The organism is Fusobacterium ulcerans (assembly GCF_003019675.1).
GTDB lineage: Bacteria > Fusobacteriota > Fusobacteriia > Fusobacteriales > Fusobacteriaceae > Fusobacterium_A > Fusobacterium_A ulcerans.
Map to the genome: position 1 here is coordinate 2,191,518 of NZ_CP028105.1, position 461,373 is coordinate 2,652,890.

At 30.0% G+C, this 461,373-nt stretch carries 415 protein-coding genes, 14 tRNA genes, 3 rRNA genes, 3 pseudogenes and 1 riboswitch (2 of these 436 running past the window's edge); of the genes and pseudogenes, 285 read left to right on the plus strand and 150 right to left on the minus strand.

Features of this window, described 5'->3' with window-relative positions:
* Together dnaB and C4N20_RS10170 are read left to right on the plus strand one after the other, a co-directional pair.
* Positions 1 to 240, plus strand: partial view of a replicative DNA helicase gene (dnaB, locus tag C4N20_RS10165; protein WP_005978138.1) — the end only. 1,101 nt of this gene lie to the left of the window's left edge; the window shows 240 of its 1,341 coding nt (coding positions 1,102–1,341); the start codon falls outside the window, past its left edge; the stop codon is at positions 238 to 240.
* 19 nt (positions 241 to 259) lie between these two features.
* On the plus strand, positions 260 to 1,480 hold the full coding sequence (locus tag C4N20_RS10170; protein WP_005978135.1) for a peptidase U32 family protein: 1,221 nt from the start codon (positions 260 to 262) through the stop codon (positions 1,478 to 1,480).
* A 99-nt stretch (positions 1,481 to 1,579) separates the two neighbouring features.
* Here the strand turns inward: C4N20_RS10170 and C4N20_RS10175 are convergent, their stop codons facing one another.
* The 5 genes from C4N20_RS10175 to C4N20_RS10195 form a co-directional block, all read right to left on the minus strand.
* Complete coding sequence (locus C4N20_RS10175) at positions 1,580 to 3,271, minus strand: solute:sodium symporter family transporter (RefSeq protein ID WP_005978133.1); 1,692 nt, start codon at positions 3,269 to 3,271, stop codon at positions 1,580 to 1,582.
* Positions 3,272 to 3,299: 28 nt separating this feature from the next.
* On the minus strand, positions 3,300 to 4,718 hold the full coding sequence (locus C4N20_RS10180) for a sulfatase family protein (protein ID WP_005978130.1): 1,419 nt from the start codon (positions 4,716 to 4,718) through the stop codon (positions 3,300 to 3,302).
* A complete protein-coding gene (locus C4N20_RS10185) occupies positions 4,711 to 5,859 on the minus strand; it encodes an ROK family protein (protein ID WP_005978126.1) in 1,149 nt (382 codons plus the stop codon). Before C4N20_RS10185 ends, C4N20_RS10180 begins: the two co-directional genes overlap by 8 nt.
* Before the next feature lie 313 nt (positions 5,860 to 6,172).
* Positions 6,173 to 6,769, minus strand: coding sequence for a CHAP domain-containing protein (locus C4N20_RS10190; protein ID WP_005978123.1), 597 nt, complete (start codon positions 6,767 to 6,769; stop codon positions 6,173 to 6,175).
* A 25-nt stretch (positions 6,770 to 6,794) separates the two neighbouring features.
* Positions 6,795 to 8,138, minus strand: a complete 1,344-nt coding sequence (locus C4N20_RS10195; protein ID WP_005978120.1) for an ATP-dependent nuclease — start codon at positions 8,136 to 8,138, stop codon at positions 6,795 to 6,797.
* Between the two features lie 113 nt (positions 8,139 to 8,251).
* Between C4N20_RS10195 and C4N20_RS10200 the strand changes: the two genes are divergently transcribed.
* From C4N20_RS10200 to C4N20_RS10215, 4 genes are all read left to right on the plus strand, one after another.
* Positions 8,252 to 8,908 carry a murein L,D-transpeptidase catalytic domain family protein gene (locus C4N20_RS10200; RefSeq protein WP_005978118.1) on the plus strand — a complete coding sequence of 219 codons (657 nt, stop codon included), beginning with the start codon at positions 8,252 to 8,254 and terminating at the stop codon, positions 8,906 to 8,908.
* Between the two features lie 308 nt (positions 8,909 to 9,216).
* Positions 9,217 to 10,323, plus strand: a complete 1,107-nt coding sequence (gene fomA, locus C4N20_RS10205; RefSeq protein WP_005978115.1) for a major outer membrane protein FomA — start codon at positions 9,217 to 9,219, stop codon at positions 10,321 to 10,323.
* A gap of 180 nt (positions 10,324 to 10,503) precedes the next feature.
* Positions 10,504 to 11,166: a response regulator transcription factor gene (locus C4N20_RS10210; protein WP_005978111.1), complete on the plus strand. Its 663-nt coding sequence runs from the start codon at positions 10,504 to 10,506 to the stop codon at positions 11,164 to 11,166.
* A 21-nt stretch (positions 11,167 to 11,187) separates the two neighbouring features.
* On the plus strand, positions 11,188 to 12,558 hold the full coding sequence (locus tag C4N20_RS10215; protein WP_005978109.1) for a HAMP domain-containing sensor histidine kinase: 1,371 nt from the start codon (positions 11,188 to 11,190) through the stop codon (positions 12,556 to 12,558).
* A 57-nt stretch (positions 12,559 to 12,615) separates the two neighbouring features.
* Here C4N20_RS10215 and C4N20_RS10220 read toward each other — a convergent pair whose 3' ends face one another.
* The 5 genes from C4N20_RS10220 to C4N20_RS10240 form a co-directional block, all read right to left on the minus strand.
* Positions 12,616 to 13,110, minus strand: coding sequence for a threonine/serine exporter family protein (locus C4N20_RS10220; protein WP_005978106.1), 495 nt, complete (start codon positions 13,108 to 13,110; stop codon positions 12,616 to 12,618).
* A 1-nt stretch (position 13,111) separates the two neighbouring features.
* On the minus strand, positions 13,112 to 13,867 hold the full coding sequence (locus C4N20_RS10225; protein WP_005978103.1) for a threonine/serine exporter family protein: 756 nt from the start codon (positions 13,865 to 13,867) through the stop codon (positions 13,112 to 13,114).
* 32 nt (positions 13,868 to 13,899) lie between these two features.
* Entirely contained in the window at positions 13,900 to 14,634 is a 735-nt protein-coding gene (locus tag C4N20_RS10230; RefSeq protein ID WP_005978101.1) for a tRNA1(Val) (adenine(37)-N6)-methyltransferase, read from the minus strand.
* Between the two features lie 149 nt (positions 14,635 to 14,783).
* Positions 14,784 to 16,100: a GntP family permease gene (locus C4N20_RS10235; RefSeq protein WP_005978097.1), complete on the minus strand. Its 1,317-nt coding sequence runs from the start codon at positions 16,098 to 16,100 to the stop codon at positions 14,784 to 14,786.
* 216 nt (positions 16,101 to 16,316) lie between these two features.
* The gene (locus C4N20_RS10240; RefSeq protein ID WP_005978095.1) at positions 16,317 to 17,183 is read right to left on the minus strand and encodes a LysR family transcriptional regulator; all 867 of its coding nucleotides are present in this window, start codon (positions 17,181 to 17,183) and stop codon (positions 16,317 to 16,319) included.
* Positions 17,184 to 17,605: 422 nt separating this feature from the next.
* On the opposite strand from C4N20_RS10240, the gene C4N20_RS10245 reads away from it, so the two are divergent.
* From C4N20_RS10245 to C4N20_RS10305, 13 genes are all read left to right on the plus strand, one after another.
* The gene (locus C4N20_RS10245; RefSeq protein WP_005978093.1) at positions 17,606 to 19,162 is read left to right on the plus strand and encodes an acyl CoA:acetate/3-ketoacid CoA transferase; all 1,557 of its coding nucleotides are present in this window, start codon (positions 17,606 to 17,608) and stop codon (positions 19,160 to 19,162) included.
* 449 nt (positions 19,163 to 19,611) lie between these two features.
* Positions 19,612 to 20,016, plus strand: a complete 405-nt coding sequence (locus C4N20_RS10250) for a MaoC family dehydratase (protein ID WP_005946704.1) — start codon at positions 19,612 to 19,614, stop codon at positions 20,014 to 20,016.
* A gap of 34 nt (positions 20,017 to 20,050) precedes the next feature.
* The gene (locus C4N20_RS10255) at positions 20,051 to 21,196 is read left to right on the plus strand and encodes an acyl-CoA dehydrogenase (RefSeq protein WP_005978090.1); all 1,146 of its coding nucleotides are present in this window, start codon (positions 20,051 to 20,053) and stop codon (positions 21,194 to 21,196) included.
* Between the two features lie 50 nt (positions 21,197 to 21,246).
* Entirely contained in the window at positions 21,247 to 22,032 is a 786-nt protein-coding gene (locus C4N20_RS10260) for an electron transfer flavoprotein subunit beta/FixA family protein (RefSeq protein ID WP_005978087.1), read from the plus strand.
* Between the two features lie 31 nt (positions 22,033 to 22,063).
* Positions 22,064 to 23,074, plus strand: coding sequence for an electron transfer flavoprotein subunit alpha/FixB family protein (locus tag C4N20_RS10265; protein WP_005978084.1), 1,011 nt, complete (start codon positions 22,064 to 22,066; stop codon positions 23,072 to 23,074).
* A gap of 286 nt (positions 23,075 to 23,360) precedes the next feature.
* Positions 23,361 to 25,187, plus strand: coding sequence for a glutamine--fructose-6-phosphate transaminase (isomerizing) (gene glmS / locus C4N20_RS10270; RefSeq protein ID WP_005978081.1), 1,827 nt, complete (start codon positions 23,361 to 23,363; stop codon positions 25,185 to 25,187).
* Positions 25,188 to 25,255: 68 nt separating this feature from the next.
* Entirely contained in the window at positions 25,256 to 26,995 is a 1,740-nt protein-coding gene (locus C4N20_RS10275; RefSeq protein ID WP_231940510.1) for an aminopeptidase P family protein, read from the plus strand.
* A gap of 670 nt (positions 26,996 to 27,665) precedes the next feature.
* Positions 27,666 to 29,173, plus strand: a 16S ribosomal RNA gene (locus C4N20_RS10280).
* Positions 29,174 to 29,346: 173 nt separating this feature from the next.
* Positions 29,347 to 32,257: ribosomal RNA gene (locus C4N20_RS10285) — 23S ribosomal RNA — on the plus strand.
* Positions 32,258 to 32,327: 70 nt separating this feature from the next.
* Positions 32,328 to 32,444: ribosomal RNA gene (gene rrf, locus C4N20_RS10290) — 5S ribosomal RNA — on the plus strand.
* The 16S, 23S and 5S rRNA genes sit together here, the layout of an rRNA operon.
* A gap of 186 nt (positions 32,445 to 32,630) precedes the next feature.
* The gene (locus C4N20_RS10295; protein WP_005976053.1) at positions 32,631 to 33,368 is read left to right on the plus strand and encodes a phosphatase; all 738 of its coding nucleotides are present in this window, start codon (positions 32,631 to 32,633) and stop codon (positions 33,366 to 33,368) included.
* Positions 33,369 to 33,455: 87 nt separating this feature from the next.
* The gene (locus tag C4N20_RS10300; protein ID WP_005976054.1) at positions 33,456 to 34,394 is read left to right on the plus strand and encodes an NAD(P)H-dependent flavin oxidoreductase; all 939 of its coding nucleotides are present in this window, start codon (positions 33,456 to 33,458) and stop codon (positions 34,392 to 34,394) included.
* A 20-nt stretch (positions 34,395 to 34,414) separates the two neighbouring features.
* Positions 34,415 to 35,368: a DUF561 domain-containing protein gene (locus C4N20_RS10305; protein ID WP_005976055.1), complete on the plus strand. Its 954-nt coding sequence runs from the start codon at positions 34,415 to 34,417 to the stop codon at positions 35,366 to 35,368.
* A 158-nt stretch (positions 35,369 to 35,526) separates the two neighbouring features.
* Here C4N20_RS10305 and C4N20_RS10310 read toward each other — a convergent pair whose 3' ends face one another.
* The gene (locus C4N20_RS10310; RefSeq protein ID WP_005976056.1) at positions 35,527 to 36,408 is read right to left on the minus strand and encodes a LysR family transcriptional regulator; all 882 of its coding nucleotides are present in this window, start codon (positions 36,406 to 36,408) and stop codon (positions 35,527 to 35,529) included.
* Between the two features lie 119 nt (positions 36,409 to 36,527).
* Between C4N20_RS10310 and C4N20_RS10315 the strand changes: the two genes are divergently transcribed.
* Both C4N20_RS10315 and C4N20_RS10320 read left to right on the plus strand, forming a co-directional pair.
* Positions 36,528 to 37,109, plus strand: a complete 582-nt coding sequence (locus tag C4N20_RS10315; protein ID WP_005976057.1) for a chromate transporter — start codon at positions 36,528 to 36,530, stop codon at positions 37,107 to 37,109.
* Positions 37,097 to 37,660, plus strand: a complete 564-nt coding sequence (locus C4N20_RS10320) for a chromate transporter (RefSeq protein ID WP_005976058.1) — start codon at positions 37,097 to 37,099, stop codon at positions 37,658 to 37,660. The genes C4N20_RS10315 and C4N20_RS10320 overlap by 13 nt, the downstream gene beginning before the upstream one ends.
* Before the next feature lie 208 nt (positions 37,661 to 37,868).
* Here the strand turns inward: C4N20_RS10320 and lgt are convergent, their stop codons facing one another.
* A complete protein-coding gene (gene lgt, locus C4N20_RS10325) occupies positions 37,869 to 38,738 on the minus strand; it encodes a prolipoprotein diacylglyceryl transferase (RefSeq protein WP_005976059.1) in 870 nt (289 codons plus the stop codon).
* A gap of 205 nt (positions 38,739 to 38,943) precedes the next feature.
* On the opposite strand from lgt, the gene C4N20_RS10330 reads away from it, so the two are divergent.
* From C4N20_RS10330 to C4N20_RS10340, 3 genes are all read left to right on the plus strand, one after another.
* Positions 38,944 to 39,912 carry a D-2-hydroxyacid dehydrogenase gene (locus tag C4N20_RS10330; RefSeq protein ID WP_106878574.1) on the plus strand — a complete coding sequence of 323 codons (969 nt, stop codon included), beginning with the start codon at positions 38,944 to 38,946 and terminating at the stop codon, positions 39,910 to 39,912.
* Positions 39,913 to 39,975: 63 nt separating this feature from the next.
* Positions 39,976 to 41,187, plus strand: coding sequence for an FprA family A-type flavoprotein (locus C4N20_RS10335; RefSeq protein ID WP_005976060.1), 1,212 nt, complete (start codon positions 39,976 to 39,978; stop codon positions 41,185 to 41,187).
* 16 nt (positions 41,188 to 41,203) lie between these two features.
* Positions 41,204 to 41,280 (plus strand) — tRNA-Arg (locus C4N20_RS10340).
* Positions 41,281 to 41,486: 206 nt separating this feature from the next.
* On the opposite strand, the gene C4N20_RS10345 is transcribed toward C4N20_RS10340, so the two are convergent.
* From C4N20_RS10345 to C4N20_RS10360, 4 genes are all read right to left on the minus strand, one after another.
* Positions 41,487 to 41,669, minus strand: a complete 183-nt coding sequence (locus C4N20_RS10345) for a YegP family protein (protein WP_005976061.1) — start codon at positions 41,667 to 41,669, stop codon at positions 41,487 to 41,489.
* A gap of 166 nt (positions 41,670 to 41,835) precedes the next feature.
* A complete protein-coding gene (locus C4N20_RS10350) occupies positions 41,836 to 42,039 on the minus strand; it encodes a hypothetical protein (protein WP_005976062.1) in 204 nt (67 codons plus the stop codon).
* A 456-nt stretch (positions 42,040 to 42,495) separates the two neighbouring features.
* Positions 42,496 to 42,945 (minus strand): hypothetical protein, encoded by a 450-nt coding sequence (locus tag C4N20_RS10355; RefSeq protein ID WP_005976063.1) that lies wholly within the window; start codon positions 42,943 to 42,945, stop codon positions 42,496 to 42,498.
* Between the two features lie 157 nt (positions 42,946 to 43,102).
* On the minus strand, positions 43,103 to 43,453 hold the full coding sequence (locus tag C4N20_RS10360) for a winged helix-turn-helix transcriptional regulator (protein WP_005976064.1): 351 nt from the start codon (positions 43,451 to 43,453) through the stop codon (positions 43,103 to 43,105).
* Positions 43,454 to 43,584: 131 nt separating this feature from the next.
* Between C4N20_RS10360 and C4N20_RS10365 the strand changes: the two genes are divergently transcribed.
* Together C4N20_RS10365 and C4N20_RS10370 are read left to right on the plus strand one after the other, a co-directional pair.
* A complete protein-coding gene (locus tag C4N20_RS10365) occupies positions 43,585 to 44,124 on the plus strand; it encodes a GNAT family N-acetyltransferase (protein WP_005976065.1) in 540 nt (179 codons plus the stop codon).
* Positions 44,121 to 44,543, plus strand: coding sequence for a DUF488 domain-containing protein (locus C4N20_RS10370; protein WP_005976066.1), 423 nt, complete (start codon positions 44,121 to 44,123; stop codon positions 44,541 to 44,543). Before C4N20_RS10365 ends, C4N20_RS10370 begins: the two co-directional genes overlap by 4 nt.
* A gap of 254 nt (positions 44,544 to 44,797) precedes the next feature.
* On the opposite strand, the gene C4N20_RS10375 is transcribed toward C4N20_RS10370, so the two are convergent.
* Entirely contained in the window at positions 44,798 to 45,202 is a 405-nt protein-coding gene (locus C4N20_RS10375) for a hypothetical protein (RefSeq protein WP_005976067.1), read from the minus strand.
* Positions 45,203 to 45,671: 469 nt separating this feature from the next.
* On the opposite strand from C4N20_RS10375, the gene C4N20_RS10380 reads away from it, so the two are divergent.
* The 3 genes and pseudogenes from C4N20_RS10380 to C4N20_RS16850 form a co-directional block, all read left to right on the plus strand.
* Positions 45,672 to 45,941: a hypothetical protein gene (locus C4N20_RS10380; RefSeq protein WP_005976069.1), complete on the plus strand. Its 270-nt coding sequence runs from the start codon at positions 45,672 to 45,674 to the stop codon at positions 45,939 to 45,941.
* Positions 45,942 to 46,412: 471 nt separating this feature from the next.
* Positions 46,413 to 46,592 (plus strand): winged helix-turn-helix transcriptional regulator, encoded by a 180-nt coding sequence (locus tag C4N20_RS16795; protein WP_005976070.1) that lies wholly within the window; start codon positions 46,413 to 46,415, stop codon positions 46,590 to 46,592.
* A 71-nt stretch (positions 46,593 to 46,663) separates the two neighbouring features.
* Positions 46,664 to 46,759: pseudogene (locus C4N20_RS16850) on the plus strand (hypothetical protein); the annotation flags it as partial.
* A 21-nt stretch (positions 46,760 to 46,780) separates the two neighbouring features.
* Here the strand turns inward: C4N20_RS16850 and C4N20_RS10390 are convergent.
* The 4 genes from C4N20_RS10390 to C4N20_RS16855 form a co-directional block, all read right to left on the minus strand.
* On the minus strand, positions 46,781 to 48,118 hold the full coding sequence (locus tag C4N20_RS10390) for a sensor domain-containing diguanylate cyclase (protein WP_005976071.1): 1,338 nt from the start codon (positions 48,116 to 48,118) through the stop codon (positions 46,781 to 46,783).
* 455 nt (positions 48,119 to 48,573) lie between these two features.
* Positions 48,574 to 48,966 (minus strand): IS200/IS605 family transposase, encoded by a 393-nt coding sequence (gene tnpA / locus C4N20_RS10395; protein WP_005976072.1) that lies wholly within the window; start codon positions 48,964 to 48,966, stop codon positions 48,574 to 48,576.
* Positions 48,967 to 49,649: 683 nt separating this feature from the next.
* Entirely contained in the window at positions 49,650 to 49,958 is a 309-nt protein-coding gene (locus C4N20_RS10400) for a hypothetical protein (RefSeq protein WP_040490590.1), read from the minus strand.
* 144 nt (positions 49,959 to 50,102) lie between these two features.
* The gene (locus C4N20_RS16855) at positions 50,103 to 50,243 is read right to left on the minus strand and encodes an IS1/IS1595 family N-terminal zinc-binding domain-containing protein (RefSeq protein WP_106878575.1); all 141 of its coding nucleotides are present in this window, start codon (positions 50,241 to 50,243) and stop codon (positions 50,103 to 50,105) included.
* Positions 50,244 to 50,496: 253 nt separating this feature from the next.
* On the opposite strand from C4N20_RS16855, the gene C4N20_RS10410 reads away from it, so the two are divergent.
* From C4N20_RS10410 to C4N20_RS10460, 11 genes are all read left to right on the plus strand, one after another.
* Positions 50,497 to 52,731, plus strand: coding sequence for a bifunctional diguanylate cyclase/phosphodiesterase (locus C4N20_RS10410; protein WP_005976073.1), 2,235 nt, complete (start codon positions 50,497 to 50,499; stop codon positions 52,729 to 52,731).
* Positions 52,725 to 53,735 carry a sugar ABC transporter substrate-binding protein gene (locus C4N20_RS10415; RefSeq protein ID WP_005976074.1) on the plus strand — a complete coding sequence of 337 codons (1,011 nt, stop codon included), beginning with the start codon at positions 52,725 to 52,727 and terminating at the stop codon, positions 53,733 to 53,735. The genes C4N20_RS10410 and C4N20_RS10415 overlap by 7 nt, the downstream gene beginning before the upstream one ends.
* A 395-nt stretch (positions 53,736 to 54,130) precedes the next feature.
* A complete protein-coding gene (locus C4N20_RS10420) occupies positions 54,131 to 54,643 on the plus strand; it encodes a hypothetical protein (RefSeq protein WP_005976075.1) in 513 nt (170 codons plus the stop codon).
* A 182-nt stretch (positions 54,644 to 54,825) separates the two neighbouring features.
* Positions 54,826 to 55,302 (plus strand): YehS family protein, encoded by a 477-nt coding sequence (locus tag C4N20_RS10425; RefSeq protein WP_005976076.1) that lies wholly within the window; start codon positions 54,826 to 54,828, stop codon positions 55,300 to 55,302.
* A 48-nt stretch (positions 55,303 to 55,350) separates the two neighbouring features.
* Entirely contained in the window at positions 55,351 to 55,548 is a 198-nt protein-coding gene (locus C4N20_RS10430) for a hypothetical protein (protein WP_005976077.1), read from the plus strand.
* Positions 55,549 to 55,838: 290 nt separating this feature from the next.
* On the plus strand, positions 55,839 to 57,773 hold the full coding sequence (locus C4N20_RS10435; protein WP_005976079.1) for a [FeFe] hydrogenase, group A: 1,935 nt from the start codon (positions 55,839 to 55,841) through the stop codon (positions 57,771 to 57,773).
* A 170-nt stretch (positions 57,774 to 57,943) separates the two neighbouring features.
* Positions 57,944 to 58,807 (plus strand): DMT family transporter, encoded by an 864-nt coding sequence (locus C4N20_RS10440; protein WP_005976082.1) that lies wholly within the window; start codon positions 57,944 to 57,946, stop codon positions 58,805 to 58,807.
* Positions 58,808 to 59,002: 195 nt separating this feature from the next.
* The gene (locus C4N20_RS10445; RefSeq protein WP_005976084.1) at positions 59,003 to 60,250 is read left to right on the plus strand and encodes a TolC family protein; all 1,248 of its coding nucleotides are present in this window, start codon (positions 59,003 to 59,005) and stop codon (positions 60,248 to 60,250) included.
* Positions 60,250 to 61,359 (plus strand): efflux RND transporter periplasmic adaptor subunit, encoded by a 1,110-nt coding sequence (locus C4N20_RS10450; protein ID WP_005976086.1) that lies wholly within the window; start codon positions 60,250 to 60,252, stop codon positions 61,357 to 61,359. The genes C4N20_RS10445 and C4N20_RS10450 overlap by 1 nt, the downstream gene beginning before the upstream one ends.
* 41 nt (positions 61,360 to 61,400) lie before the next feature.
* On the plus strand, positions 61,401 to 62,033 hold the full coding sequence (locus C4N20_RS10455; protein ID WP_172453947.1) for an ABC transporter ATP-binding protein: 633 nt from the start codon (positions 61,401 to 61,403) through the stop codon (positions 62,031 to 62,033).
* Positions 62,030 to 63,253 (plus strand): ABC transporter permease, encoded by a 1,224-nt coding sequence (locus C4N20_RS10460; protein ID WP_005976090.1) that lies wholly within the window; start codon positions 62,030 to 62,032, stop codon positions 63,251 to 63,253. Before C4N20_RS10455 ends, C4N20_RS10460 begins: the two co-directional genes overlap by 4 nt.
* Positions 63,254 to 63,316: 63 nt before the next feature.
* On the opposite strand, the gene C4N20_RS10465 is transcribed toward C4N20_RS10460, so the two are convergent.
* Positions 63,317 to 63,862, minus strand: coding sequence for a hypothetical protein (locus tag C4N20_RS10465; protein ID WP_005976092.1), 546 nt, complete (start codon positions 63,860 to 63,862; stop codon positions 63,317 to 63,319).
* A gap of 384 nt (positions 63,863 to 64,246) precedes the next feature.
* Here C4N20_RS10465 and C4N20_RS10470 point away from each other — a divergent pair, with 384 nt between their 5' ends.
* Both C4N20_RS10470 and C4N20_RS10475 read left to right on the plus strand, forming a co-directional pair.
* The gene (locus C4N20_RS10470) at positions 64,247 to 65,188 is read left to right on the plus strand and encodes a YheT family hydrolase (protein ID WP_005976094.1); all 942 of its coding nucleotides are present in this window, start codon (positions 64,247 to 64,249) and stop codon (positions 65,186 to 65,188) included.
* A gap of 118 nt (positions 65,189 to 65,306) precedes the next feature.
* Positions 65,307 to 65,842: pseudogene (locus C4N20_RS10475) on the plus strand (LysE family translocator).
* A gap of 39 nt (positions 65,843 to 65,881) precedes the next feature.
* Here the strand turns inward: C4N20_RS10475 and glyA are convergent.
* Complete coding sequence (glyA, locus tag C4N20_RS10480) at positions 65,882 to 67,132, minus strand: serine hydroxymethyltransferase (RefSeq protein ID WP_005976096.1); 1,251 nt, start codon at positions 67,130 to 67,132, stop codon at positions 65,882 to 65,884.
* Positions 67,133 to 67,307: 175 nt separating this feature from the next.
* On the opposite strand from glyA, the gene C4N20_RS10485 reads away from it, so the two are divergent.
* The gene (locus tag C4N20_RS10485; protein WP_005976098.1) at positions 67,308 to 68,168 is read left to right on the plus strand and encodes a GNAT family N-acetyltransferase; all 861 of its coding nucleotides are present in this window, start codon (positions 67,308 to 67,310) and stop codon (positions 68,166 to 68,168) included.
* Positions 68,169 to 68,212: 44 nt separating this feature from the next.
* On the opposite strand, the gene C4N20_RS10490 is transcribed toward C4N20_RS10485, so the two are convergent.
* Complete coding sequence (locus C4N20_RS10490; protein WP_005976099.1) at positions 68,213 to 68,845, minus strand: hypothetical protein; 633 nt, start codon at positions 68,843 to 68,845, stop codon at positions 68,213 to 68,215.
* 190 nt (positions 68,846 to 69,035) lie between these two features.
* Positions 69,036 to 69,494: a D-aminoacyl-tRNA deacylase gene (gene dtd, locus C4N20_RS10495; RefSeq protein ID WP_005976101.1), complete on the minus strand. Its 459-nt coding sequence runs from the start codon at positions 69,492 to 69,494 to the stop codon at positions 69,036 to 69,038.
* 194 nt (positions 69,495 to 69,688) lie between these two features.
* On the opposite strand from dtd, the gene C4N20_RS10500 reads away from it, so the two are divergent.
* Entirely contained in the window at positions 69,689 to 71,221 is a 1,533-nt protein-coding gene (locus tag C4N20_RS10500; RefSeq protein ID WP_005976103.1) for a nicotinate phosphoribosyltransferase, read from the plus strand.
* Positions 71,222 to 71,239: 18 nt separating this feature from the next.
* Here the strand turns inward: C4N20_RS10500 and mgsA are convergent, their stop codons facing one another.
* Positions 71,240 to 71,608: a methylglyoxal synthase gene (mgsA, locus tag C4N20_RS10505; protein ID WP_005976105.1), complete on the minus strand. Its 369-nt coding sequence runs from the start codon at positions 71,606 to 71,608 to the stop codon at positions 71,240 to 71,242.
* 98 nt (positions 71,609 to 71,706) lie between these two features.
* On the opposite strand from mgsA, the gene C4N20_RS10510 reads away from it, so the two are divergent.
* The 6 genes from C4N20_RS10510 to C4N20_RS10535 are packed head-to-tail and all read left to right on the plus strand — an operon-like array spanning position 71,707 to position 76,631.
* Positions 71,707 to 72,612: a phosphatidylserine decarboxylase gene (locus tag C4N20_RS10510; protein ID WP_005976107.1), complete on the plus strand. Its 906-nt coding sequence runs from the start codon at positions 71,707 to 71,709 to the stop codon at positions 72,610 to 72,612.
* Positions 72,613 to 72,620: 8 nt separating this feature from the next.
* Positions 72,621 to 73,025 carry a NusG domain II-containing protein gene (locus C4N20_RS10515; protein WP_005976109.1) on the plus strand — a complete coding sequence of 135 codons (405 nt, stop codon included), beginning with the start codon at positions 72,621 to 72,623 and terminating at the stop codon, positions 73,023 to 73,025.
* 9 nt (positions 73,026 to 73,034) lie between these two features.
* Positions 73,035 to 74,165 (plus strand): AI-2E family transporter, encoded by a 1,131-nt coding sequence (locus C4N20_RS10520; RefSeq protein ID WP_005976111.1) that lies wholly within the window; start codon positions 73,035 to 73,037, stop codon positions 74,163 to 74,165.
* The gene (locus C4N20_RS10525; protein WP_005976113.1) at positions 74,153 to 75,307 is read left to right on the plus strand and encodes a THUMP domain-containing class I SAM-dependent RNA methyltransferase; all 1,155 of its coding nucleotides are present in this window, start codon (positions 74,153 to 74,155) and stop codon (positions 75,305 to 75,307) included. The genes C4N20_RS10520 and C4N20_RS10525 overlap by 13 nt, the downstream gene beginning before the upstream one ends.
* Positions 75,285 to 75,944: a hypothetical protein gene (locus C4N20_RS10530; protein ID WP_005976115.1), complete on the plus strand. Its 660-nt coding sequence runs from the start codon at positions 75,285 to 75,287 to the stop codon at positions 75,942 to 75,944. Before C4N20_RS10525 ends, C4N20_RS10530 begins: the two co-directional genes overlap by 23 nt.
* 42 nt (positions 75,945 to 75,986) lie before the next feature.
* Positions 75,987 to 76,631, plus strand: a complete 645-nt coding sequence (locus C4N20_RS10535; RefSeq protein WP_005976117.1) for a peptidylprolyl isomerase — start codon at positions 75,987 to 75,989, stop codon at positions 76,629 to 76,631.
* A 73-nt stretch (positions 76,632 to 76,704) separates the two neighbouring features.
* On the opposite strand, the gene C4N20_RS10540 is transcribed toward C4N20_RS10535, so the two are convergent.
* From C4N20_RS10540 to pdxS, 5 genes are all read right to left on the minus strand, one after another.
* Entirely contained in the window at positions 76,705 to 77,292 is a 588-nt protein-coding gene (locus C4N20_RS10540) for a TMEM175 family protein (RefSeq protein WP_005976119.1), read from the minus strand.
* Positions 77,293 to 77,378: 86 nt separating this feature from the next.
* Complete coding sequence (locus C4N20_RS10545; RefSeq protein ID WP_005976121.1) at positions 77,379 to 78,080, minus strand: 5'-methylthioadenosine/adenosylhomocysteine nucleosidase; 702 nt, start codon at positions 78,078 to 78,080, stop codon at positions 77,379 to 77,381.
* 71 nt (positions 78,081 to 78,151) lie between these two features.
* A complete protein-coding gene (locus C4N20_RS10550; RefSeq protein ID WP_005976123.1) occupies positions 78,152 to 79,690 on the minus strand; it encodes an ABC transporter substrate-binding protein in 1,539 nt (512 codons plus the stop codon).
* Positions 79,691 to 80,061: 371 nt separating this feature from the next.
* Positions 80,062 to 80,631, minus strand: coding sequence for a pyridoxal 5'-phosphate synthase glutaminase subunit PdxT (gene pdxT / locus C4N20_RS10555; RefSeq protein ID WP_005976125.1), 570 nt, complete (start codon positions 80,629 to 80,631; stop codon positions 80,062 to 80,064).
* 2 nt (positions 80,632 to 80,633) lie between these two features.
* Positions 80,634 to 81,509, minus strand: coding sequence for a pyridoxal 5'-phosphate synthase lyase subunit PdxS (gene pdxS, locus C4N20_RS10560; protein ID WP_005976127.1), 876 nt, complete (start codon positions 81,507 to 81,509; stop codon positions 80,634 to 80,636).
* A gap of 171 nt (positions 81,510 to 81,680) precedes the next feature.
* On the opposite strand from pdxS, the gene pdxR reads away from it, so the two are divergent.
* The gene (gene pdxR, locus C4N20_RS10565) at positions 81,681 to 83,069 is read left to right on the plus strand and encodes a MocR-like pyridoxine biosynthesis transcription factor PdxR (RefSeq protein WP_005976129.1); all 1,389 of its coding nucleotides are present in this window, start codon (positions 81,681 to 81,683) and stop codon (positions 83,067 to 83,069) included.
* A gap of 388 nt (positions 83,070 to 83,457) precedes the next feature.
* On the opposite strand, the gene C4N20_RS10570 is transcribed toward pdxR, so the two are convergent.
* Genes C4N20_RS10570 through C4N20_RS10580 form a run of 3 tightly spaced genes read right to left on the minus strand, consistent with a single transcriptional unit; the run spans position 83,458 to position 85,653 of the window.
* On the minus strand, positions 83,458 to 84,213 hold the full coding sequence (locus C4N20_RS10570; RefSeq protein WP_005976133.1) for an EI24 domain-containing protein: 756 nt from the start codon (positions 84,211 to 84,213) through the stop codon (positions 83,458 to 83,460).
* Positions 84,214 to 84,229: 16 nt separating this feature from the next.
* Complete coding sequence (locus C4N20_RS10575) at positions 84,230 to 84,844, minus strand: histidine phosphatase family protein (protein WP_005976135.1); 615 nt, start codon at positions 84,842 to 84,844, stop codon at positions 84,230 to 84,232.
* Positions 84,845 to 84,876: 32 nt separating this feature from the next.
* Complete coding sequence (locus tag C4N20_RS10580; RefSeq protein ID WP_005976137.1) at positions 84,877 to 85,653, minus strand: M48 family metallopeptidase; 777 nt, start codon at positions 85,651 to 85,653, stop codon at positions 84,877 to 84,879.
* A gap of 110 nt (positions 85,654 to 85,763) precedes the next feature.
* Here C4N20_RS10580 and kdsB point away from each other — a divergent pair, with 110 nt between their 5' ends.
* The 5 genes from kdsB to C4N20_RS10605 all read left to right on the plus strand — a co-directional run bounded on the left by kdsB (position 85,764) and on the right by C4N20_RS10605 (position 93,344).
* Positions 85,764 to 86,504 (plus strand): 3-deoxy-manno-octulosonate cytidylyltransferase, encoded by a 741-nt coding sequence (gene kdsB / locus C4N20_RS10585; protein ID WP_005976139.1) that lies wholly within the window; start codon positions 85,764 to 85,766, stop codon positions 86,502 to 86,504.
* A gap of 24 nt (positions 86,505 to 86,528) precedes the next feature.
* A complete protein-coding gene (locus C4N20_RS10590) occupies positions 86,529 to 88,136 on the plus strand; it encodes a SpoIID/LytB domain-containing protein (RefSeq protein WP_005976141.1) in 1,608 nt (535 codons plus the stop codon).
* Between the two features lie 501 nt (positions 88,137 to 88,637).
* Positions 88,638 to 88,958 (plus strand): HU family DNA-binding protein, encoded by a 321-nt coding sequence (locus C4N20_RS10595; protein WP_005976143.1) that lies wholly within the window; start codon positions 88,638 to 88,640, stop codon positions 88,956 to 88,958.
* A 51-nt stretch (positions 88,959 to 89,009) separates the two neighbouring features.
* Positions 89,010 to 92,888 (plus strand): autotransporter outer membrane beta-barrel domain-containing protein, encoded by a 3,879-nt coding sequence (locus C4N20_RS10600; protein ID WP_005976145.1) that lies wholly within the window; start codon positions 89,010 to 89,012, stop codon positions 92,886 to 92,888.
* 96 nt (positions 92,889 to 92,984) lie between these two features.
* Positions 92,985 to 93,344, plus strand: coding sequence for a toxin-antitoxin system YwqK family antitoxin (locus C4N20_RS10605; RefSeq protein WP_005976147.1), 360 nt, complete (start codon positions 92,985 to 92,987; stop codon positions 93,342 to 93,344).
* 195 nt (positions 93,345 to 93,539) lie between these two features.
* On the opposite strand, the gene pepD is transcribed toward C4N20_RS10605, so the two are convergent.
* A complete protein-coding gene (pepD, locus tag C4N20_RS10610; protein WP_005976149.1) occupies positions 93,540 to 94,973 on the minus strand; it encodes a beta-Ala-His dipeptidase in 1,434 nt (477 codons plus the stop codon).
* Positions 94,974 to 95,113: 140 nt separating this feature from the next.
* On the opposite strand from pepD, the gene C4N20_RS10615 reads away from it, so the two are divergent.
* Together C4N20_RS10615 and C4N20_RS10620 are read left to right on the plus strand one after the other, a co-directional pair.
* Complete coding sequence (locus C4N20_RS10615) at positions 95,114 to 95,827, plus strand: DNA alkylation repair protein (RefSeq protein ID WP_005976151.1); 714 nt, start codon at positions 95,114 to 95,116, stop codon at positions 95,825 to 95,827.
* An 18-nt stretch (positions 95,828 to 95,845) separates the two neighbouring features.
* The gene (locus tag C4N20_RS10620; protein ID WP_005976153.1) at positions 95,846 to 96,499 is read left to right on the plus strand and encodes a chloramphenicol acetyltransferase; all 654 of its coding nucleotides are present in this window, start codon (positions 95,846 to 95,848) and stop codon (positions 96,497 to 96,499) included.
* A gap of 232 nt (positions 96,500 to 96,731) precedes the next feature.
* On the opposite strand, the gene adiA is transcribed toward C4N20_RS10620, so the two are convergent.
* On the minus strand, positions 96,732 to 98,990 hold the full coding sequence (gene adiA, locus C4N20_RS10625; RefSeq protein WP_005976155.1) for an arginine decarboxylase: 2,259 nt from the start codon (positions 98,988 to 98,990) through the stop codon (positions 96,732 to 96,734).
* Between the two features lie 220 nt (positions 98,991 to 99,210).
* Between adiA and C4N20_RS10630 the strand changes: the two genes are divergently transcribed.
* The 19 genes from C4N20_RS10630 to C4N20_RS10720 all read left to right on the plus strand — a co-directional run bounded on the left by C4N20_RS10630 (position 99,211) and on the right by C4N20_RS10720 (position 124,742).
* On the plus strand, positions 99,211 to 100,695 hold the full coding sequence (locus C4N20_RS10630) for an amino acid permease (protein WP_005976157.1): 1,485 nt from the start codon (positions 99,211 to 99,213) through the stop codon (positions 100,693 to 100,695).
* 44 nt (positions 100,696 to 100,739) lie between these two features.
* The gene (hdcA, locus tag C4N20_RS10635; protein ID WP_005976159.1) at positions 100,740 to 101,669 is read left to right on the plus strand and encodes a histidine decarboxylase, pyruvoyl type; all 930 of its coding nucleotides are present in this window, start codon (positions 100,740 to 100,742) and stop codon (positions 101,667 to 101,669) included.
* A 122-nt stretch (positions 101,670 to 101,791) separates the two neighbouring features.
* Positions 101,792 to 102,313 (plus strand): GNAT family N-acetyltransferase, encoded by a 522-nt coding sequence (locus C4N20_RS10640; protein WP_005976160.1) that lies wholly within the window; start codon positions 101,792 to 101,794, stop codon positions 102,311 to 102,313.
* Positions 102,314 to 102,391: 78 nt separating this feature from the next.
* Positions 102,392 to 103,567, plus strand: coding sequence for a M20/M25/M40 family metallo-hydrolase (locus C4N20_RS10645; RefSeq protein ID WP_005976162.1), 1,176 nt, complete (start codon positions 102,392 to 102,394; stop codon positions 103,565 to 103,567).
* A gap of 794 nt (positions 103,568 to 104,361) precedes the next feature.
* Complete coding sequence (gene fomA, locus C4N20_RS10650; protein ID WP_005976163.1) at positions 104,362 to 105,468, plus strand: major outer membrane protein FomA; 1,107 nt, start codon at positions 104,362 to 104,364, stop codon at positions 105,466 to 105,468.
* Positions 105,469 to 105,756: 288 nt separating this feature from the next.
* Entirely contained in the window at positions 105,757 to 106,860 is a 1,104-nt protein-coding gene (fomA, locus tag C4N20_RS10655) for a major outer membrane protein FomA (RefSeq protein ID WP_005976165.1), read from the plus strand.
* A gap of 175 nt (positions 106,861 to 107,035) precedes the next feature.
* A complete protein-coding gene (locus tag C4N20_RS10660) occupies positions 107,036 to 107,698 on the plus strand; it encodes a response regulator transcription factor (protein ID WP_005976167.1) in 663 nt (220 codons plus the stop codon).
* Positions 107,699 to 107,714: 16 nt separating this feature from the next.
* Positions 107,715 to 109,103, plus strand: a complete 1,389-nt coding sequence (locus tag C4N20_RS10665) for a sensor histidine kinase (RefSeq protein ID WP_005976169.1) — start codon at positions 107,715 to 107,717, stop codon at positions 109,101 to 109,103.
* Positions 109,104 to 109,318: 215 nt separating this feature from the next.
* Positions 109,319 to 109,957, plus strand: coding sequence for a TetR/AcrR family transcriptional regulator (locus tag C4N20_RS10670; RefSeq protein WP_005976171.1), 639 nt, complete (start codon positions 109,319 to 109,321; stop codon positions 109,955 to 109,957).
* Between the two features lie 36 nt (positions 109,958 to 109,993).
* The gene (locus tag C4N20_RS10675; protein ID WP_106878576.1) at positions 109,994 to 111,265 is read left to right on the plus strand and encodes a TolC family protein; all 1,272 of its coding nucleotides are present in this window, start codon (positions 109,994 to 109,996) and stop codon (positions 111,263 to 111,265) included.
* A gap of 167 nt (positions 111,266 to 111,432) precedes the next feature.
* Positions 111,433 to 112,503: an efflux RND transporter periplasmic adaptor subunit gene (locus tag C4N20_RS10680; RefSeq protein WP_005976181.1), complete on the plus strand. Its 1,071-nt coding sequence runs from the start codon at positions 111,433 to 111,435 to the stop codon at positions 112,501 to 112,503.
* Between the two features lie 34 nt (positions 112,504 to 112,537).
* The gene (locus C4N20_RS10685) at positions 112,538 to 115,618 is read left to right on the plus strand and encodes an efflux RND transporter permease subunit (RefSeq protein WP_005976183.1); all 3,081 of its coding nucleotides are present in this window, start codon (positions 112,538 to 112,540) and stop codon (positions 115,616 to 115,618) included.
* A gap of 18 nt (positions 115,619 to 115,636) precedes the next feature.
* Positions 115,637 to 116,026 (plus strand): PG0541 family transporter-associated protein, encoded by a 390-nt coding sequence (locus C4N20_RS10690; protein ID WP_005976185.1) that lies wholly within the window; start codon positions 115,637 to 115,639, stop codon positions 116,024 to 116,026.
* Positions 116,027 to 116,229: 203 nt separating this feature from the next.
* A complete protein-coding gene (locus C4N20_RS10695; RefSeq protein WP_005976187.1) occupies positions 116,230 to 117,288 on the plus strand; it encodes an efflux RND transporter periplasmic adaptor subunit in 1,059 nt (352 codons plus the stop codon).
* 3 nt (positions 117,289 to 117,291) lie between these two features.
* Positions 117,292 to 120,333: an efflux RND transporter permease subunit gene (locus C4N20_RS10700; RefSeq protein ID WP_005976188.1), complete on the plus strand. Its 3,042-nt coding sequence runs from the start codon at positions 117,292 to 117,294 to the stop codon at positions 120,331 to 120,333.
* Positions 120,334 to 120,346: 13 nt separating this feature from the next.
* Entirely contained in the window at positions 120,347 to 121,207 is an 861-nt protein-coding gene (locus C4N20_RS10705; RefSeq protein ID WP_005976190.1) for a MerR family transcriptional regulator, read from the plus strand.
* 96 nt (positions 121,208 to 121,303) lie between these two features.
* Positions 121,304 to 122,542: a WYL domain-containing protein gene (locus C4N20_RS10710; RefSeq protein ID WP_005976192.1), complete on the plus strand. Its 1,239-nt coding sequence runs from the start codon at positions 121,304 to 121,306 to the stop codon at positions 122,540 to 122,542.
* The gene (locus tag C4N20_RS10715) at positions 122,532 to 123,443 is read left to right on the plus strand and encodes a WYL domain-containing protein (protein ID WP_005976193.1); all 912 of its coding nucleotides are present in this window, start codon (positions 122,532 to 122,534) and stop codon (positions 123,441 to 123,443) included. The genes C4N20_RS10710 and C4N20_RS10715 overlap by 11 nt, the downstream gene beginning before the upstream one ends.
* An 84-nt stretch (positions 123,444 to 123,527) precedes the next feature.
* The gene (locus tag C4N20_RS10720; RefSeq protein ID WP_005976195.1) at positions 123,528 to 124,742 is read left to right on the plus strand and encodes an RtcB family protein; all 1,215 of its coding nucleotides are present in this window, start codon (positions 123,528 to 123,530) and stop codon (positions 124,740 to 124,742) included.
* A 58-nt stretch (positions 124,743 to 124,800) separates the two neighbouring features.
* On the opposite strand, the gene C4N20_RS10725 is transcribed toward C4N20_RS10720, so the two are convergent.
* From C4N20_RS10725 to C4N20_RS10740, 4 genes are all read right to left on the minus strand, one after another.
* Complete coding sequence (locus C4N20_RS10725; RefSeq protein ID WP_231940498.1) at positions 124,801 to 125,685, minus strand: DUF2262 domain-containing protein; 885 nt, start codon at positions 125,683 to 125,685, stop codon at positions 124,801 to 124,803.
* Complete coding sequence (locus C4N20_RS10730; protein ID WP_005976199.1) at positions 125,666 to 126,457, minus strand: DUF5713 family protein; 792 nt, start codon at positions 126,455 to 126,457, stop codon at positions 125,666 to 125,668. The genes C4N20_RS10725 and C4N20_RS10730 overlap by 20 nt, the downstream gene beginning before the upstream one ends.
* A 103-nt stretch (positions 126,458 to 126,560) precedes the next feature.
* Complete coding sequence (locus C4N20_RS10735) at positions 126,561 to 127,643, minus strand: ankyrin repeat domain-containing protein (RefSeq protein ID WP_005976201.1); 1,083 nt, start codon at positions 127,641 to 127,643, stop codon at positions 126,561 to 126,563.
* Positions 127,644 to 127,658: 15 nt separating this feature from the next.
* Positions 127,659 to 128,168, minus strand: coding sequence for a YfbM family protein (locus tag C4N20_RS10740; RefSeq protein WP_005976203.1), 510 nt, complete (start codon positions 128,166 to 128,168; stop codon positions 127,659 to 127,661).
* 276 nt (positions 128,169 to 128,444) lie between these two features.
* On the opposite strand from C4N20_RS10740, the gene C4N20_RS10745 reads away from it, so the two are divergent.
* On the plus strand, positions 128,445 to 129,590 hold the full coding sequence (locus C4N20_RS10745) for a M20 metallopeptidase family protein (RefSeq protein ID WP_005976205.1): 1,146 nt from the start codon (positions 128,445 to 128,447) through the stop codon (positions 129,588 to 129,590).
* Between the two features lie 257 nt (positions 129,591 to 129,847).
* Here the strand turns inward: C4N20_RS10745 and C4N20_RS10750 are convergent, their stop codons facing one another.
* The 5 genes from C4N20_RS10750 to C4N20_RS10770 all read right to left on the minus strand — a co-directional run bounded on the left by C4N20_RS10750 (position 129,848) and on the right by C4N20_RS10770 (position 135,013).
* Positions 129,848 to 131,122, minus strand: a complete 1,275-nt coding sequence (locus C4N20_RS10750; protein WP_005976207.1) for an alkyl/aryl-sulfatase — start codon at positions 131,120 to 131,122, stop codon at positions 129,848 to 129,850.
* Between the two features lie 324 nt (positions 131,123 to 131,446).
* Positions 131,447 to 132,382 (minus strand): flavodoxin family protein, encoded by a 936-nt coding sequence (locus C4N20_RS10755; RefSeq protein WP_005976209.1) that lies wholly within the window; start codon positions 132,380 to 132,382, stop codon positions 131,447 to 131,449.
* A gap of 123 nt (positions 132,383 to 132,505) precedes the next feature.
* Complete coding sequence (locus tag C4N20_RS10760; protein WP_005976211.1) at positions 132,506 to 133,408, minus strand: hypothetical protein; 903 nt, start codon at positions 133,406 to 133,408, stop codon at positions 132,506 to 132,508.
* Between the two features lie 64 nt (positions 133,409 to 133,472).
* Positions 133,473 to 133,907, minus strand: a complete 435-nt coding sequence (locus tag C4N20_RS10765; protein WP_005976213.1) for a MarR family winged helix-turn-helix transcriptional regulator — start codon at positions 133,905 to 133,907, stop codon at positions 133,473 to 133,475.
* A 239-nt stretch (positions 133,908 to 134,146) separates the two neighbouring features.
* Entirely contained in the window at positions 134,147 to 135,013 is an 867-nt protein-coding gene (locus C4N20_RS10770) for a DUF4438 domain-containing protein (RefSeq protein WP_005976216.1), read from the minus strand.
* 274 nt (positions 135,014 to 135,287) lie between these two features.
* On the opposite strand from C4N20_RS10770, the gene C4N20_RS10775 reads away from it, so the two are divergent.
* The 4 genes from C4N20_RS10775 to C4N20_RS10790 all read left to right on the plus strand — a co-directional run bounded on the left by C4N20_RS10775 (position 135,288) and on the right by C4N20_RS10790 (position 139,029).
* Positions 135,288 to 135,707: a CGGC domain-containing protein gene (locus tag C4N20_RS10775; protein WP_005976218.1), complete on the plus strand. Its 420-nt coding sequence runs from the start codon at positions 135,288 to 135,290 to the stop codon at positions 135,705 to 135,707.
* Positions 135,708 to 135,871: 164 nt separating this feature from the next.
* On the plus strand, positions 135,872 to 136,141 hold the full coding sequence (locus C4N20_RS10780) for an ACT domain-containing protein (RefSeq protein ID WP_005976220.1): 270 nt from the start codon (positions 135,872 to 135,874) through the stop codon (positions 136,139 to 136,141).
* A gap of 31 nt (positions 136,142 to 136,172) precedes the next feature.
* Positions 136,173 to 137,531: a PFL family protein gene (locus tag C4N20_RS10785; protein WP_005976222.1), complete on the plus strand. Its 1,359-nt coding sequence runs from the start codon at positions 136,173 to 136,175 to the stop codon at positions 137,529 to 137,531.
* A gap of 145 nt (positions 137,532 to 137,676) precedes the next feature.
* Entirely contained in the window at positions 137,677 to 139,029 is a 1,353-nt protein-coding gene (locus C4N20_RS10790; protein WP_005976224.1) for an MATE family efflux transporter, read from the plus strand.
* Positions 139,030 to 139,068: 39 nt separating this feature from the next.
* Here C4N20_RS10790 and rbr read toward each other — a convergent pair whose 3' ends face one another.
* The 10 genes from rbr to C4N20_RS10840 all read right to left on the minus strand — a co-directional run bounded on the left by rbr (position 139,069) and on the right by C4N20_RS10840 (position 148,610).
* Positions 139,069 to 139,644 carry a rubrerythrin gene (gene rbr, locus C4N20_RS10795; protein WP_005976226.1) on the minus strand — a complete coding sequence of 192 codons (576 nt, stop codon included), beginning with the start codon at positions 139,642 to 139,644 and terminating at the stop codon, positions 139,069 to 139,071.
* 270 nt (positions 139,645 to 139,914) lie between these two features.
* Positions 139,915 to 141,360, minus strand: coding sequence for an Asp-tRNA(Asn)/Glu-tRNA(Gln) amidotransferase subunit GatB (gatB, locus tag C4N20_RS10800; RefSeq protein ID WP_005976228.1), 1,446 nt, complete (start codon positions 141,358 to 141,360; stop codon positions 139,915 to 139,917).
* 29 nt (positions 141,361 to 141,389) lie between these two features.
* The gene (gene gatA, locus C4N20_RS10805) at positions 141,390 to 142,847 is read right to left on the minus strand and encodes an Asp-tRNA(Asn)/Glu-tRNA(Gln) amidotransferase subunit GatA (protein WP_005976230.1); all 1,458 of its coding nucleotides are present in this window, start codon (positions 142,845 to 142,847) and stop codon (positions 141,390 to 141,392) included.
* 24 nt (positions 142,848 to 142,871) lie between these two features.
* Positions 142,872 to 143,162, minus strand: a complete 291-nt coding sequence (gene gatC, locus C4N20_RS10810; RefSeq protein ID WP_005976232.1) for an Asp-tRNA(Asn)/Glu-tRNA(Gln) amidotransferase subunit GatC — start codon at positions 143,160 to 143,162, stop codon at positions 142,872 to 142,874.
* A gap of 24 nt (positions 143,163 to 143,186) precedes the next feature.
* Positions 143,187 to 143,888 carry a pseudouridine synthase gene (locus C4N20_RS10815; protein ID WP_172453949.1) on the minus strand — a complete coding sequence of 234 codons (702 nt, stop codon included), beginning with the start codon at positions 143,886 to 143,888 and terminating at the stop codon, positions 143,187 to 143,189.
* On the minus strand, positions 143,875 to 144,411 hold the full coding sequence (scpB, locus tag C4N20_RS10820) for an SMC-Scp complex subunit ScpB (protein ID WP_005976236.1): 537 nt from the start codon (positions 144,409 to 144,411) through the stop codon (positions 143,875 to 143,877). The genes C4N20_RS10815 and scpB overlap by 14 nt, the downstream gene beginning before the upstream one ends.
* On the minus strand, positions 144,395 to 146,017 hold the full coding sequence (locus C4N20_RS10825) for a hypothetical protein (RefSeq protein WP_231940499.1): 1,623 nt from the start codon (positions 146,015 to 146,017) through the stop codon (positions 144,395 to 144,397). The genes scpB and C4N20_RS10825 overlap by 17 nt, the downstream gene beginning before the upstream one ends.
* A gap of 23 nt (positions 146,018 to 146,040) precedes the next feature.
* The gene (gene mreB, locus C4N20_RS10830; RefSeq protein ID WP_005976240.1) at positions 146,041 to 147,087 is read right to left on the minus strand and encodes a rod shape-determining protein; all 1,047 of its coding nucleotides are present in this window, start codon (positions 147,085 to 147,087) and stop codon (positions 146,041 to 146,043) included.
* A gap of 31 nt (positions 147,088 to 147,118) precedes the next feature.
* Positions 147,119 to 147,697, minus strand: coding sequence for a Maf family protein (locus C4N20_RS10835; RefSeq protein WP_005976243.1), 579 nt, complete (start codon positions 147,695 to 147,697; stop codon positions 147,119 to 147,121).
* The gene (locus C4N20_RS10840) at positions 147,681 to 148,610 is read right to left on the minus strand and encodes an ABC transporter permease (protein ID WP_231940500.1); all 930 of its coding nucleotides are present in this window, start codon (positions 148,608 to 148,610) and stop codon (positions 147,681 to 147,683) included. The genes C4N20_RS10835 and C4N20_RS10840 overlap by 17 nt, the downstream gene beginning before the upstream one ends.
* 361 nt (positions 148,611 to 148,971) lie before the next feature.
* Between C4N20_RS10840 and C4N20_RS10845 the strand changes: the two genes are divergently transcribed.
* Positions 148,972 to 149,424, plus strand: a complete 453-nt coding sequence (locus tag C4N20_RS10845) for a SoxR reducing system RseC family protein (RefSeq protein WP_005976247.1) — start codon at positions 148,972 to 148,974, stop codon at positions 149,422 to 149,424.
* A gap of 148 nt (positions 149,425 to 149,572) precedes the next feature.
* Here the strand turns inward: C4N20_RS10845 and C4N20_RS10850 are convergent, their stop codons facing one another.
* From C4N20_RS10850 to htpX, 3 genes are read right to left on the minus strand one after another with little or no spacing between them, the layout of a single operon-like run.
* Positions 149,573 to 150,832 carry a YihY/virulence factor BrkB family protein gene (locus C4N20_RS10850; protein ID WP_005976249.1) on the minus strand — a complete coding sequence of 420 codons (1,260 nt, stop codon included), beginning with the start codon at positions 150,830 to 150,832 and terminating at the stop codon, positions 149,573 to 149,575.
* A gap of 39 nt (positions 150,833 to 150,871) precedes the next feature.
* Positions 150,872 to 151,339, minus strand: a complete 468-nt coding sequence (locus tag C4N20_RS10855) for a hypothetical protein (protein WP_005976251.1) — start codon at positions 151,337 to 151,339, stop codon at positions 150,872 to 150,874.
* Positions 151,340 to 151,381: 42 nt separating this feature from the next.
* Positions 151,382 to 152,227: a zinc metalloprotease HtpX gene (gene htpX / locus C4N20_RS10860; RefSeq protein WP_005976253.1), complete on the minus strand. Its 846-nt coding sequence runs from the start codon at positions 152,225 to 152,227 to the stop codon at positions 151,382 to 151,384.
* Between the two features lie 200 nt (positions 152,228 to 152,427).
* On the opposite strand from htpX, the gene C4N20_RS10865 reads away from it, so the two are divergent.
* The 35 genes from C4N20_RS10865 (at position 152,428) to C4N20_RS11035 (ending at position 189,179) form a co-directional block, all read left to right on the plus strand.
* Entirely contained in the window at positions 152,428 to 153,618 is a 1,191-nt protein-coding gene (locus tag C4N20_RS10865) for a Ppx/GppA phosphatase family protein (RefSeq protein ID WP_005976255.1), read from the plus strand.
* 195 nt (positions 153,619 to 153,813) lie between these two features.
* A complete protein-coding gene (selD, locus tag C4N20_RS10870) occupies positions 153,814 to 154,791 on the plus strand; it encodes a selenide, water dikinase SelD (RefSeq protein ID WP_390621144.1) in 978 nt (325 codons plus the stop codon).
* 5 nt (positions 154,792 to 154,796) lie between these two features.
* Complete coding sequence (gene selA / locus C4N20_RS10875; RefSeq protein WP_005976259.1) at positions 154,797 to 156,167, plus strand: L-seryl-tRNA(Sec) selenium transferase; 1,371 nt, start codon at positions 154,797 to 154,799, stop codon at positions 156,165 to 156,167.
* Entirely contained in the window at positions 156,164 to 158,041 is a 1,878-nt protein-coding gene (gene selB, locus C4N20_RS10880) for a selenocysteine-specific translation elongation factor (protein WP_005976261.1), read from the plus strand. Before selA ends, selB begins: the two co-directional genes overlap by 4 nt.
* Positions 158,042 to 158,061: 20 nt before the next feature.
* Entirely contained in the window at positions 158,062 to 158,637 is a 576-nt protein-coding gene (yedF, locus tag C4N20_RS10885; RefSeq protein WP_005976263.1) for a sulfurtransferase-like selenium metabolism protein YedF, read from the plus strand.
* Positions 158,634 to 158,900 (plus strand): putative Se/S carrier protein, encoded by a 267-nt coding sequence (locus C4N20_RS10890; RefSeq protein WP_005976265.1) that lies wholly within the window; start codon positions 158,634 to 158,636, stop codon positions 158,898 to 158,900. The genes yedF and C4N20_RS10890 overlap by 4 nt, the downstream gene beginning before the upstream one ends.
* Before the next feature lie 72 nt (positions 158,901 to 158,972).
* Positions 158,973 to 159,067: transfer RNA gene (locus C4N20_RS10895), tRNA-Sec, on the plus strand.
* 227 nt (positions 159,068 to 159,294) lie between these two features.
* Positions 159,295 to 162,363 carry an excinuclease ABC subunit UvrA gene (gene uvrA, locus C4N20_RS10900; protein WP_005976267.1) on the plus strand — a complete coding sequence of 1,023 codons (3,069 nt, stop codon included), beginning with the start codon at positions 159,295 to 159,297 and terminating at the stop codon, positions 162,361 to 162,363.
* Complete coding sequence (gene ruvA, locus C4N20_RS10905; RefSeq protein ID WP_005976269.1) at positions 162,364 to 162,960, plus strand: Holliday junction branch migration protein RuvA; 597 nt, start codon at positions 162,364 to 162,366, stop codon at positions 162,958 to 162,960.
* A gap of 18 nt (positions 162,961 to 162,978) precedes the next feature.
* Positions 162,979 to 163,470, plus strand: a complete 492-nt coding sequence (locus C4N20_RS10910) for a thioredoxin family protein (protein WP_005976271.1) — start codon at positions 162,979 to 162,981, stop codon at positions 163,468 to 163,470.
* A gap of 1,049 nt (positions 163,471 to 164,519) precedes the next feature.
* The gene (locus tag C4N20_RS10915) at positions 164,520 to 165,773 is read left to right on the plus strand and encodes an exopolysaccharide biosynthesis polyprenyl glycosylphosphotransferase (RefSeq protein WP_231940511.1); all 1,254 of its coding nucleotides are present in this window, start codon (positions 164,520 to 164,522) and stop codon (positions 165,771 to 165,773) included.
* Position 165,774: 1 nt separating this feature from the next.
* Positions 165,775 to 166,971, plus strand: a complete 1,197-nt coding sequence (locus tag C4N20_RS10920) for a glycosyltransferase family 4 protein (protein ID WP_005976276.1) — start codon at positions 165,775 to 165,777, stop codon at positions 166,969 to 166,971.
* A 24-nt stretch (positions 166,972 to 166,995) separates the two neighbouring features.
* Positions 166,996 to 167,793, plus strand: coding sequence for a glycosyltransferase family 2 protein (locus C4N20_RS10925; protein ID WP_005976278.1), 798 nt, complete (start codon positions 166,996 to 166,998; stop codon positions 167,791 to 167,793).
* Positions 167,794 to 167,897: 104 nt separating this feature from the next.
* Positions 167,898 to 168,860, plus strand: a complete 963-nt coding sequence (locus C4N20_RS16860) for an EpsG family protein (protein ID WP_415050672.1) — start codon at positions 167,898 to 167,900, stop codon at positions 168,858 to 168,860.
* A 20-nt stretch (positions 168,861 to 168,880) separates the two neighbouring features.
* The gene (locus tag C4N20_RS10935) at positions 168,881 to 170,077 is read left to right on the plus strand and encodes a glycosyltransferase family protein (RefSeq protein WP_005976284.1); all 1,197 of its coding nucleotides are present in this window, start codon (positions 168,881 to 168,883) and stop codon (positions 170,075 to 170,077) included.
* Positions 170,074 to 171,168, plus strand: a complete 1,095-nt coding sequence (wecB, locus tag C4N20_RS10940; protein WP_005976286.1) for a non-hydrolyzing UDP-N-acetylglucosamine 2-epimerase — start codon at positions 170,074 to 170,076, stop codon at positions 171,166 to 171,168. Before C4N20_RS10935 ends, wecB begins: the two co-directional genes overlap by 4 nt.
* 20 nt (positions 171,169 to 171,188) lie before the next feature.
* On the plus strand, positions 171,189 to 172,433 hold the full coding sequence (locus tag C4N20_RS10945; RefSeq protein ID WP_005976288.1) for a nucleotide sugar dehydrogenase: 1,245 nt from the start codon (positions 171,189 to 171,191) through the stop codon (positions 172,431 to 172,433).
* Between the two features lie 243 nt (positions 172,434 to 172,676).
* Entirely contained in the window at positions 172,677 to 173,711 is a 1,035-nt protein-coding gene (locus C4N20_RS10950) for a glycosyltransferase family 4 protein (protein ID WP_005976290.1), read from the plus strand.
* Between the two features lie 43 nt (positions 173,712 to 173,754).
* Positions 173,755 to 174,834 carry a GDP-mannose 4,6-dehydratase gene (gene gmd, locus C4N20_RS10955; RefSeq protein ID WP_005976292.1) on the plus strand — a complete coding sequence of 360 codons (1,080 nt, stop codon included), beginning with the start codon at positions 173,755 to 173,757 and terminating at the stop codon, positions 174,832 to 174,834.
* 3 nt (positions 174,835 to 174,837) lie between these two features.
* On the plus strand, positions 174,838 to 175,776 hold the full coding sequence (locus C4N20_RS10960; RefSeq protein WP_005976294.1) for a GDP-L-fucose synthase family protein: 939 nt from the start codon (positions 174,838 to 174,840) through the stop codon (positions 175,774 to 175,776).
* Positions 175,776 to 177,074, plus strand: coding sequence for a lipopolysaccharide biosynthesis protein (locus C4N20_RS10965; protein ID WP_106878579.1), 1,299 nt, complete (start codon positions 175,776 to 175,778; stop codon positions 177,072 to 177,074). The genes C4N20_RS10960 and C4N20_RS10965 overlap by 1 nt, the downstream gene beginning before the upstream one ends.
* A gap of 16 nt (positions 177,075 to 177,090) precedes the next feature.
* Positions 177,091 to 178,818 (plus strand): phospho-sugar mutase, encoded by a 1,728-nt coding sequence (locus C4N20_RS10970; RefSeq protein WP_005976296.1) that lies wholly within the window; start codon positions 177,091 to 177,093, stop codon positions 178,816 to 178,818.
* Between the two features lie 13 nt (positions 178,819 to 178,831).
* Positions 178,832 to 179,905: a mannose-1-phosphate guanylyltransferase gene (locus C4N20_RS10975; protein WP_106878580.1), complete on the plus strand. Its 1,074-nt coding sequence runs from the start codon at positions 178,832 to 178,834 to the stop codon at positions 179,903 to 179,905.
* 18 nt (positions 179,906 to 179,923) lie between these two features.
* On the plus strand, positions 179,924 to 180,235 hold the full coding sequence (locus C4N20_RS10980) for an HU family DNA-binding protein (RefSeq protein ID WP_005976300.1): 312 nt from the start codon (positions 179,924 to 179,926) through the stop codon (positions 180,233 to 180,235).
* Positions 180,225 to 180,506 carry an HU family DNA-binding protein gene (locus C4N20_RS10985; RefSeq protein WP_005976303.1) on the plus strand — a complete coding sequence of 94 codons (282 nt, stop codon included), beginning with the start codon at positions 180,225 to 180,227 and terminating at the stop codon, positions 180,504 to 180,506. Before C4N20_RS10980 ends, C4N20_RS10985 begins: the two co-directional genes overlap by 11 nt.
* Before the next feature lie 196 nt (positions 180,507 to 180,702).
* Positions 180,703 to 182,121: an MBOAT family O-acyltransferase gene (locus C4N20_RS10990; protein ID WP_005976309.1), complete on the plus strand. Its 1,419-nt coding sequence runs from the start codon at positions 180,703 to 180,705 to the stop codon at positions 182,119 to 182,121.
* Between the two features lie 8 nt (positions 182,122 to 182,129).
* Complete coding sequence (locus C4N20_RS10995) at positions 182,130 to 183,182, plus strand: hypothetical protein (protein ID WP_005976311.1); 1,053 nt, start codon at positions 182,130 to 182,132, stop codon at positions 183,180 to 183,182.
* Between the two features lie 151 nt (positions 183,183 to 183,333).
* Entirely contained in the window at positions 183,334 to 183,897 is a 564-nt protein-coding gene (cobU, locus tag C4N20_RS11000; RefSeq protein WP_005976313.1) for a bifunctional adenosylcobinamide kinase/adenosylcobinamide-phosphate guanylyltransferase, read from the plus strand.
* A 17-nt stretch (positions 183,898 to 183,914) separates the two neighbouring features.
* Positions 183,915 to 184,682: an adenosylcobinamide-GDP ribazoletransferase gene (gene cobS, locus C4N20_RS11005; RefSeq protein WP_005976315.1), complete on the plus strand. Its 768-nt coding sequence runs from the start codon at positions 183,915 to 183,917 to the stop codon at positions 184,680 to 184,682.
* 9 nt (positions 184,683 to 184,691) lie between these two features.
* Positions 184,692 to 185,273, plus strand: a complete 582-nt coding sequence (locus tag C4N20_RS11010) for a histidine phosphatase family protein (RefSeq protein ID WP_005976317.1) — start codon at positions 184,692 to 184,694, stop codon at positions 185,271 to 185,273.
* 4 nt (positions 185,274 to 185,277) lie between these two features.
* Positions 185,278 to 186,333 (plus strand): nicotinate-nucleotide--dimethylbenzimidazole phosphoribosyltransferase, encoded by a 1,056-nt coding sequence (cobT, locus tag C4N20_RS11015; protein WP_005976319.1) that lies wholly within the window; start codon positions 185,278 to 185,280, stop codon positions 186,331 to 186,333.
* A gap of 8 nt (positions 186,334 to 186,341) precedes the next feature.
* Entirely contained in the window at positions 186,342 to 187,031 is a 690-nt protein-coding gene (radC, locus tag C4N20_RS11020; protein ID WP_005976321.1) for a RadC family protein, read from the plus strand.
* Between the two features lie 9 nt (positions 187,032 to 187,040).
* On the plus strand, positions 187,041 to 187,982 hold the full coding sequence (locus C4N20_RS11025) for a PSP1 domain-containing protein (protein WP_005976323.1): 942 nt from the start codon (positions 187,041 to 187,043) through the stop codon (positions 187,980 to 187,982).
* Positions 187,983 to 187,984: 2 nt separating this feature from the next.
* Entirely contained in the window at positions 187,985 to 188,662 is a 678-nt protein-coding gene (locus C4N20_RS11030; protein ID WP_005976325.1) for a tRNA1(Val) (adenine(37)-N6)-methyltransferase, read from the plus strand.
* 88 nt (positions 188,663 to 188,750) lie between these two features.
* Complete coding sequence (locus tag C4N20_RS11035; protein WP_005976327.1) at positions 188,751 to 189,179, plus strand: ankyrin repeat domain-containing protein; 429 nt, start codon at positions 188,751 to 188,753, stop codon at positions 189,177 to 189,179.
* A gap of 467 nt (positions 189,180 to 189,646) precedes the next feature.
* Here C4N20_RS11035 and C4N20_RS11040 read toward each other — a convergent pair whose 3' ends face one another.
* Complete coding sequence (locus tag C4N20_RS11040) at positions 189,647 to 190,954, minus strand: NCS2 family permease (protein WP_005976328.1); 1,308 nt, start codon at positions 190,952 to 190,954, stop codon at positions 189,647 to 189,649.
* A 34-nt stretch (positions 190,955 to 190,988) separates the two neighbouring features.
* Positions 190,989 to 192,743: an adenine deaminase gene (gene ade / locus C4N20_RS11045; protein ID WP_005976329.1), complete on the minus strand. Its 1,755-nt coding sequence runs from the start codon at positions 192,741 to 192,743 to the stop codon at positions 190,989 to 190,991.
* Positions 192,744 to 193,050: 307 nt separating this feature from the next.
* On the opposite strand from ade, the gene C4N20_RS11050 reads away from it, so the two are divergent.
* The 6 genes from C4N20_RS11050 to C4N20_RS11075 all read left to right on the plus strand — a co-directional run bounded on the left by C4N20_RS11050 (position 193,051) and on the right by C4N20_RS11075 (position 201,589).
* Positions 193,051 to 194,445 carry a sigma-54 interaction domain-containing protein gene (locus C4N20_RS11050; RefSeq protein ID WP_005976330.1) on the plus strand — a complete coding sequence of 465 codons (1,395 nt, stop codon included), beginning with the start codon at positions 193,051 to 193,053 and terminating at the stop codon, positions 194,443 to 194,445.
* Positions 194,446 to 194,448: 3 nt separating this feature from the next.
* Positions 194,449 to 194,757 (plus strand): DUF6506 family protein, encoded by a 309-nt coding sequence (locus tag C4N20_RS11055; protein ID WP_231940501.1) that lies wholly within the window; start codon positions 194,449 to 194,451, stop codon positions 194,755 to 194,757.
* Between the two features lie 321 nt (positions 194,758 to 195,078).
* Positions 195,079 to 196,245 carry an alanine dehydrogenase gene (locus C4N20_RS11060; protein WP_005976332.1) on the plus strand — a complete coding sequence of 389 codons (1,167 nt, stop codon included), beginning with the start codon at positions 195,079 to 195,081 and terminating at the stop codon, positions 196,243 to 196,245.
* Positions 196,246 to 196,381: 136 nt separating this feature from the next.
* On the plus strand, positions 196,382 to 197,779 hold the full coding sequence (locus C4N20_RS11065) for a sodium/glutamate symporter (RefSeq protein ID WP_005976333.1): 1,398 nt from the start codon (positions 196,382 to 196,384) through the stop codon (positions 197,777 to 197,779).
* A 111-nt stretch (positions 197,780 to 197,890) separates the two neighbouring features.
* Complete coding sequence (gene gdhA / locus C4N20_RS11070) at positions 197,891 to 199,240, plus strand: NADP-specific glutamate dehydrogenase (protein ID WP_005976334.1); 1,350 nt, start codon at positions 197,891 to 197,893, stop codon at positions 199,238 to 199,240.
* An 81-nt stretch (positions 199,241 to 199,321) separates the two neighbouring features.
* Positions 199,322 to 201,589 (plus strand): bifunctional dihydroorotate dehydrogenase B NAD binding subunit/NADPH-dependent glutamate synthase, encoded by a 2,268-nt coding sequence (locus tag C4N20_RS11075; RefSeq protein WP_106878581.1) that lies wholly within the window; start codon positions 199,322 to 199,324, stop codon positions 201,587 to 201,589.
* 32 nt (positions 201,590 to 201,621) lie between these two features.
* On the opposite strand, the gene zupT (C4N20_RS11080) is transcribed toward C4N20_RS11075, so the two are convergent.
* From zupT (C4N20_RS11080) to uvrB, 18 genes are all read right to left on the minus strand, one after another.
* On the minus strand, positions 201,622 to 202,398 hold the full coding sequence (gene zupT / locus C4N20_RS11080) for a zinc transporter ZupT (RefSeq protein ID WP_005976339.1): 777 nt from the start codon (positions 202,396 to 202,398) through the stop codon (positions 201,622 to 201,624).
* Between the two features lie 77 nt (positions 202,399 to 202,475).
* Positions 202,476 to 203,366: a pyridoxamine kinase gene (locus tag C4N20_RS11085; RefSeq protein WP_005976341.1), complete on the minus strand. Its 891-nt coding sequence runs from the start codon at positions 203,364 to 203,366 to the stop codon at positions 202,476 to 202,478.
* Between the two features lie 148 nt (positions 203,367 to 203,514).
* Positions 203,515 to 204,114, minus strand: a complete 600-nt coding sequence (locus tag C4N20_RS11090) for a pentapeptide repeat-containing protein (RefSeq protein ID WP_005976343.1) — start codon at positions 204,112 to 204,114, stop codon at positions 203,515 to 203,517.
* Between the two features lie 102 nt (positions 204,115 to 204,216).
* Positions 204,217 to 207,801, minus strand: a complete 3,585-nt coding sequence (gene nifJ / locus C4N20_RS11095; protein ID WP_005976345.1) for a pyruvate:ferredoxin (flavodoxin) oxidoreductase — start codon at positions 207,799 to 207,801, stop codon at positions 204,217 to 204,219.
* A 117-nt stretch (positions 207,802 to 207,918) separates the two neighbouring features.
* Positions 207,919 to 209,121, minus strand: a complete 1,203-nt coding sequence (locus C4N20_RS11100) for an acetate/propionate family kinase (RefSeq protein ID WP_005976346.1) — start codon at positions 209,119 to 209,121, stop codon at positions 207,919 to 207,921.
* Between the two features lie 33 nt (positions 209,122 to 209,154).
* The gene (pta, locus tag C4N20_RS11105; protein ID WP_005976347.1) at positions 209,155 to 210,153 is read right to left on the minus strand and encodes a phosphate acetyltransferase; all 999 of its coding nucleotides are present in this window, start codon (positions 210,151 to 210,153) and stop codon (positions 209,155 to 209,157) included.
* Between the two features lie 154 nt (positions 210,154 to 210,307).
* On the minus strand, positions 210,308 to 211,468 hold the full coding sequence (gene ftsY, locus C4N20_RS11110) for a signal recognition particle-docking protein FtsY (RefSeq protein ID WP_005976348.1): 1,161 nt from the start codon (positions 211,466 to 211,468) through the stop codon (positions 210,308 to 210,310).
* A gap of 182 nt (positions 211,469 to 211,650) precedes the next feature.
* The gene (locus C4N20_RS11115) at positions 211,651 to 213,045 is read right to left on the minus strand and encodes an NAD(P)/FAD-dependent oxidoreductase (protein ID WP_005976349.1); all 1,395 of its coding nucleotides are present in this window, start codon (positions 213,043 to 213,045) and stop codon (positions 211,651 to 211,653) included.
* A gap of 27 nt (positions 213,046 to 213,072) precedes the next feature.
* Positions 213,073 to 213,552 (minus strand): hypothetical protein, encoded by a 480-nt coding sequence (locus C4N20_RS11120; protein ID WP_005976350.1) that lies wholly within the window; start codon positions 213,550 to 213,552, stop codon positions 213,073 to 213,075.
* 9 nt (positions 213,553 to 213,561) lie between these two features.
* Entirely contained in the window at positions 213,562 to 214,674 is a 1,113-nt protein-coding gene (yqeH, locus tag C4N20_RS11125) for a ribosome biogenesis GTPase YqeH (protein ID WP_005976351.1), read from the minus strand.
* A gap of 12 nt (positions 214,675 to 214,686) precedes the next feature.
* Positions 214,687 to 215,220, minus strand: a complete 534-nt coding sequence (gene hslV / locus C4N20_RS11130) for an ATP-dependent protease subunit HslV (protein WP_005976353.1) — start codon at positions 215,218 to 215,220, stop codon at positions 214,687 to 214,689.
* A gap of 14 nt (positions 215,221 to 215,234) precedes the next feature.
* Positions 215,235 to 216,119, minus strand: a complete 885-nt coding sequence (locus tag C4N20_RS11135) for a tyrosine-type recombinase/integrase (RefSeq protein WP_005976356.1) — start codon at positions 216,117 to 216,119, stop codon at positions 215,235 to 215,237.
* Positions 216,120 to 216,177: 58 nt separating this feature from the next.
* Positions 216,178 to 217,491 (minus strand): methylenetetrahydrofolate--tRNA-(uracil(54)-C(5))-methyltransferase (FADH(2)-oxidizing) TrmFO, encoded by a 1,314-nt coding sequence (gene trmFO, locus C4N20_RS11140; protein ID WP_005976358.1) that lies wholly within the window; start codon positions 217,489 to 217,491, stop codon positions 216,178 to 216,180.
* 60 nt (positions 217,492 to 217,551) lie between these two features.
* Positions 217,552 to 219,807, minus strand: a complete 2,256-nt coding sequence (gene topA, locus C4N20_RS11145) for a type I DNA topoisomerase (protein WP_005976360.1) — start codon at positions 219,805 to 219,807, stop codon at positions 217,552 to 217,554.
* 94 nt (positions 219,808 to 219,901) lie between these two features.
* A complete protein-coding gene (gene dprA / locus C4N20_RS11150; RefSeq protein WP_005976363.1) occupies positions 219,902 to 220,960 on the minus strand; it encodes a DNA-processing protein DprA in 1,059 nt (352 codons plus the stop codon).
* An 11-nt stretch (positions 220,961 to 220,971) separates the two neighbouring features.
* Positions 220,972 to 221,622: a tetratricopeptide repeat protein gene (locus tag C4N20_RS11155; protein ID WP_005976365.1), complete on the minus strand. Its 651-nt coding sequence runs from the start codon at positions 221,620 to 221,622 to the stop codon at positions 220,972 to 220,974.
* Entirely contained in the window at positions 221,603 to 222,823 is a 1,221-nt protein-coding gene (xseA, locus tag C4N20_RS11160) for an exodeoxyribonuclease VII large subunit (RefSeq protein ID WP_005976366.1), read from the minus strand. Before xseA ends, C4N20_RS11155 begins: the two co-directional genes overlap by 20 nt.
* A gap of 14 nt (positions 222,824 to 222,837) precedes the next feature.
* On the minus strand, positions 222,838 to 224,820 hold the full coding sequence (gene uvrB / locus C4N20_RS11165) for an excinuclease ABC subunit UvrB (RefSeq protein ID WP_005976368.1): 1,983 nt from the start codon (positions 224,818 to 224,820) through the stop codon (positions 222,838 to 222,840).
* A gap of 184 nt (positions 224,821 to 225,004) precedes the next feature.
* Between uvrB and C4N20_RS11170 the strand changes: the two genes are divergently transcribed.
* A complete protein-coding gene (locus C4N20_RS11170; RefSeq protein ID WP_005976370.1) occupies positions 225,005 to 225,334 on the plus strand; it encodes a DUF2023 family protein in 330 nt (109 codons plus the stop codon).
* 205 nt (positions 225,335 to 225,539) lie between these two features.
* Here the strand turns inward: C4N20_RS11170 and kduD are convergent, their stop codons facing one another.
* The 4 genes from kduD to C4N20_RS11190 all read right to left on the minus strand — a co-directional run bounded on the left by kduD (position 225,540) and on the right by C4N20_RS11190 (position 229,284).
* Positions 225,540 to 226,310, minus strand: a complete 771-nt coding sequence (gene kduD / locus C4N20_RS11175) for a 2-dehydro-3-deoxy-D-gluconate 5-dehydrogenase KduD (RefSeq protein ID WP_005976372.1) — start codon at positions 226,308 to 226,310, stop codon at positions 225,540 to 225,542.
* A 15-nt stretch (positions 226,311 to 226,325) separates the two neighbouring features.
* The gene (locus C4N20_RS11180) at positions 226,326 to 227,792 is read right to left on the minus strand and encodes a tripartite tricarboxylate transporter permease (RefSeq protein WP_005976373.1); all 1,467 of its coding nucleotides are present in this window, start codon (positions 227,790 to 227,792) and stop codon (positions 226,326 to 226,328) included.
* Between the two features lie 23 nt (positions 227,793 to 227,815).
* The gene (locus C4N20_RS11185; protein WP_005976375.1) at positions 227,816 to 228,256 is read right to left on the minus strand and encodes a tripartite tricarboxylate transporter TctB family protein; all 441 of its coding nucleotides are present in this window, start codon (positions 228,254 to 228,256) and stop codon (positions 227,816 to 227,818) included.
* A gap of 101 nt (positions 228,257 to 228,357) precedes the next feature.
* Complete coding sequence (locus tag C4N20_RS11190) at positions 228,358 to 229,284, minus strand: tripartite tricarboxylate transporter substrate binding protein (RefSeq protein WP_005976377.1); 927 nt, start codon at positions 229,282 to 229,284, stop codon at positions 228,358 to 228,360.
* A 387-nt stretch (positions 229,285 to 229,671) separates the two neighbouring features.
* On the opposite strand from C4N20_RS11190, the gene C4N20_RS11195 reads away from it, so the two are divergent.
* From C4N20_RS11195 to C4N20_RS11350, 32 genes are all read left to right on the plus strand, one after another.
* On the plus strand, positions 229,672 to 230,430 hold the full coding sequence (locus C4N20_RS11195) for an IclR family transcriptional regulator (RefSeq protein ID WP_005976379.1): 759 nt from the start codon (positions 229,672 to 229,674) through the stop codon (positions 230,428 to 230,430).
* A gap of 344 nt (positions 230,431 to 230,774) precedes the next feature.
* Positions 230,775 to 231,410: a bifunctional 2-keto-4-hydroxyglutarate aldolase/2-keto-3-deoxy-6-phosphogluconate aldolase gene (locus C4N20_RS11200; protein ID WP_005976381.1), complete on the plus strand. Its 636-nt coding sequence runs from the start codon at positions 230,775 to 230,777 to the stop codon at positions 231,408 to 231,410.
* 26 nt (positions 231,411 to 231,436) lie between these two features.
* Positions 231,437 to 232,474, plus strand: coding sequence for a sugar kinase (locus C4N20_RS11205; RefSeq protein ID WP_005976384.1), 1,038 nt, complete (start codon positions 231,437 to 231,439; stop codon positions 232,472 to 232,474).
* A gap of 438 nt (positions 232,475 to 232,912) precedes the next feature.
* Positions 232,913 to 234,274: a sugar transferase gene (locus C4N20_RS11210; RefSeq protein WP_005976386.1), complete on the plus strand. Its 1,362-nt coding sequence runs from the start codon at positions 232,913 to 232,915 to the stop codon at positions 234,272 to 234,274.
* 3 nt (positions 234,275 to 234,277) lie between these two features.
* Positions 234,278 to 235,387, plus strand: a complete 1,110-nt coding sequence (locus C4N20_RS16735) for a glycosyltransferase (protein WP_005976388.1) — start codon at positions 234,278 to 234,280, stop codon at positions 235,385 to 235,387.
* The gene (gmd, locus tag C4N20_RS11220; RefSeq protein ID WP_005976390.1) at positions 235,387 to 236,421 is read left to right on the plus strand and encodes a GDP-mannose 4,6-dehydratase; all 1,035 of its coding nucleotides are present in this window, start codon (positions 235,387 to 235,389) and stop codon (positions 236,419 to 236,421) included. Before C4N20_RS16735 ends, gmd (C4N20_RS11220) begins: the two co-directional genes overlap by 1 nt.
* A complete protein-coding gene (locus C4N20_RS11225; RefSeq protein ID WP_005976393.1) occupies positions 236,418 to 237,371 on the plus strand; it encodes a GDP-mannose 4,6-dehydratase in 954 nt (317 codons plus the stop codon). Before gmd (C4N20_RS11220) ends, C4N20_RS11225 begins: the two co-directional genes overlap by 4 nt.
* The gene (locus C4N20_RS11230; RefSeq protein ID WP_005976396.1) at positions 237,355 to 238,389 is read left to right on the plus strand and encodes a glycosyltransferase family 4 protein; all 1,035 of its coding nucleotides are present in this window, start codon (positions 237,355 to 237,357) and stop codon (positions 238,387 to 238,389) included. Before C4N20_RS11225 ends, C4N20_RS11230 begins: the two co-directional genes overlap by 17 nt.
* Positions 238,390 to 239,048: 659 nt before the next feature.
* Complete coding sequence (locus C4N20_RS16390) at positions 239,049 to 239,516, plus strand: hypothetical protein (protein WP_147385036.1); 468 nt, start codon at positions 239,049 to 239,051, stop codon at positions 239,514 to 239,516.
* Positions 239,517 to 239,523: 7 nt separating this feature from the next.
* Positions 239,524 to 241,239 carry a phospho-sugar mutase gene (locus C4N20_RS11240; protein WP_005976400.1) on the plus strand — a complete coding sequence of 572 codons (1,716 nt, stop codon included), beginning with the start codon at positions 239,524 to 239,526 and terminating at the stop codon, positions 241,237 to 241,239.
* 13 nt (positions 241,240 to 241,252) lie between these two features.
* Positions 241,253 to 242,326: a mannose-1-phosphate guanylyltransferase gene (locus C4N20_RS11245; protein ID WP_005976402.1), complete on the plus strand. Its 1,074-nt coding sequence runs from the start codon at positions 241,253 to 241,255 to the stop codon at positions 242,324 to 242,326.
* Between the two features lie 120 nt (positions 242,327 to 242,446).
* Positions 242,447 to 243,541: a glycosyltransferase family 4 protein gene (locus C4N20_RS11250; protein ID WP_106878583.1), complete on the plus strand. Its 1,095-nt coding sequence runs from the start codon at positions 242,447 to 242,449 to the stop codon at positions 243,539 to 243,541.
* Between the two features lie 197 nt (positions 243,542 to 243,738).
* Positions 243,739 to 244,647, plus strand: coding sequence for a glycosyltransferase family 2 protein (locus tag C4N20_RS11255; RefSeq protein ID WP_005976403.1), 909 nt, complete (start codon positions 243,739 to 243,741; stop codon positions 244,645 to 244,647).
* Positions 244,647 to 245,723 (plus strand): hypothetical protein, encoded by a 1,077-nt coding sequence (locus tag C4N20_RS11260; protein ID WP_005976405.1) that lies wholly within the window; start codon positions 244,647 to 244,649, stop codon positions 245,721 to 245,723. Before C4N20_RS11255 ends, C4N20_RS11260 begins: the two co-directional genes overlap by 1 nt.
* Positions 245,724 to 245,742: 19 nt before the next feature.
* Entirely contained in the window at positions 245,743 to 247,086 is a 1,344-nt protein-coding gene (gene rfbH, locus C4N20_RS11265; RefSeq protein WP_005976407.1) for a lipopolysaccharide biosynthesis protein RfbH, read from the plus strand.
* 12 nt (positions 247,087 to 247,098) lie between these two features.
* On the plus strand, positions 247,099 to 247,872 hold the full coding sequence (gene rfbF, locus C4N20_RS11270; protein ID WP_005976409.1) for a glucose-1-phosphate cytidylyltransferase: 774 nt from the start codon (positions 247,099 to 247,101) through the stop codon (positions 247,870 to 247,872).
* An 11-nt stretch (positions 247,873 to 247,883) separates the two neighbouring features.
* Positions 247,884 to 248,960 carry a CDP-glucose 4,6-dehydratase gene (gene rfbG, locus C4N20_RS11275; protein WP_040490654.1) on the plus strand — a complete coding sequence of 359 codons (1,077 nt, stop codon included), beginning with the start codon at positions 247,884 to 247,886 and terminating at the stop codon, positions 248,958 to 248,960.
* A gap of 1 nt (position 248,961) precedes the next feature.
* Positions 248,962 to 249,504, plus strand: coding sequence for a dTDP-4-dehydrorhamnose 3,5-epimerase (gene rfbC / locus C4N20_RS11280; protein WP_005976413.1), 543 nt, complete (start codon positions 248,962 to 248,964; stop codon positions 249,502 to 249,504).
* Between the two features lie 2 nt (positions 249,505 to 249,506).
* Positions 249,507 to 250,343 (plus strand): NAD-dependent epimerase/dehydratase family protein, encoded by an 837-nt coding sequence (locus C4N20_RS11285; protein WP_005976415.1) that lies wholly within the window; start codon positions 249,507 to 249,509, stop codon positions 250,341 to 250,343.
* A gap of 23 nt (positions 250,344 to 250,366) precedes the next feature.
* Positions 250,367 to 251,770, plus strand: coding sequence for an O-unit flippase-like protein (gene wzx, locus C4N20_RS11290; protein ID WP_005976417.1), 1,404 nt, complete (start codon positions 250,367 to 250,369; stop codon positions 251,768 to 251,770).
* Positions 251,771 to 252,775: a glycosyltransferase family 2 protein gene (locus tag C4N20_RS11295; RefSeq protein ID WP_106878584.1), complete on the plus strand. Its 1,005-nt coding sequence runs from the start codon at positions 251,771 to 251,773 to the stop codon at positions 252,773 to 252,775. It abuts the gene before it with no gap.
* A 71-nt stretch (positions 252,776 to 252,846) separates the two neighbouring features.
* Entirely contained in the window at positions 252,847 to 253,845 is a 999-nt protein-coding gene (locus tag C4N20_RS11300; RefSeq protein ID WP_231940512.1) for an acyltransferase, read from the plus strand.
* A gap of 213 nt (positions 253,846 to 254,058) precedes the next feature.
* Positions 254,059 to 254,565 carry a helix-turn-helix domain-containing protein gene (locus C4N20_RS11305; protein WP_005976418.1) on the plus strand — a complete coding sequence of 169 codons (507 nt, stop codon included), beginning with the start codon at positions 254,059 to 254,061 and terminating at the stop codon, positions 254,563 to 254,565.
* An 8-nt stretch (positions 254,566 to 254,573) separates the two neighbouring features.
* The gene (locus tag C4N20_RS11310; RefSeq protein ID WP_005976420.1) at positions 254,574 to 255,281 is read left to right on the plus strand and encodes a DUF4241 domain-containing protein; all 708 of its coding nucleotides are present in this window, start codon (positions 254,574 to 254,576) and stop codon (positions 255,279 to 255,281) included.
* A gap of 97 nt (positions 255,282 to 255,378) precedes the next feature.
* Positions 255,379 to 256,629 carry a DUF4026 domain-containing protein gene (locus C4N20_RS11315; RefSeq protein ID WP_005976422.1) on the plus strand — a complete coding sequence of 417 codons (1,251 nt, stop codon included), beginning with the start codon at positions 255,379 to 255,381 and terminating at the stop codon, positions 256,627 to 256,629.
* A 193-nt stretch (positions 256,630 to 256,822) separates the two neighbouring features.
* On the plus strand, positions 256,823 to 258,934 hold the full coding sequence (locus C4N20_RS11320) for a penicillin-binding protein (protein ID WP_005976423.1): 2,112 nt from the start codon (positions 256,823 to 256,825) through the stop codon (positions 258,932 to 258,934).
* Between the two features lie 9 nt (positions 258,935 to 258,943).
* Positions 258,944 to 261,265 carry a replication restart helicase PriA gene (priA, locus tag C4N20_RS11325; protein WP_106878586.1) on the plus strand — a complete coding sequence of 774 codons (2,322 nt, stop codon included), beginning with the start codon at positions 258,944 to 258,946 and terminating at the stop codon, positions 261,263 to 261,265.
* A 21-nt stretch (positions 261,266 to 261,286) separates the two neighbouring features.
* Positions 261,287 to 261,808: a peptide deformylase gene (def, locus tag C4N20_RS11330; RefSeq protein ID WP_005976425.1), complete on the plus strand. Its 522-nt coding sequence runs from the start codon at positions 261,287 to 261,289 to the stop codon at positions 261,806 to 261,808.
* Positions 261,809 to 261,819: 11 nt separating this feature from the next.
* Positions 261,820 to 262,101 carry an FtsB family cell division protein gene (locus C4N20_RS11335; RefSeq protein ID WP_005976427.1) on the plus strand — a complete coding sequence of 94 codons (282 nt, stop codon included), beginning with the start codon at positions 261,820 to 261,822 and terminating at the stop codon, positions 262,099 to 262,101.
* Between the two features lie 8 nt (positions 262,102 to 262,109).
* A complete protein-coding gene (gene glpX / locus C4N20_RS11340) occupies positions 262,110 to 263,159 on the plus strand; it encodes a class II fructose-bisphosphatase (RefSeq protein ID WP_005976429.1) in 1,050 nt (349 codons plus the stop codon).
* Between the two features lie 453 nt (positions 263,160 to 263,612).
* The gene (locus tag C4N20_RS11345) at positions 263,613 to 265,160 is read left to right on the plus strand and encodes an alanine/glycine:cation symporter family protein (protein WP_106878587.1); all 1,548 of its coding nucleotides are present in this window, start codon (positions 263,613 to 263,615) and stop codon (positions 265,158 to 265,160) included.
* Between the two features lie 67 nt (positions 265,161 to 265,227).
* Positions 265,228 to 266,631 carry a tyrosine phenol-lyase gene (locus tag C4N20_RS11350; protein ID WP_005976437.1) on the plus strand — a complete coding sequence of 468 codons (1,404 nt, stop codon included), beginning with the start codon at positions 265,228 to 265,230 and terminating at the stop codon, positions 266,629 to 266,631.
* A 56-nt stretch (positions 266,632 to 266,687) separates the two neighbouring features.
* On the opposite strand, the gene C4N20_RS11355 is transcribed toward C4N20_RS11350, so the two are convergent.
* Complete coding sequence (locus C4N20_RS11355) at positions 266,688 to 268,085, minus strand: aminotransferase-like domain-containing protein (RefSeq protein ID WP_005976439.1); 1,398 nt, start codon at positions 268,083 to 268,085, stop codon at positions 266,688 to 266,690.
* Between the two features lie 232 nt (positions 268,086 to 268,317).
* Between C4N20_RS11355 and C4N20_RS11360 the strand changes: the two genes are divergently transcribed.
* The 9 genes from C4N20_RS11360 to C4N20_RS11400 all read left to right on the plus strand — a co-directional run bounded on the left by C4N20_RS11360 (position 268,318) and on the right by C4N20_RS11400 (position 270,541).
* Positions 268,318 to 268,806, plus strand: coding sequence for a hypothetical protein (locus C4N20_RS11360; protein WP_005976441.1), 489 nt, complete (start codon positions 268,318 to 268,320; stop codon positions 268,804 to 268,806).
* A 49-nt stretch (positions 268,807 to 268,855) separates the two neighbouring features.
* Positions 268,856 to 268,931 (plus strand) — tRNA-Gly (locus C4N20_RS11365).
* A gap of 3 nt (positions 268,932 to 268,934) precedes the next feature.
* A tRNA-Lys gene (locus tag C4N20_RS11370) sits at positions 268,935 to 269,010 on the plus strand.
* 8 nt (positions 269,011 to 269,018) lie between these two features.
* Positions 269,019 to 269,093, plus strand: a tRNA-Glu gene (locus tag C4N20_RS11375).
* A 5-nt stretch (positions 269,094 to 269,098) separates the two neighbouring features.
* Positions 269,099 to 269,174, plus strand: a tRNA-Val gene (locus C4N20_RS11380).
* Between the two features lie 16 nt (positions 269,175 to 269,190).
* Positions 269,191 to 269,267, plus strand: a tRNA-Asp gene (locus tag C4N20_RS11385).
* Positions 269,268 to 269,278: 11 nt separating this feature from the next.
* A tRNA-Thr gene (locus C4N20_RS11390) sits at positions 269,279 to 269,354 on the plus strand.
* Positions 269,355 to 269,372: 18 nt separating this feature from the next.
* Positions 269,373 to 269,456 (plus strand) — tRNA-Leu (locus C4N20_RS11395).
* Between the two features lie 722 nt (positions 269,457 to 270,178).
* Positions 270,179 to 270,541: a hypothetical protein gene (locus C4N20_RS11400; RefSeq protein WP_005976443.1), complete on the plus strand. Its 363-nt coding sequence runs from the start codon at positions 270,179 to 270,181 to the stop codon at positions 270,539 to 270,541.
* A 61-nt stretch (positions 270,542 to 270,602) separates the two neighbouring features.
* On the opposite strand, the gene C4N20_RS11405 is transcribed toward C4N20_RS11400, so the two are convergent.
* Together C4N20_RS11405 and C4N20_RS16740 are read right to left on the minus strand one after the other, a co-directional pair.
* Positions 270,603 to 271,196 (minus strand): sigma-70 family RNA polymerase sigma factor, encoded by a 594-nt coding sequence (locus C4N20_RS11405; RefSeq protein ID WP_005976445.1) that lies wholly within the window; start codon positions 271,194 to 271,196, stop codon positions 270,603 to 270,605.
* Between the two features lie 438 nt (positions 271,197 to 271,634).
* Complete coding sequence (locus C4N20_RS16740; RefSeq protein ID WP_315968827.1) at positions 271,635 to 272,318, minus strand: metallophosphoesterase; 684 nt, start codon at positions 272,316 to 272,318, stop codon at positions 271,635 to 271,637.
* A 617-nt stretch (positions 272,319 to 272,935) separates the two neighbouring features.
* On the opposite strand from C4N20_RS16740, the gene C4N20_RS11415 reads away from it, so the two are divergent.
* Genes C4N20_RS11415 through C4N20_RS11455 form a run of 9 tightly spaced genes read left to right on the plus strand, consistent with a single transcriptional unit; the run spans position 272,936 to position 283,231 of the window.
* Positions 272,936 to 274,618, plus strand: a complete 1,683-nt coding sequence (locus C4N20_RS11415; RefSeq protein ID WP_005976451.1) for an aryl-sulfate sulfotransferase — start codon at positions 272,936 to 272,938, stop codon at positions 274,616 to 274,618.
* Positions 274,619 to 274,631: 13 nt separating this feature from the next.
* Entirely contained in the window at positions 274,632 to 275,888 is a 1,257-nt protein-coding gene (locus C4N20_RS11420; protein WP_005976453.1) for an exopolysaccharide biosynthesis polyprenyl glycosylphosphotransferase, read from the plus strand.
* A gap of 1 nt (position 275,889) precedes the next feature.
* Positions 275,890 to 276,675, plus strand: coding sequence for a glycosyltransferase family A protein (locus C4N20_RS11425; protein WP_005976455.1), 786 nt, complete (start codon positions 275,890 to 275,892; stop codon positions 276,673 to 276,675).
* Complete coding sequence (locus C4N20_RS11430; protein WP_005976457.1) at positions 276,672 to 277,760, plus strand: glycosyltransferase; 1,089 nt, start codon at positions 276,672 to 276,674, stop codon at positions 277,758 to 277,760. Before C4N20_RS11425 ends, C4N20_RS11430 begins: the two co-directional genes overlap by 4 nt.
* A 1-nt stretch (position 277,761) precedes the next feature.
* Positions 277,762 to 278,961: an EpsG family protein gene (locus tag C4N20_RS11435; protein ID WP_005976459.1), complete on the plus strand. Its 1,200-nt coding sequence runs from the start codon at positions 277,762 to 277,764 to the stop codon at positions 278,959 to 278,961.
* A 20-nt stretch (positions 278,962 to 278,981) separates the two neighbouring features.
* A complete protein-coding gene (locus C4N20_RS11440) occupies positions 278,982 to 280,091 on the plus strand; it encodes a glycosyltransferase family 4 protein (protein WP_005976462.1) in 1,110 nt (369 codons plus the stop codon).
* Positions 280,092 to 280,103: 12 nt separating this feature from the next.
* On the plus strand, positions 280,104 to 281,093 hold the full coding sequence (locus tag C4N20_RS11445) for a glycosyltransferase (RefSeq protein WP_005976464.1): 990 nt from the start codon (positions 280,104 to 280,106) through the stop codon (positions 281,091 to 281,093).
* 15 nt (positions 281,094 to 281,108) lie between these two features.
* Positions 281,109 to 281,897, plus strand: a complete 789-nt coding sequence (locus tag C4N20_RS11450) for a glycosyltransferase (RefSeq protein ID WP_005976466.1) — start codon at positions 281,109 to 281,111, stop codon at positions 281,895 to 281,897.
* An 11-nt stretch (positions 281,898 to 281,908) separates the two neighbouring features.
* Positions 281,909 to 283,231 (plus strand): lipopolysaccharide biosynthesis protein, encoded by a 1,323-nt coding sequence (locus C4N20_RS11455; protein WP_005976468.1) that lies wholly within the window; start codon positions 281,909 to 281,911, stop codon positions 283,229 to 283,231.
* 381 nt (positions 283,232 to 283,612) lie between these two features.
* Here C4N20_RS11455 and C4N20_RS11460 read toward each other — a convergent pair whose 3' ends face one another.
* Together C4N20_RS11460 and C4N20_RS11465 are read right to left on the minus strand one after the other, a co-directional pair.
* The gene (locus C4N20_RS11460; RefSeq protein ID WP_005976470.1) at positions 283,613 to 284,962 is read right to left on the minus strand and encodes a sensor histidine kinase; all 1,350 of its coding nucleotides are present in this window, start codon (positions 284,960 to 284,962) and stop codon (positions 283,613 to 283,615) included.
* A gap of 2 nt (positions 284,963 to 284,964) precedes the next feature.
* On the minus strand, positions 284,965 to 285,651 hold the full coding sequence (locus C4N20_RS11465) for a response regulator transcription factor (RefSeq protein WP_005976472.1): 687 nt from the start codon (positions 285,649 to 285,651) through the stop codon (positions 284,965 to 284,967).
* Between the two features lie 156 nt (positions 285,652 to 285,807).
* Here C4N20_RS11465 and C4N20_RS11470 point away from each other — a divergent pair, with 156 nt between their 5' ends.
* The 5 genes from C4N20_RS11470 to C4N20_RS11490 are packed head-to-tail and all read left to right on the plus strand — an operon-like array spanning position 285,808 to position 290,760.
* Complete coding sequence (locus C4N20_RS11470; protein ID WP_005976474.1) at positions 285,808 to 286,518, plus strand: glycosyltransferase family 2 protein; 711 nt, start codon at positions 285,808 to 285,810, stop codon at positions 286,516 to 286,518.
* Position 286,519: 1 nt separating this feature from the next.
* Entirely contained in the window at positions 286,520 to 286,792 is a 273-nt protein-coding gene (locus tag C4N20_RS11475) for a lipid-A-disaccharide synthase N-terminal domain-containing protein (protein ID WP_005976476.1), read from the plus strand.
* A 1-nt stretch (position 286,793) separates the two neighbouring features.
* Positions 286,794 to 288,476: an ArnT family glycosyltransferase gene (locus C4N20_RS11480; RefSeq protein WP_005976478.1), complete on the plus strand. Its 1,683-nt coding sequence runs from the start codon at positions 286,794 to 286,796 to the stop codon at positions 288,474 to 288,476.
* Positions 288,382 to 289,419: a GDP-mannose 4,6-dehydratase gene (locus tag C4N20_RS11485; RefSeq protein WP_040490615.1), complete on the plus strand. Its 1,038-nt coding sequence runs from the start codon at positions 288,382 to 288,384 to the stop codon at positions 289,417 to 289,419. Before C4N20_RS11480 ends, C4N20_RS11485 begins: the two co-directional genes overlap by 95 nt.
* 18 nt (positions 289,420 to 289,437) lie before the next feature.
* Positions 289,438 to 290,760 carry a UDP-glucose dehydrogenase family protein gene (locus tag C4N20_RS11490; protein WP_005976482.1) on the plus strand — a complete coding sequence of 441 codons (1,323 nt, stop codon included), beginning with the start codon at positions 289,438 to 289,440 and terminating at the stop codon, positions 290,758 to 290,760.
* 56 nt (positions 290,761 to 290,816) lie between these two features.
* Here C4N20_RS11490 and C4N20_RS11495 read toward each other — a convergent pair whose 3' ends face one another.
* Both C4N20_RS11495 and C4N20_RS11500 read right to left on the minus strand, forming a co-directional pair.
* Positions 290,817 to 291,272: a GNAT family N-acetyltransferase gene (locus C4N20_RS11495; RefSeq protein WP_005976483.1), complete on the minus strand. Its 456-nt coding sequence runs from the start codon at positions 291,270 to 291,272 to the stop codon at positions 290,817 to 290,819.
* A gap of 23 nt (positions 291,273 to 291,295) precedes the next feature.
* Positions 291,296 to 292,312 (minus strand): alpha-hydroxy-acid oxidizing protein, encoded by a 1,017-nt coding sequence (locus C4N20_RS11500; RefSeq protein WP_005976485.1) that lies wholly within the window; start codon positions 292,310 to 292,312, stop codon positions 291,296 to 291,298.
* 209 nt (positions 292,313 to 292,521) lie between these two features.
* On the opposite strand from C4N20_RS11500, the gene C4N20_RS11505 reads away from it, so the two are divergent.
* Positions 292,522 to 292,785 carry an HPr family phosphocarrier protein gene (locus C4N20_RS11505; protein ID WP_005947934.1) on the plus strand — a complete coding sequence of 88 codons (264 nt, stop codon included), beginning with the start codon at positions 292,522 to 292,524 and terminating at the stop codon, positions 292,783 to 292,785.
* Between the two features lie 87 nt (positions 292,786 to 292,872).
* A complete protein-coding gene (gene ptsP, locus C4N20_RS11510) occupies positions 292,873 to 294,600 on the plus strand; it encodes a phosphoenolpyruvate--protein phosphotransferase (RefSeq protein WP_005976487.1) in 1,728 nt (575 codons plus the stop codon).
* Between the two features lie 238 nt (positions 294,601 to 294,838).
* Here ptsP and C4N20_RS11515 read toward each other — a convergent pair whose 3' ends face one another.
* The 15 genes from C4N20_RS11515 to C4N20_RS11580 all read right to left on the minus strand — a co-directional run bounded on the left by C4N20_RS11515 (position 294,839) and on the right by C4N20_RS11580 (position 306,165).
* A complete protein-coding gene (locus C4N20_RS11515; protein WP_005976489.1) occupies positions 294,839 to 295,387 on the minus strand; it encodes a hypothetical protein in 549 nt (182 codons plus the stop codon).
* 54 nt (positions 295,388 to 295,441) lie between these two features.
* Positions 295,442 to 296,743, minus strand: coding sequence for a hypothetical protein (locus tag C4N20_RS11520; protein ID WP_005976492.1), 1,302 nt, complete (start codon positions 296,741 to 296,743; stop codon positions 295,442 to 295,444).
* Complete coding sequence (locus C4N20_RS16800; protein ID WP_005976494.1) at positions 296,740 to 296,871, minus strand: hypothetical protein; 132 nt, start codon at positions 296,869 to 296,871, stop codon at positions 296,740 to 296,742. Before C4N20_RS16800 ends, C4N20_RS11520 begins: the two co-directional genes overlap by 4 nt.
* 253 nt (positions 296,872 to 297,124) lie before the next feature.
* Positions 297,125 to 297,201 (minus strand) — tRNA-Met (locus C4N20_RS11525).
* 1 nt (position 297,202) lies between these two features.
* Positions 297,203 to 297,278 (minus strand) — tRNA-Ala (locus C4N20_RS11530).
* A 7-nt stretch (positions 297,279 to 297,285) separates the two neighbouring features.
* Positions 297,286 to 297,361: transfer RNA gene (locus C4N20_RS11535), tRNA-Gly, on the minus strand.
* A gap of 124 nt (positions 297,362 to 297,485) precedes the next feature.
* A complete protein-coding gene (locus C4N20_RS11540; RefSeq protein WP_005976495.1) occupies positions 297,486 to 297,755 on the minus strand; it encodes an HU family DNA-binding protein in 270 nt (89 codons plus the stop codon).
* Entirely contained in the window at positions 297,748 to 298,038 is a 291-nt protein-coding gene (locus tag C4N20_RS11545; protein ID WP_005976496.1) for an HU family DNA-binding protein, read from the minus strand. Before C4N20_RS11545 ends, C4N20_RS11540 begins: the two co-directional genes overlap by 8 nt.
* A 75-nt stretch (positions 298,039 to 298,113) precedes the next feature.
* Positions 298,114 to 301,881, minus strand: a complete 3,768-nt coding sequence (locus tag C4N20_RS11550) for an autotransporter outer membrane beta-barrel domain-containing protein (RefSeq protein ID WP_005976497.1) — start codon at positions 301,879 to 301,881, stop codon at positions 298,114 to 298,116.
* Between the two features lie 394 nt (positions 301,882 to 302,275).
* Positions 302,276 to 302,515, minus strand: coding sequence for a helix-turn-helix domain-containing protein (locus tag C4N20_RS11555; protein WP_106878542.1), 240 nt, complete (start codon positions 302,513 to 302,515; stop codon positions 302,276 to 302,278).
* A gap of 22 nt (positions 302,516 to 302,537) precedes the next feature.
* Positions 302,538 to 303,344 carry an ATP-binding protein gene (locus C4N20_RS11560; RefSeq protein WP_106878538.1) on the minus strand — a complete coding sequence of 269 codons (807 nt, stop codon included), beginning with the start codon at positions 303,342 to 303,344 and terminating at the stop codon, positions 302,538 to 302,540.
* Positions 303,331 to 304,161 carry a hypothetical protein gene (locus C4N20_RS11565; protein WP_005976500.1) on the minus strand — a complete coding sequence of 277 codons (831 nt, stop codon included), beginning with the start codon at positions 304,159 to 304,161 and terminating at the stop codon, positions 303,331 to 303,333. The genes C4N20_RS11560 and C4N20_RS11565 overlap by 14 nt, the downstream gene beginning before the upstream one ends.
* 534 nt (positions 304,162 to 304,695) lie before the next feature.
* A tRNA-Met gene (locus C4N20_RS11570) sits at positions 304,696 to 304,772 on the minus strand.
* Positions 304,773 to 304,774: 2 nt separating this feature from the next.
* A tRNA-Ala gene (locus C4N20_RS11575) sits at positions 304,775 to 304,850 on the minus strand.
* A 142-nt stretch (positions 304,851 to 304,992) separates the two neighbouring features.
* Positions 304,993 to 306,165, minus strand: coding sequence for an aminotransferase class V-fold PLP-dependent enzyme (locus tag C4N20_RS11580; RefSeq protein WP_315968826.1), 1,173 nt, complete (start codon positions 306,163 to 306,165; stop codon positions 304,993 to 304,995).
* Positions 306,166 to 306,297: 132 nt separating this feature from the next.
* Between C4N20_RS11580 and C4N20_RS11585 the strand changes: the two genes are divergently transcribed.
* On the plus strand, positions 306,298 to 307,641 hold the full coding sequence (locus tag C4N20_RS11585; RefSeq protein ID WP_005976502.1) for a CoA-disulfide reductase: 1,344 nt from the start codon (positions 306,298 to 306,300) through the stop codon (positions 307,639 to 307,641).
* Positions 307,642 to 307,767: 126 nt separating this feature from the next.
* On the opposite strand, the gene C4N20_RS11590 is transcribed toward C4N20_RS11585, so the two are convergent.
* Positions 307,768 to 309,399, minus strand: a complete 1,632-nt coding sequence (locus tag C4N20_RS11590) for a Na/Pi cotransporter family protein (RefSeq protein ID WP_005976503.1) — start codon at positions 309,397 to 309,399, stop codon at positions 307,768 to 307,770.
* A 324-nt stretch (positions 309,400 to 309,723) separates the two neighbouring features.
* Between C4N20_RS11590 and C4N20_RS11595 the strand changes: the two genes are divergently transcribed.
* The 8 genes from C4N20_RS11595 to msrAB all read left to right on the plus strand — a co-directional run bounded on the left by C4N20_RS11595 (position 309,724) and on the right by msrAB (position 318,292).
* Positions 309,724 to 310,857, plus strand: coding sequence for an ABC transporter ATP-binding protein (locus tag C4N20_RS11595; RefSeq protein WP_005976505.1), 1,134 nt, complete (start codon positions 309,724 to 309,726; stop codon positions 310,855 to 310,857).
* Positions 310,841 to 311,704: an ABC transporter permease gene (locus C4N20_RS11600; RefSeq protein WP_172453950.1), complete on the plus strand. Its 864-nt coding sequence runs from the start codon at positions 310,841 to 310,843 to the stop codon at positions 311,702 to 311,704. The genes C4N20_RS11595 and C4N20_RS11600 overlap by 17 nt, the downstream gene beginning before the upstream one ends.
* On the plus strand, positions 311,697 to 312,470 hold the full coding sequence (locus tag C4N20_RS11605; protein ID WP_005976510.1) for an ABC transporter permease: 774 nt from the start codon (positions 311,697 to 311,699) through the stop codon (positions 312,468 to 312,470). Before C4N20_RS11600 ends, C4N20_RS11605 begins: the two co-directional genes overlap by 8 nt.
* Positions 312,471 to 312,558: 88 nt before the next feature.
* Positions 312,559 to 313,377, plus strand: a complete 819-nt coding sequence (locus C4N20_RS11610; protein WP_005976512.1) for a peptidylprolyl isomerase — start codon at positions 312,559 to 312,561, stop codon at positions 313,375 to 313,377.
* A gap of 285 nt (positions 313,378 to 313,662) precedes the next feature.
* Positions 313,663 to 314,700 (plus strand): anaerobic sulfite reductase subunit AsrA, encoded by a 1,038-nt coding sequence (gene asrA, locus C4N20_RS11615; protein ID WP_005976514.1) that lies wholly within the window; start codon positions 313,663 to 313,665, stop codon positions 314,698 to 314,700.
* Between the two features lies 1 nt (position 314,701).
* Positions 314,702 to 315,511, plus strand: a complete 810-nt coding sequence (gene asrB / locus C4N20_RS11620) for an anaerobic sulfite reductase subunit AsrB (RefSeq protein ID WP_005976517.1) — start codon at positions 314,702 to 314,704, stop codon at positions 315,509 to 315,511.
* 18 nt (positions 315,512 to 315,529) lie between these two features.
* Positions 315,530 to 316,570 carry a sulfite reductase subunit C gene (asrC, locus tag C4N20_RS11625; protein WP_005976519.1) on the plus strand — a complete coding sequence of 347 codons (1,041 nt, stop codon included), beginning with the start codon at positions 315,530 to 315,532 and terminating at the stop codon, positions 316,568 to 316,570.
* Positions 316,571 to 316,882: 312 nt separating this feature from the next.
* The gene (gene msrAB / locus C4N20_RS11630; protein ID WP_005976521.1) at positions 316,883 to 318,292 is read left to right on the plus strand and encodes a bifunctional peptide-methionine (S)-S-oxide reductase MsrA/peptide-methionine (R)-S-oxide reductase MsrB; all 1,410 of its coding nucleotides are present in this window, start codon (positions 316,883 to 316,885) and stop codon (positions 318,290 to 318,292) included.
* Between the two features lie 124 nt (positions 318,293 to 318,416).
* On the opposite strand, the gene C4N20_RS11635 is transcribed toward msrAB, so the two are convergent.
* The 10 genes from C4N20_RS11635 to C4N20_RS11680 form a co-directional block, all read right to left on the minus strand.
* Positions 318,417 to 319,610 (minus strand): pyridoxal phosphate-dependent aminotransferase, encoded by a 1,194-nt coding sequence (locus C4N20_RS11635; RefSeq protein WP_005976523.1) that lies wholly within the window; start codon positions 319,608 to 319,610, stop codon positions 318,417 to 318,419.
* A 189-nt stretch (positions 319,611 to 319,799) separates the two neighbouring features.
* Positions 319,800 to 320,969: a dicarboxylate/amino acid:cation symporter gene (locus tag C4N20_RS11640; RefSeq protein ID WP_005976525.1), complete on the minus strand. Its 1,170-nt coding sequence runs from the start codon at positions 320,967 to 320,969 to the stop codon at positions 319,800 to 319,802.
* A 305-nt stretch (positions 320,970 to 321,274) separates the two neighbouring features.
* On the minus strand, positions 321,275 to 323,869 hold the full coding sequence (locus C4N20_RS11645; protein WP_005976527.1) for a cation-translocating P-type ATPase: 2,595 nt from the start codon (positions 323,867 to 323,869) through the stop codon (positions 321,275 to 321,277).
* Between the two features lie 259 nt (positions 323,870 to 324,128).
* A complete protein-coding gene (gene pyrE, locus C4N20_RS11650) occupies positions 324,129 to 324,752 on the minus strand; it encodes an orotate phosphoribosyltransferase (RefSeq protein WP_005976529.1) in 624 nt (207 codons plus the stop codon).
* The gene (locus tag C4N20_RS11655) at positions 324,745 to 325,962 is read right to left on the minus strand and encodes a dihydroorotase (RefSeq protein WP_005976530.1); all 1,218 of its coding nucleotides are present in this window, start codon (positions 325,960 to 325,962) and stop codon (positions 324,745 to 324,747) included. Before C4N20_RS11655 ends, pyrE begins: the two co-directional genes overlap by 8 nt.
* Entirely contained in the window at positions 325,956 to 326,681 is a 726-nt protein-coding gene (pyrF, locus tag C4N20_RS11660; protein WP_005976532.1) for an orotidine-5'-phosphate decarboxylase, read from the minus strand. The genes C4N20_RS11655 and pyrF overlap by 7 nt, the downstream gene beginning before the upstream one ends.
* Before the next feature lie 24 nt (positions 326,682 to 326,705).
* Positions 326,706 to 327,623, minus strand: a complete 918-nt coding sequence (locus C4N20_RS11665) for a dihydroorotate dehydrogenase (RefSeq protein ID WP_005976534.1) — start codon at positions 327,621 to 327,623, stop codon at positions 326,706 to 326,708.
* A gap of 21 nt (positions 327,624 to 327,644) precedes the next feature.
* Complete coding sequence (locus tag C4N20_RS11670; RefSeq protein WP_005976536.1) at positions 327,645 to 328,448, minus strand: dihydroorotate dehydrogenase electron transfer subunit; 804 nt, start codon at positions 328,446 to 328,448, stop codon at positions 327,645 to 327,647.
* A gap of 29 nt (positions 328,449 to 328,477) precedes the next feature.
* Positions 328,478 to 329,542 (minus strand): aspartate carbamoyltransferase, encoded by a 1,065-nt coding sequence (gene pyrB, locus C4N20_RS11675; protein WP_005976538.1) that lies wholly within the window; start codon positions 329,540 to 329,542, stop codon positions 328,478 to 328,480.
* A 253-nt stretch (positions 329,543 to 329,795) separates the two neighbouring features.
* Positions 329,796 to 330,770, minus strand: coding sequence for a thiamine ABC transporter substrate-binding protein (locus C4N20_RS11680; protein WP_005976542.1), 975 nt, complete (start codon positions 330,768 to 330,770; stop codon positions 329,796 to 329,798).
* Positions 330,771 to 330,826: 56 nt separating this feature from the next.
* Positions 330,827 to 330,926, minus strand: a riboswitch (TPP riboswitch).
* A 132-nt stretch (positions 330,927 to 331,058) separates the two neighbouring features.
* Between C4N20_RS11680 and C4N20_RS11685 the strand changes: the two genes are divergently transcribed.
* The 5 genes from C4N20_RS11685 (at position 331,059) to nhaC (ending at position 337,465) form a co-directional block, all read left to right on the plus strand.
* On the plus strand, positions 331,059 to 331,562 hold the full coding sequence (locus C4N20_RS11685) for a hypothetical protein (protein ID WP_005976543.1): 504 nt from the start codon (positions 331,059 to 331,061) through the stop codon (positions 331,560 to 331,562).
* Between the two features lie 13 nt (positions 331,563 to 331,575).
* A complete protein-coding gene (locus tag C4N20_RS11690) occupies positions 331,576 to 332,169 on the plus strand; it encodes a DUF2284 domain-containing protein (protein WP_005976544.1) in 594 nt (197 codons plus the stop codon).
* Between the two features lie 169 nt (positions 332,170 to 332,338).
* The gene (locus C4N20_RS11695) at positions 332,339 to 334,342 is read left to right on the plus strand and encodes an ATP-binding protein (protein WP_005976546.1); all 2,004 of its coding nucleotides are present in this window, start codon (positions 332,339 to 332,341) and stop codon (positions 334,340 to 334,342) included.
* A 13-nt stretch (positions 334,343 to 334,355) separates the two neighbouring features.
* Positions 334,356 to 335,729, plus strand: coding sequence for a sigma-54-dependent transcriptional regulator (locus C4N20_RS11700; protein ID WP_005976549.1), 1,374 nt, complete (start codon positions 334,356 to 334,358; stop codon positions 335,727 to 335,729).
* Between the two features lie 284 nt (positions 335,730 to 336,013).
* Positions 336,014 to 337,465: a Na+/H+ antiporter NhaC gene (nhaC, locus tag C4N20_RS11705; protein ID WP_005976550.1), complete on the plus strand. Its 1,452-nt coding sequence runs from the start codon at positions 336,014 to 336,016 to the stop codon at positions 337,463 to 337,465.
* A 74-nt stretch (positions 337,466 to 337,539) separates the two neighbouring features.
* Here nhaC and C4N20_RS11710 read toward each other — a convergent pair whose 3' ends face one another.
* A complete protein-coding gene (locus C4N20_RS11710; protein ID WP_005976552.1) occupies positions 337,540 to 338,058 on the minus strand; it encodes a cob(I)yrinic acid a,c-diamide adenosyltransferase in 519 nt (172 codons plus the stop codon).
* A gap of 154 nt (positions 338,059 to 338,212) precedes the next feature.
* Here C4N20_RS11710 and C4N20_RS11715 point away from each other — a divergent pair, with 154 nt between their 5' ends.
* The 7 genes and pseudogenes from C4N20_RS11715 (at position 338,213) to C4N20_RS11745 (ending at position 343,525) form a co-directional block, all read left to right on the plus strand.
* The gene (locus tag C4N20_RS11715) at positions 338,213 to 338,413 is read left to right on the plus strand and encodes a hypothetical protein (protein ID WP_005976553.1); all 201 of its coding nucleotides are present in this window, start codon (positions 338,213 to 338,215) and stop codon (positions 338,411 to 338,413) included.
* A gap of 189 nt (positions 338,414 to 338,602) precedes the next feature.
* The gene (locus C4N20_RS11720; RefSeq protein ID WP_005976555.1) at positions 338,603 to 338,890 is read left to right on the plus strand and encodes a hypothetical protein; all 288 of its coding nucleotides are present in this window, start codon (positions 338,603 to 338,605) and stop codon (positions 338,888 to 338,890) included.
* Positions 338,886 to 339,020, plus strand: a pseudogene (locus C4N20_RS16810) (DNA-binding protein); the annotation flags it as partial. The gene C4N20_RS11720 and the pseudogene C4N20_RS16810, both read left to right, overlap by 5 nt.
* A gap of 110 nt (positions 339,021 to 339,130) precedes the next feature.
* Positions 339,131 to 339,448 (plus strand): hypothetical protein, encoded by a 318-nt coding sequence (locus C4N20_RS11730; protein WP_005976557.1) that lies wholly within the window; start codon positions 339,131 to 339,133, stop codon positions 339,446 to 339,448.
* A 517-nt stretch (positions 339,449 to 339,965) separates the two neighbouring features.
* The gene (locus tag C4N20_RS11735; RefSeq protein WP_005976559.1) at positions 339,966 to 342,893 is read left to right on the plus strand and encodes an autotransporter outer membrane beta-barrel domain-containing protein; all 2,928 of its coding nucleotides are present in this window, start codon (positions 339,966 to 339,968) and stop codon (positions 342,891 to 342,893) included.
* 82 nt (positions 342,894 to 342,975) lie between these two features.
* Positions 342,976 to 343,266, plus strand: a complete 291-nt coding sequence (locus C4N20_RS11740; protein WP_005976561.1) for an HU family DNA-binding protein — start codon at positions 342,976 to 342,978, stop codon at positions 343,264 to 343,266.
* Positions 343,259 to 343,525: an HU family DNA-binding protein gene (locus C4N20_RS11745; protein ID WP_005976563.1), complete on the plus strand. Its 267-nt coding sequence runs from the start codon at positions 343,259 to 343,261 to the stop codon at positions 343,523 to 343,525. The genes C4N20_RS11740 and C4N20_RS11745 overlap by 8 nt, the downstream gene beginning before the upstream one ends.
* A gap of 65 nt (positions 343,526 to 343,590) precedes the next feature.
* On the opposite strand, the gene corA is transcribed toward C4N20_RS11745, so the two are convergent.
* Together corA and C4N20_RS11755 are read right to left on the minus strand one after the other, a co-directional pair.
* A complete protein-coding gene (gene corA / locus C4N20_RS11750) occupies positions 343,591 to 344,631 on the minus strand; it encodes a magnesium/cobalt transporter CorA (RefSeq protein WP_005976565.1) in 1,041 nt (346 codons plus the stop codon).
* A 262-nt stretch (positions 344,632 to 344,893) separates the two neighbouring features.
* Positions 344,894 to 345,274 (minus strand): hypothetical protein, encoded by a 381-nt coding sequence (locus C4N20_RS11755; protein WP_005976568.1) that lies wholly within the window; start codon positions 345,272 to 345,274, stop codon positions 344,894 to 344,896.
* 280 nt (positions 345,275 to 345,554) lie between these two features.
* Between C4N20_RS11755 and C4N20_RS11760 the strand changes: the two genes are divergently transcribed.
* The 13 genes from C4N20_RS11760 (at position 345,555) to C4N20_RS11820 (ending at position 361,991) form a co-directional block, all read left to right on the plus strand.
* Complete coding sequence (locus C4N20_RS11760) at positions 345,555 to 348,074, plus strand: helicase C-terminal domain-containing protein (RefSeq protein ID WP_231940502.1); 2,520 nt, start codon at positions 345,555 to 345,557, stop codon at positions 348,072 to 348,074.
* Positions 348,061 to 350,133, plus strand: coding sequence for an HD family phosphohydrolase (locus C4N20_RS11765; RefSeq protein ID WP_005976572.1), 2,073 nt, complete (start codon positions 348,061 to 348,063; stop codon positions 350,131 to 350,133). The genes C4N20_RS11760 and C4N20_RS11765 overlap by 14 nt, the downstream gene beginning before the upstream one ends.
* Positions 350,134 to 350,159: 26 nt before the next feature.
* Positions 350,160 to 350,627 (plus strand): rRNA maturation RNase YbeY, encoded by a 468-nt coding sequence (gene ybeY / locus C4N20_RS11770; RefSeq protein WP_005976574.1) that lies wholly within the window; start codon positions 350,160 to 350,162, stop codon positions 350,625 to 350,627.
* Positions 350,628 to 350,631: 4 nt separating this feature from the next.
* Positions 350,632 to 351,345, plus strand: coding sequence for a diacylglycerol kinase (locus C4N20_RS11775; protein WP_005976576.1), 714 nt, complete (start codon positions 350,632 to 350,634; stop codon positions 351,343 to 351,345).
* Entirely contained in the window at positions 351,303 to 352,883 is a 1,581-nt protein-coding gene (locus C4N20_RS11780) for a Tle-like phospholipase domain-containing protein (RefSeq protein ID WP_005976578.1), read from the plus strand. Before C4N20_RS11775 ends, C4N20_RS11780 begins: the two co-directional genes overlap by 43 nt.
* Before the next feature lie 36 nt (positions 352,884 to 352,919).
* On the plus strand, positions 352,920 to 354,440 hold the full coding sequence (locus tag C4N20_RS11785) for an ABC transporter substrate-binding protein (protein WP_005976580.1): 1,521 nt from the start codon (positions 352,920 to 352,922) through the stop codon (positions 354,438 to 354,440).
* A 368-nt stretch (positions 354,441 to 354,808) separates the two neighbouring features.
* The gene (locus C4N20_RS11790) at positions 354,809 to 355,990 is read left to right on the plus strand and encodes an acetyl-CoA C-acetyltransferase (RefSeq protein WP_005976582.1); all 1,182 of its coding nucleotides are present in this window, start codon (positions 354,809 to 354,811) and stop codon (positions 355,988 to 355,990) included.
* Positions 355,991 to 356,089: 99 nt separating this feature from the next.
* Positions 356,090 to 356,866, plus strand: a complete 777-nt coding sequence (locus tag C4N20_RS11795) for an enoyl-CoA hydratase-related protein (RefSeq protein ID WP_005976584.1) — start codon at positions 356,090 to 356,092, stop codon at positions 356,864 to 356,866.
* A gap of 90 nt (positions 356,867 to 356,956) precedes the next feature.
* Entirely contained in the window at positions 356,957 to 357,796 is an 840-nt protein-coding gene (locus tag C4N20_RS11800; RefSeq protein ID WP_005976586.1) for a 3-hydroxyacyl-CoA dehydrogenase NAD-binding domain-containing protein, read from the plus strand.
* 407 nt (positions 357,797 to 358,203) lie between these two features.
* The gene (locus tag C4N20_RS11805) at positions 358,204 to 359,970 is read left to right on the plus strand and encodes a flavocytochrome c (protein WP_005976588.1); all 1,767 of its coding nucleotides are present in this window, start codon (positions 358,204 to 358,206) and stop codon (positions 359,968 to 359,970) included.
* Positions 359,971 to 360,262: 292 nt separating this feature from the next.
* Complete coding sequence (locus C4N20_RS11810; protein WP_005976590.1) at positions 360,263 to 360,943, plus strand: phosphoribosylaminoimidazolesuccinocarboxamide synthase; 681 nt, start codon at positions 360,263 to 360,265, stop codon at positions 360,941 to 360,943.
* A 204-nt stretch (positions 360,944 to 361,147) separates the two neighbouring features.
* Positions 361,148 to 361,408, plus strand: coding sequence for a 30S ribosomal protein S20 (gene rpsT, locus C4N20_RS11815; protein WP_005976592.1), 261 nt, complete (start codon positions 361,148 to 361,150; stop codon positions 361,406 to 361,408).
* A gap of 76 nt (positions 361,409 to 361,484) precedes the next feature.
* Complete coding sequence (locus C4N20_RS11820) at positions 361,485 to 361,991, plus strand: KdsC family phosphatase (RefSeq protein WP_005976594.1); 507 nt, start codon at positions 361,485 to 361,487, stop codon at positions 361,989 to 361,991.
* Between the two features lie 69 nt (positions 361,992 to 362,060).
* On the opposite strand, the gene C4N20_RS11825 is transcribed toward C4N20_RS11820, so the two are convergent.
* Together C4N20_RS11825 and C4N20_RS11830 are read right to left on the minus strand one after the other, a co-directional pair.
* Positions 362,061 to 362,381: an STAS-like domain-containing protein gene (locus tag C4N20_RS11825; RefSeq protein ID WP_005976596.1), complete on the minus strand. Its 321-nt coding sequence runs from the start codon at positions 362,379 to 362,381 to the stop codon at positions 362,061 to 362,063.
* A 119-nt stretch (positions 362,382 to 362,500) separates the two neighbouring features.
* A complete protein-coding gene (locus C4N20_RS11830) occupies positions 362,501 to 362,971 on the minus strand; it encodes a toxin-antitoxin system YwqK family antitoxin (protein ID WP_005976598.1) in 471 nt (156 codons plus the stop codon).
* Between the two features lie 129 nt (positions 362,972 to 363,100).
* Between C4N20_RS11830 and C4N20_RS11835 the strand changes: the two genes are divergently transcribed.
* Positions 363,101 to 364,525 (plus strand): leucyl aminopeptidase, encoded by a 1,425-nt coding sequence (locus tag C4N20_RS11835; RefSeq protein ID WP_005976600.1) that lies wholly within the window; start codon positions 363,101 to 363,103, stop codon positions 364,523 to 364,525.
* Between the two features lie 303 nt (positions 364,526 to 364,828).
* Here the strand turns inward: C4N20_RS11835 and C4N20_RS11840 are convergent, their stop codons facing one another.
* Positions 364,829 to 365,512, minus strand: a complete 684-nt coding sequence (locus C4N20_RS11840) for a TetR/AcrR family transcriptional regulator (protein WP_005976602.1) — start codon at positions 365,510 to 365,512, stop codon at positions 364,829 to 364,831.
* A gap of 218 nt (positions 365,513 to 365,730) precedes the next feature.
* Between C4N20_RS11840 and hutG the strand changes: the two genes are divergently transcribed.
* Together hutG and gltS are read left to right on the plus strand one after the other, a co-directional pair.
* The gene (gene hutG / locus C4N20_RS11845; protein WP_005976604.1) at positions 365,731 to 366,627 is read left to right on the plus strand and encodes a formimidoylglutamase; all 897 of its coding nucleotides are present in this window, start codon (positions 365,731 to 365,733) and stop codon (positions 366,625 to 366,627) included.
* Between the two features lie 27 nt (positions 366,628 to 366,654).
* A complete protein-coding gene (gene gltS, locus C4N20_RS11850) occupies positions 366,655 to 367,878 on the plus strand; it encodes a sodium/glutamate symporter (RefSeq protein ID WP_005976606.1) in 1,224 nt (407 codons plus the stop codon).
* Between the two features lie 61 nt (positions 367,879 to 367,939).
* On the opposite strand, the gene C4N20_RS11855 is transcribed toward gltS, so the two are convergent.
* The 4 genes from C4N20_RS11855 to C4N20_RS11870 form a co-directional block, all read right to left on the minus strand.
* Positions 367,940 to 368,371 (minus strand): PaaI family thioesterase, encoded by a 432-nt coding sequence (locus C4N20_RS11855; protein WP_005976608.1) that lies wholly within the window; start codon positions 368,369 to 368,371, stop codon positions 367,940 to 367,942.
* A gap of 19 nt (positions 368,372 to 368,390) precedes the next feature.
* Positions 368,391 to 369,074: a hypothetical protein gene (locus C4N20_RS11860; protein ID WP_005976610.1), complete on the minus strand. Its 684-nt coding sequence runs from the start codon at positions 369,072 to 369,074 to the stop codon at positions 368,391 to 368,393.
* 347 nt (positions 369,075 to 369,421) lie between these two features.
* Entirely contained in the window at positions 369,422 to 370,402 is a 981-nt protein-coding gene (locus tag C4N20_RS11865; protein WP_005976612.1) for an aldo/keto reductase, read from the minus strand.
* A 16-nt stretch (positions 370,403 to 370,418) separates the two neighbouring features.
* On the minus strand, positions 370,419 to 370,805 hold the full coding sequence (locus C4N20_RS11870; protein ID WP_005976614.1) for a MerR family transcriptional regulator: 387 nt from the start codon (positions 370,803 to 370,805) through the stop codon (positions 370,419 to 370,421).
* Between the two features lie 276 nt (positions 370,806 to 371,081).
* On the opposite strand from C4N20_RS11870, the gene C4N20_RS11875 reads away from it, so the two are divergent.
* Positions 371,082 to 372,251 (plus strand): IS110 family RNA-guided transposase, encoded by a 1,170-nt coding sequence (locus C4N20_RS11875; RefSeq protein WP_005976615.1) that lies wholly within the window; start codon positions 371,082 to 371,084, stop codon positions 372,249 to 372,251.
* 319 nt (positions 372,252 to 372,570) lie between these two features.
* On the opposite strand, the gene C4N20_RS11880 is transcribed toward C4N20_RS11875, so the two are convergent.
* The 3 genes from C4N20_RS11880 to C4N20_RS11890 are packed head-to-tail and all read right to left on the minus strand — an operon-like array spanning position 372,571 to position 373,965.
* A complete protein-coding gene (locus C4N20_RS11880; RefSeq protein WP_005976617.1) occupies positions 372,571 to 373,050 on the minus strand; it encodes a YbaK/EbsC family protein in 480 nt (159 codons plus the stop codon).
* Between the two features lie 57 nt (positions 373,051 to 373,107).
* Positions 373,108 to 373,494, minus strand: a complete 387-nt coding sequence (gene gloA2 / locus C4N20_RS11885; protein WP_005976619.1) for an SMU1112c/YaeR family gloxylase I-like metalloprotein — start codon at positions 373,492 to 373,494, stop codon at positions 373,108 to 373,110.
* 12 nt (positions 373,495 to 373,506) lie between these two features.
* A complete protein-coding gene (locus C4N20_RS11890; protein WP_005976621.1) occupies positions 373,507 to 373,965 on the minus strand; it encodes a tRNA (cytidine(34)-2'-O)-methyltransferase in 459 nt (152 codons plus the stop codon).
* A 233-nt stretch (positions 373,966 to 374,198) separates the two neighbouring features.
* Between C4N20_RS11890 and C4N20_RS11895 the strand changes: the two genes are divergently transcribed.
* From C4N20_RS11895 to C4N20_RS11985, 19 genes are all read left to right on the plus strand, one after another.
* Positions 374,199 to 374,822, plus strand: coding sequence for an MBL fold metallo-hydrolase (locus C4N20_RS11895; RefSeq protein WP_172453951.1), 624 nt, complete (start codon positions 374,199 to 374,201; stop codon positions 374,820 to 374,822).
* Positions 374,823 to 374,842: 20 nt separating this feature from the next.
* Positions 374,843 to 375,769 (plus strand): NAD(P)/FAD-dependent oxidoreductase, encoded by a 927-nt coding sequence (locus C4N20_RS11900; RefSeq protein ID WP_005976625.1) that lies wholly within the window; start codon positions 374,843 to 374,845, stop codon positions 375,767 to 375,769.
* Positions 375,770 to 375,858: 89 nt separating this feature from the next.
* Positions 375,859 to 377,166, plus strand: a complete 1,308-nt coding sequence (locus tag C4N20_RS11905; protein ID WP_005976627.1) for a PhoH family protein — start codon at positions 375,859 to 375,861, stop codon at positions 377,164 to 377,166.
* Positions 377,167 to 377,322: 156 nt separating this feature from the next.
* Entirely contained in the window at positions 377,323 to 378,063 is a 741-nt protein-coding gene (locus C4N20_RS11910; protein WP_005976629.1) for a DUF4253 domain-containing protein, read from the plus strand.
* An 86-nt stretch (positions 378,064 to 378,149) separates the two neighbouring features.
* Positions 378,150 to 378,374 carry a preprotein translocase subunit SecG gene (secG, locus tag C4N20_RS11915; RefSeq protein ID WP_005976631.1) on the plus strand — a complete coding sequence of 75 codons (225 nt, stop codon included), beginning with the start codon at positions 378,150 to 378,152 and terminating at the stop codon, positions 378,372 to 378,374.
* 65 nt (positions 378,375 to 378,439) lie between these two features.
* Positions 378,440 to 379,669, plus strand: a complete 1,230-nt coding sequence (locus C4N20_RS11920) for a replication-associated recombination protein A (protein ID WP_005976633.1) — start codon at positions 378,440 to 378,442, stop codon at positions 379,667 to 379,669.
* A 17-nt stretch (positions 379,670 to 379,686) separates the two neighbouring features.
* Positions 379,687 to 380,934: a histidine--tRNA ligase gene (hisS, locus tag C4N20_RS11925; protein WP_005976635.1), complete on the plus strand. Its 1,248-nt coding sequence runs from the start codon at positions 379,687 to 379,689 to the stop codon at positions 380,932 to 380,934.
* A gap of 27 nt (positions 380,935 to 380,961) precedes the next feature.
* Positions 380,962 to 382,749 carry an aspartate--tRNA ligase gene (gene aspS / locus C4N20_RS11930; protein WP_005976637.1) on the plus strand — a complete coding sequence of 596 codons (1,788 nt, stop codon included), beginning with the start codon at positions 380,962 to 380,964 and terminating at the stop codon, positions 382,747 to 382,749.
* A 365-nt stretch (positions 382,750 to 383,114) separates the two neighbouring features.
* Positions 383,115 to 384,827 carry an arginine--tRNA ligase gene (argS, locus tag C4N20_RS11935; protein ID WP_005976639.1) on the plus strand — a complete coding sequence of 571 codons (1,713 nt, stop codon included), beginning with the start codon at positions 383,115 to 383,117 and terminating at the stop codon, positions 384,825 to 384,827.
* A gap of 232 nt (positions 384,828 to 385,059) precedes the next feature.
* Positions 385,060 to 385,914 carry an RNase adapter RapZ gene (gene rapZ, locus C4N20_RS11940; protein ID WP_005976640.1) on the plus strand — a complete coding sequence of 285 codons (855 nt, stop codon included), beginning with the start codon at positions 385,060 to 385,062 and terminating at the stop codon, positions 385,912 to 385,914.
* Positions 385,915 to 385,922: 8 nt separating this feature from the next.
* On the plus strand, positions 385,923 to 387,698 hold the full coding sequence (gene uvrC, locus C4N20_RS11945; protein ID WP_040490658.1) for an excinuclease ABC subunit UvrC: 1,776 nt from the start codon (positions 385,923 to 385,925) through the stop codon (positions 387,696 to 387,698).
* A 13-nt stretch (positions 387,699 to 387,711) separates the two neighbouring features.
* Positions 387,712 to 388,704, plus strand: coding sequence for a hypothetical protein (locus C4N20_RS11950; protein ID WP_005976645.1), 993 nt, complete (start codon positions 387,712 to 387,714; stop codon positions 388,702 to 388,704).
* Positions 388,704 to 390,218, plus strand: a complete 1,515-nt coding sequence (locus C4N20_RS11955) for a PP2C family protein-serine/threonine phosphatase (RefSeq protein ID WP_005976647.1) — start codon at positions 388,704 to 388,706, stop codon at positions 390,216 to 390,218. Before C4N20_RS11950 ends, C4N20_RS11955 begins: the two co-directional genes overlap by 1 nt.
* 62 nt (positions 390,219 to 390,280) lie before the next feature.
* Positions 390,281 to 391,141 (plus strand): DUF1385 domain-containing protein, encoded by an 861-nt coding sequence (locus C4N20_RS11960; protein WP_172453952.1) that lies wholly within the window; start codon positions 390,281 to 390,283, stop codon positions 391,139 to 391,141.
* A 106-nt stretch (positions 391,142 to 391,247) separates the two neighbouring features.
* Positions 391,248 to 391,658: an RrF2 family transcriptional regulator gene (locus tag C4N20_RS11965; RefSeq protein ID WP_005976651.1), complete on the plus strand. Its 411-nt coding sequence runs from the start codon at positions 391,248 to 391,250 to the stop codon at positions 391,656 to 391,658.
* 65 nt (positions 391,659 to 391,723) lie between these two features.
* Positions 391,724 to 392,452: a DNA/RNA nuclease SfsA gene (gene sfsA / locus C4N20_RS11970; protein ID WP_005976653.1), complete on the plus strand. Its 729-nt coding sequence runs from the start codon at positions 391,724 to 391,726 to the stop codon at positions 392,450 to 392,452.
* Positions 392,453 to 392,622: 170 nt separating this feature from the next.
* Positions 392,623 to 392,919, plus strand: a complete 297-nt coding sequence (locus C4N20_RS11975) for a cysteine-rich small domain-containing protein (protein WP_005976655.1) — start codon at positions 392,623 to 392,625, stop codon at positions 392,917 to 392,919.
* A gap of 123 nt (positions 392,920 to 393,042) precedes the next feature.
* Positions 393,043 to 396,120, plus strand: a complete 3,078-nt coding sequence (locus tag C4N20_RS11980; protein WP_005976658.1) for a bifunctional diguanylate cyclase/phosphodiesterase — start codon at positions 393,043 to 393,045, stop codon at positions 396,118 to 396,120.
* 70 nt (positions 396,121 to 396,190) lie between these two features.
* Positions 396,191 to 398,047 (plus strand): sensor domain-containing diguanylate cyclase, encoded by a 1,857-nt coding sequence (locus C4N20_RS11985; RefSeq protein WP_005976659.1) that lies wholly within the window; start codon positions 396,191 to 396,193, stop codon positions 398,045 to 398,047.
* A 71-nt stretch (positions 398,048 to 398,118) separates the two neighbouring features.
* On the opposite strand, the gene C4N20_RS11990 is transcribed toward C4N20_RS11985, so the two are convergent.
* Positions 398,119 to 398,319 (minus strand): hypothetical protein, encoded by a 201-nt coding sequence (locus C4N20_RS11990; protein ID WP_005976661.1) that lies wholly within the window; start codon positions 398,317 to 398,319, stop codon positions 398,119 to 398,121.
* Between the two features lie 73 nt (positions 398,320 to 398,392).
* Positions 398,393 to 399,247, minus strand: coding sequence for a WYL domain-containing protein (locus tag C4N20_RS11995; RefSeq protein WP_005976663.1), 855 nt, complete (start codon positions 399,245 to 399,247; stop codon positions 398,393 to 398,395).
* A 152-nt stretch (positions 399,248 to 399,399) separates the two neighbouring features.
* Here C4N20_RS11995 and bioB point away from each other — a divergent pair, with 152 nt between their 5' ends.
* From bioB to C4N20_RS12015, 4 genes are all read left to right on the plus strand, one after another.
* On the plus strand, positions 399,400 to 400,386 hold the full coding sequence (gene bioB, locus C4N20_RS12000) for a biotin synthase BioB (RefSeq protein WP_005976665.1): 987 nt from the start codon (positions 399,400 to 399,402) through the stop codon (positions 400,384 to 400,386).
* Complete coding sequence (gene bioD, locus C4N20_RS12005; protein WP_005976667.1) at positions 400,373 to 401,059, plus strand: dethiobiotin synthase; 687 nt, start codon at positions 400,373 to 400,375, stop codon at positions 401,057 to 401,059. The genes bioB and bioD overlap by 14 nt, the downstream gene beginning before the upstream one ends.
* A gap of 1 nt (position 401,060) precedes the next feature.
* Complete coding sequence (bioA, locus tag C4N20_RS12010) at positions 401,061 to 402,428, plus strand: adenosylmethionine--8-amino-7-oxononanoate transaminase (RefSeq protein WP_005976669.1); 1,368 nt, start codon at positions 401,061 to 401,063, stop codon at positions 402,426 to 402,428.
* A 141-nt stretch (positions 402,429 to 402,569) separates the two neighbouring features.
* Complete coding sequence (locus C4N20_RS12015) at positions 402,570 to 403,262, plus strand: L-2-amino-thiazoline-4-carboxylic acid hydrolase (protein WP_005976671.1); 693 nt, start codon at positions 402,570 to 402,572, stop codon at positions 403,260 to 403,262.
* Between the two features lie 71 nt (positions 403,263 to 403,333).
* On the opposite strand, the gene C4N20_RS12020 is transcribed toward C4N20_RS12015, so the two are convergent.
* Entirely contained in the window at positions 403,334 to 404,689 is a 1,356-nt protein-coding gene (locus tag C4N20_RS12020; RefSeq protein ID WP_005976673.1) for an MATE family efflux transporter, read from the minus strand.
* Entirely contained in the window at positions 404,683 to 406,482 is a 1,800-nt protein-coding gene (hflX, locus tag C4N20_RS12025) for a GTPase HflX (protein ID WP_005976675.1), read from the minus strand. Before hflX ends, C4N20_RS12020 begins: the two co-directional genes overlap by 7 nt.
* Positions 406,483 to 406,767: 285 nt before the next feature.
* Here hflX and C4N20_RS12030 point away from each other — a divergent pair, with 285 nt between their 5' ends.
* The 7 genes from C4N20_RS12030 to C4N20_RS12060 all read left to right on the plus strand — a co-directional run bounded on the left by C4N20_RS12030 (position 406,768) and on the right by C4N20_RS12060 (position 413,001).
* Positions 406,768 to 407,955 (plus strand): dicarboxylate/amino acid:cation symporter, encoded by a 1,188-nt coding sequence (locus tag C4N20_RS12030; protein ID WP_005976677.1) that lies wholly within the window; start codon positions 406,768 to 406,770, stop codon positions 407,953 to 407,955.
* A 237-nt stretch (positions 407,956 to 408,192) separates the two neighbouring features.
* Positions 408,193 to 408,882, plus strand: a complete 690-nt coding sequence (locus C4N20_RS12035; protein WP_005976679.1) for an ATP-binding cassette domain-containing protein — start codon at positions 408,193 to 408,195, stop codon at positions 408,880 to 408,882.
* Between the two features lie 13 nt (positions 408,883 to 408,895).
* Positions 408,896 to 409,843: an ABC transporter substrate-binding protein gene (locus C4N20_RS12040; protein ID WP_005976681.1), complete on the plus strand. Its 948-nt coding sequence runs from the start codon at positions 408,896 to 408,898 to the stop codon at positions 409,841 to 409,843.
* Positions 409,818 to 410,573, plus strand: a complete 756-nt coding sequence (locus C4N20_RS12045; RefSeq protein WP_005976683.1) for an ABC transporter permease — start codon at positions 409,818 to 409,820, stop codon at positions 410,571 to 410,573. The genes C4N20_RS12040 and C4N20_RS12045 overlap by 26 nt, the downstream gene beginning before the upstream one ends.
* Positions 410,573 to 411,271 (plus strand): ABC transporter ATP-binding protein, encoded by a 699-nt coding sequence (locus tag C4N20_RS12050; RefSeq protein WP_005976685.1) that lies wholly within the window; start codon positions 410,573 to 410,575, stop codon positions 411,269 to 411,271. The genes C4N20_RS12045 and C4N20_RS12050 overlap by 1 nt, the downstream gene beginning before the upstream one ends.
* Positions 411,272 to 411,328: 57 nt before the next feature.
* Positions 411,329 to 412,198: a CvfB family protein gene (locus C4N20_RS12055; protein WP_106878588.1), complete on the plus strand. Its 870-nt coding sequence runs from the start codon at positions 411,329 to 411,331 to the stop codon at positions 412,196 to 412,198.
* A 422-nt stretch (positions 412,199 to 412,620) separates the two neighbouring features.
* Entirely contained in the window at positions 412,621 to 413,001 is a 381-nt protein-coding gene (locus C4N20_RS12060) for a DUF5684 domain-containing protein (protein ID WP_005976689.1), read from the plus strand.
* A gap of 136 nt (positions 413,002 to 413,137) precedes the next feature.
* Here the strand turns inward: C4N20_RS12060 and C4N20_RS12065 are convergent, their stop codons facing one another.
* Genes C4N20_RS12065 through C4N20_RS12085 form a run of 5 tightly spaced genes read right to left on the minus strand, consistent with a single transcriptional unit; the run spans position 413,138 to position 417,719 of the window.
* Complete coding sequence (locus tag C4N20_RS12065) at positions 413,138 to 414,763, minus strand: Rqc2 family fibronectin-binding protein (RefSeq protein WP_005976691.1); 1,626 nt, start codon at positions 414,761 to 414,763, stop codon at positions 413,138 to 413,140.
* A gap of 20 nt (positions 414,764 to 414,783) precedes the next feature.
* Positions 414,784 to 415,458, minus strand: coding sequence for a MarR family winged helix-turn-helix transcriptional regulator (locus tag C4N20_RS12070; RefSeq protein ID WP_005976693.1), 675 nt, complete (start codon positions 415,456 to 415,458; stop codon positions 414,784 to 414,786).
* A 3-nt stretch (positions 415,459 to 415,461) separates the two neighbouring features.
* On the minus strand, positions 415,462 to 416,103 hold the full coding sequence (gene rpe, locus C4N20_RS12075) for a ribulose-phosphate 3-epimerase (protein ID WP_005976695.1): 642 nt from the start codon (positions 416,101 to 416,103) through the stop codon (positions 415,462 to 415,464).
* Entirely contained in the window at positions 416,096 to 416,962 is an 867-nt protein-coding gene (gene rsgA / locus C4N20_RS12080; protein WP_081583125.1) for a ribosome small subunit-dependent GTPase A, read from the minus strand. The genes rpe and rsgA overlap by 8 nt, the downstream gene beginning before the upstream one ends.
* A gap of 40 nt (positions 416,963 to 417,002) precedes the next feature.
* Complete coding sequence (locus C4N20_RS12085) at positions 417,003 to 417,719, minus strand: PASTA domain-containing protein (protein ID WP_005976699.1); 717 nt, start codon at positions 417,717 to 417,719, stop codon at positions 417,003 to 417,005.
* A 178-nt stretch (positions 417,720 to 417,897) separates the two neighbouring features.
* Between C4N20_RS12085 and hpt the strand changes: the two genes are divergently transcribed.
* The 17 genes from hpt to hydG all read left to right on the plus strand — a co-directional run bounded on the left by hpt (position 417,898) and on the right by hydG (position 435,388).
* Positions 417,898 to 418,422 (plus strand): hypoxanthine phosphoribosyltransferase, encoded by a 525-nt coding sequence (gene hpt / locus C4N20_RS12090; RefSeq protein WP_005976702.1) that lies wholly within the window; start codon positions 417,898 to 417,900, stop codon positions 418,420 to 418,422.
* A gap of 12 nt (positions 418,423 to 418,434) precedes the next feature.
* Positions 418,435 to 419,229 (plus strand): 16S rRNA (adenine(1518)-N(6)/adenine(1519)-N(6))-dimethyltransferase RsmA, encoded by a 795-nt coding sequence (gene rsmA / locus C4N20_RS12095; RefSeq protein WP_005976704.1) that lies wholly within the window; start codon positions 418,435 to 418,437, stop codon positions 419,227 to 419,229.
* Positions 419,230 to 419,313: 84 nt separating this feature from the next.
* Positions 419,314 to 419,568 (plus strand): DUF4911 domain-containing protein, encoded by a 255-nt coding sequence (locus C4N20_RS12100; protein ID WP_005976706.1) that lies wholly within the window; start codon positions 419,314 to 419,316, stop codon positions 419,566 to 419,568.
* 20 nt (positions 419,569 to 419,588) lie between these two features.
* Positions 419,589 to 419,828, plus strand: coding sequence for a KH domain-containing protein (locus C4N20_RS12105; protein ID WP_005951557.1), 240 nt, complete (start codon positions 419,589 to 419,591; stop codon positions 419,826 to 419,828).
* Between the two features lie 8 nt (positions 419,829 to 419,836).
* Positions 419,837 to 420,409, plus strand: coding sequence for a ribosome maturation factor RimM (rimM, locus tag C4N20_RS12110; protein ID WP_005976708.1), 573 nt, complete (start codon positions 419,837 to 419,839; stop codon positions 420,407 to 420,409).
* Positions 420,410 to 421,138: a tRNA (guanosine(37)-N1)-methyltransferase TrmD gene (gene trmD / locus C4N20_RS12115; protein ID WP_005976710.1), complete on the plus strand. Its 729-nt coding sequence runs from the start codon at positions 420,410 to 420,412 to the stop codon at positions 421,136 to 421,138.
* Positions 421,135 to 421,671 carry a gamma carbonic anhydrase family protein gene (locus C4N20_RS12120; protein WP_005976712.1) on the plus strand — a complete coding sequence of 179 codons (537 nt, stop codon included), beginning with the start codon at positions 421,135 to 421,137 and terminating at the stop codon, positions 421,669 to 421,671. The genes trmD and C4N20_RS12120 overlap by 4 nt, the downstream gene beginning before the upstream one ends.
* A 40-nt stretch (positions 421,672 to 421,711) precedes the next feature.
* Positions 421,712 to 422,275, plus strand: a complete 564-nt coding sequence (locus tag C4N20_RS12125; RefSeq protein ID WP_005976714.1) for an RNA methyltransferase — start codon at positions 421,712 to 421,714, stop codon at positions 422,273 to 422,275.
* A gap of 21 nt (positions 422,276 to 422,296) precedes the next feature.
* On the plus strand, positions 422,297 to 426,637 hold the full coding sequence (locus C4N20_RS12130; protein WP_005976716.1) for a PolC-type DNA polymerase III: 4,341 nt from the start codon (positions 422,297 to 422,299) through the stop codon (positions 426,635 to 426,637).
* A gap of 8 nt (positions 426,638 to 426,645) precedes the next feature.
* Positions 426,646 to 427,563 carry a DMT family transporter gene (locus C4N20_RS12135; protein ID WP_005976718.1) on the plus strand — a complete coding sequence of 306 codons (918 nt, stop codon included), beginning with the start codon at positions 426,646 to 426,648 and terminating at the stop codon, positions 427,561 to 427,563.
* 77 nt (positions 427,564 to 427,640) lie between these two features.
* On the plus strand, positions 427,641 to 427,919 hold the full coding sequence (locus C4N20_RS12140) for an HU family DNA-binding protein (RefSeq protein WP_005976720.1): 279 nt from the start codon (positions 427,641 to 427,643) through the stop codon (positions 427,917 to 427,919).
* 252 nt (positions 427,920 to 428,171) lie between these two features.
* On the plus strand, positions 428,172 to 429,374 hold the full coding sequence (ilvA, locus tag C4N20_RS12145) for a threonine ammonia-lyase (RefSeq protein WP_106878589.1): 1,203 nt from the start codon (positions 428,172 to 428,174) through the stop codon (positions 429,372 to 429,374).
* A gap of 78 nt (positions 429,375 to 429,452) precedes the next feature.
* Positions 429,453 to 430,727 (plus strand): hypothetical protein, encoded by a 1,275-nt coding sequence (locus C4N20_RS12150; protein ID WP_005976724.1) that lies wholly within the window; start codon positions 429,453 to 429,455, stop codon positions 430,725 to 430,727.
* Entirely contained in the window at positions 430,717 to 431,463 is a 747-nt protein-coding gene (locus C4N20_RS12155; protein WP_005976726.1) for an MlaA family lipoprotein, read from the plus strand. The genes C4N20_RS12150 and C4N20_RS12155 overlap by 11 nt, the downstream gene beginning before the upstream one ends.
* A 23-nt stretch (positions 431,464 to 431,486) precedes the next feature.
* Positions 431,487 to 432,869 (plus strand): dipeptidase PepV, encoded by a 1,383-nt coding sequence (gene pepV, locus C4N20_RS12160; protein WP_005976728.1) that lies wholly within the window; start codon positions 431,487 to 431,489, stop codon positions 432,867 to 432,869.
* Positions 432,870 to 432,959: 90 nt separating this feature from the next.
* Positions 432,960 to 433,829, plus strand: coding sequence for a DUF2156 domain-containing protein (locus tag C4N20_RS12165; RefSeq protein WP_005976730.1), 870 nt, complete (start codon positions 432,960 to 432,962; stop codon positions 433,827 to 433,829).
* A gap of 149 nt (positions 433,830 to 433,978) precedes the next feature.
* Positions 433,979 to 435,388, plus strand: coding sequence for a [FeFe] hydrogenase H-cluster radical SAM maturase HydG (gene hydG / locus C4N20_RS12170; protein ID WP_005976732.1), 1,410 nt, complete (start codon positions 433,979 to 433,981; stop codon positions 435,386 to 435,388).
* A gap of 71 nt (positions 435,389 to 435,459) precedes the next feature.
* Here hydG and C4N20_RS12175 read toward each other — a convergent pair whose 3' ends face one another.
* Both C4N20_RS12175 and C4N20_RS12180 read right to left on the minus strand, forming a co-directional pair.
* Complete coding sequence (locus C4N20_RS12175; protein WP_005976734.1) at positions 435,460 to 435,699, minus strand: hypothetical protein; 240 nt, start codon at positions 435,697 to 435,699, stop codon at positions 435,460 to 435,462.
* Between the two features lie 165 nt (positions 435,700 to 435,864).
* Positions 435,865 to 436,464, minus strand: a complete 600-nt coding sequence (locus tag C4N20_RS12180) for a toxin-antitoxin system YwqK family antitoxin (protein ID WP_005976736.1) — start codon at positions 436,462 to 436,464, stop codon at positions 435,865 to 435,867.
* Between the two features lie 257 nt (positions 436,465 to 436,721).
* On the opposite strand from C4N20_RS12180, the gene C4N20_RS12185 reads away from it, so the two are divergent.
* The 4 genes from C4N20_RS12185 (at position 436,722) to C4N20_RS12200 (ending at position 439,566) form a co-directional block, all read left to right on the plus strand.
* A complete protein-coding gene (locus C4N20_RS12185) occupies positions 436,722 to 437,105 on the plus strand; it encodes a hypothetical protein (RefSeq protein ID WP_005976738.1) in 384 nt (127 codons plus the stop codon).
* A gap of 163 nt (positions 437,106 to 437,268) precedes the next feature.
* Positions 437,269 to 437,514, plus strand: coding sequence for a hypothetical protein (locus C4N20_RS12190; RefSeq protein ID WP_005976740.1), 246 nt, complete (start codon positions 437,269 to 437,271; stop codon positions 437,512 to 437,514).
* 128 nt (positions 437,515 to 437,642) lie between these two features.
* A complete protein-coding gene (zupT, locus tag C4N20_RS12195) occupies positions 437,643 to 438,419 on the plus strand; it encodes a zinc transporter ZupT (RefSeq protein ID WP_005976742.1) in 777 nt (258 codons plus the stop codon).
* A 274-nt stretch (positions 438,420 to 438,693) separates the two neighbouring features.
* Positions 438,694 to 439,566 (plus strand): ParA family protein, encoded by an 873-nt coding sequence (locus C4N20_RS12200; protein ID WP_005976746.1) that lies wholly within the window; start codon positions 438,694 to 438,696, stop codon positions 439,564 to 439,566.
* A gap of 66 nt (positions 439,567 to 439,632) precedes the next feature.
* On the opposite strand, the gene C4N20_RS12205 is transcribed toward C4N20_RS12200, so the two are convergent.
* The 8 genes from C4N20_RS12205 to C4N20_RS12240 form a co-directional block, all read right to left on the minus strand.
* On the minus strand, positions 439,633 to 440,415 hold the full coding sequence (locus C4N20_RS12205; RefSeq protein ID WP_005976749.1) for a sugar phosphate isomerase/epimerase family protein: 783 nt from the start codon (positions 440,413 to 440,415) through the stop codon (positions 439,633 to 439,635).
* Positions 440,416 to 440,440: 25 nt separating this feature from the next.
* Positions 440,441 to 441,727, minus strand: coding sequence for a TRAP transporter large permease (locus C4N20_RS12210; RefSeq protein WP_005976751.1), 1,287 nt, complete (start codon positions 441,725 to 441,727; stop codon positions 440,441 to 440,443).
* On the minus strand, positions 441,720 to 442,196 hold the full coding sequence (locus C4N20_RS12215) for a TRAP transporter small permease (protein ID WP_005976753.1): 477 nt from the start codon (positions 442,194 to 442,196) through the stop codon (positions 441,720 to 441,722). The genes C4N20_RS12210 and C4N20_RS12215 overlap by 8 nt, the downstream gene beginning before the upstream one ends.
* A 14-nt stretch (positions 442,197 to 442,210) precedes the next feature.
* Entirely contained in the window at positions 442,211 to 443,212 is a 1,002-nt protein-coding gene (locus C4N20_RS12220; protein ID WP_005976755.1) for a C4-dicarboxylate TRAP transporter substrate-binding protein, read from the minus strand.
* 72 nt (positions 443,213 to 443,284) lie between these two features.
* A complete protein-coding gene (locus C4N20_RS12225; protein WP_005976757.1) occupies positions 443,285 to 444,328 on the minus strand; it encodes a LacI family DNA-binding transcriptional regulator in 1,044 nt (347 codons plus the stop codon).
* A gap of 265 nt (positions 444,329 to 444,593) precedes the next feature.
* Complete coding sequence (locus tag C4N20_RS12230) at positions 444,594 to 445,703, minus strand: alanine racemase (protein ID WP_005976759.1); 1,110 nt, start codon at positions 445,701 to 445,703, stop codon at positions 444,594 to 444,596.
* A 15-nt stretch (positions 445,704 to 445,718) separates the two neighbouring features.
* Complete coding sequence (gene dsdA / locus C4N20_RS12235) at positions 445,719 to 447,044, minus strand: D-serine ammonia-lyase (RefSeq protein ID WP_005976761.1); 1,326 nt, start codon at positions 447,042 to 447,044, stop codon at positions 445,719 to 445,721.
* A 47-nt stretch (positions 447,045 to 447,091) separates the two neighbouring features.
* Positions 447,092 to 448,450: a GntP family permease gene (locus tag C4N20_RS12240; protein ID WP_005976763.1), complete on the minus strand. Its 1,359-nt coding sequence runs from the start codon at positions 448,448 to 448,450 to the stop codon at positions 447,092 to 447,094.
* Between the two features lie 418 nt (positions 448,451 to 448,868).
* On the opposite strand from C4N20_RS12240, the gene C4N20_RS12245 reads away from it, so the two are divergent.
* Positions 448,869 to 449,426, plus strand: a complete 558-nt coding sequence (locus C4N20_RS12245) for a cupin domain-containing protein (RefSeq protein WP_005976765.1) — start codon at positions 448,869 to 448,871, stop codon at positions 449,424 to 449,426.
* Between the two features lie 127 nt (positions 449,427 to 449,553).
* A complete protein-coding gene (locus C4N20_RS12250; protein WP_005976767.1) occupies positions 449,554 to 450,402 on the plus strand; it encodes a GIY-YIG nuclease family protein in 849 nt (282 codons plus the stop codon).
* A gap of 208 nt (positions 450,403 to 450,610) precedes the next feature.
* On the opposite strand, the gene C4N20_RS12255 is transcribed toward C4N20_RS12250, so the two are convergent.
* The 3 genes from C4N20_RS12255 to C4N20_RS12265 all read right to left on the minus strand — a co-directional run bounded on the left by C4N20_RS12255 (position 450,611) and on the right by C4N20_RS12265 (position 454,750).
* The gene (locus C4N20_RS12255) at positions 450,611 to 452,572 is read right to left on the minus strand and encodes a DUF2075 domain-containing protein (RefSeq protein ID WP_005976769.1); all 1,962 of its coding nucleotides are present in this window, start codon (positions 452,570 to 452,572) and stop codon (positions 450,611 to 450,613) included.
* Positions 452,573 to 453,207: 635 nt separating this feature from the next.
* Positions 453,208 to 454,326, minus strand: a complete 1,119-nt coding sequence (locus C4N20_RS12260; protein WP_170067064.1) for a toll/interleukin-1 receptor domain-containing protein — start codon at positions 454,324 to 454,326, stop codon at positions 453,208 to 453,210.
* A 34-nt stretch (positions 454,327 to 454,360) separates the two neighbouring features.
* On the minus strand, positions 454,361 to 454,750 hold the full coding sequence (locus C4N20_RS12265) for a helix-turn-helix domain-containing protein (RefSeq protein WP_005976771.1): 390 nt from the start codon (positions 454,748 to 454,750) through the stop codon (positions 454,361 to 454,363).
* A gap of 159 nt (positions 454,751 to 454,909) precedes the next feature.
* Here C4N20_RS12265 and C4N20_RS12270 point away from each other — a divergent pair, with 159 nt between their 5' ends.
* The 12 genes from C4N20_RS12270 to C4N20_RS16520 all read left to right on the plus strand — a co-directional run.
* Positions 454,910 to 455,122 carry a hypothetical protein gene (locus C4N20_RS12270; RefSeq protein ID WP_005976773.1) on the plus strand — a complete coding sequence of 71 codons (213 nt, stop codon included), beginning with the start codon at positions 454,910 to 454,912 and terminating at the stop codon, positions 455,120 to 455,122.
* Positions 455,123 to 455,152: 30 nt separating this feature from the next.
* On the plus strand, positions 455,153 to 455,317 hold the full coding sequence (locus C4N20_RS16510; protein WP_005976775.1) for a hypothetical protein: 165 nt from the start codon (positions 455,153 to 455,155) through the stop codon (positions 455,315 to 455,317).
* Positions 455,318 to 455,429: 112 nt separating this feature from the next.
* On the plus strand, positions 455,430 to 455,843 hold the full coding sequence (locus C4N20_RS12275; RefSeq protein WP_005976777.1) for a hypothetical protein: 414 nt from the start codon (positions 455,430 to 455,432) through the stop codon (positions 455,841 to 455,843).
* Positions 455,844 to 456,077: 234 nt separating this feature from the next.
* Positions 456,078 to 456,545 (plus strand): hypothetical protein, encoded by a 468-nt coding sequence (locus tag C4N20_RS12280; protein ID WP_005976781.1) that lies wholly within the window; start codon positions 456,078 to 456,080, stop codon positions 456,543 to 456,545.
* Positions 456,538 to 456,705 (plus strand): hypothetical protein, encoded by a 168-nt coding sequence (locus tag C4N20_RS16515; RefSeq protein ID WP_167537209.1) that lies wholly within the window; start codon positions 456,538 to 456,540, stop codon positions 456,703 to 456,705. Before C4N20_RS12280 ends, C4N20_RS16515 begins: the two co-directional genes overlap by 8 nt.
* A gap of 207 nt (positions 456,706 to 456,912) precedes the next feature.
* Complete coding sequence (locus C4N20_RS12285; RefSeq protein WP_005976785.1) at positions 456,913 to 457,845, plus strand: phage replisome organizer N-terminal domain-containing protein; 933 nt, start codon at positions 456,913 to 456,915, stop codon at positions 457,843 to 457,845.
* Between the two features lie 13 nt (positions 457,846 to 457,858).
* Complete coding sequence (locus tag C4N20_RS12290) at positions 457,859 to 458,668, plus strand: ATP-binding protein (protein WP_005976787.1); 810 nt, start codon at positions 457,859 to 457,861, stop codon at positions 458,666 to 458,668.
* Positions 458,669 to 458,681: 13 nt separating this feature from the next.
* A complete protein-coding gene (locus tag C4N20_RS12295) occupies positions 458,682 to 459,197 on the plus strand; it encodes a hypothetical protein (RefSeq protein WP_005976789.1) in 516 nt (171 codons plus the stop codon).
* Between the two features lie 15 nt (positions 459,198 to 459,212).
* Positions 459,213 to 459,956 carry a ParA family protein gene (locus tag C4N20_RS12300; protein ID WP_005976791.1) on the plus strand — a complete coding sequence of 248 codons (744 nt, stop codon included), beginning with the start codon at positions 459,213 to 459,215 and terminating at the stop codon, positions 459,954 to 459,956.
* On the plus strand, positions 459,953 to 460,963 hold the full coding sequence (locus C4N20_RS12305) for a hypothetical protein (RefSeq protein WP_005976793.1): 1,011 nt from the start codon (positions 459,953 to 459,955) through the stop codon (positions 460,961 to 460,963). Before C4N20_RS12300 ends, C4N20_RS12305 begins: the two co-directional genes overlap by 4 nt.
* Positions 460,964 to 461,224, plus strand: a complete 261-nt coding sequence (locus C4N20_RS12310) for a hypothetical protein (RefSeq protein WP_005976795.1) — start codon at positions 460,964 to 460,966, stop codon at positions 461,222 to 461,224.
* A gap of 91 nt (positions 461,225 to 461,315) precedes the next feature.
* A protein-coding gene (locus C4N20_RS16520) for a hypothetical protein (protein WP_005976798.1) crosses the window boundary here: on the plus strand, positions 461,316 to 461,373 show its 5' portion. 119 nt of this gene lie beyond the right edge of the window; only the first 58 of its 177 coding nucleotides appear in the window; its start codon is at positions 461,316 to 461,318; its stop codon lies off the right edge, out of view.

A 461,373-nucleotide genomic window follows, 5' to 3' on the forward strand; every position in this document is an offset into this window, starting at 1 on the left:
GAGCAGAGAGCTGACAGGAGACCTATGCTTTCAGACCTGAGAGAGTCTGGAGCCATAGAACAGGATGCTGACATGGTAATGTTTTTGTATAGAGATGATTATTACAATGAAGAAACAGATGATAAGGGAATAACTGAGGTAATCATAGGTAAACACAGAAATGGTCCAACAGGAACAGTTAAATTGAGATTTTTCCATGAACTTACAAAGTTTGCGGATTATACTGATAAAGTAGAATAATTGAGAGAGGAATGATAAAGTGAAAAAAGTAGAATTACTAGCTCCAGTAGGAAATATGGAGAAGTTTAAAATGGCTATCCATTATGGAGCTGACGCAGTGTTCTTAGGAGGAAAAATGTTCAACCTAAGAGCTGGAAGCAGCAATTTTTCTGATGAAGAATTAGAAGAGGCTGTAACTTATGCACATGATTTAGGAAAAAAAGTATATGTTACTTTAAATATAATACCACATAATGATGAGCTGGATCTTTTGCCTGACTATGTAAAATTTTTGGAAAAAATTGGGATAGATGGAGTAATAGTTGCTGATTTAGGAGTATTCCAGATAGTAAAAGAAAATACAAACCTTCGTATCAGTGTAAGTACTCAGGCAAGTAATACAAACTGGCGTTCTGTACAAATGTGGAGAGATCTTGGAGCAAAAAGGGTAGTATTGGCAAGAGAAATATCTTTAGACAACATAGCAGAAATAAGAGCTAAGGTACCAGATATAGAACTTGAAGTATTTATCCATGGAGCTATGTGTATGTCAATCTCTGGAAGATGTCTGCTGAGCAATTATATGACAGGAAGAGATGCAAACAGAGGAGATTGTGCTCAATCTTGCAGATGGAAATATTCTCTTGTTGAAGAGACAAGACCTGGAGAATACATGCCTGTATTTGAAGATGATCATGGAACATATATATTTAACTCAAAAGATTTATGCACAATAGAATTTATAGATAAGATTCTTGATATAGGAGTGGACTCACTTAAAATAGAAGGAAGAATGAAAGGGATATATTATGTAGCTAACTGTGTAAAAGTATACAGAGACGCTATAGACAGTTATTATTCTGGAAACTATAAATTTAATCCTAAATGGTTGGAAGAGTTAGAATCTGTTTCTCACAGATCGTATACAGATGGATTCTATATGGGAAGACCAGGTGTAGATGGACAAAATTATAATGACAGAAACTCATACAGCCAGTCTCATCAATTGGTAGCTAAAGTAGAGAAAAAACTTTCTGAAAATGAATATATTCTTGCTATAAGAAATAGATTAGAAGTTGGAGAAAAACTGGAAGTTGTAAGTCCAGGGATAAATGTAAGAGAGATAACTCTTCCTAAAATGACTCTTATCACAAGAGGAAAAGAGGGAGAAGAGGTAGAGGCAGCAAATCCTAACTCATTTGTTAAAATAACTATAGACACTGAGCTAAATGAACTGGATATGCTTAGAAAAAGAATTTAATTAACTATGTAAAAAAGAAGCTGATTAAGAGGAAAAAAGTAAATTTTAAAATTTTACTTTAACTTCCAGGTCAGCTTCTTTTTATTAATTGAAAGTTTATTAATTTTTCTTTTCTATTTTTCTAGTGAATATACAGCAGAAATAAGTTAAGACAATAAATATAATTGTTATTATTCCTATTCGCCCCTTTAGATTTTCACTTTGAGAAAGCAAACCTATTTTTGAAAATACAACATATATCCATACAAGAAGAGACATAAGCATTACAGATACTGTATATCTGTATTCCCAAGGTTCAACAGATACCTCGTATCTAATAGGAAGAGAATATTCCTTTTTAGGAGGAATAATTTTATCAACAATATACATTAAGAAAAGACAAATAACAAATAAGATTGCTATTACATATAGGAAATGTATTTTTACGGGGCTGATAAATTGTGTGTATCCATAAACAATAACAAAGAAGCCCATAGAAACTTTTGCAGCAAGAGCACTAGTTTTTTTAGAAAATATACCAACTAATACAATTATTGCAATAGGGACACTGAAAAGTCCAGCAACTTTTTGAATAAATTCAAACAGTCCTCCTGATGATTTTGAGATAAATGGAGCTACAATCATTGAAAAGACAGCTAAAACAGTACCAAAATATTTACTTACTTTTATAAGATTTTTTTCTGAAATATTTGGACTGAATAATGGTTTATAAATATTTAAACTGAATATAGTTGAAGCTGAATTTAGGGCAGAGTTAAAAGAACTTAAAACTGCTCCAAATAAGACTGCTCCAAAGAAACCTGATAATTTACTAGGGAGAAGTTTATTAACTAATACAGGATATACAATATCTCCACTAATTTGATTCCCATAAATATTGTAGGCAATGATTCCTGGAACAACGAGTATAAGAGGAGCTACTATTATTTTTAGAAAAGCTGTTAAAAGAACTCCTTTTTGTCCCTCTTTTAAAGATTTTGCTCCTAAAGCTCTTTGAATTATGGCTTGGTTTGTACACCAATAATAAACAGCCATGATTCTCATTCCTGTAATAGCAGCACCAAATGGAGCTTGAGAGTCTTTTGATCCAATAGCATTAAGCTTTTCTGGGTTATGCTGGAATAGATACTCAATACCTTTCATCATGCTTCCTTCACCTAGATATATAAATCCAAGAACAGGGATAGCTAAACCTCCTATTATTAATCCTATACCATTGACAGTATCTGAAACTGCTACAGCTTTTAATCCACCAAATATAGCATAGATACTTCCAACAATTCCTATCATCCATACCGAAAGAATAATAGCACTTTCAGGAGAAATATTAAGCAGTTCAGGGATATTAAATAACCTCATCATTGCAATAGAACCAGAATAAAGTACAGTAGGAAGAAATGCTACTCCTAATGTAAGCAGAAAAAATACACTGACAATATTTCTTACTGTTTTATCGTATCTTTCTTCTAAAAATTCAGGAACAGTAGTAATTGATCCCTGAAGATATTTTGGAAGAAAATAAAGGGCAAGAATAACAATACCTATTGATGCACCAGATTCCCATGCAATAACAGAAAGCCCACTTTTAAATCCCTGAGCATTTAATCCAACCATCTGTTCTGTAGAAAGATTTGTCAGCATCATAGAACCAGCAATAACTGTTGCACTTAAACTTCTTCCTCCAAGAAAATATCCACTTTCAGTATTAAGATTATCATTTTTTGTTAAATACCATGAAATTATAGCTACAAGAGCAGTGAATAATATGAATGTTACTATTGTAAAAACCATATTCCCTCCTTAAATAATATGTTGAGAATTACCAGTTAGCAGTTCTCTCAGATAAAGGATCACTACATTCCATCATTCTATAACAGAATTTTAATAGAAGATCACTTTTTAATTCTTTAAAATTTTCATTAAAAAATAAATTTTCTTTCTCTAAAGGATCATTCTTTAAGTCATAAAGTTCCCCATAATTTTCGTTGAGAAATAAATTTAATTTATATCGTTTATCTCTATATGTTTTTATCATAATCCCTCTATCTCTAGCATCATATGTGACAACTGCTGAAGATTTTTTTCTAACTGAAGAAATGTTTTTAATTAGAGTATTGAGACTCTCTCCTTGAATTCCATAAGGAATATTACTTCCTATTAATTCAAGGATAGTAGGAACAATATCAATATTTTCAACAACAGTGTCTGAGACTCCTTTTGAAACTCCTTTTCCCCAGATTAATAACGGAACTTTAATTAGATCATCATACATAAATGGCCCTTTTTGTAAAAGTCCATAATCCCCCATGTATTCTCCATGATCGCTTGTAAAAATTATTATTGTATTGTCTAACTGCTTTTTTTCTTCTAAGGACTTTAGAATTTTTCCTATTTCTTGGTCGATAAAAGAAATCATAGCATAATAATATTTTGTAAATTCTTCTATTTTTTCATCAGAGAAATTATGCTGCTCTCCACCCCCAGGCCAATATCCATTTTTTCCTTGTTTTTGCAGATGTTCAGGTCTTCCATTACATAGGAAATTTTTTGAAATAGGTTTATCTATAATTGTATTTTCATATAATGAAGCAAATTTTTCTATGGGATCAAAGGGATGATGAGGATCAACAAAGCTTGTCCACATAAAAAGAGGAGAATTGAAATCATGATTTATTATTTCCTCACAGCTTTTCATACCTATCCAATAAGTTTGATTCATTTCTTCTGGAAGGGGATTTATGCCATCTTCGCCTTTACCAACAGCAAGATCATAACCATTTGCTTTTATGTAATCTAGATATTTTCCCTGCTTATCATCTTCTGTTATAAAAGTTTTATCAAAACCATAATAAGTATTATCTTTTGTTCTATTTCTATCTCTGAAATCTACATCTTCAAAATTGTTATTAAAGTCTTTAAGCTGTGGTCTTAGATGCATTTTACCAACAGCTATATTATAGTAATTATAGATTTTTAAAATATCTGCTAAAGTAGTTTCATTCTCATTAAGACATGTCCCAATATTCCATGCTCCTGTATTCATCGGATATCTTCCTGTAAATATGGCAGCTCTCGATGGAGTACATACTGGACTTGTACAAAATGAATTTGTGAAAATATATCCTTCATCAGCTAAAGAATCTAATACAGGTGTTTTTATTTTTTTGTTGATATATCCAACAGTATCAGCTCTAAGCTGGTCAGCAGTTATCAAAATAATATTAGGCTTGTTATTCATTGCTTTCTCCTTTAAACATACTTTCAAAGAATTGTGAATTTGTTATATTTTCAATTCCATATTGGATAGCTCCTTTTATTATCAAGTTATCATTATAATCAGATCTTTCTATAAGTATTTCTTTTGTTTTGTCTAAAGAGTTGTTTTTTAATATTCTTTTTAGCTCTTTCCAAAAGAAATCATCAATAAATGTAATTTTACCTGTGATAATAATTTTTTCAGGAGTTATAAGGTTGTTTACCCATAAAATTATGTAAGAAAGAGGTCTTAATAAAGTTAAAATCTCATCTCTAAAAAAAGACTTATTTTTATTAGCTTCTTCAACTATTTTGTCATAAGAAAAATGTTCTCCAGTTTTATTGTATACTTTCTCCTCTATTCTCCAGTTAGCCATGACAGTTTCAAGGCATCCTTTATTTCCACAGACGCATAGAAGAGAAGATTCAGAATAATCAAAAGGAATATGACCTATTTCTTTAAGCTCAAAGCTTCTTTCATTAGAAACTAGATCATACTTTGATATAGTAGAGCCAACGCCATTTTCAATATTAAGTATTACAAAATCTTTTTGACTTTCATAAATTTTAGATTGAGATAAAGCAATGAGATTTACTCCATTTTCGATTATAGTTGTTATACTGAAATTATTTTCGAAGATCTCTTTTAAATTCAAATTTTTCCAATGATAATATGTAGAAATCTCAGCTATTCCTTTAAAAGAATCAACTATTCCATTCATTCCTATACTTATGAGCATAATTTTATAGTTCTTTAATATTTCATTTACTTTTTTTAGTGTAGAATTTAATATATCTGTTTTAGAGTCAATAGAAATCGATTCTGTTGTTAAAATTTTTCCATAAATATCAGCAATAGATATAGTTACACTGCTTAATCCAAAATAAATGGCCATAATATTTTGGAATTTACTTAAATTTATGTAAAGATATTTTGGCTTTTTGCCAGTTTTAGAAGTATCTACAGTATCAGTTTCAATAATATAGTTTTTTTCTATGAGAGATTTTACAAGCTTACTCACAGCCATTCTAGATATTCCTAAGATTTCAGCTAATTCATTTCTTGTTATTTTTTTCTTAGTAATTAAAAGATTTAAAATTGCAATTTTATTATTTCTTTTCAATTTTTACCTCCTAAAGCTTTATAAGAGTTTGATACTTGAATTATATAAGATTTATTTTTTTATTTATAGATATAAAAGCATCAATTTTTAAACTCTTTGTATATTTTAATAAACTTAAAAGTAAACTATTTTACAATTAGTGATAAATAGGCATATTTGTTAGTAAACTATTTTTTGAATTTTGAGTAAAAAAATAAAATTTTGAACTATTTGCTTATTAAAAGTTAAAAAACAAAATAAATAAAACTAAAATAAAACGTTTTTTTTAATAAAAAGAGCCTGACTTAATTATTTTGTCAGGCTCAATCTTAATTTATTCAGAAAGTGATAATCTTCCAATAACTCTTTTAGAGTTTATAGACCATTTATTATTTTCATAAGTAAGTTTAAATTTTTCTCTAGTTTTTTTCCAAACATTTTGCTGAACAATTTCAATATTGTCATCTTCAACATTAGATATTATAGCAACATGACCATAAGGATTTAAAATATATGGTTTGAATATTATTATATCCCCAACAGAAGGTTTTTTAAAACTAGGATTAGAAAATTGCAGTAATCCTCTTTTAATATTTATTTCCCCATCTTTTAGCTCTTTATTATAGAAATCTTTAGCATTTCCATAAGTAGCAGGCATTTTATGGTTGTAGTATTCAAAATAATATCTCTTTATAAATTCAACACATTGATACTTCATTCCAATATTGTATCCATCTTCAGAAAGGTTTCTTCCAAAAGACTTTGTTGGAAATCCATTAAAATATACTTTTACATTATTGAAGCTGTCTAATTCTTTTCCAACCTCTTTATCTATTTTCATTTTAAAAAATACAATTCCTATTATTATAATTAAAATAATTTTAGGCAAGGTACTTCTCTTTTTCTTTTTACGAAAAATTGAACTAGCCATATAATTCCCCCCCAAGATATTTTATTTAGCTGAATATTTTTCTTATTTTCTTTTCTAGTTGAGCTGGAACTGTATAATTTTCTTCTGAAACTGTTTTAAGAGCATTAAAAGGTTTATTTTTATAATTTTTTCTTTCTCTCTTTTCATTATAAAGTTCCTCTTCTATATCGTTATCAAATTCTATGAAATCACCAAAATCATAATTAATAGTCTTTTGAATAGAATGATTTTTTATATTTGAATTTTCTATTTCAGATTCAGTTCTCCAGAAATGATTATCCTTATCATAAATGGCAACATAAGGCAATTTAAAAGCATTTAAAAGTTTTATGAACTGTGGAATAATGCTTTTGCTACCACATTCAAGAATAGAGTAGTCATACTTATAAATTCCTAGTTTTTTAGAAAGATACCCAAGAACTATTTTATCTGTTTGCCCTTCTACCAGAATAACTTTCTTAGCAAAGAAAAGTTCACTTCGATCAGGATTTATCCAATAGTTCATATTAAAGTATTTTACCTCATCTCCAGAAAAAAGTCTTCCTTTAAATTGAAAAGCCCTGCTTCCATTATCAGCATTTCTGATAATACATATGGATTTATAGTGCTTTAAACTTATAAAGTTGCTTGAATGAGTAGAAATGTATAATTGCAGTCCCAATTTGCTGAGGGCAATAAAACAATCATACAATTCTTTTTCAGCCTGAGGGTGAAGATATAGTTCAGGTTCTTCAAAGAATATCATAGTATTTCCTATTATGCTTGTTTCCACTTTTTTAGATTCAGCAGCTAATGCTCTGAATAACTCAAATAATAGTGCTCTATACAATCCTTTGCTTACATATTCTGCTGTGAGAGTATCTGATAAATTTTTCATTTCTTTTAATACAAATTTTTCATCTATATCTCTTTTTTTCAAAATATTTAAAAAAGAATTAATAAAATGTTCTGCTTGTTCATGTTCTGTAAAAGCTGGAATAAAAAGAATAGGAATATTAGAAACAATATTTATATATGTATCATAATTTATTTCAGTCCATTCTCTATTTTTTCCTATTTTGTATTGTATTTCATGGTTAGGATATTTGACAATTCTAATTTTTAATTCTTTGTTGTATATATAATTTTCTAATTCTTTAAAAGTTTTTCTGGAAAAGTTAGAAAAACTTCCTTCTAATTCCAAAGGAATATTTTGATTTCGGATATCCTTTGTTCTTAAATTACGAAAACCTAAAAAAAACATTATAGAAGACATAATACTGGATTTTCCATTATTAGCCGGTCCTATAAAAAGCATAAGATTCTCAAAATCAACTTTTGTATATTCTATACATTGCCAATTAACAATTTTTAATTTTTTCAAATACATAAAAAACTCCTTTCTATATATTTATTTCTATTGACATTTTAACGGAAAAAAAATATAATTTCAATGTAAACTTTCTATATATAAAAAATTTTCTAGGAGGACAGTGTATAGTTATGATAAAAAAAGTTTTGTTAGCGTTAACTTTGTTTAGCACTTTGTCTTTTGGAGCAGAAAGAAACCTTGAGGAAGGGTATATAAAAAAAATGTATAGTGATTTAAATTTGAATCAAAAAGTTGAGTACACAATTTTCAGAAAAGCATATAAAGGTTATATGCAGATACCAGATAAAAGAGAAGGGCTTCTTACAATAGTGGATTATACAAAGCCATCAAATGTTGAAAGATTTTTTGTATTGGATCTTAATAAAAGAAAAGTTGCCTACAGCACATATGTAACACATGGAAAAAATTCTGGATTAACTTCAGCTCTTAATTTTTCAAATAATAAAAATTCATATATGAGTTCATTAGGATTTTATATGACTAATGATTCATATGTTGGAAGTAATGGATATTCATTGAGACTAAAAGGATTAGAAGCTGGAATAAACTCAAATGCTCTCAGCAGAAATATAGTTGTACATGGAGCAGATTATGCTGAACCTGATTTTATAGAGAGGTATGGATTCCTTGGAAGAAGTGAAGGGTGTCCAGCTATACCGACTACAATTTCCAGAGATGTTATTGACTCTATAAAAGATAGAACAGTTTTATTTATTATAGGTAATGACAGGCATTATTATGAAAAAAGCAGTTATGCATCATTATAAAAAATAATAATAGAAAATATAAGAATAAGTGACCAAAGGTTTTAATTAACTTTTGGTCATTTTTTATTTGTGTTTTTAAAATGTTGTTTGTGTGAAAAATATGTATAAAAAAATATATTTTATTCACAATTTATTCATAATTACATATTATAGTATCAATATGAAAGAAAAGATTTAAGTGCTAATTTTTCTTGATTTAAAGATAAGGCAGCGAAGATTTCCCAGATTAAAACTGCCTTGCAGGTAAATTATTATGATGCTCATAAAGCATGTATAATTTAATATAAAAAAGTACAGGGGGTATTTTTATGAAAAAATCTTTATTATTAGTTAGTGCATTTTTAGCAGTAGCAGCAATGGCTCAAGCTAAAGAAATTGTACCTGCTCCAGTTGTAACAGAGGAAGCACCAGTACAAGTTGTAGAAAAAGAAGTTATTGTCTACAGAGATAAACCTGAAGTATTCAGACCAAATGGTTATGTAAATTTACATTATAAATATTATGGAGATGCTGAAGAGCTAAACTATAAAAATGATGGAAAAAGTAATAACTATGGAAGAGTTGAATTAAAAGGTAAAATCAACATGACTGAAAACCAAGCTTTGGAATACAGAATAAGAGATTACAATAGCTGGAACTCAACAGGAAATACTGAAGATAAAGGAATGGATGGAACAGAAGCAAGATTCAGATATTTCTATAATCATGGAAATTTAGGAGATTCTAAAGTAAACCTAACTTCAAGAATTCACTACCAAGATAATGGACATGATGATGATACTCAAGAATTAGAATATCAAGCAAGATTTAACTTTGCTGACTATATGTTCAACAATGATTTTGTAAAAACTACAGACTTTGTAGTAGCTCCAAAATATAAATATGCATGGTTAAATAGCGATGATTATGATAACCAAATAGGTGTAGACTTATATACAATGCATGAATTCCCATTAGGATTCTCATTTGAATTTAATGTATATGCAACTCAACATTTCTATGGAAAAGATCAAGCGACTGGAGCAAACAGCACAGTAGATGACAACTTTGGAGTAGATGTAGAGGCATACTTATACAATACTACTAACCTATATTCAAATGGAAAACTTAATATAGATTTCTATTTTGAAGGTGGATTTGATCCATATTCTTGGAACTCAGAAAATGTTCTAAAAAGAGAGTATAGAACTAATAACTTTGATAAAGAATCTGATCCTGTAAAAGTATCATATGAAGATTCTAAATATAGATTGTATGCTTGGCCTCAAATCATCACTTCATACAATGTAACTGATTCATTTAAAACTTATGTATCTTTAGGTGCTGAGTATACAAATGGATATAAATATGAAAGCGATGCACAAGATTGGAGATGGCAGCCAGTTGCTGTAGTAGGATTCAAAACTACATTCTAATAAAATAAAAAAGTTAAGTTTATTATAAATACTTAAGTAAACTGCTATGAAAAAGCCGATTTCTGCTAAAATTCAGAAATCGGCTTTTCTTTTGTTTAAAAATAAAAAGTATTATCTTTTTTATATTTTTTTTATATGATATAATTTGGAAATAAGAGCTTTTTAGTTGGTGGAGGTATTGTGAAAAAGATTCTGATAGTAGAGGATGAAAAGGAAATAAGAAATATTTTAAAGGTATATTTGCTAACAGCAGGATATGAAGTAACAGAATCAGCAGATGGAGAAGAGGCAATGAAAATTTTTTATGAAAAGCCTTTTGATCTGGTAATATTGGATATAATGCTTCCTAAAAAGGATGGTTGGAGTATATGCCGTGAAATAAAAGAGTATAGCTCTGTCCCTGTAATAATTATAACAGCAAGAGATAATGAAAATGATGAAGTGTTTGGTTTTGAAATAGGAGCAGATGACTATATAACAAAACCTTTCAGTAATAAAGTATTTTTAGCAAGAGTGAAGACAGTTTTAAAAAATAAAACTATTGTTAATAACAGTAATGAGATAGAAGTAGGAAAGCTTAAAATAAATGATGTTTCTCACAGTGTGTCTAAAGAAGGAAAAAATTTAGATCTTGCTCCTAAAGAATATGAAATACTGATGTACTTTATCAAAAATAAAAATATAGCTTTAAGCAGGGAAAAGATGCTTACAGAGATATGGGGATATGGTTTTGTTGGAAACGACAGAACAATAGATGTTCATATAAAAAACCTCAGAAAAAAAATTGGGGGAGAATATATTAAAACTATAAGAAGTGTTGGTTATAAGTTTGAAATAAAATAAAGAAAAGGAATATGATTATTTATGAAGAAGATTTTCTATAAAATATTTTTAATACTTGTTATAGTCACATATATGCCTCTTTTTATAATATATGGATTTCATACTCTGTATGTTAATGATTATATCAAAAATGAAAAAGCTAAGGAACTGAAAGAAATAACTGAATTTGTAAATGTAAATTCTTTTTCAAATGAATATAAGAAAAAAATAGAAGAAACAGAAAATATTCAAGTTGATATTGTAGATTTATCAATTGATAGACCAGAAACTTATGTTTTTGAATATCTCAATAACAGAGATCTTAAAATTGATTTAGAAAGTATGCGTATTAATCAAATTGCTGTGAGGTATGTAAAAAAAACACATCTTTTGAATAATATATATATTATTAAGAAAGTAGATAAAGAAAAATATATTTTGATCTCATCATTAATGGTAATACCTGAAGTAATAAACCGTATAATTTTATCTGCATATTTTTATGTGACAGTTCTTATTATTCCAGTTGTACTCATGCTGGCATATTTTATTTCTAAAAAAATGTCAGGTCCTATAGTACTTTTAGAAGAAGTATCAAAAAAAATGTCAAATCTTGATTTTTCAAAAACAATTGAATTTAAAAGCAATGATGAACTTACAATGCTTGGAAAGAATATAAATATCATGGCACAGGCATTAAAAAATAATATAGATGAACTTAATCTAGTAAATAAACAATTAAAAAAAGAACTTGAGACCAATGAAAATCTTATGAATTCAATAAGTCACGAACTTAAGACTCCTATTGCTATTATAAACGGATATATTGAAATGCTTCAGGATAAAATGATTAAAGATCCTAAAGAAATAGAAAAAATATATTCAGTTATGTTTGATGAAGGGATTCATCTTAATAAGATGATTAAAGATTTAAATTCTTATCGTAGATATGAAGCTAATTTCTTTGAAGTAGAAAAAAAAGAGATAAAAATAAAAGAGTTTATAGAGGGACTTTTAAATAAGTATAGACTTGATATAGAAGAAAGAAAAATAAATCTTACTATAAATATGGAAGATGAAATAATTATAGAAGATTTAGGAAAACTATCAATTATACTGAATAATCTTTTAACTAATGCAATTACATATACAGACAGCAGAGGGATAATCGAAATAAGCTATAAAAATAAAAATTTAAAGATATCAAATAGTGCAGAAGATATTTCAGAAGAAAAATTTGAGAAAATTTTTCAGCCTTTTTATAAATTAGATTCTTCGAGAAATAGGAAATATGGTGGAACAGGATTAGGACTCTCTATTGTAAAAAATATTTTAGAACTTCTTCAGCTTAAATATAGTATGAAATTTGACAAGGAGAGAGGTTTTGTTATATTCAATATAGAATTCAGTTAAAATATAAAAAAGAAGCTTGCTTGATAAAGAAAAATTTTGGCAGAGCTTCTTTTTTTATTAGAACTTATTTATTTGTTTTTTTAATTTTACAGAATTTCTCAGATTTATTTTTTTCTTTATTTTATTGTATCTTCTTATTTTATAATATATTTGAGAAAAAGTAGAAACCAATACGATTCCAACTGTAATAGCAACTGTTATAAGAATGGTTTCAGTTCCCTTTGCTACAGCGTCTTCTATTTTATTTTCAACCAGATAGGACATTGTAAAATATACTCCACTTCCAGGTACCAAAGGAATAAGACTGGCTATCAAAGTAGAGGTAACAGGAGTCTTTAAAAATCTGGCAATTATTTCAGAATATACAGTAATTGCAATTGATGAATATAAAAATGATGATGGTATAGAGCTTCCATTATATTTAAAGAAAATATACACAGCCCACCCTAAAGCTCCACCTGCACTTGCACAAAATAATTTTTTTCCTTTAAGATTGAATATAATACCAAAAGCAAAAGTACTTGTGGCAGCCCATAAAATTTCTAACAGCATTTTATATACCTCCAAATCTTACAAGGATAAATAGTGCAAATCCAGTACCTATAGCTAAAGCAGCTCCTACCAGAAAGGCTTCTACAGCACGAGATATTCCTGAAAGAAGATCTCCAGCCACAAGGTCTCTTATAGCATTTGTAAGGGCTATTCCGGGAACAAGGAGCATGATAGCTCCAATGATTGAATAGGAAACTGTATCTGTGAATCCAATTTTATATGAAAGATAAGAGCAGATTGTACAAATAAATCCTCCCAAAGTATTTATGAAGAAACTATTTGACTGAAGCCTTGCAGCAAAATCTGATATTACAAATATAAGTCCTCCACTTATAAAGGCACAGCATGCATCATTTAATTTACCTTTAAAAAGAAGTGAAAAAGAAAAAGCTCCAAAACAGTAAGCTAAAAAATACATATATTTTTTATAAGGAACTTCTTTATCTATTATACTTATTTTTTTAGCAAAATCTTCAAAAGAATATTTTTTTATATCTCTTACTAATTGATTTATACTATGGACTTTATTTAAATTTGTAGTTCTGTTAGGAACTCTTTCAACAGAACAGAAAAGTTCTCCCTTGTAGTTTCTTACAGAGGTAATTATACAGGTTATTGAAACAAAACATTGAGCATTCAGTCCATAATGCCGGCATATTCTATTTATTATATCTTCCACTCTATAAGTCTCAGCACCACTTTGCAATGCTATTTTCCCTACTAAGTTAGCTAGTACGAGAACCTTGTTTTCATTCATAAAATCTTCCTCCCCAAGAATGAAAATATAGATTATTTGAACATTTCTAAAACCTCAGGAGAATATTGTCCATTACTATCATGAGTAAATAATGGAGGCAGTATTCTAAGTCCAGGTTTACCATATTTAATCCCCTCTACCAATAATATTTTTCCCTCTTTATCAGTTTTAGAATGGCAGAACTGAATTCTTTTGGGTTCAATAAGATGTTTTTTCATAAGTTCAATTATTTCAATGAGTCTGTCTACTCTATGAACAAGAACGAAATATCCCTTATCTTTTAATAAACCAGCAGCAGTTTCTATAAGAGTATCGAGTGTAATAGATATTTCATGCCTTGCCAAAGTTAATTGTGTAAGATCATTTAAAAGTTCCTCATTGCCATTAAATTTAAAAAATGGAGGATTTGAAACTACCATATCTAAAGTATGAGTAGTAAAATATTTTCTCCAATTTTTCATGTCATCATTAATAATAGTAATTTGATCTTCAAGATTATTAAGCTTTATATTTCTTCTAGCAAGGTCACTTGATATTTCCTGTATTTCAATTCCTGTTATTTTTGCTTTTGTTTTTTTAGAAAGAAAAAGGGGGATAGCTCCATTCCCAGTTCCTAAATCTACAATATTGTTAATATTTTTAGTAATAGACGCAAATTCTGAGATAAGAAGTGAATCTAAAGAAAAAGCGAAATGGTCAGTTCTTTGTATTATCTTCATATCTTTTTTTAAAAGGTCTATAATAGTTTCAAATTCGTTAGTGATCATAATATGTTTTTTCCCTCCCATTGCATTATATCAAATTTAATTATAAATTAAAATTAGAATTTTAAGAAGAGAAAAAAAGAGCAGCTGGAATTAAATCTAAAGACGATTTACAGCTGCTTCTTATCAAAAAAATTGTATTCAATTTTAAATTATACTATTCCCATCATTCCTAAAACTATGGCAGCAGCCAATGCGATCAGAGGAATAACACAAGTAACCATTCCAATATCGTTGTATGAATCTTTATGAGTCATACCAGTAACTGCAAGAAGAGTTATAACAGCACCGCAATGTGGAAGAGAATCCAATCCACCAGAAGCAATTGTAGCTATTCTGTGGAAAGCTTCAACACTTATTCCCTGAGAAGCAGCTATTGCCATATATTGAGGTCCAAGAGCTTCCAAAGCTATTCCCATACCTCCAGAAGATGAACCTGTAGCTCCTGCAAGAAGAGTTATAGCTAATGCTTCTGAAATTAAAGGACTTGCATCAATTCCTAAAAGCTTATCAGTAAGTACCTGGAATCCTGGAACAGCTCTAACTACTCCACCAAATCCTACAGCAGCAGCAGTATTAAGAATTGCTATTACTGAACCATTTGCACCTTCATTTAAAGCTTTAATAAAGAATTTAGATCTCTTTAAATTTAATAGAGCAACAACAATATTTCCACATAAAAGTGATAATATACTTGCTGGTGTTATAGCCATGCCAGCTTTTTTACTTAATATATAAAGTACAAGAACAACTGTAACAAGAGGAACTAAAGAAAGATATTCATTAGGAAGATCTCCTTCTTCTTCTTTTACATTATTTGATGGTTCTACAAAACGCTCTCCAGCTTTTACTAATTTTTCCTGCTTCCAATATAGATATAGATATCCACATCCAAGCATTATTAAACCTGCAACTATACCCATAATAGGAGCTGCATAAGGTGTAGTGTTGAAATATCTTCCAGCAATTATATTATTTAACTGAGGACTTCCAGGAAAAGCTGTCATAGTGAAAGTGAATGCACCAAGTGCAATAGCACCAGGAATAAGCTTTCTTGGTAAATCAGCTTCTCTGAAAAGAGATATAGCAAGTGGGTATATAGCAAATACTACAACGAAAAGGCTTACTCCTCCATAAGTAAGAACAGCACAACTTACAACAACTCCAAGAAGAGCTCTTTTAGCTCCAACAAATTTTACAAGGAGATGTGCAACTGCACGAGCTGCTCCTGTAACATCCATCATTTTTCCAAAAACTGCTCCTAGAAAGAACAGAGGGAACCATGATTTAGTAAATCCAGCCAGAGAACCCATATAATTTTCAGTATATGACTCCAGTAAAACCTGTCCATTGAATCCAAATCCATATAAAGCAACAACGATAGCTGAAAGTGGAGCTACCCAGATGATAGAATATCCCTTATATGAAAGAAAAACTAATAATAATAAACCTAAAAGTATACCCAGCATATATTTTTCCTCCCTAAATTTATTTTTTACTCTTCAATAATTTTTAAAAGCAACAAATTAGAACAAAACTTATAATTAATATACAAAATGGTCTGATAGTTTTATGCTAAAATCATACTCCAATAAATTAACAAAGTAAAATACTAGAATTTCATTTGCTGTATGAAAAAAAATCATACAAAGTCATAAAAAATGAAATTAAGGGATTAAATGAAATTATAAATCTATATTTTTTACAAATTCAATAAAAAGTTTTATAGCTTTGGATACATATTTATCTTTTCTTACAATAAGTGCTATGTTCCATGGAAATTCAGGATCTTTGATAGTTAAAAGTCTAATGTTTTTAGAATAGAATTTACTGAGTATAGGTCGAGGAAGTATACTTATTCCTTGATTAAGAGCTACCATTTCAGCAATAAAATCCCATTGTGAACTAGTACAAATTATGTTTGGTTCAAACCCAGCCTTAGCACACAAAGCTTTTATTCTGTCATGGAGCATGTATGTTTCATTTAAAATAATAAGAGGCTCATTTTTTATTTCAGCCATAGAAACTTCTTTTTTAGAAGCTAAAGGATGGTTTTTATGAACAACAACAACATTGTCTGACATAAATACAGGAGTTATGTTAAAGTCTTGAGAGGAGAAAGGAAGAATAACAACACCAATATCTATTTCTCCTTTTTCAACTTTATCTTTAACTGTATTAGCTCCAGCTTCAATAACACTTAAATTAATGTTTTTATACATATTTCTAAATTCTTGAATAGTTGAAGTAAAGTATATAGTACTTATTACTGGAGGAACCCCTACTTTGATATTTCCTTTTTCTAAACTTATACTATCTTGTAATTTAGTAAGCTGTTCATTAATAACTTTTAGAGCGATGGTACCGTTTTCATAGAGAAGCTGTCCCTCTGGAGTTAATTTAAAAGTTTTGGATGTTCTGTCTATTAAGATAATATCTAATTCGCTTTCAAAAGTTTTTATAGCCTTACTTAAAGCAGATTGACATATATAGAGCTTTTTAGAAGCATTTGTAAAACTTTCCTGTCTAGCTATTTCTACAAAGTAATTCAAAAGTTTTATATTAATAAGAATCCCCCTCCTTTTTCAAATAATTAAAATTTGGATTTTTATAGTTTTATTTATACTTAGAGTATACCTCTCTAAGGACAGAAAATTAAATACTTTTTTATCATATGCTGTATGAATTAAATTCATAAAAGAAAAAATGAATAATATATAAAACTTATCCACAGCTCAAGTATTATAACATATTTTTATAAAATAGAAAATTCTCTCCAGCTGAGAAAAAAATATTTAATAAAAAGATAGTAATTTATTTTTGGATACATCTATTGACTTTTTCGATAAGTGTGTACTATAATCCTACTAACAAATTAGAATCATATTTGATGTATGAAATGGCATGACTTAGTTCTAAAAAAGAATACAAAAATATTCTGATAGGTATTTTTGTAAAAAAGGAGTGAGTTCACATGGCTGAGTTTATTAAAGCGTCTCAAGCTGCCAGATTAATAAAAGATGATTCGTTATTACTGGTATGTGGTTTTGTAGGGATAGGAAGTCCAGAAGAGATATTCATAGAGATGGAAAAATCTTTTTTGGAAGAAGGAACACCAAAAAATTTAGATCTTATGTTTGCTGCTGGATTTGGTGATGGAAAAACAAAAGGGCTGAATCATTTTGCTCATAGAGGAATGATAAAAAAAGCTATAGGGGGACACTGGGGGTTAGCTCCAGGCCTGGCACAACTGGTAAATAATAATGACATGCAGGGATATAATCTGCCACAGGGAGTAATTGCTCAAATGTTTAGAGATATGGCAGCAGGAAAACCTGGAACTATTTCTCATGTTGGATTAGGGACATTTGTGGACCCAGAAATCCAAGGAGGAAAACTTAACAGCATTACAACAAAGGATATTGTTGAAAAATTAACATTGAATGGGAGAGAAGTGTTATTTTTTCATGGACAAAAGCCAAATTTTGGTATTTTAAAAGGAACTTCATCAGATGAAGATGGAAATATTTCTTTTGAGGAAGAACCGTTGACATTGGAAACATTGTCAATAGCAATGGCTGTAAAAAATGCTGGTGGAAAAATAATTGTTCAAGTAAAGAAAAAAGTAGAAAACGGAGTAATTCAACCTAAAAATGTAAAAATACCAGGAATATTGGTAGATTACGTAGTAGTTGCAGAAAATCCAGAAAATCATAAGCAAACATTAGCTGAGGATTTTAATCTTGGATATGTGACTAGAGTTATATCTGATAAACCACAAAAAGTGGAGCCAGTACCATTAGATGAAAGAAAAGTTGTATCAAGAAGATGTGCAATGCTTCTTTCAAGAGAAAAGAAAATAATAAACTATGGAATAGGAATGCCAGAAGTAATAGCTGCTGTACTGAATGAAGAGGGACAGGAAGAGTATTTTACTCCAACAGTAGAACCGGGAGCTATCGGTGGAACTCCAGCAGGAGGGCTTAATTTTGGGGCTTCTTTAAATCCTATATGTATAGTAGATCAACCTTACCAGTTTGATTTTTATGATGGTGGAGGACTTGACATGGCATTTTTAGGTCTTGCTCAATGTGATGGAGATGGAAATATAAATGTATCTAAGTTTGGACCTAAAATAGCTGGATGTGGAGGATTTATAAATATAACACAAAATGCAAAAGAGGTAGTATTCTGCGGAACGTTTACAGCAGGAGGATTAAAACTTGAAATAGCTGATGGAAGTTTAAAAATTCTTCAAGAAGGAAAAATTAAAAAATTTGTTAAAGATGTTGAACAAATTACATTCAGTGGAAAACTGGCAAAAGAAAATAAAAAGAAAGTAAAGTATGTAACAGAAAGAGCAGTTTTTGAACTAAAACCTGAAGGATTAACATTAGTAGAAATAGCACCTGGAATAGATATAGAAAAAGATATATTAGGACAGATGGAATTTAAACCATTGATTTCAGATGAGTTGAAAACTATGGATGCAAAAATATTCAGAGCGGAAAAAATGGGACTAGTATTATAATTTTAAATACTATTTTATCTTATAATTTTGATAAGTGAGAGACCATTGTTCATAAAAATTTCTAACTGATAATTATATTCTTTAAATATATTTTTTCTAAGGTTAAGAATGAGAAAGGGAGTTTTTTATAATTTGATTATTTTTTAATAATTATAACGCAAAAAATGAACAAAAAAACATAAAGTGCTCCCTAGCTCTTGACTTTGAGCTAAAATATTGGTATAACATATAATAGAGTACAATTGACAGGTTGTGTGTATGTAAAAAAAGCATTAGATACATATAAAACAAAATAGTACAATTTTCGAACGGAAGTGAACTGAAAATATTTGGTTAATTTTTTTTTGAAAAAGTGCTATAATAAAATATATTTATATCTATATAATATATTTATATCTACTGTTTTTTTATTAATCAAAGAAATTTATGAATGATGGATTGGAGGGGATATGAATTTCGGAGATTTGAAAATAGGTATGAAGGCTCAAGTTACAAAAACAATTACAGAGGCTGATGTTATTCTTTATGCAGGTATCACGTTGGATATAAATCCAGCTCATCTAAATGAAGAACATGCAAAAAAAACTATTTTCAAACACAGGATAGCACATGGAATGCTAACTGCAGGTCTAGTATCTGCCGTATTAGGAACAAAACTCCCAGGTGAGGGGAGCATCTACATGGGGCAGGAACTAATGTTCACAGCACCAGTTTATTTTGGAGATACTATCACAGCAACTGCTGAGATAATAGAGTTGATTCCAGAAAAAAACAGAGTAATATTATCAACAATATGTACAAATCAAGATGGTAAAGAAGTATTAAAAGGTCAAGCAAAAATAATGAAAAAATAGTTAGATAACAAAGACTAGTAGGAGGATTAAGATAATGGAATTTAATATACCTAAGACACATGAACTTTTCAGACAAATGATAAGAGAATTTGCTGAAAAAGAGGTAAAACCTTTAGCTGCTGAAGTAGATGAAGAAGAAAGATTCCCAGTTGAAACAGTTAAAAAAATGGCTGAAATCGGGTTAATGGGAATCCCTATTCCAAAACAATATGGTGGAGCAGGTGGAGACAATATAATGTATGCAATGGCAGTAGAAGAACTTTCAAGAGTTTGTGGAACTACTGGAGTTATTGTATCTGCACATACTTCACTAGGAACTTGGCCAATATTACACTTTGGTACTGAAGAGCAAAAACAAAAATATATTCCAAAACTAGCAAGCGGAGAATGGTTAGGGGCTTTTGGATTAACTGAGCCAAATGCTGGAACAGATGCTGCTGGACAACAAACTACTGCAGTTTTAGATGAAACTACAAACGAATGGATCATCAATGGTTCTAAAATATTTATAACAAATGCAGGATATGCTGATGTTTATGTTATATTTGGAATGACTGACAGATCAAAAGGATTAAAAGGAATTTCAGCTTTCATATTAGAAACAGGAACTCCAGGATTCTCTATAGGTAAAAAAGAAAAGAAACTTGGAATCAAAGGATCATCAACTTGTGAATTGATATTTGAAAATGTAAGAATCCCTAAATCAAACCTACTAGGAGAAGTTGGAAAAGGATTCAAAATTGCTATGATGACTCTTGATGGAGGAAGAATAGGAATTGCTTCTCAAGCATTAGGAATTGCTCAAGGTGCTTTAGATGAAACTGTTGGATATGTAAAAGAGAGAAAACAATTTGGAAGAGCTATTGCTAAATTCCAAAATACTCAATTCCAATTAGCTGATTTAGAAGTTAAAATAGAAGCTTCAAGACTTCTAGTTTACAAAGCAGCATGGAAAGAAAGCAACAACCTACCATACACAGTAGATGCAGCAAGAGCTAAACTATTTGCAGCTGAAACTGCTATGGAAGTTACTACTAAAGCAGTTCAACTACATGGAGGATATGGATACACTAGAGAATATCCAGTAGAAAGAATGATGAGAGATGCTAAAATCACTGAAATTTATGAAGGAACTTCAGAAGTTCAAAGAATGGTAATAGCAGGAAATCTTTTAAAATAATTAACCAATAGAGAAAAAAAGTATATGAATTAATATATGGAGGATGGAAGATGAAAATAGTAGTTTGTATAAAACAAGTTCCAGACACAACTGAGATCAAATTGGATCCAGTAAAAGGGACACTAATCAGAGATGGAGTTCCTAGTATCATGAACCCAGATGATAAAGGTGGATTGGAAGAAGCTTTAAAACTTAAAGATAAATATGGAGCTCATGTAACAGTTATCACAATGGGACCTCCTCAAGCAGAAGCTATCCTAAGAGAAGCATATGCAATGGGTGTAGATAGAGCTATCCTTTTAACAGATAGAAAATTTGGAGGAGCAGATACTCTAGCTACTTCTAATACTATTGCAGCTGCTTTAAGAAATATAGAAGCTGACCTAATAATCGCAGGAAGACAAGCTATTGATGGAGATACTGCACAAGTAGGACCACAAATAGCTGAGCACCTAGGATTACCTCAAGTATCTTATGTAAAAGATATGCAATATAATACAGAAGACAATTCATTAACAATTAAAAGAGTTGTGGAAGATGGATATTACTTAGTAAATGTTCAATTACCTGCTCTAGTTACTGTATTATCAGAAGCTAACCAACCTAGATATATGAGAGTTGGAGGAATTGTTGAAGCTTTTGATAAACCAGTTGAAACTTGGACTTTTGATAACATAACAATAGATCCAGCAATCATTGGATTAAATGGATCACCTACTAAAGTTAAAAAATCATTTACTAAAGGAGCTAAACAAGCTGGTAAAGTATTTGAATTAGAAGCAAAAGAAGCAGTAAACTTAATTGTTGAAAAATTAAAAGAAAAATTTGTTATTTAACAAATGAACCTTAGGAAAAGGAGATAGGATAATGAATTTAAGTGATTATAAAGGAATATTAGTATTTGCAGAGCAAAGAGATGGGGTAATTCAAACTGTTGGTTTAGAATTAATTGGAAAAGCTAAAGAATTAGCTGGAGTATTAAATGTACCAGTAACAGCTGCTTTAATAGGGCATAATGTTGCAGGATTAGCAAAAACTCTAGTTGAATACGGAGCTGACAAAGTTGTTGTAGTTGATCAAGCTAGATTAGAAGTTTATGATACTGAGGCTTACACTCAAGTATTTAAAGCTATAATTGATGCTAAAAAACCTGAAATCGTTCTATTTGGAGCTACTACTTTAGGAAGAGATTTAGCACCTAGAGTATCTTCAAGAATGGCTACAGGACTTACAGCTGACTGTACAAAACTTGAAATTTCTGAAGAAACTAAAGGATTAGAAATGACAAGACCTGCATTTGGAGGAAACTTGATGGCAACTATCGTTTGTCCTGATCATAGACCTCAAATGTCTACAGTTAGACCAGGAGTAATGCAAAAAGCTCCAAGAGTAGAAGGAAGAGAAGGAGAAATAGAAAACTTCTCTGTATCTTTAGATACTTCTAAAATGAAAGTTAAAGTTGTTCAAATAGTTAAAGAAACTGCTAATAAAGTAGATATTTCTGAAGCTAAAATACTTGTATCTGGAGGAAGAGGAATCGGTTCAGCTGAGAACTTTGCTGCATTAGAATCTGTAGCTAAAGAAATCGGTGCAACTGTATCTGCTTCAAGAGCAGCTGTTGATGCTGGATATATCGAGCATGATAGACAAGTTGGACAAACTGGTAAAACAGTTAGACCTGACATTTACTTCGCATGTGGAATTTCTGGAGCAATCCAACACGTTGCAGGTATGGAAGAGTCTGAATATATCGTAGCTATTAACAAAGACAAAGATGCAGCTATATTCAATGTTGCAGATCTAGGAATTGTTGGAGATGCTAACAAAATAGCTCCATTACTAGCTGAAGAGTTGAAAAAAGCTAAAGACGCTAAGTAATAACAGATAAAAAAATAAAATCTGAGAGTATTTATAGGGGACTGGTCAATAAAAGAGTTGACCAGCCCCTTTATTTATAATATAATAATCTGACAAGGAGACTAATGTAAGACAAGCGCCAGAACTTTTTATAAAAGTTGACGAGGACTGAGATAATCGAAATTTCGGCGGGTTTCTCAGAGGTGGTTACAACCGTTACTAACAAAGCTATAGGGCAACCTATGGAACAAAGAGGTAACTGTAACAAGTCTCCTATGGACATTTTAAATTAAATAGGAGGTTGCATATGTGTGGAATTATCGGATATGTAGGAAATGATGAAAAGGCAGTAGAAGTAATACTTGATGGGTTGAGCAAACTTGAATACAGAGGGTATGACTCTGCTGGGCTTGCAATCATTGAAAAAGGACATCTTTTTGTGGAGAAAAAAAGCGGGAAGCTGGATAATCTTAAAGAATCACTTAAAGATGCAGGGCATTATTCAAATGTGGGAATAGGACATACTAGATGGGCTACTCATGGGGTACCAACAGATGTCAATTCACATCCTCACTGTAGTTGTGATAAAAAAGTAGCAGTAGTTCATAATGGGATAATAGAAAATTATGCTGTATTGAAAGATGAACTTATAGAGAAAGGGTATATTTTTTCTTCTGATACTGACAGTGAAGTAGCAGCACAACTTTTTTCTTATCTTTATACAGGAGATTTACTTGAAACAATAATGAAAGTAAGAGATAGAATAAGAGGAAGTTATGCCTTAGGTATAATTCATGAAGAGCAGCCTGATAAGATCATCTGTACTAGAAAAGAGAGTCCTTTAATTATAGGATTAGGAAAGGACAAAAATTTTATTGCATCAGATGTTCCAGCTATTCTAAAATACACAAGAGATGTTATTTTCTTGGAAAATGATGAAATAGCTGTTATCGAAGAAGGGAAAGTAACAGTTTTTGATAAAGAGGGAAAACCTATAGAAAAAGAAGTTACTAAGATAGAGTGGGATATGGAACAAGCTAGTAAAAATGGATATCCTCATTTTATGCTGAAAGAAATAGAGGAGCAGCCTGCTGTTGTAGAAAGAACTCTGGAAGTTTATATAAAACCAGATGGAAAAGTAGATTTTGGAAAAGCATTTGAAAAAATTGATTTTGAAAAAATTAAGGAAATAGATATAATTGCATGCGGAACAGCTTATCATGCTGGATTACAGGCAGCGTATTTCTTTAAGAAAATGGCAAAAATAAAAACAAATGTGGACATTGCATCTGAATTCAGATATAGTGATCCTTTCTTAAGTGAAGATAATCTTGTTATATTTATAAGTCAGTCTGGAGAAACTCTGGATACTCTTATGGCATTGAAATTAGCAAGAAGCAAAGGAGCAAAAACTCTTGCAATAACAAATGTGGTTGGATCAACTATATCAAGGGAAGCAGATGTAGTATTATATACAGTTGCTGGACCAGAAATATCAGTAGCTTCAACAAAAGCATACACAACACAAGTAGTTACTTTCTATTTGCTTGCTCTTTATGTAGCTTTCAAATGCAACAGAGTAACTTTAGAAGAATATGAAAGTTATTTAGATAAAATTTATAGTTTAAGTGAAAAAATAGGAAAAATGTTTTTCAATAAAGAAAAGATAGAGAAAATAGCTCAAGAGGTAAAAGATAGAAAGAATGGTTTTTATATTGGAAGAGGAATAGATGAAAAAATAACAAGAGAGGGATCTCTGAAAATGAAAGAGATAACTTATATTCATACTGAAGCTTTTCCTGCTGGAGAATTAAAACATGGACCAATAGCCCTTATTGAAGAAGGAACTATGATAGTAGTAGTTTCAACTCAAAGAGACATGGTAGAAAAAGTAGCTTCTAATATAAAAGAACTAAAGGCAAGAGGTGCTTTTGTTATTTCGGTTACAAAAGCGGATTATAAAGAAATACTAGATGTATCTGACAGAGTGATACTTATAGATGACATAGATGATATGGTGGCACCACTATTATCTATGATCCCATTACAGCTGTTGTCATATTACACAGCAGTAGCAAAAGGTCTGGATGTTGATAAACCAAGAAACCTTGCAAAATCTGTTACTGTTGAATAAAAATATATTAAACAGGGGTGAATTTTTTGAGTAACATAAGAGAAAGAGTCATTAAACTGAGAGAATTAATGAAGAGAAAAGGAATAGATGTATATGTTATTCCTTCTTCAGATTACCATCAAAGCGAATATGTAGGAGAACATTTTAAGTCAAGAGAATTTATATCAGGATTTACAGGTTCAGCTGGAACAGTAGTAGTGACAGAAAATGAAGCTGGTCTTTGGACTGATGGAAGATATTTCATTCAGGCTGAAAAACAACTTGAAGAAAGTACAATTACTCTTTTTAAAATGGGAGAAGAGAATGTCCCAACATACATTGAATATATAGGGAAGAATCTTAAAAATGGTCAATGTTTAGGATTTGATGGGAAAGTTTTATCAGGAAAAAATGTCTTTGATATAAAAGCTGGATTTGGAAAAAAAGAGATAAAAATAGAAGATAGATATGATTTGATAGGAGAGATGTGGAATGACAGACCAGCTCTTCCTAAATCAGATGTGTTTATATTAGATGAAAAATATTGTGGTGAAAGTTTTGAAAGCAAGCTTGAAAGAGTAAGAAAAAAAATGTCAAACTTAAATGCCAACAATCATATATTAACTTCTCTTGATGATATAGCATGGCTTTTCAATATGAGAGGAAGAGATATAAAAAATAATCCAGTATCTCTTTCATATGCTATGATTTCTAATGAAGAAATTGTATTGTATATAGATAAAAATAAAATAAATGAAGATGTTGAGTTGTATTTTATTGATAAAAATATTAAACTAAAAGATTATTTTGCTATATATGATGATGTAAAAAATATATCAAAAGAGGATACAGTTCTTTTAGATACAAATAAGGTAAATTATCTTATATACAACAGTATTCCAACAGAAACTGAAATAATAGACAAAGCAAATCCGAGCACTCTTATGAAAGCTTGTAAAAATGATATAGAATTAGAAAATCTTAAAAACGCTCATATAAAAGACGGAGTTGCAGTTACAAAATTTATGTATTGGCTTAAAAAGAATATTGGAAGTCAAGAAATCACTGAAATGAGTGCAGCTGAAAAATTAGAGTCTTTTAGAAAAGAGTGGGCTGATTATATAGAACCAAGTTTTAATACTATTTCAGCATATGAAGCAAATGCTGCTATGATGCATTATAGTGCCAATAAAGATTCTAACAGTCAACTTGCACCAAGAAATCTTCTTTTGGTAGATTCAGGGGGGCAATACATAGATGGAACTACTGATATAACTAGAACTTTTGTACTGGGAGAATGCAGTGGAGAAATAAGAGAACATTTTACTTTAGTATTAAAAGGGATGCTGTCGCTCTCAATGATTAAATTTATGCATGGAATTACAGGAACAAATTTAGATATATTAGCCAGAAAGCCAGTATGGTCAAGAGGAATAGATTATAAATGTGGAACAGGTCATGGGGTAGGATTCCTTCTGAATGTACATGAAGGGCCTCATAGTATAAGATGGCAGTATAATCCTCAGGTATTAGAAGCAGGAATGACTGTAACAAATGAGCCTGGAGTATATATTCAAGGATCTCATGGTATCAGACTTGAAAATGAACTGATAGTGAGAAATGCTGAAAAAACAGACTTTGGACAATTTATGACTTTTGAAACTATGACTTATGCTCCTTTAGATTTAGATGGAGTAGTTACTGAGCTTTTAAATGAAGAGGAAAAAGAATTTTTGAATAATTATCATCAAATGGTATTTGAAAAGATTTCTCCATTTTTGAGTGAAGAAGAGAAAAAATGGCTGAAGGAATATACTAGAAAAATTTAAAAAATTATTAGGGCTGTTAAAAATTAATGATTTATCAACTGATTTTTGCAGCCTTTTATTTTGCTCTAGTTTTATTAAAAAAATTATAAAAAATTTTTGGAGAAAAAATAAAAATTATCAATTTGAAGTGCTCATACAAAAAAGGAAAAGTTCGAGTCTATTAATACTAATTAATTAATAAAAACTACTACTAGTAAAATTATTATAAATTTAAAAAAATAGTAGTAGATATTTTAGTTAAACTAATCTTATATTTCTAAAAAAATTTTTTGCAATATATATAAAATTTTGCACACATTTCTACAACAGAAAATTTTAGAGAGCAAATATTTTTTTGAAATTTTATAAAGTTTTTTGAAATATTTTTTGAAAATTCTTACTGGTGAATAAAAAAATAATTGCATGACCTAAAAAAAATATTGCTGAAACTCGTTAATATTTAAAGGTTTCAAACATGCAGGAAAAATATTTGAAAATAATTGAAAAAAAGTTGTTGACGGGAATTAGTATTTGTGATATTATAATCAATGTGCCGCAGGAAAGTGGAACGAAACACAAAACAAATTAAATAAAGAAAATAAGGACATTAACAACAGAATAGAGAGAGATGAAAAAATCAACAAACAATAAATAGGTGTAAACAATCAGTTATATAACTGAGTAAATAGATTGAACGAAGAGTTTGATCCTGGCTCAGGATGAACGCTGACAGAATGCTTAACACATGCAAGTCTACTTGATCCTTCGGGTGAAGGTGGCGGACGGGTGAGTAACGCGTAAAGAACTTGCCTTACAGACTGGGACAACATTTGGAAACGAATGCTAATACCGGATATTATGATTGGGTCGCATGATCTGGTTATGAAAGCTATATGCGCTGTGAGAGAGCTTTGCGTCCCATTAGTTAGTTGGTGAGGTAACGGCTCACCAAGACGATGATGGGTAGCCGGCCTGAGAGGGTGAACGGCCACAAGGGGACTGAGACACGGCCCTTACTCCTACGGGAGGCAGCAGTGGGGAATATTGGACAATGGACCAAAAGTCTGATCCAGCAATTCTGTGTGCACGATGAAGTTTTTCGGAATGTAAAGTGCTTTCAGTTGGGAAGAAGTCAGTGACGGTACCAACAGAAGAAGCGACGGCTAAATACGTGCCAGCAGCCGCGGTAATACGTATGTCGCAAGCGTTATCCGGATTTATTGGGCGTAAAGCGCGTCTAGGCGGCTTAGTAAGTCTGATGTGAAAATGCGGGGCTCAACCCCGTATTGCGTTGGAAACTGCTAAACTAGAGTACTGGAGAGGTAGGCGGAACTACAAGTGTAGAGGTGAAATTCGTAGATATTTGTAGGAATGCCGATGGGGAAGCCAGCCTACTGGACAGATACTGACGCTAAAGCGCGAAAGCGTGGGTAGCAAACAGGATTAGATACCCTGGTAGTCCACGCCGTAAACGATGATTACTAGGTGTTGGGGGTCGAACCTCAGCGCCCAAGCTAACGCGATAAGTAATCCGCCTGGGGAGTACGTACGCAAGTATGAAACTCAAAGGAATTGACGGGGACCCGCACAAGCGGTGGAGCATGTGGTTTAATTCGACGCAACGCGAGGAACCTTACCAGCGTTTGACATCCCAAGAAGTTAACAGAGATGTTTTCGTGCCTCTTCGGAGGAACTTGGTGACAGGTGGTGCATGGCTGTCGTCAGCTCGTGTCGTGAGATGTTGGGTTAAGTCCCGCAACGAGCGCAACCCCTTTCGTATGTTACCATCATTAAGTTGGGGACTCATGCGAGACTGCCTGCGATGAGCAGGAGGAAGGTGGGGATGACGTCAAGTCATCATGCCCCTTATACGCTGGGCTACACACGTGCTACAATGGGTAGTACAGAGAGCTGCAAACCTGCGAGGGTAAGCTAATCTCATAAAACTATTCTTAGTTCGGATTGTACTCTGCAACTCGAGTACATGAAGTTGGAATCGCTAGTAATCGCAAATCAGCTATGTTGCGGTGAATACGTTCTCGGGTCTTGTACACACCGCCCGTCACACCACGAGAGTTGGTTGCACCTGAAGTAACAGGCCTAACCGTAAGGAGGGATGTTCCGAGGGTGTGATTAGCGATTGGGGTGAAGTCGTAACAAGGTATCCGTACGGGAACGTGCGGATGGATCACCTCCTTTCTAAGGAGATCATTTCTCTTTCTCTATTCTATTGATAATGTTCTTACAGCGTATTAAGCGCTGGATAACTTATCAAATGGACATTGGAAACTATATAGTAGATTAAATACAATTTTAACTCTTGTTTATATAAACAGAGTTAGCTGTCAATCAAATTAAACAAAAACAAAATAGGTTAAAATAATTAAGGGCACACAGGGAATGCCTAGGTAGTAAGAGCCGATGAAGGACGTGGTAAGCTGCGATAAGCTTGGGTTAGCTGCAAACGAGCGCCAACCCCAAGATTTCCGAATGGAGCAATCTGCTAAGATGGAGTCTTAGCACGAAAGAGGGTACCGAGTGAACTGAAACATCTAAGTAACTCGAGGAAAAGAAAGTAAAAACGATTCCCCAAGTAGCGGCGAGCGAACGGGGATGAGCCTAAACCATATAAGTGTCAAGGATACAGCCGTTGCTTATATGGGGTTGTGGGAAGAACGTTTGAAGAACTGTAAGATATTCAACATATCTAATGACCGAACTGGAACTAGTTGGAAAGCTAGATCGTAGAAGGTGATAATCCTGTACAGGTAAACTCATTAGAATGTATGTTCTCTCCCAAGTAACATGGAACACGAGGAATTCTGTGTGAATCTGCGAGGACCATATCTCGTAAGGCTAAATACTCTTACTAACCGATAGCGTATAGTACCGTGAGGGAAAGGTGAAAAGAACCCCGGGAGGGGAGTGAAATAGAACCTGAAACTGTGTGCTTACAAGCGGTCAGAGCTCTTCGGAGTGATGGCGTGCCTTTTGGAGAATGATCCTGCGAGTTACGTTCAGTGGCGAGGTTAAGTATAACGGAGCCGAAGGGAAACCGAGTCTGAACAGGGCGACATAGTCGCTGGGCGTAGACGCGAAACCTGGTGATCTAAGCCTGTCCAGGGTGAAGCTGTGGTAAGACACAGTGGAGGCCCGAACTCACCGCCGTTGAAAAGTTGGGAGATGAGGTAGGTTTAGGGGTGAAAAGCCAATCGAACTAGGAGATAGCTCGTTCTCTCCGAAATGCATTTAGGTGCAGCCTTGAGTGTTTAATTATGGGGGTAGAGCACTGAATGAACTAGGGGGCATATTGCTTACTGAATTCAATCAAACTCCGAATACCATAATTCAAAGCTCAGGAGTGAGACTATGGGAATTAACTTCCATTGTCAAAAGGGAAACAACCCAGACCACCAGCTAAGGTCCCTAATTATAACTAAGTGGGAAAGGAGGTGGAGATTCACAAACAACCAGGAGGTTGGCTTAGAAGCAGCCATACCTTTAAAGAGTGCGTAATAGCTCACTGGTCGAGAGTCTCTGCGCCGACAATGTAACGGGGCTAAGTTATAAACCGAAGCTGTGGAATTGCGTAAGCAATTGGTAGGAGAGCGTTCTGTAGGCCGTTGAAGGAGAAGCGTAAGCAACTCTGGAGGTATCAGAAGTGAGAATGCAGGAATAAGTAGCGAGAAAGGGGGCGAGAATCCCCCTCGCCGGAAGACCAAGGTTTTCAGGGTAAAGCTTGTCTTCCCTGAGTAAGCCGGGACCTAAGCCGAGGCTAAAATGCGTAGGCGAATGGAAAACAGATTAATATTTCTGTGCCAGTTATATTTTGTGATGGAGGGACGCAGAAGGGTATGTGCGCGGGAGAACGGAAGTTCCCGTAAAAGCATGTAGAGTGGTCTAGTAGGAAAATCCGCTAGATTAGACTTGAGGTGTGATATATAGTCGTAAGATGAATGCACAAATCCCACGCTGCCGAGAAAAGCTTCTAACGTTAAGGTATAACTGCCCGTACCCGAAACCGACACAGGTGGTCAGGATGAGAAATCTAAGGCGGACAGGCTAACTCTCGTTAAGGAACTCTGCAAAATTGCCCCGTAACTTTGGGAGAAGGGGTGCCCCTGGATGTTAACAGCTACGCGCTGTAAAGCATTTGGGGGTCGCAGTGAAGAGGCTCAAGCAACTGTTTAACAAAAACACAGGTCTATGCTAAGCTGTAAGGCGATGTATATGGGCTGACACCTGCCCAGTGCCGGAAGGTTAAGAGGAGGAGTGAGAGCTCCGAATTGAAGCCCCGGTGAACGGCGGCCGTAACTATAACGGTCCTAAGGTAGCGAAATTCCTTGTCGGGTAAGTTCCGACCTGCACGAATGGTGTAATGATTTGAGCGCTGTCTTGACGGGAGGCCTGGTGAAATTGTACTACCGGTGAAGATACCGGTTACCTACAGTAGGACGGAAAGACCCCATGGAGCTTTACTGTAGCTTGGTATTGGGTTTTGGCATTGCATGTATAGGATAGTTGGGAAACTATGAAGATATGGCGCTAGCTGTATTGGAGTTGTCGGTGGAATACCAACCATTCAATGTCGAAATTCTAATCTGTGGTTTGTAGCCACGGAAACAGTGCTAGGTGGGCAGTTTGACTGGGGCGGTCGCCTCCGAAAGAGTAACGGAGGCGTTCAAAGGTTCTCTCAGGTTGGATGGAAATCAACCGCAGAGTGCAATGGCATAAGAGAGCTTAACTGCGAGACTGACGGGTCGAGCAGGTGCGAAAGCAGGACATAGTGATCCGGCGATTCCGAATGGAAGGGTCGTCGCTCAACGGATAAAAGCTACCCTGGGGATAACAGGCTGATTTTGCCCGAGAGTCCATATCGACGGCAAAGTTTGGCACCTCGATGTCGGCTCATCGCATCCTGGGGCTGGAGAAGGTCCCAAGGGTTGGGCTGTTCGCCCATTAAAGCGGTACGTGAGCTGGGTTCAGAACGTCGTGAGACAGTTCGGTCCCTATCCACTGTAGGCGTTAGAATATTGAGAAGATCTGTCCTTAGTACGAGAGGACCGGGATGGACAAACCTCTGATGTACCAGTTGTCACGCCAGTGGCACAGCTGGGTAGTCACGTTTGGAACGGATAACCGCTGAAAGCATCTAAGCGGGAAACCAGCTTCAAGATAAGTATTCTTTAAGACTCCTTCGAGACTAGAAGGTTGATAGGTTGGGGGTGTAAGAGCTGCGAGGCTTTTAGCTGACCAATACTAATAAGTCAAAGTTTTAACCTAAAGATTGAAAGCGCGAAAGCGTATGCTACTATATAGTTTCAAGTGTCTATTAGAAATAATACACACACAGCTTGGTAAGAATAGCTGCGGGGGTACACCTGGTCCCATTCCGAACCCAGAAGTTAAGCCCGTAAACGCTGAAAGTACTTGGAGGGAAGCCTCCCGGGAGGATAGGAACTTGCCAAGCTTTTTTTATTTTTTGAAGATTAATTTTTAAAAAATATTTTTCGATTATTGTTATCTTGAATTCAAACTTTTACAAGTTGAATAAAAAAAAAGAGACTTTTTATTTAAAATTTATAAATATAACTACTGTAATTATTTTGAACTCCAGTGAAGTTATGATATAATATAGCGAAAGGAAGTGAGAGTAATGTCGTATCTTATAGATTTGCATATACATACTAATGTGAATCCACATGCTTATAGTACATTAGAAGAAGATATAAATTCTGCTTTAAAAAAAGGAATGAAAGTTATAGCAATAACTAATCACGGACCAGCATTACAAGATTCGCCTCATTGGTGGAGTTTGGTAAATATGAAGGTTATTCCTAGAGAGGTAGAAGGTATGAGAATACTAAGAGGAGTGGAAACTAATCTAATAGATGATCGTGGAAATTTTGATATAAATCAAAGAGTGTATGATGTAATGGACATAATTCTTTGTGGACTTCATCCAGTAGAAGCTTATGGAGAAGTAGGAAACAAAGAAAAAAATACTAGAGCAGTACTTAATATCATGAGAAAACAGAAAATAGATATTATGGTTCATTTAGGTAATCCACAATTTCCTATTGATTATGAAGCAGTTGTTAAAGAAGCTAAAGAGCAAAATGTAGCTATAGAACTCAACAACTCATCTTTAGTATCTTCAAGATTAGGTTCTGAACCTAACTGTCAAAAAATACTAGAATTATGCAAACAACATGAATGTATGATTTCTTTAGGAACAGACTCACATATCTCTTATGATATAGGAAATTTTGAGCAGGCAAAAAGGCTATTAAATAACACTGACTTTCCAGAAAAGTATATAATAAACTCATCAATTGAAAGCCTTGAGAACTTCCTTAGATTAAGGAAAAACCTAAGGGCAAAAGAAATTTAAAAAAACACCTGTTATATAATACTTTACTAATAATATTACATATGTTATAATTGAAAATAATTATTTATATATTAGGAGGTAAAGTTAATGTTAGCAATAGGTGATTTAAAAATAGACATCCCAATTATACAAGGTGGAATGGCAATCAGAGCATCAATGGCAAAGCTGGCTGCTGCGGTTGCAAATGAAGGTGGAATAGGAGTAATAGCTGGAACAGCATTATCAATAGATGAACTAAAAAAAGAAATTAAAAGAGCAAAAGATATGATCGTAAATAAAGGTGGAGCATTAGGTGTAAATATCATGTATGCTACTACTGATTTTATGGATCTTGTACATGCATCTATTGAGGCAGGAATTGATGTTATCATATTTGGTGCTGGATTCTCAAGAGATATATTTGAAGTAGCTAAAGGAACTGGAGTTAAAATAATACCAGTAGTATCGTCTCTTAAATTAGCTAAAATTTCTCAAAAATTAGGAGCAGATGCTATTGTTGTTGAAGGTGGAAATGCAGGTGGACACTTAGGGACAGAAAAAGATTCATGGGATATCGTTGGAGAAATTGCTGAAAACATATCTATCCCTGTTTTTGGTGCGGGAGGAGTAATAACTCCTGAAGATGCAGAAAGAATGCTTGCATTAGGTGCTGATGGCGTTCAAATGGGAAGCAGATTTATAGCTGCTGAAGAATGTGAAGTAGATGATTTCTTTAAACAAATGTATATAAATTGTAAAGAGGGAGATGTAGTTGAAATGATGAGTTCTGCTGGTCTGCCAGCTAATGCTATTGTTTCTCCTTATGTAAAAAAAGTTTTGAATGAAACTACAGAACCGCCAAAGCAATGCAACAGATGTTTGAAAAAATGTACATATAAATTTTGTGTAAATGAAAGACTAGTAAAAGCACATGATGGTAATTACGAGGAAGGAATATTTTTTGCTGGAAGAGATGCGTGGAAAATAAATGAAATTCTTTCAGTTAAAGAAATTTTTGATAGATTTAAAAAAGTATTCAAGGAATAATTTATATTTTAGGAGGATTTATGAGTAATAACAAGATCTGTAAACTACTTGGAATCAAATATCCAATCATACAAGGAGCAATGGCATGGATCGCTAATGGAAATCTTGCTGGGCACGTTTCTAAAGAGGGAGGTCTGGGAATCATTGCTGGGGGTGGAATGCCTTGTGATATTTTGAGACAGGAAATCAGAAAAGCTAAAGATATAACTTCTAATCCATTTGGAGTAAACTTAATGCTTATGATGGCAGATGTAGAGGAACAAATCAACATTTGTATAGAAGAAAAAGTCCAAGTAGTGACAACAGGAGCAGGAAATCCAGGGCCTTATATGGAAAAATTGAAGGCAGCAGGAATAAAAGTTTTACCAGTAGTAGCTTCAGTAGCATTGGCTAAAAGAATGGAAAGAATCGGAGCAGATGCAGTAATAGCTGAAGGTATGGAAGGTGGAGGACACATAGGAAGTATAACAACTATGGCTCTAGTACCTCAAGTGGTAGAAAAAGTTGATATACCTGTAATTGCAGCAGGTGGAATAGCAGGTGGAAAGCAATTTTTAGCAGCTCTTTCATTAGGAGCTTGTGGTATACAAGTAGGAACTAAATTCTTAGTAGCTGAAGAGTGTACAATACATGAAAATTATAAGCAAGCTATAATAAAAGCTAAAGATAGATCAACTGTATCAACTGGGAACTATACTGGGCACCCTGTAAGAGTTATTGAAAATAAATTTGCTAAATTAATATTAGAAAAAGAAAAAGAAGGAGTTCCTAAGGAAGAGATTGAGCAAATGGGAACAGGTAGATTAAGACTTGCTGTTGTTGATGGAGATATTGACAATGGAAGTGTAATGGCAGGACAAGTTGCTGCTATGGTAAATGAAAAAACTACTGTAAAAGAAATTCTTGAAAGTATGATGAAAGGTTTAGATGAAGCAAAAGAAGATCTAGATAAAAGAATGTCAAGCTGGAAATAATTAATTTAAATAAAAATAGAATTAGAAATTTGTACTGCACTCAGAATCTTAGATAACTAGGATAGAGAGTGCAGTTTTTTTATAAGCTAATTTTTAGTGATTCATGAAGAGTAGATATAATATTGAGAATAAACTGCTCTTTGTAGAAAGGCACATAATTATTTTAAATTGATTTTTTTTACTGAATCAATAAAGACAGACATAGTATTGGAGATAAATTTATCCTTGTGATAAACGATGTAATTATTGTTTTTTAAATTTATATCTTTAATAAAAAGCTTTTTTAATTCTTTTCTTTCAAGCTCATTTGCAACTAAGATATCTGGGAGAACAGTTATTCCAAGATTGTTTTTTACTCCCTGTATTAATGCCTGTGAGTTAGTACTTGTCCATGAAGGAGCAGGAAAGACATCTTTTCCAGCTAGAGCATTATCAAGACAATCTCTTATGGCACTTCCCTTTTCTCTTAATAAAAGGTCTTCTTTTATAAATTCCTCTATAGATATACATTTCTTTTTAGAAAAAGGGTGGTTACTGGAACAGATAACACTTAATTCATATGAAGAGAAAACAGTTTTAATGAGATAATCGTTATGTATTCCTCCTTCGATTAAGGCTACATCTATGTCATTATTTAAAAGCTTTTTTTCTATTGCAGCAGCACTGTCAATTTCTATTTTTAGTGGTGTTTCAGGATAATTTTTTTTAAATTCTTTTATGATAGATGGAAGCCAGAAATTACCTATTGTGATACAAGAACCAATATATATAGGAACATCTTTTTCAGAACTGTAAAAATTATTTTCTAAATCATCATATAATTCGAGAATTCTTAAAGTTTTATTTAAAAATATCTTTCCCATCTCAGTTAAATATATTTTTTTTGATATACGGTCAAAAAGGATGTGTCCTGTTTCCTCTTCTAAATCATTTATTACATGGGATACAGCAGGTTGTGTCATATATAGTTTTTCTGCTGCTCTAGTAAAATTCATCTCTTCACAAACAGCTTTAAAAATATATAGATGTTTTATATTCAAAATTTTCCTCCTTTTTAATCATTACTAAAAAATCATGATATTTATAAAATAATAACATTTTATTTATTATAAATCAATTGATATAATAGGTGGAGCATAAAAATAAAAGGAGCTGAAATATGAAAAATAATAAAGTAAAGGTATGTATATGGCTTTTTGGAATAAATTTTTTTATAAGTGCATTCACTTTTGGTGGTGGGTATGTAGTGATTCCAATGATAAAAAAATACTTTGTAGATAAGAAAAAATTTTTTGATAATGAACAACTGATGGATATGGCTGCAATAGCCCAATCTTCTCCAGGAGCAATAGCTGTAAATCTATCAGTATTATCAGGCTACAAAACAGCAGGTATGATTGGAGCAGTGATAAGCTGTATTGCAGCAGTATTTCCTCCCCTTATTATATTGGGAGTAATTTCAATATACTATACGATGTTTAGAGATAATCAAGTGATTTCTTCAATACTAAAGGGAATGGAAGCAGGTGTTGGAGCATTGATAGTAGATATTGTTTTAGATATGAGCAGGGCTATTTTTAAAGAAAGGCAAAAATTCATGACATTTATTATACCTTTAACATTTATAGCTAGCTTTATATTCCATATCAATGTTATTTTTATAATTTTGACATGTTCAGCAGCTTGTTTCATTGATGGGTGGATAAAAAAGAAAAAAGGAGAAAAGATATGTGGGGTTTAATTTTAGTTTTATTAATAAGCTTTCTGCAAATAGGGCTGTTCAGTATAGGGGGAGGGTATGCTACAATTCCCTTGATACAGGAGCAGGTTGTAAATATTCATAAGTGGCTGACTTTTCAGGAATTTACAGATATAATAACTATTTCTCAAATGACCCCAGGTCCTCTGGCAGTAAATACTTCTACATTTGTAGGAATAAGAATAGCAGGAATACCAGGAGCAATTACAGCAACTTTTGGGTGTGTTATATCTGGTTTTATAATATCTATATTGCTGTATAATTTTTTTAATAAATATAGAAAAGCTGATAGCATCTTAAATGTTCTCAAGGGATTGAGGGCAGTATCTGTAGGACTGATAGCTTCATCTGCTAGTACAATATTATTGATAGCTTTTGGTGGAATATCAAAAATAGAAGAGGCTGGAAAAGCTAATGTGAATATGTTGGCAGTAATAATATTTTTTGTTTCTATATTTTTGTTGAGAAAGTTTAAAATCAATCCAATGTTAATGATGATATTGAGCGGAACGGCTGGGTTCTTTTTATATTGAGTGTAAGAAATGATTAGCTTATATGAAAATAATTCTCATTAAAAAAAGTGGATAACTCATAAGTAAAAATATAATCCCTATAATTATAATAGTTAAAATTACTAACTATTTAATTGAGAGAAATTTACTCTAACTTTTGATTATCCACTTTTAATTTAATTTTTATTTTTATATTTTTTGAATTTTATTTCTATGTATCTCGAAGAATTTATTTTTTTACTTTATTTTCTCCAATCTTTATCATAATTACTGAGAAGATGATAAGGATAAGACTTACAAGATGAGGTGCTCTTATATTTGCAATCATAAGATCTTCAGCTCTGAAGAAGCTGACAAAGATTCTGATTATGCTGTATATTATAATATAATACCACCACATATATCCAGGAGCTTTATTTTCTCTTTTTCTAAGAACAAACCAAATAAAAAGAAATCCAATAAAATTAAGTATAAGCTCATATAACATAGCTGGGTGAAGCGCCATGTTAGGAAATTCACTCCCTGCTGGTGATGAAGTAGGGAATACTATTCCCCAAGGAACAAGTGTCTTAAAATCCATCTTGTCAGTTGCTGGAAGAGAAGTATAATAAGAATACCATTCATAAAATTTTGGTTTTATACTGAAAATAATATTCCAAGGGGTAAAAGTAGGAACCCCATGTATTTCTCCATTCATGAAATTACCAAAACGACCAAGAGCCTGTCCTAATAAAAGAGGAGCAGCTGCATAATCTCCCAAAGTTAAAGGATTCAATTTTTTAATTTTAGCATAGATGAAAGTACCAATAATTCCACCAATAATTCCACCATGTATAGCCATTCCACCATGCCATGTTGCAAGAATTTCAGATGGATGATAAAGGTAATAATCTAGATTGAACATAACATAATACAGCCTTCCACCTAGTAAACCTGACACCATAGCTGCAAATGCATAATTTTCGATTACATTTGTTTTGAAATTTCTTTCTTTTGCCATATATTTTGCAATTTCTATTCCTAGAAAAAAAGATAGTGCGTACATTAAACCATAGAAACGGATTTCGAATCCACCTATAGTAAATAAAACTGGATGCATATAAGTACCTCCTAAATATGAACTTTCTACAAGGAATTATATCATAAATTTTCCGTTTTTGGAAAAATATATATCTTTTTTATAAAAATTTAATAAAAAAGTTGAAATATTTTGATAAGTCGAATATTATATATATAGGGTTATTTTTTTAGGTTTATGGAAAGTTATAAGTAAAAGGTACATAGAAGAGCTTTCAGGAGGAAAAATGAAAAGAAAAATATTGGTTACTATTCCATTAGAAGAGGAACATAAGAGAAAAATAGAGAATATTGCTTCAGATGCTGAGGTTATATACATAACACCTGATAAAGCAGAAAGATCTATAGTACAAGAGGCAGAAATAATTTTAGGTAATGTACCTGTTGACGCTGTAAGAGGAAGTAAAAATCTTAAATGGATGCAGCTAAACAGTGCAGGAGCTAATCAATATACTGAAGAGGGAGTCCTTTTAGAAGGAACTATATTAACCAACGCTACAGGAGCATATGGACTTGCTATAGCAGAACATATGCTGGGGATGGTATTGAATTTACAGAAAAAACTGCATCTTTATGCTGAAAACCAAAAAAATCATATGTGGAAGGATGAAGGTCCTGTAACTTCTATATATGGATCAAAAACATTGGTAGTAGGTTTGGGGGATATAGGAGGAGAGTTTGCAATGAGAATGCATGCTCTTGGAAGTAAGGTATATGGAGTAAGAAGAAATAAAAGCGAGATACCTGATTATCTTCAAAATATATATCAACTTGACATGCTTGATGATATACTTCATGAGTTTGATATTGTAGCCTTATCTTTACCAGAAACTAAAGAAACAAAAAACTTGTTTGATGGACAGAAATTTGGTAAGATGAAAAAGGGAGCTATACTTTTAAATGTAGGAAGAGGAAGTACTGTTCATACTGCTGATTTGTGTGATGCACTAAACAGTGGTATATTGGGAGGAGCAGGACTGGATGTAGTAGATACAGAACCGCTTCCAGCAGAAAGTCCATTATGGGACGCAAAAAATCTGGTACTTACACCACATGTATCAGGAGGTTATCATTTAAAGGAAACACTAGAGAGAATAAGAAAGATATCTATAGAGAATCTTGAATCTTACTATAATAAAGCCCCTATGAAGAACTTGGTAGATTTTAAAACAGGATATAGAAAATTTGTAAAATAGGAATGTCTTCATAATTAATTATCAATTATTGATTAAATAAATTTATTAGGAGGAAAAGAAAAAATGTATTGTTGTACTAAAGTTACAGATGATGTGTCATGGATAGGTGTTAATGACAGAAAAACTGAAAGATTTGAAAACTATATGCCACTGCCATATGGAGTAGCCTATAATTCTTACCTTATCAGTGATGAAAAAACTTGCGTTATAGATGCTGTAGAATTTGGAAGCTCTGCTCTTTATATTGAAAAAGTAATATTAGGGCTGGATGGAAAAAACCTTGATTATATAGTTATCAATCATGTAGAACCAGATCATTCAAGTGGATTAAAAGATATTTTAAGGGTTTTCCCAAATGTAAAAGTTGTAGGAAATGCTAAAACTTTAGGAATGCTTAGAGCATTTAATATTGAATTCCCAGATGAAAACTTTGTTACTGTAAAAGAAGGGGATATTTTAGATTTAGGTAAACATAAACTTACTTTTGCTATGATACCAATGGTACACTGGCCAGAGTCAATGGTTACTTATGATACTACTGAAAAAATACTTTTCTCTAATGATGCTTTTGGAGGATTTGGAGCATTAGATGGTGGAATATTTGATGATGAAGTAAACTTTGATTTCTATATTGATGAAATGAGAAGATATTATGCAAATATCGTTGGAAAATATGGGGCTCAAGTAACTAGTGCAATTAAAAAACTTAGTGGACTTGAAATAAAACTTATATGTCCTTCTCATGGATTAATCTGGAGAAAAGATATAGCTAAAGTAGTATCTTTATACAGTACATGGGCTCAACTGCTTCCAGAAGAAGAGGGAGTAGTAATAGTTTATGGAAGTATGTATGGAAATACAGCTAAAATGGCTGAAATTATAGGAAGAGAGCTAAATGCTCAAGGAATAAAAGAAGTAAAAATATATGACGCTTCTAAAACAGATCACTCTTTCATAGTAGCTGAAATCTGGAAGTATAAAGGATTAGTAATTGGGTCTTGTGCACATAACAACTCTGTTTATCCAAAAGTACAGCCGTTACTTCACAAATTAGAGAACTATGGATTGAAAAATAGATATCTTGGAATATTTGGAACTATGATGTGGAGTGGTGGAGGAGTAAGAGGAATAGAAGCTTTTGCTAACGGATTAAAAGGTATAGAAGTGATAGCAGAGCCTGTTGAAGTAAAAGGAACTCCAAAAGTTGAAGATGTAGCAAGATTAGAAAATATAGCAAGAGAACTGGCAGCTAAACTTATAGCTGAAAGAAATTAATAGATAGTGACAAAAAGCTTCCATAGCTCAATCGGATAGAGCATCTGACTTCGGATCAGAGGGTTAGGGGTTCGATTCCTCTTGGGAGCGCCATAAAAATTGTTTAAGGTATAATCTTAACAATTACGAAGAAAAGAAAACTTAGATAAAATTTTAATAATTTAAGTAAATATTTTAAGAAATATAAAAAATGTTATTAAATTATATATATAAATTTTAGACCTCAGATATTTAATTGTCTGAGGTTTTTCTTATAAAAAAATCCTCCTCTGTCTAAAGAGGAGGAAGTAGAATAAAATTTATTTGTTATCAGTTTCATCTTTGATTTCAGCTTTACCAGCTTGCTCTTTAATAACTTCAATAGTGTGGAGTGCTGCTTGCTTAGATTTATACATTTCACTTGAAAGAATAATTTCATGATTGTTTCCATAACCATTAAAATAAAATTGTTCATTTTTAGCTTTTAAAACTTTAAAATACATAAAAATACCTCCTAAGTTATTTTATTTGCAAGAATTAAAAATCAGAAACTTTTAAGTTCTTTGTTATATATAATATACAATCTAAGTAAAGCTTTTCTTTTATAAAAAAATTAATTGGAGAATAAATAAAAAATAAGGAGATTTATTCTCCTTATTATAGTAAAATTTAAATGTCATTTTTTCGATGACAACACTCGCAGCCAACAGCATTATAGCCTTGATTTTTAGCAAAATTTATTGCTGAAGTTCCATCAGGGAACCAATCTAAAGATTTAGTTTGAGTCGCTTTAATTCTAGAATTACACTTTGTAGAATGTACCACATTATAACCATCATTATTTTTTTCTAAATCAATTACATAATAAGGCATAAAATCCCCTCCAGTTAATTATAAATTAAGTATTACTCTATACAAAGTATAGCATGTTTTTAATAGGAATTAAAAAATAGTTGTGGTTACTTTTTGTTCTTTATTTGATTTTAAATAACTTAAAATAAACATATTTTTTTAAAAATACAACTGAATACAGTTAAACTTAAATTTGAATACTTTTTTTAATAAAAATTATAAAGGTTTTGCTTCATATTTATACAATTAAAAAAATAAGTTTGTTAAAAATAACATAAAACTTAATTTATTATATAATGAATTTTGATAACGGATTAAAATAGGAGAAAGGGGATTAATTATAGAAAATAAAGTTAGATTATAATTTTTACAATCAGAGATTTAAAAATAAAAAAATAGGGAGAGCATTCTTCCCTAAATATTTAAGTATTATTTTTAAAAGGATAATTTATCAAGAAATATGATAATAAAATAAAATTATAAATTTAAAGGTATATTTGAAGATTTAAATCTAAGATTAACAATTAAATTTTGATTTTTTGTTACAAAAAATTCAAAATCATCAGAAGTTATATTCTGTAGGAATTCCAACTTTGTAAAAGTATATGAAGGTTTTATAAAATCAACACTGAGACTAACTTCTTCTTTTTTTATAAAATAAGCTACCTGTAAATCTTTTAATTTATTACTATTTAAATCATTTAATTGACAGCAAATAGAAAGCAGTGAAAATTCTTTGTTAATAAAAAATTGTAATAATATACTTTCACTTACATCAAAGAGTAGATTATAAGATCCATTAGGAAAAGAAAAAGACATACTAACTGAATCAGTTTTCTTAAAAATATTAAGTTTTTCTGAAGCTAAACAAAAATTTAATTCGTTATCTAAAAACTTAGAACGGTATTCAAAAACTCTATTTTTCAAAATGATCATCTCCTGTAAAATATATTTTAATTAGTATTATTATATCTTATAAGGAATGAATAAATCAATATATAGTTTTGAAAACTAGAAATAAATAATTATGATAAAACTTTAAGATTACTTCATAATTATTAAAAAAATAAAAATTCAAATAAAATTATAATAGTATTTGACACTTTTTACAAAAATTACATTCTACTAATTCTTCATTATCTTCTGTTAATCCCCATTTTCTTAATTCAAGAAAAATATTATATAAACTTCTCCCTTTATCACTAAGAGAATATTCTACTCTAGGAGGTATTTCTGGGAAGATTTCTCTTTTAATTAGTTTGTCTTTTTCCAACTCTCTTAAATGCTGTACAAGAACTTTAGGGCTTATTATTGGAATTTCTTTTAATAATTCTCCATAACGCATGGGCTCTTTAGAAAGTTCTTTTATCAGCATTATTTTCCATTTGCCACTTATTAAAGAAATAGTATATTCTATGGGACATTTTTTACTCATCATAACCTCCTTTATTTTAAATTCTTTCTTTTTGGTAAGCTTAATTACAAAATAGTGCCTACTTGTTTTTTTTATATTATATAATAAAATATCATTAAAAGGTATCTAAAAATAATAAAGGAGCAGATAGCATGAATATCAAAATAGAAGTACTAGAAGAAAAGAATTTTATTCAATGCAGGGAACTTTGTAATGATCTAATGAAGTTTCAAAAGTCAAAGGCTTATATGGGAAAGGAAAAATTTGATTCTATGAATTTTGAAACAAGGATGGAACCAAGTTATAAGAATTCCCTAGCTAATTATATTCTTTTAATTAAAGATGAAGATACTCCTGTTGGATATCTTTTTTGTACAGTTAATTTAAGTGAAAATCTTAAAAAATCACCTTTTCAATTAGTTCCAGAATGGAAGGATATACCTGAAAAAATAGGGCATATAAATAATTTGTACTTTGAAGAGAAATATCGTGGAACAGGTTTAGGTAAGAAAACGATTGATTTATCAATGGAATGGTTCAGAAATTTTTCAGATGTTAATTTAATTTTGGTTCATGTTTCAAACGGAAATGATGAGGCCTATAATTTTTATATAAAAAAAGGGTTTAAATTTAGCCATGATATTTTAGATGGTTTTATAAAATGTCTTTATAAATATAAGGAGGAAAAATGAAAGTTTTTACAATAGGTGTGAATAATAAAAGTGCAGAGCAATTCTTTACATTATTAAGTGATAATAAAATTCTTAAAATAATTGATATTAGATTAAATAATACTACACAATTATGTGGTTTCTCAAAAATGAATGATTTGAAATTTTTTTTGAAAAGAATATTAAATATAGAATATGAATATATTTCAGATTTTGCTCCTACAAAAGATATAATGGTGAACTACAGAACGAATAAGGAATGGGATAAATTCAAAATAGATTACTTAGAATTATTAGAAAATCGTAAAATAAAAGAAAAATATCGAAATTATGATTTTAAAAATACCTGTTTTTTATGCAGTGAAGATGAAGCAGATGGCTGTCATAGAAAAATACTTTCTGAATATTTAGATAATTCAGTAGAGATAGTACATCTCTGAAATAAAAAAATGAGTGACCAAAATGAGATTATTCTTGTATAAAGGTCACTCTTCTTTATATTTTATTACTTAAAATATTACTATTGTGGTCTAAATGTTACTACCAATGATTTGCCAGAAACACTAAGACTTACTGTGAAATTATCAATATTTTTTCTGGCAGGAGCAATTTTCTTTCCAGTCTGTTTAGTTAGAAATTCAAGAACTTCTTTTTGGTTTTTATCTGAATTTAAAACATTATTTAAAAGTGTAGCCTACCTTCTAAAATTTTTTATTAGGCTTTCATTAAATTCTATTCTAGTTGTACTTTTAAATTTTCCTAGAGGTGAATATATTTTTACCATAACCAGTTTTCCGTCTTTTTCTTCTGAGAATCCTTCAATTAAATATGTTTTAAGATAAAGAGTACTCTTAAAATATTTTTTCTTATTTAAAGTAACAGTTCGATTAGAAGTTTTAACTTCAATTTTTTCTTTTTTAGCAGTTTCCTCAAGTAAAGATACAAGTTCATTAAAAGTGATACTATAATTATCTGAACTTTCTACTCTTGAAATATTATCTTTAGTTTTTGCTATACTATTAGGTAAAAAAAATAATTTACCTGCAAAAATTATAATTGCTATAACAAGAATTCCTAATATTTTAGTAATTTGTTTCATAATTTTCCCCCCTTAAATGTAATATAAAAGCTATAAAAGTATATCATGTCTCTTTTTCTATATCAATAGCTATTGTTTTAAATTATATTTATTGATTTTGGGGAAATGTTTTTATTTACAAGTTTAAGGATAGAATGATAATGAATCTTTTTTAGGATATAAAAATATAATCTTCTGAAATTATTCTATGGAAATATATTTGTAAAATTTAAAATAATGGACTTTTGAAAAAAATATTTTTATTCTATATTATGGTGAGCCTTAACAAGAATTCAATAACAAAAATGTGGAAAATAAAAAAATATCAAAAAAATATATATAATAAAAAAAATAGAATTATAGAATAAAAATTCAAATTATATCTATTTAAATTGTCAAACATTAACTTGTAATGTTTGATTTTTTCTGATAAATATTGTATCATATATATGGGGAAATTCCTTAAAAGATATTGTAAGGGAGTGATTTTGTGAAAAAGATAATAGGGATATTCTTTTTATTGATGGTCATGAGTGCCTGTGGAGCTAAAACTGATGAAAGAGGATTTTACATTGAAGGAAAAAATATAGGGAAACATAAAGAAACTAATACTTTATATGATTCTGAAGGATATGATAAAGATGGATTTAATCTTGAGGGATATGATTTTAATGGCTATACCAGAGAGGACTATGAAAAAGAAGGTCTGGATAATGAGAATTATGATGGAGAAGAGGAAGTAGAAGAAGAAAAAAAATAGCAGTATACTTAAAGCTCAAGCTTATTATAGTTTGAGTTTTTTTATTTCTTAGGAAATTATAATTTGATAAATTTACTGAAAAAATAAAAAATATTAATTATTTTGCATTTATATTAGATATATTAATCAAATAAGGTTAAAATTGATAGCACAAAAAAGCTGATCATAGTCAGCTTTTTAGTCATATTCTTTCCAGCAAATGGAGTCTGCATGTATATTAAAATATGATATTTTTTTAACTTTCATTCTGGTATTACATTTAAAACAATAAAAAGGATTTACTCCAAAAGCTTTCTATTTTTTATCAGCATAGTCACAACATGCAAATCTCTCTTTAGCAAGTTCTAAAAATCCCATTTTATTTCTCCTTAAATTTTCAATAAATTTATGCACAAAAATTTAGAATATAGTAATTACTCTTTTGTATTACAGTATCTAAAAAGATACTGTAAATTTTTAAGGAGGATTATAATGAAAAATGAAATATACAATTGTCCTATTGAAGCAACTTTAGAACTTATAGGTAATAAATATAAATCTCTTATACGTTGGCATATGATAGATAAAGTATTGAGATATAGTGAACTTCAAAAACTTATTCCACAGGCTACTCCTAAAATGCTGACTGAGCAACTTAGAAAGCTTGAATAACATGATTTGATTATCAAACTGTTTATCCTGTAGTTCCTTCTAAAGAAAAATACTCTCTTTCTGATTCTAGAAAAACTATAATTTCCATACTTGATACGATGTGTGATTGGAAAGAAAAATTTTTAGAAAGAAACCAGATTCCTTCATGCAGCAATAAAAAAGATTAATTTTTATTATCATCTATATGATTATTTCATTTCTCCACTCTTTTTGTAATAATTTTTCTTTTCAGCATACATAAGCTTGTCTGCTCTAGCTATCTGTTTATCTACCATTATTTTTCCTGTATTCCAGTCAGTTCCAATAGATACACTTAAATCTTTATCTAAGTCTATAATTTTCCTTAAATATTTTATATCTTCTTTAAATTTTTCTTCTGATGTATTATTACAAACTACTACAAATTCATCTCCGCCTATACGAAAAACATCTTCCTTAAATGTATTTATCAATATTTCTGCAATACGTTTCAACATCTCATCTCCATAGGTATGTCCATATGTATCATTTATTATTTTAAGTCCATTTAAATCCATATATATTATTCCTAAAGTTTCTGGAAGATTTTTTTCTATTTCTTCAAGAGTACTTATATATTTATTTCTATTCCCTAAGCCTGTAAGCATATCTGTAAAGCTCATCTCTTCCAATCTAGCCAAAAGTTTACGTTTACGTATATCATCCATAACAAAAAAAGTTACTGATTTTAAAAAAGTTAAATCATTTGTATTAAATGATGGATTATCAATACCTAAGAACCCAATTATTTTATCATTCTCTATCAAGGGAGCAGCTACTAGACTTTCTATTCCTTGAGCTGTAAGTATTTCATATTCAACACTTTTTTTAGTTACAGTTTTTCCAACAGATGTGATATAAAATTCTCCCTTAGTTTCAAATTCTTCAAACCAACGTTCTATTGAACATAATGGTACATTTTGAAGATTATCTATCTCTGCACTTACACAATCCATACACCATTCATAAGTATTAGAAGTTGTCTGTTTTATATAATCTATTTCAAATATATAGGCACGTTCTCCTTGATAAAAATCCCCTATTATCTTTAATAATTTATTTATAGCTATCTTTGTATCATTATACTCAGCTAATGTTTGAATACATTTTACTAAAGTCTGTTCATTTGACAATTTAAATTTAAGTCGTTGCTTTTCTAACTCATTTTTTGTAATATTAGTTGCTATTTCTAGGCGTAAATCTCTCCCATTCACTTCTATCAGCTTATCTTTTATAATAAAATACTCAGCAATCTTATCATTGTAATGTATCCAACTGTAAAAATTATCTTTTTTAAGTAAGCTATTTGTACAAAATTCACAAGGAGTATTCCTTGATTGAAGAAATTTATAGCATTTTTTTCCTACTACCTCTGTCAAATTATTAATTCCTAATGTATTCAATCCATACCTGTTCATATAAACAAGGTCATAAGTTATTGGATCAGAAATATAAATAACATTTTCACTTTCATTTAAAATAATAGTACTTAACTCATCATATTTCATAATAAATCACATATGATCACCTGATTTGATCATCCTACTCCTTTTTTTGACATTAGGTTATAACAAAATATTTATGCATATTATATCATTTTTTAGAAAAAATAAATAGAATTATTTTTCCATTCATTACCTTTAAATCGTTTTTTAATTAAGAATTATCTATATTTTATATTTTTTTGAATATGTTACATATTTCTCATAGTTTTTATAATTATTGTAATCCTTTTCATGTTTTCAATTATCCTTTCTCTATTATTTATATATTTTAATAATACTTTTAATTTTATAAATTTTTATTTTATGTAATAATCACAAACCATCACTTTAAGTGATGGTTTGCTCCACTCTATAAGTGTATAGGTTAAGCCTTACTAAATGGGTTCCCGACCATGTAATTCTTTATTCTGTTACTTAAGTAGGTGGTGTGCTTTAGTTTATTTTTTCTCCAAAAGGATCTATATACTTTCTCTTATATATTTTGCGATCCTTTCTTTATTTCTTCCTACTGTATCAACATAATATCCTCTACACCAAAAATGTCTGTTCCCATATTTATATTTTAAATTTGCATGTTTATCAAATATCATCAATGAACTTTTCCCTTTCAAATATCCCATAAAACTTGATATGCTTATTTTCGGAGGTATACTTACCAACATATGTATATGGTCTTTACAGGCATTAGTCTCTATTATTTCTATTCCTTTAAATTCGCAGAGTTTTCTTAATATCTGCCCTATATCTCCTTTGATTTTTCCATACATTACCTGCCTTCTATATTTTGGTGTGAATATGATATGATATTTACAATTCCATGTTGTATGTGATAGACTATTATTGTCATACATCTTATGACCTCCTTTGATTAGTTAATTGGCCAGCAAACCTAATTAATTATATCAAAGGAGCTTTTATTTTCTAAGCATAGCCTTCCAGCTTTTTTGTACCACTTGCTAAGCGAGTGGTTTTTTTATATAATAATAATTTTTTATTCTATTTTGTAAATAAAAAAAATAAAGTATAAAATAAGAAAATTAAAATTTGGATCTGTTAATTTAAAATGAAAACTAGTCCTAGAAAAGAGAGGAAGGTATAAATTATTCTAAAAAAAGAGTATCACAAAAAGACACAGCTGTCTATGCTTTAAAAAATGTTATTTTTAATTTACATTAAAAATAAATTAACTCTTTGTAATTCTGAATATTTTACTCTTACCACTACTTTTACTGGAGTTTCATTATTTAAACCTGAGTGTGGTCTGATGTAGTTGTAAAAAAGAAGAAACCTTCTAAAAGCGCTAAAAAAACTTTCTATGAGATTGTTGGTTGTTTCATCAAACCACGATTGAACTTTAATATGTTTTGAAGAATCAAAACTACTTTGGCAGGTATTGAATAACTAGGAAGCTTATCAGAGACAATCGTAGCAAGAGTTCCATGATTTAGAAAACAGGTGGAAAGTTGATGCAGCTTCTCTAGAAGTTGTAAGGATACCAATCAAGGACATATCTAGTTTCAGAATCTATAAGAGTTTAGGTATAATATCTTTTACCAGCAATTTTAATAACAGTTTTATCAACATGCCATTTATCAGAAGAGCTAAGTTTTTTTGGTATATATTTACTGACAATTTTCTTAAAAATGGAACTAAAACCTTTAGCCCGTTTGAAAATAGCCACATGAGATATCTTAACACCTTTTCTATCCCAGAAGTACTTAGCAATGGATCTAGTAGAAGAAGAGGCTTCAAAGTATAAATAAAGAGCATCAATGACAAGATTAATATCAGTTCTCAATCTTATAAGATTAATAGCTTTAGTAGATTTAAGTTCATCAGCCATTTCATTAACAAAAGTAGAATTTTTTAATCTGACATGAATATGATTACACTTTTTAGAATTGCATTTAAACTTGGAATAATGTTGATAATCATGATGAAGATAAGTTCCAGCACCACAAACAGGACATTTAGGATAACCTAGTTGTTATCTAGAGTTAGACTTTGAAGTAAATTGTTTAGTACAAGGCTTGCAAAGAAACTTTTGGTTTCTAGCTTTATCTTTTCCATAACGGTAAAAAGTTTTGGGAAAACAATTAGGACAAATAACGAAATTTTTTTTATACATAGTTAGTAACTGCTTCTTTCCTTTAGGGAGATATGATAAGTATTGGTAAACTATTATACCTTAAAGCTTAGGAGTAGTTCATATAAATTTTAAGTTAACAGAAACTAAAAATTATCAAGGAGGATTTTATAAAAAAAATTAAAAATAATATTAACTTTATTAGAAAAAATAATTAGTTAAAAATCAATTTAAATATTGTTTTTTAAGAGTGTTTATGATAATATGAAGATATAAAATTAAACTAGGGGAAATTATGAAAAAACTTAAATTGAAAAAGAAAAAAATTATTGCCTCAGTAATATTTTTTAATATTATCATTGGAATTTTTGTAATAGTTTTAATGAGATATGTCCAAAATTTACTTTACTTGGATGTTAACATACATTTATCAGAAGTCCTTAATCAAAATAAGGAAGTAATTACAAATAAACTAAAATTAGAAATAAATAATTTAAATTTTATTTCTTATTTAATTAATGAAGAAATAATAAAAGAAGAAACAAAAAATAATGAAGAAATAAATGATGACACTATAAAAAATATATTTTTAAAATATTATAAAAGTAAAAATAATAAAGATGTATACTTTGCTAATAAAAAGGGAGAGGCCATTTTTATTAATAAGGTTATTGATATTACTGGAAGAAATTATTTCAAACTATCAATTCAAGGAATAAATAATATTTCTGAAAGAATTATTTCTAGAGACAATGGTGAAGATATGTTTGTAATAAGTGTACCTATAAAATACAAAAGAAAGATTATAGGGACTGTACAAAAAAAATTTACTCCAGAAGAAATGTATAATATATGTTCTGTTCCTTTATTTTCTTCAAAAGGAAATACATATATAATTAATAGCCAAGGGTATATACTAGTAACTTCAAATTATGAAAAATATAACAGAGAAACTGATAATTATTTTAGAATGCTTTACTCAGAAGGAAATAAAGAAAAATCAGAACAATTGAAAAGAAGTATAAAAGAAAATAAAAGCGGATTTATTGAAATAGAAGGAAGTAAAGAAGATTTTTATTTAACATATACTCCTATAAAAGAAGTTTATGGCTGGTATCTTATTTCTACTATTTCTACTGAAATAATATCAAGAAATGGAAATACAGTAGTTAAAATATTTTATTTCATACTTTTTATCATAATTTTTGTTTTTTTATTCAGTGGTTTATATTTTTTAGATTATAAAAATAAGCAACAAATTCAATTAGAGAATATTGCATTTATTGATAATGTTACAAAAGGGGATAGTTATAATAAATTTATTGTGGATTTGTCACAAATACTATTAAATAATCCAGAAAAAAAATATCATATATTAAAATTTGATATAAAGAAATTTAAATATATAAATAGTTTTTATGGTTTTGAATTTGGAAATAAAGTTTTAACTGATATTTATAAAAACAATAAAGAAAAATTAACAACAAATGAAAGAATTGCCAGAATATCAGCTGATAATTTTGTTATCTTGCTTGAAGAGCTTTCTATAGAACGCTTGAATGATATTTTAGAGCCATTGAATTATGATGAGGGGGCAACTATTTATTTTTCTGGCGGTTTATATTCAATAAATGATATTTTTGAAAATGTAAATTTAATGGTAGATAAAGCTAATATAGCGGCTAACTCTGTAAAAGAAATAATGAATAAAACTCTTGGATTTTATTCAGAAGAATTTAATACTCAAATTTTAAAAAATGAAAAGTTAAAAAAACTGATAAGAGAAGCAATTGATAAAAAAGAATTAATGCCATATTATCAACCTAAAGTCAATATACATACAAATGAATTAGTTGGTGCTGAAGCATTGGCCAGATGGAAAACTAAGGAAGGTAAACTTATTTCTCCCTTTGAATTTATTCCAATTTGTGAGAAAACAGGAATGATTGTAGAATTAGACATGATAATTTTTGAAAAAGTTTTGAAGTTTTTAAAAAGCAATTTAGATAAAAGAATAGAATGTACACCAATATCTGTTAATTTTTCAAAATTACATATTAATGATAAAAACTTTTTTAAAAATATAATGGATAAACTTGATAAATATAATATTCCAACTTCATTAATTGAAATTGAAATGACAGAAACTGTTATTTTTGATAATTATAAATTGATAAAAAACTTTATTAGAGAACTTCATAAGGTAAGGCTTATGATTTCTATGGATGATTTTGGTACTGGATATTCTTCTTTAAATATGCTGAAAGATATTCCAATTGATATTTTAAAAATTGATAAAGGATTTTTAGATAAGGGTTCTAATCTTCAAAGAAGAAATATAATTTTTTCAGCAATAGTAGATCTTGCTCAAAAATTAGGGATAAAAGTAGTAGTAGAAGGAGTTGAAACAATTGAAAATATAGAATTAATGAAAAATTCTGGTTGTTATATAGCACAAGGATATTATTATGCTAAACCTATGGATGAAGAAGAGTTTCAAAAAATATATGAAGAGGGTGTTGTATGTTAAAAAAAATTTTATTGTATTTGGGAGTAATGATTTTTTTTATAAGTATGATTGGCTGTAAACAGGCTAATAAAAACAAAGGGAAAATAGGGGTGTCATTTGGAGTAGGTGAAGCTATAAGATGGAAGCAAGAAAAAGAATACATGCAAAATAGGGCAGATGAACTAGGGATTAAAATTGAAATAAAATTAAATACAAAAGATAAGCCCAAAACACAGGAAGAAGACTGCTTTGAATTAATAGACAGCGAAATTGATGTATTAATTATTACTCCACGTAATGTGAATGATATGAGTAAAATTATAAAGTATGCTGAAAAAAAGAAAGTAAAAGTAATAAGTTATGCACGGATTATTTTAAAAGAAAAAGTTGATTTATATGTAGGCTATGACAGTAAAAGAATGGGACAGATGTTAGGACAATATTTAGCTGAAAAAGTTTATAAAGGGAATTACATTCTTTTAAAAGGGGATGAAAATGATGAAAATGCTAATTTGCTATATGAAGGAGCTTTGAGATATATAGAGCCAATAAAGAATGATATTAATGTAATTTTGGATACTTCAATTTCTAATTGGTCTCCTAAAGTAGCTAAAGAATTAGTTACATCAGCAATAAAAGCAAATAATAATAAAATAGATGCAATATTAGCTCCTAATGATAAAATAGCTGAAGGATGTGTAGAAGCTATAGAAGAATTAAATATAAATAGAAATATAACTATAACAGGAATGGATGCAGAATTAAGTGCAGTTAAAAGAATTTTAAATGAAAAACAAGATGTAACAATTTACATGGACTTAAAAGAACTGGCATATACAGCTATAGATGAAGCATTTAGTATGATACATAATAAACCTATTAGTACAAATGCAGAATATGATAATCAAAGTGGAAAAAAAATACCATCACATCTTATCACAGGAAGATTGGTAACAAAACAAAATATAGATAGAATATTAATAGAAAGTAAAGTTTTTACAAGAGAAGAAATATATAATGAATAAATTTGAGACTGTAAAATATTTTGTGTAAATAAAGAATTAAAAACTTTCTAGATTAATGATAAAATATCATCAAGTAACTAGGAGGTTTTTTATAACACGATTATATCTTTAAACTTTGAAAATCAAGAATATTTTTCAAAAAAATAAATCTCTAAAAATGAAAATGCTTAAAAATAGCCTAAATGGCAGAATAAAAGTCCACTTTTATACACAAAAGAGAACTTTATATTCTATAGAATATAAAGCTACTACAAAGAACTTTTCAAAATATTTATAAAAATTTAAAAATAAGAAGAATATCTTATTTTAAACTTGGAGGAAATAGTATGAAAAGAAGCAATATTGAATCATCATTGAAAAGATTTTTGAAAAGAAAAGTAACAATAACATTGTGAATGGTAGTATCATTTTTAATTACAGGAGCTATAGGATATGGGGCATATGATATAGTAGCACAAGGAGAAATAAAATTTTATATAACACTTAAAGTTGGCAGTGGAAATCCTAAAATTATATGTGGTTGGAATTATATAACAGATCTAACTAAAAATGAAGATCATTCAACTGATGAAACAAGTATTACTTTAAAAAGTGGAACAATAGATGAACTTATAGGTGAAAACCATCTAAAGAAAGTTGATTATAAAGGAGAAGTATATTTATATAGTATAGGAAATACAAGTGTAACTATGAATGATGAGACAGTTCAATATTTAATAGGTGGAAGTAAATCTAATGGAACTAAAGCTAACATAAAAAATGGAGAAATCAAAATATCAGCATTCTCTGGAAGTTTAGGAGTAGAGTTTAAAAAAGATAACAAAACTTTCGAAGTAGGATACAGTCTTTATTCATCAAAACATGAAACAGAAAACAGAGGAACTATGTCATTTAAATATAATTTTTAGAATGAATTTATAAAAAAATATTTATTTTTTCTAGGCTGTAGATAATAGAATTATTTACAGCCTTTTTATATCAAAAACATCATTCTAAATTGACAAATATAAGTAAATAGAGTACAATTATTAGGAATAAATAAATTTGTATAAATATGATTTATAGAATAAAAGAAATATTTGGAGGAAAAATGGTAAATAACGATATATTGAGAAGGGTAAGATATGCATTGAATTTAAAAGATTCTGTAATGTTGGAAATTTTCAAATCAGCAGATTGTATAATTACTCATGAAGAATTATTGAATCTATTAAAAAAAGAAGATGAAGAAGGATTTGAAAAGTGTAATAATAAAGTTCTTGAAGCATTCTTAGATGGACTTATTATTTTAAAAAGAGGTAAACAGGAACCAAAACCTGGAGAGGAAGTTCAAGCTGTTAAAATAAACAGAAATAATATAAACAACATCATCCTTAAAAAATTAAAAATAGCTCTTTCATTTAGAAGTGATGATATGTTAAAAATCTTTAAACTAGCAGGATTAGAATTGTCATCATCTGAGTTAAGTGCTCTTTTTAGAAAAGAAGATCACAAGAATTACAGAGAGTGTGGAGATAAATATATCAGAAACTTTTTAAAAGGACTGACTATTTATTATAGAGGTTAATTATAAGGCTGACGGGATAAGTCAGCCTTTTTTCAAAGGGAGGATTTTATGAATACAGTCTATGTAATTTTACTTGTAATAACTTTTGATGCTTTCTTATTTTTAAACAATCAAAAGAAATTTAAAGGGTATGTCACTTTAAAACATTATGCAGAAACATTAAAAATGCCTATATATCAAAAACTATTAATGGTAAAAATAATGATAGTAGTTTTTTTGACAACTCTTTTGAATTTTGTTTTATAAAGTGAAATTAATAAAAATTAATAGATTTTATTCATAAAATAAATTCTTTATGTTTTGGATAAAAAATAAACAAATTTTTGCTTTTTATTTAATCAATGATATTGTATTATCTTTTTAAAATGAAGAATTTTTGTAAAATTAAAAAATAACTTGAAATTTATATTTTTTTTGATAGAATATTAATGAGCATAAAAAAGTTAAGCTGTATTTTACAAAATAAAGTTCTATTTAATAGAACAATAAGATAAATTTTTAAAACTAATTAAATTTTAAATATATCAGGAGGTCAAATGACAAGCAAAAGTATTATTCTCCAAAGTTCATTTGGATCAGTATTTTCAACAGTTGAAGATATTGAGGAGAGAGAAGGTATTGAGAGCGGAAGCAGGATGGTAGTAGTTGCTGGAAGGGTAAATAATCCAGGAGTTATAGCAATACCAGAAAATGCAACTTTAAATGATGTGATTGGGTTGGCAGGTGGAATTAAAAATAAGAAAAGCTTCAAAGCTGCTCAATTTGGACTGCCATTTGGAGGATTTCTTACTAAAAAAAGTTTGGATAAAGTTATTGATTTTTCTCTGTTCCCAGAAGGAATAGACAGAAATATCATTATTTTATCAGAAGAAGATTGTATTGTTTCTTTTGCTAAGTTCTATGTAGAATTTTTGATGAGTAAAATAGAACGTAGCGAATACATCCAATATACATCAGTGCAAAATGAAATAGAAAGAATATGGAGAATATTAGACAGAATCTCTAAAGGAAAAGCAAATATGAGAGATATCTATCTTCTTAGATGTCTGTCTGAAACTATTAAATCAGAATTAAATCAAAGACATAATCTTGTATTGGAAAGTATAGAAGAATTTTATGAAGAGATAGAAGAGCATATAGAAGAGCATAAATGTGCTGCGGGACAATGTATTCATCTTTTAAAATTCAGAATAACTGAAAAATGTATAGGATGTACAGCTTGTGCCAGAGTATGTCCTGTAAAATGTATCAGTGGAAAAATCAAAGAAAGACACATTTTAGATACAAGCAGATGTACTCACTGTGGTCAATGTGTTGCTGCCTGTCCAGTAGGAGCAATATTTGAAGGAGATCACACAATGAAACTGTTAAAAGATTTGGCAACACCAAACAGAATCGTTGTAGTACAAGTAGCTCCAGCAGTAAGAGTAGCTATTGGAGAAGCATTTGGATTTGAAGCTGGAACAAATGTTGAAAAGAAATTAGTAGGAGCACTGAAAAAACTAGGTGTAAACTATGTATTTGATACAACTTGGGCTGCTGATATTACTGTAATGGAAGAAGCAAGTGAATTTCAAGAGAGACTTGAAAGATTCTATAAGGGTGATGATACAGTAAGACTTCCAATACTGACTTCTTGCTGTCCAGCATGGGTTAAATTCATTGAACAAAATTACCCTGATATGCTTGATGTACCATCTTCTGTAAAATCTCCTATGCAGATATTCTCTACAATAGCTAAAGATATCTGGGCTAAAGAAAAAGGATATGTAAGAGAGAGAGTATCAGTAGTAGGAATAATGCCATGTCTTGCTAAAAAATATGAAGCATCAAGACCAGAATTCTCAAGAGGAGATAACTATGATACAGATTATGTTATTTCTACAAGAGAGCTTATCAAAATATTTAAAGAATCTGGAATTAATCTTAAAGATATAGAAGAAAAAGAATTTGATAATCCATTAGGAGAATATTCTGGAGCAGGTATCATCTTTGGAAGAACTGGAGGAGTTATCGAGGCAGCAACAAGAAGTACTATTGAAATGATAACTGGAACTCATCTTGATGAGATAGAATTTAAAGAATTAAGAGGATGGGAAGGGTTCAGAACAGCTGAACTTACTATTGGACATATAGAACTTAGAATAGGTATCGCTCATGGACTGGAAGAAGCTGCAAAAATGCTTGATAAAATAAGAGCAGGAGAAGAATTTTTCCATGCTATTGAAATCATGGCATGTAAAGGTGGATGTATTGGTGGTGGAGGACAGCCAAAAGCTGTTAAGAAACAAGAAACACTTGAGAAAAGAGCAGAGGGACTTAACGCTATTGACAGAGGAATGAAGATCAGAAGATCTCATGAAAATCCATATGTTAAAGCAATATATGACAAATATTTAGATTATCCATTAAGTCATAAAGCACATGAACTTTTACATACTAAGTATTTCCCAAAAATCAAAAACAGATAGTTAAACAATTTATATAGAGGTTGACTAAAGAGCTAAGATAAATTTTAGAAGTTTGGAAATTAATAGTAAATCTTTTTACTGGAAAAGTTCTAAAATATTATTTCAAGTTATTAATCAACCTCTTTTTTATTTATATGGTAAAATATATATAAAACTATGGAGAGAGAAAAATGGAGAATAAGAAATCATCATTGATACAACTTCATATAGCAGTGCTTCTTTTTGGAATATCAGGGCTATTCGGAAAATTTTTGACACAGCCGTCAATAATAATTGTGCTGGGAAGAGTATTCTTTTCCAGTATATTTCTTTTTGTTGGTCTGACTATAACTAAAGAAAATTTAAAATTGAAAAGCAGAAAAGATATGTTGATTATAGCTTTTATGGGAATAGTATTGGCTATACATTGGAGCAGTTTTTTTCAAGGAATAAAACTCTCAACAGTAGCAATAGGATTATTAACTTTTTCTACTTTTCCAATTTTTGTCACATTTATGGAACCTTTTTTCTTTGGGGAAAAATTAAAAAAAGAAGATATAATACTGGCGTTTATAACCTTTGCTGGAGTAATGTTTGTTATACCTGATTTTCACATGGGAAATGAAATGACTGTAGGAGCAATGTATGGAATTTTATCCAGTTTATCATATGCAGTTCTTTCAATATTAAATAGAAAATATGTAAAAGAATATAAGGGAGTGGTAATAGCTTTCTATGAACAGCTGGTATCTCTTATAGTACTTCTGCCTTTTTTCTTTATTATGGAGCCAGTATTTACCAGAAAAGATATTTTTTTGTTGATACTTTTGGGAACTGTATTTACAGGGATAACCCATACACTCTTTATAAACAGCCTAAAGGATATAAAGACCCAGACAGCAGGAATAATTTCCAGCTTAGAACCTTTATATGGAATAATTTTATCAATATTTCTTTTAAATGAAGTCCCGTCTGTAAAAGAAATTGCAGGAGGTCTGCTCATATTAGGAACTGTATTTTATTCTACAATAAAAAATTTGAAAAATAAAAATTAATTATTTTAAAAAGATGACTGAGAGGTCATCTTTTTTTGATATAAAGATATAAAAAAAATTTGAAATGCAAAATAAAAGGGTGAAAAAATTTAAAAATTTGATATAATAGATAGGTAAGATTTGTTTTGACATATTCAGGACAAAAAAAAGTGAGATACTTTAAATATAAAACTTAAAATACGGAAGGAGAAAGGGATGAAAAAAGTTTTTTTATTGATATATTGTTCTCTTGGCATTATTTCTTATGGGAAAGAAATAAATTTGGATATGCTTTTAAATGAGATATCAAGAACTTCTTATCAAAATAAGATTTATGAGATAAAGCAGAATACAAATGATGCCAAAGAAAAATATTATAAACTAGATACTTTTAATGGGGTAGAAACTTCAGTGAGTTCAGAATACAGCAATCGAGAAGACAGTTTTCAAACTACTGGAAAAGTGAGCTACGGTCCTTTCTATGTAGAGGGAACAAAGCCATATAGTTCTGATGATGACTATGCTGTTTTTGGTATAGAAAAAAGCTTGAAAGACCTTATTTTTTCCAAAAGCGACAGCGAATTAGATAAATTGGGGATAAGTAGAGAGATAGACAGAGTGACGCATGAAAAAAATATGGAAACTCAGAAAATAGATCTTATTAATTTATACAGAGATTATAAAATAAATGAGCTGGAATTGAAAATAAAGAAAAATGGATTAACAACTCTAAAAAAAGAGGAAGAGAATATGAAGAAATCTTTTAATCTTGGAGCAATAGCTAAAATAGAACTAGACACCCTTCAATATAGTATAAGAAATCTCGAGATAGAGATAAAAAATCTGGAGGACAATCTGGTAAAACTTCAAGGGAGATTTTACTATGAATATAAATTTGATATAAGAAACAGTGCTCTGGCAGAAATAGCTCCAGTAGAAAAAAATATTAGTGAGCTGTTGAGAAAATATGGAGCAAAGGATTTAGATAAACTAAAATATCAAAAAGATCTCACAAGTGAGAACTTGAAATATTTAAAATATGATGACAGAATGCCAGAAATATCATTAGGGGTAGAGCACAGTACAAAATTTGATGAAAATAGAGTAGTGGCAAAATTTTCTAAGAGACTGTTTGATTTTAACATTGATTTAGAAGAGGAAAAAAATAGTTTGTTAGAGCAGGATGTGACGCTGAAACAGAAAATAGATGAGAATGAAGCTGAAAAATTAAAGGCTATGAATAATTACTATGGTTATTTAAAAGAATATGAAGTAAATAAGAATAAAGCTGAACTGGAATTATCAAAGTATAATATAAGAAAACTTGAATATAATTTAGGGAAAGTCAACTATATAGATGTAATGGAATCTTTTGATGACTATCTGGATTATGAAGTGGCAAAAGAGAAAGCTATAAATACTTTGAACGGATATATATATGAAATCATGGTTAGAGGTGAATGATGAAAAAAAAGCTTGATATAAAAATAATACTTTTGATAATTTTAATAGTAATAGTAGCTGGAGTAGAATTTATAAGATACAGAACAACTATTGATACTAAGAAAAATATATCAACATATACAGCTCTGAGAGTTAAAGATAATGGAGGAAGAGGCTACATAGAAGCAGATGGAAATGTAGCAGCAAATGATACTAAAAAAGTCTTTGTGGATAAAAAACTAAAAGTTGATGAAGTATTTATCCAAGAGGGAGACTATGTAGAAAAAGGTCAGATTTTAATGACTTTTGATGAAACTGAAAGAAATAACACAATGAGAAAGCTGGAAAGAGAAAGACTGGCATTGGCTAAATTAAAAAGAGATATTAAAGTAGAGAGAGAACTGAATAAAATAGGTGGAAGTTCTGATAATGCTGTAAAAGAGTTAAATGAGGAAATAAGAAAAATAGAGATAAATATAGAAGAATATATGGAAGATTTATCGAAAACAGCAGAAAGAATAGAAAGTCCAGTAAGTGGAACAATAACATCTCTTACTGCTCAGGAAAACTATCTGGTAGATACAGACTCTCCTCTTATGGAAATTGCTGACTTGTCAGATATCAAAATAGTTTTGGAAGTTCCTGAATATGATGTAAAAGATATAGAGCTTGGACAGAAATTAATGATAAAACCTGAGGTATTTGAAAAGAAAAAATCATATCTAGGGGTAGTAACAAAAATATCAAGAATATCAAAAGTTTCTGAAACTACATCAGAAAATGTCTTGGAGGTAGAAGTAAAACCTGATGAAGCTATACCATATATAGTACCAGGATTTAAAGTGTCAGCAGTAATATATCTGGAGCAGAGAGACAGTGGAATACTTATACCTAAGACTGCGATACTTGAAGAAAGCGGAAAATATTTTGTATTTGTAAGCTCTGATGATGGAGTGCTTTCAAAAAGAGGAATAGAAGTAGAAAATATTAAAGGTGATGACATAGTTGTAAAAAATGGTTTGAAAGCTGGAGAAAATATATTAGTAACTCCTGATGAAAGTTTAAAGGAGGGGAATAAAGTATTTCTTCAGTTTAAAAATTCTGAAAGAAAAGGAGCTGGAAAAGCGTGATAAGAGTAGATCATCTTAATAAATACTATATCAATGGTGAAATGAAACTTCATGCATTAAAAGATCTGTCCTTTCACATAGAAGAGGGAGAATTTGTAGCCATAATGGGAAGCAGTGGAAGTGGAAAATCTACAATGATGAACATACTTGGCTGTTTAGATAAAAACTCAGAAGGAACATATATTTTAGATGGTATAGATGTATCAAAAATCAAAGATGAAGAATTATGTAAAATAAGAAATGTAAAAATAGGATTTGTATTTCAGTCATTTAATCTTCTTTCAAAATTGACTGCTCTTGAAAATGTGGAACTTCCTTTGATATATGCAGGGATAGGAAAAAAGGAGAGAGAGGAAAAGGCTAAGAAAGTACTGAAAAAAGTGGGACTGGAAGACAGAATGCATCACAAGCCCAATGAACTTTCTGGTGGGCAAAAACAAAGAGTGGCAATAGCAAGAGCATTGGTAAATGATCCAGCTATAATACTTGCAGATGAGCCTACAGGAAATCTGGACAGTGTATCTGAAAGAGAGATAATGGAGATATTTACAGATTTTAATAAACAGGGAAAAACGATAATAGTAGTAACTCATGAACCAGAAGTTGCAAAATATATGAAAAGAGTTCTTTTATTTAAAGATGGAAGAATAATAAGAGATGGTGAGCCAGAATGAATTTTATAGAAAGTTTAAAGAGTGCCATTCAAAGTCTTAAAGGAAATAAAATGAGATCTTTTCTTACTATGTTGGGAATAATAATAGGAATTTCTTCTGTTATAACTATGTCAGCAATAGGAAAAGGTGGACAGGAAAATATAACAGGTAACCTTAAAGAGGGAGGTTATGGGAAATTTTCAATATCTGTAGATAAACAGGATGAGGAATTTAGATGGAAGTATCTTTTAGATGACAGCATTATAGATAAAATAAAAGATAGTGGGAAATTTAAAGCTGTCAGTCCTAAAATCAGCAGCAACTTTGCAGTAAAAATTGGAGAAAGAAAAGAAATGATGTTTCTCAGTGTGACTACTCCGGATTTTGAGGAAATTGATAAAATTGATATTGTCTATGGAAGAAATATACTTCCTTTTGAATATGAAAGTGGAGAGAAAGTTATAACAATAGATCAGCTTACAGCCAGAGCTCTTTTTACTAATGAAAAAAATGCAGTTGGACAAACTGTGGAGCTTTCGCAAGGGAGAAGAGGAAATGATATAGCTTATAAAATAGTAGGAGTATATAAGAATCCTCTTGAACAAATGATAAAGATAATGGGAGGACGTAGAATACCAAGATTTGTAAGAATGCCTCTCAATACTTATGATAAACTTTTTGATTTGCAGTCAGGGGGATATACTTCTCTCATAGTGGAATCAAAAGATCCAGAAAAATTAGCTGAAAGTATGACTGAAGCTAAAAAACTTATGGCAGATATAACAGGTATAGAGGAGTTGTATGAGGTAAATTCTGAATCTAATGCAGCAGCTTCTTTTGACAATATATTATCTACTTTAAATATATTTGTTACCTTTGTTGCAGGAATATCTCTTTTTGTAGGAGGGATTGGGGTAATGAATATAATGCTGGTAAGTGTAATAGAGAGAACAAAGGAAATAGGTATCAGAAAAGCAATAGGAGCAACAAATGCAGATATAATGATACAATTCTTGATGGAATCTATTATTTTAACTGGTTTGGGAGGGATACTTGGAATTATTATTGGAGTACTTTTAGGAATGGGAATTGGTTTTGCAGTAAAAATACCACCAATATTCTCTACTGCTTCAATTGTGTCTTCTTTAATAGTTTCAACAGGAATAGGAATAATATTTGGAGTAACCCCTGCTAAAAAAGCTGCACAGCTTAATCCAGTGGATGCTTTGAGAAGTGAATAAAGAAAAGGTTGAGCAAAAAGTTAAAGTAAATTTCAAAACTTTTCGTTCAACCTATTTTTAATTTTAAAGCAGACTTGGTAAGATACCCAAAATAGTAAATATTATTATAGTTCTTGTATTATAAAGAACTTCTTTTTTCTTATTTTCAATTGTGAACATAGATTTATCAGGAGGATTTTTTTTGTGATAATATTTGGAGATTAATACAATAGAAAGATATCCAAGTGTAAAAAAGAATATATCCATAGTATCAAAAGTTCCAATTACACTTCCATGTCCTCCAAAATACAGCTGGAGAAATTCTAAGGCAATCATTCCTATATAGATACTGGTAAATACAACAAAATCATAGAAATAAAATATTCTATCAACTAATAATGCTGCTCCAAAAGAAAAAAGCCATAATCCATCAGGAAGAGAGTAAACTACCCAAGTGGAAAACATTTTTCTATACAATTTTGCAAAATCTCTTACATGTAAAACAGGCTTACTTAAAAAAGTAGAATGTATCAATTTAAAGTAAAAGAGATTTCTACTTCTATAAAGTAGATAAATTCCTATCCCTAAGAAAAGTGGGAAAAGAATTAAAAATAATTTTCTTTTTCTCATATTATCCTCGCATTTGGTATTGGCATAAAATACAAAAAAATATTTCTATGTAGTTACAATACCTTGAAGTTCAAAAAATGTCAATATTTAATTAAAAACTTTCTGAAGAAAATAAAAAAATATTGACTTATGAATGTAAGTATTATAAAATTCTTAGAGATTTTGGATTATTATATAATAATTTTTTATTTGAAAATTAGAAATTATAAGTTAAATTAATAAAATTTTAATATTCTAAAAAAGGAAATTCTTATAATAAATTGTATAAAAAAGGTATATAATGAAGGGATTTTATTTTCGGGGGAGAATAAAAATCAAAAATAATTTGATTAAAGATTCCTAATAAAAATTTGGGGGATTTTTATATGAACAGGGGGGAAAAACTTGGAATATAAACCATCATTACTTTTTAAAAACGCCCACATAAATACTTGTTTTCCAACTCTTTTCAGAAGAATAAGTGTAAATTATACAAGGGAAAGAATATTAACACCAGATGAAGATTTTTTGGATATTGACTGGATAAAAAATGGCAATACAAAAGTAATAGTGTTGTGCCATGGATTAGAAGGAAGTTCCAGAAGTAAATATATCCAAGGAACAGCTAAATATTTTTCAGAAAGAGGCTGGGATGTACTTGCTATGAATTACAGAGGATGCAGTGGAGAATTAAATAAAAAAGTTACTTTTTATCATATGGGACAAACTTATGATTTAGAAACTGTACTTGAAAAAACAAAAGAATATAAGGAATTGGTAATAGCTGGCTTTAGTTTAGGGGCTAATCTTGTGTTAAAATATATGGGAGAAAGGAAGATATATCCAGATAATTTTTTATGTGGAATGGCAGTATGTCCTCCTTGTGATCTTGTTTCTAATTCAGTAGCATTTAGAAAACCGGGGAATGTAATTTATAGAAAATACTTTGTTAATAAATTAAAAGAAAAGGCAGCTCAAAAAGCTCTTTTATATCCAACTAAAATAAATATGAATTTAATGTCAAGAGTAGAGGATATTGAAGATTTTGATAACTTATTTACAGCTCCTTTAAATGGTTATTTAGATGCGATAGATTATTATGAAAAAACAAGCAGTATAAATTTTATACCGAATATAAGAAAAAAAACTTTTATATTAATGCCTTTAGATGACCCTATAATGTCTAAGAAATGTTATCCTTTTAAAGAAGCAGCAGAAAATGACTATATAGAATTGGAAACTCCTAAGTATGGAGGGCATGTAGGCTTTGCCAGATTATGTTCAAAAACTTACTGGCTGGAGGAAAAATTATTTGAATTTGTAAAAAATACAGAAGAAAAAAATTAAAATATATTCAGGGGGAAAGAAAATGTTTGGAATAGTAAATTATACAATGTTTTTTACATCTTGTTTGATACTGCATATTACACCAGGATCAGATACTATGTATATTTTAGGAAAATCTATGTCTAAAGACAAAAAGACTGGAGTGGTATCAGTCTTGGGAATCTCTACAGGAGTGCTTGTACACACTGTATTAGCAGCTTTTGGACTATCTATTATACTTGCCAAATCAGCACATTTAATATTGTAAAGTATATGGGGGCAGCATACCTTGTATATATGGGAATTAAAACTATCTTAGATAAAAAAACTTTATTTATGAATGATGAAAAAGAGGAAAAGGAAAAGCTTAAAGAGGTCTATTTTCAAGGGGTTATAACAAATGTTTTAAATCCTAAGGTAGCTCTATTTTTTCTTGCTTTTTTACCTCAATTTATAGATGTAAATAATAATTATGGAGTAATTCCATTTCTTCTGCTGGGACTGAGCTTTTTTATCACAAGCAGTTTATATGGAATAGTTCTTGCTTTGTTTGCTTCTTCAGCAGCAGGAGTGATAGCTAAAAAGCCGGGGGCTTCTAAAATGATGACTAAAATATCTGGATGTATATATATTTTCTTAGGTTTAAGTTTGCTAAGAGCTAAATTGAAAAGTTAAGAGTATAAAAAAAGGTGGCAATGAAAGCCACCTTTTATATTAGTCATATAATGGAAATTTTAAGCAAAGATTTTTAACTTCTTCTTTAATTTCAGCTAATTTTTCATCATTATCGATATTATCTACCACTCTAAGAATAAAATCAGCAATCTGCTTCATTTCATCTTCTTTCATACCTCTAGTAGTCATAGCAGGAGATCCTATTCTGATTCCACTTGTAACCATAGGTTTTTCAGTATCGTAAGGAATTCCATTTTTATTAACTGTAATTCCAGCTTTGCCAAGAGCTTTTTCTACTTGAGCTCCAGTAAGATTTTTATTTGCTTTTACATCTATAAGCACCATATGATTATCAGTTCCACCACTGACAACTCTCAGTCCTCCAGCTCCTAAAACTTCAGCCAGTACCTTTGCGTTTTTTACAACCTGTTTTTGATATTCTTTAAATTCAGGTTCAAGAGCCTGCTTAAATGCAACAGCTTTTGCAGCAATTATATGCATTAAAGGACCACCTTGTATTCCAGGGAAAATAGCTTTATCTATTTTTTTAGCTATCTCTTCATCATTAGTCATTATTACTCCACCACGAGGACCTCTTAGAGTTTTGTGAGTGGTAGTAGTAACTACATGAGCATATGGAACAGGGCTTGGATGTTCTCCAGCAGCAACCAGTCCAGCTATATGAGCCATGTCTACCATGAGCATAGCACCAGCTTTATCAGCTATCTCTCTAAATTTTTTGAAATCTATTGTTCTAGAATATGCACTTGCACCAGCGACTATAAGCTTAGGTTTAACTTCCATTGCCAGTCTTTCTACTTCTTCATAATCTATATGTTCATCATCCATTCTTACACTGTAAGAATAAACGTTATAATCTTTTCCAGAGAAATTTACATTTTTTCCATGAGTCAGATGCCCACCATGATCCAATTTCATTCCTAAAATAGTATCACCTATATTTAAAAGAGCTTTATATACTCCCATGTTAGCTTGCGATCCAGAATGAGGCTGTACATTAACAAATTTTACATCAAAAAGTTTTTTTGCTCTTTCAATTGCTAATTTTTCAGCTATGTCTACGCATTCGCATCCACCATAGTATCTTTTGTCAGGGTAACCTTCCGCATATTTATTAGTCATTACGCTTCCAGCTGCTTCTAATATCGATTCTGATACAAAGTTTTCCGAAGCGATAAGTTCTATTCCTTCATTTTGTCTTTTTTTCTCGGCTTCTATAGCATCATAGATCTCTTTGTCATCAATAAAAAGTTTTTCTAAATTTTTCATTGGTTTCCCCTCCTCAATTAAAAATAAATTATTATTATAATATAGCATAAAAATAAATTTTTATCAAAATTAAAATAGAAAATTTATTTAAATTTTATAATAAGCTATGATATCTGAAACAAATGTAATATAATGATTTAGAATATATAAGAACTATATTAAAAAGGAGAATAATTTGAAAATAGAAAAAACTTACATTCTTACAGAAGAACAAAAAAATAACATCAATAATCTCCAAAAAATTTGTAATGATTTTGAAAATCTTAAAGCAGAAGTTTTTCTATCTAATGAAATAAACTTTGATAAGAATATCCCTTGTTTTTTTCTTGGATATGAAAAAGAAAAACTGGTTGCTTTTTTAACTATTTTTCTTCCAACAAGAGAAGAGGGAGAGATTTCAGCTTTTACACATCCAGATTATAGAAGGCAGAATAATTTTAAAAAACTTTTTAAGGAAGCTGGAGAGGTTTTAAAAGAAAATGGTGTACCTAAAGTATTATTCGTAGCAGAACCTAAAAGCGATACTTCTAAAGAAGTTCTAAAAAAAATTGGCAAGACAGAATTGATAAGATCGGAATATACATTGAGTTATTCAAAGGAAAAATTTCAAAAGAAAAAGAATAAAAGCGGCTTGGAATTTGAAATAATTTCTGAAGATAATAAAAAAATCTATTCTCAAATGACAGAAGAAATATTTAAAATGGCTGAAGGGACAAGTGATAATTTTGTAGAAAATGCAATAAATTCACCTGATAGAGAAGCATATATAGGATATCTTGCTAAGGAGAAGATAGGCATTTTTAATATGAATTATACTGATGATGGAGTCTTTCTATATGGATTGGGAATAAGAGATTGCTTTAAAAGAAAAGGTTATGGAGAAGAATTTTTAAATTTTGCTTTGGAAAAGGCTTTTGAAAAAGGAGAAAAGGCTATTCTTGATGTAGATTCAGATAATATGCCAGCATATAATTTATATAAAAAATTAGGTTTTAAAATAGAATTTCAAGCAGATTATTATGAATACTATATTTAAATAAAAAGAGATTGATTATGAGTCAATCTCTTTTATAGTTACAGTTAGTAATCCATATATACAAATCCACCACCAAGGGTAGTAGATTTAAGCCATAGAGCGAGATCTACTTTTTTTTCAATACTCTCATCATATATGACTCCCTGTAAAATTTTATTTTCTTTATCATATTCAATTGAAGCAAGAATAACCCAATGCCATCTGTCAAGAGTTACCTCTTCTCCACTGCATAGATTTAAAAATGCAACTGGTCTGTTCTTTGAAAGAGATTCCAAAAGAAATGATAAAAGATTTTCAAAAGAAGGTTTATCTTCATTTGGTTCAGGAACATCAAGTATATGAAGTTTAACCAGCATATCTCTTTCTTTTAAATATGGTTTAAATTTCTCGCAAAATATTTCAGTTGTTGGAATTCCTCTGTCTCCTGGTGTAACATATTCCCATAATTCTTCCATCAATGCCAGCATAGAACTTTTTGTACAAGGAACTTTTTCAGGACTTTCTTTGATATATCTGTAGTAATGGGTAAGCATAGCCGCAGTGGTAGGACCACATCCTGAACGACGTTGTCTTTCAGTTAAAAACCATTCCTGATCACATCCCAGAAATATTTTATCTGTTGTATCATCTTTGATTTTAAATAAATCAAGATTTTTAATTGCTGAATTATAAAGCATAATAACACCCCCTATACTTCTTTTTGCTTTTGAGGTATTTGAATATCTCATAACTTTAAGTTTTTAATATTAAACATATAATTAAAAAACAAAAAATATCTTTCAGAGCATAAAAAAATAACTGCTGAATGATATCTTTTAAATATATAATACCATTCAACAGCTATTAAATCAACAGTAAGAATTTTTACTATTTTAAATTTGCAATATCCTTTGTATCAATTATCATTGTTACTGGTCCGTCATTAAGAAGTTCAACTTTCATATCAGCACCGAATTCTCCACATTCAGTTTTTATTCCAAAACTTCTGCATTTTTCTAAGAATTTTTCATATAACGGCTCTGCAAGATCTGGTCTGGCAGCATCTGTAAACCCCGGACGACGTCCTTTGATGCAGTTGCCATAAAGAGTAAATTGTGATATAACTAAAAGTTCTCCCTTGATATCTTCCAGTCCTAAATTCATTTTTCCCTCTGCATCTTCAAATATTCTAAGATCTTTTACTTTAGAAGCCATCCAGTTCACTTCTTTTTCTGTATCTGTATGTGTCACTCCAAGAAGTACCAGAAGACCGTTTCCTATCTCTCCCAAAACTTTTCCATCTACAGTGACGCTTGAATGTTTTACTCTTTGAATAACTGCTCTCATATCTTCACCTCTAAATAATTTATATTCTAGTTAATTCTATTATAAATTTCTGACTTTTGCAAGAAGTAAAAAATGATAGATTAAATGATTTGAATCAAATAAGAATTTGGAAAAACGATAAATAAATGATATAATTGATAGGATAAAACATATTATTATGTAGATTATATTTTTGTGTCAAAAGGAGTTAGAGCATGGAGAGAGAGATAGTTTTAACAGAATTTGCAAGAGTGATAAATTCAGATAGATATCAGTATACAGAAAGCGACATTTTTTTGATGGAACACATGGAAGATAAAGAAGCTGTTTTTGATGTGTTTTTTAGAAAAACAGAAGACGGCGGATTTGCTGTAGTTTCTGGAGTACAAGAAGTGATTAATCTTATAGAAATTTTGAACAGCACAGGTGAAGAAGAAAAAAGAATGTATTTTTCAAAACTTATTCACGAAGAGCAATTAGTTGAGTATCTTTCTAAAATAAAATTCACTGGAGATATTTATGCTATGAGAGATGGAGAAATAGCCTATCCAAATGAGCCTGTTATTACTGTAAAAGCTCCATTAATTGAAGCAAAAATATTAGAGACACCTATATTGAATATAATGAATATGCAGATGGCGATAGCTACAAAAGCTTCAAGAGTTACAAGAGCAGCATACCCTGTACAGGTTTCATCTTTTGGAAGCAGAAGAGCTCATGGTTTTGACAGTGCCGTTGCTGGAAATAAAGCAGCAATCATAGGTGGATGTACAAGTCATTCAAACCTTGTGACAGAATATAAATATGGGGTGCCAAGTATAGGAACTATGGCTCACTCATATATTCAAACTTTTGGAGTGGGAAGCCACGCTGAAAGAGTAGCTTTTGATACATTTATAAAACATAGAAGAAATAGAAAATCAAATGCTCTTATTCTTCTTATAGACACATATAATACTATTGGAATAGGAATAAGAAATGCAATAGACTCATTTAAAGCTTGTGGAATAGATGATAATTATCCTGGAATATATGGAATAAGAATAGATTCAGGAGACCTTGCTTATCTTTCTAAAAAATGCAGAGCTATGTTGGATGAAGCAGGACTTACAAAGGCAAAAATATTCCTTACTAACTCATTGAATGAGGAACTTATCAGATCATTGAGAGAACAGGGAGTATGTGCAGATACATATGGAGTGGGAGACGAGATTGCTGTAAGTAAATCTAATCCTTGCTTTGGAGGAGTATACAAAATAGTTGAAATAGATAATGAACCAGTGATAAAATTATCAGAGGATATCATAAAAATATCTAACCCTGGTTTTAAAGAAGTTTATAGAATATATGATAAAGAGGGATTAGCTTATGCTGATTTAATAACTCTTGTGAAAAATGACAGTGATAAAGAAAAATTAGTAAATGGAAAAGATATCACTATTAGAGATGAAAAATATGATTTTAAATTCAGTGATTTAAAAGAGGGATCATATAGTGTGAAGAAACTTACTAGAACATATGTAAAAGATGGGGAAGTTATTACAGATGAGTATGAAAAATTATTTGATGTATTAGGTTCTCAAAAATATTATTTAGAAAGTTTAGAGAAAATATCAGCAGAAAGAAAAAGATTGGAAAATCCTCACAAATATAAAGTAGATCTTTCAGAAAATCTAATAAAATTAAAATATGACATGATAAAAACTATACAATCAGAAATATTAAAAGATGACTCTCGTAAAAAATAAGAGAGCCATCAAATGAATCTATTTTTTTAAAGCGATTACTAACAAATGAGCAGTAGAAAGATTAGTAGCAATAGGGATTTTGTGAACATCAGCAAGTCTGATAAGAGCTGAAATATCAGGTTCATGAGGCTGAGCTGTAAGGGGATCTCTTAAAAAAAATACAGCTTTAATCTTGTTGAGAGCGATGTCAGCACCAATTTGCTGATCTCCTCCTATTGGACCAGATTGGTATCTATGGATAGTCAGCCCAGTTGCTTCAGCTATTCTTTTCCCAGTTGTTCCAGTAGCTACTAATTCAAATTCTTTAAAGAAATCAAGATTTTCTTTTACAAAAGTAACTATTTCATCTTTCATATTGTCATGAGCTATAAGAGCGATTCTTTCCATTATTATAGTTCCTCCCTTGGAAATTAATTGATATAGTTATTATATAATAATTTTGTATGAAATTACCAGTAATTTCAAAATAAAAAAAGGGTGATAGAGTGGAATTTAGTAAAATAAGATATATAGAGAGAAAAACAGGGGAAACTCTTATAGAAAAAGTACCAGGGGAAAAGTATTTGAAGTTTTTGTACTATAATCCTCTTGGAGAACTTCCTTTGAATATGATAGTAAGAAAAAAATTTCTTACAGAATATTATGGGAAAAAAATGGACAGCAGAGAGTCTTGTAAAAAAATACCAGCTTTTATTGAGGAAGCGGGAATAAATATAGAAGAAGCTAAAAAATCAGTAGAAGAATTTACTTCATTTAATGATTTTTTCTATAGAGAGTTAAAAGATGGAAGAAGACCTGTAAATCAAAATGAGAATGTACTTGTTTCTCCAGCAGATGGAAAAATAATGGTATTTGATAATTTAAGTGAAAAAGATAATCTCTTTGTAAAGGGAGACAAATTTACTTTGGAAGAATTTTTTGGAAGCAGAGAATTAGCCAAGAAATATGAAGGAGGAGTTTTTCTTATAGTGAGACTAGCTCCAGTAGATTATCATAGATTCCATTTCCCTTCTGATGGAAAAATAAGTAAAAGTCAATTAATAGATGGATACTATTATTCAGTTTCTACTCTTGCTATCAAAAAGAATTTTAGAATATTCTGTGAAAATAAAAGAGAATATTCTATACTTGAAACAGAAAAATTTGGAGATATAGCTATGTTTGAAGTTGGGGCTACTATGGTAGGAGGAATTAAACAGACTTATACCCCAGACTCATCTGTAAAAAAAGGTGAAGAAAAAGGATATTTTTTCTTTGGGGGATCTACTTGTATACTTGTTTTTGAAAAAGATAAAGTGCAGATAGATAAGGATCTGCTTGAAAATACTAAAAATGGAATTGAAACAAAAGTATATATGGGAGAACAAATTGGTATTTCCAATAAAAGATAGGGAGAGGTATGAAAAGAAAGGCAAAATATTTTAAAATAGGAGACCTAGTCATATATTCCTTTCTTCTGTTTTTCTTTGCTACTTTAGGGATGAATATTACAAGCTTGTCTCAAGAAAAGGCTTCTAAAGTAGAGATATATGTAGATGGGAAGCTACAGTATGTATATCCATTACAGAAAGAAGAGAGAGATATTTTTGTTGATACAAATCTGGGAGGAGTAAATGTCAAATTCAAAGATGACATGGTAAGAGTGACAACCTCCAATTCACCTTTAAAGTTAAATGTAAAACAGGGATGGATAAAAGATCCGGGAGAAGTTATAATTGGTGTTCCTGATAGGCTCTTAATAAAGATAGTGGGCGATTCTAAAAATAATGATACTGGGGAAGAGTTAGACTTCGTAATAAGGTAGGCGAGAATTGTGGAAAAAAAATGGACTTTTTTAAAATTTTTAGGAGCAGGGATAGTAATTGTACTGGTACAAAGTTTTTTTCAAAAATATGATGCTTTTAAAGATATATACAGTACATATATCGGCTATCTTATACCAATGATATATGCAGTGTTCATCTCCATATTTTTGGAACCTTTAGTGAGTAAAATAGAGCAGAGATTTAAACTTGAAAGATGGGTAGCTGTAGCTATTGTCATTGTTCTGGTAATAATAGGAGTTGCAGGGTTTGTCGGACTGATACTCCCTCAGCTTGGAAAAAGTTTTAAAGAATTATACAATAAACTTCCTCATATGCAGGAGCAGTTAGGAAGCCTCATAAAAAGAGTTCTTGATTATCTTAAAGAGAAGGAACTTCTTGTAATTGGAGAAAAGCAGATAGAGGATAATATAATCAGCTTATTAAAAAGAAATATAGGAAATCTACAGGAATTTGGAATATCAGTTCTTTTAAATATTGTATGGTGGACTATTGCTCTGAGTAAATTTTTTATAGGATTTTTCCTTGCTGTATTTATCCTATTGGACAAAGAGTATTTTATTAGATTTATAAAAAATATTTTAGCAATAATTTTTGGAAAAGAAAAAGGTATGTATTTAAGTGATTTTCTTAACCAGTCAAGAAATGTTCTTTTAAATTATGTATGGGGAAGAATAATAGCTTCAGCTTTTGTCGGAGTAATAACTTTTGTAGTATTATTTCTGGCAGGAGTCCCTTATGCATTGTTAAGTTCTCTAATGATTGGTATGGGAAATATGATACCGTATGTAGGTTCTATTGTAGCAGGAGCTATAGCAATATTTTTAGTAATTCTGGCAGAACCATCAAAGATAGGGTATCTCTTCCTTGCAATGATAATAGGACAGACAGTAGATGGATGGATAGTGGGACCTAAGATAGTAAGCGAAACAGTAGGAATGAGTACTTTCTGGGTAATAGTGGCAGTACTTATTGGTGGAAGTGTTATGGGACCAATGGGAATGTTTTTTGGAGTACCAGCTTTTGGTATAATAAAACTTATCTATGAGACACAATTAAAAAAAATTGAGAATGGCAGTACAAATATTAAAAATAAAAAGGAGAAAAAATGGAAAAAATAACTTTGATAGCTTCGAGTACTATGGGGCTTGAAAGTGTTGTAAAAGATGAATGCGTAGAACTTGGATTTGAAAATGTAAGGGCATTCAATGGAAGAGTAGAATTTGAAGGGACTGTAAAAGATATAGTTAAAGCAAATATACATTTAAGATGTGCAGATAGAGTATTTATAAAAATGGGAGAATTTAAAGCAGTTACATTTGAGGATCTTTTCAGAAATATGAAGAAAATAGAATGGGCTGATTTTATTCCAGAAAATGGAGAATTCCCTATAAGCTGGGTAAGTTCTGTGAAATCTAAACTTTTTTCAAAATCTGATATACAGAAAATAGCTAAAAAAGCTATGGTAGAAAAAATGAAAGAAACTTATAAAAAAGATTATTTCTATGAAGATGGAGCTTTATATGCAATAAAAATACAAGCACATAATGATATTTTTATAGTTATGATGGATACAAGCGGAGAGGGACTGCACAAAAGAGGATATAGAGCTATAAAAAATGAAGCTCCTATAAAAGAAACTATGGCAGCAGCTCTTGTGAGACTTTCAAGATGGAAAGGAGGAGAGAGACCTCTATTAGATCCTATGTGTGGAACAGGAACTATCCTTATAGAAGCAGCTATGATAGCAAGAAATATAGCTCCAGGAGCAAATAGAAACTTTGCATCTGAGGGATGGAAAATAATTCCAGAAAATGAATGGATAGAAGTGAGAGATGAAGCTTTTTCCAATGAAGATTATGAAAAAGAAGTTAAGATATATGGTTCAGATATAGATCCTGAAACTATAGAAATAGCCAGAGAAAATATAAGAAAAGCTGGTGTAGAAGATGATATAACTCTTGAGTGTAAAAATTTCTTAGATATAGAAATGGAATCAAGACAAGGGTGCCTTATAACTAACCCACCATATGGAGACAGACTTCTTGATGAAAAGGCAGTAGAAAGACTGTACGGACTTCTTGGAGATGTATGCAGAATGAGAATACCAAAATGGTCATACTATGTAATTACTTCATATGAAGAGTTTGAAAAATGCTTTGGAGGAAAAGCTACTAAGAACAGAAAACTATATAATGGTGGAATAAAATGCTATTATTATCAATATTATGGAGAAAGTAATGGAAAAAATGGTAAAAAATAATGAAATTTTAAAATTTTCTGTAGAGGTAATTTTACAGGTTTTCAGATCCATAAATAAAAAAATAGATGAGCTGAAGGAGATAGGAGATATCTCTGGAATAGAAATACTTGAAAAAGATGTTATACCCAAATATGAAAAACTTTATGGAGGTTTAACAGGAGAAGCTGTTGAAAACTTTGATGAAGAACAATTCTCAGCTATTAAAAAATATATTGAAGATATAATGAAAGAAAATAATTTCAGTGAAGAATATATAAAAAATCAGATGGAATTGAGAGAGAAATTCAAAGGTGATTCTGGAGCTGAAGTAGTGAAAAGATTTTTCCAATATGAGAAAAAAGAGCTTGAAAAAACGAAGTATGAACTTTTAGACAGAGCAGATAAAATATTGGAAGAGGAAGAAAAACTTTCTATGGAGATGAAAAATGCAATTCAGGAAGAGGAGCAGATAGAATATATTTATAAACTTCAGCCTGTAAGAGCCGAATTCAGAAAAGCAGAGGAAAAAATATTAAAAGTACAGGAAAAATTAGATATCTTAAATAAAAGACTGGTATCTGAATGGCCGTATGAAATATACGGAACTGTATCAAAAGATGAAATGTTAAAAACATATAATAAAATTATGAAAAAGTAATTATGATTTTTAGAAAAGTATGATAGAATTATGGAGGAGAAAATGAAAATGGTAAAAATAGTGATATTACTATTAATAATTGCAGGAGGATTTTTCTATCATTCTAGAAAAAGTCGTTCAGCTGATTTAAAAATTAAGGAGGGAACAAAGGTGGCAAATATAGTATTAAATGCTAAAATAAAAACTTCAAAAGGGGATATAAATTTAAAATTAATTCCAGAAGCTGCACCAATGACAGTAACAAACTTTGTATATTTAGCAAAAAGAGGATATTATGATGGATTAATATTCCATAGAGTAATAGCAGACTTTATGATTCAAGGGGGAGACCCAACAGGAACAGGAGCAGGTGGACCTGGATACCAATTTGGAGATGAATTTGTTGAAGAGCTTACATTTAATGTACCAGGGAAATTAGCTATGGCTAATGCAGGACCAGGGACAAATGGATCTCAATTCTTTATAACTCATGTACCAACAGAATGGCTTAACTATAAGCATACTATTTTTGGAGAAGTAGTTTCTGACGCTGACCAAGCTGTAGTTAATAAAGTTGCACAGGGAGATACTATTGAAACAATAGAAATCACTGGGGATGTAGATAAATTATTAGAAGCTAACAAAGAAATGAAAGATAAAATGGATGAAATATTAGCTAAAACAATGCCAGAATTAAAAAAATACTAGAAATAAAAATAAAAGTCAACTGCCAGCTGTGTTATTTAAACCAGTAGGTGGTTGACTTTTTTAATTATTAGTTTTATTTTTCTTCTTCTATATGTAGTTTTTCTATACGGTTGTCAGGAATTATCCAGAGAACAGCAGTGAGAGCATAGAAAAATAAAGAAATTACAGGAAGGAAAAATGCTGAAATTATTCCTGTAAGATATAAAATAGGAGAAATTTTCCCTTTTATATCATTTCCAATAGCTTTTTTTAATTTTGAATTTTTACCTTGTGACTTTATAAGCAGATGTATTAAAATATAGTATGCTATGGAGCAGGCTAAAAGAACGCCCCCATACATCATAGCAGAGATTTCTGAGAAGTTTGTTTCACCCATCCAGCTTGTTGTAAATGGAATAAGGGAAAGCCAAAAGAGCAGGTGAGTATTTGCCCAGAGGATTTTTCCGTTTATCTTATTGACAACAGAGAAAGTGTGATGATGATTGTTCCAGTATATTCCCACATAGAGAAAGCTTAAAATATAACTAAAAAATTTTGGAAATAAACTGGAGAGTTCAGAAATATCTGCTCTATGAGGTGCTTTTAATTCTAATACCATTATTGTTATAATGATGGCTATTACTCCATCACTAAATGCTTCTATTCTATTTTTTCCAAACATAAGATTTTCTCCTTTTAAATATCTTTTAATCATTATATGAAAAAAAAGAGGAGATTCCTTTTTTAGAAATTCCTCTTCTTTGGAGATTATAAATCATTTTTTAGTTCCTCTAAAACTGCCAGAACTATATCTTTAGATATAATAGATGCCTTGTCGCAGTTCTGTTCAAAATTTTCTACTCCAGAGTGAGAAGCTGTATCTGTAATAGTTCGTATTGAAATAAATGGGATATTATTTACATAGCATACATGGGCGATACTTGCACTTTCCATATCAACAGAGAGAGGAGCATATTTTTTGTTTATTATTTCCCGCATATTCTTATCAATAAAACTTTCTCCAGTTACCATTTTACCAAAAATAACAGGATGATTAACAGCTTGATTCTGTACAATTTTTTTTGCAGCAGCTAATAATTTTTCATCAGCATTAAAATAGATAGAAGGGAGCCAAGGGTGAAACTCTACCAGTATATCATCAGCTACATCGTGATAAGCAAGTTGTGTTGATATAACTGTATCAAAAATTTTTATAGTTTTTTCCATTCCACCAGCTGTACCAGCACTGATAATTGTATTTACATGATAAGAATCAATTAAAATCTGTGCAGCAACAGCAGCATTGACCTTGCATACACCACTGTATAGAACAACAACAGGAATATTATTTATTTCACCTTCATAAAATTTCAACATTGCTTTTTCTGTGATATGGCAGTTATGAATATGATTTAGAAAAGGTTCTAACTCAGAATCTCCAGCACAGATTATTCCAACTTTTAAAGCCATTTAATTCCTCCTGATTTATAGATTAATTTACTCACACTTTATCATTATATTTTTCCAGAGGGGGAGTTTTACTACTCAGTTACATAGACATTTGTAAGATCTAAATAACCATTATTTTTCATAATAAGATTATGAATATTTTTTCTCATTCCAAGATTTAGTTTTGGATAAAGAATAGTGTAGTGAGGAAGCTCTTCTTGTAATATCTCCTGAGCCTTTCCATAAAGTTCTTTTCTAACTTTAGGATCCATTGTTATTCTAGCTTTATCAAGAGTATCATCTAAATCTTTATTTACAAAAGCAGTTACATTCATAGAACCTTTTATTTGAGATGAATGGAAAAGAGGATACATAGTTTTATCACAATCTCCATTGGCAGTGTTCCATGACATATAGAAAATAGGTTTTACTTCATTTTCATTTTCAATCATTTTGATATAAGTAGCCCATTGGAAAACTTTAATCTCAGTATTGATTCCTATTTCTCTCAACTGCTCCTGAATAATAACACAAGCATCAATTCTTGCAGAATCATCACTTACCCATAAGTCAATATTGAAACCATTAGGATACCCAGCTTCTGTTAAAAGTTCTTTTGCTTTGGCAATATTCAAATCATATTTCTTAGCATCAGGATTGAAATCTGTCATAGCAGGAGGAACTACAGAAGTTCCAGGAGTAGCAGAATCTCCATATATAGCTTGAGTGATAGCTTTATTATCTATTGCATAAGCTATTGCCTGTCTCACTCTCTTATCTTTCAATAATTCATTTTTAGTATCAAATCCAACAAACTGGCTAGTAGGAGCTTCAACTTCTATATAATCTAAAGAGTTGTTGTCTTTAATAGATTTCAGATCCATAACTCCCATATCTAATGATATATCAGCTTCACCAGTTTCCAGCATAATCATTCTGCTGTTGTTTTCAGTTATGAACTTAATAACTACTTCTTTAAGTTTTGAAATAGTCCCATAGTAATCATCAAATCTTTCCATAGTAAGTCTGTTTCCTATATCCCATGATTTAAATTTGAATTGTCCAGTTCCTACAGGGTTAGTAAGAAATACATCTTCTGAAGCTTCAACGAGTTTTTTATTAATTATTGAAGAATTTGTAATACTAAGCTGATTTAAAAGACTTCCAAAAGGAGTATCTGTAGTTATCTTGATAGTGTTTTCATCAATTACAGTTACCTCTTTTATAGGAGTAAAATTATAAGCACATTGAGGAAGACTTCTTGCTCTATCCAAAGAAAACTTTACATCTTCAGCAGTCATAATATCTCCATTATGGAATTTAACATTTTTCTTTAAGTGAAATACTGTATTTAAAGGATCAACAGATTCCCAGCTTTCAGCTAATCCTGGAAGCAGATTAAGGTCTTTATCCATAGTTATTAAAGTATCAAACATAAGCTGAATTATTTTATTAGAAACTGAATCAGTACTTTTTTGTGGATCAAGAGTTTTGATTTCAGCTTTCTGAGCAATAACTAAAGTATCTTTCAATTTAGTCTCTGATGAAGTTTCAGATTTTATAGCTTTTGTTCCTCCAAGTAATAAAGCAAATGTAAGTAAAAAAATCACAGCCAATAGTTTCTTTTTCATTTTTGTTTCCCCCTCGGTATCATTTAAAAGTTCTTTAAGAATAAAAAAAAGCAATCTGGTTAGATTGCTTTAAAAACAAGTGATATTTCTCATATATATCATGTGTGCTCCAAAAAACATGATGTATATAAATTTAGATTTATATATTCAAATATTTTAAAGGAGTTTACACAGAAGTATAAAAGTTATCAAAAGACGCAAGCTTATATCTAACATTAAAAATTTCTGTATGCAGTTTTTCTGTGCAGCTCCACCACCAATATTGGAATACAGTGTTTAAGTTAGATAATGTCATATTGATAACCTCCTTTTTCATAGTCTTATTTCTTGTAATGAGTATATGCTATATTTTTTTAAAAGTCAACTATTTTTTATTTTTTTTTTACAATATCCAGAAAATATTCATGAACAGAAGTATCATCTGTAAGCTCTGGGTGGAAAGATACAGCCAGCATATTTTTTTCTCTCACAGCAGTTATATTTCCATTTACAACTGATAATATCTCTGCTCCTTCTTTTATATTTTCTACATAGGGAGCTCTGATAAATACCATTTTCACTTTTTTATCTATTCCTTTAAAATCTCCTAATGTTTCAAAACTTCCAAGCTGTCTTCCATAAGCATTTCTTTTAACTTCTATTCCCATAACTCCTAAATGTACAACATCACTGTTTGAAAGTTTTTCAGCGAGAAGTATCATACCAGAACAAGTACCAAATACAGGAAAGCCATTTTTTATTTTTTCTTTGAGAGGTTCAAGAATATCAAAGTCTCTTAAAAGTTTTCCCATAGCTGTACTTTCTCCACCAGGAAGAATTATCCCATCAATATCTTTTAGCTGTTCTTTTGTTTTTACTAGACAGTTATCTATATTTAGGGAATCAAGGATATTTTTATGCTCTTGGAAAGCTCCTTGGAGAGCTAAAATTCCTATTTTCATAATTACCAACCTCTTTTAGCCATTTTCTCATCTTCAGCAAGAGAATAAACATTGATACCTACCATTGCTTCTCCTAGATCTTCTGATATTTCAGCAAGAATTTTCGGATCATTGTAATTTGTTACAGCTTTTACAATAGCAGCAGCCCTCTTTGCCGGGTCGCCAGATTTGAATATTCCAGAACCAACAAAGACACCATCACAACCAAGCTGCATCATAAGAGCTGCATCAGCAGGTGTAGCCACCCCACCAGCAGCAAAGTTTACCACAGGAAGTTTTCCATTGTTATGAACATATTTTACTAAATCATATGGAGCTCCTAATTCCTTTGCAATATGATAAAGTTCAGATTCAGGAGAAGATACTACTTTTCTGATATCTTCATTTAGTGTTCTCATATGTTTTACAGCTTCAATGACATCTCCAGTTCCAGGCTCCCCCTTAGTTCTTATCATACTTGCTCCTTCAGATATTCTTCTTAGAGCTTCTCCTAGATTTCTTGATCCACATACAAATGGAACTTTAAATAATGTTTTATCCACATGGAATCTGTCATCAGCAGGAGTAAGAACTTCACTTTCGTCAATATAATCTATTTCAAGAGCTTCAAGTATTTGAGCTTCTACAAAGTGACCAATTCTCACTTTAGCCATTACAGGAATAGAAACAGCAGCCTGTATCTCTTTTATCATTTTCGGATCAGACATTCTTGCTACTCCGCCATTTTTTCTTATATCAGCAGGAACTCTTTCCAATGCCATAACAGCACAGGCACCAGCTTCTTCAGCTATTTTAGCTTCAGCAGCTGTAGTTACATCCATTATTACTCCACCTTTTAACATTTGAGCTAAGTTTTTATTTAAATCATATCTTGACATATTCTTCCCTCCATATATTTATTGATTATTTTTTTGATTAATATTATAATAAGAGTATCGATACAATCTATTAAAAAATTAATTTTCTAATGATAGTATCACATAAAATATAAAATTATTCAATTCTAAAAACTATTAAGTGTACCGTTACAATTTTTTCTTGGAGGAATAATGAAAATAGAACTGCCTGTGGAGAATGGGGAAAAAATATATCTTCAGCTTTATTATAAATTAAAAGAAATGATAGAAAATGGAGAGATAAAAGGAAAAATATTTTCTATAAGAGAGCTTGCTAAAAATTTAGGAGTGAGTATCTCAACAGTGGTAAAGGCCTATGAACAGCTGGAAAAAAATGGATATATATATCTTCGTGGAGGGAGCGGAGCTTATGTAAAATACAACAGAGAAAAAAAGTTTTATCTGGAAGATCATATGGAAAATGAAATATTCAGATATGGTTATTTTTCTTCTGAGTACAGAATAGATTTTTCTACTGCGTCCCCTAATGCTGATTTTTTTCCTGTGGAAGAACTGAAAAAAGCTATCAATTATATTTTAGACAGAGATGGAGGGAAAGCTCTCCTTTATGAAAATCCACAAGGTTATTTGGAGCTTCGTAAGACTATAAAAAAAGAACTGAAAGCTGATGGGATAGATGTAGAGATAAAAGATATTCAAATAATGTCAGGTGCTCAGCAGGGGATAGATATATTGAGTAAAATATTGATTTATCCGGGAGATATAGTAGTCACAGAAGACCCAGCATATAAAGGGGCAGTTATAAGTTTTAAAAATAATGGGGCAAAAGTAGAAAGAGTAGCAATGAAAAAAGATGGACTTGACTTAAAGGAGCTGGAAGGTATTTTAAAGAGAGATAAAATAAAATTTATATATACAGCAGCTACTTTTCATAATCCTACAGGAATATCAATTTCAGAAAAAAAGAGAGTGGAGCTTTTAGATCTGGCTGAAAAATATAATTTCTACATCATAGAAGATGATTGCAGCTCTGATATATATTTTGATGAAAAAAAAATAAGAAGTATAAAAAGCTATGATAAAAATGATAGGGTCATATATATAAAAAGCTATTCTAAAGTGTTCATGCCTGGCTTTAGGCTTGGATTTATGGTAGCTCCAGAAAAAATAGCAAACTCTGTATTAGCAGGGAAATATTCCAGTGACATTTCTAACTCAGGATTGAATCAGAGAGTTTTTCAATATTTTCTTGAAAATGGTATATGGAATGAACATATAGAAAAATCCAGAAAAGAGTTTCATAAAAAACAAAAATATATGTATCACAGACTTAAAAAAATAGAGAACATAAAAATCAACAAACCAAAAGGTGGCATGTGCTTCTGGATAGAGCTTCCAAAAGAAATAACAGGGGAAGCTGTGTATATGAAACTTGCTAAAAGAGGGGTAGGAATACTTCCAGGGGTAGTTTTTTCAGAAAAATCATATAACTATATAAGATTAAGTTTTGCTCAATGTAATGAAAAAGAGATAGATGAGGGAATAGAAATATTGGAAAAAGTAATTGATGAATTGAGATAAGGAGAAGAGAATTATGTTTAATAGAAAAGATAGAAATACAAAAAGAATAAAAATAAAGCTGGTGATATTAGCTGTTTTGGTAGTAGTAGCCTTTGGAATGAAATATTTTAGATAAAATAAAAAGAGAGATACCTATAAAAAGCTAGATTAAATTTTAGAAATTTGGAAATTAGAAAGGTTTATGCAATTAATGAAGTAAGTAAAACGTAAAAAACAGTATGTTTGAACGAAGTGAGTTTCCAGTAATTAAGCAGTTAAAATTTTAACTGCTATAATTACTGAGATGCAACAGTGGAACTGTTGTAATCCTTTAACTATTTTTTTATGTTTTAAGAACAAAATTAATAATAAACCTTTCTACTGGAAAAGTTTTAAAATTATATTTATATTAATCTATTACTTCTGGAAATTTATCTCTTTCTATCAGTTCCAGAGTTACTTTAGTAGTAGCTACACAAGTAACAAGAGGAGCTAGAAATATCCCAATGAAGGGGATGAAAAATAGAAGAGTAAATATACTTCCACATAGAAGAGAGTAAAATCTCTTCTTTTTTAAAAATTCAAGACTTTCTTTAGGAGAAAATTCATATCTTTCTAAAGTATAGTCCATAAATGAAAATCCTGTAAAATATCCCTGAAGCAAAAATATAAGCAGAGGAATAGATAAATTTATAGGAAAAACAAAGCTCAACAGCATGATAACACATGTTCCAACAAGCTGTTTAATAAAGCTTCTAAACCCTACTTCAGCCCCTCTCATTAAAAATCTCATATTATCTTTAATTGTAAAATCATATTTTTTTCCTGTAAGGTGACTGTCTACTCTTTCAGAAACATATCCAAGTATTGGAGATAAGAGCAGTAACAGTAATGATTTATATACAAGATAGTAGAGAAAAACTGCTACCACCCATATTAGTATTTTGATAAGAATAGATACTAAAGCATGATATTTTTCTAATTCGAATATTGATTCTAAAGAACTCATTATTCCAAATGAAAGTAAATTTGCTAAAAATATCAAGACTACAAATAAGAAAATACCAATGATTCCTGGCAGAAAATAATATTTTTTTAATTTAGCTTCATTAATGATTCTAAAAGAATCTGAAAAAGAAGCCAGTACAAGTTTTATACCTTTCATAATTTAATCTCCTGTGTTAGTCCAAATGTGATGTATCAGAAAAAACTTCTATATTAAATTTTCCATCTTTATATTTTACTATTGAAACACTTGTGTTTTGTGGAACTTTAGCAGCTCCTAATACATCCATTTTTTCTTTTGTTATGACATGAAACAAAGCCTTTAGAGTTACTCCATGAGTAACAACAACAACTCTGTCACTGTCATTAAGATACGATAAAAGCTTATCTAATCCTTTTTTTACTCTTTCTATTACTTCATAATAATTTTCTCCATGATAAACTTTTGGATCATAATCTACAGGATTATTAAAAAAATCATAAAATTCTTTTGGATATTTTTCTTCAAATTCTGAACGAGGGATTCCTTCAATATCTCCCATAGAGATTTCTTTAAATTCCTCAATGAATTTTATTTCCTGTTTTCTGTCTCCCATAATAATTTTTGTTGTTTGAATAGTTCTTCCCATAGGAGATGAATAAAAATCTGTAAATTCAATGTCTTTTAGTTTTTCCGAAAGTTTTTCTGCCTGTGATATTCCCAGTTCTGTAAGTGGAGAATCAGATCTTCCCTGAAATATTTTTAAAGTATTCCATAATGTTTCTCCATGTCTGATAAAGTAAATTTCCATGTGCTTATATTTCCCTTCTTAATAAATTGTTTTTATTTTTTTACGTTTAAAAATGTAGGACTATTTAAGAATTTCTTAATATTTTCTATTCTAGTTTTATCATTAGGGTGAGTACTTAAAAATTCAGGTGATTGTTTTCCACCACTTGCAGAAGACATTCTTTCCCAGAAAGTAAGTGCATAATTAGGATTATATCCAGCAAGTTTCATAAAGATAAGTCCAAGTTCATCAGCTTCAGTTTCCTGTTTTCTGCTGTATCCAAGCATAACTAAATTAGAAGCACTTCCATAAAGTTCTTGAGGAACTCCAAATGCAACTTGAAGAACAGCTCCCACTCCACCTTGTACCATACTTTGACTTTGTTGTTCTCTGCTGTGCTCTGCTATTGCATGGGCAATTTCATGAGACATAACTACTGCAATTCCCTGCTCACCTTTTGTATAAGGAAGAATACCAGTATAGAAAGCAACCTTACCACCAGGCATACACCAAGCATTAGGAGTATCATCTTTTATAAGGTTAAATTCCCATTGGTATTTAACTTTAGAAGTTCTTTGCTCAGGGTGAAGTTCAAAATATTTCTCTACAGCTTTGGCGATATTGTTTCCAACTTTTTTTACAAGTTTGGCATCGTTATTATTCAAAACAGTACTTTGTTTCATAACTTGAGCATATTGAGTATAACTGTTTTGAATTGTTTCCTCTTCATTTACTAAAAGAAGCTGTTTTCTTCCAGTAATTGGAGTACTAGAACATGAGATAAGGAAAAGAGCCAAAAATACCAACGATAAAACTTTTTTCATTTTCATAAAATCCCTCCGATGTAAATATGATATTTTTTCTTTGAATATTCTTTTATTTTTAGGTATAATAAGAATATTGATATATTTATTTTACACAATTTGAAGGAGGATGTAAATTGAAATTTTTAGGAGTTATACCATCGAGATATGCCTCAACAAGATTAGAGGGAAAACCATTGAAAGATATATGTGGTCATACAATGGTAGAATGGGTATATAGAAGAGCTCTTTTGTCGAAATTAGATAATGTAGTAATTGCAACAGATGATGAAAAAATAGTAAAAGAAGTAAAATCTTTTGGTGGAAATGTTATCATGACAAGAAAAGATCATATTAATGGAACCAGCAGAATAGCAGAAGTTTGTGAAACATACTCTGAATATGATGTTATTGTAAATATTCAAGGGGATGAACCTTTAATAGAACCTGATATGATAAATTCTATAATTGATTCATTTTTAGAAGATAAATCTATTCCAATGAGTACATTAAAGCACAAATTAAGCACTATGGAAGAAATAGAAAATCCAAATTCTGTAAAAGTAGTAACTGATAAAAATGATTTTGCAATATACTTTTCAAGAAGTGTAATTCCTTATCCAAGAAATCTTGATTTAAAAAATTATTACAAACATATAGGAATATATGGATATAAAAGAGATTTTGTAATGGAATATTCAAAAATGAATTCTACTCCTCTGGAGCTTTCAGAATCTTTGGAACAGCTTAGAGTATTAGAAAACGGCTATAAAATAAAAGTTATAGAAACTCCATATAAAATAATAGGAGTTGATACTCAGGAAGAACTGGATAAAGTTAGAAAATATATTACTGAACATAACATAAAAATAAAATAACATCATTCAGGGGGAACAAAACTTATGAAAAAAAATTTAAGCAAAATATTTCTTGTAGCATTAATGGCAGCTTCCATAGCTGGATGTAGTTCTACACCTTCTAAAAAACCTTCTTCTGGAGGAGGATTCGGAGGAATATTTACAAGTTCTAAACCGCAAAAGGCACAACACACAGATGCTGACTATGAATTAGATTACACTTTCTTCAAAGAAAAAGGGCTTCCAATTCCAGACAACTTTAAAGGAAGATCTGTTGAATATCTAGTGCCGGGAAATGATGTATTGAAAGAGTATGGGTATAGTTTCTTTAAAAAACATAATGAAAAAGAGATGCTTAAATTTTTTAAAGATACGACTATAACAGGGTATGGTTCAAATTCTAATTACTGGAGATGGAAGATAACATTTACTGAGCAAGAATTTAAAAATTCAGTAGCTCGTAATCTGCCTATGGTATATAAAGTGAGACCAAGAGATGTAATGACATTGAGCAAAGGTGAATGGAAATCTATTCCTATAACAGCAGCAGCCATAGGAGATGTAAAAGATGTAGAAGTAGCTGCAAGAGGAAGATCAGGGGTTATAACTTATCTTTTGATAACTACTAATAAAAATAAATTTCTAGTATCTAAAGAGTTAAATGTAAGAAAGCTTCTTACTGCTGATAAAAATAGTACAAAAACTAATAGAACTATTCCTCTGTATGGAACAAAAGGGGGAGCCAACGGCTATAGTGCAAAAGCTCTAAGAAATAATATAACTCTTTTACCATCAGCTTATTTTTCGATAGAAAAGGGCTCTGGAAATGTAACTCTATATGGAGGAGGAAATGGTCATGGAGTAGGTATGCCTCAATGGACTGCTTATGATTTGACTAAAAACTACAATTATTCATATAAAGATGTTTTGAAAAGATATTATCCTAATACTGATATGAAAAATATGTACAGCATGAAAGGTGTAGATAAAAATATCAGAGTTGGAATAAGCAACAGCAATGGAGGATTGGATCATACAAGAGTTGTTCTTCATAGTGGTGGAAAATTAAAAATAACAGGTTCAGGATTTAAAATTGATGTGCCTGTAAGACAAAAAATAGAAGTTGTTAATGAAGGAAAAAAACTTTCTATAAAAGTAAATGGAAAGCAAAGAGTTAAAACTGTCAACCCAGTAGTTATTGAGGGAACAGGATACTACATCACTTTAGATGGAATAAAAAAGATGCACACAATAAATCCTAACTATCGTGGAATTATGGAATTGAAACCTTCAAGAACTTCCAGCAGGGGTATCAGAATAATAAATGAAATCTATATGGAAGATTATTTGAAACAGGTAGTCCCTAGTGAAATGCCACAAAGTTTTGGAGTGGAAGCACTTAAAGCTCAGGCTATCGCAGCTAGAACTTATGCTTTGAGTGATTATTTGAAATTCAGATATAAGAATGATGGATTCCATGTAAAAGATACTACTGAAAGTCAGGTGTATAATAATCAGGTTGAAAATGATGATGCAAAAGAAGCTATTGAAAGTACAAAAGGAAAAGTTTTGATGTATAAAGACACTCCTGTAGATGCAAAATATTTTTCTACATCAGGAGGATTTACTGAAGCAGCAAATTATGTGTGGTAATTAAGATAAAAATAATAATATAAATAAAAAAAAGAGACTGTTGTAAGTTAGTGTTTTATTAACTAATTCGCAATGGTCTTTTTTTATTTTCTCAAAAATTATTCTATAGCTTTAATTTCAATTTTTTTATTTTTAAATTTATCTGGAAGAAATATAGAGAATTAAAAAAGTGAGAAAAAGAATAAAAGTATAAAAAAGATAAAATAATTAAAGAGAAATAAAAAATAAAAATCAAGAGTTCTCGTTTGTGTATAAATGCGAACATTTAAAGAATTTAAAAACATCTAAAACAATCTTTATTCCTATTAACTATATATACCACGAAAAAATAAAATAATCAATTTTTATTTTCTTAAAAAATTTCAATTTTTAAAAAAATATATTTTAAAACTTGAATTTAAGATAATTTTTGACAAAAAATAAAAAAATAAAAAAGTTCGCATTTATACACAAATGCGAACAGTTTTTTGGGGTGGCTATTTTAAAGGAAAAGAGGATATTATGACAGAGGCTGAATTTCTTGAACTGTATAAAAAGAAGAGAAAATTGAAAAATATAAAAGAGGCAAAAGAGAAGTTGGAACTATTTTGGGAGGTAATTTTTGCAGGAATAGCAACAGAGAGAAAAGTAATAGTAAAAGATTTTGGAACATTCGAAGCAAAGAAACTCAAACCAAGAAAGATATATGATATTCATAAAAATAGTTTGTATATGACAAAAGAGAGAACAGCATTAAAATTCAGAGTAAAAAATGGTTTTATGGAAATTGTGAATAAAAAAGTAAATAACTATGGCTTATCAGATGAAACTGGGATGAAGTAAAGTAGTCTGACAAAAGTGCAGTTAAAATAAAATAATGGGAGGAATATAGTTATGATTAGCAATTTTAATGAGGTAGAGAAATCTCTAAAGAGATGTTTAAAAGAAAAGGTATCAATAACCACAGCCACTGTGGTAGGATTTTTGATAGCAGGTACAGTGGCATTTGGAACAGAGGCTACAGTAACTAAAGAATACACTAATGAGAACTTTTCAACTGCAATAACTGAAGAGGTAATGAATAATCAATATGGATTAATGTTAAAAGATAATACAGAATTTAAAGGGGTTATATATGAATTTAAATTTGGTGAAGAAAAGCCTTCAGCCATTGAACGTCTTATAACAGTTAGTAAAGGAAAAACAACACTGGATAAAGATACAAATCTTTCAACAAGTGAAGGGATGACTTTATTAAATATAGTTGGAGAAGATAAAACTGGTATTACAGAGGTAATTAGTGAAGCAATTTTAATAAATAACAACTCTTCTTTAGAAGAAGAAAATGATCGTTTTTGGAGACCAACAGTTATTGTAAATGGTTTTCAAGGTAATACTTCTTTTACAAATTCTGGAACAATAACTAAAACAGGACATCCAACATATAATTGTGCAGTTGATTTATCTGCTGGTAAAGATTATATAACAACTTTCACAAACAGTGGAATAATTAATGGACTTATAAAGTCAGATGCTGATGACAGACAATTAGGTGATATTGTTATAAACCTAAAAGATAATTCAAAAATAAATGGAGAGTTCTCTTTTGCTGGTGGTGGAACAAGAACAATAAATATTGACAGTAATAATAATGGTGGTAAGGAATTAATAGTAAATAATACTGAAGACAATGAAACTTTTATAAAAACTAATAATAGTGATATTACATTAAGAGGAAAAATACAGTCAAAAGGGACAACAGTAGAATTAAGTAATAGAAATGGAAATAATACTTTAACAAACTATGCTGATATAATTGGAAAAACAGGAATAGGAGTAGCAGATACAGAACAAGATACAAATCCAGAGGCTAAAAATAGAACAGTAACAATAAAAAACAATGGAAAGATTACTGCATCATTTGAAGGAATACATAATAATGGGTACCATACGAAGTATAATAAAGTGTATATAGAAAATAATGGAGATATTTTGGTAAATGATTTTGAAAAAGATGAGGATACTTATGATAGACCTTATTACTATAATACAGGAATATATTCAGCATCAGCACCATATATGGAAACTCCTGGAGAAGTAGTTAATAATGGAAATATAACTATCGAATTAAGTGAAGATCAACAGAAAGAATTAGAAGAAAAATATAAAGAAACAGAGGGAAATATGTTTCTTAATATTCATGGATTAAGACTTCATGAGCATACATGGGGATATAACAATGGAAAAATTCTTGTAAATTCATATGGTGGTATAGGAGTTGTACTTTCTGATGGCGATATAAATGCAAATGCTCTTGAAGATGTATATGGATATTTTGAAAACAATGGAACTGTTGAAGTAAATGGAGAAAATGTAATAGGAGTACAACTTAGAAATGCGGAGGGAATAACTGCTAAAAAAGAAGCAATAAATACAGAAAAAGGAAGTATTTTAGTATCTGGAAAAAATGCCATAGGTGTAAAAGTGGAGGGAGCATCAACAACTTTCACGAACAATGGAATAATTACATTAAAAGATGGAACTACTAATGGAATAGGAATATCTATCGACAAAGGAACAGCTACAAATAATGGAACAATAGCATTAGGATTAGGAGAAGATGGTAAATCTGGAAATCTTGCTATAAAAAATGAAAATGGTACAGCTAAAAACACTGGTAAAATAAAAATAACAGATAAAACATCTGAAGAGTTAAAAGATTTTGATATTTCAACTTTATTTAATGGAAAATATTTTAATTCAGGAATGATTGTAGATAAGAATGGAAAGGCAATAGAAAAAGAGGGAGATATAGTAATTAATGGTGGAGAAGTAAATGCAGGGGATATAAACAATGCTGGTGGAAATGGAAGTATAGTTATCAAAGGGGAAGAGACAACAATAAAAGGTTCAACAGACCAATCTATTGAAGTAGAATCTCTAAATGTTACAGGAAAAGTAACTATTGCAAATGGAGAGAGCAATGCACCTGTAGAAATAAAAGGAACTACAACTAATCTAGATGCTAGTGGAAGTATAGCAGTAGGAAATGGAACAAGTAAAGCTGATTTAACAATTACTAATGGAACAGTAAATGCAGAAGCTGATAAAACAGCAGTAACATTTGCTCATGCAGACTCAACTTTAGAATTATCAGGAACAACTTTTAATGGAAATATAGGCGATGGAACTACTAATGGAACATTAAAAACAGCAGGAACAGAAAAAGCAACAGTAATAACTGGAGATGTTAAAGCTAAAGCACTAGAACTAGCTGGAACAACATCAATAATAGGAAATATAGAAGCTAAAACAATGGATGTAACAGCTGGAAATACTGAAATAACTGGAACAATAACAGGAGCTGAAACAATTAATATAGGAGTTCCTACCGTTAAGTTATTTTCATTAAACAGAATGGCAGTTCCTACTGATACAGAAAAAGCAACAGTTACATATTCAGCAGACTCAGCAATAAAAGGAACTGTTGGATCTGGAACAACAGTAACTATTGGAGCTGATGGAATGCTTAAAGCTGAAGTAGATAATGATGGAAAAAATCTATTTGGAAATTCTGAAAATGTAACTGTAACTGGAGATGGAACAATTCAATTTCTTACTTCAAATATAAATAAAGAAAATTTAACATTAAAATTAGGAAATAGTGTAAGTATTGACGGTATATCTAATATTATAACAAACAGCGAATTTTATTCATATAATAATGGAGCATTAAGTTTTATAAAAGGTAATGTAAATAATAAAGAATTAGCCGATATGTATAACAAGTCTTTTGTAATAAATAATGTACTTTCTCAAAATAAGGATGTTAGAGAAGCTCAATTAGATTCTGTTTATTCAAATAATGTATATTCAGAAACAGTAAAAATGGCTATGGATACTTTGAGAATGAATGAAGATGCAGTATTGTCACTAGGAGGAAAACCAGAAGAAGGAAAATGGACAGCACAAGGTAAAATACTGTTTAGCAGAACAGAATATGACAGAGATGGAAAAGTAAATAATTACGGTGTAGAAACAAAGACAACAGGATTATTGGGAGCAATGGAATATGGAGTTTCTGAAAAATCATCAGTAGGATTTGCTTTCTCAGGAACTAAACAAGATCTTGATATGAAAAATGCAAGTGCAGATGGAGATGCTTTCTACTTTGGAGTATATGGAAAACAAGATGTAAATAATTTCAAACTAACAGCAGGATTAGGATATCAATTAGATAAAATAGACGCTGATAATAATGTAATAGCTTCTACAGGAAATAAATATAATTCAAAAGCATTCAGTGGATATGCTCAAGGAAAATATGTAATAAATGCAGGAAATGATGTAACAGTAGAACCAAAAGTTAAATTGGCATTGACAAGATTAACTCAAGAATCTGTAGAAGATAAGCACTTTGAAATGGAAAAAGTAGAAGCAACAACATTTGATACAGAAGTAGGAGTAGATTTAATAAAAACTATAAAACTAGAAAGTGGAAAAATGAATCTATTAGCAGGAATCAGCTACACAAGAAGTATGGGAGATACTGATAATAAATTCAAAGGAAATTTCATTGGAACAGATGGAACAAGAGGAAATAGATTTGATGTACTAGGGGCAAATTTAGGAGAAAATACTCTAAAAATTAATATAGGAGCAGAAGTAGAAAAAGATAATGGAATCTTCTATAATGGTGGAATAAATTATAAATTTGACAATGAAGACAGAGAAACACTTGGAGCAACAATAGGAGCAGGGTACAAATTCTAATTATAGAAGTAAAGATTTATCATAACTAAATCCCAGCAGCGAGGATGGCTATATAAGTCATCCTCGTTGTACTTTATAAACTAAAAGGAGATATGAATGAAAAAAGTATTAATATTAATGGCAGCTCTATTAATGATGAGCTGTGGAAATAATTCAAAAGAAATAGATCTTTCATTATTAGAGAATAAAAGCGGAATTTTCTATGAAAAGGGAAGTGAAAAACCATTTACAGGAAAGGTAACAGCTAAGTATCCAGATGGGAAGAAAATGCTGGAAAGTTATTGGAAGGATGGAAAGCAGGAAGGCAGACAGATTCAATACTATGAAGATGGAAAGCCTAAAATAGAAGGAGTATTCAAAGATGGAAAAGCAAATGGAGCTATAAAAGTATATGATGAAACAGGAAAAATAATAGTAGAAGAAGAGTGGAGAGATGGAGTAAGAGTAAAAAAATAATGAATAATAAAGAGTTTTTACACTATTACAGAACTTCTTCCTAAGAAGATATTTAAATATATTCAATCTAAAAATTTGAATATAACAAAAAAAATGATTTTGAGGGAATTTTATATATTTTTTTATTTTAGGAAAAGCTGACAAGAAGGGAGCCTTCAAGTCAGCTTTTGATAATTAAGCTATTTTTATAGCAGTCTAAAGATTTGCTAAATATTGTACGAGAAGCTTATATGTATTGTCAAATGATTCTAAGTTCAAACGCTCATTAGGAGTATGAACATCATAAGACTCAGCTCCCAATGTAACTATATCAATGTCAGGAATAATTTTTTTGAATACTCCGCATTCAAGTCCCCCATGAGTAGCTTTTATCTGGATATCTCTGTCATAAAAATCTTTATATACAGTTTTTAAGATTTCTCTCATAACAGAATTTTCACTATACTCCCAAGCTGGATAACGTGAACCGCTCTCCCATTCAAAACCAAATAAATTGCAGAAGTTAACTAATATTTCCATACCTTCATCATTATATGATTCTATTGCTCCACGAAGAGAATATGTACAGATAACTTCATTGTCTACAGTTTTGATTACTCCCATATTTTGAGAAGCAACTGTAAGCCCGTCAATTACCATACTTCTGTGTTTAAATCCGTTAGGAAGCATATATAACATAGTAATTATGGAATCACTTATATCTTTTGAACACATTTTTTCAGTTTTATCTTCATAAATTTCTATAGTAAGACCTGCATCACTGTACATAAGTTCTTTTTTAATTTTTTCTCTCTGTTCAGCAACGATATTTTTAATTTTTTCAAAATCAGCTGCACTTGCAAAAAAAGCAGTAGCTTCTCTAGGAATAGCATTTTCCTTTGAACCTCCATCTATATTTACAAGATTGATTCCAACTTCTTTATTTAAATGATAAAGAACTCTGCTGCATATTTTATTTGAGTTTCCTCTTTCGAGATGGATATTTCCTCCTGAATGCCCTCCATAGAGTCCTCTTACTTCCAATCTGTAAGCTGGAGAACTACATTTAACCATTTCTAATTTCTTTTTAAGTCTAAATCTTAGACCTCCAGAACAAGAAACATAAGTACTCAATGAACTGCTGTTATCTAAGTTGATAAGTCTTTTTGAAGTAAAATCGTTTTTATCAAGAGCTTGAGCACCTATAAGCCCAACTTCTTCACATACTGTAAAAACACATTCAAGGGCAGGGTGTTTTAAAGTTTTATCAGCAAGAACAGCCATTGTCAAAGCAGCTCCAACACCATCATCAGCTCCTAGAGTAGTTCCCTTTGCTCTTACAAAGCCATCTTCTATATATAATTTTAAAGAATCTTTTTCAAAATCAAAATCACAGTCTCCATTTTTTTCACAAACCATATCTATATGGGATTGAAGAATAATTGCAGGATGATCCTCATATCCTTCACTTGCAGGTTTGTAGATTATGACATTGTATAATTTGTCTTGTTTTACTTTTAGTCCTAAGTTCCCAGCAAATTTTACAAGATAGTCACTTAATTCTTTTTCATTGTGTGAACCATGAGGAATTCTAGAAATATCCTCAAAATATTTTTGGTGTGGCAGGTATTCATTTAAAACATAATTCATTTTTACTCCTCCCGTATTTTCAAAGTCTTATGTAATTATTACCCCAAAATATCATTTTTAGCAAGAGATATTTTGATTTTTTTTAAATATTAAGGTATATATATAAGTGAGAACATAAAATATGAGCAGGGAGGATAAAAATGGATTATACATCAATGAAGTGGAATAAAGAAAGTTATAAAGAGTTTATTAGTGAATTAAAGGGAATGCAGGACGAAAAATATAGAGAATTTCATAATAAAATAATTGGAGCAGAGGTTGAAGTTATTGGATTAAGAAGTCCAGTGGTGAAAGATATAGCTAAGACAATAGCCAAAGGAGACTGGCAAGGATTTCTTGCTCAGAAAAAGGGGAAGTACTATGAAGAAACTACTCTAAGAGGTCAGGTAATAGGCTTTGCCAAAGCAGATAAAGAGATAATAAAAGAGTATATAGAAAAATTTACTGATGAAATAAATAACTGGGGAGTGTGTGACAGTTTTATTGGTAATTTGAAAATAATAAAAAAAGAGAAAGAATATTTTTATCCAATGGTTAAAAAAATGGCAGAATCTAAAGATCAATGGAAGATAAGATTTGGACTTATAACCCTCATGTCTTATTATATAGAAAAGGAATATTTAGATGAAATATTTGAGATGTGTTCAAAGGTAGAAAATAAAGAATATTATGTGCAGATGGGTCAGGCATGGCTTGTTTCTACATTGTTTATAAAATTCAGAGATGAAACTTTAGAATACTTGAAAGATAATTCTTTGGATAAATGGACGCAGAATAAGGCTATTCAGAAAATAAGAGAGTCATTCAGAGTGAGTGAAGAAGATAAAGAACTGGTAAAGAGTTTAAAGAAATAGTTTTTGGGAGGCAGCATCATGTTTCATAAAATAGATATGGAAACTTGGGAAAGGAAAGAATATTATCATTATTACATAAATTTTATAAAATCTAAATATAATCTTAATGTTGATATGGATATAACAAAACTTTTAAAATTAGTGAAAGAAAAGAAATTAAAATTTTATCCTACAATTATTTATGCAGTTATGAGGGGAATAAATAAAAATAGAGAATTTAGAATGAGCTATGATAAAGAGGGAAATTTAGGGTATTGGGATTATTGCAATCCCTCTTATACCATTTTCCATGAAGATGACAAGACTTTTTCAGATATATGGAGTGAGTATTCAGAAGATTTTTCTATTTTTTATTCTAATGTGATAAATGATATGGAAAAATATAAAGATGTAAAAGGAATAAAAGGCAAGCCTGGACGAGGGGATAATTTTTCTCCAGTCTCTTCTATACCATGGCTGAGCTTTACAGGTTACAGCAATGATACTTACAGCGAATCAAATATGCTTTTTCCTGTAACTGTATTTGGAAAATATTATGAAAGAGATGGGAAAATACTTCTTCCATTTTCTGTCTTTGCTACTCATGCAGTGGCTGATGGATACCATACTTGTAAATTAATAAATGATATTCAGGAAATAGTTTTAGATGTAGAAAATTGGCTGAATATGTAAAAAAAGAGTGATAAGAAAGCTAGATTGAATTTTAGAAATTTGGAAATTAGAAAGGTTTGTGTAATTAATGAAGTAAGTAAAACGTGAAAAACAGTATGTCTGAACGTAGTGAGTTTACTGTTTTTAGTTTTATGAACAAAATTAATAACAAGCCTTTCTACTGGAAAAGTTCTAAAATTATATTTCTACTTTAATCACTCTTTTTATCTATAATAATGAAAGTTTTTTATAATTATTTTTCTTTTACACAAAGAACATGATAAACGCCATCGATTACATGAGTTCCTTCAGTTTCATGTTCAAATCCTGGGAATGCTTTGTCCCATAGAGATAATGCTTTTAGATATTTAATTTGAGGACTGTTTTCGTCTCCAAAGTTTTCTCCAGACATAAGCATTGGGATACCAGGTGGATAAGGGATAACAGAGTTGGCTGTTACTCTTCCAACTAATTTATCAGCTGGAACTAATTCAACCTCTTGACTTACAATTTTGTTATAAGCTTCTCTTGGAAGCATTTCAGATTTAGGAAGAGTTGAATATGCTTCATTTAAAACTTTTCCTGGGTTGTTAGCTTTTAGGTAAGCAAACATTTCATCTCCTAAATCATGGAATCCCATTTCTCCATAATGCTCAGGATAAGCAGCTACTAATTCAGGAAGTACATCTTTTAATAGAGTATTGTTGTCATAATGTTTTTTGAATGAAAGAAGTACATTTACAAGTGTGCTCCATTTTCCTTCTGTGATACCCATTGAGAATAGGAACATAACTTGGAAATCTGTAGTTCTTGTAGGAACGATTCCATATTTTGCTAAATAAGCAGAAACTAATGCAGCTGGAACACCTTTTTCAAGAAGTTCTCCATCATCACCCATTCCTGGAGCAAGGATACTAACTTTGATAGGGTCTAACATTGCCCAGTTTTCTGGAAGGTCAGCAAATCCGTGCCATTTATCTTCTGGGTGCATTATCCAGCAGTCTTGTTCTGTAGTAAGAAGTTCCATAGGTGCTTCTTCAAAGTTATATTCTTTTTTAGTTTTAGGATCAGTTACTTTTTCAGCGTTCCAAGGTTTGAAGAACCAATCATCTTTAGCAGTGAATTCTTTGTATAATTTTCCAATTTCTTGACGGAATTCAACAGCTTCTTTAACAACTTCTTTTATTAATGATTTACCAGAATTTCCATCCATCATTGCAGCACCAATATCATTTGATACAGCTATTGCATATAGTGGAGAAGTTGTAGCATGCATCATGTATGATTGGTTGAATCTGTCTTCATCAATAGGGTTTTTACCATTTCTTACATGGATAAATGAAGCTTGAGATAAAGCATTTAATAGTTTATGTGTTGAGTGAGTTGCAAATACTGTAGAGTCATTTTTGTAATCTTTTGGATTTCCTCTCATAGCAAAGTGGTCTTTGTATAATTCATTGAATCTTGCATAACCATACCAAGCTTCGTCAAAGTGGATATAGTCTGCTTTTCCTTGGAATATTTCTTCAGCTTTCGCAGCATTATAGCAAACACCATCATAAGTACAGTTAGTAACTACAACATATTTAGGATCTACTTCAATTCCTTTTTTCATTTGATCAGGAAGAATAGGTCCGATTATTCCATATCTGTTTCTTGTAGGAGTCATATACACTGGTTTTGCTCCTGTAAGGATAAGTCCCTGTTCAATAGATTTATGACAGTTTCTGTCAATAAGAGCAGTGTCTTTATCTGTAAGACATGCTTGGAAAACAGTTCTGTTAGAACCTGATGTACCAACTAGCACACTGTAACTTCTATCTGATCCAAATATTCTTGCTATATTTTTTTCTGAATCTAAGAAAGCACCAGTGTGGTCAAGTAGAGAACCTAAACTTGTTCTTTCAATTCCTGTATCTGTTCTGAAAAGATTTTCTCCATAATAGTCAAAGAATTTTTTACCAATAGCAGTTTTTAAAAATCCAACTCCTCCTTGATGTCCTGGAGCCGCCCAAGAGTATTCAGCAACTTTGTTGTAATTGAATACAGCTTTAGCTAGTGGTGGTAAAAGTGCATCTCTATATTGTTTAATCTCTTCTGAAATACGTTCTCCAATGAAATCAATATCGTTTTCCAATATCCAGATATATTCATCAATAGAGTTTAATGTACATTCATCAAGAGATGATGTAGTATCAGCTTTTTCAGCTAATAAAAATACTGGAACTCCTTCTTGTCTTTCATGTAATACAGTAATTAAATTAACAAATTCTTTTTCTTTTTCAGCAGATTTTTTATTGATGTCCCAATCTACAAGCAAGCAGTCAATAGATTTATTGATATCTGCTTCTTCAGCTGCCTCTTTGAAGTTTTTTACTTCTATTATTTCAATTCCTCTTTCTTTTAAGTCTTCTTTTAAAAGAGCAATTCTTTTTGTTACAGGTGAATCTTCGTTTAAAAAGCTGTTTTGGATAACAACAGTTGTATATTTAATACCTTCTAAACTTTTCATTTTAATCCTCCTTAATATATTTTGAAAGCTAAGCTCATGTGGAATATTATTTTCTACCTCATGAACCTCTCATGTCATAGTCATACACATAAAAACAAATTTTCCTTTTAAAAAAAATAAAAAAATTTAAAAAAGGAAAGTTTATTTTTTTTAGAATACCCGTTTTAGAAGTGATTAAAAACAATAAAAGTTTTAAAAGTAAATTTAAAGGAGGAGTTATATGAGTACTGAAAATAGTAGTACACAAAATACTGCTAGCACAAAAAAACTTGGAGTTCTTGCATTAGCTGGTCTTGTTATTAGTGCAATGATAGGGGGTGGGATATTCAACCTTCCGCAAAACATGGCTCAATCAGCATCAGCAGGTGCTGTAGGAATAGCTTGGATCATCACAGGTATAGGAATGTATTTTTTAACTAATACATTTAGGGTATTATCTACAGTTGTTCCAGATGCTAAATCAGGAATATATAGTTATGCGAGATTAGGATTTGGTAAATTTGTAGGATTTTTAATGGCATGGGGATACTGGCTTTCTGCTGTATTTGCTAATGTAGGTTATGCAATTCTTCTTATGGATTCATTGAACTATTTCTTCCCCCCACATTTTAAAGGAGGAAACAATCTTCCTTCAGTAATAGGTGGTTCTATATTAATATGGGCAATGTATTTCATGATTATGGCTGGGGTACGTCAAGCAGCAAGTATTAATATGATAGGGACAATAGCTAAATTAGTTCCAATTGCATTATTTATCTTAGTTTCTATATTTGTTTTTAAATTTTCTATGTTTCACACTAATTTCTGGGGAGACGAAACAATAAAATCTCTTCATGATGTAGATTTAGGAAATTTAGGAGGACAAATAAAAAGTACAATGCTTGTAACATTATGGTCTTTCATAGGTATAGAAGGAGCAGTTGTTATTTCAGATAGAGCAGAAAGTCAGGCAGCAGTAAGTAAAGCTACATTAATTGGGTTCTTGTTGTGTTTACTTTCATACATGGCTATCTCAATGCTTCCATTTGGTAATTTATCTCAAGGTGAATTATCTGTATTAGCACCACCATCAACAGCACCTATTCTTGCAGATGTAGTTGGAAAATGGGGTAGTTGGTTTATGAATATAGGTGTAATAATTGCACTTCTAAGTTCATGGCTAGTTTGGACAGTTTTGTTGGCAGAACTTCCATATGCGTGTGCAAAAGATGGGACTTTCCCAAAAGTTTTTGCTAAAGTAAATAAAAATGGAACTCCATCTTTTTCTCTTTTAGTATCAAGTATAGCTATGCAAGTTACTATGATATTTGTATATTTTGCTAGCAATGCTTGGAATGTAATGTTGAGTATTACTGGAGTTATGATACTTCCAGCATATATTGCATCAACTCTTTATTTATGGAAAATAGCTGCAACAGGACAATTCCCTAAAAATACAACTATTAAAGAAAAAACAGCCCTTATCACAGGAGTTTTAGGAAGTATCTATGGAGCATGGCTTATATATGCAGCAGGGTTAAAATATTTAGTAATGGCTAGTATCCTATTTGCAATTGGAATATTAGTTTTTGATAAAGCTCGTAAAGAAAATAAAGCAGCAAATGAAAGTACATTTACTCATGCAGAAAAAATATTGGCAATAGGGTTGACAATAATAGCGATTATAGCTTTATTCCTATTAATTACTAAAAGAGTCAGTCTTTAGAGCATAGATTAAATCAAATTAAATTAAAATTCGGAGGTTTTACAATGGAAAAAGAAAGTAAAGTACGTGCACCAAGAATCGATAAGACAGCAATTAGTCCTTATGAAAATTACTGTGATGGATATGGAGCTCCAGGAGCTCAAGGAAACGGATATGTTTCTGTATTAAAAGTATCAGTAGGAACAGTAGAAAAAACTGATGACTTTTTATTAGATGGTATAGTATCTTATGACAGAGCTGAAATAAATGATGCTTATGTAGGACAAATAAATATGCTTACTGCCTCATCTTTCTGCGGAATAGCAGGACAAGTATGGGGGCATGATTTAGCAGCTCATGATGATGTTGCAGCTAACAAAATTAAACCAGTTTTAGAAGCTACACAATTTGATGGATCTAAATTACCAGTTTATGATGCAAAACCATTATTAGAAGCAGGAATTGAACTTTTTGGTGTTGAAAAAGAAAGAAGATTTACACTTGTTCCAGGAGCTCATACTATTTGTGCTAATAAAGGAGTTACTGCATACAGACCTAAAGAAGACAGACCATTAAAAGAAGGAGAAGCTTATGGAGTATGGTGCTTTATAGCTTTATCACTTTCTGCTGACAGAGATAACTGTGCAGACTTATTTATAGAAGATGCCGGATTATGGACTAAAAATGACAATGCAGAAGAATTAAAAGAATTCTTGGAAGAGCATAGAAAATCAGTTGTATGGTCAGTAGTAAGCTGTGGACAAGATTCAGATGTATTGTTTGAAAGATCATATGTCGGATTTGCTTATACTATCATGAAACCAGGAGAAATTGGAACATCTCTAACATGTGCTCCATATGTAAGCCTTGCAAGAAACGCTGTACCAACAAACGGATTTAATTCTTTGAATGGAATGACATTAACTGAATGGCTAAAAGATATGAAATTTGATTCACTTGTAGAAAAAAGAAAAAAATCTTGCTGCAATAAATAATTTAAAACAGTGTAAAATCTAAAAAGTATAATTATATTGAGGAGGTTCGCCTCCTCTTTTTTGTTGTAAATAAAAAAAATAAAGTATATAATAAGAAAATTAAAATTTTTCTAGGGGGAAAAATGAAAAAGAAAATTCTTGAATCAGATAGATTGCTTTTTAGTGTGTGGGAAGAAAATGATATAAAATATGCAAAGGAACTATGGGGAGATTCAGAGGTAACAAAATTGATAACTGCTTCTGGGAAAATGAATGAAGAAGAGATAAAAAAAAGACTGGAGAAGGAAATAGAAAATTATAAAAAGTTTGAGATTCAGTATTTTCCATTATATTTAAAAGAAAAAGAAATATTTGTAGGATGCTGCGGATTGAGACCATATGATGAAGAAAAAAATATTTTAGAAATGGGAATACATATAAAAAAAGAATATTGGGGAAAAGGAATAGCAACAGAAGCATGCAGAGAAATAATAAAGTATGCCTTTGATTTTTTAAAAGTTTCATCTCTTTTTGCTGGACATAATCCCAAGAACAAAGATTCAGCACATCTTATAAAAAAACTGGGATTTGTTTATCTAGGAGATGAATACTATCCACCAACAGGTTTGTATCATCCTTCATATATTTTTTCAGAAAAAAATTAAAAAATTTCTTTACATATCAAAAAAACAGAGTATTATATTAAATAATTATTACTTAAAAATAATCAAGGGGGAATGAGTATGGAAAAAAAATTAAAGAAGGCTTTTGAATTTATTGCAAAAGAAGAAGAAGCGATGAAAAAATTATGGTTTGATTTGTGTAGAATAGAAAGCCAATCTTTAGATAGAGAAGGAATAAATGAAGCAGTTGGATTTTTAGAAAAAAATCTTAAAGATTTTGGAATGAAAACACAAGTATTTGATTATGGTAGTGGGGGAAACAGTATAACTGCTTATTTTGATAATGGAAGCAAAGAACTTGAAACAATTATAATTGGACATTTAGATACTGTGCATAAAAAAGGAAGCTTTGGAGAAGAAGTTATAAAGATAGATGAAGAAAATGACATGGTTTATGGACCTGGGGTACTCGACTGTAAAGGTGGAGTTGTAATAGGGGCTTTTGTTGCAAGAGTTTTAAATCATATTGGATATGATAAATTTGTAAAGCTTGCATATTCAGGAGATGAGGAAGTAGGACATCAGACTACAAAAGGAAAAGGAAAAGAATTTTTCTTGGAGGAAGCAAAAGGATTTAAAACAGCAATAGATTGTGAAACAGGCTTTACCGATGGAAGAATAGTTGTAGGGAGAAAAGGGGCAGCAAGATTTGAAATCCAAATTCATGGAAAGGGAGCTCATGCAGGAAATGAACCTGAAAATGGTATCAGTGCAATAAAGGAAGCAGCTTACAAAATTTTAAGAATAGAAGAAGAAAATGATTATAATAATACTCACTATAATGTAGGAATAATCAATGGTGGAACTAATGTAGGAAGTATTCCTGAAAATTGTACTTTGACTATTGATGTAAGATATAGAAAAGCAGCAGATATAAAAGTTATAAAAGAGTTTTTAGAAAAAGTAACAGAAAAATCATATGTAAAAGGAACAAAATCAGAATTGAAAGAAATTCTTATTTTTGATTCTATGGATGAAACTGAAAAGAATAAAAAATTATTTGAAATAGTAAAAGAAAATTCAGAAAAATTAGATTTGGGAATACCATATCCTTGCTTCCTTGGCGGAGGATCAGATGCTGCTTATACAGTAGCTTTGGGAATACCTACTATTTGTGCAATGGGAGTTCAGGGATATGAAAATCATACAATAAGAGAAAGGGCAGTAATAAGTTCTTTTGCTGAAAGAACAAAACTTATTGTAGCTTCTATATTGTCATTACCAGAAACAATTTAATAAATTAAAAAAGAACTTATTTAGCAGCAGCCAATAAAATAGTATCAACTGAGAAACTAAATTAGAGTAGCTGCCATACAAAGTGTAAAACAACGGGTGTATTGTTTAAACGACAATATACCCGTTTTGTTATGCAATAAAATATGTTTTCATAAAGCATATGAATTAAATTTTAAATTTCCATAATATAAATTTCATTATTTGAATCAATTATTTTTCAAAAATAAATTCTATGTTTATTTGTTCGCTTATAATTTTAACTAAACTTTTTTTATATTTTTTATAAAAAACTTAATAGTGATATATAATTTAAAAATTATTTTTTGATATTTTATGTGTTTAATACAACAAAAATGTATTTTTTTTAAAAGTTTAGTGAATAAGAAAACTAAAAAAATATTTTATTTTCTTTTTAAAACCTTTTATATCTTTGAATCTAAAAATTAATTGTGACAAATAGATGGCAAATATACAAAAAAAATATACATAATTTTATTTGAAAAATAAAAAACTTGTTTTGTTTAGTATTTTGTTGATTTTATGTCTGTACACAGAGTAGAAGGATGATAAAATTCTGAAATTAAGAATAAAAACATCTTTTTATACTTTTCTCCCCTTTTTCACATAGATTTCATTGAAATTTATTATATTAATAGTGTAGAAAACAAGAAATTATGAGAGTTGCTAATTATCTCATGATTATTTTTCTCTTAAACTAAAGCTGTAAGAATGTGACAATTTCCCAGGTTGTCGTATTCTTATGCTTTATATAACAAATACTAGGGGGTATTTTTATGAAAAAATCTTTATTATTAGTTGGTGCATTTTTAACAGTTGCAGCAATGGCTCAGGCAAAAGAAATAGTTCCTGCTCCAGTTGTTGTAGAAGAGGCACCAGTGCAAGTAGTTGAAAAAGAAGTTATTGTCTACAGAGACAGAGAACCACAAGGATTCAGACCAAATGGATATCTAGATTTACAATATAGATTCTATGGAGAAGCTGAAGAACTTAATTACAAAAATAATGGTGTCAATAACAATTATGGAAGAACACAATTAATGGGAAGAATCAATATGACTGAGAAACAAGCTTTGGAATACAGAATCAGATCATATAATGACTGGAATTCTTCTTCTAATGACAAACAAAATGGAAAAGATGGAACTCAAACAAGATTAAGATATTTCTATGATCATGGTAATTTAGGAGATTCTAATGTAGATTTAACATCTAGAATAGAGTACAGAAAAGAAGCTGAAGATGACGCACAATCATTAGAATATCAAGCAAGATTTAATTTTGCAGATTATTTATTTAACAATGATTTTGTAAAAACTACTGAATTTACAATTGCTCCTAAATATAAATATTACTGGGCATCTAACAATGACAATTATCAAAATAGACTAGGAATTGATTTATATACAATGCATCAATTCCCATTAGGATTCTCATTTGAATTTAACTTATATGGTGACCAATACTTCTATGGACAACGTCAATATACTAATGGACACAGCACAGTTAAAGACAACACAGGATTAACAATGGAAGCTTACTTATACAATACAACTAACTTATATACAAATGATAAAGTAGATGTAGATTTCTACTTTGAAGGTGGATATGATCCATACAACTGGAACTCAGAAAAAGTGTTAAGAACAGCTATAAATGAAAAAGGAGATTTAAAAGAGCCTACAAATTATACTTACAATGATAATACTTATGAATTATATGCTTATCCACAAATTATAACAACATATAAAGTTAGCCCTAACTTTAATGTATATGCTTCACTAGGGGCAGAATATAGAAACTGGGCAAATATAAATCAAAAAAGTGCTAAAGACTGGAGATGGCAGCCAACAGCTGTTGTAGGATTTAAGACAACTTTTTAAACTCTAAAAGTCTAGAATTTTATATAAAAGGAAAAACTCTTTTATTAAAAAGAGTTTTTTCTGTTGATAAACACTAATAAAACATATTCTCTTCACTTTTCTATATTATATTCTTTGTATAAGAGAAATATTATAAAAGTTGCTAATCTTTTATATATTATTGCTCTTCCCAAGAATGAGATGATGATTTACCAGTTTCCCAGATTAAGTAAATTGTCATCTTTAATGTGAATTATTATATATTTCGATATATATAATTTAAAATATAGAAAATAGGGGGTATTTTTTATGAAAAAATCTTTATTGTTAGTTGGTGCATTCTTAACAGTTGCAGCAATGGCACAAGCTAAAGAAGTTGTACCTGCTCCAGTTGTAGTAACAGAAGCACCAGTACAAATCGTTGAAAAAGAAGTTATTGTCTACAGAGACAGAGCACCAGTAGGATTCAGACCAAATGGATATGTAGATCTACAATACAGATGGTATGGAGAAACTGAAAACAAAGAAAATGGAGAAAATCCTTGGGCAGGAAAAACTAACTATTCAAGAACTCAGTTAATGGGAAAAATCAACATGACTGAAAATCAAGCTTTTGAATACAGAATCAGAAATTATAATAGTGTTTCTGCGCAAGAAAAAACTGGAAAAAATGGAACTGATACAAGATTAAGATATTTCTATAATCATGGAAATGTAGGAGATACTAATGTTAACTTTACATCAAGACTTCACTACAGAGACAGAGATGATACTAACGGTCATCAAGAATTAGAATATCAAGCAAGATTTAACTTTGCTGAGTACATGTTCAATAATGATTTTGTAAAAACTACTAACTTCGTAGTTGCACCTAAATATCGTTATGAATGGGGATCAGGAAATAATGACAAATATGATAATCAACTAGGTGTAGATTTATACACTATGACTGAATTACCATGGGGATTCTCATTTGAATTTAATTTATATGCAACTCAACATTTTTATGGAGATGATCAAGCATTTGATGAAGGTAGAGATATGGAAGATAAAAACTTCACATTAGATATGGAAGCATATATCTACAATACTACAAATCTATATACTAATGCTAGTGGAGATGTAACTATTGACTTCAACTTTGAAGGAGGATATGATCCATATACTTGGTCTAAAGAAAAAATGTTTGGTACAAATAAATCTGGATATTTAGCAAGCTATGGAGATGACAAAGCTAGCTATTCACTTTATGCATTACCAACAGTTCAAGTTAACTATCAAATTACTCCTAGCTTTAAAGTTTATGCAGCTGCTGGAGCAGAGTATAGAAACTGGGGAATTGATAATGAAAATTCAGCAAAAGACTGGAGATGGCAACCAACTGTATTCGCAGGATTTAGAACAACATTCTAATGAATACAGTATGTTAGGTTACTACTTTACAACTTAGGACAATCATAACTAACCAACATTATAAAGGGGAGTTAGCCAAAGCTTTTATTTTGGTTAACTCTTTTTTTCTTATATATTTGAAAAAAATAAAATAAAGATGTAAAATAAGATATAAAAATGGGAGGACAATAAATATATGAAAAAAATTTTAATAGTAGAAGATGAAATGGAAATAAGAAATATTTTGAAGTTATATCTTCTAAAGGAAGGTTATGATGTTACGGAAGCTGAAGATGGAGAAGTAGCAATAAAACTTTTTTATGAAAAACCATTTGATTTAGTGATACTTGATATAATGCTTCCAAAAAAAGATGGGTGGAGCGTTTTAAGAGAGATAAAAAAATATAGTTCAGTTCCTGTTATGATACTATCTGCAAGAGATGATGATGAAGATGAACTATTTGGTTTTGAAATAGGAACAGATGAATATATTACTAAGCCTTTTAATAATAAAATACTTTTAGCAAGAATAAAAGCTCTTATAAAAAATACAAGCAATAACACAGATCATATTATCGAGTTAGGAAAAATAATTATTAATGATACATCTCATACAGTGACAGTAGATGGAGAAGAGGTTATTTTAGCTCCTAAAGAATATGAACTTCTGATATACCTTATAAAAAATCATAAAATTGCTTTAAGCAGAGATAAAATGCTTACAGAGGTATGGGGATACGACTTCCCAGGAAGTGACAGAACAATAGATACACACATAAAAAATCTGAGAAAAAAATTGGGAGAAGAATGCATAAAAACTGTTAGAGGAATAGGTTATAAATTTGAAATAAAAAATTAGGAGGAACAACTAGTAAATGAAAAAAATTTTTTATAAAATATTCTTTGCATTTATTGTAATCTCTTATCTTCCGTTAATTGTAATATATTATTTTAACTTTTTATACATGGATAAATACATAGTTCAAAATACAAAAGAGCAGCTTATAAAAGTATCTGAAGAGATTTCTATTAAAGATATTCCTTTAGATAAAATAATAGACAGTAAAGAAAATAAAGATATAAAAATTGCATATATAAATTTTTTGCAGTCTAAAAAGGAGAATGAACTTTTTAACTACTTTAATAAGACTGAAATAAAAGCTAATTTAGAAAAGCTCCATACAGGAGATTATACAATAAGACTGACAAGCATGACAGATTTTCTTAATTATTTTCTTCTTATAAAGAAAATATCAGATACAGAATTTTTGGTGATTATATCTCCAACTATAGTTCCGAATGTAGTAACCAAAATGATGTCATCTTTTTATCTGGACTTGTCAGCTTTTATAGTACCAATACTTTTTGTTTTAGCATATATTTTCTCAAAGTATTTTTCTGATCCTATTGTGACTTTAGAAAAAATATCATCTAAAATATCAAAATTAGATTTTTCATCAAATATCGACTTTAAATATAATAATGAATTTGAAACTCTGGGAAATAATTTAAAGGGAATGTCTGAAAAGCTAAAAAATAATATAGATGAGTTGAATAATTTAAATTCGCAAATGAAAATAGAATTAAAGGAAAAAGAGAAATTAATAAATTTTGAAAAAGATTTTATGCGTTCAATAGGACATGAGTTAAAAACACCTATTGCTATAATCAATGGATATATAGAAGCTCTTCAAGATGATATAATATCAAATGAAGAAAAAGGAAATGTATATTCTATTATATATAATGAAGGAATATTTCTTGATAAACTTATTAAGAACTTAAATACATATTTAAAGTATGAGTTTAGTTTTTCTGATGAAAATTATGAAGAATTTCAATTAAAAGAGGTTTTAGAAGAAAAATTAAATAAATATAATCTTGATTTTATTAAAAAAGATATAGAATTAGTGAATAATATAAGTGAAGAGTCAATATTTACTGATAAATATCGTATATCTATTATTTTAAATAATCTTTTTACAAATGCAATTATTTATGTAGATGATAGGAAGATTATCAAAATAGAATTTAAAAATAAGGTTTTAAGAATATCAAATAGCTCTGAGTTTATTCCAGAAGAAAAATTTAAAAATATATTTAGACCATTTTATAAACTTGATTCATCTAGAAATAGAAAATATGGTGGAGCAGGTTTAGGTCTTTCAATAGTAAAAAATATATTAACAAGTTTAAATCTAGAACATAGCCTTGTATTTGATAAAGAAAAAAATTATGTTATATTTACAATAAAATTTAATTAAAAAAAGTTCTTGACCCTCAAGTAGCTTTATAGTTTAAAATTAATGTTGTCTTAGAAAACAATTTTCTCTACTCGGCTAATACTCTTAGTTTTCTAAATTTTACAACATTAATTTTTTTTATTTTTTGAAATGATAAAAAAAGATTGACTTATTAGTCAATAAGGTGTAAAATTTACCAATGACCTGTTGGTCAAAAAAATTATAAGGAGTAGGGTATGCCAGTCATAGGGAAAAAAGAGCAGATATTGGAATCTGCAACTAAGCTCATACTTAAAAAAGGTTATTCTCACACTTCAGTAGAAGATATAACTAATGAGATGGGGATAGCTAAAGGAAGTTTTTATACTTATTTTAAGTCGAAGAATTTATTATTAAAGACTATTGCAGAGAAAAAAATAGAAGAAATGATGGAGAAACAGGATAATATTCTTGAGAATAGTCTTTCTTTTGAAGAAACTTTAAAGAATATTATTCTGGTAAGACTTAAATTTTCTCACGAAAGTATGAAAAGAGAACTTGTGCTAATAAGTTTGATAAAAAATATAGAAGCTTTAGGTCCAGAAATAAGAGAAATATTAAAAAGGATAGAGCAGATAAATATCGAATTTATAAAGAAGCTACTTATAAAATTTAAAAAAGAACTTAATGCAGAGGAAAAAGAGTTTCAAAGATATTCAGAACTTATCAGTGCAATAATAAGAGAGTTTAAGGTAGTAAGTTTTTTTCTAGACAAAAGTGATAATGAAAATATTTTTATTCAAGATTTTGATGTTGTAATAGAAAAAATGAATAATGAAAAACTTGAAGAGGGAATAGATTTTATTTATACATGTATTTTAAAAATATTAAAATAGTTTTAAAGATTATTTATATATATTTAGGAGGTAGTAATGAAAAAAATATTGGGATTACTTTTAATATTAAGTAGTTCTGTGTTCGCTAGAGAGATTACTCTAGACCAGGCTATACAAATGTCATTGGAGAATAGTAAAGAGATTAAAATTTCTGAGAAGGATGTAGAAGTATCAAAATTAAGAGTAGGAATGGCATTTAAGGATGCGTTACCAAGTGTGGTATATAGTGGAACATACACTAGAGGAGAATCTGATCGTAAAATGTATAGACATGGTTGGGAGGATCAGGTAGAAAGAAAAGGTGGATATACTCAGACTATATCTATATCACAGCCATTATTTCAAGGTGGAGCTGTTCTTGGTGGAATAAAAGGGGCTAAAGCTTATAAGACTATAGCTAATCTTTTATATTTAGGTGAAAGAAGAGATACAAGACTAAAAACAATTCAAAATTATTCAAATATTGTTAAATATGAGAAAGATTTAGAGGCTTTGGAATCTTCTAAAAGAGAACTGCAAGCAAGATACAATAAACAAAAAGCACAATTGGATTTAAGACTTATCACAAAAACTGATCTGTTAAAAACAGAATATTCACTTTTAGAAGTTGAGTCACAAATCATTGGAACAAAAAATGGAATAACTATTGAAAAAGAAAATCTTAAAATAAAAACAGGAATACCTAAACAGGAAGATGTAACAGTGGTAGATTTTAATGTTCCTATGTATTTAAGTAGAAATATAAACTTCAAAGCAGATTTAGATCAAGCTATGAATGAGAGTATAAATGCTTTAGTAGCTAAGAACTATGTAGAAGCAGCAGATGCTTCAAAAATGGTGTCAAGAGCAGATATGCTTCCTAAGGTAAATGCTTTTGCAAGTTATGGAACATCAGAAAGAACAAAATATAATCCAACAATAGATGAAGCTGAATGGAGAGGCGGAGTACAGGTAACATGGAATGTATTTGAATTTGGAAAGAACTATGACAGCTATAAAGTAGCAGCAATAGGAAAAGAACAGGAAATGTTGAGAGAGAAAATATCAAAAGATAGTATTGATATAAGTGTAACAGATGCTTATTTGGAATTAATCAGAATGGAAAAAGAGAGAGATTCTAAAGAGAGAGCAATGGAAGCAGCTATAGAGAACTTCAAAATGGATCAGGAAAGATATGATGCAGGATTAATTTCAACAGTAGATTATCTATTGTCTGAATCACAGGAAAGAGAGGCAAAAGTAGCATACAATCAAGTAGTAATAGATTACCTGTATGCATTTGAAAAATATAGATCATTGCTTATTTAATAAAAATACATATAAAATTTCTACGTGAACAATTGCTTATAATTTTAAAAAAGTTTTATAAGGTAATTCCGTATCTTTTAAAACTTTTTTAAATTTGCTCATATAGATAATTTGGAATTAAAGATTGAATTTGGAATTAATTATTAGGAATTTTAGGAGGAGCAAGAATGAAAAAAACAGGTTATTTAATATTACTTCTAATATTAGTTATGACAGGTTGTGGGAAAAAACAAGAAGAAGTGATAGAGAAAAAAGTTAAATATGTTATCACAGAACCTGCAACAATGAGAAAAATGAATCAGGTATTTAAATCAGATGCTGTATTGGAACCTAAAAATAAAGTTGATCACAAAACTGAAAAAGGTGGAACGATAGAGAAAATTCTAAAAAGAAATGGAGATACAGTAAAAAAAGGCGAGCTTGTAATGGAACTTTCAGATGCTGCTACAGAATCAAGTTATTTCACAGCAAAAGCTAACTATACATCAGCACTATCTTCGCTTAATATTGCAAAGAACAACTATCAAAAATTTAAGAATCTTTATGAAAAAGAGTTGGTATCTTACCTTGAATATGTAAGTTATGAAAATACTTATGTAAGTGCAAAAGGAAATTATGAAGCAGCTAAAGCATCTTATGAAAATGCAAAAAGCGATTATGATAAATTATTCAGAAAAGCTGAAATAGATGGAATTGTAGGAAATCTTTTTGGAAAAGAGGGAAATGAGATATCATCAAGTGAAATTATATTCACAGTGGTAAATGATAAATCTATGGAAACTTATGTAGGATTCCCAGCAGAGTGGCTTACTCAAATAAAAGTAGGACAGGATCTGGAAGTTGAAGTAGGAGCATTAGGTAAGAAATTTGTTGGAAAAATTTTAGAAATAAACCCAATTGCAGATTCAGCAACAAAAAAATATATGATAAAAATAGCGGTTGATAATCCTGATAGAGCTATAAAAGATGGAATGTATTCATATGTAACTATTCCAGTAGGAGAAATCAATGTATTGTCAGTTTCAGATGAAGCAATATTTGTAAGAAACTTGCTAAGCTATGTATTTAAAGTAGAAGATGGAGTAGCAAAAAGAGTAGAGGTAAAAACAGGAGCTACAAATCTTCCATATACTGAAATTTCTTCAGATAATGTAAAAGAAGGAGATAGAATAGTAGTTAAAGGTATCTTCGGATTAGAAGAAGGAAACGAAGTAGAGGAAAATACAGAAGCAAAATAATATTTTAAATCAAAATAATGAGGTGAATAAATAAATGACTTTAGCAGGTTTATCAATACGTAGACCAGTTGCTACAACAATGGTTATGATATCCGTTATGTTCATTGGATTAATGGCAATGTTTTCTATGAAATCAGAGCTTTTACCAAATATGAATATCCCAGTTGTTACAGTTAGAACAACATGGCAGGGGGCAGTAGCAGAAGATGTAGAGACACAGGTTACTAAAAAAATAGAGGAAATACTTCCTAACGTTGAAGGAATAGATAAAATAGAATCAACATCAACTTATGGTCAATCAACAATAGTAGTAAAATTTGACTATGGAGTTAATGCAGATGAAAAAGTAACAGAGATACAAAGGGAATTATCAAAGATAACTAATGACCTTCCTAGTGCAGCTGATACACCAATTGCTAAAAAGGTAGAGGCAGGAACAGGAAACTTAACATTGGTAATAATGATGAGTGCTCCTAACAAAACAGAGTTAAGTAGTTTTGTTGAGGAATATTTGAAACCTAAATTTGAAAGTCTGCCTGGTATAGGGCAAGTAAATGTATTTGGTAATCCAGATAAACAATTACAAATTCAAATAGACAGTGACAAGCTTGCAGCTTATGATCTTTCTCCAATGGAACTTTATGATATGATAAGAGTATCAAGTTTAAATGTTCCTTTAGGAACAATAAGTACAGGGTCTAAAGATGTAATCGTTAGATTTATGGGAGAATTAAACTATATAGATACTTTTAAAGATATGATTTTAAAAAGTAATGGAAACACTTTAAGACTTAAAGATGTAGCTAATGTTGTATTGACTACAGAAGATCCTGATGATATTTCATATCTTTCAGGAAAAGAATCAATAGCAGTAATAGTAGAAAAATCATCAGATGGAAGTACAATAGATTTGAACAAAAGAGCACTTGAAGCACTTGAAAGTCTGGAATCTATAATGCCTCCAGAAACTGTATATAATGTATTGCTTGATACATCTATTGATATTAACCAATCAATATCAAATGTTAGTGGAACAGCAGTACAAGGACTTATTCTAGCAACAATAGTATTGTATTTGTTCTTGAAAAATATAAGAGCAACACTATTGGTATCAGCAGCTCTTCCAGTGGCAGTTATATTTACATTTGCATTCCTTGCATTAAATGGAACATCTTTGAACTTGATATCTCTAATGGGATTATCAATAGGGGTGGGAATGCTGACAGATAACTCTGTGGTTGTTGTAGACAATATATATCGGCATATGACGGAATTGAAATCACCAGTAATGGAAGCATCAGATAATGCAACAACAGAAGTTGCTATGTCAGTTATAGCATCAGCTTTGACAACAATGGTTGTATTTATTCCTATACTATTTATTCCAGGAATAGCAAGAGAGATATTTAGAGACTTGGCTTATTCAATCATATTCTCAAACCTTGCAGCCATAATAGTTTCACTTACTTTGATACCTATGCTTGCCAGCAGATTCCTTACGAATAAGGCAGATATTACAAAAGAAGGAAAAATATTTGGAACAGTAAAAAGCAACTATTTAAAACTGATAAACTGGGCAGTTGATCATAGAGGAAAAACAGTTGGAATAACAGTACTTGTGTTTGTAATTTCAATGGTAACTGTACCAAGATTCTTAAAAATGGAATTTATGCCTAAGCAAGACCAAGGAAGATATTCAATAGTTGCAGAGCTAGGAAAAGGACTTGACCTTGAAAAATCTAAGGCAATAGCTAAAGAGATAGAAGATATTGTTATAAACGAACCTAATACTCAAAGCTACTTTACTATTGTTCAAAAGGACAGTTTCTCTATCAACGTTGATATAGGAAAGAAAGATACAAGAAAAACTTCTGTATTTGATATAATTACTAAATTAAGACCAATTGTTGAAAAAATTCCTGATACAAGAACAAACTTATCAGAAGATTTTGCAATGGGATCGCAGCAGAGAGATGTACAGTTTGATATAGTTGGTTCTAACCTTAATGAAATAAAAGAAGTTGGAGCAAAGGTACTTGCAGAAATAAAAAATTATCCAGGAGCAGTTGACGTAAAATCAACATTGGATCCAGGAAACGTTGAGGCAAGAGTAGTACTTGACAGAGATAAAATTAAAAGTTATGGAATCAATCCATCTGTAATTGCTCAGACATTGAGTTACTCAGTATTGGGAGGAGACAGAGGAGATACAGTAACTGTTAAGACTGGAGTAGAAGAAATAGATGTTATGGTAAGATTACCTAAAGAAAAAAGAAATGACATCAATGCTTTAAAAAATCTTAACATAAAAATAGACAGTGGAAAATTTATAAAATTATCTGACGTTGCTGATATAGTGATGGCAGAGGGATCATCAGAGATAAATAAAACAGATAGAATATATAGTGTAACAGTTTCTGCAAATGATGGTGGAGTGGGAATGAAAGCTATTCAAGATAAACTTGTAGAAGCATATGAGAATACTAATCCACCAAAATCAGTTGATTACAGATGGGGAGGAAACTCTGAAAACCTTAGTGATGCAACAAGTCAGCTGGGATTTGCATTGGGAATTTCAATATTCTTGATATATGCATTGCTGGCAGCACAGTTTGAGAACTTTGTACTTCCAGTGATAATCATAGGATCAATACCACTTGCATTGGTAGGTATAGTATGGGGACTTTTATTAACTGGACAGCCTGTAGATATCATGGTTATGATAGGAGTTATACTTCTGGCAGGGGTGGTTGTAAACAATGCCATCGTACTGATTGACTTTATCAAGATGACGAGGGAAAGAGGAAGCGAAAGACAGGAAGCAGTAATAGAATCTTGTAGAACAAGACTTAGACCTATCCTTATGACAACTATGACAACAGTACTTGGAATGCTGCCATTATCATTAGGACTGGGAGAAGGTTCGGAAATATATAGAGGAATGGCTATTACAGTTATGTTTGGACTTACATTCTCAACACTTCTAACATTGGTTGTAATCCCAATTCTTTATACATTGATAGAGGATATGAATAATGCTATTCTAAAATTCCTTAAAAAAGTGTATAATAAGGTTATGGATCTTTTACCTAAAAAGTTAAGTGGAAGAGACTAAGAAGAGGGGGGAATTGCAATGACAGATGGACATTATAACTATAAGATGATATTCGTTAATATAAACGAATCTCAAAAGGCTAGACTTGAGGATTTTTTTGATGAAATAAAATTCTATTACTATACTGTACAGAAGAAAATAGAAAGTGTATGGGATGCTAAAGTAAAACATAAAAATACACTTATCTGGCCAGGAACAGATTGTACTTTTATACTTACTGTTCCAGAAAGAAATCTGGATAAAATGCTGACAAACTTGAAAACTTTCAGAATGTCACTTCCACATGGAATAGTTATGACAGCAGGAGTAATTCCTGTAGACAGAATCATAATAGATTTCCTTAATGAAGATATAGTTCCAGATGATGAGCTTCTAAAGGTATTAAAAGAAAAGCATAAAGTAAAATAATTAAATAAATAATATATAAGGATAACTTAAATGTCAGAAATGACAGAAGGGTTATCCTTATTTTTATTTAGTAATAAATTGCATTTTTTTCTTTTTTAGTGTATATTTATATATAAAAGCTATTACCCTAAAGTAGCTTTATAGTTTTGAAGTTAAATTTTGGCTTGTAAATAATGAATTTTAGATAGAAAACAGGGGGAATTATGAAAAAATTATTAGTGGTTATTTCTCTTTTAGCTTTTGCTGCATGTGGGGATAAAAAAGCAGTACAGGCAGAGAAAAAAGAAGTGGTAAAGTTGGCAAAAACGATTGATTTAAATGAACAGAATTTAGAATATGTAAAAGATTATAATGGAGAATTAAGACCTGTTAATGAAGTGACAATTATTACTCCAACAGGTGGGGATGTAAAAAAGGTAAATTTTAAAAATGGGGATATTGTAAAAAAAGGGGATGTAATAGTTGAACTTACAGATGCTTCTACTGAGGCAAGCTACTATGAAGCCGAAGGAAATCTTTTAAAAGCAAGATCAAGTTATTCAACTGATAAAATATCTTATGAAAAATATAAGAAACTTTTTGCTAAAGAAATTGTATCAGAGGATGAATATTTAAACTCTAAAAATAAATACGAAACAAGTTTAGGTGGATTAAAAATAGCAGAAGCTAATTTTATAAGAGCTAAGGATAATTTTTCAAGATTGAAAGTAACAGCTCAAATGGCTGGAACTATTACTGATTTAGACCTTAAAGAATTTGAAAAAGTACCTGCTTCTCAAAAAATATTAACAATAGTTGATAATAGCAGTATGGAACTTGTAATAGCAGTATCAGGGAAGGATACAGAGTATACAAAAGTTGGTGGGAAAGCAGAAATTTTTGTAGATGAATTAGGAGAGAAGTTAGAGGGAACTATAACAGAAATAAACTTGAGTTCAGACAGTAATACAAAAAAATATTCTGTTAAAATTAATGTGAAAAATGAAAATCAAAGACTTTTGAAGGGACTATATGCAAAGGTAAAATTACAGCAGGGATATATAAAAGGGCTGTTTGTTCCTAAGAAGGCAATAATGATAAAAGATCTTTACTCATATATAGTTATTTCAAGAAATAATACAGCTATTGTTTATAAAGTTACTCCTGATATTACAATAGGAGATGAACAGATGATTGAATTTCCTGACTATCAGCCAGGGGATAAAGTAGTGGTAGAGGGACAGTATCTTCTTAATAATAATGATAAAATAAAGGAGAACTAGGATATGAAATCAATTTCAGAATTTTCAATAAGAAAACCAGCTACAGCTACAATGTTCATAATATCAATGATTTTCTTTGGTATACTAGGTCTTAAAAAAATGCCAATAGAAATGCTCCCTAATATAAATAAACCAACTGTAAGAATAAGAATAAAATGGGATGGGGCAACCCCTTCTGATGTAGATAAAATGATTACAAGAAAAATAGAAGACGTTCTACCTAATGTAGAGGGAATAGTGGAATATACTTCTGAATCTTCTGCGGAACAGTCTCTTATATTTGTAAAATTTAAGTATGGGACGGAAGTTGAAACTAAGATAACACTTATACAAAATGAGATAAATCAAATAAGAAATAAATTTCCAGATGACATGAAGGAACCTTCTATAAGAAAGAGTTCTATGTCAGATGTACCAGCTATTACATTCTCTATGGCTGGTGGAGACAGAATGGAAATGAGAAGTTATGCTGAAAACAATTTGAAACCCATGTTGGAAAGACTTTCAGGTGTAGCTCAAATACAGGTTTTTGGAGGACAGGAACAGGAAGTATCTGTAGAAGTAGACCCCAATAAACTGGAAAACTATAATCTGGGAATAATGGATGTATATAATAAAATGAATAAGGCTAGTGTTAACCTTCCAGGAGGAATTTTAAGAGAAGGAGAAAAAGAGTACCTTATAAAAATAGAAGCAGAGATAGAAACTGCTGATCAGATAAAAGAGATAGTTTTAAGCAACAAAGATGGACATCTTTTAAAACTTAAAGACATAGCAAAAATACAGGTTGCTCCAAAGGACAGAACATCAATATACAGAAAAAATGGAAAAGACAGTATAGTAGTTATTGTTTCAAAAACAGATGATGGAAACTCTGTATCAATTGTTAACGAAACTAAAAAAGTAATAGAAAGAAATAGAGGGTCACTTCCTATTAATACAGTATTAAATTATGAATTTGATTCCTCTGTTACAATACTGAACTCAATATCTAATGTTAAATCAAGTGGACTACAGGGGTTAGTACTGGCTTCTGTTATACTTTTTGTTTTCCTGAAAAGTATTTCAGCTACTTTAATAATAGCAGTAGCTATTCCTATATCTATAATTTTTACTTTCTTCTTGCTGAATATTCAGGGAATAAGTATCAACCTAATATCTCTTATGGGATTGTCTCTGGGAATAGGAATGCTGGTAGACAACTCGGTAGTAGTTGTGGATAATATATTCAGACATATGACTGAGCTGGGAAAAACAAAATTACAAGCTGCAAGAGATGGAGCAGAGGAAATGGCACTTCCTGTATTAGCTTCAACAATGACAACTGTTGCTGCATTTCTTCCTTTAGTTTTTCAGGAAGGACTGGCAAAAGAGCAGTTTAATAACCTATGTTATGCAATATCATATTCATTATTGGCATCATTGGTAATATCTCTTACATTTGTTCCAATGATAGCAAGTAAAGTAATGGATAGTAAAAAAGATCTGAATGCTGAAGGAAAAATGATGATAGGATTCAGAAAAATCTATGTGTCAACATTGAAGTGGGCTATAAGACATAGAGGGGCAGTTTTAGGAATACTTGCAGTTCTGTTTGCAGGGTCAATGTTTGTTGCTTCAAAAATAGGAGGAAGATATATTCCGACTGTTGACGAAGGAAGATATGCTGTAGTTGCAAAACTTCCATCAGGGGCAGATGTAAATAAGGCTGACAGAATAGGAAAAATTCTTGAGGAAAAAGCAGTGACGCTTCCATTTGTAAGAGACTATACAGTTTCAGGAAACAGTTCACATGCTATTCTTAATATAAATGCAGGATTGAAAACTTCAAGAGATTTATCTCTTCAGGAAATAATAAGAGAACTTAGAAAAACTTTTGTGGAGTTTCCAGATGTGGAATTAACAATAACTCCAGGATATAAATTTGGAACAAGAGGAATCTATGATTTAGAGTTTGAACTTTATTCAGATAATGAATCACAGCTTCAAATAATATCTCAGGAACTTAAAGAAAGAGTAAAAGCAATAGATGGAATATATGATGTAACTTCATCATTTGAAGGTGGAAAGCCAGAAGGAAAGTTCTATATAGACAGAGAAAAAGCTGAATATTATGGGCTTGATGCAAAAACTATTGCAACAATGATACAGACACAGATATTAGGTGGAACTCCTATCAAAATCAACAGTGACAACAGTGAGATAGATGTAACACTTCAATTACAGAAAAAATATAGGGAATCTACAGGTTTAATATTAGATTCCAGAATAACTCTTCCTAATGGGGGAAATATCAGAATATCTGATATAGCTGAATTCAGAGCTGAAGAGGGGCCTTCGAAAATAGAAAAGAAAGATAAGAAAAAGAAAATAGTTATATATGCCAACTTAAAAGATGAGCTTGATTTGGCAACAGCTCAGAAATATGTAACTGCTACTCTGGAAGAGATGGGATATCCTGATGGACTGACTTATGGAACTGGAGGAAAAAGTGCTGACATGGCTGAAATGGAAAATCAGCTGAAGGCAACATTTGCCATTGCTGTATTCCTTATTTATTTTATCCTTGTATGGCAGTTTGAGTCATTTATAATGCCTTTTGTAATTATTTTATCTATACCGCTTTCAACAACAGGTGCATTCTATGCACTGTATGCAGCAGGGCTCAGTATAGATGCCATGGTTTCTGTAGGATTTGTAATGCTGGCAGGAATAGTTGTAAATAATGCCATTGTGCTGATTGACTTTATTAATATAAGAAGAGCTGCTGGGGATAATATGAATAAGGCACTTATCACAGCAGGGAAGACAAGACTGAGACCTATTATGATGACAACCCTTACTACTGTTCTTGGAATGGTTCCATTGATGTTCAGTAATGGAGAGGGATCAGAAATATATAAAGGAATGTCTTTTGTTGTAGTATTTGGACTTTCTACAGCTACACTTTTGACATTGGTAGTAATACCTGTATTCTATTATTTGATAGATGACTTCATAATTATAATGAAAAAGTTTAGAAAAAAATTATCAAAAAAATCGTAGAAGAGGAGAGGACATGGAAGATTACTTAACAATTGGAGAAATATCAAAACTTACAGCAGTTCCTATCTCTACACTGCGTTATTACGATAGTGAAGGAATATTTTCTCCTGCTCTAAAAGATGAAAAAAATAACTATAGATACTATACAGGATTTCAAATACCTGTATTAAAAATAATAGTGCATTTAAAAAAATTAGGTTTTACAAACGATTCTATAAAAAGTCATTTGAAAAATCTTAACTATTCTCATACTTTGGATTTGATAGCAAAGATAGTGGATGAGACTAAAGCTGAAATAAAGAGGCTTCAAAAAATAGAAAAGGAACTCCTTCAAAATGCAGGGCAAGTAAAGCATCTCATTGAAATTGAAGAGAAAATAGACACCTTTTTTATAGAAGAGATAGAGGAAATAAAAGCTGTATATACTGATATATCTTTAGATACTGATCCTAAGAAAATAATTCAAACAGCATTTAAAAAATTAGATATTTCTTTAAGTGCAAATAATTCATCTGAAATAACAAAGAAGATAGATGCGCCTTTGAGTAATACTACTTTGCCAATAGGAATATATGCTTTGATAATTCCTAAGAAAAATATTGAAAATGGAACTTTTAAAGAAGAAAAGGTTATTCTTATGCAGGATGTAAAAAACATTGAAAAGAAAATGGTACTTCCTAAGAATAAGTATGCCTGTCTTTACTGTAAAAATAGATTTAAAAACAGAAGAGAATATATTGAAAGACTTTTGGAATGGATAAAAAATAACAACTTTGAGATTATAGGAGATATGATTATACACTTTCTGGCAGGGCCCGGCTTTGTAAAGGATCCTAAAGAATTGCTCTATGCAGTAAAAGTACCAATAAAATAGAGTGGACAGGGAATTATCCCTGTCCTTTTTTGATATAAAAAATAAAATATGATAGAATAGAACTAATATAAAATCTCTTAACAGGAAGGATAGATTATGGCTGAATTTAGTGAACTGATAAAAAAATTTGATAAGATAAGGGAATACATGAGAGAATTTTATATTTATGGATTTAAAAGCAGAGAAGAGCTAGCTCTAAAAAGTCTCAGGAGTTATGATGATGATAAGAGGCGTATAGAAAGCTATCTGACTGGGTATATGTCATTTAATCAAAGAGAAAATGGAAAAAATATATTTCTTTCAGTAGACAGTAGAAAAATAACTGAAAATCCACTATATAAAGTATTTAAAACAAAATCTTTTACTAAAAATGATATAACATTACATTTTATAATTTTAGATATTTTATCTAAAAATGAAAAGTTAACTTTAAGAGAGATAACAGATAAAATAAATAATGATTATTTTTCAGAATTTAAAGAAAGTAATATTTTAGATACAGCAACAATAAGGCTTAAACTATCAGAATATGTAAAGGAAGGTATACTAAAAAGTGAGAAAAATGGTAAAGAAATATATTATAATTTTTTTGATGTGGATATAGATATTTTAAGTTATAAAGATATGATATCTTTTTTTAGTGAAGTATCTCCAATTGGTGTCATAGGCAGTTTTATAATGGATAGATTTGAAATTAGAAATATGGAATTTTCTTTTAAACATAACTATATACTTCATGCTATGGAAAGTGAGATATTGTATAAAATATTAGAAGGCTTGAATAAAAAATCAAAAATAGAATTAGAATATTTTATGAAAAAAGATAAAAAATGTATTGTTAAAAAGATAACTCCATTAAAAGTATTTATAAGTGTACAAACAGGGAGAAGATATATTGTTGGGTATTTAGAATCTGGTTCTGTTTTTATGTATAGGCTGGATAAAATAAAAAATGTAAAAATTTTAGAAAAAGATGAGAATTTTGATAAATTAAAAAATGAAATAGAGAATAAATTACAATATTCATGGGGTGTTTCTTTCAAAAAATTTGAACTGGAAACATTGAGAATGGTGCTGTTCATCGGAAAGAAAGAGGAATATATAATAGAGAGACTTAGAAATGAAGGAAGACATGGAGTAATTAATCAATTAACCAATGATAAATGGGAATATAAAATAGAAGTATATGATGCCTTGGAGATGCTTCCTTGGATAAGGACTTTCATTGGAAGGATAATTTCTTTAGAATCCAATAATGAAAATCTATGTAGAAAATTTCATAGAGATTTTGAATCTGTGTATAGATTTTATAATGGAGGAAAAAATGATATTTAATGAAATAAATAATGTCTACTATTTGACTGTATCCAGAATTATAAAGGAATTATTGAAAAAACCATTAACAGATAGAGAAATGATAGATATAATTAAAGAAACAGCTTTTTTAGAAAGCTTTATACAAATATATCAATCTATAAAAGAAGAGAAATGGCAGCTCATAACAAGAGATATGAAAACAGTAATAAAAAATCCTATAAAACCATATCTTACAGAAGTGGAAAAAAGATGGCTGAAATCTATTTTTATGGATAGAAAGATTAAGCTTTTTTGTGATGAAATTCCAGAATTAACTGGAATAAAACCTCTTTATCAAGAGGAAGATTTCTATTACTTTGACAGAAAGAAAAATGGAGATAACTATGATGATGAAAAGTATATAAAAAATTTTAGAAGGATATTAAAGGGAATAAATGAAAGAAAAAAAATAATAATAAAATCTTTGAATAGAGGGAAAAGGGTAACAGAGATAGAAGTAATTCCAGATAAAATAGAGTATTCATACAAAGATGATAAATTTCGTTTTTTAGGAATAAAAGATGGAAAAGAAAAAATATTTAACATGTCAAATATAATAGAATGTGAATTAACAGAGAGATATGAAGATATTGAAAAAGAAATAATCCCTATGGAGCAGAGGAAAATAATGGTTGATTTAGTAGATTCCAGAGATGCTTTAGAAAGAGCTATGCTGCACTTTTCAGACTTTAAAAAAGTAACAGAAAAAATTGATGAAAGAAAATATAAAATGGAAATATATTATGAAGCAATTGATGAAACAGAAGTACTCATAAGGGTATTATCATTTGGTCCAATGCTGAGAGTTATCTATCCCAAAAGATTCATTTCATTGATAAAAGAAAGATTAAAAAAACAGAAAAAACTGTGGACTTTTTAGTTCGCAGATTTTTTTTAATGATAATGGAAAAAATATCATGTATGATTAAAGTATAAAATCGCTTGCAGGCTAAAAGGAGAAAATATGAGAACTAAATTTTATGAGATAACTGGAAAATATAACACAGCTAAAGTTTTTACAAATGTGATAGAAAATGAAGCTATAGAACAAATAAAAACATTGTGTAACCAGGAATTTATAACTGGAAGTAAAATACGTATTATGCCTGATGTACATTCTGGAGCAGGATGCACTATTGGAACTACAATGACTATAACTGATAAAGTAATACCTAATTTAGTAGGGGTAGATATAGGCTGTGGAATGGAAACAGTTATGATAACAGATAAAGAAATTGATTTAGAAAAATTAGATAAACTTATTTATGAAAAAATACCTTCAGGTCATAATATAAGAAAAATTCCTCATGATCTGATAAATGAAATTGATTTGAATCAATTGAAATGTACAGGACACGTGAAAATGGATAGAGCTATAAGAAGTATAGGAACTTTAGGTGGAGGAAATCATTTTATTGAAGCTGGAAAAGATGAGGAAGGGAATATCTATATAACTGTTCATTCAGGGAGCAGACATTTAGGATTAGAAGTAGCAAATTATTATCAAAAGATGGGATATAAAGCCCTTAATAAAGTAAGTGATATAGATATTGAAAAAATCATAGAACAGCTGAAAAGTGAAGGAAGAGAAAAAGAAATAAATAAAACAATTAAAGAGATAAAAAAACAGATAATTACAGATATTCCACAAGCTTTGGCGTATGTATCAGAAGAGCTTTTTGATGACTATATACATGATATGAAATTGATACAAAAATTTGCTGTACTAAATAGAAAAGCTATGATGGATGAAATAATAAAAGGGCTGGGAACAGAAGTGGCAGAAGAATTTACCACAATTCATAACTATATTGATACTGATATGATGATATTGAGAAAAGGAGCAGTATCAGCTAAGAAAGGAGAAAAACTTTTAATACCAATAAATATGAGAGATGGAAGTCTTGTCTGCATAGGAAAGGGGAATGAAGATTGGAACTATTCAGCTCCACATGGTGCTGGAAGATTGATGAGCCGTACAAAAGCGAAAAAGACTTTTGAATTGAAGAATTTTAAAAAAGAAATGGAAGGAATATACACTACCTCTGTAAATAAAGATACTTTAGATGAATGTCCTATGGCATACAAAGCTATGGAGGATATTATAAAAAATATAGGAGATACTGTAGATATTATAAAAAGAATTATACCAATATATAATTTTAAAGCTGGAGAATAAAAGAGAGAGTACCTAAGAAAGATTATAAATCTTACTTATAGGCTACTCTCTTTAAATTTTACCCAGCTAAACCTCTATTTACAACATTTCCATCTTTATCTATATCAACTATTATACAGTGCCCTGCAAAATAGTCTGGACAGCAGCATAAAAATAATTCTAAAGATATCTCGCCATTTTCAATAGTTGCAGTTATACTTTCAGCATAGAGACTGTCAGAAAAATCTTTTTCAGAGATTGGTAAAAATACTTTATCTCCATCTACTATATAGCATTCCTGTTCTTCTTCTGCCTCTTCAGCACTAGAAGTCCATTCTTCAGCCAGTTCAAGTATTCCATCATCAATAAGAACTTTTTCTATTACTTGTGAATTGTCTTCAATCCATTTTAATCTGTTTTTTATCTGTGGTAGGAAATCACGAAGTTTAATGTCATCTTCAGTATCAATGTATAGATCAGTAAGATCATTTTTCCATATACTGAATAGAGTTTCAGCAGTGAATACATTTGAAGCTTTAAAATCTTCAACTTGAAGATTTTCACAAATTTTTGTACCTTTATATACATTTAACTTTTTATTCAGCACTCTTAAAAGCATTATTGCCCATCTGTCAGTGGGATCAAATTTTAAAGACTCAGATATATAGCCTTGAGCTTTTTCAAATTCTCCTAATGAATAGTAAGCATAACCTATTCTGTAGTACCATAGAGGATCAGCTGCACCTTCTTTTTCTATAGAAAGCAGTACCTTTACTACACTGTCAACTTTTCCTTCTCCACTGAATGCTCTAGCTAAATAGCTGTTGATTTCATAATCTCTATCCTCAGTGGGAATAGATTTTATTTTTTTTATTACTTTACTGTATTCCTCTTTTTCTATTAAAGCTTCAAATTCATCTTTTAATCTGTTTTCCATTATTATTTTACCAGTCCCTTTCTCCAATTGCTTCTTCTGTATCTATTCCTATATCGAACCATTCAAGAATATAGTCAACAGCAGCTCCTATACTTTCTCTTGCTACAGTTTCTATTTCGCTGTCATTTTCATCAAATTCTTCTTCAAGGTCATTTATAGCAATAGTCATAATATCAAATCTTTCTTGTATCTCTGCATACGTATGAGTTCCATCTTCTAAAAAAGAGATAACTTTTTTAATTTCATCTGCTATTTTATCTACTAAGAAATCAGGATAATAATCATCTCTATACATATCCTCTAATAGTTTAAAATCACTATTAAATTTTTTTACAGCAAAATAGACAGTAGTTCCATCATAGCTGTATTCATATTCATCCTCTGGATCTTCTTCTTCATTATGAGAGAAAATAGTTCCATCAGGATAAATAATATCTCCATTACCACTTACATCAAAAAACCCAACTTTGTATTTTTCTGAGAGTTCTCTTACTAAATCATAAGCTTCATCTGCTAAAGACCATGCAAATCCAGCATAAATAATATCTTTTCCAATACTGTAATCAGTAAGATATGATTCATCTTTTATTTCATCATCTTCAGGAGCAAAGGGTCCATTCATTTGAGGGAAAGTTTGAATCATTTCCATAAACCATTCTCTAAGAGCTGAAGAAGTTATTTCAGGATCTTCATAATCATGATCTTCTTCCCATTCAGTTTGATTATCATACCATTCTAAAAATTCCTCTTGTGTTTTTGGTGTTTTGGAAACTTCAAATACCATTAAATCATAGCTCATAATTTCCTCCTTAAAGTTTTTTAACTTTCCCAAGCAATATTCATTATATACTATCAATAGCAGTCTGTAAAATTAATATTTAAAAGCTTAAAGTTAGTTGTTTTTAGTCATCGTACTCTCCAGCTATAATATTATTAATATACTTTTCAGGATTACTGATAAATTCTTCCCATGTACATACTTTTGCAAATATTTCATGCTCAGAGTCTATATAGCAGACAGCTTTTTCTGCTGGAGACCAGACTATGAATATTTCATAATTTTCTACTTCTTCTACTAGAGAAAGAAGTTTTTTTCTTTTCCATTTCATTTCCTGTAAATCCATAAATTTATAGAAACGTATATATTTTGGATAATATTCTTTTTCAGAAAATTTAATTTCTTTAGGGTCTTTTTTCAGATATTCCAACATATCAGCAGGAAGTTTGTAGCCTTTAAGCAGTCTTAATTTTTCTTGTTCATCATGCCATTCAGAAGGTTCCAGTGATTTCAAATATTCCATTAATTCAATATTTTTATTTTTAGAAGCAAGAGAGTATGGACGGTCACCATATTTATCAGTAATAGTGATATCACTTCCCTGCTTTATCAGATATTCAGCAATTTCTGCATGGTCGCTTCTAACAGCTTCTATAACAGGAGTAGAGGCATATGGAAATACCATATCAGGTTCATGATAATTTAAATCAGCTCCCATTTCTACCCACATTTTAGTTTCTTTCATATTACCATCAGAAGCAGCTGATCTTAAAGCACGCCCTCCATATTTCCTTACAGTTATTCCAAGCTTTTCAAACACTGGTATATTTTCAAATTTTTTTCCATAAGATATTCTGATAAAAATATCAGGATACTTCTTTTCTGGAAGGAGGTCAAGAGCTCCATGAGTCAGCAGAAGAGATACGATTTTCTCATTACAATGCTGAGCAGCTTGTTCTATGATAGTAAAATTTCCTATATCCAGAGAAACGCTATTTTCCAGCAGCCATCTCAGAGGAGCAGTATTATTTGTAATCACAGCTATTTCTAAAGGAGTAACATTAGAATATTTTCCAAGGCTTATTTTTTCATTTATATTCCAGCCTCTTTCATACAATTCCTGCATTTTTTTTAGATTTTTTTCATAGATTGCAGCAGCAGTTTCTGGAATAGTTTCAAAGCTTCCAAGATTTCCTATATTGTACATCTTTCCTCCTGCTTATTAATATATGCTTATTACAATATTCATATTTTTTTTGCAGCATTTTTTATAGAAATCAAGCATACCTTCAAAGCAGAAAGTAAGTTCATCATAAATATCTGCTTCATCTTCTTTTTTCCAGATATTAGGGTATATTTGTGACTGTTTGAAATCATCCATAGAGTATTTTTTTATCATATCTTTTATTTTAATATTTTCCAAAGCATTAACTATAGCAGGAAGTTCATCAGCTTTAATATATGCTAAAAAAACCTCATTTTCATCTTCAGTATCAAAGACAGCTGTTCCAACTACTGCTTCACTTAATTTACTGTCTTTTATTACTCTTGCAGCAGACTTTCCAGTTAAAAGGAAATGAAGTCCATCCCACATTTTATCAATATCACAGATATCACATTTTTCATCCTCTGATAACTCCTCTATTTCATCAATGATTTTCTCATTGTCCATTTCTAACATTTTATTAAGTATTTTGTTGTCTACTGCCATATATTGTGCAAGCATTCCCATTTTGTTCCTCCTGTTTTTTTATAAGTTTTTATTTAATTCTTAAAAATGAAAATATTTTTATTCTAGTACAATTCTACCATATAGATAAATATTTAGCCATTATTCTATGAGAGAATTAATAAAAAGATTTAATTATATAATGTCAAAGAGAGATTACAGTAGGGAAAAGCACAGAAATTAAGCAATTCTTTTTCATATTTTTATTATATTTTTTCTGCTTTTATGTTAATATGTATTCAGATACTTAAAAACTGTATAACTAAAGGGGGATATATAATGGAACTTAATTTAGATTTTTTATTAGAAGATATTGTAAAAAATAGAAGAGCATTACATCAGATGCCAGAAACTGCTTTAGAAGAGTTTAAGACAAAAGAGTATCTGAAGAATTATCTGATCTCTATTGGGCTTGAGCCAAAGGATATAGTAGAAACAGGACTATATGTATACATTGAAGGAAAGGATAAAGATAACTGCATAGCTTTCCGTAGTGATATAGATGCTTTAAATATTGAAGAGGAAACTGGAATAGATTTTGTATCTAAAAATAGCGGAAAAATGCATGCTTGCGGACATGATGGACATATGTCTACTCTTTTAGCTTTTGCAAAATATCTTACAACTATACAGCCACTTGAAAAAAGTGTATTGTTGATATTCCAACCTGCTGAAGAAGCACCTGGAAGAGCAAAAGATATAGTAGAAACAGGAATTTTCAAAAAATACAATGTAAAAGCTATCTATGGAATGCACCTGTTCCCAGAGCTTCCAGAAGGAGTAGTTGCTTGTAAAGAGGGACCATTCTTTGCACAGGCTACTGTAATAAGTGTAGGAATAACAGGAAAAAGCGGACATGGAGCTATGCCTCATAAAGCTGTAGACCCGCTTATTGCCTTTACTAAAGTAATAGATGCTTATCAGACAATAATTTCAAGAAACTTTTCTCCATTTGATCCAGGAGTTATCACAATAGGTAAATTCTCTGGAGGAAGTGCTCAGAATATAATACCTGAAAAAGTTGAGTTCTGGGGAACAGCAAGAACATTTGCACAGTCTGATTCTGAATTTATAATAAAGAGAATGAAAGAGATACACAGAGGGATAGAGCTTACTTACAATGTAAAAATAGATGAAGATCTAGTGATTCTTTATCCACCAGTAATAAATGACAAAGAGCTTTATAAAAAATTTACTGAAACTATGAAAGATATGAACTATAGAGAGCAGGACGCTTTGACAATATCAGAGGACTTTGCTTACTATCAGCAGGAAGTACCAGGAATATTTTTCCTATTGGGAACTAGAAATGAGGAGAAGGGATATGTTCACCCACTTCATAACTGTCATTTCAATTTTGATGAAAAAGTATTGTTAAAAGGTGTGGAAGCTTTTGCTAAAATATTAGAAAGTCACAATAAATAAAAAAGTGATGAAAATAGAAAGATAATAAAAAATATTTGTAGTTTGAAAGTATAATAAAAAAAGATGTGCTGCTGCCAGAAAAGGCAAAGGCACATCTTTTGTATTTTAGATGGATAAAATATAAGGTATAGGTAAAATATGAAGTATAGGTATAAAAATTATTTGATTTTATTCACATTTCCATAGATTTCAAAGTTGTATTTTATTTGAAGTAATCTTTTAAATAATTCTTTAAAAAATCCTTATTTGTAAAAGTTTTAGTAAATATTTTTTATCTCATGGGCATACGCAATATAGTAATGTCTTCCATTTGCACTTGTCTCTAATTTTGAGATTTCAATTAATGCTTTTGATTTTTGAGCATAGGCCTCTTTGATCTCCTCTTCTCCATCTATTAATAAGTCGCAAAGTTCCAGACACCATTGATATTCTTTTCTTTTAAAAGCTTCGTTAATTTCTTTTAAAATATTTTCAGAGCCACCCATCATTTTAATAGTTTTATGAGCATGTTCTTTAGGAGAAAGGGGATGGAGTTTTGTAGGATTTCCATCAAACCATCCTAAATAAGCTGTATAAATTGATCTGACAGTCCAGTCAATACTTCCATAATGCTCTTTCAAATAAGGAAGAGAGGCATACTCTTCTGGAAGTTTGAGTTCTGAAGCTAGGGCATCTATGCTTTTTCCTTTATTCATCCCTTCAAGAGTTTTTTGCAGGACATAATTGATAGCTCCATGGAAATTTGTTAATACCTTTTTCACTTCATCTTTACCAGAGATTACACGAGTATGTCCAGATAGAAGATGTTCTGCTTGATAAGATAAAATTATCTTGATGCTGTCAAGCCATACTGCTATGTCACGATACTGTCCACCACGTATAGCATAGAGATTAGGCCAGCATCCATAATAGTTGTCACCACAGCAAAGGACTTTTTCATCTGGAAGCCAGATCATGATTTGATCTTCTGCTTCTCCAGGAAGTCTTACCATTTCTATTTTAATTTCATCTATTTCTCTGACAACTTTACTTTCATTATATAATGTAGTAGGGTTCACAAAAGCTCTTCTTTCTCCATAGGGGATTCCCTCTCTGACTCCGATTCCCTGAGAAATATTTTCTTCATCATTGAGTGAGTATCCAAATTGACGATTTCCACGTAAATTTTGAATATCCTGTAAAATTTCTGTCCCTTGTAAAAGTTGAGCAGCTGGAGAAAAGGCAATTATTTCAGGAGAAGTATTCATAAATGCTCCTGCTCCTCCTCTGTGGTCAGGATGACTGTGGGTGTAGATAATTGTTTTTACTGGCTTTCCAGTTTTTTCTTCTATTATATTTAATAACTTTTCTCCTCTTTCAAAAGTATCAAGAGTATCAATTAGAATAACACTTGTATTTCCTTCAATAAATATTGCATTACTGTGCCCATAGCCTAATACATGCCAGACTTTTGAAGTAACCTGTGTAATAGTTTTTTTATATGAATCTAAAGTGAATTTTTTTAAATCTAGTTCGCCATTTTCTTTCAACATTTTTTCCCTCCCTTGGTAATATCTTTTATTATATTTTAAACTGTAAAAATATATAAATCAAGTCCATGTAAATATATGAGATAAAATTATTTGAGAATACGAAAAAAGGGATAGTTTAAAATTATTTTAGAATGTGAAAGAAGGGATAAGTTAAAATTGTTTGAAAATAAAAAATGATAGTTTAAAATATTATGAAATTGAAAAGTATATAAAAGGGAGAATTAGAAAATATATGTAAATAAAAATTAAGAATTATAAAAAATTAAACAGCCTCAGCTCTATAAAATATAGGACTTTAGCTGTTTAAAATTTAAAAACTTTCTATTAGATTTTAGGAGAAGAGGGCTGAATAAATTCTTTGTATTTATTTAGACGTTCTCTATATGCTTCAGTTTTTTTAGTTTCTATAAGTGCTCCTTCATTGTTTTTAATATCATTCATATGGATAAATTTACCTGGCATAGTATTGTGGGCATGTTCTAATTGCTCTTGAGGAAATTCAAATTTCACTTTCCCATCTTTTATTTTTACTTCACCAACTATTCCACATAGGCAGCAAACAGCTTTAGTAGAATCATCATTAAGGTAGAAATTTCTGCAGTGGCAGTGAGGACACATTCCCTCATCTCCAAGATATTGAGCATTTTCTATATCAGCGGCAGCTTTAGCCAAGTTAATTCCTATCTGATGTATTTTAGCTACTTTTTCATCTTCCATAATCACATTTTTTGACCATGAAAAGACTTCGTTATTTATAGTTTTCCACATAGGTATTAAAGAAAGCATTTCAAAATCACATTGTATTCTTGTAGTCCAGTCAGAGCCTCCAAGTCCAATATATGAGATAACTTTTTCTTTAAAAACTCTCTGGTCAGGAGCTCTACCATTAGTTTGCTTCGCTATCTCAGTTGCTGCCAGATTATTTCCTCTATCCATTCTAGGTCCAAAACGATCTGTCAGTGAACGGAAAATTGCAGCAGCTCCTTTTTCAAAAATAGGAACAGAAAATATAATTCCATTTGCCTCCATCATTTTATCTCTCAGCCATTCAAAATCATCTTTTAATACACATTGCCCTCCTTTTCCACTCATGAGGCTTTTAACACAGGCTATACATCCAGTACAATATTTGATATCAAGATCAAGAAGTCTGATAAATTCAATCTCAGCTCCCATTTCTTTAGCACCCATCAATGCTTCTTTGCACATAGAGTCGTTATTTCCATTTCTAGTTCCTGCTGATATTCCTAATATTTTCATTTGTTCCTCCTTAAATTACTGTATAAAATTACTATATATTTCTACTTTTTTAAACTATGCATCTCTAATTTTTTAACTAGAAAAGCAAGGTATCCCTATTGTTATAAGTTATGAGAAGTTTACTTAATTTGTAAAATGATATTCAGTTCCATCTCTCAAAAAATCTCTTTCTGCATGCTCTTCTAAAAATATACTCACAATATCTTTATATGGCTTCAAATAAGGGAACTGTTGATTTTTTTCAGCCCATTTTGGTTTTTCAATATCTGGGGGATTATCTACCCAGTTTTTCTTCCAAGTATTTGAATCTCTATACCAAAATTCTACTACCCTTACAAAGGGAGAAGTTTTAGGGGAAAGAGCCTTATATGAAAAGCATCTCAGAAGATCATCCTGCTTGATTATAGAAGGGATAAAAGAATTGATAAACCATTCTTCTCCATCTTTTTCTGAAACATTATCAGGATATTTGATAGCTGCTACAAATCTAAAAAATGGTCCATCAGCACTTGTGAGCCCATATCCTTTGAAGTCATTGTCTATTCTTCTGTTTACAAAAATAAAGGCAGCAGGGTGAGCATTTTTATTTTCCTGATCTCCCCAGTCAGCTCTCTTCTCAGAATTTACAGGATTTCCTATCATTTCATTGTATCCTTCTACCCATACTTCACTCATAGCTGTTCCTTGATTTAATTCATCTTCCATAGAAAAAGGATCTTCTCTCCAGTAGTGTTCAGTCATTCTCCAATTATATGCACCATAGAGATCAGCTCCCTCAGGTAAAGGAAGAGCTCTATAGGTAGAGTACCCAGCTAAGATAGGTCCATTAATGTTTACTGTGTCAGAGGCATGGTCTTTAAATAGCCATCTGTTAGCTTTAGGCAGATCATTGAGGTCAGTTAGATTGAGAATAAGATAGCTTCTTTTTAATTGCTGTTCACCTACTGGAGTTTTTCCCATAGCTGAAATTGTAAAAATAAACAGAAATATCAGAAGCATAAATTTTAAAGATTTGATTTGTTTCATTATAAATCCTCCCATTTAATTTATGTGTTTAACCACATATTTGAATAAAAAATTTAGAATATCTCTACTCCAAATTTTTTATTATTTTATCTAATACTTTTGAAAATATAATTTTTTCCTCATCTGTAACATTAGCAAAAACTTTGTATAAGTTTTCTTTTACAGTGGGAACGACATTGTTTTGTATTTTTTTTCCCTCTTCAGTGAGATATATGAGGTTGATTCTTTTATCATCTGCATCAGGGATTTTTTTTACAATATTTTTTTTGATAAGATTTTCTATAAGCCTCGATACACAAGTGTGATCTTTTCCAACTAATTTTGATATCTGATTTTGAGTAAGTCCATCTTCATGGAGAAGAAAATTAATAACTCCCCATTGTTCAGGAGTGATAGGAAATTTATCTTCTTTTAATTTTTTGCTGAAATTACCAGTAGTAAGACGAGAGGCAAGTTCCAGTTTAAATCCCAGTGATTTTTGTAAATTATAGTCTTCCATATATCCTCCTTTTAAAAAATATGTGTTTAACCACATAAAATTAATATAACATCTTTTTAAAATTTATGCAACAAGTTTTTTGTAAAAAAAAGATGGATGAGTTTTTATCATCCATCTTAATATTTAATTTATTTGTAATTTTTAAATATTTTAAATTTAATTACAACTTGTATAGCTCTGAATTTACTTATAACTTTTAGATATTTTCAAATTTAATTATAGCTCTAAATATCTCAAATTTATTTTGTAATTCCTAAGTAATATGCTATGTTAGCATTTTTATCTTTTCTTCCTCTGATTTTTGAAACAGGACAACTCATGATAGCAGTAACTCCTGGTCCATGTCCAGCTTTTATGCAGTCACTGTGAACAACTACCCCAATAGTAACTGATCCTTTTAAGTAATCTCTTCCAAAGCAGTTATTGCAGTCTTGAAGAAGAACGATATCTCCAAATCTTAATTCGTTGATACCATATTTTTCATTTGCTTCCTTGTCTCCAGTCATGATATCATAGTCTCCAGAAAAAGCAGTAGCACTTCCTACTCCTGATCCCATTAAGTAAGGAGGGATTTCAGTAGCTACAGGAACTTCCAGACATCCATCTTCTGTTATTTTTATTTCCATTTTTTCTAAAAGAGCAGGATCGATATTCATGCAAACAATATCATCAAATCCCTCTATTTTTAGTCCTTGTCCAAAAGCTTTTACAAGTATTTTATCATCAATATTTAATTTTTCTAAAGTTTCTTCATCAAAATATACAAGAGTATGTTCAATTCCACCATGTCCACCAGTTACAAAACCAGTAGCTCCCTTAGCATCTCCTGTCATTATTTTTGCTGTATTTCCGATACACCCAAAAACCATAAGAGCATTGTTTTCATTTACATTATCATTTTTTACACTTACTCCCGGCTCAACGTGATCTCCTACCCATGTCATGCAAGAATCTCCAACTTTTACATTGTAAGAGATACCTCCAGTAGCAGGTAATATCATAGGTTCTCCATCTCTTGAAATTCTGTAAGGAGAAGCTATAGTAGGGCTGTGTACTTTTCCTCCCACTGACTGCATAACTAAAAATTCTTTGTTTGTTTTAATCATTTCTTTCCTCCTGAATATTTTAATGATTACTGACTATTGATATTTTAATACATTTTTCGATTTTAGTAAAGAAAAACAGGATAATTTGAACTCATTTTTCAAATTATCCTGTCTTCACAAATCTATATTATAAAACATCTTGGGGAAAGATTTTATATTATTAATATACCAATATATTGTGACAGTTGTGTTACAGTTAGGTTGAAAAAATTGACAAAAAAGTTTTTCTGGACTACTATTCTAATAAGGAAATTAAATGTATGAGGAGGAGAAAATGGAAAATACAAAACTTATAGTGATAATTCAATGTGAGATAGCTAAAAGGAGATGCAGCGGTTTTTATTGTATGGATTCTTTTTATAAGAGAGACAGGGCATTCAGTATTTATTCTAAAGAGCAGAATATCCAGTATATGATGTTTGAATGTGGAGGATGTTGTGGGAAGGAGACATCGAGTCTTTTAGGGCATCTATCCAGAAAATTAAAAGAAGATGATCTTATAAAAAAAGATGAAGTAGTTATCCATTTAGCTTCTTGTATGGTCACAGATAATCATCATTATGACAGATGTCCTCATATAGATTATATAAAAAATATTATAGAAAAACATGGATATAAGAATGTAGTTGAAGGAACTTTACTGGCAAAAGTTTCTGAGAAAAAACGTGAGCTTGGAACATACAAAAAATATTAATAAGTTAGTTTAAAAAATATTTTTTAAAAAAACATATAAACGAATAAATTTTTCTTTTATGATTGTAAAAAGGTGGAATTTTTGATATAATAATAAAATATTTTAGGATAGTTTTAAGTGATTAAAAAATTTATATAAATAAAAAAAATTCAGGAGGTAAAGAAATGAAATGTATTATTACTGTCTTAGGAACAGACAAAGTTGGTATCATAGCTAAAGTGTGTACTTACTTATCAGATGCCAATGTAAACATCCTTGACATTTCACAAACAATAGTTGACGGTTATTTTAATATGATGATGATAGTTGATATCACTACTCCGTCAAAGCCTATGGAAGTTATAGGGGAAGAGCTTAGACAAATAGGAAAAGTTCTAGGAGTTATAATATCAATGCAGCATGAAGATATCTTCAACTGTATGCACCGTATTTAATCAACCAGATGAAATTTAGAGGAGGAATGTCATGATTTCCAGAGTAGAGATACAGGAAACAAATAGAATGATAGCGGAAGCTAATCTTGATGTCCGTACTATCACTATGGGTATCAGTCTAATAGACTGTGCTGATCCAGATGTAAATAAATTTAATGAAAATATATATAAGAAAATTACTTCATATGCAAAAGATCTGGTAAAAGTTGGAGACGAAATTGCTAAACAATTTGGAGTACCAGTAGTTAACAAAAGAATATCAGTTACACCTATTGCGATTGCAGCAGCAGGATGTAAAACTGATTCATATGTAAGTATTGCTAAAACTCTTGACAGAGCTGCACAAGAGTGTGGAGTAAACTTTATAGGAGGATTCTCTGCTCTTGTACAAAAAGGTTGTACACCTTCAGACAGAATTCTAATAGATTCTATTCCTGAAGCTTTGGCTGTTACTGAGAGAGTGTGTTCATCTGTAAATATTGGAACTTCAAGAAATGGTTTAAATATGAATGCTGTTAAAAAAATGGGAGAAGTTATACTGGAAACTGCTGAACTTACAAAAGACAGAGACAGTATAGGATGTGCTAAGCTTGTTGTTTTCTGTAATGCAGTGGAAGATAATCCGTTTATGGCAGGGGCATTCCACGGTGTGGGAGAAGCTGACTGCGTTATCAATGTAGGAGTAAGCGGACCTGGAGTTGTAAAAAGAGCATTGATGGAAGTAAGAGATGCTGACTTTGAAACACTTTGTGAAGTAGTAAAGAAAACTGCGTTTAAAATAACAAGAGTTGGACAGATTGTTGCTCAGGAAGCTTCAAGAAGATTGAATGTTCCTTTTGGAATAATAGACCTTTCATTAGCTCCTACACCAGCTGTTGGAGACAGTATTGCAGAGATATTCCAAGAGATGGGACTTGAGCATGCAGGAGCTCCTGGAACTACAGCAGCACTTGCTATATTAAATGATAATGTAAAAAAAGGTGGAGTAATGGCTTCTTCATATGTTGGAGGACTAAGCGGAGCTTTCATTCCTGTAAGTGAAGACCATGCAATGATCGAAGCTGCAAAAGTTGGAGCTTTAACTCTTGAGAAATTAGAAGCTATGACTTGTGTATGTTCTGTTGGATTAGATATGGTAGCTATTCCTGGAAGTACTACAGCTGCAACTATTTCTGGTATCATAGCTGATGAGGCTGCTATTGGTATGATAAACAATAAAACTACAGCTGCTAGACTTATTCCTGTAATAGGTAAAGAAGTTGGAGATATGGTAGAATTTGGAGGACTTTTAGGTTATGCACCTATAATGGCTGTAAATAAATTCAGCTGTGAGAACTTTATCAAAAGAGGAGGAAGAATTCCTGCTCCTATCCATAGCTTTAAAAACTAACTGAATTTTAATAAGAAAAGGGAGTGGGTGACCATTCTCTTTTTTTATTCCAAATATCTAATTTCTTTATGAATAAATACTTTTATTTGGAAAAAAAGTAGTGTAAAATAGAAAGGATACGATAATTATTTCAAGGGGAGAGCAGATGAAAAAATTTGAAAATGACCTTTCAAAAGGAAATGTTGTGAAGCAGTTGATAAAATTTTCTATACCATTTCTCATATCTAATTTGATACAGACACTGTACAGTGTTGCTGATATGGTAATAGTAGGAAGATATGCAGCTACTACAAGTATGTCAGGAGTTGCTAACGGTTCACAGGTACAATTTATGATAACTAATATGGTAATGGGATTTACTGTAGGAGGAACAGTTCTTGTAGCTCAATACTTAGGTATAGGAAATAGAAAAGCTATGAAAGAAACTATAAGTACTCTATTTACAACTTTATTAGTTGTGGCAGTTATAATAACTACTTTGATGATATTTACTATGGATCCTTTATTAAGATTGATTCAGACTCCAGCAGAAGCTTTTTCTGAAACAAGAGCTTACTTCTTTGTAACTACATTAGGGACAATATTTATATTTGGATATAATGCTCTCAGTGCTGTTATGAGAGGAATGGGAGATAGTAAAAATCCACTATATTTTGTTGCCATTGCCTGTGTAATAAATATTGGACTGGACTTATTGCTTGTAGCTAAATATGGAATGGGAGCAGGGGGAGCAGCAATAGCCACTGTTATTTCTCAGGCTGTGAGTATGATATTGTGTGTTATTTATTTGAAGAAAAATGGCTTTATATTTGATTTTAAACCAAGCTCTTTTAAATTCTATAAAGATAGATTTGATCTTTTACTAAAAATAGGAATACCTACATCAGCTCAAAATGCTATTGTAAGTGTGTCGTTTCTATTTCTAACAGCTTTAGCTAATACTTTTGGAGTATCTGCTTCTGCTGCTGTTGGAGCAGTAAGTAAGTTGAATAGTTTTGCAATTCTTCCCACTGTTGCTGTAAGTGCTTCGGTTTCAGCTATGAGTGCACAGAATATTGGAGCGAGACAGATAAGAAGAGCTGTACAGACTTTAAAAACAGGAATAGTTTTTTCTTTAGGAATTTCATTTGTAATATTTTTAGTTATGAGAATTTTTCCAGAAGAGTGTTTGAGTATGTTTGGAGAAGATAAAGAAATGATAGAGCGTGGAGTAGAATATCTCAGTGCAATAAGTTATGACTATATTCTAGTACCATTTGTATTCTGTATGAATGGGTTATTTATAGGAGCAGGGCATACAAAGTTTTCTTTTATAAATAGTGCTTCAGCTTCATTATTTATAAGGATACCAGCATGTTACTTCCTGGGAATATTTTTAGATAAAGGGCTGTATGGACTGGGGTTAGGTGCTCCACTGGCTTCTATGTTTGGAGTATTGATGGGAGCAATATTCTTCTTTTCTAAAAAATGGATGAGAGCCGTAATTGTAAAAGAGTAGAATAAAAAAGAGAGTGGATGACCACTCTCTTTTTTTATATTAATAGTTAGTTTCTTTTATTTCAAAGAATGCTTTTGGATTTAAGCAAACTGGACATTTAGCAGGAGCTTCAGGTCCTTCATGAACATATCCGCATAGGATACATTTCCATCTGTTAGTTCCATCTTTTTTAAATACATGATCTGTTTCTACATTTTCTAAAAGTTTTAAGTATCTTTTTTCATGTTCGATTTCAACTTTAGAAATAAGTCTATATACTCCAGCTATAACTTTGAATCCTTCTTTTTCAGCAACTTCTGCAAAATGAGGATAAAGTTCTGAATGTTCTTCATGTTCTCCAGCAGCAGCCATTTTTAAATTTTCTAAAGTAGTTCCCACATATCCAGCAGGATAAGCAGCTTGTATTTCAAGTCCTTCTCCACCTTCTAGGAAGCTAAAGAATCTTCTAGCATGTTCTTTTTCATTTTCAGCAGTTTCAATAAAAATATTAGCAATTTGTTCATATCCTTCTTCTCTAGCTTTTTCAGCGAAATAAGTATATCTCATTCTAGCTTGAGACTCTCCAGCGAAAGATTTTAATAGATTTTTTTCAGTTTCTGTACCTTTAATAGACATAATAAAAACACCTCCATAATAAATTACAAACAAACTCTTTTAATTTCTATAATATATTTATTCAAATTAAACAAGGTGAATCCTTTTTAAATAAAAAAAGAAAATTTAACTAAAAAGAGAAGCTTAGATAAAGAAAAAAATCAGAATAAAAAAGAAAGTTATAATAAAAAAAGAAAGCGATTCATAAGCAGGAATTATATTTCCGCCTATAGATCAGCTTTCTTATGATTATAATTTGTTTGTATTTAACTTGGTTGTGCTTAGCTATGCCTAACCTAGTTTTTTGGTCATTAATTCTGTAACCATATTAGGGTTGGCTTTTCCTTTAGAAAGCTTCATTACTTGACCGATAAGTCCTTTAAGAACTCTTGGTTTTCTTCCTTCATCAGAATTTTTGTAGTCCTCTACCATTTTAGGGTTAGCATTGATAACTTCATCTATCATAGCTTCAATAGCATCAGTGTCAGCTACCTGTACCATTCCTTTTTCTTTTACAATAACTTCAGGAGCTCTGTCATCAGTAAGTTTAATTTCAAAAAGTTCCTTAGCTATTTTTGTAGAGATAACATTTTTTTCTATAAGAGTAATTATTTCTCCTAAATGCTCAGCTGATATAGTAAACATATCGATAGTTATATTTTTCTCTTTTAGATTTCTCATTACTTCAGTCATTATCCAGTTAGAACTTAACTTAGGATTGTTTGAAGTTTTTACAACTGATTCAAAATAGTCAGCCAGTTCAATATCTTCACAAAGAATATTAGCATCATATTCAGGAATACCGTAATCAGAGATAAATCTTGCTAATTTATCAGCTTTAGATTCAGGCATTATTTTCTTTATATCTTCTATCTCTTCATCAGTGATTACAAGTTTTAAAAGATCTGGTTCAGGGAAGTATCTATAGTCCATAGCCTCTTCCTTGCTTCTCATTACTCTTGTAGTTTGAGCTTCTTCATCCCACAGTCTAGTCTCTTGATCTATTTTTCCACCATTTTCTATTGTTTCTATCTGTCTTCCAATTTCATAATCTATTGCTCTGGCAACAGCTTTAAATGAGTTAAGGTTTTTAACCTCTACTCTAGTTCCAAATACTTTAGAGCCTTTTTCCATAACTGAGATATTAGCGTCGCATCTTAAAGAACCAAGTTCCATAGATACATCACTGATACCAGTATATTTAATAATACTTTTCAAAGTATTAAGATATTCGTATGCTTCTTCTGAAGTTCTCATATCAGGGTCAGAAATTATTTCTATCAATGGGATAGAAGCTCTATTGAAGTTGATAAGAGATTCATGCTCAGCATGGATAGATTTTGCAGCATCTTCTTCTATTTGAATTTTAGTGATACCAACTTTTACCATTCTTCCAGAATTAAGTTTAAATTCTAATGAACCTTTTTCAGCATATGATTTATCAAATTGAGTTATTTGATAGTTTTTTGGAGTGTCAGGGTAGAAATAGTTCTTTCTATCAAAACCACTCTCATTATTTATCTTGCAGTTAAGTGCAAGTCCAGCTTTTACAGCATATTCCACAACTTTTTTATTAAGTTTAGGAAGAGCTCCAGGATGTCCTAAACAGATAGGACAAGTATGTGTATTAGAGTCAGCGTTGTCATAGTCAGCACTACAACCACACCAGACCTTTGTTCCAGTTTTTAATTGAAGGTGAACCTCCAACCCTATTACTGATTCCCATTCTTTCAACATATCTATCTCTCCTTCTAAACAGATTCTTCCTAGTCGATTACAGGAAGTTTCCATTCTCCTCTAATTTTTTCAAATGCATTTCCAGCTTGTATAAGTTCTCCTTCACAGAAAGGTTTTCCAAGAAGCTGTATACCAACAGGCAGTCCTTCAGCAAGTCCAGCTGGAATAGAAATACCAGGGATACCTGCTAAGTTAGCAGAAATTGTGAATATATCTTCAAGATATAATTCAATAGGAGTTTTTACATCATCTAATTTAAAAGCTGTACTTGGAGATACAGGAGTAAAGATGATATCTACATTTTCAAAAGCTTTATCAAAATCATCTTTAATAAGCTTTCTTACTTTTTGAGCTTTTTTGAAGTAAGCGTCATAGAAACCAGCACTTAGTACATAAGTTCCAATCATTATTCTTCTTTTTACTTCGTCTCCAAATCCCTCTGTTCTTGAATTAATATATAGATCATCTATATTTTTAATATCTTTGCTTCTGTATCCATATCTCACTCCGTCAAATCTTGCAAGGTTTGAACTAGCTTCAGCTGGAGCCAATACGTAATAAGTAGGAACAGCATATTTAGTATGAGGAAGAGATATTTCAACTATCTCAGCACCAAGTTCTCTAAATTTTTCAAGAGATTCATTCATTACTTTTTTTACATCTTCTTTTATTCCATCAATAAAATATTCCTTAGGAACTCCTATCTTCATTCCTTTGATATCTTTTCCTAAAAACTCTGTATAATCAGGGACTTCTTTTTTAGATACAGTTGCATCATAGTCATCTTCACCAGCAATGACATTCATGCAAAGAGCGATATCTGCTACATTTTTAGCTACAGGCCCTATTTGGTCTAATGATGAAGCAAAAGCCATAAGACCATATCTTGAAACTCTTCCATAAGTAGGCTTCAGTCCCACTACACCACAGAAAGAAGCTGGCTGTCTGATACTTCCACCAGTATCTGATCCTAGAGAGATAAAAGCTTCCTGAGCAGCTATTGAAGCAACAGCTCCTCCACTACTTCCTCCAGGAACTCTTTCAGTGTCCCAAGGGTTTTTAGTTTTTTTGTAGCAAGAAGTTTTTGTAGTACTTCCCATTGCAAATTCGTCCATGTTAGTTATACCAATAATTACAGCATCTGCTTCTTTTAATTTTTTTACAGCAGTAGCATCATATACCCCAGTATACCCTTCAAGTATCTTAGAACAAGAAGTAGTTACGTCTCCTTCAGATACCATATTGTCTTTTATAGTAACAGGAATTCCAGCTAGAGCTCCAAGCTTTTCACCGTTTTTTACTTTCTCATCAACTCTTCTAGCTTCTCCCAAAGCTTTTTCTTTTCTAAGATGAACAAAGCTTCCTATCTTTCCATCTATTTTCTCTATTCTTTCAAATATTTCTTTTACAACATCTTCAGATTTTATCTCACCTTTTGAGATTTTCTCTTTTATCTCAACAGCAGATAATTTATAAAAATTTTCCATTTAGGGAATCCTCCTTATATTTTATTATTCACCAACAACTTTTGGAACTATTACAGCTCCGTCTCCAGAATCAGGAGCATTAGAAAGAGCTTTTTCCACTGATAGTGATTCTCTCACTTTATCTTCTCTTAAATTATTTACTGTGTTGTTGAGCTGTATAAGAGGTTTTACCTCATCAGTATTTATTTCATCCAGCATATCAATATATCCTAGAATATCATTCAGCTCTACCTGGAATTTTTCTATTTCCTCAGGGGCGAATTTAAGTCTAGCAAGCTTAGCTACATTTAAAACTTCTTCTCTAGTTAAAGCCATCTTTTCCTCCTCAAAATTTAAATTTTATAATGAATATAAATAATTTACTTCTTCATTTGTAAGTTCTCTGTATTCTCCTAATTTTAGATTACCAAGAGAAAGATCACCTATTTTTTCTCTTCTCAGAGTAATTACAGGATGATTTATTTTATCCAGCATTCTTCTTACCTGCCGATTTCTTCCTTCTCTTATAGCCACTAGAAGCTCGGTTTTTCCTCTTTCTCTTCTGAGTATTTTTACATTAGCAGGAAGAGTCATTCCATCATCCAGCTCAACACCTTTTCTAAGAAGCTCAGCATTCTCTTCTTTTATTTCTCCAAAAACTTTAGCATAATATTCTTTGAATATCTCTGCTTTAGGATGGATTATTCTATTGAAAAGCTCACCATCATTAGTGAGAATAATAAGACCTGAAGTATTATAGTCTAATCTTCCAATAGGAAATATTCTTTCCTTGCATTTAATAAGATCAACTACAGTTTTTCTCCCTCTATCATCTTTAGATGAACTCAATACTTCAAGAGGTTTATTAAGAATATAATAAACTTTTTTCTCTGTATTCTTTTCTATTTTTTTTCCTTTGATGTATATTTCATCTTCATCACTTACTTTGATTCCAGGAGCAGCCTTTTCTCCGTTTACTTTTATAGCTCCCTCTTCTATCATCTTATCTACTTCTCTTCTTGAAGCAATTCCAAGAGAAGCAAGATACTTATTGATTCTCATTTCCTCCATCTTCTGGTCTCCCTTTTACTTCTAAGTAGTTAGGAAGTTCAGCTATTGAATTTATTCCAATATACCCTAAAAACTTATCTGTTATTTCGTATAAATTAGCTCTTCCTATACCCTCTTTTTTTCCACAAACTCTGACAAATTTTTTCTCTTCAAGGTTCTGGATTATTCTGTCTACAGAAACTCCCCTTATAGATTCTACCTCACTTTTAGTAATAGGTTGTCTGTATGCTATTATAGAAAGAGTCTCAAGAGCAGCTCCTGAAAGTTTCTTAGGTTTTGCTTCATGTTCAAAATATTGATTTATAGATTCACCATATAAGGGGTTAGTTACTAAATAGACAAACTCACCACTGAATTCTATATTGATTCCACTATTTTTTCTTTCTATTTTTAAATCTTCTAATATTTTCATCAATTCATCAATAGGAAGAGAGAAAAATTTACAAAGATCTTTTATTTTTACCTCGTCTCCCCCTAAAAGAAGAATAGCTTCTATTTTATTTTGTATGCTCATTGTTATTCTCCCTATATTGTACAGCTGTTAAATACAGATAAAGAAGATTTCCATATATTCCAGCAGAATTATCCTTGTTCAGATATATTTTAGGAACTATATATGAATTATTTTCAGTTATTATCTCTTCAAGATTAGCTAAAAGCTTATCTGCTGTTTCTTTAAATCCATTTTCATATAGCTTTATAATAAAGTTTAAATTATATTCCATATCAACTGTATTTTTATCTTCATCAGTTAAAACTCCTGATTTTTCATTATAATATTTTTTATAGTCAGATAAAAGTATTTTTTTCTGAATATTTTTTGGAAGTATATCCAAATAAGCTATATTTTTATGGTTGCTCTTTTCATCTGCTCTTCTTGTTTTTATTCCATCTTCAAAAGTATAATTTTTTATTATAAATTGATGAAGAAGATTTTTTCTTTCTTCAATCCATTTTATATCTTCACCAAACTCACTGACTTGTGATATTGTTTCTAAAAGTTTATACTCTGTATAATAATTGTAGATATTATCTCTTTCATCAAATATTTCCCCGTTGTCTTCAATAGAGTCAACCATGGAAAGAACTTCAGGCTTGATTTTCCAGTTAAAGAAATTACTGTCAAACATTTTATTTTTATCAGATAAATATTTAAAGAGATAAGTATAATATGCAGCACTTTCTGTTTCACTTTTTCTTATATTAATATCAACAAACATCTTTCTTGCATCAAAATTTTCTTTGAATAAGCTGGAAATATAGTAAAGTTTTATCTTGTTAGTGAGATCTTCTTTACTATTATTATATGAAATAGAATCAGGGATAACAGCTCTTGAAGTTATGATATCCAGCATTCTTAATTGTGTATCTACAGCTTCCTGATTTTTAAAAGTTCTTTGATTTGATTTAAGACCCAGCCAGTAATTAAATTCATCAGCTATGACGTTGCTGCTTTTTACAAGATTATTATTTCTAAAATTATCAAAGAATTTAAATGTAAAAAGAATAGGCTCATCTTTATTTATATTGCTTATAAGATAATATAAATTATCATCTTGATATTTTTTAGTTTTAGTTGTAACTTCTTCCAGAACAAAATTTTCAATTACATTATCTCTTACAATAAATACCTGTCCGCCATAATTTTCAGACTTAAAGAATATATTTTTTCCATAAACAAATGAATTTGCAGCTCTTATAAATTCTATATTTCCATTATCTTGCTGAGGAAATATATGAAACACAAAATCAATTTTTTTATCAGTTTTTAGATTTTTCAAATCTACTATTACATACAGCTTTTCTCTTTCTATCATAGATGGAATAATAGTTACATCTATATTTTGACCATTGATAGAATAATAAAGTTTTAAAATATTAGTCCCAGGAACCATTTCAGTTCTATCAAAAAAATGATTGATAGAGATTATTTCACTTCCATCAATAATCAGTTTTCCTTCTATTTTAGAGATGTCTATAGGATTAAAAACATCTCCCTTTATGAAGTGGACACTGTTAAAATTTTTATCATAAAAAAGAACTATCTCACTATTACTAATGAGATAGTTACTATATGAAAAGGTATGTATCATAAGAAAAATCAAAATAAATCTTTTCATATAACCCCTTTCTTTCTCTGCAATCAATAGTCAGTTTCTGGAGAAATTAAAACTTTATTATAAACATGGAAATTCTTCAGAAGTATTTGAATACCATTTATAACTGCATTTAATGGATCTTCAGAAATAGTTACATTTAGGTTAAGGCTTTCAGAAATCTTTTTATCAATACCTCTAAGAAGTGCTCCACCACCAGTGATATATATTCCTCTTCTCTTTATATCAGAAGATAATTCAGGAGGAGTTTTTTCAAGGATAACTTTTATTTCTTCTATTATTTGCTGTAATAATTCTCCTAGAGCTTCCACTATTTCAGAAGAGTATATTTTTATATCTTTAGGAAGTCCGTTAAGAGCATTTCTACCACTGATATCAATTGAGATATCTTCTTCAAGCTCTACAACAGCACCAATTTGTTTTTTAATATCTTCAGCAGTTTTTTCTCCAATTAAAAGATTGTGTTTTTGTCTGATATATTCTATTATTGTAGTATCAAATCTATCTCCAGCTACTCTGAAAGATGAAGTTTTAACAACCCCTCCTAGAGAGATAACAGCAAGTTCAGATGTACCTCCACCAATATCTACAATCATATTTCCTTCAGGTTCAAAAATATTTAACCCTATACCAATTGCAGCAGCCATAGGTTCTTCAACGAGATAAGCTTCTCTAGCTCCAGCTTCTCTAGTTACTTCTATAACAGCTCTTTTTTCAACTTGAGTAACTCCAGCAGGTACACAGATAATAACTCTTGGACTTGAAAAAAATCTATTGTGGCTTACTCTTTTATAAAAAGAACTAAGCATTTTTTCTGTAATTTCATAATCAGCAATAACACCATTTTTTAAAGGTCTTATTGTATCAAGGTTATTTGGAGTTCTACCTATCATAAGTTTAGCTCTTTCACCAACCTCAAATATATCTTTTGTTCTTGTATTTATAGCAACTACTGAAGGTTCATTTAAAATAATCCCCTTATCTTTTACACATATTAATGTATTAGATGTTCCTAAGTCAATTCCTAAATCCTCAGAAAAAAAACCTAAAAATTTGTTAAAATATCTCTTCATTCTTCACCTCTAAATGTATTTATGTTTTTTATTATATGTTTTCTATTTCTTTTAATTCTATACCTAACTGCGAAATCTTTTCAACAAATTTACCAATGGGGAATCCCATTACACTGAAAAAATCTCCATTTATACCATTGACAAACACTGCTCCCTTTCCTTGGATTCCGTAGGAACCTGCCTTATCCATTGGCTCATTAGTAGATATATACCATTTTATCATATTATCAGATAATTCCCTAAAAGAAACTTTAGTAATATCATAATCTGTAATATCTATTTTTTTAGATAAGTTAATCAGGCTATATGCAGTGATAACATTGTGTTCTCTCCCTGATAATATTTTCAATGTATTGAAGGCATCAGCTTCATTTTTTGGTTTTCCTATTATTTTTCCATCCACTTCTACTATTGTATCTGCTCCTACAACAAACTCATCAGGGTACATTTTTGCAACAGCCATAGTTTTTTTTCTTGCAATATCCATAATTTTATCAGTAATTGAATCTTTGCTGCTTGTTTCTTCTACTTGGGCACTTATGATCTGTATTTTAAATCCAGTGTCTTCAAGGATCTCCTTCCTTCTGGGAGATTTAGAAGCTAGAATCATCTTTTTTTCCTCCAGGTGTTCTTATTGTTAAAAGTTCTCTTTCTTTTTTAGGCTTTTTTACTGGCTTTTCAGGAATGATTTCTGTTACTTTTTCTGTATCATCAACTGAAGCCACTTCTTCAGGCAGAGATTCAACTGTTTCTTCAACAATTTCTTTTTTAGGTGAAGAATCTGTTATAGTAAACAGTGGAAAATCAACAGTACTTTCATAAGCCATATCAGAAGCAGGATTTTCTATTTTCTCTTCTTCTTTTTCTTCTTCCAACTCTTGTTTTGCTGCTTCTTTTTTATTTTTTTCTTCTTTAGGTTTGCTGACAAAATCAGGATCAATTATTTTTAAAAACTCTTCATCCTCTTCTTCTGCCATTTCATTTTCTTCTATATTTTTTATTATATCATTATTCTTGTTTTCATCAATAGAGTAGCTTTCTAAAACTAATTCTTTATTAGAAATAACTTCTTCAACTCTCTCTTTTATCCTTATTTCTTTTTCTAATTCCATTTTTAATTTTTTATCAGCTTCCCTTTTCTCCAAGGCTTCTTTTATTGCTATCTGTTCTCTTAAAAGCTGTTCTTCTCTCTGGATTCTCTTCTTCTCTTTGTGTTCATGGTAAATTCTGCATATTGTCGTCTTGATAAACTTTATAGTTATAAGGAAGAATGTACAGAATATTAAGAATCCAAGTCCAGCATAAATATAGCAGTACATGATATTTGTGAGAATGAGATAGAATAAATAGGCAGCTATAAATCCTATTTTGTATTTATATATAGAAAGATTTAGAAATTTTTCTATAACAGTATCATCTGCAAATTCTTTAGCAAATGGAAGTTCTAATTTATACATCATAAAAAGATAAAGACAGCTTATTATTAAAATGAAAAAAGCATGTGATTTTACATTAAGTACCATTTTTTTCTTTCGTTCTTTAATAAAGAAAAAAATTGAAGAAAGTATTAACATAAGTAAAACAGGAAAAATTATAATACCAAGATAATTTTCCATGACTGAATATATGTGACTACTTTTTAACTTGCTGTTAAAGAAATAATTTGCTATGAAACAAATAATAAAATAAAGATATAGATATTTCAAGTGTAGAAATCTTAATATTTTTTTCATACTATCCCTCATCCTTAATTTACTATTAAACTATTCTATATTGTATCATAGAGAAAAATAGTTTTCAAGAAATATACCTTTAGCTTTTTTAAAGTTTTTTTTTGTGCTATAATTTGAAGTGGAGAAAGATAAAAATGGAAAGGTGGTAGCTATGTTAAACAAAGGTGTAATTAAAGAAATAAATGGAGATAAAATAGTAGTAAAATTATATAAAGATACTTCTTGTTCGCATTGCAGTGGATGCAGCGGAGATGGGAAATATGGAAAAGATTTTGAATTTACAACAGATAGGAAAGCTGAAATAGGAGATACAGTTACATTTGAAATATCAGCTGGTAAAGTCATAAAGGCAGCTTCTATTGCATATGTATTTCCAGCTGTGGCAATGATACTGGGATATTTCATAGCAAGTAAGCTTGGGTTTTCTGAAAATCAATCTATAGCTTCAAGCTTCATAGCATTGGGAATCTCTTTTGTATGTCTATTCCTTTATGATAAATTTGTAGTTAAAAAACAGAAAAATTCTGAGATAGATATAATCTCTATTGAAAAAGAAGATACAAGTGAAATGATAGATAATTGTAATAATAAAAATATGTTTTAATTTTAAAAGTTATGGGATATAGAGCAGTTAAAAAAGTAAATAAATGATTGTAGGGCAGGAAAATCTTTTTCTGCCTTTTTGTTTTATAAATATAAAAATCCCCAGTAAATTTATACTGAGGACTTTTTTTATTTTATTATTTTCTCTTTTATTTACTATTTTCTAAAAGATCTTTAATCAAAAAATCAAAGTCCTTATTTTTTATTATCTTGTAAAATGCCCTGTTATCATCATTGACCTGTAATCTGATGTCTTCTCCAGAACTTTCCAAAACATTAAATACCTTCTTAAAATTTATCTGATCTATATTTTGAAGGATAGTAAAACTTGCCTCATCTTCATTTTTTACATTGATAACCTTTGCTGCCAGTCCATTTTTTTCAAATACAGTGAGAACATATAGAATGAGATCATAAGGGATATCATTTTTTTCAGCAAGTTCTTTCACTGTAACTGGAGAAAGATTATTTGAATATCTTCTGATAAGTTCTCTTATTACTATCATTCCGGCATATTCTTTAGATTTGAAGCTTATACTATTTACATCGTTAGAATGAGATTTTAAATCTTTATTCTGTAAAAAGTACGATAAATGAGCTCCAAGAATAATAAAGAACCACATTATTTTCAACCATAAGAAGAAGATGAAAATAACAGAGAAACTTCCATATATCTTATTATATGTAATAATCATAACCTGAAGGTGTATGAAAAAATATTGAAGCCCTGAAAAAAGTACAGATGTAAAAACTGCTGAGAAAAAAGCAGGGATCAATTTTACCTTTGTATTTGGTATGAGCATGTACAAAGCTGTAAAAAACAGAAATATACTGAGAGAAGGAATTACTTGTAAAAGATATGGTGAAATATCATAAATTCCCTCTAACTTTTTCCCTATTATAACCATACCACCATTTATTGTAAGGATAAGCAATGGGAATAAAAGAAAGAAAGCTATATAATCAGTTATTTTCCTCAGTATCATTCTTGATTTTTCCACCTGCCAGATATCATTAAATGATTTCTCAACAATGGAAAACATAGTAATTAAAGTCCATCCCAATGATAAAAATCCTATTCCAGCCAGAACTCCGCTTCGTGCATTTTCTAAAAGATTTTCAGAAAACTGCACAAGGAAGGTAATCATCTCTTCATTCAAAGGAGAATATTTACTCAGATGAATGATAATGCTTTCTGCTACTCCAAGCCAGCTTCCCAAACTGAATAGGATTGCAAATACAGGAACAAGAGAAAGAAGAGTATAAAAACAAAGAGATGTAACCCAGAGGGCAGAGTTAGCTCTTTTGTAGTTTTCTAATGCTCTCTGAATACCCGAAATTATATTGGATATCTTACCCTGACTGGCTACTTCTTTAAAAAAGTAAATTAATTTTCTCTTTATATTCATAAATACTATTCCCCTCTTTTCCTTTTAAAATCTTATGTATTATTCTTCAGATGCTTCTATTTTATTATTTACTTCATCTATTTCATCAGTTCTTATTTTTTCTCCAATAGTAGTAACATCAGCTGTTACAAGAGAAACATCAGGTGCATTCAGATCTCTGTAGTTTAATTCAAAATCATTTTTTCTTATAGAATAAACTGTAGAAAGTGTCATCGGAGATACGATATAGTCTCCCACTCTTACAGCAACAGTTTTCCCATCAGAATCATTCATATAGAATGGATTTTCATGTGTAACAAGGTTTTGTAAAACTTTATTATCTACTTGAATAGCTTTTATTTCTTTAAAGTCATCAATCTTCTTTTCTCCAATGTATGAGAAAACTGGAGAAGCACTGATTGGAATAAGAAGTTTTTCCATTATATAGTATTCTGGAATTATCTCTTTTGATAGTGTAACAGAAGCAGTTAAAGAAAAAACTGCAAGTATAGCTAAGATTTTTTTCATTTTTCCTCCTGAAATATTTTTAATTGTATTTTTTATTTAGTATTAATAAGCCATTTCCTGAAGTCTTCTTATTCTGTCTTCAGTAGCAGGGTGTGTACTGAAAAGAGAAGCCATTTTGCTTCCTGTAAGAGGACTTACTATAAACATATTTTCTGTAGATGGAGCAGCATTTCTCATAGGAATTCTTCTGCTGTAGTCATCAAGTTTTCTCAATGCTCTGGCAAGATATAGAGGATTTCCGCTGACTTTTGCTCCAAATTCATCAGCTTTATATTCTCTTGTTCTAGAGATAGCCATTTGTACAAGCATGGCAGCAATAGGTGCAAAAATAGCTACTGCAATCATTGCTAATGGACTTCCACCATCTCTGTCATCATTTCTTCTTCCTCTTCCACCAAAGATAGCAGCCCATTTTGCCATATTAGCAAGGAAAGTGATAGCTCCTGCCATGGTAGCAGCAACAGTTCCTATTAATATATCTCTATTATGTACATGACCTAATTCATGTCCAATGACTCCAGAAAGTTCATCTTCATCAACTATGTCCATAAGTCCTCTTGTTACTGCAACAGCAGCATGACTCGGATTTCTTCCAGTAGCAAAAGCATTAGGTTGAGCTTCGTTTAATATATATACCTTAGGCATAGGTATGTCAGCTTCTATAGCTAGTTTTTTTACTAATTGATATAAACGGCTATTTTCATCTACAGGCTGAGCACCATACATAGATAAAACTATTTTATCACTGAACCAGTATGAGATAAAATTCATTACTCCTGCCATTATTAAAGCAAAAATGAGTCCTTCTCTTCCAGCCACTGCATTTCCTATGAGCATAAAGATAAATGTCATAACAGCCATTAATATAAAAGTTTTTAAAGTTTTCACTTTATTCACCTCTTTTTCTTTTTTGATTTTAGTTTAGTATATTATATCACTATCTAGCTCTAAAATAACAGATTATTTTTTTTATGTCAAATTTTAGAAATTTTATCTAGCTGTTGAATAAAAAGAAAAATTTGAGTATAATCTATAATAGGAAGAATTAGGTAATATCTTTAAAATCTTATAAAATGAGAGGCAGGAAAATGACAGATAAAAATGGCAGGTACACAAAGGGAATAATTGATATAGGTACAAATTCATGCAGATTATTTATAGCTGAAGTTTTAAAAAATGAAAAAGGGATAAATATTTTAAATGAATTAGTAAAAGAAGTGGAAATTGTAAAACTTGGAGAAGGGGTGAATCAAAACCACTATCTCAAAGAGGAAGCAATTGAAAGAACTATTCAATGCTTGAAAAGATATAAGGAAACAGCAGATAAATATGAAGTGAAAGAATTGAAAGCTTTTGCTACCTCAGCAACAAGAGATGCAGAAAATAAAGATATATTCCTAAAAAAAGTAAGAGATTTGGGAATTGAGATAAAATGTATTTCAGGAGAAGAGGAAGCAGGATTAAATTTTCTTGGAAACTCATTGGTATTTGATGAGAGGATATTAGTTATAGATATAGGTGGTGGAAGTACTGAGTTCACCCTTGGAAAGAATGATAAAATTGATTTTATAAAAAGTATAGATATCGGTGCAGTGAGAGCTACAGAAAAATTTTTCTCACAAGAAGATTATTCTGATGAAAATATAGAGAAATGTATAGAGTGGGTAAAAGAAAATATTAAAAAGATAAAAGAGATTAAAGATGAAGAATTCAGAGCAGTGGGAGTGGCAGGGACAGCCACTACACAGATATCAGTAAAAAAGAAAATGGAAATATATGACAGCAGAGAAGTGCACATGTCTGAAATATCTGTAGAGGAATTAGAAGAAAATTTAAAGCTTTTTGTTTCAAAAAATCTGGAAGAAAGAAAAGAGATAATTGGACTTGAACCTAAGAGGGCAGATGTAATAATAGCAGGAACCATTATTTTAATAACTATTTTAAAAGAATTAAATAAAGAGAGGATAATTGTTTCTGAATCAGATAATCTGACAGGAGCCATGATAAAGGAGGAGAAAATGAGTGAGAGGCTTGAGTGGATACTTGAAGCTTATGAAAGTTTTAGAAGGTCTTCTGAAAGAAGATTAGTAGCAGGGAACATTTTTGATTACTTCATGCAGGACTTTAGAGGGGAAATAAGCGACGCATACGACCCAGCAACAAAAGAGGAGATAAAAGAGGATATCAAAGAGATGGCTGATATCATATATAATGAAGAGGATAAACATAAAAGAGAATTTTTAGTAAAGATTCTGGTAAATATAGTAAAAATGCTTTAGTAAATATAGATTAAGATATTTTAGTAAATATAAATGAAATATTTTGAGAATTGTAGATTATGATATTTTAGTAAATACAGTAAATTTTTTTAACCAATATAAATAAAATATTTTAATTTCATATAAAATGCAGGAGGTGAAAAAATGAAAAAACTGCAATTAGATAGATGTTCTATAGGTGGTTGAGCCAGCAAAATAGGACCAGAGGTCTTGAGTGATGTACTTTCAAAACTTCCAAGTGTGGAAGATAAAAATTTAATAGTAGGGTTTGACAAATCAGACGATGCAGCAGTATACAAGCTTACTGATGAGATAGCTATGATACAGACTTTGGATTTTTTTACCCCTATGGTAGATGATCCTTATGTCTTCGGACAAATAGCAGCAGCAAATTCATTGAGTGATGTATATGCCATGGGAGGGATTCCCAAGACAGCAATGAATATAGTATGTTTTCCTGAAAAAATGGATATAAACATCCTTGGAGAAATATTAAGAGGTGGAGCTGAAAAAGTTGCAGAAGCAGGAGCTGTCCTAAGTGGTGGGCACTCTATACACGACCCTGAAATAAAATACGGGCTGTCAGTTACTGGGATTGCTCATCCGGATAAAATATTAAAAAATCATGGATGTGAAACAGGAGATATTCTTATATGTACAAAATCTCTTGGGACAGGAATAGTGACAACAGCTTCAAAAGTAGGCCTTGCCAGTGAGAGAGCCTTAAAAGAATCAATAGAAAATATGACTGCTTTAAATAAATATGCTGGTGAGATAATAGTAAAGTATCCTGTTACTGCCTGCACTGATATAACTGGCTTTGGGTTTTTAGGTCATTCTTTTGAAATGGCTGAAAACTCTGAAAAAACATTAATTTTTGAATCAGAGTTTATCCCATATATAAATGAAGCAAAAGGTTATGCACAGGATTTCCTTATAACAAGCGGCGGTCAGAAAAATAGAAATTATGTACAGGAACATGTAGATTTTCAAAATATTCCTCTATGGATGCAGGAAATACTTCTTGACCCTCAAACTTCAGGAGGGCTATTGTTTTCTGTAAAAAAAGAGTGTGTAAAAGAAATGATGGAAGAATTTGAATCTAAAAATATAAAAGCACATATAGTTGGAAGCGTTGCTGATAAGAAGGACAAATTTATTATTGTGAGGTAAGGATTATGGAAAAGAATCTGTTTCAAAAACTTCCTAAAGTAGATATTCTTATGAAAAGTGAAAAACTGGAAGAGATAAGTAAAAAAATGAGTTATCATAATTACTACCAAGCTGTAAAAGATGGAATAGAGTTTTTTAGAAATAAGATAAAAAACAGAGAGATAACTGATTTTACAGAGGATGAGGTAATTTCAAAGATAAAAGAGATATCAGGAATTAAGAGCAGACCTAATTTAAGAAGGGTTATAAATGGAACTGGGACTATAATTCATACTAACTTAGGGCGTTCTATTTTAAATGAAAAAATAACTGAAGATTTGGGAGAAATACTTTTAAATTACAGTAATTTGGAATATGATCTGGAAACTGGGAGCAGGGGAAGCAGATATTCTCATATAGAAAAACTGATATGTGACATAACTGGGGCAGAGGGAGCATTAATAGTAAATAATAATGCTGCTGCTGTTATTTTGTGCCTCAATGAATTTGCCAATGGAAAAAATACTATTGTATCAAGAGGAGAGCTGGTAGAAATAGGTGGCTCTTTCAGAATACCTGAAATAATGAAACTGGCTGGAACAACATTGAAAGAGGTAGGGACAACAAATAAAACTCATGTTTTTGATTATGAAGACAATATAGATGAAGAAACTGCCGTTTTGTTGAAAGTACATACTTCTAATTTTAAGATAATAGGATTTACAGAGGAAGCAGATAAAAAAGATATAGCTGAACTTGGGAAAAAATATGAGATACTTACAATGGAGGATCTCGGAAGTGGAGTCTTAGTGGACTTTTCAAAATATGGACTTCCCAAAGAGCCAACTATACAGGAGAGCATTAAATCAGGAATTGACATAGTCACTGTAAGTGGAGACAAACTTCTAGGGGGACCTCAATGTGGGATAATTCTAGGGAAGAAACCATTGATAGAAAGATTGAAAAAAAATCAATACCTGAGAGCTTTTCGTGTGAATAAAATAACTATTTCTATACTGGAAAATATCTTTCAATACTATAAAGATGAGAGAGAAGCTATAAAAGAGATTCCTATTTTAAATATGATAATAGAGGAAAAAGGAAAAGTATTAGAAAGAGCAGAAAAATTGTCTGCTATACTTAAAGAAAGAAATATAGAGAACAGTATAATTGAAACAGAATCTAAAATAGGTGGAGGATCAATGCCAGAAGAAACAGTGGCAAGCTATGCCATCTGTTTTACTGGAGATGCTGTTTTGCTGGAGAAAAGATTCAGAGGAAATGATATTCCAGTAATCGGAAGAATAAAGAATGATCACTTTATTTTAGATGCAAAGACATTAAGAGAAAAAGATTTTGAAGAGATAACAGGAGCGGCTGAAAGGATATTTCTATGAGAAATATAATAATAGGCACAGCAGGTCATATTGACCACGGAAAGACAACTATTGTAAAAGGTCTCACTGGAAAAGATACAGATACTCTGCCAGAAGAGAAAGCAAGAGGGATGACAATAGATTTAGGCTTTACATTTTTTACCCTGAGCAATGGAAGAAAAGTTGGAATAGTAGATGTTCCTGGTCATGAGAAGTTTATAAAAAACATGGCAGCAGGAGTTACAGGGATAGACTTGATACTTTTTGTTATAGCCTGTGATGATGGAATTAAACCTCAAACTTTGGAACACGCTGATATTATAAAAATATTAGGTGTAAAAAAAGGACTGATACTTCTTACTAAAAGAGATCTGGCAGATGAAGAGAGAGCAGCTCAGTTGAAAGAAGATGTGAGAGAGCTTTTTAAAAACTCATATTTAGAAAATAGTAAAATACTGGAAATCTCCACTAAGGATGCCCAAAGCTTTGAAAAACTAAAAGAGGTATTGGAAAAGGAAATATTGGAGATAGAAGAAAATAGAGATGAAATTAAAGATTTTCGGTTGGATATAGATAAAGTTTTTTCCATAAAAGGTTTTGGAACAGTAGTAACAGGAACTTCCAAGAACAGTAAAATCTCTATTGGAGATACTGTTATGATTTATCCTCAGCAAAAAGAGGTAAAAATAAAAGGAATAGAGAATCATGGAAATAAAGTGGAGACTCTGGAAGCTGGAAACAGATGTGCCTTGAATATTAATATGGATTCTAAAGAGATAAAAAGAGGCAATATTATATCTAAAAAAGATTCTCTCATTATATCCAATAGATTAGACTGTGTTTTTACCCTTTTAAAGAGAAGCAGTAATTTTAAAAATAACCAAAGGGTAAGGATAAATATTGGCACAGAAGAACTCATAGGAAGAGTAAAAATATTTCTTGAAGATGAAATACTTTCTGGAGATAAAAAGTATGTCCAGATAGATCTGGAAAAAGAATCAGCTTTTTCTGTAGGAGACATAGGGATAGTGAGAAGCTTTTCCCCAGTAGAGACTATTGGGGGAGTAGAGATAATAAATATTCCTAAAGAAAGAGTCAAAAGAAAAGATTTAAAATATCTGGAGAGACTGGAAATTCTCTCATCTAAAAATAAGTATAAAAAAATAGAAAGTATTGTATTGAACAACGAGAATATTTTTACAGATAAAGAGAGTATATCACTTCTTTTAGGAGAAAAGATATCAGAGAAAGAAATGGAAAACTCTCAAAATATAGAGAAAATATCTGACAATATTTATGTCAATACAGAGAGGCTGGAAAATTTTAAAAATAAAATTCTAGAATATATAGAGCAGTATCATGAAAAATATCCACTGTCTGTTGGAATAAAAAGATCAGAATTAAAAAATAGATTTTTTGAAAATTTTTCAATAAAGGTGTATAATATAGCTCTAGAGTATTTTATAGAAAAAAATACCATTGAAGTATTGGGAGAATATATTTCTAAAAAAGATTTTAAAATAAAGTTAAATAAAGAACAGAAAAAAATAAAAGAGGATATATTTTCTTACTATAAGAAAAATGGATTTACTCCACAAAAAATAGAGGATACAGTAAAGATATTTAAAGATGAAACTCTTTTTGCAGAAATTCATTCATATATGCTGTATAATTCTTTTCTTGCAGAATTAGCAGAGGGAAATTTTATGTTAAAAGGTTTTTTTCTGGAAAGTGAAAAAAAGATAAAGGAATACCTTGAAAAAAACAGAAGAATAACTTTAGCAGAGGCTAGAGACTTACTTCAGATTAATCGAAAATCGATTCTTTTAATATTGGAAAAATTAGATGAAAATGGAATAACTAAAAGAGTTGGTGAATATAGAGAATTAAAATGAATATATCAGGAGGTAGTATCATGATAAAAGTTAATGCAGTAGGACAAACTTGCCCAATTCCTATAATAATGACAAAGAATGCTTTGAAAGATATAGAAGAAGGAGAAGTGGAAGTATTAGTTGATAATAAAATATCTCTTGAAAATCTTCAGAAAATGTCAAAAGAAATGGGATATGACTATAGTATTGCTGAAACTGGTGAAGTTTTCAGAATAGTTATCAACAAGATAAAAGAAGAAGTAGAAGAGTTTGACGATGAAGACAATACAGTTGTTGTAATAGATTCTATGTACATGGGAAAAGGAGATCCTGAGCTTGGAAGAATACTTATGAAAGGATTTATCTACACTCTTACAGAAGTGGAAGTTCTTCCTAAAACTATAATTTTCTACAACGAAGGGGTAAAACTAGCTGTAGAAAATTCTGAAAGCTTAAAAGATTTAAAAAATCTTGAAGAAAGAGGAGTAGAAATACTTTGCTGCGGAACATGTGTTAATTTTTATGGGTTGACAGATGAAATAAAAATTGGTAGTATAACTAATATGTATAATATAGTGAACAAACAGATGTATGCAAGAAGGGTAATAAAACCATGATAAAAGAGGAAACATTTCTTTTGCTTGCTACTGATTCTACACATCTCATAATCAAAAGTGAAAAACTTCTCAAAGAAAATGGGATAGAATGCAGAATAATTCCTCTTCCTTCAGAGGTAAAGGCTACCTGTGGACTTTCAATAAGATTGGAGCTTGAATATAAAGAGAGAGCTGATGAAATTCTTAAATCTGATGGGATAGAGTTAGAAAAATATTCTGTAATAAAAAAAGGTTTGAAAAAGCATATAGAAAAAATAAATTAACAAGAAAAAGTTAAATTAATTTAATAGAGAATAATTAATTTAGCAGAAAAAATTAAGCTGACAAAGGAAAATGGTGGCGGAGGAGAACTGGTGTTTTCAGCAGTCTTCAAAACTGTCGTGGTGGCTGTAAAGTCATTGGTAGGTTCGATTCCTACACGCTACCGCCATAAGAAAATATATCAAAGCTGGGTGAAAAGAAAATAATTTCCCCAGCTTGTTTTTTATTTAAACTAATGTTATACTTATAAATGAATATAGTTGAAAGAGGAGTGTTAATTTGGTTTTGTAACCCTATGTAATTTCTAAAAAAATAACAGTTTAAAAAATTTAGAAAATGGGTTATAATATTTGTAACGAATATAAATTGATAACGTTTTTAAATTAAGAGGTGTATATGTTAGATAAAATAGTAATAAGAGGTGCCAGAGAACATAATCTAAAAAATATAGATATTGAAATTCCAAAGAATAAATTTGTGGTTATCACTGGGGTGAGCGGAAGTGGAAAATCTTCTCTTGCTTTTGATACTATTTATTCTGAAGGTCAAAGAAGATATGTAGAAAGTCTTTCTGCTTATGCCAGACAATTTATTGGTCAGATGAATAAGCCGGAAGTAGATAGTATAGAGGGATTGGCTCCTGCTATATCTATTGAACAGAAAACTACTAACAGAAACCCTCGTTCTACAGTAGGAACTATTACAGAAGTTTATGACTATATGAGACTTCTTTTTGCACATATAGGAACAGCTCACTGCCCTATCTGTGGAAGAAAAGTTGAGAAGCAGAGTACAGAAGAGATAACTGAGGGAGCAATAGAGAGATTTCAGGAGGGAGATAAAATAATAGTTTTAGCTCCTGTGGTGAAGGATAAAAAAGGTACACATAAAAATCTTTTCCTTAATCTTTTGAAAAAAGGGTATGTAAGAGCGAGAGTAAATGGAACAATCCTTTATTTAGAAGATGAGATTAATCTTGATAAAAACCTTAAACACAATATAGAAGTAGTTGTTGACAGACTTGTTTTAAAGAAAAATGACAAAGAGTTTCAAAGTAGATTGACACAATCAATTGAAACTACTACAGAACTTTCAAATGGTAAAGTTATTTTAAATGTAAATAATCAAGACTACGCATATAGTGAAAACTTTGCCTGTCCTGAGCATGATGAGGTAAGCATACCTGATTTGAATCCAAGACTTTTTTCATTCAATGCACCATTTGGAGCTTGTCCTGAATGCAAAGGGATAGGAAAAAATCTGGAAGTAGATGAAAATAAGCTTATAGATAATGATGAGCTCTCTATTGTAGAGGGAGGAATGTACATCCCAGGAGCCATGGCTAGAAAAGGGTATAGCTGGGAAATATTTAAAGCAATGGCAAAACATCTGAAAATAGATATTAATAAGCCTATAAAAGATCTCTCAAAAAGAGATATGGAAATAATATTTCATGGAAGTGATGTAAAATTTAAATTCGATTATGAAGGGGACGACTTCCAGTTTCATGGGTATAAGCAGTATGAAGGAGCAGTAAAAAATCTTGAAAGAAGATATCATGAGACTTTTTCAGATGCCATGAAAGAAGAGATTGAAAATAAATATATGGTTGAAAGAGTATGTAAAGTCTGCAATGGAAAGAGATTGAAGCCAGAAGTTTTATCTGTAACTGTTGGAGATAAAAATATTATGGAGATATGTGAGTTAAGTATAAAGGATTCACTTAAATTTTTCCTTGATCTGAAACTGACAAACAAACAGGAGCTTATAGCTAAAGAGATACTGAAAGAGATAAGAGAAAGACTTTCATTTATGATAAATGTTGGGCTTGATTATCTAAATTTAGCTCGTGAGACAAAGACTCTTTCAGGAGGAGAAGCTCAAAGAATAAGACTTGCAACTCAGATAGGGTCAGGTCTTACAGGGGTGCTTTATGTGCTGGATGAACCAAGTATTGGTCTTCACCAAAAGGATAATGACAAGCTTCTTGCAACTTTAGGAAGACTTAAAGATTTGGGAAATACTCTAATAGTAGTGGAACATGATGAAGATACTATGCTGCAAGCTGACGAGATATTGGACTTGGGACCAGGAGCAGGGGATTTTGGTGGAGAAATAGTTGCCTATGGAACTCCTAAGGAAATAATGGAAAATAAAGAATCTATCACTGGAAAATATTTAAAAGGTGATTTGAAAATAGAGATTCCTGAAAAAAGAAGAAAATGGAAAAAATCTATAAAAGTAATAGGAGCAAAGGGAAATAATCTGAAAAATATAGATGTTGAAATTCCTTTAGGAGTAATGACAGTAGTTACAGGGGTAAGTGGAAGTGGAAAATCTACACTTATCAATCATACTCTGTTTCCCGCACTTTTTAACAAGCTGAATAAAGGAAAGCTGTATCCTTTGGAGTATAAAGAGATAAAAGGAATAGAGGAACTTGAAAAAGTCATAAATATTGACCAGAGCCCAATAGGGAGAACTCCAAGATCTAACCCAGCTACTTATACTAAACTTTTTGATGATATAAGGACTATCTTTGCTGAAACAAAAGATGCTAAATTACATGGATTTACAAAGGGAAGATTTTCTTTTAATGTAAAAGGTGGAAGATGTGAAGCATGTCAGGGAGCAGGAATAATCAAAATAGAAATGAACTTCCTTCCAGATGTATATGTAGAGTGTGAAGTATGTAAAGGTAAAAGATACAATAAGGAAACACTAGATGTATACTACAAAGGGAAAAATATTTCTGATGTACTGAACATGAGTGTAAGAGAAGCTTATGAGTTTTTTAAAGCTGTTCCATCTCTTGAGAGAAAATTAAAAGTACTTATGGATGTAGGACTTGACTATATAAAACTTGGACAGCCTGCAACTACTCTTTCAGGAGGAGAGGCACAAAGGATAAAACTTGCAACTGAACTTTCTAAAATGACAAAAGGTAAGACTATATATATTTTAGACGAACCTACAACAGGACTGCATTTTGAAGATATAAGAAAACTTCTGGAAGTATTAGACAGACTGGTAGAAAAAGGAAATACAGTGGTTATCATAGAGCACAATCTAGATGTTATCAAAACAGCTGACCATATAATAGATATAGGTCCTGATGGAGGGGACAGAGGTGGAACAGTAGTAGCATCTGGAACTCCAGAGGAAATATCTGATGCAGAAAAAAGCTATACTGCTGTATATATAGACAGAATGCTGAAAGGTGCAGGAAGAAAAGAAAATAAGAAAACTCAAAAGAAAGCAGCTGAAGTAATTACAGTATCTGATGAAACTATGCTGAAAGGTACAGGAAAAAAAGAAAATAAAAAAACTCAAAAGAAAACAGCTAAAGTAGTTCCAGTATTTGATGAAACTATGTTGGAAGCTGCTGAAGAAGTGCCTGTAATAGATTATGAAGAGAAGCCTAAAAAAAGAGGAAGAAAAAAGAAAGAGGAGCTGGGGAAATAGATGTATGAATATTTGAGAGGAAAAGTTGAATATAAGAAGCCAGATTATCTGGCACTAGATGTAAATGGTGTTGGGTATAAAGTAAATATATCTTTAAGAACATATGATTTTATCAGTGCTGGAGAAGAGGTAAAGCTCTATATCTATAACTATATCAAAGAGGATGCTTTTAAGCTCATAGGATTCCTTGAAGAAAGAGAGAGAAATCTTTTTGAAATGCTTCTTGGAGTAAAGGGAATAGGAGTATCTTTAGCCCTTTCAGTAATGTCTACTTTTGATATAGATACAATCAGAGATCTGGTAGCAACAGATGACTATACTAATCTCAAAAGAGTTCCTAAATTGGGAGAAAAGAAATCTCAGCAATTAATTTTAGATTTGAAAAGTAAATTAAAAACTTTAGATGCTCTTTCTATAGATACAAGAAATGATGATGCAGCAAAACATCTCATGATAGAAGAGGAACTTATTTCTGCTCTGGAAGGATTGGGGTACAGTAAAAAAGAGATAAATACCCTTATCACTAGAGATGAACTTAGAAGTTTCAAAACTATTGAGGAGGCTATAAAAGGAGTGCTGAAGAAAGTTAATTACTAATTTTAGGAGGTACAGATTATGGAATATAAAGAACTATTTGAAACAGGGATGTCATTTGATACATTTTTTAGTATAGCAAGTGCATCTGAAAAAGAAAAAATTAAAGAAATAGCTTCAGTAGTAAAAATAAAAGATGAGTATATTGAAAGAATCAAAAAAATAGATAAAAAATATAATTTTCTGTTAAGTGCTGAATCATGGTGTCCATATGTTCGTGCAACAGTACCAGTACTTATGAAAATGATAGAATTGAATCCTAACATAAAACTAAGTATAATAACTGAGGGAAGAGGATTTAAATTCCTGAGAGAGAAGTTGGGAATACCAGAGGAAAAATATGTGGTGCCTACTTTAGCTATACTTGATGAAAACTTTAATTTTGCAGCAAGATATATAGGAAGACCAAGTAAATACAGAAATATAGGCTTTGAAAATGTAAGTGGTGAATACTTTAAAGGACATCGTTCTGATGATATTGTAGAAGAAATATTGGAAAGAATGGGATACTAAAAATTAAATATTGAAAATAGATGAGGAACCTTAAATACTTAGGGTTCCTTTTTTTGTACCTAAAAATAAATTTAAAATGTATATAAAAATTAAAAAGCAAGATAATTTTTAAAAAATAAATAAAACTAAGTTATGAAATATACTATACTTTTTTAATAAGAGATACTAAAGAGGGAAATATGGTGTAAATACAGAAATTTTAATCAATATACTAAAAAATAAAAAACAGCAAAAGAAAAGAAATTATATAAAAAATAGCAGGTTCAATTAAAAACTATTTTACAAAGAAAAAATAAAAATATGGAAGAAAAAATGAGAGAAGGGAAATATAGAAAAACAAATAAAGTATGATGAAATATATAAAAAATTAATAATTGACATGTAGAAAAAGAAAAAAATTACACAAGAGAAGAGAAAAGGAAAGATGCCTAAAAGAGAGAGGTAAAAAAATGACTCCTTAAAAAATGGGGAGTTAGGAGGTGTAAATATTCGCATTATTACAAAAAGGCGTCCTGTAGAAATCTTTTTCAAAAAAATAATCCGTGAAGCTTTTTAGAATTATAGATCAGTATAGGAAAATAATACTACTAAAATAGAATATTGTCAATACTAAAAAAACCTATAATTTGACATTTTTAAGAAATGTTAGAACGATTTTATTGAGTTTTGGAAGAGAAAAAGTTCTCATTATTGTAATAATGCGAACTTTTTTAAATTATTTGGAAGTAACAATTTTTACAAAAATTAAAAATAGATATTAAATTTTAAAAATTGGAAAAAATATGAAATTCAAACTTTGAAAAATGTTGGGAATAAAATAGATAAAGGTTAAAGAATATGAGTAAAAATACATACATTTCAAATAAAACTATTAATTGAATATTTTAGATAAAAAATATTACAAAATATATAAAAAGAAATAAAATTAAAATATAGAATTAATATTTTTTAAATAAAAGCGAAAAAGAAACATTTGAAAATGGGGATGGGCTATGAGACACAGCAGAAATGCAAAAATAAGAATAATATATTTTCTAATGCTCTTCTTTATGTATAGAAGTATATTTGTATATTTAGGATTAAGTATAAATACAGCAGTATATGGAATTTTTATTTTAATTTCTTTTTTTTACTATTTGTTAGATCTACTTAATTTCAATAATTATAAATATAAAACGAAAGATTTTATATATTCTAGTATTATAAATTTTTGTGGATTTTGTGTATTCTATTTTTTTTATAAAAAAATAGAATTTATTAATGCTTTTCTTTTTTATGACTTATTTCAAAATACCCTAAGATATTTCCTTCTTATTTGCAATAAGAAAGTAATGAATGTAGCAATAATTGACAGTGGCGATTACACAAATAAAATAGCTGATATTTTGAAAAAAAACAAACAATATAATTATGTAGGATATTTAAATGATGAAGAAAGAAATAAAGAAAAATATCTTGGAAAAATAACAGATATAGAAAAAATAGTAAAAGAAAAAAATATAGAAAGTATAATTTTCACTAGCAGAAAGCAGATAATAAATTATTCAAATATAATAACTAATCTTAAATTACAGGGAATAAAAATAATAGATTATATAAGCTTTTTAGAAAAATGTGAAGGAAAGATAGATACAGAAAAAATAGATGAGCTTTGGATAGTGATGTCAGATGGATTTTTAGTTTTAAATAATACACTGCAAAAAAGAATAAAAAGGTTTTTTGATATAGTAGTATCAATATCGATGCTTACAGCAACTTTGCCTATTATAGTCCTTACTTACATATTAGTAAAACTGGATATAGGGATTAAAAGCCCAATGAAAATAATTAGAAATCCAGCATTTTTTAAGCAGAAAAGAATAGGGATAAAGGGAAATGAATTTGAAATAATTAAATTTAGAAGTATGAAGATACATGATCCAGCGAAATTTTCAAAATATGCTTCAGAAGATGACAATAGAATCACTTCAGTGGGAAAGTTTATAAGAAAAACAAGATTAGATGAACTACCACAATTAATAAATGTACTAAGAGGAGAGATGTCCTTTGTGGGACCTAGACCAGAATGGAATGAATTGGGAAGAGAATATGAGAAGAAAATAAAAAACTATAAGTTGCGATATGCAGTACAGCCAGGACTTACAGGTTGGGCACAAGTAATGTATTCATATGGAGCTTCATTGGAGGATGCAGAGATAAAACTGGAATATGATTTGTACTATATAAAACATCAAGATTTTGTAATGGATATGATTATATTTTTTAAAACATGTAAAACAGTAATATTTGGGAAGGGAAGATAAAATGGAAGTGACTTTATTGATTGATAATTTTATTCCAGATCTAGGAGCAGCATCTTTTAGATTTGAAAGTGTAGTAAAAGAGTTAGCAGACAGAGGATATAAAGTTAAAATAATAGCTTCATATCCCAATAGAATAGAATTAAAAAATTTTAAAGAGTTTGAATATAAAGATATTGAAATATATAGAATATGTAAAACAAAGCTAGCAGAAAATATATTAAGAAGAGCATTTAGATATTTTAAATTTTTCTATGAAGCTATAAAAATTGGGAAAAAAATAGCAAAAAAATCTGATATTGTAATAGCTACTAGTCCACAACTATTAGTAGGAGTAGCAGGGGCAATAATATCAAGGCTAAACAAGAAAGTTTTTTTAATAGATATAAGAGACTTATGGCCAGATATAGTCTTAGATATGGGAGTGATGAAGAAATATAATCCTATATATTTATTTTTAAAAGTACTGGAGAAATATATGTATAGACAAAGTAAATTTTTAGTATACAATTCACCAGGATTCTATAACTACTTGATATCTAAGTATGATGAAGAAAAGATGAAATTGATAACTAACGGAATAGATGACTATATTTTAAACTATTTTAAAAATAAAGAAATAAAAATAGAGGAAAAGGACAAATATAAAATTTTATATGCTGGAAATATCGGAATAGCTCAAGATATAAGAATTCTAATAGATTTAGCAGAAAAATATAGAACTAAAATAGAAATTATCATTATTGGAAAAGGCAGCCAGGAATCAATAATAAGAGATTTAATTAAAGAAAAACAAATAACAAATGTCTATTTAATACCGTCAGTTCCAAGAAATAAATTATTAGAAAAATATGAGGAAGCTGACATATTATTTTTACAATTAAAAGATATTAAAATGTTCGAGAAAACGATTCCATCAAAAATATTTGAATACTTAGCTTCACAAAAACCTATTATTTATGGAGTAGAAGGTGTTGCTAAAACAATACTTAAAGAAGAATTTAATAGAAAATATTATTTTAAAGCTAACAATATTGAAGATTTAATAGGAACTTTTGAAAATTTAATAAAAGATATTGCAAAAAATAATTATGTAAAACCTGACTTAGAAGTATTAACTAATAATTATTCAAGAAAAATGCTAAGTAAAAAATATGTAGATAAAATTGAAAAAATCTATGAAAAAAATAAGTTTGAGTAAAAAATATTTATTAGGGAGTTTAAAATGCTAGAAATTTCTATAATAATTCCAACATGCAAACCAGATTATTATATTTGGGAATGTTTAGATTCAATAAAAAATCAATCTCTAGACAGAGTTTTTTTTGAAGTATTAATAATATTAAACGGAGATAAAGAACCATATTTTACAGAAATTAAAAATTATATAAAAAAAAATGAGTTAAATAATTTTAAATTAATTTATTCTAAAGAAAAAGGTGTTTCTAATGCGAGAAATATAGGTATTGAAATGTCTCAAGGAGATTATATTGCATTTATTGATGATGATGATTATATAAGTAAAAATTATTTATTAAACTTCGAGAAAATTAAATCTGAAGATTCTTTATGTATTGCTAATTTTATTAACTTTAAGAAAAAATATGTAGTTTTGAAAGAAATAAAATATAAAATTAATGATTCAACAAGTTCATTAAATAAATATAGAAAAATATTTTCATATATTGGTGGAAAAATTATTTCAAAGAAAATTATTGAAAATATATTTTTTGATACGAATTTAAAAAATGGGGAAGATTCTTTATTTATGGTAGAAATAAGTAAAAATATAAAATATATTAAAACAGGAGATCAAGATACTATTTATTATAGAAGAGTAAGAAATAATTCAGCAAACTTTAAAAAAAGAAAAAAAATGGAAATTATAAAAAATAGTTATGGACAAATAAAAAAATATATTTCTTTTTATCATAACAATCAATATGATAAAATGTTTATTTTTATTAAAATAATGGCTGTTATAAAGGGAATGTTTGTAAGTATTTTTAGGAGAAAAATATGATTTATTTTATTAATTTTTTATTAAGTGTTTTATATTTCTATTCACTAAAACGATATAAAGATTTAACTTTTTTTATGTATTTTCCTATATTAATATTATGGACAATGATTATAGGATTGCAATTTGGAGTAGGAACAGATTACTTTAACTATTTAAGAATTTATAATAATCCTAATTATTTAGAGTTATATTTTAGAAAAAAAGAATATATATTTTATTTTTATATAAAATTTATAAAATTTTTTTTCATAGAAGGGCAATCATTTTTCATTATAACATCCTTTTTAGAGAATTTAATATTTTATATTTATTTAAAAACTTTATTAAAAAACAAAATAATCAATTTAAAAAAATTATGGATATTTATTTTTTTGTTTTTATGCTTTGGAACAACATTTTATAATCAAACAAATGGGATAAGACAATATTTTAATATATATTTATTGATAATAATGAGTGTTTTTATAATAAATAAAAATTTTCTATATTATAATATCATATTTTTTATTGGATTAAATATACATAGGAGTTTTCTTTTTTTATATCCTCTTTATTTTATAAATTTTATAATAAAAAAGATTAATAAAAAAACTTTTATAATTTTTATAATTTTAGTTTTAATACTAAATTTCTTACCTATCGTTAAAGTTATAAAAGAGATTATAAAATTTGTTCCAAGATATAAGCATTATGTATATTATGATTATTTTTCAGAAATAACTTTGAAAAATAAAATAACAAAAATGATTTTTGTTCCATTTTATTTAGAAAGTGCAAAATTAATTGATAATATAAAAAATGAAAAAAAAGCTTTAATACTTAGATGGGGAATATTTGGATTTATAATAAGAATATTTTGTTTGAAAATAACTGTATTAAATAGAATAGGAGAATATTTTGTTCTTTTGAGTTTATTTCCAATATATTTTTTAATAGAAAATTACATAGAAAAAAATAGCAAATTTAAATTATTTATATTATTTTTTATGATACTAGGACTTTTTGTAACAAAAACTATTATTTTTCCTAAAGGAGAATATTTATATAATTCTTATTTATTTAATTAATTTTAATTTGAAGGAGAAAGATGAGAAAAAAAGTATTGTATATATCATCGCTTATAGTAAAAAAATCTAGTTCAGCTTCAATACGAAATACTGGTTTGGTAACAGGGTTAATAAAAAATAAAATTAATATAGAAATTTTAACTGTGAAGTATTTAGATGAACTGGAAGATGAATATTTAAAAAGCAAATTAGCAAATATTAAGATTCATAATGTTGATTTAAAAATATTAAATAAATATTTAAATAAAAGATTTAAAGCAAAAAATGTAGAAAATAACATTTTTAAAAATATATTTAAAATAATAAAAAATTTAATAAAAGAAATTTATTTTTTTCCTGATGTTGATAAAGAATGGATAACAGAATTTAATAAATTAAATATAGACTTTGAAGAATATGATCTAATAGTTTCCTCTTCAGATACTAAAACTTCACATTATATAGGAGAAAAAATAAAAAAATTATATCCAAATATAATTTGGTTTCAAATTTGGGGAGATCCTTGGAGTAGTGATATAGGATTAAGCAAATTAAAAAAAATTAGAGCCAAATTTAAGGAAAAAGAGTTACTAAAAAAAGCAGATAGAATATTTTATGTATCTCCTTTTACACTAAACGATTTGAAAAATAAGTATCCAAAATTTAGTAATAAAATGAAATACATTCCAAGAGGTTATTTAGAAGAAGTTAAAGATAGTTCTAAGAGCGAAAGAGATAAAATTATTATAACATATACAGGAGTTTTGAATAAAAATAGAAATATATTGCATTTTTTAAAATTATTAAAAGAGTATAATGATAAAAATTTAAAGAATATAGAATTTAATATATATGGAAATATAGATGATAGTCTTTTAAAGAATATAACAGTTTTTTCTTTTGTTTATTATAAAGGAAATGTTTCATTTGAAGAAATAAAAGAAGTTTATAAAAAATCAGATTATTTATTGTTTATTGATAATGGAAATAATACTACTCAAATACCTGGGAAAATATATGATTACTTAGGTACAAATAAAAAAATAATTTGTTTATTTAAAAATAAAAATGAGATATATAACTATTTTAAAAGTGAACTTCGGCTATTAACTTATCAAGAGAATGAAATTGATTTATTAGAAATTTTAAATTCTCCAGAAAGAGTAGTGGATAAAAGATTTTCAAATGATATTATTGCTAAAAAATTAATTGAGTATTATATGGAGATGAAAAAATGAAAGTAGGATTAATATTTGGAACAAGACCTGAAGCAATAAAAATGTCTCCAGTGTATCATGAACTTAAAGGAAATGGAATAGATGTAAAAGTTGTAGTGACAGGTCAACATAAAGAAATGCTATATCAGGTATTAGATCTATTTGAAATAAAACCTGATTATGATTTAGAGATAATGAAGCAGGGACAGGGACTTTCAGAACTTACAGGAAGATTGATGTTGGAACTGGATAAAATAGTGAAAAAAGAAAAGTTTGACTATATCTTAGTTCAAGGAGATACAACATCAGTTCTCACAGGAGCATTAACAGCTTTCTATAATCAAATACCAGTGGGGCATATAGAAGCTGGACTTAGAACAGGAGATATATACTCTCCATTTCCAGAGGAAGCAAATAGAAAACTAGTTGGAAATATAGCTGATATCCACTTTGCACCTACAGATGTAAATGTAGATAACTTGCTGAGAGAAAATTATCCAAAAGAGAAGATAATAAAATGTGGGAACACAGTTATAGATGCTCTTTACTGGGTAAAGAAAAATAAGAATAAAGATATAGAAGAGATAAAGAAAAAGTATGGAGTAAATGATAAAAAATATATTCTCATAACAATGCACAGAAGAGAAAACTGGGGTAAACCAATGGAAGAAACTCTAAGAGCAGTCAGAGATTATCTGGAGAAACATGAAAATATTTACTTAGTCTTTCCAATGCATTTAAATCCTTTAGTTAGAGATACAGCGCATAGAGTGTTAGATGGATTTGAAAGGAAAATTTTAATAGAACCTTTGGAGTATCTAGAATTTATAGCAATAATGGATGGAGCTCATTATATAATGACAGATTCGGGAGGAGTACAAGAAGAAGCACCAAGCTTAGGAAAGCCAACACTTGTACTAAGAGATACAACAGAGAGGCCAGAAGCAATAGATGCAGGAACAGCAAAACTTACAGGAACAAAGTATGAAGATGTAATAAAAGATATGGAGCTATTAGAAGAAGAAACATATGAAAAGATGTCCAAAGCTAATAATCCATATGGAGATGGAAAAACATCAGAAAGAATAAGAAAATATTTAGAAACTATCTAGTTGACTTGGAGGAAGAAAAAATGAACACACTTTTAAAGAAAGCAGAAGAAAAAGATTTAAAAATTACAATATTGGGAATGGGATATATAGGCCTTCCAACAGCAATAGCATTTGCAAGAGCTGGATTTACAGTAAATGGATTTGATGTAAATAAAAAAGTTATAGAAACTTTAAAAAATGGACATATCCATATAGTAGAACCAGATCTTCAGGAAGCTTTTGAAGAAGCTTTGGGAAGTGGGAGATTACTTCCTACGGATAAACTAGAAAAATCAGATGTATTTATAATAGCAGTACCAACACCATTTAAAAAAGAACATGAAGAAAAAATAGCAGATCTATCATATGTAGGAAGCGGAGCAAAAGAAGTAGCTGAGGTATTGGAAGAGAATAATCTGGTTATACTGGAATCAACAGTTCCTCCAATGACAACAAAACTAATGACAGATATATTAGAAAGAGAATCAGGAATATCAAGAGATAAATTTATGACAGTTCATTGTCCAGAGAGAGTATTACCAGGAAAGATACTATATGAACTTGAGCATAATGACAGGATAATAGGAGCTGAAAGAAAAGAAGCAGCTGAATATACTAAGGTAATATATGAAGCAATGGTAAAAGAGGGAACATGCTATATAACAGATGATATAACAGCAGAAATGTGTAAATTAGTAGAGAATACTTTCAGAGATGTAAATATAGCTTTTGCAAATGAACTGTCAGTAATATGTGACAAGCTTAATATAAATGTTTTTGAACTTATAAAACTGGCAAATAAGCATCCAAGGGTAAATATACTGACACCAGGAGCTGGAGTAGGAGGACATTGTCTTGCAGTAGATCCATGGTTTATAGTAGAGAAATTCCCTAAAGAAGCAAATGTAATAAGAGAAGCAAGATTAATTAATGATTTTAAACCAAGATTTATAGTAAATAAAGTAGATGAAATACTTAATGGGAATAAAGAATTGACAGTTGGAGTATTAGGATTAGCATATAAACCAGATATAGATGATCTTAGAGAGTCACCAGCAATGGAGATAGCAGAAATATTGAGGGATAAAGGATATGAAGTAATAGCTTGTGAACCAAATGTAAATAAAGAAGAAGTGGATGGATTCAAGCTTTATTCTTTAGAAGAAATTCTAAAAAAAGCTGATTATTTAGTATTAGCACAGGGGCATAAAGAGTTTAAAGAAAATATACAACTATTAAAAACTAAAAAAATATACGACTGTTTAGGAATAATAAATCTAATTTAGTTAATTTTTTTATTACATCTAAGATTCTTTACAGAAAAGAAAGAAATATGCACATAAAGCTTCTAATATATTGCATCTATAAAGATAATGATAAATTTATGAAGGAGTACAGGAAGAAATACCAAGAGCGGGCATTTGTATTAATAACTTGTATAAATATGGAAGACTTCTAAAAAATATCTAAGTATCTAATAATTTAGAGAAAAATTATAATAAAAAAGTATTAGAAAAAGGAGAAAAAAAATGCGAATTATTTTATGTGACAATAGAATGGAAGGACATCATAAGCCATATTTTTCTACACTTTTAAAGTTAAATTATACCAAATTAAAGTATGTAGAATTAGATTTAGCTCCTTCACTAAAAAAGAATTTTTTTAAATATTTCCTCTCTAGAAGGAAACTAATTAAAGAGTTTTTAAAAAATAATGAAGAGAATGATGATGTTATAGTACATTTTTTAACTTTAGATTTTATTTATTCATATATGTTTTTAAAAAAAAGTATAAATGCAATTGGAACTTTACATCAAGTTCCTAAAAGTTTATTAAAAAAGATATTTTTAAAGATTTTTTCTAAAAAAATAAGATTAATAATCGTACATTCAGAATTTCTAAAAGAAAATTTAAAAAGAATGGGAATAGAAAATGTAAGAGTAGTAAATTATCCTAGTTTTTATAACTATTCAAAAATTGGGAATAAAAATGAATTAAGAATAAAAAATAAAATAGATAGTGAAAAAATAGTATTGAGTTGTTTAGGAGGAACAAGGAAGGATAAAGGATTAAATATTTTGTTAGAAAGTCTGAAATATATAAATATAAATTTTAAAAAAAATCTTTTAATAAATATAGTTGGAAAAGAAGAAGAATTTAAAAAAGAGTATATAGAGAAAGAATTAAAAGATATACCAAATAGAATAATACTAGAAAAAGTAAGTGATGATGAGTTTATGGAAAATATTCTAATAACTGATTTAATGATTATGCCATATTTAAAATCTTTTGGTGGGGTAAGTGGTCCAATGACAGAAGCAATTGTTAATAAAATACCATGTATAGCTCCAAAAGAATTAGAAATTGGAAAAATTATAATAGAAAAAAATATAGGAGAAGTATTTAATTGTGAAGACCCTATTGATTTAGCAAGAGTAATAGAAGAAACAATAAAAAAAATAAATAGTTATTACAATACAAATTATCATACTAAATTAACTAAAGAAAATTTTTTAAAAAAATATGATGAAATATATAAAAATATCTGTGAAAATAAAAATTAGAAAATTATTTGAAAAAATAATTAAATTTTAAGGAGAGATTTTAATGAAAAAGATAGCATTAATAACAGGAATAACAGGACAAGATGGCTCATATCTTGCAGAATTTCTTTTAGATAAAGAATATGAAGTACATGGAATAATAAGAAGAGCTTCAACTTTTAATACAGGAAGAATAGAACATCTATATATAGATGATTTAATTGAAGATATGCATAAAGAAAGAAAAATATACCTTCATTATGGAGATATGACAGATTCTATGAGTATAACAAGATTAATAAGAGAAATAAAACCAACAGAAATATATAACCTTGCAGCACAATCTCATGTACAGGTATCTTTTGAAGTACCAGAGTATACAGCTGATTCAAATGCAGTAGGAGTATTAAGAATACTTGAAGCAGTAAGATTTTTAGGAATGGAAAAAACTTGCAGGATATATCAAGCTTCCACTTCAGAATTGTTTGGAAGAGTACAGGAAGTACCACAAAAAGAAACAACACCATTTTATCCAACATCACCATATGCAGTAGCAAAGCAGTATGGATATTGGATAGTAAAAAACTATAGAGATGCCTATGATATGTATGCAGTAAATGGAATACTATTCAATCATGAAAGTGAAAGAAGAGGAGAAACATTTGTAACAAGGAAAATAACATTAGCAGCAGCAAGAATATCAAAAGGATATCAGAAAAAACTATACTTAGGAAATCTGAATGCGCTTAGAGACTGGGGATATGCAAAAGACTATATTGAATGTATGTGGCTTATGATGCAGCAAGATAAACCAGAAGATTTTGTAATAGCAACAGGAGAACAATACTCCGTGAGAGATTTTTGTAATATAGCATTTAAAGAAGTAGGAATAGAAATAGAATGGTGTGGAGAAGGTATAAACGAAAAAGGAATAAATAAAGTAACAGGAGAAACGGTAATAGAAGTAGATCCAAAATACTTTAGACCTTCAGATGTAGAAACATTACTAGGAGACCCAACAAAAGCAAGAACAGTACTAGGATGGAATCCAAGAAAAACATCATTTAAGAATTTAGTAAAAATAATGGTAGAACATGATTTAGGATTTGTGGAAAAAGATCATTTTTTAAAAGTAAGGGGATAAGTCATGATAAATTTAAAAGAAAAGCAAATAATAGTAACAGGTGGAGCAGGTTTTTTAGGATCTCATGTCATTCAAAAATTATTGGAAAGAGGTTGTAAGAAAGAAAATATTTTTATTCCAAGAAGTAAAAATTATAATTTAACTAAAGAAAGAGATGTAAAAAAATTATATGAAGATTTTAAAGCAGATATAGTTATTCATATTGCAGCAGATATAGGAGGAATAGGATATAGTAAAACACACCCAGCATCTCAATTTTATAATAATTTAATGATGAATACTTTAATACAAGATTTAGCATATAAAAATAGAGTGGAAAAATTTGTAGGAATAGGAACTGTATGCTCTTATCCTAAGTTTGCTCCAGTTCCATTTAAAGAAGAAGATTTATGGAATGGATATCCTGAAGAAACAAATGCAGCTTATGGATTAAGCAAAAAGATGATGTTAGTGCAGTCACAAGCCTATAGAGAACAATATAATTTTAATGCAATTCATTTGTTGATGATCAATTTATATGGACCAAAAGATAACTTTTCTTTGGAATCATCACATGTAATTCCAGCATTAATAAGAAAAATGTTAAAAGCAAATGAAGAAAATTCAGATATTGAAGTATGGGGAGATGGAAGTGCATCAAGAGAATTTATTTTTGTTGAGGATGCAGCAGAGGCAATAATACTTGCAACAGAAATGTATGATGGAAAAGAACCTGTAAACATAGGAAATGGTCAAGAAATTTCAATAAAAGAATTAATAGGAATTTTAGCAAATTTATTAAAATTTCAAGGTAAAATTATTTGGGATAAAACAAAACCAAATGGACAACCTAAAAGAAGATTGGATGTTTCAAAGGCTAAAAAATATTTTGATTTTAAAGCAAAGATGGAATTAAAAGAAGGGTTAAATGAAACGATAAAATGGTATTTGGAGAATAATTGATGAATAGATTTGACATTTTAAAAAAACAAGTGTCGTTTGGAATGATATATAAAATATTAAGTATGGGATTAAGTTATTTTTCAATTCCTTTATTTTTAAAATATTTAGGTCAGCAGGATTATGGGTTATGGATGACAATTTTTTCAATTGTAAGTTGGATATATACATTTGATTTAGGAATAGGAAATGGACTTAAAAATAAGCTTACAGAAAGCTTAACTAAAAAAAATTATAATGAGGCTAGAGAATATATAACTACTGGATATATTGTTTTAGGAATAATAGCCATATGTATTCTTACTTTAGGATTAATTGGAATTAAAGTAATAGATATTGGAAAATTTTTAAATATAGATTTTTATAGTGAAAATTATATAAAATTAATATTTGAGATAGTATTTGCAATGACTATTTTAAATTTTATAGTTTTTTTATATAAAACTTTTTATCTTTCTATTCATAATAGTTCTATTATGAATCTGGGTAATTTTTTATTTCAATTACTCTTTATTATTTCACTATATATCCTTAATTATTATAATAAAGTTTCATTAATAACAGTATCAATAATTTATCCTGGAATAAATTTAATATTAGGATTATTTTTTACAAAAAAGTTTTTTAATAAATATAAAGAATTGACTCCCAGTATTAAGAGTTTTAGTAAAAAAAAAATAAAAGGGATAGGAAGTATAGGAATAAGTTTTTTTATAATACAAATATCAGTGCTCTTCATACTTACTGTTGACAATTTATTGATAACAAAATATGTAGGAACAGATGCTGTAGCAAGTTATAGTATAGTTTCTAAATTGTTTCAGAGCTTTATAGTATTGGAGTCAATAATTTCAGTTCCTATGTGGACTTTATTTCTTGATTCATATATAAAAAAAGATAAAAAATGGATACTAAATATATTTAAAAAAATTAATATATTATTTCTATTTTTAATAATAGTAATAATAGTAGTTATATTTTTAGCACCTTATATAATTAAAATATGGATAGGGCGAGAAATATTTATTCCTAAATATCTTATTTTATTATGGGGAATATTTGTATTAAATAGAGTATATGGAGATATACATATGATTTTTATAAATGGAACAGGAAAAATTCATTTACAAATGTGGCTATATGTTTTAGGAGGTATCATTAATATCCCTCTTTCTATATATTTTATAAGGGATTTAGACATGGGAAGTAGTGGAGCGATTCTTGGAACGAATATATGCATGTTACCATTGGCAGTAATAATGCCCATACAAGCACACTTTATCATAAAGAAAATGAAATAATGAGGTAAATAAAGAAATGGTAGAAAATATATTACAAAAATATAATAAATGGGCAAAAATAGAATTTATTACTATAAATGAAAAACTAGAAGTAAAAGAATTAAAAGATGAAGAAATAAAAGATAGTTTTTATAAATACCTTGAGTTTGGAACAGGTGGAATGAGAGGAATAATGGGGATGGGAACTAATCGTATGAATATATATATGATTAGAAAAGCTACTCAAGGATTTTCAAATTATTTAATCAATTCAAGTGGTGAATTCGGAAAGAATAAAGGTGTTGTAATTGCATATGACTGCCGGATTAATTCATATGAATTTGCTTTGAATTCAGCATTAGTACTGTGTGCCAATGGAATAAAAACATATCTGTTTTCTTCATTAAGAAGTACTCCAGAACTTTCATTTGCTGTAAGAGAACTTGAATGTCAGGCTGGAATAATGATAACAGCTTCACATAATCCTAAAGAATACAACGGATATAAAGTATATTGGAAAGATGGAGGACAATTAGTAGAGCCTCAAGCTTCTGGGATAATAGAAGAAGTAAATAAAACAGATGAATTTGAAGATGTAAAGATTGTAGCTCAAGAGGAAGCAGAAAAGTCAGGGTTATTAAATATTTTAAATGATGAATTAGACAGTAAATATTTAGAAAAGGTAAAGAAAGAATCTATTTTAAAAGATTTATCTAATAAAGAGAATTTTAAATTAGCATATTCTCCTCTTCATGGAACAGGTGGAAGACCAGTAAAAAGACTGTTAAATGAATTAGGATATAAAAATGTATATATAGTTGAAGCGCAGAAGAAGCCAGATGGAGAATTTCCAACTTGTTCATATGCCAATCCAGAAGAAAAAAATGTATTTGATCTTTCAATAAAGTTAGCAGATGAAATAGGAGCTAAAGTATGTTTAGCAAATGACCCTGATGCTGACAGAACAGGAATGATGGTAAAAGAAAAAAATGAATGGATATATCTTAATGGAAATCAGATAGGAATGCTTCTTTTAAAATATATTTTAGACAATAAAAAAGATATACCTAAAAATGGAGCAGTAGTTACAACAATAGTTTCTACACCAATATTAGATAAGATAACAGGAGAAAGAAATTTAAAAGTATTTAGAACTCTTACAGGATTTAAATATATAGGAGAAAAGATAAGAGAATTTGAAGAAGGAAAATATGATAATTCTTTTGTATTTGGAATGGAAGAATCTATTGGATATCTAAAAGGAACCTATGTAAGAGATAAAGATGGAATACTTGGAGTAATGCTTTTAACTGAAATGGTAGCATACTTTGAAAGCATAGGAACATCTTCAGTGAAAGAACTAAGAAAACTCTATGATAAATATGGTTGGTATAGTGAAATAACATATCCTGTAACAAGAGAAGGAATACAAGGAACAGAAGAAATAAAAAAGATGATGGAAGAACTTAGAAAAAGAGATTTAAAAGTTCTTTTAGATAAAAAGATAAATATTGTAAGAGACTATAAGTTGAAAAAAGAAAAGAACTATTTAGATAATTCAGAATCAGAATTACTTCTTCCAAAGTCAGATGTTATTCAATATATTTTAGAAGATGAAACATACATAACAGTAAGACCATCAGGAACAGAACCAAAGATAAAATATTACATCTATACTAAAGGAAAAAATAAGAAAGAAGCAGATGAAAAACTAGAGAATGTATTAAATGATTTTAAAGGATATATGGAATCACTTTTGAACTAGGAGGAAAAGGAAGATGTTAACAGCAATTATTATGGCAGGAGGAAGTGGAGAGAGGTTCTGGCCATTATCAACACCAGAAAGGCCAAAGCAACTTCTAAAAATATTTTCAGATAAAACTATGATAAGAGAAACTGTTGACAGGATACTTCCTATAATAGAAGCAGAAAATATATTTATAGCGACGAATATCATACAAGCAAAAGAGATAGAAAAAGAATTAAGCGATATTCCTAAAGAAAATATAATAATAGAACCAGCTTTTAAAGATACAGCAGCAGCAATAGGATATTCTTCTTTGATAATAGAAAATAGATTTAAAAATAGATTAAAAGATGGAGAAAAGCTAGAAGTAGTAGTACTAGCTTCAGATCATCTAATTAAAGAGGAAGAAGAATTTAGAAAAGTCATACTAATTGCAGCAAAAGAAGCAAAAGAAAATGGAATGATAGTTACTTTAGGAATAAAACCAGACAAACCAGAAACAGGATATGGATATATAGAAGTAAAATATGATGAAATAGAACTTAATTCTATATATAAAGTAAAAAGATTTAGAGAAAAACCAAGTCAGGAATTAGCTGAAAGTTATCTTTCAAGTGGAAAATATCTTTGGAATAGTGGAATGTTTATATTTACGATAGATACTATATTTAAAAATTTTGAAGTATTGATGGAAGAACATTCAACAATATTTAAAGAAATAGAAAAAGAATTTAAAGAAAATTTAACAGGAGAAGAACTTAGCAACAAAGTAAAGAGATACTTTGATAAATTTGAAAAAATATCAATAGATTTTGGAATAATGGAATATTCAAAAAATATCCGAGTAATACCAGTAGATATAGGTTGGAATGATATAGGAAGCTTTAATGCATTTGATGAGATATTTGAAAAAGATGAAAATGGAAATGTAGTGAGAGGAAAAGAGATAAGAGAATTAGATTCAAAAAACAATATAGTAATATCAGATGATTTGAATATTTCATTATTAGGAATAGAAAATTTAGTAATAGTAAAAAAAGATAAAGAACTTTTAATATCAAAGAAAAATAAGACACAGGAAATAAAAAAAATTTTAAATAGATAAAAAAATAGAGGTAAATAGATGACAGAAAAAGAGTTTTTAACCTTATATAAGGAAAGAAGGAATCTAAAAAGCATAAGAGAAGCAAAAGAAAGATTAGATTCTTTCTGGAAAGCTCTTTTTGATGTTTTAGAAGAAGAAGAAAAAGTAATAATAAAAGACTGGGGAATATTTGAAAAGAAAGAAGTAAAACCAAGAAAGATATTAAATCTAGCTACTAGAGAAATGATGATAACAGAAGAAAAGAAAGTTATCAAATTTAAACCTAGAATGAAAATGATAGATAAAGTAAATGAACTCAATACTCTAATGGAGGAAGAATATGAACACTAGAGAATTTGTATCATATTACAAAAAATTGAGAAAAGAGCAGGATGAAACAATAGAATATGAAGAAGCAAGAGAAGAGATAGAAGAGATATTTAATCTTATAGCAGAAGTAATAGCTATGGATGAAGAGGTAAAATTTAAAAATAAAGGAACTTTCTCTCTTTTAAAAAGAAAAAAGAGAAGAATAGGCAGTCCAACTTCAAAAGAAGTGAGAGAAATAATTCCTAAAAAAACAATAAAATTTGTACAATCAAAAATATTAGAAATAAGTTGAGAAAAAGAGTTCGCTTTTATGTATAAAGGCGAAGTTTTAAAACCTTTGAAGGTAGATAAGTTAAAAACTTTAATAAATAAAGTTAAAAAAATAATTCTAATAATATTTTTATTAAATTCTTAAATAAAGAACATTTACAAAAAATAAAGAGTTCTCTTTTATACATAAAAGCGAACACTTAAATCTTGGAGGAGTAATGTTATTTAATTCATATGAGTTTATTTTCCTGTTTTTACCAATTACATTAATAATATATTTTACTTTAAATAGATATGGTAAAAATAATGTAGCTAAAGGATGGCTGGTAATAGCTTCCTTGTATTTTTATTCATATTTTCACCTTTCATATTTATATTTAATTTTAACTTCAATAATAATAAATTATTTTATTGGAAATAAATTAAATCATAAAAGTTTGACTGGAAAAGAAAGAAAAATATGGATGATAGTAGGAGTAATATTTAATTTAGGGTTATTAGGATATTTTAAATATTATGATTTCTTTGTAGAAAATATAAATACAGTATTTAGAACAAATTTTACCTTATTACATATACTGCTGCCATTAGGAATATCATTTTTTACATTTCAACAGCTTTCATTTATAATAGACAGTTACAATGAAAAAAGTATGAAATATGATTTTTTAAGTTATTGTCTATTTGTAACATTTTTTCCACAGTTAATAGCAGGACCAATAGTACTGCCAAATGAAATGCTTCCACAATTTGAAGATAAAAGAAATAAGGTGATAAATTATGAAAATATGAATAGAGGACTATATATGTTTTCTATAGGACTAGCTAAAAAAGTAATATTAGCAGATACAATAGCAAATTTTGCAAATGCAGGATTTGATCAAATGGAAACATTAAATATTATAGAAGCATGGATGACTTCAATATCATATACATTACAGCTATATTTTGATTTTAGTGGGTATTGTGATATGGCAATGGGAATAGCGCTGATGTTTAACATAATATTACCATTAAATTTCAATTCACCATATAAATCAGCAAATATACAGGAATTCTGGAAAAAATGGCATATGACATTGGGAAGATTTATGACAAATTATTTATATATTCCACTTGGAGGAAATAGATTAGGAGAAAGAAAAACCCTAAGAAATCTATTTATAGTATTCATGGCAAGTGGAATATGGCATGGAGCAGGCTGGAACTTTGTTATATGGGGAGGCTTACATGGAATATGCATTCTAGTACATAGAATATGGAAAAATAGTGGAAGAAAGATGAATAAATTACTAGGATGGTTTATAACAATAAATTTAGTAAATATATTTTGGGTATTTTTTAGAGCAGAAACATTAAGCGGAGCACTAAAAGTATTAAAAGGAATGTTAAAAATAAGAAGTTTAAAAGAAATGTTGAGTATCGAATATAAAACATTTCTTTATAATGATTTAGGAAATAAACTTTCTTTTTTCATTTTAGTTTTATCTGGAATAATAGTGTTATTTGGAAAAAATACAAAAGAAGAAGAGAAATTAAATAAAAAAATATTTTATTTTTTTAAAAGTATATTTTGTATAACTTTAGGAATATTATTTTTGAATAGAATTTCAACATTTTTATATTTTAATTTTTAGGAGAAGAAATGAAAAATAATGAGAAAAATATATTTATTATTAGGATATTTTTAATATTTATAGCAATTGGAATTTTAATAATTTTTAATTATTTAATTGATCCATTTCAACAATATAGAGTTCCTAAATTTTATACTCTTGCAAATTATCGTGAGAATGAAAGAGCTTTAAATTCAGGATTGATAAAAAACAGTGATTACGACTCCGTAATTATAGGGAGTTCAATGACTAGAAATTTTGATACTAATTATTTAAATGAATTATTAGGATGGAAAAGTTTAAAATTAACAATGAGTTCAGCTTCACAAAAAGATATAGAAAAAACTTTAGGTTTTGTTAATAAAAATAGAAAGATAAATAATATTTTATTAGGGATAGATATTATAACTTTTTTTCAAAATGCCAATTCTGAAAGAGTAGCATTTCCAGAGTATATGTATGATAAAAATTCTTTAAAAAACAATATTAAATATCTTTGGAATTTGACAGTATTAAAAGAAAGTATGAAAATAATAAAAATGAATTTTTTAGATAAAAAAAGTATTGAAAAAACATTCCCATTAGGATACAGATATATATATTCAAAAGAAGAAGTTTTAAAAAATCAAAAAGGAGAGATATTAAATCATAATTACTCTTTGAATAATCCAGATAAAAATATAATAAAAAATATGGAAAATAATTATAAAGAGAATCTTAAAAAAATTTTAGAAGAAAATAAAGATAAAAAAATTGTTGTATTCTTCCCACCATATTCAATTTTATACTATGATGAATTAATCATAAATAATCAAATAAAAGAATATATATTTTTTAAAAAATATTTAATAATGGAATTATTAAAATATAAAAATGTAGAAATCTTTGATTTTCAAGATATAAAAAAAATAATTTTTAATTTAGATAATTATGGAGATAAGATGCATTTTTCACCTGAAATAAGTCAGAAGTTATTGGAATTTATATCACTAAATCAGGAAAAAATAAATAATGAAAAAGAAATGAATGAAAAAATAAAATCTTTGATAGAAGAAAGTAAAAATATTGAAGGAAATATTTAAAAGACAAAACAACCAAAACCCAAAGTCTCTCAACTAAAAATAACTGAGAGGCTTTTTTCTTTATCATAGAGTATAAGCAGAAAATCAAGTGTAAAATCTAGAAAAATATGATATAATTAATTCATTGAAATAAAATAGAGGAGATGGCAAATTGGGAAGAATTATTTACTTCACTGGGGGATCTCGAAGTGGAAAAAGCAGACATGCAGAGGAGTATATAGCTGACATGGGGTATAGAGATAAAATATATCTGGCAACTGCAATCATATTTGATGATGAAATGAGAGCTCGTGTAGCTAAGCATAGAGAACAGCGAGGGGAGAACTGGACTACTGTAGAGGGATACAAAAATACAGTTGAACTTGTAAAACCTCACATGAAGCAGGGGGGAGTTATACTTCTGGACTGTCTGACAAATATGGTAACTAACCTCATGATAATGGAGAAAGAATATGACTGGGATCATATGCCTGATGAAGAACTTACATCAATAGAAAACAACATAAAAAAAGAAGTAGAAGAACTTCTGGAATATATAAGATCATCAGATCAGGATATTGTAATAGTTTCCAATGAAATAGGTATGGGAATAGTTCCTGCTTATGCTTTGGGGAGACATTTTAGAGATATATGCGGAAGAATGAATCAATTAGCAGCAGCAAAAGCTGATGAAGCATACTTTGTAGTTTCTGGGATAAAAATGAAATTAAAATAGTTTTAGGAGGATATTTAATGAAAGGAATATTGTTACTTTTTAGATTTATGACTAGACTTCCTATTGGAGTTGATCCAAAATTTGATTCTGATGAGTTAGGAAAGAGCATGAAATTTTTTCCAGTAATTGGAATGATAATAGGTCTTATACTTTTTGGAGCATTCTGGCTGCTATATACTGTAGTATATTCACCAATGGTCATGGCAGTACTGCTTGTAACTATAGAGGTAATACTTACAGGGGGACTTCATCTGGATGGCCTGGCAGACACATTTGATGGGATATTCAGCTATAGAAGCAAACAAAAAATGCTTGATATAATGAAAGATTCGAGATTAGGTACTAATGGAGGGCTTGTTCTTATACTATATTTTATGTTAAAAGTAGTTCTTCTTGTAGAGATATCAGAATTTGCTGGACTTAATATGGGAATATTACTTCTAATAGTTCCAGTGATAGCAAGATTAAACAGTGTAGTAAATTGTGCATCAGCACCATATGCTAGATCTACTGGAATGGGAAAAACTTTTGTAGATTATACTGATGCTGGAGGAGTAGTTGTTGCTACAGTATTAACAGCAGCTTTTGTAGGAGGGGCAGCTTACTTATTCGGACTTCCTTATACTATTTTAATTGTTATTCCAATAATAATGCTTCTTGGATTCTTCTATGCAAAATTGATGACTAGAAAAATCGGTGGAATCACAGGGGATACATTAGGAGCAGTAGTTGAGCTTTCAGAAATAATTGCTATGTTTGTTATTTACATATTAGCAGCTGTATAGGTGATAGAAGTGGGTAAACTGATAATTGTCAGACATGGGCAGACACAGATGAATGTTGAAGGAATATTCTTTGGGAAGCTTGATCCAGGTCTGAATGAAATGGGAAGAGTGCAGTGTAAAAAAGCTGGAGATGTGTTGAAAAAACATGGATATGATGCAGTTTATTCAAGTGATCTGTTAAGAGCAGCAGAGACAGCAGAACTGGTAAATTATCTCAGTCTTCCAATAACATTTGATAAAAGACTTCAGGAGATAGATTTTGGAATATTTGAAGGAATGAGCTACAAAGAGATAGAGGAAAAGTATCCTGTAGAGTGTGAAAAGAGCAAAAACGAATGGAAAACTTTTGATTTTGTTACTGGAGAAAGCCTTGAAAAGCTTCAAAGCAGAGCTATAGAATTTATAGAAAGTCTGGATAAAACAAAAAATAATTTAGTGGTAACTCACTGGGGTGTTATCAACTGTATATTAAGCTGGTATTTTTCAGATAAACTAGAAAGTTACTGGAAATATAGTGTGGAAAATGGAGGTATCTGTATAATAGAATTTGCAGATGGGTTCCCAATACTAAAAGGACTAAACATAGGGTGATGAAATGAAAGAGTTAAGAAAAATTATTGGAGAAATAGAAGGTGCAGACAAAGAGGCTGTAAAAGCAGCACAGGAAGAACTTGACAGAAAAATGAAGCCTAATGGGAGCCTTGGAACTCTTGAAGATATAGCTATAAAACTAGCAGGAATCAGTGGGTTTCCTGTAAAGAAAATAAATAAAAGATGTCATATAGTAGCATCAGCAGATAATGGTGTAATAGAGGAAGGAATTTCTTCATGCCCTTTGGAATATACACGTATAGTATCTGAAGCTATGCTTAATAGAATAGCGGCAATAGGTCTTTTGACAAGAACTATAGGGGTAGATTTCAACCTTGTAGATATTGGGATAAAAGATTCGATTCCTAGAGATTATCCTAATCTATACAGAAAAAATGTAAAAAAAGGAACTAATAATTTCTATAAAGAACCTGCAATGACACAGGAAGAATGTGTAAAAGCAATAATGGTGGGAATAGAATTAATAAATGAAAAAGTAGAAGCAGGGTATGATATTTTTTCAAATGGAGAAATGGGAATAGGAAATACTTCCACAAGTTCAGCAGTTCTATACTCTTTTACAAAAGGGGATATAGATAAAATAGTTGGCAGAGGGGGAGGACTTTCTGACAGCGGCCTTGTAAAAAAGAAAAAAATAATAGTGGAGTCTTGTGAAAAATATGATACATTTAATATGGATCCAATAGATGTACTGGCTCATGTAGGTGGATTGGATATAGCATGTATGGTAGGAATGTATATAGGAGCAGCCAGATACAGAAAACCTATGCTTGTAGATGGATTTATATCAAGTGTAGCAGCTTTAGTAGCTTGCAAAATAGAACCAAAGATAAAAGATTATATAATTGCAACTCATATGAGTGAAGAGCCTGGAATGGAATTAGTATTGAAAGAGCTTGGAGAAGAGGCATTTTTCAATATGAGAATGAGACTGGGAGAGGGAACAGGAGCAGTTCTTGCTTACCCTATAATTGATTGTGCAATAGAAGTAATAAATGGAATGAAAACACCAACAGCAGTATATGATCTTTTCCTATAGGTGGAGGTATGGAAAAATATTCTCCAGAGGGGCATAGAAAAAGGCTCAAAGAAAAATATATGAAAAGTGGATATGAAGCTTTTCATGAATATGAAATATTAGAGATACTGCTCACATATTCTATTCCAAGAAAAGATGTAAAACCAATAGCAAAAAACCTTTTGGAAGTATTTGGGTCAACAGGAAAAATATTTGGTGCAGATATAAAGGAATTGCTAAAGGTAGATGGAATAGGAGAAAGCACTGCTGTATTTCTCAAATTAATGGGAGATATAGCTAAGAATAGTTACAAAGAAAATTTGAAAGATAATGATATTTTAAATATAAAGAGTAAAAATGATCTTATATCCTATTTAAGAGGAGATATTGGTTTTTCTAAAAGAGAAGAATTTAAAGTGTTGTTTTTAAATTCAGCAAATAATTTAATAGCAAGTGAAACGCTTTTTTATGGTACAATAGATAAAAGTGCAGTTTATCCAAGAGAGATAGTGGAGAGGACAATAAGGAATGGAGCTAAATCAGTGGTTTTTGCTCATAATCATCCCTCTGGGAACATAAGTCCATCTAAGCAGGATATAGAACTGACACAACATATGTATGACAGTCTTAAAACTTTAGATATAAGGCTGATTGATCATATAATAATTACAAAAAATTCCTACTTTAGTTTTTTAGAAGAAGGATTGATAGAATATTAGGAGGAATTAATGGAAGAAAACAGAGTAGAGCAGGAAATTGTTTCAACTGAAACTGTAGCTGCTCCAGCAGAAAAAAAGCTATATAAAGTACTTGGAGTAATGTTTGAGATAACTAAAAAAAGATATTACTTTGAAGTTGTAGATGATATTGAGTATAAAAAAGGCGATAAAGTAATAGTTGATACAGTTAGAGGAAAAGAGATAGGGGTTGTCTATGGAGAACCTATGATGATGAAAGAAGAACAGCTTGTCCTTCCTTTAAAGCCTGTTATAAAAAAAGCTGACGAGCAGGAAATAAAAAGATACAATGAATTGAAAGAGGAATCAGCTAAAGCAAATGCTCAGTGTAAAGAGAGAATAATACATCATAAACTTCCTATGAAACTGGTAGGAACAGAGTATACATTTGATAAAACTAAGCTTATATTCTATTTTACTGCTGAAGGAAGAATAGATTTTAGAGAACTTGTAAAAGATCTGGCTAATATTTTTAAACTTAGAATAGAACTTAGACAGATTGGTGTAAGAGATGAAGCAAGAATATTAGGAACAATTGGTATTTGTGGAAAAGAACTATGTTGCAGAACTTTTATAAATAAATTTGATTCTGTATCTATAAAAATGGCAAGAGATCAGGGGCTTGTAATAAACCCTGCTAAAATATCAGGAGTATGTGGAAGACTTCTATGCTGTATAAACTATGAATATAGTCAGTATGAGCAGGTGTTGAGAAGTTACCCAGCTGTAAATCAACAAGTGAGAACTGAAAAAGGAGATGGAAAAGTTATAAGTATAAGTCCATTGAATGGTTTCCTTTTTGTTGATGTGGAAAATATAGGTATTATGAAATTTGAGATCGATGAAGTAAAGTTCAACAGAAAAGAGGCAAGTAAGCTGAAAAGTGAAAAAACTCGTGAAGAACTTGAACATAAGGAACTTGAAAAGGAGTAAAAATGTTAGCAAATGAAGATATTACATTGCTAGCTGGAAAATATAAGCTTATTCAGAAAAAGGATGGGTTTAGATTTTCTGTAGATGCAGTAATTTTATCAGACTTTTTTGCTTATCCTAAAAAAGGAAAAATATTGGATATAGGAACTGGGAATGGTGTCATTCCTATACTTCTTTCTTCAAAAGAAAAGGGAGAAGATATAACTGGTATAGATATACAGGAAGAAAATATTGAACTGGCAGAAAAAAATATTGAACTTAACTGCCTTAAAGAAAATATAAAAATAGTACATGGTGATGTCAAAGAATATTCTATGGGAAATTCTTTTGATTATATAGTTTCAAATCCTCCATATATGGAAGTGGATGGAAAGAAACAAAATATCCTTAGCTGCAAATCTATAGCGAGACATGAGATAAAATTGAATCTTTCTCAACTGGTGCAGAGTGCAAAAAGACTTTTAAAACCAGTGGGAAGTTTCTCTTTAGTTCATAGGAGTTATAGATTCACAGATATATCAAGAATTCTTGAAGATAGTGGGTTCTCTCTTAAAAGAGTGAGATTTGTTTATTTTTCTAAGGAAAAAAATTCAAACCTTGTTCTGATCGAAGCCTGGAAGGGCAAGAAATGCAAATTGGAGATTGAACCGCCGCTTTACTTAGAGGAGAGTGGTTACTGAAGACAGGAAGCTATAAGATAGAGTTTTGAGGATTTTTAAAAATATGTAATTAAAAAAATTAGAAGGAGAATATTTTTAGAGGTGACAAATGGAACTTTTACAATTTTTAGAAGAAAATGATTTAGAAGCATTTAAAGAAAATTTAGATATGGACAGTGTTGAAGAAACAGATGAAAATGGAAATACTATTTTACATTATTGTGTTGAAGATGGAGCATATGATTTTATAGATGCTTTAGTATATTGTGGTGCTGATCCTAATGCTAAAAATAAAGATGGAGATACACCTATGCATATAGCAGCTATAAAAGATTTAGGAAAGATAATGGAACTTCTTATAGAATTTGGTGGAGAAGTTAATATCAAGAATAATCATCAAAGAACTGCTTTAAATCTTGCTACTGCTTCAAAAGCAAGGAGTGTTCTAAAAGTTATAGAAAATAGTGGAATGGACTATTCAGCTATGGTGGGGAGAGAAAAAATCGCTCATCATAAAAGATTAGAAGAAGAATATTAAAATTTAGGGATAGAAATATCCCTTTTTTTTATGTTTTTTTATAAAGAAAGAGTTGAAAAAGCTGGAATAAATTTTAAAAATTTTCTAATAGAAAGATTTGTTATTAATTTTCAAATTTTTAGAATCTATTTTTAATTTTGAGACAGTAGTATTTTTTATAGATTAAAATGGATTAGAGAGGTTCTAATAGTTGAAAATCAAAAGAGAAAATAATATAGTTTAAGAGTAGTGAAAATTAGAAGAAAAGTCGTAATTAATGAGGTGAAACAGCTCGTTAAAAATCGCTACTGTCTGAGTGAAACGAGTTTAGCGATTTAGGGGTGGTGAACAATATTAATAGACTTTATTTCTACTGTAGCTAGTCTTAAACTAAAAATAAGAGTCAAATTTAAAGGATAATAAAAAAGTTTTAGGAATCTTTAATAAACAACTCCTAAAACTTTTTAATTTTCTATAATTTCAATATTTTATTTTATAAAATAGAACACCATAATAGCTGCAAGTACATATAACCCAATACTTACATCTTTACCTTTTCCAGCTCCTAGTTTAACCACTGCATAAGAAATTATTCCAGCACCAACACCATTAGAAATACTGTTAGTAAATGCTGTACAGATAACCATAAAGAACACAGGGAAAGATTCTGTAAAATTATCATATTCAATATTTCTCATTCCACCAAGCATAAGTATCCCCATTATGATAAGAGCTGGAGCAGTTGCAGCAGCAGGCACCATAAGAGCCAGTGGACTCAAAAATAAACTGAAGAAGAATAATACTCCTGTAGAAACAGCAGTAAGCCCTGTTCTACCTCCAGCCCCAACACCAGCAGCAGACTCAACAAATGTAGTGATAGTAGTAGTTCCCATAGCAGCTCCAACTACTGTACCTAGAGCATCTACTAGGAAAGGTTTCTGAATATCAGGAAGATCTCCATTTTCATCCAAAAGACCAGCTTTTTCAGATACTCCCAATAATGTTCCCAATGTAGAGAAAAAATCTCCAACAAAGAATACAAACAGTATAGGAAGAACTTTTATGCTGAATATATTTGAAAAATCAAGTTTAAAAGCAATATCACTGATAGTGCTTGGCATAGCTATAAAGCTGGCAGGAATTTTAGTTACACCTAAAGGAATACCTATAAGAGTAGCAGAAACTATTCCAAGAAGCATATCACACTTTACTCTTCTGGCAGCAAGTATAGCTGTTACAAAAATACCAAAAAGTGCTGTCATAGCTGCTGGATTGCTCAAATCTCCTATTGAAACAGAACCATTAACAGCTTTCATAAGTCCACCGTTTTTGAATCCCAGTTCAATAAGGAAAATTCCAACTGCTGCTCCTATCCCGAGCTTTAAACTCTTAGGAAGAAATTTTACAATAACTTCTCTAAAACCAAATATAGACATAATCAGGAAGATTATTCCAGATACAAAGTTCATAGCAAGACCTTGCTGCCATGTTACAGCTCCACTTCCAACTAATGTCATAGCAAGGAAAGCATTACTTCCCATAGCTGGTGCAAGAGCAAAAGGAAGCTTGGCATATAATCCCATAAGCAGTGTAAAAACACAAGATGTGATAGCAGTAACTGTGAATACTTCATTGGCAGGCATTCCTGCACTTTTCATAATCATGGGATGAACTATCAAAATATATGACATAGTCATAAAAGTAGCTAATCCAGCACCCATCTCAACTTTGATGTTGCTTCCTCTCTCTGTTATCTTGAAATACTTATCCAAGAAACCTTCATTTTTGCTGTTCATTTTTTTGTTTTTCCCCCTTGTCAAAAAATATTATTTAAAATTGTTTGATAACTTTTTGGTTAACTACATCTATAAGACCAAGATCACTCATTTTTACCTCTGGAATAACAATAAGAGCTAAAGTGCTAGGTCTAGTTATAGGGCTGTCAGTTTCTATACCATAAGTTCTAAGCAGAGCATTCATTCTTTGAATATCCAAGCTTACATCTTTAGCTGGTTTTTGAGAAAGCATCCCAGCTATTGGGAAAGGAAGCTCATCAACTATTTTTCCATTTTCAGCCACAACTACTCCTCCACCTATTTCAGCTATTCTTTTAGAGATAGCTACAGCATCTTGAGGATCGTTGTATATAATAGTAATGTTATGAGAGTCGTGAGAGTAAGTAGTTCCTACAGCACCTTTTGCCATATAGAAATTCTCAACTACAGCTAGGGCAATATTATCATTGTGATATCTGTTAGCAATAGATACAAAGTTTAATTCAGTTCCACTAAGGTCGATATATCCGTCTTTTACAGGAACTTCAAATACTTTTTTTCTAGTGATGCTTCTTACTCTGTCAGTATATTCCATACCAATAATTTCTATTTTTCCATTCTCTACAGGAACTTTTATTTTAAAATCTTCTGCTGAGAAATCTTTTATATTTACAGTATTTCTATTTTCTATTTCAATGACAGGCTTTTTAATTTCAACAGTCATCTGATTATTTTCTGCAACTAACTTACCTTTATAATATACAGAACTTACATTGATATCTTTAAGATTGTCAAAAACTACCATATCAGCAAAATATCCAGGAGCAACAGCACCTAGTTTTTCCAGATGGTAAGCTTGAGCAGCATTTAAAGTGACAGCTCTTATTGCTTCTATTGGATCAAGTCCAGCTTTTACAGCAATTCTTACGCAATCATTTATATGACCTTTTTCAAGAATATCTTTAGGCTCTCTGTCATCTGTACACAAAGTTAAGTTTCTAGGTGACTGCAAGTCTTTGATATTTTCAACTATAGAAGTAATATTTTTTGACATAGAGCTTTCTCTGGCATCTACTATCATTCCTTTTCTTATCTTTTCCTTTGCATGAATTCCATTTCTTACTTCATGGCATGACACAGGACCACCACATAAATAAGCTGAAAGATCTTTACCAATTACTTCTGGAGCATGTCCTTGAAGGAACTTATCTTTTTGATATGCAGCATCTATTATATCTTCCATTCTTTTATCAGAATTAATGACACCAACATAGTCCATTACCTCTCCCAATCCAAGAATTCTATCTTTATCCAGCATTTTATCTATCATATCAGCTGTAAGTTCAGCCCCAGTAGTTTCAAGACCTACTACTGATGGTACACATGAAGGAATAAGGAAATATTGATTCATAGGAAGATTTTCAGAAGCTTCAAGCATATAGTCAACTCCCTCTTCTCCCAGAGCATTTCCTATTTCATGAGGATCAGCTATTATAGTAGTAGTTCCCTTTGGAATAACAGCTTCAGCAAAGTGGTATGGAGTCAAATGACTGCTCTCTATATGAAGATGAGAATCAATAAACCCAGGAGCAAGATATTTTCCTTTCAAGTCCACTACTTTCTCAGCTTTTTTATTTTTATCATTTTCAATTTCTACTACATCTGCAATATATTCGTTGTATAGATATACATTAGCCATATAGATTTCCCCAGAAAATACATTTACAAGATTAGCATTTTCCAATTTCAAAGTTGCTTCTCTTTTTCCAAGGGCAGTCTCTATAAGTTTTCTTCTATCTATTTTATTCATTTATTCCTCCTTGAATGAAATTATATCATTTTTAAAAATATACTATATTATATACTAAATTTTGAAAAACGTAAATAAATACATTTCAAGCATAATTAAATAAGGGCTTTTAATTTTAAAATAAAAAAATTGTTTTATAGGTACTATATAAAGTTTTTTAATGTTTGATAATTCTTTTTATAAAAAAAGATAAAATTTTCCATCAATGTCTATCATTACGCTAAAATGTTTTAAAAATATTATAAAATATGCTATTATAGTAATAGATGTATAATAAAAATAACTGGGGGAAAATTAAGGAGCAGCCATGGAACTTATAAAAAATCTTTTTGGGGAAAAAGGTTATATCGATGGAATAACAATTATAGACACAAAAGGGGAAATACTTTTTACAGTTAAATTTAATAGTAAACTTAATAACAATAGTGAAGGTTATGAAGTAATAGGAAAAAATTTCTATGAAATATATGAAAATCTTTCTGGAAATAAAAGCAGCATGTATAGAGCTATGGAATTGGAAATGCCCATATATGTTAAAAATCAAAAATTAAAGCCTAGAAATCATAAAGAAATATTAATTTCTTCATTATCAATACCAATTAAGTCAGGAGGCAGGGTAGTAGGAGCCATTGATTTATCCTCTGAAGAGATAACTGATCCTAAAAGATTTGAAAAAGATACTGAAATAAGCTTAGATGAATTAAAAAAAATAAATTTAAAAGATCTTTCTTTAAATAAGAATGGGGCGAGATATACTCTTGATGATATTATAACTAACAACTTTGAAATGAAGCAATTGAAAGAATTTATAAAAACGATATCTGATTCATATCTTCCAGTAATGATTTATGGAGAAACTGGAACTGGAAAAGAGCTTTTTGCTCAGGCTATACATAATGAAAGTAAAAGAAAAGATAAGCCTTTTATTGCTCAAAACTGTGCAGCTATACCAGAAAACCTTCTTGAAAGTATATTCTTTGGGACAGCTAAGGGAGCATTTACAGGGGCAGTAGACAGTCCGGGACTTTTAGAGACAGCAGATGGGGGAACTATTTTTTTAGATGAAATCAACTCTATGCCTATGAATTTGCAGTCTAAATTATTGAGAGCCCTACAGGAGAATAAAATAAGAAGAATAGGAGCAAAGGATGTAATAGATATCAATGTAAAAATAATTGCAGCTTTAAATAAAGATCCTATGAAAGCAATAGAGGACAATGAATTAAGGATGGACCTTTACTATAGACTGAGTGTTTTAAATATAACTATTCCTCCATTAAGAGAGAGAAAAGATGATATCTCTGTTCTTGTAAATTATTTTGTAGCTAAATATAATGAACTTCTTGAAAAGAATGTAAGATATATTTCCAGTGAAATATGCCAGACATTCCAGACATATGACTGGCCGGGAAATATAAGAGAGATAGAGCATATAGTAGCTTTTGGTATGAGTGTTATAAGACCAGATGAGGAAAAACTTGAATTTTCAGATTTAGAAAGAAAATGGATAGAGATAACAGGAAAGAAAAAGCAGAAAACAGAGCTTCCTGTTAAAGATTTGAAAACAATGGTAGAGGAATATGAAAAAAATGTAATAGAAAAAGTTTTGGAAATGTCTATGCACAATATATCAAAGGCTTCATTAATATTAAAGATACCAAGACAAACTTTACAAAGAAAAATAAAACAATATGAATTGTAGGGAGTGAGGATATTGAAAAAGAAATTTGCGTTTATACTTATGGGAAATCATTATACTCCAGAGGTACATAAGGCTGTATTTGAAACTGAAAATCAAGTTACTTATATATGTACTATAAAGAATTTTGATGAAATGGAAGACAAAATAAAATATCTTGTGGAAGAGGGAGTTGGAGCAATAGAACTATGTGGTGCTTTTGGAAAAGAAAAAGCAGATGAAGTAGTTAAAATGACAGATAATAAAGTAGCTGTTGGGTATATTGTACATGATCCTTCTCTGGATCCTTTGTTTAAGAAATTTTTTGGTAATTAATACAAAAAAATGGATATAAAGTTATTCAGCCTAGAAATTTTGTAATTAAATTTCTGGGCTTTTCTTTTCTTTGCTCAAATATGATTAAAAAATCAAAAACTGGCATTGGATTGCCCGAATGTGAGCAATATATACAATTTATGGCGAACTGAATGATATCTTTTAGTTTGTAAATGAAACAAAAAGTTGAAAAATAAGAAAACAAATTTTGTAATAATGACATATTTTATCACTTTCAGATCACAAAAAAAATATTATTTTTTGGCATGGTTATTGCTTTATATTAAGGCATAAATAAAGCAACATACCAAGGAGGATAAAATGAAAGTAGGATTATTAAAAGATATTAAAGATGGAGAGTTCAGAACAATAATGACACCTAACGAGGCAGCAGAATTAGTTTCTCTGGGAGCAGAAGTATATGTAGAGACTGGTGCAGGAGAAGGAGCAAGTTTTGAGGATGCAGATTATGTGAAAGCAGGAGCAAAAATAGCAAAAGATATGAAAGAGATCTATGCAACTTGTGACTTTGTTACAAAAGTAAAAGAGTTGGAAGAGTGTGAATTTGATCTTTTAAGGGAAGGACAAATAATATTCACTTGTCTTCACCCAGCAGCTTCAAAAGATGAAGTAGATGTTTTATTAAAATCAAAAGTTATAGCTTTTACAGCAGAGGATACTCATAGATATGGATCACCTAACTGTGAAATAGCTGGTAAATTAGGTCTTTTAAAAGGAGCAGAGCATCTATTAAGAACTAATGGAGGATCTGGACAACTAATTTGTGGAGCAGGGGGAGCACCAGCAGCTAATATCCTTATTATAGGAGCTGGACTTGCAGGAACTGGAGCACTTCAATTAGCTTACGGATTGGGAGCTAACATAACAGTTATGGATATAAATGTAAAAATACTAAGAGATTTAATAGAAAGATATCCAGGAATCAATACAATGATATCTAACTCAGCAAACATAAAAGCTTTAATGCCAAATCTTGATATAATAGTAAACTGTGTAAAATGGCCTAAACATAGAAAAGATCATCTAGTAACTAGAGAAATGCTTTCTATGATGAAAAAAGGATCAGTAATTGTAGACGTAAGTGCTGACGTTGGTGGAGCTATTGAAACTTACCATCATACTACTCATGAAAATCCAACATTTGTTGTAGATGGAATAGTACACTATGGAGTAGATAATATCCCGGGAGCAGCTTCAAAAACTACATCAATAGCTTATGCTGCAAGTGTTATAGAACATTTCAAGTCAATAGTTCAAAATGGTGTAAAAGAAGCATGCAGACTTAATGGATATCTTAGAAGAAGTATGACTTCATATATGGGTGTACTTACTCATGAAGAAACATCAGCTATTCAAGGAAGAGAGTGGGTAACTCCAGAAGAAATGTTAGGATTGGAAGAAGGAACTTACAGTATAGCTCCTAAAGCTACAAGCACTTCATCAAAACCTACAACTTGCAAAAAATAGACAGTCAGATACTCAAACATAGATTGTATTTTAGAAGAATGGATAGAGTAAGAAAAAAGCTAAGACCAGAGCATTTCACTTTATCCATTTTTTTCTAAAAAAGAAAAATGGGGAAATTTATTTATAGGAGGTAATTATGGATTTTAGTATTGAAGTATTGTTTTTGGATTTAATGAAAGCAGCAGTGCTTATTTTTTTAGGACATATGTTAAGAAGTAAAGTCAAGTTTCTACAAAACCTGTATATACCATCAAGTTTGATAGCAGGATTTATAGGGTTGGCTATAGGACCATACGGAGTAAATATTCTTCGTTTTTCCAGCCATATGGGAAATTATACATCAGCATTTATGGTTATTGTATTCTCAGCGATTGCTTATGGAAGTTTCTCTGTAGTTAAAGAAGAGAAGAGACTTGGGGAATTAAAAGAATCAAAAGGGGAAAGTTTAAAAAGAATACTTGCTTTATATGTTTATCGTTCTATTGCCTCAATATTGGTATACATAGTTCCAATTGGTGTGGGAGTATATATTATAGATAAATTTATTATGAAACTTCCAGAAGGATTTACTATCCTTGTTGGTGGAGGATTTGTAGGAGGACATGGTACTAACGCAGCATTTGGATCAGCAGTAACAGAAGCAACTGGATGGGCAGGAGCTACAGACGTTGGAATGACATTTGCTACAGTAGGGGTTCTTGTAGGACTTATTGGTGGAATAATAATGATAAAAAATGCTACTAATAAGAAATATACAAGTTTTGTAAATAGATTTGATGCTCTGCCTGAGCAATTTAAAACAGGTTGGATGCCAGAAAATAATGAGCCTGAAATGGGTAAGGAAATGGTAAGTCCAATAGCTTTAGATCCATTAGCTTGGAGTTTCTTAATGATAATAATTCCAACTGGGCTTGCTTATGCAACTATTAAGTATGTAAGAATTTATCTTGCTACAATGCCTACATATTTATGGGCTTTCCTTATAGCAGTAGCTATGACACAATTATTGAAATATTCTGGAATTGGAAAACATGTAGATAAGCGTTCTATATCAAGAATAAGTGGAAGTGCAACTGATTTCCTTGTATTCTTCGGAGTAGCAGGAATTAAAATTGAAATAGTTATGCAGTTTGCAATGCCGATTATAGTTTTATCAGCTATGGCTCTTGGAAGTTTATTGCTTTGTATGTATTTTATAGGACCTCGTCTAAACAACAAATACTGGTTTGAGCGTTGTATATTTGTATATGGATATTGTACAGGAGTATATGCAATAGGACTGACACTTCTAAGAATATGTGATCCAGAAGGAAAATCAAAGACTTTAGAAGATGCAGCAGTAACTTCACCAATAGACTTTGTTGAGTACTATACTCTGCTTTTAGGACCAATTCTATTGAGTACTGGAAGAGTAAATACCTTTATGACAGTTATGGTTATAACATTGGTAGTAAGTTTTATAGCAGCATTTGTATTAAAATTATGGAATGTTCCACAGAAAGAAAGAATCAGTGATGCAGAATTAGAAATATAAATTCAATTTTGAAGCATAGAATTTTAAAAATTCTATGCTTTAAAAAAATATTTTCATTTTTTACAAATATATACTATAATATGGTATATTTTTAATATGAGGAGGAAACATATGGGAGTGTCAGCAAAAGAATACGTAGAAAAAGTAATTGAAAAAGTAAAAGCAAAAAATCCAGGGGAAAAGGAATTTGTACAGGCAGTAGAGGAAGTTTTAACTAGTCTAACTCCATTTATTGCAGAAAATCCTCAATATATTCAACAAAATATTCTTGAGAGAATAGTTGAACCTGAAAGACAAATAATATTTAGAGTACCATGGGAAGATGACAATGGAAATATTCAAGTAAATAGAGGATTCAGAGTAGAATTCAATGGTGTTATAGGACCATATAAAGGGGGACTTAGATTCCATCCTTCAGTAGCATTGGATTCTATGAAGTTTTTGGCTTTTGAACAAACATTCAAAAATTCATTGACAGGACTTCCAATAGGTGGAGGAAAAGGAGGAAGTGACTTTAACTCTACAGATAAATCAGACAGAGAGATAAAAAGATTCTGCGAGAGCTTTATGACAGAACTTTATCGTCATATAGGACCAGATAAAGACGTTCCAGCAGGGGATATAGGTGTAAGTGGAAGAGAGATAGGATATCTTTTTGGACATTACAGAAGAATAAAAGGTGCTTATGAAAATGGAGTACTTACTGGAAAAAATCAAAATTATGGTGGAAGTAAAATAAGACCAGAGGCAACTGGATATGGAGTAACTTATTTCATTCAAGAGATGTTAAAAGATATGGGAGAATCTATTGAAGGAAAAATTGTAGCTATATCAGGATATGGAAATGTTGCATGGGGAGCTGCTAAGAAAATGGCAGAGCTTGGAGCAAAGGTAGTTACTATTTCTGGTTCTAAAGGATATGTATATGATCCTGATGGAATAAAAGGTGAAAAAGTAGATTATATGCTTGAAGTAAGAGGAAATAAAGATGTATCTTTAAAAGATTTTGCTGAGAAATTTAACCTTGAATACTTTGAAGGGAAAAAACCTTGGGAAAGAAAAGTTGATATAGTTGTTCCATGTGCTATTCAAAATGAAATACTTCTTGAAGATGCTCAAAAAATAGTTGAAAATGGAGTAAAAATAGTTTGTGAGGGAGCTAATATGCCATGCAGTGCTGAAGCTATTGAACTATTTGAAAAACATGGAATTGGATTTGGAGCTGCAAAAGCTGCTAATGCTGGAGGAGTTGCAGTATCAGCTTTAGAAATGTCTCAAAATAGTTTGAGATATCAATGGTCTGAAGAGGAAGTAGACAGCAAACTTCATGACATAATGAAAGATATTTACAAAAAATCTAAAGAAATGAGTGTTCAATATAATGTAAGTTTAGCTAAAGGTGCAAATATAGCTGGATTTAAAAAAGTTGCAGACACTATGTTAATGCAGGGAAATTATTAATTTGAAATAGAAAAGAACTAAGATAGAGAGCAGTTCATTTGGATTGCTCTCTTCTTGCATAGATAAAATGGCGGTGAAATTATGTATAAAATAGTAGAAAAGAAATGGCTTACACCAATCATCTGTTATATGGATGTAGAAGCACCTGATCTGGCAGCATCAGCTCAGCCGGGGCAGTTTCTTATCATTAAGACAGATGCTAAGGGGGAACGTATCCCTTTGACTATATGCGACTATGACAGGAAAAAAGGAACAGTAGCTATTGTTTTTCAAGTGCTTGGAGAGAGTACTAAGAAAATGGGAGAATTTGAAAAGGGAGAATATTTTGCTGATGTAGTAGGTCCTCTTGGACAGCCAAGCGAGCTTATACATACAGATATGGAAGAGCTGAAAAAGAAAAAATATCTCTTTGTAGCTGGGGGAGTAGGAACAGCTCCAGTATACCCACAAGTAAAATGGATGAAAGAAAATGGTATAGATGCTGATGTAATAATTGGTACAAGAAGCAGAGATACTTTAATATTTGAAGATGGAATGAAATCTGTATCAGGTAATCTCTATGTATGTACAGATGATGGAACATATGGGAGAAAAGGAATGGTTACAGATGTAATAGACGACCTTTTAAAAGAAGGAAAGCATTATGATCATGCTATTGTAATCGGACCTATGATAATGATGAAGTTTGCATCTAAAAAATGCAGAGAAAATAATATTCCAAATACAGTAAGTCTAAATCCTTTAATGGTAGATGGAACTGGAATGTGTGGTGCATGCAGAGTAACAATAGAGGGAAGAGTCAAATTTGCCTGTGTAGATGGACCGGAATTTGATGGAGATCAAGTAAACTTTGATGAAGCAATGAGAAGACAGAATATGTATAAGACAGAAGAGGGAAGAAATATTCTCATGATAGAAGATGGAGAAACTCATCACAACCCTTCTTGTCCTAATCATGAAATAGTAGTGGATAAAAAGAAAAGAGTACCTGTGAGAGAGCAGGAACCTGATATAAGAAACAAGAACTTTGAAGAAGTATGTTACGGATATAACATGGAGGAGGCTCAGGCAGAAGCTTCAAGATGCATCAACTGTAAAAATCCTCTATGTGTGCAGGGATGTCCTGTATCAATAGATATACCAGCTTTTATTAAAAAGATAAAAGAAGGAGATATGGCAGGAGCAGGAAGAATAATAGCTGAATACTCAAATCTTCCAGCAGTATGTGGAAGAGTATGTCCACAGGAAACTCAATGTGAAGGAAAATGTATACTAGGAATAAAAGGTGAGCCTGTATCTATTGGTAAATTAGAGAGATTCGTAGGAGACTGGGTAATAGCCAATGGAATAGAATATGAGATAAAAGAAAAGAATAACAAGAAAGTTGCAGTCATAGGAGGAGGACCAGCAGGACTTACAGCAGCAGGAGACTTGGCTAAGATGGGATATGATGTAACTATTTATGAAGCGCTTCACAAACTGGGAGGAGTATTAAGCTATGGGATTCCAGAGTTCAGACTTCCAAAGGAAAAAGTAGTGGATAAGGAAATAGAAAATCTGTATAAGCTGGGAGTAAAAGTAGTAACTAATGCTGTAGTAGGAAGAACTTTTACAATAGATGAACTCTTGGACAGAAAGGGATTCTCAGCAGTATTCATAGGAAGCGGAGCAGGACTCCCAAGATTTATGAATATCCCCGGAGAAAACTATAATGGGGTAATATCAGCAAATGAATTTTTAACAAGGGTAAACCTTATGAGAGCTAATAAATCTGATTATGCAACACCTATAAAAATAGGTAAGAGAGTAATAGTAGTAGGTGGAGGAAACGTTGCTATGGATGCTGCCAGAACTGCTAAGAGGCTGGGAGCAGATACAACAGTAGTCTACAGAAGAGGAGAAGCAGAACTACCAGCTAGAAGAGAAGAGGTAGAACATGCTAAAGAAGAGGGAATTAAATTCCATTTTCTAGTATCACCTACAGAAGTAGTTGGAGATGAAAAAGGCTGGGTAAAAGAGATCAAATGTATAAGAATGGAGCTTGGAGAACCAGATGAAAGTGGTAGAGCAAAATTCTCACCAATAGAGAACAGCGAATTTATAATAGAAGCAGAAACAGTAATAATGTCACTGGGAACATCACCAAATCCACTTATAGCTTCAACAACAGAAAACCTTAAAGTCAATAGATGGAAGGGAATAGAAGCAGAAGAGGAAACTGGAAGGACTTCAAGAGAGGGAGTATTTGCAGGGGGAGATGCAGTAACAGGAGCAGCTACAGTAATACTTGCAATGGAAGCAGGAAAGAAAGCAGCAGCAGAAATAGATAATTATTTGAAAAATAAATAAAAAAAGTGGTGACTGAATAGGTCACCATATTTTTATATTACATGAGTTAAAGGCATTAAAATAATACCTGCAAAAGTAGCTATTAATGCTTCTTTAGTGTACCCATACTGTCTAGAACTTGGAAGAAGTTCTTCAATAGCTATGTAAAGCATAATTCCTGAAATAACTCCAAATATCATTCCTAGAGTAAGATCATTAATATAAGGCTTTAATATTAGGAAAGCTAAAGTAGCTCCAATCGGCTCTGCTATTCCTGATAAAAAAGTATACTTAAAAGCTTTCATCTTGCTTCCAGTAGCAAAATAAATAGGCATAGCTACAGAGATTCCCTCTGGAATATTGTGCATAGCTATAGCCAAAGCAATAGAGATACCTAAAGTCATATTTTCATAACCAGCCATAAATGTTGCTATTCCTTCTGGAAAGTTATGAAGCCCTATTGCCAGAGTAGATACAAACCCAACTCTGAAAAGATTTTCATGCTGTTTTCCATCTCCATGAGGTTCATTTTCATGGGGAACAAATTTATCCAGCATAGCTGCCAATAGCACTCCTATAAGAAGGAATATGACTCCCAAAACTACGCCCATTTTGTCTCCAGCATATGCTGCTAAAAGAATATTTGCATTAGGCATAAGATCAGTAAAAGATACACTTATCATAACTCCCCCAGCAAATCCTAATGAAATAGTTACCAGTTTTTCACTTTTTTTGTTAGTTAAAAATATTATGAAAGCCCCAAGCAGTGTTGACATTCCAGCTAAGAAAGATAAAATCAATGCTCTTGTCGCTGCTACATCTTCAAACATTTATTCACTTCCTTTCTTTAAATTACGAGATTTTATATATTATTACAAAAAATACCTCATAATTCCTTTATAATTTATTAATCATTTTTTAAAAGTTCATAGCTGCTTGAAATAGTTGGCATCTTTAAAACATCAAGCATTCTCTCAAGAAGAACCCCTTCTCTGTTTGGATATTTGAATCCATAACTTGCCAGTATACATTGAGTAATGAACTGAACTCCTCTTTCTATAGCAATAGGAAGACTGTCTCCTTGCAGAAGGCTTCCTATAACAACGCTTGTATAAGCATCTCCAGTACCTGGATAAGAAGCAGGAATATATTTACAGCTTACTTTCCAGAAAACATTATTTTCTCTGTCATAAGCTACAACATTTGTTTTTCTGTCAGTAGAATGAGAATCTTCATCAGGAACACTTGTAGCTATTACTATTTTTGGTCCCATAGCTGCCAGCTCAATAAGCCATTCTTTCACTTCAGATTCACTTATTTCTTTTTTGTATTCCTTATCTAAAAGAAAAGTAACCTCTGTAAAGTTAGGAGTGATTATATCAGCCTTTCCAATTAGCTTTTTCATTTCCTCTACCATCTCGTTTCCCATTGTTCCATAAAGTCTTCCATTATCTCCTAGTACTGGATCTATAACAGTAAGATTATTTTTATGTCCAAAGAAATCTACAAAGTCAGCTACTATTTTTATTTGTCTAGGAGACCCTAAGAATCCAGAGTATATACAATCAAATTCAAGTCCTAGCTTTTTCCAGTGAGCTATATGCTGTTCCATGTAATCAGTAAGATCAAGGAAGCTAAATCCTTCAAATCCTCCAGTATGAGTAGAAAGTACTGCTGTTGGAACAGGACATACCTGTAATTTCATGCTTGAAAGTATGGGTATAATACTTGTTAATGAAGATCTTCCATAACCAGAAAGATCATGAATAGCTGCTACTTTTTTTACTATATTATCCATTTTATTCCCCTTTTATTTTAGTTTGTATATTTTTATTTCGCTATAATTTTATTTTAAGATTATTTATTTCCATAATTATTATACAATATTTTGCTGAAATAAGCTATAAGAGAGTAAAAAAAGCTATTTACAAGAAGTTTTCTATTTTTTATTTTATCTTTATTCCAATAATCAGAGCTATGTCCATAGTTTGAGTTATACTGAGCTGCATGCCTCGTAATTCACTGTAATTATCTGATACTCTTATATTTTCTATAATACAGCTAGAAAAATCAATTCCCTTCAAAGGAGTCTTAAAAAAGTCTGTATTAGAAAAATTTACATTGTCTAATTTGATTTTTTTCATTTTTATTTCAGAGAGGAAGCCATAATTAAAGAAACTATCTCTGATATTCATACTCACCCAAAGAGAGTTGGAATAGTTAGCATAGAAAAAAGAGCTTTTGTTTATATCAATATTTTTAAATATACTTTGGTTAAAATCACATCCATCACCATTACAGTCAGTAACAGTGCTTGAGTTCCAATAAGATGAAATAAATTTACAATTTTTAAAACTGCATTTAGTCATCTCTACATGAGAAAAAGAAGAATTTGTAAAATCACAATTTTCAAATTTACATTCTTGAAATATGCTATTTTCAAAATCGATTCTTTTTAGATTCATATTAGCAATAGACTCTTGGTAATATTCTCCACAAACTGAAATTTCCTCTTCAATAGCTTTAAGTATATCCTGCTCCAGCATAATAACTCCTTTTTATTAATATATTTATTCAACTTATTATACCATAAAAAAAGAGACTGACCAGAGGTCAGTCTCAAAAATACTTAGATATTTAAATCTTTATTATTTTTTTTCAGAAGCAAAGTCCATAGAAGCAAGTCTGTTATATTGTCTCCATCTTCTTTGAGCTTCAAATTTGTTTAATTCAAATAGTTCTTTAGCGTGAGCTGGGTTAGCTTTAGAAAGAGTAGCGTATCTTACTTCTCCTAATAAGTACTCTTCATATTTATCCCAGTTAGGTTCTTTAGAATCTATTTGTAATGGGTTTTTACCTTCTGCTTCAAGAGTTGGATTGTATCTGAAGATTGGCCAGTATCCACATTCAGTAGCAAGTTTCATCTCGTTTTGAACTTTAGACATACCTTTCTTTAATCCGTGGTTGATACATGGAGCATAAGCTATGATTAGAGATGGGCCATTATATGCTTCAGCCTCTTTAAGAGCTTTTAGGTATTGTTGTTGATTTGCACCCATACAAACTTGTGCAACATAGATATGTCCATAAGACATAGCTATAGCAGCAAGGTCTTTTTTCTTAACTGATTTACCAGCAGCAGCGAATTTTGCAATTGCTCCTGTAGGTGTTGATTTAGAAGCTTGTCCTCCAGTATTAGAGTAAACTTCTGTATCTAGAACTACAATGTTTATATCTTCATTAGAAGCTAAAACGTGGTCAACTCCACCATAACCGATGTCATATGCCCAACCGTCTCCTCCGAAGATCCATTGAGATTTTTTGATTAAGTATTGTTTTAAGCTTAAGATTTCTTTACAGATTTCACAGTCTTTTCCTTCAAGAGCAGCAATTATTTTAGCTGAAACTTCTTGAGTTTTAGCAGCTGATGATCTGTTTTCAATCCATTCTTTGAATAGTTCAGCAACTTCTGCTGGAACTTTATCCATATTTACTTCCATTATGTTTTGAAGTCTATCTCTCATAGCTTCAACTGCAACGTGCATTCCCATTCCGAATTCAGCATTGTCTTCGAATAGAGATGAAGCCCATGATGGTCCATGTCCATTTTTGTTAGTTGTATATGGAGTAGCAGGAGCAGATCCACTGTATATTGAAGAACATCCAGTAGCATTAGCTATCATCATTCTGTCTCCGAATAATTGAGTGATTGCTTTAAGGTATGGAGTTTCTCCACATCCTGGACAAGCACCGTGGAATTCGAATAATGGTTGAGCAAATTGAGATCCTTTTACAGTATCTTTAGACATTAAGTCGCTTCTGTATTCAACATTGTTGAATAGGTATCCAGCTTTTCTGTCTTCTCCAGCCTCTAGAGAATCAGCAATAGGTTTCATAACTAGAGCTTTTTCTTTAGCAGGACATGTATTAGCACAAGATCCACATCCAGTACAATCTAGAGCAGAAACTTGCATTCTATATTCAAATCCTTCTAATCCTTTTCCAATTGGTTTTATAGTTTTTAATTCAACTGGAGAAGCTGCTTTTTCTTCAGCAGTCATTAAGAATGGTCTTAAAACTGCGTGAGGACATACATATGAACATTGGTTACATTGGATACAGTTTTCAGCAATCCATACAGGAACGTGAACTGCGATTCCTCTTTTTTCGAAAGCAGAAGTTCCGTTTTCAAAAGTACCATCTTCGTATCCATCAAATGCAGATACTGGTAAGTCATATCCTTTTATAGCATTAACTGGTTTAGCAATTCTTTCTACGAATTTCTCAGTTTTAGTCATTTCGCTGCTGCAAGTTCCACAACAACAGTTTTCATGTTCGTGTCCTGAGCAATCACAAGTAACATCAAGATCAGCCCAAGCTGGATCTACTGGAACTTCGATTAATCCTTCTGCTCCTTTATCGATAGCGCTATAGTTCATTTGAACGATATCGTCACCTTTTTTAGCATAAGATTTTTTAGCGTAGTCTTTCATATATTGTTGAGCTTCTTCAAATGGAATGATATCAGCTAGTTTGAAGAAAGCAGCTTGCATGATTGTATTAGTTCTTTGTCCTAATCCAATTTCTTCAGCTAGAGCAGTAGCGTTGATTATGAATAATCTAGCTCCATTTTTAGCTAAATCTTTTTTAACTTTAGCTGGGATTTCTTTTACAGCTTCTTCTGGAGACCAAATACAGTTGATCAAGAAAGATCCACCTTTTCTGATTCCTGAAGTCATATCATATAGATGTAAGTAAGCTGGTACTGAACAAGCAACGAAACTTGGGTTAGAAATTAGGTAACTTGCTTTGATAGGAGTTTTTCCAAATCTTAAGTGAGATCTAGTAACTCCTCCTGATTTTTTAGAGTCATATGCGAAGTATCCTTGAGCATATAAATCAGTTTTGTCTCCAATGATTTTGATAGAGTTTTTGTTAGCTCCAACTGTACCGTCAGCTCCAAGTCCAAAGAATAGACATTCTTTAACGTCTGGGCTAGTAACAGATATAGGTGCTCCAACTTCTAGTGAAGTGAAAGTAACGTCATCAACGATACCAACAGTAAATTTATTTTTAGGTTGATCTAATTTTAAGTTTTCAAATACTGCAACTACTTGAGCAGGTGTAGTATCTTTAGAAGATAGTCCATATCTTCCTCCAACGATTACTGGAGCGTTTTCTTTTCCGTAGAAAATAGATTGGATATCTTGTAATAAAGGTTCTCCAACTGATCCAGGTTCTTTAGTTCTATCTAATACAGCTATTTTCTTAACTGTTTTAGGGAATACATCAAAGAAATATTTTTCAGAGAATGGTCTGAATAAGTGAACAGAAACTATTCCAACTTTTTCTCCTTTAGCATTTAAATAATCAATTGTTTCTTCAGATATAGGGCAGATAGATCCCATAGCTATGATGATTCTTTCTGCATCTGGAGCTCCATAATAGTTGAAAGGTTTGTAATCTCTTCCAGTTGCTTTAGAAATTTCAGCCATGTAGTGAGCAACTACATCAGGTACTGCATCATAGAATTTATTTTGAGCTTCTCTAGCTTGGAAATAAATGTCATCATTTTCAGCAGTTCCTCTAGTTACTGGATGCTCAGGGTTAAGAGCTCTTTCTCTGAAAGCTTGAACTTCGTTCATGTCTATTAAGTTTTTGAAAACTTCATAGTCAATAACTTCTACTTTTTGAATTTCGTGAGAAGTTCTGAATCCATCAAAGAAGTGCATGAAAGGAATTCTTGTTTTGATAGCTGCTAAGTGAGCTACTCCTGCAAGGTCCATAACTTCTTGAACTGAGTTAGTTGCTAACATAGCAAATCCAGTTTGTCTAGCAGCATATATATCTTGATGGTCTCCGAAGATAGATAATGCTTGAGCAGATAGTGCTCTTGCTGATACATGGATAACTCCTGGAAGAAGTTCTCCAGCTATTTTATACATGTTAGGTATTTTTAATAATAATCCTTGAGAAGCAGTATAAGTTGTTGTTAGTGCTCCTGCTTGTAAAGACCCGTGTACAGTTCCAGCAGCTCCTGCTTCAGATTGCATTTCTACTACTTTTACTGGTACTCCGAAAATATTTTTCATTCCTTTTGAAGCCCATTCATCTGTGTATTCTGCCATTGGAGATGATGGAGTGATTGGGTAGATTCCAGCTACTTCTGTGAACGCATATGAAGCGTACGCAGCAGCTTGGTTACCGTCCATAGTCTGCATTTTTTTAACCATTACAATATCCTCCTATAATTTTAAAGTATTTTAAAAAAATTACTCTACTATATATTTTAAATCATTATTAAAATTTGTCAATTATAAATTCACTTTTTTTTGATATTTTTTAACAAATTATTTTCCTGCAACAATTTTATAAGTATCTCTAGCTATTACAAGCTCTTCATTTGTAGGTATTTTATAAACTAAAACTTTAGAATCTTCAGTAGAAAGTTTTACATTTCCTTTTTTTCTAACTGAGTTAACTTCTTTATCAATCTTTGCTCCCATGAATTCAAGTCCACTGATTACAGATTCTCTTATTCCAGCAGCATTTTCTCCAATTCCTCCAGCGAAGCAGATTGCGTCTACTCCACCCATAGCAGCAGCATAAGCTCCTATGTAAGATTTGATTTTGTAGATAAACATTTCTTCAGCAAGTATAGCTCTTTCGTCTCCTTCAGCTACACCGTTTTCCATATCTCTACAGTCAGAAGATTTTCCATAGATTCCCAATATTCCAGATTCTTTGTTTAATCTGTTATCCATTTCTTTATCAGTTAATCCTCTTTTGTTTTTGATGAATAGAACAGCAGCAGGATCGATATCTCCACATCTAGTTCCCATCATAAGACCTTGTAATGGAGTAAGTCCCATTGAAGTGTCTACGCATTTTCCATCTACTACAGCAGACATAGAGGCTCCGTTTCCTAAGTGGCAAACAATTATTTTAGAGTGCTCAGGATTTCCCATGATCTCTCTCATTGTTTCAGAAACATAAAGATGAGATGTTCCGTGGAATCCATATTTTCTAACTTTTAAATCTTTGTAATCTTCATATGGTAAAGCATACATATATGCTTTTGCTGGCATTGTTTGATGGAATGCAGTATCAAAAACTCCTACATTAGGTTTACCAGGCATAAGAGCCATGCAAGTTCTAACACCCATTAAGTTAGCTGGGTTGTGTAGAGGTGCAAGGTCATTGTTTTCTTCAACAGCTTTCATAACATCTTCATTTAATAATACTGATGAAGCAAATGTTTCTCCACCATGTACCATTCTATGTCCGATAGCTCCAACTTCTTCAACAGAAGCGATAACTCCGTTTTCTTTATCAACTATAGCGTTGATTACTAATTCTAATGCTTCTTTATGAGTAGGCATAGGTTTTTTGATTTCGATTTCAAAATCTTTAGCAGGTACTTCATATTCCATTCTAGAACCATCAATTCCGATTCTTTCACAAAGTCCTTTTGCAAATACTTCTTTAGTTTCAGGGTTCATCAATTGATATTTTAATGATGAACTTCCACAGTTTATTACTAAAACTTTCATTATACGTTTAACCTCCAAGATTATATTTTTTTATTATTCAGCTGCTTGAACTGCTGTAATTGCTACTAGGTTTACGATGTCATCTACTGAACATCCTCTTGATAAGTCATTGATAGGAGATGCAAGTCCTTGAATTAATGGACCATAAGCATTAGCACCAGCTAATCTTTGAACTAGTTTGTATCCAATGTTTCCAGCTGCAAGGTTAGGGAAAACTAATATGTTAGCACTTCCAGCAACTTTAGACTCAGGACATTTTTTCATTGCTACTGATTTAACGATAGCAGCATCAGCCTGTATCTCAGCTTCGTAAGGGAATGTAACTCCTCTTTCTTTTAAGATATTTCCAGCTTCTTTTACTACATCGATATCAGGGTGGTTTGCAGAACCTTTAGTTGAGAAAGTCATTAAAGCAACTTTTCCCTCCATTCCTACTACATTTTTAGCAGTAACAACTGAAGCTTCAGCAATATCTGCTAATTGCTCAGAAGTTGGAACTGGGATAACTGAACAGTCTCCAAATAGTAAAACTTCTCCATAAGTTTCTTGTCTTTCTGTAAGTTCCATAACAAACATAGAAGAAACAGTTTTTATTCCAGGTTTAGTTCCTATGATTTGTAGTCCAGCTCTTAATACATCAGCTGTAGGTGAATCTGATCCAGATACCATAGCATCAGCATCTTTCATTTTTACCATCATAGCTCCATAGAAGTTAGAATCAGTTGACATGATTTCTTTAGCTTTTTCAAAAGTCATTCCTTTTTTTGCTCTTAATTCAGCAAATTTAGTTGCATATTCGTCTAATTTTGGAGAATTAGCGATTTCGATTATTTCTACACCTTTTAAAGATATTCCTAAGTCGTTAGCAACTCTTTCCATATCTTCTTTAATTCCTAAAACTACAGGTTTAGCTACTCCTAATTCAACTATTTTAGCCGCAGCAGTAACTACTCTTTCATCTTTTCCTTCTGGTAATACAACTGTTTTACCAACTGTTCTTGCTTTTTCTCTTATTTTAACTAAAAAACTCAAAACAATCACTTCCTTAATATTATTTATTTTTTATCTTTTTATCTTTTCATGTTCAGAGGACATACTTATCCCTTAAGTGTTAAATATATACTAACAAATTTTAACTATAATTACAATTAATTTTGAAAAACATATACAAAATAAAAGTATATTATTAGTCGAATATAGCTTGTATATATTCTTTTGCATCAAACTTCCTTAAATCTTCAATCTTTTCGCCTACTCCAATAAACTTAATTGGTTTTTTAATCTCTTCAGATATACTGAACACAATCCCCCCTTTAGCAGTTCCATCTAATTTAGTTATTATGAAACCAGTTAAATCAGTTACTTCATTGAAAACTTTTGCTTGTGAAAGTCCATTCTGACCAGTGGTACCATCTATTACCAGAATAGATTCATAATGCTGATCACCTAATTTTTTCTTAATGATATTATGAATTTTTTCTAATTCTTTCATTAAGTTATTTTTATTATGAAGCCTTCCAGCAGTGTCTATGATAGCTATATCTGCTCCCCTTGCTTCAGCAGCGGCAAGGGTATCAAAGACAACAGCCCCAGGATCAGAACCTTGTGTACTTTTAACTATTTCAGCACCAGATCTTTTTGCCCATTCTTCAAGCTGTTCAATTGCAGCAGCTCTAAATGTATCACCAGCACCTAGTATAACTTTTTTACCATCTTTTACGAATTTAGAAGCTAGTTTACCAATAGTAGTAGTTTTTCCTACTCCATTTACACCAACTACAAGAATAACATTTAATTTACCATCTTCTATAACTATATCATTTCCCTCTTTGATAAGGAAACCTTCCATAACTTCTTTTAAGACAGGATAAATATCCTTAGGATCTTTTATTCCTCTCTTTTTTACTTCTTTTTCTAAAGCACCAACTATTTTTACTGTCATATCCATACCAATATCAGACTGGATAAGGATATCTTCTAACTCTTCATACATTTCAAAATCTATTACACTTCTTCCTAAGATAAAAGATTTTAACTTACCAAATAATCCCTCTCTAGATTTAAAAAGTTTATCTTTGAGGGAAGTAAAAAATCCTTTGCTCTCCTCTTCTTTTTTTATTTCTGGAATAGGGTCTTTTAACTCTTCCATTTTTTCTTCAAGTACAGGTTCAGTTAAATCTTCCTCTTTTTCTTCAGGAATAGATTCGATTATTTCTTTTTCTATTTCAAGTTCTGATTTTTCTTTATTTTCTTCAAGAATTTCAGAGATTTCAACACCAGCAACAGTGACATTACTCTTCTCTTCTTCATTCTTATCTTTCTTAAAAAGTTTGCTGAAAAAACCCATTTATTATGTCCTCCTAAAAATAACTTCTTTTCATTAATTTTACCATACTTTATACAGTTTTTCAATTTAAAAGAGTGAAAATGAATCCAAATGTGAGCATTTTTCTTTCTTTGCACAGTGAAATAAAAAAATAACACTGGCTATAAAATTTTTAATTTCATAGAACAGTGTTATTATAAATATTATAATTTAGTTAAAATATTTCTTACAGCTAATATTCCCATTACAGCAGCAATGTTCAATCCGCTTCCATAACCAGAACTGTCTCCAGCAGCATAAAGACCTTTTATACTTGTTTCCATCTCTTTAGTTATTTCTATTCTTGTACTTCTGAATTTTATTTCTGGAAAATAAAGTAAAAGATCACCAGAAGCAAATCCAGGAGTAATTTTATCAAGAACTTCAATAAATTCCATTATATTGTCTAGAAGTCTTTGAGGACATGCCAGAGCAATATCTCCAGCAACATAATCTTCAGTAGTTGGAATAATATTTAATCTTGAAAGTTTTTCATCAGTTGATCTTCTTCCAGCTTTTAAGTCTATATATGACTGAACTAAAAGTTTACCACCAGTAAGCATTGATGACATTTTAGCTATTGCAGTTGCATATTCAAATGGTTGATTGAATGGCTCTGTAAATTTTTTAGTACATAATAAAGCTAGATTTGTATTAGTAGATTTTCTATCTTTATAAGCATGTCCATTTGCAAGAACGAAATCATCCTCATATTTTTCAGCAGCAATAAATCCACTAGGGTTACTACAGAAAGTTCTCATTTTATCTCTATAGTTTCTAGAGTAATAAATCATCTTTGCTTCATAGAAATTTTCATTGATTTCTTTCATAATAATATCAGGAATTTCAGCTCTTACTCCAATATCGATAGCACCATTTTCATATTTTATATCATGCTCTTTGCAAAGATCCATCATCTTTTGGGCACCACTTCTTCCCATTCCAATGACTACATGATCTGAATAATACTCTTCTCTTTTTCCTTTGTGAGTTACTGCTACTCCTTTTATTGTTTTATCTTCAATAATAAGGCTTTCTATCTCTCTTTCAGTAGCAAATTCTACGCCTTTTTCAATTAAATAATCTATGAGCTGAGTATATAATTTTCTTGAACCATCAGTTCCTAAGTGCATAGTAGGAGTATCAACAAGCTGAATACCATTTTCTATACATCCTCTTTTTATTTTTTCCATGACAGAATTATAATTCATTCCTGCTGGTTTTTCATTAAATCCAAATTTTCTATATATATTTACTACATCCTGAATAGTATCATTAACTATTTTTTTTCCTGTTACATTGTGTACATCTCCTCCTACTCTGTAATCCATATTGAATTTTGAGTCGGAAAAAGCTCCAGCACCACTTACTCCATAGATTATTGAGCAAGTAGGACAATTTACACATTTTCCAAGAGTTTCTTTAGGGCATACCCTCTGTTTAAGCATTCTTCCCTTATCTATAATCAGTATTTTAACTCCATCCTTTTTTTCTACAGCTTCATAAGCACCAAATACCCCTGCTTGTCCACCGCCTAAAAAGATAATGTCATATTTCACTATTTTAACCTCCAGCACAATTCTTTTTTAATGTTCACACCAATTCATATTTTGTGAAAAAACATTGAATGGCAGGTTGGCATGGATCTCCCCTGTGCGACCAGAGTAGTCATAATTCCATCCCCCTATATTTGTTCCATTCCTAAAATCATTTGTATTGTAAACTTCATTACTACTATTTACTCTTTCATTTTCTGGAGTCTTAGGAATGCTGTTTCTCCCATATATTTCTGCAAAGGAAATAGTTTCTCCAGTGGGAGTTTTAAAATCTAAAATTTTAAGATTATCCTTTGCTCCATCTTTAGTGAGATCAGGGTAATCTTTAGTTAGAGTATAATATTTTTCAAGGGCTATTCTAAGTTCTCTCAAATTTTTTAGAGTAGCTTCTGCTTTTCTAGCTTCTTTTAAGTCATTTATATTGTAGATACCTATTAGAATTATTACTGCTATTCCTAAAATAACAGTACCAGTTCCCAACATTACTTTCCAATCAAAATTTTTTTTCATTGCTGTTCCTTATCTTTTTGGTTTAATAAAAGCATCTCTTACAATTATTCCAGCTTCTTTAGGAAGAGTGACTTCAATTTCTAAAGGACCTCTTTTTACTGATATCCATCCCAATCCTTTAAATACCAATTCTTCTCCAGCCTGTACTTTTATTTTTTTCTTTATCATTTCCAATTTTTTATATTGATCTCTGCAATTATCACATGGAGGATAAAGCAGATCTTTTCTACCAGAAGTCAGAAGTTCTTTTAATCTTTCTGTATTTGTTTCATGGAAAGTTACATCTTTTGCAGCATAAAGAGAGAAGATAGGCATAGTGTCATCTTCATTTAAAACTCTAAACCAAAGTAATTCTCCAATTAAAAGAGCTCTTCCTTTTTTTACTTTAAAAGTTTTTCTAGAAATTTCACCAGATGGAACCATTTTTAAGTTGCATTCCTCACATACTAAATCTGAAATACGACCTTCAGGAATAAGTCCAGGAGTATCTACTAATACAATGTTTGTATGAGGAATTTGGTTTTTTACACTTTTAAGTGTAGTACCTGGATATTTAGAAACTGTTACTTTTTTAGCTCCTAAAAGTCTATTTACAATACTTGATTTTCCAACATTAGTAACACCAAGAACTATAGCTTCCACTCCATCAGGATAGAAATGCTTTATTTTTTTAAATATACCATTAATTCCATAACCATTTTTACTGCTTACAATTGCAATATCAAGAGGAGCAATTCCCTCTTCTGCCAATCTGTCTTTTACCCAATCAGATACTTCAGAAGGATGTTTGTCATCAGGGATAAGATCCAGTTTATTGATAACTACTATTGAGTCCATTTCTCTAAGAACATCAAGTATTTCATCATCAAAAGAACCTTCAAAATCTATTATATCAAATACTGCTACAGCTAATTTAGAATACTGCATAGCTTCCTGTACTTCTTTTCTGTAATCATCTTTGTTTAATCTTACAGGCATATATTTACCATAATTTTTTATTTTAAAACATCTCTGGCAGTAATGATCACCATTTTCTTGAAGTTTTCCTTCTGGTAAATATCCACTTTTATTTGCATCCTCACTTTGTAATTCTATTCCACACCCAACACATTTTTTGCCCATACACATCTCTCCTTAACTTAATACATCATAAACTATATTCAAATTTGTATAAATACACATTTCACCAGCTATTTCCATAGCTTCCACTGCTATTTCTTCAGCAGACATATCCTTGTTGTTCCTTATAAGAGCTCTGGCAGCAGCATAAGCATAGTTACCACCGCTTCCAATAGCAGCTACATCTCCATCAGGTTCTATTACATCACCATTACCTGAAAGAATCAGTATCATATTTTTATCAGCTACAATAAGCATAGCATCTAAAACTCTTAGAGCTTTATCTGTTCTCCAGTCCTTTGCAAGTTCCACAGAGGCTTTTTTTAAATTTCCTCCAAACTCATCTAATTTATTTTCAAATTTATCCATTAGTGCAAAAGCATCAGCAGCAGCTCCTGCAAATCCAGCTAAAACTTCATAATCACCTATTTTACGTATTTTTTTTGCATTGCCTTTGAAAACTACCTCTCCAAAAGTGACTTGTCCATCACCTGCAACAGCAACTTTTCCATCTTTTTTTACTGCTATAATTGTAGTAGCTCTTATCATAATGTTTCACTCCTCTAACTTTGATTCATAAAGTCAAATGGTATTTTATATAAAATTTCCTGATATATTTTGGTACTCTCTATTGTAACATGTCCCATAAGTTCTTGCAAAAAATTAAGGCTCATTCCTTTAGTTAATAAATGAACCGCAAAAGTATGCCTAAAACTATAGGGGCTGATTTCTCTTGTAATTCCAGCTCTGGCAGCATATCTATCAACTATTCTTCTTAATGATCTGTCACTCAATCTGCTGCCAGAACCATTGACAAAAAGAATACTTGAGTTATATTTATCTCCATATTTTTCTTTTTTTGCTTCTACATATCTTTTGAAATATTCTCTAGTTCTTTGACTGAAAAATACATATCTATTAGCTTTGCCATTAGAGACTAAAAGAGTTCTGCTGTCAAGATCAAAAACCTGTTCACCAATACTGAGCATTTCAGTAGAAGTTATACCACTTGAATAAAGCAATTCAAGTATTAATCTATCTCTTAACCCATTTGCATTATCTGTATTTATTACATCTCTAAGCTTATTTATTTCTTCTAAAGTAAGGATATCTGGTTTTTCTGCTTCAAAAGAAGGAGAATTAATTATTTCAATAGGATTATTCTTAATGAGATTATTTTTCATTAAATATTTAAAAAATGATCTTAAGGATGAAAGTTTTCTATTGATTGATCTTTTTCCTACTTCGTTTTTTTGAAGAGCTATGATAAATCCCCTGAGCATAACAGGAGTTATTTTTGAAGCTTCTTCAATTTTTTCTATATTTTTTAGATATTCACTAAGTTGAGAAAGATCTTTTTTTAGAGATTTAATAGTATTAAGACTTTTATTTTCTCCAAATTCAGCATAATATAAAAAATCTTTTATATTTTTATCTAAGTTTTCCATCTTTCCTCCCAGTATATCTGACATCCTCTTATATTATAGCCTATATTAAGAAATATTTCTATGCTAGTTCTTTTATTTTACTTTCCAAATGATCTAAAGCTATTTTAGAAATAGCATTGTATCTTTCTTTTTTATCTCTTATTCTTATTCCATCAAGAGATCTTATAATTCCAAAGTTAGGTCCCATAGGCTGAAAATTCTTTTTTTCTTCAGTGACATATTTTATCATTGCACCAATGGCACTTCTGTCATCTAATATAAAAGGAGCTTTTCCTAATAATTTATGAGCAATATTGATAGCAGCCATAGCACCAGTAGATATAGAAGAAACATAACCTTCGCTTCCTGTTATTTGACCAGCAAAATAGATATTATCTTTTGTTTTTAATTTTAATGTTTCATCTAACAATCTTGATGAATCTATAAATGTATTTCTGTGCATAACTCCATATCTTATGAAATCGGCATTTTCAAGTCCAGGAATCATAGAGAAAACTCTTTTTTGTTCTCCCCATTTAAGATTTGTCTGAAATCCTACAATATTATATAATTTTCCTTCTTTATCATCTTGTCTAAGCTGAACAACAGCATAGTCCATTTTATCAGTTTTAGGGTTGATAAGCCCTTTAGGTTTTAATGGACCAAATACAAGAGTTCTTTCACCTGTCATTGCTATTCTTTCTACAGGCATACATGCTTCAAAAAGTTTTTCTTCTTCAAAAGTTTTTAGAGGAGCTCTCTCTGCTGTTATTAAAGCATTATAAAAAGCATAGTATTCCTCTTTATTCATAGGACAGTTGATATATTCCCCTTCTCCTTTTCCATAACGAGACTGACGATAAGCTTTTTCCATGTCGATAGATTCTAAAGTAACAATGGGAGCAGCAGCATCATAAAAATAAAGATGATCACTATGAGTAAGTTCAGCTATTTTTTTAGATAATATTTCAGAAGTAAGAGGTCCAGAAGCAATAAGAACTATTTGATCTTCCGGTATTTCAGTAAATTCTTCTTCGATTATCTCTACATTTTCCATATTTCTCAAATATTCAGTTATCTCTATTGAAAATCCATCTCTGTCTACAGCTAATGCTTGCCCAGCAGGAACTCTATTTTTGTCAGCTATTTTTATAAGAAGAGAGTCAAGTTTTCTCAATTCTTCTTTCATAAGTCCAGAAGCATTAGCAAGATTATCCCCACCTAAAGAATTGCTGCAAACAAGTTCAGCGAAATATTTATTTTTATGTGCTTCTGTCATTTTTTTAGATTTCATTTCATAAAGTTTTACTTTTATTCCTCTTTTAGCCAGTTGATACGCAGCTTCACAGCCAGCTAATCCAGCTCCAACTATGATAACTTCTTTATTATTCATTGTTTCTCCTCTAAAATTTATTTCCAAACTCAAAGAGCTCACCCCTAAGGGTGAGTTCTTCTATTTTTTATTTTCTATTTTTTTTATATTTTTACATTCAGGGTATCCAGTACAAGCAAGGAATTTACCCCATCTACCTCTATTTATTTTAAATGGTCTTCCACATTTTTCACATTTACCAGCAGCTTTTAGTATCTTTTCTTCCTCATCAGTGATTTTCTTTAGTTCAGCTTTAAGCTGTACAATTCCATCTTTTTCCACTATCTGATTGTTAGCCAGCATTTTTCTGATTTCAGTAGGAAGAGGAGTTCTTATGTTGTCTTCAGCAAACTTTTCACTTTCAAGATAACTTCCGAATCTACCAAATTTTAAAAGATACATAGCACCACTGTCTGTGTATACATCAGTAGGTCTTCCTTTTTTAGCTTTTACTATTTCTTCTACTTTTTCCTTAACAAATATTTTACCATTTTTTATATCTTCAGCAGGTATTTCTACCCCTTTAAGAGATATTTTTTCTTTGCAGTCTTCAGATTCGTTAGGACATGCAAGATATCTTCCAAATCTTCCTGTTTTAAGGATCATATTACCTTTTCCACATGGACAAGGAACATCAGATTCGATTATTCTTGCCATTTCTTCTTCAACTGTAATTTTAAATTTATCTATATAATGTTTAAGCTCTTTGTAGAATACTGAAAGAAGATTTACCCAATCTTTTTCCCCTTCAGCAACTTCATCAAGCTGATTTTCAAGTTCAGCAGTAAATTTAACATTCATTATATTAGGGAAGTTTTCATCTAATTTATCTTTTATTTCATACCCTAATGCAGTAGGACTAAAACTTTTTCCTTCAACTACTACATATTCTCTTTTCTTTAAAGTTTCAATGATAGCAGCATATGTAGAAGGTCTTCCGATCCCTTCAGCTTCCAGTTTTTTAACCAGAGAAGATTCGGTAAATCTTGAAGGTGGTTTAGTGAAGTCTTCTTTAATAAGAAGTTTTTCTAATTTAAGAATATCTCCTTCTTTTATAGTAGGGAATTCTCCAAGAGGAAGATCTTCCTCTTCTTTAAATATTTTATAGTATCCATCAAATATTATTTTATTGATAGTTCCTCTAAAATCAAATTTTTCATAATTACAGATTATTTCAAACTGCTCATATTTCATAGGAGCAAGCTGAGATATAAGGAATCTGTCCCAAATAAGCTTATATAGTTTATGTTGGTCTTTATCTAAAGTTCCTTTTAAACTATCTGGAGTAAGAGAAATATCAGTAGGTCTGATAGCCTCATGGGCATCTTGTATTTTTTGCTTACTTTTAACAGCTTTTTGTACTCCAAGGTATTCTTTTCCAAAATTTTCAAGTATATAATTCTTTGCCATCTCTACAGCATCTTCAGATATTCTTGTAGAGTCAGTTCTCATATATGTTATAAGTCCTTTATGATTTCCATCTATATCTATACCTTCATACAAACCTTGAGCTACTCTCATAGTTTTAGAAGCTGAAAAACCAAGATAAGATGAAGATAATTGTTGAAGAGTACTTGTTTTTAAAGGCAGAGGAGAATTTTTACTTTTCTTAGAAACTTTAGCTTCAATTACAGTAAAATCTTTTTTCTCTACTTTTTTGATTTCTTTAACAACATTTTCATCAGTAAGTTTTTCGAATTTCTTATTGTCCACTCTGTATAAAGAAAGTTTTAATTTATTTAAAAACTCCCCTTTTACTTCCCAGAATTTAACTGGAATGAATTTTTTTATTTCATCTTCTAAATCACAGATAAGTTTTAAAGCAACTGATTGAACTCTTCCAGCTGAAGTATTTGAAGAGATACTTTTCCATAGTAGTGAACTTATACCATATCCCACTAATCTATCAAGTATTCTTCTGGCCTGTTGAGCATTTACTTTATCCATATCAATTTTTCTGGCATGAGATATAGAGTCTTTAATAGCTGTTTCAGTTATTTCATTAAATTCTATTCTGTTGCTGTCTTTTTCATCAAGTTTTAAAGCATGGGCTATATGCCAGGCAATAGCTTCCCCTTCTCTATCCGGGTCGGAAGCCAGATAGACTTTATCAGATTTTTTAGCAAGATCCTTTAAGTTTTTGATTACATCTCCCTTTCCCTTTATAGTAGAATAAGAAGGTTGAAAATTATTTTCTACATCTACACCAAGTTTACTTTTAGGAAGATCTCTCACATGACCAAAGGAAGCAACTACATGGAATTTTTTTCCTAAGATTTTTTCTATTGTTTTAGCCTTAGCTGGGGATTCAACTATAACTAAATTCTTTTTAACCAAATTCTTCACCCCTATCTAAATTCAAATTTTTGTTTACTATATTTCCGTTTCATTTTACTAAAAAATAATAAAAAAAGCAACAAACAATTATATTTTAGTTTTTTCTTCTGTACTTTCCACCAGGAATGCTTACTATAGCATGTTTTATTTCAAGGTCCATAAGTATAGATAAAATCTCGCCTGCCTTAAATGAAGACTCTAAAATAAGTTCATCTAAATTCTTTTCTTTTTCAAGTAAAAAAAATATTTTTTCTTCATAGGAAGTAAGAGATAAATTGCTGTTTTTATTATTTTTTATTTCCCATCCATACTCTGTAATTATATCTTTTATATCTGTTGTCAGTTTTGCTTGACTATTTTTTATAAGATTGTTGCATCCTTCAGATGAAGGAGAAAAAATATCTCCTGGAACAGCAAATACTTCTCTTCCTTCTTCCAAAGCTAATTCAGCAGTAATTAAACTGCCGCCTTTTTTCTGACTTTCTATTACAAGAATTCCTCTGGATAATCCGACTATTATTCTATTTCTCATGGGAAAGTTGTACCCAATAGGTTCTGTTCCAAGAGGATATTCACTGATTATTAATCCAGATCTTTCTATTTGCTCCCATAGTATTCTATTTTCTTTTGGGTAAATAATATCTAGTCCACTGCCTACTACTGCAATGGTTTTACCAGATTTTTCTAAAGTTCGTTTGTGGCAGATGCTGTCTATTCCAAGAGCTAATCCGCTGACAGTAGTGATTTCATTACTCACAAGGTCTTCAGTCATTTTTTCACATGTTATTCTTCCATAGGAAGTTGCTTTTCTTGTACCTACAACTCCTATTTTTCTGTTTTCTAAAAGAGAAATATCTCCTTTATAATACAGAAATACAGGAGGCTGACTTATATTTCTTAAGTCTTCTGGGTAATTCTTGCTTTTTAAATTTAATACTTTTACTCTGTTTTTCTTTAAAGCCTCTATTTCTTCATTGAGAGATAAATTTTTAGAATTAAGAATTTTCTTATATTCTGTATCATCAATGTTAAAATATTTTCTCAGCTGGAATTCATCCAGTTTAAATATATCCAAGTATTCCTCAAAAGCTGACATTAAATTACGGATAACACTGTCTTTGACACCTGCTGCCCTTAATTTATACCATTCCAACAAGATCACCTCTATTTTATTTTTGCATAAACTTTTACCAAAAGTTCTCTTATTGTCTTAGAACCAGGGTATAAATTTCTTCCTCTTTCAAGAATATTTCGTGCATCTGTATATCTTTCAGTTGCCATATAAATATCTCCCATACCAGCATATACATATTCATCTTGTCTATAATTTAAGTACTGTTTAAAATCACTTAAAGCACTGTCATAATTTTGAAGGTTTCTATTAGCAATACCTCTTCCAAGATAAGCTTCATAAAAAGAGGAATCAATATTTAAAGCATCATTATACAATGAAATTGCTTCTTCATTTCTTCCAAGAAATCTTGCTGTAGTAGCAGCTCCAAAGACATTTCTTATATCAGTTTTATCCATAGAAAATATTTTTCTTGCACGATCATACTCATTCATTCTGAAATATTGATTTGCCAGTTGGAATATTACCTCTGTATTTCCATTTACAGATTCAATATAGTTTTTTAATTCTTCCTCAAATTCTCTATTAAGTCTTTTCAGTCTTCCTCTGTCTCTTTCAGCGTTCATTTTCGTGTCTATGTTTCTCAAAGCTTCATTCCTATATTCGTATATAGGCGTGACTTCTTCTGAGAAGGCTAGAGATGCTGACAATAGTATAAATATACTAATAAGTATCTTTTTCATTTTTTATCTCCTTTACAATTCCTTTTATTAAACCATCAGTCATTTTAATATCAATTTCATCATCTATTAATAAATCACTGACTTTTTTTATTGAAGTTCCCTTTTTAGTAACCACACTGTAACCTCTTTTTAGAGTTTCAAGTGGATTTAAATTAACTATTTTGTTTATTCTATTGTTTAGATTATTTTGAAGATTTTGTATATGACGTTCAAATGATTTTTTCAAAAGAATTTCTTTTTCTATTACTTCTTGATTTTTTTCTTCTATATTTCTTTTGAAATTTTTTATGTAGTAATTATTCTCTCTTTTTTCTAGTTCTCTTTTTAAAATTTCCATATAACTTTTCATGAGAGATTTTAAATATCTGTTTCTATCTTCAATAGATTCTAAAGTTTTTTTTCGTTCAGGAACTGAAAGTTCTACAGCCTGAGTAGGGGTGGCAGCTCTGGCATCAGCTGTGAGATCGCTGAGGAGATAATCTATTTCATGACCTACAGCAGATATAATAGGCTTTTCAGAATTGTAGAAAGCAAGAGCTACTTCTTTTTCATTAAAGGACCATAGATCTTCTATACTTCCTCCACCTCTTCCAGCTATTATTAAATCAATCCCTTCTATTTTATTTAATGTTTTAATACCTTTTACAATTTCTTCCTTTGCTCCAATTCCTTGTACTTTAGCAGGATATACATAAATATTTATGGTATCATCTCTTTTTTTAATTGTTTTTATTATGTCTTGTATAGCTGCTCCTGTATATGCAGTAACAACTCCAATATTTTTGGGATATTTAGGAAGTAGTTTTTTATGAGCTGGGTCAAAATAACCTTGATCTGCCATCTCTTTTTTTAGTTTTTCCAGTTTGGCAAAAAGTTCTCCCAATTCATTCTTTTTCTCAATATGCCTTACAAGTATCTGGAAGTCTCCTCTGTTTTCATAAAATCCAACATCTCCAAATATTTTTACAGAGTCACCATCTTTTAAATCTTCAGCAATTCTTTTGAATTTATATTTGAAAGCAGCACACTTCACCTGAGCTTCTTTATCTTTCAGATTGAAATAGAGATGCCCGCTTTTATAATAGGTCACACCTGACATTTCTCCTTCAAGAAAAAATTCTCTCAAGTCACTGTTTTCTTCCAAATAGTTTTTTACTTTTTTATTAAATTCGCTTACACTATAAGTTCTTTCTTCAAACATTAAAAACTCCTTGTTTAAAAGTCTAATAACAGTTTTTTAAGTTTAGTCATTTCATCTCTTTTTATAATAGCATTTTCAAAGTCCAATTCCTTAGAAAGTTTTGCTATTTGTTTTTGAAGCTTTATTATTTCTTTCTCAATATCTTTTCTAGAAGTGAATGTTTTCTTATCTTTTCCTTCAGTTTCATTGATATCTAATCCATAATCAAGGTTAATTAAATCTTCACTGATTTCTTTAACAATAGTTTTAGGATCTATATTATTAAATACATTATATTCATTTTGTATTTTTCTTCTTCTGTTAGTTTCATCAATAGCCTGTTTCATCGAATCAGTCATTACGTCTCCATAGAGTATAACACGCCCTTCTATATTTCTGGCTGCTCTACCTATTGTCTGTACCAATGATCTTCTGCTTCTTAGAAAACCTTCTTTGTCAGCTTCCAGTATTGCTACAAGAGAAACTTCTGGGATATCCAGTCCTTCTCTTAATAGATTGATTCCAACTAAAGCATCAAATTCACCTTTTCTTAATCCTTTAATTATATCTATTCTTTCCAGTGTATCTATATCAGAGTGCATATATTTTACTCTTACACCAAATCCAAGATAGTATTCAGTAAGTTCTTCAGCCATTTTTTTAGTAAGAGTAGTAACTAGAACCCTTTCTTTTTTATCAGCTCTTATTCTTATTTCTTCAAGAAGGTCATCTACCTGATTTTTAGTTGGTCTTACTTCTATTATAGGATCAAGTATTCCAGTAGGCCTTATGAGTTGTTCAGCAATATGACCATGAGAAGATTCTACTTCAAAATCTCCAGGAGTAGCTGATACAAATACTGATTGATCAGAAATTTTTCTAAATTCTTCAAATTTTAAAGGTCTGTTGTCAAGAGCAGCTTTTAATCTGAATCCATTTTCAACAAGAGCAGTTTTTCTGGCTCTGTCTCCATTATACATTCCTCTTATTTGTGGAATAGATATATGAGATTCATCTATAAATATAAGGAAGTCTTTTGGAAAATATTCAAGAAGGGTATCAGGAGTTTCTCCTTCTTTTTTTCCAGAAAGATATCTGGAATAATTTTCTATACCTTTGCAATATCCGATTTCTCTTATCATTTCTATATCATATTCAGTTCTCTGTTTTAATCTTTGAGCTTCAAGAAGTTTTCCTCTTTTCTCAAAGGCTTCTACTTCTATTTTTAAATCTTTTTGTATTTCAGCAAGAATTCTTTCATTATCTCCATCAGCTGTAAGATATTGAGTAGCAGGATAAAGGACAATTCTTTCCAGATTTTTTCTTATTTTTTGTCCTGTAAGAGTATTGATTTCAGATATCTCTTCCAGATCATCTCCCCAGTATTCCAGTCTATATCCAGTTTCCATATATGATGGATATATATCAATAACATCACCTTTTATTCTAAACTTTCCTCTTTCAAAAGCTATGTCGTTTCTTTCATATCTAATGCTTATAAGTCTTTCGATAAGTTCTTTTCTGTCTATTCCAGTCTGTCTGTCTATTGGTATAGTCATTTTTCTATATGTCTCAGCAGATCCCAATCCATATATAGCAGAGACGGAAGCTACAATTATTACATCTCTTCTGTTCATAAGGGCAGCAGTTGCAGCATGTCTCAGTTTTTCTATTTCATCATTGATAGAAGAATCCTTTTCAATATATGTATCAGTAGTAGCTATATAAGCTTCTGGCTGATAATAATCATAATATGATACGAAATATTCTACAGCATTATCAGGAAAAAAACTTTTATATTCTGAATAAAGCTGAGCAGCTAGTGTTTTATTAGGAGCAAGGATCAAGGCAGGTCTTTGAGTTTTTTCTATGATATTGGCCACAGTAAAAGTTTTTCCTGAACCAGTAACTCCAAGAAGTACCTGATTTTTTACTCCATTGTTTATGTTATCAGTTATTTTTTTTATTGCCTCTGGCTGATCACCAGTAGGACTATACTTTGAATGTATTTTAAACATAATTATACTCACCTCTATTATTTCCTATTTTTTAATTATACCATAAACTTTTTATATATCTATCTTTTTTCATTAATATACATCCTTAATTTTATTTTGTTATTCAAATAATTTTATTTTAAAATATATTGAAAATAATTGTAAATGATGATATAATCAATTATAAATTTTTAGGAGGTAGAGCATGGAAGTTTTTATACATCACATATATGAATATCAAAAAGGAATTAGAAATCTGATATTACATACTACAGAAAAAAATAACATAGAGATTATAAAAGAAAAATTAAGTGCTGAAAATATAGATTATATAATATATCCTTTAGGAAAGCAAAGAATAAATGTATTCTTTGGAGCAAAGGAATGTGTAGAGGTAATAAAAAATATAAATAAAGTTTCTTTAACAGCTTATACTCCAGAAGAGGATTTTATACTTGGAATAATGCTTGGATATGATAGAAGAAGACAGTGTGAAAGATTTTTAAAATTTAAAGAAAAAGCTATTAGTGCATAAAAAAGGAAACTACCAAAGCAGTTTCCTTTTTTGATTAATATTATAATTTTAAATTTGATATATTTTATTTGTTCTCATTAAAAATATTTTCTTTTTCAAGATATTTAAAATTAGTATTTAAATTGCTTAAAATATTTTTAATCTTTTGCTTCATTATATTAATAGCTATTTTGTATAATAAAATATTTCCATCAAATTTTACTTTTTATCTTACAAGCCATCCTCCATCGATTGCTAAGATATGTCCATTTACATAATCAGAAGCCTTACTTGCCAGAAATACTACTCCTCCTACTAAATCAGAAGTTTCACCCCATCTTTCAGCAGGAATTCTATTTAATATTTCCTTTTCTCTCACTTCATCAGCTCTAATAGGTGCTGTGTTAGCAGTTTTTATATATCCAGGAGCCACTGCATTGATCTGTATATTTTTCCCTGCCAGTTCATTAGCAAAGGCTTTTGTAAGACCTGCAACTCCATGTTTGCTTGCTGTATAAGATGGAACAAATTTTCCTCCTTGAAATGAAAGCATAGAAGCTATATTTATTATTTTTCCATGTCCTTGTTTTGCCATTTCAACAGCAGCAGTTTTAGATAAATAATATACAGCAGATAGGTTAATATCCAAAACTGTTTTCCAGTCATCATTTGACCCCTCTAATAAAGGAGATCTTTTTATTGTTCCAGCATTATTGACAAGGATATCTATTTTACCATAAGTTTTTATACATTCAGATACAGCTGACATAGCATTTTCTTCCTTAGATAAATCTCCTGTTGAAAAACGTGCTTCCTTCCCAAATTTTGCCACTTCTTCAATGAGAGAATCCATATCTCTGTTGCTATGTGCATAAATAAATATATCTGCTCCAGCAGCAGCAAGAGCTAAAGCTATTTCTCTTCCTATACCAGTATTTCCTCCAGTTATCATAGCAACTTTTCCTTGTAAACTGAAGAAATCTAATGAAAAATTCATATCCTCATCTCCTTTTTATTTTTTCTTTTTTAAAGCTGATATCATAGAAAGAACAGTTAAAATTAAAAATACTACTGTAATTGGTCTAGTATATAGGAAACTGTAAGATCCCTCATACATCAAAACTGCTTTTCTCAAGTTAGTTTCAAGCATTGGTCCTAAGATAACAGCCAGAACTATTGGAGAGCTAGGCATTTTTATTTTTGACATAATATATCCAATAATACCAAAGACAAAAGTAACTCCTACATCAAATAAGCTGTTGTTCATAGAGTATGATCCAATAGTTGAAAGAATCAATATAGCAGGAATCATCAAAGTTTTTGGAATTTCTACAATTCTGCTGTAGAACTTGATACCTGCTAATCCTATAAATAATAGAAGAATATTTCCAATTATCATAGAACTGAATAATCCATAAACTATTTCAGGGTTTTGTTCAAAAAGAAGCGGACCTGGAGTTAACCCTTGAATAATAAGTGCTCCTAATAGAACAGCAGCAACAGCATCTCCAGGAACTCCAAGAGTAAGCAATGGAACTAATGCTCCACCAGTAACTCCGTTGTTACCAGCTTCAGGAGCTGATATACCAACAAGGCTTCCTTCTCCAAATTTTTCATTTTTATTACTTCTTTTTGCTTCATTGTAACATACAAAGGCAGCGATATCAGCACCAGCACCAGGAATAGATCCTATGAAAGTTCCGATAGCTCCGCATTTAAGTATAGTAGGAAGACAATGTTTTATCTCTTTCCAGTTCATATAGTTTTTATCCATAACTATATCTGTTTTTATTTCTTTTTCTCCTACTAAAGTTTCTATTTGATTGAAAACTTCTGATACAGCAAATAGTCCTATAAGAACAGGAATAACTGAAAATCCATTAAGAAGATCAACTACTCCGAAAGTAAATCTTGGGTAGCTTGTAATAGCATCCATACCAAAACAAGATATCAATAACCCTATCATTCCAGCAATTATTCCCTTTAAGAAATTTTCAGCTGATATACTTGCAATAATAGTAAGTCCAAATAGGGCTAACGCAAAATATTCAGGAGCAGAGAATCTCAAAGCAAATTTTGCCAGTACAGGTGATATAGTAACAAGAGCAAGACAGCTGATGAGCCCTCCTAATGCAGAAGCAATAGTAGAAGCACTAAGAGCCTTTGTAGGATATCCTTTTTTTACTAAAGCATAACCATCAAAGCAAGTAGCAGCTGATGCCGGAGTTCCAGGAGTATTCAAAAGAATAGCAGAGATAGATCCTCCATAAATAGCTCCAATATATATTCCAACAAGCATTATAAGACCAGTAACCGCATCCATTCCAAAAGTAAATGGAAGAAGGATAGCGACTCCCATTGTAGCAGTAAGACCTGGAAGAGCTCCAATAACAATCCCTCCAGTTACTCCAAGAACCAGATAAAATAAATTACCTAGCAAAAGAGCAGTAGATAAACCTTGTATTAAGTGACCAAACATCTATATTTTCCCCCTTATTTTAATTAAATAAACAATCCAGTAGGCAAAGATACTTTAAAAGCATAAGTAAATAATAAATATAAAGCTATAGGGAATGCTATTGCAAATATTATATTTAATATTTTTGACTTACTCTTCAAAATAGTTATTACAACAAAAGCAAAAATTACAGTAGATACTAAATAACCAATTCTGTCTATAAGAAATATATATACAGCAAAAGCAAAAATAACCATAAAAGTATATTTCATATTTGGATTGTAAATACTTTTTTTATCTTTATTTTTTATGCTTCCTACAAAAAGCATAGCAGAAAGTATAAATAAAATAACTGCAATAACCTTAGGGAAGAAGTCAGGACCTAATCCAGAGTTTCCAATAAAAGCCATGTTAAATTGAGTAGATGAATAAAAAATAAAAGCACTCACTATACATAAAAATGCAGAAAAAACAGTTTCTAACAAAATTAATCCCCCTTTTACGAAATGTGGGTGACTTATAAGTAGAAATTTAATCTAGCTTTTGGTCACCCACTTCCATACATTAATTTAAGAATTCTTTATGATTATTTTAAAGATTTAACTATAGAATCTATTGTAGCAGTATCTTCTATTATAAATGTTTCGAAATCTTTTCCATTTAGGTATTTAATTCCAAATGTAGAGTTATTCATGAAATCTTTAAAATCATCTGACTCAACAGATTTTTTAATAGCAGCATCAAGAGTAGCAACTATCTCAGGAGAAGTTCCTTTAGGTACTGCAATACCTCTCCAAGTACCAGAAACAACATCATGTCCTAATTCTTTTAATGTAGCAACTTCTGGAAGGCTTTCTATTCTAGTATCAGCCATGATTCCTAAAGCTCTTAATTGACCAGCTTTAAGTTGTCCAATAGCTTCTCCCGGTCCCATTAGAGAGAAGTCAGCATGTTTTCCTAATAATGCAGGGATAACTTCCCCAGCTCCATTGTAAGGAATATGGTTGAATTTTACTCCAGCTTCATTTTCTATAGCTAAAGCATAGAAATTAGGTTTAGCTGTACTTGCAAATTTTATTTTTTCAGGATTTGCTTTTGCATCTGCTAAAAGATCATCTAAAGTTTGATATTTAGAATCTTTTTCAACTAATACAACAGCTGGATCCATATTTACTAAAGATACTAATGCAAAATCTTTGTAACTGATAGGAGAAAGATTCATTAAAGGTAATGAAACTATTTCTCTAGTTATCATAGTAATTGTATATCCATCTTTTTTTTGAGTAGCTCCAAAAGTCATTCCAACAGCTCCAGCTCCACCAGTTTTGTTAACGATAACTACTGAAGTACCAAGCTCTTTTTCCATAAGACTTCCCAGTTTTCTAGCAACTGCATCTGTTCCTCCACCAGCACTGAATGGTACAACCATGTTAATGTTTTTACTAGGATAAGCTTTAGCAAAAGCACAAGCAGCCATTAAAGTGAAAATAATCATCATAAGTTTTTTTCTCATAAATCTGTCCTCCTCAGTTTTACTAATATGACAAAATTTTCAAAGTATATATTGTGTACACTGTATTGAAATAGAAATTTTTGTTATATTAGATTTCTTTTTATATTATTTTTAATTAAACATCTTATAATCTATTTATAACCCAATATTACTAAAAAGTACAATAAAAAAATAAAGAAAAAATTTCATATATGAAACAAAACTTGAGAAACCTAGATAAAACTTTAATAGAATCATAGAATAGCTATAAAAAAAATATAAAAAAGTTAGTTCCATATATGGAAAAATATAGTATAATATATTATAGATTTTTTTGAAAATATCTCATTTTTAATGGTTTAATTATATAAATTTTAAAACAAAAACCTAATCAAAAAGGGAGGGAAAATGGAAACAGAGAAAAAAGTTCCTGCAATTGAAAAAGCAGACAAGATATTTAAATATCTTTACTATAAAGAATCAGCAACTCAGGCAGATATTTCTAAAGACTTAGGAATACCTAAAGCAACAACAAACAGACTTTTGTCAGTTCTTACAGAGCTTAAATATTTGAATCTGGAAGGAAGAGAATATAAAATAGGAGAGAAGTTCTACTTTTTTTCAAATAAGCATGAGAGATATACTTTGATTAAAAATATTGCATATCCATATCTGGAAGAATTATCTTTAAAATTTAAGGAAACATTTAAAATAAGTGTTTTAGATGAAGATAAAATAAGAAGTATAGGAAAAGTAGAAAGCAGTGATTTTATCAAAATATCAGTTTCTGAAAATGCAATATTCCCATTGCATGCAGGAGCAGCAAGTAAACTTTTAATCTGTCAGCTCAGTGAGGGAAGATTGAATAAACTTTTAGAAAAAACTCTTCCTAAATATACAGAAAATACTATAACTGATAGAGAGGAATTGAAAAGAGAACTTCTTAAAATAAATATAAATAAACTTTCTTTTGATAATATGGAGCATTCAGTGAATATAAGAGCTGTGGCAGTCCCTATATTAGATAGTAAAAATAGGATAGTAGCTGCTGTGAGCTGTCCATGCTTTCCAGATTCTCTTACAGATGAAAGAGCATTGAAGATAGCTGAATCTATGAGAAAATCATGTGAAGAGATATCAAAAAGACTAGAGTATTTTAATAAATAAATTTCAATATATTAATATAAAGATGATGTTAGGTTTTTAATTAAACTTAAATCATCTTTTTTATTTAAGGAAATCTGCTAAAAATATTGAACTAATTTTGATAATATATAATGAAAAATTTCATATATGAAACTATAATTAGAAAAATATTTTTTTGTTTTTCCTGTTTTTAGCATTTTTAATACTTTAAAATTTTTTATCTTTTCTTTTTAATTTCATATATGGAATTTTATCTGAGATATTGAGATTGAATTTTTAAATTTTTTAAAGTATAAATAAAATATAGAAAAGAATAACAAAACATTTCAATATAAATCAAAATAAAATATTTTAGGAGGAAAGTCATGTTGAAAAAAAGTAAAATTTTAAAAAAAATAACTGATATAGGAATAGTAGCAGTAGTAAGAAGTGAAACTATAGAAGAAGGAATCAGAATTTCTAAAGCATGTGTAGAAGGAGGAATTCCAGCAATAGAAGTTACATATACTGTCCCAGGAGCTACTGAAGTAATAAAAGCTCTTAAAGAACAGTTTACTTCTGATGAATTAGTAATAGGTGCTGGAACTGTATTAGATGCAGCCACTGCTAGAATAGCTATTTTAGCTGGATCAGAATTTATAGTTTCTCCTGCATTTGATGAAGAGACTGCAAAATTATGTAATCTGTATCAAGTTCCATATATGCCTGGATGTATGACAATTACTGAAATAACTAAAGCTATGCAGTATGGAGCAGACATTGTAAAACTTTTCCCAGGAAGTGCTTTTGGACCTTCATTTGTAAAAGCTGTAAAAGCTCCACTTCCTCAGGCTAATATTATGCCTACTGGAGGAGTAAGTTTAGAAAATATAGATGAATGGTTTAAAAATGGTGTAGTAGCTGTAGGAGCAGGTGGAAAACTAGCTTCTGGATCTAGTGAAGATATTATAACTACTGCTAAAGCATTTGTAGAAAAAATAAAAGAGATAAGAAATAAATAATCTGGTATAGTGGAGGAAAGACTGCAATGGAGAAAATATTTGATTTTAAAAATAAAGAATTTGGATTAGTATGCAGTGGGGAAATGATAATGAGGCTTTCTCCTTTGAATAATGAAATGCTGGTTCAAGGACATATGCTTGAAAAGCAAATGGGAGGGGCAGAATTCAATGTAGCCAGTGGAGTATCTATACTTGGAGAAAAAACTGCTGTTGTGACAAAACTTCCAAAAAATGAATTAGGAAAATTTGCAAAGAAGATAATAGATTCAAACGGAGTAAGTGATGAATTTGTAGTGTATGATGAATCTAAAAATAAGAGACTGGCCATCTACTATTATGAGTATGGATCATCACCAAGAAAACCAAATGTTACATATGACAGACAAAATTCATCATTTCAGTCTTTTAAGGCAGATGAAGTAAAGAGTTCAGTATATAATAGAGCAGAAATCTTTCATACAAGTGGAATAACTTTAGGATTGTGTGAAACTTCAAATAAATTGACTTATGATCTTATCAAAAATTTTAAAGATGGAGGAGCACTAATATCTTTTGATGTAAACTTCAGAAGAAATCTTTGGACTGAAGAAGAAGCAAGAATTGAGATTGAAAAATTGCTTCCATTTGTTGATATACTTTTTGCTTCTGAAGAAACTTTTAGAAAAATGTTTCAGAAAACAGGAAATTTAGAAGAGATTATAAGAGCTTTTGCAAAAGAATTTAATATATCATTTATTGCTTCTACTCAAAGAACAGTAAATTCTCCAAAATCTCATAATTTTACTTCATTAATATATAACAGAAAAAATGATACTTTCTATTGTGAATCTCCATATGAAAATATAGAGATAGTAGATAGAATAGGAAGTGGAGATGCTTATGTAGCAGGAGTACTATATGGAATCCTTAAACATAACAATCCAGAAAAAGCAATGAAATATGGAAATGCTAATTCAGTATTGAAAAATACTATAATAGGAGATATATCTTGTGCAGATGTTACCCTTGTAGAAAGTATAATAGCTGATCATGAGAATGGAAATACAACTGAGATGAATAGATAATTAAGCCACCTGACTTTAAGTTAATTTATAAAAAAGAGAGAGATCTAAAATTTATATAATTTTAGATCTCTTTTTCTATTTTATTGATTAAAATTTACAATTAGACAAAATATTTTAAAAAATTAAGCTGTTGAAAAACAGTTTTTTTATTTTCTGAGCCAATATAAATCTTTAAATTTAAACAATTTTGTGATTGTTTTGTGTTTTTTAAGTGAAATTATTGATTGACAAAGAGAAATAATAATATTATAATCAACTCATAGTTTTCTATAAAACTAAAAATAACTATTAATTGTTTGTTTTGATAAAAAATAAAAAATAATATATTTTAATTGGAAAATAAAATTAAATAAATAAATATTTTTATTTTATATTAAAATTTATAAATAATTTGATTTAAATATACAATTTATAATTAAAAATAAGGGGAAAAGAAAAGTGAAAAGACAGAGTTCAAAGATTTTAATGATAGTATTACAGTTTTTATTCTATTTTTTAATAAATAAAATATTTAAAGTACCAGACAGAATTATGTATAACACTTTCTTTATCTATCTTGCATTAAACCTTACTAAAAATATGTATTCCTTTAAAACTATACTAATATGGGAAGAACTGAAAAAACAAATTTTTGTTCATACAGAATATCTCATAATTATGCTGATAAATGATGTGGCATTCTGGGAAAGTAAATATATACCAGTTCATCTGATAGTGGGAATAACATTTACCTTCTTTAACTTAATCATAATAAAAATCATAAGAAATATATTTAGAAAATCATTGGAAAAAAGGCTTCTTATTATAGGGGTTGGAAATACAGCCAGAGAACTGACTCATGTAATAAAGGAAAATAATTTTACAATGTATAACTTATTGGGATATATATCAGCTAATTCTTTAGAAGGAGTTAATCAAAGTATAAGAGTAGAGGAAGAAAAGATACTTGGAAACTGCAGTGATATAGAAAGAGTAATAGAAGAGAATGATATAAATGAAGTGATAATAGCCCTTCCACTAGCAGATAATAAACAGATGTCAGAGATAATAAATAGATTGGATGGAAAAGTAAATAAGATAAAATTTACCCCAGAATTAAATGGAACATATACTTTTAATTCAAATATAGAAGACTATGATGGAATAATGCTTGTGTCTTCATACAATGGAATGAATAGAAGAACAAATAAATTTCTAAAAAGAAGTTTTGATATAGTGACAGGAATAGTAGGATACTTAGTTCTTTCTATACTTTACCTTATATATGCGCCAAAGATAAAAAGGGATGGAGGAAAAGCAATGTTTCTCCATACAAGGATAGGACAATATCTAAAAACTTTTAAGATGTATAAGTTCAGAACCATGTATGCTGATGCAGAGAAAAGACTGGAAGAAATGTTATCAAAGGATGAAAAACTAAAAGAGGAATTCTATAAGAACTTTAAGTTAAAAGATGATCCAAGAATAACAGAGGTGGGAAAATTTTTAAGAAAGACATCATTAGATGAATTTCCACAATTTATAAATGTGATAAAGGGAGAAATGTCATTTGTAGGTCCAAGACCTGTAGTGCAAAAAGAAGTTGATATGTATTATGGAGAAGAAAACAGCAGAAAGATATTTATGGTAAAACCAGGAATAACAGGAATGTGGCAGGCAAATGGAAGGTCAGATGTAGAGAACTATGATGAGAGAATAGCACTGGATCTTTATTATATAAGAAACTGGTCATTGTGGTTGGACATAATAATAACAGTGAAAACGATAAAAAATGTTATTGAGAAAAAGGGAGCATATTAAAGAATGAATATAGAAAATATAAAAGTGGCAATAGTACACGATTGGTTAGTAACTTATGGGGGAGCAGAAAGAGTAGTAGAAACATTTCTAGAAATATTCCCTGAAGCAGATATGTATACACTTGTTTATGATGAAAAAAAGATGGGAAAAATATTTCCAAAAGAAAAAGTAAAAACTTCATTTATTCAAAAATTTCCAAAGAGCACTAAAATTTATACAAAACTTTTACCTTTGATGCCATATGCTTTTGAAGAATTTGATTTAAATAGCTATGATTTAGTCATTTCAAGCAGTACTTGTTGTGCTAAAGGTGTAATAACTAATCCAAGTACTTTACATATTTCATATATAAATTCACCCATGCGATATGCTTGGGATTTGTATCATGATTATAAAAAAAGAAGTGGAAAAATAACAAGATTATTTATGAGTATTTTTATGAAAAATTTAAGAGTATGGGATATTACAAGTAGTCAAAGAATAGATAAAATAATAGCTGATTCTCATAATATTGCTAAAAGAATAAGGAAATATTGGAATTTAGATTCTGAAGTAATATATCCACCAGTAGAAGTAGAAAGACTGGAACCTAATTATAAGGAACCAGAAGAATTTTATGTTTCTTTTTCAAGATTTGTTCCATATAAGAGAATAGATTTAGCAATAGAAGCATGTATAAAATTAGATAGAAAGCTGGTAATAATTGGCGATGGAGAAGAAAGAAAAAAATTAGAGAAGTTGGCAGACAATAATAAAAATATTATTTTTACTGGAAGAATTTCAGATGAAGAAGTAAAAAGCTATCTTCAAAGATGCAAAGCATTAATTTTTTGTGCAGAAGAAGACTTTGGAATAATTCCTTTGGAGTGTCAAGCATGTGGAAGACCAGTGATTGCGTTTGGAAAAGGGGGAGCTCTAGAAACTATATTAAATAGAGAAACAGGAATATTCTTTAAAAAGCAGGAAGTAGAAAGTTTGATTGAATCAATTTTAGAGTTTGAGAAATTAAAATTTGATATAAAAACGATATATACTCATGCACAAAAATTTTCTAAGAATAGATTTAAAAAAGAAATATTGAAATTAATTAAAAGTTATAAGGAGATAAAATAATGAAAAAATCAGCATTGATAACAGGAATAACAGGGCAGGATGGATCATATCTAGCAGAACTTCTGCTAGAAAAAGGTTATGAAGTATATGGAATTATGAGAAGAAAGAGTGTTGTTGACTATGGAAATGTAGAGCATATAAAAGACAAGATAAAATTCATATATGCTGATATGACAGATTTAATTTCTCTTATAAATGCAATGAATATTTCTCAGGCAGATGAAGTATATAATCTAGCAGCACAATCATTTGTAGCTACAAGCTGGGAACAGCCACTAGCTACAGCAGAAATAGATGCTGTGGGTGTAACTAATATGCTGGAAGCAATAAGAAATACAAAACCAGAATGTCGTTTTTATCAAGCTTCTACATCTGAAATGTTTGGATTGGTACAGGAAATACCGCAAAGAGAAACAACTCCTTTTTATCCAAGAAGTCCCTATGGAGTAGCTAAATTATATGGTCACTGGATAACTAAAAACTATAGAGAAAGTTATGACATGTATGCTTGCAGTGGAATACTTTTTAATCATGAAAGTGAAAGAAGAGGGAAAGAGTTTGTTACAAGAAAGATAACAGATGCAGCAGCTAGGATAAAACAAGGAATACAAGATCATCTTGAACTTGGAAATATGGATTCTAAAAGAGACTGGGGTCATTCAAAAGATTATGTAATGGCAATGTGGCTAATGCTTCAACAGGAAAATGCAGATGATTATGTAATAGCAACAAATGAAACTAGAACAGTAAGAGAATTCGTAGAGAAATCATTCTCTTATGTAGGTATAGATATTCTATGGCAAGGAGAAGGAATAAATGAAGTAGGTATAGATAAAGAAACAAATAAAACAGTAGTAAAAATAAATCCTAAATTTTTCAGACCAGCAGAAGTAGATATACTATTAGGAAATCCAGAAAAAGCAGAAAAAGAATTGAATTGGAAAAGAGAAATATCATTTGAACAGTTAGTAGAGAGAATGGTGAAAAATGATATGGAATTAGTAAAAAAAGAGATAGAGATATCAAAGATATGAAAAAAGCAATGATAATAGGTGCTGCTGGGTTTGTAGGAGGATATCTAATTGATCATTTAAAAGATGATATGAAGTGGGAAGTTTATGGAACAAAGTTAAATACAGAAAAAATAGAAAGAGAAGATATAGAAATATATAATCTTGATATTTTAAATAAAGAAGAAATAATAAAAATATTTGAAAAGATAAAACCAGACTATATATTCAATCTCGCAGCACAAAGTTCAGTTTCATTATCTTGGAAGAATCCTTTGTTGACAATAGATATTAACATAAAGGGAGCAATAAATATATTAGATGCTGTAAGAGAAATTGATAAATATGATCCAAGAACTATGTTGATAGGATCAAGTGAAGAATATGGGTATGTAAAAGAAAATGAAATTCCTGTAAAGGAAGAAAATAATTTAAGGCCTGGAAATATATATGCTGTAACAAAAGTTTGCCAGAATATGATAGGAAAGATATATTCTGATGCTTATGGAATGGATATAGTTAATGTGAGAGCATTTAACCATATAGGTCCTAAACAAGCTCCTATATTTGTAGTAGCAGATTTTTGCAAGCAGGTATCAGAAATAGAAAAAGGTTTAAGAGAACCAATAATATATACAGGAAATTTAGAAGCAAAAAGAGATTTTACAGATGTAAGAGATATAGTAAGAGCATATTCAGCATTGGCTTTGAATGGGAAAAAAGGAGAAACATATAATGTTGGAAGTGGAAAAGCTATATCAATAAAAGAAATACTGGATATTATACTAAAAAATTCAACTAAGAATATAGAAATAAGAAGAGATGAAAAGAGATACAGACCAATAGATATATCAATAATAGAAGCAGATATAGAAAAATTAAGAAAAGTAATAGATTGGAAACCAGAGATATTATTGGAAGAAAGTATAAAAGAGATATTAGGTTATTGGAGAAAAAATGAAAATAATAATTAATGGAAGATTTTTAACTCAAAATATTACAGGGGTTCAAAGATTTGCTCATGAAATAGTTAAAGAATTAGATAAGATTGTAAAAAAGAATGAAATAGTAATTTTAATACCTAAAAATATATTATTTAAAGATTTAAAGTATAAAAATATTGAAATAAAAAAAGTAGGAATTTTAAAAGGACATTTATGGGAACAGTTAGAGCTGCCTTATTATGTTTGGAGAAATCAAGGAAGATTACTGAGTTTATGCAATACTGCACCAATAATAAATACAGGAATAGTAAATATATGTGATATTTCTCCAAAAATAAATCCTAATTTTTTTTCAAAAAAATTTTCAATCTTTTACAAAGTTTTGTATTGGTTTATAACAAAAACTTCTCTTAAAATTTTAACAATATCAAACTTTTCAAAAGTAGAAATAATAGAAAACTATAAAATTAATCCTAATAAAATAAATGTTATTCATTGTGGATGGCAACACATGAATGGAGTAATTGAAGATAAAAAAATACTAGAAAAATTACAATTAAAAAATAAAGAATTTTATTTAGGAGTTTCAAGTATTAATCCTAATAAAAACTTTAAATATATTATAGAGCTAGCTAAGTTATATCCTGAAAAAATATTTGTAATAGCAGGAAAATTGAATCAAAAAGTTTTTGGAGATATGAATTTAGAGAAAATAGAAAATCTGGTTTGGGCAGGTTATGTAACAGATGAAGAATTAAAAGCTTTGTATAAAAATACCTTGGGCTTTATATACCCTTCATTTTATGAAGGATTTGGAATACCACCATTAGAAGCATTGGCATGTGGATGTAAAAAAGTATGTGTATCAAATACAAGTTGTTTACCAGAAATATTTGAAGATAGTGTAATTTATTTAAATCCATATAAAGTAGAAAATATATTAAATGAAACAGAAATCATAAAAGAAGAGAATATAAGAAAAATATTAAATAAATATTCTTGGGAAAAAAGTGCTAAGAAAATACATGAAGTATTTGGAGAAAAATAATGAAAATAATTTATAGAAAAATAAGTGCTCATTTATTTTTTATTTTTTTTACTTGTATTATTTTTTCTCCTTATGTAAAAGGAAAAACAATATATTTATATGGGATAATTCCATTTTTTGATTTTTTTTACCTAAGGTGGCTTGGAAGAGAAAAAATTAATACAAGACTATTAATAGCATGGTTTTGGTTTATTATTATTTTAGTATTATATGGAGATTTTGAATTTATAGTAAGAATTTTTTTTATAATTGGGACATTATATTATTTATTCTATTTGAAATCAATAAAATTATTTTCAATTTTTTATAATTATATATTTTTGAATATTTTTATAGGAATATTACAATTTATTTTTATCTATATCAATCCTAAAATTGCTTATTTATTAGGACCTGAAAATTTAGCTAAAACTTTTTTAGGAAGTTTTGCTGGTCCAGCAAACGCTAATTTTTTTTCAATAGGTTTATTAAAAAGAGCTAGCGGGTTATCTAGAGAAGTTGGATTTTTTGCAAGTTTGATGGTTATAACAATTATTTTGTATATAGAAGATAAAGATATAAAAAAAGATAAATGGAAAAGTATTTTATTAATTATAGGATTTATTATAAGTATGAGTAAAATGTCCCCTTTATTATTTGTATATTTTGCTATAAAGAAAATGGAAAAATATTTAAATAAAATACCATTGATTATTAGTACTTTAATGATAATAATATTTTTGATAATTTTTTCAAAATATCTTTTTGAAAAAGGATTTTTTATTCCAAGACATGAAACATGGAATCATAGATTAGGTGGATATTTTATTATTTTAAAATATAATTTATATCATTTAATATTTCCTATAAAAACAATAAGTGAAATTTTAAATAATTATCCAAATTTATTATTTTTAAAAGAATTAAGTAGTTTAAAAATATTTACAAGTATTAGTGAAATAATATTGCATCATGGAATTATAATATTTTTTACAGGAATTTTGTTGCTAAAAAAATTAAAATTGAAGACAAGTGATTTTTTGTTATTAACATTGTTAACTTTTAATACTGGGTACATAACTGTGACGTCTTATGCAATATTAACATATTTTTATGTCTTTTATAAAAAAAGAAAGGAATTTAAATAGAAAAGCGATGAATAAAAAATATAAGAATTGGAAAGAAAATAAATACCTTTCTGAAAATGAAAAAATAGAAATAAAAAAATTGAATGGGAAAGGAGTAAAAGATAGTTTCTATAAATACCTTGAATTTGGAACTGGAGGAATGAGAGGAATAATGGGTATGGGAACTAATCGTATGAATATATATATGATTAGAAAAGCTACTCAAGGACTTTCAAACTATTTAATCAATTCAAGTGGTGAATTTGGAAAGAATAAAGGTGTTGTAATTGCATATGACTGTCGTATTAATTCATATGAATTTGCTTTGAACTCAGCCTTGGTTCTATGTGCTAATGGAATAAAAACATATCTGTTTTCTTCATTAAGAAGTACTCCAGAACTTTCATTTGCTGTAAGAGAACTAGGGTGTCAGGCTGGAATAATGATAACTGCTTCACATAACCCCAAGGAATACAACGGATATAAAGTATATTGGGAAGATGGAGGGCAATTAGTAGAACCTCAAGCTTCTGGAATAATAGAAGAAGTAAATAAAACTGATGAATTTGAAGATGTAAAGATTATAACTCAAGAGGAAGCAGAAAAGTTGGGGTTATTAAATATTTTAAATGATGAGTTAGATAGTAAATATTTAGAAAATGTGAAGAAAGAGTCTATTCTAAAAGATTTATCTGATAAAGAAAATTTTAAATTAGTATATTCACCTCTTCATGGAACAGGTGGAAGACCAGTAAAAAGACTGTTAAATGAATTGGGATATAAAAATATACATATAGTTGAGGCGCAGGAGAAGCCAGATGGAGAATTTCCAACTTGTTCATATGCTAATCCAGAAGAAAAAAGTGTATTTGATCTTTCAATAAAGTTGGCTGAAGAAACAGGAGCTAAAGTGTGTTTAGCAAATGATCCAGATACAGATAGAACTGGAATGATGGTAAAAGAAGATAATGAGTGGATATATTTAAATGGAAACCAGATAGGAATGCTTCTTTTAAAATATATTTTAGATAATAAAAAAGATATACCTGAAAATGGAGCAGTAGTTACAACAATAGTTTCTGCTCCAATATTAGATAAGATAGCTGAAGAAAGAAATTTAAAAGTATTTAGAACTCTTACAGGGTTTAAATATATAGGAGAAAAGATAAGAGAATTTGAAGAGGGAAAATATGATAATTCTTTTGTATTTGGAATGGAAGAATCTATTGGATATCTGAAAGGAACTTATGTAAGAGATAAAGATGGAATACTTGGAGTAATGCTTTTAACTGAAATGACAGCATATTTTGAAAGTATAGGAACATCTCCAGTAAAAGAACTAGAAAAACTTTATGATAAATATGGTTGGTATAGTGAAATAACATATCCAGTAAAAAGAGAAGGAATACAAGGAACAGAAGAAATAAAAAAGATGATGGAAGAACTTAGAAAAAGAGATTTAAAAGTTCTTTTAGATAAGAAGATAAATATAGTAAAAGATTATAAAGTAAAAAAAGAGAAGAATTATTTAAATAATTCAGAATCAGAATTATTTCTTCCAGAGTCAGATGTTATCCAATATATTTTAGAAGATGAAACATATATAACAGTAAGACCATCAGGAACTGAACCAAAGATAAAATATTACATCTATACTAGAGAAAAAAGTAAGGAAGAAGCAGATAAAAAATTAGAAGATATATTAAATAACTTTAAAAAGTATATGGAATCACTTTTAAATTAGGAGGAAAAGAACAATGTTGACAGCAATTATTATGGCAGGAGGAAGTGGAGAGAGATTCTGGCCATTATCAACACCAGAAAGACCAAAGCAGCTTCTAAAAATATTTTCAGATAAAACAATGATAAGAGAAACTGTTGACAGGATACTCCCTATAATAGAAGCAGAAAATATATTTATAGCAACAAATATCATACAAGCAAAAGAGATAGAAAAAGAATTAAGCGATATTCCCAAAGAAAATATAATAATAGAACCAGCTTTTAAAGATACAGCAGCAGCAATAGGATATTCATCTTTAATAATAGAAAACAGATTTAAAAATAGATTAAAAGATGGGGAAAAACTGGAAGTAGTGGTGCTAGCTTCAGATCATTTAATTAAGGAAGAAGAAGAATTTAGAAAAGTCATACTAATTGCAGCAAAAGAAGCAAAAGAAAATGGAATGATAGTTACTTTAGGGATAAAGCCAGATAAACCAGAAACAGGATATGGATATATAGAAGTGAAGGATGATGAAATAGAACTTAATTCTATATGTAAAGTAAAAAGATTCAGGGAAAAACCAAGCCAGGAGTTAGCAGAAAGCTATTTAGTAAGTGGAAAATATCTATGGAACAGTGGAATGTTTATATTTACAACAGATACAATATTTAAAAATTTTGAAGTATTGATGGAAGAACATTCAACAATACTTAAAGAAATAGAAAAAGAATTTAAAGAAAATTTAACAGGAGAAGAACTTAGTAACAAAGTAAAGAAATACTTTGATAAATTTGAAAAAATATCAATAGATTTTGGAATAATGGAATATTCAAAGAATATACGAGTGATACCAGTGGATATAGGTTGGAATGATATAGGAAGCTTTAATGCTTTTGATGAGATATTTGAAAAAGATGAAAATGGAAATGTAGTGAGAGGAAAAGAGATAAGAGAATTGGATTCAAGAAACAATATAGTGATATCAGATGATTTGAATATATCATTATTAGGAATAGAAAATTTAGTGATAGTAAAAAATAGCAATAATTTGTTAATAACAAAACGTGAAAAAATACAGGATATTAAAAAATTACTAAAATTATAAAATTTTATAATGAAGGAAAGTAATGAAATATAAAAGGATTTTTGATATATAAATACAAGAATAATATATTTTGAATCTGTGCCTATTAGGCAAAATATAATTATTTACAAGGAAGTGATCATGATAAAAAAGATGTTATTTATTTCTTCAACAGATATTAATGAAACAAACTTTGGAGGGAATATTTGTAGTTATAGAAATTATAAAATTATGGAGAATTTTTTTTTAATAGATTTAATAAATTTTTCAAAACTAGATAATAAAAATCAATTTAAAGCTCCTAAAAATAAGTTTTTTACTTTATTGAATAATATATTTAACTATGCTGGATTACTAACCTATTCATCAGAAAAAATGATACTAGATTCAATAAAAAAAAAGAAATATGAAATTATTTTTTTAGAAAGCTCTAATTTTGGAAAATTAGCTAAAAAAATAAAGAAAATTAACAATAATATAAAAATTATAACTTTTTTTCAAAATATTGAATATGATTTCATAAAATCACGTATAAAAAGAGAAGGAAAAATATATTATATTCAGTTAAAAGCTACATATTATAATGAAAAATTAGCTGTGAAATTTTCAGATTATTTAATTACTTTAAATAATAGAGATAGTGGAAGACTATTAGAAAAATATGGAAGAAATAGTAATTTTGAATTACCAATAACTTTAAACGATAAGGTTATAAAAAATAATTTTAAGATAGAAAATAGCTATATTTTATTTGTAGGGTCGCTTTTTTTTGCTAATTATTATGGAATAAAATGGTTTATAGAAAATGTTATGCCTTATATTGAGGATAAAAAACTTTTAATAGTAGGAAAAGGATTTGAAAAAAAGAAAAAAGAATTACAAAGAAAAAATGTTGAAGTTATTGGAACTGTAAATAATCTTGAAAAATATTATACAAATGCTATTTGTATGGTAATGCCCATATTTGATGGTGCAGGAATGAAAGTTAAAACAGCAGAAGCTATGATGTATGGAAAGACTATTTATGGAACAAAAGAAGCTTTTGAAGGATATGATGTTGATTATGAAAAAATTGGAGGACTTTGTCAGACAGAGAAAGATTTTATTGATAAAATTAATAAAGATAAAGGGATAAAGTTTAATTTTTATTCTAGAAAAAAATTTGAAGAAAAGTATTCAAATGAATCAGCCTTAAAAAGTATGGACATTTTTTTAAAAGAAAATGATTTAATTTAGAAAAATAATTAAAAATAAAATTTAAAAAGAAAGAATAACAGAAATAAAAACTATAACAAACTTATAAAAATTTAGATATTTTTTACATAATCAATGTAGTTTTTATAAAAAAATTAAGTATTAAAAAATAATATAAGTTAACTTTGAATAATGTGATATATATAAATAAATTGTTAAAGAAAGGAAAAAAATTAAGAATGAGAATATCAGTAATAATTCCAAGTTATAATAGAGCACATATTTTAGAAAAAACGATTCCAACTTATTTCCAACCTGGAGTAGAAGAAGTACTACTTATAGATGATTGCTCTACAGATAGTACAAAAAAAGTAGCAGAAAAATTGAAAAAAATTTTTCCTAAATTAAAATATTATAGAATGGAAAAAAATTCAAAACAAACTGGTGCAAAAAATAAAGGGATAGAATTAGCAGATAAAAATAATGAATATATTTATTTTGGAGACGATGATGCATTATTAATGGAGAATTCTATTAAATTTTTAACTGAAACAATGAAAAAATATAATGCTGATTTAGTTGGAGCAAAAGCATTATATTTTAAAAATAAAAAAGAACTGAGAAATATAGACAAGTTTATAAAAAAATTTAAAAAAATAACTAATAAAAAAATAGTTGATTTTAATAAATTATACTTTAATTTTGAGAAAGAAACAGAAATTCCAGTAGAAATTCCAGTAACTCATGCATATTTTTTGATAAAAAAAGAAGCAATAGGAGAAGTTAGATTTTCTTTAGACTATAAAGGAAATTGTTTCAGAGAAGAAACAGATTTCATATTACAAATTTATAAACAAGGAAAAAAAATAATGTATGATAGTAGAGCTATAGGAATAAATTTACCAAGAATAGAAGCATCAGGAGGGGCACACTTAAAAGGTATAATAGGAAAGATAAAATGGAATTATTCAGCAATAAAAAATAATAATATTTTTATAGAAAAACATTATGAATACTTAAAGGAAAATAAGCTAGTAAAAAGAAGTAAAATTAATTTAAAAATACTTTTTGTTTTTCAACAAATAAATATAATTTTAAAATCCCAAATTAAAAAAATAATAAACATAATAAAAATAGGAAGTTTTTAATGAAAAATAAGTTAGATAAAAATTTAATTTATTTTATGATTCTTTTTTTATTAATTTTAGTATTTTATTTAAATGAGATTTATAATATAAAAATAAATATTAAATTGAAAAGTACTATTTTGTTAATATTGACTTTGATTTATATTATTGATATGAAAATTAATAAAAAAGATAATTTGAAAATAAGTATCTTATTTTTATTGATTATTTTTTTAAGAAAATATTATATATCTTTTTATATTGTTTTTATTTCTAGGTTTTTAACAAAAAAAAGACGATTACAAATAATATTAATAATAATGTTATTTTTTTATATTCTAACTTTAGTTTTAAATTATTTTGGCTATTTAGAATTTAATAATATAAAATATGGATTAACTAGATATGGTGATATCTTAAAAATAAGGAATCCTTTAGGATTTTCACACCCAAATACAACAATGGTATTAATGCTTCCTATATTTTTTTTATTATATTATTTATATTATTCTAGATTAAAAATAATGTTAATAGTAATTTTTGAAATTATAAATATTTATTTGTTCTATTATACAAATTCTAGAACTTCTTTTTTATTAATTAATTTATTTTTAAGTATAATTTTTTTAGGAGATAAATTTATAAGTAAAATAAAAGTATTATTTTATTTGCAAGAAATTATAATAGTAATTTTTTCAATAATTTTACCAATATTTTTTCATAATAGTATTTTAGATGGTTTATTTAGTGGGCGGTTAATATATTCATATTGTTATTTAAAAAATATTTCAATTACATTTTTGGGAAAAAATATGACAGAAATTTATAATACCTATTATCCATTAGATAATATATATTTAAAAATTATTTATGAAAATGGTATTTTAGGGTTAATATTGTGCATTATAGTAATTTTTTATATTATAAATTTATTATATAAAAATAAAGATTATAAAGCTATAAGAATTTTTTCAATTATTTTAATTTTAGGATTCATGGAAAGTATAGTCTTTTATTATTTTGTAAATATAATATGTTTTATAATTCCAGAATATATATTTGGAAATAAAGAAATAACTATAAAAAATATAAAGTAAATTAAGAAAGGAAAAGTAAATGCCAAAAAAATTAGAAAATTTAAAGCAAGAAATATTAGAAAAAGTAAAAGAATATCATAATATAAAATTTGGAGATAAAAAAGACTTTACTGAAGGAGAAACATATATCAACTATGGAGGAAGATTCTTTGATGAGCAGGAAATGGTTAATCTTGTTGATTCTTCTTTAGATTTCTGGCTTACTTCTGGACCATGGGTTAAGAAATTTGAAACTAAAATGGCTGAGTATCTTGATATAAAATACTGTTCTCTAACTAATTCAGGTTCATCAGCTAATCTTCTTGCATTTATGGCTTTAACTGCTCAAGAGTTAGGTGACAGAAGAATAAAAAGAGGAGATGAAGTAATAACTGTATCAGCTGGATTTCCTACTACAGTTACTCCAATTATTCAATATGGAGCAGTTTCTGTATTTGTAGATGTAACAGTTCCAGCATATAACATAGATGTCAATATGTTAGAAGAAGCATTAAGCAAAAAAACAAAAGCTGTAATGATAGCACATACATTAGGAAACCCTTTTAATCTTCAAGGAGTAAAAGATTTTTGTAAAAAACATAATCTATGGCTTGTAGAGGACAACTGTGATGCTTTAGGTTCTGAATACTATATAGATGGAGAATGGAAAAAAACAGGAACAATAGGTGATATAGGAACATCAAGTTTTTATCCACCTCATCATATGACTATGGGAGAGGGAGGAGCAGTATATACAGATAATCCTCTGCTTCATAAATTAATAAAATCCTTCAGAGATTGGGGAAGAGACTGCTGGTGTGAAAGTGGTGTAGATGATACATGCCATATGAGATTTACTAAACAGTATGGAGAGCTTCCATTAGGATATGACCATAAATATGTATATTCACATTTTGGATATAATCTAAAAGTGACAGATATGCAGGCAGCTATTGGAGTTGCGCAATTAGATAAGCTTCCACATATAGTAGAGGCAAGAAGAAAAAATTGGAATAGATTGTATGAAGGATTGAAAGATATTCAAGATAAGATAATACTTCCAGAACCAGAAAAGAACTCAAAACCAAGCTGGTTTGGATTTTTAATATCTGTAAAAGAAGGAACAGGAAAATCAAGAGTGGAACTTGCAAAACATCTTGAAGCTAATAAAATACAAACAAGAAATCTATTTGCAGGAAATCTTTTAAAACATCCAGCTTTTGATGAAATGAGAAAGACTGGAGAAGGATTCAGAGTAATAGGAGATTTAAAAAATACAGATTTCATAATGAATAACACTCTATGGGTAGGGGTATATCCTGGAATGACAGATGAAATGCTGGATTTTATGATAAAGAAAATAAAAGAATATATACTTGGGTAAGGAGGATAAGATATGAAAGCAGTAATATTAGCAGGTGGATATGGAACAAGACTTAGTGAAGCAACAAACCTTATCCCAAAACCAATGGTAGAAATAGGAGGAAAGCCTATTTTATGGCATATTATGAAAACATATTCTCATTATGGGATAAATGAATTTATCATTTGTTGTGGATACAAAGGATATATCATAAAAGAATGGTTTTCAAATTATTTTCTTCATACAAGTGATGTGACATTTGATCTGCAAAATAATGAAATGACAGTGCATGATTGTCACTCTGAAAACTGGAAAGTAACTCTTGTAAATACAGGACTTGAAACTATGACAGGTGGAAGAATTAAAAGAATAGAAAAATATATAGGAAATGAAACTTTTCTTTTAACATATGGTGATGGGGTAACAGATTTAAATATAGGTGAAAGCATAAAATTCCATAAAGAAAGTGGTAAAACTTTGACTGTTACAGCATATAAACCGCAAGGAAAATTTGGATCGTTGGATATAGATGAGCTGGGAAATGTAAAGGCTTTCACAGAGAAACCAGCAGGAGATGGAAGCTGGATAAATGCAGGATATTTCATATGTGAACCAGAAGTATTTAATTATATAACTGAAGGAGATTCAACTATATTTGAAAGAGCTCCTCTAGAAAATATAGCTAAAGATGGAAAAATGAATTCTTTTAAACATACAGGATTCTGGAAGCCTATGGATATATTAAGAGATAATAAAGAATTAAATGATATGTGGGATAGTGGAAAAGCTCCATGGAAAGTATGGTAATTGGAGGAAAAATGAAAAACTTTAATAATGTGTATAAAGGAAAAAGAGTTCTGGTAACAGGTCATACAGGATTTAAAGGTTCATGGTTATCAATATGGCTCAGGGAATTAGGCGCTGAAGTAATAGGTTATTCATTAGAACCATATACAGAAAAGGACAATTTTGTTTTATCACATTTATCTGAAAAAATGGTTGATATTAGAGGAGATATAAGAGATAGAAAACATTTAAAAGAAGTATTTGATAAATATAAGCCAGAAATAGTATTTCATTTAGCAGCTCAGCCATTAGTAAGACTATCATATGATATTCCAGTAGAAACATATGAAACTAATCTTATGGGAACTATAAATATACTGGAAGAGATAAGAAACTGTGAGAATACAAAAATAGGAATAATGATAACAACGGATAAGTGCTATGAAAATAAAGAACAGATATGGGGATATAGAGAAAATGAAGCTTTTGGAGGATATGATCCATATTCCTCATCTAAAGGAGCTTGTGAAATAGCTATACAATCATGGAGAAATTCATTTTTTAATCCTAAAGATTATGAAAAACATGGAAAAAGTATAGCAAGTGTAAGAGCTGGAAATGTAATTGGTGGAGGAGACTGGGCAAAAGACAGAATAGTACCAGACTGTATAAGAGCATTGGAAGAAGATAGAGATATAAAAATAAGAAGTCCAAAATCAATAAGACCATGGGAACATGTCCTTGAACCATTAAGTGGATATCTTCTATTAGGGCAAAAGATGATGGAAGATCCAATAAAATATTGTGAAGGATGGAACTTTGGACCAAATCTAGATGCCATAGTAAATGTATGGGAAGTAGCAGAAAAAATAGTAAAAGATTATAGAAAAGGAAATCTAAAAGATATTTCTGATCCAAATGCTTTGCATGAAGCTAAACTATTGCTACTAGATATAACAAAATCAAGATTTGAATTAGGATGGAAACCTACATTAACAATAGATAAAAGTATAGAATTAACTGCTGAATGGTATAAGAGATACAAAAATGAAGATGTATATCAACTTTGTATAAAACAGATAAATGAATTTTCTAAGTTGGGTGAATAATATGGAAATTATAAAAACAGAATTAGAAGGAGTCTTTATTATAAAAAATAAAATATTCCAAGATGAAAGAGGAATATTTATTAAAACATATAATAAAGATGAATTTGAAAAAAATAATCTTTATACAGAATTTAGAGAAAGTTATTTTTCAATTTCAAATAAAGATGTAATAAGAGGGATGCATTTTCAGCTTCCTCCTTTTGAACATGAAAAATTAGTTTATGTAGCAAAGGGAAAAGTATTAGATGTTATTGTAGATTTAAGAAAAAATTCTAAAACTTTAGGAAAATATATAAGTTTAGAATTATCAGAAGAAAATGGATATTCTGTATATATTCCCAAAGGATTAGCGCATGGATTTAAGTCTCTAGAAGATGGAAGTATAATGATTTACAATGTAGCGACAGTATATAATTCTGAAAGTGATTATGGAATCAGATGGAATAGTATTGGATTTGATTGGAGAACAGAAGAACCTATACTATCAGTAAGAGATAAAAATTTTGAGAGTATGAATGATTTTTTGAAAAAAGAGGTATTTTAAATATGAAAAAAAGATGTCTGGTAACTGGAGCAACAGGGTTTGTTGGATCAAATCTTTGTAAAAAATTAATAGAACAAGATTGGAATGTAACAATAATATGTAGAAAAAGTTCAAAACTAGATAATTTAGAAGAAATAAAAAATAAAATAAATATATTTGAATATGACAATGATTTAAAAAATATGATTAAATTTTTTAAAGAAAATAAGTTTGAGATAGTATTTCATTTAGCTTCTTTATTTATAGCAGAGCATGAAAGTAAAGATGTAGATAATTTATTAAACAGCAATATAGTATTTGGAACTCATCTTTTAGAAGGAATGAAAGAAAGTGAAAATAAACTGTTAATAAATACAGGAACTTCATGGCAACATTATAACTCCGAAGAATATAATCCTGTAGATTTATATGCTGCTACAAAAGAAGCCTTTGAAAAGATAATAAAATATTATGTTGAAGCTGAAGGAGTTAGATGTATAACTTTAAAGTTATTTGATACATATGGAGAAAATGACAAAAGACCTAAACTTATTAACCTATTAAATAAATTTGTTGATGAAGGAAAAGAATTAGAGATGTCTTTAGGGGAACAAAAATTGGATTTGGTTCATATAGACATAGTGACAGATACTTTTATAAAGGCATATGAATTATTGAAAAGTAATGAAGAAATAAGGAATGAAGTTTATGGAGTATCATCAGGAAAACAGATTTCATTGAGAGGAATAGTAGAAAATTTTGAAAAAAAAACTGGAAAGAAATTGAAGATAAATTGGGGAGCAAAACCATATAGAAAGAGAGAAGTTATGGGGCCAATAAAAACTTTAAAAAAAATTTAATACAGGTAAAGGGAGTTTGAAAATTGGAAATAAAAGTGACAAAAAATGATATTTTTTGGAGTTATGCAGCCCAATTATTAAATATTGGAGCAGGAGTGTTTATTCTTCCAATAATATTAAAAAAGTTGTCTTCAGCTGAGTTGGGAATATGGTATATTTTCTTAGCTATAGCAAGCTTGATGGCCTTATTAGATTTTGGTTTTTTACCAACAATTCAAAGGAATATATCTTATGTTTTTAGTGGAGTAGAAGAATTATTAGAACAAGGAATATCAGAGAAAAAAAGCAGTGGAATAAATTATAAACTTTTAAAAGATATAATAGAAACTAGTAAAACTATTTATAGAAGAATTTCTATTATAATATTAATATTACTAAGTACTTTGGGTTCTATTTATATTAATTCTTTAATTAAAGAATTGGATAATTCTAAATATATTATGATAGCTTGGTATCTTTATATTTTTTCTCTAATCATAAATTTTTATTATTATTATTTTAATGCATTGCTTAGAGGTAAAGGGATGATAGCAGATGCTAATAAAATAACAATATTTTCAAGATTAGCATTTGTATTATTTTCTTTTTTAGGATTATATTTTAATTTAGGACTTATAGGGATATCTTTAGGAAATTTAGCTTCTGTAATAGTAATAAGAATTTTATCTTCTAAAAAATTTTTTACAAAAGAACTTAAAGAAGAATTAAAAAATATAGACTCAAAAATAAATAAAAAATTATTCAAGATAATTTTTCATAATGCTAATAAATTGGGATTGGTATCTTTAGGAGGATTTTTAATAGTAAAAAGTAATATTTTAATTGCTTCGAAATATTTATCATTGGATATTGTTGCTCAATATGGACTATCATTACAGTTATTTACTATATTAAGTTCTATAGCAACTACATTATTAACAGTATTTATTCCTAAAATTGTTCAAAATAGAATAAAAGAAAATGAAGAAGAAATAAAAGAAATATATTCAATGTGCTTTGTATTAAATATTTTTATTTTTATTTCAGGGATAATATCAATAGTATATGTAGCTCCATATTTTATATCAATTTTAGGAAGTAATACAAAATTGCTTAATAGTAATCAAATGCTATTCATAGGAGGTTATTTATTATTAGAGATGATACATTCAAATGCAGCTACTTTTATAACTACAAGTAATAGAATTCCCTTTGTAAGTTCTTCTATTCTATCAGGAATAGCAATGGTATTGATTTCTTTGTTTTTAATAAACTTTACAGATTTAGGATTATGGAGTTTGTTGATTTCACAAGCCATAGTCCAATTAATGTATAATAACTGGAAATGGCCTTTAGAAGTTAATAAAGAACTAAAAATAAATTTTTTTGAGTTATGGGAAATTGGAATAAAAAAAATAGTAAGAATTTTAAAGGGAGAGAGGATATAAATGGAAGAAAATTTTTTTGAATACAAAGATAACTTTGCAAAATATAAACATATAAAATCGAATTTGCTGGTAGGGGAAACAGAGAATATTCCAAATCCTAAAATAACTATAGCAATTCCAACTTATAAGAGATATTATTTAATAAAAGATGCTTTAAATAGTGCAATAAATCAAGTTGAGTTTAAAAACTATGAAGTTATAGTAGTTGATAATGAAGCGTCACAAGAGGAAAATGAAACTGAAAAATTAATAAAACAATATAATAATCCTAAGATACTATATTACAAAAATGAAGAAAATATAGGAATGTTTGGAAATTGGAATAGATGCGTAGAGTTAGCTAGAGGAGAATATGTTACAATATTAAATGATGATGATTGGTTAAATAAAAATTTTTTATATGAAATAATGAGAAATATAAAAAAAGATAATGCAATATCTGTAGTTTCAAAAATTTATGATTATAGAAAAAAAGAGAATAATAATTATAAAAAAAATATTATAAAAAAAATATTAAAGAAAATATATAAAATGATTTGTTCTATAAAAAAGATAAAACAATATAATATTTTAGACTTTTTTTATATGCAATTAGTTCAAGGAACTTTAGGAACAGTATATATTAAAAAATATTTTGTTGAATTAGGGGGATTTAATGAAGAGTATTATCCCACTTCAGATTATATATTTCAGGCTAATTTTTTTTATAAATATGGAATAAAATTATTAAACAAAGAATTGGCCTATTATAGGATTCAGCAAAATGAAAGTTTTAAAAGAGAAATTGGAGAAAAGTGGATACTTCAATTAGAAAATTTCAGAGAATTTTTAGTAAAAAATTTTATAAAAGATAAAAAATACTATAAAAAAAGTATAGTTTTTACAGAAATTTATAAAAATAAATTAGAATTTTGGGATATGAATTTTAAATACAATTTAAATGAAAATAAGATAGAAGTTTTTAAAATAAAATTAAGAAACTATTACAGAAATATTTTTGCTTAAAAGAATTTGTATTTGGAGAGAAAATGGAAAGAGAAAATAATATGGATTTTTTAAGAATGATAGCATGTATAATGGTTATAACTATACATGTTTCAGGATATTATGTCAATACATATATAGAAATTCTTAATTGGAAATTTACAGTGGGAAATATTTATGATTCAATTTCAAGAATTTCAGTTCCATTATTTGTGATGATAAGTGGAAGGTATATGTTGTCAATTGATAAAAATATGGAATATAAATTTTATTATTCTAAAATTTATAAAAAAATTTTAATTCCTATGCTTATTTGGAGTTTTATATATTTTATTTTTTTTTATTTAATTATTGTAATGAAATATATCAATAAAGTAAATATTGAAGATGTTTATAAACCAGTAAAAGAATGGATAATAGGGCAGCCATCAATTCATTTGTGGTACTTATATATGATGTTAGGTATATATTTATTGGTTCCAAAATTAATAAAAGTAAAAAACAAAATAGGAGAAAAAAAATTTTTTTATTTTGGAATTATTTTTTTTATACTAAGTTTAGTAATAACTTTATTAGAAATATATTTAAAAGAAAGTAATTTTTATTATAAAAATTATAAATTTTATTATTTGAAATATATATGGTATTTTAATCAATTAAAATTTATAAAATATTTAGGTTATTTTATAATGGGATATTCTTTAAAAAGAAAAGTATGTAATTTTAAAATAACAATTATAATTTCTATTATATTTTTAATGTTAATTATTGGAGGAACAGAATTTATAATTAGAAAAAATATCTTTAATGAAACATATCTATATGATAATAATTTGCCTTTTGTTATGTTTGGATCTATATTTTTTTATTTAGCTTTTTCTAATTTGAAAAAATTAAAAAATAATTTTGGAGAGTTGCCACAACATTTATTTAACATATATTTAATTCATGCAATGATCTTGCAATTAATAAATATAAGCATAAAAAGGGAATATAATCCAATATTTTACATTCCAATTGTTACTTTATTAACTTTTATATTTTCATATATATTTTCTAAATTTTTAGAGAAATGTTTAAAAAATGATTAAAATATTTATTTTGTATAACCAAAAATTTTAAAAGATAAGTTAGAAAAAATAAATTGAATTTATAAAAGAATTAATCCAGAAAGATCTAAAAATCTTCTGGATTTTTTATATTGCAACCGTTGATTGACAGAAAATAAAATACACTTGGTTGAGTGCAACTGATAGTTGTGGTAAAATATGAATATATAAAGCACATATGCAAGGGGGAAAATTATGAAACTGTTTGTAAAAATACAACAATTGAGGAAGCAGAATGGTATGTCACAGGAGAAGCTGGCACAGTTACTGGGAGTTTCAAGGCAGTCAGTTTCTAAATGGGAATCAGGACAGTCACTTCCAGAGATAGATAAAATAATACAGTTGAGTAATATTTTTGAAGTAACAACTGATTATTTATTAAAAGATGTAGCAGAAGAAAAATGTATTGATATATTGAGGAAAGAAAAGGAAAAAGATGTATTGGCACATCATACTAGTTTTATGTTTAAAGTTGGATTTACAATGTTTTCAGTTGGAGTGGTAGCTATAGCAGTATTTTGGATACTGTCTATAGTTTATCCTACATATAGAGTGATGTGGGATGGAACACTGTTGACTGGATTTTCTGGTTTTTTGATATTACATGAAGTAACTCCTGTTTTTATATTTTTTTGTGTAGTTGGAACAATAGGATTAGGAATGATGTTGTTTGAAAAGAAGAAAGAGAAAGTAAGTGTGTAGGAGGAAAGATGAAAGAAATATTGAAACCATATTATAACTTAGATGAAGTATTTGAAAGTGAAAAATTTAAGATAATAAACATAGGAGAATTAAATGTAACATCTGGAAAAATAATATGCTGTGATCCTCTAGTAAGTTTAGTAAATGGTGAAGGAGAAGCTTTTGTGGAAGAGATTCCTACTGGAAAATATCCTGTAACTTTAGCAGTACTAGATGATGAAGAGTGGGGAATCAGATATATGGGAGCAAGGCTTAATGTGTCTAATGAGAAAGCTGAGTATTATCAATTAGCTCTTCAGAAAAATGATGATATTTCAGAGTTAAGCAGAGAAAATAAAGAATTTTTTGGATTTTTTGTAGATGCTGGAATGGGGTGCTTTGCAGATACAGAAGCAGCAAAATTAACAGCAGAATTTACAAAGAAAATGGAAGAAGATTCAGATTTTGATAATATATATGATGATTATTTTGCTTCTTTGTTAGGAGAGAGTTACAAAAAATATCCAGATTATCAAAGAGATTGTGGAGATTTTTTAAATTGGACTATTCCTGAAACAGATAAAAATGTTGTCATATTTGCTAGTGGATGGGGAGATGGAGTGTATCCTTGCTATTGGGGATATGATAAAACTGGAAAAATATGTTCTCTTACAATAAGTTTTATAGAGCCTAGTGAATTAGAAGAAAGTGATGAAGATGAGGATAATGAAGAATAAAAAATTTTTAAATTTGTTTTAGATATTATAAAAATGGTATAATATCTCAACAGAATTAAATTTTGAAAGAGCAATTTCAATATATAGGAGGGGTTTGATGGCTGCTAAGGGAATTATTGAAAAAGAATTGTCATATATAATGGGAATACCAAATTCACCAGAAGATATAGGAACATATGATGATTTAATTAAGAGACTGGAAGAAAATAGAGAATTCAGAGTAAAAGTTTTAAAAAATGATACAGAAAAATTTTTGAGAGTGGACTATAAAGATGAGCAGTATATTGTCCAAATATTAATAGAAGAATTTGAAGTACCAGAACTTTTTACAGTGGCACATCAGATCAATGAAACAGATTATAATAAAATAATGGAAAGTCAACTTGGAATAACAACTATTATGGAATTTGGAGAATCAAATATTGATTCTTATCATCTTCAATTAAAATTAATATCAGCTATGATGCCAAATCTTTTAGGAATAATGGATTTTTCTTCACAAAAATTATTATCTGGCAGATGGGCAACAATGGCAGCAGAAAGCTATATTCAACCAGCACCTGAATATATTTATACTATCCAAGCTATAAATGATGAAGATGGAAGTGTATGGCTTCATACTCATGGACTTAGAAGATGTGGTTCATTGGAGCTTGAAATAATGGGATCAGATACTGAAAGTTATCAGGAACATGGAACAGTAATTCAAATGATTGCAAAGAATATAGTCACTAACAGATATCTTGAAGAAGAGAAAGAGCCTTTCTATATAGGAGAGGGGATAGTAGGGACATGGGTAGCTTTAGAAGAGGTATTAGACAGCTATCCTCCAGAGAGTCTGGGTGGAAGTGCTGGAAGAGATGAGGAACATGGAGAAACAGCTGTAATATATGTTTACTTGACAGAGGATGATTACAAAAAGGGAAAATATACACATATATCAGCAGCAAATGAGACTATGCAGAACAATCCAGTATATTTCATTTCTGATGAAGAAACAGCAAGAATGAAAGGATTAGCACTAGAAAGATGGGAATACTTTGCTGATGCTGTTACTAATCCAGAAAATAATGGACTGATAAAATTTGGAATACTAGTGGATGAACAGTATAGAACAGAGGGAGATGCTAATTTAGAGCATTTGTGGTTCCACATAGAGGGAATAGATGGAGATAATATAAGGGGAACTCTTATTAATCAGCCATATTATATAGCAAACCTTAATGAAGAAGATAAAATGACAATCAATAAGTCAGAGCTTACAGACTGGATAATATATACACCATTTGCAGAGATAACTCCTGATAAAGTGTATCTGCTGGATGAAAGAAAAAAATATTTTAATTAATATTCATAAAAACGAGAATAACTAAAAAAGTTAGATTGAATTTTATCTGGCAAGTTATTCTCGTTTTTCTATTAAACAGATAAAGTATAAAAAAATTTAATAGAATGAAAGAAAGAAAATATAAAATTATATAACAAGATTTCGAAATTTTTGATATAATTGTAAGGTAAAGATAATATGCAGGAGGAAAAATGTGCTTAGAAAATTAAAGGCTCTTATTCTATTTTTGAATCTTATTGGGGTAGGAGTAACTATTTACTATAAAATGTATATGCTCACTTGTTTTACAGTTCTTTTATTTTTCTATTTTTTGTATGTTTTTCTGAAAAGAGAGGAGATGGAAACAACTAATCTTTTTAATAAAAGAGCACTCCTTTCATCAAATATAATATTATTCTGTTTTATGCTAATATTTTTTAGGCTGATACAGGTACAGATATTTGATAATGCTATGTATGTAGAAAAAGTAAATAATCAGACTATGACTATAAATAAAAATTCAGGAAATAGAGGAAGCATATATGATGCTAATGGGAAAAGTCTGGCTTTTAACAAAAGTATTTATGATTTGATAATAGATCCAAGCAGAATATATGAAAAACCAGAGATACTGAAAGCATTTGAAGAAATAGCAAAAAAATCATATATAAAAATAAATAATAAAAAGTTTTTAAATGAATTAGATGAGGGATACAAAACTAAAAAGAAATATAAGATTATAGCTAAAAATCTTGATGAGATAGAGAAAGCTGAAATTGATGAGATATTAAAAAAATATAAATTAAATACTAATGAGATGTTTTACAGAAAGAATATAGAAAGAACTTACTACAAGAAAGACATATATAATGATCTGGTAGGACTCATTGGTTATACTGCAACTTCAAAAGATGTAAAAACTGGTGTATTCGGAATAGAAAAACAGTATGAGAAGTATCTTAAAGAAAAAACTGTTGAAAGAAAAAATCCATATACTAGAAATAGAGGAATAAGAATACCTACCTCTAAAGATGAAATAAGAACAAATTTAAATGGAAGAAATGTTTATATGACAATAGACAATGATCTTCAATTTATACTTAATGATGAGGTAAAGAAAAAATTTGAATCATCAAAATCAGATGATGCTTATGGAATAATTATGGATCCAAATACTGGAAAAATACTGGCAACAGCAGCTTATACAAGAAAGAGAAGAGCATTAAGAAATCCAGTTTTTCAGGATCAATTTGAGCCAGGATCAACATTTAAACCTATTATAGTAGCTTCAGCTCTCAATGAAGGACTTATAAAAAGAAATACTAAATTTGATGTAAAAGATGGAACAATAAGAAAATATAACCATACAATAAAAGAAAGCAGCAGAAGTACTAAAGGAATACTAACAACAGAAGAAGTATTGAAAAAATCAAGTAATGTTGGAATGGTATTGATAGGAGATACATTTACTGAAAAAATTTATGAAGATTATTTAAGAAGCTTTGGACTGTATGAAAGAACAGGAATAGATTTCCCTGCTGAAATAAAACCATATACTACTCCATACAGAAGATGGGATAAACTTAAAAAAAGTACAATGTCTTTTGGACAGGGAATAGTAATGAGTCCAATACAGCTGGCAACAGCTTTTTCTGCTGTTATAAATGGAGGAGTTTTATACAAACCATATTTAGTAGAAAAAATAACAGATGACAATAATATTGTAATAAGAAGAAATCTTCCTACACCAGTGAGGCAGGTAATATCTCCAGAAGTATCAAGGGAAATGAGAGATATATTGGAAAGCGTAGTAAGAGATGGAACTGCTAAAAAAGGAGATGTAGAAGGATACAGAGTAGGAGGGAAAACTGGAACTGCACAGTTAAGTACAAAAGGGGGGTATCTGAAAAGTGACTATCTTGCTTCTTTTATAGGATTCTTCCCAGCAGATAAACCTAAATATGTTGTTCTTGTAATGTTTATGAAGCCTAAAGGGGAAACTGTATTTGAAAAATATGGAGGAGCAACTGCTGCTCCAGTATTTGGAGAAATTGTAAGGAGAATAACTAAAAATAAAAATATTTTGTCTCAGGATATTGCTAAAATCTCAGAGATTAAGAATTTTGAAAGTATGAAACGTAACAATGAAGAAGTAAAAGTAGAAATGCCTGATCTTACAGGATTAAGTCCTAAAGATGTAATTTATATATTTAAAAATGCAGATATAGATGTAAGAATTAAAGGAAAAGGTCTGGTAGAGAGCCAGAAACCAAAGGCAGGAACTTCTTTGGAAGGTGTGACTAGTATAGAGGTACAGTTGAAATAGGAGTGAGTTATGAGATATTATAAAATATATGTAGACAATACCCAGTCCCTTTATACTTATTCAGATGAGAGAGAAGAATATGAGATAGGGGATAGAGTTGTTGTTTCCTTTAGAAATAGAGATAAATCAGGTTTGATAATAGCTGAAGATAAAGCTGAAAATATAACTTTCAAAGTTCTTCCTATAAAATTTCGATTGGAAAATGAAATAAAATTGTCTGAAAATTTTATAAAACTTCTTAGGTGGATAAAAACTTATTATATGAGCAGTTATGAACAGGTAATAAATGCAGCTGTTCCAAGTGATCTGAAAGTTAAATATGACTCAATATATGTTTTATCAGATATCAGGAATATTTTTCAAGAGGGAGCAGAGGATATTTATTCAGAAGAGTTTGTAAAATTTTTCAAAGAAAGAATAACTGTAACTAAAGCTACCCTTAATAAAAAATTTACAAAAGAAGTTATAAATGAAATGATTGGAAATACTGTACTTTTTAATGAAAAGGGCAGTGTTAAATTAAATTATGATTTTGATTTTTCAACTTTGGAAAAAAAATTTGAAGATGTTATAATATATTTTAGAGGAAAAGAAGAAGTTCAAAAGAAAAATTTAGAAGATAAGTTTTCTAAAGAACTTATAAATAAGTTAGTTAAAGAAAAACTTTTGTTTTTGAAAAAAAATATAAAAGAAGATGAAAGTCAAAGAGAGCTACAGGAGATATCTGATGAAGTATCCGAAAAAAATATAGTCCTTAATGATGAACAGGAAAGAGCTAAAAATATTATAAAAGATGGAGATAATAAATATTATCTTTTAAAAGGAATCACTGGTTCTGGTAAGACAGAGGTATATATTGAGCTTATAAAAGAAGCTTTTAAAAAAGGAAAAGGGAGTATATTTCTTGTTCCTGAAATATCACTTACTCCACAGATGATAAATAGATTTAAAAATGAATTTAGAGAAAATATTGCTATACTTCACAGTAAACTTACTAATAAAGAGAGAGCTGATGAATGGTATAATATATATAGTGGAAATAAAAAAATAGTTTTAGGAGTAAGATCAGCTATCTTTGCTCCAGTGGAAAATCTGGAATATATCATACTGGATGAAGAACATGAAAATACATATAAACAGGATAGTAATCCAAGGTATAATGCCAAATATGTAGCTATAAAAAGAGCTGAACTTGAAGGAGCAAAACTGATTTTAGGATCAGCTACTCCATCAATAGAAAGCTCTTACTATGCTGAAAAAGGTATCTATACACTAGTAACTATGGATTCAAGATATAATAATTCTGTACTGCCAGAAATAGAAATAATAGACATGAAAAAGGAAGAGGACTTGTATTTCAGTAAAAAACTTTTAGAGGAGATGAAAACAACTCTTTTAAAAGGAGAGCAGATAATATTGCTTCTCAATAGAAAAGGATATTCTACTTACATTCAATGTAAAGACTGCGGGCATGTAGAGGAATGTTCCCATTGTTCTATAAAAAGCAGTTATTATGCAAGTCAGGGAATACTGAAATGCAACTATTGCGGTCAGGCAAGAAAATATACAGGTCATTGCAGCAAATGTGGAAGCACTAATCTTATTCATAGTGGAAAAGGTGTAGAGAGAGTAGAAGAAGAAGTAAAAAAATATTTTGATGTAAGAGTAATACGGGTAGATTCTGAAAGTTCTAAAAATAAAGACTTCTATGAAAAAATGTATTTTGACTTTTTGGGTGGAAAATATGATATAATGATAGGGACACAAATGATATCAAAGGGACTGCATTTTCCTAATGTAACTTTGGTAGGAGTTATAAATGCTGATACAATCTTAAATTTTCCGGATTTCAGAGCAGGAGAGAAAACTTTTCAGCTGGTAACACAGGTGTCTGGAAGAGCAGGAAGAGGAGATAAAAAGGGAAAAGTTGTAGTACAGACTTATCAGCCTGAAAATTATACTTTCAAGATGATAGAGAAAACTGACTATAATGGATTTTATTCTGAAGAAGTTTCTAATAGAGAACTGCTGGAATACCCACCTTTTTCTAAAACTATTAATATAGGAATATCTTCTAAGAAAGAGAAAGAACTGGAAATATTTGTCAAAGAATTTTTTAAAGGTATAGAGGATGAAGAGGTAGAAATGTATGGTCCAATGAAAAGCCTTGTATACAGAGTAAAAGATCGATTTAGATATAATATTTTCATAAAAGGAAGCAAAAAAAATATAAGTCTGTTTAAAAGAAAGTTAAATAAAAAACTAGCAGATTATAAAAAATCAGATGATTTTAGAATAGTTGTTGATGTAGATCCAATAAATTTAATTTAACAATAGAGGTGAGAAGAAAAAGTGATATACGAAATAAAAAAATATGGTGATCCAGTACTTAGGGAAAAAACTGTAGAAGTAGAAACTGTAGATGACAATATAAGAGAAATATTGCAGGATATGGCAGAAACTATGTATGATAAAAAAGGAGTAGGACTTGCAGCTCCTCAAATAGGAATCAGTAAAAGAATGTTGGTATTAGACTGGTCAGGAGAAGGAGAGGCTCTTAGAAAAGTAGTGAATCCTGTAATTACTCCATTGACTGAAGAGAAAATAGATTGGGAAGAAGGGTGTTTAAGTATTCCTGGAATATATAAAAAAGTTGAAAGAGTAGCAAAAATAAGAGTTGACTACTTAAATGAAAAAGGTGAAAAGGTAACTGAAGAGCTGGAAGGTTTTCCTGCAATAGTTATGCAGCATGAATTTGATCACTTGGAGGCTGTATTATTTGTAGATAGAATATCTCCTATGGCTAAGAGAATGGTAACTAAAAAATTACAGGCACTTAAAAAAGAAACTTTAAAAGGGCCAAATGCTGAATAAGGAGCTGCAATATGGCAGTAGATAAAGGAAAATGGAGTTGTTGGATAATACTTGCTATAGTACTTTATGTATTTGTACCGCAAATATATAGGAGTTATATAAAAGTAAACAAGCTAAAAAGTGAAAAAAAACAGCTTTTAAAAAAAATAGAGCTGGAGAAAAATAAAATAGAAGAGTATAATAAACGTATTGAGGAACTTAAGGATGAATTTCATAGAGAGAAAATTTCCCGTGATGAACTACAGATGGTCAAAGAGGGAGAAGAAATCTATAGGTTGATCAACAAAAAGTAGGAGGAGAGATGAAGAGAGAATTAGCACTGGAATTTGCCAGAGTAACAGAAGCAGCAGCATTAGCAGCTTACAAATGGGTTGGAAGAGGAAATAAAGAGGCAGCTGATCAGGCAGCAGTAGATGCAATGAGAACTATGCTGAACAGAATAGCTATTGATGGAGAAATAGTAATAGGAGAAGGAGAAATTGATGAAGCTCCTATGCTTTATATAGGTGAAAAAGTTGGTAGAGCTTATCACAAATATGAAGAAGATGGAGAACCAGAAGATGATTACTGTTCACCAGTAGATATAGCTGTAGACCCTGTAGAAGGAACAAGAATGACAGCTCAAGGACAAGCTAATGCTATAACTGTTTTGGCTGTTGCAAATAAAGGAAGTTTCTTGAAAGCTCCAGATATGTATATGGAAAAATTAATAGTTGGACCAGAAGCAAAAGGTGCTATAGATTTAAATAAGCCTTTAATGGAAAATATTCATAATGTTGCAAAAGCATTGAATAAAGAATTAAATGAACTTATGATTGTGGTTCTTGATAAACCAAGACATACTCAAATTATAAAAGATCTTCAAAAACTTGGAATTAAAGTTTATGCTCTTCCTGATGGAGATGTAGCTGGTTCTATTCTGACTTGTATAGTTGATTCAGATGTAGATATGCTTTATGGTATAGGGGGAGCTCCTGAAGGAGTTATTTCTGCTGCTGTAATAAGAGCTTTAGGTGGAGATATGCAGGCTAGATTAAAATTAAGAAGTGAAGTAAAAGGTGTAACTCTTGAAAATGATAAAATATCTAACTTTGAAAAAAGCAGATGTGAAAGTATGGGACTTACAGTTGGGCAAGTTCTTACAATGAATGATCTTGTAAAAGATGATGAAGTTATATTCTCAGCAACTGGAATAACTGGCGGAGATCTATTAGAAGGAATCAAAAGAAAAGGAAGTATTGCTAGAACACAAACTCTCGTAGTAAGAGGAAAAAGTAAAACTGTAAGATATATAAACTCAGTTCATAACTTAGATTTCAAAGATGATAAAATAACTCATTTAGTAAAATAAATAAAGATTATAGAGACTGTTCCTAATAAAAGGAGCAGTTTTTTTTTATGAAAATGAAAAAAGATCAATAATAAGTGGAAATATGCAAAAGCCTTTAAAATTAAGGAGAAAGAACTTAGATTTCAAGAAATGATTAAATGAAAATATGGTTCATTTTTACAAACAGTTTAAGTAAAGAAGGGGGAATATTTCATTGAAAATAAGATAAAAAGAATACTATAAGTGTAATGTGATTGTGATATAACAGTTTTGTGTTGAAACAGTTGTAAATATTCAGTTTTTATACTAAACTTATATCAAGAAGGAAAGGAATAAAGAAGAGCAATAAAAAAACTACATTATGAACTTTCTGAACACCACTGATAATATAGAACATAAATTAAATAGGATATAAATTTTTCTTAATGAAAAGAAAAAATAACTATAGAATAAAAAAATTCAGGAGGTGCGTTGATGTTTGAAAGTTTAATTGGCTCGATTAAAAATATGGTACTTTCATTAAATGGATTGTTATGGGGTAAACTTATAACTGTAAATGTTGGAGAAACAATAGTGGAGCTTAGTCTTTTGGTAGTTATTCTCATACCAGTGGGATTATACTTTACACTAAGAACAAGATTTCTTCCATTTAGAATGTTTCCAGAGATGATAAAATGTGTTTTGGAACCTAAAAGTTCTACAAATAAAGATTCGATATCTGGACTGCAAGCTTTGTTCATAGCTACAGCTTCAAGAGTAGGAATGGGAAACTTGGCAGGGGTAGTAGCAGCAATATCCTTCGGTGGACCAGGAGCAATATTCTGGATGTGGCTGGCAGCCTTGATAGGTGCTTCAAGCGCATTTATAGAATCAACTCTGGCTCAGATATATAAAGAAAAAGATCCATTGTATGGAGGGTTCAGAGGTGGACCTGCATATTTCATGGATAGAATGAGAATAATAACTTGGGTAAAAGAGGAAGATGAGTTTGTTGATAATATAAAAGGTACTTCAAAATATATATCAGCAGATGGAAAAAAATATTACACTAGAGGAACTAGATTCAGACTTTTAGGAGTATTATTCGCACTTTCTGGATTACTATGCTGGGCAGGAATAAGTCAGGTTATTGCTAACTCAGTAAGTCAATCATTTGCAAATGCTTTCAACTTTCCACCACTATATACAACAATAGCTTTAGTAGTTATATCAGGAATAGTGTTATTCAAAAATGCAGGAATAGTAGATGTACTTAATAAAGTAGTTCCAGCAATGGCAATACTGTATTTCTCAGTAACATTGTTTATAATCATAAAAAATATAGGGCTTTTACCTCAAATGTTTGAAAATATATTTGTACAGGCTTTTGGATTCAGACAGGCAGTAGCAGGAGGATTTGGAGCTATATTGATGCAGGGAGTAAAAAGAGGATTGTTCTCTAATGAGGCAGGTTCAGGATCAGCTCCATGTGCAGCAGCGGCAGCAGATGTTGCTCATCCAGTTAAGCAAGGTTTAATTCAAGCTTTAGGAGTATTTATAGATACATTGTTAATCTGTAGCTGTTCAGCTTTCATAATGCTTCTTGCACCTGAAAGTGTAACAAAAGGATTAATGGGAATGGACCTTTTACAAGCAGCAATGAATCACCATATAGGACAGGCAGGAGTAATATTTATAGCAGTGATACTGTTCCTATTCAGCTTCAGTACTTTCCTTGGAATAATGTTCTATGCAAGAGGAAATGTAGCTTATGTCTTTGGAGATAACTGGAAATCACAGAACGCATACAAAATATTTGCACTTGGAATGCTTTATGCAGGAGGAATGGCCCAATATACATTTGTATGGGAACTGGGAGATTTAGGAGTAGGGCTGATGACAGTCTTCAACATGATGGCAATAATACCACTATCAGGACAGGTAATAGAATCATTGAAAGATTACGAACTTAACTTTATGAAGAAAAAAAATGTAAAGAGAGAAATAAAAGAGGAAGCAGTAGAAGTACAGGAAACAATTTAAAACTTAAAAAATAGTTTATAAACAGATGAAATAAAAATATCATATATCGAATGAGGAGGAAAATATTATGGAAAAAAGAAAATTTATGCCGGAGCCTTTTAAAATCAAAATGGTAGAACACATGGGAACTTTAGGTAAAGAAGAAAGAAAAGTTGCAATGAAAGAGGCTGGATATAATACTTTCTTATTAAAATCAGAAGAATGCTACATAGATCTTTTAACTGACTCTGGAACTAACGCAATGAGTGACAGACAGTGGGCTGGACTTATGCTTGGAGATGAGGCATATGCTGGAAGTAGAAACTTCTTCCATTTACAAGATGTAGTAAGAGAATACTTCGGATTCAAATATTTAGTTCCTACACATCAAGGTAGAGGAGCAGAAAACATTTTATCTACTTTAATGATCAAACCAGGAGATTATGTACCAGGAAACATGTATTTTACAACAACTAGATTCCACCAAGAGAGAAATGGTGCTATATTTAGAGACGTTATCATAGATGAAGCTCACAATCCAGCAGCTGATTTACCATTTAAAGGAAATGTAGATATTAAAAAATTCCAAGCATTGATAGATGAAGTTGGAGGAGAAAAAATACCTTATATTTGTCTTGCAGTAACAGTTAACCTAGCTGGAGGACAGCCGGTATCAATGGCTAATATCAAAGCTGTATCTGAATTAGCTCACAAACATGGAATAAAAGTTATGTATGACGCAACTAGATGTGTTGAAAATGCTTACTTTATAAAAGAAAGAGAAGAAGGATATCAAGATAAAACTATAAAAGAAATAGTTCATGAAATGTTCTCATATGGAGATGGATGTACAATGTCTGGTAAGAAAGACTGTATCACTAATATTGGTGGATTCCTATGTATGAATGACCATGATCTATATGTAAAAGCAACTGGAATGGTAGTTCAATTTGAAGGAATGCCTTCATATGGAGGACTAGCAGGAAGAGATATGGAAGCTATGGCTATTGGTATCACAGAATCAGTTCAATATGAATATATCAGTTATAGAGTAAATCAAATCAGATATCTTGGAGAGAAATTAGAAGCAGCAGGAGTTCCAATGGTAAAACCATTTGGAGGACATGCAATATTCGTAGATGCAAGAGCATTCTTGGATCACTTAACTCAAGATGAATTCCCAGCTCAATCATTGGCAGCAGCACTATATGAAACTTCTGGAGTAAGAACAATGGAAAGAGGAATCATATCAGCAGGAAGAGACGTTGTAACTGGAAAAGATCATCACCCTAAACTAGAAACAATAAGATTGACTATACCTAGAAGAGTATATACATATGCACACTTAGATTTCGTAGCTGACGCAGTTATCGATCTATATAACAGAAGAAAAGATATCAGTGGATTGAAATGGGATTATGAGCCAAAAGTATTGAGATTCTTTACTGGAACATTTAAAACTATTAACCCTGAATTAATAAAAGGATACTAATAGATAACCCTATATAAGACAAAAAAGAGAGAGCTGAAAGGCTCTCTCTTTAGTATTTAAAAATCACAATGAATTAAAATATCTTTCATAATTTCTACACCCTCTTCTAATTCTTCTAAAGAAGGAGAAATAAAACTCAACCTTATTTTACCAGAAGATCGTTTATCATGATAAAAAATATTTCCTGGGAGGATAGATACCCCCCTTAATTTGCATTTATGATAAAATTTTTCTTCATTAATATAGTCAGCCAGCTGTATCCAGATGAAAAATCCCCCTTTAGATTTATTCAGTATAGTAATATGGGGAACTTCTGCCAGCAATTCAAGTATTTTATGATGTTTAGCTTTAAATATCTTTTTTAGATTTTTTACATGATTATCAAGATATTTATCAGCTATGAAATACTCTAATACTTTTTGGTTCAGTCCAGAAGTACTATGATCAAGGCTGTATTTAGTCAAAATAGCTTTCTGCATGATGGCAGGAGGCAGAATCATATATGCAAGTCCAATACCAGGCATAAGAAGTTTTGAATAAGTTTTGATATATATAACTTTTTCATTTCCAGTTTGATCTAAAACTTTTAGAGGCTCCACTCTCTTAGTATAATAAAATTCAGAGAAGCAGTCATCCTCAATAATGTAAAAATTATACTCATGAGCCAGTTTTAAAAGTTTTTTCTTCTTTTCTTCTGACCAGCTTATGCCAGTAGGATTTTGAAAGTTAGGCATGATATATACAAAATGGATTCTTTCCTTTTTTAATGCTTTTTCAAATTCTACTAAATTCCATCCATCATTCTTTAAATCAAAAGTTTTGATGTTGCACATATCTTTTAATAAATTCAGTGCATTGGGATATGTAGGGCTTGAAATAGCAACAGTTTTTAAAGAAGTACCCCCAAAAGTTTTTAATATAATAACTAGAGACTGCTGAGTTCCTGAAGTTATCATTATATCGTTTTTACTGACAAATATATCCTTTTCTTCTAAATAGTCAGCCAGAAGGATACGAAGGCTTTCCAGTCCCTGTACATCTTGGTATCCTAACAGGGAAGCTCCATGATTTTTTAAAGATTTTTCTATGAGAGTTTGATAAATTTCCTGTGGGAAATAATCATTAGGAGGGCTGCCATTGGAAAAATTTATCCCCTCTGTATTAGTCTGTCCAAAATGAAAACTTTCCATTATAGGGATTATTTCTTCACTGATAGAAAAATTAGAATGTTCTTTTATAAAAAATCCCTTTCCTTTTTCAGAAAAGATATATCCGTCTCTTTCAAGCATTTTAAAAACTTTTAATACAGTATTAATATTTGTATTGTATTTTATTCCAACCTGTCTGATTGAATAAAATTTAGAATTGGGAGCATTCTTTTTTATTATTTCTGATTTGAGATTTTCATATAACTGTATATAATAACTTACATCAACATTAGTATTTTTAGTCATTACTTTCTCCCTTTAGTAAAAAAAATATAGAATCTTAAACAGAACAAAATTAATCATATAATAAATTATATGATTTTTTTAATAAAAAAGCAATTAATATATAATAAAAAACCAGTAATAAAGATAATAAATGAGATGAAAATATAAAATATATTTAAAGGATAAAAAAAGATGTTTGCTGTTACTATTTATGATATAATATAGAAAATTAAGAATAAAGGAGAGAAAAGAGATGCTGTTTTATGAAGATTTTGTAAAAAGTATAAATTCAAAAAGTAATATAGAAATGAAAGGAATAGAAAAATTTTCTGTAGAGATTAAAAGAATAGTTTCAGGAGTAGGAATAGGAATTCCATTAATATTAGCAGGACTTTTTCAAGGATATTTGGCAATAATAGAGAACGTGAAAGTTATACCAATAGTATTTGCAGTAGCTTTTTTATTTTTGGGAATAAGACAATTAAAAAATACTTTTTCCTATAAAGTGGCAGTAGATACTGAGAAGAGAATACTAATAGGAGAAAAATTAATTCAGCCATTAGCTGATATAGAAAGCTGTACATTGACAGAAAGAAAAATTGGAAAGAACCTTCAAGTAGTTTTGGATATTATAACATTAGATAGAAAACAAATAATTATACCTCTATATATGAAAAATAAAGAGAGATTTGTCTTGGTTATGAGATCTCTTTTGGAAGAGAAATTTTTTATAAAAAAGTAAAAAAAATATTTGACATAAAATGCAGATTATGGTATTATAATTCTTGTCTGCGGGAATAGCTCAGTTGGTAGAGCGTCAGCCTTCCAAGCTGAATGTCGCGAGTTCGACCCTCGTTTCCCGCTCCAGACGCGCCATTAGCTCAGTTGGTAGAGCATCTGACTCTTAATCAGGCGGCCACAGGTTCAAATCCTGTATGACGCACCATAAGAGATGCCCCGTTCGTTCAGTGGTAAGGACATCAGATTTTCACTCTGGCAACAGGGGTTCGATTCCCCTACGGGGTACCACCATAGGTCGCATAGCTCAGTTGGGAGAGCACCTGCCTTACAAGCAGGGGGTCATAGGTTCAAGTCCTATTGTGACCACCAATTTAATAACAATAGTGGGGGTGTAGCTCAGTTGGTTAGAGCGCCTGCCTGTCACGCAGGAGGTCGCGAGTTCGACCCTCGTCACTCCCGCCATTATTATATACGCCGCTTTAGCTCATCTGGTAGAGCAACTGACTTGTAATCAGTAGGTGATTGGTTCGATTCCGATAAGCGGCACCAGCAAAACTAAATAGATATGCGAGGATGGCGGAATTGGCAGACGCGCTAGACTTAGGATCTAGTGTCCCAGACGTGAGAGTTCAAGTCTCTCTCTTCGCACCATAATTTAGCAAATTACATCATGTAAAATAGATTTTATATTTAAGAAGTTTTCTTGAATTGAAATCTATTTTTTTTATTAAAAAATAAAAATTATTTATAAAATGATATTTAGAGAGAAGTGGATATTTTTGAGAAATTATAGATGAAAAGAAGAATATTTATAGACTAAAAAACAAAAAAGCCCCAGAAGAGCCCCTTTGTTTGTAGTAGTAATTTTTAAATTAAGAAAGGTTAAAAAAATTATATGAATATAAGATAATGATATTATAACACAAATAATTTGAAAATCAAATATTTTTTAAAAAAATATATAAAAATAAATTCTCGATGGAAAAGATATTTTTTTATTTGTAAAGTAAATTAATAAGATTTAAAAAAGAAGAGAATATTTTCAAAAAATATAAAATAAAATTACGAAAGAGAGAATTTAATCTTGATATTTCTTTTTAAATATAGTATTATATTAAGGTCTATCTTTAATAAAAATATCTTTATGATCAGTATTTAAATTAAAAAATAAAGATGAAAAAGGAAAGTTTTAAAATAGATTTTCTATTAGGATAGTCTCTTGGTGGCAGGTCTATTTTTTATTTCTTAAATAATAAAAAGGAAAATGATATAAAGACAGAATAAATTAAAATAAAAGATTTTTACATTATTGCACATGGGTGTTATAATAAGTTAGGAATATTGAACAGTTTGAATAAAACTTGGGGGAAGTTATGAAAAAAATTATATTATTTTTTATATTAGCATTAAATTTTTCTGGTTTTGCAGAAAATCAGGAAATAATAGAAGGTGGCATAGTAAAATATGATAACCATAGTCATGTAGTAGGAATATTTGCCAGCAGAGATGAAGCTGTTCAAATATTCAAAGACAGAGTGGAATATTTTGCAAAAGAATATGAAATTGTTAAAAGTGAAAAGTTTACAGATGAAAATGGTGAGGGGAAAATAACTATACTGATTCATAGAGAAAAGAAAGATCTTCAGTGCTTTGTGATGCTGGAAGGAAATAAGATTATATACGGAAATATGATTTCAGAAGGAGATTGTGCAATAATAAAAAAATATTTAAATTAAAAAAAGTCTGATTATTTTAATCGGACTTTTTTTAATTAGCATCATTTATATAAAATAATTATTATTGAATGCTGTCATATTCTTTTAAGAAGCCATTAAGTTTCTTCTTAATACGTTGAATGCTGTTATCTACTGATTTTGGATCTCTTCCAGTTTTTTTAGCTATTTCAGTATAAGTCATTTCAGAAAGCATGTATTCAAATATTTCATTTTCCATTTTACTCAGGTTATTTTTTAAATATTGATTCAAAAGTCTAAATCTTTCTTTGCTGAGGTATATTTCTTCTGGGTTATAAAAATTAAAAGATTTAGTTTCATAAGCTATATTTGAGTTATCTTCAGTTTCAGGGCTGTACATGGCCATATTTAATATTTTATTCTTACCAGAATTAGAACTTTTAATAGCTGTTATTATTTGACGTTTTATACATAAAATAGCAAAAGTAGTAAAAGACGCATTTTTATTTTCATCATATGCATTTATTGCTTTTAAAAGACCTATCATAGCCTCTTGAAGAACATCTTCTTTATCTCCACCATAGAAAAAGTAATTTTTTGTTTTTAATTGAAGAATGCTTTTGAACGAAGAGAATATTTCTTGAATAGCACTTTCGTTACCGGCTTTAGCATTTTTTATTGTTTGTGAATTTATCATTTTTACCTCCTTGAAAATAAAAGTAAATTTATTTTTTAGAAACTAAGATAAATTATTATTCTAAATTGTTAAAATAAAATCTATATAATATTTCTTTATAGGATTATTATAACAATAAAATGTAATGATAACAAATTGAAAATTTCTATAAAAAAGAAAAAACTACATAAAATTGTTTTGAAAATAATAATTGGTGAGCCTTAGAGATGAGCAAACAAAAAATATTAATTTTGTCTTTTTTTTCGTTTCTAAACATCATGAATATATTATGAACCAAGTATACTTAAAAATAATTTCTAAAAAGTCAAAAAAATATAAAATTACAAAAATAAAAATAAAATAAGATGATAAAATACACCTGTTATTTAATTTGAGAAGGAAATTTTAAAAATAAAAAAACTTTTCTCCAAAATAAAACAAAGAAAAGTTTTTGTAATATTAATTATAAAATTTGATGAGGCATATTTCAGAAGAACTTCCTATTCTTATAGGTGGCCCCCAAGTTCCGTATCCTGATGAAACGAGAATATTACTGTCAGAGATTTTTTTAAGTCCATAATCTATCAGGAAAATTCTTTTTGTAAAAAGATTTCCCGGAAAAAACTGGCCTTTATGTGTATGTCCAGAAACTTGTAAATCAATTTTGTTCTCTACAGTTTCTTCAATAGTATCAGGAGTATGCTGTATGAGGATAACAGGTTTATCTGAATAATCCCCAATGATATCTTTGAGAGGTTTCTTTGAAAAATTATCTCTTCCAGCTATGTATAATTTATCATTTACTAATACTTTTTCATCTCTTAGGACAATTACTCCCTCTTCTCTTAAAGTTGCAGTAAGAAGAGCAGCTTTCTTTCCATAGATATCATGATTTCCCAATGCAAAATATACCCCATATTTAGTTTTTATATCACTTAATTCCTTTAACATATTCTTTTCTAAAACAGGTTCTAAATTCATATCAATAAGATCACCTGCTATTAAAACAATATCAGGATTAAGAGAATTTATAATATTTTTCATCTTTAAAAAAGAGGAATTTCCGTTTATATAGCCAAGATGAATATCAGATACTAAAACAATATTAAGAGGTTCCAGATCATAATTTTTATCTAGTTTGATGTCGTATTTTTACAATGGTATGGTGTTTAAAGAAAGTTCCAGCTAATAAAATAATAGGAACTAGAATCAAGGATATTTTATAGAGATTTAAATTTAATTTATATCTAAAAATCATAGTTATTACAGAGGCAAAAATAAATAAAATAGAAGCATATATTAAAAATGCTAAATAATAATAAATGATATAAGATACAAATTTATTTACCGAATAAGAAAAATGGGAACCAAAAAATCTATACAGATAAAATAGAAACGCTAGAGATAAAAACAGTAAAAGGAAAAAAATTTTTTTATCATTTGGAACCACATATTTTAAAGTTTTTCTTATGACGAAAAAATTAAGTAAAAAGAAAAATGTAGAAAATACTAAAAAAAAGTAATTCATTATCATCTCCCGTTATAAAGTATTTTTTATATTATAAATTATAATCTAAATATATCAAAGAAAAAAATATAAAAGAGTACTAAGAAAGTTGGTGAAAAAGGAAATAGAAATTTGTGTTTAGAAACAGAGCTTTTTTATAAAAAGAAATATTTATATAAAAAATACGCTGGATTTTATACTGATTTCTTATTATAATATATGGATAAAGTTTTAATAAAAAAGGAGAGTAGAAATGCTGATAAATAGAAAAGAAAAATTAATCATAGGCTCTTCAGTTTGTATTATTGGGTTAGGTATACTTCTATATGTATCTAAAGAAAAGATAATGGAAAAACTATCAAACAGCCCAAGCCTAGTGATGACATACAAAGAAAGTCAAAGTAAGAAATTAAAAAAAGAAATAGAGAAAAAAATTAATGATAAAAATTTTAATTCAATAATGAATAGATTATCAATGGAAAAATTAGAAATATTAAAGGAAAGTTTAGAATTTCCTGAAGTAGTAGATGCATTAAATACAAAAGATAATAGTAAATATAATTCAGATAGATATTTTTCCCCAGATGTAACACAGGAAGAAGCAGTAAAAATTGCAAATATAAGTAAAGGATTTGGAGAAATAGAAGTTCTTTCAGTAGAATTTAAAAATTATCTATCAGAAAAATATCCTAATTTTAATTATAATGAAATAAATAAAAATGAAAATAAGATACCTGATGTTTTGAAAATAAAAGATAAAGTCTTAAAATTGTTTCCAGACAAAGAAATAGCAGATATTATAAAAACTTTAAATGGAGAGCAGTTAAATAAGATAAATAATATAATAGCTGGTAATGCTGAAGTAGTTTCTCTTATGGAATTTAAAGAGGAAGATATAAATAATTTTAAAAAATATGAAGAAGATTTTTTTAATTCGAGACTTATCTTGGATGATATGAAAAAAGCAGTGGCTACAAGTAAAGGAATTGATGAAATAACTCTTGTATCTCCAAAATTAAAAGAGATTGTAGATCAGCATTTAAAAAATATAGATTATAAAAAAATGTCATCTTTTGGAGAATTTTATCTTTTAGATAAAAATAGCGATATAGAGCTTGAAAAACAATACAGAGAAAAATATTATACTTTTGAGACTCCTTTTATAAAATTGAATCCATATGGAAGAACACCATTGTCTGCAATAGTAAAAATAGAAAATGAAGCTGTTGGAAAAGATATAACAATAACAATAGAGGGAAAAGAAAACAGCCCAGATTATACCTATAAAACAAAAGTAAAAGCTAATGGAGAAATTCCTATAATTGGATTATATCCTAAAGCTGTAAATAAAGTATCTTTGAAAATGAATAATAATGGAATGCTAAAAACTAAAAATATTGTAATAGAAACATCATTGATTGATGACAGCCTTCCAGCAGTTGTAATAGAGAAAAAAGTAGATGGAAGCATAGAACATGGAATGAATCTTGTATCTTTTAATACAAAAGATGAGTCTCTTCCATTCATATTTGACTCAAATGCAAATATCAGATATCTTTTAATAGTTTCTCCAGTTATTAAAAAATCTCTTCTTGATAGAAATGAGAGAGGAAACTGGGAAGCAGTAGATGATAATCTCATTTTTGAATTTGACATTCTTGGAAAAATAGTAAATATTCAAGATAATAACAGAATAAAACTAGATGAAAACTGGAAAAATGGGGTGCTGTTTAGAAATAATCAATATCTTCCAAAGAAGAATAATATTCTTATAGTTTATGGATTTAGTGATAAAGCTTATCCTAGCGGAGTTTTTTCTGAGATAGGAAAAGACAGTGGAAATGAGCTTTTTAAAGCAAGACTTTACTATGATAAAAATAGTTTTGAAGATAACAGTATACTATCAGGAAAAAGAATAGAGCTTTTTCAAGAATAAAGGGAGATAAAAAATGGAACAAGAAAAAAGTACAACGTTAAAATTAATATATACAGTATTATTAGGAATAATATTTTTATTGTGCAGATACTTCTTCATTTTTGAAATAGGGATACCTATTTATTCTTTAGGGGTATTTACATTTATTATTGTAGGATTATATATTACTGATAATATGGAATTTAAAAGATATTACTACAGCAACAAAAGATTTGTAATTATATTAATACTGAATTTTGTGGCATTCTTTATATGGTTTATTGATATATGGGATTTCTCAATAATTCCATTCATGCTTATTTTTACAGCATCTCAAATATTAATAAGTACAATAATAAGTATAATTACTTTTGAGATAAAAAAAGTAACTACTTATGGAAATGGAGAGATGAAAAAAAGAATAGTGGAAAGTCTTTCTAAGTTTTCAGAGTATGAGTATATAGATGAGTGTAAAAGAGATGGATCACTTTCAGACTTCATAAATAACAATGGAATATCTATTTTGATACTTACTAAATTGAAGCTTACAAAAGATGAGATAAAAGAAGTATTGGACTTGAAGCTTTCTGGTATAGAGGTAAAGAGCTATTCAGATTATATGCTTGAAAATGAAGAAAAAATAGATGTAGAATTTATAGATGAAGAGTGGCTTCTTCAAGCATATGGATTTAAAATTCTTCACAGTCAGGTGCAAAACAGAGTAAAAAAAGTATTTGATCTGGGAATGGCAGTGGCTATTGGTCTGGTAACTCTTCCAATAATGGCAGTAGCAGCAGTTATAGTAAGACTGGAAAGTCCGGGACCTATTATTTACAGTCAGGATAGAGTTGGAGAGAATGGAAAAGAGTTTAAAGTACATAAATTTAGAAGCATGAGAAATGATGCTGAAAAAGATGGAGCAAAATGGGCACAGCAAAATGACCCAAGAGTTACAAAATTTGGAAATATAATGAGAAAAACAAGAATAGATGAACTTCCTCAGCTTCTTAATGTCATAAAAGGAGAGATGAGTTTTATTGGACCTAGACCTGAAAGAATGGTTTTCATAAAGGAACTTGAAAAGCAGATACCATATTATAATTTGAGACATATGGTAAAACCGGGATTAACTGGCTGGGCGCAGGTAATGTATCCCTATGGTGCAAGTGTGGAAGATGCCAGAAGAAAACTGGAATATGATCTTTACTATATAAAACATCACAGTCTTTATTTAGATATAGTAATTATGCTTCTTACATTGAAGACAGTAATTTTTGGAAAAGGAAGATAATATGATTACAATTTTTACACCTTCATACAATAGAAAAGATACACTTCCAAGACTCTATGAAAGTCTTAAAAGACAGACTGTAAAAGAATTTCAGTGGATAGTAGTAGATGATGGTTCTGAAGATGGAACAGGAAAGATTATGGCTGATTATATAAATGAAGGAGCTATGGATATCATTTATGAATATCAGAAAAACAGTGGAAAGATGAGAGCTGTCAATCGAGGAGTGCAGTTAGCACAGAGAGAATATTTTTTCATAGTAGACAGTGATGACTATATTACTGATACTTGTGTAGAAACTATTCTAAAAGAGGCTAAGGAGCTTCCTGAGAATCTTGGAGGAATGATATTTCGAAAGATAGATATGGCAAGTGGAAAAGTTACAGGGAAGCCTTACCCAGAATACAGGATAGATTCTTCTCCTATAGAAATAGTTTATAAATTAGGAATAGATGGAGATAAAGCAGAGGTTTTCAAAACAGACATTCTTAAAAAAAATCCATTTAAGGAATTTGAAGGAGAAAAATTTATTCCAGAAGCTACTGTATGGGTCAAAATAGGAGAAGAGTACAAAATGAGATATATAGATGAAGGAATATATTTCTTTGAGTATCTGGAAGATGGATATACTAAAAACTTTAATTCTCTTATGAAAAGAAATCCAAAGGGCTTTGAATTTTATTATAAAGAGATGCTGAAATATAATATACCATTTACTAATAAAATAAAGTTTATAATAAGGCTTGTCCAAAGTAAATACTATAAACTTACAGGAGGAAATAAATGAAAATACTTCATGTAATAACCTCTTTAGAACTGGGAGGAGCAGAGAAACTTCTCACAGAACTGCTTCCAGCTCAAAAAAAACTGGGTCATGATATTGAACTCATGATATTGAGTGACATAAATGCAGTATTTAAAAAAGATTTAGAAGAGAAAGGGATAGAAATATATGTATCTAAATATAATTCTAAAAAATCTCCACTGAATATTTTTGAAATAAATAAAAAAATAAAGGCAGGAAATTATGATATAGTACATGTACACTTGGTTCATGCTCAATACTGGACTAGAATGGCAAGACTGCTTGATAATAACAAAAATAGAAAATATCTAACAACAGAGCATAGTACTTCCAACAGAAGAAGAAGCAACAAAATTTTAGGAATGATAGATAAATTTATTTTTAATGGATATGATGAAATAGTGAGTATATCTCATGCTACAGAAAACAGCCTTTATGACTGGATAGGAGGAGAAAAGGAAAAGTATGCAGTTATTCCCAATGGAATAGATTTAAGTATATTTGAAAATTCTATTCCTATTCCTAGAGATGAGATTGGAGTAGAAGAGGGAGATATAATTTTAATGATGGTTTCAAGATTTCATCAGTCAAAGAATCAAAAAGGAGCAGCTGAAGCTTTGGAATATCTTCCTGAAAAGTATAAAATGATATTTGTTGGAGATGGAGTTTTAGAAGAAGATGTAAAGAAGCATGTGAAAGAAAAAAAACTGGAATCGCGAGTGAAATTTTTAGGAAAGAGAAAGGATATTCCTAAACTTTTAAAAACAGCAGATATGATTATTCAGTTTTCGTTTTTTGAAGGATTTGGTATGACTGCTGTAGAAGGAATGGCAACTGGGAGGCCTGTAATAGCAAGTAATGTACCTGGACTGGCTGATGTAGTAGAAGGAGGAGGGATTATATGTCCAAACGATTCTAAAGAATTAGCCAAAATAATATTGAGTTTAGAAGATAAAAAATTATACAATCATACGGCTGAGATGTGCTTAGAGAAAAGCAAAAAATACAGCATAGAAAATAGTGCAGAAGAATATATAAAACTATATAACAAAATTGGGGAGAGATAAAATGATGGTATATTTTATAATATTAGGGATTCTAGGCATAGGCAGTTTGATTGATATATTAATTTTAAATGAAAGAGTAAAAAAAGTATTGTATATTCTTTCAATAGTAATGCTGGTTGTATTCTTTGGAACAAGAGGTTATCTAGGTTATGACTGGTATTCATATAAACCTAACTTTGATAAAGCAGATAATATTTTCCAAGTACTTTCTGGAAACTATCAGAGCATATTTCATTCAGGATATGAAGCTGGATTTCAATTATATTCAAGTATAATAAAGACTTTTTCATCTAATTATTTAGTTTTTAATTTTGTAAATACAGCTACTGATTTTCTTTTGATATATTTTATTTTTAAGAGATACTCTAAATATCCAATATTTGTATTGTTCCTATATTTTGGAATACACGGAATAGCTCTGGAAATAGATATGATGAGAAATATAAAGAGTATACTGCTGTTTTTATGTTCAATAGAGTATATTGAAGATAGAAAACCAATAGTATTTATTGCTTTAAATATGCTGGGAATGATGTTCCACAGCAGCTCTATAATATATTTCCCAATGTATTTTATACTGAATATAAAATGGAACAGAAAATTTATACTGGGGCTTTTTATTTTAGGAAATATTTACTATATTTCAAATGTCAGATTGATAATCAATGGAGTGAGAATGTTTGGAAGCTACCTTCCAGGAGGAATAGGGCAGAAAATAGCTGGATATCTTTCAATAATACCAGGGGACTTTCCATTGGGATTTTCATTTTTCTATGCTGAAAGAATAGTAATATTTTTATTGGTATACTTTGCAGGTTACCAACTGATGAGCAAAAGATATGGGAATATATTTTTAAACAGTACATATATATCTGTATTTATGTTTTTGTATACTTCTGAACTTTCAGTTATATCATTGAGATTTGGAATACTTTTTGTTTATTCTTACTGGTTTGTAATACCTATGCTCATAGAAAAAGCTATGGCTCCTGCTGTAAAAATAGGAATTGTTGCTGTAGCTGCCCTTATATGCTGTTTCAGAATAAATAATCAGTTAAACTTTGTAGGAAATAAAGATATCTATATCTATGAAAATATATTTTTGAAACATAGAAGTGCTGCTGAGAAATGGCAGAAAATAGAGGATGCAGCAAAATATAAAGATGAAGGACATGGAAAAGAAATATCACTGCTATTTTAAGATTACTAAAGGATGGAAATATGAAGATACTTTTTGTAGCTAACTATATGTGGGACATATATATATTTAGGGGAGGATTATTAAAAGCATTAGTTGCTGACGGTCATGAAGTAGTGGCGGCAGCTCCAGATAATGGAAGAATAGATATGGAAAAAGCTATTCCAGGTCTAAAATCTGTATCTATCACTCTTAATAAAAGAGGGATAAATCCTGTGGAAGACATGAAATTGACATATGATTTGTATAAACTATATAAAAAAGAGAACCCTGATATTATATTTCACTACACAATTAAACCTAATATATATGGGACGATAGCTGCCAGAATGGCTAAGAAGAAATCTGTAGCAATCTTGACTGGATTGGGGTATTCCTTTGTAAAAGGAGGTCTTATTTCAAAAGTAGCAATCGCTTTGTATAGATTTTCATTGAAGTTTTCAAAGGAGATATGGGTTTTAAATTCAGATGATAAAGAAACTCTTATTGAAAATAAAATTGGAAACAGAGAGAAAGTATTTATCCTCCCAGGAGAAGGAACAGATTGTGAAAGATTCAAACCACTGCCTATGGAAAGAAAAGATGAGAGAACTATATTTCTCATGGTAGCCAGAGCTTTCTTTGATAAAGGATTCAGAGAATATGAAGAGGCTGCAAGAATATTGAGAAAAAAATATGGAGATAAAGTTGAATTTCAATTTTTAGGAGCATTGGGAGGAGAAGCTGTATCTGGAATCACTGAAGAATATATGAATAAGCTTCAGGAGGAAAAAGTCATAAATTATCTGGGAACAGTAGATCATCCTGAAAATGTAATAAAAGATATAGATTGTCTGGTTCTTCCATCATACAGAGAGGGAATATCAAAAGTCCTCATGGAAGGTGCAGCTATGGAGAGACCTATAATAGCTACAAATGTAACAGGATGTAAAGAGATAGTGGATGATGGAGAGAATGGCTATCTGGTAAATGTAAGGGACAGCAGGGATCTTGCTGAAAAAATGGAAAAATTCATTCACTTGTCTAAAGAAGAGAGAGAAGGAATGGGTAAAAAAGGCAGAGAAAAAATATTAAAAGAATTTGATGAGAAAATAATAATAGATATTTATAGAGATAAGATTTCAAAACTATAGAAGGAGAAAAGGATGGAGCTTAGTATAATTGTTCCTATATATAATGTAGAAGATTATCTGGAAGAATGTCTGGAGAGTTTGTACAATATAAAAAATATAGAACTGGAAATAATACTGGTAAATGATGGATCAAAAGACAACAGTTTTAAAATTATGGAAAAATTTAAAGATATGTATCCTGAAAAAACTGTTTTGATAAATAAAGAAAATGGTGGACTTTCATCTGCAAGAAATGCAGGAATGAAAGCTGCTGTTGGAGAGTATATATCATTTATAGACAGTGATGATTTTATAGATGTTGATGAGTTTGAAAGATTTTTTAAAGAGGGGCAAAAAGATAAATTAGATGTTATAGTAGGAAATATGAGATACTACACTCCTGAAAAAACAGGAGATCCTCTGTTTAGGTCGGATATGATAAAGAACAGCGGAATATTAAAAGGTGTTGATTTCTTCTGGGAACTTTTTCAAAAGCCTAAGTGTTTTAGAGAAGAGGTTGTAGATGATATATACAGAAGAGAGTTTCTGCTAAAAAACGATATCTGGTTTAATAAAAATATTGTCCATGAAGACAGCGAGTTTACTCCTTTGGTGTATTTGAAGGCTGATAAAGTCAGATATATAGACAGGGCATTTTATTTTTACAGACAGAGAACTGGAAGTATAATGAATAAAGTTTCAGAAAAAAGTATAGTTTCATTAGAGAGTATATGTGAAAGATTTTTTGATGAGTATAAAAAACTGGATTCTGTAAAGGGAAGGGAAGTGCTTTCTGCACTTATTCTAAGTTTTTACTCTGTAGTTGTATATAAGAGATACAATGGAGCAGGGGATTGGAAAAGAGTTCATAAGAGATACAAGGAGCTTTACAGTGCATTAAAGAATAGTAAAAAAGTTGAACCAGAAGAATTTCTTTTGTCTTTTTCAGTCTTTATACCTAATACACTTAGAAAAATTTTAGGAAAACAGATAACAAATGTTCAGAAGATACCAAAATTCTAAGAAAAAGGAGAATGTATGATACCTAAAAAATTACATTATATATGGCTGGGAAATAATTCAAAGCCAAATTTGATGGATATATGTATCAACTCTTGGAGGGAAAAACTTCCAGATTATGAAATTATAGAATGGAATGAAAGTAATTTAGATTTTGAAAATGAGATAAACAATAATGCTTTTCTAAAAGAGTGCTTAGATAGAAAGTTATGGGCTTTTTTATCTGATTATTTTAGAATGAAAGTTCTTTATGAAAATGGAGGTATCTATTTAGATACTGATATGCAGATTATAAAAAGCTTAGATGAATTTCTGGAAGATGATTTTTTTATCGGATTAGAAAGTGAAGATGTGATAAGTGCAGGAATAATAGGAGCAGTACCTCATCATGAAGTGGTAAAAGATATACTTGATTTCTATAAGGAAGATATATGGAATGAGCCTATCTACACAATTCCAGCTATAATCACAAGAGTGCTGAAGAAAAAATATTCTTTTGAATTAAAAGATGAGATAATAAAAATTAAAGATGGAAGCATAAAAATGTATCCCTCTAATTATTTTTATCCTTACCATTTTACAGAGGAGTTCCAATATTCTAAAATAACTGAAAAAACTCATGGAATCCACTGGTGGGGTAAGAGCTGGGGGAAAAAGAAAGATTTGAAGAAGCTGTATTTTCTTGAATTCAAGCATTTTAAAGGAATGAAAAAAATATTGGTGAACATTCTTATTTATACAGGAGTATTGAAATTTATCAAAGAATGGAAAATATTGAAGATAGCTAATAAAAAAATCAATTTTTAGAGGAATGAAAAATGAATAGATTAAAAAATTTACTAGAAGATAAACTGGTAAGAAATTTTCTAAATATATTCAGTGGAGATGCTATTGGATCAGTACTTTCTATCATATCTATATCTTTTGTAACAAAGGGTATAGGAATGGAAAAATATGGATTTATAGTTCTGATACAAGGGATAGCTTCACTGGTAGATGGAATATTTAATTTCCAGTCATGGCAGGGATTTATTAAATTTTTTCCAGAAACGAAGGGAAAAGATGATCAGGTAAAAAAGCTTATAAAATTCAGTTATATTTTAGATATAGTCACTGCTGTAATTGCTTTTATTATACTAAATTCAGCAGGTATGCTGATAAAGAAAATATATAATTTTACTCCTCAGGAAATGTTTCTGCTGACAATGTTTTCTCTGTATATAATTTTTAATATTCAAGGAACTCCTATTGGAATATTGAGAAGCTTTGACAGATTTGATATGCTGAGAAATCAAAGGGTAGTGACTTCTGTATATAATTTTATTATGCTGGGAGTAGGTTTTTATTTTAAGCTGGATCTTTTTTATTTTGTCTTTGTATATCTTTCGTCAAATGTTTTAAATGGAATACTGATAAATATTTTTGCAATGGTGATATTGAAAAAAAGAGGGCTTCTTGGATTTATTTTTGAAAAATCTGCTTTTAATAAAGAATTTTTTAAATTTACATGTCTTACTAATATAAATTCAAGCTTGGATATACCAGTGCAGTATTTTGATAATCTTTTAATAGGGAAGATGCTGTCATTAGAGCAGTTGGGAATATACAAGATATGCAAAACTGTAGCTATTGTCCTTGATAAAATAGGAACACCTATCTATCAGACATTGTATCCATATTTCTGTGAAACAATTGCAAGAAAAGATGTTAAGGAAGTATTTAGAAAATTTTTGAAGGTGTCGGTTCTTCTTTTAGGAGTCTGTACTGTAATGGTTGTAGGACTGAATGTAGTGGGATTCTATCTTTTTGCTCAGTTCTTTAGTGAGCTGGTATTGAAATACAAGTTTGAAATAAATTTATATATTATAATGAAATCTTTGGGAACAGTATTTATAGCTGTGCATCCTCTTTTCCTTTCATTAGGATATATAAAAGTAGAGACAAGAATAATTTTTGCAGCTAATCTGATATATATGGTAGTTCTGTTCCCTATGATAAAGAATTATGGGTTAAGCGGGGTAATAGCAGCCTATGGAGTACAGGTAGTGCTTATTGTAGGAATGAAAATGTGGTACATTCTTACTAAGAGAGAAAAAATGTCTTTTGAAAATCAGAATCAAGATATTAATAATGATTATTAAGAGTGAAAAAAGGATTAGTTCAAATAAAATTTAAGGATAAAAATGATTTTTTTAGTTATACCTTAGCGAAAATTAGAGATAATGTCGTTATTAATGAAGTGAAGCGCCTCGTCAAAATCGGTACTGTTTGAGTAAAACGAGTTTCCAGTAATTAAGCAATTAGAATTTTAACTGCTATAATTACTGAGATGCAACAGTTGAACTGTTGTAATCCTTCAACTATTTTTTTATGTTTTACGAACAAAATTAATAGACTATATATCTACTGTAGCTAAGGTATAACTTAAAAAAAGTTAAAAAATCAGAAAAAATCTTAAAATTATATCTCCACTAAGTTTTATTGGCTAAGCTATAATCTACAAGATTTGAAAAATCAGAAAATTATTTTAGTGAAAAAGGAAGAGTAACATGCACAATAGTTCCTTTCCCAAGCTCGCTTTTTATTTCCAAATCTCCATTCAATACCTCTATTATATTTTTAACTATAGGCATTCCCAATCCATGACTTCCCATATTTCTGCTTCTAGCTTTATCCACTCTAAAAAATCTATCAAAAATATGTTCAAGATTTTCTTTACTTATTCCCATTCCATGATCTTCAATAATAACTGTAATATTTTTACTATGTACAATAGAAATGTCAATAGGATTATCCAGTCCATATTTAACAGCATTTTCTATAAGGTTAAGGAAAAGCTGTTTTACAAGATCAGAATCAGAATATATAACTGCATCTTGAGGAGTAAAATTTATTTTCTGTTTTGGATAAGCTACTTTAAGATGTCCGATTATTTCTTCTAAAACACTTGATACATATATTTTTCTGCAATCAAGGCTATCTTTATTATCTTTAGCCAGAAATAAAAGTTTTGTAACTAATGCACTCATATTTTTTGTCTCATCTTCAATAGAATCCAACGATTCCATTAGTATATTTTTATCAGAAGCACCCCATCTTTTAATTAAATCTACATATCCCCCAATTATAAATATAGGAGTTTTTAATTCGTGAGAAGCACTGTTGACAAAATCTATCTGAGCATCAGTCTGTTTCTTTAATCTTCCAAGCATATTTTTGTATGACTGAATAATAGAGATAAATTCAATAAAATTATTCTCTGTTTTCACATCAGTATCAAGGGAGTCCAGATTTATTTTATTTGTTATTTCCTGAATATTTCTTAAAGGTGGAATAAATTTATTATAGAATTTTTTTGATATGTATACTCCTATAATTAAAGTCAAAATTACCCACAAACCAGCTATACCAATAGATCTGAAAAATATGAGTTTATCTCCTTTGAGATCTTTTATTATTCTAAGTTCAATAGGATCAATACCATCAATATAAATAGTTCTGTGAAGTACTTGGTAATCATAAAAACCTATATTTTGTATCTCATCATTATTTTCTAATTGAAGCTCTTTAGGATAAGTATCGCTATTAGAATATATTTTTCCATGATAATTAAAAATAACAAAAACATTATCTATTTTAGGACATTCTTCTAATGCACCTTTAAATAAAGAATCAATAGATATATTTTTTTCTAATTTTTCACTAAATTCATTTAATTCATAATCAATAAATATATTTGTTGTTGTTATATCAGCACTGGAAACTTTTATCATATATGAAGCAAAGATATATAAAAGTCCAAGACATGAAAAAGAGAATATAAAAATAAGAATATAGTAGCTTTTCTGAAGTTCATCTGATAATTTTTTCATTCTTAACCTCTCTTGTCACTTTCTTTTTTTAATACATACCCAAAACCTCTTACTGTATGAATAAATTTATTTTCATCATAATCAATTTTTTTTCTTAGTGCATTGATATAGACATCCACTATTTTCTCTTCTCCCATATAGTCATATCCCCACACTTCATTGAGTATTTTTTCTCTTGATACAACCAGTTCTTTGTTTAACAGAAGATAATAAAAAAGATTGTACTCTGTTTTTGTAAGAGAAATTTCTTTTTCATCTTTGTATAAAATATTTGTTTTAAGATTTAATTTTAAAATATCATAATATAAAAAGTCTGTATTGCTGAAATTGCTCTTATTTCTCAATGCTACTCTTATTCTGGCAAAAAGCTCTTCTATTTCAAAAGGTTTAGTAAGATAATCATCAGCTCCCATATCTAAAAGTTCTACTTTGTTAAGAATCTGATCCTTTGCAGTGAGAACTATAATTGGAATATTGGAGGTTTTTCTTATTATTTTGCACACTTCCTCTCCAGAAAGCTTCGGCATCATAAGATCAAGCAGAATAAGATCATAAAAATTACTTTTAAATTTTTCTACTCCCTCTTCTCCATCCTGAGCAGTATCAACAGAATACTTTTCATGTTCTAATTCTAACTGCAAGTATCTTCTTATTTTTTTTTCATCTTCTATTATTAAAATATTTTTCAATGTTATGCACCTCACTTATAACTCTTAGATACATTTTATCACTAAAAAGTTAATATTAAGTAAAAAAGTATTAAAAAAATAATTATTTATTTTAACCAGATTTTTACCTTTTGATTTTATTATTGAGTTGAGCAAAGAAGCAAGGAGGAATTAAAAGTGGAAAGAGTTTCAGTTATTGCCCCTGTATATAACGAAAAAGAAAATATAAAAAGATTTATAGAAAAGGTAGAGAGAGCCTTGAAAAAAAGATTCGATTCTTATGAAATTATTTTAATTGATGATGGAAGTACAGATGGGAGCAAAGAGATATTAGACAAAGAAGCAGAAAGAAACGGGCATGTAAAAGTATACCATTTTACAAAAAATAATGGACAGACTGCGGCACTGGCAGCAGGATTTAAAGTGTGCACTGGAGAATTTGTAGTAACTATGGATTCAGATCTTCAGACTGACCCTGAGGACATATATGTGCTATTTGCATATATTAATGAGTATGACATGGTAAATGGAAGAAGAACTACAAGAGAGGATGGAATAAAGAAAAAAATATCATCACTTATTGGAAATGGAGTAAGAAATTTAATAACAGGAGATGATATAAGAGATACTGGCTGTCCTCTTAAATTATTTAAAAAAGAGGTTGTAGATAGTTTTTATCTTTATGAGGGAATGCACAGATTTCTTCCTACGCTCTCTAAAATAAATGGATTTAAAGTAATAGAAGTACCAGTGAGACACTACGACAGAGAATATGGCCAATCAAAATATGGAGTTTTCAACAGATTGTTTAAAGGATTGAAAGACGCCTTTGCAGTCAGATGGATGAAAAAAAGAAAACTTTCATATGTAATTGAAAAAGGAGAATAAAATGAATAGATTTTTAAATTGGGATTTCTTTGTAATTGTAGGAATGATAGGACAGGTATTCTTTTCAATGAGGTTCATTGTGCAATGGATAGCCAGTGAGAAAGCAGGAAAAAGTGTGATTCCATTTTCTTTCTGGATATTCAGTCTGGGAGGAAGTTCACTTTTGCTGGTCTATGCAATATATAGAAAAGACCCTGTATTTATTCTTGGTCAGGCACCAAATCTGCTTATTTATTCAAGGAACATATATTTAATAAAGAAAAAAAGGAGTTAAAATGTCAAAAGAAGACAGAAAGTATATATTGATTATTTTTTTCCTGTCAATCGTGTCTTTTTTTTCAAATTTATGGGTAAAAAGTGCAGATTTGATGGAAGCAAGAAATTTCATAACAGCCAGAGAAATGGTACAAAGCGGAAACTGGCTGATACCTACACTGAATGGAAATTTAAGATTTGAAAAACCTCCATTTCCAACATGGATAACAGCTGGAATGATGAAAATATTTCACAATACAACAGATGAATATTTACTTAGAATACCAGTAGCAGTGATTTCTGTAATGCTGATTTTCCTTATTTATTATCTTGTAAAGCTGCTTACAGAAAAAAGTTTTTACAGTTTTATAACGTCTTTTGTTGCTCTTTCTACTTTTATGATAATCAAAGCAGGAAATGAAAACAGTTGGGATATGTACTGTTATGTCTTTGCTTTTGGAGCGGTAGTTTTTCTGGTATCAGGAATGAAAAAAGAAAGGATGCGAGATTTTATTATAAGCGGGATATTCTTAGCTGCTTCGGTATTGAGCAAAGGACCAGTGGCACTGTATGGAATGATTCTTTCATTCTTTATTGCTTATGGATATGTTTATGGAATAGAAAAGTATAGAAGAAACTGGAAAGGAATCCTCATTACATTTGGAACTGGGCTTGTTCTTTCTGGGATATGGCCAGTTTTGATGCTGCTGAATTATAGAGATATATTTTTAGGGATAATGGAAAAAGAAAAAGATACATGGACTTCAAAACATACTCAGGGAATATTATTCTATTTAGATTACTTTGTATATATGGGAATATGGATGTTTTTTTCAGTATTTGGAATAATAAAAAAATGGAGCAGAGAGAGAACTGAAGATAAAAAGTTTTTTGAATTTGCATTTGTGTGGAATTTATTGGTATTGATACTTTTGTCATTGATAAAAATGAAAAAGAAGAGATATGGAATCCCGCTCTATATGACTTCAAGTTTAATGGTGGGATCTATATGCAGCTACTATTATCACAAAGGATGGAATGAACTAAAAAAATCTGACAAAATACTTTTTAATATTCAAAGTGCTTTTCTATGGATAGTATCTTTAGGGATTCCAGTGCTTCTCTTTGTAGGGGGTTATTTAAGAAAGAATATTTCTCTTGGATATATACTTCTTGTATTGACAGTTTTGATACCGTTTTATTGCTGGATGTATCTTGGAAAGGAAAGGCACACTAGAATAAAGAGCATTATACTGGGAAGCGGAATACTCATGCTCATAGCAAATAATAGTACTAACTGGTTTATTGAAAGAGACTTGAGAGAAAAAAACGATAAGAGCATTCCAAAAATAAGAATGGCAAAGAAGATGCCTATTAAATGGGATGTTTATTCAGAAGATTTTGAAATAGAAGATGTATGGAATATAGGAAAAAGTATAAAGAGACTTGATGATAAAACAATACTGAAAGATGAGTTTGTTCTTTTAGAAAATCATGAATTAGATAGAGAAAGATTTAAGGATTATTTTGTAGTAGATGAGAAAACATTCACCAGAGGGAAAGATGATAATGCAAAATTATTCTATTTGGAAAAATTGGAGGATGAAGATGAAAATATTAGTAACAGGAGCAGCAGGATTCATAGGGTCGCATTTAATAGAGGAGCTGTTGAAAGAGAAACACAAAGTGAGAGTTATAGATAATTTCAACGAATATTATTCTTTGGATATAAAATGCAGAAATGTATTAGAGTCTGTCAATAAGAGAGAAAAGTTACCCTCTATATTAAAATTAAAAGACAGAGAGGAGAAAATTGCCCAGCTTGTAAAAGAGACTGCAAGTGAAGAGTACAAACTTTATTATTCAGATATAAGAGATAATGAAAAGATAGAAGAGATATTTGAAAAAGAAAAACCTGATTTTGTAATTAATCTGGCAGGGCTGGGAGGAGTAAGACCATCTCTGGAAAAACCTCTGGAATATGAAGCAGTTAATGTAAGAGGAACAATGAATCTTTTAGAAAGCTGTAAAAATCTGGGAATAAAAAAATTCATACAAGCTTCATCATCATCAGTATATGGAAATAATAAAAAAGCACCTTTTAAAGAAACTGACATTGTAGATTTTGCAATATCTCCCTATGCAGCTACTAAAAAAAGCTGTGAAGTAATGGGGCATGTATATCATAAACTTTATGGAATAGATATGTTTCAATTAAGATTTTTTACAGTATATGGAGAGAGGCAAAGACCAGATCTTGCCATATACAAGTTTACTAAAATGATAATGGAAGGTAGAGAGATTCCTTTTTATGGAGAAGGGAATACATTCAGAGATTACACATACATAAAAGACATTGTTCAAGGGATAAAAAAATCTATTGATTATTTGGAAAACAATTCTAATATATATGAAATATTAAACCTTGGAGAATCTAATACAGTATCTTTGAAAGAGATGGTGACAACTATAGAGAATGTACTTGAAATAAAAGCAAAGATAAATAAACTTCCTATACAGATGGGGGATGTGGATAAGACTTATGCTGATATAAGAAAAGCAAGGGAATTGATAGGATATAATCCAACAACAGAGTTTGAAGATGGAATAAGAAAATTTGTAAAATGGTTTAAAGAGAATAATTAGAGAGCAAAGGAGAGAACTATGAATATTGCAGTTATAGGGACAGGATATGTTGGGCTTGTTCAAGGGGTAATAATGGCAGAATTTGGAGCTAAGGTTGTATGTATGGATATAGATGAAAAAAAGATAGAATCTTTGAAAGAAGGAAAAGTACCTATTTATGAGCCGGGGCTTCAAGAACTTTTAGTAAAAAATATAAAAGGAAAAAGAATTGAATTTACAACAGACATTGAATATGCAGTAGAAAAATCTGAAGTTATATTTATAGCAGTGGGAACACCTCCAGCATTGGACGGTTCAGCAGATCTTCATTATGTATTAGATGTGGCATCATCCATTGGAAAATATATAAATGATTATAAAGTCATAGTGGATAAATCTACAGTACCAGTAGGAACAGGAAAAAAAGTGAGGGAAGCTATTCAGAAAGAACTTGATGAGAGAAGAGAGAATATAGAATTTGATATTGTTTCCAATCCTGAATTTTTGAGAGAAGGAAAGGCTGTTGGAGATTGTTTGAGACCAGACAGAATAGTGATAGGATATGAAACTGAAAAAGCAAAAGAGATAATGAAAAAAGTATATGATGTACTCTTTATAAATGAAACTCCCTTTATGTTTACTAATATAGAGACAGCAGAGATGATAAAGTATGCATCAAATGCTTTTCTTGCAGTGAAAATTTCATTTATTAATGAGATAGCTCTCTTATCTGAAAAAGTAGGTTCTAATTCACAGGAGATAGCAAGGGCAATGGGAATGGATGGAAGGATATCACCAAAATTTTTGCATTGCGGTCCTGGGTATGGAGGTTCTTGTTTTCCCAAAGATACAAAGGCTATAGTGGATATAGCTCAAAAATATGGAGAGGATATGTTTATAATAAAAGCAGCCATTGAAGCAAATGAAAAACAGAAGAAAAAGATGGTAGAAAAAATAATCAGTAAAATGGATGGAGTAAATGGAAAGGTAGTAGGAATACTGGGACTTTCTTTTAAACCAGATACAGATGATATGAGAGATGCTCCAAGTATAGATATAATAAGAGGGCTTGTAAATAATGGAGCAAAGATTCATGCTTACTGTCCAGAAGGAACAAAGGAAGCAAGATGGAGACTGGCTGATATAGAAAAAAATATAATTTATTGTGCTGATGAATATTCAGTAGCTAATGATGTAGATGGAATTGTACTGCTCACAGAATGGAATCAGTTTAGAGGAATGAATCTGGATAATATAAGAAACAGAATGAAGGATAACTTCTATTTTGATATGAGGAATGTTTATACTAAAGATAAAAAAGTAAGGGAAATTTTTAAATACTATCCGATAGGGCAGAATTAATAAAAAAAGCGAAGCAAACCCAAAAGGAAAGCTTCGTTATTTTTTATTAATTAAATTTAAAGAAATAGTTCCATTTCATTATCATTTTCTTTGAAGCCTAAAGATTTGTATATCTCTTTTCCAGCTTCACTGGAATTTAGCCACAGCTTTTTTATAGCTGAGTTTTTTGAAAAGGCTATTATCTCAGTTATGAGTTTTGAAGCAGCTCCTTTATTTCTAAATTCAGGAAGAGTGTACACATTTAATATATAACCTTCAAGCCCGACAGGATTTTGAAAATATGGTATTCTGCAAAAGATGCACATAGAAGCTACAGCAGCTATACTGCCATCTATTTCAGCAAACCAGCAGAACAAATCTTTATCTATATGGTTTGTATAATAGTTTCCAGTTTCTTTGATCAACTCTTCAATTTCACTATTTTCATCTATCTCTCCAAGCTCTTTAAATAAGGAAACTCTCATCTTAATGAAGTTTTCCTTATCATTTATGCTGCTTTTATATATTTCCATAAGCTCTCCTTATGAGGTAAAAATTATTTAGTGATAATTTTTTTATCTACCTTGTTTATATCTTTAACACCTGTTAAAATCATAGCTTGTGTAAGCTGTCCTTTTAGTGTATCAAATATAGTTTTAACTCCTTCTTGTCTTCCGCCAATAGATCCCCAAGTAAGAGGTCTTCCAACAAGAACACCTTTAGCACCAAGAGCTATGTATTTAAGGATATCTACACCTTCTCTTACAGAACCATCAACAAGTACATTGATTTTATCTCCAACAGCTTTTACTATATCTTCCACTACATCACAAGGAGCAAGTGTTTCATTAAGCACTCTTCCTCCATGGTTAGAAACAACAATAGTATCTACTCCAGCTTTCACACAAAGTTCAGCTTCATCTACACTAAGAATACCTTTTATCATAAATGGAAGTTTAGTTGAAGCAGCAAGTTCTTTTATTTCTTCGAAAGATTTTGGTCCTACAGGCTGTCCAAAAAGCTTCATAGTTATAAGTCCAGCTCCATCAACGTCTACACCTACAGCAACAGCTCCAGCTTCTTCAGCTAATCTTATTCTTTTGATTATTTCTTCATTGCTTCTAGGTTTGATAACAGCTACACCCATACCGCCATTAGCTTTTATTGCTTCTAATCCAGCAAGATAACAGCTGGCATCTCCTGTATCTCCAATCATTCCAATAGTACCAGCGTCAATAGCTCCTCCTATTACATCAAGGCAGTATTCTTCTTCTGTAACTCCTCCTCCCATGTTAAATTTAGTTCCAGTTATAGGAGCTCCAAGACATGGAAATGAAAGTTCTTTTCCCCAAAGATTAGTAGTTAAAATCGGATCAGTTGCGTCATGAATTGTTCTCATTACGACTTTTATATTTTTCAATTTTAAATATGAAGTTTTGAAAGATTCTCCTGTTCCAGTTCCACCCATTCCTGGTACTTTCCCGGAACACCAAACACCATCACAAATTTTGCATAAATTACAAAAACCTTTCATTTTTTCTCTTGCATTTTCCTTAATAGTTTTAATATCCATACTAAAACCCCCTTATAATTCTAAATTTCCACTACAATCCTATCTTATACCATCCTGGCTTTATTGTCAATTAGATATGCAAATTTTCATTTTTTTGAAATCCACACAAATAAAAGATATTGACAAAAAGTGTAAAATAAAGTAGTCTATTGATAATAAGAATAAATTTTTTATACAATTAATTTTTAGATAAGAGGGTGGAAAGAAACATGGCAAGTAAAACTGTTGAAATCAAAAATGAAACTGGACTACACACTAGACCAGGAAATGAATTTGTAAGTTTAGCTAAAACATTTTCTTCTCAAATTGAAGTAGAAAATGAAGCAGGAAAAAGAGTTAAGGGAACTTCATTATTAAAATTACTTTCATTAGGAGTTAAAAAAGGTACTAAAATAACTGTACATGCTGAAGGAGATGACGCTGATACAGCTGTAGAACAATTAGCTCACCTTCTTGAAAATTTAAAAGACTAGGTTTAATGGAAGGTACTGTATAAGTGCCTTCTATTTTTTTGACTAATTGTAATTATTGATAAAATGAATGAAGAAAGGGAAAAAAGTATGAGTAGACAAATAAAGGGTATTGATGCATCACCTGGTATTGCAATAGGAAAAATATTTTTATATCAGGAAAAAGAACTTGTTATTGAAGAAGGAAAAAATTCTAATCCAGAGAAAGAAAAAGAAAAACTGTTAGCTGGAAGAGAAAAGTCAAAAGAGCAACTATTAGTAATAAGAGATAAAACTGCAAAGAAACTTGGAGAAGACAAAGCTGCAATATTTGATGGACACATTACGCTTCTAGAGGATGAAGATCTTTTTGATGAAGTAACTGAAATCATAGAAGATGAAGGAATAAATGCTGAAGCAGCACTTCAAAGAGGAATAGATGATTATTGTGAAATGCTGTCTAACTTAGAAGATGAATATTTAAGAGAGAGAGCAGCAGACCTTAGAGATATTGGAAAAAGATGGCTTTACAACACAGCAGGAATGGAAATCTTAGATTTGAGTTCACTTCCTCCTAATACAGTTGTAGCAGCAAAAGACCTTACTCCATCTGATACAGCTCAGATAGATTTGAATAATGTAGTGGCATTTATCACTGAAATTGGAGGTAAAACTGCACACTCGTCTATCATGGCTAGATCATTAGAACTGCCAGCAGTTGTAGGGACAGGAAATATATGTTCTGTTGTAAAAAATGGAGAAACTGTAATAGTTGATGCATTAAAAGGAGATATAATACTTGATCCTTCAGCAGAAGAAATAGCAAAATATGAAGCTAAAAAAGTAGAATATTTTGAGGAAAAAGAACTTTTAAAACAATTAAAAGATAAAGAAGCTATATCGAAAGATGGTATAAAAGTAGGAGCTTGGGCTAATATAGGTTCTCCTAAAGATGTAGATGGAGTACTTAGAAACGGTGGAACAGGAATTGGACTGTACAGAACTGAGTTCTTATTCATGAATAATGACAGATTCCCAACAGAAGAGGAGCAGTTTGAAGCATACAAAGCTGTTGCTGAAAAAATGGAAGGGAAACCAGTTACAATTAGAACTATGGATATAGGTGGAGATAAATCTCTTCCATATATGCAGCTTCCAAAAGAAGAAAACCCATTCTTAGGATGGAGAGCTATAAGAGTATGTCTGGACAGACCTGAAATTCTTAAAACTCAATTCAGAGCATTATTAAGAGCGTCAGCTTTTGGACATATCAAAATCATGCTTCCTATGATAATGGACATAACAGAAATCAGAAGATCAAAAGTTATCCTTGAAGAATGTAAAGCTGAATTAATAGCTGAAGGTGCTAAGTTTGATGAAAATATAGCTTTAGGAATAATGGTAGAAACTCCTGCTGTTGCTTTCAGAGCTAGAAACTTTGCTGAAGAGGTAGACTTCTTCTCAATAGGAACTAACGACTTGACACAATATACACTGGCAGTAGATAGAGGAAATGAAAATATTTCTCACTTGTACGATACATACAATCCAACTGTATTAGAAGCTATAAGACTTTCAATAAAAGGTGCTCATGAAGCTGGAATATCTATTTCTATGTGTGGAGAATTTGCTGGAGATGAAAAAGCAACTGCCCTTCTATTTGGAATGGGACTTGATTCATTCTCAATGTCAGCTATATCTGTACCAAGAATTAAGAAAAATATAATGTCTTTAGATAAGAAAAAATGTGAGGCTCTTGTAGAAGAGGTAATGGCATTAAATACATCTGAAGAGATTTTAGAAGTTATTAAAAAGTTTAATAAAGAAAACTTAAAATAATTTATATAAAATAAAATGTGGGTGACCCATAAGCAGGAATATAATTTTAAAACTTTTCCAGTAGAAATATTTGTTATTAATTTTGCTCATAAAACTAAAAATAGTAAACTCACTTCGTTCAAACATACTATTTTTTACGTTTTACTTACTTCATTAATTACACAAATATCTCTAATTTCCAAAGTTCTAAAATTTAACTTAGCTTTTAGTCATCCACATTTGTTATTTAGAAGTAGAATTATTTTGTTTTAATAGCCATAAGCCAATAATGATTATTATTCCAATCAAAAGTACCAGACTCAGTCATTCCAACTTTTTTTGTATGAGCAGCATAAGAACGTGGATTAATTTGATTGATAAATGTAACCATATAAGGAAAATGGTCAGCCATACTTTCAAGAGAAAGGGCAAAAAGTTTTTCAAATATACCTGTACCACGATATTCCTTATCGATACACACAGGACCATATTGATAAGAATTTTCAACTGTCAATATCTCTCCATCCAGCTTAAATTCTTCAAGATGTTCAATCATATGTGTAAATAACGGCCAAGGCTGCCAGAATTTCCAACTTCCTGCAAGAGCAAATCCTACAATCTTATCACCATCAGCTGCCACTGTAATTCCTTTTTCAGTTTCCATCAAGTTGTATAATTGTTCTTTAGTAATGTTAGTGGTTACAAATCCATTTTTCTTTTCTTCTTCTGGAATTGTATTCACGTGATTAGCTTTCAGTAAATCTAACAAACCATCTAAATCATTAGGTAGAGCATAACGAATTTCCATTTAAAATTACCTCCATTTAATAAAAATATCAAATTCCAAGTAAAATATCTGATTTTATATTTTATGTAAATTTTTAAATTGAGAAACAATTGTATCAACTAAAATTCCTCCGCTTTCCTTTCTAAGTGAAGAAACCCTTCCATGATAGATATAGTAAATAAGGTATGACCAGACTACTTCATATCCCCCTTTGAGAAATTCTTCATAAGTGGGAAAATAACCACTGCATCCATTGGTATATCCACCAAGATATATTTGGTTGTTTTTAGTTTTTTCTGCAACATCTAAAGCTAGTTCACACATTATTTCCTCTGAAATACCACAAAGACAGCCATTATTTAAAATAAAGTACTGTATTTCAATGTCTGTATGCTGTTCAGTAATTTTGCTGTTATTTAGTTTTTTTACTTCTTCTAACCAGCTGCTTCCATCTATTCCAGCTTTTTCTTTTGCTTCTATGAGTATTTCATTAGCTTTTTCAAGAGAAGGAACATCAGAATAAAATCTCTTTATTTCAGAAAACATCTTCATTCTATATACTTCTTCTGGAACAATAGAGTGGATAATTTTATCAATACCATCATATAATTCATAGGCAGTTTTATTTATCATTTCTATTGCTTCAGCAGGAGGAGTATTTTTATCTGTTTGTATTAAAGATGCCTCATATGAATGAATTTCAAGAAAATCACTATTTTTCTGTCTATATAGAGGTCGAACATTTCCAGAAGCTCCTTGAGTTATCATAATATTACAATTATATTTTTCTTTTAAAAATTTTCTTATGGCTCCAAAATAGTCAGCAGAAATAAAATAATTATCACTGCTTAAAATATTTGCATGAGCTGTAACTCTTAAAAGGATAAGTTTTATATCTCCACTTTTAGAATCGCTTATTTTTAATATTCCAGCTCTTTTATCTAAAGATTTATTTTCAGATCTTCTATTCTCTCCTATATTTGTTTCAAAACTTCCCCAGGCTGCTTTTACACCATTCATATTAGCAGCTGCTTCATTTACAGCTTCAAGAGTTTTACAACAGATAAAATCAAAATAAGAGCGTTCTATCCCATTGTTTGGAGCTGAATGTGTGTGTGAAAAGCATATCATTATTTTATCTCTTGTAATTTTTAGAACTTTTCCAATAGTATCTCTGAGATAGTTAGAATCTTCTATAGTAAATCCGATACTGTCTATAGTGATGATACATGAATATTCATTATCAAAACTAAACAGTGCACATTGAGTATAAAGTCTGTCTAAAATTCCTTTAGACAAATTATCTGCTCTGTAAAAACCTACCATTGTTATGGGATAATCAGGAGTAATATCCCTTTCTCCATATCCTGTTTTCATTTGAAATCACCCCATTTTTTATGTTTTTCTTTTTTCACAGGGATGTATATGTATTTTCCTTGAGCATATTTTTGAAGCTCTTCTATTAAATGATCTGGTAATATTATATCTGCATTTATATATTTCATTCTGGTTTCACTCCTTAGTTTTTTATTTCTAAGTTGCAGAACCAGTTTATCCAGTAAAGTTTTTCTCTATGCAAATACCACTGGAAGCACTGACTCTGCATAGAGTAAAACAATATTTCTTCTTTCTGTTTTCATTATTTTCACCACCCCTTATTATTAATGGTTATTCCTGTTTCTATTATATTTTAAAATTATAAGTCAGGCAAGGAAAATAAAAAAAACGCTTCTTAAAACAAGAAGCGTTAAATACAAATGGTGCCTAGAAATGGATTCGAACCATCGACCGTACGGGTATGAACCGTATGCTCTAGCCAACTGAGCTATCTAGGCATGGTGGAGATAAGCGGGATCGAACCGCTGACCTACGCAGTGCAAGTGCGTCGCTCTCCCAACTGAGCTATATCCCCAGTGTTCTGGAGCGGGAAACGAGGGTCGAACTCGCGACATTCAGCTTGGAAGGCTGACGCTCTACCAACTGAGCTATTCCCGCTTGACACAAGAATTATAATATCATAAAAGATATTTTATGTCAATAATTTTTTTGATATTTTTTAGTTTTATAATTATTAAATTAAGCTTCAGCCCTTCTGGGTTTGAACAAATAATTTGACTGATTATTTCATTTTCTTAGATGCTCTGAATCTCACTGTTTTCTTTGGATATATTTCCATTTGTTCTCTTGTTACTGGATTAGATACTACTCTTGGCTGTCTTATGAGTATTTCAAATGCTCCTCTTTTTGGAAACCTCACTTCGCTGTCTATAGCTATTGCTTCTTTCACTGTTTCAAGAAACTCATTTATTTCCTCCACTGCTTTCTTTACTGTGAGATTATTTGATGAATGCCTTTTTTTATATACCTTTGCCAGTTCTCTTTTATTCATTGACATCACCCTCAGCTATTTTTATAAGGCCTTTACCTGCCCTGAATTTTATTACTTCTTTAGGCTCTGTATAAGCTGATTCTTTCCACATGGGCACCATTATTTTTCTAGATTTCATTTTTCTTTTTTCAAATACTCCCCAATCTTGAAATACTACTTTTCCATCTTCATTTAAAGCTTCAAACAGTACATCCCAGAATAAGTCTATCTTTTCTCTTACTTCTTTATGGCTTTTAGAATTATTTCTCTTCTTATAAAATCTTATAAATTCCCCTTCTGTCATATCTTCCCCTTTATTATATTTAAGCAAAAGACTGGCTACATCAGCCAGCCTTTCACTATTAATTAATCTATTTAATTAAAATTTGTAACCTAAACCTGCTCCTACTATCCATTCACCTTTAGTTCTGTTTTTACCAGAACCATTGTGCGAGTCTCTCTCTACTGAATAAGTTCCCTTTACATCAAAGATTACTCCATTTTCCAGTTCAAGTGCATATTTAGCATTCAATCCAATACTATGTTCATTTTTATGAGCTACTAAGATATCAAAATCTGATCCACCTTTAAATCTTCCTGTGATATGTTCCTCATCAGCTCCATCAAGTATCTTAGTATAGCTAACTCCTGCTGAAAGTGTGCTTTTACCTTTTTCATGAGGAATTACTTTCTTCAAGTCTACTCCCACTTTTCCAACTGTATAGTCAAATGATTTTGAATCAGTTTCTATAGCTAGAGTTTTATTTCCTTCATTAGCTCCATCTTGGTCTATGTATGTATATGATAGAGTTGTGTAAGGCTCTAAGAATAAGTTGTTTCCAATATTGTGAGAATATCTTCCATTTAAGTAAATATCGTATGTTATATCATTGTAATTGTCAGAATATTTCATCACTGATTCTGCTGAATCAGAAGTTACTTTGTTTACTGCCAGTCTATCAGCATCATAGTCTCCATACTGGAATCCTGCTCCTACTGTTACTTTTAGATTTCCAATATATTTTTTTGCATAAGCTCCAAGATACAATGCACTTCCATCTACTTTTGAACCATTAGATAAATCAGATTTTAATTTATTTCCTCCAATTACTACACCAGAAGTAAGTGTGTCAGATACTCCATACTCACCTAACATATATGCTCCAGTTATCTTAGTATCTGCATCCATGTCAGAGCTTCCTATATCAGTTGTGTAATATCCTTTTCCATAGTATGTATCTTTAGTTCCACCATCTATGTGAGTAAGTCCACCATATATCATCCATTTATCTTTTTCTGGTCTGAAAATATTATCAACAACTATGTCTCTAAACATTCCTGCTGATTTTCTTGAAAGCTCACTTGAATATGAGTAAGGACTTCCTGTATAGATATTATTTAAATAATCTAAGAATAAGACTAATCCCTCATCATCTACATTAAAGTTTCCTAGTAAATCCTCAACAGATATAATACTATGATATATTTTATTCAATTTTTCATATCTTAAATTAGGTGAATATGGAAGATTGACTCTGGCTGTAATTTCTAGATCATTAGTTCCTGTTCCTCTTTTTACAGAATGAAGTACTGATGTTGTTTCTAAAGTTACGTCTCTTTGATAGTCAGCTTCATGTCCTGTCTTTAAACTGTCATCTAACTCAAGACCTCCAAAAGATACTGTAGCAGTATTTCCAACACCATTCAGTGCCAAAAGAAGCTTTCCTCCATCTTCTGACTTTATTGTTCCAGTATCAGTATTTGATGATAGTGCATGGGAATTACTATTTGCTCCATCTATTCTTAAAGTAAGTACTCCATTTTTACCTATTGTTAAATCATTTACTCCTGTTACTTCTAAACCTTTTGCTGTTCCATCATCAGCCTTAACAGTTTTTTCATAGAATGTAACCTTTGAGTTTATATTTATACTTTCAAAACCAGATATATCATAGAAAACTCTTGTTTCTTCTTTGCTTGGAGAATCTGCTGTACCAAAGTTAAGAGTATTATTTTCAGTAGCAAAAGTAGTTATAGGAACAGAGGGAGCAGAAGTAGTGACTTTTCCTCCATTAAGAGTTCCATTGATTATAGCTCCACTACCTATTGTCAGCGTATCATTTCCTTCTCCCATAACTATATTTCCGTTGCTTATTGCACCACTTTCTATAATCAGCGTATCATTGTCTTTTCCTGTAGTTATACTTCCATTTACTATTGTATCAGTTTTTAGAGTTATACTGTTTTTTCCATCCCCCATATCTATATCGCCATTGACTATAGTATTTTGAGAGCCTGTTGTTTTATCTGAATATTCTACCTTTCCAGATTGAAGTATAAGAGTATCTGCTCCCTCGCTTCCTTGTATAGCAACTGTTCCACTTTCTATTCCACCATTTACTATTGTTCCAGATAGAGTAAGATTCTTTTGGTTTGCATCTTTAAATATAACCGCATTTCCATAAGCATTGATTATAGAGCCTTTTACTTCTCTGTTCACTTCTGCTCCTGAAATTTCTAATGTATTATCCATTCCATTCAGTATAGAATTATCATATTCTGTTTCATTTTCTGATAAAAATTCAAAACTTTTTGTTCCAGTTCCTGTTGTTATTTCTTTTAGTGGTGTTCCTCCTGATGCTGAATCATCAATTATTTCAGCATTTTTTATAGTTAATTTTCTTTTTATTTCAGTATCTTTAGCTATTCCATTCTCAACTGTTCTTTTATATCCTACTATTATTTCATCTGGAGGTGTATCAGTTCCTACTGTTACTTCCGCTCCATCATTTTTTATTGTAAGTCCATAATTCTTTAATGTCTTTCCTGATACATCAAATACATCATTATTTGCTCCATTTACAAGTATTCCATAGTTGATAGTACTTTCAATTTCTCCCTCAACATCTGTTCCAGCCTCTTTTTTTATAGCATTAGTTTTCCCATAAATAACTCCTGTATTTACTATTTTATCAATGAAACCACCTTTGTCATCAGTTGGACCAGCTGCAATTCCATAAGTTTCTGCTGAAATTGCCCCATTATTTACTATATTTCCTATCTTCCCTCTATTAGTAGCAGCAGCTCCACTAGTTGATCTTATTCCTATTTTGTTTGATATAATCAACCCATTGCTTATTAAATTTCCTACTCTTCCTGAATACTGTGTTTTTATTCCTGAACTGGCATCAGTCCCTTTTGCTGAAATCAACCCATCATTTGTTAAAGTTCCTACTCTGTCATTAGTTCCATTGCCAACAGATATATTTATTCCTATACACTCTTTTGCTGAGTTCTCTTCTGAAATTATTCCTCTATTTGTCATAACTGATGCATCACCATTAATACCTGAAGATATACGAATTCCTTCCCAAGCTCCTAAAATAGCCCCCTCATTTATTAAAGTGTCTGTATCTCCATAATCCTTCAAAGTCATAAGAAATATTCCAGTATTCTTTGCTAAAATCAACCCTTTATTTTCTATAGCTTTTACAAAACCTCTTTGATGTATATAGATGCCATAACCTGAATCATCTCCCAAAGCTAAAATCAAACCATTATTATTTAAAGTTTCTATCCTAGTTTCAAGTACATATATTCCAGTAGTATGATAACCTTTTGCTGATATTAAGCCATTATTTACAAGAGTGGAGCTTCCTAAATTTGAGCCTATATAAATTCCATATCCACCTTGCTTACTAGAAGTAGTTTCTCCTAAAAGTGCACCATTATTTATAAAATTAAATTTACTATTCGCTCCTAAATTCTCTACTATTATTCCATATGCGCGTTCAACGGAGCTTTTACCTGATATCAGACCATTATTTTTAAGAGTTAAATTGGTTTTCTTATTTTCCCCATCTATTTTTATTCCACTTACTCTTTCTGTCCCTGTAGTTTTATCTGCTGATATTTCAGTGTTGTTTGTATAAGTATTTCCTTTCAAGGTATTGTCAGGGAATACTTTGTCAATTTTTATTCCACTGCCATTATTTGTTATATTCAAACCTACTTCCTCTGTGTCTGGTGGGTCTTCCCCCATTGCAACAGTACAAGATAGAAGCATTCCCACTACTGCTCCTATGGTAATATTTCTTCCCCTTTTTTTGTTGCCGCTTTTTACAGCCTTCATAATCTTTTCTATCATCTTTCCCTCCCCAAAATATTCATTCATAATTTTACTAAATATAGCTCTCAGTGTAGAAATATCCTTGATTCATATGTTTTAACTTTATAAACTTTAGAGCACTTTTCTACTGTTCGCATTTATATACTTTTGCGAACAGTAGTCTGTTTATTAATTTTAGAGAATATTATTTAAATTAAGATATTGACTTTTTTATCGAAATAATGTATCATCTACAATGTAAGTATATGGCAACAAATTATGAGTTAAAGAAAATTTTGGTACAACAAAAATAAAAGTGTTCGCATTTGTATATAAAAGAGAACTCTTTTAAACTGTCTTTAAATTTGAAAGTCTCCAGTAAATCTATACTGAGGATTTTTTTTATTTTATTCTTTTTTTTGTAGATTTAAATTTATTCCAGTAAAAAAATCAAGCTCCTTGTGTAGATTAAAATACTTGTTCCCATTTTTCTGTGGAGAATGTCTCCCTCTTCTACTTTGTTGTAAATAGTATTTTTATGCTTTTTAAAATACTTTGCCACTTCGTTTATTGTTGCCCATTCTCCCAGCTCTTTTACTATTTCATCTGCTAAAGTTTTATTCATTGGGGATAGATTTCCAAGTTTTTTAAAAATATATTCTTCTCTCTCCATACATCAGTCTCCCTTTTTAGTTTTAATACATAAATTCAAAAAACTTCTGCTTTGTCATCCCTCTTTTGCTCTTCCCTGTTACCTGTACAGGAAAGCACATGTCAATTATCCTGTCTCTTATTCTGTTCTGTCCATGACTTGAAAACTTCTCGCTTATCTCGCACTTTTCCTCATCTTTGCTGAAATTCAAATTTGTAGATATTATCAAAGGTTTTTCACTTCTGTATCTTGCGTCTATGAGATTATATATCTTCTCTCCTCTCCATCCAGTTTGATTCTTGTCCAGTCCCTTTTCTCCACCAAAATCATCTATCACCAGAAGATCGCATTTTTCCACCTGTTCCAGAATGTCTCTTTCAGCTGCTCCCCACTCTATTGTGAGCTTATTGAGATATAGCCCCAGATTCATTACCAGTACTGTCTTTCCTCTCTCCATGAGGTAATTTGCTATACAGGCAGTGGTGAAAGTCTTTCCTGTTCCCACCCCTCCATAGAACAGCAGTCCTTCCTGCTTCTCTTTTTTCATAAAGCTTTTTACATACTGCTGTGCCAGCTGCATTTGTTCGCACTTTATATCAGCATTTTCAAATCTGCTGTTTTGAAATTTCTTGTCTATTACAGAGATATCCTTGCATTTCTGCATTTTTTTCTCTATATTTTCTCTGGTTCTTTTTCTTTCCAACTCTTCCAGTTCTCTTTCTTTTTTCTTTTCCAGACAGTCGCATGTTGGAAGATACTCTAAATTTTTTCTAAAAGTTTCAGAAAGGTTTTTAAGATAATCACTCTCATTCTTCACATATTCTTTTCCGCAGTATTCACACTTCTTCATCTTCAATTCCATCCTCTTTTGCTATTTTATTTAAAAGCTCCTTGATAAAGTTCCCTGTAGAATCCTCATATACCGGTCTCACGAATTTTTTCTTAGATTCCTTTTTCTCTTTGCTCTTTTGTTCTTTGTCCTTAAAGTTTCCATTCAAGGCTTTCTTTAGGTTCTCTATCTTGAATATGCTGTTGATGCTCATATTGTTTTTAACAAACTCTGACTTTGACATTAGTGTCAGTGCTTCAAAAAGTTTTACAGCGCCAAGTTCTCTCCACACTCCCAAGAGTACATAGTTGTCTGGGCGATAGTTATATTCTGGTAGCCCTAGCTCCTTATATTTTTTTAATATATCCTGTATCTCCATAGGTGCATCGCTGAGTTTTTCTTTTTCCTCTTCTCCTGTGTGTGTATTATTTATATCTTTTACTCTTTTAATATCTTCTAAATAAGAACTATCTTCTGATGGCTCTAAAAATTCAGTAATGGTTTTATCAGGAATGATATTTTCAGGAGTGAATATTAATCTTTTCCCTTTAAACTTTCCCTTGCTTCTTTCCTCCACCAGCTGTATCACTTTTAACTTTTCAAATATTTTTAATCCTTTAGGAATCCAATCCTTGCTTAAACTACTGTATTTGGCTATTGTCTGAGTGTAGTATTTGATATCTCTCCCATTAAAATCACTGTAGATTTCAGTAAGAGTTAAATACAAGTTTCTAAGCTTGTCATGTTCGTTCCCTTCATACAGACATCTCAATAATCGCAGTATCTTTTTTTCCTGCCAGCAAAATGGTTGATTCTTTGTACTTCTTTTGGTGTTCATTGTTCACTCCTTTAAATTCATAATAATATATACTAACTTTTTTCTACATAATACTTTTTTTATAACCTATTTAAAACACTTAAACTATTTTTACGAATGTTACGATTCACATATTAACACAATAAACTATCCTTGTATATAATATATTTTGAAAAAAACACTGACAAAGAAAAGAAAAAACATCTGAAAATTTTCAGATGTCTCTCTCAATCATTTGTTTTTTTAAGGGGATTTTTTTGAAAAAAATTTTAATTTTTTTGGTTTTTTCACTTTGATAGAATAAAGATTATGTTTTTTGTTTGAATATTTTGTTGTTTTATTCAAAAAAATATTTTTGTGGAATAAAAATTTATTTTATATATTGATAATAGTGCAAATTAATATATACAATAAATTATTGAGAAGGGGAAGGTTATAAGGAAGTATAGGCTTTTTTTAAGATAAATTTATAAAAATATGACAGCGTACTAAAGGAAAGAGGAATAAAAAAGTATAAAAAAAACACTTCTTAAAATAAGAAGTGTTGAATACAAATGGTGCCTAGAAATGGATTCGAACCATCGACCGTACGGGTATGAACCGTATGCTCTAGCCAACTGAGCTATCTAGGCATTGGTGGAGATAAGCGGGATCGAACCGCTGACCTACGCAGTGCAAGTGCGTCGCTCTCCCAACTGAGCTATATCCCCGAATGTTCAAAAGCTGGAAGGAAAGATCAAACTTACTATATTTAGATTAAAAGAATGACATTCTTCACCTAAATCATTCCTGCTTGACACAAGAATTATAATACCATATATTTTCTTTTTATGCAATACTTTTTTTAAAAAATTAAATATTCTTAAAATCTGAAACGATATTTTTAAGAGTATTAATAGCGTAGGTAATATCTTCCTCTGTGTTAAAATACCCAAAAGAGAACCTGACTCCCCCATTTTCACCAGAGTGCATAGACTCATGAGCTAAAGGGGCGCAGTGAATCCCAGCTCTAGTAAGTATGCTGTATTCTTCATCTAGATAGGCAGCAAGGTCCCCGGAATCTACTCCTTTTATATTTAGTGTAACTACTGGACCTCTTTTTTCCGGACCATAAATTATTATCTCTTCTATATTTTTGATGCCTTCTATAAATTTTTCAGTAAGGCTGTATTCATGCTTTCTTATATTTTCCAAACCAATGGAATTTATAAAATCTATTCCAGCTCCAAGGCTTACAATTCCAGGAGTATTTAAAGTTCCTGCTTCTAAAGCTTCCGGCATAGAATGAGGCTGTCTTTTCATTTTTGAGAAACTTCCAGTACCACCTTCAATTATAGGAGAAAAGGGAATTCCCTCTCTGATGTATATTCCTCCAGTTCCCTGTATTCCAAATAAAGATTTATGTCCAGTGAAGCAAAGTATATCTATTTTCATCTCTTCAACATCTATATCTAAGAAACCAGCACTTTGTGATACATCTACTATTGTGAGGATATTTCTTTTTCTGGCTTCTGTAGTAATAGGCAGCAGATCAATTATTGCTCCAGTAACATTAGACATATGTGTGAGGACAACTGCTTTTGTCTCTGGCTTCATAGCAGCTATAATATCTTCAGAATGGATATTGCCGTCTTCAGAAGGCTCGATAATGGAAACATGGGCATTATTCTCATCTTTTTCATAAAAAACAGGTCTTAAAACAGAATTGTGTTCAAGAGAAGTAGTAATTATATGAGAATCTTTTGGAACAGCACCTTTTACAGCAAAATTCAAAGCATATGTTGAATTATAAGTGAAAGCTATCTGAAGGGGATTCTTGATGTTAAAAAGAGAAGCAACTTTTTCTCTTGTTTCATAAATGGCTTGGGAAGCTTCTACTGCCATTCTATGTCCTCCTCTTCCGGGATTTGCTCCATATAATCTGACTGCTTTTTCAACACATTTATATACAGATTCAGGTTTTGGAAAAGAGGTTGCAGAGTTATCAAAATAATAAATTTTTTTATCTATAGTAATCATCTCCATGAGTATTTATATTGGTTTTTAATATTATATCACTATAAAAAAGAAAATGGAAATTATAATAATGAAAAGGAAAAAGCTGTTTCAGATTGAATAATAATAAAAGAAAACATACATTAAGAGAGGGGATGTATTATGAAAAAAATAATAATAGTAGGGGGAGTAGCTGCTGGAATGAGTGCTGCTTCAAAAGCTAAAAGAGAGAAAAAAGACCTTGAAATAACAGTATATGAGATGACGGATATAATTTCTTGGGGAAGCTGCGGGCTTCCATATTATGTAGGAAATTTTTATAATGATTCTCAAAGAATGATAGCTAAACCTTTAGAGCAGTTTCAAAAAGAGGGAATAACTGTCAAAATGAAGCATGAAGTTATTGGAGCAGACATTGAAAAGAAAGAAGTTTCAGTAAAAAATTTAGAAACAGGAGAAGTATTTAAAGATAAATATGATGAACTGATAATTACTACTGGAGCATCAGCAGTAAAACCTCCAATTAAAAATATAGATTTGGAAAATGTATTTACATTAAAAGAATTTACTGATGGTATAGTTTTGAAGAAAGCTATGATGAAACCAGAAAACAAGAGAGTAGTAATAATAGGAGCGGGTTATATAGGGTTGGAGGCAGTAGAAGCAGCTGTTAATTTAAAAAAAGAAGTAAGAATAATTCAATTGGGAGATAGAGTTATTCCGGGGAGTTTTGATAAGGAAATAACTGATATAATGGAAGCTGAATTAAGAGGACATGAAGGAGTAAGCTTAAATTTAAATGAAGCTGTTTCTGAATTTGAAGGAAAAGATGGAAAAATTTCTGGAGTAAAAACTAATAAAGGTTCATATTCAGCAGATATAGTTATCTTAGCAACTGGAGTAAGACCTAATACAAAATTTTTAGAGGGAACAGGAATTGAAACTCTAAAAAATGGAGCAATAGTTATAGATGGAAAAGGAAGAAGCAGTATAAAAGGGATATATGCAGCTGGAGACTGTGCAACTGTTTATCACAAGATAAAAAAAGAGAATGTATATATTCCATTAGCAACTACTTCAAATAAAATAGGAAGAGTAGTGGGAGAAAATCTTGCTGGAAAAGACAGAGAATTTAAAGGAACATTAGGTTCTGCTGCAATAAAAGTTCTGAATTTGGAAGCTGGAAGAACTGGTATATCATCAGATGAAGCTGAAAAAATGGGAATAAATTATAAATCTGTATTTGTAGAGGATAAAAATCAGACTTCATACTATCCAGGACAGGAAGATCTATATGTAAAGCTTATATATGATGCAGATACTAAGAAAATTCTGGGAGGACAACTTATTGGAAAAAAAGGAGCTGTACTGAGGGTAGATGTGCTGGCAGCAGCAATAGATAAAGGAATGACAACAGATGAGCTTGCTTACCTTGATTTATGTTATGCTCCGCCATTTTCATTAACTTGGGATCCATTGAATGTAGCAGGAAATTTAGCTAAATAATTATAAAAAATGAGTGGCTTTAAGCAGAGATATAATTTTTAAATTCTAAAAATTATACAGCTTAGGGTCGCTTTTTTTTATTGGAATAAAAAAACAGCTGCCATGAGACAGCTGTTAATAGTTAAATTAAATTTTTGCAAAGTGCTCGATTATATTATAGATATGATCTGTTGCTCTTCTGTAGTAGTTTAGAATATCCATATATCCAGTACTTAATTTAGAAGGCATGATATCATTATTTGTAGCTTCATTGGCAAAATGCTCATTTCTCGCTTCTTTGTAAAGATTTTTTATGGCAGTGTACTTTTTAATAGAAACAATAAATAATTCTTTGTTGTTTGTATCATAAGCTTTATTTATATCATCGAAGAAATCAAAAACCATACTATTGAGTTTTTGAAGAGTTTCTTTTTTTATGTCAGTAAGATGTATATCATCAGATTTTAATCTTCTCAATCCATTGGATACTCTGGCAAGATAATCACTGATAGTTTCATATTCATCACATGTGATAAGATTTCCTCTTGTTTCTTCTACATAAGATGCCTGCAATCCCTTATTCAGTATGGAGAAGTTTGCATCAGATACTTCTTTTTCATAAAGGTCGAGTTTGTATTCAATATTGTTTATTTCTTCACAATAAGCTTCAAGCTTGGAATCATCATAATAAAGCTCTTCCAGTTTGAAGAATACTTCTTTTATATTAGAGGCCATTGCCAGTACTTCAGTTTTTGTCTGACTGATAATAACGCTGGGAAGTGTTACCATTAGAGAACTTAAACGAGTAACTCTGACAATTCCATTATCATCATCTTTAACAATCTTACATAGAAACTTAGCAAGATATCCAACAAAAGGAATAAATAAAATAACATTGACTATATTGAAAATAGTATGTGCAGTAGCTATTGCTGTAGACATATTTACAGTAGGATCAGAAAAATTTTCCAGCAGTTTTAAATACGGCTTGAATAATACTGTCGCCCACATAACCCCAACTATATTAATAAGAGTATGAGCATAAGCAGCTCTTTTAGCATTAGAGTTAGCTCCAATAGAAGCAAATAATGCAGTAACTGTTGTCCCAACATTTTCTCCCAGTACAAGAGCAACAGCAGTAGGATAATCAATAAGTCCTTGTACAGCCAAAGTTATAGTAATTCCCAGAGTAGCAGCTGAAGATTGAACAACAGCAGTAAGAAGAGCACCAACCAGTGCAACTTTTATAACTCCTAAGAATGTATGTGCTTTGAACGAGTGAAATAATTCTATAAATTCAGGAAGTGTTCTCAGTGGACTTAATCCTGTACTCATCAATTCAAGTCCTAAAAAGATAAATCCAAATCCCATTATTGTAAGGGCTCTTGTTCTGCTCTTTTCACCTTTTAAAAACATAAATGTGATAGCAGCAAATCCGACTATTGGAAGTCCATACTTACCAATATTAAGGGCTAACAGCCAACCAGTAATAGTAGTTCCAACATTGGCTCCAAGAATAACTCCAAGTCCTTGCTGAAGAGTAAGAAGGGAAGCGTTTATAAAACCTATTGTCATAACAGTACTTACAGATGAAGATTGAGCCATTCCTGTTACGAATATCCCCATAATGATAGCCATTATCCTGTTAGTAGTAAGAGCTGCCAGAGTTTTTTTCAGTTTTTCTCCAGCAATTTTCTGCATTCCAGAAGACATATTTTCCATACCATAAAGGAAAAGTCCCAGTCCTCCTACCACCTTAAAAAAGACGTCTAAATACATTAATTTCCTCCTGAATTATTTAAAATTTTTTATTTAACAAAAGTCTAATGTAAAAAATGTGTAAAAATTGTGTAAAAAATTTTCAAGGATATCATAACATATTTTCTAAAATTCTTCAATTATACTCTTATTTATTTTTAATTTTGGTAATTTTTTTGAAAAAGTTTTGGAAATTACGGATAAAATATTTTAAAATATTCTCAGTTATGGTATAATTAAAGATGTGATTTTTGCTTAGCATGATATCTGGAGATAAATGCTGAAAATATTATTGAGAGTAACAATCAAAACAAAAAATAGATTAAAATTGGAGGTAAAAAAAGATTGGGAAAAAAAGATATTAAAATTGAAAATATCAATAAAAGTTATGATGGAGTTCAAGTATTAAAGAACATCAATTTAAATATAGAAGACGGAGAGTTTTTCTCTATTTTAGGACCTTCAGGATGTGGGAAAACTACACTTTTGAGAATGATTGCTGGATTTATAGAACCTGACAGTGGAGCTATTTATCTGGGAGATGAGGATATTATATCACTTCCTCCTAATAAAAGAAATGTAAATACTATATTTCAAAAATATGCTTTATTTCCACATTTAAGTGTATATGAAAATGTAGCGTTTCCTTTGAGAATAAAAAAAGTAGATGAAGCAACCATAGATGAAGAGGTAAAGAAATTTATCAAAATGGTAGGGCTTAGTGAACATATATATAAAAAACCAAATCAATTATCTGGTGGACAGCAGCAGAGGGTTTCAATAGCAAGAGCTTTGATAAACAAACCGGGAGTACTTCTTTTGGATGAACCGCTATCAGCTCTTGATGCTAAATTGAGACAGAATCTTTTGATAGAATTAGATACTATTCACGATGAAGTAGGGATAACATTTATTTTTATTACACATGATCAGCAGGAGGCTCTTTCTATTTCTGACAGAATAGCTGTAATGAATGAGGGAAAAGTTCTTCAGGTAGGAACTCCAGCAGAAGTATATGAAGCTCCAGCAGATTCTTTTGTAGCAGATTTCATAGGAGAAAATAATTTCTTTGATGGAAGAATAGTCTCTATACAAAATGATACATATGCAACTCTTGTAAATGATGATCTGGGAGAACTTATTTTTGAAATGGACAAGCCTGCAAAAGTTGGAGATTATGTACAGGTATCAATAAGACCTGAAAAAATAAAATTATCTAAAACTATGCCTAAAAAATTACATGAAAATTATAATATATTGAAAGTTTATGTAGATGAGGTTATTTATTCTGGATTCCAGAGTAAGTATTTCGTATGGCTGAATAACGATAAGAAAAATCCATTCAAGGTTTTCAAGCAACATGCTGTTTATTTTGATGATAATGATGAAGGGGCTATCTGGTGGGATGAGGATGCCTACATATCTTGGGATGCCGATGATGGATTTTTAGTAGAGGTGAGAGCTGGTGAAGAAAAATAAACTGGGAACTTTGTACACTCTGCCAATAACTATATGGCTTATAATTTTCTTTATGATACCAATGGTTATTGTATTAGCCTATGCTTTCTTGAAAAAAGGAACTTATGGAGGAGTAGAATTAGAATTTTCTACAGCTAGTTTTTATATATTTACAGACAAAGTATTTTTGACTATACTTCTGAAAACAATATATATATCTGTAATGGTGACTATTTTCACAGTTCTCCTGTCTATACCTACATCTTATTATATAGCTAGATCTAAGTATAAAAAAGAACTGCTGTTTCTGGTAATTGTACCATTCTGGACAAATTTTCTAATAAGAATATATGCATGGATAGCACTTCTTGGAAATAATGGATTCCTTAATTCAATTCTTATGAAACTGGGAATAATAAATGAACCATTGCAGTTTCTTTATAATACAGGAGCAGTTATAGTAATATCAGTATATACCAGTCTGCCTTTTGCAATACTTCCTCTTTATGCAGTGATAGAAAAATTTGATTTTTCTTTAATGGAAGCTGCAAGGGATTTAGGAGCTACAAATGGACAGGCATTTTTCAAAATATTTATGCCTAACATAAAACCCGGAATAGTAACAGCAGTCCTGTTTACATTTATTCCTACATTAGGTTCTTATGCTGTTCCAAAATTAGTTGGAGGAACACAAGCTACTATGCTAGGAAATATAATAGCACAACATCTGACAGTTACTAGAAACTGGCCTTTAGCATCAACTATATCAGGGGCATTGATATTGGTAACATCTATTGTAATTCTTATCTTTATGAAGCTGAGCAATAGAAAGATGAAACTTGATGAAGGAGTTGATGAAAATGAATAAAAGAAGAACTTCACTATTTTTCTTTCTGCTTTCAATGCTGTTTTTCTATATTCCTTTGCTTATATTGATTGTTTACTCTTTCAATGAAGGAAAATCTATGGTTTGGAAAGGATTTTCTTTAAAGTGGTATGAAGAACTTTTCATGTATTCAGATAATATCTGGAAAGCTTTTAGATACAGTGTATTTATAGCTGTATTATCAGGAGTAATTTCTACAGTGATAGGAACATTGGGAGCTATTGGGCTTCAATGGTATGATTTTAAGGGAAAGAAAGCGTTGCAGCTTTTAACTTATATTCCATTGGTAATACCAGAGATAATACTGGGAGTATCACTTTTAATCTTGTTTGCTACAATAAAATTTGAACTTGGATTAACAACTATATTTATAGCACATACTACATTTAATATACCTTTTGTGCTTTTTATAATTTTATCAAGATTAGAAGAATTTGATTATTCTATAGTTGAAGCAGCTTATGATCTTGGGGCTACAGAGCTTCAAACTTTAAGAAAAGTAATAATTCCAGCTATTCTTCCTGGAATAGTATCTGGATTTTTAATATCTGTTACTCTGTCTTTTGATGATTTTGTAACTACTTTTTTCGTGGCAGGACCAGGATCTTCTACCCTTCCACTACGTATTTATTCTATGATCAGATTGGGAGTTTCTCCTGTTATAAACGCACTTTCTGTACTACTGATAGGGATTTCTATAATATTAACTTTATCAACAAAAAGTTTACAAAAATATTTTGTTAAATAATTAGGCTTGTAATAGTATATAAAAGTATAGTATAATTATATCATAGAATAGTGATTACATTCAAAATACAGGAGGATTATAGATTAATATGAAAAATATATTTAAGTTTTTATTAATGGTACTAGTTTTAGTGAGTGCAGTTTCATGTTCAAGCTTGAAAAAAATGCTTAATAGTCAAAATGTTGCAAAATATAATGATATAAGAGCTACGTTTGTAACAACACAAGGGGAAATAAGTTTTTATCTTTATCCAGAGGCGGCACCTCTTACTGTAGCTAACTTTGTTAATCTGGCTAAAAGAGGATATTATGATAATACTAAAATACATCGTGCTGTAGAAAACTTTGTTGTTCAAGGAGGAGATCCTACTGAAACTGGAACTGGTGGACCAGGATACTTTATCCCTGATGAAATAGTTAACTGGCTTGATTTCTTCCAACAAGGTATGCTTGCTATGGCTAATGCAGGACCTAACACAGGAGGATCACAATATTTCATGACTTTATATCCTGCTGAATGGTTAAATGGAAAACACACTATATTTGGTGAATATATAAGTGATTCTGATTTTGAAAAAATAAGAAAACTTGAAGTTGGAGATGTTATTAAAGAGATAAAATTTACTGGAGATGTTGATCTTATCCTTTCATTACATAAAGACCAAGTAGAGCAATGGAATGCAATATTAGATAAAGAATATCCAAATTTGAAAAAATATCCTATAAAAGATATTTCTTCTTATGGTGGAGAAGCTGCTGAATATCAAGAAGAATTACATAATATCTATACTAGAAAAAGTGATGAGGCAGATAATGAAAAAGAATACTTTATCCCAAGATTAATAAGAGCTACTGAAAAGAAAATAAAAGGAGTAGTTTCTTCTGATGAAGAATCAACAGAATTTTAATAAAAAATATTGAATTAAAAGGTGACTTCTATAGAAATATAGAAAGCACCTTTTTTATTTTTTGAAAAAATAAATTTAAAAAAATAAACTATATCAAAACAATTTGTTTTTTTTATAGATATATAACAAAGTATTATAGTTACACAAAAAGTAGTATAAATAAGAAATAAAGATATAAATAGATGAAATTTTGAAATTTGATAAAAAACAAATTATGTGTTATAAATTAGATAGGAATGTAACTATAGTAGAAATTAAATTTATTTTTAAAAAGGAAGTGGAGAAATGGGCTATTTTGTATCTAATGAAAAATTTGACCAGATTATCAATAAAATGGGGGAGAAATATAGAGTATATGCTCCTAAAAGATTTGAAGGTCAAGGAAGATATTCTGACACAGATGTAATAAGATATGATGAAATAACTTCAATAAAAGAAATTGTTCATGATGTTAAGTCGACTTATTCTGCAAAAGAAGTTTTAACACCTCTTAATCAGACTATTATGTATTTTACTGAGGGAAAATATACAGAAAGTCAATTAAAAGATGAGAGAGATATCCTTATATTTGCAAGAGCTTGTGATATTAATGCAATAAAAAGATTTGATGACATCTATTTAAAAAATGGCAGCTATGAGGATCCTTATTATAAAAGAGTAAGAGAGAAAACTAAATTTATTCTTATGGAATGTCCATCTAATGGATGGGATACATGCTTCTGCGTTTCTATGGGAACAAATAAAGCAGAAGAATATGTATTTGGAGTAAAATTCCTTGAAGAAGGAGTAATGCTGGAAAATAAAGAAAATGAATTTAATGAATATTTTAGTGAAAATGAAAAGAATGATTTTACTGTAACTCCAGTATCTCAAAATCAAAGAGAAGTAAAAATTCCAGAAATTAACTCTAAAGAAATAGAAAACAAGATAAAAACTTTAGATATGTGGAAAGAATACGACAAGAGATGTCTGGAATGTGGAAGCTGTACAGTAGCTTGTTCAACTTGTACTTGCTTTACTACATATGATATAAATTATTCTTCAGATACAGATGCTGGAGAAAGAAGAAGAATGCACGCTTCATGCCATATAGACGGATTTACTTCTATAGCTGGAGGACACTCTTTCAGAAATACTCCAGGAGATAAAATGAGATTCAAAGTTTTACATAAAATACATGATCATAAAGCTCTCTTTAAAGAGTATCAGATGTGTGTAGGATGTGGTAGATGCGATGAAAGATGTCCAGTAGGTATATCTTTTATCCATGCTGTTAATAGATTAGCCCAAGAGGTTGACAAACTTAATAAGGAGGTAAAATAAAATGGAAAATATTTTATTACCTGAACCACATAAAATTTTAAATATAACAAAAATGACTGACTTAGAATGGTTATTTCGTGTTGAGTATAAAGAAGTATCTAAAATACAATTTGGGCAGTTTATGCAGATATCTCTTCCTAAAGTAGGAGAATGTCCAATTTCTATAACAAATTTTTCTGTTGAAGAGAACTGGATAGAATTTCTTATAAGAAAAGTGGGAATTGTAACTGATGAACTTTTTAAATTAAAACCCGGAACTATTATGCCTATGAGAGGACCTTATGGAAAAGGATTTAATTTAGAAAACTATAAGGGAAAAAATGTAATTGTTGTAACTGGCGGTTCTGGTCTTGCTCCTGTCAGAAGCTTTATAGACTATATATATAAACATCCTGAAACAGTAAAATCATTGGAACTGCTGTTTGGATTTAAAGATATGGAATCTGTATTGTTCAAAGAGGATCTATTAAACTGGAGAGAAAAATTCCAATTAACTTTGACAGTTGATAAGGGATGCGGTATAGATGGAGAATGCGTTGGACTTGTAACTGAATATGTTCCACAACTACAACTTTTACGTAAAGATTTCAATGATTTGGAAATAATAATTGTTGGACCTCCTGTAATGATGAAATATACAGCTCTTGAATTTAAAAAAATAGGAATTCCTGATGAAAATATTTGGCTTTCTTTTGAAAGAAAAATGTCTTGTGCAATTGGGAAATGTGGACACTGTAGAATAGATGAAACTTATGTGTGCCTAGAAGGACCTGTATTTAACTATTCAAAAGCTAAAGATTTAGTCGATTAATTTTGAGGAGGAATAATCATGAAACATGATATGAATATAAATAAATTGAAACTAAACTGTTTCCGCCAATCTAAAGTACCTGGAGAATTTATGCTTCAAATGCGTGTACCTGGAGGACTTGTTAAAGCAAAATATTTGAGTACAATTCAATATATTGCAGAGACTTGGGGAAATGGAACTTTCCACTTAGGAATGAGACAGACATTAAATGCTCCCGGAATAAAATATGAAAATATTCCTGAAGTAAACAAGTATCTGGAAGAATATATTAAAGACATAGAAGTAGATATGTGTAATGTTTGTATGGAAGCTAATGAAGCTGGATATCCAACAATAGGAGCAAGAAATATAATGGCTTGTATAGGTAACTCTCACTGTATAAAAGCAAATATAAATACTTTTGAGTTAGCTAAAAAAATAGAAAAAGAGATATTCCCAAGCCATTACCATATAAAAATAGCAATAGCAGGATGTCCTAATGACTGTGCTAAGGGACATTTTAATGATTTTGGTATACTTGGAGTTACAAAACCAATTTATCTGAAAGATAGATGTATTGGATGTGGAAGATGTGTAAAAATGTGTGAACATGCTGCTACAAGAGTACTTAAATTAGTAAATAATAAAGTAGAAAAAGACGCCTGCTGTTGTGTAGGATGCGGAGAATGTGTGGAAGCCTGTCCAGCATCAGCATGGGTAAGACCTACTAAGAAATTCTACAGAGTAATAGTTGGAGGTAGAACAGGAAAACAATATCCAAGAATGGGAAAAATGTTTTTGAACTGGGTTACAGAAGATGTAGTAATTAAAGTAATTCAAAACTGGCAAAACTTCTCTGCTAATGTTCTTCACCATGAACCTGTATATATTCATGGAGGACATCTTATTGACAGAGCTGGATATGCAAAGTTCAAAGATTTAATTTTAAAAGATGTAGAATTGAATCCAGAAGCATTAGTGGCACAAAGAATTTTATGGGCTGAAACTGAATACAGATCCAATATAAATTTAAGAGCTGTAGGAGATATTCCAAGTCCGGGAGAAGATTATACAAAATAATTATAAATAAGAAAAAGCTTTAGAACCAGTTAAAAGGTCTAAAGCTTTTTTGTTTTTAAAGAGGAAAAATAGAAAAATTCAATATACTGTTTAAAGGAATTAGAAGATATTAATAGTAATAGAATAATATTAGAGTTAAAAATAATCTAAAACTTGTTATGAAAGTATAAATTGAGAATAGATTATTTTATTATTTATATAAAATAAAATTATAAACTGAATAACATGTGAAATTATTAAAAATATCCATATTAGAAAAAATAGGTTTTTAAATAAGCGATATTTTATAAACTTAATCAAGGAGGAAAAAATATGAAAAAATTAAGTAGTATTAAAGATATAAACGGAAAAGAATATTCATTTGATCAAAGTGGGAAGAAAACTTATTTAAAAGCATGGGCTTCTTGGTGCCCTATTTGTTTATCAGGTTTAGAAGAATTAAATGGAATGAGTAAAAATACAACAGAATTTGAAATAGCAGCTATAGTTTTCCCAGGAAAAAATGGAGAAAAGGAAACAAAAGAGTTTAAAGAATGGTATAACTCTTTAGGGTATGAGAATATCAAAGTACTTATTGATGAACAAGGGGAGCTGTTAAAAATAGTAGATATAAAAGCTTATCCCACATCAATATTTGTAAATGAAAAAGGGGAAATAGAAAAATATTATCCTGGACAGCTTTCAAAGGCAGATATAGAAAAAGCTTTAGATATTAAAAGTGAAATAACTACGAAAAACACAATAGAAATAAATAAAAAAATGATAAAAAATTCCCAAAACATCAAAGAGATATATTTAGCAGGAGGATGTTTCTGGGGTGTAGAAGCCTATATGAAAAGAATATATGGTGTAGTAAATGCTGTATCTGGGTATGCTAATGGAAAAACTGAAAATCCAAAATATGAAGATGTAGTCTACAGAAATACAGGACATGCAGAAACAGTTCGAGTAACTTATGATGCAGATAAAATAAATCTTTCAACTTTGTTAAAATATTACTTTAAGATTATTGATCCAACTACTTTAAATCAGCAAGGAAATGATAGAGGAAGTCAATATCGAACTGGAGTATACTTTCTAAATGAAGAAGATAAAAAAATAATAGATCAGGAGCTGAAAGAATTACAAAAAGCATATACAAATAAAATTGTCGTGGAATCTGAAAGCTTAAAAAACTTTTTTACAGCAGAAGATTATCATCAAGATTACTTAAAGAAAAATCCAAATGGTTATTGTCATATTGACCTTTCAAAAGCTGATGAAATAATAGTTGATAAAAATAGATATTCTAAATTAACAGAACAGGAATTAAGAGAAAAATTAACAACAGAACAATATAATATCACTCAAAATGCCAACACAGAAATGTCATTTTCAAATGAATATTGGAATTTTTTTGAAGATGGGATATATGTTGATATTACAACAGGGGAACCTCTATTTTCTTCAAAGGATAAATATAATTCAATGTGTGGCTGGCCAAGTTTTACTAAGCCGATAACTCCAGAGGTTGTAACATATCATGAAGATAAAAGCTTTAATATGATTAGAACAGAGGTAAAAAGCAGAGCAGGAGAAGCTCATCTAGGACATGTTTTCGAAGATGGACCTAAGGATAAAGGGGGATTAAGATTTTGTATAAATAGTGCATCTATAAAATTTATACCTCTATCAGACATGGAGGTAGAAGGATATGGGTATTTAATTCCACTGGTAGAATAAATGAATATAAACAGTGAACTTTTAATTAAAAATAAAATATTTAGCTGACTTAAAATTTTTCAGTAATAAAAAAAGGTGACTATCAAGCAAAATACAATTTTGACTTTTTGTCACCTTTAATATATTATTTATCTTTATTATACTCTTCAAGAGCTCTTTTTAAAACTATCATAGCATTTTCAATATCATCAACATTAGTACAGAAAGATAGTCTTACTTCCTGCTCTCCTTTACCTTCTGTCTTATAGAATCCAGGTCCGGGAGCTATAAGAAGAGTTTTGTTTTCATAAGAATAATCTGTAAGAAGCCATTTAGCAAATTTTTCAGCATTGTCTACTGGAAGTTTTGCAAAGATATAGAAAGCTCCCTCAGGTTTAGAACAGACAACACCAGGTATTCTAGAAAGATAACCATAGATAAGGTCTCTTCTGCTCTTATACTTTAATTTAACATCTTCTAAATAATTATCCATAGTATTTATCAGATTAGCAGCTGCATGCTGCTCTATAGTAGAAACACAAAGTCTTGCCTGACAGAACTTCAGGATATAATTCATAAGATCGTGATTTTTACTTGCAATAAGTCCTATTCTAGCTCCACAAGCACTGTAGTGCTTAGAGATACTGTCTACTAATACCACTCTGTCTTTAAGATCTTCAAGCTGCATAATAGAAGTATATGGAGTATCATCATATACAAATTGCCTGTAAACTTCATCAGCTATGATATATAAATCATATTTCTTAGCTATTTCTCCAATCATTTTTATTTCTTCTTCAGTATATATAGTTCCAGTAGGATTTACAGGATTAGAAAACATTATAGCTCTTGTAGTAGGAGTAATCAATGCTTCGATTTCTTCTCTTGGAGGCAAATGAAAGTTGTTTTCTATTGTAGTAGAAATAGGTTTTACCTTTGCTCCTGAAAAAATAGAGAAACTTGAGTAATTTGAATAAAAAGGTTCAGGAACTAAAACTTCATCTCCTTCATTACAAATTGACATAAGTGTAAAAAGGATAGCTTCACTTCCACCTTGAGTGATAAGAATGTCTTCTTTCTCAAGATTGATACCACTAGCTTTGTAACTTTTTACAAAACTTTCGATAAGCTGAGGGATTCCCCTGGAATCAGAATAAGTAACGATTTTTTCCTTGTAGCTATGAAGCCCTTCAAAGAAAGAATCAGGAGTAACTATATTAGGCTGCCCAATGTTAAGCTTATATACTTTAATTCCTTTTTTAGACGCTTCATCCGCAAGGGGAATCAACTTTCTTATTGGTGAAAAATTCATGTCTAAAGCTCTTGTTGATATATTCATATTATCCCCTCCATCATATATATTTTTTATTTTAGTTAACTTTTTTATTTTATCATATTTATGAAAAAAATACTATTAAAATTAATAAATAGAAGAAAAATTTTTCAAAACCCTTGTAATAATGCCAATTAAATAAAAAAATTGACCAGAAAATTCTCTGGTCAATAGGCATATACCATATATATTTAACTAAGCTTTTTGCTTTTCTTTTTTAAATACTCCATTTAGGATAAGAGCAAGTGCTCCATCTCCAACAACATTACAAGCAGTACCGAAACTATCTTGAAGAGCAAATATAGTAAGCATTAAAGCAACTCCATTTTCATCAAATCCTAATACAGAGATGATGATACCAAGAGAAGCCATAACAGTTCCACCAGGAACTCCAGGCGCTCCTACAGCAAAGATTCCTAAAAGAACTATGAACAGAACCATTGTTCCAAATGCTGGAAGATGTCCATACAGTACTTGAGAAACTGTCATAACAAAGAATACTTCTGTAAGAACAGAACCGCATAGATGAACAGTAGCTCCCAAAGGAATAGCAAAGTCAGCTATATCTTCATCTAAAGCACCAGATTTTTTAGCACAGCTCAATGCTACTGGAAGTGTAGCAGCTGAAGACATAGTTCCTACTGCTGTTAAATAAGCTGGTCCATAGAATTTTAAAAGATTGAATGGATTTTTTCCAGAAACAGCTCCTCCAATAGAGTAAAGAACTGTAAGCCAGATAAAATGTCCGATAAGAACTATTATAACTACTTTTAAGAAAACTGGAAGCTGTTTAGTAATTCCACCTTCATATGCAAGTGTAGCAAAAGTAGAAGCAATAAAGAATGGAAGTATAGGTATAATAATCATATAAACTATTTTAAGCATAATATTATTAAACTCGTCTAAAAGTCTTTCAAAGTTTTCAGATTGTGTCCAAACAACAGCAAGACCTAAGAAAAGAGCTAGAACTAAAGCAGTCATAACTGTGAATGGAGGTGGAATCTCCACTTTGAAAATAAGTTCAGGAAGATGTTTTAAACCTTCTACATTTGGAACTATGTGCATTTTAGGTATAAGGATAAATCCTGCTACCATTGAGAACAATGCAGCTCCTACAGATGAAAAGTATGCAAGCATAAGCATAAGTCCAAGCATTTTGCTGGCATTAGATTTCATTTTAGTTATAGCTGGAGCTATAAATCCTAAAATGATTAGTGGAACAGTAAATGATATTAACTGTCCAAGAATAAATTTGATAGATTGAATCACACCAATGACAGTTTCGTTGCAGTATAATCCAACTACTAATCCGATCCCTACTCCAAGGATCAGTTTTAAAATCAGACTATCTTTGATTTTTCCCATGATATTCTCCTTTGTAAATATGATTTTATAACAAAAACATCAATAAAAAGAATATATTGTGTTGTTTTTGTTTGTCATAATTAAGATATCATATTTTATATTAAAAATCAAATAAAATTTATTAAAAACATACTTTAAATGAAAGTATTTATAAAAAATGTACGCTGTATTTATAAGATTTATTATTAAATGATGTTTTTAATTAGAGGGAGGGGGAAATTAATATATACTGTATATACCTTTAAATAAAAAAAGAGAGTTCAAAACTTAATGAACTCTCTTTTGATAAAAGATTACAATTAATATTATTTCTTATATTTAATAAACTTAGATATTTGAATAATTAAAGTTGGAATAAATGCTAATAGATATATGTATAATAAATCATTAGTACTTAATGGTGCAACTTGGAATATTGAGTGGAAAACTGGGAAAATAAGAATTCCATTCAATAGTATAAATCCTATAACAAAAGCTGCTATAGAAAACATATTAGAAAATAATCCTAATCCAATTATAGAGCTTCCTCCTCTACAGTTAAATCCATGGAATAATCTAGCTAGGCACAGAACACTGAAAGCCATTGTACTTCCTTTCAGAGTATTTCCACCTTGATATCCCATATAGAAAGCCAGCATTACAAATACAGCAATTAATAATCCTTCAATAAGTATTTTTCCAGCAAGTTCTTTTGTAAGGATAGGCTCCTTTGGATCACGAGGTTTTTCTGTAAGAACATCTCCGTGAGAAGGCTCCATTCCAATAGCAATAGCTGGCAGGCTGTCAGTAAGCAGGTTGATAAACAACAGATGTACTGGAGCAAAAATTACAGGAAGACCTGCAAGAGATGAATACAATACAGCAAGAATACCAGCAGTGTTACCTGACAGAAGGAATCTTATTGAATTTTTAATATTAGAATAAATATTTCTACCAGTAGTAATAGCTTTTACTATTGTAGAGAAGTTGTCATCAGTAAGAATCATAGAAGCTGCATCTTTTGAAACTTCAGTTCCTGTGATACCCATAGCAATACCGATATCAGCTCTTTTTAATGCAGGAGCATCATTTACTCCATCTCCAGTCATAGCACATATTTTACCAAGTGTCTGCCATGCTGTTACTATTCTTATTTTATGTTCAGGGGAAACTCTTGCATAGACAGAAGTTGAAGCAACTTTATTGATAAGTTCCTCATCACTCATTTTTTCAACTTCAATACCTTCCAGAACATTGTCTCCATCTTGATAAATACCAATTTCTTTAGCAATAGTTGTAGCAGTAATTTTGTGATCTCCTGTTATCATTACAGGTTTGATTCCAGCTGTTATACATTTCTCAACTGCTGCTTTAGACTCTTCTCTAGGTGGATCGATCATACCAACAAGTCCAATGAATATAAATTTATCTTCATCTTCTCTAGTTATTTCTTTCTTTTCATCAAGTACTTTATAAGCAAATGTTAATACTCTTAAACCAGTTTCAGCAAACATAGTATTGATATTTTCTATATTTTCAATATCAGTTTTAGTAATTTCTCTCACTTCATTATTAACAAGAATATGAGTAGTTCTAGGAAGAACTGAATCTAAAGCTCCTTTAGTAAGCATTAATATCTCATTGTCAATCTCATGAACTGTACTCATAAGTTTTCTGTCTGAATCAAATGGAATTTCTGAAATACGAGGATATTTTTCTTTTAATTCTTTACTGCTCATATTGTAATTTATTTCAGAAAGATTTATCAGAGCAATTTCTGTAGGATCTCCTATTTCACTTGTAGCATCATTACATAGGATGCTTTCTTTAAGGATAAGAGATTCACCAGTATCTTTTGTATCCAGTCCTTTTTCATTATAAACTTTGTTATTTATATATACCTGTTTTACAGTCATTTTGTTTTGTGTAAGAGTTCCAGTTTTATCAGAACATATTACAGAAACACAACCAAGAGATTCAACAGATTTTAGATTCTTTATAATAGCATTCTCTTTAGAAAGTTTTTGTGTACCAAGAGCCAGAACTATAGTAACAATAGAACTTAAAGCTTCTGGTATAGCAGCCACAGCAAGAGCCACAGCAAACATCAGAGAATCAAGCATTTTTACACCATGGAATACATTTATTGCAAATACAATTATACAAAGAATGATTATTCCTATTGAAAGTTTTTTACCAAAATTATCAAGAGATACTTGAAGCGGTGTAGATTTTTCTTTTGTAGCCTCTAATAGAGAAGCTATTTTACCAAGTTCAGTTTTCATACCAGTAGAAGTAACTATGACAACACCTCTACCATAACTTACCAAACTTCCAGAGAACACCATATTTTTTTGATCTCCAAGAGCAAGTTCTCCATCAGCCATTACATCACTTGTTTTTTCTACACTTTCAGATTCTCCAGTAAGAGAACTTTCATTTACCAGAAGTGAGAAGCTTTCAATAATTCTACCATCTGCTGGAACTAAGTCTCCTGCTTCAATGAAGACAATATCTCCGGGAACAAGATATTTAGATAAAATTTCTACCTTTTCTCCATCTCTCAAAACTTTTGATTTTGGAGCTGACAAACTTTTCAGACTGCTGATAGATTCCTCAGCTTTCAGATGCTGTACAGTTCCAAGTATAGCATTGATAATAATAACAACAAGAATAACAATAGTACTTTCTTCATTACCAGAAATAAGTGAAATAATAGAAGCAATAATAAGAATGATAACTAAGAAATCTTTAAACTGAGAAATAAATACAGCAAAGGTACTTAGTTTCTTTTCTTCATTAAGCTGGTTATATCCATATTTCTCGATAGAAGTTTCTACCTGACCTGTTGAAAGTCCTTTTTCATTAGAATCGAACTCTTTTAAAATTTCGTCTTTCGACTTTGAAAAATAATTTTTCATGACACCCTCCATAAGACTATATAATAATATTCCTAAAATTACTATCAATTCCTGCTTTTACATAAAAAAAAGACTTTCAATACAGAGAATTGATAATCAATAATCTCTGTATTAAAAGTCTTGTTACCTTCAAGGTATATAGTACCAGAGAGCCTCATAGGCTTCGTGATGTTGATACTATAATTTTCAACTACTCCCTTTTAATACTTATATGTAGATCATATACTAAAAAAATAGTTTTGTCAATAGAGAAAGAAAATTATCTTCCCCAAGTATCAGTGTTCTTGTTCCAAGACGAAGCTATTTCTGCTTCTTCTTCAGTAAGGTATTTTTCTTCTCTAGCTAATTCAAGAAGAGCTGAGAAGTTTGATAATGATTCCCATGGAATATTATTATCAGCAAAGTTTTTAAATGCTTTATCAAATTCATAAGAGAATATAGAAACAACTTCAACAGAAGCAGCTCCTTCATTTCTTGCAGCTTCTACAGCTTTGATAGAACTTCCTCCTGTAGAGATAAGGTCTTCAATAACTATTACTTTTTTACCAGTAAAGTCAGCACCTTCAATTTGTCTTCCAGCACCATGTGCTTTCTTTTCTCCTCTGATATAACTCATAGGTTTATTCATTTCCCAAGCTATAAATGCAGCCCAAGGGATACCAGCAGTAGCAGTACCAGCTACTACATCGAAATCTTTTTCAGATAATTTTTTTACAAATTCATCTACAACAACTTTTCTTTCAACAGGATATCCTATCATTTTTCTGTTGTCGCAATAGATTGGACTTTTGATACCAGATACAAATGTAAATGGTTCTTTTACATTTAATTTTACCGCTCCTGTTTGTAATAATGATTTAGCTACTTCTTTTGCTCTACTCATAATATTTTACTTCCCTCCCGTATAATCCGTTAAATTTACCATTTGAATAAACTACCTGACCTCTCAGTATAGTTGTTAAAACTTTTCCGCCTTTATTGCAATTTTCATATGGAGTCCATCCAGCTTTTGTTATTACTTTATCATCCTTTACAGGAGAATTATCAGTAATATCTATAATAACAAGATCTCCATCATATCCAGCAGCTATATTACCTTTATTTTTTATTTTAAAGATATCAGCTGGTTTATTACACATTACCTCTATAAGTCTTTTTAAAGTTATCTTTCCATCTTTTACTCCATTTAACATCATTTCAAGAGAATTTTCTACACTTGGAACTCCAAAAGTAAGTTTTGCAAGTTTCTCTTCAATAAGATGAGGAGCATGATCTGTACCGATAGTATCAAGAGTACCATCAGCCAGTGCAGCCCAAAGAGCATCATTGTCAGATTTTTCTTTCAGTTCAGGCTTCATTCTAAGAAGAAGCTGGCTTCTTTCAGTCTTACTTACATCATCTGTATTCAGGAAAAGATGGTGAGGAGTAACTTCACCAAATACCTTTGCTCCTCTTGCTTTAGCAGCTTTTAAAAGTTCTATTTCACTTGCTTTAGATAAGTGGCAAAGATAAAGTTCCTTATCATATTTCTCGCAAAATTCAATAGCCTTTGCTACCATTTCCTCTTCTGCATGTACAGATATTATTTTTGATTCTCTGAATATATTTTCAACAGTTTTTTCATCATCTATAAGCATATCTCCAGTAGACATATTAAGAAATATTTTAGTAGATGCTGTTTCATTTATTATATCTTTGATTTCACTGCTGTTATCTTTTTTACTTCCTCCAAAATGGAATCCATAATCAACATATGCTCTTCCATTCATAAGAGCTTTTTTATCAGCAAGAGCCTCTTTTGTAACAGTTACTGGAATAGTATTAGGCATATCTATAAATGTAGTAACACCACCTCTGGCACAAGCCATGCTTCCAGTAGTGAAATCTTCTTTTTGAGTAAGACCAGGATCTCTCATGTGAGTGTGAACATCTACTATACCAGGAAGTACATATTTCTCTTCTGCATCTATTATTTCTTCAGCAGGAGCAAAGATATTCTTTTCTATTTTAGTGATAACTCCATTTTCAATCAATATATCAGTGATGATATCTTTTCCATCTTTATCAATGATCTTACAATTTTTGACTAGCATAGTCCAGCCTCTTTCATTCCCTCTTCAATTTCAGCAGCTACTAATTTAGCAGCATTTGCTGGGTCTTCGTTTTTAGTTATAGGTCTTCCGATAACTAAGAAGTCACATCCGTTTATTATTGCATCTTTTGGAGTCATAATTCTTTTCTGATCGTTTGTTGCTGACCATCTAGGTCTAACACCTGGACATACAGTTTTGAAATCTTTTCCGCAAGCTTCTTTTATAAGTTTAGCTTCCCAAGGAGAACATACTACCCCATCAAGTCCAGCAGTTTTTCCTAATTTAGCCCAGTTTAATGCTAACTCTGCAAGAGATAATTTAGATTGGAAAGTTTCCTCTACATCTTCAGCAGAAAGACTTGTAAGAACAGTAACTCCAATAACTATATTTTCAGGATTTACAGCTTTTACTTCTTCAACTACTTTTGACATCATTTTTCTTCCACCACTTGCATGTACATTGAACATAAATACATTTTGCTTAGCAGCAAAAACTGATGCCATTGCTGTTGTATTTGGAATGTCATGGAATTTAAGATCAAGGAATATTTTTTTACCTTTAGAAGCAAGGTAGTTTATCATTTCACCTTTTGAGTTTAAGAAAAGTTCAAGTCCAACTTTATAGAAAGTAGCTCCGTCACCAATTTTTTCAACTAAATTTTTAGCAGCTTCCATAGTAGGAAAGTCAAGTGCTATTATCATTCTGTCTTTTGCGTTCATATCTTCCTCCAACATTTATTTTAATTATCTGTGTGCTATACCAACAAGTTCATTTATATTTTCAATATTATTTTCTTCACAGTATTTTTGTAATCCTTCAGCTACTTCCACAGGAAGAACAGGATTAAAGAATATACCAGTTCCAAGAGATACCATAGAAGCTCCAGCCATTATAAATTCAAGAGCATCCTCTGTACTAGAGATTCCACCCATACCAACTATTGGAATATTTACAGCTTTATATACTTGGTACACCATTCTTAAAGCTACTGGTTTAACAGCAGGTCCTGAGAATCCTCCAAATGTATTTCCTAAAAGAGGTTTTTTAGTTTTAAGATCAATTACCATTCCTAAAAGAGTATTGATAAGAGATACAGCATCTGCTCCATTCTCTTCTACAACTTTAGCTATATATGCAATATCAGTAACATTAGGAGATAATTTTACTACAAGAGGTTTAGTAGTTACTTTTCTTACTTCTCTTGTAACTCTTCCTGCAACTTCTGGATTAGCTCCAAAAGCCATTCCTCCATCTTTTACATTTGGACAAGATATATTTAATTCTATTATATCTACTTCTTTTATCTGCTCTACTCTTTTAGCTATTTCTATATATTCCTCAACAGTTTTTCCATTGATATTTGCTATTATATTAGTAGTGATGCCAGCTTCTTTCATATCTTTTAAGATATGAGTTTCAAAATAGTCAATTCCGGGATTTTCAAGTCCTACACAATTCAGCATTCCACCAGGAGTTTCAGCTATTCTTGTTCCATAGTTTCCATCTCTAGGCTCCATAGTAAGCCCTTTTACAACTATTCCTCCAAGTACATTTGGATCAAAATAATCTCTATATTCAAGTCCGAATCCAAAACATCCAGATGATGTGACAATAGGATTCTTAAAATCGACACCTAAGAATTTAGTTTCCAGTCTATTCATTTTTTTCCTCCAGATTAAATATTAATTACCACAACAAGTTTCTGTTCTTTCAGCAGGTTCAAGGTCAACAATAGTCTCAGATTTAAAAACAGGACCATCATGACATACTTTTTTCATTCCTTCTTTAGTTTTGATAGAGCATCCTACACAGGCTTTTACTCCACAAGCCATTCTTTCTTCCAGTGATATTTCACATTCTGTATTGTATTTTGATGAAGTTTTTGCTACTGCTTCCATCATTTTATGAGGTCCGCAAGTGAAAACCATATCAAATTTTTTACTGTTCATAAGCTCTTCCATTTTAACTATAACAGTTCCCTTAGTTCCAGCAGAACCATCATCAGTAGTTATATGAAGATCAGCACCATCAAAGTTAAAGTTAGAAAGGATTTCAACAGCATCAGCATTTCTTCCTCCAGCTATGAAAGTAACCTCATTGTTTTTCTTTAATACTTCTACAAGAAGCTTCATAGGAGCCATTCCCATTCCACCACCAACTACTAGAAGTTTTTTACCTGTCATATCAGTAGAAAATCCATGTCCAAGAGGTCCTTGGATGTTTATACTTTCTCCAGCTTTCATCTCAGCAAATTCTTTTGTTCCTCCACCTTTTACCTCATAGTAAAATTCAAGCTCCATTTTATTTTTATCTACATAGTGAAGACTGATTGGTCTTCTTAAGATGTGAAGCTTGTTCTTGCATTGAATCATAAAGAACTGCCCAGCTTTTGATACTGGAATGCTTTTTTCAGCTTTTAATCTCATAAGATAATTTTGTCCTGCAATGTGTTTATTTTCTAAAATTAGACAATCTTCTAAAAACATTTTTCCTCCTACAAATCATATATATTAAATTATTTTATTTCCTTACCGCAATAGTAGCAGAATTTCCCATAATCCTTTACTACTACTTTATTTGGTGTTTCTTCAAAATGAGTTACACATTTATGATTAGAACATACAATTTTATCATTTGCTACTACATTTTTTTCTTCTTTAACAGGGGCAGTGGATTTTTTTACTCCCAGTGCAAGAGCAAACATAGCTTCTCTCACAGGTACTCCATTGGCAGCCTGTTTAAAATATAGAGCATGTTTTGTATCATCTAAATCTACGCTTATTTCATCAACCCTAGGAAGCGGATGCATAACAATCATATGATCCTGACATTTTCCAACTATTGTTTCTTTTGATATTTTATATACTCCGCTGACTTTGTTAAATTCCTCAATATCCTCAAATCTTTCTTTTTGGATTCTTGTCATGTAAAGAACATCTATTTCAGAAAGAATAGGCTCATATTCAGAGCAGATACAATATTTCATTCCTTTTTCATCAAGCTCTTTTGTGATATATTCAGGTATCTGGATAGAATCTGGAGCTACAAAGTAGAACTCAGCATCAAACATTTCAAGTGCTTTAGTAAGAGAATGAACTGTTCTTCCATATTTAAGATCCCCAACAAAAGCTATTTTGACACCTTCTATTTTTTCCAGTTCTTTTTTTATTGTGAAAAGGTCTAAAAGTGTCTGGCTTGGATGTTCATTAGAACCATCTCCAGCATTGATTACAGGATTTTTTGAAACTTCAGAGGCGAATTTAGGTCCACCTTCTATATTATGTCTCATAACAATGATATCAGAATAAGCTTCTACCATTTTTACTGTATCTCTTAGAGATTCTCCTTTTTTAACAGAAGTAGCATCTGGAGAATCAAAACCTAGAACTTTTCCTCCAATTCTATATGCAGCAGAAGTGAAAGATAATCTTGTTCTAGTAGATGGTTCAAAGAAAAGGCTTCCCACTATTTTCTCATCTATTAATTTAGGCTCTGGTTTTTCAGATAATTCAAGAGCTAAATTCAAAACTTCTAAGACTTCCTCTTTTGTCAAATCTTTTATTGATATAAAATCTTTCATATTACCCTCCCATGAATACAATAATATAAAAAAGGGAATGAAAATCACAAAATGATGTGACTTCCATTCCCTATAATAAAAATGTTTTTTAAAATATTTAAAAATAGAAAAATAAAATAAAAGAATCCTAAGATAAAAACTGATATATTCAATTTATCATCAAATATCTTCATATATCCATAGCCTCCTTATATTTTTCTATATCTTGATTATAATATCATACTTTTTAGAAAAATTCAAGAGAAAATTCATGTTATTTTTTTAAAATTTCTATCAATTCTGATTTGTATCTATCAAGATTATTAACGAGGTCTTTTACTTGTTCATCACTAAGCTTTACAGTCTTTTCTGTAGTTGGAACAAACTTAAATTCTTCAGTAAGAGGAGTTTCAATAACTGGGAACATATAGTTCTTTTTAGGAACCAGACTTTGAAATTCTTCACTAAGAATATATTCCATAAATTTTTTAGCTCCCTCTTTTGTTTCTTTTTTATTTACAAGAGATGCACCTTCTAAATACATAAAAGTTCCATCTTCTAAAAGGAAGCTGCTGAATCTGCTTTGTTCTTCATCTTGTGAAAAGAAAAGATTGCTTGTAGCATATCCAACCATCATAGGAGCTTCACCAGCTGTAAATTTAGCAAATGCTTCACTCCAACCGGGTTCAGCTGTATATATGGCAGGTTTTAAAGCAGTCCAGAAATCTTTCCAGTCTTTTCCATAGAGAGCTATACTCCATAGAAGAGCTTCTTCCCCAGTAGATGAAGTAGCAGGATTTTCAACTAAAAGCTGTTTTTCCAGTTTTCCAAGTTCTGTAAGATTTTTTGGAGGAACAGGGATTTTTTTTGTATCATAGTTGATAGCAAGAAGTCCATAGTCAAAAGGAGTTACATATCCTTCTTTATCCATTATAAAGTCATTACTCTTTATATTAGAAGTATTTTTAGGGATATAAGGAGTGATAAGATTTTCCTTTTTTGCTATTTCAGTGCTTAAAGAAGTCAGTCCAATAACAACGTCTGCCTTAGGATTTTTTTCTTCAAGTTTAAGTCTTGATACAAGTCCATCAATAGATATGAATTTAATATCCACTCCAGTTTTTTCTTTAAATATTGGAGCAAAAGTTTTTCCTATCCATTTTGTAGAGCTGGGTCCGTAAACTACTATTTCTTCTGAAAAAGAAGAGACAGACAATAATAAAAATAATGATAAAACAAATTTTTTCATAACATCCTCCTAGAAATTTTGGGAGCAATAAAAAAAGCTGCCTGAGAAAGATAACAAGACAACTTCAAAACATTTCCTACGCTGGCATTATCCAAATCAGGTTTGACGGTCGAAATAAAATTTCCTCTCAGCTTTTCAGCTCCCGTATGATAATATTTAATTATACAAACTAACTATACACTTGAATATAAGGTTTGTCAAATAACTGCTTTATATTTTTTATTCTTTGTTGTATAATCTAATATATCATATAAAAAATAAAAAGTAAAAGAATTTAAGGAGGATTTTATGAAAAAAATACTACTGATGATATTTTTTGCAGTTTCAATGTCAGCTTTTGCCGTAGATGGTTATTTAAGAATAGGAGCAATAACTGAAACTAATTCATACAATCATGAGAGCGGGTCATTTGAAAATTATGCACCAACATTTAGTTTTGAGGCAACTCAGGATTTTCTTCTTGCTGATTTGGGAGCAGGGATAGCATATAATGGGAAAACTGGAGGTACTGATATAGGAACAGTTCCAGTATATCTTGTAGCAAGATGGAATCTTCTTCCAGTATTTTTCGAACCATACATTGTATTAAAAGCTGGTAGAGTGCTTATGACAAATGAAAGTGTAAGAAATTCAAGTCCAGATGGAAAAGGATATATAGCTGGAGGATTTGGAGTAGACTTTATGCCGTTCCAAGCAGAGCTTCTTTATTCAGAAACAAAAATAGATGGAGACAGAAGAGGATCAGATAGATTGAAACAATTATCTTTAGTTTTTGGATATAGAATATTCTAATCTGGAGGAAAAAATGTATAGAACAGAGGTAACATCCAAAAAGATATCTATGGAGGAATTGAAAAAAGATTACTGTGATAGAGAAAAGTTTGAAAAATTCTGTAAGGAATGCAGAAACTATGGAAGTACATGGTCATGTCCTCCCTATAATTTTGATGTAGAAGATTATCTAAAAAATTACAGCTACATATATCTTGTAGGAGTTAAAATTATTTTTGATGAAGAGACTTTGGATAAAGTAAATACAAAAGAGAAAATAAATGACTATACTACAGAAACTCTTAAATATATGAAGGATAAAATAATGATGGAGCTTTTGAGAGTGGAGAAAAGGTATGAAGGAAGTAAAAGTCTTTCTGCTGGGGGCTGTAAAATATGTGATGACTGTTCTAGAAAAAATAATACTCAATGCCAGCATCCTGATATGATGAGATATTCTCTTGAATCAATGGGATTTGATGTAGGAGGAATTTCAAGCAGGTTATTGGATTATGAATTGAAATGGGCAACAGAGACTCGTCTGCCTGAATATTTTTCTTTAGTTACAGGACTTATGACTAAAAGAGAGATAGAGGGATTTGAAAAGGAACTTAGAATGTTAAAGTAAATGATATCTGCTCTAAGCAGCTGAAAATATTTAAAATATCAAAAAGAGAGAAAAGTGAAATTGAGCTGAGAAGGACAAAAAAATTCTATCTTAGCTCTTTTCTTATATTTTTTAAAATACTAAATTTCAATTTAGATAAAAGATATATAAAAACTTCTGGGGGGCTTTTATGAAAAATATTCAAAAACATTTCATCCTTGTAATTATGGTAGTGGTATGTATTATTTTATGGAATCAAATTGTAGTTATGAAATATGGAACAACTCTTCCAACATATTTGAAATATTCATCACCTATTACAGAAAGGGAAAAGGATTATTTGAAGGTTCATAGCCCAATTCGGCTGGGAAGTGATATTACCGCTCCTCCAATTTCCTACTATGATAAAGCTACAGGAGAGTATGCTGGACTGATTGTTGATTATGTAAATTTTCTGTCAATTGAAACAGCAACACCTATTACTATAAATATGTATACTTTTTACAATTTAGTGGAAGCTTTGAGAGAGCAGAAAATTGATGTATGTGATATGTTTCCCAGTGAAAGCAGAGCAAAGGAATTTGATTTTTCTATTCGGATATATCGGTTGAAAACTGTAGTTATTTCTCCAAAGGATGGAAGTAATATACTGGATATTATGGAGTTGTCAGGAAAAAAGATAGCAATTCCAAAAGGAGATTTAGCAGCAGAGTATATCAATAATTTTTTAAAAGAAGAAAGAAAACCAATGGTTCAATTTGTTCCAGTTAATGATACAAAAACAGTTCTGGAACTTTTGCAGCAGGGGGTTGTTGATGCTGCAATAGGAGATGAAGTTGTTATTTCTACTTATTGGAAAGAGTACAATGTTTATGAAACTCAGAAATACAATGTGATTCTTTTATATGAAAAGGATGTAGTATTGGCTGTGAATAAAGATTCTGATCTGCTGCTGACAGTACTTAATAAGGGTATTTTACAGATGAAGAAAAATCAGATAGTGCCAAAGGTTCAACAGAAATGGTTTGGAATTTCCGAGTCTATAAGAGGAGAAAAAAGAGAGCTGGAGTCATTTATTAATATTGCAATTATTTTGCTTATATGTTTAATTGGACTTTATATATGGAATTATTTTCTTAAAAGAAGAGTGTTGGAGAAAACAAAAGAAATTGAAGAAAATAAGAAAAATATCAGTATGATATTGAATAATCTGGATATAGCTCTGTTTATTATAAATGAAGCCTGTGTAGTGATAGAATGCAACCAAGCCTTTTTGACTTTACTTTCTCAAAGCAGGAAGGATGTAGTGGAAAAAAGCCTTTTTGAATTTTCTTTTTTATCTGAACTATTGGAAATATCAAAATATTCTCAATGGAAGGAAGATATTAGCCTTAAATTTAGAAAAACAATAAAAAGCAGATGTTATGAAGTTAAACTATCTCCTTATATTTCAAGAGAAGAAAAGCTTAGAATTTTAAGTATAGAAGATATAACAGAAAAACTTATTATAGAGAGAAAGCTCCATCAAGAAAATAAAATGATAACTATAGGACAGATATCAGCTGGTTTGGCACATGAAATAAGAAATCCTCTTGGAACAATAAGAAATGGAATTTATCTTATTAAAATGAAAGTATCTAATAAATCCCAAGAAAAAGCTATCAGTATGATGGAAAATTCAATTCAAAGGGTTAATAATTTGATTGAACACTTACTTAGATTTTCAAGAACAGCATCAGATAAATGTACTCAGGAAAACATTGAAACAATAGTAAGTAATATAATGACTTTAATGGAAACAAAGTTAAAAGCTAAAAAAATTCAATATCATGTTAATTTAGAGGGGAATTTTACAGTAACTCTAAATATAGAGGCTGTTAATATTATTTTAATTAATCTTATTGAAAATGCAATTGATGCTTTTTTAGCTGATAAAGAGGACAATTTAATACAAATTTCTATTTCTACTACAGAGGATTCTCTTCGTTTTTTAATTGAAGATAATGGAGTGGGAATATCAGAAGAAGCACTTCCTTATATTTTTGATCCTTTTTATACAACAAAAGGAGAAGGACATGGTACAGGGCTGGGGCTATATCTTGTATATAATGAAGTTAAAAAATATAATGGAGATATCTCAGTTGAAAGTCAATATGGGATAGGTACAAAGTTTTTTATTTCTATTCATTTTTAAAAAGGAGAATTAGATGCTTGCAGATTATAAAATTTTAATTGTAGATGATGAAGCAGATTACAGAGAGATGTTTTCTCTCATATTAGAGGAGAAAGGGTATTGTATTTATCTGGCTGCCTGTATCGCAGAAGCGAGAGAAATCATCAAGAATCATAAAATTGACATGGTAGTAACAGATCTGATTATGAAAAATGAAACAGGGATAGAGCTTCTTCATTGGATAAAAAAATATGATGCTGAGATAGGAGTTATCATTGTTACTGCATATGGAACAGTTGAAACAGCAGTTCAGGCGATACAGAATGGGGCATATAATTATTTTATTAAAAGTAATGATCCGGGAACTTTACTTTTGGATATTGAGAGGTTTTTGCAATTAAAACAACTTAAATTAGAAAATAGTTTACTAAAAAATCAAACTAAGGAAATGTCTCTGCTTGAATCTAATAATGCTGATATGCAGAACATATTGGATATATGCAAAAGAGTTGCAAAAAGTAATATATCTGTTTTAATTCTTGGAGAATCTGGAGTAGGAAAAGAAGTAATAGCCAGATATATACATGAAAAAAGTGAAAGAAATACCTTTCCATTTGTTCCTGTTAATTGTCAAGAATATTCAGAAGGAGTTTTGGAATCAGAATTGTTTGGACATGAAAAGGGTTCTTTTACAGGAGCAATTAAACAAAAAATAGGAAAATTTGAAGAAGCCAGCCACGGAACATTATTTCTTGATGAAATTGCAGATGTTTCAATGAACACACAGGTAAAGCTGTTAAGAGTACTGGAAGACAAAAAAATAGAACGTGTTGGCGGAGATAAAAAAATGGATGTCAATATCAGATTAATTTCAGCAACCAACAAAAATATTTATGAAGCTGTTAAGAGTGGGATTCTTCGAGAGGATTTCTTATACAGAATTAATGGAATTGTTATCTGTGTTCCTCCTCTTCGAGAACGTCCAGAGGATATTGAAAGTTTTATTCATTTCTTTGTTAAAAAATTTGAAATGGAATTGAAGAAAAAAATAGAATATATAGATGAGGAAACAATGAATTTTTTAAAAAACTATCATTATCCGGGTAATATTAGAGAATTAAAAAATATAATTGAACGTTTGATAGTTTTAGCAGAGGGATCTGCTATTCATTTTAAAAATGCAAAAAGGTATTTACAACACACAGAAGAAGATGCAGTTTCACATTCTGATGAAAACTTACGAGATGCAAGAGAGCAGTTTGAAATAGAATTTATACGTTCTAAAATCAAAGATTGCAAAGGAAATTTATCTAAGGCTGCGGCTGCTTTGGATATCAGCAAACGTCAGTTAAATAATAAAATTTTAGAATACAATCTTAGAGAATGGATTCAATCACTCAAAGATTGATACACCTTTCTTTGATATATAAAATATAATAAAAAAATTTAAATTCAGCTTAAAAGAAAAAATATATTATAAAAATATTTTATATATTTAAAAATATAATTTGTCAAAGAATAAATAAGCAGGAAATATATTTCTCAAATTAGGAAATATATTTCCTGTTTTTGCTTAAATTTAATAATATTTTTTCTGCTGTTTAAAGAAAAACGCATCTTTTCCTATTGGCATAATAATTGCTGTATATTATGCTGAACATTATGCATAATAAAAATAAAGGAGGGAAAGATATGAGGACAGCAAGAAAACCTAAAATTTGGGAGGCTTTAGTTCCTATTGTAGGAATGGCAGTAATTATTGTTTATTCCATGCTTGTATTAAAGGTAGATCCACATATTCCTATTGTAATTTCAACTATACTGGCAGGGGCTATGGCATTGAAAGTAGGATGCAGCTGGTTTGAAATAAGAAATGGAATGATTGAAAGTGTTTACAGAGCTGTAGAGGCTTTGATTATCGTTATGATTGTAGGAATGTTAATTGGGTCATGGGTTTTAGCAGGATCTGTTCCAGCAATGATTTATTATGGATTGGAATTGATTTCACCAAAGTTTTTTCTGCCTACTGGATGTATCTTATGTGCAATTGTATCTGTTGCAACTGGAAGTGCTTGGACTTCTGGAGGAACAATAGGAGTAGCTCTTATGGGAATTGGAACAGGTTTGGGAATCAACCCTGCACTTACAGCAGGAATGGTTATTTCAGGAGCATATTTTGGAGATAAAGTTTCTCCATTGTCAGACAGTACCAATGTTGCTGCTGCTACTGCGGAAACTGATTTATATATGCATGTAAGATCAATGATGTATACAACTGTTCCAAGTTTTTTAATAGCACTTTTACTGTATTTGATTATAGGATTAAGATATGATACTTCATCAATAAATTTGGAGAATATAAAATTGATAAAAGATGCACTTTCTACAACTTTTGTTATTAGCCCATGGTTATTGATACCTCCAATAGTAGTATTGATAACTGCTGTAAAAAAAGTTCCAGCTATTCCTTCATTGCTGCTTGCTGCAACAGTTGGAAGTGTATTTGCTATGATTTTTCAAAATGCAAGCCTTGTAGATGTTTTGGATGTTCTGCAAAATGGATATGTAGGAGAAACTAATGTAGAAATTGTAAATAAGCTACTTACTCGAGGTGGAGTCAATGGAATGCTGTGGACAATTTCCCTTATAATTTTTGCTCTATGTTTTGGAGGGATTTTGGAAAAGGCGAAATTTACTGAAGTAATTCTGGAAAAAGTAATAAAATATATTCATTCAGTTGGAAGCCTTGTGGCTACAACTATTGTGACTGGAATTCTTTGTGATTTTGTTCTTACAGATCAATATCTAGCAAATATTATTCCAGGAAGAATGTATTATAAAGTATATGATGATATGGGACTGGAAAGATATTATCTCTCTAGAACATTGGAAGATGGAGGTTCGCTCTGGTCACCTATGTTCCCATGGAATGGTTGTGGAGCATATCAATCTGCAACTTTAGGTGTTCCTACATTCTCTTATTTTCCTTATGCGTTTTTAAATTTAATAAATCCAATAGTATCTATTATTATGGCTTACTTAGGAATAGCAGTATTCAGAAAGAAACTTCAAGATCAAGATATTGAAATTATTGAGGTAGAAAATTTAAATGAATTAGATGCAATTAGAAATGAAATGGAATAAAAGAATAACAGGGGGAGTATTCATATATTCTTTAACTGCATCCCTTTTACATTAGGGATGCAGTTATTATTATTTTATCTCTCTATTCCGTCTCTAGCCATTACCCCTATATTGTAATAATGCTTTATCTCTTTCATTTCAGTAACAAGATCAGCACGATCTATAATTGCCTGAGGAGCATATCTTCCTGTAAGGACAAGCTCAACATTTTCAGGCTTTAATTCCATAAGAGCCAATATTTCATCTTCAGTTACCAAACCAAAGAAATGAGCTACACAGATTTCATCTAATATTACAAGTTCATAATCTCCACATATAAGAGCCTCTTTAGCCCTTTTCAAGCCAGCCTTAGCCTTGTCGATATCTATCTGCTGTACATGATCTTTTGAGATTATACAGTTTTCCGTTCCGAATCTTTCAATAATTATATTATCTAATTTAGCAAATGTTCTAAGCTCTCCATATTCCTGTCCTTTCATAAACTGACCTATATAGACATGATAGTCATTTCCAAGTGCTCTTACAGCTAAACCAAGAGCAGCAGTAGTTTTTCCCTTTCCGTTTCCTGTATATATTTGAGTGTATCTTTTCATAATAATTCCTCCTTTGGAAAAAGTTATGTAGAGAATCTGCATATTTAAAGAATATCATAAAAAGCAAGACATAACAAGGGATTATATTACTTTGACTTTTTGGAGGATAAATTATATAATTTTTTATATGAGTCTTTAAAAAGGAGTGATGCAAATGACTAGAGAGAAATATTTTAAAGATTTAAAAAAGAGAATTGATGAAGTCTTTTTGGATTTCAATAAGTCAGGAAAAGAAAAAAAGATAGAGCTTGAAGAGATAAAAGAAATACTTTTAAATGAAAATGTAAGAGATGAATATTATGAAGACTTAAAAAAATATATTGAAATAAAACTGGAAGCAATTGGAGTTTTATAAATAAGACAAAATGAAAAGTGAAACTCTTATCATTTAACAAGAAAATTTGTTTTGAGAGTGAAAAAAGCAAAAATATTTTAAAAAAATGACGAACTTTTTCGCTGAAAATGACGGAATTTTCTTGAAAAAAATAAATAAAAAAATATTTAAAAAATAAACCGTTTGAGAGGGACATCAGGAGAAATCTTGATGTCTTTTATTTTGCTCCTTAATCCAAATACTGTAAATGCTATACCGTGTATAGTTTCATCGGATACGAAGAGAACCGATACGAATCCTACCGCACGCGGTCAGGTGAACACTAATAATAACAGTCTTAATAATAACAAAAAGAATAATAATAACATAAAAGATAAAAAGATAAATAATACACACACAGAGGTGGAAGAAAAAGTTGGTGATAGAGCAGAACATAAAAATGAAATCAAGAAAGAAAAATTAAGTGATGCGCCTATGGAGATACAGGATATAAAATGAGGTGGCAAAATATTTTAAAAAACATAGAAATACAATATGCTACAAGTTGGAAGAGGGAGACATACTCTATCGGAAAATTGGAACAAGTATTTTAATCTACACTAGAAGCCTGATTTTTTTACTGGAATAATTTTGAGTACTTCACGAATCGTCATAAATCGTCACAATTCATCACTGGTTTATTTTTTCTCAAAAAGGTATCATATACCTATGGAAAAAACAAACACAGGAGGTAGCAAAATGGCAACAGAAGACAATCAAGTAATATTAGCAGTGGTGCAAAAGGAAATTACAAAGGTGGAAAGTTCTATCAAAAGAGAAAAAGCTATATTGAAAAATATAGATGACATCACAGCAACTATTGAACACATAGCTGAACAGATAGAAGCAGGAACACCACTTCCAGAAAATTCAGCATATGAATCATATGGGGAATGGCAGACAAGCGCAGAAAAAGAGATCAAGTCTTATCACTCTTCACTGGAAACTATCGACAAGTACAGAAGCTTACTGGCAGCGTATCACTTCTATGTGAAAAATAATACTCCAGAGGCTTAACCACAAATTAAAAAATAGGACAGTCTTTCAAAAACTGATGGAATCAAAAGAATCGAAGAGAGAATGACAAGGATAGAAGAACAGTTGATGAAACAAAATGGGTGTTGAAGAAAAAATGAAAAAAATCATCCCTTTAAAAAAAGAATAAAAATAAAAAAGGTCCTCAGTATAAATTTACTGGGGATTTTTGTATTTAAGAGTACTTTAAAAAAGTTCTCTTTTATATACTTTTGCGAACACTTGCATTTTTGTTTATACCAAAAATTTCTTTAACTCATAATTTAATACACTATACTTACATGATAGATAATATATTATTTTCTCAAAAAAGTCAATATTTTAAATTTAAATAATATTCTCTAAAATTAATAAATAAATAGGTATTCGCAAAAGTATATAATTGCGAACAGCAAAAGGGGGTCATTTTGACAATAAAGTCCTATAAAATGTAAAAATGAAAATTGCAGACATGTTTTATATTTATTAAAATTTATATATTTTTTTTATGGAGGGAAAGATGATAGAAAAGATTATGAAGGCTGTAAAAAGCGGTAACAAAAAAAGGGGAAGAAATATTACAGTAGGAGCAGTAGTGGGAATGCTTCTATCTTGTACAGCTGTAATGGGGACAGATGTATCAGGGTTAGAAATAACAAAAGATAGTGACATAATAATATTTAAAGGTGAAAATGGAAATGAATTTGATCCAGAAAAATTAGAGGGGAATCCATATCCTGATAATACTTGGGCTAATAATACTTATACAAATAATTCTTCAATAGTTGGAGAAAATGCAAGTGGTAATGCTTATGGAGTAAAAGTAAGCGAATCAATAAGCATTGTAAATAATGGGGAAATAAGAGGAAGTTCTGAAAATGGTCATACTTATGGAATAGGTATATCAGAAGATATAGAAATAAAAAAATTAGAAAATAATGGAATGATAATTAGTTATAGTGAAAGCAATGGAGATAGTCATGGAATAACAATTGGAATGATTGGAAAGTCAGCTAAAGTAACAGAACTAATAAATAGAGGCTTTATAAATGCAACTAGTACTGAAGGGGAAAGTTATGGAATATCTACTTTTGCGTCAGTAGAAATAGATAATTTAATAAATGACGGTCTTATAAGAGGAACTACTAGAGCTACTGGAGAGAAAAATGGTTATGGAATAAAAGTTTTTTTTGGTAGTAAAGTAAATAGTTTAACAAATGATGGTCTGGTAATTGGAACTGCTGTAGGTGGAGAAGGTTATGGAATAGAGATTAAAAACAGTAAAGACTTCTCAGACTCATCAGCAGTAAATGTAGAGAATATAAAAAACAATGGAATTATAAGTGGAACTAGTACTGATAATGATGGTTATGGAATACTTATTGGTGACTCAGTAGATGGAGGACTAGTAAGTGTGGGAAAAATATTAAACAATGGAATTATAAGTGGAAGTAGTTCTGTTGAGGATCATAATAAGTATGGTTATGGAATATTCGTTGGATCTAATCACGGTGGTGGTCCAGGAATAGTAGGGCAAATAGAAAATAATGGAATTATAAGTGGAAATGGATTTGTTGAGAGTGTTTCTAGTTCTGGAATATCTACTGAATCAGATTCAAAAATAAGTGAAATGGTAAATAAAGGAATTATCTATGGAAAAAAGTATGCTATTTCTGTAGCGCCTGGAACAATAGAGAGTGCAAAAAATTATGGAATTCTTGTATCTAATAATGCTGATGGAGATGTAGTAAATAGTTATTTGGAGATAATTGCTCCTGGTGAGTCTCCAAGTAGTGGAGCCTCAATAGAAAATTATGGATTAGCTTTCTTGGTTGATGGTGATGTATATAAAGCAAAAGATAATTATGGAGTTCCCTATAATAAATTTGGGGAGAAACAAACAGTTGGTGAATATACTATCATAAATGCTAAGAACACTGGCAATAATGATGATATAAAAACTGTAAGTATGAAATTAAAAAACGGAATTCTATTCCATGATAATTCTGATACTTCGAGAATAAAAGATTTCTCTTCAGAAAAGAAATATATTTTAAATGGAATAGAAGATACTCTAAAAGTTTCTGGTATGGAAAATGAATTAAATAACAGTGTAATCAATGCATATAAAACAGCAGTAGTTATAAATGAAAACATGTCAATGCTTACTCTTGATAATACAGTAGTAAATGGAGGAGTTGCAGATGGTAGTACAACAATAAGTATAACTGAAAATGGAAGTACTCTTACTGTAAAAGGTGACTCTGTAATAAATACTAGAGATAAAGGGGTTGCTATAACAGTAGATGGAAATGACAATGCTGTTGTTTTAGAAGGAAATGCAATAGTTAATGGAAAAATGGAAGCTGCTGGAAAGGATAATATTCTTGCTCTTTATGGAAAAACAAAAGGAAGTATGAATATGTTTCATGATATATCTGGATTTGCTGATATGAATATAGACAACAATGTAACATTCTCTGAAGAGATGACAGTAACAGGGACTGATAGAGTGACAGTGGAAGGAACAGGGGTATTAAATCTTAGATTGAAAAAAGAAACTCCAGTAACATCACCATATGGTACTGATACACCACCTACAGCAACTCATGCTTTTTCAGGTAGAAGTGGTAAACACAAAATGACGATAGAGGGATCAGGTGAAGTAGGAACTTTAAATTTCATAACAAATGGAATAGGAAGAGAAATATTAGTTGATATGGAAAACATAAAACTTGAAAATATGCAGATAAGAGCAAGTTCAATTATAGATAAAGCTGAATTTGATGGAAATTACATACGTTTAGGAGCAGGTTCAGATTTAAATGGAATTGTAAATCCAAAAGAAGTAAAAAGATATGGTCAATTAAATAAAATATACAAAAGTATTTACAACAGCAGAGAAGAAAATATTGATGGATTGAGAGATATATTAAGTCTATCAACTTATCTTGGAAAAAATTATGATTACAATAATATTACAGATGAAGAACAGCTTCTAAGTCTTGTAACTTACTTAAACAGTGTCTATACTGGAACTCCTTACTCATACAGTTCAGAGTTATCAAGAAGATCAGTGGGAATGTTCAGAGATATAGTTGTTGATAATATTTTCAGACCAGAGACAAATAAATGGTTGATAATGGGTGGACTTACTCACGCTGATGGAGGCACTAAAGATACATACTATGGAAGAAATTATCATGGATTTGATACTGGAACATCAGATACAAGTGCAGATATGAAATTGACTGGAGCATATATGCTGGCTAAATATGGATATTCAGAAAATACTTCTCTAGGTTTAACACTTGGAGGAAATAAAAGTGAAGCAGAACTAGATATGGCAAAGGTAAAAGGAAACAGCGGGTATTTAGGTGCATTTGCTGAAAACTATAGAGGAAACTTGACATTGAAAGTAGGAGCAGGGGTAGGTTACAAGTTTTAACTAAATAAAAAAATATTAAATTAGTAGTGAAGGGCTGGCTGATATAGCCAGTCTTTCGCTTAAATATAATAAAGGGGAAGATATGACAGAAGGGGAGTTTATAAGATTTTACAAGACAAGAAATAAAATCAAAAGTCATAGAGAAGTAAGAGAAAAAATAGAATTATTTTGGAATGTACTTTTGAAAGCACTGGAAGAAGATAAAAAAGTAACATTCAAAGAATGGGGAGTATTTGAAAGAAAAGAAATGAAACCTAGAAAAGTGTTAGTGCCAATGTGGGAAAAACCAACTTATACAGAACCAAGAGAAGCAATTAAGTTTAGAGCAGGGAAAGGACTTATGAAAATAGCTAACGGTGACACAGATGAATAAAAGAAAAATGGCTAAATTATATGTGAAAATGAGTCCAGAGAAATTGTCAATAACTGATGCAATAGAAGAGATAACTGAAGTTCTTGAAACGATAAAGGAAGCAATAGCCCTAGATGGAGAGGTAAGATTTCTAAAAAGAGGAGCATTTGAAATACTCACAAGACAGCCAAGAGTAGTATCTAATCCTGTGACAAGAGAAAGGATGACAGTATATCCTAAAAAGACAGTGAGGTTCAGAGCATCCAAAAATATGAAATAATTGATTGAAGGCAGAGAGAAAATCTCTGCCTTTTGACCCTAAATTTAATTTCTAAATTATTTATTTTACCACCAGTTTTTTCTTTTAAAATATAAAATCATTCCTGCAACAACAATAAACATTAATCCTAAAATAAAGTAATATCCATATTCCCAAGATAGTTCTGGCATATACTTAAAATTCATTCCATAAAGTCCAGCTAAAAAACTCAAAGGAATAAAAATAGTAGATATAGTTGTCAATATTTTCATAATTTCATTCATACTGTTTCCTATAGATGAATGGCAAAGCTGAATTAAATCATTACTTCTGTTATAGATTATTTCTATACTTTCATAAATTATGGTGCTATGATCATGAAGATCCTTTAAATATATATTCATGCTTTCATCAAAATAATCAATATTTGAAATTTTTATTAAGATTTCTTTAATCGGTATAACATTTCTTTTAAATTTTGAAATTTCTTTCTTTAAACTTATAATTTCTTCTATGATTTTTTGAGAGGGATTATTTACTATTTTTTCTTCTAAAACTTCTATTCTTTCTTCAAAATTTTCTAAAATTAAAAAGTAATTATCTACAATAATGTCAAAAAGTGCATACATCAAATAATTTTCTTTTTTATTCCTTAGCTTTCCTATTCCATTTTCTATTCTTTCTTGTAAGTTATTAAAAATATTTCCAGTTTTTTCTTGAAAAGTTATTAAATACCCTTCTCCTAAAATAAAAGAAATCTGTTCATATTCAATTTCATCACTTTTTTTATTTAGATATATCATTTTTAAAAAGAATGATATATATTTTTCTCTTTCTTCAAATTTTGGACGTTGATTTATATTTAATATATCTTCCAATATTAAATTATCTATTTCATAAAAAACGCCTATTTTTTTTATTAATTCAACATCATGTACACCTTCAATAACTATCCAATTTACAAAATCTTTTTCATTAAAAAAAGATAATTTATCAAGAGAATTGTCAATTACTTTTTTTACAGTTTCCTTATTATATGAATAAAGAATGATTTTTATCTTTTCATCTTTTAACTCTCCTGTATATATAAGAGTTCCTGGTGCAAGTCCAACTTTTTTATTTTTCATACGAACCCTCCATTAATACAATATACATACAATAATTATATGTATCAAAATTTATAATAAAATAAAACAATAACTTCTAACCTATAACCCTTCTTGAAGTCTTATAAAATAAGGAAATTTAGCCATCTGAATCTTTTTTAGTCATAGACCTTTTATATGGTATAACAGATATTATAACATCTTTTAAATTACAAAAAAAGGCTATAAACAAAACTTATTTGTTTACAGCCTTAAAAAGGCAGAAATTAATCTGCCCTTTTTTTTAATATATTGCTTCCTGTTTAATTATTTTATTATATGCAAGAATTACTTTACTCCATTTTTCAAACTTATTTTTTACAACATCTAATGTAAGTCTTTCTTCAGATAGTGCAATTAAGTGGAATAAAACAAAACCAGATGTGTCAGCCCAGTGGATGTGATAATCTTTTAAATCAAAGTTGAAAAATGTTTCTGTTAATCTATCTTTTATTTCCTTTGCTGAATAGTCAGGAGAGTGATAATCTACATTAATGAGTTCTTCTCCCCATATATTAGAGGATAATTTCCATCTGTACATAGATTTTTGCTCTATCTTGATAGTATAATAATCTTTTTCCTGCCAATCTGTAAATCTCACTTCAAATTCTTTTGTCATAGCCATAACACCACCTCCTGTTATTACTTTATATACTTCATAAAGTATGTTCTGTCAATTGCAAATTTAGAAATAATTGGTATAATAAGGAGAGGAATATTTTCCTAAAAACTTCTTAAAAATATAATAACAAATCATTTGTGGAAGCTGTTTTCAAGTAAAAAATATAAAATAATTTTTTTCTAAGGAAAATTCAAAGATTATATCTTAGAGATAGATGTCATCATAACGTGAAAAAAAAGGGTTTATATTTTTGAGAAAAAGAGGTATTATATATAAGGGGAAATTGTCTGTAAATAGTTTAGTGATGAAAGGAAAATTGATGGATATAAATGAGAAAATATCTCTAAATGCAAGAGAAATAATGAAACTGGAAATAGAAGAGGCTGGAGGAAATGAGGTATTTTTTAGAGGTATTCCAAATGAGAATGGAATAGTCACAGAAGTAGAGGTACTTGCAAGAGGGAACAAGTATTCTGTTCCAGCTATAATCAAAGCCATGAAAAAAGGAGAGGTTTTAATTCATAACCACCCCTCTGGTTTTTTATACCCATCTGATGCAGATGTGGAAATTGCTTCTATGTATTCCAACAGAATGGCAGGAGCATCATATATTGTAAATAATGGACTTACAGATGTCTATGTAATTGTGGAACTTTTTTCTGACAGTAATGTAGAGATAGATATAACACCATATTTTGAAAAAACAGGATTATTATCTCAAACTTTCAAAGGATTTGAGTACAGAGATGAACAGCTGCATATGGCTAAACATATTGAAGCTGGATTAAATAATGAAAAAAAAGTAATAGTGGAAGCTGGAACAGGAACAGGGAAAACTCTGGCGTATCTTATTCCTAGTGTAGAGTGGGCTATAAAAAATAAAAAAAGAGTAGTAATATCTACTAATACAATAAATCTTCAAGAGCAGCTTTTAAATAAAGATATACCTATAGCTAAAAAAGTAGTACAGGGCGATTTTAGATATATCCTTGTAAAAGGAAGAGGGAACTATCTTTGCAATAGAAAATATTTTAATCTGGCTTTGGGAGAAAATGTGAATTTTGAAGAGTTTTCAAATTCACAAAAAACTCAATTTAAAGAAATAATATCATGGGGTAAAAAGACTGAAAAAGGAGATAAGTCAGAACTTCCTTTTGAGGTGGATAACAGTGTATGGGAATTATTTCAAAGTGAAACAGATATTTGTGCAGGAGCAAAGTGCCCTTATAAAGGGGAATGTTTTTTCTTGAAATCTCGTGAAGAGAAGAAAAATGCAGATATTCTTATAACAAACCATCATATGTATTTTTCTGATTTAGCCATCAGAAAAGAGATAGGATTTAATACAGAATATTCAATACTTCCAGAATATGGACTGGTAGTGTTTGATGAAGCTCATAATATAGAGAAAGTAGCAAGGGATTATTTTTCTTATGAAGCATCAAAATACAGTTTTACAAAAATAATGAATCAGATATTTGCAACAGAAGGAAAGAAAAAAAATACAGGAAGTCTGGATGTATTATTGAATTATATAAAGAATACCTCTATGGACAGCAGAAGTATTTTAGAAAAAGAAATTAAAGATATTAAAATAAAACATAAGTCTTTGTTTTTAGAGGGAAGAGAGTATTTCAATCATATAATAGAAGTGTTTTCAAAGGGGCAAATGGGAACATTTACCTTTAGAGCCAAAAAAGAAGAGATGGAAAATTCTCCTTTTCTCAGCAGTCTCATAGATTTTAGAGAAAAATTTACTTCTGAATACAACTCATATATGAGAAAAGTAAGAAGTTTAATAAAGGAATTAAGAGATGAAGAAGATGAACAGGGAACTATAAATGATTTTGTAAAGTACACAGACAGACTGGAAAACTTTTTTAATAATTTTAGATTTATAAATGATTTTGATGATGAAGAATTTATCTATTGGATAGAAGTAAACAGTAGAAAGAGCAATTCCAAGCTTGTGGCTACACCTCTTAAAATAGATAGTGAACTTCAGAAAAATCTATATATTAATTTAAAGCAGATAATATTTACATCTGCTACTATTGCTATAGGAAGCGATTTTTCATATTTTAAAGAATCAATAGGATTAGAAGAAGATACTTTAGATAAAGTAATACATTCTCCATTTGATTATGATAAACAAATGAAAGTGTATATTCCTGATGATATTCCTAATCCATCTGACAGAGATTTTGTAGATGAAATTTCAGAGTTTTTAAAAGCTCTATTGATAAAGTCTAGAGGAAAAACTTTTGTTTTATTTACTTCGTATTCAGCATTGAATTATGTTTATTATTTATTGAGAGATGATCTGGAAGCTAATGGAATAGAATTATTTATACATGGAATGGCACCAAGAACTCATTTAGTAAATATGTATGTGAATGGGCGAAATCCTGTTCTTTTTGGAACAGACTCTTTTTGGGAAGGAGTGGACATCAAAGGAAAACAATTAAGTTCAGTAATAATAGTAAAACTTCCTTTTAAAGTTCCCAGCGACCCTGTAACTGAAGCAATAATAGAGAATATAACAGCTCAGGGAAAAAATTCTTTTATAGAATATCAGATACCAGAAGCTGTAATAAAGTTCAAGCAGGGAATAGGAAGATTAATAAGAAGTAAGACAGATCATGGAACTGTGACTATATTAGATAACAGAGTTATTAACAAAAGATATGGAAGATATTTTATGGAGTCTATTCCAACTAAAAATATTAAAATTGTTGGTAAATCAGCTGTATTAAAAGATATGGAAGCTGACATCAAAGGTGGGTACAATGAAGAAATTTAATTTATTTGGCTTAAAATTTATGTTTGAAATAAAGAGAAGCGACAGGAATGATGCTGAGATATATTCAAGTTCATACAGCTTGAGAGAAAAAATCTTGTATCTAATTCTTGTAATGTTTGTAATTGCTTTTAGTTCAAAGATATCTCTATTGTCACGTAATAATAACTATAAAGTGGGAGATGTAGTAATTTCAGATATATATGCTCCTAAGACTATAGTTTTTAGAGACCAGAGTGCTAAAGAGAAAATAGTAGAAGAAATGATTGTGAAATCAGGAAAGGAGTATATTTATTCTGCTGATGCAGGAAGAATATATCTTGAAACTTTTGATGATTTCTTTAATGATGTATATTCTATGAAAGAAAAAGAGCACAATGAAGTAGATTTTAAAAGTCTTGAAAAAAATACAGGAAGAAAAATATCTGAAAATATGATTCAAGAAATACTTCGTTTAGATGTAAAAGATATAAAAAAATTACAAAAGGAAACAAGAAGTTTTCTTGAAGGACTTTATGAGAATGGAATTGTACAGGAAAAATCAATTATTAAGTACAATCCTCCTTATGATGAGAAAATAAAAAAACTTCCAGAACTAAATAAACTGGTAGTTGAGACATTTGCAACTCCAAACTATATTTATGATGAGGATAAGACTAAAAGATCACTTCAAGAGAAAGTTTCTCAAATAAATGATCAGTATATAGAGATTAAAGCAGGAACTTTAGTAGGTAAAAAAGGTGAAATTCTAAATGAGAGAAGAATAAAGATTTTAGAGGCATGCGGTGTTTATTCTTATAAGAAAAGTACAGGAATAATACTTGCAAATCTTACTTATCTTTTTATAATTGCTACACTGTTTTATACAGTAGTATTTAATAAACATAAAAAAGAAATATTGAATAAAAATTATTATAGAAGTGTTTTCTTGATAATAACAGCGTTTTTCTTGGTATTCAGATTTATAAATAATGATTTGATTTATCTGGTGCCTATTGATACAGCATTGTTTTTACTAATACTGCTGACGAATACAAGATTTGCAACATTGATGTTTTCATTTATGATGTTGTTTTTAATGCCGATTATTGATTATGATCTTATATTCCTTGTAGTATATGTAGCTTCTTTATCATTTGGAGCATATCTAGTAAGGAAAGTAAATACAAGAGCAGGATTGATAGCAGTAGGAATCCAGCTTTCTATATTGAAGATAACACTGTTCCTTTTATTAAGTGCATTTTCGCAGGTGGAGACATTTGGAGCAGCTTTAAAATCAGGAGAAATGGTATTAGCTGGATTGATTTCTGGAATGATAACAATAGCTCTTTTACCATATTTTGAAAAGACATTTAATATATTAACTCTTTTCAAACTGCTGGAATTGGGAGACCTTTCTCATCCGTTGTTGAAAAAATTATCAATGGAAGCACCAGGAACATTCCATCACTCTATGATGGTGGCGACTTTGTCTGAAAATGCAGCAGCAGCAGTTGGAGCAAATGCAATTTTTACAAGGGTAGCATCATATTACCATGATATAGGAAAATGCAAGAGACCAAAATTCTATGTGGAAAATCAACAGAATGGGGAAAATCCTCATAATAAAGTATCGCCGTTTATGAGTAATCTAATAATAACATCTCATACAAAAGATGGAGCAGAGATGGCAAAGCAGTATCAGATTCCTAAAGAGATAAGAGATATAATGTATGAACATCAGGGAACAACATTTTTGGCATATTTCTATAATAAAGCTAAAAGTCTTGATCCAAGTGTAACTAAAGAGGAATTCAGATACAGCGGACCTAAGCCGAGAAGTAAGGAATCAGCTATTATTATGCTGGCAGACTCGATAGAAGCAGCTGTGAGATCAATAGATGATAAAACACCAAGAGCTATGGAAGAGATGATTAGAAAGATAATCAGCAGTAAAATAGAGGATAATCAACTTTCAGAAGCTGATTTGACATTTAAAGAGATAGAAATAATTATACAAACATTTATCAAATCTCTTATAAGTATACACCATGTAAGAATTAAATATCCGGGGCAGAAATAATCAAATAAAGATATAAGGAGAAAAATATGGATTTAGTTGTAGATATGTCGCTAGAGATAGAGGGATATGACACCCTTGTTAATGAAGAAGAGATGAAAAAGTATATCAAAGAAGCTCTTGAGAGTGAATTTGAAAGTGACAGACCAGTATATCTGTCTATTCTTTTTACAGGAAATGAGGAAATACAAGTAATCAATAAACAATATAGAGGAAAGGATCAACCAACAGATGTAATATCTTTTGCATATCATGAGACAGAGGATTTTGATATAGGTCCTTATGATACACTGGGAGATATAGTTATCTCTATGGAAAGAGTAGATGAGCAGGCAGCAGAATATAACCACTCTCCTAAAAGGGAACTGTATTATGTACTGACTCACGGATTACTTCATCTGTTAGGGTATGATCATATAGAGGAAGATGATAAAAAAGAGATGCGTGCAAGGGAAGAAGAGATCCTTGGACAATTCGGCTACACAAGAGAGATGTGATATTATGAATAAGGACTGGAAAAAAAAGGGAGTGACGGAAAGCTTCAACGTTGCTTTTGAAGGATTGTTTGAAGCTATAAGAAGTGAAAGACATATGAAATTTCACTGTTTTTGTACAATAATAGTATTGATACTTTCATTATTTTTAGATTTAGGAAAATATGAAACTCTTTCTTTAATAATAAGTATAAGTTTGATGTGGGTAGCAGAACTTTTCAATACAGCAATAGAAAGCTGTGTAGATATGGTAACAAAGGAATATCATCCATTGGCTAAAAGAGCGAAGGATATAGCTGCAAGTGCTGTACTGGTTACAGCACTTAATGCTCTTCTTGTGGGATATATAATTTTTGAAAAAAAGATAACATTTCAATTGAGAAATGCTTTCTATATCTTTAAAAATTCATATCAGCATACAGCTCTTTCTATTTTTGTTCTTGTAATAATAATTGTAATCTGTCTAAAACTTTTATTTAAAAAAGGAACTCCTTTAAGAGGAGGAATCCCAAGTGGGCATAGTGCTCTTGCCAGTTCTATTTTCACAATAATCACATTTTTAACAAATAATCCTAAAGTATTTTTTCTTTCTTTGATACTTGTAGTTCTTGTAATGCATTCGAGAATAGAAGGAAAAATACATACCCTTTTTGAAACTGTAATAGGAGCCCTTTTAGGGTGGGGAGTTACTTACTTGATATTATTACTTCTAAAAATGTAGGTGGTAAAATTATGCATACAGCAAAAGAATATATCATGCTCAGCATTTTATCCTATTGTAATTTTAATGAATCTGAATATGGTAAAACCATTCTTGAAGTTTTTCAGCAGGATACAGCAAAGAGCATTTTTAATGGAACATTCATTATAATAGAACCTAAATATGATAGATTCTTTTTGGAGTACTTTAAAGATATTTTAAGTGAATGGAAAATTTATTATGTAGATAACAGAACAGCACAAAATCCTTCATCTACAAATACAGGATTTTACTCTGTTGTATTTAAAAAGCAGGAAGATTATGTAGTAGCTTTTAGAGGAAGTGAAAAGTATCCTCTTGAAGATGCCTATAAGGATTTCATAGAAACAGATCTTGCACTGGGGCTTGGAAAAATACCTCAGCAGTTTTATGAAGGAGTAGAGGTATATTATAAACTTATTAGAGATTTTAAAGTACCACATGACAGAATTTCTCTGACTGGACACTCTCTGGGAGGGGGAATAGCTCAATATGTAGTGCTTATGGTAGATAAATACTCTAAGTATATTCCAAGAACATATATCTGGAATGGTGTAGGAATAAATAGAGATGGAATCATATCAGTGCTGGACTTTATAAATTTAGATAAAATATTAGCTGAAAATACAGATCTGACTTTAGAAGAGAGAGAGCAATTTAAAGAATTTGCCCCTTCATATTTAGAGTTTTTATCAAAAGAGCTGAAAAAAATAGGAGCTATAAAAGATGATAAGACAAGTCTCGTAAATAGATATGATGATGTTTATTTTAATATAGATGAGACTTTTGTTAAAAATCTCCTAAAGACTACAAATCTGGAAAAATGTTTTATGAAGCTGCCTCTTTCAAGGAGGAGAGAGCTTTTGCTTGAAAAGAATTTTTTTGATGCTGTTTTTCAGCTTGATAATATGGGAGAGCTTCTTGAAAAAGCTGAAAAATTTATTGAAAGAGTAAAAAATAATGTGGTTTATGAAAGCAGAGTATTTAATTTTGGGCACTCTAAAGATTTAACAAATTCTCTGTTTAAACACGTGGGATCTTCCTATCTCATAGATAACAACTTTCACAAAAGAACATTTAAGAAATACAATTTCCTGAATAATTTATTGCTGCTGACAAAGTCTATACAGGATCATCATTTTGAGGATGTATTTCTTCCTTTCATAGAAGATGAAGGAGAAAAGAGAGGCAGTTTTTCAAATAAATTGAGTCTGAATTTTATAGCAAGCACTATAAGAAAGCTTATTACTATGGAGTATTGTCTTGCTAAAGAATTTTTAGCTGATTATTACAGCATGGTTAAAATAAATGAACAAAATTTTACCAGAATAAAAAATCAAATGATACATGGGTTAGAAAATATGGGGGCTGAGCTTCCATATAAAAAACATATTATCCATCAGATAAATGAAATGGATATGGAGACTTTTTCTAAAACATGGGAAAAAACAAAGGCAAAACTTCCTAGTCCCTACAGGCTTCAAGATATTTTTGACGTCTTTGTGTTTGAACCATATTAATTAAAAAATATTTTGTAACTTTAGGAGGATTTTTTTATGAAGTTTATTATTATCCTATTATTTTCTTTGCTGTTTCCAGCATGTAATGGAACTAAAACAGAAACTAATGAGAGCAAGAAAGAAACACCGAAGGTGGAAAAAACATTGAAAGTAGCTTTTGGATATAAGCCTCGTTCTTTTGACCCCCACAGACATACAGACAGTTCTACTTTGGCTGTTACAAAGCAGATATACAGCAATCTTTTTTCTCTTGATGAAAATGGTGATCTGGTTCCTGAGCTTGTGGAAAAGTATGAAACACTCCCTGATAATTCTATTATTTTAACTTTGAAAAAAGGTGTCTTTTTCCAAGATGGAAGTGAAATGAAAGCCAAAGATGCAGCAGCCAGCTTGAAAAGAAATTTGGACATACCTATATCAAAAGTATTAGTGGAATCAATAAAAGATTTAGAAGTATTAGATGATTATAGACTTAAAATAATTCAAAGCAATGCACCTACAATTCTTCTTCATAACTTTGCTCATTCTTCAATAGCTATAGTAAAAGAAGTACCAGCTAATGAAGAGAGAATAAACATAGTGGGAACAGGGGCATATAAAATAAAAAAATGGGGAATAGGAGAAAAGGTAGAACTGGAAGCTTTTGATAAGTTTTTCCAAGGGGAGCCTAAAATAAAAAATCTGGTATTTATGACTATCCCAGAAAATTCTAATAGATTGATAGCTCTGGAAACAGGAGAGATAGATATAGCATACGATATATCATCAACTGATGTTAAAGGACTTTTAAAAGATGAGAACCTTAAACTTGTAAGCAAGTCTTCTTTAGGAACAGACTTTATATCAATAAATACTAAAAAGATAACTGACAAGAGAGTAAGACAGGCGATAGAGCTGGGAGTAAATAAAGAGGATATATCTACAGCTGTTTTTGAAGGAATGACAGAGTTAGCTCCATCACTTTTAGCTCCAAGCGTATTTGGCTATGATAAAAATGTAAAATTAAAACCTTATGATCCAGAAAAAGCCAGAGAGCTTTTAAAAGAGGCTGGATATGAAAATGGGCTTAAATTAGAATTATGGATATATGAAGAGCCTACAAGAATGCAGATGGCACAGGTTATTCAATCTAATTTAAAAGAGATAGGAATAGATGTTTCAATACAGGTACTTGAACTTTCTTCATTTCTTCAATTTACTGCAAATGGGCAGCATGATATGCTTATAGGGCTATGGTATGTAAGTACAGGAGATGCTGATTATGGATATTATCCTCTTCTACATTCTACTTCTGCTGGAGCTGTTGGAAACAGAAGCTTCTTTGCAAATGAAGAATTTGATCATCTTTTAGATGAAGCAAGAACTACTTCTTCAGTAGAAAAAAGAGAAGAGAATTATGCAAAGGCACAGGACATCCTGTCAGAAGAGGTACCTCTTTTCCCGCTGGATTATAAAGTATATATTATTGGAATGAATAAAAAAGTAGATGGGTTTATATTTAATGCCAACGGGAATCATATTCTCTATAAAACAGATATCATAGAAGAATCAAAATAAAAGAGCAATAGATTAAAAATTGATCAAAAATTTCTTGAATAAATTGTATTATAATATAATTTATAGATATAAATGAGAAAGAAAATAAGTAAAATTAAATTTATAAAGTAATTGGTTGATTTTAGATAGAAAAATTTTAGAATTTCAATAGAAAAATAATTTCCAAGAGAAAGAAGTAGTTCTTTTATTAGAAAAAATGTTAAAAAATTGGTCATTCTACATTAAAAATAATCCATAACATAAATTTTATATATCTTCTTATTGCAAATAAAAAAACATTGTGTTACTATTAAATTAAAGCTACAATAAAACTCACTTTATCAAAATCTGAGTTTTGACACTTGATGAATGAATGGAGGAATAAGATTATGGCAAAAAAAATAGTTTTAGCAGGAGCATGTCGTACAGCAATTGGATCTATGGGTGGAGCATTAAGCGGAGTTGCAGCAGCAGATTTAGGTGCACTAGTAATAAAAGAAGCTTTAAACAGAGCAGGAGTTCCTGCTGAAAAAGTAGATCATGTATATATGGGATGTGTAATTCAAGCAGGTTTGGGTCAAAATGTGGCTCGTCAATCTTCTCTAAAGGCAGGGTTACCAATAGAAACTCCTGCGGTAACAATCAATGTAGTTTGTGGTTCAGGATTAAATGCAGTAAATATGGCAGCAGCAATGATTCAAGCTGGAGAAGCTGATATCGTTGTAGCTGGAGGAACTGAAAATATGTCAGCTGCTCCTTATTTATTAAATAAAGCTCGTTTTGGATACCGTTTAGGAAATTCAGAAATTGTTGACTCAATGGTAAATGATGCTTTATGGGATGCATTCAATAATTATCATATGGGTGTAACAGCAGAAAATATTTGTGATCAATGGGGATTAACAAGAGAGCAATTAGATGAGTTTGCAGCAGCAAGTCAGCAAAAAGCTGTAAAAGCTCAAGAAGCTGGAAGATTTGATGCAGAAATAGTTCCAGTAGTTATAAAAGGTAAAAAAGGTGACGTTGTAGTTACTAAAGATGAAGGACCAAGAGCTGGTACTACAGCTGAAGGAATTTCTAAATTAAGACCTGCATTCAAAAAAGATGGAATGGTTACAGCAGCTAATGCTTCAAGTATCAATGATGGTGCAGCAGCAATAGTTGTAATGAGTGAAGAAAAAGCTAAAGAACTTGGAGTTACTCCAATGGCTACTTGGGTAGCTGGAGCTCTAGGTGGAGTAGATCCAAAAATCATGGGAATCGGACCAGTAGCTTCTACTAAAAAAGTATTGGCAAAAACTGGAATGACAATAAATGATTTCGATCTAATCGAAGCTAATGAAGCTTTCGCAGCTCAATCACTTGCAGTAGGACATGATCTTGGATTTGATACAGCTAAGTTAAATGTAAACGGAGGAGCTATTGCTCTAGGACATCCAGTAGGAGCTTCAGGATGCCGTATCCTTGTAACACTTCTTCATGAAATGGCTAAACGTGATGCTAAAACTGGTCTAGCTACACTTTGTATCGGTGGTGGAATGGGATGCTCTACTATCGTTAAGAGAGACTAATCTTATTCTTAATTTAAAATATAACATTCAATTTTAATATATGAGGGTGGCCGGCGTACGCCATCCTCTAATTTAATGAAATTATGGGAGGTTTGTTTAATGAATTATATTACATATGAACAAGAAGGATTTGTAGGAATCATAACTATCAATCGTCCAAAAGCTTTAAATGCACTTAACAGTGAAGTTTTAAAAGAATTAGATGCTTGCTTAGATGGAGTAAACCTAGAAACAACTAGAGCTCTTATTCTTACTGGAGCAGGAGAAAAATCATTTGTTGCTGGTGCAGATATCGGAGAAATGAGTACTTTAACTAAGGCTGAAGGAGAAGCTTTTGGAAAAATAGGAAATGATGTTTTCAGAAAACTAGAAACTTTTCCAATTCCTGTAATAGCTGCTATAAACGGATTCGCACTTGGTGGAGGATGTGAAATCTCTATGAGCTGTGATATCAGAATCTGTTCTGACAATGCATTATTTGGACAACCAGAAGTAGGATTAGGAATTACTCCAGGATTTGGAGGAACTCAAAGACTTGCTCGTATCATAGGTGTAGGAAAAGCTAAAGAAATGATATATGCTGCAACTAATGTAAAAGCTGATGAAGCTTTAAGAATTGGATTAGTAAATGCTGTATATCCTTTAGAAGAATTAATGCCAGCAGCTAAAAAATTAGCTGGAAAAATAGCTAGAAATGCTCCTATCGCAGTTCGTGCTTGTAAAAAAGCTATAAATGAAGGACTTGATGTAGATATGGATAAAGCAATAGTTATTGAAGAAAAACTATTTGGAAGCTGTTTTGAAAGTGAAGATCAAAAAGAAGGAATGGCAGCATTCTTAGAAAAAAGAAAAGTAGAAGGATTCAAAAATAAATAATAATAAAAGTCTTTAATTTTTCAATTATAGAGTATCTCTATACATAATTTAATTGAATTAAAATATAATCAATTTTAGGAGGATGTAATTATGAAAGTAGGAATAATCGGAGCAGGAACAATGGGATCAGGTATTGCACAAGCTTTTGCACAAACTGAAGGATATTCAGTAGCTCTTTGCGATATCAATGAAGAATTTGCAGCAAAAGGGAAAGCTAAAATAGCTAAAGGATTTGAAAAAAGAGTAGCTAAAGGAAAAATGGAACAAGCAGCAGCAGATGCTATCCTAGCTAAAATAACTACTGGAACAAAAGAAATCTGTGGAGATTGCGATTTAATAATTGAAGCTGCAATCGAAAACATGGCTATTAAAAAACAAACATTTAAAGAATTACAAGCTATTTGTAAAGCAGATGCTATGTTCGCTACAAATACTTCTTCTCTATCAATAACTGAAATTGGTGCAGGATTAGACAGACCAGTTATCGGAATGCACTTCTTTAACCCAGCTCCAGTAATGAAACTTGTAGAAGTTATTGCAGGATTAAACACTCCAGCTGAAATGGTAGAAAAAGTAAAAGCTATATCTGAAGAAATTGGAAAAACTCCAGTTCAAGTAGAAGAAGCTGCTGGATTCGTAGTAAACAGAGTATTAATTCCTATGATTAATGAAGCTGTTGGAATCTATGCTGAAGGTGTTGCTTCTGTAGAAGGAATCGACGCTGCTATGAAATTAGGAGCTAACCATCCAATGGGACCTCTAGCTCTAGGAGATTTAATAGGACTAGATGTATGTCTTGCTATTATGGAAGTTCTTCAATCTGAAACTGGTGACTCTAAATACAGACCTCATCCATTACTAAGAAAAATGGTTAGAGGTGGAAAACTTGGACAAAAAACTGGTGTAGGATTCTACGATTACACTAAATAATTGAATATAAATAGAGATGGCTCTGAAATTTCAGAGCCATTTTTTTATATCAGATATTTATTTGCTGTAACTATTGATAAATATTTTATAAAAATTTTCTGCATTTAATCCCTCTTCAAAGATTTAATGTGTAGATATTAAATTAAGACGTTTTACAGAATGGAATTGTTATGAAAAAATAACAATATCATTTCAGTCCAATTATATAACTTTATTCCAATGGATACAATATAAAATTGATTTAAAGATATTAAATGAAAAAAATAAGAAATAATAAAGTATGATAAAAGTTCTATCAATTTATTATTTTTACACACAAATATATTTTTTTTAATATTGACATTTGATCTTAAATGGGGTATATAGGATATTAATAAACGGTTTGATTATGAAAAAGGAGGTAAAGAATGGGGAAAAAAAGTTTTTTTAGTTTAATATTTTCTTTACTGCTGATTTTAAGCTGTACGGTATTTTCAGCAGAGGCTGTTTTTAAACCTGGGAAATATTTAGGAAGCTATGAGGGGTATGGAGGACCTGTAAAAGTAGAAGTAACTACATCAAAAGACAAAATTGAAAGTGTAGTTATTGTAGAACACAAAGAAAGCAAAGGAATAAGTGATCATGCTATTGAGAGCCTTCCAAAAGAAATTGTGGCTAATCAAAGTGTTGCTGTAGACTATGTAGCTGGGGCTTCAAAATCAAGTAAGGCTATAATAGAAGCAACAAAAGAAGCATTAAAGTTTTCTGGAGTATCTATAGCTGCTATATCTAAACCAGTAGCAAAAAAAGCTGTAGAAAATGTAATATTGGATAAAGAAGCAGAAGTAATAGTAGTTGGAGCAGGAGGAGCTGGCCTTGCTGCTGGAGTATCTGCTTATGAAAATGGTGCTAAATCAGTTATCATACTTGAGAAAATGCCAATAATAGGTGGAAATACTGTTCGTGCTGGTGGAGCATATAATGCTGTTAACCCTAAGAAACAAAAAGCACAAGGAATAGAAGATTCAATAGATAAACATTTCACACAAACTTATGAAGGTGGAAATAAAGTTGCTAATCAAAAATTAGTTAGAACTCTTGTAGAAAATGCTATGGATGGAGTAGACTGGCTTGAAGGATTAGGAATGAAATGGAATGAAAAAATAGGTTCAGTTGTAGGTTCAATGTGGCCAAGAACTAATCAGGCAACTGATCCATTAGGAACTGGGTATATAAATACTCTTGAAAAAGCATTTTTACAACATGGCGGAAAAATTTATACAAATACTAAAGTTACAGGAATTATAAATAAAAACGGAAGAGTAACTGGAGTAACTGCTGTAGGAGCAGATGGAAAAGAAGTAGAATTTGTTGGAAAAAAAGGAATAATTCTGGCAAGTGGTGGATATGCTGCTAACAGTGAAATGGTTCGTGAATTCCTATCAGATGGTGTTTATACAAAAGATAAACTTCCTGCTGGAATAGAAAATACAAATCATCCGGGAGCAACTGGAGAGGTTATTAAAATGGCTTTAGATGCTGGTGCTGATGTTATAGATATGAAGCATATTCAATTGCTTCCAATGCCGGCTGACAGATTTGGACCAACTATCAACGTAGAGAACGTTATCTTTGTAAATAAAGATGGAAATCGTTATGTAAGAGAAGATGGAAGAAGAGATGAAATAAGTTTGGCTACTTTTGCTCAAAAAGATGGTCAATACTATATGATAAACGATTCTAAAATAATACCTCCGGACAGAAAAACTACTTCTGCTGAGGATTTAGATGAACTTATTAGAAAAAATACAGTAGTAGAAGCTGCTACTCTTGAAGAGTTAGCTAAGAAAATAAATGTTCCAGCAGCAGCACTTACTGCAACTATAAAGAAATTTAATGAATCTGTTGATAAAAAATCAGATGAATTTGGAAGAGATATTTGGGAAAATAAAATAGATAAAGGACCTTTCTATGCAACATTACGTTTCCCTGCATTACATCACACTATGGGTGGAGTAAAAATAAATGAGAATGCAGAAGTAATAGGAAAAGACGGAAAGGCTGTACCTGGATTATTTGCAGCTGGAGAAGTTACTGGTGGAATACATGGTGCTAACAGACTTGGTGGAAATGCCATAGCTGACATCATTGTTTTTGGAAGAATTGCTGGTAAAAATGCTGCTAATGCAAAATAAAAATTGAATAAAAAAACTTAGATCAGTGGGTAACGAAAAACTAGATTAAGTTTTAGAAATTTGGAAATTAGAAAGATTTGTGAGTTCTTTCTAGTGGAAAAATTCTAAAATTATATTTCTATTTATAAGTTACCCACTTTTGTATGCCTATTTTTGAAAACATTTATATTGTTTAAAGAAAAAGTAAAAAAATACTTTAATTTTTTTTAGAAATATACTATACTTATCTTAAAGAATATTTTTATCTATATATAAGCTGGAAATTTATTAATTTATAAAATGGAGGAATCAGATGGAAAAAGTTTATCAAGGAAAGACTAAAGATGTCTACAAATTAGAAAACGGGAATTTCTTACTTGAATTCAAAGATGACTGTACAGGAAAAGATGGGGTATTTGATCCAGGTGAAAACACAGTTGGATTAAAGATAGAAGGAATCGGAAAAGCTAATTTAAAAATGTCAGTTCATTTCTTTGAAATATTAAACAAAGCAGGAGTGAAAACTCACTATATATCTGCAAACGTAGACAAAGGAACTATGGAAGTAGTACCAGCAAGACCTTTTGGAAAAGGACTTGAAGTAATATGCCGTTTCAAAGCTGTAGGAAGCTTCTATCGTCGTTATAACGAGTATGTAGTGGAAGGTGGAGATTTACCTGCTTATGTAGAAACTACATTTAAAAATGATGCTTTAGGAGATCCTCTTGTAACTAAAGATGGATTGGTAGTTCTTAATGTAATGACTCCAGAACAATATGATTCAATGAAAGAAAGAACACAACAAATTTCTAGAATAGTAAGAGATACTTTAGCTGAAAAAGGATTGACTCTTTATGATATTAAATTTGAGTTTGGAATAGATAAAAATGGAGAAGTTATACTTATAGATGAGATAGCTTCTGGAAATATGCGTGTATATAAGAGTGGAAAAATAGTTGATCCTATGGATTTAACTGAAATGATGTTTGCATAAAATAAATTAAAATTCTGCTTTTATTTTTTGAAATAATGTGCTAAAATAATTATGGTCCATTGTACAAGAAGATGTGTCTCTTTTGTAGCTTAACTTAAACAAATTAAAATTACTTCTTGTCACCACTCGGTTGACATTTTGTTTAATTTATGATATCATCTTATGGAAAAATATAATTTTTAAAATTTCTAGGAGGTTTTTAATTTGGCACATTCAAGATCAGCTAAAAAGAGAATATTAGTAGCAGAGAGAAACAGAGAAAGAAATCAAGCGGTAAAATCTAGAGTTAAAACTATGACTAAAAAAGTTTTAACAACTGTAGATACTAAAGATGTAGAAGCTTCAAATGCAGCTTTATCAGTAGCTTACAAAGAGTTAGATAAAGCAGTAAGCAAAGGAATCATGAAGAAAAATACAGCATCTAGAAAGAAAGCAAGATTAGCTGCTAAAGTAAACGCACTATAATTACTAGTATGTTTGAGGGTATCCAGATGTGGATATCCTTTTTTCTTTACAAAAAAATATTCAGAAGGAGCAGAGAATGATAAAATTGATAGTATTGGATGTAGATGGAACTTTAACTAACGGCAAGCTCTATATGGATGATAAAGATAACAGTCTGAAGGCATTTGATGTGAAAGACGGATTTGCAATAGCTCAATGGATAAAACATGGAGGAATTGCAGCTATTATCACTGGGAAAACTTCTGTAATAGTTAAAAGAAGAGTAGAAGAATTAGGGATACAGGAATTAGTACAGGGAGCTGGAAATAAAGTAGCTGAATTAAAAAAAATATTAGATAAATACCAAATATCACTAGAAGAAACTGCTTATATGGGTGATGATATAAATGATTTGGGAGTAATGTCTATTGTAGGGATGTCAGCAGCTCCTAAAAATGCAGTGAAAGAAGTTCTGGACAGAGTAAATTTTATCTCTTCAAAAAATGGTGGAGATGGTGCTGTGAGAGAATTTTTTGAAAAAGTAATGAAAGAAAATGGTATGTGGGAAAAAGTAGTGGAAAGATATTTAAACGAAGGAAAATAAAAAACATAGCATAAATAAAAACAGAACTCAATGTAGAGTTCTGTTTTTTCAATATTTTTAATTTTATTTTTAAGCTGTTATAACGTCCAAGTGCGAGAATTTTTCACAAAGTTCTTTGTAATTTTGTTTTAAGTATTTGAATTCTTCTTTTAGCTCCTTAGAAGCATTTTCAACTGATATAAGGCTTTTTACATCTTTACCACATTCTTTTACTATATTAGAAAAAAGAACATAAAGGAAAGCTAATGTGGTAGCTTTTATACCATTGAAGTCTATAACAACACTATCTCCTTTTTTTATTTTCCTAGCAACCATAGAACATAATTGTAGAGCTTTCTTAGGAGATACAAGGACAGAAGTTTCAAAAATTTTGCTTAATACAAGATTCATGATAGAACCCTCCTTTGTTATTATTATAATAAATCTTCCCTCACTTATATTATATATAGAAATCATAAAAAAGTCAAACAATAAAAATTCACATTTTACTATAAAATAGTATCTTTGTTTTAATCTGGGTAAATAGCTTTTCCCTTTAATTTACCATCTGGATGGTAATACTTCCATGTACCAATAGGAATACCGTTTTTAAAATATCCTTGAACTTGAAGATTTCCATTTTCATGATAAAGAAAATATTCTCCATTGTCACTTCCATTGATATAAGAAGTCTGCATAACTTTTAAACCATTTTCCTGGTAAATAACATACTTTCCATTTAGTTTTCCATCTTTCCAGTTCTCTATAGATTTAAGAGCTCCATTTGGGAAAAAAGTTACCCACTTGCCATCAGGTTTTCCATCAGTATAATAGTTTCTATCTTTTTTATCTATTACCTTTCCTGTAAAGGGAGTATCTTCATTGAAATAATATGTAATACCATTTTCTTCTCTCATTCTTGAAGTATCTGCTGTTTTAGGAGCAGAGAAACTAACTAAAGATATTGCTAAAAGCATTGATAAAATTAAAGTTTTTTTCATAATCAATCACCTACTCTTCTATTTTACCGTGTTTTAAAAAAAAATCAATAGATATTTGCATTGAAATAAAAAAAATAAAGTGGTAGACTGAAGGTAGAGTAATAAATTTGTTGAAATGGAGGTACAGAAATGAGTTTAGAGATAATAGAAAAAATAGAGAAAATATATTCAAAAACAGTGACTCTTGTTAGCGAAGGTGATTTAAAATTTTGTGAATATATTTCAGATAAAAATAAAATATTTATAAAAAAAATGATGGAAAAGAATTCTTTTACAGGTAAAAAAGGAGATAAAGTAGAAGTTTCATTTTTAGAGGGGGATTCTTTAATAACAATACTGTTTTTAGGAACAGGAAAGAAAGAAAATTTAAACAGAGATATTATGAGAGATGTAATATATAATGGTCTAAAAGATGTAACTGGAGATATCCTTATTGGAAGTGAAGATAAAGAGTTAATAGATCTTGAAATAATTGGAGAAGTAGCAGAGCATATAGATTACAAATTTGATAAATATATGAGTGAGAAAAAAGATAAAAAATTAAATATCAGCTATTTTATGGAAAAAAATGATGTTGATGTTATAGAAGGAAAAGAATTAGGAAAAATAATTAATATAGTAAGAGATTTAATTAATGAGCCTGCCTGTGTGATAACTCCAGAAAAACTAGCTGAAGAGGCTGAGAAGTTAGGTAAAGAGTTTGGATTTGAAGTAGAGATACTTGATGAAAAAGAAGCAGAGAAATTAGAGATGAAAGCATTTCTAGCTGTGGGAAGAGCATCAGTCAACAGACCAAAAGTTATTGTAATGAGATATCAAGGTGATACAGCAAGCAAGGAAAGAATAGGACTGGTAGGAAAAGGACTTACTTATGATACAGGAGGGCTTTCTTTGAAACCTACTTCAAGTATGCTGGATATGAAAACAGATATGGGAGGAGCTGCTACTGTAATAGGGACTATGTGTGCTCTTGCTAAAATGAAAATAAAGAAAAATGTAACAGCAGTGGTAGCTGCCTGTGAAAATGCAATAGGATCAAATGCTTACAGACCTGGAGATATTATTGGAAGCATGAATGGTAAAACAATAGAGGTAACTAATACAGATGCTGAAGGAAGACTGACTCTGGCTGATGCTTTAACTTATATAATAAGAAAAGAAAATGTAGATGAGGTAATTGATGCAGCCACTTTAACAGGGGCAATAATGGTGGCTCTTGGAGATAATGTAACTGGAGTATTTTCAAATTCAGATGTAAACTATAAAAAACTGGAAACAGCTGGAAAATACTGGGGAGAAAAATATTGGCAGATGCCGATTTTTGAAGAGTATAGAGATATAATAAAATCTGATGTAGCTGATTTGAAAAATAGTGCTGGAAGATTGGCAGGTTCTATTACAGCAGCTAAATTTTTAGAAGAGTTTGTAGAGGATAAACCATGGATGCATCTGGATATAGCAGGGACAGCATTTAGTGAAAAAAATGGAAAGTATTTTAAAAAAGGTGCAACTGGGCAGGTAGTCAGAACATTATATTCATATATAAAAGGATAAAAAAGTATTTACCAATAAAAGATAAATGTGATATAATAGAAAAAATATCTAAATATAAAATAAAAATATATAATACATTGTGGGAATTTTGGAGGAAAGGATGGAAAATAGTTATTCTTTGCAGCTTATGATTGTCATTACATTAATGATGGTTTATAAGATTTCATTTATGATTTAAAAAAGAAAAAGGAAGAGACAAAAAGGAAAAATCCTGTTTTGTATCTTCCTTTTTCTTTTGTCTATTTTTATAAGAAAAAGTAGAATTTGAATACTAAAGAAGAAAGAGTAAAAAAATATTAATTATCATATTAATCTATATGGAATAGATGAAACTTTTTCTCCAGAATGATAGATAACATTTCTTAATGTGGAAATTATCTGTTCTCTTAAAACTTTTTTAAAGCTGGGAGGATAGTAGCCTATTTTAGCTTTTTTTAAAGCTTCTTTTTGAATATCATTTGGAGAAACAAGAGGATAAAAACCAATTATAAAGCAACTTAGTATTTCTAAGAATTTTCTGATTTGAACTTCTTCTAAACTTGGAAATGCAGTTTTTATAATTTTTATAAATTTAATTTGACAATAATTAAGTTCTTCTTTAAATTGTATAAGTTTTTCTTCAGAAGCATTTTTTTCAAGATTAGTATATAAGATTGAAAATAGTTTTAAAAATCTATCCTGCTTTTCTATTTCTTTAGCTAATATTTCAGAGAATTCATCAGTTTTTTTTGAAAAATCTCTATTTATTTTTATTTTTAATTCAACTAATAATTTATTGAATTCATCTATCATAACTAATAAAAATATTTCTTCTTTAGAAGAGACATATTTATAAAGGTTTCCTCTTGTAAAATTGGTTCCTTTAGCAATATCAGCCAAAGTAATTTCATGAAAATCATGAATATCAAATAACTTAGTAGCAGCGTCTTTTATTTGCTGAATTCTAATTTTTCTTTGTTCTTCCGTCTTAACTCTTTCAAAATCCATTTTACACTCCTTAAAGTATTTTAAATTTCATTATAATTATAACATATATTTTGAATTTTAAAAAATATGTTTGTTATTAATACGAATGGTATATATTTTATATGATATAATTGCTAAAAAATCATATTTTTCCTTGAAAATAAAAAAAATATGTGTTATTATAAAACAATTAAGTAACACGGTGTTACTTAGAAAACTAAAAAAGGAGATTTTAAATTATGAAAGATTTGTGGCATGGAAGATTTGATAGTAATGAAGATATTGATTTGAGAATTTGGCAAATTGTTAAACCTTTTGACGATGTTAGCAAAGAATATGGAATCTGCTTTGTAGGATATGATACAGATGATGGAATAAAAAGAAATCAGGGAAGAATAGGTGCTGAAAAAGGATCTAATGCAATAAGAAAAGCTATACAATCTTTTCCGATAGTAGAAAATTTAAAGATTTATGATTATCAAAACTTAAAAAATAAAGTTTTAGAAGAAGCACAAAAAGAGTATTCATTAAAAATTTCTAATGTTATAAAGAAAGGAATTTTTCCAATAGGATTGGGGGGAGGACATGATATAGCTTTTGCTTCTTATAGTGGAATTAGAAAAGCTTATCCTGATAAAAAAATAGGAATTGTAAATTTTGATACACATTTGGATATGAGACCTTATGATAATGGAGCTACTTCTGGAACTTCATTTAAACAGATATTAGATGAAGACAAGAATGTGAAATATTCAATAGTCGGTTTTAAAAAACAGGGAAATACTAAAAGATTAATAGATACAGCTAAAAATTATAATGTATTAATTTTGGACGAAGAAGATGATGAAAAATTTATAAATGATGAATTAAAAAAATATCTTGCAGATGCAGATATTCTGTATGTAACTTTTTGTATGGATGTGTTTAATGCTTCAGATGCTCCAGGAGTTTCAGCCCCAACAATAATGGGACTTGATCCTAAAAAAGGAAAAAGAATCTTAAGAGAAATTATGAATACTGGAAAAGTTGTCTGTATAGATTTTGCAGAAGTGAGTCCAGAATATGATATAGACAGCAGGACAGCAAAACTTGCAGGAAGTCTCATATATGATATTATGAATAATTTAACAAAATAATAAAATATGAAATTTAGGAGGAAAAACATGGAATTTAGCTTAAATGATTTAGGAGTACTTTTTAAATTTGATATGGTTGGAACAATAGCAATGGGGTTGATATCTCTTTATATTGGAAGAAAACTAAAAGAAAGACTTTCATTTCTTGATAGATTTGGAATACCAGCAGCAGTTTTAGGAGGATTATTATTTGCTCTCATCCATCTATTAATGAGAAGCGTTCATATTGGAAGCATTACATATGATACAACATTGCAAACACCTTTCATGGTAGTATTTTTTACAACTATTGGATTAGGTTCTTCAATTGAGGGATTAAAAAAAGGTGGAAAATTATTGATTATATTTTGGCTTTTAAGTGGAGTTATGACTTTTATGCAGACAGTTATTGGAGTAGGAGTTGCTAAAGCAACAGGAATCAATCCATTACTAGGAGTTTTAGCAGGATCAGTATCAATGTCTGGTGGACATGGATCAGCAGGAGCTTTTGGACAAACAGTGGAAGGATTAGGGGTAACAGGAGCATTGACAGTTGCACTTTCTGCTGCAACATTTGGTCTTGTAGCTGGAGGGCTTTTAGGATCACCTCTTGCTATACATTTAATAAAGAAATTTGACTTAAAACCTAAGGATGTTGTCAATGAAGATGAAGTTGGAATAAAAATTGATATAGAAAAAAGAGAAATAAATCTTAATTCTATGCTGCAACATATACTTATGCTGTCAATTATAATGACAATAGGAATTTCTTTAAGCGGACTTTTAAAAAGCAAGCTGGGAATAGCCCTTCCTTCATATGTAGGAGCTATGTTCTGTGCTATTATTTTTAATAACCTTAATTTAAAAGCTAAATGGGTTGATATAGACAGAAACCTTGTAAATATATTAGGAGAAGCTTCTCTGAATATATTTCTATCTATGGCTTTAATATCATTAAAATTGTGGGAACTTGCAGCACTTGCAATTCCAATGGTTATAATATTAGGTTGTCAGGTAATATTTATGTGGCTGTACACAAGATTTATAGTATTTAAAGCAATGGGAAGCGATTATGATGCAGCAGTTATGGTTTCAGGAATGTGTGGTTCTGGATTAGGAGCGACAACAAATGCTATGATAAATATGGGAGAAGTGAGTGGAAAATATGGATATACAGTTAATCCTTATTTAGTAGTGCCACTGACTGGAGCATTTTTGATAGATATTTTTCAAATGCCGGTTATACTTACAGCAATTAATTTATTTAAATAAAAAATTAGATTTATACATCCTTAGACATTTAAATAGATGCTAAGGATGTATTTTTTTATTTCTATTTTTTAGGATATAATATCATTTGAGTACATCTGAAAAGTGCAATTTTCTTTCCAGTTGCTTCATCTGTAACAACTGCATCCCACACTTGAGTGGTTTTTCCAAGATGCTGAGCAGTAGCAGTACAGCAGATTGCCCCTTTTGTAGTAGTTCCAAGATGATTACTTTTCAGCTCAATAGTTGTTAAACTTTCTGCTCCCTCTGGAAGATGAGCAAAAGAAGCATATCCACATGTAGTATCAGCTAGAGTAATAACAGTTGCAGCATGAAGGTAGCCATTTGGAGCAATATGATATGGTTTTATAGCTAGTCTGCTTGTTAAAAAATTCTCTTTTAATTCAAGAATTTCAACTCCCATAAATTCTGGCAAAAATCCTTTTCCTTTTTTATTTAATGTTTCTATAGTTACATTTTTGTTTAAATTGCTCATTTGTTCGGCGGCCTCCTATTTAAAGTTCATTTTTGTCTTTTATATTTGCAGTTTTAATAATTTCTATGATTATTGCAATTATCATTATCCAGTACAGATTTGAAAATATTAGATTGAAATATGGCGAACTTGTAAATCTGTAAAATAAATCACCTGAAGTATACATATTTCCAAAGATAAGAAAAGAGAGGATTAAAAAATTGGAAATAATATAGATTATCATTAAAATATTTTTTCTGAAGATTAATATTCTTAATATAGCTGATACAATTCTAAAAATATTTGAGAACGCAAAAGAATTTGGAATTAAAGGCATACCCATAGATAATATGATAAAGATAAATCCTTCTGGTCTTTTTTTTCTTACTCCATACAATCCTATCAGAATATTTAAAAGTATCCATCTGACTTTATTGATATTTCTTAGAATATCAGCTATAAAAGAAGAGCTTAAAGGACTTCTTCCACTAGAGATTATACTACGAATAGGTTCAGCTTTAAAGAGAAAATATAAAAAGACTGAAATAATAAGATAAGAACTTAATATGACTAATCCTTCCTTTCCATTGCTTGAAGTTTCGCCTTTTAAGTTATAAGAAGAATACTCAAAATCATCCTCTTTTCCTTTTTGAGAAACTATAAAATCTATTGAAAATATAACCATGCTTAAAATAAACGCTTCTAAAACTACTATTAAATTCATTTCTTTCCCCTTTCAATAAAAATAAAGCAGAATTTATTGTATTTTATATTTTGTAAAATTTTCTGCTTGTATATTAGTTTAGCATGAAAAATCCTCTAAAACAAAATAAAAAAATATGAAATAAGTTGAAATGGTTGTTTGCTGTCTATAAATTTGAAAAGAAAAAGTAGATAATAAAAGTAAATATTTTTAAAATTTGATAAGAAAATAGATTTAAGATAAAAGTCGATTAAAAAAGGACAACAAAAAGCTAAGATGAATTTTAGAAAGTAGAAAAATTCTAAAATTATAGTTCAGCTTATTAGTTATCCTTTTTTTATATTAATATAAACTTGGAGTTCATATTTTTATTTTTTTATAAAACTGTTTTCACGAGGAGCATAACGTTCTCCAACATTTGGATATCTTCTCAATATTTCTTCAATATCTTTTAAATCAGAGTCATTTAAAATAATATCCACAGCTTTTATATTTTCTTCAAGGTATTTAGTGTGCTTAGTTCCTGGGATTGGAATAATGTTTGAACTTTGTGCCAATACCCATGCCAGTGCCAGTTGTGTAGCAGAAATATTGAATCTGTCAGAAGCAAACTCTGTCAGTGCAGCAGCAAGATTTTCGTTGTTTTCTCTGTGTTCTCCATTGTAACGAGGAATGTTAAAACGAAAATCATTAGGTTTTAAAGCTGACATATCCAATTTATTAGTAATTAATCCACGCCCTAAAGGAGCAAAGGGAACAAGTGTTATTCCTAATTCCTTTGTCAAAGGAAGGATTTCATTTTCTACTCCACGAGTTACAAGAGAATACTCGCTTTGAACTGCTGTTATAGGGTGGACTGCATTTGCCCTTTTTAAATCTTCAGGGGAACATTCACTTAAACCTATATAACGAATTTTTCCCTCTTTAACTAATTCTGCCATAGCACCTACTGTGTCTTCTATTGGAACTTTAGGATCAACACGATGAGCATAATACAGATCAATAGTGTCAATACCCAGTCTTTCCAGACTTCCTTCAACTGCTTCTTTCAACCATTTGGGAGAAGCATCGATATAATTTACCCCATCTTTTTGACGGAATCCAAACTTTGTAGCTATAAAAATTTTTTCACGATTATCTTTTAAAATATTAGAGATTAACTTTTCATTTATTCCATTTGCATAAATATCCGCAGTATCCAGAAAGTTTATTCCTAATTCCAATGCACGATATAAAGTAGCAAGACTTTCTTTATCATCTGGTGTTCCATAAGATGTGCTCATGCCCATACATCCCAAACCTATTGCAGAAAGATTAATTTCTGTTTTAGCTAATTTTCTATATTTCATATATTTCTCCTTTTAGTTACTGCTCCTTTTGTCTAAGATTTTTTTCATTTTTTACAACACATTTTTCATAAACTTCAATTTTGTAGTCAAGTCTATTAAGAGTCTGTTTCATTTCATCTATTCTTGCAGCTAAGAGCTTTCTTTGTTCTGTCAAAATTTCTTTACGTGCCTCTACAGTTTGTTCACCTGCCTGAAATAATCCAACATATTCTATAAGGGCTTCAACAGGAAGTCCAGCAGCACGCATACACTTGATAAATTCTATCCAGTTGCATTCATTTTCTCCATAATCACGGATTCCTCCCTTTGTTCGTGGAACAGAAGGAATAAGTCCTATACGCTCGTAATAACGCAATGTATCAATAGTTAATTCAAATTTTTTACTTACCTCTGCAATTGTCATATCATTACCTTGTATGATAAAAGCGTAGTAAATTATTTATCATACATCCTCCTTCTTTAATTCATTTTGGTATATAATTAATTATTGAAACTGTGGACTTTTTACTTTTGCCTAAAGATTCTTTTGAATACTTTTACTAGGAGATTATTGCCACTGTTTTTTCTCAAACACTTATAGTTGGTTAAAATTCTTTTGATTTTTTATGTTTGCAAGGATGTGTTGATTAAAACTTTGTGGATGCGCAGTTTCTTATCTCTTTTAAAGGATGTGATGTTTATGTTATTGTTAGGTATTGATATCGCTAAATTAAATCATGTGGCTTCTCTTGTTGATTCTGATTCTGGGGAACTTATTTTTTCTAATTTTAAATTCCAGAATAATATGCCTGGATTCCTCTCCCTTTATGAAAAAATTGTAGATTTTCCAATTAAAGACATTATTATTGGTTTAGAATCAACTGCCCATTATGGAGAAAATTTTATTAATTTTTTCTTTCAAAAAGGATTTAAAATTGCTGTAATCAACCCTTTACAAACTTCACATTTACGTAAAGCTAATATTAGAGATACTAAAAATGATCATTTAGACTCTATTACTGTTGCTAAAGCTTTACTTTTTGATAATTTCAAATTTGTTTCTCAAAACAATGTTTCTAATTTTGCGCTAAAAAAACTTACTCGTTTTAGAAAAAGTCTAGTTAAACAAAGATCTAGAAGTAAAATTCAGCTTGTTTCTTTACTAGATATTATTTTTCCTGAACTACAATATGTTTTTAAAGCTGGTATCCATACTAAGGCTCTTTATGCCCTTCTTAAGAAATATCCTTCTACAGAAAAAATAGCTGCTTTAAGAGAAAAATCATTATTTTCTATTTTAAGCAAAGCTTCTAAAGGCCATTATGACATGGCAAATGCTTTACTTTTAAAAAGTCATGCTAAATCTTCTGTAGGTGTCAAGGATACATCTATATCTATACATATCCCTCAATTAATTGAATTAATTGAGCTGTTAGATAAGCAAATTAAATCAATAGAAGAAGAAATTGAAGCTTCTCTTGATAATGGATCACCAATTCTTTCTATTCCAGGAATTAGTAATGTTGCAGCTGCCAGCATAATTGGAGAAATTAATGATATTTCTAATTTTGATTCCCCATCTAAATTACTTGCATATGCAGGACTTGATCCTAAGATAAGGCAGTCAGGAAATTTCAATGCTTCTTCATGTAGGATGTCTAAAAAAGGGTCTCCATATTTGCGCTATGCTTTAATTTACACTGCTTGGAATTTAGTAAGAAACAGCAAAATATTTAAAGACTATTATTTAATTAAAAGAGCACAGGGAAAATCTCATTACAATGCTTTAGGGCATGTTGCGCACAAATTGGTGAGAGTGATTTATGCTTTATTTAAGAAAAATTTAATCTATCAAGAATTTCAACTCTAACATTCTTAGATTAAAAATATTTTAAAGAGTTTTCAAACTCTAATTTTGTAATGCAGAAATATTAAGATGAAATTTATTTATTTTTATCTTGACTTTTCATAGTTGGTCTCCTATGAGTAAAGTTTAACACCTAGAGTTGACTCTAGGTCAAGAAGTTTTTTAAATTTTTTATTTATATATTAAGAAAATTTCAAATTCAATTTGGAACTAAAGAAAGAAATAAAATAAGAGAGCAAGATAAAAAAGTATTTTGGAAAATAGAAATTATATAATTAAAAAATGGATGCCTTATAAAGTGAAGTGCATCCATTTATTTTTGCTATTCAGCAGGAACAGGGTCTTTGCATACATCTACCCATTCCCCTTGAGTTATACCTTCTAACATATCAACAGGAACTTTAACCGCTGAATGATCAGAACCACCAGCAGGATAAACTATTTCAAATTCCTTTAAAGTTTTATCAAGATAAACTCTCAATGGTCTTTTTAATCCAAAAGGACATACTCCGCCAATTGGGTGGCCAGTAGCTTCCAACACTTCATCGTGAGGAATCATAGTAGCCTTTTCTTTGAATTTATCTTTAAACTTTTTATTATCAACTCTGGCTCCGCCTTTTGTAAGTATAAGGATATATTCTCCGCTTTTTAATTTGTATCCCATTGTTTTAGCAATCTGATCCTCTTCAACTCCCCAAGTTGCAGCAGCAGTTTTAACAGTAGCAGTATCTCCTTCAGTTTCTTCAACTTTTAAGGGAAGATTGTTGTCTTCAAAAAATTTTTTTACACTTTCAACACTCATACTATCATCTCCTTAATTTTAACTATGAGTATACCAAAAAAAAGAAAAAATTTGAAGCTATTTTTCACAAATTTCTAAAGGAAGATTGTCAGGATCTCTAAAAAATGTATATTTTTTACCAGTAACTATGTCTATTTTTATTGGTTCAGTGACTATATTTTTCTCATTTAAATATTTCACAGAATTTTCAATATCATCTACTTCAAAGGCAAGATGTCTTAATCCTCTGGCTTCTGGTGAAGTTATTCTTTCTGGAGGATCTGGAAATGAAAAAAGTTCAATTTGATATTCTCCAGCTATTTCAAGATCAAGTTTATATGATTTTCTTTCACTTCTATATGTTTCTTTTAGAATTTTAAATCCTAAAATATTTACATAGAAATCTTTAGATTTTTCATAGTTTGAACAGATAATTGCTGCATGATGAATTTTATTAATAAACATAAAAGCTCCTATTTATTTATTAAAATCAAAATCTGTCTGTCTCAAAGCTTCATATAGAATGATAGCAGCAGAATTAGAAAGATTTAGAGAACGTCCCATATCTATCATAGGAATAGTGATGCAGTGGTCAGCATTTCTATTTAGAATATCTTCTGGAATTCCTCTTGACTCAGGACCAAACATAACAAAATCATTTTTTCCAAATTTTATATCTGTATATTTCTGCTTTGTTTTAGTAGTTGCATAATATATGACAGCATCAGGGTTTCCATTTATAAAATCTTCATAAGATTCCCACACTTTTAAATCAACAAGATGCCAGTAATCAAGACCAGCTCTTTTTAATTGTTTTTCATCTAAAGAAAAACAAAGAGGTTTGATTAAATGCAGAGTTGTATTAGTAAGTACAGCACTTCTTCCTATATTTCCTGTATTATATGGTATTTCAGGGTATAATAAAACTATATTCAATTTTTTTCCTCCTAACAAAATATTTACCAATAGATTATACACCAAAGAATGAAAATAGTGTATATCTTTTTGAATATATCTGATAAAAGAGGGATATGTCCTTTTTCAGAAGAGAGAACATCTATAATACATCGTTCTTGATAATTTAGGTAGACAAAATCAGTAATACTGAAGTATAATTAAAGATATGATATAGAATGTATGAGGAATTGAAGGAGGAAAACTGGAAAATGATGAATATAAAAACATTTTATTTAGGTTCAATGATGACAAATTGTTACCTTACTTGGAACGATGATAAAAATGCGTATCTTTTTGATTGTGGTGGAGAAAATATAGATAAAATAATGACTTTTTTAAAAGTTAATGGACTTACATTAAAATATTTAGTTCTTACACATGGACATGGAGATCACATTGCAGGAATAAATAGATTAATAGAAGAATATCCAAATGTTGAAGTATATATAGGTAAAGAGGATGCAGCATGTCTTACTGAACCAGAACTAAATTTAATGAAATATATAACAGGAGTAAGCTTTGTTTTTAATGGAGAGTTTCATACTGTAAAAGAGGGAGATATGGTAGGAGAATTTAAAGTTTTAGATACTCCAGGTCATACTATCGGATCAAAAAGTTTTTATTGCCCTGAAGCAAAAATGCTGATTTCAGGAGATACTATGTTTAGAAGAAGTTATGGAAGATATGACTTGCCTACAAGCAGTGGAGAAATGCTTTTCAACAGTCTTGCAAAATTATGCAGACTTCCTGCTGATACAAAAGTATACAGTGGACATAGCGATGAAACAGCTATAGGAGAAGAAAAGGAATTTCTATCTATGCAGGGAATAATCTAAATAATTAGGAGGTTATTTTTATGAATGAAAAAATATATGATGTTATAATAATTGGCGGTGGCCCAGCAGGCCTTACAGCTGGAATATATGTTGGAAGATCAAAATTGAGTACATTAATAATTGAAAGCGAAGGGATAGGAAGTCTTCTTATGGCTCATAAGATAGATAATTATCCAGGATTTCCAGAAGGTATATCTGGAAAAGAACTTTACACTTTAATGAAAAAGCAGGCTGAAAAGTTTGGAGCTGAATTTTTAAGTGCAACTCTTTTAGGTTTTGATGTATACTCAGACACTGAAAGCAAAATAGTAAAAACAGATAAAGGAAATTTTAAAGCAAAGGTTGTAATAATAGCAACAGGAACTGGAAAAAATGGAAATAAAAAACTAAAGGGAGAAGAGGAATTTTTAGGTAAAGGGGTATCATATTGTGCTACTTGTGATGGAGCTTTTACTAAAAATCTTAATGTATCTCTATTAGGACAGGGAGAAGAAGTCGCAGAAGAAGCACTTTTTCTTACAAAGTTTTCAAAAACTATAAAGATATTTGTAAATGAAAAAGAATTTAAATGTCACAAAGATACTTTAGATGCTCTTACTGCTTCTGGAAAAGTAGAAATAATAACAGACGCAAAACTTCTTGAAATAAAAGGTGGAGAGTATGTAGAGAAGCTTGTGATAGAAAAAGATGGAGAGACAAAAAACTATCCTTCTGACTTTGCATTTCTTTATTTAGGAACTAAAAACAATACAGAGATGTATGGAGAATTTGCTGATCTGGATAATCAAGGGAATATTGTAACAAAAGATGGATTAAAAATCAATATAGAAGGAATGTATGCAGCAGGAGATATAAGATCAGGAGTAGTAAGACAAGTGACAACTGCTGTAGCTGATGGGACTGTAGCTGCTATGGAAGCTATCAAGGAAATCTTAAAAAAGAAATAAAAAAAGAGGAAATTTGATAAAAATATGGTATCTTATAATAAGCCGAAATGTGATCCTAAGCAGGATCTTAAAAAAGGAGCTGATTACATATGAGAAAAACATTCATACTAGATACCAATATACTTATTCATGATCCTTATTGTATTTATAACTTTAGAGGTAATGATGTTATTCTGCCTATCTATGTTATAGAGGAGATAGATAAGCTTAAAAGAAATCAGAATACAGCTATGCAGGCCAGATTGGCTTCAAGAGTTTTAGATGAAATCAGAAAAGAAGGAAGTCTTTTTAAAGGAGTAGAGCTGAAAAATGATATATTTTTCAGAGTTGAAATTAAAAATGATATGAATCTTCTGCCAGAAGTTTTAAAAAGAGATATTGTAGACAACTACATTATTTCAGTAACACTGGGAATAAAAAAAGATAATCCAGACAAGAGAGTTATAATAGTAACAAAAGATATAAATATGAGAATCAAAGCGGATGCTTTGGGACTTGAAGTGGAAGACTATTCTACAGATATGGTAGATTATACAGAACTGTATGATGGATTTTATGAAGTAGAAGTAGACAGCAAGACATTTGGACAATATGAAAAAAATGGTAAGATGGATTTTGCAGATTTAGGAAGAGAAGATATTGTTCCAACACCAAATTGTTTCTTTAAGTTGAATTGCAAGGGAAATATCCTCACTGGAAGATATGACAATGGAAAAATCAAAAAGTTTCTTCTTGGAGACAGCAGTGCATGGGGACTTAGAGCAAGAAATGATGAACAGAGATTTGCTATGGATCTTCTGATGGATGAAAATATAAAGGTAGTTACTCTCGTAGGAGGAGCCGGAACAGGAAAAACGCTTTTAGCCATAGCAACAGGATTGGAATTGGTAGTTGAAAGAAAAAAATATAAAAAATTATTGATAGCAAGACCAATTATTCCTATGGGTAAAGATCTTGGATACCTTCCAGGAAGTGAAAAAGAGAAATTAAAACCTTGGATGCAGCCTATCTTTGATAATATAGACTTTCTAAGTGAAGCAAAAGATGATAAAACTGGAGAGAAAGTTGTAGAAGGACTAGAAGCTATGGGTATATTAAAAATAGAAGCTCTGACATATATTAGAGGAAGAAGTATACCAAGAGGACTTATTATAATTGATGAGGCACAGAATCTTACTCCATTGGAAATAAAAACTATAGTAACAAGAGCTGGAGAAAATACTAAGATGATATTTACAGGTGACCCTCAGCAGATAGATAATCCTTATCTTGATTCTAATACAAATGGATTGACATATTTAGCTGACAGGCTGAAAACTGAAGATATTGTAGGACATGTTACTTTGAAAAAAGGTGAAAGATCTAAACTTGCTGAAATAGCAGTAAAATTATTATAAAATTTTAAATAACAGGGGCAGTCATTTGGCTGCCTTTTACTTTATCTAAATTATTTTAAGAATAAAAGAAGTGTTTAGAAACAAATATTTTTTTAGGACAAATTCATAATTCTATTGTATAATTAATACATGTATAAAAAAGCTCCAGGAGGGAAAATGACTAGTAATTGCCAAGAAATATTGAGATTTTTAAATTGCAAATATGAAATATTTGAAGATGAAGAAAACAACAATGTAATAATGAGAAGATATAAGGAATTGAAAGAAATAGGAAAAAAGGAAAATTTTACACCATTAATAATAGTCCCAAGTGATATTTTAGCAGAGACTCTTAGTTTTATATATGAAGATTATGATGTGGAAGAATCTCAAAATGGAATAAAAGAATTTCGGGAAAAAGCTTTAAAAGAAGCAGAAAGCATAGATGTATCAGAATTTTTGAAAGAACGTTTTGACGAATACAGCGATATGCATAATGGTGATGATGTAACTGGAAACTTTAAATACAGTGAACCGTCAAATGAGTTTATAACATTTGCTGATGCTGATGAAATACCCTTTCCAGAGGTTGTAATAGTAAAAATACCTGAGTCTGAGCCTTGGAAAGCAGCAGTTTGGCTTCCTATGGGGGGATTCAATGACTGCCCCACACCAGCAGAGCAGGCAGCAGTTTTTAAATTCTGGTATGAGAAATATGGTGCTGTGCCTGGAGCTGTGACATATGACAACTGGGAATTATATGTGGATAAACCTTTAAAAGAAAATGAAGAACTTGAAGAATTAGCAGAGGAACAATTTGCCTTTTGTTACGACATAGTTATGCAGGGATGCGGGGATATTCGTTCTCTTGCAAGCTGTCTTAGAAATTCTCATGTATGGTATTTTTGGTGGGATTAAAATAAAAGTTTATACTTTAATATTTTAACTATCTGTGATATAATTTATTGTATTTAATATAAGAGAAGAAGTTTAGGAGGAGAATTATGGAAACATTATTTACGATAATGCTTTTTATATTTGCTATAGCGCTTATAATATTAGTGCTTATACAGCCTGATAGGAGCCACGGAATGTCAGCAAGCATGGGAATGGGAGCTTCAAATACTGTGTTTGGAATATCAAAAGACGGTGGGCCTTTAGCTAAAGCAACTCAAGTAGTTGCAGTACTATTTATTGTCAGTGCACTTTTATTATACTTAGTAAAATAGAAGGAAGAGGCGTATTGTTTTATCAATACGCTTTTTTTGTCAAAAAATAAAATGGTTGTGATGAGATGAATCTATTTGAAAGTAATTATGATAAAATAAAGCCTTTAGCTCTAAGACTCAGACCTACTAATTTAGATGATTTTATAGGTCAGGAAAAAATATTGGGAAAAGGTGGAGTTTTAAGAAAATTAATAGAGAAACAGAGCATATCAAATTCTATTTTTTTTGGACCACCAGGATGTGGAAAAAGTTCACTGGGAGAGATAATCTCTAAAACTCTTGACAGTAACTTTGAAACTCTAAATGCAACTGTTGCCAGTCTTAACGACCTGCGTGAGATTGTAGAGAAAGCCAAGAAAAATCTTGAATTTTATGGTAAAAAAACTATCCTGTTTTTAGATGAGATACATAGATTCAACAAACTTCAGCAGGACGCACTTCTTTCATACTGCGAGTCAGGAATACTGACTCTTATAGGAGCTACTACAGAAAATCCTTATTACAGTCTGAACAACGCTTTATTATCAAGAGTGATGATATTTGAGTTCAAATCTTTGAGCAGAGATAATATCAGAGAAATACTTGAAAAAGGAGTAAAGTATATAGGACTGGAAGAAAAGATATCAAAGGAAGTAATAGAGTGTATACTGGATATTTCACAAGGAGACAGCAGAATAGCCATAAACTATCTGGAACTTTATCAAAATAGCTGTATGGATTTAGAAGATGAAGAAGTTCTGGATATATTCAGACAGAGGCAGTCTTCGTATCATAAAGCAGAAGATAAATATAATTTAATATCAGCTTTGATTAAGAGTATGAGAGGAAGTGATCCTGATGCAGCTCTTTACTGGCTGGGAAGACTTCTCCATGGAGGAGAGGATCCAAGATATATAGCAAGAAGAATAATGATACATGCCAGTGAAGATGTAGGGATGGCAAATCCAGAAGCTATGCTTATAGCCAGCAGTGCAATGGCAGCCAGTGAAAAAATAGGTATGCCCGAAGTAAAAATAATACTTGCTCAGGCGGTAATATATCTTTCTATATCTACAAAGAGCAACTCATGCTATATGGGAATAAATAAAGTAATGGAAGATATAGAAAAAGGAGATATGGAAACAGTACCTTTGACTATATGCCATAATGCAAAAGGATACAAATATCCTCACGACTATGCTGGAAACTTTGTAAAGCAGAATTATACTGCTAAAAAGAGAGAGTACTATGTCCCTGGGGATAATAAAAATGAGAAACTTATAAAAGAAAAAATGGAAAAACTATGGGGAAAATAATATAAGAGGTGAGAATAATGAAGCTTATAAAAGCTGTTAGAGGAACTAAAGATATCTATGGAGAAGAGGCAGTAAAATATACATACATATCTAAAATGGCTCAGGAAGTATTTGAAAATTATGGGTATACATATATAAAAACTCCAATATTTGAAGAAACTGATCTGTTCAAAAGAGGAATTGGAGAAGGAACTGATGTTGTAGAGAAAGAAATGTATACATTTAAAGACAGAGGGGAAAGAAGTATAACTCTAAGACCAGAAAACACTGCATCAGTAGTAAGATCATATCTTGAGAATGGTATCTATGGAAAAGAAGAGGTAACAAGATATTATTACAATGGATCAATGTTCAGATATGAAAGACCACAAGCTGGAAGACAGAGAGAATTCAACCAGATAGGGGTAGAAGTATTAGGAGAAAGTTCACCTATATTAGATGCAGAAGTAATAGCAATGAGTTATACACTTCTTGAAAAATTAGGAATAAGTGATCTTGAAGTTCATATTAACTCAGTTGGAACAACAGCTTCTCGTACACAGTACAGAGAAAAATTGTTAAATTTTCTTAACCCTATTAAAGAAGAATTATGTGAAGACTGCCAAATGAGAATGGAAAAAAACCCACTAAGAGTCCTTGACTGTAAAGTAGAAAAATGTAAAGAGCTTACAAAAGAAGCTCCTAGTATAATAGATTCTCTTACAGAAGAAGAAAGAGCTCATTATGAAGATGTAAAAAAATATCTTGATATTTTTGGAATAAAATATGTTGAAGATCCAAAATTAGTAAGAGGGCTTGATTATTATTCAAGTACAGTTTATGAAATAGTTACTAATAAACTTGGAGCACAGGGAACTGTATTAGGAGGAGGAAGATATGACAATCTTCTGAAACAGTTAGGTGACAAGGATATTCCAGCAGTAGGATTTGCAGCTGGAGTGGAAAGAATGATGATGTTGTTGGAAGAATATCCTAGCAACAGTCCTGATGTCTATGTAGCTTGGCTTGGAGATGAAGCAAAAGATTTTGGTATAAAAATAACTAAAGTATTGAGAGATGCAGGAGTAAAAACTTTTGTAGACTTCAATTCTAAAGGTATGAAATCTCACATGAAAAAAGCTGATAAACTTGGAGTAAAATATTGTATAATAGCTGGAGAAGATGAAATTAATAAAGGAACAGTTGTTTTAAAAGATTTTGCTAACAGAACTCAGGAAGAGTTATCATTTGAAAAAGCAATGGAAATAATTAAAGAATCTAGATAGAGGAAAAATTTTAAGGAGAGGATAGTTATGATTTATAAAACTCATAATTTAGGTGAATTGAGAAAAGAGAATATAGGACAGGAAGTAATTCTTTCTGGTTGGGTAGACACAAAGAGAGACCTTGGTGGGTTGACTTTTGTGGATATGAGAGACAGAGAAGGAAAAACACAGGTCATCTTTGACATAGATGTAGCGCCTAAAGATGTAGTTGAGCAGGCTCAAAAACTTAAAAATGAATCAGTTATAAGAATAGTTGGAGAAGTAAAAGAAAGACAAAGTAAAAATCCAAATATGCCTACAGGAGATATAGAAGTTTTTGCTAAAGAACTTACAGTATTAAACAGCTGTGATGTTCTTCCTTTCCAAATCTCAGGAATAGATGATAATCTTAATGAAAATATCAGATTGAAATATAGATATCTTGATATCAGAAGATCAAGAATGCTTCATAACCTTAAAATGAGACATAAAATGATTATGGCAATAAGAAACTACATGGATAAAGAAGGATTCTTGGATATAGATACTCCTTTACTTACAAAATCTACACCTGAGGGAGCTAGAGACTTCCTAGTTCCATGCAGAATAAGCCCAGGAGACTTCTATGCACTTCCACAATCACCACAATTATTCAAACAATTATTGATGATTGGGGGAATAGAAAGATATTTCCAATTAGCTAAATGTTTCAGAGATGAAGACCTTAGAGCAGACAGACAATTTGAATTTGTACAATTGGATATAGAGATGTCTTTCGTAACTATGGAAGATGTAATGAGAACTATAGAAGGACTTGCTAAAGATGTATTTACTGCTATTACTGGAGAAGAGGTTAACTATACTTTCCAAAAAATGCCTTATGCAGAAGCAATGTCAAGATTTGGTTCTGATAAACCAGATATTAGATTTGGTGTAGAACTTAAAGATTTAACTGAAATAGTAAGAAATTCAGGATTTAAAGCTTTCCAAGAAACTGTAGCAAATGGCGGAATAGTAAAAGCTGTAGTTGCACCTCAGGGAGCAGAGAGATTCTCTAGAAAAATTATTGGAGAATATGAAGAGCATGCTAAAAGATATTTTGGTGCTAAAGGAATGGCTTACATAAAAATAACTGAAGAGGGTATAAACTCTCCAATAGCTAAATTCCTTTCAGAAGATGAAATGAAAGCTATAGTAGAAACAACAGGAGCTGTAAAAGGAGATATCATCCTTATTATAGCTGACAAAGCAAAAGTAGTATATGGAGCTTTAGGAGCTATCAGAACTAGAATAGGAAAAGAATTTAATCTTATCAATCCTGACGAATTTAAATTCCTATGGGTAGTAGATTTCCCTATGTTCCAATATGATGAGGAAGAGAAAAGATATAAGGCTGAGCATCATCCATTCACTTCAATAAAAGATGAAGATTTAAATGCTTTCTTAAATGGACAAACTGAAAATATCAGAACTAATACATATGACATGGTACTTAATGGATTTGAAATTGGTGGAGGTTCTATCAGAATATTCAATCCAGAAATTCAATCTAAAGTATTTGACAGATTAGGACTTACACCTGAAGAAGCTAAGACTAAATTTGGATTCTTCCTTGATGCATTTAAATATGGAGCACCACCTCATGGAGGGCTTGCATTTGGATTAGACAGATGGCTGATGGTAATGCTTAAAGAAAATTCTATAAGAGACGTTATTCCATTCCCTAAAACAAATAAAGGACAATGTCTAATGACAGAAGCTCCTGGAGAAGTGGATGATGGGCAGTTGGAAGAATTATATTTAAAAAGTACTTATGTAGAAGAAAAAAATCAATAATTATAGAAAAAACGAATTATTGAATAAAAAAGAACTTTAAAATGTTGAAAAAAAAATAAAATAATGATATAATTCCATTATAAGAATAAATGTTTCTGACCTACTCGCTATTTTCACGAGGTTTTGGGCCTAATGTCGTCATGGGGTTGGCGCTGTATATAGTAACTCAGCAAAGTCACGATCATCTTAAAGCTTAAGTTGTTTTACGGACTCTGTATGCTTTATATAACTGACTACCACTTTTGGGTTTGGCGACTAAAACTGTACTGAAGGCGGTAGGTTGGAGTTATTCTTTTGGGACTTTGTGTCCCTTTTTTATTTGACTGATATTTTGAAGAGAAATAAATAAAGTGTGAGGTGGAATAGTGCTTATCATAGATAGAGAGATAGCAAAAATTTTTGAAAATACAATAAAGAAACTATATAGTGAAAAGGAAACAAAAAAAGTAGAAGTATCTGTTGCTACAAATGAAAAATTTGGAGATTTCCAGACAAATTTTGCAATGATGAATTCTAAAATAATAGGTAAAAATCCAAGAGTTATAGCTCAAGAGGTTCTTGATAATCTTGAAGAAAATAATGTTATTGAAAAATTAGAAATAGCAGGACCTGGATTTATCAATATATTTTTAAAAAGCGAGTATCTTGGAGAGCTTTTAAAAAAATCAAGAACAGAAGAATATGATTTTTCTTTCTTGAATAGAGAGGGAGATGTAATAATAGATTACTCTTCGCCAAATATAGCTAAAAGAATGCATATAGGGCATCTAAGATCAACAATAATAGGAGATTCGATCAGAAGAATCTACAAATATCTAGGTTATCATATAGTAGCTGATAATCATATAGGAGACTGGGGAACACAGTTTGGGAAACTTATCATTGGATACAGAAGATGGCTGAATAAAGAAGCTTATAAAGAAAATCCTATTGAAGAGTTAGAAAGAGTTTATGTAGAGTTTTCTAAGCTGTCTGAAACTGAGCCAGAACTTGAAGAGGAAGCAAGACTTGAATTAAAGAAACTTCAAGATGGAGATGCTGAAAACTTTGCTCTTTGGAAAGAATTTATAAAAGTATCATTAGATGAGTATGATAAACTTTATAAAAGATTGGGTGTTCATTTTGATACATACTATGGAGAATCTTTTTACCACCCTATAATGCAGGGAGTAGTAGAGGAACTTGTAGAAAAAAAATTGGCTGTAGAAGATGATGGAGCTAAAGTTGTATTCTTTCCAGAAGAAGACAATCTTTTCCCATGTATAGTACAAAAGAAAGATGGAGCTTTTCTTTATTCAACATCTGATATAGCTACTATCAAATTCAGAAGAGAAACTTATAACATAAATAAACTTATATATCTTACTGATGAAAGACAACAGGATCACTTCAAGCAGTTCTTCAGAATAACAGATATGCTTGGATGGAATGTAGAGAAACATCACATCTGGTTTGGGATAATGAGATTTGCTGATGGAGTATTCTCAACTAGAAAAGGAAATGTAATAAGACTTGAGCAGCTTCTAGATGAAGGAAAGAAAAGAGCTTATGAAATAGTACAGGAGAAAAATCCTAGTTTGTCTGAAGAAGAAAAGGATAAAATAGCAGAAATAGTTGGAGTAGGGGCAATAAAATATGCCGACCTTTCTCAAAACAGACAAAGTCCTATTATATTTGAATGGGATAAAATTCTGACTTTTGAAGGAAATACCGCTCCTTATCTTCAGTATTCTTATGCAAGAATCCAATCTATATTAAGAAAAGCTGAAAGTGAAGGAAAAAATGTAGATTACAGTAAAGAAATAAAAATAGAAGATAAACTAGAAAGAGCATTAGCTGATCATATAACAGCATTTCCAATGGCTGTGCTAAAAGCTTCTGAAACATTTAAGCCAAATATAATTGCAGATTATTTATTTGAGCTTTCTAAGAAATTTAATAGTTTCTACAACAGCTGTCCAATATTAAATCAGGAAGATGAGATTTTATATTCAAGAGCACTTATAGCTAAGATAACAGGAGAAACTATTAAGGATGGATTATCTCTGCTTGGAATAAAAACTCTGGATAGAATGTAAGTGAAATTTAATTTATTTTCTTACTTTAAAGAAGATAAATGTTTTAAAAGAAAATGAAATGGCTTAGAAATAAAATCTAAGTCATTTTTTTGTACCATCAAAAGAAAAAAATGGTTAAAAATGTAAAGAATGTTGTTTTTGTGATATAATAAGGATAGAAAAAGAATTATTTAGTACAAAAAAGTTAAGTTTTAAGGAATGAAAAATATCAAATAAAAAGCATGGTGAAGTTATGGGGAAAAATAAGATAGTAATAGTAAGTGGATTAAGCGGAGCAGGAAAAACTACTGCATTGAATACAATGGAAGATATGGGTTATTATGTTGTAGATAATCTTCCTTGTGAAGTAGGAAATTTTTTTATTAACACTTCTATTGAAAAATTAGGATTAGGAATAGATATTCGTTCATTTAAAAAAGTAGATGAATTTTTTCAGCTTTTACTTGAAATGAAAAAAGCAGAGATAGACTATTCACTTATTTTTATTGAAGCTTCTGAAGAGATAATACTTAACAGATATAATCTGACTAGAAGAAGACATCCATTGGAAGCTGACACTCTTTTAGAAAGTGTTCAAAGAGAAAGAGAGATAATGTTTCCTATAAGAGAGGCTGCAACTGGAATAATAGACACAAGTTATATAAAACCTAAAGAGCTGTCAGAAAGAGTAAGAGAAATACTCATGGTAGATGGAGAAACAAAAGATATAAATATTCATGTACAGTCATTTGGTTTTAAATACGGGATTCCCATTGACCTTGACCTTCTTTTTGATGTAAGATTCCTTCCTAACCCCTACTATGTAGAAGAATTAAAAGAAAAAACTGGAGAAGATAAAGCGGTGTCTTCTTATGTAATGGGATATGATGTATCTCAGGAATTTGCTTCAAGACTTTTGGATTTGATGGAATTTCTTATCCCTAATTATATAAAAGAAGGGAAGAAACACTTAACTATCGGTATAGGATGCAGCGGCGGTAAACATCGTTCAGTAACTTTAGCTTCACTTTTATACAGAGAGCTTTCTAAAAAGGATAAACTGAATGTATATATTAGCCATAGAGAGAAAGAGAGAGGAAATTGGTAGAAAGTAAAATAGATATCAAAAAAATAGATATACCTGAAAATCCAGGAGTATATCTAATGAAAAAAAATGGCAAGATAATCTATGTAGGAAAAGCTAAAAACTTAAAAAACAGAGTATCTTCATATTTTAACAGAGAGCATGAAAGTGAAAAAACTAAAGAACTGGTAAAAAATATAGAAGATATAGAATTTATTATATGCAATAGTGAAATAGATGCTTTTGTCCTTGAAAATAATCTTATAAAAAAGTACAGCCCTAAATATAATATAGCTTTAAAAGATGAGAAGACATATCCCTATATAAAAATCAGCAGAGAAACATTTCCAAATATCAAGATGATCAGAACAACAAGAGCTCTTGATAATAAAACAGGAATGTATTTTGGTCCATATCCTCAGGGAGGATGGAATCTGAAAAAAAATATTGTAAAGATATTTAAAATCAGAGACTGCAACAGAGATATGAATAAAGTATATGCAAGACCATGCCTTAAATATTTTATGAAGATGTGTCCTGGTCCTTGTACTTACAAAAATATAAAAGAAGAGTATAATGAGCTTGTAGAAGGGGCTAAGCAGCTTTTAAAAGGACAGGGAAGAAGCGTAATAGAGGAATTAAAAAAGAAAATGGAAAAAGCTTCTGAAGATATGAAGTTTGAAGAAGCCATAATGTACAGAGAGCAGATAAAAGAAATAGAAAATACTGTAAATAATCAAATAACTGAATATGGAAAAGAATTGGATGAGGATATTTTCAATATAAAAGAAGAAAATAACAGAGTATTCATCTGTGTATTAAATGTGAGAGATGGTAAAATTTTAGGAAAAATCTCGACAAATATAGATTTAAAAGATAAAATATATGAGAACATACTTGAAGTAGTTGTGATGGCATTTTATAATAAACATCCAATACCTCAAAATATAGTGTTTTCAAGTGAATATGAAAATGAGAGCAGCAGAGTGCTTGAAGCTTTAAAAAAGGATAAAAATAAAAAAATAGAATTCTTTTTTCCAAAGATAAAAAGCAGAAGAAAAGAACTTTTAGAAATGGGAGAGCTCAATCTAATAAGAGATATAGAAAATCATTACAGAAAAAAATCTGTTATTGAAGAGGGACTTTACAAGATATATACTACTTTATCTCTTAAAAGATATCCTAGAAAAATTGAATGCTTTGACATATCTAATATTCAGGGTAAAGATGCTGTAGCATCTATGAGTGTATCTGTGGAAGGAAAAGCTTCAAAACAGGATTACAGAAAATTTAAGATCACATGTAAGGACACACCAGATGACTTTGCAATGATGAGAGAAGTAATAACAAGACGCTATGGAAAACTTCCAGAAAATGAATTTCCAGATGTAATACTTATAGATGGAGGACTAGGGCAGATAAATGCTGCTGGGGAAGTTTTTAGAGAATTAGGTAAAGATGGTATATCTGATCTTCTCAGTTTAGCAAAAAGAGATGAAGAGGTATATAAATATGGAGAAAATATACCATATGTTTTCTCAAAAGATCAGGAAGCATTAAAAATATTTCAAAGAGTGAGAGATGAAGCACATAGATTTGGTATAACATACCATAGAAAACTTAGAAGCAAGAGAGTGCTGTCTTCTGAACTGGATGAGGTAGAGGGTATAGGAGAAAAGAGAAAAGCAGTTCTTTTAAAAGAATTTGGCTCAGTATCAAAAATAGCAAAAGAAGATATAGAGTCTCTTTCAAGGTTTGTACCTAGAAATGTTGCAGAGAATATCTTAGAAAAATTAAGAAAAAAGTAAACTGGAGGAAATGATGAAGAAAAATGCCTTTGTAGTATTTTTACTGACTATGCTGATGCTGACTGGATGTCAGAAACTTGTTGCAAGGAGAGACGAAAGCCAGGTAGTAGAATTTGCAAACAAAATGCCAAAAGGAGAGTACACACTTAAAATTTACAGACTTGATTATCCAGAAACACCTTCAGACAGGGATGCTTTTTATGAAAAATTCAGCGTTCTTATGTCAAAAATGGTAGCTCATAATAAAGATATAAACCTGATAATACCTTTTGAGTTATACCAAGATATAAAAAATATAGGTAAAAGAGATGTTAGAGAGTCAGAAAAAGTTTATTATAAACCTGCTTCTGAATTAACTGAAGATGAAAAAGAATTTATAGATTCAAAAATAGATATAAGTTATCCAGAAAATGCAGGGATTTTTCAGGAATATTTAAATAAGCAGGTATATTACTGGTTAAATTATCTGAAGAGAGGGAATGAATATAATTTTGGAAACTATTACACTGAACTTGATAAAATGAAACTAGTGGAAGAAATATTTGAAAATAGAAAGATGATTTCAAAGACTTTTGAACCAATTGAAAATGATTTTATTTTAGAAGTGAATAGTTCTAATATAGAGGAAGCTGGGAAAACTGGACTTCCATTATATACAGATGGTACATTTGAAAAAGAAGATAGTATTTTATCTCCAGTAATTATTTTGAAAAAAGCTATATGGGAAACTCTTATACCTGATAAAATAGTTTTAGCAGAAGGGATGATTACTGAAAATGTAAAAGACTATGAATTTGGAGTGCGTGTTATAAATATTGCTGATCCGACATCACTTGTAGAAAACCTTGAAAATGAAGAAAAAGGGTTAAAAATAAAAGATTTGAAAAACTTTAAAATGGTAAAACCAAAAGAAGTAATTTTGAAGAAAGCAAGTGTTAGGGAAAATGAAAAAGGAAGAGATATCTTAAAGATTGAAAATGAGGAAACTCAATGGAGGATCAATTAATGTTATATATATTTTTTCTGATTCTGTTATTAATTTTATTTTTTTATGTTTTAAAAAGACAGGAGAAGGAACATTTTGGAGATATAATTAGGATACTTACAAGTCTTAGAGCTAAGAAAGATATAGAAGACATCCCAGATATACTTAAAGATGAATATACAGAAACGTTGAACAAAATAATCAAGCAGGAACTGGAGTTGGAAAACTCCATAGAAGAACTGAGAGAATATAGAAAAGAACTGGAAGTTACATATGATGCACTTGTAACAAAATCAACTCAGCTGGAATACAGTAATCATATACTTGAAAGAAGGGTTGAAAATCTATCTAATTTAAACTCTCTTTCCAGAGCAGTATTATCTATATTAGAAGTTGATAAAATTATAAATATAATTTTGGATGCATATTTTGTGCTCACAGGAGCAAAGAGAATATCTCTTTACCTTTGGGAAAACGGCAAACTGAAAAATAAAAGAATAAAAGGTGCTATAAAATTCAGAGGGGAAGTTTCCTATCCAGAGGAGATATTAAAGGAATATACAAGAAATGATTTTAAGAAGATATATGAAGAACTGTCAGTAGGATTTGCAGTACAAAAGGATGAAGTAGTTGTTATTTCTCCTTTGGTAGTAAAAGGAAAAGAACTGGGAGTTATTTATGTGATTGAAGATAAAAATAAACTTATTGACTTAGATGAAGAAACTATATCTGCTCTTGTAATACAGGTTTCCATAGCAATAAACAATGCTCAGATATATGCAGACCTTATTGTTAAAGAAAGAATGTCAAATGAATTGGAAGTTGCAGCAAGAATCCAAAAGAAAATACTTCCAGAAGATATAGATGAAGTTTTTGGATTGGAAATCGCAAACTATTTTGAACCTGCAAAAGAAATTGGTGGAGATTATTATGATTATACTATTCTTGATGATGATAATTTCTCTATAACAATAGCAGATGTCAGTGGTAAAGGAGTTCCAGCTGCCTTTTTGATGGCTTTAGGAAGATCTGTATTGAAAACAGTAACAATAACAGGAGATACAGGACCAGCTGAAAACTTAAATGAATTGAATAGAATTATATATCCTGATATAACAGAGGATATGTTTATTACAATGATGCATAGTAAATATAATAAAAATACAAAAACCTTGCATTATTCAAATGCTGGACACAATCCTCTGGTAGTATATAGAGCAGAGACTGATACTGTTGAGCTTCATACAGTAAAAGGTGTAGCAATTGGATTTTTGAATGATTATAAATACAAGCAGGGTGAAATCAAACTTGGCAAAGGAGATATAGTAATCTTCTACACAGATGGAATAAATGAAACAGAGAATAAAAATAAAGATATGTTTGGTATAAATAAACTTAAAGAAGTAGTTTATCAAAACAAATTAAAGAGACCTGAAGAGATAAAAACAGCTATACTGGAAGAATTGAATAAATTCAGAGGAGATTATGAACAGGTAGATGACTTGACATTTGTTATACTTAAAAGCAATCTTTAAGAAAGGTGAGGAAATTGGCAGAAAGAGTTAGCATAGGAGGGCAGGCAGTTATTGAGGGTGTAATGATGAGAAGCCCTGAATGGCTGGCAACAGCAGTAAGAAAACCCTCAGGAGAAATAGTATATAAGAAAATCAAAGTAGGCGGAAAAAGAAATAAGCTTGCAAAGATACCATTTGTCAGAGGAGCAGTGACTCTTTTTGATGCATTGGTACTTGGGATAAAGGAGCTTACATTTTCTGCAAACCAGTCAGAAGAGGAAGAAGAAAAGCAGCTTTCACAAAAAGAAGCAGTAATGACAACAATAGTATCATTGGGATTAGGGATAGGGTTATTTGTAGTTTTTCCATCTCTTATCAGCAGTTTTGTTTTTGCAGATAATAGAATATATTCTAATTTATTAGAAGCAGTATTGAGACTTGCATTTTTTGTCTTTTATATATGGATAATATCATTTTCAAAAGATGTAAAAAGAGTCTATGAATATCATGGAGCAGAACATAAATCTATTTATGCTTATGAAAATCAAATGGATCTTACACCAGAAAATGCAAAAGGATTTACAACACTTCATCCTAGATGTGGAACAAGTTTTCTATTAATAGTAATGCTCATATCAATTATAGTATTTTCATGTATGGATTTTATACTACCAGTTCCAGCAAATGGAATAGAAAAAGTAATAACAAAAGTAGTATTGAGAGTAATATTAATGCCTCTTATAGCTGGGATATCTTATGAAATACAGAGATATAGCAGCAATCATTTAGATAAAATATGGGTAAGAGCACTAGCATTTCCAGGATTATCTTTACAAAGAATAACAACAAAAGAACCAGACCTGTTGCAATTAGAAGTTGCGATTGTAGCAATAAAGGCCGCTTTAGGTGAAAAAGTGGAAAATGCTACTGAAATTGAAGGTTAAATTAGAGAAAAAATATTGTTATTCTTTAGATGGTATGATATAATTGTGAGGTATAGTGTGCAAAAATCAGTATATAAATTTACTTATAGAAACATAGGAGACTGAAATGAGACTGAAAAATGAAATTGAATACGTATTTAGAATACTATTGTATTTAACAATAAATGGGGATAATAGAATTATTTCTTCAAATGAAATTTCAGAGAAAGAGGAAATTCCTCATTTATTCAGCCTAAGAATACTTAAAAAATTAGAAAAAGCTGATTTGGTTTTAATTTTTAAAGGAGCTAAGGGTGGGTATAAACTAAAAAAAGACAGCAGCGAAATAACTTTAAAAGATGCAATCGAATCAATTGAAGGAAATATCTGCATCAAAGATTGTTTGGAATCGCCAGAGAGTTGCACTTTAAGAAAAGGTAACTGTGGGGTGCATAGAATATTGAAAGATATAGAATCACAATTTATATCTAGATTACAAGATGTAAACTTCAGAGATTTAGCTGATGGAAAATATTAATAAAAAATAGGAAATAAAGGCTGACTATATTTAGTCAGCCTTATTTTACATTAGGAGATATATAAATGAGAAAAGGAAAATTAATTTATGAAATAGGAATAGACAAAAGAGGAAAATTTGTAGAGAGGCCTAATAGATTTGTGGCAGATGTAAAATTGGAAGATAATAGTGTGGTGACATGCCATGTACATGATTCAGGGAGGATAAGAGAGCTTCTTTTTACAGATAACAGTATAGGTATAAAAAAAGCTAAAGAGGGAAGTATAAGAAAAACTCAATGGGATGTAATATCAGCTCTTTCAGATGATAAAGAAGATATTTTGATAAATTCATCTTATCATAGATATATATCAGAAAAATTTTTAAGAGATGAGAAATTATCTCCCTTTGGAAAATATAGTAATATAAAAGCTGAAGTAAAATATGGAGACAGCCGTATAGATTATCTTATAGAAAAAGATGATAAAAAAATCTGGGTGGAAGTAAAAGGAGTCTCTCTTTCACTGAATAAAAAAGCAATGTTTCCAGATGCACCTAGTACGAGAGCTCAAAAGCACTTAAAAGAGCTGATGAAAATAAAAGAGAGTGGAGACAGGGCTGCTGTACTGCTTCTTGTATTTAGAGAATCAGATACCTTCAGACCTAAATGGGAAACTGATCCAAAATTTTCAGAATTATTTTATGAAGCTATTGAAAAAGGAGTAGAAGTATATCCAGTTCAATTTTTCTTAAAAGATGGAAACATAATGTATGAGGATAAAGAGATAAAAATATTATCAAAAGAAGAAAGATAATTTGATGATGCCAGACAGAAAAAGTTAAATTAAAAAGTAGAAAAAGGGAATATTTAAATAATTAATAAAGCAAGAAAAATGTAAAAAATATTTTACAGCAATGTTTTTCTTGATTTAATCTCTTAAAAGGGGTATAGTTAAAGTAAGATGTAAAGTAGGAGGTATCTTTAATGAATAATTATAAATTTATACATCATAAAGAATGTGAATTTTTTCCATGTCACGAAATGAAAAATTTAGAAGATTTTAACTGTATGTTCTGTTATTGTCCTCTATATATGATGGGAGAGGAATGCGGAGGAAATTTTAAATATACTCCCCATGGAATAAAGGACTGTTCAAATTGTAATCTTCCTCATATTAAAGAAGTTGGGTATGCTCACATTCAAAAGAAGATGCTTGATGTTATAGAAAGAGTACAAAAAGAATATTTAGACAAGAAAAAAGAAGAAGAAAGCAAAAAATAAAACATTCAGGTAATTACAGCAGTTAAAATCATTAACTGCTTAATTACTGGAATTTATATATAAAATATAGTAGCTTATTGGGAAGACAGTAATAAAATATGACTATTCAAAATAGGTGGTAATATGAATCTGGGGAAATCAAAAACGGAGAATGTTTATGAAGCTTTTTTTAATTTAGAAAAAATGTTAAAAAGAGATGAATATACATACTTGGAAAAATTAAAAATGCTAAAAGTTTTGAAAGCAAAATGTGATATTTCTTTATTGGGAGTAATTATATTAAATAACAAAAAGCAAATAAAAAGTGATTTTTTTTGGAATAACTCTGAAATAAATAATGTTACAATAAAAAAATTTTTATATAACAATCTTTTTAGATTATTTGAAGAAGCTTCTAAAGCAGAAGATTATATTACTTTAGAAAATAATGAGAAAATATATAAAATAGGCAATGCATCTCAAAATAATTTTATATTCCTTCCTGTAAAAAATATTCAGGAAGATTTTTGTATTGGTGGGATATTAGTTGGAAAGAAAAAAGAAAAGGGAAACTGGATTAAAGAAGAAACTAAACTGTTGAAGACATTTGCTCTGGTTATGGAAATATTTTATACAAATAAATATAAATATGATGAATTTTTTACACAATCTTGGATATTCAATGAAATCCTTGATAATATGAATGTAAATCTTTACATCACAGATATAAAGAATGATAAGATACTGTTCATGAATAAAAAAATGAAAGAAAGTTATAATATTGAAGAACCTGAAGGGAAAATATGCTGGAAAGTTCTTCAAAAAGGGATGAGTAAGAGATGTGATTTCTGCCCTGTACCAAGACTTCTTGATAAAAAAGATGAAAGGTCAAGTGTAGTATGGAGAGAGTGTGGAACTATTACAGGAAAAACTTACGAAAACTATGATAGTTTAATAAAATGGACAGATGGCTCTATAGTGCACTTTCAAGAATCTACTGATATAACTGATACACTTACTTTAAAGAAAAATGTTGTTCAGGATATTTTATGTGAGGAAGCATTGAATTGGAGAGCTGGAAAAGCTGAAATGGCTAAATCTATTCAGGAGGCTAAGAAAAATAAAAAAAATTTTGTAGTGGCTACAGTAGATATGGATGATTTAAAAATGATCAATGAAAGGTATGGGCATATTGAAGGGGATTTGGTCATTATAGAAACTATGAAAGTGATAAAAAGCTTTCTAACTGAAAAAGAATTTATATTCAGATTGGAAGGAGATAATTTCATAGTTGTATTTGAAGATAGAACTGAAAAGGAAGTTGTTAAACTTTTATTTGAATGTCTTGATAAGTTAAAAGCGAGAAAAAGAGAACTGAAAAAAGAATTTAATTTCTCTTTCTGCTTTGGGACGGTAGAAACACATCCAGATGAAGAAATTTTTGAAAATGATATTATAGCAAGAGCTGACAAAAAACTTTATTTTCAAAAATTAAAATATCATAAAAATAAAATAGATAATTATGGAAGTGGAAATAATGTAAAAATTTCTGCAAATGAAAAAGATTTTATTTATGATAAAGATCTTCTATATGAGGCATTGGTCATGAGTACTGATGATTTTATTTATATTTGTAATATGAAAACAGGGAGATTTAAGTATACACCTGCAATGGTAGAAATGTTTAATCTGCCGTCTGATATAATTAGAAATCCAATTTTTCTCTGGAAAAATATAGTTCATGAAGATGATTGGGAAAAATTCTATCAATCAAATATGGAGATAGGAGAGGATCAGCTGGATTATCATTTGGTAGAATTCAGAGCTAAAAATAAAGATGGGGAATATGTGTGGCTCAGATGCCGTGGACATTTAATGCGTGATGAAGTTGGAGAGCCAAGTATTTTTGCTGGTATAATGACTTTAATGGGAAAACAGAATAAAATAGACATTGTAACTAGACTGCTTAATATAAATGAGTTTTCTAAATCTTTTGAGGAAAAAATAAAAGATTATGCAGTTGAAACTATTGGGATGATGATTTTAGGTATAGATGATTTCAAACAGGTAAATGAAATGTATGATAGAGAATTTGGGGATGGAGTTTTAAAAATGACAGCTCAAATAATCCAGTCTTCTCTTCCAAGAAATGCTTTAGCATATAGACTGGATGGAGATCAATTTGGAATTCTTGTTGAAAATACAGATCATGATGAATTACAGAATATATATGACAGAATAAAAATGAAATTTTCCCGTCAGCAGCTTTTTGAAAAATCAAAAGCTTTTGTAACTATTTCAGCAGGATGTTCATTATATCCGCAAGATGGAAATAATTATCAGGAATTATATAAATATACAGATTATTCCTTGCAGTATGCTAAAAAAAGTGGAAAAGATAAGATAGTATTTTTTTCTAATGATATATTAGAGCATAAATCACGTTTTTTAGAAATACTTCGTCGTATCAGAGAAAGTATAGAAAATGGATTTGAAGAATTTGAAGTATTCTATCAGCCTCAAGTATTTTGCAAAAATACAAAGTTAAAAGGAGTAGAAGCTTTGTTGAGATGGAAATGTGAAAAATTTGGAAGCATTTCCCCAGAAGAGTTTATACCAATATTGGAAGAGAGTGGACTAATAATTCCAGTAGGTAAATGGGTATTGAAGGAAGCATTAAAAACTTGCAAAGAGATGCTGAAGTATGATAAAAATATAACTGTTAGTATAAATTGTTCATTTATACAACTTTTAGATGAGAATTTTTTGAATGATGTCAAAAATATAATTTCTGAAGAGAATGTTCCACCAGAGAATGTCATTTTAGAATTGACAGAAAGCTGTATAATAAAGAGTATTGAAACATTGCATGAAAGATATCGCCAAATGAAAGAGATGGGGATAAAAACAGCAATGGATGACTTTGGAACTGGTTATTCCTCGCTGGGAATATTGAAACAGGTTCCTGCAAATATAGTAAAAATAGATCGTGCTTTTGTAAAGGATATAGTTAAAAGTAGATTTGACATTACTTTTATTGAATTTATTACAAGAATTTGTCATTCAGTAGATATAAAAGTATGTTTAGAGGGAATTGAGACTAAGGAAGAATTTGAGCTTGTGCGTAATTTGGAAATTGATTATATTCAAGGTTATTATTTTGGTAAACCTCAGCCTAAAAAGAATATATTTGAAAATTTTTTAATAAAAAATAAAAGTTAAAATAGCATCTCAAAAGCTTTATCTAAATCAAATAAGAGTGTTATATTGGAAATTAAGGAGCTGCTGTTTTATGAAAATAAAAGGTATGAAGACAGAATTGTGGATAATAAGTATTTGTGTTTTTTTGGTGATGTTGAATTCAGTCATGCTGTTTCCTAAAAAGGTTAATACTTTCTTCTTAAATATGATAGAGAGTGAATTGGATAATTCAACACAAAGAAATACAAATATTATATATGGGAAAATAAATGATACTAATACTTTATTATATGAAATTTCAACAGATATAATAAATGAAAAAAATATAAGAAGTGAAGAAATAGAAAAATTAGTGAAAACAGTAGGGGAAAATTTTAACTTTAGAGCTATTGGAATTGTAGATACAGAAGGAAAAATTATTTCTAAAATAGAGTTTGCTAAAAATGACAGTGATGAAAATTTCTATAAGAATTTAAGATTTGAAAATGGAGAAGAGAAAAATACAAACTGGAATGTATATAAAAATAATGTATACAGTAAAATTCCTATTTTTGATGAAGAAAAATATATAGGGGTTCTTTTTTGTATATTTAATTTCAAAGAGATGTTTAAAAATTTAGATGATATAGAAAGAACAGACACAATATACGTTTATGTCATTGACAGCAAAGGGGGAATATTAATAAGATCTGTCAATAGCGAGGTTCTTTTTAAGGATAATAATTATTATGAATGGATTAAGAAATCACAAGATAACGGAGAAAAGATTGTAGATAATATCCAAGATTTTTTCAAAAACAATAAAATTGAAAATATGGGATATAGTATAAATCTTTTAGACAGAGTAATATATTTTGCTCCTTTAAATATAAATGACTGGTATATAGTTTCTATGATTTCTAAAAATGGATTAAGTTCTAATATAAACCAAATTAAAAGGTTTACTAATATCCACTTGGGAGTAATTATACTTTCAATAGCATATTTTTTGAGTATTATAATACACTTTATGAAAAAAAATCGTCAAGTTATAGAAGAACAGAATAAAAAGCTTCAGATAAGTGAAAAAACTTTAATGACAGCTGCTGAAGAAACATCTTTAATAATATATGATTATGATATAAAAAATAGAAAGATAAGTTTTAGAAATGGTGAAAAAATAATTTCTTCCCTTCCTAAAGTTATTGAAAATGTACCAGAAAGTCTTTTTGAAAGTGAAATTTTATTAGAAGAATGTAAAGAAGAAACAGAAGCTAAATTTGCAAGTATTGCTGCTGGAGCTAAGTCAACAACTTCTATTTTCTGTCTGAAAAATAAAGAAACCAATGAAAAAGAGTGGTTTAGAAGCACTTTATCAAATATTTTTAATGATAAAGGGGAGATAGAACACACAATAGGAATGATGGTAGATATAACAAAGGAAAGAAAAAAAGAATTATTATTTAAAAATAAATCTAAAAAAGATTCATTAACAAATTTGTATAATCGTGAAAGTGCAGTCAAAATAATAGAAGGTATTCTTAAAGATTCCCAGTATAAAGAAAGTATTCACGCCTTAATGATTATGGATTTTGATAACTTTAAAACTATAAATGACAGTTTAGGGCATATTATGGGAGATAAAGTATTGATAGATGCTGCTGCCAAATTAAGAAAAGCTTTAAGAAGAAGCGACATTATAGCAAGGTTGGGAGGAGACGAAATATTAATCTTTCTTTTAGATATAGGGAATAAAGAAAACGTTGCTAGGGTAGCTTCTCAGATTGTAGCTAAGATGAGAGATTCTTATGAAAAAGATAAAAAGAAAGTTGAAACTTCAGTTTCTATTGGAATTGCCATATCCCCAACTGATGGAAGAAAATTTACAGAACTTTATGAAAAAGCAGATATAGCTATGTATGAAGTAAAAAAATCAGGAAGGAATGGATATCATATCTATTTAGAATAGCAGATAAAAAAACAAAAGCTGGCTAAAATTTATATTTAGTCAGCTTTTTTCATTGGATGTTCCAAACAGTACTATAGTCCATTTTCTCTTTCCAACCTATTTGCGATTTTTTCATTTTCCATATACACTTCATTTAATTCCATGTACACTTTTTGATAATCATCAGCTAGTTTTTCTTTTTCATCTTCACAGTTGCTTTCTTTCAGTTTGATTTTGATATCTTCAATCTGTTCTTCAAGTTCTCTGATTAGATTAAGATTTTTTTCTGTCATAAATATCACTCCTTTTAAAAAATAAAATTAATAAATTTCCTGAAACTTTGTATGAAATTTATTTTTTATTATTTTACTTTTTAAAAAGAGAATTGTCAAGATATTTTTTACAAGCATTTAAATATTTGTTTTTAAACCATTCTCGTAGACTTAAAGGTTCCAATATCTCAATTTCATCCAAAAAGTATGTAAAGTATCTTTTAGCTTTTTCTTCTGAGCATTGAAACTCATAAAAATTTCCTTTTTTAGAGATAATTTCAGGACGATTTAATTTAACTTCTTTTAAAATTTTTTCACCTTCTGGAGTTAAGATAGCTTTTATTTCTTTTCCTTGTGAAAGAAATGGATCAAAATCTTTTATGACTTTTTCTACAAATTTCATATCTTCTAAAATTTTTACTTCTTTAGTGATAAAAACAGTATCAATATTACTTATTCTATAATTTCTGTATTTTTCTTCATTTATATCATAACAAAAAAGATAGTTGGAAAGCTCAAGTTTAGAACTTCCAATATAGAATGGAAGAACTGAGGTTGTTCTTCTGTCTTTAAAATGTATCTTTATGATTTTTTTATCTTTTATTGCTGATTCCAGCCGTTCAATTATAGATTGAAAAATAAAAAGCTCTCTATTTTTTCTTGACTGGTTGGCATATTTATAAATAAGTTTTCTTATAAAATCTGCTTCTACCTGTATATTTTTTTCTTGTAAAAAATCATAATATGTACTGAGGTTTCTTTTGTTTAAATTGAATTGTATAACAGTTTTTTCTCCTTCAAAGAAAAAATTATCATTTATTTTTTCATTTTTCATATGTTCAAATATATAATTTAGGAGATAGTTTTTTGTTATTTTAAAATTATCAAGATCAGAGCCAATTATCTCCATGACTTGCTTTAGAAGAGTTATTCTTATTTTTTTTTCCATCATCCAAAACCTGCTTTCTGTATTTTAGTATTATAAATCATTTTATCATAAAAAATCTCAATAATACATAGTACTTTAAATATTTGGAAATTTATGATATATTTGAATGTAGAGAAATTTTTTTAAAGCATAAAAAGGAGCTACTTAAAATCATGAAAAATTTTATTAAAAATATAAAAGAAGAAATTTTAAAAGGAAAAGAAATAAGTTTTGAAGAAGCTGAAAAATTGATATCTATATCAAATGATGATAAAATATCTTTGGATGAGCTTTTTTCTGCTGCTGATGAAATAAGAGAAAAATTTTGCGGGAAGAGATTTGATCTTTGTACTATAATAAATGCAAAATCTGGAAAATGCAGTGAAAACTGCAAATACTGTGCTCAATCATCACATTTTAAAACTAATGCTGATGTATATCCTTTAGTGACTGCTGAATATGCTCTTGATGAAGCGAAAAAAGTAGAAGCAGAAGGGGCGCATAGGTTTTCTCTTGTAACAAGTGGAAGAGGATTAAAATCTACTTCAAAAGAATTGATGGAGCTAGAAAATATTTATAAAGTACTAAGAGAAAAAACAGACCTTATGTTATGTGCTTCTCACGGAATATGTGATAAGGAAGCTTTAATAAAGCTGAAAGAAGCAGGAGTAACTACTTATCATCACAATTTAGAGACTTCTAGAGAATTTTATTCTAATATATGTTCTACTCATACTTTCGAAGATAGAGTGAATACTATAAATGCAGCTAAAGAAGCAGGATTGAATGTATGCAGTGGAGGTATCCTTGGATTAGGGGAAACACCAATAGATAGAATTAAAATGGCTTTTGAACTAAAAAGTCTGGGAGTATTCTCTGTTCCAATAAATATACTTACTCCTATACCTGGAACACCATTGGAGGATATGGAAGGAGTAGAGCCTATGGAGCTTGTAAAGACAATGGCTGTATATCGTTTTATACTTCCTAAAACATATTTGAGATATGCTGGTGGGAGAGTTAAATTAGGAGAACTGCAAAATCTGGGAATAAAAGCTGGAATAAATTCAGCATTGACAGGAAATTTTTTAACAACAACAGGAAACACTATTGAAAGCGATAAAAAGATGATCGAGGGGGAAGGGTATGAGTTTAAATAAGGGTTATTTTATAATAGGTACAGATACAGGAATTGGGAAGACCTATGTGAGCACCCTTCTTTATCAAGGAGTAAAGAAAGTAAATGGAGGATATTATAAACCAATTCAGAGCGGAGCTTTTGAAATGCTGGGTAAATTAGTTTCTCCAGATGTAGAATTTTTATGTGAATATAATAAAATACCATATGATACAGATATGACAACATATCTGTTAAGAGCTGAAGTATCTCCACACTTAGCAGCTGAATTGGACAATGTGGAAGTGAAACCGGATAAAATAAAAAAGCACTGGGAAAAGTTAAATAAAAAATATGATACTTTAATTGTAGAAGGAGCAGGAGGGCTTTTTGTTCCAATTGTCAGAGGAAAATATTATATGTATGATTTGGTAAAAATGTTGGATATTCCAGTAATAATAGTAACAGGAAATCGTGTAGGAAGTATAAATCATACAATGCTTACAGTAAATGCTTTACAAAATATGGGAATAAAAATACAAGGATTTATATTCAATACTGTAGAAAGATCATATGACAGAACAGGTTATGAAGAGGATAACAGAAATATTATAATGCAGATGAGCGGGATAGAAAATCATCTGTTATTGAAATATGGACAGGAAACAATAGACCAGATGGATCTTTTAAAGTTTTTAAAAGGAGATGCAAAATAGTATGAATAAAATCAGTGAACTGCAAGAGAAGGACTTAAAATATATATTTCATCCATGTTCACAGATGAAAGATTATGAAGATCTTCCACCTATGGTAATAACAAAGGCAGAGGGAATATATCTGGAGGATGAATTTGGAAACAGATATATGGATTGTGTATCAAGCTGGTGGGTAAATCTTTTTGGACACTGTAATCAGAGAATAAATAAAGTTATAACAGAGCAGATAAATAAATTGGAACATGTACTTTTTGTAAATTTTTCTCATGAAGCAGCTATTGAACTGTCAGAAAGACTGTATAAAATAGTACCAAAGGGAATAGAAAAATTTCTTTTTGCTGACAATGGTTCATCAAGTATTGAAATGGCTTTGAAGCTTAGTTTTCAATATCATCAGCAAACAGGAAATCCACAGAAGAAAAGATTCGTTTCACTTGCTAATGCCTACCATGGAGAAACAATTGGAGCTTTAGGTGTTGGAGATGTAGATTTATTTACAACTTTATATAAACCTCTTATAAAAGAGGGAATAAAAGCAAAAGGACCTGATTGTTTTTACTGCCCATATGGTAAAAATTTTGATTGCTGTGAAGCTGAATGTTTTGAAAACATGGAAAAGATAATAGAGGAAAATCATAATGAGATAGCCAGTGTTATCATTGAACCTATGGTGCAGGGGGCAGCAGGAATGAAAATATATTCCCCTGTATATATAAAGAAGCTGAGAGAAATAACACAAAAATACAATATTCACCTTATAGCCGATGAGATAGCTGTTGGATTTGGGAGAACAGGGAAAATGTTTGCAATGGAGCATGCAGGAGTTTCACCAGATATGATATGTATGGCTAAAGGGTTGTCAGCAGGATATTATCCTATGTCAATAGTAGGGATTACGCAGAAAATATATGAAGCATTCTATTGTGATTATTTAGAGGGAAAATCTTTCCTTCATTCTCACACTTATTCTGGAAATCCATTGGGATGCAGAATAGCTGTGGAAGTATTGAAAATATTTGAAGAAGAAAACGTTCTTGAAACAGTAAGGAAAAAAGGTGAATATCTTAGAAAAAAAGCTATGGAGCTGTTTAAAGACAATAAAAATATCGGAGAATACAGACAAATAGGTTTTATAGGAGCAATGGAGTTTGTAAAAAATAAAGATACAAAAGAACTTTTTGATTCTAAAGAAAGAGCTGGATATGAAATATATAAAATAGCGTTGAAAAAGGGAGCGTTGTTGAGACCTCTTGGAAATATTATATATTTTATGCCGCCTTATACTATAACTGAAGAAGAGATAGATAAGATGCTTTTGATATGTAAGGAATCTATTGAAGAATACCTAGAAAAAAGAAATAATAAATAAAAATAAGAGGCTGAAAGAAAAAAATTCTTTTAAGCCTCTTTTTTGTGATTAAGAATAATATTTTAATTTAATAAAATAAAAACTAAAATGTTGTATAATAATATTAACTAAACAGAAAAAAATAAGTTTTAGGAGGGAATTATGAAAGAATTTACAGAAAAGCACCATGCTTTCATAGCAGCTTCATTTTATAAAGAGCTTGTAGGAACTTATGGAAAACAGGGAGAGCAGGTTTTTGTCATGGCAACACAGCGTTATGCTGAACAAAGGGGTTCCAGAATGGCTCAAAGAGCAATAAGAGACAATAAGCAACTTACATTTGCTGTATACAAAGAATATGGAGAATGGATAAGCAGTGAAACATTAAAAAAAGAAGGAGCAGTTAATCAAGTTGAAGAAGTAACATTTTCTCCAGACTATGAAGTAAAAATTTTACAGTGTCCATGGGCAGCACAATTTAAAAAAATGAATTTAGCAAAAGCAGGAATTGTTTATTGTACTCATTTAGATAAAGCTATTGTGAGAGGTTTTAATCCATACTTAGTCTTTGAAGTTCCTCAGAGTATGTATGAACATGATTGCTGTATTCAAATTATGAAAGAAGCTCACTTGAAAAAAGATCAGGAATTTACAAGAAATCCAGAAAATATAAAAAAATTTGATTATCATTGTGGACATTGCTATAAAACTTTTAAGGAGATAACAACAGCTATTTTTAAAGTGAAAGGAGAAGAGATTGCTTTGAAAGTGCTGAAAGATTTTGCTGGAGAATATGGAGAGGAAATGGCAGAGAGGCTGCTTTCTTATTTAAAAACAGATTTTAATTTAATTTAAAATATAATTAAAAGGGGCTGTACAATTTAGTTTATAAACAACTAATTTGCAACAGACCCTTTTATATTCTTTTATGCAATTTCTTCTTTTAAATCTGCTACCTGATAATATTTTTTCCACTTATGACGATACACGATGAAAATAATGATAGCTTCTATTATCCATTGAAGAGCTGTTATCTTCCAGAAATATGTAACAGAACTTCTTCTTAAATAAATAAAATAATACACAAGAGGGAGTCTTATTACCCAGTTTGTGAATAAAACTATCTTGAATGGAGTCTTACTGTCTCCAGTCCCTTTCAAAGCTCCTCCCAATACCATTGAGATAGCTATAGGTATCTGCTCAATTGAAGCAAGCATCAGACAGGCTGTTCCCAGAGCAATTACTTCAGTTTCACTGCTCTTTATAAAAAGAGAAATGAGTTTTTCTGGGAAAATAAGAAATATTATAGAAAAGAATCCCATGATACCAGAAGCAAGGTATATAGAGTAATTTATATAAGTCTTAGCTTTTGCATAATCTTTTTGACCAATAGAATATCCTGTAAGAGAAGTACAAGCAATAGCAAATCCCCATCCAGGCATAAAAGATATACTTTCAATTGTGATAGCTATCTGATTGGAAGCAAATGATAAACTTCCAAGTGCCATAATAAGAGCCACATTTATTAGTTTATTTATGCTGAAAGCCCCTTCCTGTAAAGAAGAAGGAATAGTTAATCTTACTAATTCCTTAAAATATTCTTTATTAAATGGAGCAAACAGATTTATTTTAAAAGGTATTTTCTTTAACTGGCTCAATGTAAATATCAGTCCACAGATATTTCCTGCAACGGTAGCAATAGCTCCTCCTACAACTCCCATTTCTGGAGCACCAAATTTACCAAAGATAAGGATATAATCAAGAGATAAATTTACGATATTTACTATTATAGCTGTATAGAGAGGTGTTTTAGTATTTTTACATCCTCTGAATATTCCATTAAATGTATTAGTTGTCATATTGCACATTACAGCAATAGAACATATTCTCATGTATTTAACAGCAAGGGATAAAATATCTTTTTCAGCCCCTACAATTGTTAAGATTTTCTGAGGGAAGAAAAAGAAAATCCCTCCCATTAAAAAAGCAAATATAAGTCCCAGTCTTAATGCTATATCAGATGTTAATCTTGCTTTTTCATAATTTTTTCCACCAATAGCTCTTGAGATTATTGAAGTAATAGAAATTGATAATCCCATAGCCACAATTATATTTGAAAATGTGTACATTACCTCTGAACTAAGTCCAACAGCTGAAACTCCTAATTGACCACTGTGTTTTCCAATCATTATGGTATCAAGTACCCATATCATCATATAAAGAATCATTTCCCCAACTGCTGGAAGAGCTAATTTTAAGATTTCCAGTATTATTTTTAACATATATTCTCCTCAATCATGAATTTTTTACATTTGTTGTATACTTCATCATTGACTATAGCTATTATTTTTACACCTTCTCCCTCATATTCCTCTTCTTGAATAATGGAGTTTCTATGAAGAAAAGCTCCCATAGAAGTATCACTGTAAGGTATTAAGTAAGTGCATTTTCTAGTAGTTTGTGGTAAAAGAGATACAGTCATCTGTAAAAATTCATCAATATTTTTATTTTCTTTAGCACTGATTTCTATCATTTGATATCTGCTGAATTGTTCCTTTATAGCAGCTATTTGTTCTGGCGAAGCCATTTCAAATTTATTTAATGCAAGGAAAGAAGGCTTATCTAAAGCATTTAATTCACCCAGCACCTTTTCAACAGCTAAGATTTGTTCTGGAGCAGTTTCACTTGATACATCTACAACATGTATAATCAAATCAGAAAAACTTACTTCTTCAAGAGTAGATTTAAAAGCCTCCACAAGATCATGAGGAAGTTTTCTGACAAATCCAACAGTATCAGTAAGAGAGGCCACTCTTTTATCAGGAAGAACTATTGCTCTGGTAGTGATATCCAAAGTAGCAAAAAGCATATTCTCAGCAAAAACAGCTTCTTTTTTAGATGTGTTGTCAGCTGCATACATATCCACAAGTAAATTTCTAAGAGTAGATTTTCCAACATTTGTATACCCAACCAAAGATATTTTTGGTATACCAGATTCATCTCTTTTTTCTCTTTGAGTTACTCTGGTTTTTCTTATCTTTTCTAATTCCTGTTTAAGATCATATATAGTTTCTCTTATTCTTCTTTTATCAATTTCAAGTTTCTTTTCTCCAGGTCCTTTAGTTCCTACTCCACCACCAGTTCTAGACATTGTAGAACCAAATCCAAGGAGTCTGCTGCTTCTGTATTTAAGCTGTGCAAGTTCTACTTGTATTTTAGCTTCTCTAGTTCTGGCTCTTGTAGCGAATATTTCAAGAATAAGAATAGTTCTGTCAATAACTTTACAACTTGTAAGCTCTTCTAAATTTCTTACCTGCATACCACTTAGCTCTTCATCAAAAATGATAAGATTAGCTTTTTTTAATTGTTTAAAAACAGCAAGTTCTTGTGCTTTTCCTGGTCCAATAAAATAACATGGATCGATTCTTGTTTTTTTCTGGAAAAATTTAGCTACAACTTTAACATTACATGCTCTAGCTAATTCAGCCAGTTCATCAAGGCTTTCATTATCATCTAACCCTACAAGAATTGCATATTCGTCATCATTTTCAACAACATCTCTCTTTCTAAGAAATCCTTCTATTTCTTCAATTTTAGAAAGAAAATCATAATTTACAACTTCCTCTACAGAAAGAGGACCTACAACTTCATGGGAAAGATCATTTCCATCTACACTACAAAATCCAATACTCATTCCTGTGACATAATCTTCATTTATACCAATAGCAACAATACAATCTAATTTTAATTTAGTTAGAGCAGATATATCTATATTTGAAAGGTTTGAACTTCCGCTTGGATGAGTATGAATAACTCTCACACCACTTAATCTTTTCTCTTGTACATTTAAAAAAGGAAGCTGTACACTGCTGCTGTCTCCGATAGAGATTTCAGTAACATTTCCTTTTCTGTCAATAGCGATATTAATTTCTCTGTTTATTCTGCTGCTCACTGAAGCTATGAGAGCAAGCATTTCTGGTTCTATTATTTTATTTTTTTCAACTGTTATATCGTGAAGAGAATCTAGTTCATTTAAAATAAAATCTTTGATCCCGTCTGTATTTCCTTTTATCATAAAAATCACTCCATTTTAACTCAAATATTTAGCAACATATTATATCATAATTTTATTAAAAGTAAAAATGACTCATCTATCTCTAAAAAAAATAAATTTTTATTTTAATGAAAGCATGCTTCAATGTATTGAAAATACAGAGTTATATAATTATAATATGTTTCAAATATAAAAATTTTATCTTATTTTCGGAATAAAGGGTTGATTAAAAGATAAAATTATGGTATATATTCTAATAGGCATTAAAGCCAGAAAAGTATCACTAAACTTAATGAGGTGGGAAAAATGAAAAAACTCGGTTTACTACCAAGACTTATAGTAGGTCTGATAGCAGGTATTATTGTAGGTAAAATAGGATTTATTCCATTACTTAGAATTATGCTTACATTTAATGGATTATTTGGAAACTTTTTACAATTTGTAATTCCATTGATAATCTTAGGATTCGTAGCACCAGGTATTGGAGACTTAGGTAAAAAAGCTGGGAAACTGCTGGCAGTTACTACAGTTCTTGCATATGGTTCAACAATTGTGTCTGGATCATTGGCATTTTTTACAAATTCTATCTTACTTAGAAAAATACTTCCAGCTGGAGCAGCTCTAGCAGAGGGAAGTCATCCAGAAGCAGGACTTTTAGGTGGATATTTAACAGTTGATATGCCTCCAATCATGGGAGTAATGACAGCATTACTTATGGCATTTGTTATTGGTATCGGAATTGCAGTAGTTGAAGGAACAACTCTTAAAAATTTCATGAATGAAATACAGACAATAGTTGAAAAGATAATAACTAATATTATTATTCCGTTCTTGCCTTTATATGTAGCAGGTATCTTTGCAAATATGACTTATGCTGGAGAAATAGTAAAAATCATGTCAGTATTCGCAAAAGTATTTGGAATAATCATAATTCTTCACTTTGTAATTTTGCTAGTTCAATATACAATAGCAGGAACTTTAGCAGGAGCTAATCCAATATTATTAATAAGAAAAATGCTTCCAGCATACTTCACAGCTATCGGAACTCAATCATCAGCAGCAACTATTCCAGTTACTCTTAAACAAACTAAAGAAAATGGAGTAAACGAAGGAATTGCTGACTTCACAATTCCATTGTGTGCAACTATTCATTTATCAGGAAGTACAATAACATTAGTAAGCTGTTCAATGGCAGTAATGATGCTGCATGGAATGCCGATTACATTCTCAGGAATGTTTGGATTCATTCTAATGTTGGGAGTAACAATGGTAGCAGCACCAGGAGTACCAGGTGGAGCAGTAATGGCAGCATTGGGATTATTAGAAAGTATGTTAGGATTTGGTCCTGAACTTACATCATTAATGATAGCTTTATACCTAACTCAAGACAGTTTTGGAACTGCTTGTAACGTTACTGGAGATGGAGCCATTTCTATAATCGTAAACAGAATTGCTGGATTTAAATTAATTCCTCCTAAAAAAGAAGAAGTATAAAAGTATCGGAATGGCCGCTGATGCTTCTAAATACTAGATAAAAAAACTAGAACATTGAAATAAAAGAGTGGTAAATTGTTGAGAGTGGATATAATTCCACTCTCTTTTTATATGATATTAAACCTCAATATAAAAATATTTTACTTTTTATAAAATTTTATGTTTATCAAAAAATGGATAAATGTGTTATAATAGTATATAAGGGAAAAATTAGATTTAAGAATAGGAGGTTAAAAAATGAATGATATCATATTAACAGTGGAAAATTTTGGACTAACTATAAAAAACAGAAAAGTTCTGGAAAATGTTTCTTTCGATATCGAAAGAGGGGATTATCTTGCTATTGGTGGAGTTCCAGGTTCTGGGAAAAGTAGTCTTATAAAAGGACTGTTAGGTTTGGTAAATACTGGAATAACTGGAAATATTTCTTATCATAATATAGGAAAAGGTGAGGTTAGTTATATCCCACAAAATATAATGCAGATAAAAGAAGAATTTCCGGGAACTGCCAGAGAGATTGTTGCTATTGGTATGATCTCGAGAAAAAGAGGAAGATGTCTGGAGGAAAGTGACTGGGAGAAAGTAGACGAACTTTTAAAACTTTTTAATTTATATGAATTAAAAGATAAAAAAATAAGTAAACTTACAGCACTTCAGCAGTTAAAAATAAATGTAGCAAAACATCTTATAACTGAGCCTAAGCTGATATATATAGACAACCCAAGTTCAGCTCTTGACTTAAAGAGTAAAGTGGATTTTTATAGTACAATAAAAAGAATATGTGATGAAAAAGAGATTACTGTTATTTTCATAACTCATAATATAAAAGAGATATCTAATTTTGCAAATAAACTTCTATTCTTAAGAAGAAAAGAAAAAACTTTCTATTTTGGAGATTGCAAAGATTTCATAAAAGATAAGGAATAATGAGGTATAAAAAATGAGAAAAACAATAATAGCTCTATTTATGGTGCTTTTTTTTATTACAACAGTATATTCAAAAGATATTGTCAAATTTACTTCACCTGATGGGCTGCCTGCTCTCAGTGTAGTAAAAATGATAAGTGATGATAAAGAAATATCTGGTAAAAAAATAGAATATAAACTGGAGAAAGTTTCTGAATCTCTTGTAATGAATTTTTTAAAAAGAGAGAGTGATATTGGAATAGTTCCATCGAATCTTGCAGGACAGTTATACAATAAAAATCTCAATTATAAAATAATTGGAACTGTAGGATGGGGATCTTTTTATATAATAAGCAGAGAAGATATTGAAGATATAAAAGATTTAAAGGGAAAAGAAATATATACTATTGGAAAAGGACTTACACCTGATATAATACTTCAAAGTATATTGGAAGAAAACGGAATCAATCCAGATAAAGATTTGAAAATAAATTATTTATCAGGAGGAAATGAGCTTGCTCCTCTCTATCTTGCTGGAAAAATAAACATAGCAATGATATCAGAGCCTGTTTTAAGTAAGATAATGTCAAAAGATAATAAGAGTAAAATAATCTTTAATATGAATGAGGAATGGAAAAAAGCTTTTAGAAGTAATACGGGATTTCCTCAATCTACCCTGGTTGCAAAAGAAGAACTTATAAAAGAAGATCCAGAGTTTATAGGTGAATTTGTAAAAGAATTAGAAAATAGTATAGAATTTATTTATGGAAAAAATTCAGATAAAGAAAAATATACAGCTGAATCTAAAATAACAATAGATATGAGTATTTTAAACGAAGTTATAAAAAGAGCAAATATAAAATTTGTACCAGCTGGTGACAGTAGAGAAGCATATAAAGTATATTTTGAAAAGATAGAAAAAACTAACAGCAAGGCAATTGGAGGAAAAATTCCAGATGAGAAAATATTTATGTCAAAGTAGATGGCTACTTCTCTCACCTTTATTGTTTATAATTGTATGGGAAATCGTATCAAGAATAGTAGGGAATGACTTGATATTTCCAGGTATACCAAGTATTTTTAAAGCTCTTATAGATATAATAAAAGGGAAGGATTTTTTATCCATAGTTTTTCATACTTTAAAAAGAACAGGAATAAGTATAGGGATATCGTTAGTGATAGGGATTTTATGCAGTATTCTTTCATATAGATATAAGTTTTTCTATATTCTGTTTTTTCCATTTTTTTCATTTTTAAAATCCATTCCTACAATAGCTGTAATAATATTAGTTTTGATTTGGAGCAATGTAGAAGCTGTTCCAATAATAACTGGAATAATGATACTTCTTCCATTAATATATGAGAATATACTTGGAGGTATAGACTCAATAGACAGAGATTTACTGAAAATGGCAGATATATACAAAGTGTCAAAAATCGATATTCTAAAAGGGATATATATTCCAGGGGTATATTATTTTTCTTCATCAGGAATACCAGCTTTAATAGCTTTAACTTTAAAAGTAGTTATAGCAGGAGAGGTTTTGTCACAAGGTTCTCTTTCAATAGGAGGAGAAATATTTATGGGAAAAATATATTTGGAAAGTTCTTCTATTTTTGCATGGATAATCATTGTTATTTTGATAAATTTTCTTTTGGATATATCTTTAAAAAAATTAAATAAAGAACTTACAAAATGGAGGAAACTGTAATGAAACTTATAAATATAGTTAAATCCTATGGAGATAAAAAAGTACTTGATGGAATAACTTTAGATATTGAAGAGGGAAAAGTTACTGCTGTATTGGGAGAATCAGGATCAGGAAAAAGTACACTTCTTAATATAATAGCTGGTAAGATAAAAGATTATAAAGGGGAAATAATTTTTCAAGCTGAATATGAAAATGGAATGTCATATATCTTTCAGGAAGATACTCTTATTCCATGGAAGACAGTTTATGAGAATCTGAAATTTGTATTGAAGAAAAAAATATCACCAGATAAGCTTAAATTGAGAATAAAAAAATATCTTGAAATGGTTGGCTTAAATGAAATAGAGAATGAATATCCCAATACACTTAGTGGAGGAATGAAAAGAAGAGTAGGAATAGCAAGAGCATTTTCTTTTCCTTCAAATTATCTTTTTATGGATGAGCCATTTGAGTTTTTAGATATAAAAATAAAAAATGAGATAATGGAGTATTTTATAAAGCTTCAAAATATAGAAAATAAAACAGTGATTTTTATAACTCATGATATAGAATCTGCTGTTTCTTTAGGAGAAAAGATAGTAGTATTTAGTAATAAACCTACAAAAATAAAAAAAATATTTGAAAATCCTTATCCAAAAGAAAAAGACATAGAAAAAAAAGAAAAGTTAAAAGATGAAATAGAAAAATTATTCTTGTAATTATTTAAAATTAAAGATATAATACAGAATAGTATTGTTTAAGGAGAGATAAGATTTATGATAAAAATAGGAAAAAGACAAAAAATGATCATCAATAATTTTGCAAGTGTAGGAGCATATTTACATGGTGGAACTGATGATGATAAAGATAATATACTTCTTCCAAATAATGAGTTGGAAGGAAGAGAGCTTAAAGAAGGAGACGAAGTAGAAGTACTTATATATATGGATTCAGAAGATAGACCAGTAGCTACTTTCAGAAAAACTGAAGCTTTAGTTGGAAATCTGGCTAAACTAGAAGTAACAGATATTCATCCGACTTTAGGTGCTTTTATGGATTGGGGATTAAAGAAGGAGCTTCTTCTTCCAAAAGGACAGCAGGTAGGAAAAGTAGAAAAAGGGAAAAAATATCTTGTAGGGATATATGAGGATAGTAAAGGAAGACTTTCTGCTACTATGAAAATATATAATTTTCTTCTTCCATCAACAGAAATGAAGAAAAATGATATAATAAGTGGAACAGTTTATGGAATTAATCCTGAGATAGGAGTCTTTGTAGCTGTAGAGGATAGATATTTTGGACTTATACCTAAAAATGAATACTTCAAAGACTATAAAGTTGGAGATGTAATAGAAGCTAGAGTAATAAGAGTAAGGGAAGATGGGAAAATTGATCTTACTCCAAGAGAACTTGCATATATCCAAATGGATAAAGATGCAGAGCTTGTATATGAAAAAATGAGACTTCTTGGAGAAAGTTTTGGATTTACTGATAAAAGTTCTCCAGAAGAGATTATTGATTATTTTAATATGAGTAAGAAGGCGTTTAAAAGAGCTGTTGGAAACTTATTAAAAAATGGAAAAATTGAAAAGAATGATAAAGGATATTTTAAAATAAAAAAAGAAAAAAAAGAAATACAAGAATAATAAAAAAAATAAAAAGTTTTAGGTTTTCTGCAACAGAGTTCCTAAAACTTTTTTTAATAAAAAAAACTTAGCAACTAGAAGGTTTACATCTGTATAGAGACAGTTGAATATTTGTTTTAAAGAAGGATATAATTACACAAAAAATAATTGCAGAATTTGTTAAAATTTTTTAATTTTTACTGAAAAAAATAAAATTGAATAATATTTAAAATTTTACTAATTCAGCTTTACAATAGTGATAGAAGACTGTATTCATAGTTGTTAAAATAAATAATAAAAAATAAAATAAAAAAACAACAGTAAAATTTATTTGCTTTTAAGAAATTAAATGATTATCATATAAAAAATATATTATTTTTTTCTTTTTAGTTAGTATATAGTAATGAAGTATCAAGAACAACTTAGATTATCGAGGAGGAAAGATGATAGGATTAATTTTAATGATTATTGCTTTTGTAGGAATGTGGAAAACTTTTGAAAAGGCTGGAATGGAAGGATGGAAAGGTATTGTTCCTGTTTATAATATGTATCTTCTTATCACTGAAATTGCAAAAAAACCATGGTGGTATTTATTACTATTATTTGTACCAATTGCAAATATAGTTATTATGATCATTGTAAGTATTGAAGTTGCTAAAGCATTTGGAAAAGGAACTGGATTTGGAGTAGGACTTGCTCTGCTTTCATTTGTATTCTATCCGTTATTAGGATTTGGAGATGCAGTATATCAAGAGCTTGGAACAGCTGAAGAAACTACTACTGATTCAGAAGATAAAAATGAAAAACTAGATTACGATCTATAGTAACATTCTGGGGGGAATAATATAGATGCAGATTAGAGTATGTTCTCTAAAGACATATTTTAATCTGTGTAATTGTAATCACAAAAAGAGCCTGATAAAAAGAAGTTTTCTTCTATTTTTCACCAGGCTCTTTAAATTATAATTTTTCAGGTTTTTCAATGAGAATATTTTTTTCATTCTCATAAGTAACAAATCCAGGCTTACCACCTTTAGGTTTGTTTATATATCTTTTTTTAGTGTAATCTACACTGATTTTATCTCCAACAGAACTTTTAGAGAAATATGCAGCTACTTCAGCACCTTTTAAAAGTATTTCATCTGTAATCTCATCAGTTTTTATAATAACATGAGATCCTGGAATATTTTTAGAATGCAGCCATATATCATCTTTAGCAGCTACTTTAAAAGTTAAGTTATCGTTTTCAATATTATTTCTTCCATAAAGTATCTTGAAATTTTCAAATTCAAGGACTCCATAGCCAATTTCCTTCACTTGTTTTTTTCTATTCCCTTTTTTCTGTTGAATCTTTATATATCCTTGAGATATGAGCTCTTCCTGTATAAGCTTTAGGTTATCAGTGCTTGGACTGTTATCAATAAAAAGTTTAATACTGTTCAGGTAATCTAACTCTTCATTTATTTCCATAAATCTTCTTTTATTAGCTTCCATACCTCTTTTTAGTTTATTATATTTTTTATAAAGTTTTTCCAGATTTTCTTGTGGAGTTATCTGTGGATCAAGTGGAATAGATATCTCTTTATTATTATAAAAATCATAAGTTTCAAGAGAAGACATACCTTTTTTAAGAGTATATATAGATGCAGCTAGAATATCTCCCTGCTCCTTATATTTTATAAAATCCTGTTTCTCTATTACCTCTTCTTCTAAAAGAGAGATTATTCTCATATTTTTCTTGATTCTCTTATTAATATTATCAAGAAGCTGAGTTTTTAATGTATCAAAACTGCTTGATAGATTTTCTGAATTTATATAGAAATTTATAGCCTCTCTGAAACTGTCAAAAGAAACTGCCTCATCATATTCTTTTCCTTTAGGAATGATATCAAGGACGCTTCCAAGAACTATTCTTCCTTTGTTTAAGAATATTTTTGGCTGTGATGGAGTATTCAGAAGATGTGTAAAGCTATTAAAATCAGATATATTTTGAACAGTTAATTTTCCCAATCCTTCAACATTCTTTAAAAGAGAATTTTCACTTTTAAATTTATCAAACTCTTCCTCAGTAATATTTAAAGGAGAGATTTTTTCCTCAATAACAGGCTGTTCATATTTTAGCCCAGGGAAAAGAGCTCTTAAACGATTTTCTTCAAGAGAAAAACGTTTAAGGAGGTCAATTATTCTGTCATCTTCATCAGTAAATATAAAGTTTGAATATTTTCCCATTATTTCAAAATATATTGAATAGTTTTTAATTTCACCAAGTTCATTTATTTTGGCAAATTTAAAACATAATATTCTATCAAATCCTAACTGTTGAACATCAGTGAGCATAGCATTGAGCAGATGTTTTCTCATGTTTGCAGCAAGACCAACAGTATTTTCCAAGATACTTTCTTTAGAATCTGCAATATAGCAGATAGGAAAAGAAGGGTTGCAAGAAAATACAAGCTCAGTTTTTCCAAAATAAATAGAGAGAGAAACTTCTGTATTTTTTGTTATCTTGTTTATTTTTTTTCCTGAAAGATTTTCTTTCAGTTCGTCTTTTATTTTGTTCAATGAAATACCATCAATGTAAAACATTATTATCTCCTATTGAGTTTTTACTCGTTCTTTATTCCAATTAAGTTTTTAGCATCAAGGATGTCTAAAACTAAAAGGTCTCCATCAGTTTTTTTCAAGATAAAGTTATCTTTATCATTGTTTTCCATTATTTCAAGTACAGTAAAATTTTCTATTCCATGACTTGCAAAGAAATTCTGTACAATTGGAGTTCCTTTAATTTCAACTACAGAAACTTTTGTTCCAACTGGAAATTCTGTAATAAGAAGAGGTTTAAAGTAATCTGTTTTTCCTCTAAGAGCATTTAAAATTACTTCAAAAACTTCAATAAAGTGAGTAAGGTCTTTGTCAGCAATATCTTCTGTCAGTGTAGACATTATCATTTTATGATAATTGTTGTGATATGCTAAAGCTTTAGCTCCTTTAGGAGTTAAAGATACAAAAACTTTTCTTCTGTCAGTGTTAGATCTTACTCTGGCAATAAATCCTTTTTCTGTAAGTTTAGAAACAGCAACAGTGGCAGTTCCCATAGTTATACCAATTCTTTCTGCAAGTTCATTCATAGTAAGAGAATCCTGTCCGATAGCTTCTATTAAATGAAGTTCAGTATGAGTAAGGCATTTTATACCTCTTTTAAGAGCCATATCCTCTGTTTTAAAAAATAATTTGTAAAAATCTTCTAATACTTCGTTAACCTTTTTTATGTTTTCATTCATAAATTAACCTCTCTTTAAAGAATTTATTCTTTCTTCATAATCCCCAGAAAAAACATATGAACCAGCAACAAAAATATTTGCTCCAGCTTCAATACATTTTCCAATAGTGTCAGCCGTAATTCCACCATCTACTTGAATATCTACATCTTTGCTAAGTACTCTTACATCTTTTATTTTATCTAATGCACTGTTAATAAATTTTTGTCCTCCAAAACCTGGATTGACACTCATAATAAGCACCATATCTATATCATTGATAACATATTTAAGAACATCTACAGGAGTAGAAGGGTTAAGTGATACACCAGCCTTTATTCCATGAGCTTTTATCTGCTGAATAACTCTGTGAAGATGTACTGTAGATTCTGCATGGACAGTGATTATATCAGCACCCGCTTTAACAAAATCATCAATATATCTTTCAGGTTTTTCAATCATTAAATGTACATCAAATACAAGTTTTGTTTTATTTCTTATAGCTTTTATAACAGGAGCTCCAAAAGTTATATTAGGAACAAACATCCCATCCATAACATCTATATGAACATAATCAGCTCCAGCTTTATCTATTGCTGTTACTTCTTCTCCAAGTCTGCTGAAATCAGCTGACAGGATAGAAGGAGCTATCTTAATATCATTATTCATACCTATTCCACCTCTCACTTTTTAATTTTTCATATGTTTTTTTATAAAATTCATATCTTACAGGAGCAATTTCTCCATTAGTAACCATATCTTTAATTATACAATTTGGTTCGTTCAAATGCAAACAATTATAAAATTTACAATTTTTATCAGTTTTGAATTCAGGAAATAATGAAATCAATTCCTGTACATCTTTTATGTAAGGAAGCTCTACAGATGAAAATCCAGGAGTGTCTATGATAAAACCTCCACCTGGAAGTGGAAGAAGATTAGTATCTTTAGTTGTATGTTTTCCTCTTCTCAATCTCTTGCTTGTTTCCCCAGTTTCAAGAACTTTGACATTTTGCAAAAGATTAATAATACTTGATTTACCTACACCACTGGGACCTCCAAAGGCTGTTATCTTATTTTGAATAAAAGCTTTCAGCTGATCTATACCAATATTTTCTCTTTCAGAAATAAGAAAATAAGGTATTTCCAATTTTTTAAGAAAATCCAGATTTTTTTTAATATCTTCAATTTCTTCCTGAGAAAGAAGATCAATTTTATTTACAACAATTATTGGATCAATTTTATAATAAAAACTATTAAGAATGAGAGTATTAAGTCTTTCATAGTCAATCACTGGATCTTTTCCAGCAAATTGAATAACAATATAATCTATATTTGCTACTAAAGGTCTTTCTAAAAGATTTTTCCTCTTTTCCACTTTAGTTATAGAATTATCTTCTGAAAACTCTACAATATCTCCTACTACACAATTATGCTTATTCTCTTTTCTCTTTAAAATCCCTCTTAATTTACATTCATATACTTCTTCATCAGACTTTACATAATAAAATCCTTGTATTTTGTTTATGACTATTCCTCTAATTTTTTATTCCTCCTTGAAGATTATACTAATTTTCCTTATTTACAGTTATATCAATTACTGTACCAGCAGATACTCTTCTTCCAGCTAAGACACTTGTTTCAATAACTAAATCTTTTTCTATCTCTGGAAGAGATACATAAGTTATTTTTCCAACAAGAAGAGAATTTTCTGTAAGAATTTCTTTAGCTTTATTTATCTCAACACCAATAACATCGGGAACTCTTACATCCATGAGCTGTTCAGAACCATTGATAAGAAAAGATATTTTTTGCCCTCTTCTAAGAAGTGTACCAGTTGCAGGGTCAGTTGATATAACTTCATTGTATGCAGTGTTGGCTTTTGTAGTGGCTACTCTGTCTACAATAAGTCCTCTTTGCTCAGCAATAGCTTTGGCATCCAGAAAGTTCATTCCTTTTAGTTCAGGAACTTCCACAAGAGCTTCTCCTTTACTTATCCATACCTTGATGTTTCTATTTTTCTTTACAATATTCCCAGCTTCAGGTTCTTGAAGAAAGATCTCACCCACAGGAAGTTCAGAAAATTCTTCACCCATATTTCTGATGTTCAGTTCATTACTTTCCAACATTTTTTCAGCATCAGCTAAAGTTAGAGTCTTTAAATCTGGAACAGAATAGAAAGTTTCATTGAAGTATATTTTTTCAAATATCTTGAATGAAAAGAAAGCTATTAAAACAACAGCTACTAAAGTAAGAAAAGAGAAACAGATTGACTTTTTATTCATTATTCCTCCTTGAAATTTTGATCCTATATTAATACATATAGATACTATTTGATAATAACATAAGAAGCACAAAATATCAATAATTACTTGATAAATGCTGGAGTAAATGTTAAAATACAGTGAATGATTTTGTTTTAGGATGTATGCTTTGAGCATATGATTTTAGGAGGAGAGAAGATTGGATTATACAATTGAAACATTGATACCAAGGGAAGCAGTGGAAAAAAGAATAAAGGAACTTGCTTCTGAAATAGAAAGAGATTATAAAGGGAGAGAGGTAATAGTTTTAGGATTATTGAAAGGTTCTGTTATTTTTATGAGTGACCTTATAAAAGAAATAGACATTCCTCTTGTAATTGATTTTATGAGTGTATCAAGCTATGGAAATGGTACTGACAGTACTGGAATTGTAAAGATATTGAAAGACACAGATTTTGATTTAAAAGGCAGAGAGATACTTATTGTTGAAGATATAATTGATACTGGTCTTACTTTAAAATATGTGAGAGAATTTATAGAATCTAAAGGAACAAAAAGTGTAGCAATCTGTACTCTTTTAGATAAACCTAGCAGAAGAAAAGTAGATATCAAAGGAGATTATGTAGGATTTGAAATTCCTGATGAGTTTGTAGTAGGGTATGGTTTAGATTATGCTCAGCACCATAGAAATCTGCCATATGTTGGAATGGTAGTAAAAAAATAGATGGAGGAAAGGATGTCCTTTAAACATAAAAAGAAATTTGGTCAGAACTTTCTTACTGATCAAAAAGAAGTATTAAGAAAAATAATGGAAGTATCTGCTGTAAATGAAAATGATACTGTATTGGAAATAGGACCAGGAGAGGGAGCTCTTACTGCATTGCTTCTTGATACAGCTGAAAAAGTAGTTACAGTTGAAATAGATAGAGATTTAGAAAAAATATTGAGAAAGAAATTTGATGGAAATCCCAAATATACTCTTGTAATGAATGATGTTTTAGAAACTGATTTAAAAGAGTATGTAGGAGCTGGGACAAAAGTTGTGGCTAATATTCCATACTATATAACTTCACCAATTATAAATAAACTTATTGAAAACAGAGATGTAATAGATGAGATATATATAATGGTTCAAAAAGAAGTTGCTGAGAGGATATGTGCTAAAAAAGGTAAGGAAAGAAGTGTTCTTACTCTTGCAGTAGAATATTTTGGAGAGGCAGAGTATCTGTTTACTATACCTAAAGAAGCTTTTACACCTATTCCTAAGGTAGATTCAGCTTTTATGTCTATAAAACTTTATAAAGATGATAAATATAAAAAACTTGTAGCTGAAGATATATTTTTCAAATATGTAAAGGCAGCTTTTGCCAATAAAAGAAAAAATTTACTAAATAATTTTACCTCTTTAGGAATGTCTAAAGATGAATTAAGAGTAGTTTTGAATGAAGTTGGAATAAAGGAAACAGAAAGAGCAGAAAATCTTACTATAGAGGATTTTATAAATTTGATAGCTGTATTTGAAAAAAAATAAGGTAAGTTCAAAATGAGGGTAGATCAAGAGTTATAAAATACATAGAAGCTTGCCCTCATTTTAGTTTTTAAAATTGGAGGAAAAATGCTGGGAAGTTATGAATATCTGATTCAAAGCAGAAAAGAAGACATAGATTTTATTAATAAGATAATGGAAGCATATGAAGGAGCTGGAGTTGTAAGAACAGTAGATCCTCATAAAGGGCTTATTAATATAATTACTACTTATGATTTTAAAGATTTTGTAAAAGAGATTGTTGAAGATTTAGATAAAAATGAAGTAGTTGCTAAAATAGTGGAAGAGGGTCCTTGGAAAGGATCTTTATATATCAATAAATAGAATATAATGGAGGATGAAAAATGGAAAAATTAGAAAAACTTATAAGTTACATCATAAAAGAATTAGTAGACACTAAAGAAGAAGTAAGAATAGACTATGATGCTATAGATGATACTATCATCTTTAAAGTAAGTGTAGCTAAAGGAGAAATGGGGAAAATAATAGGTAAAAATGGACTTACAGCTAATGCAATAAGAGGAGTTATGCAGGCAGCTGGAGTAAAAGATAAATTAAATGTAAATGTAGAATTTTTAGATTAGGAGGGGTAATGGAACTTTTAACAGTTGGTAAGATTTCTGGAACACATCACTTAAAGGGAGCAGTTAAGATAATAGCTAATATAGGAGATGCTGAAATTCTTGAAGGAAATAGAGTAATAGTGGAACTTCCTGGAGGAGAACAGAAAATATTTACTGTAACAAGTGTAAATCCTTTAGTTGGGAATAAATGGGTGGCAGAATTTCAGGAAGTAACTAATAAAACAGAAGCTGGAAAATTAAAAAATTCACTTATAAAAATTAGAAGGGAACTATTGGGAATTGGAGAAGATGAATATCTTCTAAATGACCTTTTAGATATGAAAGCTGTAGATGCTGATAATGGAGATATACTTGGGAAAATAACTGATATATTTGAAACAGCAGCTCATGATATTTTGGTGATCGAGAGAGAAAATACAGAAATAATGGTTCCTGATGTAGATGAGTTTGTAAAGAAAATAGATTTTGATAAAAGAGAAATCTTTATTCATCTTATAGAAGGAATGAAAGAAGTAAAAGGTCAAAAATTAAAACAAGATGATGGGATAGATGAAGAGCTTGAGGAAAATGAGGAGAAATAAATGAAGATCAATATTTTGACTCTGTTTCCTGAGATGTTTTCTGGATTCAAAAGTGAGAGCATAATAGGAAGAGCTATTGAAAAAGGCAGTCTTGAAATAAATGTAATAGATATCAGAGATTTCTGTTATGATAAACATAAACAGGCTGATGATACTCCTTTTGGAGGAGGGGCAGGGATGGTAATGAAACCTGAACCTCTTATGAGAGCATTGAAAACAACAGCTGGAAAAGTAATATATACTTCCCCTCAAGGAGTAAAGTTTGATCAGCAGCTGGCTGTGGAACTTGCTCAGGAAAATGAGATAACAATAATAGCAGGGCATTATGAAGGAATAGATGAAAGGGTAATTGAAAATAATGTAGATATGGAAGTATCTATAGGAGACTTTGTCCTTACAGGTGGAGAGTTACCAGCAATGGTAATGACTGACTGTATTGCAAGACTTATTCCTGGAGTTATAAAAAAAGAATCTTATGAAAATGATTCTTTTTTCAATGGGCTTCTGGATTATCCTCACTATACAAGACCTGCTGAATATGAAGGAATGGAAGTTCCAGAAGTACTGCTGTCAGGACATCATAAAAATATAGAGCTTTGGAGGCTTAAAGAAAGTCTTAAAAGAACATATTTAAGGAGAAGGGATTTACTGGAAAAAAGAGAACTCACTAAAATGGAGAAAAAACTTTTAGCTGAGATAAAAGCAGAGCTTGGAAAGGAGCAGAAATGATATATAAGTTAAAAAATCTTGTCCCTAAGATAGGGAAAAATAATTATATAGCAGACAGTGCAAGCGTTATTGGAAATGTAGAAACAGGAGATAATGTTTCTATATGGTTTTCGGCTGTACTGAGAGGAGATATGAGTAAAATAACTATTGGAGATGATTCTAATGTTCAGGACAACTCAACTCTTCATGGAGATACAGATTTTCCTACTACAATAGGAAAAGGTGTTACTATTGGACATAACTGTGTAGTTCATGGGTGTACTGTTGGAGATAATTCTATAATAGGAATGGGAAGCCAGATACTTAATGGAAGTGTTATTCCTAAAAATTGTATTGTATCAGCAGGAGCAGTAGTAAACAGTAAATTAAAAGCAGAAGAGGGAGATCTGATAGCAGGCTCTCCAGCTAAAGTTATTAAAAAATTATCTGAAAAACATTGGAAATATTTATCTTATGCAAAAGATTCATATCTTACAAAAATAAGCAGATATTCAGAAGACTTAGAAGAAATAACTATAAATCAGAAAGACTAGATTTTAATAAGAAAATCAAGAAAAGAGGATTGAGTAATAAATGAGAGAAAAAATTTATCTAGGATTGGTTCATTATCCTGTATATAATAAAAATAATGATGTGGTATGTACTTCAGTTACAAATTTTGATATTCATGATATATCAAGAAGTTGCAGAACTTATGATGTGAAAGGGTATCGTTTGATAGTTCCTGTTGATGCACAAAAAATGCTTACTGAAAGAATAATCGGATACTGGCAGGAAGGTACTGGAGGACAGTACAATAAAGACAGAGAAAATGCTTTTGCTATAACTAGAGTAATGGACAGTATAGAAAAAACTATTAAGGAAATAGAAGAGAGAGAAGGGCAAAAGCCAGTTATAATAACTACATCTGCAAGAATTTTTTCTAATACAATAGGATATAAAGCACTTTCAGAAAAAATATTTGAAGATGACAGGCCATATCTTTTGTTATTTGGAACAGGATGGGGTCTTACAGATGAAATAATGGATATGTCAGATTATATTCTTGAACCAATAAGAGGAAATACAAGATATAACCACCTTTCTGTAAGAGCAGCAGTGGCTATTATTTTAGATAGATTATTAGGAGAAAATTAATCGGTAAATTCTGGAGGTAAGATGAATAGAAATGAGATCAGAATAAAACCTCAGGACAGCATTTTCAGACAGATGGGAATAAACTCTGTAGATATCAAAGAGATAATTTTCAGTGAAAGAAATAAGAAAATGAAGTTTATGTGTTCCGTTCCATGTGTAAAAGACCTCTGTGAACTTGATATAATCTATGAAAATATAAAAAAGAATTTTGGAAAAGAATTAGAAGTAGATTTTAGAGTAGAATATACAGAGAAAGAAATGATGAAGGAAGAGCTTGTGATTATAGTGGAAAGAGCTATAATCAGACTTAAAGCAAGAAATGCTATTTCTAAATCCTTTCTTTATTTTTATAGGATAAAAATAGAAGAAAATGCTGTAAATATTGAACTTAATGAAAAAACAGCAATTGAAATTCTTATGAGTTCTGGTATAGATGACAGACTTGAAGAAATACTGGAAAATTATGGAATATATAATTTTAAGGTTAAATTTATACTTGGAGATTTTTCTAAGGAATTAACAGAAGTAGAAAAACAGAAACAGAAGGAAATAATAACTTTATCAGCTAAAATAGATTCTGATAATTCAAAAGCAGCAGCAGCAAAACCTCAAAAATCAAATGAGGTTTTTGTTAAGCAGGGATTCTCAAAGCAAGGTTATACAAGTAATAAGACAAAGGAAATAAAAGGAAATGCTATTTCTATTGAGGAATTTGGTGAGCTTTACGAAGATGAAATCTGTATAGTTGAAGGAGAAATATTTTCTCTTGAGAGCAGAGATGTTAAAAATGACAAAGTTATAATGACAATAAGAATAACAGATGAAAAAAGTTCTTTAACAACAAAAGTATTTTTAGATAAAAATAAAAAATTAGAAGTAGCTGTTGGAGATTTTGTTAAAATAAGTGGAAAAAAACAGATTGATAAATTTTCTGATAACGAAGAGATAATAATGATAAATTCTATCAACAAACTTAATAAAGTAAAAACTCAAAAAACAGATAATGCTCCAGAAAAAATGGTAGAACTTCATACACATAGTAAAATGAGTGAGATGGTTGGAGTAGAGGATATCTCAGACCTTATAAAACAAGCAATAGCTTATGGACATAAAGCCATGGCCATAACTGACTATGCTGTAGTGCATTCTTTCCCATTTGCATATAAGGCAGCTAAAGGAAAAGATTTTAAAGCTATCCTTGGATGTGAAATGTATATGGTAAATGATAATGCTGAGATGGTGAGAAGCAGCAAAGATGCATTGATAGAAGAAGAAAGTTTTGTAGTTTTTGACTTGGAGACTATGGGACTTAATTCACATGAGCATGAGATAATAGAAATAGGAGCTGTAAAGCTTCAGGGAACAAGAATAGTAGAAAGATATTCTCAATTAGTAAATCCTAAAAAACCTATTCCTAAAAAGATACAGGAACTTACAAATATATCACAGGATATGGTTGATAATATGCCGACAATAGAAGAAGTACTTCCTAAATTTATGGAATTTGTTGGAGATTCTACAATGGTAGCACATAATGCTCCATTTGATATGGGATTTATAAGAAGAGATGTTAAAAAGTTTATGGGATATGACTATAAACCAGCAGTAATAGATACATTGCAGATGGCAAGAGATTTATATCCAGAACTTAAAGCATATGGATTGAAAAATCTGAATAAAGTATTAGGATTATCACTGGATAATCACCATAGAGCCGTTGATGACTCACAAGCAACTGCTAATATGTTTATTATATTTATTGAAAAATATATGGAGAAAGGGATAACTAATCTTAATGAAATAACAGGTGCCCTTCCAATAAATGTAAAAAAACAGGATACAGCAAATGTAATAGTATTGGTAAAAAATCTTGAAGGACTTCAGAATATGTACAGACTAGTATCAGAAGCCCATGTTGATTATTATGGAAATAAGAAGCCAAGAGTATTAAAGTCACATATAGAAAAATACAGAGAAGGACTGATAATAGGAAGTTCTCTTTCTTCACATTTTATGAATGATGGAGAGTTGTCTAATTACTATATGAGATATGATTATGAAAAAATAGAAAAAAATATAGATTTTTATGACTATATAGAACTTCTTCCAAGAGGAGCATATTCAGAATTATATGAAGATGATGGAACTGGAACTATTTCATCTTTTACAATGATTGAAGATATGAATAAATATTTTTATAATCTGGCTAAAGAAAGAGGAAAACTGGTAACAGCAAGTTCTAATGTACACTATATAAATGAAAATGACAGCAAAATAAGAAGTATTCTTCTCTATGGAAGTGGAAGCGTCTATAGAGCTAATCAATATAAGACAGATAATAAATTCTATTTTAGAACTACAGAAGAGCTTATAAATGAATTCAACTATTTAGGAGAAGAGACTGCAAAGGAGATAGTTGTATCAGGAACAAATGCTATAGCTGATATGATAGAAGTTATAAAACCAGTTCCAGATGGATTCTATCCACCAAAGATAGATAATGCTGAAAATATAGTAAAAGAAATGACATATGAAAAAGCATATAGAATATATGGAAACCCGCTTCCAGAGATTGTAAAAGCAAGATTGGAAAGAGAATTGGGAGCTATCATAGGAAACGGATTCTCAGTTCTGTATCTTTCTGCTCAAAAACTGGTTAAGAAATCATTGGATAATGGGTATCTGGTTGGTTCCAGAGGATCAGTAGGATCTTCTTTAGTAGCCTATATGATGGATATTACAGAGGTTAATGCACTTTATCCACACTACATCTGTACAAATCCAGAATGTAAAAATTCTGAATTTATAGAAAGAGAAGGGGTAGGAATTGACCTTCCAGAAAAAATATGTCCTAAGTGTGGTCAACCATACAAAAGAGACGGATATTCAATCCCCTTTGAAGTATTTATGGGATTCAATGGAGAAAAGGTACCAGATATCGACCTGAACTTCTCAGGGGAATATCAATCAGAAATACATAGATATTGTGAACAGCTTTTCGGTAAAGAAAACGTATTTAAAGCTGGAACTATATCTACTCTGGCAGAAAAAAATGCTGAGGGTTATGTAAGAAAATATTTTGAAGAACATGAAATGAAGGGAAACAGAGCAGAGATAATCAGACTTGCTAAAAAGTGTGAAGGAGCTAAAAAAACTACTGGACAGCATCCGGGAGGAATGGTTGTAGTTCCTAGAGACCACTCAATATATGAATTCTGCCCTGTACAAAAACCTGCAAATGATGAGAAAAATGATTCAATCACAACACATTTTGACTATCATGTAATGGACGAACAGTTAGTAAAACTGGATATACTAGGACATGACGATCCTACTACAATAAAGATGCTTCAGGAATACACAGGAGTAGATATTTATACTATTCCTATTGCTGACCCAGAAACATTAAAGATATTCTCAGGAACTGAAGCTTTAGGAATTACTCCTGATGATATAAATTCAGTAGTTGGAACTTTTGGAGTGCCAGAGTTTGGAACACCATTTGTAAGACAAATGTTGATAGATACTATGCCAAAAACTTTTGCTGAGCTTGTAAGAATTTCAGGACTGTCACATGGTACTGATGTTTGGCTGAACAATGCTCAGGAATTTATAAGACAGAAAAAAGCAACACTTTCTCAAGTAATAACAGTGCGGGATGACATAATGAACTACCTTATTGACCAGGGACTTGAAAAAGGAACAGCATTTAAAATAATGGAGTTTGTAAGAAAAGGTAAACCTTCAAAAGATCCAGAAGGCTGGGAAAAATTCTCGAATGAAATGAAAGAACATGATGTTGCTGAATGGTATATAGAATCATGCAGAAGAATTAAATATATGTTCCCTAAAGGACATGCTGTTGCTTATGTTATGATGGCTATGAGAATAGCTTATTTCAAAGTACACTACCCTCTGGCTTTCTATGCAGCATATTTATCAAGAAAAGCAGAAGACTTTGATTATGAGATAATGAGCGATCCTAAAACAGCAAAAGAACATCTGGCAGTATTGAGCAAAGAACCAAAACTTGATGTAAAGAAAAAAGCTGAAATGGCAATATGTGAAATTATAGTGGAAATGTATGCCAGAGGATATGAATTTCTTCCAATAGATGTATATACATCTGCTGGATTTAGATTTACAATAGAGGATGGAAAGATAAGAATACCTCTTATAGCTCTGAATGGATTAGGTGGAGCAGTAATAGAAAATCTGATAAAAGAAAGAGACATAAGTAAATTTTTATCATATGAAGACCTAAAAAGAAGAACAAAGATATCACAAACGATAATTGAAAAACTTAAATCTATAAATGCAGTAGATTCATTGAGTGAAACAAATCAGATATCGTTGTTTTAGGAGGAAAAATGTTGAGTGAAAAGAATAAAACCATGGGAGCTATGCTTGTATGTCTTGCAGCTACACTTTGGGGTTTTGATTCCATAGTATTGACACCAAGATTATTTAAGTTAAGTGTACCTTATGTGGTTTTTATGGTGCATCTTCTTCCTTTCATAGGAATGACTTTGATATTTGGAAAAGATGAAATAAAAAATGTAAAAAAATTAGATAAGAGAGATTTAATGTTTTTCTTTCTAGTGGCTCTATTTGGAGGAAGTTTAGGAACACTTTCAATTGTAAAGGCTTTATTTTTAGTAAATTTTCATCATCTTACTGTAGTTACACTTTTACAAAAATTACAGCCTGTATTTGCTATTATTTTAGCAAGAATTATATTGAAAGAGAGAGAAGGAAAAGGATTCTTATTTTGGGCAGTGATGGCTCTTATAGGAGGATATCTTCTTACTTTCCAATTTAATATGCCGCAGATGGTATATAACGGAAATATGTTGTTGGCATGTTTCTATGCTTTATTAGCAGCATTTTCTTTTGGAAGTGCCACTGTATTTGGAAAAAGAATTTTAAAAAATGCTTCTTTTAGAACAGCTTTATATCTCAGATATGGATTAACAACTTTTATAATGTTCTTTATAGCTTCTTTTACAGGAAGTTTTAGCTATATAAGCCATACAACACCAGTTCAATGGCTGATATTCGTTATAATAGGTCTTACAAGCGGAAGCGGAGCAATACTTTTATATTATAAAGGGCTTAGATATATCAAGGCTAATGTAGCAACAATGTGTGAACTTTGTTTTCCTGTGTCAAGCATACTTTTTGACTATATATTTAACGGAAATGTTCTATCAACAATTCAAATATTAAGCGCAGTATTAATGTTGTACTCTATATATAAAATAACCAAAAATAGAGCAAATGAGTAAAAAAATATAAAATGATTTGTAAATTTTTAAAAGTTATGGTATAAAGAATATAGCTAAAAAATTAAGGAGGAATTATAATGACTAAAAAAGAGTTTATTGATTTATATTTTGAAAAAGGAGAATTCGCAACTAAAATAGATGCTGAGAAAAAAGCTGCGGCTTTCTTAGCAGTTATTGAAGAAGGATTAGTAGGTGGAGAAGATATTACTTTCCTAGGATTTGGAAAATTCGAAGTTGCTGATAGAGCTGCTAGAACTTGCAGAAATCCACAAACTGGAGAAGAAATGGAAGTTGAAGCTAAAAAAGTAGTAAAATTCAAAGCAGGAAAAGGATTATCTGAAAAAGTAAATCAATAATTCCCAAATTAATTTAAGTATAAAAGTGGAGATACTGTAGATCAGTACCTCCATTTTTTTATGTTTTTTCAATGTAGTAAAAAAATATGATATTTTTAGATTAAAAATGTTGAAAATTCGAAAGAAAAGTTCTATAATATAGACACAAAGAGTTTATTCATTATTAATTTAAAAGTGAAAATAAAATTTTATTATAAAAATTTTTAAAACATTTTTATTGAAACGAAACTCATAATGTAAGGGGGAATTAACATGGCAGTAACACTAGAAACCATTAAAAAAGCAAAACAAACCATTGAACACTCAATCAAAAGAACACCTTTGATAGAGTGCCCTACACTAGAAAAGGAACTTGGAGGAAAAGTTTTATTCAAACTTGAAAATCTTCAAAAAACTGGATCATTCAAAGTAAGAGGAGCTTTAAACAGAATAGCTAACCTTACAGAAGAAGAAAAGAAAAAAGGGGTAATAGCTTCATCAGCTGGAAACCATGCCCAAGGAATAGCTTTAGGAGCAACAGCACAAGGAATAAAATCAACAATAGTAATGCCGGAAACTGCACCAATAGCAAAAGTAGCAGCAACAAAAGGATATGGAGCAGAAGTAGTATTATGCGGAAGTGTATATGATGATGCTTTTGCAAAAGCATGTGAGATCCAAAAAGAAACAGGAGCAATATTCCTACACCCATTTGATGATGACTATGTAATCTCAGGACAGGGAACTATTGGATTAGAAATATTAGAAGATGCGATAGATATAGATACAGTTCTTGTTCCTATCGGAGGAGGAGGAATCCTTGCAGGAATAGCAACAGCAATAAAATCAATCAATCCATCAGTGAGAATAATCGGAGTAGAATCAGCAAATGCTGCATCAATGACAGAAGCTTTAGCAAAGGGAGAATGTTGTGAAGTATGTGCAACACCAACAATAGCAGATGGAATAGCAGTAAAAAAAGTTGGATGCAAAACTCTTGAATTAGTAAAACAATATGTAGATGAAGTAGTAACAGTAACAGAAGATGAAATAGCAAGAGCAATATTATTTTTGATGGAAAAAAGTAAAGTAGTTGCAGAGGGAGCAGGGGCAACACCTTTAGCAGCGATACTTGCAGGAAAAGTTGAATGTAAAGGTAAAAAGACTTGTGCAGTAGTATCTGGAGGAAATATAGATGTAAACCTTATTGAGAGAGTACTGAACAGAGCTTTAATCAATGCAGGAAGAAGATATGAATTTAAAGTAAAAGTACATGACAGATTTGGAGAAACTGAAAAATTATTAAGTTTGATAACTCAAAATAGAGCAAATATACTTTTCATAACACAAAGCATGTATAATGGAGAATTAGGAATCACAATGCAGGAAGTAACACTTGTAATAGAATGCAGTGATATGGCTCATAGAGATTCTGTAAGAGCTAAAATTATAGAAGCAGGATATGAAATTTATTAGTATTCAAAAATAGTTAGTATTGAAAAAAAATGATAATTGAAGTAGAATATCTATTATGAAGTTGTTTGGAGGAGAAAGATGAAAAAGATAATAGTAACCTTAATGATTCTTGTATTTTCTATTTCTTATGGAAAATATGAGTATCCTTTTCAAAATCCATATATGGCAACTATACTAGGAAGTTCTACTTTAATGATAAATGGAGTAAGTGAAACTGTTCCAACTAAAGTATACAAGGTTAAACTTCCTGGCAGTGTAGAAGTGCCAGAAAATTTATGGTATAATGATAAATTTGAGTTTTCTTTAGTTCCACAAAAAGAAAAAGCACCATTGATATTTCTTTTAGCAGGAACAGGGTCAGATTATCATGCAGCAAGAATGGTATTTTTTCAAAGAATATTTTATGATGCTGGGTATAGTGTAATATCAATTACATCTCCAATGCATTCAAATTTTATCGTCAACGCATCAAGCAATAGAATGCCTGGAATGATAATGGATGATGGAAAAGATGTTTACAATGTTATGAAAGAAACATACAAAATTGTAAAAGATAAAGTGAATGTTTCTGACTTTTATGTTGTAGGATATAGTCTGGGAGCTACTGAAGCAGCAGTGGTTTCTTATATTGATGAAACTGAGAAAGCTTTTAATTTAAAAAGAGTATTTATGATTAATCCAGCAGTGGATATCTATGAATCAGCAGTAAAACTTGATAAAACTTTAGACATACCTACAGAAGGAAAAATTGAAAACTTGGAGAAACTTATTGATAAGGTATTCAACAAACTTTCAGATTCATTAAAAAATGGTTATACAGAAATAACAGAAGAACTTATTTACAGAATGTTTGCAAAAGATCAGATGACAGATGAAGAAATGGGTGAATTAATAGGTCTGGTATTTAGATTAACAGCTATTGATATTAATTATGTAACTGACTTAATAAATGACAGAAAAGTTTATGTAGATAAACCAGTTGGAAAATTCACAAATATGTTTCCATATTTTGAAAAAATAAATTTTGCTGGTTTTGAAGATTATATGTATAAACTTGCTTATCCATATTTTGATGAAAAAATGGGTGGAGGAGTAACTCTTGAAGAACTTTTACAGCATACAAAACTTCAGCAGATAGAAGGATATTTAAAAAATACTGATAAAATAGCAGTGGTAACCAATAGGGATGAAATTATATTAGGAGAAAAAGATTTTGAATTTTTAGAAAAGACTTTCAATAAGAGATTAATAATATATCCTTATGGAGGTCATTGCGGAAATATGTATTACAAAACTAATGTAGATGTAATGCTTAAATTTCTAAAGGAGGGAGTACTTGATTATGAGAACTAATAGAAAACTTATTTTACTCCTTATGATGATTTTAGTTTTTACATTTTCAATAGCTGATACAAATGAAAAACCAGAGACTAAGACTGATAATAGTGAAGTAGCAGAATATTTTGGTGTATATGATCCATGGGAGCCTTTAAACAGGAGAATATATTATTTTAATTATACTTTTGATAAGTATGTATTTTTGCCAGTGGTAGATGCCTATAATCTTGTGACACCTACCTTTGTACAAAAAGGAGTAAAAAACTTTTTTAGAAATACACAAAATATAACAATAACAGGAAATTCTTTGCTGCAATTTAAAATAAAAAAAGCTATGAGAGCAATAGGAAGATTTTCGATAAATGCGACATTAGGAGCAGGGGGAGTATTTGATACAGCCTCTTCTCTAGGTATGCCCAAGCCATATGAAGATTTTGGACTTACTTTGGCTCACTATGGAGTAGGAGAGGGACCATATCTAATTCTTCCTTTCTTAGGACCAAGTAATTTAAGAGATGCAGTAGGAACAGGAGTAAATACTGTTGCTTTAGGAGCTTTAGATCCTTATGAAGCAGCTGATCTATTTGATATAGACAGTCCAGAAGTATTTGCACTTAATTCAGTGGACAAAAGAAAAAATACAAAATTTAGATATTATGCAAGTGGGTCACCATTTGAATATGAATATCTAAGATTCTTCTACAAAAAATATAGAAAGCTTCAATCAGAAACAGGAGTACAAGTTTTTTAAAAAAGAAAAATGGAGGATATTAAATGGATTTACAAAAAAAAGTGTTGGACTATAAGGAAGAAGTTATAAAAGGGATACAAGGTGCTGTACAGATAAAAAGTGTTCAGGAACCTGCAAAAGAAGGGAAACCTTTTGGTGATGGTCCAGCAGAAGCTTTACAATATTTTTTAGACCTAGGAAAAGAGTTAGGATTTAAAGTTGAAAATTTTGACAACTATGCTGGTACTATAGAATTTGGTGAAGGAGAAGAAACAGTAGGGATACTAGGACATGTGGATGTAGTACCTGAAGGTGAAGGATGGATTTATCCTCCATACAGTGCAACTATAGCAGATGGAAAAATATTTGGAAGAGGAACATTAGATGATAAAGGACCTTCTATGGTTTGTCTTTATGCTATGAAAGCAATAAAAGATTCTGGTGTTAAATTAAACAGAAAAATTAGAATGATAATAGGAGCTAATGAAGAAACTGGAAGCCTTTGTATGGAGCACTACTTCAATACATTGAAAATGCCTCAGCCTACATTGGCATTTACACCTGACTCAAGCTTTCCAGTAACATTTGCTGAAAAAGGAATAGTTCGTGTAAAACTTTCAAATTCTTATAAAACTTTAAATGATGTAACTATAAAAGGTGGAAATGCATATAACTCAGTTCCTGACAGAGCAGAAGCAGTTCTTCCAGTAGAATTTGCTGAAGGACTTGCAGAAAAAGCTGTTTCTTTCAATGAAGGAAAAGAATTTAAAGTAGAAGTTGAAGTAAAAGATGGAAGATATCATGTTGCTTCTTTAGGAAAATCTTCTCATGCAGCTAGACCAGCACAAGGATATAATTCTATCAGTGCACTGTTTGCATTCTTGGGAACAGCAGAGATTAAAAATGAAGAATTAAAAGGATTAGTAGAATTTTTCAAAGAATATATAAAAATGGAAAATAATGGTGCTTCTTTTGGAATAGATTTTAAAGATGAAGAGAGTGGAAGTCTTACTCTTAATCTAGGAAAAATGTCACTTGAAAATGGAAAATTAGAATTATGTATAGACATGAGATGCCCAGTTCTTGTACCTAATACAAATGTTATTGATACATTAAAAGAAAAAACTGCTGGGAAAATGGAACTTGAAGTAACTGGAAATTCAGCTCCTCTATATGTAGCTAAGGACAGCTTCCTTGTATCTACTCTTATGGATATTTACAAAGAAATAACTGGAGATGTAGATGCTCAGCCAGTAGCTATTGGTGGAGGAACTTATGCAAGAGAAGTAACTAATGGAGTAGCATTTGGAGCTCTTCTGTCATCACAGGAAAATAATATGCACCAAAAAAATGAGTATCTTGAAATTGACAAAATAGACACATGGTTAAAAATATATGTGGAAGCTATTTATAGATTAGCAAAATAAAAAAAAGGAAAAAGACTGGTAAAAAAGTATAATTTCTAGTATGATATTATGGTAATGAAATATAATATAGACTAAGGAGATATACAAATTATGGACTGGAAAAAATTGACTATCGAAGATAAAGAGACAATAGATAATTTTACAAAAGGGAAGTTTTCAACTTGTGATTACAATTTTACTAATCTTTTCTTATGGAGTCAAGGTGAAGATCTTCATTATAAAATAGAAAAAGATGTACTGATTATACAGGGAACTTTTGTCAAGGATGAATACTGCTTTATGCCTATTCCAAAGGATGAAAACGCAATCGGGGCAATGAAAGAAGTAATAAAAGAATTGCTTCAGAAAAATAAAAAAATAGTACTTGTTCCTGAAGAATGGAAGGAAAAACTTGAAGACACTTTTATTCTTGAAGAAAGAAGAGACAGCTATGATTATGTTTATTCTATAGAAAGTTTAGCTTACCTTAAAGGAAGAAAATATGCTAAAAAGAAAAATAGAGTACACAATTTTATGAAAAGCTACAACTATACTTATGAAGCAGTAACTCCTGAAAATGTAGAAGAGGTTATAAATTTCCAAACTAACTGGTGTCATGATAAAGAATGTGAAATTGTTCCTGTTCTGAGAAATGAAAATATGGGAATATTAAATCTTCTTCATAATTTTAATACACTTGGAATAAAAGGTGGAATATTAAGAGTAGATGGAAAGATAGTAGCTTATACACTAGGAGAAGCAATAAGTGATGAATATGTTGTAATACATATTGAAAAAGGTTTAAACGGATATACAGGAAGCTACCAAATGATAAATATGGCTTTCTTGGAAAAAGAGTTTACTGATCATAAATATGTGAATAGAGAAGATGATTTCGGAGATGAGGGATTAAGAGAAGCAAAAGAATCTTATCATCCATTGGAACTTCTGAAAAAATATGAAATAACTGGAATAAAATAAAAATATTAAAGGGTGTCCTATGAGACATCCTTTTTTATATATATAATTTTTTCTGTTTTTATACAAAATAAATATATAAATGAAAAATTTAAGAGTAAAATATCCCTTTAAATATGATATAATATAAACAATTAGTGAAGGAGGGTTTTATGGAGCAAAAATATGAATTGGAATTTTTAAATGAAAATGATATAAACCTTTTAATAAAAGAATCTGAAAAAAAAGCTGAAGATGAAAACTTAGTAAGAGAGATATTAAAAAAAGCTGTAGAAGCAAAAGGTATCACTGATAAAGAAGCTGCTGTTCTACTTAGTATAAATAATCCTGAACTTCTTGAGGAAATGTTTGAAACTGCAAGAAAGATAAAAGAAAAAATATATGGAAAAAGAATAGTAATGTTTGCTCCGTTATATGTGAGCAACTATTGTGTAAATAATTGTGAATATTGTGGATATAAACATGATAATGATGAATTGAGCAGAAAGAAATTAAATAGAGAAGAACTTATAGAAGAAGTTAAATCGTTAGAAAAATTAGGACATAAAAGAATAGCTTTAGAAGCTGGAGAGGATCCACTTAATTGTTCTTTAGATTATATATTGGAGTGTATAAAAGACATATACTCAATTAAATTTAAAAATGGAAGTATAAGAAGAATAAATGTAAATATTGCTGCAACAACAGTTGAAAATTATAAAAGATTGAAAGAAGCAGAAATAGGAACATATATATTATTCCAAGAGACATATCACAAACCTACATATGAGAGAGTGCACTTAAATGGTCCTAAAAGAGATTATGAGTACCATACAACAGCTATGTTCAGAGCAAGAGAAGCTGGAATAGATGATGTAGGTATTGGAGTTTTATATGGCTTATACGACTTCAAATACGAAACTATATCTATGATAAGATATGCTGATGCTCTTGAGAGAATAACAGGGGTAGGGCCACACACAATATCTGTTCCAAGATTGAGAGCAGCAGAAAATGTCTCATTAAAAGATTATCCTCATCTTGTATCAGATGAAGATTTTAAAAAACTGGTAGCAGTATTGAGACTTGCTGTACCATACACAGGACTTATTCTTTCTACTAGAGAAGAAGCAGAACTTAGAGATGAAACAATCAAATTAGGAATATCTCAGGTGAGCAGTGGGTCATGTACTGGAGTAGGAGGATATTCTGAAAGAGAAAAAGATACTAAAGAAAAACCACAGTTTGAACTTGGAGATAACAGATCACCTCTGGAAATGATAGAAAGTCTAATGAAAGGTGGATATGTACCGAGCTATTGTACAGCATGCTATAGAAACGGCCGTACAGGCGATAGATTTATGGAAATAGCAAAGAGCGGACAGATCAATGTAATGTGTGAAGCTAATGCTTTAATGACCTTAAAAGAGTTTTTAATAGATTATGCTGATGACAGATTAAGGGAGATAGGAGATAAAGTTATCATGGAAACTTTAAATAAGATGCCTGATGAAGACTTTAAAAATACTATAAAAGAGAATTTAAAAGCTATTGAAAATGGTGCTAGAGATATAAATGTGTAAATAAAATAAAAGCTGGTCAAAGAATAAATTATCTTTTGACCAGCTTTATTTTTAATGCTGTTAGAATAACATTAAAATTTTTCAAGCAGGAAATTTGTAAATTCAGTAAGATTTTCAGTACTTTCTGTAGAAGCGTGAGCCAAACTTCCAAGAGTATTCCACTCAGAAGGGCTAAGTTTAATTTCTTCATTTTTAGCTTTTTCATCAATTAAGCTAAAGAAAGTATTCAGATTCTCTTTAAGTTCTTTATCAAGTTCCTGCCTTTTTTTAAGGTTTTCAGATAGATTCTGAATTTCTTTTTTTAGTTGCACTTTAATCTCTCCTTTAAAAAAAATTTCACATAATATTATCATATTTTTTCTTAAATATGTCAATAGATTTTTTATAACCAACAAATCTGATTAAATACTTTTCAAAAATATTTTTTAATTTGCTTATATTAAATTGAAATAAAATTTTATTAGATGTAAATTATATTATAGTAAAATCATAAACTGTTCTGCTATAAGCTCTCCACTCTTATAAATTCCCTTCCATTTCAAACTGCCATTTTCATAATAGGTTTTCCATTCTCCAATATTAACACCATTGTCATATTTTTTTTCAGATTCAATTTCACCATTAAAATAATAAGTTTTCCATTCGCCATGCAGTTTTCCTTCTTTGTAGATTCCTTTTAAAGCTAATTTTCCATTGAGATGATACTTTGAAAATAAATTATTAGGAAGTCCATTTTTAAATTCAGTATCAATATTTAGGTTTCCATTTTGATAGTAAGTTTTAAAAGAACCATCTTCTATATTATTTTTATAATTACCTTCTAATTTAATTTTTCCATTTTCATAATAAACTTTTTCCAAACCATTTTTTGTACCATCTTTATAGCATGTGACTTTTTTTAATTGTCCATTACTATATTTTTCTGTAAGTATACCAGAAAAATGTTTGCTTATTCCCAAAACACTTTCTTTTTTATAAATTGATGCAGAGTTTTGGGGTATTGTTGTGTTATTTGTTTCATTATTACAGCTCCATAACAAAAATATTGCTGAAAATAACAGTATAGTTTTTTTCATATATTTTTTCCCCCTTTAAGTATTACATTTTATTATAACATAAATTTAAGAAAAGTCATAAAAATAGACAGATAAACTAGCTTTTTAGATGTAAAAAGATATTTTTTTGTATGTATAAATAAAAAAGTAAATTAAATAAAATTAAATATATCTTTAAATTTTTAATTTTGACATTTATGAGAAAAAGCATATAATATAAACAGAAATAATATAAAAAATTACTTTATTAAATTATAGAAAATACCAGGGGGTGTTATATGTGGAATATTTTAGATAGGTATGTGCTGGGAGTAGGAGTTATCTTTCATATAATTGGAACATTTTTTCTTACTGAAGCAATACTTGATGGAAATAAATATTTATTGCAGATAATCCAATATGCTTCTTTAAGTAAAAGCGTAATAATATTTAGCTATTGGGTAGGAGATGATCGATATAAATTTAGGTACTATTTTTTATACTTTATTTTAAATTTTACAGTTCTGTTTTCTTCAGGACTTTTTATAAGAGCTTTTATCGGTCAAAATATAAAAGCTGTTGTGCTTTTAACCGTTGTTGTATTTGTAATTGGTTTTATTCTTACAATAATAAATGCGTTCTTGTATCAATTTTTTAAATTGAAATCATATAAGTATAACTAAATTTTATAAAAAACTTTTCTTCATGTTAATCTTTTTATATTGTTTACAGCAATGATTTGACAAAAAAATAAAAAAGTTATATCATTAAATATAGTTTTGTTTCTATAAGACGGAGATTTTATAAGATTGGATATTAGAAAACAGATAAAATAAGGAGGAAAGCGTGAAGAAAATACTATTTTTATCTATTTTTTTATTACTATTGAGTTCTTGTGCTAATGTTGATGAAAGAGGTTTTTACACTGATGGGGAAAATATAAGAAAGCATAAAGCAACAAATACATACTATGATCCAAATGGATATGATATAGATAATCATGATAGAGATGGATATGACCCAGAAGGGTATGATCATGATGGATATACAAGAGAAGACTATAAAAAAATATTGAAAGTTAAAAAGAAATAATAAAATTAATGAGAGGAGAGAAATCTCCTCTTTGATTTTGTTAATAATTTAATTTAGAAAAAAAGATAATAGGAATTTAAACGGTATAATATAATTAAGAATAATTTGGAAAAAGGAGTACAAAAATTATGATAGAGACAGGAAATGTAATGTTAGCCTTTGTTCTTACACTATTAGCTGGACTTGCAATGGCAGTAGGAAGCATGATTTCTTTTATAGGGAAAAAAACAAATAAAAAATTTCTTTCTGCTTCACTAGGATTTGCAAGTGGAGTAATGATATATGTTGCATTTGTTGAAATATTTATGGAGTCAAGGGAGTCATTGAGTGAAATTTATGGTGGGAGCAAAGGAATCTTAATAGCAGTCATATCATTTTTTGCAGGAATGGTTTTTATGGTTCTTACAGAAAAATTCTGCCTGAAAGAAAATGAAGATGAAGAAGAAAGTGAAGAAAAATCTGTTTATAGAATGGGAGTAATGACTGCCATTGCAATAGGAATACATAATTTTCCAGAAGGAATGGCAATATTTACATCAGTATTAAAAACACCAGCTCTAGGGTTTTCTGTAGCAGCAGCAATAGCTATCCATAATATATCTGTGGGAATAGCTGTATCTGCTCCTATATATTATGCAACTGGAAGTCGGAAAAAAGCTTTTATTTTTTCTTTGACTTCAGGATTAGTAGAACCTTTAGGAGCTTTAGTAGGATATATTATTTTTAAAAATTATTTAAATGAGAAAATATTTGGGATGTTATTGGCAGCAGTGGCAGGTATTATGGTCTATATAGCATTGGATGAGCTTCTACCATCTGCACAAAGTGATGGGAATCATCATATTGCTACTTACAGCATGATTTCTGGAATGATAGTCATGGCAGTTAGTTTAATGATAATTTAGAAGAAAATTTTTTATTAGGATAGATAAATATTATATAAAATGGATGAATAAAAAGAAAGATTAAATTTTCAATAATTAAACTGTTAGTAATTTTAATTGTTGTAATTTTTATACTCTTTTTAGGTTATCCATTTTTTTATTACATAAAATTGAAATAATATGTTAAGATATAGGAGATAAGATAAAATATATTTCTATAGGTTAATATATTAACAAAAATAATAATCTTATTTTAAGATATTGAAATATTAAAAAATAGCAGGAGGGAAAAGATATGGCAAGGAGAATATCAATTTATAATTATAAAGAGAAAATAGGAAAGACTACTTCAGCATATTATATGGCAAAGGCTCTTTCAGAAGAAGGAAAAAGAGTATTGATGATAGATGCAGATCCACAATGCAGTTTAACAAAATTATCTTTAACTTTGAATAACGGCAGATTAAATGAAACAGTTACTGATTTACATAAGGCAGTGCTGAGAGCATTTGAAGGGCAGCCTATTCCAATAACTTCTGTAGTTCCTCAGATGTTTTCTGATAAACTATTTTTGACTCCTGGGAGCAATGAAATATTAAAATTAGAAATTACTCTTTCTTTTGCTCATAAAAAAGATAATAATATGAAAATATTTGGTAATATAGCTGGGGCATTTAATGAATTTTTTAATAAAATGGAAGAAGAATATAATTTAGATTATATTATAATAGATTTTCCATCTACTATGAAAGAAATAAGTAAAAATTTATTAATGGTGTCAGATTATATAGCTATCCCTACAATAATTGATTTATTTATGAATGATACTTTTATCCTTTTGATAAAAGAATTTCATGATTTAAATGAATTAAGAAATAGTATGCTTAGCAAATACAGCGATTCATATTATTCTTTTCCAGATAAACAACCTAAATTTATTGGATTTATAAAGCAGGATTATCTGTTTGATAAAAAGATAGAAAATAAAAATATTAAAGAAATAAGTATGTTTACAAGAAATATAAAAATAATTGGAATGCTTTTAGAAAATGGAAAATTGAGTGCCAATGATTATATTTTATCTCAAATTCCAAATTTAAATAAAAATAAAGAATTGTTTAATATTTTTATAAAAGAGATGGCTGAGAGAATAATTGCACTGGGGTAGAAAGAAGTACTTTAATATAAAAACTCTCTTAACCTTAATTAAAATTAAGATTAAGAGAGTTTTTTCTTAGTTAAATAATTCTTTTAATTTATTATAATCTTCTAGTAAAATTTCAGAATCTTCATTAAAATCATACTCTAATACAATATTTGCAGAAGGAGTATACGTTTTTATTAATTCAACCATATCAAAATAATTAATTTTTCCATGAGAAATTGGTTTATGTTCATCATGTAATCCATTATTATTATGGAAATGATATCCTAATATATTGTTTTTTAGTTTTTTTACTAATTCATTAATATTCCATCTGTTTAAATAAGCATGTCCAATATCAATCAAACACTTATAATTATTTTTTAATATCATCTCTTCATATTCTTCTTGTGAAAATACCATATTTTTACCTATTCCTACATTTTCAATGACTACATCAATGTCATATTTTCTTCCTAATTTTACTAATGAGTCAATTTTTTCTGAAATTTTATTTTTTAATTCCTCATCTATTTTCTGTGAAGGAATTCCTTCGTTACTGTGTAAAACCATAAAAGAAGGATTATACTTTTTCGAAAGCTTGAAACTTTCTTCATAACTATATAAAGTTTTTTCCCATGAATCCTTTGTCATGTCTGCTAAGTTACATTTTCTGAAAGGACCATGAAAAGAAATTGATTTAAATTCATAGTTTTCAAGAATTTCCAGCATTTTCTTTGTGTAATCTTCATCTAATGGTTCAATAAAAAATTCTAAGTTTTCTATTTTATTTTTTCTTAAAAACTCTAATATATCCTTAGAACTTTTTTTATAAAATATCAAATCACTGATATGCACTAAATTTTTGTTCAATATTTTATCCTCCTTAACTTTCTATTTAACTCAATAAATTTGGTAAAAACAGTACTATATCAGGAATATAAGTCAATATAAATAATACCAGCAGCAGAGCTACAATAAAAGGTGTTATTTCTTTCATAAATTCTTCTAATTTTATATTTAATAATGAACATGTTAGAAACATCATTGAGCCAAATGGAGGAGTAACCCCACCAATCATGATATTAACTACCATTACTATTCCAAGATGCAGTGGATCGATTCCTAATTTTAAAGCAGCAGGAATCAACAAAGGAGCTAAGATTATCATTGCTGCTCCACCATCTATAAACATACCTACAAAAAGAAGTATTAAATTAATTAATAATAATAAAGACCATGGACTTGTACTGAATTCCAATAGGATATTAGTTAATTTAAATGGTATTCTCTCCCAGCTTAAATAAGCTCCAAATACATTTGCTGCAATAATAATAAACATTACTGTACTTGTTCCATAAACAGTTTCTTTTAGAATTTCAGGAAACTTTGTCAATTTTAATTCTTTATATATGAAGATACCAATTAATGTTGTAATTACTACAGCTATTGCTCCAGCTTCAGTAGGAGTGAATATTCCGATTCTCATACCTAATATTATTACAAAAGGCAGAATCAATGCCCATATAGATTCTTTAAATTGTTTGAAAACTTCTTGCAGAGATGCTCTCTTTTCTCTTACAGGAACATACTTTCTTTTTTTAGATATAATAGCAACAGTTATCATAAGAGAAATTGCTATTAATGCCCCTGGAACATATCCTGCTATAAACATTTTTGTAACAGAAACATTAGAAAGCAAAGCGTATATTATTAATACAATTCCTGGAGGAATAATTGGACTTACTATAGAAGAGGCTGCTGTTATTGCAGCTGAAAAACCTTTTGAATATCCTCTGTTTACCATTTCAGGAACTAAAACTTTACACTGCATAGCAGCATCAGCATTAGCAGAACCTGAAATTCCCCCCATTAGAACACTTAATAATATGTTGACTTGAGCAAGTCCTCCAGTTAAATGTCCAGTCAAAACTTCTGCCATTCCCATTAGTCTTTTACTTATACCAGAATAGTTCATAATTGACCCTGCCATTATAAAAAATGGTATTGCCAACAGTGGAAATGATTCAGCACTTCTTATAAAATGCTGCATTATTAAATCCAGATCCATACTTGTATCTAAAAATCCAAAGAAGAATAATGTAGCTCCCATTAAAGCGAAACATATTGGAATATTTAAAAAGAAGAAAATAAATAATATTAAAATAGGTAAGAAACTATACATTTTCATCTCCTTTTTTTCCTAATATGGTTTTTATATTTTTAAAAATTTCCAGAATGGAATATACAAAGATTAATCCAAAGCCTATGATTAATGAAGAATTAACATACATAGATGAAATTCCTAATACAGCAGTAGGCTTTACCCTAGAAATTATTGTGAATTTTAAACTTAAACAGAAAAAAGTTCCATTCATTAACATTACTATTATATTGATTAGTAATTCAACATAAATTTTAAACTTTTCAGGTAATGATTGAGTTAAGATATCAATTCCCATATGCATTTTTTTTCTGTAACAACTAGCTCCTCCTACAAATACAGCCCATATAAAGCATATTGTTGCTATTTCCTCAGCACTCTTTATAGGAGAATTGAAAAAGTATCTCATTCCAACATTTAAAATTACTATAATTATAGTAAAACTTAAAAATGTACAAGATATCAGATCATCTATATAAATTTTCTTCATATCTTTCTCCTATACTATTTTTTTATCTCATTTTGAATTTTTTCATATATATCTGGTGAGAATCCTGGGAATTCATCAAATACTTTTTTTGCTCTTTTTTGGAATTCTTCTAAATTAACTTCATTTAAAATCATACCATTTTTAACTATATCTTTTTTGAAGTCTTCATCTAATTCATACATTTTTTTATTGTTATCTATAGCAGCTTGTGTAATTTCTTCTTGAATAACTTTTCTTTGCTCATCAGTAAATGAATCCCAAACTTTAGTTGAAATATATACTCCTCCAGTTCCTAAAAAGTGTCCACTTAAAGCAACATTTTTTCTCAAATCATAAAGTTTACTGTTTGACATAAAAGAAAAAGTAGTCTCAGTTCCATCAATAACTTTTTGCTGTAATGCACTTACAGTTTCACTCCATGGCATTGCTACTGGATTAGCTCCTAGAGCATTAAATGTATCTATCCATAATTTACTTGCTGGAACTCTAAGTTTAAGCCCTTTTAAGTCTTCAGGATTAACTATAACTTTATCAGTAACTATGTGTCTGAATCCAAAAATAAAATCTAAAGATAACACTTTTATTCCTTTTTCTTCAGCTTGTTTTTCCAATTGTTTTACAAAATCACTGCTTGTAACATTTGTATAATCTTCATATGTTGTATATAGCATTGGTCCTACTAACGCTGTGAAATCAGGAACATAATCACCAATATAACTAGGATCAACGACAGAAATAAAGTCGCTTCCTCTTAAGACCTGTTCAATTGCATCTTTGTATGAAGGTAATTCCCCATTTGGATAGACCTGTAATTCTATTTGCCCCTTTAATCTTTCATTAATTTTATCTGCGGCCTGTGAAATATAAATATGTGTAGGTTCATTAGTCTGAAAAACATGACTTACTTTGATAACCCTAACTTTCTTTTCTTCTTTCTTTCCACAACCTGCAATTAGAAATAAAACCCCCAACATTAAAAAAAATGCTAATTTAAAATAATTCTTCTTTCCTTTCATCTAACCCTCCTAAAGTATTTTTATTTATTTTATAGATCTATTAAAATTTAATTTTAACAAATCTTAAAATACCTATTTAGCTTTTATATTTAAAACACTCCCTCGTTCTATAACTCTAATTTCGGTATTTTCAATAACTCCTTGTTCACCTTTTAAAATATTCATTAATTTTACTAATGCTTTTTCTGCAATAAAGTCGTCTAAATGATTTATACTGGTTATTTTTGGAGTAGTATATTCACAAAGTTCCATATTGTCATAACCGATAATTGAAACTTTTTTAGGAACATCTATTCCATGCTTTGCTAAAGCTCTCATAGCTCCTAAAGCAATATAATCATTTCCTGCAAAGATGGCAGTATAATCAAAAGCTTTATTTTTCTTAATGTATTCATCAATTATTTTATATGAACTTTCTTGGGTAAATTTTCCAGATATAATCTTTTGTTTTTCTATATTATTGTCTTTTAAGCATTTTAAATAACCTCTAGCTCTTTTAATTGAGGTTTTTCTTTTTATTTCTCCTGTGAGATGTAAAATATTTTCATGACCATTTTCAATTAGATACTGAGTAGCTTTATATCCTCCTTCAAAATGGTTTGGATTAATTACAGAAACTGTAGAATTAGCTATATTTTTTTCATAGTCTAAAAGGACTATCTTATTTTTGGAATTTATAAGATTTTCTATTTCCTTGAATTTCTTTCCCCCAGAGATAACAAGAGCTCCATCTATAATTCCATTGGCAAATATTTTTTCCCAAGTAGTTCCTTTTTTATTGATATATGATACTAATACTAGATAACCTAGATTTTCTGCTGCATCAATAATCTTTGATATTAGCTCAGAATAGTATAGAGATTCAGATATCTTTTTATAATTTTTTTCATTTGTACTAGATTTTCCAGTATAAACAAGCAAACCAATAATTCCAGATTTTTTACCAGCTAATTTTTGTGCAGATAAATTTGGATAATATCCATTTTCTTCTATAACTTTTAGAACTTTCTCTTTTGTTTCAGGTGAAATATCCGGATAATTATTTATAACTCTTGATACTGTACTTCTAGAAACTCCTGCAAGTTGGGCTATAATTTTACTATTAATTTTTTTCACCTCTTAAATTATTGACTTATAATAAGTTTACTAACGCGCGTTCGGAAACTTTATATTCAAACTATATAATTTTTTTTAGTGTTAGTCAATTTTAAAAATTATATCTTTGCAATATTTTTTATATATTTTTATAATATTTTTTGTTGAAAGAGTACACTAAAACCATTTTTAGAATAAAGATATTTAGAAATATAATGAGAATTAAAAAGAAAAAGCCAAAAATTTATTAAAATTTCTGGCTTTCTATTTAAAAAAATTATTGAGTTTAAATTTGTTTAAAACTATTTCCTCTAACATCTACAGGGATGCTTTTTACTGCATTGCCATCTTTCATAACTGTATAATAGCTGCATAAATTAGCTGTAGAGCATGAATGGTTAGGAATAATTTCTATTTTGTCTCCCACTTTTAAATTAGTTTCTCCATGGATATGAAGCTTTCCAACTTCTTCTGACAGAGAAGCGACTATTGCCTCAGGATGTCCAATTACAGTTCCAAAACCTACTATAGAACTATTTCCGTGAGCTCCTTGATCTAGACCTAGGCATTTAGCACCAGCGTCACATATAAATAAATCTTCTTTAGGATGAGAAATTATTGTAGTATATACAGTTAAAGCACAATCTTTTATTTCAGCTTTTTTTATAGATAACTGAATAGTATCTAAAAATACATAATTTCCTGGATGAAATACATTTATATTTTTATCTTTTACAGCTTCACTGAATGTCGGAGTTGAACCGCTTGTTATATATTCAAGCTCATAGCCAGCATCATTCATATATTTTTTAGCAGCAGCTATAGTCTGGCATTCATCAGCAATATATTTAGGAACTTCATTTTCACAAGTTGCAGAATATACATGACCAGGATGAGTAGATAAGCCTCTAAGTTTTAAACCTTTCATATCTTTTAATTTATCTGCAAATTCAACAATCTTATCTACAGGTAATCCAAAACGATGCAGACCACTATCAACTATAATTGTATAACTTACAACTACACCAGCTGCAATAGCCATATCATTTATCATTTTAGCAGCTTCTAAATTGTCCAGCCTCACTATGAAGTCACTTTTTTTAGTAAGTTCTATTATCCTTTCAATACTTTCTTTGCTGGCTGCTGGATATGCATACATTATCTTTTTCAAACCTATTCTACAGCAGGCTTCAGCTTCATCTAATGTTCCACACAAAGCCCCAGTTGCTCCAGCCTCTATCTGAAGCTTTAAAAGCTCCATACTTTTGTGAGTCTTTATCATAGGCCATAATTCTTTTCCATTGTCATCACACATTTTTTGATATGTTTTAATGTTATTTTCTAATGCGTCGAAGTTTAGTAGAATTGCTGGAGTTTTAAGATTTTCTTTTTTCATAGTTATTAATCCCTCCTACTTTAAGTAAGTATTTAAAAACTTTTTCATATCTTCTTCAGGAACCATTCTTCCACCAGTTGCCCAACAGATATGATAAGCGTTTTCCATATTTTTTCCTATTCTACTTTCAATATATTTTTTTGTTTCTTCATATTTTAATAAAGTTACTGGACCTTCAAAGGCAGCACATGATGAAGGTTCTATTCTTATATCTTCTGACTCATTTAAACATCTTAAATAGTCATAAAGCTTGTAGTCTTCTACAGTAAATTCTCCACTTAGAATAGAATCCATCATTCTTCCTACAAGTCCAGAAGGTCTTGCAACTGCAAGTCCATCAGCATGAGTTATTCCATCTATTCCTATGTCACGAACACTGATTTGCTCATGAAGTCCACTTTCCATTCCTAAAACCATGCAAGGAGCTAAAGTTGGCTCAACAAAGAAAATATATGCATTTTCTTTAAAGATTCTTTTTAAACCATAGGCAACTCCCCCAGGAGCTCCTCCTACACCACATGGAATATATACTAATAGAGGATGTTCATTATCAATAATTATATTTTTTTCATCTAATTGTTTTTTCAATCTTGAAGCTGCTACAGTGTATCCTAAGAATAGATTTAATGATTTTTCATCATCTACAAAGTAGCTTTTAGGATCTGCATCTGAATTTTTTCTTCCTTCTTCAACAGCTTTTCCATAATCATCTGTATATTCAACAACTTTTACACCTTTTGATCTCAGCATATCTTTTTTCCATTGCTTTGCATCTGCTGACATATGAACGATAACTTCAAATCCTAGAGCTGCACTTGTTATACCTATACTTAAACCAAGGTTTCCAGTTGACCCCACTTGGATTTTATATCCTGAGAAGAATTTTTTAAACTTTTCATCTGCTAAAATTGAGTAATCATCATTAACAGACAACATTCCAGCTTTCATGGCTAACTCTTCAGCGTATTTTAAAACTTCATAAACTCCTCCTCTAGCTTTTATTGAACCAGCTACAGGAAGATGACTGTCCATTTTTAAATATAGTTTTCCAGGAATTGAAGTATTATATTTTTTTTCTAAATCTTTCTGCATTGAGAATATTGGTTCTAGTGGAGATTCTATTATTCCATTTGTATCTTCTGTTTCAGGAAAAGATTTTTTTATAAATGGAGCAAATCTCTTTAAACGCTCTTCAGCATCTTTTAAATCATCATCAGAAAGAGGAAGATTTTTTTCATATTCATTGTATGGAATTTCTTTTTTATTAATCCATCCTATTTCTTCTCTATCTGCTAATTTTTTAATAACAACATCATTTTTTATTAATTCTTCTGTGTTCATTTTATTCTCCTTTGATCATTAAATATATTTTAATTTTGTTATGTATTTTATAAGAAAATCATTTTTAATATTATAACACAAATTAGTGCTGTAACAGATTGAAAAACACTTATTATTGGAAATACCTTATAAGCAGTTTCAGGTTTCATTCCTGATGTAGAAGTAACTACCCAGAAGAAATCGTCATTTCCGTGGAATACCATAAATCCTCCAGCTGCACATGCCAACATTGCTATAACCAGACCTATTGGAGAATTAAATCCAAGAACATCTACCAATGGTAATAACATTGAAGCTGCCGTAATCATTCCTACAGTACCTGAACCAATTGCAGTTCTAAAGATAGCACCAATTATATATGGAACTATTATTCCTATTGAGATTCCAGAGAATAGACTTACCACTATCTCTTGAAGATTAGACAGTTTCAGAATAGTAGCAAAAGCTCCACCTGCTCCAACGATTAAAACAATTTGTCCAGCAGTTTTTAATGCTTCTCCAAATATTCCCTCAAATGTCCAAACTTCTTTATCTTCAGGATGAACAGACTTATATGTGAAGAATGCAATTATCAATCCTATGAAAAGAGCAACTATTGTCTGACCTAAAGAATCAATAATATTATACACCATCCCTCTTCCTAAAGGAGAAGATTCCAAAGTTGCAACAGTTCTCAATAGCATTAAAAATATTGGTAGTAAAATAGGTAAGAAACTCATAAGAGGAGTAGGAAGTTTTCTTCCCCCATTCTCTTCTATTATTTTACTTGCTTCTTCTATTTCAGGTAAGAAATGATATTTCTTTCCAAAAATTCTACCTGCTAAGATAGCAACAAGTGTAACTGGAATAGAAACCAACATTCCAAGTAAAATTACTAATCCTAGATTAGCTCCTAAAATACCTGCTACTGCTAGTGGACCTGGTGTAGGTGGAACTAACATGTGTGTAGCATGTAATCCCATTGCAAGAGCTACTGCCATTGTCGTCATACTTGTTCCTGTGTCTTTACTCATTCTTTTAGCAAGTGGTGATAATAGAACAAATGCTGAATCACAGAATACAGGAATAGATACAAAATATCCTGTAACAGCTAATCCGATATCTGCATTTTTCTTTCCAGTGATTTTTAAAATTGTCTCAGCCATTGTTTCAGCTGCTCCACTATGCTCTAAAAGAGCTCCCATAACAGTTCCTATTGCAATAACTACTCCAATTCCTGCAATAGTTTCTCCCAATCCCCCAGAGTATGCTCCAATGATATCTGGAATTGAATGCCCTGAAACAATTCCGAAAAAGAAAGCACTGATGCTTAAAGCGAAAAATGGATGTAACTTCACCTTAACTGTTAGTATTATCAATAGTATTATTGATAATGCTATTGTTACAATAACAAATGTTGAACCCATAAAAATACCTCCTACTTTTTTATTATATGCTGCTTTATATAAACTTTTTTAAATAAAAAATTAAAATTACATGAGAATATTTGCTAAAAGTAATATATTTTTATTATTAAAAATTAATAAAATTAAATTTAAAAGAAATAAAAGTTAATAGATTTTAAATTTTTTCTTTAAATTTATTAAATTGTAATTAATTTAATTTGGTATTAAAATTTAGAATTAAGATTAAATGTCTGTTAAAAGACTAATGTGTTTTAATTTATGATTGAATTATACTTTATCATATTTGAAATGTCAATAAAAAATTTAATGTAATTAAATTTAATTGTATTTAATTTAATGAGAGTGAAATAAAAGAAGGTAGAGAAAAACTACTAAATAGTATATAATTGTAATATATTAAAATGTGAAAGGATAAAAAATGGACAAAGAGATAAACGTTGGAGCTATAATAAAAAGAATTAGAATTGAAAAAGGATTGCTGTTAAAAGATGTTGCTGAGAAATGTGAAATCTCTTCATCTATGCTTAGCCAAATAGAAAAAGGAAATGCCAATCCTTCTTTAAATACAATAAAATCAATAGCACAGGCTTTAGAAATTCCTCTATTTAAATTTTTCATTGAACCTGAAAAAGAAGATATTACAATTAATATTTTAAAAAGAGGAGAAAGAAAAATAATTAATACAAAAAAAATAAGATATGAACTTTTATCACCAGAAGGATCTACTAACATTGAATGTATGAAGATGTTTTTTACTGAAAAAGGTGCTGAAACTTCAATAGAGCCAATGGCACACAAAGGAGAAGAGATAGCAGTTCTTTTAAGTGGGAAGGTAAAAATTACTATTGGGAATCAGTCTTGTGAAATGGAACCAGGAGATTCAGTTTATATTCCAGCATTAAAACCTCATAAGTGGACTAACTTAGATGATGGAGAAAGTGTTGTGCTTTTTTCTGTAACACCGCCTGAGTTTTAGGATTATTGTGAAATAGGGAAATATAAAAAATTAAAATATAAATTAAAAAAGCAGAAAAAAATATAGTCTACAGTTATTTAAATTGAATTTTAATAAATAATATTACAGCTATGGAGGTTATTATATAATGGTATTTAGTAAAACTATTCAAATGTATATATTTGATGGGAATCCAAATGGAAGAATTATGTGCGAGCTTTCTAATTGGAATGGAAGAGTTTATAAAATATCAAGAAATGAAATTTCTGATTTTTCTAATAGAGAGGATTCTGAAAATACTGGAGTTTATTTTCTTTTAGGTAAGGATGAAAATAATAGTGATACTATTTATATTGGTGAGGCAGAAAAAATATTAACAAGAATAAAACAACATTTAAAAGATACAGAATATTGGAATGATTGCATTGCTGTTATAAGCAAGGATAATTTATTAAATAAGGCACATGTTAAATATCTTGAAAATAAATTCTATTCATTAGCAAAAACTGCTGGAAGATCAACTGTTGTTAATAGTACAGTACCAACTTGTTCTTCAATTTCGGAGTATGATGAAGCAATGTTACAAGAATTTATCAGCAATACAAAGTTACTTATCAATACTCTTGGATATAAAGTATTTGATTTGATTGAGGATACGTCTGTAAAACTTAATCAAAATCAATCATATTTTTATATAAAAGCTGCTAGAGGTGCTGAAGCTACAGGGATTATAGTTTCTGATGGCTTTGCAGTATTAAAAGGCTCAATAATTGCTTCATCGATTACAAAAAGTATGTCTACTTCTTTATGTAATTTGCGTAATTTATTGTTGAATAAAGGAATTATAAATGCAGATTTTTGTTTTGAACAAAATTATACTTTTACAAGTCCTTCATTAGCAGCAGCAGTTGTCATGGGAAGAAATGCTAATGGTCGTACTGAATGGAAGACAACTGATAAAAAAACTTTAAAAGAAATAGAAGAGGCAGTCATTTAATTGTAAATATAATCAATCTATATAATAAAAACAATCCCTAAAAATCTTACACTAGGAGAACTTTTAGGGATTGTTTAATTTTTTGACTTAATTAAAAAATATAGTTTATAGCTTTTTTACTCTGAAATATCCTATTTAAAGTATTTTATAATTGATTTTTTATAAGTATTCTTTTTAACATTTTAATATATGGGGTTATGAGAATACATTACAAAATATTAATACCTAGTGAAACTAAATAGCTATATATTCCATCATAATATTTAGGTAGTCTAGTTATATCTTTTAAATTACCTTCAGGTACAAAAATAACGAATCCTTGTCTTGCTCTTGTCATTAAAACTCTATATGCATTTTTAAGGTATAGTACATTTTCAAGTTTATTAATGTTTTGCCACTTGCTACCTATAAAATTATAATATTCAAATTTACCATTGTTAAATCTCAAATTTGCATCCCAGCAGAGGATAGACCAATCTAACTCAAGGCCTTGAATATCAAATTCTGTTGCTGTTTCTTCAAGAAAATATGATGAACGAACATCATCTTTTCCATTTAAAAACCATGTAGGAGCATCTACTTTATTTTGTACCCATATGCCATATGAACGAAGCCTTTTGGCTCCTGAGCTTGCAATCATTCCATATCTTTCTGAACCTTTGGCTTGATTAATTATCCAAGTTTTTGCTTTATTTAAATCACGAGTTATATAAATAGGATAATCATTCTTGAATTGAGCCAGTAACTGTTTAGCATTTTCTATATTTACATCAAGTACATCTTTAACAAAGCCTGCAACATTTTCACTTCTAAAAGATCTTAATGATACAGATAAATGAAGATCTTTTACTATTTTACAATTCAAGCCTTGAATTAAGGTATTTACTGATTTTCCTCTTGTATATTCATGATCAGAGATTTTATCAGAGACATAAACGTCCCAGTTTGAAAATTTATTTCTCAAGGAATCAAACCATTCAATAAGACCTGCTTCACCTGTATTTATTTCTTGACCACCACCAATTAAACAAATAATTGCGCTCCAATCTGAATGTCTATTCATAATATTTATTAGAAATTCAGGTTCGGACATATCAAAATCAAAAACCCCTTTTTTTCTTTTCATAAAATTTGTAAGGTTAGTTTCATCCCATGCACGCTGAGCTTCATCAAAAATAGCAACTTTCTCTATTGGAGCCAGAGTAGTAGAAATAGCATCATCTCTAAAGTGGTGAATGATTTGAATAAATTCTTTAGCTTTTCGCATTGCTTCAGCTTTCTTTGTACTATTTCTAGTTGAATCATCTCTGGCAAGTGATTCTTGTAAAACTTCAACTAATGGACCATTACCTGATAGAAATATGGCATGTTCATCTTCTGCTACCCGTTGTCTGTCAATTGCTATATTAAGACCAGCAAGTGTCTTTCCAGCACCAGGAACACCAGTAATAAAACATATGGATTTTTTATTATTTTGTTTAGTAAAATCAATAATATCACTAATTGCTTTTGTTGTCCTTGTTAAGTTAATAGCACTAGCATCATTTCTTGAAATCTCTTCAACATTATGACCGTGATACAAAACTTGGGCTGCTTCAATGATGGTTGGTGTGGGCATATAGATAGAATTTATCCAATCATAAGGTGAAAATTCACTTTGAGTGAAATTTTCAATAACATTATTGATACAGTTAGCAATATTATTCTTATTACAATATAAAGGATTTAAAATATTATCCTTCATTAAAGAGATTGAAAAATCTTTATTAGATGCTTCAGTACATATTAAAATAGGAACCAAAAGTTTATTATGGCTTTCCTTATGGAAACTATTCAAATCAAGGGCATAGTCTATAACTTGTTCAATATCATGATTAAGATAGATGTTACTACCAACTTTAAATTCAAATAAAAATACTATTCCTTTATAAATAAAGACGCCATCAATTCTGTTTCCAATTCTAGGAATTGTATATTCTAATATTATATATCCAGCTTTAAAAGTTATAAGTTGTTCTTTTAAAATGTCAATCTCTGTTTTCCAAGTATTTTTTTGTAAATCTTCTGCTGAAAATTGGTCATTGCTACAAAGTTCACCAAAAATTTCTAGCTTACTCTTTGCAAGAAAGTCAGTTAATGTATCTGAATAATATGCTCGTTGTATACGCATAGTAGTAATCTCCTTATTTTTAATTTATATATTCTAATTATATATCATATAGTAAATGTTTACAAGTTATGGTTGTTTAAGTTAGATATAAAATAAAAATGACTGATAAACTTATTTGTTTATCAATCATTAGTATATATCCATATTTTATTAATTTTTTATTGTCACGAAGGTTTTTAGTACTTGAAAACTATCTTAAAAATTAATTTTAGAAGATTTCAACTACTACTCCCACTCGCTCCATAATTAAAGACTGTTTACATCTTATACTGATTTTTTGAGGCTTTTTATTTCCTCTTTTCTCTTTAATTTCCTGCCTTTTTCACACTTTTTAGATTTTTTATTGTCAAAATATTGTCACTGATACAAAATCCACCAAATATTTTTGGGGCTGCTAATTCTTTTGTTCTAAGCTTCAAAGTTCTTCATTTCTATCAATTATAATTATTAATAAAAATATTAAGAATAAATTACCTTTTGAACTTCTATAAATTTATTATATAAATTATCATCTGCACACCAACCCATAAATACATACAGCAATTACATATAGAAAATGCAAAACATTTTTGACTGGTATAAAAGAAATTAAAGAAAGATTATCAGCAATTGAAAAAAAGTAAGGACAACCCTGCTTACAGATATTTATCCGCCTCTAAACATTCTAAGGTATATTCAAATTGCTGTCTATACCTTGCACAGTTTTTTATAATTTGATAAGATAACTCTTTTATCTCAGCATCGTTAGAACTTTCATAAATATTTATACTAAATGTTCCAAAAAAGTCATAATTACTCCAACCATTATATCCAGTAGCACTTTCATGATTATTTAAAACATTTATCATTACTTTTTTTTGTATATCTTTTTCTAACTTGATAATAGCTAGTGATATATTTTTCAAATAATCATCACCATATTTAATAATAAATTTACATAGTATATTTCTATTTATTAATTCTTCTATATAACCCACAACACCATCATCAACAATACCTTTTTTAAATTTTTCTCTTTCATTTCCAAATTCTGTGCCTTTCTTTTTAATTTCTTCTTTTTCTTTGACTACTTTTACTGGGTTTCTAGCTCTAAAAGAAATATCCACTTTTGGCATACCTATATTAGTTTTTAGTTTGTTTTCACTAAATAAATCAGATGTTTTTTGTAGTTCTTCCCTGCCGTTTTGTAGAATATTCTTTTCTGTATTTAACCCAATTTCTGCAAAAATAGTTTCAAAATTACATTTTTCTCCTTCAATAAAAGTAATCATTTTACATTTTTGTAAATTAGTAATTATTTCTCCTATTTCATTTTCTATACTTTTATATTTTTTTAATTTTTTACTTTCTTCTGATATATGTGCACTCATACCATTTTCTACCATATTTTTAATTTCTTGCTCTAATTGATTTATTTTCTCCACCCATTTTTTAATATAACTTATTTTTAAAGTAGAGTCAAAAAAGTTATCAATTAAGATAAGAGGTAATATTTTTTTTTGGTATTCTTTTTCTTTTAAAACTTGAAGTAATTCATACATACAGTTTTCTGACAATAAATAATCATGGCTGATTAATAATAATGCAAAATCATGTTCTCTTATTTGTTTCATGAATTCTTCAAGTGATTGTTTGTATTTCAAATCTCTTTCATCTCTTGTTGGGATAATTCCTTTTTCTTTAAATGCAATATCTACACTATTAGCTTCTTCTTTATTTTTTTGACAATATGATAAAAAAATTTTTTTATTCATTTTTTTTAAACACCTCATTAAAAATATAAAACTTCTATTTTTTTATAAATTCTTTTATAAATTTTAAAACTTTTTCTTTTTGTTCTTCATTCAATCCTTCAAATTCTTTATGCAATTCATATTCAAGGGGAGAAATTTTTCTTTTATGATTAATAATTTCTTTTTTTAATTCTTTTATTTGTCTTAGAACTCTTTCAGGTAATAATTTTTCATCTAACAATTCATAAAATTTTTTAATTTCTTCTTCTGAAAAATTTAATTCTGTGCATAATTTTCTCAATACTTCTTCTGATGGAGGATTTGTTATTTTATCATTCTCAATCATTGAAATATAAGAACCTGATACACCTACTTTTTTACCTAATTCTCTAGTTGAATAACCTAAAGTATTTCTTTTGTCTCGTATAAAGTTATAATATTTCATAGTCCCTCCTATATTGATTATATTAAATTTTAATTAGTTTGTTAAGCAGTTATTAAACAATTTTTTAGTTTTTGCTAAATAATCACTTGACGCAAATGCGAAAAAATGATATAAATGTGTTAAGTTAAATATTTATTTATCAAAAAAATAGGAGAATGCATGGAAGAAAATAGAGAGTTATATTTTATGATTGAAAAAATTATGTCTAGTAAGGGAATTAGCCAAGCTCATATTGCCAGAAAATTAGAAGTAAATAGAGCTGATATTAATTTGACTTTAAAGAATTTAAAACAGGGGAAAAGTATTACAACGAAGAAACTTTTTTCCTTACTTAGAGTTTTAGAAATTTCGTTTATTTTAAATAGTAAATAAATATTTATCAATCAAAATGGGAGGGAGTTTATGAATAAGGTCGAAATAAGAAAAAAACTTTTAGATCTCAATAAAACTATGGGGTGGTTAGCTAATGAACTAAAAGTTTCAAGAAGAACTCTTTATAGAAAATTAGAAAATAATGATTTAAAAACTTTGAAAGAAATTGAAAAAATTTTATCTCACTATATGTAAAATAGCATTTTTTTCTTAATTTGTATTTATTAATATGGGGGTAAAAAATATATAGGCGAAGTTGAGACTAACAACTGCAATAGTCAAAAAAGATTAAGAAAGGAAATATAAAGTGAATGATGTGAGAAATAAAAATAATTGGAAATATAAGAATGAAGCTTATTTTATATCTGAAAAAGAAAATAAAAGAACTCAGTTAGAGAATGAGTTTTTTAAGACAGAGAAAGCAAAAGAAATATTTGAAGATGATAATATATACTTTAAAAATCTCCATAAACTAATTTTTCATGACATTTTAAATAATGTTAATCCAGAAATTATAAAATTAAAATATGGAGCTATAGGAATTTTTATTTTAATGGAGATTATGGCAAATAAAAACATCCCTATATCAAAAGATTTACAGAAATACTTTTATTTAAAAGAAAATAATACCCAAGAAAAAAAATGGGGGAAAATATTTGATATATTCTTTTTATTATTATCAGTTATAAATATTTTCTTATTTATAAATAATTTCTTTTAGGTAATAAATAATCAAAAAAATTCAAATGGAGGATTAATGGAAAGAAGGATAGGGGAAATTATAGAGATAAATGGGAAAAAATATAAATGTGTAACAGAAGGCAGTTGTGGAGAATGTGCATTTGAAATGCTATGTATCATTTTTGTGTAGAGCATGCAGAGATAATAGGAGCTTGCTCTAAAAAAATCAGAACTGATAGGACAACAGTTAATTTTGTAGAAATAGGAGGTAAAAATGAAAAATTGTAGCATACCATCGCAAGAATTAGAAAGAAGCATGGACTTACAAGTTCACGTGATGACAATAGGAGAAGCTCTTAGAAATGTAGAGGTTATAGATGAGCTTGATGATGGAAGAAGAGAAAAATTACATAATATTATTAACTGGAATAAAGAAATGCAAAAGAGTTTTATAAAGGATCTTGAAATAATAATAAAAAATTGTGATGATTCTATATGTGATATGGAAATTACTTTAAAAAATATGACTAAGAATCTTTTAGAAAAACAAAAAAAATTCATAGATCAATTCAATAAAAGCATAGATGATGTGCTAAAACAAGAACTTGAATACGAAAAAATAGATGATAATACAAGATGTTACTTAATAAACTACACAGAAGATTGCAGAGAAGAATTGAAAAATAAAAATTCTGAAATAGAAGCAAGAATTATTCTTGAAAGAATGGCTAAAAATGGTTAAATGTCCTGAATGTTCCAATAAAATGAGAGCATATTGCAGTAAGCTAAAAAAAGGAAGAAGAATTAGATATTATAAATGCAGCATCTGTGGAAGTAGTGTTCAAACTCTTACAACAAAAGTTGAAATAGAAAAGATAGTGAATCAAAATGTTGATAAATAAAAAAGAGGTTACTGGAATAACCTCAGAATTGAAGCTTTTGAAATGTCCGTTTCATATCTTCAATTTATTTTATCATATTTTTCACTGAAATTCAATAATGGAGGGAAAATATGACTATAAGTTATAAAGAGTTAGATAAATTAATAAAAAAATATGGAAATAAAGCATACATAGTTGAGGTTTTAGAGAAAGAGAAAGGGGCAAATAATGGCTAAAAAATATGTTTGGTTAAAGCTAAAAGATGATTTTTTTCAACAGAAACCTATAAAAAAATTAAGAAAAATGACATCTGGAGGAGCTGTATACACTTTAATTTATTTAAAAATGCAGCTTTTATCACTTAAAGATGAGGGAAGACTTTATTTTGAAGGTGTAGAGGAAAATTTTATTGATGAAATAGCACTAGAGATAGATGAAACTCCAGAAGATGTTCAAATGACAGTTATGTATCTTCAAAAAAATCAATTATTAGAATTTGGAGAAATACCAGATGAATATATACTTCCTGAAGTAATTGGAAGTATTGGAAAAGAAAGTGCATCAGCTGAAAGAGTAAGAAAACATAGAGAAAAACAAAAGGTGTTACAAAGTAACAGTGGTGAAACAAGTTGTAACAATAAAACTATAATAGGTAACAAAAATGAAACAGAAGAGATTTTTATTAATAATGAAAACCTAGAAAAAATAAAGGTTTCAAGTGGGTTGTTACAATGTAACACTAAAGTAACAAACAGTAACACAGAGAGAGAGAAAGAGAGAGAGAAAGAGAAAGAGGAAGAGAGAGAGAAAGAGAAATTTTTTATTTCTCTCTCTCAAATAGAACATACAGATAAATTAAAAAAGTTAATGGAAATTATAATGGAATCTACTAATACAAATAAGCATCAATTAAGTTTGGTATTTAAACCAAGCCTTTATCAAAAAAATATAGATGAAATTCTTTGGCAAATACATTCATCTGAGTACTTACAAGGCAAGGTTAAAAGAAAGCCCAATTTGAATACTTTTACGACCTCAGAACAGATAAATAGAATAATAGCAGGAGCATATAAAACTACTAAAAAAACTAAAACATCAGCAGGGATAAATGACTTACAACATGAAAATGAAAATGATGAGATACTAGATTTATTAGATTAAAGCAGGAGGTAACATGGCAGATAAACCAGTATGCAAATACTGTGGTAAAGAATACAAAGAAAATCCATTTATTCCAAAAGAGCTGCCTGAATATTTTAAAGATAATATTAGATATATTCCTGACTGTGAATGTTTAGAAAAATTGAAAGAAAAAGAACTGAAAGAAGCAGAACTTAAAATACAAGCAGAGTGTAATAGAAATAGAATAAAAAAATATAAAGATATTTCTATTATGGATTTGAAGTTTTTAAATAGTACATTTGAAAAGGCAGATATGTCTATTCCTGTAATGAAAATGGCAAAAAAATATACTGAAAAATTTATAGAAAAAGGAACTACTTTAGGCTTATTTCTTCATGGAAGAGTAGGAACAGGAAAAACTTTTGCAAGTGCTTGCATAGCAAATGAACTTATGGCAAGAGGAAAAACAGTTTTAGTTATGAACTTTGGATTATATCTTAATAAAATTAGAAGAGATTGGGCTGAAGCAGAAAGAGATGTACTTGATTATGTCCAAAATTGTGACTTGTTAATAATAGATGATATAGGAGTTGAGGCTGTAACTGATTGGATGCAAGATAAACTGTTTACTCTCATAGACACAAGGTATAGGGCAGAAAAACCTATGATAGTGACAACTAATTTAGAACTTGACAATAGTTCTCTTACAGAAAGTCAAATAGAAAATAAATTATCTGTAGAGAGTAGATTTAATCCTAGAATATCAGATCGTATTTCAGAAATGTGCTATTCATTTGCAGTTGTAGGAGATAGTAGGAGAGCAGCAGAAACCAAAAATAAATTTAAAGAATTTTTAACATAAGGTGGGTGAAATAGTGAAAGAAAATAAATTAGAAAAATTAAAAAAGTTAAGAGCATTATCAGAGGATAGTTCAACAACACAGGCAGAAAGAGAATTGGCATATCAAAGATATATAGATTTTAAAGCTAAATATTCGCTTGATGATATTGAAAGTGAAGAAAGAACTGAGAAGTTATTTATCAGGGTTAAAAATGAATATGAGGAAGAACTGTTAAATTATATAGCTTATAGCTTTGGAATAGATACATATAAAGAAAAAGGCTGCTCAAAGTTAAAAGTGGTATTTGTTATAAAAAGAAGTATTTATATTGCAATTGAAGATGACTATAATTTTCACAAAAATAATATTTTTTCAATATTAAGGGGAACTTTAGTAAAATATCTCCACACTCAAGTAAAACCTCCTATTCCAGTTACAGATGGAAATTATGTAAAAAATGATAAAAATTTTTTAAAAGCTTATTGGGGCAACGCTTGGTTAAATGATGAAGCATATAGAAAAAAATTAAAATTAGAAAATAAATCTTAAAATATGGGAGGAAAGATGACAAAGCCAAAAATAACACTTATAGATAAAACTATTGCAATTGTGGGAAAGGTGATTTTAGTAAAAGCCAATAAAGGTGGAGTAGGCAAGAGCTGGATAACATTACAATTAGCACATGCTCTGGCTAAATTATTTGGTAAAAGAGTTATTATTATTACATCAGACAATCAAAATAATATTCCACATTTTGCAGGAATAAAAAAATCTTTTAGCAAAGGGCTAGAACAATGGATAAAAACAGGTGAAGGAGATGTAGAAAAACTTAGAGAAAATCTTTATTATATACCTCTTACTGCAATAAATATTAATTCTGATGAAGCAGAAAACTTTAAAATTTTTATTGAAAGTCTTAGAGAAAGATTTGATTATATTTTTATTGATGCAACTCCTGTTTTGAATCTTGATGATGTATTTTTACAAGTTGCTGATCAGATTGTAATACCTACGTTTTTAGATGATGTTACAACTAGGAGTATAGCAAATATGTTGAAGAATACTGAACTTGAAAAAGTTAAGGCAATAGTACCTAATAGAGCAACAAGATGTAAATTAGAAAAGGAATATTATAGCAAATTGGTTCAAGCTTTTGAAAATGAAAGCATCTATATATCATGTCCTATTAGTCAATCAGCTGTAATATCAAGATTGATTGAAGAAGGAAAAACATTATTTGATATTTCTAAAAATACATCACAAACTTTTAGAGACATATTTATTAAAATAGTGGAGGTATTGAAATGAATACAGAATTAGACGCTTTTGCTGGAATAAAAGAAGCTATGGAAGAAAAAAAACGAGAAAATGAATATAAAAGCTCATTTGACTTTGAAAAATATGGAATTGCTAAAGCAGATCAAGAGTATGTTAGTAAGAGAGAACAAATTATATTTAGTAATGCCAAAAATTATTCAGAATCATTATATAACATCTGTAAGTCTTTATATGAAATAAAAACTGTATTTAGGACTAAAGATACAGATGAAGAGTCAGGAACATTTGCAGAGTGGTATAAATGTGCTGGACTTAATAAAGATAAAGTATCTGAATTTCTTAAAAGGTATGAGCTTTATATGCTAGCTCCTGATAAGGCTCTTTACATATCAGGGCTATCTATCCCAGCTATAAAGTATTTGACTAGGAAGCAACTCGATACAGAATTAAGAGAAAAGGTATTAGAACTTGAATTGAAAAAAGTTGAAGATATGGAAGAAATTATATCAGAGGAAGCAAAGCCAACAGATACAAAATCGCAACTTCCGAAAAAAGTAAATAATCATATAGTTAAGACATATAAATTTTATAAAAAAAGAATATCTACAGCTACATCATTAACAGAATTAGTAAAAGAAAAACAAAATATAAATGAACTTATAAAATCTCTAAAAGAATTACAAGACGAGATTGAGCAAAGAGAGAAAGCTAAAGAAAATGAAAATAATTTACAAATTTTTGATGAAGAATTAGAAGTTGAGTACAATCTTTCTAAAAAAAATGAAACGGATCAATTAGAAAAAGAAAAAAAAATCTACATTGATGATAGAGGCTGGATATTTTATGTTAGATCAGGGATAGGTGGGGAAGTTTTTAAAGCTTTTTATGCTAAAAACTATAAAGACTATAAAAGTGATTATAGATGTCATGCTGTAAAATCTCTTGATTGGACAGATTCGATTGAAAATGCTCAAATAGCACTTGATGCTTATGCAAAAAGTAAAAAGATGAAAGTTTTAAAAGATGAGGAGAATTAAATGAAAAAACGTATAGAAAATATTGCAGGATATCAATCATCCGATTTTATACTAAGTTATAATACTAAAAAACAAAAATTTAAATTCACTTATTTATATATTTTCGAGATAAAGGGGAAAAAAGTTACAATAATGAGTGGGGAGACATTAAAATCAAGTTATTTTGCTCCTTATGAAATGGTTTATGAAGGACAGAAATATGTTAATCTTACACTGAAAGAAGTAAAAGCATTATTAAACATAGTGAGGGAGGCAGCCTAAATGAAAAAAATATTTATTCAAATAGATGTTTATGCTGGTATCTTTTCTAAAAGACCAGTTGATACTATGTATGAACTCATAGAGGTGGCAAATGAGTTATAAAATAGTGAATACATGTGATAGCTGCTGTTATTGTAATATAATTGGAT

Excerpts from the sequence above, each read along its gene's own strand:
- C4N20_RS10175 (WP_005978133.1), bottom strand. The coding sequence starts at position 3,271 with ATGGTTTTTACAATAGTAACATTCATATTATTCACTGCTCTTGTAGCT.
- C4N20_RS10180 (WP_005978130.1), bottom strand. The coding sequence starts at position 4,718 with ATGAATAACAAGCCTAATATTATTTTGATAACTGCTGACCAGCTTAGA.
- C4N20_RS10190 (WP_005978123.1), bottom strand. The coding sequence starts at position 6,769 with ATGGCTAGTTCAATTTTTCGTAAAAAGAAAAAGAGAAGTACCTTGCCT.
- C4N20_RS10195 (WP_005978120.1), bottom strand. The coding sequence starts at position 8,138 with ATGTATTTGAAAAAATTAAAAATTGTTAATTGGCAATGTATAGAATAT.
- C4N20_RS10200 (WP_005978118.1), top strand. The coding sequence starts at position 8,252 with ATGATAAAAAAAGTTTTGTTAGCGTTAACTTTGTTTAGCACTTTGTCT.
- fomA (WP_005978115.1), top strand. The coding sequence starts at position 9,217 with ATGAAAAAATCTTTATTATTAGTTAGTGCATTTTTAGCAGTAGCAGCA.
- C4N20_RS10215 (WP_005978109.1), top strand. The coding sequence starts at position 11,188 with ATGAAGAAGATTTTCTATAAAATATTTTTAATACTTGTTATAGTCACA.
- C4N20_RS10220 (WP_005978106.1), bottom strand. The coding sequence starts at position 13,110 with ATGCTGTTAGAAATTTTATGGGCTGCCACAAGTACTTTTGCTTTTGGT.
- C4N20_RS10225 (WP_005978103.1), bottom strand. The coding sequence starts at position 13,867 with ATGAATGAAAACAAGGTTCTCGTACTAGCTAACTTAGTAGGGAAAATA.
- C4N20_RS10230 (WP_005978101.1), bottom strand. The coding sequence starts at position 14,634 with ATGATCACTAACGAATTTGAAACTATTATAGACCTTTTAAAAAAAGAT.
- C4N20_RS10235 (WP_005978097.1), bottom strand. The coding sequence starts at position 16,100 with ATGCTGGGTATACTTTTAGGTTTATTATTATTAGTTTTTCTTTCATAT.
- C4N20_RS10245 (WP_005978093.1), top strand. The coding sequence starts at position 17,606 with ATGGCTGAGTTTATTAAAGCGTCTCAAGCTGCCAGATTAATAAAAGAT.
- C4N20_RS10250 (WP_005946704.1), top strand. The coding sequence starts at position 19,612 with ATGAATTTCGGAGATTTGAAAATAGGTATGAAGGCTCAAGTTACAAAA.
- C4N20_RS10255 (WP_005978090.1), top strand. The coding sequence starts at position 20,051 with ATGGAATTTAATATACCTAAGACACATGAACTTTTCAGACAAATGATA.
- C4N20_RS10260 (WP_005978087.1), top strand. The coding sequence starts at position 21,247 with ATGAAAATAGTAGTTTGTATAAAACAAGTTCCAGACACAACTGAGATC.
- C4N20_RS10265 (WP_005978084.1), top strand. The coding sequence starts at position 22,064 with ATGAATTTAAGTGATTATAAAGGAATATTAGTATTTGCAGAGCAAAGA.
- glmS (WP_005978081.1), top strand. The coding sequence starts at position 23,361 with ATGTGTGGAATTATCGGATATGTAGGAAATGATGAAAAGGCAGTAGAA.
- C4N20_RS10275 (WP_231940510.1), top strand. The coding sequence starts at position 25,256 with ATGAAGAGAAAAGGAATAGATGTATATGTTATTCCTTCTTCAGATTAC.
- C4N20_RS10295 (WP_005976053.1), top strand. The coding sequence starts at position 32,631 with ATGTCGTATCTTATAGATTTGCATATACATACTAATGTGAATCCACAT.
- C4N20_RS10300 (WP_005976054.1), top strand. The coding sequence starts at position 33,456 with ATGTTAGCAATAGGTGATTTAAAAATAGACATCCCAATTATACAAGGT.
- C4N20_RS10305 (WP_005976055.1), top strand. The coding sequence starts at position 34,415 with ATGAGTAATAACAAGATCTGTAAACTACTTGGAATCAAATATCCAATC.
- C4N20_RS10315 (WP_005976057.1), top strand. The coding sequence starts at position 36,528 with ATGAAAAATAATAAAGTAAAGGTATGTATATGGCTTTTTGGAATAAAT.
- C4N20_RS10320 (WP_005976058.1), top strand. The coding sequence starts at position 37,097 with ATGTGGGGTTTAATTTTAGTTTTATTAATAAGCTTTCTGCAAATAGGG.
- lgt (WP_005976059.1), bottom strand. The coding sequence starts at position 38,738 with ATGCATCCAGTTTTATTTACTATAGGTGGATTCGAAATCCGTTTCTAT.
- C4N20_RS10330 (WP_106878574.1), top strand. The coding sequence starts at position 38,944 with ATGAAAAGAAAAATATTGGTTACTATTCCATTAGAAGAGGAACATAAG.
- C4N20_RS10335 (WP_005976060.1), top strand. The coding sequence starts at position 39,976 with ATGTATTGTTGTACTAAAGTTACAGATGATGTGTCATGGATAGGTGTT.
- C4N20_RS10345 (WP_005976061.1), bottom strand. The coding sequence starts at position 41,669 with ATGTATTTTAAAGTTTTAAAAGCTAAAAATGAACAATTTTATTTTAAT.
- C4N20_RS10350 (WP_005976062.1), bottom strand. The coding sequence starts at position 42,039 with ATGCCTTATTATGTAATTGATTTAGAAAAAAATAATGATGGTTATAAT.
- C4N20_RS10360 (WP_005976064.1), bottom strand. The coding sequence starts at position 43,453 with ATGAGTAAAAAATGTCCCATAGAATATACTATTTCTTTAATAAGTGGC.
- C4N20_RS10365 (WP_005976065.1), top strand. The coding sequence starts at position 43,585 with ATGAATATCAAAATAGAAGTACTAGAAGAAAAGAATTTTATTCAATGC.
- C4N20_RS10370 (WP_005976066.1), top strand. The coding sequence starts at position 44,121 with ATGAAAGTTTTTACAATAGGTGTGAATAATAAAAGTGCAGAGCAATTC.
- C4N20_RS10375 (WP_005976067.1), bottom strand. The coding sequence starts at position 45,202 with ATGAAACAAATTACTAAAATATTAGGAATTCTTGTTATAGCAATTATA.
- C4N20_RS16795 (WP_005976070.1), top strand. The coding sequence starts at position 46,413 with ATGAAAAATGAAATATACAATTGTCCTATTGAAGCAACTTTAGAACTT.
- C4N20_RS10390 (WP_005976071.1), bottom strand. The coding sequence starts at position 48,118 with ATGAAATATGATGAGTTAAGTACTATTATTTTAAATGAAAGTGAAAAT.
- tnpA (WP_005976072.1), bottom strand. The coding sequence starts at position 48,966 with ATGTATGACAATAATAGTCTATCACATACAACATGGAATTGTAAATAT.
- C4N20_RS10400 (WP_040490590.1), bottom strand. The coding sequence starts at position 49,958 with ATGGCTGATGAACTTAAATCTACTAAAGCTATTAATCTTATAAGATTG.
- C4N20_RS16855 (WP_106878575.1), bottom strand. The coding sequence starts at position 50,243 with ATGTATAAAAAAAATTTCGTTATTTGTCCTAATTGTTTTCCCAAAACT.
- C4N20_RS10410 (WP_005976073.1), top strand. The coding sequence starts at position 50,497 with ATGAAAAAACTTAAATTGAAAAAGAAAAAAATTATTGCCTCAGTAATA.
- C4N20_RS10415 (WP_005976074.1), top strand. The coding sequence starts at position 52,725 with ATGTTAAAAAAAATTTTATTGTATTTGGGAGTAATGATTTTTTTTATA.
- C4N20_RS10420 (WP_005976075.1), top strand. The coding sequence starts at position 54,131 with ATGGTAGTATCATTTTTAATTACAGGAGCTATAGGATATGGGGCATAT.
- C4N20_RS10425 (WP_005976076.1), top strand. The coding sequence starts at position 54,826 with ATGGTAAATAACGATATATTGAGAAGGGTAAGATATGCATTGAATTTA.
- C4N20_RS10430 (WP_005976077.1), top strand. The coding sequence starts at position 55,351 with ATGAATACAGTCTATGTAATTTTACTTGTAATAACTTTTGATGCTTTC.
- C4N20_RS10435 (WP_005976079.1), top strand. The coding sequence starts at position 55,839 with ATGACAAGCAAAAGTATTATTCTCCAAAGTTCATTTGGATCAGTATTT.
- C4N20_RS10440 (WP_005976082.1), top strand. The coding sequence starts at position 57,944 with ATGGAGAATAAGAAATCATCATTGATACAACTTCATATAGCAGTGCTT.
- C4N20_RS10445 (WP_005976084.1), top strand. The coding sequence starts at position 59,003 with ATGAAAAAAGTTTTTTTATTGATATATTGTTCTCTTGGCATTATTTCT.
- C4N20_RS10450 (WP_005976086.1), top strand. The coding sequence starts at position 60,250 with ATGAAAAAAAAGCTTGATATAAAAATAATACTTTTGATAATTTTAATA.
- C4N20_RS10455 (WP_172453947.1), top strand. The coding sequence starts at position 61,401 with ATGAAACTTCATGCATTAAAAGATCTGTCCTTTCACATAGAAGAGGGA.
- C4N20_RS10460 (WP_005976090.1), top strand. The coding sequence starts at position 62,030 with ATGAATTTTATAGAAAGTTTAAAGAGTGCCATTCAAAGTCTTAAAGGA.
- C4N20_RS10465 (WP_005976092.1), bottom strand. The coding sequence starts at position 63,862 with ATGAGAAAAAGAAAATTATTTTTAATTCTTTTCCCACTTTTCTTAGGG.
- glyA (WP_005976096.1), bottom strand. The coding sequence starts at position 67,132 with ATGAAAAATTTAGAAAAACTTTTTATTGATGACAAAGAGATCTATGAT.
- C4N20_RS10490 (WP_005976099.1), bottom strand. The coding sequence starts at position 68,845 with ATGCTTTATAATTCAGCAATTAAAAATCTTGATTTATTTAAAATCAAA.
- dtd (WP_005976101.1), bottom strand. The coding sequence starts at position 69,494 with ATGAGAGCAGTTATTCAAAGAGTAAAACATTCAAGCGTCACTGTAGAT.
- C4N20_RS10500 (WP_005976103.1), top strand. The coding sequence starts at position 69,689 with ATGGAGAGAGAGATAGTTTTAACAGAATTTGCAAGAGTGATAAATTCA.
- mgsA (WP_005976105.1), bottom strand. The coding sequence starts at position 71,608 with ATGGAAAGAATCGCTCTTATAGCTCATGACAATATGAAAGATGAAATA.
- C4N20_RS10515 (WP_005976109.1), top strand. The coding sequence starts at position 72,621 with ATGAAAAGAAAGGCAAAATATTTTAAAATAGGAGACCTAGTCATATAT.
- C4N20_RS10525 (WP_005976113.1), top strand. The coding sequence starts at position 74,153 with ATGGAAAAAATAACTTTGATAGCTTCGAGTACTATGGGGCTTGAAAGT.
- C4N20_RS10530 (WP_005976115.1), top strand. The coding sequence starts at position 75,285 with ATGGAAAAAATGGTAAAAAATAATGAAATTTTAAAATTTTCTGTAGAG.
- C4N20_RS10535 (WP_005976117.1), top strand. The coding sequence starts at position 75,987 with ATGAAAATGGTAAAAATAGTGATATTACTATTAATAATTGCAGGAGGA.
- C4N20_RS10540 (WP_005976119.1), bottom strand. The coding sequence starts at position 77,292 with ATGTTTGGAAAAAATAGAATAGAAGCATTTAGTGATGGAGTAATAGCC.
- C4N20_RS10545 (WP_005976121.1), bottom strand. The coding sequence starts at position 78,080 with ATGGCTTTAAAAGTTGGAATAATCTGTGCTGGAGATTCTGAGTTAGAA.
- C4N20_RS10550 (WP_005976123.1), bottom strand. The coding sequence starts at position 79,690 with ATGAAAAAGAAACTATTGGCTGTGATTTTTTTACTTACATTTGCTTTA.
- pdxT (WP_005976125.1), bottom strand. The coding sequence starts at position 80,631 with ATGAAAATAGGAATTTTAGCTCTCCAAGGAGCTTTCCAAGAGCATAAA.
- pdxS (WP_005976127.1), bottom strand. The coding sequence starts at position 81,509 with ATGTCAAGATATGATTTAAATAAAAACTTAGCTCAAATGTTAAAAGGT.
- pdxR (WP_005976129.1), top strand. The coding sequence starts at position 81,681 with ATGAAAATAGAACTGCCTGTGGAGAATGGGGAAAAAATATATCTTCAG.
- C4N20_RS10570 (WP_005976133.1), bottom strand. The coding sequence starts at position 84,213 with ATGAAAGGTATAAAACTTGTACTGGCTTCTTTTTCAGATTCTTTTAGA.
- C4N20_RS10575 (WP_005976135.1), bottom strand. The coding sequence starts at position 84,844 with ATGGAAATTTACTTTATCAGACATGGAGAAACATTATGGAATACTTTA.
- C4N20_RS10580 (WP_005976137.1), bottom strand. The coding sequence starts at position 85,653 with ATGAAAATGAAAAAAGTTTTATCGTTGGTATTTTTGGCTCTTTTCCTT.
- C4N20_RS10590 (WP_005976141.1), top strand. The coding sequence starts at position 86,529 with ATGAAAAAAAATTTAAGCAAAATATTTCTTGTAGCATTAATGGCAGCT.
- C4N20_RS10595 (WP_005976143.1), top strand. The coding sequence starts at position 88,638 with ATGACAGAGGCTGAATTTCTTGAACTGTATAAAAAGAAGAGAAAATTG.
- C4N20_RS10600 (WP_005976145.1), top strand. The coding sequence starts at position 89,010 with ATGATTAGCAATTTTAATGAGGTAGAGAAATCTCTAAAGAGATGTTTA.
- C4N20_RS10605 (WP_005976147.1), top strand. The coding sequence starts at position 92,985 with ATGAAAAAAGTATTAATATTAATGGCAGCTCTATTAATGATGAGCTGT.
- pepD (WP_005976149.1), bottom strand. The coding sequence starts at position 94,973 with ATGAATTATGTTTTAAATGAATACCTGCCACACCAAAAATATTTTGAG.
- C4N20_RS10615 (WP_005976151.1), top strand. The coding sequence starts at position 95,114 with ATGGATTATACATCAATGAAGTGGAATAAAGAAAGTTATAAAGAGTTT.
- C4N20_RS10620 (WP_005976153.1), top strand. The coding sequence starts at position 95,846 with ATGTTTCATAAAATAGATATGGAAACTTGGGAAAGGAAAGAATATTAT.
- adiA (WP_005976155.1), bottom strand. The coding sequence starts at position 98,990 with ATGAAAAGTTTAGAAGGTATTAAATATACAACTGTTGTTATCCAAAAC.
- C4N20_RS10630 (WP_005976157.1), top strand. The coding sequence starts at position 99,211 with ATGAGTACTGAAAATAGTAGTACACAAAATACTGCTAGCACAAAAAAA.
- hdcA (WP_005976159.1), top strand. The coding sequence starts at position 100,740 with ATGGAAAAAGAAAGTAAAGTACGTGCACCAAGAATCGATAAGACAGCA.
- C4N20_RS10640 (WP_005976160.1), top strand. The coding sequence starts at position 101,792 with ATGAAAAAGAAAATTCTTGAATCAGATAGATTGCTTTTTAGTGTGTGG.
- C4N20_RS10645 (WP_005976162.1), top strand. The coding sequence starts at position 102,392 with ATGGAAAAAAAATTAAAGAAGGCTTTTGAATTTATTGCAAAAGAAGAA.
- fomA (WP_005976163.1), top strand. The coding sequence starts at position 104,362 with ATGAAAAAATCTTTATTATTAGTTGGTGCATTTTTAACAGTTGCAGCA.
- fomA (WP_005976165.1), top strand. The coding sequence starts at position 105,757 with ATGAAAAAATCTTTATTGTTAGTTGGTGCATTCTTAACAGTTGCAGCA.
- C4N20_RS10660 (WP_005976167.1), top strand. The coding sequence starts at position 107,036 with ATGAAAAAAATTTTAATAGTAGAAGATGAAATGGAAATAAGAAATATT.
- C4N20_RS10665 (WP_005976169.1), top strand. The coding sequence starts at position 107,715 with ATGAAAAAAATTTTTTATAAAATATTCTTTGCATTTATTGTAATCTCT.
- C4N20_RS10670 (WP_005976171.1), top strand. The coding sequence starts at position 109,319 with ATGCCAGTCATAGGGAAAAAAGAGCAGATATTGGAATCTGCAACTAAG.
- C4N20_RS10675 (WP_106878576.1), top strand. The coding sequence starts at position 109,994 with ATGAAAAAAATATTGGGATTACTTTTAATATTAAGTAGTTCTGTGTTC.
- C4N20_RS10680 (WP_005976181.1), top strand. The coding sequence starts at position 111,433 with ATGAAAAAAACAGGTTATTTAATATTACTTCTAATATTAGTTATGACA.
- C4N20_RS10685 (WP_005976183.1), top strand. The coding sequence starts at position 112,538 with ATGACTTTAGCAGGTTTATCAATACGTAGACCAGTTGCTACAACAATG.
- C4N20_RS10690 (WP_005976185.1), top strand. The coding sequence starts at position 115,637 with ATGACAGATGGACATTATAACTATAAGATGATATTCGTTAATATAAAC.
- C4N20_RS10695 (WP_005976187.1), top strand. The coding sequence starts at position 116,230 with ATGAAAAAATTATTAGTGGTTATTTCTCTTTTAGCTTTTGCTGCATGT.
- C4N20_RS10700 (WP_005976188.1), top strand. The coding sequence starts at position 117,292 with ATGAAATCAATTTCAGAATTTTCAATAAGAAAACCAGCTACAGCTACA.
- C4N20_RS10705 (WP_005976190.1), top strand. The coding sequence starts at position 120,347 with ATGGAAGATTACTTAACAATTGGAGAAATATCAAAACTTACAGCAGTT.
- C4N20_RS10710 (WP_005976192.1), top strand. The coding sequence starts at position 121,304 with ATGGCTGAATTTAGTGAACTGATAAAAAAATTTGATAAGATAAGGGAA.
- C4N20_RS10715 (WP_005976193.1), top strand. The coding sequence starts at position 122,532 with ATGATATTTAATGAAATAAATAATGTCTACTATTTGACTGTATCCAGA.
- C4N20_RS10720 (WP_005976195.1), top strand. The coding sequence starts at position 123,528 with ATGAGAACTAAATTTTATGAGATAACTGGAAAATATAACACAGCTAAA.
- C4N20_RS10730 (WP_005976199.1), bottom strand. The coding sequence starts at position 126,457 with ATGAGCTATGATTTAATGGTATTTGAAGTTTCCAAAACACCAAAAACA.
- C4N20_RS10735 (WP_005976201.1), bottom strand. The coding sequence starts at position 127,643 with ATGTACAATATAGGAAATCTTGGAAGCTTTGAAACTATTCCAGAAACT.
- C4N20_RS10740 (WP_005976203.1), bottom strand. The coding sequence starts at position 128,168 with ATGGGAATGCTTGCACAATATATGGCAGTAGACAACAAAATACTTAAT.
- C4N20_RS10745 (WP_005976205.1), top strand. The coding sequence starts at position 128,445 with ATGGAACTTAATTTAGATTTTTTATTAGAAGATATTGTAAAAAATAGA.
- C4N20_RS10750 (WP_005976207.1), bottom strand. The coding sequence starts at position 131,122 with ATGTTGAAAGAAAATGGCGAACTAGATTTAAAAAAATTCACTTTAGAT.
- C4N20_RS10755 (WP_005976209.1), bottom strand. The coding sequence starts at position 132,382 with ATGAAAATATTAGGAATATCAGCAGGAACTAGAAATGGAAATAACGAC.
- C4N20_RS10760 (WP_005976211.1), bottom strand. The coding sequence starts at position 133,408 with ATGAAACAAATCAAATCTTTAAAATTTATGCTTCTGATATTTCTGTTT.
- C4N20_RS10765 (WP_005976213.1), bottom strand. The coding sequence starts at position 133,907 with ATGGAAGACTATAATTTACAAAAATCACTGGGATTTAAACTGGAACTT.
- C4N20_RS10770 (WP_005976216.1), bottom strand. The coding sequence starts at position 135,013 with ATGATTAAAACAAACAAAGAATTTTTAGTTATGCAGTCAGTGGGAGGA.
- C4N20_RS10775 (WP_005976218.1), top strand. The coding sequence starts at position 135,288 with ATGGAAAATACAAAACTTATAGTGATAATTCAATGTGAGATAGCTAAA.
- C4N20_RS10780 (WP_005976220.1), top strand. The coding sequence starts at position 135,872 with ATGAAATGTATTATTACTGTCTTAGGAACAGACAAAGTTGGTATCATA.
- C4N20_RS10785 (WP_005976222.1), top strand. The coding sequence starts at position 136,173 with ATGATTTCCAGAGTAGAGATACAGGAAACAAATAGAATGATAGCGGAA.
- C4N20_RS10790 (WP_005976224.1), top strand. The coding sequence starts at position 137,677 with ATGAAAAAATTTGAAAATGACCTTTCAAAAGGAAATGTTGTGAAGCAG.
- rbr (WP_005976226.1), bottom strand. The coding sequence starts at position 139,644 with ATGTCTATTAAAGGTACAGAAACTGAAAAAAATCTATTAAAATCTTTC.
- gatB (WP_005976228.1), bottom strand. The coding sequence starts at position 141,360 with ATGTTGAAAGAATGGGAATCAGTAATAGGGTTGGAGGTTCACCTTCAA.
- gatA (WP_005976230.1), bottom strand. The coding sequence starts at position 142,847 with ATGGAAAATTTTTATAAATTATCTGCTGTTGAGATAAAAGAGAAAATC.
- gatC (WP_005976232.1), bottom strand. The coding sequence starts at position 143,162 with ATGGCTTTAACTAGAGAAGAAGTTTTAAATGTAGCTAAGCTTGCTAGA.
- C4N20_RS10815 (WP_172453949.1), bottom strand. The coding sequence starts at position 143,888 with ATGAGAATCAATAAGTATCTTGCTTCTCTTGGAATTGCTTCAAGAAGA.
- scpB (WP_005976236.1), bottom strand. The coding sequence starts at position 144,411 with ATGAGCATACAAAATAAAATAGAAGCTATTCTTCTTTTAGGGGGAGAC.
- C4N20_RS10825 (WP_231940499.1), bottom strand. The coding sequence starts at position 146,017 with ATGAAAAGATTTATTTTGATTTTTCTTATGATACATACCTTTTCATAT.
- mreB (WP_005976240.1), bottom strand. The coding sequence starts at position 147,087 with ATGAAGAGATATTTTAACAAATTTTTAGGTTTTTTTTCTGAGGATTTA.
- C4N20_RS10835 (WP_005976243.1), bottom strand. The coding sequence starts at position 147,697 with ATGATTCTAGCTTCTAAATCTCCCAGAAGGAAGGAGATCCTTGAAGAC.
- C4N20_RS10840 (WP_231940500.1), bottom strand. The coding sequence starts at position 148,610 with ATGGTACTTAATGTAAAATCACATGCTTTTTTCATTTTAATAATAAGC.
- C4N20_RS10845 (WP_005976247.1), top strand. The coding sequence starts at position 148,972 with ATGTTAAACAAAGGTGTAATTAAAGAAATAAATGGAGATAAAATAGTA.
- C4N20_RS10850 (WP_005976249.1), bottom strand. The coding sequence starts at position 150,832 with ATGAATATAAAGAGAAAATTAATTTACTTTTTTAAAGAAGTAGCCAGT.
- C4N20_RS10855 (WP_005976251.1), bottom strand. The coding sequence starts at position 151,339 with ATGAAAAAAATCTTAGCTATACTTGCAGTTTTTTCTTTAACTGCTTCT.
- C4N20_RS10865 (WP_005976255.1), top strand. The coding sequence starts at position 152,428 with ATGACAGATAAAAATGGCAGGTACACAAAGGGAATAATTGATATAGGT.
- selA (WP_005976259.1), top strand. The coding sequence starts at position 154,797 with ATGGAAAAGAATCTGTTTCAAAAACTTCCTAAAGTAGATATTCTTATG.
- selB (WP_005976261.1), top strand. The coding sequence starts at position 156,164 with ATGAGAAATATAATAATAGGCACAGCAGGTCATATTGACCACGGAAAG.
- yedF (WP_005976263.1), top strand. The coding sequence starts at position 158,062 with ATGATAAAAGTTAATGCAGTAGGACAAACTTGCCCAATTCCTATAATA.
- C4N20_RS10890 (WP_005976265.1), top strand. The coding sequence starts at position 158,634 with ATGATAAAAGAGGAAACATTTCTTTTGCTTGCTACTGATTCTACACAT.
- uvrA (WP_005976267.1), top strand. The coding sequence starts at position 159,295 with ATGTTAGATAAAATAGTAATAAGAGGTGCCAGAGAACATAATCTAAAA.
- ruvA (WP_005976269.1), top strand. The coding sequence starts at position 162,364 with ATGTATGAATATTTGAGAGGAAAAGTTGAATATAAGAAGCCAGATTAT.
- C4N20_RS10910 (WP_005976271.1), top strand. The coding sequence starts at position 162,979 with ATGGAATATAAAGAACTATTTGAAACAGGGATGTCATTTGATACATTT.
- C4N20_RS10915 (WP_231940511.1), top strand. The coding sequence starts at position 164,520 with ATGTATAGAAGTATATTTGTATATTTAGGATTAAGTATAAATACAGCA.
- C4N20_RS10920 (WP_005976276.1), top strand. The coding sequence starts at position 165,775 with ATGGAAGTGACTTTATTGATTGATAATTTTATTCCAGATCTAGGAGCA.
- C4N20_RS10925 (WP_005976278.1), top strand. The coding sequence starts at position 166,996 with ATGCTAGAAATTTCTATAATAATTCCAACATGCAAACCAGATTATTAT.
- C4N20_RS16860 (WP_415050672.1), top strand. The coding sequence starts at position 167,898 with ATGATTATAGGATTGCAATTTGGAGTAGGAACAGATTACTTTAACTAT.
- C4N20_RS10935 (WP_005976284.1), top strand. The coding sequence starts at position 168,881 with ATGAGAAAAAAAGTATTGTATATATCATCGCTTATAGTAAAAAAATCT.
- wecB (WP_005976286.1), top strand. The coding sequence starts at position 170,074 with ATGAAAGTAGGATTAATATTTGGAACAAGACCTGAAGCAATAAAAATG.
- C4N20_RS10945 (WP_005976288.1), top strand. The coding sequence starts at position 171,189 with ATGAACACACTTTTAAAGAAAGCAGAAGAAAAAGATTTAAAAATTACA.
- C4N20_RS10950 (WP_005976290.1), top strand. The coding sequence starts at position 172,677 with ATGCGAATTATTTTATGTGACAATAGAATGGAAGGACATCATAAGCCA.
- gmd (WP_005976292.1), top strand. The coding sequence starts at position 173,755 with ATGAAAAAGATAGCATTAATAACAGGAATAACAGGACAAGATGGCTCA.
- C4N20_RS10960 (WP_005976294.1), top strand. The coding sequence starts at position 174,838 with ATGATAAATTTAAAAGAAAAGCAAATAATAGTAACAGGTGGAGCAGGT.
- C4N20_RS10965 (WP_106878579.1), top strand. The coding sequence starts at position 175,776 with ATGAATAGATTTGACATTTTAAAAAAACAAGTGTCGTTTGGAATGATA.
- C4N20_RS10970 (WP_005976296.1), top strand. The coding sequence starts at position 177,091 with ATGGTAGAAAATATATTACAAAAATATAATAAATGGGCAAAAATAGAA.
- C4N20_RS10975 (WP_106878580.1), top strand. The coding sequence starts at position 178,832 with ATGTTAACAGCAATTATTATGGCAGGAGGAAGTGGAGAGAGGTTCTGG.
- C4N20_RS10980 (WP_005976300.1), top strand. The coding sequence starts at position 179,924 with ATGACAGAAAAAGAGTTTTTAACCTTATATAAGGAAAGAAGGAATCTA.
- C4N20_RS10985 (WP_005976303.1), top strand. The coding sequence starts at position 180,225 with ATGAACACTAGAGAATTTGTATCATATTACAAAAAATTGAGAAAAGAG.
- C4N20_RS10990 (WP_005976309.1), top strand. The coding sequence starts at position 180,703 with ATGTTATTTAATTCATATGAGTTTATTTTCCTGTTTTTACCAATTACA.
- C4N20_RS10995 (WP_005976311.1), top strand. The coding sequence starts at position 182,130 with ATGAAAAATAATGAGAAAAATATATTTATTATTAGGATATTTTTAATA.
- cobS (WP_005976315.1), top strand. The coding sequence starts at position 183,915 with ATGAAAGGAATATTGTTACTTTTTAGATTTATGACTAGACTTCCTATT.
- cobT (WP_005976319.1), top strand. The coding sequence starts at position 185,278 with ATGAAAGAGTTAAGAAAAATTATTGGAGAAATAGAAGGTGCAGACAAA.
- radC (WP_005976321.1), top strand. The coding sequence starts at position 186,342 with ATGGAAAAATATTCTCCAGAGGGGCATAGAAAAAGGCTCAAAGAAAAA.
- C4N20_RS11025 (WP_005976323.1), top strand. The coding sequence starts at position 187,041 with ATGGAAGAAAACAGAGTAGAGCAGGAAATTGTTTCAACTGAAACTGTA.
- C4N20_RS11030 (WP_005976325.1), top strand. The coding sequence starts at position 187,985 with ATGTTAGCAAATGAAGATATTACATTGCTAGCTGGAAAATATAAGCTT.
- C4N20_RS11035 (WP_005976327.1), top strand. The coding sequence starts at position 188,751 with ATGGAACTTTTACAATTTTTAGAAGAAAATGATTTAGAAGCATTTAAA.
- C4N20_RS11040 (WP_005976328.1), bottom strand. The coding sequence starts at position 190,954 with ATGAACAGCAAAAATGAAGGTTTCTTGGATAAGTATTTCAAGATAACA.
- ade (WP_005976329.1), bottom strand. The coding sequence starts at position 192,743 with ATGAATAAAATAGATAGAAGAAAACTTATAGAGACTGCCCTTGGAAAA.
- C4N20_RS11050 (WP_005976330.1), top strand. The coding sequence starts at position 193,051 with ATGGAACTTATAAAAAATCTTTTTGGGGAAAAAGGTTATATCGATGGA.
- C4N20_RS11060 (WP_005976332.1), top strand. The coding sequence starts at position 195,079 with ATGAAAGTAGGATTATTAAAAGATATTAAAGATGGAGAGTTCAGAACA.
- C4N20_RS11065 (WP_005976333.1), top strand. The coding sequence starts at position 196,382 with ATGGATTTTAGTATTGAAGTATTGTTTTTGGATTTAATGAAAGCAGCA.
- gdhA (WP_005976334.1), top strand. The coding sequence starts at position 197,891 with ATGGGAGTGTCAGCAAAAGAATACGTAGAAAAAGTAATTGAAAAAGTA.
- C4N20_RS11075 (WP_106878581.1), top strand. The coding sequence starts at position 199,322 with ATGTATAAAATAGTAGAAAAGAAATGGCTTACACCAATCATCTGTTAT.
- zupT (WP_005976339.1), bottom strand. The coding sequence starts at position 202,398 with ATGTTTGAAGATGTAGCAGCGACAAGAGCATTGATTTTATCTTTCTTA.
- C4N20_RS11085 (WP_005976341.1), bottom strand. The coding sequence starts at position 203,366 with ATGGATAATATAGTAAAAAAAGTAGCAGCTATTCATGATCTTTCTGGT.
- C4N20_RS11090 (WP_005976343.1), bottom strand. The coding sequence starts at position 204,114 with ATGCTGGAGCAGGATATACTTAAAGCTATTGAAGAGGAAATTTCAGTT.
- nifJ (WP_005976345.1), bottom strand. The coding sequence starts at position 207,801 with ATGGTTAAAAAAATGCAGACTATGGACGGTAACCAAGCTGCTGCGTAC.
- C4N20_RS11100 (WP_005976346.1), bottom strand. The coding sequence starts at position 209,121 with ATGAAAGTTTTAGTAATAAACTGTGGAAGTTCATCATTAAAATATCAA.
- ftsY (WP_005976348.1), bottom strand. The coding sequence starts at position 211,468 with ATGGGTTTTTTCAGCAAACTTTTTAAGAAAGATAAGAATGAAGAAGAG.
- C4N20_RS11120 (WP_005976350.1), bottom strand. The coding sequence starts at position 213,552 with ATGAAAAAAAATTTTGATTGGAAAGTAATGTTGGGAACTGGTACTGTT.
- yqeH (WP_005976351.1), bottom strand. The coding sequence starts at position 214,674 with ATGGGCAAAAAATGTGTTGGGTGTGGAATAGAATTACAAAGTGAGGAT.
- hslV (WP_005976353.1), bottom strand. The coding sequence starts at position 215,220 with ATGATAAGAGCTACTACAATTATAGCAGTAAAAAAAGATGGAAAAGTT.
- C4N20_RS11135 (WP_005976356.1), bottom strand. The coding sequence starts at position 216,119 with ATGGAAAACTTAGATAAAAATATAAAAGATTTTTTATATTATGCTGAA.
- trmFO (WP_005976358.1), bottom strand. The coding sequence starts at position 217,491 with ATGAATAATAAAGAAGTTATCATAGTTGGAGCTGGATTAGCTGGCTGT.
- C4N20_RS11155 (WP_005976365.1), bottom strand. The coding sequence starts at position 221,622 with ATGAAAAAGATACTTATTAGTATATTTATACTATTGTCAGCATCTCTA.
- xseA (WP_005976366.1), bottom strand. The coding sequence starts at position 222,823 with ATGTTTGAAGAAAGAACTTATAGTGTAAGCGAATTTAATAAAAAAGTA.
- uvrB (WP_005976368.1), bottom strand. The coding sequence starts at position 224,820 with ATGTTTAAAATACATTCAAAGTATAGTCCTACTGGTGATCAGCCAGAG.
- C4N20_RS11170 (WP_005976370.1), top strand. The coding sequence starts at position 225,005 with ATGGAAGTTTTTATACATCACATATATGAATATCAAAAAGGAATTAGA.
- kduD (WP_005976372.1), bottom strand. The coding sequence starts at position 226,310 with ATGAATTTTTCATTAGATTTCTTCAGTTTACAAGGAAAAGTTGCTATG.
- C4N20_RS11180 (WP_005976373.1), bottom strand. The coding sequence starts at position 227,792 with ATGTTTGGTCACTTAATACAAGGTTTATCTACTGCTCTTTTGCTAGGT.
- C4N20_RS11190 (WP_005976377.1), bottom strand. The coding sequence starts at position 229,284 with ATGAGAAAAAAACTTATGATGATTATTTTCACTTTAATGGCTGCTTGT.
- C4N20_RS11195 (WP_005976379.1), top strand. The coding sequence starts at position 229,672 with ATGGAAACAGAGAAAAAAGTTCCTGCAATTGAAAAAGCAGACAAGATA.
- C4N20_RS11200 (WP_005976381.1), top strand. The coding sequence starts at position 230,775 with ATGTTGAAAAAAAGTAAAATTTTAAAAAAAATAACTGATATAGGAATA.
- C4N20_RS11205 (WP_005976384.1), top strand. The coding sequence starts at position 231,437 with ATGGAGAAAATATTTGATTTTAAAAATAAAGAATTTGGATTAGTATGC.
- C4N20_RS16735 (WP_005976388.1), top strand. The coding sequence starts at position 234,278 with ATGAATATAGAAAATATAAAAGTGGCAATAGTACACGATTGGTTAGTA.
- gmd (WP_005976390.1), top strand. The coding sequence starts at position 235,387 with ATGAAAAAATCAGCATTGATAACAGGAATAACAGGGCAGGATGGATCA.
- C4N20_RS11225 (WP_005976393.1), top strand. The coding sequence starts at position 236,418 with ATGAAAAAAGCAATGATAATAGGTGCTGCTGGGTTTGTAGGAGGATAT.
- C4N20_RS11230 (WP_005976396.1), top strand. The coding sequence starts at position 237,355 with ATGAAAATAATAATTAATGGAAGATTTTTAACTCAAAATATTACAGGG.
- C4N20_RS16390 (WP_147385036.1), top strand. The coding sequence starts at position 239,049 with ATGGAAAAATATTTAAATAAAATACCATTGATTATTAGTACTTTAATG.
- C4N20_RS11240 (WP_005976400.1), top strand. The coding sequence starts at position 239,524 with ATGAATAAAAAATATAAGAATTGGAAAGAAAATAAATACCTTTCTGAA.
- C4N20_RS11245 (WP_005976402.1), top strand. The coding sequence starts at position 241,253 with ATGTTGACAGCAATTATTATGGCAGGAGGAAGTGGAGAGAGATTCTGG.
- C4N20_RS11250 (WP_106878583.1), top strand. The coding sequence starts at position 242,447 with ATGATAAAAAAGATGTTATTTATTTCTTCAACAGATATTAATGAAACA.
- C4N20_RS11255 (WP_005976403.1), top strand. The coding sequence starts at position 243,739 with ATGAGAATATCAGTAATAATTCCAAGTTATAATAGAGCACATATTTTA.
- C4N20_RS11260 (WP_005976405.1), top strand. The coding sequence starts at position 244,647 with ATGAAAAATAAGTTAGATAAAAATTTAATTTATTTTATGATTCTTTTT.
- rfbH (WP_005976407.1), top strand. The coding sequence starts at position 245,743 with ATGCCAAAAAAATTAGAAAATTTAAAGCAAGAAATATTAGAAAAAGTA.
- rfbF (WP_005976409.1), top strand. The coding sequence starts at position 247,099 with ATGAAAGCAGTAATATTAGCAGGTGGATATGGAACAAGACTTAGTGAA.
- rfbG (WP_040490654.1), top strand. The coding sequence starts at position 247,884 with ATGAAAAACTTTAATAATGTGTATAAAGGAAAAAGAGTTCTGGTAACA.
- rfbC (WP_005976413.1), top strand. The coding sequence starts at position 248,962 with ATGGAAATTATAAAAACAGAATTAGAAGGAGTCTTTATTATAAAAAAT.
- C4N20_RS11285 (WP_005976415.1), top strand. The coding sequence starts at position 249,507 with ATGAAAAAAAGATGTCTGGTAACTGGAGCAACAGGGTTTGTTGGATCA.
- C4N20_RS11295 (WP_106878584.1), top strand. The coding sequence starts at position 251,771 with ATGGAAGAAAATTTTTTTGAATACAAAGATAACTTTGCAAAATATAAA.
- C4N20_RS11300 (WP_231940512.1), top strand. The coding sequence starts at position 252,847 with ATGGTTATAACTATACATGTTTCAGGATATTATGTCAATACATATATA.
- C4N20_RS11305 (WP_005976418.1), top strand. The coding sequence starts at position 254,059 with ATGAAACTGTTTGTAAAAATACAACAATTGAGGAAGCAGAATGGTATG.
- C4N20_RS11310 (WP_005976420.1), top strand. The coding sequence starts at position 254,574 with ATGAAAGAAATATTGAAACCATATTATAACTTAGATGAAGTATTTGAA.
- C4N20_RS11315 (WP_005976422.1), top strand. The coding sequence starts at position 255,379 with ATGGCTGCTAAGGGAATTATTGAAAAAGAATTGTCATATATAATGGGA.
- priA (WP_106878586.1), top strand. The coding sequence starts at position 258,944 with ATGAGATATTATAAAATATATGTAGACAATACCCAGTCCCTTTATACT.
- C4N20_RS11335 (WP_005976427.1), top strand. The coding sequence starts at position 261,820 with ATGGCAGTAGATAAAGGAAAATGGAGTTGTTGGATAATACTTGCTATA.
- glpX (WP_005976429.1), top strand. The coding sequence starts at position 262,110 with ATGAAGAGAGAATTAGCACTGGAATTTGCCAGAGTAACAGAAGCAGCA.
- C4N20_RS11345 (WP_106878587.1), top strand. The coding sequence starts at position 263,613 with ATGTTTGAAAGTTTAATTGGCTCGATTAAAAATATGGTACTTTCATTA.
- C4N20_RS11350 (WP_005976437.1), top strand. The coding sequence starts at position 265,228 with ATGGAAAAAAGAAAATTTATGCCGGAGCCTTTTAAAATCAAAATGGTA.
- C4N20_RS11355 (WP_005976439.1), bottom strand. The coding sequence starts at position 268,085 with ATGACTAAAAATACTAATGTTGATGTAAGTTATTATATACAGTTATAT.
- C4N20_RS11360 (WP_005976441.1), top strand. The coding sequence starts at position 268,318 with ATGCTGTTTTATGAAGATTTTGTAAAAAGTATAAATTCAAAAAGTAAT.
- C4N20_RS11400 (WP_005976443.1), top strand. The coding sequence starts at position 270,179 with ATGAAAAAAATTATATTATTTTTTATATTAGCATTAAATTTTTCTGGT.
- C4N20_RS11405 (WP_005976445.1), bottom strand. The coding sequence starts at position 271,196 with ATGATAAATTCACAAACAATAAAAAATGCTAAAGCCGGTAACGAAAGT.
- C4N20_RS11415 (WP_005976451.1), top strand. The coding sequence starts at position 272,936 with ATGCTGATAAATAGAAAAGAAAAATTAATCATAGGCTCTTCAGTTTGT.
- C4N20_RS11420 (WP_005976453.1), top strand. The coding sequence starts at position 274,632 with ATGGAACAAGAAAAAAGTACAACGTTAAAATTAATATATACAGTATTA.
- C4N20_RS11425 (WP_005976455.1), top strand. The coding sequence starts at position 275,890 with ATGATTACAATTTTTACACCTTCATACAATAGAAAAGATACACTTCCA.
- C4N20_RS11430 (WP_005976457.1), top strand. The coding sequence starts at position 276,672 with ATGAAAATACTTCATGTAATAACCTCTTTAGAACTGGGAGGAGCAGAG.
- C4N20_RS11435 (WP_005976459.1), top strand. The coding sequence starts at position 277,762 with ATGATGGTATATTTTATAATATTAGGGATTCTAGGCATAGGCAGTTTG.
- C4N20_RS11440 (WP_005976462.1), top strand. The coding sequence starts at position 278,982 with ATGAAGATACTTTTTGTAGCTAACTATATGTGGGACATATATATATTT.
- C4N20_RS11445 (WP_005976464.1), top strand. The coding sequence starts at position 280,104 with ATGGAGCTTAGTATAATTGTTCCTATATATAATGTAGAAGATTATCTG.
- C4N20_RS11450 (WP_005976466.1), top strand. The coding sequence starts at position 281,109 with ATGATACCTAAAAAATTACATTATATATGGCTGGGAAATAATTCAAAG.
- C4N20_RS11455 (WP_005976468.1), top strand. The coding sequence starts at position 281,909 with ATGAATAGATTAAAAAATTTACTAGAAGATAAACTGGTAAGAAATTTT.
- C4N20_RS11460 (WP_005976470.1), bottom strand. The coding sequence starts at position 284,962 with ATGAAAAAATTATCAGATGAACTTCAGAAAAGCTACTATATTCTTATT.
- C4N20_RS11475 (WP_005976476.1), top strand. The coding sequence starts at position 286,520 with ATGAATAGATTTTTAAATTGGGATTTCTTTGTAATTGTAGGAATGATA.
- C4N20_RS11480 (WP_005976478.1), top strand. The coding sequence starts at position 286,794 with ATGTCAAAAGAAGACAGAAAGTATATATTGATTATTTTTTTCCTGTCA.
- C4N20_RS11485 (WP_040490615.1), top strand. The coding sequence starts at position 288,382 with ATGAAAATATTAGTAACAGGAGCAGCAGGATTCATAGGGTCGCATTTA.
- C4N20_RS11490 (WP_005976482.1), top strand. The coding sequence starts at position 289,438 with ATGAATATTGCAGTTATAGGGACAGGATATGTTGGGCTTGTTCAAGGG.
- C4N20_RS11495 (WP_005976483.1), bottom strand. The coding sequence starts at position 291,272 with ATGGAAATATATAAAAGCAGCATAAATGATAAGGAAAACTTCATTAAG.
- C4N20_RS11500 (WP_005976485.1), bottom strand. The coding sequence starts at position 292,312 with ATGGATATTAAAACTATTAAGGAAAATGCAAGAGAAAAAATGAAAGGT.
- C4N20_RS11505 (WP_005947934.1), top strand. The coding sequence starts at position 292,522 with ATGGCAAGTAAAACTGTTGAAATCAAAAATGAAACTGGACTACACACT.
- ptsP (WP_005976487.1), top strand. The coding sequence starts at position 292,873 with ATGAGTAGACAAATAAAGGGTATTGATGCATCACCTGGTATTGCAATA.
- C4N20_RS11515 (WP_005976489.1), bottom strand. The coding sequence starts at position 295,387 with ATGGAAATTCGTTATGCTCTACCTAATGATTTAGATGGTTTGTTAGAT.
- C4N20_RS11520 (WP_005976492.1), bottom strand. The coding sequence starts at position 296,743 with ATGAAAACAGGATATGGAGAAAGGGATATTACTCCTGATTATCCCATA.
- C4N20_RS16800 (WP_005976494.1), bottom strand. The coding sequence starts at position 296,871 with ATGAAATATATAAATGCAGATATAATATTACCAGATCATTTAATAGAA.
- C4N20_RS11540 (WP_005976495.1), bottom strand. The coding sequence starts at position 297,755 with ATGAATAAAAGAGAACTGGCAAAGGTATATAAAAAAAGGCATTCATCA.
- C4N20_RS11545 (WP_005976496.1), bottom strand. The coding sequence starts at position 298,038 with ATGACAGAAGGGGAATTTATAAGATTTTATAAGAAGAGAAATAATTCT.
- C4N20_RS11550 (WP_005976497.1), bottom strand. The coding sequence starts at position 301,881 with ATGATAGAAAAGATTATGAAGGCTGTAAAAAGCGGCAACAAAAAAAGG.
- C4N20_RS11555 (WP_106878542.1), bottom strand. The coding sequence starts at position 302,515 with ATGGAGAGAGAAGAATATATTTTTAAAAAACTTGGAAATCTATCCCCA.
- C4N20_RS11560 (WP_106878538.1), bottom strand. The coding sequence starts at position 303,344 with ATGAAGAAGTGTGAATACTGCGGAAAAGAATATGTGAAGAATGAGAGT.
- C4N20_RS11565 (WP_005976500.1), bottom strand. The coding sequence starts at position 304,161 with ATGAACACCAAAAGAAGTACAAAGAATCAACCATTTTGCTGGCAGGAA.
- C4N20_RS11580 (WP_315968826.1), bottom strand. The coding sequence starts at position 306,165 with ATGGAGATGATTACTATAGATAAAAAAATTTATTATTTTGATAACTCT.
- C4N20_RS11585 (WP_005976502.1), top strand. The coding sequence starts at position 306,298 with ATGAAAAAAATAATAATAGTAGGGGGAGTAGCTGCTGGAATGAGTGCT.
- C4N20_RS11590 (WP_005976503.1), bottom strand. The coding sequence starts at position 309,399 with ATGTATTTAGACGTCTTTTTTAAGGTGGTAGGAGGACTGGGACTTTTC.
- C4N20_RS11605 (WP_005976510.1), top strand. The coding sequence starts at position 311,697 with ATGAATAAAAGAAGAACTTCACTATTTTTCTTTCTGCTTTCAATGCTG.
- C4N20_RS11610 (WP_005976512.1), top strand. The coding sequence starts at position 312,559 with ATGAAAAATATATTTAAGTTTTTATTAATGGTACTAGTTTTAGTGAGT.
- asrA (WP_005976514.1), top strand. The coding sequence starts at position 313,663 with ATGGGCTATTTTGTATCTAATGAAAAATTTGACCAGATTATCAATAAA.
- asrB (WP_005976517.1), top strand. The coding sequence starts at position 314,702 with ATGGAAAATATTTTATTACCTGAACCACATAAAATTTTAAATATAACA.
- asrC (WP_005976519.1), top strand. The coding sequence starts at position 315,530 with ATGAAACATGATATGAATATAAATAAATTGAAACTAAACTGTTTCCGC.
- msrAB (WP_005976521.1), top strand. The coding sequence starts at position 316,883 with ATGAAAAAATTAAGTAGTATTAAAGATATAAACGGAAAAGAATATTCA.
- C4N20_RS11635 (WP_005976523.1), bottom strand. The coding sequence starts at position 319,610 with ATGAATATATCAACAAGAGCTTTAGACATGAATTTTTCACCAATAAGA.
- C4N20_RS11640 (WP_005976525.1), bottom strand. The coding sequence starts at position 320,969 with ATGGGAAAAATCAAAGATAGTCTGATTTTAAAACTGATCCTTGGAGTA.
- C4N20_RS11645 (WP_005976527.1), bottom strand. The coding sequence starts at position 323,869 with ATGAAAAATTATTTTTCAAAGTCGAAAGACGAAATTTTAAAAGAGTTC.
- pyrE (WP_005976529.1), bottom strand. The coding sequence starts at position 324,752 with ATGAGTAGAGCAAAAGAAGTAGCTAAATCATTATTACAAACAGGAGCG.
- C4N20_RS11655 (WP_005976530.1), bottom strand. The coding sequence starts at position 325,962 with ATGCTAGTCAAAAATTGTAAGATCATTGATAAAGATGGAAAAGATATC.
- pyrF (WP_005976532.1), bottom strand. The coding sequence starts at position 326,681 with ATGAACGCAAAAGACAGAATGATAATAGCACTTGACTTTCCTACTATG.
- C4N20_RS11665 (WP_005976534.1), bottom strand. The coding sequence starts at position 327,623 with ATGAATAGACTGGAAACTAAATTCTTAGGTGTCGATTTTAAGAATCCT.
- C4N20_RS11670 (WP_005976536.1), bottom strand. The coding sequence starts at position 328,448 with ATGTTTTTAGAAGATTGTCTAATTTTAGAAAATAAACACATTGCAGGA.
- pyrB (WP_005976538.1), bottom strand. The coding sequence starts at position 329,542 with ATGAAAGATTTTATATCAATAAAAGATTTGACAAAAGAGGAAGTCTTA.
- C4N20_RS11680 (WP_005976542.1), bottom strand. The coding sequence starts at position 330,770 with ATGAAAAAATTTGTTTTATCATTATTTTTATTATTGTCTGTCTCTTCT.
- C4N20_RS11685 (WP_005976543.1), top strand. The coding sequence starts at position 331,059 with ATGAAAAAAATACTACTGATGATATTTTTTGCAGTTTCAATGTCAGCT.
- C4N20_RS11690 (WP_005976544.1), top strand. The coding sequence starts at position 331,576 with ATGTATAGAACAGAGGTAACATCCAAAAAGATATCTATGGAGGAATTG.
- C4N20_RS11695 (WP_005976546.1), top strand. The coding sequence starts at position 332,339 with ATGAAAAATATTCAAAAACATTTCATCCTTGTAATTATGGTAGTGGTA.
- C4N20_RS11700 (WP_005976549.1), top strand. The coding sequence starts at position 334,356 with ATGCTTGCAGATTATAAAATTTTAATTGTAGATGATGAAGCAGATTAC.
- nhaC (WP_005976550.1), top strand. The coding sequence starts at position 336,014 with ATGAGGACAGCAAGAAAACCTAAAATTTGGGAGGCTTTAGTTCCTATT.
- C4N20_RS11710 (WP_005976552.1), bottom strand. The coding sequence starts at position 338,058 with ATGAAAAGATACACTCAAATATATACAGGAAACGGAAAGGGAAAAACT.
- C4N20_RS11715 (WP_005976553.1), top strand. The coding sequence starts at position 338,213 with ATGACTAGAGAGAAATATTTTAAAGATTTAAAAAAGAGAATTGATGAA.
- C4N20_RS11720 (WP_005976555.1), top strand. The coding sequence starts at position 338,603 with ATGTCTTTTATTTTGCTCCTTAATCCAAATACTGTAAATGCTATACCG.
- C4N20_RS11730 (WP_005976557.1), top strand. The coding sequence starts at position 339,131 with ATGGCAACAGAAGACAATCAAGTAATATTAGCAGTGGTGCAAAAGGAA.
- C4N20_RS11735 (WP_005976559.1), top strand. The coding sequence starts at position 339,966 with ATGATAGAAAAGATTATGAAGGCTGTAAAAAGCGGTAACAAAAAAAGG.
- C4N20_RS11740 (WP_005976561.1), top strand. The coding sequence starts at position 342,976 with ATGACAGAAGGGGAGTTTATAAGATTTTACAAGACAAGAAATAAAATC.
- C4N20_RS11745 (WP_005976563.1), top strand. The coding sequence starts at position 343,259 with ATGAATAAAAGAAAAATGGCTAAATTATATGTGAAAATGAGTCCAGAG.
- corA (WP_005976565.1), bottom strand. The coding sequence starts at position 344,631 with ATGAAAAATAAAAAAGTTGGACTTGCACCAGGAACTCTTATATATACA.
- C4N20_RS11755 (WP_005976568.1), bottom strand. The coding sequence starts at position 345,274 with ATGGCTATGACAAAAGAATTTGAAGTGAGATTTACAGATTGGCAGGAA.
- C4N20_RS11765 (WP_005976572.1), top strand. The coding sequence starts at position 348,061 with ATGAAGAAATTTAATTTATTTGGCTTAAAATTTATGTTTGAAATAAAG.
- ybeY (WP_005976574.1), top strand. The coding sequence starts at position 350,160 with ATGGATTTAGTTGTAGATATGTCGCTAGAGATAGAGGGATATGACACC.
- C4N20_RS11775 (WP_005976576.1), top strand. The coding sequence starts at position 350,632 with ATGAATAAGGACTGGAAAAAAAAGGGAGTGACGGAAAGCTTCAACGTT.
- C4N20_RS11785 (WP_005976580.1), top strand. The coding sequence starts at position 352,920 with ATGAAGTTTATTATTATCCTATTATTTTCTTTGCTGTTTCCAGCATGT.
- C4N20_RS11790 (WP_005976582.1), top strand. The coding sequence starts at position 354,809 with ATGGCAAAAAAAATAGTTTTAGCAGGAGCATGTCGTACAGCAATTGGA.
- C4N20_RS11795 (WP_005976584.1), top strand. The coding sequence starts at position 356,090 with ATGAATTATATTACATATGAACAAGAAGGATTTGTAGGAATCATAACT.
- C4N20_RS11800 (WP_005976586.1), top strand. The coding sequence starts at position 356,957 with ATGAAAGTAGGAATAATCGGAGCAGGAACAATGGGATCAGGTATTGCA.
- C4N20_RS11805 (WP_005976588.1), top strand. The coding sequence starts at position 358,204 with ATGGGGAAAAAAAGTTTTTTTAGTTTAATATTTTCTTTACTGCTGATT.
- C4N20_RS11810 (WP_005976590.1), top strand. The coding sequence starts at position 360,263 with ATGGAAAAAGTTTATCAAGGAAAGACTAAAGATGTCTACAAATTAGAA.
- C4N20_RS11820 (WP_005976594.1), top strand. The coding sequence starts at position 361,485 with ATGATAAAATTGATAGTATTGGATGTAGATGGAACTTTAACTAACGGC.
- C4N20_RS11825 (WP_005976596.1), bottom strand. The coding sequence starts at position 362,381 with ATGAATCTTGTATTAAGCAAAATTTTTGAAACTTCTGTCCTTGTATCT.
- C4N20_RS11830 (WP_005976598.1), bottom strand. The coding sequence starts at position 362,971 with ATGAAAAAAACTTTAATTTTATCAATGCTTTTAGCAATATCTTTAGTT.
- C4N20_RS11835 (WP_005976600.1), top strand. The coding sequence starts at position 363,101 with ATGAGTTTAGAGATAATAGAAAAAATAGAGAAAATATATTCAAAAACA.
- C4N20_RS11840 (WP_005976602.1), bottom strand. The coding sequence starts at position 365,512 with ATGGATTTTGAAAGAGTTAAGACGGAAGAACAAAGAAAAATTAGAATT.
- hutG (WP_005976604.1), top strand. The coding sequence starts at position 365,731 with ATGAAAGATTTGTGGCATGGAAGATTTGATAGTAATGAAGATATTGAT.
- gltS (WP_005976606.1), top strand. The coding sequence starts at position 366,655 with ATGGAATTTAGCTTAAATGATTTAGGAGTACTTTTTAAATTTGATATG.
- C4N20_RS11855 (WP_005976608.1), bottom strand. The coding sequence starts at position 368,371 with ATGAGCAATTTAAACAAAAATGTAACTATAGAAACATTAAATAAAAAA.
- C4N20_RS11860 (WP_005976610.1), bottom strand. The coding sequence starts at position 369,074 with ATGAATTTAATAGTAGTTTTAGAAGCGTTTATTTTAAGCATGGTTATA.
- C4N20_RS11865 (WP_005976612.1), bottom strand. The coding sequence starts at position 370,402 with ATGAAATATAGAAAATTAGCTAAAACAGAAATTAATCTTTCTGCAATA.
- C4N20_RS11870 (WP_005976614.1), bottom strand. The coding sequence starts at position 370,805 with ATGACAATTGCAGAGGTAAGTAAAAAATTTGAATTAACTATTGATACA.
- C4N20_RS11875 (WP_005976615.1), top strand. The coding sequence starts at position 371,082 with ATGTTATTGTTAGGTATTGATATCGCTAAATTAAATCATGTGGCTTCT.
- C4N20_RS11880 (WP_005976617.1), bottom strand. The coding sequence starts at position 373,050 with ATGAGTGTTGAAAGTGTAAAAAAATTTTTTGAAGACAACAATCTTCCC.
- gloA2 (WP_005976619.1), bottom strand. The coding sequence starts at position 373,494 with ATGTTTATTAATAAAATTCATCATGCAGCAATTATCTGTTCAAACTAT.
- C4N20_RS11895 (WP_172453951.1), top strand. The coding sequence starts at position 374,199 with ATGAATATAAAAACATTTTATTTAGGTTCAATGATGACAAATTGTTAC.
- C4N20_RS11900 (WP_005976625.1), top strand. The coding sequence starts at position 374,843 with ATGAATGAAAAAATATATGATGTTATAATAATTGGCGGTGGCCCAGCA.
- C4N20_RS11905 (WP_005976627.1), top strand. The coding sequence starts at position 375,859 with ATGAGAAAAACATTCATACTAGATACCAATATACTTATTCATGATCCT.
- C4N20_RS11910 (WP_005976629.1), top strand. The coding sequence starts at position 377,323 with ATGACTAGTAATTGCCAAGAAATATTGAGATTTTTAAATTGCAAATAT.
- secG (WP_005976631.1), top strand. The coding sequence starts at position 378,150 with ATGGAAACATTATTTACGATAATGCTTTTTATATTTGCTATAGCGCTT.
- C4N20_RS11920 (WP_005976633.1), top strand. The coding sequence starts at position 378,440 with ATGAATCTATTTGAAAGTAATTATGATAAAATAAAGCCTTTAGCTCTA.
- hisS (WP_005976635.1), top strand. The coding sequence starts at position 379,687 with ATGAAGCTTATAAAAGCTGTTAGAGGAACTAAAGATATCTATGGAGAA.
- aspS (WP_005976637.1), top strand. The coding sequence starts at position 380,962 with ATGATTTATAAAACTCATAATTTAGGTGAATTGAGAAAAGAGAATATA.
- rapZ (WP_005976640.1), top strand. The coding sequence starts at position 385,060 with ATGGGGAAAAATAAGATAGTAATAGTAAGTGGATTAAGCGGAGCAGGA.
- C4N20_RS11950 (WP_005976645.1), top strand. The coding sequence starts at position 387,712 with ATGAAGAAAAATGCCTTTGTAGTATTTTTACTGACTATGCTGATGCTG.
- C4N20_RS11955 (WP_005976647.1), top strand. The coding sequence starts at position 388,704 with ATGTTATATATATTTTTTCTGATTCTGTTATTAATTTTATTTTTTTAT.
- C4N20_RS11960 (WP_172453952.1), top strand. The coding sequence starts at position 390,281 with ATGATGAGAAGCCCTGAATGGCTGGCAACAGCAGTAAGAAAACCCTCA.
- C4N20_RS11965 (WP_005976651.1), top strand. The coding sequence starts at position 391,248 with ATGAGACTGAAAAATGAAATTGAATACGTATTTAGAATACTATTGTAT.
- sfsA (WP_005976653.1), top strand. The coding sequence starts at position 391,724 with ATGAGAAAAGGAAAATTAATTTATGAAATAGGAATAGACAAAAGAGGA.
- C4N20_RS11975 (WP_005976655.1), top strand. The coding sequence starts at position 392,623 with ATGAATAATTATAAATTTATACATCATAAAGAATGTGAATTTTTTCCA.
- C4N20_RS11980 (WP_005976658.1), top strand. The coding sequence starts at position 393,043 with ATGAATCTGGGGAAATCAAAAACGGAGAATGTTTATGAAGCTTTTTTT.
- C4N20_RS11985 (WP_005976659.1), top strand. The coding sequence starts at position 396,191 with ATGAAAATAAAAGGTATGAAGACAGAATTGTGGATAATAAGTATTTGT.
- C4N20_RS11990 (WP_005976661.1), bottom strand. The coding sequence starts at position 398,319 with ATGACAGAAAAAAATCTTAATCTAATCAGAGAACTTGAAGAACAGATT.
- C4N20_RS11995 (WP_005976663.1), bottom strand. The coding sequence starts at position 399,247 with ATGGAAAAAAAAATAAGAATAACTCTTCTAAAGCAAGTCATGGAGATA.
- bioB (WP_005976665.1), top strand. The coding sequence starts at position 399,400 with ATGAAAAATTTTATTAAAAATATAAAAGAAGAAATTTTAAAAGGAAAA.
- bioD (WP_005976667.1), top strand. The coding sequence starts at position 400,373 with ATGAGTTTAAATAAGGGTTATTTTATAATAGGTACAGATACAGGAATT.
- bioA (WP_005976669.1), top strand. The coding sequence starts at position 401,061 with ATGAATAAAATCAGTGAACTGCAAGAGAAGGACTTAAAATATATATTT.
- C4N20_RS12015 (WP_005976671.1), top strand. The coding sequence starts at position 402,570 with ATGAAAGAATTTACAGAAAAGCACCATGCTTTCATAGCAGCTTCATTT.
- C4N20_RS12020 (WP_005976673.1), bottom strand. The coding sequence starts at position 404,689 with ATGTTAAAAATAATACTGGAAATCTTAAAATTAGCTCTTCCAGCAGTT.
- hflX (WP_005976675.1), bottom strand. The coding sequence starts at position 406,482 with ATGATAAAAGGAAATACAGACGGGATCAAAGATTTTATTTTAAATGAA.
- C4N20_RS12030 (WP_005976677.1), top strand. The coding sequence starts at position 406,768 with ATGAAAAAACTCGGTTTACTACCAAGACTTATAGTAGGTCTGATAGCA.
- C4N20_RS12035 (WP_005976679.1), top strand. The coding sequence starts at position 408,193 with ATGAATGATATCATATTAACAGTGGAAAATTTTGGACTAACTATAAAA.
- C4N20_RS12040 (WP_005976681.1), top strand. The coding sequence starts at position 408,896 with ATGAGAAAAACAATAATAGCTCTATTTATGGTGCTTTTTTTTATTACA.
- C4N20_RS12045 (WP_005976683.1), top strand. The coding sequence starts at position 409,818 with ATGAGAAAATATTTATGTCAAAGTAGATGGCTACTTCTCTCACCTTTA.
- C4N20_RS12050 (WP_005976685.1), top strand. The coding sequence starts at position 410,573 with ATGAAACTTATAAATATAGTTAAATCCTATGGAGATAAAAAAGTACTT.
- C4N20_RS12055 (WP_106878588.1), top strand. The coding sequence starts at position 411,329 with ATGATAAAAATAGGAAAAAGACAAAAAATGATCATCAATAATTTTGCA.
- C4N20_RS12060 (WP_005976689.1), top strand. The coding sequence starts at position 412,621 with ATGATAGGATTAATTTTAATGATTATTGCTTTTGTAGGAATGTGGAAA.
- C4N20_RS12065 (WP_005976691.1), bottom strand. The coding sequence starts at position 414,763 with ATGTTTTACATTGATGGTATTTCATTGAACAAAATAAAAGACGAACTG.
- C4N20_RS12070 (WP_005976693.1), bottom strand. The coding sequence starts at position 415,458 with ATGAATGAAAACATAAAAAAGGTTAACGAAGTATTAGAAGATTTTTAC.
- rpe (WP_005976695.1), bottom strand. The coding sequence starts at position 416,103 with ATGAATAATGATATTAAGATAGCTCCTTCTATCCTGTCAGCTGATTTC.
- C4N20_RS12085 (WP_005976699.1), bottom strand. The coding sequence starts at position 417,719 with ATGAATAAAAAGTCAATCTGTTTCTCTTTTCTTACTTTAGTAGCTGTT.
- rsmA (WP_005976704.1), top strand. The coding sequence starts at position 418,435 with ATGTCCTTTAAACATAAAAAGAAATTTGGTCAGAACTTTCTTACTGAT.
- C4N20_RS12100 (WP_005976706.1), top strand. The coding sequence starts at position 419,314 with ATGCTGGGAAGTTATGAATATCTGATTCAAAGCAGAAAAGAAGACATA.
- C4N20_RS12105 (WP_005951557.1), top strand. The coding sequence starts at position 419,589 with ATGGAAAAATTAGAAAAACTTATAAGTTACATCATAAAAGAATTAGTA.
- rimM (WP_005976708.1), top strand. The coding sequence starts at position 419,837 with ATGGAACTTTTAACAGTTGGTAAGATTTCTGGAACACATCACTTAAAG.
- trmD (WP_005976710.1), top strand. The coding sequence starts at position 420,410 with ATGAAGATCAATATTTTGACTCTGTTTCCTGAGATGTTTTCTGGATTC.
- C4N20_RS12120 (WP_005976712.1), top strand. The coding sequence starts at position 421,135 with ATGATATATAAGTTAAAAAATCTTGTCCCTAAGATAGGGAAAAATAAT.
- C4N20_RS12125 (WP_005976714.1), top strand. The coding sequence starts at position 421,712 with ATGAGAGAAAAAATTTATCTAGGATTGGTTCATTATCCTGTATATAAT.
- C4N20_RS12130 (WP_005976716.1), top strand. The coding sequence starts at position 422,297 with ATGAATAGAAATGAGATCAGAATAAAACCTCAGGACAGCATTTTCAGA.
- C4N20_RS12135 (WP_005976718.1), top strand. The coding sequence starts at position 426,646 with ATGTTGAGTGAAAAGAATAAAACCATGGGAGCTATGCTTGTATGTCTT.
- C4N20_RS12140 (WP_005976720.1), top strand. The coding sequence starts at position 427,641 with ATGACTAAAAAAGAGTTTATTGATTTATATTTTGAAAAAGGAGAATTC.
- ilvA (WP_106878589.1), top strand. The coding sequence starts at position 428,172 with ATGGCAGTAACACTAGAAACCATTAAAAAAGCAAAACAAACCATTGAA.
- C4N20_RS12150 (WP_005976724.1), top strand. The coding sequence starts at position 429,453 with ATGAAAAAGATAATAGTAACCTTAATGATTCTTGTATTTTCTATTTCT.
- C4N20_RS12155 (WP_005976726.1), top strand. The coding sequence starts at position 430,717 with ATGAGAACTAATAGAAAACTTATTTTACTCCTTATGATGATTTTAGTT.
- pepV (WP_005976728.1), top strand. The coding sequence starts at position 431,487 with ATGGATTTACAAAAAAAAGTGTTGGACTATAAGGAAGAAGTTATAAAA.
- C4N20_RS12165 (WP_005976730.1), top strand. The coding sequence starts at position 432,960 with ATGGACTGGAAAAAATTGACTATCGAAGATAAAGAGACAATAGATAAT.
- hydG (WP_005976732.1), top strand. The coding sequence starts at position 433,979 with ATGGAGCAAAAATATGAATTGGAATTTTTAAATGAAAATGATATAAAC.
- C4N20_RS12180 (WP_005976736.1), bottom strand. The coding sequence starts at position 436,464 with ATGAAAAAAACTATACTGTTATTTTCAGCAATATTTTTGTTATGGAGC.
- C4N20_RS12185 (WP_005976738.1), top strand. The coding sequence starts at position 436,722 with ATGTGGAATATTTTAGATAGGTATGTGCTGGGAGTAGGAGTTATCTTT.
- zupT (WP_005976742.1), top strand. The coding sequence starts at position 437,643 with ATGATAGAGACAGGAAATGTAATGTTAGCCTTTGTTCTTACACTATTA.
- C4N20_RS12200 (WP_005976746.1), top strand. The coding sequence starts at position 438,694 with ATGGCAAGGAGAATATCAATTTATAATTATAAAGAGAAAATAGGAAAG.
- C4N20_RS12210 (WP_005976751.1), bottom strand. The coding sequence starts at position 441,727 with ATGTATAGTTTCTTACCTATTTTAATATTATTTATTTTCTTCTTTTTA.
- C4N20_RS12215 (WP_005976753.1), bottom strand. The coding sequence starts at position 442,196 with ATGAAGAAAATTTATATAGATGATCTGATATCTTGTACATTTTTAAGT.
- C4N20_RS12220 (WP_005976755.1), bottom strand. The coding sequence starts at position 443,212 with ATGAAAGGAAAGAAGAATTATTTTAAATTAGCATTTTTTTTAATGTTG.
- C4N20_RS12230 (WP_005976759.1), bottom strand. The coding sequence starts at position 445,703 with ATGAAAAAAGAAAATCTTAAAACTCCAGCAATTCTACTAAACTTCGAC.
- dsdA (WP_005976761.1), bottom strand. The coding sequence starts at position 447,044 with ATGAACACAGAAGAATTAATAAAAAATGATGTTGTTATTAAAAAATTA.
- C4N20_RS12240 (WP_005976763.1), bottom strand. The coding sequence starts at position 448,450 with ATGGGTTCAACATTTGTTATTGTAACAATAGCATTATCAATAATACTA.
- C4N20_RS12245 (WP_005976765.1), top strand. The coding sequence starts at position 448,869 with ATGGACAAAGAGATAAACGTTGGAGCTATAATAAAAAGAATTAGAATT.
- C4N20_RS12250 (WP_005976767.1), top strand. The coding sequence starts at position 449,554 with ATGGTATTTAGTAAAACTATTCAAATGTATATATTTGATGGGAATCCA.
- C4N20_RS12255 (WP_005976769.1), bottom strand. The coding sequence starts at position 452,572 with ATGCGTATACAACGAGCATATTATTCAGATACATTAACTGACTTTCTT.
- C4N20_RS12260 (WP_170067064.1), bottom strand. The coding sequence starts at position 454,326 with ATGAATAAAAAAATTTTTTTATCATATTGTCAAAAAAATAAAGAAGAA.
- C4N20_RS12265 (WP_005976771.1), bottom strand. The coding sequence starts at position 454,750 with ATGAAATATTATAACTTTATACGAGACAAAAGAAATACTTTAGGTTAT.
- C4N20_RS12270 (WP_005976773.1), top strand. The coding sequence starts at position 454,910 with ATGGAAGAAAATAGAGAGTTATATTTTATGATTGAAAAAATTATGTCT.
- C4N20_RS16510 (WP_005976775.1), top strand. The coding sequence starts at position 455,153 with ATGAATAAGGTCGAAATAAGAAAAAAACTTTTAGATCTCAATAAAACT.
- C4N20_RS12280 (WP_005976781.1), top strand. The coding sequence starts at position 456,078 with ATGAAAAATTGTAGCATACCATCGCAAGAATTAGAAAGAAGCATGGAC.
- C4N20_RS16515 (WP_167537209.1), top strand. The coding sequence starts at position 456,538 with ATGGTTAAATGTCCTGAATGTTCCAATAAAATGAGAGCATATTGCAGT.
- C4N20_RS12285 (WP_005976785.1), top strand. The coding sequence starts at position 456,913 with ATGGCTAAAAAATATGTTTGGTTAAAGCTAAAAGATGATTTTTTTCAA.
- C4N20_RS12290 (WP_005976787.1), top strand. The coding sequence starts at position 457,859 with ATGGCAGATAAACCAGTATGCAAATACTGTGGTAAAGAATACAAAGAA.
- C4N20_RS12300 (WP_005976791.1), top strand. The coding sequence starts at position 459,213 with ATGACAAAGCCAAAAATAACACTTATAGATAAAACTATTGCAATTGTG.
- C4N20_RS12305 (WP_005976793.1), top strand. The coding sequence starts at position 459,953 with ATGAATACAGAATTAGACGCTTTTGCTGGAATAAAAGAAGCTATGGAA.
- C4N20_RS12310 (WP_005976795.1), top strand. The coding sequence starts at position 460,964 with ATGAAAAAACGTATAGAAAATATTGCAGGATATCAATCATCCGATTTT.